Here is a 428,667-nt window from a genome sequence, read left to right on the forward strand (position 1 = left end):
GACGACAAGGACCTCGAGGTCTGGAACCGCCTGGTGAACAACTTCTGGCTGCCCGAGAAGGTGCCGCTGTCGAACGACATCCAGTCGTGGAACACGCTGACGCCCGAGGAGCAGACGCTCACGATGCGCGTGTTCACGGGCCTCACCCTGCTCGACACGATCCAGGGCACGGTCGGTGCGGTCTCGCTCATCCCCGACGCGATCACCCCGCACGAGGAGGCCGTCTACACGAACATCGCGTTCATGGAGTCGGTGCACGCGAAGAGCTATTCGTCGATCTTCTCGACGCTCTGCTCGACGAAGGAGATCGACGAGGCGTTCCGCTGGTCGACGGAGAACCCGTACCTGCAGAAGAAGGCCCAGATCGTCCTCGACTACTACCGCGGCGACGACCCGCTGAAGCGCAAGGTCGCGTCGACGCTGCTCGAGAGCTTCCTGTTCTACTCGGGCTTCTACTTGCCGATCTACTGGTCGAGCAAGGCGAAGCTCACCAACACCGCCGACCTGATCCGCCTCATCATCCGCGACGAGGCCGTGCACGGGTACTACATCGGCTACAAGTTCCAGAAGGGTCTCGAGCAGGAGACCGAGGCACGCCGGCAGGAGATCAAGGACTACACGTTCAACCTGCTGTTCGAGCTCTACGAGAACGAGATCCAGTACACCCAGGACCTGTACGACTCGCTCGGCCTGACGGAGGACGTCAAGAAGTTCCTGCACTACAACGCGAACAAGGCCCTCATGAACCTCGGCTACGAGCCGATGTTCCCGAAGCAGGTCACCGACGTGAACCCGGCGATCCTGTCGGCGCTCTCGCCGAACGCCGACGAGAACCACGACTTCTTCAGCGGGTCGGGGAGCTCGTACGTCATCGGAAAGGCAGAGTCCACCTCGGATGAAGACTGGGATTTCTGATTGTCAGATTCCATCCAACTTGATCCTTCGATCGATCAAGTTGATCCTGCTTCAAGCTAGGTGATCCTGATCCACCTACTTGATCCATGACAGCTCTGGCCCCACCGGAATGAGGTGAGCTTACCTCTGATCCAGGTTGGCGGCCAGAGCTGTCAGGCGTTGGGCACAAAGTCCGGTTGGGCTGAGAGGGAGCTACTTGAGATGCCATCAACGATCGGTCTTCGCGTTCGAATGTTCCGTGAGAATCTCGGGATCAACCAGCACGAAGCAAGCCTGCGCGCCGGCGTATCGCAGTTGTCGTGGAGCTCGATCGAGGGCGACCTGAAGACACCATCGGCCGGCGAGGCGCTCGGCATCTCCAGGGCTCTCGGCGTCACGATAGGCACGATCACCGGCATGAGTGCCATCAGGGAGCGCGTCGTAGCGCAGGTTCCAGCTCTCGAAATCGATGAGGCGGACCTCGAACCGATAAGGGAAGAGATGCTCTCCCTGCTCGAATCAGCCGCCGAACTTGTCGACAAGGGATACCTCGACAGGCGACCGAATCAGCACTCATGATCCGCCCTGCGATCACCCACGGCGACCGTTTCGCCTGAACGCCGAAACAGCAGCACGAATAGAGGCATGGCCCGTTCTCGCGGGCCATGCCTCTGCCAATTCCGAATGTTGCCTAACTCCGAGGAGCCAGAGGGCCGAGTTCACCACCGGATAGTGAGCGGCCCCAGGCAGCCCATGGGCGTCTGGGGCATGACGCTTCGGTGGACGTGGCGTCGACCTACCCGCGCTGCTCAAGTTACGGAACGTACTCGAGCGCGAGGACATTCCTCAGTTTCGGTGCTCCGAAGCCCAGTGCCTGCCGACTCCGATGTACCTGAGATGTGTGTCGAGGTCGAGCATCGATTCGATCTGCTTCAGCACCCCACTCATCGCGTCCAGCTCCTCTGGGCCCGCCGCCGCCCTGTTCCGCCGGACAGCGAAGACGACGTCGCCTCCGGTACTGACGGCACTGAGCAAGGACCCCAGGCTCGCGCCCAGCGATGTCGCGATCCCGCTCAGCTGCCCGAGGGTGGGTTCGAGCTCGCCCGACTCGATCTTCGCCCAGGCGTCCGGCGAGATGCCTGCGGCATGTGCCGAGTCGGACTGGCTGCGACCTGTCACAGCTCGTCGGTGTCCAATCCACTCTGCGATCGCGTTCATCATTCTTCTCCGAGGTCGGCTGCACATGAGAAGGCAGAGCTCGGCGCGATTCGTCGTTACTGGGACGCTCATCTCGCGAAGTCGAGCTGCCACCACCTACATGCGCAGCAACCGCATTCTGCCGACATTCCTAAGAATCGGCACTCCGAGGCCCTTCTGCTCTCGGACTCCAACGTGCCTGAGATATGCCTCGAGCATCGAACCGATCCTGTTCAACACCCCGGTGTCAGATGCGGCGACGACCTGTCTCACCTGTGGCTACTCGCGGCGGCCAAGTCGCCGCTGTCCAGAGTCGCGGCCAATACTCCGAGTGAGGAGCTCTATCCGTTCTTCAGCACGCTGCGCTCGGATGATCAGCGTGCGCTCACGCGCCGTGACCGACGAACGCTGCTCATGAGCGGCACGACGGGCTGCCACGGTTTCCTGGCTGAGCGGAATGTAGTTGAGGCCCACGACCGACCGCCCTTCTTCCCTCGCAGTGCGCTCTCTGTAGAACGCTGCGCGGCATCCCATGTTTCCAAGTCATCCGCGTCGTAAGTGTTCAGTCGAGGCGCAATTGCCCGCCAGACCTACCTGACACCGAAAAGCACGCACAGGATCAAGTAGTTTGAACGCCCCACACAGCACCGGAATGTCTCAGCGCATGGAGGTCTTGGATCAAGTAAGCGCGAACGGGATCAAGATGCCTGATCGCTCACACTGAGAGATCCTCACCTCAGCGTGATTGACATTATTGTTCCGCCCGCGGAGCAATACTGTCAACCCGGGCGCTCGCGTCCCCTGCACTCGGCCGCCGGTCGCGGATTAATTGTAGAGATCCGCGCTGCCGGCGGCCGACCATAATTTATTCGACGAGCGAGCCTCACCGGGATGCAACGCATGACTCAACACTCCGCCGGATCCACGATGTCGTCGGCGCACATGTTGAGCGCACGCAGCGCCGCTGAAATCTCCTTCCGTCTCCTTTCCCTCGGGGACGAATCCATGGCGCTCCGCATGATCGTCCAATCGCTCGACCACTTCCGACACGCAGGCACACCTGAGCTGATCGCAGACTTCCTCGTCGAGCCCGGAAGTACCGGCGACATCCGCTGGGACGCTCTCCTCGCCGGGGCCGTTGCGTGGACAGCGAAAGATCTCGGGCACCCAGCACCCGCATGGACCGACGTGCCTCCGCTCGAGGAGGAATGGGTTCCGCTCTGCGAAGGCGCCGGCGACGCCTACCTGAACCTGCTTCGACGTGACGCGGAGCCAGACCTCATGAAGCGCAACATCGTCATGGGGGCGAAGGACATGCTCTGTGCGTGAACGATCGCCTACGTCTTGCGGATCTGCAATAGGATCGCGGCCATGGAACGAACCCGCGGTGCGCTGCTGCAGCGACTCGAGCTGAACGCCCACTTCGCCGATGACCTGGCCGCGGCGGACCTGCCGGGAGGGTTCATCGTCGTATCCGCCGGAGAAGCACAGATGTGGGCAGAATCCGATGGACAGATCTCGATCTTGAACGCAGACCGAAAGACGATGACCAGAGTGCTGGTAGCGGCCGCCCGGCAGACGATGACCGGCCCAACCGTCGACCTGGCGGATTTCATCCCAGCACCCACCCACCCCATGGATATCGGGTTCAACAACGTGGCCGTGACGTACCGAAGCATGGCCCGATAGAGCCGAGCCCCACGGAGCCGGACCGCCACTAGTCGACGCGCCGTCGTGGCTGGGAGAATCATTCCTCCGGCCGGAGGTTCGGGCCTAGGGTTGGCCTCATGCGCGCAATCAGTGGCGATCTTCCTGTGGGTGACTACAAGGTCACGCGCGATGTGATCGCAGGGCCGATGCGAATCGTTCGGCTCAACGGAAACGAGGTCGCCTCCGTCGAGGTTCTCGGTGACGCGACCTCGAAGGACTACAGCAACGCCCTGGGGATGGGCGCCGCTGGCGCAGTCATCGCCGGGCCTCTCGGCGGAATCGCCGGCGCTGCCTTCTCGGCACGAAATCAGGCAGGATCGCTGATCAAGTTGAGCTTCCGTGACGGTCGCGCGGTCGTCGCAGCCGTCACGAGCGCCGAACATCAGCTGATCCTCCAGGCCATCGCACCGCGCGAGCCGGGCAAGCTCGAGAACTTGCTTCTGTGGAGGAACGCTACTCCGGTCACCGCTGCCAATGGTCACCAAATGCTCCACGGTTTCCTCTGGCGCGAGAAGGCCCGCGGCAAGCCCGCGCTGCAGATCAGGCTCTGGGACCACATCGTCGAGTGGGACTACATACATGACGAAGAGGCACGCCGGCCGGGGACCCAGGTGGCCCGCATTGCGCTCGAGGATGTCCGCTCAATCGAGGCCCATGTCGCTGGTGGCGCGGAGCGGGGAGTGCTGGTGGTGCACGCGTTCGACCGCCGTTACGAGTTCCCGGGCACCGCGTACAACGTGACAATGGCGACACGCGTCTACGAGCAGCTGATCCTGGAGTCTGCGGAGGCTGAAGAGGAGCCGGCGACCTGAGCTGGCGAGGCGATGTAGGGAAATCCACACCGCGCGATGCCGGGATATCCCGACACGGCGAAGTTCACGCGTAAACCGTGGTTCGCGAGTAAACTCGTAAACCAGTAAACCGTTTCTGCGGAGTAAACCGAGATGGAGACCCGATGAACGCCCCCAGCCCGTTCCGCGCCGGTTTCGGCAAGGTACCTCCAGTCCTCGCCGGCCGCTCCGAGATCCTGAAGGGGTTCACCGACGCCATCCAAGCAGGATCATGGGGCACCGAGCGAGCCGTACTACTTCGCGGATTCCGAGGCGTCGGGAAGACCGTGACGCTCGAAACCCTGCGCCGCATCGCTGAAGACTCCGGCTGGGTGACGATCGACGAGACTGCGTCACCGGGCTTCCTCGACCGGATGCTGAAGAAGCTCCGCAAGGCAGTGCAAGACCGGAAGCCGGCGGGCACCACCCGGCTGAAGTCCGTCGAGATCGCAGCCGTCGGGGGAGTGGAGCTCGAGCACATAGACAGCGCCGCGATCGACCCCACACTCGAGAGTCTCCTGGAGGAGCTCGCCGAGCTCGTCGAACCGGACGGTGGCGTTCTCTTCACCCTCGACGAGGTCAGTCAGACCACCATCGGCGAGTTCCAGTCGTTCGTCGGCGCACTGCAGCGGAGCATCAGCAGGGACCGTGAAGTGGCTGTCGTCCTCGCCGGCTTGCACTCGGACATCGCCGCGATCCTCCAGGAAGGCACCGCCACCTTCCTCCGCCGCGCCCACAACGAGAACCTCGACCTGCTCGACTACGCCTCCACGCTCGAGGCCCTGCGCGACCCGATCACCTCGCACGGGCGCACCATCGCCGCCGGCGCCCTCGACTACGCCGCTGCAGCATCGCAGGGGTACCCGTTCCTCACCCAGCTCATCGGAGATCTCGCCTGGCGACAGCATGCCGACGAGCGAGAGATCACCCTGGCGGACGTAAAGACCGCGTCGAAGAAGGCTAAGCGGAGGATCGGCGCCAGCATCCACGAGCCGTCCATCGCGCACCTCAGACCGTTCGACCGCACGGTGCTCGTCGCGATGGCGCAGGATGACGGACCTTCGAAGGTGGGCGATCTCCGCCCGAGGCTCGACGACGCATCCAAGCAGCATCTGAACAACGCCCGGGCCCGACTCCTGGATGCAGGGATCGTCTTCACCCCCAAGCGCGGCGAGCTCGACTTCGCGCTGCCGTACCTCCGCGACTACCTCCGTGAGCACACCGTCACGGACGCGATGGGCGCCTCATCACGGGATATCGCGGACGCCCGATCGAAGTTCCCGCCGCCGCCCGAGGACCTCTGAGCCGAGTCCGCGCATGGTGTCCCCGTGACCAACAACATCAACGACAGCCTGCAGCCCATCGACCTCTCCAAGCCCGTCGTCGACGGACCGGAGGTCTCCGAGTCCGGTGCAGAGGACACGAATATCTCCAAGAGTTCCCGGAACTCGTTCGTCATGGAGCTCGCCCTCGAAGGCGCCGCGCGCCGATACCCCGATGGCGTGCCGGCCTCAGTCCTGAAGGCGGTCTCGAAGGAGCTCGGTCAGAGTAAGCGCCGTGTGGACTTCGGCATCTTCGACATGGGGCTCTGGGGTCTCCTGGCGGTCTTCCTGATCACGACCGCGGCGTACAACATCACTGAGCTGATCATCACCCGCGGCTGAACCCAATCGACAGCTGCTGCAGTCAGAATCGTCGATCCTGGCGGCTGCAGCTGTCGAACTACATCCTGGGCGTACCGTAAGCGCATGGCGATCCCTTTCGCTGTACCTCCTGCTGTCGCGCTCGCTCGAGCTGCGGACCGGCTTCCGGCGCCCGACTCGCTCCCCGGCGGGGTGCGGTACGAACCGAAGCTGGATGGGTTCCGCGCTGTCATCGCCGTCGACTCCGGGACGGTGTCGGTTTGGTCGAGGCAGCAGAAGAGACTCACCGACTGGTTCCCAGAGGTGGCGGCCGCGGCCGCCGCGCAGATCCCGGACGGCGTCGTCGTCGACGGCGAGATCGTTGCCATCTCCGCAGGCCGGCTGGATTTCGAGGTACTGCAACGACGTCTCGGGACAACCGCAACTCGAGCCGCACGGCTCGCGCGCGATCAGCCGGCAAGCTTCGTCGCATTCGACGTGCTCGCCGTGCTTGGCGTCGACGTCCGACCGCACACGCTCCACGCACGGCGTGAGCTCCTCGTCGAGCTCGCGGCGGAGTGGTCGCCACCGCTGCAGCTCGGCTGGCAGAGCAGGGAACTCGAGCAGGCGACAGCCTGGTTCAATGAGCTCACGAGCGTCGGCATCGAGGGGATCGTCGCGAAAGGTGCCGCGCAGCCGTACGCCGGCGACGCCCGCGACTGGGTGAAGGTGAAGCGGCGGGACGTCGTCGACGTCATCATCGGCGCAGCCTTCGGTCCGATCGATCGCCCAGAAGCACTTGTCGTCGGCCTGTACGACGAGGGCGGCAGGCTGAGGGTTGCAGGACGGACCTCACCGCTGAAGCCGTCGCAGGCTCGGCAGGTGGGCTCACTGCTGCGGCCTCCAAGTGGGGCGCACCCATGGCCGACGGTCCTGTCGCCCGGAGCGCTCGGCGGTCGCTTCACAGGCGCCCGCGAGCTGGTGAGATTGACGCTGGTCGACCCGGTCGCTGCGGAAGTCTCCGCGGATGTCGCGATGTCAGGTCGCTCGTTCCGGCATCTCGTCCGCTTCGTGCGGTTGCGACCGGATCTGCCTGCAGGCCCGAACTCCTGACGTCGGGCGACCTTTCGCGCTGCCGAGGATGCCGCCCACATACCTCCCGGAACACGGGAGGTGCGATGGGTCGCCATGTCATGCCGCGCGCGACGCGGCCGCCACGCGCACCTCGTGCAGACCCTCTGAAGACTGCCAGCGCAGTGACCGCCGCAGTGCTCGCCATGACGTTCGGAGCCACGCCGGTTCAGGCATCCACGACGCCGCTCCCATGGAAGGAGCCCGAACCTCGCGGGCCAGGACAGTCGATCACTGTGTCCGCTGATGTCACGATCATCACGGTCGGCACGGAAAGCTACCTCGCGCTTCCACCGCCGCCACCTCCACCCCCGCCGCCTTCGCCAACACCGCAGGCAACTCAGGTTGCCGCGACGCCCCTTCCGCCGGCGAACCCGAGCGAAGCGCAACAGGTCGCCGCGGAGATGGTTGCCGCCCACGGGTGGAGCACCGCCGAGTTCGGATGCCTCGCCGCGCTTTGGGAGAAGGAATCGAACTGGCGGTACACCGCGAAGAACCCGAAGAGCGGTGCGTACGGCATCCCGCAGGCGTACCCGGCGTCGAGGATGGCGGCCGCCGGCGCCGACTGGGAGACGAACCCGACCACGCAGATCATCTGGGGTCTCGGATACATCGCCAACCGGTACGAGACGCCGTGCAAAGCATGGGCTCATTCCGGTGCGACCGGGTGGTACTGAACCGCCGCACACGTACGCGGCATGAGCACCCTCACTGCCTCCCAGCCCATTTCCGCCGAAGCTCGCGCCGCTCGCGAGGACGCCCGTCGAGGCGACGGTCAGTTCGGTTCGCAGAGCCACTCCGCCGCCGAGATCACCATCCCGGTGATCCGTCCGCTCGAGTCGGCGTTCATCAACGAGTCGGAAGCGAACCGGCAGTCGGCATGGGAGTTCGTGAAGATCTTCCCGAACGCCACCGCGACCGACTTCGAGGAGGCGCTGTTCTGCAACTTCGAGTCGATGAACGAGTACTACAAGGAGCTGAACGACCCGGAGTCGCAGCTGGTGCTGCGCCGGGACGCGTTCTCCGTCATCCACATCCAGGAGGACGGCGTCGCGATCTTCGAGGACTCCAAGTTCTCCCACCTCCGGAAGGACTGACCATGACAGCGGATGCGTACGTCCGCGACCGGGTCGGGAAGTTCGCCGAGCACGCCCACACCCCTGCGGACGCCGACGAGATCTTGTCGTGGCTGAACACGCCTCCTGCCGGCGGGTCCGTTGACCCGAGCGACGCTCAGGCTCAGACCATCAGCCAGCTCGCCGACCACGGGTTGGTGTACCTGCGAGCAGCAACGTACGGCCAGGTCGTAGCAACCGTCCTCAGCGAGGAAGGAACGCTCACCGAGGTGCGACTCTTCGAGAACGGAATGGTGACGGAAGCCTCCGCACTCGACGAGCCCGGCGTCGAGTGGCGTTCCGCGCACGATGACGACGCCGTCGCTGACCTGCTGTACGGCGACCACCTCGGGTTCCCATCCAGCATCGCGATCGCACCGACCGCGGCGCAGGCGGACCTGATCGGACGTCTCGACGGGAACGGGAAGGCAGCCACCAGCATTCGCCGGGAAGATGCCGGCGGGACCCTGTCGGCGCTCACCGTCCTGGCGCACGGAACCGCGGCGCCCCTGAGAAGCATCATCTCGCCGGACGGCGACCTGCTCTCCGCTGGTCGCCTCACCGAAGGCTCCGAAGGCGAGCTGTATTGGAGGAACATCGGCCCGCGGGAGCTCAAGCGAATCTCTCGTGACGGGCCCTTCCCGAGATAGAAGCGCACAGCAGAAGAGGCGGCAACCGTTCCTGGTTGCCGCCTCTTGGTGTCTCAGGCGAACGGAGAGTCGATGCCGAGCTCTTCGTGGCAGACGACCTTCGCGACCTGCTTGCAGCTGGACAGCAGTCCGGACGCCTCAGCGTTCTTCATGCCGAGCTCCTCGGCGATCTCCTTCGAGGTGCGGATCACCGACGGTTCGTCCATAGCCTGACCGATCCAGAGGGTGGCGACCTTTCCGAGGAGCGGCGACACCATCACGCAGCCGGCGATGATCGAGTCGACCAGCTGCGGCGCCTCAACGGACGACAGCGCGGAGTCGTCACTGGTCGGCGCTGCACGCCACACAGTGTCGCCGTAGACCTCCATCATCCCGTCCAGCGACTGGGTGCCTGTGGTGCGGAGGTCGGCGAGGGTGACGAGCGCACCCTGCTTCTGCGGGTCCTTCCGGGTCGCGTACGCGAGTCGGTTGACCTCGTCGACGACCTCCTGGTCGGAAGGTTCCCGTCCGAGGCTGATGGTCAGCTCCTTGCGGGTCTTGTTGATCTTCGACAGCCGCCGGCTGGCGCCGGACGCCGAGGAGAACCCGGTCCGCTCCGACGAGTGGAAGAACGCGAACGCGGCACGCTCGGCGATGCGCTTGAAGAACGAGTAGTAGTTCATGATCGGCGGGTCGTTCGGGCTCTCGAGCTCCTTGCGGATCGCTTCGGAGACCTCGAGGCTGATGACGTTGTACACGTCATCGGAGTACATCATCTGCCGGTCACCGTGCGAACGGCAGGCGTCCCTCGTCCAGCCCCAGATGTGTCCGGAGAAGTCCCGCAGCATGCGGTTGAGCGACCGGTTCACGTCGGCAGATTCGAGCTTCCGTGCCGCGTGGATACGGGTGGCGAAGAAGGTGGACACGTCAGGAGTCATCGGGCACCTCCGGTCGGAGCCGGCGCCCATGGGAAGCCAGGCCAGGGTTCAGTTCGGAGGGGGCTGACGGTGTCCAGCCACGCGAGGAATCGGCGGCCGCCGGCGCGGCTGTCGAGAAGCCATGCGACGGTCATGTCGCGCGGCCGAGTGCTGACGTTCAGGAGGGTGCGGAGCCGGTCGAGGACCTTCGCTGCGCGCGCTTCTCCGACACCGGGGGTGGAGAGGAGGACCTGGCGGAGCGGGATCCGGAGGAGAGGGCGGCCTTCCGTGGTCGCTGCGAACTCGAAAAGGTCCCGCTGGGTGAAGACACCCTCCGCGAGGTTGATGAGGGCCTCAGCGCGGAGCTCGTTCGCCTTCGCGCGTGCGTCGTTCGCGACCGACAGCGGGGTGGATGGGGCGGACATTAGATGCCACCGCCGATCCGGCGGTCCGCGAACTCGCGGAGCTCACTCTCAGGGAGCCCTTCAGCGAACACTTCGGGGACGTGGCCTGCGGTGAGAGCGGCGGCGGCGCGCTTCGCGCCGAGGTGCTCTTTCGGGTACTGGGCGTTGTAGAGCTCCACGAGCTCTTCGAGGGAGGTGACGTTCGCCTTCGCGTGAATGCGACGGACCTTCGACCCGATGTGCGGGTCACCGATGACACGGCGCACCTCACCGAGCGCGGAGCGCTTCAGGTTCCATGAGAAGAACCGGGCCGGGTCGAACTTGTCGAACGCGGTGGGGCCGAGCGCCTGCTCGACCATCCGGCCGACGATGGACGTCTCGCCCTTCCCGAAGAGCATGTGGGTGAGCAGTTCGTCGACCCGCTGCTCGTCGAGGACGGCGGGGATGGAGCGGCCGTGATACTCGGAGAACTCCTGCGCCAGCTGCTTGCTGGCCTCGGTGATCTTGGTCCGGGTGTACTCCTCGAAGGACTGGACGACCTGCCACCGGGCGACGGCGCCGTCTTCGACGAGTTTCTGGACGCGTCGCTGCAAGTCACGCCGTGAGAACGCTGCTTCGATCGTTCCACCGACCTGGCCGGGGACCTGTTCGACCTGTCCTTCGCGGGTGACCTGAACCTGCCCGCTGAGGCGGTGGCCCATGTTCGTGATCCGCCAGTCGAGGCAGACCTGCTCGTCGGAGCTAAAGAACTGCAGTGCAGGATCGGACCATTCGATCCGTGCGGGCAGGACGAGGTTCTTGTTCTTGATCGCCTTCAGGCCGACGTCGATCGCGGGCTTGAGCATCGCCCAGGTGGGGAGGCGGACGATGACGGTCTCGCCGTCGGCTGCCTGGCTGAGATCGGCTTCCTCGGCGGTCCGGCCGATGAGGATCCGGTCGATCCCCTCGACGAGCTCGAGCATCTGTGGGAAGTGGGTCACTTTCATCGGCGACCGCCCCCGAACAGGCCCCGACGTTTCGGCCGGGTGGCGTCCTCCTGGAATGCCGGGTTTCCGGTGACCTGGAGGAGGACGGTGTCGAGGAGGGGACGGACTGCCGGGTCGTCGGACACGATGCGGCCGCGGTCGAGCTGGTCCTTGACGTGTGTCGAGACGGCGGTCGTTCCGGCGAAGCGGGCGTAGGAGCCGAACTTCCGGTCGACACCGGACGCGGAACTGTGGTCGAAGTTCTCCACCCGGGTGACGGCGAGGAGCTGGCGTTCGCGGGTGAGGCCTCGGGCGCCGTACATCTTGAGGGCGGCGATGAGGTTGTCGACCGACTCCTTGGCGAACTCGGTGATGGCGACACCCCAGGCGTCGCCGATCATCTTCGGGACCATGACGTTGTCGATGAGGCCGGAGTTGTCGGTGGCTTCGACGGTCTGGGTGTCGACGATGACGAGGTCGGCGACGGTGCGGGCGTGGTCGATGATCTGGCTGTAGACGGACCAGGTCGCGCCGGTGATGTCGGCTTCGGAGCGGGGAGGTGCGAGGACGACAGCGAAGTCGATCGGGTCGAGAGTGCTGGCTCGTACGTTCGAAGCGAGGAGGTCGTCGGGCATGACGATCGCGTCGGCCGGGTTGCCGCTGACGGATGCGTCGTAGGCGGATCGGATGATCGCGTCGTCGGCGATGCGGAGCATGGTCCGGATGCCGCCCTGGCCGCGGTTCATGTCGATGAGGCAGACGCGGAGCCCCTTCGCTGCGGCTCGGTGGGCAAACTGCATCGCGAGGCTGGTCTTGTTGACGCCGCCCTTGTACGCCCAGGTGAAGACGAGGGCGCCGTTGCGTCCGCCGGGAGCGGCAGGAGCTGCGGGAGCGGTGGGAGCGGGCGCCGCGGCGAATGCCGGCGGGGTGGGAGCAACATCAACGGGCGCGAACTGCGAATAGTCCTCGGCGGGAGGCGCAACTGGAACGGCGGGAGCCGGAGCAGCGGCCGGCCACCCGGCAGGAGCGGCAGGAGCCACGGGAGCGGCAGGAGCCGGAGCAGCGGGCCACCCGGCAGGCGCAGCAGGCGCGGCAGGCGCGGCAGGCGCAGCAGGCGCGGCAGGCGCGGCAGGCGCGGCAGGCGCGGCAGGCGCGGCGGCAGGCCATCCACCTGTGAAGGTCGGCTCAGCCGCAGGAGCGACCGGCTGCGCCACAGGCTCGGCGACGGGGAACGGGTTCGCAGCCCAAGCCGGCGCTCCCTCAGTGCTGCCGGAAGCAGCGCGTCGGCCGTGAGCGGTCGGGTCGTACTCAGGGGCAGGAGCCGCGGGCGTGACAGGCTCAGGCCACCCCTCCGGGGTCTTCGCACCCCAGGCGGGTGCAGGAGCCTGGACGGGCTCGACGGCCGGGGTGTTGAACAGCACCTGCTCGGGGCGCTGCAGCGGCTTCGGCTCAGGCACCGGGAAGTCCGCCGACGGGCGCGAGTCCCACGGCGCACGCTGGGCGACCGTCTCAGCAATCGGCTCGGCGATCGGTGCGCTCACTGCCGGCGCTGCAGGCCAACCGGTCGGAGCCGGTTCGGGCTCACCCCAGGAGGCCGGCGCCGCGACAGGAGCTTCCGTGAGTGCAGGCTCACCGACCTGTCCGTCCCGGTGGATCACCAGTTGCGCTCGAGGGTCGGCCGGAACGGGGAACCCGATCATCTCGAGGACCTGGCCCACGGATGCCGGCAGCTGCAGGTACCGGGCGGAGTCGGAGTCGATGAACGGCGGCTCCTCCGGCGCCTCCGCGCGGAGGACGAGCACCGGGCTCACCTGGGCGCTGCGCTGCACCCACGCCTTGAGGCCGACGACGCGGTCCTTCGGGTTCAGCGAGCGGTACGAGGAGACAACGATCGGGATCCGTGTCCCGTTGACGTCGCCCGTGGTCTGGGCGCGAAGGATCTCGTTCCCGATCGCGGCGGCCGCAGATGGGAAATCCGCATCGGTGACGACGCGGAAGCCCAGCTGTCGGAGCGTTTCACTGAGCGCGGGAAGCTCGACGAGACCGAGGGTCGGGGCGTGGAAAGTGTCCATACCCTTCCCTGTGCAGGTTCCGAGAAATCGGCTGGGATCCCAGTGATCACGCGGAACTTGCGGGGGAGGGTGTTGCTGTCCGGGGAAGCGAAAAGCCCCTCAGCACGACGGCTGAGGGGCTTCGTTTCGGAGTTTTGGTGGCTGGTCGCGGCTCTCGGTTACCGGAGTTACCGCCGGTTACCGGCGGTTGGTAACCGGTTCGATCCCAGTGGGGAGTAGGGCGACAGACCCTTCTTCTTTCTTTAGTTACCGAGTTACCAAACAAACAACATCTCTATACGCGAGGGGCATTGATGTCTGGAGGGTTCTATTTCTCCCCTCGCTCTTAATTCCCCTATAGGCATGGTTGTAGATCCGGTAACTCGGTAACCGAGGCAGATTTCGGCACTCTGATCAGGGGAAATCACGTTACCCAGAAGTGGTAACTGCCTGGACACTTCGGTAACCGCGAGGGGCGTTCCAGCCGATTTTCGCGAACTCGCACAGGGAAGGGTATGAGCACAAATTCATCCCAGCCCCGCACTCCGTGGTCCGCTGATGCCTACGCCCCGCAGGTCACGTTCAGCGGCGCGCAGAAGCTCGCCTCCTCCGGCGTCGCCCCGCTCATCGCGGCCGCCCGTGGCTACGAGACCATCGACAGCGCCAACGTCAAAGACTTCGGCAAGACCCACGAGATGGCCGCGAACTCGAAGACGTTCAAGCAGGTCGCCTCGATCGCCCGCCAGTCCGACGCGATGGTCATCCTCTGGTACCAGGCCGACCTCGTCGCCGAAGCGCACAAGCGCAACGTCGACCCGGTGTTCAACACCATGCAGCTGCGCCCCGCCGTTCCACGCGTCAACCCGACCACCGGGAAGTCGCTGAAGTACGAGAACCTGACCGGTTCCGCGTCGGTGATCGACACCCACCCGGCAACGCCGCTCGACTGGTTCACCCAGGCGCCGAAGGTGCTCATCACCGAGGGCGTCATGAAGGGCGATTCCGCGCTCACCGCCCAGCTCCGCGCTGCTGGCATCACCGACGAAGAGCTGCAGGGCGACGGGTACCGAGCCACGCGCACCACCGCGATCCACCGACTCAGCGAGCTCATGGCCCGCGTTCCAGCGAAGGACCGCACGCTCATCGTGTCCTTCGTCGGCGTCGGCAACTGGAAGCAGAACGAGGTCTGGATCTCGCTCAGCCTCCGCGACCGCCAGCTCCTCCTCGCGTTCGACGGCGACATCGCCACGAACTGGAACGTGTGGAGCCAGGCGAACAACCTCTGGGACTTCGCGAAGGGCCGCGGCGCCAACGTCAAGCTCGTTGACCTGCACGTCGAGCCTGACTGGGACCGCGAAGCCGAGGAGCTCGTCAACGCCAACCAGAAGGGCACAGCCCCGCAGCTCGGCGAGAAGGTCGGCCTCGACGACTTCCTCGCCAAGCACGGCGACTGGAAGGACATCCTCGGACGCCTCGCCAACCAGCTCCCGGAGATCCCGTCACGCTCCCGTGACGATGTCGCACCCGGCACCTGGAAGGTCGCGGAGGACGGGAACTCCGTGCAGGAGTACACCGCCCAGAAGGACGACATGGGCAACGTCACGCCCGCCCGTTGGGAGGTGCGCTGCAACATCGGCGGCCGGATCGAAGCAGTCGAAACCCACCGGGCACCCACCCAGCGTGAGATCGAGACCGCAGCGTTCGGTGAAGGCGTCGAAGACGAAGACGTCCCCATGCGTTCCACCGCCCGTATCGTCCTGACCTGGCTGAAGGAGGACGGCGCCCAGGACACCGCAGTCGTCACCGGCCCGTCGACGCTGCTCATGTACCCGCCCAGCGAGTGGGACAAGAAGAAGGCCGAGATCCCGAACAACCTTCTCCTCCACCCCGAGTGGCCGCCGGAGAAGGGGCAGAAGTGGCTCGCGGCGATCAAGGACAACAACGAGGTCCCCGTCCAGCAGAACGTGTCGTGGACCACGATGGGGTACGTCCCCGTCGAGAACTCCAACGTCTGCGCGTACATCTCGGGGAAGAGCGTCATCGCTGCATCCAAGACGGACCGCGACCGCACCGTCGCCGGCGTCACCGAAGTCGTGCTTCCCGGCTCGTCGAAATTCAGCCTGCCCACCCTTCCCGGCGAGCCCGGCGATGAGAGCTGGCTCGCGCAGGTCCGATCCGACCTCGCAGACGTCCGCGAGATGTACATCGAGCGCGGCGTCTGGACTGACCCGTGCGTCGCAGCGGTCGTCCTCGCCGCCGGCCTCCGCCCCACGGTGCCGCTTCGCACCACCACGGTCCTCTACGTCCAGGGCCCTCCCGGACAGGGCAAGTCGTGGACCGTCGCGAAGATCCTCGCGTTCCACCAGGCCCGGAAGACGTGGACGAACAAGCACCTCCCCGGGTCGATGAAGGACACCGGCACGTCGGTCGAGCAGGCCCTCGCTCAGACGAACATCTGGGTGATGGACGACCTCGCGCCGTCGGCGGACCGTCGTCAGTCCGACATGGAGCAGTCCAAGGTCGGAGACATCATCCGCTCGGTGCACAACTCCTCGTCGAAGCGTCGCTCCGGCACCGAGCTGAAGGCCCGCGAGGTGTTCGACCCGAAGGCGCTGCTGATCGCGACCGCGGAGAACGAGCACACCATCAACTCGGTCCGCGACCGCACCGTCATCCTGAACCTCGACAAGAACTCCCTCACCGACGAGGCGGACGCGATGACCCGGTTCCGGGACACCAACTTCGCTCCGGCCCGCCTCACCGTCGCCGCGGTCCAGGCGTACCTGTCGCTCGCGCAGAACCAGTCGTGGGCTGACGTGATCGCGGAGAACGAGAAGCTCGCCGAGTCGTACCGTGAGATCGCCGAGAAGGTCATCGGCGCGAAGGTCGTCTCGGGCAAGTCGATCGCCCGTCACGTCGGCATGGCGGTGGACCTGATGATGGGTCTCGCCCCGGTGCACATCCTCGCGAAGCTCGTCAACGACCGTGAGACGCTGGCGCTGCTGAACCCGCGCCGGAAGGACAACCTCCCGAAGCGGATCGCGGAGATCGTGTCGCGTTCGTTCTCGACGCAGGCTGAGGCGACCCCGGGCCGTTCGCTGCTCGAGGCGATCCGCAACCTCATCCAGTCCGGCGGCGCGCACGTCCTGAACGCCTCCGACCCCGGTATCCCGCCGATGGTGAACGGCAACCGCGCTGAGAACCGCATGCTCGGCTGGCAGTACGACGCGCAGGACAAGCCGCGCCCGCTCGGCGAGTGCATCGGCTACTTCGTCGGTGAGAACGCGATCTTCTTCCAGCCGACGAACGCGTTCCAGACCGCGCAGCGGAAGTACCCGGCTCTCCTGCCTCCCGGCACGGCAGCGTCAGTGTCGTTCGGCAGCCTCTGGAACGAGCAGCTGGCGCACGAGGACTACCTGAACAAGGGCGGCAAGGAGAACCGGATCGACCGGGTCTTCAAGCTGAACGGCCGCTCGACCCGCGGCGTGCCGGTGCACGTCGACATGCTGCTCGGCGCTTCGCTGCCGGACGCCCCGGAACCGGAGATCGACGACATCGACGTGGACGAGGACGACTGGTCGTTCGATGGCTAACAGGCAGAAGCAGAAGGGCGACGCGGGGGAGCGCGACGCGGTCAAGTACCTGCTCGAGCTCTGCCCTGACCTCTGCCGGCCCGGCTCCCAGCGCCACCTGGGGGCCGGGCGCCGCGAGGATGTCGGTGACCTGTGGGTGTTCCGTGAAGCGGCCGTGCAGGTGAAGGCGTACGGGGCTGCAGGGCTGTCCGCAGCGATGTACGACTCGGCAACCTCGGCGGTCATCCAGGCGAAGCACGGACGCGTTCCGTTCGGAGTCGGGATGGTGAAGATGCACAACGCCCGCCCTGGCACGAACCGGTGGATCGCAGCGTCGGTCGGCTGGCCGGACGTGCCCGCGGGGCTCGTCGAGTTCAAGGCGTCGACCGCCGCGGCCGAGTGGGCGAAACGTCTGCCGGCCGACGACCGGTCGGTCGGGATCGTCACCCGGGCAGGTTCTCCGGTGATCCATGTCGCCCCGTTCCACACCTGGGTGGACGCGTTCCGAGAAGCACGGAAGAGCGAAGCGGCATGACCGCCCCGAATCAGGTGGTCGAGGTATTCGACGCCGGCGCCCTCGACAGCGGCGACCCTCTTCGCGCCGCGCGCGGCGCTGTCAACGGGATCATCCTGTCGTTGGGCCTCTGGGGGATCCTGATCGGTGGCACGGCCGCTGCGGTGGCCGTGTTCCGGGCGGTCTGGGGCCCTTGATGATCACGGTCGCGCGCTGAGCGCGGCCGGCCGCCCACACCTCAGCATGCGTAGGTGCCGCGGCTCGTCTGTTCGGTGCAGTCCGGTCCACTGAAGTTCGGGTTCTGCGAACCCCACCATCCGAACAAGGCGATCGCGACGATCACCGCGATGAACCAGAAGTTCGAACGCCTGGTCTTCGCTTTCTGGTCGTCATCGTCAGCCACAGCTCAGTTGTACCAGCACGGACGGGCGCGGTGTAGATCGTCCGATCCCGCGCATGGCTTCGAAGCAGCCGAGGACGGCAACTCCAGCCGATTCCGACGAACTCGCACAGGGATGGGTAGGGGCGAATTCCCCGCCCGCCCCGACCAGAACATACGGAGACCACATGAGCGACACGACCCGCACCGGCGGCTTCGTCCACCTTCACGTCCACACCGAGTACTCGGGCCTCGACGGAATGACTCGCGTCACCGACGCAGCGGACAAGGTCGCAGCCGACGGCCAGCCGGCCATCGCGATCACCGACCACGGTGATGTCGGCGGCGCCTGGGCGATGAACGCCGCAGCCAAGTCCGCCGGCATCAAGCCGCTCATCGGCGTCGAGGCGTACCTCGCGGTGATGACCGACTGGCGCGACGAGCCCGACCGCACCCAGAAGCAGAACGTCGAAGTCGACCGCGACGACGAGTCCGCTGTCGACGACGACGTCGACGAGCGCGGCGGGTCGATGAAGTCGGCGAAGAAGCTGAAGAAGTACGAGCACCTCACCCTGTTCGCATACACCGAGCAGGGGTGGCGGAACCTCGCCACGATCCTCGACATCGCCGAGGAGTCCGGCTTCCACGCGAAGCCGCGAATCGACTTCAAACTCCTGAAGGAGTACCACGAGGGGATCCTCGTCCTCACCGGCTGCCTCGGCGGTCCGATCCTCGGCCCGATCAGCCGTCACGTGACGGCCAAGGCCAAGGCCGAAGAGGCCGTCGGACGGATCGACGCCCACGGTGTTCCGGCGCGTCGTGCAGCCGCGATGGCTTCGCTTAGCGAAAGCGACCGAGCCGCGGTGATCGAGCTCCGCACGAAGGCGAACAGCCACAGGGAGAAGCTCCGCGCCCTGTATGTCGACACTTCCGAAGACAGGACCGCCGAGTACGAGGCGGAACTCGCGCTGGCGGAGGCCGCTGACTCCGAGGCTGACCGGATCTCCGGTGTCGACGCCAATGCCAAGGTCTACACCGACCCGTCGCTTGTGGTGGAGTTCGCCAACTGGGAGTCGAAGGCGGAAGACGCCCTCGAGCAGGCTGACCGCAACATGGAGCGGATCATCGACGCGGTCGGCAAGGAGAACGTCTACCTCGAGATCATGGAGCACGGCATCGCTGCCGAGTCCGACGCGCTCCCTGCCATGGTCGAGTTCGCCCGGAAGTGGGACCTCCCGCTCGTCGCGACGAACGACTCCCACTACACGAACGAGGAAGACCACGAGACCCACGAGGCGTGGCTGGCCGTGCAGTCCGGTCGCGCACTCAGCGACCCGAAGCGGTTCCAGTTCCACGGCCGCGGATACCACATCCGCACCGAGCAGGAGATGCGCGCCCTCCGCCCCGAAGCATGGTGGCAGGAGGCGTGCGACAACACCGTCAAGGTCGCCGAGCGCTTCGAAGACAACGTGCTCCCCACCCCGAGCCTCCACCTCCCGCAGTTCCCAGTCCCCGAAGGGTTCAAGGACTCCGAGGAGTACCTGTGGTCCCTCGCACTGGACGGCGCCAAGAACCGGTACGGCAACCCGATCCCCGAAGAGGTTCTCGACCGACTGAAGATCGAGATCGGCATCATCTCGACCGCCGGGTTCTGCGACTACTTCCTCATCATGCACGACCTCGTCCAGTGGGCCCGCAACGACGGGAACCTGCCTGACTGGCCTCACATCGAGCGCGGCATCCTTGTCGGCCCCGGCCGAGGATCCGCCGCCGGCTCGGTGCTCTCGTACACGCTCGAGATCGTCGACCTCGACCCGCTCGAGCACAACCTGCTGTTCGAGCGGTTCATGGAGGAAGGGCGTCCCGACTACCCCGACATCGACTCCGACTTCGAGCAGCGGTACGTGAACCGCGTTCGCGCGTACCTCGCGCACCGCTGGGGTCACGACAAGGTCGCCCGAATCGGTACCCACAACGTCGCCCAGACGAAAGCGTCCATCAAGGACGCCGCCCGAGTTCTCGACCTTCCAGCGATCGGCAACCGGCTCTCGAAAGCGGTCCCGGACTTCGCGACGTTCAAGGACCTCGACGACCCCGAAAACCAGGGCACCGAGAAGTTCCGCTCCGAGCTCGAAGCCACCGGCGACAGCGGTGCACGGATCGTCGACCTCGCCCGCCGAATCGAAGGCACCCTGAAGGGTTCCGGCATCCACGCGTGCGGCATCATCGTCTCCGACGTCCCGCTCCGCGGCCTCATCCCACTCCGCCGCGACCGTTCCAAGTCCACATCCGGTGGCCTGCGCACGATCACCGCATGGGACGCGCCCGACATCGGCGACATCTCCGGCGGCGGTGTCGGGCTTCTGAAGCTCGACATCCTCTCCATCCGAAACCTCGACATCGTCTCCCAGGCGGTCGACTTCATCGAGGAGACCACCGGTGAGCGGCTCGACCCGCGCCGTCTCCCGCACCCGGACACGAAGGGTGACCAGAAGGTGCAGAACACCTGGTCGCTGCTGAAGGCCGGCCGGTCGTCGGGTCTGTTCCAGATGGACTCCGCCGGCATGCAGAACATGTCCCGCTCGATCGGGCCTGACTCGTGGAGCGACCTGTCCGCGATCCTCGCGCTGTTCCGGCCGGGCCCGCTCGGCGCCGGCATGGACCGGCTGTACGCGGACCGCAAGGCCGGGACGATGGAGATCGACTACGACCAATTCACGAAGGACCCGGCCGAGCAGAAGGTCATCGACTCCGTCCTCGGCGAAACGTACGCCGTGTGGGTGTACCAGGAGCAGCTCATGCAGCTCGGCGCCGCGATGGCAGGGTTCGACGCGAAAAAGCGATCGAAGCTCCGCAAGGCGGTCGGCAAGAAGGACATCAAGGTCTTCGAGGAGGTGGCGACCATGTTCATCGACGGCGCCACCACGGAGCTCCGCGACGAGGACGGGAACGTCACGAAGATCGCGTTCGAGCGCGACACCGCGCAGCGGGTCATCGACGCGATGCGTGCGAGCGCGTCGTACCTGTTCAACAAGTCCCACTCGGCCGCGTACGCTCAGCTCGCGTACGTGACCGCGTACCTGAAGGCGAACTGGCCGGCGGAGTACGGCGCTGCGGTGCTGTCAACGACGAGCGCTGACGACAAGCGTCTCGCCGCGATGGCTGCGCTCAGCTCCGAAGGTGTGCAGATCCTCCCTCCGGACGTGAACATGTCGCAGCGGATCACGTCCCCCGAGGGTGCCGCGGTCCGCCTCGGCCTGACCGAGATCAAGGGCGTCGGCCAGCTCGGTGACGACGTCGTCGACGCCCGCGAGCGTTCCGGTGTCCCGTTCGACTCGTTCGGGTCGCTCGTGTACCGGATCTCCGACGTCGCCGAGAAGAAGACCCCGTCGATCGCCGCGATCGAAGGGCTCGTCGAAGCGGGCGCGTGCGACGAGTTCGGCCCGCGTCTCGGCCAGCTGATGATCGCTCGCGCGCTGAAGGCACGCCCGTCGATGCCGGTACCGGACGCTGAGTTCGGGGTGCTCGAGCGGTCCATCCGTCAGCGTGCCCGTCTCGGCGTGAACCTCGGTGAGCACCCGCTCGCGAGCCTCACCGATCAGGTCCGTGAGTGGTGCCTTCCCGGCGCCGTCGAGGACCGTGACGAGATGCGCGTCCGTCGACGTGTCGGCGGTGCCCGCGCGATTCCGATCTCGAGGATCCCGGACGCGAACGGCGAGATGGTGCTCACCGCAGGCCTGCTCGCGAAGTGGACCGAGGCGTCGTACTCCCGCGGCCGCCGCGCGAACATCACGCTCGAAGGTTCCGCGACGAGCATCGACGGTGTCCTGTGGGATGACGCGCTGAAGGCGATCAAGGAGGTCCCGCCGGTCGGTTCGGTCATCGCGGTCATCGCGACCGTGTCGATGCGTGAGCGTGAGATCCGCGACGAAGACGACGTGCTGCTCGAGGTGGTCACCACGAAGGAGATCACCGTGCAGCGGATGTACCCGATCCAGGTGTTCGACCCGCCTGTCGGTTCGTTCGTCGAGCAGTCGAACGCATCGGGGGTCACCGACCTGCCGGTTCCGGTGATGCCGCTGCTGAAGCTGGTGAAGCCGAAGGCGACGAAGAAGCCGCCGGCGAGCGCTCCGCGCGGGGGAGTGGTGAACCACTCCCTGGAGCCGGACTCGGCCCCGGAGCCGGAGCCTGCCGCGGGGTCGGCGTTCGAGTACGACGCGCTCCAGGCGTGGGAGATCCCGGATGACATCCCCGAGTCGATCGTCGAGTACGACGAGGCGTTCATCGAGGCGTCACTGGAAGGTGTCGTGGACGGCGACCTGGCTGCAGCGCCGGCCGAGACGCCGGTGCAGGCTGACCCGTTCGAGCTGGAGTACGTCACCGTCGAAGACGATGACGACAGCGAAGACGAGGAGCTCGACGAGGACGAGATCGTCTACATGGCCCTTCTCGGGAAGGTGAAGCCGCCGAAGCAGGAGAAGCAGCAGATCCTGCTTCCCGAAGGCGATGACGACGGTTTCTTCGGAGGGTTCGTGTTCGGTCGCCCGCAGGTGAAGAAGGCCCCGGCAGCGGCGGCTTCCTGACCGGTGGTGGTCATGCCCGCGCATGTGTCGGGCATGACCACCACCACCGACCCCGTCCTTACGAACCTGTGGGTCGACCTCGAAGCGACCGGGCTCGACGAGCAGCCCGACGCCATCCTCGAGATCGGCTCCATCGGAACCGACCAGGACCTCAACATCCTTTTCGAGTACACCGCCGTGATCCGCGCACCACGTGCCGCGATCAACCGGATGCGAGCGAACATCTTCGTCCGCCGGATGCACCAGGCGAACGGCCTCTTCGACGAGGTCGACAGCTACGAGCGCTGGGCGCTCCTCCCCGACATCGCAGAGGTCGAAGGCGAGCTGATCGAGAAGATCATGTCGTTCGGCGACGCGATGCCCGGCGAGCTCATCCTGTCCGGTTCCGGGGTGTCCCACTACGACAACCGCTTCCTCAAGGAGCACATGCCGGCCCTGTCGACCCTGTTCAACACCCGCGAGATGCTCGACACCGGCGCGGAGCGCCGCGCGTACAAGCGCGCCACCGGCGGCGAGCTCACCTCGGTGAACGACAAGAAGCCGCACCGCGCGCTCGACGACGTCCGCCTCCACCTCGAGGAAGGCCGCGCCCAGCTCGCTGCTCGCCGTGCGATCGCAGAGTTGACGGTGAACGCATGAGCTCCATCGCCGCGAACCTCGGCCCCGACGAGCACACCCCTCATGTGAACGCCGCCGACGACACCCTGCAGATGCTGTCCGCGCTCGAGCAGATCGTCGCCGGGTTCCCGCTGATGGCCGGCGAGCAAGCTGCCGGCCTCACGATGGAGCGCCGCGTGAACGGGCTCACCGGCATCGCACGCGTCCTCCTGCAGCTCCTCAGCACCGAGACCGGACTGACCAGCGAGCAGCTCATCGACCAGATCCGCAACCAGCTGGTCCTTCGTTCCGCCGGCCTCGAGTAGCCGCACACGAAGAAGTAACCCCGGCGCGGGACGTTCCCGCGCATGAGGTAACTGGACACCGAAGCTGCGGGGACTTCCCGCGCATGAGGTATCCGAACCCCAGTGCGGGACAATCCCGCGCATGAGGTAACTGGACACCCCGACCGGGTGGACGAACATACGAAAAGGAAGAGTACATACATGGCTGGAGAGACCATCGTCACCGTCGTCGGGAACCTGACGGCTGACCCGGAGCTCCGTTACACCCAGAACGGCCTGCCCGTCGCGAACTTCACGATCGCGTCGACGCCCCGCGAGTTCGACCGCGTGGCGAACGAGTGGAAGGACGGCGAAGCGCTGTTCCTCCGCGCCGCCGCCTGGCGCGAGATGGGCGAGCACGTCGCCGGTTCGCTGTCGAAGGGTTCGCGCGTCATCGCGTCGGGCCGCCTGAAGCAGCGCTCCTACGAGACGAAGGAAGGCGAGAAGCGCACCACGATGGAGCTCGAGATCGACGAGATCGGCCCCTCGCTGCGCTACGCCACCGCTTCGGTGACTCGCGCGCAGAGCAACCGCAGCGCCGAGGGCGGCCAGGCGCAGAGCGCCCCCGCCCAGCAGCCGGTGGCCGCGACCGCCGCCGCTGCGACCCCCAACGACGACTTCTAGGAGTCGCCGGGAACGGCACCACTGCCGCTCCGGAAGCCCGCACCGTTCATCGGTGCGGGCTTCCGTCGTTTCTGCGGTAATCGCCGCATGTCTTCAAGATGTGCGAGACAGGCAAGATCGCCCCATCAGCCTGCTGCGTCGGCCCCGCGACACTTTCCGGCACCATCTGACCGGACCCCTCGCGAAGTCTGTGACCGCAGCAGCGCTCGTCTGCGCCTTGACGGGCGGCGCCGCAGCCCAGTGGGACACGATCACCACGCACTTCGACGGGTTCATGCAAACCGTCGCAGGGCAGGTCGTCGGCACCCCCGAGCCGACCGACGAAGCCGCCGCGAAGAAGGACCTCGACGCGGCGAAGACTGCAGCCGCCGAGCAGGTGAAACGGTCGGAGAAGCTGACCGGCGAGGCCGCCGGCAAGGTCGCCGCAGAGAAGATCGGCACGGTCACCTCGTGGGTCCTGAAATGCAAGAAGCTCGCCGGCACCGCCGAGCGCGCGGCAGAGCTACTCGGCTGCGTGAACTCGCTCGCTGACGCGACTGATGAACTGAAGGCACAGCTGGACGCAGCGATCGCCGAAGCGGAGCAGAAGCAGAAAGAAGCTGACGAAGCAGCGCGGCTGGCCGAGGAGAAGCGGAAAGCCGAGGAAGCGGCGAATCAGCCGTCGAACCCGGCGCCGAACCCCGCCCCGCAGCCTGAACCTGCTCCGCAGCCTCAACCGAACCCTGGCGGTGGCGGCGGTGGCGGCGGTGGCGGTGGCTCCTCAGCCGCGACCGGGACGATGTCGTACGAATGCGAAGGCAGCGCGACCGTCACGTTCCGGATCACCGGCTCAGGAGGCATCACCGGCACCCTCACCGGGCCGTCGGGCGCAACAGGAACCGGGACCTTCTCCGGCTCCGGGACGGTGACGAAGGCGGTCTCCGGCGGGTCAGGCGTCTACAAGGTGTCCTACACCGGCGTCGACGCTCAGGTCGTCGCGAACGCGGTCGGGAACTGCTGGTAACCCCTGCCGCATGTCTTCAAGGCATGCACCCCTCGTTCACGGCTTCGGCGACCGCCGCCGTCGAAGTGAGCTCGACTGCGATGCAGCAGTTCGTCTCCGAGCGACCTTGGGCGATCATCCTGGTCGTCGGTTTGGTCGTCATCGCCCTCGCCGTCGGCGGCAACCGGTACCGCGGCCGCCCAGCGGACCAGGACTCCCGACGGCGGTTCACGGACGCCCAGCGTCGCGAAGGCACCCGCCGAGCCGGCGACGGCCGCTGCGAGCACAAACTGCCGATGTGGCTGCGTTGCCGGCGCACCGGCACTCACGCGGACCACATCTACCCGCACTCGAAGGGCGGGCAGACCACCCTGTCGAACCTGCAGATGCTCTGCCCGACTCACAACCTGGCGAAGTCGAACAAGATCCCGTCCGCCCTGTACGTCTGGCGGCTCGAGCGACGCCGCACACGGTACTTCCCGGCGGGGGTGTCCCCGAAGGTTGAATGGCGGCGAGGACGAACATGGTGAACATCCCGAAGCCTCCGGGAGGGAAGATCCCCGGCGCCGGGGTTCCGAAGCCTCACCCGTCGAAGGTCGTCCGTCCAGCCGCGGCCGCCAACCCGGTCTCGGGCGGCGGGAAGCCTGGTGTCCCGGCACCCGTGAAGAAGCCGACCACCGGCGGAGCTCCGAGCTCTCCCGGGAGGCCGGCCGGCGCGCCTCAGCCTCAGACTCGCGGGCAGCAGGCTGCTCAGAAGATCAGCGACGGCGCAGACCGGGCAGCGCGCGTTTCAGGTGACGCGCCACCACCGTCGCAGCAGGCGGGGGAGAAGCCACGGTTCCGTGACCGGGTCAGCCGTGAGCTGAAGAACGCCGTCAGCAACGGCGCTCACACCGAACCCGGCGAGAAGCAGTCCGTCAGCTCGGCACTTCTCGGCGTCGGTGCTGCAGCGGCTCAAGGCTTCGCGACCGGGCATGTCGCCGGCGCGATCCGGGGCGGCGCGACCGCCGTCGTGAAGAACAAGCGGCTCCGGAACATCGTCCTCGGAGTCGTCGGTGTCGTCCTCACCATGTCGCTCATCAGCGCCCTCACCTGGGCTGCAGTGATCGGGTCGATCGCTTCCGCCGCGTACGCCACCCTCGACGCTGCATCGCAGTCGGCGGCGACCTCGAGCGGCGTCGCAGCGAAGGACCTGCCCAGGTACCGCGAGATCGCGGAGAAGTCCGGGCTGCCGTGGCCTGTCGTCGCTTCCCTCGCGAAAACGCTCAACAAGGACCCCGATGTCGCCACCCTGTCGGATCTCCTCGACAAAGAAGACCCCGGCCACGCGTACCGGGATCTCGGCACCGGGTCCGTCGTCACCGATGAAGGCGCCACCCGCATCATCGGGAAGAACGACACCCTGAAGAAGAACGCCGAGAAGGTCGAACAGGTGCACGTGAAAGCGTTCACCGCGTACCCCGGGATGGACGAACAGCAGGCGAAAGCGACGTACGATCGCGCGCTCGGATGGACGCTCGGCCAGGAGCAGCGCTGCGCCCCAGTTGGCGGAACCGGAGACGGATCTCTCACTGTGAAGGGCGTCCCGATGGACGGCGAGCAGGTGGAGATCACCAAGATCATCCTCGGCATCATCAAGTCCGCGCTCCCGAACGCGTCCACCGCCGACCAGACGCAGGCCGCGCACATCTCGATCTCCACTGCGATCGTGGAGACCAGGATCACGAACCACAGCGAGAAGGTGGACCACACCAGCCTCGGCGTGTTCCAGCAGCAGGACTGGTGGGGCACTGACGAGCAGCGGCTCCGACCGGACTGGGCGACCGCCCGGTTCCTGAAGGCGCTGTTCGGTGTGCCGAACTGGCAGGTCAGCGACCCCGGTGTCGTCGCGCAGACCGTGCAGGTATCCGCGTTCCCTGACCGGTACACGCAGTACATGGGCGAGGCGCGCGCGATCGTCGCTGCGTACTGGAACAAGTCGCCGGCGGTCGCGATCCCCGCCGACATCGAGATCGGGGTGCCGGTCGCGCCTGGCGGTGCGCCGGGCACCACGCCGGGGCAGTCGTGCATCACCGCGACCGGGCCCTGGGTGCTGCCGTTCAACATCGCCGACGGAGGGAAGATCTCCGACTGGTTCTCCATGCCGTACGACCAGCGTCCCGACGGGCGCAAACACACTGGTATCGACATCGCGATGGACGAGGGGAAGCCGGTCCTCTCCGCTTCCACCGGCACGGTTCTCGAGACCTCCGGAGGACGCCCTGACGGCGGCCTCGGCTACTACGCGATCATCCGCCACGGCACGGTCGTCGCCCGTTACCTCCACTTCGTCGACCCGCCGATGGTGAAGGTCGGTGACCAGGTGAAACCAGGTCAGCAGATCGGGAAGGTCGGCACCACCGGTGACTCGACCGGCAACCACCTGCACTTCGACTTGGCGGTGAACGGCCAGAAGATCGACCCGGTCCCGTACATGCTTCAGCGTGGCGTCGACTGGCGGATCGTGCCGCTCAGCGGCGGCATCGGACCGTATTGAACCTCGCCCGCGCATGGGTGGGGCGACACCGAATCGAAAGGACATCACGGTGAACCCGAAAGCAAAGTTGTGGCTCGTCATCGCCTCTGGCGTCGTCGTTGCCGCTGTGATCTTCGTCGCCGTCATGGCCGCGACCGCGCCCAGCTCGCCGGGGAAGACGAAGGGCAAGGAGGGAAGCGCCTGGCCCACCGTGGTCGCCACCCTCCCGCCCGCCCCGACGGAGTCCGCCATCCCCGGCGACGACCCGCACACCGACCCGGACGCACCCGGGAAGGCGGGATCCGGAGTGGACAAGGAGAGCTCCGGCGATCACGACAAGTCCGGCGAGACGGCCGACTGGTCGGCAGTGAAGGACGTCGCCGGCAAGGCGGTCATGGAGTTCTCCCGCGTCATCGACGGTGAGAGCGCAGCCGCCCGCACCGCCCGTCTCGCCCCGTACATCGAGGATGGTTCGCCGCTCCTCACCTCGGAGCCGGAGATCGGCAACCCGTGGGGGTACGTGAACGTGAAGCAGACCAACATCATCTGGCGCGGCGACCCCGTCTCCGGAGTGAACGGCGAGGCCAACGGGAACTACCAGGTGATGACAGTCGCACCGTACAACGCCGTCTACGTCGTGAACGAGCAGAGCACCGACGTCGTGAACACCGGCAAATGGGACGTGCTCGTCTCCAAGAAGACCGGGAAGGTCACTTCCATCGTCGAGCCGTCGATCCTCTACTGAGCTGCGAAATGCACCGCACACTCACAGTGTCATGATCCACACCACCACACTCCGCAAGGGCGGCGCAGGCCCCGACCGCACCCAGTTCGCAGGCTCCGTTCCCACCCCGGCCGAGACGTCGCTCCTCGTCAGCGGCCCGGCGCACGAGACACTCGTCGACGAATGGCTGAAGCAGCCCGGGAAGGCCCTGCCGTTCGGCGGCCGCGACCGTCTCGTCGAGGCGCTGAACGCCGAAGAGGTCGTCGACGACGTCGCGATCGCATACTGGCACCGGAAGGTGGCGGCCGAGCTCACGCCGGAGACCCTCGAAGCTCAGGACGCCGCCCGTGTCACCGAAGCAGTCGAACTGCTCGAGCAGGTGGGCCGGAAGGACCTCGGCGACACGGTCGCCCGGGTCACCTCGTCGGTACTGCAGGTGTCGATCGCGAGCGCCGACGGCACGTCGACCGCTTCGGAGAACGATCCGCGAGTGCAAGCCGGAACCGTGTTCGACCGAGTCGTCCGCGCTGATGGCACCGTCTTCGAGCGAGTCCGTGACGGGTTCGAGCCCTACTACCCGGGAGCGGTCCGCTTCCAGGCCGACCGCCCGCTCACCGAGGCGGACGTGGAACGGTTCGCACAGCTGGCCGGGTACGCGCACAAGTCGGTGTTGCACTCGCCCACTGACCTGCCCGAACCTGAACTGGACAGCCCGTTCTCGATGGTCTTCACGAACACGTCCCGCCTGAAGGAGACGAACGTTCAGACGTACATCGACACGATGAACGCCTACCTCAACGAGGGGTCACCGATGCGTGAAAGCGCCGGGAACACCCGACTGATCGACCCGATGGAGAACCCTCCATCGTTCGAGCTCTACTACGCGGACTGACCTCCGCGTCCCGATGCCCGGCCGAATCTCGGCCGGGCATCGTCGTCTCCTCCGGCGCCTGGCCGGTGAAGAGCCAGTCCCGGTTCACCGCGCAAGCCAGGGCCCAGACGTAGACCGTCCTCCGGCTGGTCGCGCACACGCCGCGCTCGGCGTTGCTGATCGTCTGCCGGGACAGGCCAGTCCGTTTTGCGAGCTCGCGCTGTTCGAACCCGGCGGACTCCCTGGCTTTCCGGAGCCGGTCAGCCATCGTCCACCCGGGGATCACCCTGGTCCTCTGTCGGGTGTGCGTCACCTCGACCTCAGCGCCGGGCGGCGCCGCCGGCCGCGGCGTCCTGACCGCGTCGAACGGGATCCGCCACGCACCGTCGACCTTCACGGCGCCGGGCAGCTCCTCACGGGCGAGCCACCGCAACAGCGTGCGCTCGGAGACTCCTCGGAGCGTGCGGAACTCCTCGAACGTGATCTTCGTGACTTGAGGCATGACGGCGACGCTAGCCGGTCTCACGCCGCTGCTCCAGTGACAATTTCAGCTGTCAGGTGACATGTCATGGTGCCGCCGCACACCCATCAGGCATGGCACAGAACGTCGCTCCCACCACGGTCATCGACCTCCACGGCGACCACCACTCCGGTGATGGCCGGTACACCCAGCACACCCACTCCGCTCCCGACGTCACCCTCGACGCAGACTCGGCGAAGTCCGCCCGCGACCGGGAGCGCGCTGAAGCGTCGGCCCGGAACCAGGAGCAGGCGAAGGAGTTCCTGAAGGAGCTCCAGACCTCGGTCGCGAACCTCCCGAACGACGGGAACTGGAACCGCTACCTCGACGCGATGTCGATGATGCCGCGGTACTCGTTCAACAACCAGATGATCATCATGGGGCAGCTTCCGACCGCGACCCGTGTCGCGAGCCTCGCCGTCTGGAACAAGCTCGGCCGCCGCGTGAAGAAGGGCGAACGGTCGATCAGGATCCTCGCGCCGGGGAAGCGCTGGTACGCGGACCGTGAGGACGAGAACGGCGAGACGGTGAAGGTCTCCGGCGTCGCGTCCTGGACCACGGTCGGGGTGTTCGACATCTCCCAGACCGAAGGCGAGCCGCTGCCGCTCCCGTACGAGAAGCTCTCCGAGGAGCCACCAGCCGGGTTCATCGACAACCTGGAAAGCTCGATCCGCGACGCCGGGTTCGAAGTCCGCTACGAGGTCATCAACGACGGCAGCCAGGGCTACACCTCCGACAAGCAGAAGGTCGTCGTCATCGACAGCCGCCTCAACGACGCTGAGCGCGCCGCGACCCTCGCTCACGAGCGCGGCCACATCGCGTGCGGCCACCTCGAGCGGATCGCCGAGTACCACCAGGGCGCCGGCGGATGCCGCGGCTCGATGGAGGTGGAAGCGGAGTCGTTCGCGTACGCGTTCTGCCGTGCGAACGGCATGTCCACCCAGCTCCGCGGCGCCGCGTCCACCTACGTGCGGGGTTGGTCCCAGAACGAGCCGGAGGCGATCTCGAAGGCTGCCGAGAAGGTCCGTGAGGCATTCGCTTCGGTGATCGGTGAGCAGCGGTTCCTCGTCGCCGACATGGACGAATCCGTGACGTCGTCAAAACCGGCTCGCCGGCCGGCCCGGAAGTCGACCCGGAAGACGGCAACGAAGACGACCAGGGCCCGCCGAGCTGCCTGAACCGGGCGGCTCGGCGCCGCCGCATGTCTTCATCACATGGATCTGATCGCGATCGTGCTCGAAGCCGACGATGTGTTCTTCCTCTGGCCTTCCGATGAGGATCTGCCGGACCTGGACGACCTCCCGGACGGTATCGAGCTTCGCCCGCTCGCAGAACTCGAAGACGTCGACGAAACGGGCGCCTGACCCCGCTCCAGCCGGTTTTCCCGACCCTGCACAGGGAAGGGTATGGACGCAATTCTCGAAGGGACCTGGCGGAACCCGCGCCTCGTGCTCCGATTCGGATTCACCGCGAGACACCCGCACACCGGACGTGAGCTTCGCCTGTGGGTGAAAGACCTCCCCGGCCGCACCTTCGACAAGAAACGCAGCGCCTGGGTGGTGTCCGGCATCGGCCCGAACCCACAGAAGACGATCACGGACGCCGGGTTCCGGATCCGATGGGTTGACGACCCAGCCAGCGACCTCGCCGCAGTCCGGAACCTCGACGAGCTCGTCGCCCCGGTCGCGCGGCTCCACGACAACGGACGGCGCACCATGGTCAGGCACCGGTTCCTCGGGTACGAGGAGGCCGGAGAGCTGCTCGGGTGGGGTGCCACCTGGGACAAGAAGCGCGAGCTGTTCTACGTCCCGACAATCGACCTCCTCGACGCGCAGGGCCGTCAGAAGCGCGGCATCGTGCACGACCCAGCCGCGATCGCCGAAGCGATCCGCATCCGGTCCCGGCCGACGGTCGACCCTCGCTTCGAAGAGCTGCTCGCGAAAGCCGGGTCGGCGCCGAGCATGGAGGTGTTCAACGAGAACGAGATCGCCGCACTCCGCTCCATCAACGGCGTCCTGCCGGCATGGTTCGGGCTGCCGCTGTTCCCGTTCCAGGAGGTCGGCGCGTATACGGCTGCCGGCGGACACAACTGCCTGTTCGACGCTCCACGAGTTGGTAAGACCCGCAGTTCGCTGGCCGCCGCGACCCTCCTGAAGTCGCACCGCACCCTCATCATCAGCCCGCCGCTCGTCCTCCTGAACTGGGAGCGGAACGTCATCGAGTCCGGACTCCACAACCGCGGCGGGAAGACGGACGGCCGATGTGCGGTGTTCAAGACCGGCCGGAAGGCGCCCGAGCTCCCTGAGACCGGTGTCGTGATCGTCTCCGATTCGCTGCTCGCTGCGCGCCCCGAACTGAAGGAGCTCATCGCAGGGTGGCGGCCGCAGGTGACGATCGTCGACGAGGCTCACCGCGAAGGCACGTACGGCACGAAGCGCTGCGAAGCGGTGCTCGACATCACCCACATCACGGAGAAGATGGTGATCCCGCTCACCGGCACTCCGGTGTTCTCGAGCCCGAACGAGCTGACCCCGCTGATCGAGATGTCCGGACACATCGGGCCTGTGTTCGGCGGCGTCGACCCGTTCCTCCGGATGTTCACCACCCGCGACAAGTGGGGGCGGAACCATGCGAAGAAGCGCGGGCTCGAGGGGCTCCGCGCCATCCTCGCCCGACATGTGTGGGTGCGCCGCACCAAGGAGCAGGTCGGCATCGGCATGAAGCCGAACCACGACGGGATGCCGCTCGAGGTGGACCTGAAGGGGTTCCGGAAAGCGCATGACGACGTCATCGAAGCGATCACCGAGTGGGTGGTCGAGTTCGAGGAGTCGAACGGTGAGCTGCCTGACGAGGAAGCCGTCCAGGAGTTCGCTGCGACGAACCTCGGGCTGCTGTCCGCGATGCGCCGCGCCGCCGGGATGGCGAAGATCCCCGCCGCGACCGAGATGGTCGTCGACCATGTCAAAGCGACCGCCGGCGTCGACGAGCACGGCGACCCGATCTACAACCGTCCGCTGATCGTATGGACCCACCATCGAGATGTCACCGAGGCGATGGCCGCCGCGGTCGACGGCCACGTTGCCGGGTCCGCGATGATCATCGGCGGGATGAGCGACAAGCAGAAGGACGATGTCGTCGCCCGATTCCAGGCTGGGAAGATCCCGGTGCTCGCCGCGTCGATCATCGCCGCCGGTGTCGGCATCGACCTGACCCGATCCTCCGACGTCCTGTTCGTGGAGACCGACTGGACGCCAGCGAACGTGCAGCAAGCTCTCGACCGTGTGAACGGGGTGAACCAGAAGAGCGCGATCTCCGCGGTGACGATGATCGCCCGCGGCACCTTGGATGAGCGCATCCAGGTCGTCCAGCACACGAAGGGGAAGACCCTCGAAGCGGTCCTCGGAGGCGGTGACCATGACGTGTCCGTCGCGCCGGACATCTCGGAGATGCGATCCGCGAAGGAGATCGTCGTGGAGATCACGAACGGGGTGCTCGCGCGCCGGCAGAAGCAGTCTCGGACGGGTGCTCGGTGATGTCGGTGGTCGGCGGGAACCTGTCCGCAGGGGAGTGGAGGCTGACGATGGGGGAACCCGCGCATGTGGTGGTCATGGAGAAGATGACCGACACCACCACCGACCTGCAGGCTGACGCCACTGCGAAGGACCCGAAGTTCCGGATCCGCCGCGGCGTCGTGTTCGGCACCGCCCTCACGGTGATCGGCGTGCTGTTCGCAGCGCTGTACATGTCGATCCCTGTCCAGGGCGCGAACAGCCTGTTCCTCCTCACGACGTTCAGCCTCGGCGGCGGCCTGTGGCTGCTGTTCGACGCGTACATGGAGTACCGCACCCGCGCCGATCGCAGCCGGGACAACGTCACCTCGATCAAGGAGCGCTTTGGCCGCGACTAGGAATGCCGCGTTCGCCGCGGCGGAGATCGCGCTGGTCGCGATCAAGCAGAACCGGAAGTCCACCTGGTCTGAGCTGGTCTCATCCGGGATCGACACCCGCCTCTCGGCGGAGCAGCTCGAGCTTGTGAACCGGAACCTGCACGTCGTCGAGCAGCTGCAGGTCTCCACCGGGGCGCACGTCACGGTGACGTGGTGCCCGGAGTGCGACAAGATCGCGTTCCTCGCGCAGGGTTCTCCGCCTGCGAAGTGCACCCTCACGCTTCGCTGCCCGGGGTCTCCGGTGAAGGCCGGAGCTCAGCGCCGCGCCGGCGCCGCGTAGGACGATCGGCCGGATTTCCCGATCAGCTGGCTCATCCGCACCTTTCAGCTTGCATCCAGCGAAAACTCATTCACGCAGTCTCAGAAGTCGGCGAGTCGCCGCCGAGTCTGCGCCAACCACCACCCGCAACAGCCGTAGCGTGCCTCACAGGAACACCGCGATGGGGAGCGGCACCTATCACGTTCGTTTCGGGGAGACATAGACGTTGTCGAAATCGGGGGAGACCGCATCACGGCGGTCGTACGCGGGTTCAGGGTGGGCTGACCGTCCACGTGCGCTCGGTGTGGCCGCACACCTACAAGGAATGTCCAATTCACTTCCTTTTCAGGCGCGCCCGAAGCGGACACTCAACCGAACCCGCGACGGACGCTTCACCTTCGGCGAGCTGTCAGAACCCGAGATCGAACCGCTGAGCGAGTTCGACATGGAGTTCGAAGCAGACTGGGAGGCCCGCTTCGGCGCGGAAGATCTCATCGACGCCCAGAACGTCGACGACCTCGAGCACGCCCGTCTCGTCGAGCTCGCACGCTCCGACATCATGGCGGTCGCAACGGCCGCGCAGAAGTCTCCGAGCGTCACCGTGAACGACCTCGCACAACTCATCGAAGAGCGAGTCCTCGTCCCGGCCGGCGCGTTCGCGAATCCGAACTTCGGCCGTCTCCCGCTCGAGGTGCAGTTCCCCGTCGTGCAGTCCGCGTTCCCTGAAGAACGACTCGTCGCCGCCCGGAACGCCGACATCCACCGCGCGGTCATCGAGACGCTCGCTTCGGACGAAAGCCCGGTTGTCCGGGAGGCAGCGAAGCAGCTGCTCTCCAAGCTCGCAACCGTCGAAGGCGAATTCCACGACCAGGTGAAGGCCGTCGACGCGGCCTGACCCGCGCATGAGCTCATCATGATCAAGTACGAGCTCGAGGTCCCCTTGGTGGACCTGAACACCCTCTCCGATGACGGGTTCCTCCCGTTGGTGATCGCCCCGCCGTTCTGATGCGGGAGGGTAACGGAATCCTCGTCCTCCTCGGAGTCGTCGGATTCGCGGCGTTCATCATGCTGTCCGGCGCCGGCGCCGACATCGTCGACACGTTCGAAACGGTCGCCGGTGCGACCGACGAGCCGAGCGACGCACCGGCAGCCGGCGATGAGGTTCCGGATGCCGGATCAGCGGCACCTGCAGATCAAGCGGCACCTGAGGAGCCAGCCGATCTCGGGAATCTCCTCACCGGAACCTCCGCCCTGGCGGCGCTCGCGCTGCTCGACACCGACGATCGTCCCGCATCTGGGTTCACGGCAGCGGAGTTCGGCCCGAAGTGGACGGACACGAACCGGAACGGCTGCTCCACCGTCGACGACATCCTGGTTCGCGACCTCACTGACGTGAAAGCTGACGGGTGCAAGGTGCTGTCCGGATCGTTCACCGACCCGTTCACCGGTCAGCCCGGGACGTACCTGCGTGGCACGAAGCCGAGAACGGTGGCAGTGGAGCGTGTGGTCGGGCTTGAGAGCTCATGGAGCGCCGGCACCTCCCGATGGGAGATGCCGGACCGCGCCAGGTTCGCGAACGACCCCCTGAACCTGATCGCAGTGACTCCCGCCTCATCGAAGGACCGCGCTGGGAGGACCGCTGACCTCTGGCAGCCGGCAGACCACACCTACCGTTGCGGGTTCGCCGCACGACAGGTGGCGGTGAAAGCGAAGTACCAGCTCACTGTCACCACTGCGGAGCGTGCAGCGCTGACCGCAGCGCTTGACTCCTGCGCATCGTGACCGCGGCCACCGGCGCCGCATGTCCTACAGGTGTGGATCCCGTGCACGCACAGCCGTCCTCGAGACGCGAAGCACTCCGGCATGACCGGGCACGCCGTCGCGCCCGGTCCGCGGTCGCGCACCTGCTCGTCGCCGCAGTAGCCGTCGGGTTCGCCTTCGTTGTCAGGTCCACCCTGTTCGAGGTGTCATTGATCCCCTCCGAGTCGATGGACCCCACCCTTCAGGTCGGCGACCGGATCGGGGTGGAGAAACTCACCGGGTCCTCGCTCGAAGTCCACCGCGGAGACATCGTCACATTCAAGGACCCCGGCGGGTGGCTGCCATCGAACATCCCAGCCCCGGACGTGGTCACCGGGGCCCTGGTCTGGTTGGGGGTCCTTCCGCACGACCTCGGCGGTCAACTGATCAAACGAGTGATCGGGATCCCCGGCGACAAAGTGGTCTGCTGCGATGCCGACGGCCGGCTCACCGTGAACGGTGACCCTGTCGACGAGCCGTACCTGCCGTCAAGCCTCGAACGAGCCAGCGGCGAAGACTTCTCCGTCACCGTGCCGGAAGGGCACATGTGGGTGATGGGCGACAACCGCGAAGCGTCAGCGGACTCACGAGCGCACATGAATTCGAAGGACGGAGGGTTCGTGCCGCTCAGCTCCGTCGAAGGCCGCGCGGTGCTTCGAATCTTCCCGCTCGACCGACTCGGACTGCTCGCCGAAGACTGATTTTGAACTTTTTCTGCGATTTTCGTGAAAACGCAGAATCCGCCGCACACCTACGTCGGCATGACCACAACTGACGTCACCCCCAAGCAGGCACTCGCACTGGCTCGCGCCCGGGAGATCCAGGGCCGCCTCGACAACGGCGAGTACACCTTCAAGACCCAGTCGGGCGCCGAAGTCTCACTCATCCACGACCCCGAGGAAGGGTTCGTGTTCAAGGACACCCCGTCCGACTACACGGAACTCATCAACTCCGGCGACCGCCGCGTCGCACACGCCGCCATCGCCGCCCTCTTCAAGGACGCCCGCCAGTCGATCGGCCGACGTGTCGCGAAGAACGGCCTGAACTCCCAGCTCACCGAAGACATCCTCGGCGACGCCGGCGAGCACTTCACCGTCCGGTTCAACAACGGCAAGCCGATCCAGGGCGGCCTGATCCACCAGTACGCCTCGTCGCTCGCGTCCCGATACGTGAACCCGGGTGTGCGCCACGAGGTCGCAAAGGGCTTCAAGCTCGTCGCCGCGGCGATCGAGCACGAGCAGCACGAGCAGGGCCGTGAGCTCTCCACCAAGGAGATCGAGGGCATCGCCGAGAACATCCGCCTCTCGGACGCCTTCCAGGACGGCCACCGCCCTCCGAGGGGTTTCATGAACCTGAAGACCCTCGCGGCGCCCGTGTCGGCGGACCAGTTCTCCGGCTCATACATCGACGAGATCGCCTACCAGTCCGGGTACGGCCAGAACGTGACGTTCGACGGCGCCGGCTCGGAGCGCGACAAGCTCGCCGAGCAGGTCGAGGGGAAGACGCTCAGCCGCAAGGACGCGAAGCAGAAGGTCTGGTCGGCGTACGCCGCGGACTTCGACCTTCCGAAGGCTGCCGAGAACTGGATCAGCCGGAAGGACGCCGACGCTGTCGCGAAGTTCATGAAGCAGGACGAGCGCTCCCTCGCACGCGCCTGCCAGGACTACGAGGACGGGAAGACGACCCGCTACACGGTGGCGATGTTCGCACCGTTCGGGAACGCGTCGCCGACCCACAAGCAGGAGCTCGTCGAGCTGTTCCTCTCGAGCCCGCACGGCATGAAGCTGTGGAACGCTGCGCTCGAGGAGGCAGTGAAGAAGCCGACCCGCCGGAAGGCCGCGTAGCACCGCTACGCTCACGAACGCGGCGGCCCGGAGGGTACTCCGGGCCGCCGTTTCGCGTCCAGAGGCGGCCGCACACCTACGGGGCATGACCAGCACCACGAAGCTCCGCCCGGTAGGACCTCAAGGCCGACTCAAGAACGGCGAGTACACGAACAAGACGTACCTCCCCGCGGAGGTGGGGCTGGAGTTCTCCGCCGGTGAAGGATTCCACTTCACGGGACGGCCCGACGACCTGAACGCTGCGCTCCGCAGCGACGACCCGAGAGTCGCGCGCGCAGCAGAAGCTTGGGTGTTCCGGGAGATGAGACTGATGGCCGGTCTATCCCAGTCGGTTGGGAGCACAGGTCCTCTGAAGACCCGCAGCATGATCAGCAAATCGCAGGCTGAGGACGCGGTCGGCTCGGCGAGCGTCGAGCTCGCCATCCACTTGACCAAGAACACCGACATCCGCCCCGGCCTCGTGAACACGCTCGCGAACGCCGCGTTCGTTCAGCAGTTCCAGCAGGACGCACGCCATGAGACCCACAAGGGGTTGAAGCTGACCCGGGAACGGATCGCGAAGATCGAGGCCGAGGAGCAGCGGATCGTCTCAGAACGCGAGGCGATTGCGATCTCGGAGGAGATCCGAGTCTCCGATGCGTTCCACCCGAACCATCGGCCTCCGGTCGGATACCTCAATCACCCGACCGTGATCGGAACGATCCCGCTCGACGAGCTCGACAAGAATTCCCGCCGCAGCGTCGAAGTGGGGGAGTCCCGTCACTCGACACCGCAGTACGAGGGTTCAGGATCAGCCCGCGACCGGCTCGCCGACTCGGTCGATTCGAAGCAGCTGTCGAAGAAGAACGCGAAGGCGGAACTCTGGGACGCGTACGCTGCCGACCTCGACCTTCCGAAGCCTGCCGCGAGGCAGATCAAGCCGAAGGAAGCCGACGTCGTCCGCAAGTACCTCGCGGACACGCCTGGCCGGATCCTCGACGCCTGCAACGACCACCTCGAGGGGCGGAACACAAAACGGCTGTACGCGCTCCTCGCACCGTTCGGTCCGATCTCGAACACCGAGAAGGCGGAGCTTGTCGAGTTCCTCCTCGACCGGCCGGCGTACGCGCAGCAGCTGTGGGAGTCCGCGCTCGAGCAGTCGGTCGCCCGGCAGCCTCGCCGCGCACGATGACCTGATCCAGAGCGAATCCAACCACCTCTCGAATCCGCCGCATACATACCGGATGCAGCGAAATCTCGCCGCATGTCTCATCTGCAGACCCCGGCCGTAAGCCGGAACCCGAATCGAGAGGGATCCAATGATCATCCACACAGCCGCACAGGTTGACCTCACCGGCGCCTGGAGCACCTTCTGGTCGACGGTGTCGTCGGCGTTCAGCGGACCGCTCAAGGTCGTACTGATCGTCGTCGGCGTCGGCCTGATCGCGTTCTCCATCCTGAAGTTCATCTGGGACAAGCGACGAGGCGGCGGCGCACGTCAGTCGCCGATCTGGTGGACGCTCGCAATCGGCGGGCTGCTCATCGCACCGGACGTTCTCATCCCGGTGGTGCTCAGCATCCTCGAGTGGGTCATCAACCTCGCCCTGAAGATCGTCGCGCCCGTATTCGGGTAGTCGGCGATGTCGCTCTACTCGCTGACACACCTCACCGGGCGGAAGCGGAACGTCGACCGGAAGATCATCGTGCTGACGGTGGAAGCCAACAAAGCTTCCTTCATCGTCACGGTGATCTCGGTCGGCGTCTCCATCCTTCCGACGGTGATCCTCTACATGATCATCGGGTCGCCGGCGCTCGTGATCATGCCCACCCTGTTCGCTTTCGCAGGGTGGTGGCTGTTCCGGTACCGCTCCAAGAAGGGGCTGCAGCTCCCGATGTACCGGCTGCTCCTCGACCGCGGCCGCGCCAAGCAACTGCGAGGGAAGGCGCTGGTCTGCGGTGTCCCGATGAGCGACGAGTCAGCGATCACCAAGATCGTGTCGTCCTCCGTCCCAGCTGACCGGCTGGCTGAGTCGGCGGCCGAAGAGCTCACCCCCGTGTACGGGCAGACGAGCCGCACCAACAACGACGCACCGCGTCACGACATCTTCGCCTAGAACGGTTCCAACCATGCGCACCGCCCCGAAGCACCGCAGCAACCGACGCCGCATCGTCCGCGCCCTCATCGCCGGCATGGTCGGCGCGGCGCTCCTCACCGCGCCTGCAGTGGCTATGGCGGCGACCGCACCCAGCCCTGAAACGTCGGTGACGACGATCGGGTCGGTGCCGATGGTGGACGACTACGGCGGGATCACCGCGTTCCCGAAGCCGGACACGCAGGACGGCTCTTCGAAGCTGGTCCCGCTGAACCGGTGGTCGGACTCGACGACGAGCCTGCACACCCGCCCTGCCGGCGACATCGGCGGCGTCATCAACAAGGTCGCAACGGATGCGATCACCGGCACGTCGCTCGCCTGGAATTCCGGTCTGTGGACTGCGACGAACGCCATGTCGAACTTCGCAGCGAACCTCGAACCGATCCGCGCGATCGGCGCGCAGATCGACTTCGCCACCGAGAACCTCGGGAAGATGGTCCTCGCGAACCCGCTGCTGTTCATCCTCGTCAGCCTCGGCCTGATCATCGCCGCGATCTGGGTGAAGTCCCGCGGCCAGTCTGGCGTGGGCCTCCTGAAGCGAAGCCTCTCGGTCGTCCTCGTCGTCGCGGCGATCGCCGTCATGTCGATGGGTGCATCGAACAGCAAGGGCGGCGAGAACGGCGTCCCGTACCAGCCCGGTGTCGGATCGCCCGGATGGGTGCTGCTGAAGGTGTCAGACACCGTCGGCGCCGTCACGAACGGGCTCGTGAACACCATCACCACCGCCGGGTTCTCCACCTCCGACGAGATGCAATCTACCGGCGAGCAGATGACCTGCGATCGCTACCTGCAGAACCTCCACGGCTTCTTCCAGAACAGCAAGCGCACCGACGGCTCTGCGAACCAGGCCGACGCCGTCTCCGGCCTCTGGATGAACACCGGCCGGATGGCGTGGTCGGACGCGCAATTCGGCTCCGACAACAAGATCGCCGAACGAGTCTGGTGCCACTACGCCGACATGCAGGCGAACGTCCGCCCGGATCAGCAGATCTGGCTCACCAGCCTGGGCCTCCCGAACGGCGAGGAACTCCGCAAGACTGCGAACCCTCGTTCGCTGGCGTTCTCCACCTCGAACGAGTTCGACCTGGACCGTTCCATGATCGGCTGGGCCGCCTGCAAGTGGGGCCGCGGCGGCTGGTCCGTCTACCCCGAGTTCCAGACGAAGAAGGATGGCTCGGCCTGGATCAGCGCCAACATGTGCGAAGCCTGGTGGACCGGTGACCAGAAGACGAACATCGACAACGGCGGCTCGTCCGACGGCGCCGACTTCAACATCTCCACCGGCGGCGGCACCGACCAGAACATCGAGGACTACACCGACAACGCCGACGTCCTGAACTTCGTGAAGTCCTGGCAGGGCACGAACGCCGGCTTCGGGCCGACGATCAGCGCAGGCTGGGCTCTCGTCGCGGGCTTCATCTGCTTCCTCCTCTTCGGGCTCATCCTGTCCGGGGCGATCATCTGGGCAAAGTTCATGGGGGTCCTCCTCATGTCGCTCCTCGTCGTCACCCTGCTCGCGTCGATGTTCAGCCGCGAAGGTGTCGGGAAGCGTTCCACGGAGCTCGCGAAGCAGCTCGTCGGATTCACCGTCGTGGCCGCAGGAGCATCCGCGATCATGGTGCTCGTCTCCTGGCTCACCCACACCCTCGTGGTCGCCGGTAAGTCCCTCATCGGCGGGGACATCATCTGGGCGCTCATCTGGACGGCACTCGCACCGCTCATCGCGATCCTCGTCCTGCACCACACGTTCAAGAAGATGTTCAACAAGCCGTCGCCGTTCACCCTGAAGGGGCTGAGCTCCTGGGGTACTGCAGGTGCGGCCGCGGCCGGCGGTGTCCTCGCCGGCGGTGCGATGGAGCGCTGGAAGAACCGTGGCCAGTCCGCCGTCGAAGGCAAGGGCCGTGAGATCGGCAGCCGCGCCCTGAACCGCATGTCCGGCGGCCGCCTCGGCACGCCAGGCTCCGGCGGACCGGTCGGCGGCCCCGGGAAGGCTGTCGGTGCAGGCGCACCCCCGAAGGCGGTCGGCGCCGCCGGCACCCGTCAGCTGCAGGCTGCAGCGAAGGACGAGCAGAAGGCCGTCGAGGAGCACTGGAAGGCGCAGGGCAACAAGGTCCCGATGACCGCCGCTCAGCGTGCCGGCCGCGCAGTGGCGGAAGCCGGTCGAGCAACCGCCGCCGGTGCGACCACCGTCGGCATGACCATGCTTCTTCACAAGGAGTCTGCGAAGAAGATCGGTGCTGGCGCCAAGGGCGTCGCGACCGGTGTCGCAGCAGGGGCCCAGGCGATCGGCCAGAAGACCGCCGCCGGGTACCGGAAGGCCGCAGGAGAAGCACGCTTCGCCGGCGACATGCTCCGCCAGGTCGCCACCGACCCGGAGGCGCGGAAGTTCATCCGTCAGGCAGCCCCCGAGGCGACGAAGCAGGCAGCCAAGACGGCGTGGGACACAAGCTGGAATGGGTACCAGAAGGTCCTCGACAAGAGCCGTCAGAAGATCGGGGAGATCCCGGGCGGCGCACCTCGAGTGCTCGGCCTCACAGCGCTCGGCGCTGCCGGCGTCGCAGCGACCGCCCTCACCGGCGGTGCAGCGGGCCTCGTCCTCGCACCGATCGCGATCGGATCGAAGATCCGTCACGGGCACCGCGAGCGCGCAACCGCGCAGCAGGAGATGCACGCCAGCTACGCGCAGGAGCAGCAGCGAGTGAAGGCCGAAGAGTCGAAGCGCCTCCAGGAGGAAGAGGCCATTGCGGCTCGAGCAGCCAGAGCGGAAGCCAAGCAGGCCCGCAAGGCGTCGGACCGCCAGCAGGCGAGTGTCGCCCAGGCGGCCGGGCAGCACGCCCAGGCACCGGCTGGCCGGGGTCGTGCAGCCACTCCGGCGCCGCAGCGAAGCATCCCGTCAGGCACCTCGACGCAGGCTCCGCCCAAACCGAAGGCCTGACACCTGCAGGTCACCGGCGCCTCTCACTCAGTCATGGGTGAGAGGCGCCGCACACTCATCAATGCGATCAGGCCCCGCCCGGAAGGAATATCATGACGACTCAGGTCGACCGCAACCAGATGCTGCATCAACGCGACGGCCGATACGCCGGCAAGGTCCAGACGGGAGCTGATCCAGAGGTGCTCATCAAGCTGAACAACAAGGGCAGCTTCCTGTACCCGCAGGGCCCTTTCCACACCCTGCGCGCCTACGTCGACTACTGGGCCGATGTCGAGATCCCCGACCGCATTCTCGGCAACATCGCTCTCGGATACCGCGAGTACATCAACCTCAAGAAGCAGATCGCCGACTTCGACTGGCGTGACGTCTACGACCGCGCGAACCAGAGCGCCCTCACCAGCGGAAACGACAGGAAGGTCCGCGAGGCTCACACCGTTCGAGACGCCGCCTACAACGCACACACCGAGAAGTTCTGGGAAGACCACCCCGAGCACATCCGCACAGTGCTCCTGCGCGAGGTCGCGATCGCCGGGCAGGTCGCCTGGTGCCGTTCGCTTCTCCCCGCCGACATTCAGGACCAGGCGCTGGAGGTGCGAGTGAGCCTCCTCGACGAAGAGCTGTCGGTGGACGAGGTCTGCGAGCGATACGAGCTCTTCTCGATCCGCGGTTCGTTCGAGGACCCTGAGATCACGAACGCCGAGAAGCTCGACAAGGTGCGCGCAGAGCTCGACCGGCTCAGCTCCGGCCTCTCCGCCTAGCTTCGAAGCACCTGCTCTGCGTACGCGACGAGCTCGCGCGCAGAATCGACCAGCTTCCGTGCGGAGTCCTGCTTCATGACGCTCGTCCCGTACTGGTAGTCGGTCTTCTGGTCGAGCAGCCGGCGGAGGTTCGTGGCCGGCTTCTTCGCGCTGCTGGTCGCTTCGTTGAGCACGGCGATGGCTTCGAGGTGGTTCTGTCCACTCGAGGTGTATCCGAGCACGTGGCCGCAGATCGCGTCGGCCGCGGCGATGCCGGCGGTCACGGCGTTCGATCCGGAAGCCTTCCAGGATGCAGGGTCGGTCTCCTCGATGTAGAGCTCGGCGACTTCGAGCCCTTTCTTGGCGTCGGCGATCCGGACCTTGACCTCTCCGGCGTCGACGTTCCGGGTGCCGGACGTTCTGCGCGGGTTCATGCGAGCCGTGCGATGTCCATCGGGCCGACGAGGTACACGGCGTCACGTTTCATCGACACGAAGATCGGTTCGTGGGATCCGAGCTGCGTCTTCGCGTCCGTTTCGGGGAGGGCGATGATGCTGGCGGCGTTCCCTGTCCACCGCTCGATGGCTACAGCGAGGTCGTCGCGGAATTGGGACGCAGTGTCCTCGTCGACGTCATCGGGGAACGTGACGACGAGGTCGACGTCGGAGCCGGGCCCTGCCTCACGTCTGGAGACTGACCCGAACACGGACACAGACGTCCCTTCGGGTGCGTGCTCTTCGGTGAACGTCCGCATGCGGTCGAAGAGCGTCTGCTCGGCGGCGAGTGCCGCTTCGATCGCGGGGAAGAGAAGGTGCTCCCGGTTCAGCGAGTACAGAGTCTCGGATGGACGCTGTCGGGCGTGGACGAGGCCTGACTCGGAGAGGCGTTGCAACGCCTTCCAGACGCCTGGCGCGGATCCGACGCCGGAGAGCCGATGGACTTGGCGTCCGGAGAACTCTGTGTCGGCGCGCGCGAGCACCTTCAGGATGCCTGCTTCAACAGGTGATGTGAGGGTCGCGAGCGGTGAGCTGAGATCCATGGTTGCACCTCCGTATACTCAGGTTATCACATGATAACGCTGGTTAGCAGAGGTGGATTCCGAGGCTGGATGTCGCGAGTTTCCGCGCATGGAACTGCCGAGAAGAGAGGCGGCGAACATGCCCCACGACGAGCGACTGACCGCCGAACAGCAGGCAGTCTTCCCGACCATCATCCGCGCTGTTTCCGGGTCCGAGGTGCACGGCACCGGCCTCGGCGAAGCGGTGTCCGACATCGACCACATGGGGATCTCCGTGGAGCCCGTCGAGTACGTGCTGGGCCTCCGCCAGTCGCCTGCGCTGTGGACGTTCCGCAGCGCGCACGGCCGTGAAGAGCCTGTGCCCGTGAAGGAGCAGGAGACCGCCGGCAAGAACGGCAAGACCCAGAAGGGCGCAGGCTCAACCACCGGCCGCCGGAAGGTCACGCCTCCGCCGGCGAAGCGTTCGGAGCCGGGCGACCTCGACTACACCATCTACCCGCTGAGGAAGTGGGCGCGTCTCGCGACCGCCGGGAACCCGACGGTTGTGATCCCGGTGTTCTGCAGCGAGGAGCACATCGTCTCCATGAACGAGTTCGGTGAGTCGCTTCGAGCGAACCGTGATCGGTTCGTCACGAGTCGCCTTGTTCGTCGACACCTGAGCTACGCAACGCACCAGCGTCAGCAGATGACCGGCGAGCTGTCGAAGAAGGTGCACCGCAAGGAGCTCGTCTCCGCCCACGGTTACGACGTGAAGTTCGCCGGCCACTACCTGCGCCTCCTTCACCAGGGTCTCGGGATCCTGGAGTCTGGCACGCTGGCGCTGCCGCTCGCTCAGCCGTACCGCGATCACGTGCTCGCGGTTCGTCGAGGTGAGGTGTCGTACGACGACGTGCTCTCGGAGGGCCGCCACCTCGAGGAGGCTCTCGAGCAGGCGATCGAGAAGACCACCCTTCCGGAGGACGTCGACATGGCTTGGCTGCACGGCTGGCTCACCTGGGCCCAGACCGCTACGTGGCGGGAGTCCGGTCAACTGGCAGCCTGACCGGCCGCCTGCAGTTTCGAAGACCTCCACCCTGCTAAGGGTGGAGGTTTTCGGCGTTTCGGCGGGGAATTTGAAACGGAAATACCCCTGATCGAACGCATGTTCGAATGAACATGCCGCATAGCAGCACCTACCGACACCGGATCCCCGCGCATGAGGAGTGCCAAGCAAAGGATTGCTGCCCTGAAACAGGGGGATTGCCAAGGATTGGACGGTGGATAACGGACGTTTTTCTGCACTCACGCAGATCTCGATACGCTCATCCAGCGGCCGGGCGAGACCCCGAACGACCGACTGGAGAACCTGATGACCGAGACGCCTGACCACCCTACGAACAGTGTGACAGCACCCACCGACACTGGCCCTGAGACGACCGCGAAGCGGAAGTTCAGCTGGACCAAGCTCCCGGTTGCCGGCAAGATCGGCGCCATCGCGGCAGCTGCTGTCATCGCGACCGCCGCGGTCGGGGTGCCCGCCTACGCCGTCCACACGGAGCAGGTCGCAGCTGAGCAGCGCGAAGCGGCCGCGGAAGCCGCAGCGAAGAAGGCGGCCGCCGAGCTCAAGGCTGCGACCGACACGGCTACGGCCCTCGAGAAGGACCTCGCCGGCATCGCCGACCTGGCCGGCGCGTACGACAAGACCGCCGGCGACGAGCTGCAGGCCGCGCTGGACGAGCTCGCGAAGGCGGTGAAGTCGAAGGACACCGAGAAGATCCTCACCGCGGTGAAGGACGCGCGCGGCAAGATGCTCTTCGTGGCGGAGTCCGCAGCGAAGACCGCCGAGGCTGCTCTCGCGACGAAGACCCTCGCCGACCAGGCGTCGAAGGCTGCAGTTACGGCCGCAGTGAAGGAGATCCGGGCGAGCTCGCGCGACGCCGCGGACATGGTTGCAGCGATCGCAGCTGCGCTGCAGGCGACGAAGGCGGCTGACGCGTCACATGTGGCAGCGAAGGCTGCCGCCGACAAGGCTGCGCAGGAGGCCGCCGAGGCTGCGAAGCGTGCCCAGGAGCAGGGTTCCGGCTCCGGCTCCGATGGTGACGACTGGTCCGGCGACGGTTCAGGCGGCGGTGGCGGCTCCGGCGGTGGCGGCGGCTCGGGTGGCGGCGGCGGTTCGGGCGGCGGTGGCGGCTCTGGCGGTGGCGGCGGATCCGGTGGTGGTGGCGGCTGGCAGCCCGACACGAAGGTCTACGTCCAGAACAACGGGAACTACACCCCCGGGTGCAACGGCGCCATGTCGTTCTGGTACTCGTCGCACGACCCCGGCCCCGGTGGCACGTCGATCGTTTCGTTCAGCTTCCCGTACGACTACACGATCAGCGGGACCACCATCGACTTCTACGTCTGCGACCTCTGACACACCACCAACACTCACCGTTTCGTCTCCTTCTTCTCGCCAATCCCATGCGCGGTTGAGGCCCGGAACGACCCACTTTGAACCGGGCTGTTCGAGCTATCGAGCAGCCCGGTTCTCTGCGTCCGCTACCCCTTCACGGCGACCTCATGCGCGGCCGATGCGACCACCGTCGACGTCCGCCACCCCGCGCATGCAACGGGCGTGAACCTACCCACGATCACACGCGCCACGCCGCGTGAAGCCCGTATTTCAAAGCCGTTTTCGCCGCATACCTACCTGATGGAAGTGCATTCAGGAGAGGTAGGGGTGATCGCTTGAAGAAGTTCCAGATCCGACTCGGCCGAGGACACCTCGAGCCGCGATCCCACCGACGGCTGAAGAGCAAGTGGGCGAAGCTCGGGATCGTCGCCGCGGCCACCGCCGTCGTCGGTGCGATCATCGGCGGCAGCCTGACGCTCGTGACCTCTCCGGTCATCGCCGCGGCAACGGGCGCCGGCTACTCGGGGCAGACCCCGTTCGGCGGGTTCCTCGGGAACTACATCGCACCCGACGGCACCCGTATCTACTGCATGGACCCTGCAGCTGACTGGCCGTCCGGCGCGACCAGTTTCGGAGGCGAACTCTCAAGCGTCGCCGGCGACCCTGCTGGCAGCTCGCGCCCGATCAGCGGCAACACCGTCCAGCAGCTGAACTACATCCTGAACAAGTACGGGCAGACGGCCGACAACGTGCAGGCCGCCGCGGTCAGCGCCGCCGTCTACAACTTCACGTCGCTGAACAACCCCAACGGACACTTCTGGATCGATGGAAACTCGGCGATCACGAACAGCTACAACGCGATCATGGCGGACATGTCGGCGAACTGGGCCAACAACGTCCCCGCCCAGGGCCAGATCACGTTCCAGGTCGACGGCAACAACAACTACCTCGGCACCGTCACCGTCGCCGGACTCCCCGCCGGCGTCACGTCCGGGACCATGACCCTGACCAACGGCGTCTTCTCGAACGGTTCTGCCGTCCGTAGCGGAATCACGAACGGGTCGTACGCGATCCGCGGCGTCCCGCCGGCCGCAGGCACGCCGTACAAGATCTCGGCCAACGCGACGTTCGGCACCACTGGCGGCACCAAGTCGTCCGTTCGGATTTGGTACACCGGAGGCCAACAGCGCACCCTGTCCGGTTCGGGCGCGGCGCCGAGCAGCTTCACGCTGAGCGGCATCGACCCGGTGAACCGCACGACCGAGTTCGAGCCGATCGTGACGACGCAGAAGACGACCGCGCTCCTGCAGCAGGGCGCGACCCCGCAGGACCGTCTAACCTTCAGCGCCGGCACTGCGGCCCCGTGGTTCCAGTCCGGCAGCAACTACGCCCGCGTCGTCGCGCACGGGACGCTGTACGGCCCGTTCGCCACTGAACCGACCCGGAGCGCGAACATCCCGGCGGGAGCACCGGTCGCGGCACGCAGCACGGTCACCACCACGTACGCTCAGGGGCCAACCGCCCCGTACACCGTCTCCGCGGACAAGGCGGTCACGGAGAGCGGCTACTACACGTGGGTGTGGACGATCAGCTACGCCGACCAGTCGGCGGCCACCCGTGTCTCCATCCCGACCAACTACCGATTCCAGGACGACTTCGGCATCCCGGCTGAGACTCCGTTCGTGGTCCCGTCGTTCGAAACGACTGCAACTCCGCAGTCCAACCCAGGATCTACCGCGAACGACTCGGTGAAGGTGACCGGCGTCATCCCCACCCAGGGCATCGACGTCTACTGGAGCGCATACCTGCAGGACGCCCCAGCAACCGCCGGCGGTCCGATCGTCGCTCGCTGCGAGCCGTCGAACCGGGTGTTCCGCACCACCGTCCCGAAGCACATCGCCATCGGTCAGGACACCGCAGTCTCGGACGACTTCGCCCTGAACATGTCGCACGTCGGCACCATCTACTGGGTCGCGGAAGCACGGATCTCCGGCGCCAGCGTCTGGACCGACGGTTGCGGCACCAACCCGGCTGAGACGACACAGGTCACCGTCCCTGACTTCGTCACCGACGCCGTCGACCAGTCATCGCCTGGCTCGACCGCGACGGACACCATCACGGTCACCGGGTTCCTCCGCCCTGAAGGAGTGGACATCACGTTCCGCGCCTACCTGCAGGACCAGCCGGCGAACCCCGGCGACCCGATCGTCGCTCGCTGCGAGCCGTCGAACCTCGCCCTGCAGTCCACGCTGCCGCTCCACATGACGGCGGCCGGGAAGGCGACGTCGGAGACGTTCTCGCTCGACAACTCCCACAAGGGCACCCTGTACTGGGTCGCTGAAGCGAACATCAACGGTGTGAAGGTCTGGACCGACGGTTGCGGCACCAACCCGGCTGAGACGACACAGGTCACCGTCCCTGACTTCGTGACCGACGCTCAGGACGAATCCACCCCCGGATCGACCGCCACCGACGAGGTGACCGTCACCGGCTGGATCCCCGTCGAGGGTGTCTCCGTCACGTTCCGCGGCTACCTGCAGGACCAGCCTGCCGTGAAGGGCGACCCGATCGTCGCTCGCTGCGAGCCTTCCAACCTGGTGCTCGAGACTCCGATCCCGACATCGTTCGCGATTGCAGGGTCGGGCAACGCGACCCCGCTGAAGCTGACCATGGACCATGTCGGCACCATCTACTGGGTCGCGGAAGCGAAGATCGGGAACATCACCGTCTGGACCGACGGTTGCGGCACCAACCCTGACGAGACCACCGAGGTGACGGTCCCGAAGGTGACTACGAAGGCGGCATCGTTCGCTGCTCCGCACTCCACTGTGAAGGACACCGCCACCGTCTCCGGGTTCATCCCGCCGGAGGGTGTGGACGTCACGTTCGCCGGCTACCTGCAGCCGGAGGGGTCGAAGGCGCCGGTCTGCACCCCGGAGAACCTGGTCTACCAGTCGACGAACCCGCACCACCTCGCAGAGGCCGGCTCCGTGGACTCGGAGGCCTTCAAGGTGAAGCCTGAGCACATCGGAACGATCTTCTGGCAGGAGACCGCTTCGATCTCCGACGTGACCATCCACACCGGTGAGTGCGGCCACCCGGACGAGAAGACGAAGGTCGAATCGCCGAAGCTGTCCACGGTCGCAAGCCCGGGCTTCAAGGGTGAGGACGCGACCGACACCGCCACGATCACCGGGCTGGTCCCGGATGGCGCGTACGTGACGTTCAAGGTGTACTACACCCCGCTCGGCGAGCGGCCGGCCGAGTCCGCGGACCGGATCCTGAACACCGAGTGGGACGACAAGAAGTTCCCGGTGGTCGGTGAGACGACGGCTCCGTTCGGCCAGAAGGCGAACGACCAGGTGCTGACGGTCACGTCCGACGGGCAGAAGGTTGTCGGTCTCGGCACGTTCCACTGGGTTGCGACCCTGTGGTCTGCTGACGGCCAGGTGATCCAGAAGGGCGAGTTCGGAGACCCGTCGGAGACGGTGTCGCTGAAGCAGTCCCGGGTGAAGGGCATCATGGTGTCCTCGCTCGAGTTCGCAGGTTCCGCGTTCGGCGGCCCGAACTTCCCGTGGTTCCTCGGCGGGCTCGCAGCGATGACGGCAGCGCTGGCCGGCGCCGCCGTGTACATGTCGCTCCGACGTCGCGCGTAACCTGAGCAGGCGTGAGTGAGGGCCGGGTCTTCGGATCCGGCCCTCTTCGCGTTGCCCGGAAACCCCGCGCATGGGTGCTCCGAGAAGAAGGGAACACCCAACATGGACATCAACGCCGCAACCGCACTCGCCCGCAAACTGATGAACGAGCACGGCCTCTCCGACTGGCATCTGGCGCTCGGTTCCGCTGAGCGCCGAATGGGTTCGTGCCACTACCGCACGACGACCATCCGCCTGAGCCGTCTGTACATCGCTGCCGCTGAGGAGCGTCAGGTTCGCAACACCATCCTTCACGAGATCGCCCACGCCCTCGTTGGCGCGTACGTCGTCCGCGGACTCAGCCGAGTCCGCTCCGGTCACGGTCCCGAGTGGAAGAAGAAGGCGATCGAGATCGGCTGCGACGGGAAGCGCTGCGGTGAGAACCCGTACTACACCGCGAAGCGTGAAGCAGCCGCCGAAGCCAGTGCTGCTGCACCTCACCGGAACGACACGGCGACCGGTGAGAAGATCGGCGAGAACGCATGGTCGGGGAGTCACACCTACTCGATTCCGACCGCTCGATACGGCGACGTCATCACCGGCTGCGGCCTGACCGGCACGGTCATGAAGGTCGGTCGCACGCGGTACCAGATCGACACCACCGGCAACGGGCAGGCGAACTACACGATCCCGTTCACCTCGGCACGGTTCGTCCTCGACGAGCACGGCAACCGGAAGAAGGGCGATTCCGCCTTCAAGCCGATCGTCACGAGTGTCCCGGTGAGTCGCCCCGTCGCTCCTCGTGCATCGACCAGCCGTCCGACGTTCCAGCCCCGGGACCGCGTCAAGGTGAACTACCCCGGCAGCAAGTACCACGGAGTCATCGGCACGGTGGATCGTGTGAACAAGAAGACGATCTCCGTGACGACGGCGAATGGTCCGCTCCGCGCCACCCCTTCGCTTCTCGTCGTGATGTAACCCGCCGGGCGTGCGGGGCTCGACGATCGGGCCCCGCACACCTACAGAGGCATGACGAACCTCACGAACCGGTACCTGCAGCGTGCGAACGGCCAGTTGAACGGCTCTGAACCGAAGCCGCAGACCGCCGCAGAGGTGTCACTGGCCTCCGCCGGCGAGGTTTCCGCGCATGGGAGAACCATGACTTCGCACCCGCGCTTTCTCAGGCCGGTGTCCGAGATCGAGGACCTCTGTGTTTTCGACCTCGAGACGACCGGCGTCAACGTCTTCACTGACCGCATCGTCACCGCGTATCTCGGCCGGGTGAACCGGCAGAACGAGATCACCGGTGCCTACTCGTGGCTCACCGACCCCGGGGTGGAGATCTCCGAGGGCGCCTCCAACGTGCACGGCATCACGACTGAGATGGCTCGCGCCGACGGCCGCGACGCGAAGGAGACGGTGGAGGAGATCCTCACGGTGATCCGCCGCTCCATCTCGACCGGCCGGCCGCTCGTCGCGTACAACGCGGCGTACGACCTCAGCCTGCTGAACGCCGAGGCGGAACGGTACGACCTGGAACCGATCGCCGATTTCGGTGTGGTGATCGACCCGCTCATCATCGACAAGACGGTCGACAAGTACCGCCGCGGGAAGCGCACCCTCGAGGCGACCGCAGCGCATTACGGCGTGGAGCTGGATGGCGCGCACGACTCGAAGTTCGACGCGATCGCGACCGGCGGGGTCACCTGGCAGGTGCTCGGGAAGGTGCTCACGTCCCGTGGGTTCGGGGACATGGCTCAGGTCGAGCTTCACGAGCGACAGATCGGCTGGGCGTTCGAGCAGCAGGAGAGCTACCAGGAGTTCAGGCGAAGCAACGGCGAGCCGGAGTTCAACGTCGATTTCGGCTGGCCGCTCCGTGAGCGCCCGGCGGCGACAACTGAGGCCGAGCTCGAGACCCCCGCACCCGAGTTCGAGACGGCGAACGCCGTCTGACCGAACCAGACACAGAAGGGGCGCAGCCGATCAAATGGCTGCGCCCCTTCGTCGTCCCTGGATCAGCGAGCCACGACCGGGGTGCCGGCCTGGCGGAGCGAGCGGAGCAGCTGCAGCGCGTCCGCCGACACTCCGCCGCGGTCCCAGCCGCCCAGGTGCTCGTCGAGCATCTGGATGCGGTCCTGCTCGAGTCTGCCGATCCGGTTCGCGTTCACCTGATCCGACACCCACTGCGCGAGCAGGCGCTCATCGTCGACGGTTGAGCGTTCGTCAGGGAGACGGCCGTTGCTCTGCCGGAACAGGATCACCTGCACCAGGTCGACTTCGAACTGCTCGAGGGAGGTCATGTCGCGCCAGCCTGGCAGTTCCGCGTCGAGGATCGCTTCACGGTCGGGTCGGAGCTGGCCGGTGCGAAGCAGGTCACGCTGTCGGGCGACCCAGTGACCGGAGATCGATTCGTACCCCTTCGCGTCCTTCTGCGGGCATCGGCCGTTCTCCTTCATCTGGACCTTCGCGGACCGGAGAGCCCACTTGAACTGGTTCTCCTCCTTGACGTTGCGGGATGCCGGGGATTCGTCTTGATCGAACATGCCTCATCCATGCGCGGAGAAGCACCTTCCCGCGCATGTGAACCGTGTCGGACTACCGCCTACACGAGGAGATACATGGGAGCCGAGATCCGCACGACCAGCAGCACCGGAGCGTCGAAGGGGGTGAAGATGCAGGCGTTCGATCGCATCCCGCCGCGCGCGCTGAACGAGCTCGCGAAGCTGTACGGCCGCGGCGCGAAGAAGTACAAGGCGAACAACTTCCGTTCCGGGTACGAGTCGTCGAAGTCGTACGCCGGAGGTGGCCGGCACTCGGCTCTGTTCTGGTCCGGCGAGAACTACGACAGCGAGACCGGATGCCACCACCTCGCAGCAACCGTCTGGCACTTCTTCACGATCCTCGAGTCGAACCAGACCCACCCCGGGTTCGACCGTCGCCCGTACGGTGCTGCGACCAGCCCGAAGGACACTGCCCCGCTGCACAGCTCGAAGGTGGAGTCGATCGCTGTCCCGCCGAAGGAGATCCCGTCCCCGTACCGTCATGACCTCATCCCGATGTACCCGTACGCCCGGGTCGCTGAGGTGTTCGGCGCCGCAGCGGAGGTCCTCGACCTCCTCGAGGTGAACCCGGACGATCCGTTCATCGAGATCCCCGAATCGATCACGTTCGGCACCCTGTACGGCCTCATGCAGGCGCACGGAAGCCTGTACTGGGCGGGGGAGGACCTCGACCAGGAGACCGGCCTTCCGAACCTCGCGTTCGCTGCGGCGTACGGGATGCTGCTGCTCGAGCTGTCGATCAGCCGGCCCGACGCGGACGACCGGTTCCTGCTCGGCGCACCGATCGGGTTCGACTCGATCCCCGTGGTGGTGACCGCTCCGGCGGCCGCCGAGAAGCCGGTGGCAGCTGCCGCGTAGGGGCCCAGACAGCGCACGCCCCGGGAGGTTTTCGATGCCTCCCGGGGCGTCTGCATTCTCACGGTGCGTCGTCGCCGATGCCGGTGATCCGGCTGGTTCCGCGAACCCGGATTCGCGAGTATCGCTTTGGCGTGAACCGGCCTTCACGGGTGCTTAGGCTGATGTCCGCCGGGGCTGGGAGGTCACCCCTTCTCTCCCAGCCCGGCGTTCACATCGCGCCGAAGCCGGGGAGGTCACCTTGCAGCAGAACGTCGTCACCGCCGCGAGGATCGTGACCGCGAACGTCTCCTCCGGCCCCTGGCAGGTGGTGTTCGCAGACGGACCGGACGGACGCCGCACAGTCGGGCTGGCCGGGCCTGAGAACGACGTCTTCGACGGCGTGAACCGCGTCGACGACCTCTGCGAGATGAAGGAGCGGGACGCGAAGTTCATCGCGGACGCCCGCACCCTCCTGCCGCTCCTGGTGTACGAGGTCGACCGACGTGACGCGGAGATCGCACGGCTTCGCCGGCAGGTGGAGAACCTCACCGCTCAGCAGCCCTCAGCGCCCGCTGAGCGCCCGCTGCGCCTGGTGTCCTAGACCTTCAGCGTCGCCGACCGCCAAGACGCGTTCAGCGCCCGCAGGCGACGCGTCACCGCCGACGACCAGCCGTGCGCCTTCGCGAGCTTCGAGACGGTGTCCTCGTCGCCATGCGAGGCGAAGATCATCCATAGCTCCGCGTCGAGCTTGTTCTCTTCGAGGTTCCGGTCAGCCTTCGACAGGTTCGTGGAGACCGCATCAGCGAGCTTCGGCAGCGCGTCGTACTTCCGCTCCTCGACGGTGAGACGGGCCGCTTCCCGTCGATGCTCGAGCGCCTGCCGGGTGAGGAGCTCGGCGCGGCCGTCGAGCGCACCGGCACGGCTCGGCGCTTCGGAACGGTCGTTCGATGCTTTCGACACGGTCGCGAGGCCGAACGCCGCGATGATGATGCCGAGCACAGCGAGCCACACCATCGGATTCCGCCACGGCTCCGCCGGCCCGTCGATCGACCAGGACGCGCCGACCATCATGACCGCGGTTCCGATCAGGGTGATCGCAAGCCCCGGCGCGATCACCGGGAGGAGGCGACGTTCCCCGATCCGGCGTTCCGCTGCCGCACGAACGCGGAGCGCTTCAGCTTCGCGTTCGAACGACTTCGCCTGTTGCGCTTCCACCTCGGACTGTCGTGACTTCGCGGTGGGAGGCATGGTGCGCGGGTCCTTCTGATCAGGTGTTTCGGCTTGGTCGCCGCACCTGAGACATGCGGCGAACCGCGCATGTATCCAGTGAATCGAAGAGACGAAGAAGGATACGAAACTGATGCTGAAGCCCACCGAAACCCTCACCGTTGACCGCCTCGAAGCCCTCGGAGGAATCGTCGCCGAACTGCAGTTCGGGGATGAGCACGCGAACCCCGCCGATGTCGCCCGTGCGGTCGTCCGTGAACTGGCGACATCCCTCGCCCAGTTCCGGGACCTGGCACTCCTCGAAGCGGAACTCGCGATGCTGGGCCGCGGAGCCCGTCACCTCGTTCTCGTCTGAGGCCGACGTCGGGGCATCCCGCGCATGTAGACCGCGACGGGCTGCCCCGAGACCGGGGTGCCGTCGCGTGCCCCGGCTGTCCCGGCGGCCGCTCCTGCAACACGATTCGTGAGGTACCTGTGGCCAGAGAGATGCTCGGCTTCGACGGAGCACGGTTCTACTACCGGTACACATGCGAATGGTGCGAGCACACCTCCCGCCGGCACCGTTCATGGCGGGCCCCGGAGCGGAAGATCCGCCGGCACGAACGCCGCAAGCATCGCGGCCAGGAGAAGCCGTCACCGGTGATCCCGGCCGAGTACATGGACACCAGCTGGGAAGTGCGAGAGCCGCGCCCCGTGACGGTGACGATCGGGATCCCGAAGTCCCGCGCCGAGCTCGAAGCTGAATGGGAGGAGATCCGCCTGGCAGCGGAGGAGCGCGACCGCATCCGCAAGCAGCAGGCGACCCCTGACGCATCAGCCCTGGCCGCAGCCCGCTCCGCTTCGTACCTTCGCGCGGTGAAGATCATGCAGCGCAAGGAGCAGGAGGAGCGCGAGCGGAAGGACCGGGAGCTGAACGAGGCGTTCCAGGCGGAACGCGCCGCCGCAGCCGCGGAATCCGGCGGCCAGGGTGAGTACCGTCTGGCCGCCTAGCTGCCGAGCTCGTCGTCCTCGTCGCCCTCTTCTGCGAGGTCTTCCAGCAGCTTCGTGAGCGCGGACTTCTCGATCCCGGCCTCTTCGTCGAGGGCGCGGCGCCGCTCGAGTGACGGAGCGTCATCCTCGCAGAACATCTTCCCGCCGGCGGTCGTCCAGAACGTCCCGGCGCCGCAGGTGTCGCAGAACAGGCCGAGCTGCTCAGGGGTGAATGCCCCCGACTTGAACTTCTTGCAGTGCCTGCAGAAGCCGGCGCCGTTGACGTATCCGCGGGACTCCCATTCGTGATCCGGGCAGCTCTGGTGCCGCTGGTACTTCGCCCACGCGGCGTCCTCCGCTTCCTCAACCGTCGCGCCCTCACCGCGGATGAACGACTCATCCGGGAACGCTTCGACGAATGCGGTGCGGTACGGGTCACCCCCAGGGGTCCGGGAAAGCACAAGGCCACGGCCGCCGCCCTGGATGAACATGCCCTCAGGCCACGGGTGACGGGCCGTTACGCCGGTGCGGATGATCTCCATGAGGAGGTCATGCGCGGTCGACGGGCGTTCGCGGACATGCGTTCACTGCCACGACAGCGAGCATCACCATCGCCGGAAGCCATGAGATTCCGACGTAGATGAACGCGGCGCGCTCCATGATCCAGAGGACGATCGGGAAGCAGATCAGGCCAGAGATCGTGGCGAGTACGACCCTTGATCGCCATCGCGCGATCGCCCATGCGAGCGTCAGCGACGCGGCCCATGCGCAGGAGTGGACGTAGGCGACGGAGTACCAAGAGTCGGGTGTGTAGATGAGCCCACTCCCGAATCTGCGCAAGAGTACGTCACCTTGAGCTCCCGCCGCAGCCCAGAGCATCAGGTTCAGCACTAGCGCGAGCGATGCGGCCCAGGCGAGCGTAGCCTGCGAGGCTCGCGAGAAGGTCAATGCGCGCTTCGATGCCATCAGACCGCCACCTTCCCTCTGATCGCCGGGTGGTGTTCGTATCCGACGATGTCGAGGTCTTCGTACCGGTAGTCGAAGATCGAGTCGACGTTCTCGGCGATCTGCAGCTCTGGGTAGGGGTACGGGGCCCGGGTGAGCTGTTTGTGGACTTGCTCGAGGTGGTTGGAGTAGATGTGGCAGTCCCCGCCGGTCCAGACGAACTCGCCGACTTCGAGGCCGGTCTGCGCGGCGACGAGGTGGGTGAGGAGCGCGTAGGAGGCGATGTTGAACGGGACGCCGAGGAACAGGTCGGCGGATCGCTGGTACAGCTGGCAGGAGAGCTTCCCGTCGGCGACGTAGAACTGGAAGAGCGCGTGGCATGGGGGCAGGGCCATGTCTTCGATCTCTGCGGGGTTCCAGGCGGTGACGATGTGCCGGCGGGAGTCCGGGTTGGTGCGGATCTGTTGGACGACGTTCTTGATCTGGTCGATGCTCTCGGCACCGTCGACGTTCGGCCATGACCGCCACTGGACGCCGTACACGGGGCCGAGGTCGCCGTTCTCGTCTGCCCATTCGTCCCAGATGGTGACGCCGTGGTCGTGGAGGTACTTGATGTTCGAGTCGCCGCGGAGGAACCAGAGGAGCTCGACGGCGATCGACTTCCAGTGCACCTTCTTGGTGGTGATGAGCGGGAACCCGTCGGCGAGGTCGAACCGGATCTGCCGGCCGAACGCGGAGTAGGTGCCGGTGCCGGTGCGGTCGGACTTGTAGGTGCCGTTCTCGAGGACGTCGCGGAGGAGGTCTTCGTACGGGGTGGTGATGTCAGCGGTCATGGTGTTCCTCGAGGTGTTCGTTGTCAGACGCCGGCGAGCTGTGCGTCGAGGACGTTGCCCCAGATCGCACCGGCTCGCTTGAGACGTTCGGCAGGGTCGTCGTGGGTGAGCGTGTCGGCGATCGCCTCGATGATCTCGTCGTCGTCACGCATCCGCTCGAGCGCGTCGGCGAGCTGCGGGGTGATGGTCGGCGTGGCGGTGTCTGGCATTGGGTCCCAATCGGTCTCGCATGGAAGACATGCGGCACCGCTCACATGCGCGGCTCAGGGATTCTCCAGCCGACTCCCGGGAGCCCGTAGGCTTCGGGAAGTTCTACCCGCACGACCAGAGGAGTTCCACCTTGCGCAAGACCTTCGCCGCCGCCGCGGCCGCCGCTGCGATCGCGATCATGTTCACCGGCTGCGCCGGCGGGCCCAGCGACACCGAGATCGCCGAGCACGTCCGCGCGGAGGCGCCGCTGAACCTGGAGACGCTCAGCGACGGCGAGATCGCCGCGGCCGTGCGCACGGGTTGCGACTCGATCGACGACGTCACGACTCGGGAAGACCTCGCCGTGGCGGTGTTCACCAAGCACGTGGCCTTGGGCGCCGCAAGCTCAGCGAACACGCTGGTCTCCGTCGGCATCGCCGTCGGCTGCCCCGACCTCCAGGATCAGTTCAACGAGCTCGAGCAGGGCAACATCTAGCATCCGATGCCCGGCGAGCCCGTGGTCGGTCTAGGCGGCAGCCTCTTCCGGCCACGGGCTTCCTGCTTCCACCCAGCGGCCGTTCTCGTCCTTCACTTCGACGCGGAGGTGCTTCGGGTTCGAGATCTCAGCTTCGGCGTACTGCTCCGGGGTCTGCCGGCCGGACAGGCGGGCTTGTTCGAGGGCCAGCCAGTACTGGAACTGCGGCGACTCGACCATCTTCAGGAACGCTGCCTTCTTGTTCCTGAGCTGGGAGCGGTCGTCGACGCCGCGGCCGACAGCGCCTGACGGCGGGTGGGTGATTCGGACGCCGGCGTTGGTGCGGTCGCGATGCTGGCCGCCGGCGCCGGAGACCATGAACGTTTCGACGACGCAGTCGGCGAGGGCGACGGAGAAGAGAAGCTCACGCTGAGCCATGGGTGTTGCCTTCCTGAGTGGTGGAGTGTTGATCCAGGCGCCCGGGCGTGCCGGGCTCCGCTCAGGTGGGGAGTGCCGTGTTCATCCAGATTTCGCCGCCGGCGAGCTCGCGGATCTCGGCCAGGGTGGCGGTGCGTCCTTCGAGGTGCCCGAAGGTGTCGTCGACGCCTGGGTCGGTGATCGGGCCAGGAAAAGCGGTGACGACGGTGCCGTCCTTGTCGAGGATCACGACGCCGAAGTCGGTCGCCGGCTTCTCGGTGACGTCGATGACCACGGAGCATGCGACCCCAGGCTTGGTGCGGATCACCTTGACGCGCGATCGCTCGTCGACGTGCGCAGAGTTCAGGACTCCGAGAACGCCGGGGGTGAACACCATCAGGTACCGGTGGTCGGGGAGGAACGCTCCAGGGTCGGACCAGCCGCGCTCGATGAGCTCGAGCCGGTCGTCGCCGTCGAGGTTGCCGCGCTGCCACTCGGCGAGGCGGACGATGTCTTCCAGCCGGTTGATGCCGTCACCGGTGAACGTCGACCCCGGGGTGGAGGGGTCTCCGAAGTGCTTCCGGTCGGTCGCCGCGTAGTAGTCGGCACGGTCGGCGTCTCGGGGGACTGCTGGGTGGTTCACGGCGCCTCCTCAGAGGTCGAGCAGCATCCTGGTCTGATCGATCATGCGCGGGACCATCTGCGCTCGGTGGAGTTCCTCGTCGATCGCAGCTCGTACGCTCTCCGGGTCCTGAAGCTTCCGGGCGGCGACTCGGAACGCGATCGGCATCATGTCGGAGATCGCGAACGTCGTCGCGAGGTCCTCAGGGTAGTTCGACTCGAAGTCCACGATGGACAACTGCGGCGACATACCGAGGAGCTGCGTCACGCCGGCGGCGATCGCGGTGGTCGCTTCGCCTGCGAGGTCGAGCGCGAGGTTTGCCGGGTCGGCGCTGCCGCGCTCACGACGCTTTCGGAGGCTGTACCGTTCAGCGAGCTTCTGGTGGGTGTCGTCCATCATCGCCTGGTCGAGCACCTGCAGGTCTTTCAGGCTGGCACCGTCGAGCGCGACGGATTCTCCGATCCGCGCGGCGAAGACTCGGCGAAGTGCCTTCTCACGCAACTCGTCGCTCGCGAAGATGAATGCTTGGGCGTGCGCCAGCGAGGTGAAGCGCACCGGTTCGGGCCTCCACTGCTTGTCGCCGACGGTGCTGACCAGGTGCACGCCGGCCTCGTCGAGAAGCTTCCGCGCGGCCGGGGTCGGCGAAGCGCCGTGACCGAGGCCGATGATCACGTGACCTTCGGGGATCGTGATGGGCTGCCGTGCGACGTCGGCGTCGTCCTCCTCAACGGACACGACGGCGAGTCCGTTGCCGGACTTCACGATTCGGGCGTAGTCGATCTGCGCGTAGTGCATCGAGCTCGGGCCGCTCTCGGACCGGCCGATCCTGTTGAACTGAAGCGGTGTCGTTCTCATGCTGCGGCTCCGATGAGGATGAGTCCGCACCCGAACGATTTCCCGCGGCCGAGGCCGTCGTGCAGGAGTTCGTCGAGCGCGTCGTGGTTGGTGATGGTGGCGGCGGCGTCGATCTGTTCGATGATCAGGTTCGAGCGGCCGGTGTGGGTGTTCCGTCTGTGTGTGGCGAGGATGTCGACGTCGTCGAGTGCGGGGGCGGCGCGTTCCGCGAACCATTCCTCGATGTCGTCGACGGGCCGGATCCCGCCGCCTCTGAGGCGCCGGACGGGGTTCACGAACGCGCGGAGCGTGACCCGGGTTCCGGCGGCCGGGGTGCGGCGTTCGGTGACGGATCGGAGGCCGTCGACGTGCTGTGAGGGTGCGACGGCTGACCGGATGATGACACGGGAGCCGAGGTCGGCGAAGAGCACCTGGCTGGTCGCCCGTCGTTCTTTCGCGGAGCCGGGAAGTTCGGCGGGGAACAGGTCCATGATCTGCCGGTGGCGGTCACGGAATCGGGTCGTCAGAGACTGCGACGGGACTTCGCTCAGGATGCCCATGCGTCCTTCCATCTCTTCAGCAGTTCGGATCGGTGGTTGCACCGCTCTGGGTACACATGCGCGGTCGCGTAGCTTCTCGGCTTGTTCAGATGGTGGAGGGGGAGCGCGTCGGCTTCGGACAGTGTCGGCAGGGCCCCGAGAATCACCTGAGGTTCGGTGTCGGCGACGCCGAGCCGGAACGGGAAGGCCGGCGCGAACGCTTTCCTCCCGAGGTAGGTCATGAACTCCGGGTTCCGGACGAACGAGTCGAGCCGGTCGATGACTTCGGCGTCGTCATGGGAGATCGCGACGATGAACTCGGCGTCGGCGAGGAAGGACCTGACAGTCGTCATGGTGGTCGCGCCGTGGGAAACCCATCGGCGGCCGCCGCCGGTCGGGACGGTGTAGTCCGCCTTCTTCCGGTCCTCTCCGAGGGATGCGATCCGGCGCTGGCGGGTGCGGATCGCGCCGACGTTGCTCGGCGGCGCTGCGATGGTGTGGAAGTCGCGCTCCGCGGTGCCGGCCTTGTCGACACGCGCCCAGATGTCGAGCTCGTCGAGCCATTCCGGGACCTCACCGCGAGGGATGCCGGCGGCCGCGGCGAGCATCCCGAGGACTGCCGACCGGGTCGGCACACCTTCGGTGGTCCGGGTGGTGAACGGCGACGAAGCGTATGACTGCGCTGCCCCGGCGAACCGGAGAGCAAGGGTCTTCAATCGAGCACCCAGTCGACGATGAAGTCGGTCAGCTGGCGGATGCCGCCTCGGCCGGCGCCTGCGAGTTCAGGCGCAGCAGCAGCTTTCGTGCCGGAGATGAACGACGGCCCGATCGCGTCCGGGTCGTAGTCGCGAGCCTGGGCGGCCTGCTCGAACAGCTCATCGATGGACGGAGCGAGGTATCCGCCAGTGGGGAGCGGCTGGACGGGGGTTTCGAACTGGTAGCCGAAGCGGTACGCCTGCTGCTCGGCGAGGATCACGGCGGGGCGGGTCTCCGCGGCGGAGCTGTTCTTCCGGCCCTGCGGGACGGTTTCGACGAGCGCGCGGACGAACACGTCGAGAAGGGTCCTGGCGCCGTCGCGGTCGATCCCTGACCAGGAGCGTCGGAGCTGCTTCCGGTCGATCGTCTGGGTTCGGTAGTAGACGCCGGTGGTGTGCGACGTGTGGGACCAGTGCGCTGCGCCGTTCGAGGCGAGGTCGTCGATGGTCGTGAACGTGTCGAACCCGATGTTGATCGGGTGAGTGGTGACGGCGGGGGAGACAGCGATTGCGGCCTCGGTAGAGGCGTCCGGCTGGTTGGTGAACATGCGCCCGAACGCGGCGATCGCAAGGCTGCCGGTGGCGGCGGTGAAGATGTCCGCGGCGTCTGGGGTTTCACCGCGTGCGATGGCGACGGCCGCGAGCTCGAGCTCCTCGTCGGAGATCCACAATGCGGTCTCGTCGCGTTCGCCGCGTTTCGCTTCAACGGCGGCCCTCTTCGACGCGGCGGCCGCGTCGAACTCGGCCATGTACATGTCGGCGTCGGCACCTTCAGGGATTCGCCGCTCGTGGGTGTCGCGTGCGGTCTTCTCTGCGGCGGCCAGTGCGGCGTCGGCGGATGCGGTGTTCTTCACGAGCTTCGCGATCAACGACTTCGCGGCCTGCTCGGCTGCGGCGGTGTCGAGCTCGGCGCCGACGTGCGCGGCGAGGTCTTCTGCACGTCCCGCGATCTCCTTCGCGAGGTGCCGGCTCCGCTTGGATGCGACCTGAGCTGCAGTTTCCTCGTACCTGATCCGGGCTGCCCGCTTCTGCGACTGGGAGGACAGCACCCCACGGTTCACGCCGCCTTCGAGGAGGGATTTCGGGGCGTTACGGTCGTCGCGGTTTCGGTTGTGATGCGGCAGGGCGATCAGCTGGTGGACGGTGAGGAAGTCGTGGAGCATCAGGTTCTGGCTTTCGGTGCGAAGAAGGTGTACGCGAAGTCGCGGCGGAGTTCGGGGTCATGCCAGCGGCGTACGGTGTGGACGAGGTCGATGACGGATACGTGGATTCGGTCCTGCTCAAGGCGTGCGACCAGGCGCTCGAAGAGGGGCATGGCTGCGTCGCCTGCGGTTTCGGTGAGGATGCCGACGAGGTGCGGGATGCCGGACCTTCCGTCGAGCTGGTCGCCGATGGCATCGGAGTGGTGGCGGAGCGCTGCGGGGAGCGGACGCCCGGAGTGGATCAGCTTCGGGTGTGACGCGGCGAACGTCACGGCGTTCATCACGGCGTCAGGGTTCTCGGCGCCGCGGAGGTCCGAGGTGAACATCCTTGCGAGATGGTCGCGGTTCTCGAGGTGTCGGCCTCTGGCGAGCTCGTGCCGGAAGCTGGTGCTCCCGTCGTTGAGGTACCGGCCCATCATCCGGTTCACTGCCGCTGCGTCATGGTCGTCTGCGATCGCCCATCGGGGCTTCCGGAGTTGGGCGCGGCCGGCAGCGATCGTCGCGACGGTTCTGCTGTTGAGGTGGGGGAGCACGGCACGGTCGAACGCTGCGGTTTTCGCGTCGTGGATCTTGTCGAGGAGGCTAGTCGGTTCCCCGCCAGCGACGATCGTCGCGACGGCATCCTGGATGGCGGGTTCGAGCTGCGAGTGGAACATCCCCACTGCAGCCCTGGTGGCGGTTTCCTGCCGACCGTCCATGTTTCCGACCGGGGGAAGCGCCGCCTTCACCGCTCGTTCGAGCGCCCGTTCCGGATTCCTGGCCGCGGTGTTGCCGATGTCGGCGACGAGCTCGCGTTGGACGACGTCGAGGTCGACGAACCCGGATTCGACGTCGAACCAGGTCGCGGTCGTCGGGGTGATCCCGCCCTTGCTGATCGCGGCGACCTCGAGCACGACGAGTCCGGCGCCTGGGCGGAGGAGACCGTGGCGGAGCTCCGGTCCTGCCGCGTCGACATGCCAGGCGCGAAGGTTCTGAGCGGTGGAGTTCGTTCTGGCGAGCCCTGAGAACAGCAGCTTCCGTTCGGTGCCGCCCTTCCCGGGTTTCGACATCCACGCCCGGGTGGGGTCGTTCTCGGCGGCCTGTCGGAGTTGCTCGCTGACGGCTTTCGCGTGGTCCTGTTTCGTGAGCCCGGACGGGAACCCGCCGGTGATGACGGTGTCGAATACGCCGGATGCTTCGTCGACGCTGAGGAGCGCGGCGCAGCCGGTGAAGCTTGCTTCGGCGAGTGAACCGGCCGGGTGGCTGACGGAGAACGGGGACGCCCATGCCGGGAGGGTCGTGTCGTCCACCCAGTGCTGATGGGTGTTCGCGAGGAGGAGCTCAGCGAGGGTTCGGCCGGAGTGGAAGAACGTCAGCGCGGTCTTCGCGCCTTCCGGGTCTCCGGAGCCGTACATGCCTACGGACCCGCCGACGCGGTACATCTTCTTCCCGTCGATGACGGTCCAGCTGTTCACGGCGCACCCGTAGTACCAGTTCGCGGCGAGTGCTTCGACGGCCTGTCTCGGGTCGAGAGCAGCGGCGGTGAATGGCCCGCCGGCGACGTCGAACCATGCCCGGGATGACCTCCCCGGCACTCTCGGGCTCAACGTGGCCGCAGGTGACCGCGGGGCGGTGCCGTCGTCGTAATGGTCGAGCTCAGGGCATTGCAGGAACGGCAGTTCCGAGTCTGTGAGTCCGAGGTGATCGTCGACGAGGGCGAGCGCGTCTTCGATGTCGAACGGGTCGAACCCCTGCTCGGCGATCGTGTCGAGGTGCTCGGTTCCGGACTGGCGGAGGATGAGCGCGGTGATCCCGATGAGGAGCCGGATCATCCCGGCCATCGCGAACGGGTCGCGGATATCGAGCCGTTCGATCTGGTGCGCACGGGTGAGGGTGTCGTCGAGGGTGAGTACAGCGCGGCGGCCGTCGATACGCACCGCGATGCACGGGACATCACGGATCGACTGGCGCGGAGATGGATTCACGGCAGATGCATGCGCGGGCGGGACGCTCAACCCTGCCCGGACCACGCCCCGCCGGTCATCCCGAGCATCGGATCGTACCCGCGAGCTTCGGTGAGGTGGATGACCTTGACGTTCTTGAACGCGGCTGAGACGGGGTGCCAGGCTTCCTCGTCGACGCTGTCCATCACCCATGGCATCTGCTCCCGTTTCCGGAGCGTCATCGTGAACGTGGACGCCAGCATGTCCCGGGCGGCCTGCCCGGTCGCCTGCTGTGCTTCGTCGACGGTCCCGCGCCACGCGTACGGGGTGGTCCCGGCGGGGTCGATCAGGAGGTACGTCTCCTGGTCCTGGTCGATGAACCGGGTCGCGGCTTCGTCGAGGTCGTGCTTCGTGGTGACCTTCGACAACTCCTGGAAGGTGAGCTCGGGGGAGAGGAGGCAGCGTCGGGCGCCGGCACCTCGGAACGGGATGGTGACGTTCCCGGCGCGGCGGGCGCGGCGAAGGTCGGAGAAGTACTCGTCGTGACGGTCGGATGCCGACACGTTCGTCTCGTACTCCACCTCCTCAGCTGTGATGGCGGCCGCGTCGACGAGCGGCTGCACATCCGCGGGAATCCGGATCGGTTCCTTCTTCAGCTGCTCGAGCGCCGCTTTCGTCCGTTTTAGCTCCGCCATCAGGTACGGGTACCGGGCGACCGGCGAGAGGGTGTCCTCGTATGCGTCGTCGAGCGCGGCGACCACCTCGAGCACCGGAGCGCCGGTGTAGCGGGGACGGCGGTGCACCCACCCTTCCGGGGTCGGCTGCGAGTGACGCCAGAGTCTGCCGGCGCGCTGGATCAGCGACGGCGCCGGGGCGAGGTCGGTGATCATGAAGTCGAAGTCGACGTCGAGGGACGCTTCGATCACCTGGGTTCCGACGACGATGATGCCGCCTTCGCCGGCATCGGGGCCGGCGTGCTCGAGGATCCGTTCGGAGATCTCCATGCGGTGCCCGGCGGTCATCCGCGAGTGGAACACGACGACGGGGTCGACCAGCTTGCTGAGTGACCGGCCGATCGCGATCGCCCGGTCGACCTGGTTGACGACGACGGCGATCTTCGCGTTCGGGTGCCGTCGGAACAGCGACCGGGCCCGTCCGACATGCTCGGCGACGAGGTCGTTCCCTCTGACTTCCCGGACGGTGAATCCGAGGTCGTACTCTCGGCGTGACGTGACGCACGACTGCTCGGTGCTGTCGCCGCGCACTGCGGTGACGCCGGGGTAGATCGCCTGGTCCGGTGCGTCGCCGCCGTACGCTTCGGCGTACCGCTGCAGCCGGAACTCAGGCAGCGAGGCGGACAGCAGTGTGACCCGGGTGTCGGTGGCCCCGCACCATCGGAGCAGCTCCTCGAGGAGGGTCGCCTGGTACGTGTCGTAGGTGTGGACTTCGTCGAGGACGATGTGCCGGTTCGCGATCGCGGTGAGCCGCATGTAGGAGCGGCGCTGTGCGAGGGCGCCGAGAAGCACCTGGTCGCAGGTCGACACGGACAGCGGTGCGAGCAACGCAGTTGCCGGCCCGGTCAGCCAGCCGTTCGGGGTGAGGCCGCGGTGTCCGCCGTCGTCGTGGCCGGCGCATCCGTCGGTCTCGATGTGGGCGTCGCTGTCGCGGGCTGCGTAGAACGAGTTCAGCATCGCGTTCCCGTGGAGGATCGCGGCGTAGTTCGGGGTGTTTCGGTAGGTGCGCTGGATCCGGTCCCACATCGCGTCGGTGGTCGCCCGGGTGGGAAGCGCGAACAGGAGACCTTCGCCGGGGTGGGTGGAGTGGCGGAGGAGCGCCGCTTCGGTCTTCCCGTCGCCTGCGGGGACTGCGGCGACCCAGAGGCCGCGGCCGACGGTGAGCGCTTGTTGCTGCAGGTCGCTGAGCCGGTCGGCGTAGACACTCATGACGTCGGCGGTGGCGTTCTCGATCGGGTTGTACACGCCGAGGGTGGCGGTGAGGATGGCCGGCATCTGCGCTGCTCGCGACGCGAGCCACCGTTCGGGGTGCTCGGCGGCGTTCACGCGCAGCTGTCTGCCCGCGGCGATGGACGCGGTGGTCGATGCGATCCAGTCGGCGATGGAGACGAGCCCGGAGAGGAGGATCACCGCTTCGGTGCGGTGGGCGTGCAACGGGGTGCGGAGCTCGGCGACCGTGACGCCTGCGGCGGCGGTCACCGCGTGGAGGTGCGCCTGCTGCTGCTCGCCCCATTTTCCGACGGTCAGCTGCCCGAGGATCCGGTCGACGCCGAACCCGGTCCGGACCTGCTCTTGGTCGAGACCGGTGTCGTTCGGGTGGTAACGGCCATGGTGTGCGCCGAGCACCGCTGCGGCCCAGTTGTCGGCGACCGAGGTGAGCTTCCCCGGCCATGCGCCGGCGATGACGTACAGGGTGACCGCTTCGTGACGTCGGGCGGCGGCCGCGGCGCCGGACAGTTCGCCGTTGGCGGGGTCGAGGTCGAGGGGTCCGAGACCTGACCCGGTCCTCGGGTGGCTGATCTCGTAGCCGCGCGCGCCGAGGTCGATGAGGTGTTCGGGGAGGAAGTCGTCTCGGTACCAGTCGGTGTTCTCGGTTCCGAGTTGGCCTTGGAAGACGACGTTGATTTTTCCGACGTCGTGAACGCCGGCGAGGGCCGAGTACATCGCTCGGGCATGCTCGGGGCGGCCGGGGGCGAGGGCTTCGGTGAGGAGGTCACGGAGGCCCGGACGAAGCCACCGATCCCAGACGGCGGCCGCCGCGGCGGACGTGTCGAGCGCGTGCTGGATCAGCGGGTACGGGTCGCGGCCGTGTGATCCGAGCTTCCCCCAGAGGGTCGGGTCGATTCGTGCAGGCGCGGCGTTTCGCAGGTTGGGGCCCATACCCATCCCTGTGCGACCTGTGAAGAATCGGCTGGGATGGGGTCAGCCGATGATGATCTTCCCGCCCGCTGTGACGACCATCACCCCGAGGGCGAGAGCGAGTGCCATCAGCCCAACCCAGACGATTCCGATCCAGCCGAGGATGACGCCTGCGATCGCCATCTTCCGCCCTGCGTAACGGCCGGAGCGGGTGTGGCGGATGGCGAGGTGGCCGAACACGACTGCGACGACGGGGATGAAGAACGCGGCGACGAATGAGGTGATCGCGAACCCTGAGATCGGGGTGTGGTCGAGGTCGTCTGATTTCCCGGGGGCAGTGAAGTGGATGTGCGCGACTGGGCGTTCTTGTTCACCGCCGATGACGGCGATGTCGCGGACTGTCGGCGGCGCCGGCGCACGGCGCTCGAGCTCGGCAGCCGGATCAGCCTGGGTGCGAATCGGAGGTGGCGGGACGAGCCTGAGTGCGGGCTGTTGCGGTTGGACATACTGGGCGGGCTGTGCTTCGAAGAAGTCTCGGACTCCGGCTGGCTCAACTGCCCATTGGTCGACGGCGCGGACAGCGGATTCCCTGGCCGACGGTGAGACACCGGGCACGTACGGGTTGTCCCACGGACTCGGCATCGCACCTCCTTGCTGCTAGATCGGCACGATGCCGTCACCTGTTGGGTATGCGGCGAAGCTGGCCGCGAATGCACGGCACATCCGCGCCGAGCGGGCTTGGATCTGGTACCCAGCAGGCTCCCAGCGAACCCGCGCATGTAGCAGCCGTGACTGATTCCCCCACAGGTAACGAAGAGCTCGTCGACGCGGTCCTCGCGATGTCGGTCGAGATCGGTGTCGGCAACAAGGAAGCCCGGCCCCGCCCCGGTCAACTCGCCCTCGCCCGAGACATCGCGAAGGCGATGGAACCGGTCCTGAACACGGACGCCGTCGGCTCCGGCCGTGGACACGTCTCCGGGCTCGCCGGCGTCGGCATCGGCAAGTCGTTCGCCGCGCTCTCCAACGCCGGCGTCCGCGCCGTGAAGTGGCAGGAACGAACCCTGTACTCCACGAAGTCCCTGTCACTGCAAGCACAGATCGTGGACAAGGACGCGCCGGTCGTCTCCGAGGCTGTCCGCCGGGTGATCGGCGCAGGCTTCACAACCGCCGTTCTGAAGGGGTGGGGCAACTACGCGTGCATGAACCGCGCGTACGAGCTCGGAATGGCGCTCCTCGGCGAGGACGTCTCGAGCTTCGCCGGCACCGACGCGATCGCACCGCTCATCAAGAAACTGGAAGCGCTCCCGTCAACGGGGACGATGAGCCTCGAAGGCAACGAGTTCGACCTCGCCGAGATGAAGCCGCTCGCGATCTGGGCGCTGTCTCAGGGGCTCTCCGACAGCCTGTCCGGCGACAAGGACACCTTCGAAGGCGCACTGTCTGAGAACAGTTGGTCGACGGTGTCGGTCAGCCCGGAGGAGTGCATCGGACTCGGGGAGTGCCCGTTCGCAGCCGTGTGCCGGTCAGATCGCGCCCGCAACAAGGCTGCAGAAGCCGACGTCGTCGTCACGAACCACTCCCTCCTCGCCGTCCAGGCTGCAGTCGGCGCCCCGGTCGTGCTCGGCAACAGCGTCCTCGGCCAGTTCGACCACATCATCGTCGACGAAGCCCACGAACTCCCGAAGGTGGTCCGCTCCCAGGGTGAAGCGGCCGTGTCCGGCCGTGAGCTGAACCGGGTCATCCGCATGGTCCGCGCAGTCGCCGACGAGCGGTCGCAGAAGGTGTCGAATTGGGCTGACGACGGCCACATGATCGCCGACCTCGTCGAGCAGGAGATCCACCGGATGTTCATCGAGACGTCCAACGGGGAGATCGGCCGTCTCGAGCCGGAGGCGGACCCGCTCGAGGAGACCGGCGACGCAGTGATCGCATGGGCCCGGGTCGGCTCCCGCCTCGTGAAGGAGCCTCTCGCCGCAGCGATCCGCGCCGGCCAGATGAAGCAGGTGATTTCCGGGAAGAAGGCTCAGGCTGCGATCGACAAGCTGATCGCGTCCGTCGGGAACGTCCGGAAGGACCGGAACGGTCTCGCCCGCTGGCTGCAGGCGCCTCCGCCCGCACCTGTCGGCGGCCGCCGCCGCATGAAGCCGTGGCACACCGTGCAGTCTGCGCAGGTGGAGGTCGGCGGGATGCTGAAAGGCAACCTGTGGACCCAGAAGCTGGTGGACGAGGAATCCGGCGACGAGCTCGACATCTCTCCGTCGGTGGCGTGCATCTCCGGGACCCTGCCGATGAACTTCATCAACGAGGTCGGGCTGAACGCCCGGCAGACCGTTGAGTATGAACTCCCGTTTGCCGAGGCGTACCTCGAGTCCATGCTCTACATCCCCGACGCGAAAGCCGCATCGGAGGTCGAAGCGCTCACCCTGCCGAACATGCACGGCGGCCGCCGGAAGTTCTCCACGGAGAAGCATCAGGCCTGGGCGCTTCGGCAGATGAAGCAGCTGATCGATGCGAACGAGGGCCACGCACTGGTCCTCTCGGCGACAGCGACCGGCGCGAAGGCGTACGCTGCCGAGCTCGTGAAGCATGCCGCCGGTAGGTACAACGTGTACACCCAGTGGGATGCGACGTCACCTCGGCTCGTCATCGCGAAGTGGAAGGCTGACACCTCCGCGGTTCTCGTCGGCACGCAGGGCCTGATGACGGGCGTCGACGCGCCGGGGGAGACCTGCTCGCTGGTGATCCTCGACCGGATCCCGCGCGCAGCCGGCAACCCGGTGGACGACGCGCGCGCAGCGGTGATCGCAGCCCGGCTCGACGGTGACGGCAAGGCGGCCGAGTTCGCTTCACGGCGGATGGTGTACGTCTCGGACGCCTGCGAGCTCCTCGGACAGGCTCGAGGGCGTCTCGTCCGCTCGGCCGGCGATCGCGGGGTGTTCGCGATGCTCGACCCCAGACTCCTGAAGAACCACCCGTTCACGTACGAGGAAAGCAGCAGGCAGCTGATGATGAAGACCATCGACGTGTTCGGGCTTCGAACCACTGACCCTCAGACTGTCGTGGATCACCTCGCTGGGCGCCAGGCATCCCGAGCCGCCGCGTGATCGGCAACACGGCCGGGAAGGACCGGCTGAAGCTGGACACCGGTGCGTGGGAGCAGATCATGCGGGCGGCGGAGAAGGAGCACAACGGTGTCCCCGTCGAGTTCGGCTCCGCTTCGGGTGTCTGGTCGGACGACCCGTTCCTGGTGAGCGTCACCCGCGTCGGCAATGACCTGAAGATCCAGGTCGAGGACGGCGGCTCGGTCTGGCTGGACCGGGTCACCGACTACGAGGGGCTGATCCAGAAGCTTCGGGTCATGCGGTCCGCCGGGCGTCTGACCGTGAAGGCCCATCTCCGCCCGATCGACGTGCTCGGGTTCGACCACTCGTTCGCCCACATCCTCGACGCGAACTGGGACTCGATCAACGAAGGCCTGCAGGACCGGTACGGTGCGTCGCTTCGCAGGTCGGAGTCGTGGATGAAGACGACCCTGGTCGTCGAGCCCGTACCCGCCAGAGTGAAGGACGACGGTCTCGTCTCGTCGGTCACGGTCAGCGACATCATGGACAACGCCTGGGACCGGTCTCCTTCGCGGGCGCTGCTCGCCTCGGTTCGTAGCGGCCGGATCGCTCAGGAGATCTGGGAGTTCGCCCGTCGCGGTTAGCCGCACACGAACCAGGCATGACCTGGAAGCCGCGTGATCAACGGAACGGCCAGTGGCTGCCGTACGCGCAGTCGCAGGCGGACGTCGTCCTCACCGCCGAGCGTGCACTGTTCGAACTTGAACGGCTCACCCCGAAACGTCGCGACGAGCTTGCCAGTCACCTCGACGACGTGGATGCCGCGACCGGGGTGACGAACGCCGACCGGTACCTGGCGTTCGCGCCGGTGACCGTGTCAGAGGACCTCGTGTGGGTGCGCCGAGGCGCTCCCCGCGAGCTGCAATGGCGCCTCCACAATGCTGCCGGTGAAGCACTGCAGGTCCCGAAGCTCGTCGCCGGCGCCGTCAACGTCCCCGACACCACGGACCAGCTCGCAAGGCCCACCCACCTCCGTGACGCCGCGCACCGCACCTGGCAGAAGCACGTCGACGCTCGAGCCCGGCGCCGCGGCCGGCAGGACCCCGACGTCAGGTACAAGACCGTCGCCGCGGAGAACGCAGCGTACGGCGCATATCTCGAAGCAGAAGCGTCGTTCATCGCCGCGAAAGCCTCGGCCGCTGAAGAGGCGTACGCCGAGCTCGTCAACGCCGCCGAACCGTTCACCAACGCATTCATCCGTGAGCAGGACCGCCTGTTCGACGCGGATGCCGCCGGCGCGGAGCTCGAGCCGCTCTCGGTTCGCACCGAACAGGCGAGGCAGGCGGCGTTCCGTCACGGGCAGGCATCACGCGCTGCAGCACGGAATCTGAGGGCCTGGTCGTCTGACGAGTACGTGAAACGCCGCGCCTCAGGGCAGGTCGTCCAGCTGCCGGCCGCACACACAGACGTGTATGAGCACGATCAACATCACCCACTGGAACGCTGACGAGCACCTCCGCCACCCGGCGACCGGGAAGTTCATCGACATGGAGAAGCGTTCCGACCCTCGCGACCTCGGCGGCGTCGTCCTCGACGCCTACGCAGAACCCGATGAGCCGGACTACGAATGGGTTCGGCAGAACCCGCGGTGGGACTTCCAGTCGACGAGCCTGGAGGCCGCGATCGCACGCGTCGAGCAGGCGAACGCGAAGCTGGAACGGTACGGGATTGCTGAGCGGTTCACCTACGAGGCGGAGATGTACCTCAAGACCGAGCACGGTCAGACCCGGGAGATGTGCCGGTTCACTCTGAATCGCCCATCGATCAGCTACGACGGTTGGTCGTTCGTCGGCGCGCACGACTTCACCCCGACCGGTGAGGTCGTCTCCCACTTCGCTGGGAACTCCCGGTCGGAGATCCCGGAGGACAACCACTGCGACCACTGCGGGTCGAACCGGGCCCGGGACCGCGTGTACACCCTCGTCGGCGAGGACGGTGGCGAAAAGCAGGTCGGGAAGAGCTGCCTGAAGGCGTTCCTCGGTGTGTCTCCCGCCGGCCTCTGGGCTCTGGACGCGGACATCGGGATGGACGAGGTCAAGGACGCCTCGGACCACTACATGAACCCCGGCTCCCAGGTGTGGGACGTCGACGAGCTCCTCGTCGCCGCGCTCACCCAGACGAATGACGGCGCCGACTACGTCAGTCGTGAGGCTGCCGGGTTCGAGCGGCGTGCCACCGGCGACGAGGTCGGCCTGAAGTTCAAGGTCCTCCTCGAGAAGGGCGACTCCGTGAAGCGCCGGAAGCTGGCCCGGAAGATCGTCAACTGGGCGAAGAAGCTCGACGCCGAACCTGGCTCCTACGAGGGGAACCTGAAGGCGATCTTCTCCGGGAAGCAGCAGGAGAACTACATCAAGAAGGCCCACTTCGGCACTGCGGTGTCGGTGGTCTCGGCGTATCACCGAGCGATGAAGAAGGCCGCTGAGGTGAAGGTCCGCGAAGAGGCGCCGCCGGCTCTGAAGGAGTTCCTGGCGCCGAAGGATGCGAAGCTCGCCGGCGTCCAGGCGAAGGTGGAGAAGATCGTCAAGAAGGAGATCTATGACGAGTTCAAGCGCCGTGACGTCACGAAGCGGATCATCACGCTCCGCACCCCGGACGGTCACCTGCTGAAATGGTGGGGCGGCGGGAAAGCCGACGAAGGCCTCGAAGAGGGGCACGAGATCACCATCAAGGGCGCGATCGTGAAGGACAACGAGGTGTACCGCGACGAGTACGAGACGGTCGTGAAGAACGTCCGTCTGGAGCCGAGCGCCGCCTAGCCGAGCTCGGCGTTGGCCCGCTTCACGGGGCACTTATGTGCTCGGGAGCGGGCCTTCGTCATGATGGCGTACGTCTTGCCGATCTCGCCGAAGGTCTCCCCGCAGCGGGTGCACTCTGAGGAGAAGTTCTTGTCGGCGAGCCACAAGACGGCGGCGAACACCACGAACCCGGCCGGGATCACGGCAAGGCCGGCGAGGAAGTAGAGCCAATCCATCACCGCACCTCCGCCATCGCGTGCTGCTCGAGCTGCTCGAGGTGCGCCTTCTGTTCGGCGACGATCTCCGCAGCCCACCGCATCAGCTGGTCGACGGTGACGTTGTGGGGCCACAGTGCCAGCTCGGGCTGGCTGAGCCACCGGACGAGCTCTTCGTTGCTCGGCCGCGGCATCACGGGTCGGGGTTCGATGTCCATGAGACGTTCATGCGCGGACGACAGCACCATCTTGCCTGTCAGGCGGATTCGGTGCCCTTCACTGCAGTCCGGCAGTGGTGCAGCACGAAACGAAACTTGGTCAGGAGCGCGCGAGCCTTTCCGGGCTTCCCGAACGAGCTCGAGCAGTTCCCGCATTCGAGCTTGCCGTCCTGGTCGATGTGCGTTGGACGGGGAGCTTCGATCGGGAAGAGGAGCAGAGTGACGAGCACAGTGATGAGCGCTTCGAAGATGAAGAGGACGGCCATGTTGCACCCATGCGCGGCCGCACACGTAATCGGGCATGACTCACACCAACCGCTTCAACGAAGCCGACGTCAACCGCGTCTCCTCAGGCCACGGCCGCATGTCCGGCACCTTCTCAGAGAAGGGGCAGACCGCCGCGGATTTCGGTGGCCTACAGGTGAAGTCGTGGGGGAGTGTCGAGCTTCGTGCCGGTGACTCCACCCCGTACGGGAAAGCCCAGAACGTCGAACACGTCGCCGACGGGATCGCATTCGCGAGCACCGCAGGTCACGGTGCGTACAAGCTCTCTCGGGAGCGGATGGCCGCGATCCCTGCAGCGTTCCGCATGGGTTCGTCCTGGTTCGAGGAGGACGTGGAGTGGCGAGTCGTCGCCGCCTACCACCCGGACGCGTTCCCGACCATGGACCCTGCAGACTCCGAGCAGCAGCTGAAAGACTGGTACCCGGACCAGTGGGAGAAGGCGAACGGGCGTGAGCTGTTGATGGGTGAGTCCCGGAAGAAGGACGAGCAGCTGTGGGCTGAAGCGCACAAGGACGACCTCGTCGCCACGTACCGAATCGCCGACCCAGACAACGACGGCTACGTCCTTGCTCCCGCTTACCACCCGACCGAGGAGTACGACCAGTACGGGCCCCGATTCCGCATCAACGCAGACGAGTTCCGGCAGCTCCGCCGAGAAGGAGGCGAGCCCGGCCAGTCACTGCGCCTGGTGATCGACCCGTCCCGGCACGAGCAAGTCGCTCCTGTCGAACGTCCTGTCCTCACCCAGGCGCCCCGCTACCGCAGCATCGCACCGGCGAAGACGGCCGCAGCCCAGGCGCGGATCGACAAGGACCTCGACCGGCTGTGGCGGGTCGACGGCCGCGTCCGAAGCCTCCGCCAGCTGATCGAAGAGGAAGGCGTCACCGGGAAGTCGGTGCACGTGCAGTCCGGCCGGCAGATCTTCACGATGAGCGTCCAGGAGCACGTGGAGGACAGCTCGAAGATCTCCTTCGAAGTGTCGAAAGCAACCTGGGACGCCGCTGACGCGCCCGACGACCGCTCTCCGTACCAGGTGGCGCTGCAGGAGCACAGCCGTGCGCAGCACGCGCACGAGAAGCTCGGCAAGCAGACGCCACAGATCGGCTCGGATGCCTGGCGTGAGCACCGAGAGAAGCTCCGCATCTCGAAGGAGAAGGTCACCGCGCTGAGCGACAAGATCAACAGCTGGGGCAAGGAACCACTGAAACCGCCGACCGACTGAACACTGGTCTTGGACATGCCGGCCGCACACGTATGACGGCATGTCCAAGATCGACAATCAGGGAAACATCCACAACAACCTCGGCCAGTTCGCCGGCCACGTCCCCACATCAGCGGAGGTCCGGCTCGCAGAGCCCGCGATCTCCGACCGCGAGTTCGACGAACTCAACGACACCCTCCGCGGCGCCCAGGCCCTCCTCGACGCAGCCCGCGAGGCTCAGGCGATCGCCGCACGGCAGGTGATCGCCGCGGCCGCGAAGCGCAACTACCCGGACGCCGCGAAGGTCACGTTTATCGAGCACTGGGACGGCAACGGTGACGTGGACCTCGAATCGATCGAGGACCAGAACGGCAACGTCATCGTCGACGGAGACCGCGACCTGGACGAGACAGCCTGGTCGCTGGTCAAGACGGCTCGACGGATCGACCGTCAGGACCTCGGCTCCGTCTTCGACGAGGCAGACAACCCGGAGGGGAACGTCTACGAGCTCGACCTGTCGAAGCCGGTCGGGAGGCGGTGGAGCCCCGGCGATTCGCTGAACCTCACCACCTTGCCCGTCAAGGAGCTCAGCCGGCTTCACTTCGACGTCGCTGAGGCAGCCGGTCAGGTCGCCGCGTACGCCAGCATCGGTGACCTCGAGTACCGCCTGTACGACAACCCGCACCACTACGGGTTCAACCCCGAACAGGTCGCGAAGGCTGAGGCGCTCACCGGCGGGAAGGATGCACTGCTCCGTGCGCTCACCGAGACCTCCGCGTGGGGGACGATGGACGAGCTCGTCACGGAAAAGGTCTCGTCTGACTACGCCGAAGGCACGAAGCACGCCCTCAACGAGATCCTGAACCGAGCGGCATCGTGACCGCCCGGTTGTACGAGCGCGGCGGGGCACGCCGCGGCGCCCACGCCTCGTCCGGTGAGTTCTCCGAGCACGCGCACAGCGCGGCCGAGGTGGCGCTGTCGCAGGCGCTGTATGCCGACCAGTCTCCATCGGAGATCGACACGGTGCTCGCGAAGCTGTACCAGGACCGCCAGGACGCACGGGCACGTCTCCAAGCTCCAGCTGACCGTCTCCGCGCACACGACGCCGAGATGAAGTACCGGGAGGAGAACGACGGCGCTGCCCGGAACTCTCGCGCGATCCTGCAGGGGTGGCGACTCGACTCGGACCGCGACTCCGTCGCCCGGTACCGTGCGGAGATCGCCGAGATCGATGAGAAGATCCGCCCGATCGACGAGGAGTTCGACGCTCGCGGCGGCTGGACGAGATTCTTCCTCGTCCAGAACACCGGCGGGCATGTTCACTCGTCGAGGAGCTGCTCGACATGCTTCCCGACCACCCGGTTTGGGTGGCTGACGGAGCAGAGCGGGTACGACGAGGCTGAGATCGTGGAGCTCGCTGGCGATCTTGCGTGCTCGACTTGCTTTCAAACGGCGCCGGTCGTGAATCCGCGGAAGCCGCGCCCGAACCAGCTCGAGACCCCGGAAGGTCGCGCGGAACGTGAGCGCCTCGAGAAGGTGCGCGCAGAACGGGAAGCCGCCCGCATCGAAAAGGAGAAGAAGCGGGTCGCGAACGCGATCACCACCCCGTCTGGTGACCCGATCTACGAACGCGCCGGCACGCCGTTCAAGACGGAACGCACTGCCCAGATCGAAGCGATCTCGAAGCTCGAATCTGCGGTGTACTACGGCTTGACCGAGCACCGTGGCGATGAGGACGCCCGTGTTGTCGGTGAGGTGCTCGCCGGTCTCGCTCACAAGCGCGGTGTGCCGGTCGAAGAGATCCGCGCCGAGTGGGTCGACAAGGTGATCAAGAAGACGAAGATGCAGCCGAACCGCGTCATGGCGGAGACTCGAATGGGGAGCCTGTTCGAAGCCGGCGACCGGTACCTCGCGGAGAAGGCATCTCTGGCGGCCGCGATCGACGCTGCCGGCAGCCAGGGCGCTCACGACGAAGCCACCGCCGCGTACGAGGTGTTCATCGGGCAGCGACGGGCACCTGGCCGCCGTTTCTGACCAGACGCCGGCGGCCGGAGCTCGATTCCAGCCGCCGGCGTCCGATTGCCGCACACTCACTCCTGCATGAACACCATCTCCAACGACGCTGAACAGCGCCGCGAAGCCGCACGCGCAGGCAACGGTACCTTCGGCGAGCAGATCCACACGCCGGCCGCGATCGAACTCACCCCGGCCACGGGGATCAATGAGACCGCAGCTAAGCTCACCCTCGCGAACCTCACCGCACGGTCGATCCGTGACGCCACGCTGAAGCTCAACCCAGCAGCGGTGAAGGTCTCGCTCTACGACAACTCCGACCCGGGCGACGGTGCCGATCTCGTGGCGCAGTACGCCCACGACGGGAACGAAAAGCCGATCGTCAGCTTCATGGAGGACGACCCGGACAATCTCCCCGCCGGCTTCGACCGCCTCTACAACCTTCGCTGGGCGATCGGCGGTGAGGTCCGCCGCGTGAACGAGGCACAGGGCACCTACGAGCTCGTCTTCGCGGACGTCGAAGGCGGCCCCGTCGCCGACGAGGAATACGCCACGGCCGTCGCGAACTTCGAAGCTGCGGAGCGTGACGTGTTCACCGGCGCTTCCGCAGAGCTGAAGGAGACCCTCCTGGCGCGACACCCGAACGCTGTGAAGCTCGTCATCGAAGACCACAACGACGACCCGAGCGGCGGACCGTATCTCCAACCGGTGAAGCTGCTCGACGTCGACGGCAACGAGATCGACGACTTCGACGACGAGGACGAAGATATCCACGACCTCGTGCTCGACCTCGACCGGAACCTCAGCGCGGTCATTGACGGCAAGGACCGTCACGGTGACCCGACGTACGCGCTGAATCTGCGCTGAATCTCCTCCCGAAACGGCTGGTCTTCCGCTCACACCGGAAGTCCAGCCGTTTTGCGTAACAATTGGCTGTCAGGTAACACTCAGAATCACGACAGGCCGCACACGTAGATGCTCTCTCACTCGGACAGCCTCCAGGTGAGCCAACCACTGCAGGATCGGATTGGGGCCGACATGCACGAACGCTCGAGCAGCGCATCGCGCGGTGTCAAGCGACACCTCGCGCTGGTCGACAACGTTCAGCGTCACGAGGAGCGCGGCAAGGACGGCCGGTTCATCAACGCCCGGACCGCCCCTCAGATCGGCCTGGACGCCGGCGTCTACACCCCTGACCTCGAAGATTTCCTCGACGGGAACATGCCCCGTCTCATCGAACCGGCAACCCACGACGAGCTTGTGGACGCGATCCGTTCCGTCGACGGCACACCTGACGGGGAATCCCCGGTCATCCACATCGCCGCCCCGCTCGGCAGGCTGATCGACACTGACCTCGCCGGCCCTGCAGACGGCCGCCCGCTGATCGTCAACGTCGCGATCGGCGCCGGCCGGCTGCGAGTCACAAGCGGGTACGTCATCATCCGAATCGACTCGTCGTCCCCGCTGGAGATTTCGGTCGGAGACCGCACCGACGTCAACGTGATCGTCGAACCTGGGCGTCGAGCATCGATCGCAGCGCACGGCGACTCCGTCACCACCGTGTACGTCGGCGAGGGTGCCCGAGGCATGATCCACGTCGACGACGAACGCGCGGAGACGAAGCTGATCGGCAAGGACACGCGAGGATTCCGGTACACCGCGCTGCCTCTCTAGCCTGACCTCGCCGCCCGCCGCATACCTCCCATTGGGAGGTACACGGGACCATGATGGGCGGACACCACGCGATGACCGGCGCTGCGGCGTGGATCGCGATCACAGCCACCGGGCACGGCTTCGGCTGGTACGAGGTCGACCCGCTCGGAACGATCACCGGGGCGCTCCTCTGTGCGGGTGCCGCGATGCTCCCGGACGCCGACCACTCGTCGGCGACGATCGCCCACTCCGTGCCGTTCGTCGGGAAGGCTGTCACCGAGGGGATCTCGAAGGCGTCCGGCGGTCACCGCCACGGCCTCCACGCGCTCCTGGCTGTCCTCTGCGCGTGGTTCCTCGCGGTCGGGCTCGGCTGGCTGACCTGGCAGCCGTCATGGTGGCATCAACCGATCGCAGTCGGGCCGGCGGTGATGACCGCGGCCGCGGTGACGTTCGCGATGAAGGCGTTGAAGGTCGCGAAGACGTGGCCGCAGGCGTGGCTCGGCGGGTTCGCGATCGCCGGGTTCGTGGCGTTCTTCGCCCCTGAGCAGCAGTCCTGGTTCGCGTTGTGCTTCACGGTCGGGTACGCCGTCCACCTCGCCGGCGACTTTCTCACCACTGGCGGGTTGCCGTTGTTCTGGCCGTGGGTTCCGAAGCCTCCGAAAGCGTGGCGGGAGATCCCCGTCCTCAGCTCCATCTGGACGTCGGGCGGGTACTGGGCGATGCCGGTGCTCGGTAACGCCGGTTCGGTCCGTGAATGGCTGATGCTCGTCCCGATCACCGTCTACGTCGGGTACGGCATCCTGCACGCCGTCATCGCGATGTTCGGCATCGACCTCACCGAAGTGATGGCTGAGGTCTGGATGCCGCGGTAAATCGCCGCATGTCTTCTGAGTGACCCCAAGCCAAGGAAGACACATGACCGATCTGACGACCCCCGACAACCGGTTCGGGCACCAGACCCCCGAATCGGACATCGACCTGTTCGGCGACGCTGCACCCGCAGCGGCGGCGCCGCGAACAACCCCATGGTCAGACGCGCCAGCACTCCCGGCGGACATCCCTCACGTCGAGGTGCAGCCTCCCGCCGTCGTCGAGATCGCAGCAGCCACCGCCGCAGTCGCGCACACCGACGATGACGACGAGGAGGACCTCGACCCCGGAGACCCGTCGGCTGGCCGGAAACCCCGCAACCGCGAACGTGCTGCCCTCCGACGAGGCATCGCGAAGTACGACCAGATGCTCAGCGCCCGCCCCGAGCTGCGCGCCGCCCTCGCCGCCGTTCTCCGCGTGAAGGACACCCCACGGGACCTGACGTTCGCTGTGATGTCCGGGAACCGAGCCGCCACCCGAGCGATCGACGACATCAAGACGATCCACGGGATGACCGACCGCCCTCTCGACGCGATCGTCGCTGCGGTCAGCATCCCGAGGATCCGACTGAGGGCCGCCTGGACACTGCTCACCGCTCTCGACCACGCTCGAGGACCGCTCCCGCAGGCGGACGTCCGCGCCGGTGCAGAGCTCATGAAGCACGCATCACAGCTGACCGACGGCGATCTCGCCGAGCTCGGCGAGATCCTCAACCTGTCGAAGCGCTGATGCCGAGCTGCAAGTCGTGGCGCCCGAAGGACCACGCGAAACACCAACCCCCGCTCAAACCAGGCGAATGCCGAAGCTGTTGGACGCCGTGCCGGAACCCCGTTGACCGCGGCACTGTCCGCTGCGCCGACTGCCTCGAGCTGCTCCTCAGCCACCCCGACTCCGCAGTCCGTCGGGCACTCATCAACGAAGAGGGCGTCACCCTCGACATCCTCATCCGCCTCGCCCAGGACGACGAGTACGCCGTCGCCCTCGCCGCGGAAGGCGCGCTTGAGCTCGCCGACAGCTCCGAAACGAACACCCAGGACCCGGGCTTCGACCCGTGGGCTGACCGATAGGAAGCACGATGCCGAAGAAGAACACCCACTCCATCTGGGACGACACGGAACTCGCCGAGAGCCCGAACGTCAAGTCGAAGCCTGTCCAGTCCAGCGAAGCCGCCCGCCGCGTGATGCGCGGGTACACCCACCTGGCCGTGTGGTCGTTCCCGGTCACCGCAGTCCTCCTCGCGATGGTGTGGGTCGACATGCCGAACCCGGACGAATTCAAGATGCCGACGATCACCGATCAGGTCGACTCGCCCGGCAAGGCGGAGGCGATCATCGCGACCGACGCGTGGCTCGCCTCGGTGCCGGCGCCGATCGTCGACGGGCATGTCGTCTCCTGGGACGGCTTCCGCGACATCGACCGTCCGAAGCTCGACGAGCTGACAAAGAAGGCGGTGACCACCCCCGGCTACGACATCGAGATGCACCGTTTCACGATCGCGGACGCTGCAGGCAACCGGTACACGTCCGAGGTTGCTGTCGCCGTGTCGAAGCGGGAGGGCGCTGTGGCGCTCAGCACCCCGTCGCTCTCCCCGCTTGCGCCTTCAGCCACGGGATGGGCTTCCACCGGCACCTGGTACGGCCTGCAGACCGCCACGGCGTCCGATGAGGTGCAGGTCGCTGTCACCGACTGGGCCGAAGCTTTCGCGTCCGGGGACCCCGGCGTGCTCCGCCAGCGCGTCGGCGACGAGGCATCGAATCACTCCTACATGCCGCTGAACGGTGTCGCGTCCGTCGAAGCGTCTGTCATCACCGCCGGCTCCCGCCCGGTCATCGAGGACGGCGTCGTGTCGGACGACGACCCGAAGGAACTGATCGCACAGGTGCAGCTGAAGCTCGTCTGGCTCGACAGTGAAGGCAACCCGCGCAACGACAAGCAGAACTCCAGCGGCAACAGCGTCATCACCTATGACGTCCTGATCGCGAAGGCGAACACCGCGTCGCCGCAGGTGGTCGCGTGGGGCGGCCCGGGTTCCGGGACCAGCCTCGAGAAGTTCCAGAACGCGGTCATCGACCGTGAACTCACCGACGGGGAGGACAACTGATGGGCCGCACTCCGAAGGTTGCCGACACGGCAGCCAAGACCACTCCGGACTTCCCGACGATGGTGAAGAAGCGGTTCCGGGATGGCCGCATCGTCGGGATCGACGACAGCGTCTGGCTGTACCGGTCGGTGCCGCTCGCTCCGGTCTCGGAGGCTCGCTCGTCCGAGGACGCGGTGAACGCCGGCCACGCCATTCAGCAGGCGATGAACGGTCTCGCCGGGATGGTGCGGCTCCGCAACAAGACGCGCAACATGAACCGCGGTGGGTACCGACAGATCCACATGCTGCTCGTGAACATCCCGCAGTACTTCGAGCCTCCGATCGATCACCCGAACCACGCATACCTCAAGGAGGCGTTCTCCGACGTCCTCACCTACCGTCGCGCGCTCGTCTTCGGTGTCCGCCTGAACGCGCAGCTCGGCACCGGCTCGCTCCGGTCGGCGTTCGACTCGGCGGTCGAGTCCATCGTCCGGGGCGGCACCCCGATGTCCGACTACGACCGCGACTTCGAGGACGTCGACCAGATCCTCACCCGCGCCGGCCTCAACGTCCCGGACCCGACCGACTTCCGGTTCCTGAACGGCTGGTTCAACTACGGGATGAACGCCGACGTCCCGGTCGTCTACCACGACAACCATGTCCACTTCTTCCAGTCGGGACCCGCAGCGCGGGCTGCCTCGCGAGTGGGGCTCGACGACTGCAGCGAGTGGTCGGAGATGAACGGCACCCACGCGCTCACGTTCGCCGCCGTGGAGTCGTTCGAGCTGCCGTACGTCTCCGTGTACGAGGACACGGGCCGTTGGGCGTCCCGGATGATCGAGTCGGACTTCACCGCGGTGTCGGTTCGCGGGAAGGTTGAGCCTCCGCAGGTGACCCGTGAGGTCATGCGGAAGCAGATCGTCGACTACCGGCAGGAGCTCGAGGAGCGCCGGGAGAAGAACAAGCTCGACCGCGCCGAGCTCGAGGAGAAGCAGTCCGAGCTCGAGCAGGTCGAACGTGACTACTCGGCCGGCACTGCACCAGCGACCCTCATGGACGCCTCCGTGGTCGTAGCGATGCCCGGCCTTGTCGAAGATGTGAACGCGACGAGCGCCAGCTACGTGGTGCAGTTGAGCGCGATGCAGAACCGCCAGCCGGGCGCTCTCGCGGAGATGATGCTCGCATCGTCGATCAGCGCCAACCCGTACCTGGAGGACCTTCCGGCGACAACGATCGCGTACTCGGGACTGCCGTCCCTCTCGAACGTCGGTGACCGGCAGGGGAGCGCGCTGCTCGGGATCACGGAGCGTGACCGCCAGCCTGTCTGGCTCGGGCACACCGCGGTCGCGGATGAGGATGTCCCGCCGCTGTTCCTGGTTGCCGGCGGCTCGGGCTCGGGGAAGTCGATGCTCGCGCAGTTCCTCGCGTACCAGCAGGCGCAGGCCGACGTGCCGAACATCCTGATCGACCCGAAGACCGGGCAGGATCTGAGCCCGACCGTGCTCTCCGGCGGCGGGCAGGTCATCTCGCTCGACGACCTGGTCACCTCGGACGGCGCACTCGACCCGCTCCGGTTCTCCGCCACCCCCGAGGTCGGCGTCGACATGGCAGCGTCGGCGATCATCACGGTGAACCCGTGGTCGGACCCGAGACTTCTCGCGCAGTTCGAGGTGCCGCTGTACACGGCGATCGGTCGCGGCGTGAGCATGGGCGCCGTCTGCACCGGCCAAGCGCTACAGATGGCGTTCGAAGCTGAGCATGACCCGAGGCACAAGCAGCTTCTCTGGGAGATGATCGACCCGATCATGCGCGCCTGGCAGCAGAGCCCACTGATGCGCGCCTTCACCGGGATGAACCCCTCAACCCAGGGTCTCCGTGTCGCGAACGGGACGACACTGATCAAGGTCGGCGACTACCGCCTCGAGCTCCCGACTCCGGGCACCCCGCCGGTGTCGTTCCCGCAGCGTCTGGCGGTGGCGACCCTGAAGATGATGTTCACCGGCGCCGGCCTGGCGCTCACCGGCCGCGACGGCGTCCTGCACATGGATGAGGCGTGGGTGGTCACCGGCACGACACCGGAGGAGGCGGAGCGCGCCGGCCGTCTCGCGCGTTCGCAGCGGTTCCTTCCGATCCTGTACTCGCAGGACATCACTGGTGCGGTGAACGCGAAGTTGATGAACCACGTGTCACGGATGGCGATCGGCCCGCTCGACGACGTCAACCAGGCTCGCGCGGCGCTGCAGATCGCACGCCTCGAGGAGACGCCTGAGCGACTGAACCGCATCACGGCGAAGAAGACGATCGGTACGACCGGTGATGAGGTGGCGCCGAACTGGGGGTCGCTTCGTCCGCTGACAGATCCTGCGACGCGGCAGAACCTGCGAGGGACGGTGTTCATCTATTCGGACCTCGCTGGGCGTGCCGTTCCCACTGAGGTGAAGCTTCCTCCACAGTTCCTCAAGATCGCCTCGACGAACCGTCTCGACGTAAATCTCAGAAACCAACAAGCCTCCGTTTGAGCCCGTCCAGACCGTGTCCCCCTCGCGGGGGACACGGTCTCGGCGCGTACGGTGTCAAATCGAATTCGGGAAAGGTTTCCTCAGCTTTTTCTTGTAGATGACCTACAACGATTCGGCCTAAATACACACCAATAACAGGCAAAAACCTGCGATTTTGGCCGAATCGACGCGCATGACGCGCGGGTGACCACAACATTCACCACCACCCACGCAGACCAGATTTCCGTCGACCTCGCTCGTCAGTTCCTTGACGGTGACGTGACTGAGGATCAAGCACGACGAGGCATCGCCTGGAACATCGAAGCGACCGGAGTTGCCACCGAAGTCAGCCGAGAGCCGCACCTCTACGGACTCCACCCGCGCACCCGATCCAAGCTCGCCGACGAGCTCAAGGTCGTCCTCCACGGCAAGGCCGTGGGGGAGTCGGGCATGAAGGCGAGCCTCGACCTCAGCCGCATCGCCGGCGGCGCCTCCGCCGTCGGCTGGGCTCGCCAGCTCCTCCGCACCGCCGTCAACTCCAAGCTCCGCGACATCCTCTCCGCCGACCACGAGCTCAGCTACTCCACCCTCAACGACGAGGAAGCGGTCGCCGACGAGGGCGGCACCATCTTCGACCAGGTGAAGAACGAACTCTCCGCAGAGGAATCGTTCGACGACAACCGCTTCGCCGCCAGCTTCGAAGCACTCGCCGGCCTCAAGAGCCTCCGCCACACCGGCAAGACCAAGCAGAACGCCCACCACCTCCGCGCCGCCTACGAGATCACCGCCCCGATCGTCACCCCCGAGGACGAAATCGACCGCGAGTGGGTACAGGCCCAGCTCGAAGCCGACGAGACCATCGCCTACCGCTCCCTCACCCAGTGGCTCGCGATCGTCACCTCCCAGGGACGCCAGCAGAACCCCATCGACGACCGCCTCCTCGGTCTCTGGGACGACTTCACCGCAGACCAGGCCGAAGACCTCGCCGAATACCGGCCCGGCTTCGCCCACACCATCGCACTCGCCGCCGTCATGCTGAGCCCCAAGCCGTCCCGCGACATCGTCAACCAGGCTGTGAAGCTCGTCACCATGGCCTCCGGCAGCGAGGAGTGGGAATCGCACGCCCCCGCACTCGTCCAGGCATGGGTCGCGCGCGAGTGCTCTCCGTTCTCCGAGTTCAAGTCGAAGACCCGCGGCGACGAGAACGAGCAGCTCGCCCAGCACAAGATGGCGGCCGCCGCATGGCCCGAGCTCGCCCGCGCAGCCGCCGGCTGGCACAAGACGCCTCTCGGCTCCACCGTCGACGAGGTCCGCGACCGCATCGCGCGCGTCTTCTCGAGCGTCGACCCGGCGAACTTCCCGCTGTGACGCGGCAGGGGAGCAGTATGTAACAGAACGGTAACGGTCGAGACGTAAGCGGAATCCGCCGCACACCTACAACGGCATGCCTAACCCCGCCCCGGCAACGATCCACCGCAACGACCCCGCATTCACCATCTGGAACGGCGACAGCCGCGATGTCCTGAAGCAGCTCGACGACAACTCCGTCGACCACATCCTGTGCGACCCGCCGTACGAAATCGACTTCACGCGCCAGCAGCGCGGAGTCGCCTGGGACCGATCCGGCATCGCATTCGACGTCGACCTCTGGCGAGAGGCCTTCCGCGTCCTGAAGCCCGGCGGGAACCTCATCGCTGCCGGCGCGACCCGCACCTACCACCGTCTCGCCGTCGCCATCGAAGACGCCGGCTTCGAGATCAAGGACAGCATCAACTGGATCTACGGCCAGGGCATGCCCCTCGGTTCCGTCGACGTTGCGAAGGCGCTCCGGAAGGCCGGCCATGACGAGGCCGCCGAGCAGCACGAAGGCCACGAGACCCGCCTGAAGCCGGCGCACGAACCGTGGGTGGTCGCACAGAAGCCACTCGACGGCCGCGTCATCGAGAACGTCCTCGAGTGGGGGACCGGCTTCATGAACATCGACGCCGTCCGTATCCCGACCGACGAGGACCGCAGCCGCCGGAACGGCGATTCCGCAGCCTCGACCTGGAAGGTTGAGCGCTCTACCGAGCGCACCGAGTCGCACGACGGCGGCCGCTGGCCAACGAACATCCTCCTCGGACACGCGCCCGAGTGCGTCGAAGACGGCGACTGCGTCTCCCACTGCCCGGTGCAGCAGATCCGCGAGACCTCTCGAAAGTCCGACACGTCCCGCTACTTCCCGGCCTTTCACTACGCCTCGAAGGCCCGCGGCGCCGAGCGCCCTATGAAGGGCTCGAAGGACGAGCACTCGACGATGAAGCCGATCGCCCTCATGCGCTGGCTCGTCCAGCTCGTCGCGCTGCCCGGGCAGACCGTGCTCGACTTGTTCCTCGGGTCCGGCACGACCGCCGAGGCATGCATCGACAACGGTGTGAACGTCATCGGCATCGAGCTCGAGGCGAAGAACATGCCGGCGATCGATGAGCGGATCGACCGAGCGCTGGCCCGGAAGGCGCTGGCAGCAGCCTGACGTCGGTTCAGTCCAATGACCCGGTGTGCCTGGAGGGTTCCTTCTTGGCCTCCGCATCGGTATCGTGGTATTGCCTTACCCAGTAAGCCGATAATGGTGATTATGTCGGAATCCCTGATCAGAAGGTATTTTCGTCAACCTCTCGAGCCTCTACCCAAGTCACCGCTCAGCGGACCAACGTAGGCTCGTCACATGCAGCTGATCGGTTCCATTCGCCCGAAGAAGACGACCTCCATCAAGGCGTCAGGGCACGACCGAGGATCGGCGTACCAGGCGCTCGCGGCCGAGGTTCCGCCGGGCAGCGAACTGATCCAGGCGCACTTCTCCATGAAGGCCGGCGTCACCGGCTCGACAGGGAAGCACCGAGCAGTCGGCGCGACGCCCATCGAGGCATCCGGAACGAGCTACGACGAGGCGATCGCTTCGCTCCACGCTCTCGTCCCGGAGGGGTACGTGCTGCTGTCGGTGAAGATCGCGGCGTAGATCACGCTCCCGGCCTGCCGGCCTCAAAGAGTCGTGCGCTGGATCCAGAAGGACAGTTCGTGCGTGAAGGTGTGGCCGCGGTCGAGGTTGGTGGCGACAACCACGTGATCCTCGCCGTTCCACCCCACCTCATCGACGCGAACGCGCTCGCGTCCTTCTGAGGTGATCCAGGTCCAGACCGAATCCGGCTCCGGGAGCACCTCATGCCGGAAGGCGCTGATCTCGTCCTGCGCCTGCTTGATCATCTCCAGCAGGCGCTCTGCGTTTTCCAGCAAGAGCGAGGGCGCAGTGGTCGTCTCCAGTTTGCGCGAGACCTCGGGCCGCGCCGCGAGGTAGTACCCGGCGCCCTGACGTGCTTCGACGATGCCCGCTGCGATGAGCGGCTGATACGCGTTCCGGACAGTCTGGACGCCAGTGATCCCGTACTCCGCGCAGAGCTCGCTGATTCCGGGCAGCCTGTCCCCAATCAGGTACTCCCCCGAAGCGAACTTCTGGCGGAGATCCTTCTCGATGCGCTTGTAGGCGGGCAGCTCGCGTTCCATGCTCACTATTGTACTAGTGCAATAGAGAACTAATCAACAGTCATCGGCCGCCGCGATCGAGCCGCCACCCACAGCACCGCTACGGACTTGCGGGCTCGATGAGCGCGGGCCCGTCCTGCCCGACCTTGAACGGTCGCACCGAGTAGACCGCGAGCTGCTCCGCGATCGGAAGCGCCGCCTGTACCGCCTCGTCGACCATCGCCTGGTCTCCAACGAGAGACGGGTCAAGCCACCAGTCCCAGAGCTCGCGCGGCAGCGGCACCGGCGACCGGTCGTGGATCCCGACGAGCTCGTCGACGGCGTCCGAGGTGAGGATGGTCGCGGTCAGCGTCCACCTGGTGTCGTCGTCCTCGGGCTTCGACCTGTCGAGCCACCACGAGTAGAGGCCGGCGACGCCGAGCGTTTCGCCGTCCGGGTGGTGGATGAAGTGCGGCACCTTGGCGCCCTTCTCCCCTGTCCACTCGTACCAGCCGTCCATCGGCACGATCGCGCGATGCGACTTGAGCGGGCTGCGCCAGGTGTTCTTCTCCGCGAGCCCCTCGGAGCGAGCGTTGAACGTCGGGAACTTGAGCTTGAGCTCCCTGCTCCACCCAGGCACGAGCCCCCATCGCGCCGGTTCTAAGCGCCGGCCGAACTCCTCCGACTCCGGGAGCTTCGCCTCCACGAGCACTGGGATCGTCGCAGTCGGCGGGATGTTGAACGACGGGCGCCAGTTCGAGAAGTCCCCCTCGAGCGCGCCGACCGCGGCCGCCAGGTCAGAGGGCTTCTCCTTCAAGGTGAACCGTCCGCACATGCTGCGAGGCTACCGCCCGACTCCGACCGTGACCATGCCTCGCTGGCGATTGGATAGCATCGTTCATTCAACGTAGAGGAGCAGCAATGGGGCGCAGGTTCAACAATCCGAGCGAGTCGGTCTTCTTCCCTGCGCTGCTCTACCGGATCATCTTCTTCATCCCCCGGACGCGGAACAACGTGCGTCATGCGCGCGAGCGGGCCCAGCTCGTTGCGTGGAGGCGGAAGAACGTCGACCGCCCGTACAAGCGCTCACTGAAGAACGCACGGAAGAAGTAAGCCGAAGCGCTTCCATCGCCGCATGCCCTCCATCGGATCCCCCAGCAGACAGCCGGGCCGGATCCCCGATGGGAGAGAGAAATGTTCGGGCCACGTGGCGCATCGTCCGGTATCGAAGCGGAACTACGAGCTCGCGCGAAGACCGCCGAAGCAGAGCAGGCCATCCATGAGGCCGAACGGCAAGCCCGTCTTGACGACGGCGCCGCTCCCCCGCGGCCGTCCGTGATCTCGAAGGTCCTGACTGCTCTCCGGCGATAGCCTCAACCTCAAGTAGAGGGTTGCCGCGGTAATCATGCGCGGACGGCCTGGTTCCGCCGCATGTCATTGACATGTGCCCCCGCAGTACCTCCGCAACCCCTCTCAGCAGCTCCACCGTCTGAACGACGTCGGTCCAGCCTCCACCGCTCCTTCGCACAGCGGCGTACCGATGGTGGCCGCATGCTGACCGCCCAGCAGTTCGCGGAATCCGTCGCCGAGGCTGCGCCGGCACGCCGTCATCTCCGAGCTGTCGTCCACGAGGCGAACAAGGACAAGATCCGCCGGCGGAACCGGATCGTCGCGATCGCACTTGGCGGCCTCGTCGCGATCGGCGCGCTTCAGCTGACGCTGAACCTTGCGATCGTCCAGGGCGCCTACGAACTCGACGCGCTCGAGACGCAGTCGTCGCAGCTCGCAAAGGAAATCGAAGCGACGGAAGACGATCTCACCGTTGTGAGCTCATCACAGTCTCTTGCCGCGAAGGCGTCCGAGCTCGGGATGGTCCCCACCCCGGTCGCTGCGTACATCGACATGTCGACCGGATCGCTGTCCGGCGTGCCCACTCCCGCGTCCGAGGACGGTGAGCTGACCGACGGGTACGTCCCGAACCAGCTGCTCGAGCAGGGCGAATCGAACATCGAAATCGCAGAGCCGGTGTCCCCCGTTCCACTGCCCGCGAAGCCGACGGCTGTCACCCCTCCCCCGGCGAAGGGCTCCACACCACCCCCTGCGGCCTCGCTGCCGACGCCGCAGACCCGCTAGTCGGCTGAACCGTCGAACAGCCGAACGAGGAATTCTCGCCACAGGCTGTCGACCTCACTGCGGTCTCGCGCCTTCGCAACCCACGACTCGAACTCCGGCACCCCTTCGACCTTCAGTCGCGCGATCAGATGCAGATCCGGCTCAACGCCTCTGATCGCGGGCTCGATGATACTGATCTTCTCTGGGTTGACCCAGCGCATCGGCGGGTGCTCGGCTGCCGGCTCCCGATGCGAATGCAATGCGACCCAACGTGGTGACATCAGACCCCCGGTGCTGCGTTTGCACCAGCATTCCCGATGACCTTGCGCTGTGTCTACGAGCGAAACCTGTAGAACTCCTGTGACCCCCATTACGGGGGACACCTGTCGTAACTGTGAATATCCACGATCGGGCCCACCTGGGGAACATCCCCCAAGCTGCGCGGATTTCATGCATTCGCAAGCTGTCCCCCATACTGACGCGGGGAATTTCTGCGCTTAGACACGCAGAAAGCCCCCGTGATTGGATGGCAATCAGTCGAAACAGGGGGCTGACCCGACGGTTGTGCGCCTGCCCACGAGGGTCGAGTGCTCGACAAAATCACACAGCGCCACCACATGCGCGCACGCAACAACGATCAGGAAATTACGGCAATGACTGGCGCTACCGTCCTCGAAATCACCCCTTCGGCCAAAGCCAAGGAGTGGGAACGGGCGGCGGCGAGCATTGCCGGGTTCCGCGTGGTGAATGGCCGTCTCCCCGCCGCCGGCTCGAACTGCTCCGACGATGAACGAGCGATGTACCGGTGGCTCCGCACTCAGCGCGAGCTGCACCGTCGTGGAGGCCTGAAGGAGTCGAAGCAGTCCTGGCTCGACCTCTACCTTCCCGGATGGTCGAACCCGCTCGAGGACAACTGGAAGAACAGCGCAATCGCTGTGTCCCGCTTCCGCATCCAGCACGGCAGGCTCCCCCAGCCGAACGCGACCGACGAAGCATCTCGCCGGCTCGGCATGTGGCTCCGCACCCAGCGACGCGCCATCCAGTCGGGGAAGCTCACCGCTTCCCGGCAGAAATGGCTGGACGACAACATCCCCACTTGGAACGACCCGGCGGCCGACACCTGGTACTCGAAGGCGGACATCGCGATCGCGCTGCTGCGCAAGCAGGGCCGGAACCCCGACCATGTCTCCGAGAGTCGTGACGAGCGCGACGCGGCGATGTGGTTTCGGTCCCAGCGTGTCGCCGTCAAGGCCGGTGCTCTCCCCAAGGATCGGATCACCTACCTCGACGCGCTTTGCCCGAACTGGCAGGACGCCGCGGTGTTCTCCTGGTTCTCACGTGCCGCGGCCGTTCAGCAGCACTTCGCGGCGACCGGATCGCTCCCCCGGTCAACGTGCGACGACACCACCGAACGCCGACTCGCGGCCTGGTTGACGAAGCAGCGTTCACTTCTCGCCGTCGGCGAGCTCCGACCCGACCTCTCGCGCTGGCTCGAACGGAACGTCCCCGGCTGGCAGAGCCCCCAGACGAACACCTGGCTCGCCCGGGCCTCGGAGGCGGTCGACTTCTTCCAGAAGCACGGTCGGCTCCCGGAGCGGCGCACGAGCAGCATCGCGATGGAGGCTGAACTCGCGAGCTGGCTCACCGCGCAGCGCGCCGGCGCCCGCGAAGGCACCCTGCTCGTCGAGCGGAAAGACTGGCTCGACGCGAACCTCCCGAAGTGGGCTGAGAAGAAGTACTACCGGTGGATGGAAGACGCAGAAGCTGTCGCTCAGTTCGAACGGGCGAACGGCCGGCTTCCCGGAGTCCTCGAACCCGACCAGGAGAGCCGGCGCCTCGGCATGTGGCTTTCCCGCCAGCGCCGCGCCGCGAAGGAAGGCCGTCTCAGCACCACCCGGCAGAAGTGGCTCGAGAGGAACCTCACCGAGTGGCAGTCTCCGTACTTCAACGTGTGGCTGAGCAACGCGTCCCGCGTCGAAGACTTCGTCGCGATCCACGGCCGGTTCCCGACGCGGAGCCGTACCGCCGACGCCGCCGAGCGTGAGCTCGGGGTCTGGCTGAACAACCAGCGCACCGCACACAAGGCGGACAAGCTCCCCGAGGAGCGACGCGAGTGGCTCGACGCTCGTCTCCGCGAGTGGGTGGATCCGCACTTCGCGCAGTGGCTCGCATCGGCACGTGCCGTTCAGGCGTTCCGCCGGAACTCGGGACGGTTCCCGTACTTCCGAGCGACGGATCCGACCGCCCGTCGTCTCGGGGTCTGGCTGAACAACCAGCGTGGAGCTGCGAAGTCCGGAACGCTCGAAGCGCGCCGACGGCAGTGGCTCGACACCCACCTGACCGGGTGGGCTGGACTGTCGGCGACGATGGACGTCCGTCACATGGTGGCTCAGGGCACCCACCTCGCCCAGCGTGGCACCGAGCAGCTGCTCGCGCTGCGCGGTGCACGTCAAGGCGTTCCTGTGGGGCTGCCGGCCTCGGCGTAACCTCGTCGTCCCGGCTGGTGCGTGGCTCTCCCGCGCATGGTGGGCCCAAGCACCACCGATCAGGAGAACCCGAATTGAACCCCGCTGCACTCGACGTGCCCGCGCCCGCGGCCGACAACGTGACCCCTGAGCCGCGACAGCTCACCAACCAGGACCGCTGCGACGCTTGCGGCGCCCAGGCGTACGTCGAGGTGAACATCGCATCGAGCACCCTCGACGAGAACTTCAAGCGCAAAGAAGTCCCGCTGCTGTTCTGCGCTCACCACTACAACAAGCATGAGCCGAGGCTCGTGATGTCCTCCGCTGTGCGCGGCATCTCCGTCGACGAGCGCGAGGCGTTCTGGGAGCGCGAGCGGAACCGCACCCGCGGGTACGAGTGAACAAGCTGGAACGTGATGTCCGCGCCGTGAACGCCGGGCTCACGATTGCATGCCGCGTTCGAGATCTCGAGCACCTCCTGACGGTCGTCACCGGGCACGCCGAGCTCGAGTACGTCGTGAAGCGTGAGCTTGGCGCGGCGAAGGCCTCTGTCATCGGGGCGATGGAGTCGGAACTCGAAGCCGCGATCTCCGTGAACTAGCGCGTTCCGCCGCATACCTCCTTGTGGGCGAACTGCCCCGAACGCAAGGAGCATCATGAGCGGAAGGCATGTCGGTCGCGCCGGCACATTTGCAGCCGGCGGCATGTCGGTCCTCATTGGAACTGTGGGGATCTTCGCGTCCATCGCAACTCCGGTGAACGCCGCCGGCGACATGTACGTCAAGTCGATTCCGAGACCCGCGGCCAGCCAGCCCGGATGGTTCAGCTTCGACACGGAGGAAGACGTCTACATCGACGTCAACGGCCTCCACATGAAGGAGTGGACTGACGTATCGTTCCAGCCTTCTGCGGTATTCGAGGCGGTCGACGAGGCGCGGATCGCATCGCTCCTGGACGGGTACCAGCTCGCCTTCAACTCCGACGACCAGGAGGTCTACCGCGAGCTCGACCTCCGGGTCCTCACCGGCGGTCTGCCCTCCTATGTCACCGTGAAGGATGCTCCAGAGTTCGACGCTCCGCAGGTCCTCTCGTACGTGATCGATCAGGCCGGAGTGACTTCCGAGCCCATGACGTCGGCAGGTGTCGCCGCCACGCTCGCGGCTCAAGGCACCGTTGAGCTGCTCCGTGCGAACATCGAAGCGGCCCCCGGTGCAGCGCTCACCGTGAGCTCGATGACGTTCGATGGTGCGAACTACGTCTTCCATCCGTTCGGCCCGAAGCCGGAGAAGCCAGAAGACGTCCTCGTGAAGGGGTCCGTCGAGGTCGAGAAGGACTGCGAGCTGGACACGGTGACGACGACGACCGTCGCTGACGCGTACCAGCCCTACGTGTTCGATGAGGTCAGCTGGACGTGGGGGCTGGTCACCCCGTGGGCCCCGCCAGAGCCGGAGGTGACTTCGCGCGCGATGACTCAGGCGGAGATCGACATCTGTGACGGGGTTGGGCCAACGACTCCACCAACGACTCCGCCCACCACGCCGCCTACCACCCCTCCGACCGACAACCCGGACGACCGCAAGCCGTCGAACACCGTCCCGGCTTCCGCCGCCGAGCCAGGCAAGCCGTTCCATGTGACCGGTGAGGGGTTCGCAGCGAACGAGCTGGTTCGAGTGGAGCTTCACTCCGACCCAGTCGTGCTCGGCACCCTGAATGCGGACGGCGCAGGGGTACTGGATGGGTACGTCACCATCCCAGCGAACGTGCCCGCCGGCGAACACCACGTCGTCCTCGTCGACAGCGCTGGTGTCGAGTACCGATCCGGGGCGATCACGATCGCATCCGTCGCGGCGCCTGCAGGTGACGGCGACGACCTCGAGGTCATCCCTGAGCTCGGCGCGACTACGAACCTGCCGGCAGCCGGTGGCGCCGTGTTCATCGTGCTCGGCCTCATGCTGATGGGCTTCTCCCTCTGGCGTAAGCGCTCGGCCCAGGTGTAGGCGCAACACCTACCGCGAGGGCGGCTACTCTTCGGAGTTGCCGCCCTCGTCGTTTTCTGGTGAGCCACCGGCCAGCGCGCCGAGAACCCCTCGACTCTCCTCGAGCAATGACTCGGCCTGCGCGAGCAGCTCGGCGAGCCTGGCGTCGACGTCGTCGTACGCGTCTGCGAGCTCGTTCACCGATGCTTCGGCGAACCGTTCCGACACCACACGCTGGCGGATCGCCGCTTCCCGCTCCCCGGTAAGCCGTTGCGTTCGGTCCATGATCTTCGAAACGCTGAGCAGCCCGATACCGCGACCGGTGTGCACCCATCCGTGCGTGTCGATCGTGGCGGTGAGGGCCGGAACGTCCATCCACAGCGTTGAGAGCTCGGTCTCGCAGCTGTGATCATTTGGTGGCGCTTCCGGCGGCATCAGCACGGTTCGGAGATCTGAACGCCATCCGTAGTGCGCGCGGCCGATGACGTCGAGCCACCGGGCGACCGCGCACGCAGGGCAATCTGCTGTGCGGTCAGACCTTGGAACGAGGCGGCCGGAGATGCGGACCACTCCCCCGCCGATTTCCACATCTGCCGGCGTCACCGCGGCCGCTTCACGGCGGCTCATTCCGAGGACCGCGATGAGCACGAGGATCCACGCGTCACGGCGTCCCCGGAGACCGGTCGGGTACCGCCACTTCGGCAGCTGCAGCAGCGCCTCACTGACCGTCGCCCACCCCTCCCCCGATCTCACAGTGCTGCTCCTCGGAGGCGCCGGCAGGTCGAGGTGAACTCCGGTCTGCTCGAGCGAGCGCCGGATCGCGGTGACCCTCCGCTTCGCGGTGCCGGGCGCGACGGGGATCTCAGCGAGGAACGTCTCGATGATCGTGACGCCGGCGAACCGCGGGTCGACGTCGATCGAATGGCACCAGTCGGAGAACAGCTCCCACTCGCGCTGGTCGACGACGGTGAGGGCGCTCATAGTTTCAGCCTGTTCACGGCGTTCCCGCGGAGCGGATCCTGCTCGCGGGCGTAGATGTCGACGCTGGAGAACTCCTTGTGCCAGGTCTGGCGCATGATCTCGTGGTGTGTGGCGCCGTTCCTGAACGCCTGGGTGACGAACCCGGCACGCAGCGAGTGGCCGCCGAAGTCTGCCGCGTTGTATCCGGCGGCTTCCACGCGGCGCTTCAGCATGTCGTTTACGGTCTGCCCGTTGAGGTGCCGATCGATGATCTTCGCGGTCTTCGTGACGGGCCGGAACAGCGGAGCGTTCGCCGGGAGCTCGGCGAGCTCGGGCAGCGGTTCCCGGCACACATGCTCGTGGATCGGGCTGGCCCGGACGGCTCGCATCAACATGCTGCGTCCGGACTCGTCGGCGGCGAGAAGCCTCACCCAGCGGGCGAACGCGCACGGCGGGCAGGTGCGGTGGTTCTCGCCGAACGGGATCGCTTTGATCTGACCGCGGCCTTCCTGGTCGGTCTTCGACTTCAGCACCGCGATGTGCAGCCCGTCCTCACGGTGCCGGCGGACGTCGCCGAGCTTGATGGCGGCGAGTTCGGATCGACGGAATGCGCCGGCGAGACCGATCGTGAGGATCGCGACGTCACGGTGCCCGATCACTCCTGCCGGCCAGGAGGTCTGGTCGATCAGCGAGACTGTGTTCTTCAGGTCGTCGACGAGGAGCGGCTCTTTGCGGTGCGTGCGCCGGGCCCGAACACGACGGACGCCGGCGATCGTCCGGGCGACGTCGGGGTGGTCGCCTGGCTTCGGGTGCCCTGCCAGCACGTGAGCCTTGTTGATCGATGTCAGGCGCCTCGAGATGGTGCCGGGCGCGTAGAAGGGTTCACCGTGTTCGTCGACGACGTTCGCGGTCCATGTGATGAACGCTGCGACCGCGAGCGGCTCTGCCGGCAGCGGATCCTTCTTCCGCTGGGCGCACCAGACGATGAACGCAGCCCAGTCGGTCTCGAAGCCGCGCTTGGTGCTCTCCGCCTCCGCGGACTCCTGGTACTTCTGGATCGCGGTGAGGTCGGCGATCGTGAGACCTGCTGTGCTGTCGACCAGGTGAACGCCGCGCTCGGTGATCTTCGCGGCCGCGTGCCGGTTGTTGCGACGCGGCATCGCAGCGCGCGCGAGCTCGACTGCAGCGTGCGGGAGCTGCCCCTCCCCCGTCGTCTGCGATTCAGTCATGCCTGCGGGCCTCCTGCCGCCATCCGGATTGGCTCTGGTGCAAATTCAGCTGGAGGAATTCCGCTGCCATTGTGACGCTCGGATCCAGCGTCGCAGCACAAGCATGCCGGGTTGTCTTCATTTTGTGGAAAATCGCTGGCTGAAATCGTGGGGGTATAGCGGCATGTGGATCGCTGCAGCCTGCACTTGCCGCCAACTTCAACGTCCAGAAATCGCCAACTTCATGGGACAACCACAACCACCCCGCGCTCTCGGGAGGCCTCCCGATACCGACGGCGATCTGCAGTTGCGGCTCACCAGCACTTCGCCGCATGCCTCACCGGCAGAGATCAGCAACATCAGCCACCCGGAAACACACAGCGGCTTCTTCTAGCTGGCTTCCGGACCTTCGCGAAGGGTGTTCGTCCTTTGAAGCAAGCAGAGACAGCAGCGCAGCAGGCTTTCAGCAACTCGACCAGGCTGATGGTAGGCGCAGCACTCGCGCTCAGCATGGCATTCAGCACCGGGGCCTACTGGGATTCGGACCGCGAGGCAGCTGAACGTGCAGACGCGATCTCGGAGAACCGAGGCCTCGTCGGCATCGGGTCAGCATCCATCGTGCCGGCCAACGCCAAGCTCGCCGCAGCGAGGTCATCCGTTCAGTCAGCCAGGTTGGCAGCTCTCGGGGTGAGCGCCTCCCTCCGCCAAAGACTCGGCGACGCCCGTGCAGACGATCTCCTCCATGCGCATGAGGAGCTCGCGCGGGCGTCAGCCGCAGCGACAGCCAGCACGAGCGTCACGTCAGCCATCGTGGGCTTCCAAGAGACCGTGGATCAGGCCCGAGCTGAGATCTCTGAATGGGACCGGAAGGAAGCTGAGCGGATTGCTCAAGAGGAAGCCGCTGCAGCGGCCGCCATTGCGGCTGCCGCAGAGACGGCCAGTTCAGAGTGGGGTGACGACCCTGGCTGGGTGACGAATGACGACCCAGCCCACCCTGATGGCGACCATGACGGCGTGAACGCTCAGACGCACGAGGAATACCTACGACTGAAAGCCGACTTCGCGCGACGAGTCCAGGAGAAGATCGATGCTCTCCCACCGGACGATGGGCTCATCCACTCCCCCGGATGCTCGAACGGCGCTCCCCGGCAATAGTCGCCCGACAATCGACAGGCGTCCCTTCCGCTCTGGTCCGCGCAACTGAACCACCCCGAATTGGGGGCAGATCAGCCCATGCTCCGTCGATTCGCCGCATACCTAATGGATGAATCCTCAAGAAGGGGTACTTGTGATGACGATCAAGTCCGGCGGCCTGTTTCGGAAAGCCATCCTCAATCGAGACGGCATCTCCGCCTCGATCCCTGAGGTGATCGTCGGGATCACCCTCAAGTACGCAGTCACGACGGTCGTGGCCGGCGCCCTCCTTGGGCTCTTCCTCTTCAGCTCTGCTGCTTCCGCGACGTCGCAAGTCTCCGGCGCCACTCAGGCCGCCGAGCTCACCTTCGAGGAGGACGCCCGAGGCGCTGACGGCGCAGTCGGTCTCTCGGACGAGGGTGTCGCATTCTTCCGAGCCACGTCGGGCGGCGCTGAGTGCCAAGTCAACCTCTGGCAGCGTGGCCCTGCCGACGCCGACGGTAAGGTCAGCCTCCTGACGAAGGAGACCATCGAAAGCGGCCCGTGCGACTACACCTTCCCGGTGGACGGGCTCGACGGCGCGAAGCCTGCCATCGACGACGCTGCCAACCTGAAGTTCAGCTTCGCGAACGTCGGGGGCCGGCCAATCATCTTCGATGAAAACAGCGGCCAGTCCTTTGGCTCTGGACTGCAGCCTGCAGGTGTCCGCGGTGAGGAGTGGACCGATGTTCGCGTCCACACCGTCGAGATCGAAGGTGGGAACAACAACAAGAACCTGATCGACAGCGCCAAGACCTTCACGCTCGCCGGCAAGGTTCCTGTCGCTGTGTTCTCACTCGTCTCGGGTGCTCCTGGATACGTCATCCCCGGAGTGGTTGTCGTCAAACCCACGATGGTGGCGATTCAGTCAGTCGCGCGATCTGCAACCGTGGGAACCCCGTATGGCACCAGCTCCGAGCGCGAAGGTGTCAAGGTCTCGTTCACCGGCGGCGCCTGCCTGAGCGGAACCTCCGGCTACACCCTGACCTACACACCCTCCAACGTCGGGCTTGACCCCGTCAGCCTCACCGGCGATATCGTGACCGACGGGTCCACGAAGTCCCTCGAGATGCCCGGGGTATTCAACGGGTCCACTGGTGAGATCTCGCTGAAACTCTTCTGCGAACCGAACGGCGAGTCGGTGACGGCCACCAGTGCGTTCACGCAGACGCTCCCATACCCGTCCGGCAAGCTGACATGGCCTGGAGTGACCGACAACTTCGGGGTACCCCCAACGGTGACCTGGAACAAGGTGTCCTCCGCCCCGGGGGTTCGCTACACCCTTCGACTCGACCAGAGCATGGGATACGTACCACCAGGGTGGGAGCTGAACACGCAGTGGGGCGGCTACGAGCTCCGAGGCATCGATGCTCTCTCCTACAAGGTCGAGTTCCCCGAGGGAAGCGTCTTCGGAAGCACCCTCGACTATTCGATCAGCGCCTATCTTGACAGCGTGAAGTCCTTCGGCATGGGGATGATGTGGACGTCCGGGTGGCCGGCTGCGCCTCAGGTACCGTCCACGAAGTGGACCTGGGTCACCGACGCATACACCGCTCCGTACGACGGAACGATCACCTGGACGGCTCCGACCACGAGCTGCCCTGCAGGCACCGAACTTTACTACCGCATCTGGGCGCCGTGGGACACCGCTCAGGGGGGCAAGTACGACGCAGCAAATCCTGTCTGGGACCTGGGATGGCAGAAGGACGTTACGTTCACGACGGGCGTCCTTCGAGGTGTGGACAACCACGTCATCTACGAGAACTCCTGGTTCAGCTGGAAGACGGACACACGCTGCAAGAACTTGTACACCGGAGCCTTCGGTCCTGTAACCACCAACCAAGGCCAGTTCAACAACCCTCACCAGCCGAACTACGGCGCGATGACATGGGACGGCTCCACCACCTGGAAGAAGACCGAGCGTCCGGTTGCGACCCAGATCTTCGACATCTGCCGGAACCAGGGAACGGTCACGTGCACGAAGTCGGCCTACGGTGACTCGATCACCGTCGACGTCAAGAACATCACCTGCCCAGCAAACAATGACCTGACAGCCAAGACCGCGAGAATGACCGACTGGAACGGCGTCGTGTCAACGGTCAACCTCCCTGTCTCGATCGGGTTCGAAACCGGCGGCGTCTCACGGACGGTGAAATTCTCGTTCTTCCAGTTCACGTGCGATCCGATCCACTACGGACCCACCAGCGGGTACGGCAACCCGTCGTGGTCCAAGACCATCACGATCGCACCGCTCCCCTAACCACCTGACGCAGACGAGCGCGTCACCTCCAATCGAGGTGACGCGCTCGTCTGATCTTCTGTGTCAGAGCTGCGGCTTCGGCCCGGGGATCATCGGGGCGTCTCCCCCGCCGTACCGGCTGCCGCGGTTGTAGGCGCGTTCCCTGCGCTCGCATTCCGCGATGATCAACTTCTCGATGAGCTGCTCGAGGCTCGGGTCGCGCTCGATCGCCTGGGTGTTGTGGTAGACCGCTCGGAGACGGGCGCGGGTGTCGGGACGGACACGTACGGTCAACTTCACCAGGGTCGGCGGCTGTGCCGTCTGCGGAGCCACGGCCGACGCCGGCGGTGCGGTGACCTGCTCCACCGGCGCTGCCGGTGGCTGGCTGTAGCCCGAGTAGTCCACGGCGGCCGGCACGCCCTGGGCGGGCGCCGGCGCAGCTGCCGGCGTCAAGTAGGCAGGTGCAGGCTGGTCAGCGATCGCGGGCGCCTCACCTTGGTTCTGCGCTGCAGGGGGTTGCCCCGCGCGCTCGAGCACACCGCTCTCGGCTGCCGGGATCTCCGGTTCGGCTGCCGCGGGTTCTGGTTCGAGCACTGGCTTGTTCAGGAGTCCCGCCGCGGTAGCCTGCCGCCGCCGCGGCGGTCCTGCAACTTTCCGCTCGTCGCTCATGTCCTACTCCCCCACCGGCTCGAGCAGTCGCGTGTACCTGGCGATGAACTCGTCGGTCAGCGCCTGCATGTCGTCGGACACACCCACCGCGGACTGCGGACGAACCGGCGCCGCCGAGGCGCCCTTCTCTCCGCGGCGCTTGTACCAGGGCTCCTGCTCCTTCAGGGCCTTCTCGATCTCCTGCGGGAGCTCGCCGCTCTTCCGGCCTGCCTGGGCGGTCGCTTCGGCGTGCCGGATGAAGCTGTCGAAGAGCAGCTCTTCGGGGGTCTCGGTGCCGAGCAGTTCCCCGATCTTGTCCACGGCGTAGCGACGCACCGCGACCGACCCGGAGCCTGTCGCGAAGAGGACGACGCCGAGCGCTTCGAGTGTGGGGTTGATGTCGCCGATCTGAGCCTTGATGCCAGCGGTGACGGCGAGGCCCTGAAGCGACCCGTCGTCGGTCTTCGTCGGGATGAGGATGAAGCGCGCTGCACCGGCCGCTGCCAGCTGGATGGGGCGGGCACCGGGCGGGCAGTCCATGAGCACGATGTCGTACTCCCCCGCGATCGGTGCGAGCACCTCTGCGAGTGCGAGCCGCGGGTCTCTCCGCTGGTTGACGGTGCTGCCGAGCGCCTGCTCAGCGGTCACGAGGAGCTCGCCACCGGGGATGACGTCGAGGTTCTCGCGGACGTTGTGGACGACCTTCAGGGGCTTTCCGTACTGGAGCGAGATGGCGAGGCTTTCGCCTTCGTCGTCGACTTCGGTGAGGAAGTAGCCGAGGTCCATTCCGAGGTTCGCCTGGTAGTCCAGGTCGATGACGAGCACCCGCCATCCGGACGCGGCGAGCATGCCTGCGAGTCCGGAGGTGATGGTGGTCTTCCCCACTCCCCCTTTGCCGTTGATTACGGCGACGACGTTGCTGAGTGCGTCTCGTGCTTCGGCGGTGAGTGGCGGCGTCATTTTGGCGGATCTCCTCGCGATCGGACCGGTTGTCTGGCTGGTCTCAGAATGCCACTTCGGCTGCCGTATTGCCAGCCTTCCGAATTGCCGCTTTGCCGGGTTGCCGGGTTGCTGGCATTCGTTCCGTATTGCCGGATTGCTGGCATTCCGTATTGTCATCCCGAAAGGCCCGCGCTTACAAGATTTTTGGTCGTTGCCGTATTGCCAGCAAGCCGTAATGCAGTCTGGCCAGCAATCAGGGAATCCGTATTGCTGTGTTGCTGTGTTGCTGTGTTGCCGGTTTGCTGTATTGCCGTATTGTGGCGGCGGTTGGCCGCATTTCGACTGGGAACGCCGGAGAATCGACGAACTCGACCGAGTCTGGGTGGTTGTGGCCAGAAGGGGTGTTAGGCGCTGTACGGGGCGCACAGGGCTTCTGAGAGGGTGTTCGTTCCGAGCCTCGGGCCGAAGATCGAGGAGTCTGGGGGAGGGGCTGGATCAGCTCGGATCCGGAATGCTGGCAATCCGGCAATCGACGGGGGAGCTAGCCGAGCCGAGCCGAGCCGAGCCGAGCCGAGCCGAGCCGAGCCGAGCCGAGCCGGTGACGACGTGACAGCCGATCCCACGTAGGGCCCCGGAGCATCTTCGGCTAGATGAGCGCGAGGCGACGACCAACTCGTGAGGATGCTCAACCAGGGCGCCGAGCTAGCCATGCCCGACGGCATCGACGAGGCGCACCCCGTACGAGCCGTCGACGGGCGAAGGAGCCATCAGTGGTCGAGAGACCAGGGGGAGGGGCCGGCTGAGGCGTTCGTGGCTCGAACAGCCGATCAGGCCTCGAGGGACTCCTGGCCGCCACCCTCGATCGCCTTGCGGCGCTTGAACCCACTGATCGTCGGGATGGACGTCGGGCTCGGCTTGATGATTAGGTAGCGGTCGGTCACGTCGATGTTGAGGCCGCTGTAGACGATCTGCATCGCCTGAAGGTTCTTGATGAACCGCTCTTTGAATGTTCGCGAACGAGCGAACTGCGCGCCGAACTGTCCGTTGAGCTGGTCCCAGGTGATGCGGGACTCGCGCTCCAAGTAGTACATCCGGTGCGTCAGCCAGATGTACTGGTCGATGCGCATGGGAGAGGATCCGAGCGCGTTCAGGATCTTCAGGTCGACCGGCACGGGCGCATTGATGATCGACTGGTAGAACTGGTCCGAGAGTCGGATCCGGGACTGCCACAGCCCGGGGTTGTCCTGCTCCTCACGAGCGGAGAACCACAGCTGCACCTCATCGGCGATCTGGAAGTACGACGACCTGATCCCCTGAGGGTCGCCGGTGCCTTCGTTCACGATGAGGCCTTCGACGGACAGCTGGGATCCGAGAAGCCGGCGCATGTGGTCGGTGACGCGCTTCGAATTCTGGCCGTTCGCGTTGATGCCGAGCTTGCCCATGAAGTCGCGCATGCTCTTGCCGAGGTCGAGCTCGGGGTCCTTCGTGCGGTAGGCCTCGGTCGCCATCCATGTCATCGCGTGGCGGGGGATCACGCCGAATGGGTACGCCTCGTGGCGGGTCTTCGTCTGCTCGTTGTAGATGAGAGCGGGCCGGACGGTGAGCGTGACGTCGCCGTTCCGGCGCTCCCAGTACGGGACGTTCTTCGGTTCGCGGTACGGGAGGGAGACCTGGGCCCAGAGACGGGCGGAGAAACCACGCTCCGGCTCGCTGCCGGGCTCTTCCATCTCACGCATGGTGGCGAAGTTGACCAGTCGCTGGCGCTGCCGGTCGATGCGGATGGGTTCGACGGCTGTCTGGTCGGGCTGCTCAGCTGGTGCAGGGTTCGACATCGATGGCTCGTTCGCTCGGTGGTGAAGGTCAGTACACAGCGTGCTGCGTTCGGGAGCGCACGGGCATCGCATCGAGTCGGCGTGTCGGGTATCGCCACCAAATGATCACAGGATTCGTGAGACGGTTTGGTGGCGCTTCGTGACTATCTGGTGGCGCACACCGCGACTATTTGGTGGCGCGAGTGCGACTATTTGGTGGCGAAGACGTCGCCATGGAAACCCCCTGCATCCCAGGCGGGAGTAGGGGAGTAGCGCCGACGATTCGAGCTCCCCCTGTAGATGTCCTTTAACAGATACCTATAGGGGTTTAAGCGGGTGGTGACCACAAGACGCGCGCGAGCTCGATCTCAACCTGGCTCCAACCATCTCCATGGACGGAGTTCGACTCTGCAATGGCAAGAATCGCCTCTCGGTGGACATCGAAGATGTTGCCCGCCACCAAATAGTCACAGCGATGATTCCGACCTGCGCAGCCGGATGGTCGACGGTCGCGCCACCAAATGATCACAGGCATGACAGCAGGGCAGCGAGGCTGCGCGCCACCAAATGATCGCAGCTTCGTGAAGGGACTTCACAGTTCCACAGCGCCACCAAATAGTCGCAGCACTCGGGCAGCTGCTGAGCCGGCTGCCGAGAGGGCGCCACCAAATAGTCGCAGTTGCGCGCGCCTTCACCGGATGGCCGTAGTTCACATCGATGCCGAAACCAAGCGCCACCAAACCGTCACAGCGATGACCGCGTTCCAGCAGGCGATGCCGTTCCTCGCGCGCCACCAAATAGTCGCACATCCTCAACGACTCTTTCCGCCGTGCAGGATTCGCTGCGCCACTAAACCGTCACACCAGTCGATGGCGTCGAATGACACGCTCGTAATTACGCGCCACCAAATGATCACACCGAGCGGTACCTGGGGGATGCGCTACGAGGAAAGCGCCACCAGATCGTCACGCTATCGGATCAGGTGGTGTTCGACGAAAACGCCACCAAATGGTCTCAGCACAGGGTGGAGCCAGGGTCTCGAGAGGGCGCCACCAAATAGTCGCAACAGGCGCCCGGGTGATGGATCCAAAGTCCCACCCGTCATGTTCGGATGCCCGCCACCAAATGGTCGCACTCGGACGTCGAAGTAGTGCCATTGGGGCAAGCGCCACCAAATGATCACACTTGGCTGGGGGAGAGGCGCCACCAAATGGTCTCACTCAGGCGGTGAGTCCGGCGGCCTTCAGTTGCTCGAGCTCTTGTGCGTCCGGCGAGTCTTCATCGGCCCAGAGCAAGCCGCTTCCGACTGCGAAGACACGACCTTCGGCGTCGAGTGAGATCCGGACCGCGCACTCCCAGTCCTCGGTATCCGGGTAGACGAGGTCAACATGGTTGGACCCGTGGACCGAAACCTGAGGCTTCCCGTGCTGTGTGAGCACCCCGTTCACCTGCACGATCGCGGACTTCACCTTGTCGGTGAGGTCTGATTCGTCGCCGAAGAGGAACTCGTCGATCTCGCGACTGCCGTTGAAGTCGCCAACTGGCAGCATCGGACCTGGACGGGAAGTCCTTCCGGCGAAGGCGCCGCGGTTGTAGCCGCCGCCGGCGACCTGATTGCCGCGAAGCACGCCAGACATCAAAGGTGATCCCCGAGGGAGCCGTCACGGGATGCGGCGAGCAGCTCCTTGAAGAGTTCATCGCGGAGCCCAGACATTGGGACCCAACGCTCCCCGTCCTCGTCCGAGTAGTTGTCGAACGTGGTGGCGGATCCGTCTGGGTTCAGCACGAACAGCGAACCGGAAGGCTGCTCGACGGTGTCCTTGTGCTGGACGTCGATGAGCAGGTGCTCGCCGTCGCGATAGACCGTCCCGTTTACCGAGTCGGTGTTGAACCCGAGCTCACGGAGGTCGAGGTCGTGGTCGAGGACCCAGATATCGTTCACGGCTTGCACGGCAGTGCGGTATGCGGCGGCTTCCTCCTGGTCGAGGTGGGCGACGTCGACGGCGGTGAGCTCGCGGGCGGCGACACGCTCGTGCATGGAGGTGACGTCGTACTCGTCGGTGTAGTTGGCGCTGGCTGCGAGAACGCCGACGGCCGCGGCGGTCTGATCCCGCCAGGTGTACTGCCCACGGTTGAAGCCTGCGCGGCCGAGGTGACCTCGTCGCTGGGCGGTCTTGGTGGTGCTGGACATGATGTGGTTCCTAACGTCGTGGGAGACATGAAGCCTCAGACCGTTTACGTGTGCGGCGGATGTTGCGATTCAGGCGGCTTTTCGGGTGCGGCGGCGCACCGGCTGTTCTGATTTGCTCGCCGTCTGCTTGGCAGGTGTCTTCTTCGCGGGCTTCCGCGCCGGCTTCTCGTTTGCTTTCATTCGTGCCGGCTTCCGTGCGGACCAGTCCGGTGCTGCCTTTCCGGCCTGGAACTCGAGCGGCTCGGAGAGGGTAGCGACCCTCGCGAACTCCGCGAGAAACGCCGCCGCGATCTTCGGGTCGTGGATCTCGAGGCCGGTCTCGAAGGATCGTTCGGCGGCGACCGTGAAGTTGAAGGACCCGGTCCACACTGCGGTCGGTCGACCGCCATCAAGGCGGACGATGAACTTGTGGTGCATGAGGGGGACGGGCGAGTAGCCGCGGACGGCGTACCCGACGCATCGAACTGCCTCGAGCTCGTCCGCGCCTGCGGCGTCGCGGAGTGGTGCAGGTAGCGACGAACGGAGGATGCCGCCGCGGAGCTTCCTGAGGGTGTCGCGGTGGCGGACCGAGGCGGGCTTCGTGTCGGTTTCGCGGAGCGACCATTCCTTGTTGACGATCAACGCGACCGGTCTTGCGGCCAATGCTGCGACGAGGCGTGTTGACGTGATCCAGGCGACGCAGCCGACGATCTCGGGAGACTCGACGATGAAGCGCTCGAGCTCAGAAGCGACATCTCCGAAGTGAGCGGTCACCTTCCCTGACTGCGCTCCTCGTTGGAGGTCATCCCAGTCGAACCCTCCTCGCTTCCTGGCGCTCGGGTTCGGGCGCAGTTCGTGCAGGTTTGCGGGGCGAGGTCGTGGCATGGCTTCCGACTTTCCGGGGTGATGCAGGGTCACCGGGGAGACATGCGGCGATGCCTATTCGTGCCTTGGACTGAGAACAAGGATGACGCCGCGACCGTCTGCTGTGGCGGCTGATGCGTAGTCGAACGCGGATGCTTCGTCGATCATCGAACGGGTGGCATCAGCTTTAGGGGCCGGATCGAGGTAGGCAAGGCCGTAGAGGTCGTGTGGCGATACGGAGTAGCCGCCGATGACGACGATCGAGGGCTGATCGCAGACGTCGACCACTTTCATCCCGGCTTGCGTGTCGGAGGTGGCGAGCTCCGCGACCGCCCATTCTGTGAAGCAGCTCGGCGATGTGAAGAGCGGCACCGGTTGTCCGATCTTCCCCACGAGACTGCCGAGGACGGGGGATGTCGTCTCGGTGCTGTCGATGATGTCGATACCGTCTTCCACGCGAGCATGTGGAAGGGGCTGGAGGTAGGTCCGCATCTCCGACGCCCCACCAGGTTCGACGTCGGGGTTGATCGGAGGTTCACCGATCGGTGAGCCGGATGCGTCTTTCGGGAGGCGCGACCAGTCGTCTGCCGAATTGGCTTCCGAAGTGCGCAGTCGTTCTCGCTCGGCAGCGGAGGGCTGCATGGCGAACCAGCACGCCGCTGCCGCAATGCAGGCAACTGCCGTGACGGAGATGATGGCAACACGGCGTCGGGCACCTGGGCGATCGCGGAGCGACTTCGTAGTGTCTGCTCTTTCGTTGGCGGTTTTCATCAGTAGAGGTATCCAGACGGCATCTTCAGAGCCTCAAGTGGTGCCGGAGACCCGGAGATATCCCAGATAGGGGTTCCTTCGTGACCGAACACCCAGAGCTCTCCGGTGGAGTCGACGATGGCCATAGGGCCGGCGGTGGAGCTCTTGTCCAGAACGCTGAATCGAGCCTCCTGAACAGTGTTGACCGGAGTCTTGCTTGAGGTGGTGGTCCGGTTGCCGAAACCGCCGGCGCTGTTGTCACCCCAGACGTAGAGTTCGCCGTAGGTGGTGATCGCGTACGTCACCTTCTGAGTGGCTGCGACCTGTCGGAAGCTCACACCTGCCGGGGAGATCTTGACAGGAGCATTCCGGTCAGTCGTAGTCCCATCGCCGAGCTTCCCGTTGACGTTGGAGCCCCACGCCCATGTTGAACCGTCTTCCGCGATCGCCCAAGTGGAGACGCGGCCGTTCACGTCCTTCGAGCTCTGGACGCTGACGTACTTCTTCGTGCCAACGCGAACGGGAGCGTACCGCTTAGTCGTGTTCCCCAGCCCGAGCTGACCGCGGTCGTTGATGCCCCACGCGTAAAGTCCGCTGTCATCCCTCGAGATCGCGAACGTCGAGCCAGCACGTGTGGTCACGTCTTTCCAGTTACCGGGGATGAGCGTTGGCTGTGTGACGAGCGGGCAGTTCGACGAGCCGTTGGCGTTGAACCCCATCACGCAGGTGTTGTTCTTCCCGAGGCCGTACAGCTCGCCGGCAGCGGTGATAAGGAAAGCCCTGTCATCGTCCATGGTGCCGTTGACGAACTTGTAGTCGAACGCCCCGCCGGCGCCGTCGAGGACGGTGGACTCGAGCGCTCCCCAGAAGTATGCGTCGCCGTACTTGTCGATCGCGATTGTGCTGGTGTCGTCGGAGATGAAGCCGCGCGGGTAGTCGTCGCTCGGTTCTGGTTCCGGCACTCGAGAGGTGCCGCCGACAGTAGATTGACCGAGCTCGTTACGACCCCACCCCCAAAGGTAGCCGTCGCCTGCGAGTCCGATTCGGTTGCTCGCGGCAACGAAGGTTTCCCCGCCGTAGTAGTCGTCTTCGTACTCGATCACGTCGGTGAGGGAGCCTTCAGCTGTCGTCCAGAAGATGGCCGAGGGAGCTTCCGGAGAGGTTCCCCAGATAGGAATGCCTCCACTTTCGAAGCCGATGATGTGGGTGGCGTTGACAGCATTCAGGGTGACCTCCTTCACCTGGGAATCGCCCTGTGCTGACGCTTGAACGGTGACGATCTTCTGAAGCTGGCCGACGTCGAGGACGCTGGTGATGGTCGTGGTCACTCCAGCTTCAGGGTCAGTTTCGGCGACACCGATCCCGGGAGGGTTCAGCTGCATGCTCGGAGGCATTCCGTTCAGAAGCTCCGCGAACTGAGAAGCTCGGAAACCGATCGCCTGGTTCATCGCAGCAGCCGTTGCGGCTCGATTCGTCGTCATCGCGTACTGCGCTACCGCGCCACCGAGTGCGATGACGAGGATGATCGCCATGAGGAGAATGGCGAACGTCGATGCGACGGCGCTGCGGTCGGCGACCGCGCTCCGGTAGTTGATCACTAGAGTCCTCCGATTGGGTAGACGAACACCTTGGTGACCTGGATCGGGTTGTCACCCACAAGGAATTGGACGCGCGCGCCAGGGGTGACGTCGAGGGTTCCGTAGATCGCTTTGCCGCTGTCGAGGACCGGGATCGTCAGCTTCTTGACCCCACCCTGGGAGACATAGATCGCGGAGCCGCCGTTGTAGGAACGCGCGTCGATGTAGAAGCGCCATTTCGTCGCAGTGGACGGGGCGTTCGCTGACGCAACCTCGGCGCCGGCATCCGCAACCGCCCCGGTCGCAGTCGTGAAGCCGGGCACTGCAGCGGGGAGCATCGCCGCCTTGCGATCGAAGATGAATCCGGTGGCGTACAGGCAGTCCGCGATCCGGATGGTCGTGGTCCTGCAGACGGAAGGGACCTTCGTCGTGGCACGAGGCACGGAGACCGTTGCCTCAATTCCGCTCGGGGTGACCTTGGCGTACAGGTAGGCGGTCACGATGAGCCCGTTCGGGAATTTGATGTTCTTGGTGATCGGGGCGCCGCTCGTGGCGGTCTTCCAGCCCGGGATCCGCTCCGGGACTTCTGCGAGCTGGTTCGCTGCGGTCAGACGTTGCGCGTCACTTGATGTGACGGAGAGAAGGTTCATTCCGCTGACAGCGGCGGTTGCGATCATGATCACGATGACGAGCGCGAGGAAGGTCTCGAGGACTGATTCAACGAGAGACCCTTCACGGCTCTTCAACGCTGATTTCAGAGTCTTGCCAGGGCCGCTGACCATGTCGTTCCTCCCTGGATCCGGCTCAATGCGCGGTCCGAAGGTAGACATGCGGCGGATAACGCAGAAACCGGGGCCGCGCAGTCAGGTACGACTGCACGACCCCGGTCAAGGGTTGCCGTGTCGGCTAGCTGAGGTCGGTCGCCGCGGCGACCTGCGCTGCGGTCGGGCATCCTGCCGGCGCTGCCGGGATGGTGTCTACGATGTTGGTCGCACCGCTCACGCCCCACCAGGTCTTGCCGGAGTCGGAGAGGACGCCGACGCAGAAGATCGCTGCAGCCCCGGTGCCGGACTGGGTGATGGCGACGTTCGAGCCGTTCTTCTGCACGAACTTCTCGGCGATGAGCTGTGCACCGGTTGCGTAGCCGGCGCGGTTCTTCGCGATGTAGATCTCCTGCGCGGTCTTGACCGCGCTGACGGTTCCCTGGGCTGTGGCATCGTTCGCCATCGGGATGACGGTGATGGCGCCGACCGCTGCGGCGAGCAGAACGGCGACGGAGATCGAGATCGCGACGATGATGTTCGGGATCGAGACCTCGATACCGTCTCGGCGGCGGAGGATCGTGAGGCGATCGGCAACCGCCGATCGGAGGGTGGGTCGTGGGCGGTGTGCCTTCATGTGCATGGCTCCATGTCTTGTGAAGTCCGCGGGATCGCGGCTGAGGTGAAGACATGCGGCAGAAGTTGCGCTGATCAGAGAAATCCCATAAAGAGGCAAGCAATCGCCCCGGCGAACATCGCAGGCACGTGCGGGAGGCGGGTCTCAGCGGTCTTGAACTTGAGCCGGGCTACGACGCTCAGAAGCCCCTGGACTGAGAGCATCACTGCGAATGCCCACACGCCGACCAACGGGTTCATCGCGCCGAGCACGAGTCCGGGAATCGGGGCGAGTGTGATGTCACCGCCACCGAACCTTCCCTGGACGCCCATCTCGAGGTAGAAGAGGAACGCTGCTGCGGCGGTGAGGGAACCCCACACCCACTGCTGGAGGCTGATGCCGTCGACCGCGAGGGCGGAGACGGTGAGCACAGCGAGAAGGATCGTCGGCGCCCATTCGACTCGTTCGGTGGCGACGTCGGCTGCCGCGAGGACTGCGAGCCCGATGAGGAGGATCGCGAACGCAGTGAGCGGGACGGCGATCACAGGTTGACCATCTCCGTCATCGTGGGGATGAACGTCGTCACCGGGATCGCGACCATGAGGATGACCACCGCGGCAGCCCCGAGAACGACGATCTCGCTGAGCGGACCGATGCGCTCTGCGAACGCATTGAGACGACGCCGGCTCTTCTTGTGGAAGACCTGCGCGACATCTCGGAGGATGGCTACGAGATGACGAGGCGATGGGGCGAGCTCGATACGGTTCTTGAGGTTCCACGGGAAGAGTGGCGAGTCTGCAACCTGCGCGAACGTCGCCTCACCGTTCCGCTGCTTCTCGATATGCGCCATGACGTGGCGCAGCACAGCTTCGTTGCCGCAGGCCCGAGCTGCGATTTCCAGCGACTCGAGTTCCGTCATCGCGGAGGCGATGCAGGCGGCGAGCACATCCGAGAATCGAGCCGCGGTCGACATCTGGTTGATCGGCCCGAGCAACGGTACGCGGATCGAGAATGCGTCCATCTTCATACGGAGCTTCGGGACGCGCCGACCGAACGCGAACCAGTAGATGAACCAGGCCGCGACCAGCCCAACCAGGCCCAGCACCACCCACTTCACGGAGGAGCCGACGGTGATCATGACGATGGTGATCTCCGGGGTGTCGGCACCGATGTTCCCGAACAGGGCGCCGACCTGGGGGAGGAGGAACTCTCCGGCGACGACGAGGAACGCGAGCACCATGACCATGAGGAGGATCGGCTTGAACAGAGAAGATCTGATCATCGCCTTGATGTCGGTGGCTTCGACGACGATGAGGGCTGCGTTGCGGAGGTTCGCGTGCAGGTCGCGAGCGGTGTTGGATGCTCGGATCAACTCGCGGGCGACCTTCGGGATGGCGTCTTCCTCGGCGCAGATCGCGTCGATGAAGCTGGCGCCCTGATCCCGCATACGGACCGCGGCGCGGGTATAGGCGGCGCCGATGTTGAACTTCGCGTACTGGCGACCGATCTCCGAGAGAGCGGCCTCTTCCCCCTGGCCTGCTTCGAGCATCGCGGCCAGATCCTCGAGAGTTTCAGCGACTTCGTCCTGTCGGGCCTTCTTGCCGACGACCGTGATCAGCTTCTTCTTCTCGCCGACAGGTGCAGGTTCCGCCTGATTCACCTTGCGCTGTCGGGGCCCCTTCTTTCGAGGTCCGCTTTCATCGACCCCGTAGGCCGGCGACAGTTCGTGCTGTCCGACTTGAGGCGACGGCTGGTACACCGGCGCCGAAGGGATCGGAGTGACGGTGGCGGGGAGTGGTCCTTCGGGGAAGTTCAGCTGGCTCATGCGAAGTCCTTCACGTTGATGCCTCGGCGGTGGAGGAGGTCCCGCATGGTCTTGCGGTCCTTGGAGTTCTTGAGTGCGAGCTCGGGAGTGATCGAGTTATCACCGACGAGGCGGTCAAGGGACGCCTCCATGGCGACCATCCCGGCTTCGCGGCCTTGGCCGAGCAGCATCTGCTGGGCGAGTTTCATGTCGCCACCAAGGATGAGTTCGGAGAATTCGCGGGTGTTGAACGCGATCTCCTGGGCGAGGGCGAGCCCACCACCGGTCTTCGGGATCAGCTGCTGGACGACGATCCCGATGAGTACCTGGGCGAGCTGGGTTCGGATGAGCGACTGCTCGGCCGGCGGGAACATTGAGACGAGCCCGTCGACCGTCTCGGCGGTGGAGCCGGCGTGCATCGTGGAGACGACGAGGTGTCCGGACGCTGCCGCCGACAGCGCCGCCCTTGCGGTTTCCGAGCTGAGGATCTCGCCGACGAGGATGATCTTCGGGTGAGACCGCTTGGCGTTCTCGATGCCGACTGCGAAGGTCGCCACCTGCGGGCCCACTTCACGCTGGACGACGAGTGACATCTCGTGCGGGTAGACGAACTCGACCGGGGATTCGAGAGTGTAGATCGATGACGATTCGGTCGTGTTGACGAGGTTCAGGAGTGCCGCGATCGAGGAGCTCTTCCCGGACCCGGTCTGACCTGTGAACAGCAGCAGACCGGACGGTTGGCGCACAGCGTTGATGAGGGATTCGCCGACGCCGACCTTCTCGACGGTCGGAATCGTACGGGAGATGAGGCGGATGGTGAGGCTCGGACCTTCGAGGTCAACTCTGACTGCGAGACGGCCGCGGTACTTCGTGTCGACGTCGATGGATGCATCACCTTGCAGCTCTCGTTCGAACCGCTCGACTCCTCCTGGGAGGAACTCTTCGATGATCGACTCGATGAGGTGCTCGGTGATGGGCACTGGCGAGGGCTCCATCTTGAGGGTGGACTTGGCCTTCACGTACCAGAGCCCGCGAGCTGCGGACATGTGGATGTCGGAGCAGTCGTTGTCTCCGAAGAAGTCGAGCAGGCGGCCGACGATCTCCCGGGTGCTAGCTGTTTCCATCGGAATCCTCGTGGTGGTCGTCGAGCTCGGCGCCGGGCGGGGGATAGGTGCTCTCGGTCTCGGTCTCGGTCTCGGTCTCGGTCTCGGTCTCGGTCTCGGTCTCGGTGGCGAGACCCTCGGTGGCAGGCTCTTCGGCCGGTTCCGGTTCGTCGTCCAGGTCGACCTCCGAGCCGAGGACGCGGACGGCCTCGCCTTGATCGGTGATCCCTGACCTGATCAGCTCGCGCATGCTTTCGGCGAAGGTGGTCGAGTCGGCCTTCGCTGCCTCGCGGATCCGGCCGAGGCTCTTGTTGTCGATGACGGCGTCGGCGAACTGGTCGGTGACCTGCAGCACCTCATGAATCGGTGCGCGGCCGTAGTAGCCGCCGAACCCGTCCGACTTCCGGACAAGACGCTGCGAGATGACACCCTGGAGCGCGTCGAGCACCGACAGCGGGGAGTCCTCGGACAGCTCGATGAGGCGGAGCACGGCGGTGACGTTGTCGGTCGCGTGAATCGTTGAGATGACACGGCGACCGGCTTTCGCCATCCGCACCGCGGCGCCGGCGGTCGTGGCGTCGCGGATCTCACCGATGAAGAGGGTGTCGAAGTCGGCGCGGACGAGGTACCTCATGATGTGGCCGAACCCGGCGCCGACCTCCTCGTTGACCTCGATCTGTTCGGCGCCTGGAAGTACTCGCTCGACGGGGTCTTCGACAGTGATGGTGGCGCGGCCGGCGCCGCCGACTTCGTAGATCGCGGCGTGCGCGGTCGTCGTCTTTCCCTCACCCATTGGGCCGGCGATCAGGGTCATACCGCCGGGACGGGCGAAGAGGGCCCGGCTTGCGGCGAGGTTGGCGTCGGTGAAACCGAGGTCGTCGAGCAGCTTCAGCGAGCCGATCGAGGGGAGTCGAAGGACGATCTTCTCGCCGTCGTTGAACGTCGGGAGCAGCACGGCACGGACGCGGTACTCGCGGCCGTCGATCTCGAGCGGGTACTTGCCGTCCTCGGGGACCATGCTCGAGCTTGTGGAGAGCTCGGCGGCGGTTTTCAGCTGGTTGAGCGCGGTTGCGGCGTCGCGCCCAGCGACCGAGGCGACGAGCTCGAGCTCGCCGTCGCGGCGCGCGAGCACCTCGAGCACCTTGTCGGCGGCCAGGCCGCCGGACAGGTTCAGGTGAACGTCGGATGCGCCGGCGCGCACGAGGTCGCGAAGGACGTTCGAGAGGAAGCTGTCGCGTGCGGAGACTCCGGTGACCTGGTAGGTGCCGACTGAGTCCGCGAGCGTGGGGCGCGACGGCCGGACGGGCTCGGGCTCGGGCTCTGGCTCTGGCTCGGGCTCGGGCTCTGGCTCGGGCTCTGGCTCTGGCTCCGGCTCTGGCTCTGGCTCTGGCTCTGGCTCTGGCTCCGGCTCTGGCTCTGGCTCTGGCTCTGGCTCTGGCTCTGGCTCTGGCTCGTCATCGAGCTCCTCGAGAGCCAGCTCGTCGAACATCGCCCCGTCGAACATCTCGCCGTCGACGACATCAGCCTCAGCGATGTCGTCGGTGACGGGCAGCCCGAGCTCGAATGATGCCGGCACCCAGGGAGGCGGCGGAAGGGGCTCCGGAAGGGCCTCCGGCATCGGGCTCTCGGGTTGCTCCTCGGGCGCTTCGGCAACAGGGAACGGAGGATTCCAGTTCCATTCAGGAACAGTGAGCGGCGCAGGATCAGGCACGTTCTCGGCGGGGAGCTCAGTGGACGCAGGCTCCGGCTCCGGCTCCGGCTCCGGCTCCGGCTCCGGCTCAGGCTCAGGCTCCGGCTCCGGAAGAATCGGCGTGAACGCAGGAAGCTCTGTGGACCCGAGCGGGGCGCGATCCGTCGGCAGGCTGAGAACCTCACCGATCGCGTTGAACCGGACACCGTCTCTTTCATGCACCGTGACATCAGCGGCGGGGAGCTCATCCGCGATCTCGGCTGGCGCTGGCGCAGGGACATCGATCGACTTCGGCAGGATCGCTTCCGGGAGCTTCGGACGCGTTGCTTGCAGCAGCTCGAGTACGGGATTACTAGGACGGGGGCCAGTCATGTCGTGAAGACATGCGGCGACTCACCTAAGGAAGAGGATTCTGTCGTTCTTCCTGCCATAGGGCCTCGGAATCGGCCAGGAGATCCTCGAAGTTCACGCCGCGGACGAGAGCCCAGTGCCGGATGTCTGCGATCACTCCGACCGCCGCTTCGACTTCCGGAGCGGTTGCATCGATCGGCTCTTGGGGGAGCGACCATCCCGTCCAGAGACTCATTCCACGCACCGCTCGAGCATCAGCCGAAGCGGGAACGTTGTCGCCTTCATTTGTGACCGGGTCATAGAGCATTCCTCGGACCATCGCAACGAATCGTCCGCCGAGCACCGGGTCTTCGAACGCCCGCTTGAGGGCATCGTTCAGAACCTCGGAAGCCCTGTCGTGAAGCGCCTTGCCGAAGTCGATGACAGTCTTCCGCTCCTCTTCGCTCAGGTCGCCGAGGATATTGGACTGGTCGTCGTACTGCAGCGGCTTGCGCAGATCGGAGCCGGCTTTCGCGAGCTTCCGCCAGAATCTGATGACCCCGCTCCCATACTGAAGGTGGGTCTGCAGCCCGTCGTTGAAGACCATGAACACCGTGGGAGTGCCGTACTTCGGAATCGAGGGCAGGCTCGACGTTGGTGTCCTGGTGAGGTCCAGGATCAGGTGCATCGGGAAGTCGCTCCTGCGTCCTTCTTGTTCAGGTTCGATCCTGACCGGAGGTGGAACTTCGCCGGCGCCCGCGTTGCTCTCGCTCGGATGGTTCTTCTCGACCACCATCGGTGTTCCTTCAGCTTGGGCGATCTGTTGTTCTGGACGATCGCGCTGGGCTCCGGGTCTGGCTGAGGTAGGGCTCAAGTCGAGATTACGTCGGTGAATGCTACCCCGGCTAGCGATTCGCAATAGGCGGTAATCGTTGCCCGCGCGTCAATTCGTCGCGACCGACCATGTGGTCGGTGCAAATTCGTCGCGTCGCGCATGAATCGAGAATTTCGACATGCTGAGACAGAATTCCTGAGGGTACTTCAGCCGATCCTGGTCATACCGACGATCGCCATGCGCGCGCTCGAGCCATCGAGGCAGGTCTGGTAGACGAGGTCGAATCCGCGTGGCAGGTCCGCTGTCGTATTCGTCGCCTGGTTGAGGATCGCAGCGATCCCCTCCACACGGTAGAGCCCGGCGAACGAGGAGCCTTCGACGCGAACGATCGCACCAGCCCAAGTCGGGAAGTCCCAGCCTCCGCACGACCAGTGCTCGGCGATCCCGTTGATTCCGTAGTTCGGGGTGACGTTCACCGACCCGTTGCACGCGTCGATCTCGCTCTGGAAGCCTGTGGTCCAGACGTACTCGACGTGGTCAACGCCGCCGCCGCCGCCGCCGCCGCCGCCTCCGCCGGAAGCCTGCGGGGCGCTGTCATCCGACCAGTCGTCGGACCAGTCATCCGACCAGGACTCCTCCTCGGCTGCAGCTGCAGCGGCGGCCGCCGCGGCTGCAGCTGCTTCCTCCGCAGCCTTCTTCTCGGCCGCGATCCTGGCCTGCTCCGCCTCCCACGCCTTCACTGCTTCGCTGACGGCGGCCTGGGCCTCGCGGATCTGTTTGGGAAGACCGGTGACCTTCTCGGACACCGTGCCGTCAAGCTTCACGACCGCCTTCGCGGCGGCCCTGTACTCGTCTGGCTTCTCCCAGAAATCAGCGTCGGTTGGGTCGATCTTCAGGTTCTTCCTGAACGCCTTCTCCAGCGATTTCTCGGCCGCCTTCACTTCGGCTGCCCCGTCGTCGAGAACCTTCTGCAGGGCTTCGCGGGTCGCCTGGTCGAGCACCTTCTGGTCGGATGCCGCGATCGTGGCGGAGCCGGACGCGATGGAGGCCCGAGCCATCGACAGTGCGCTGTACGAGCTGAGACGGTCCCCGCGAAGCTCGTCGACAGCGGCCGTGTATGCGGTTGTCGCTCCGTCAAGTGCGGCGCTTCGCTGTGCATCGACAACAGTGATGCTCGCGATGACGGCAGCCGCGGCGATCACTGCGGCTGTTGCCTGCCACACCGGGCGACGCTTCCACCACGGGTTGGGCTGCTGCGCCGGGGATCCGAGCTCGGTGGTGTCAACGTCGGTCACAGGCGGGGCTCCTTCGATTCGTAAGTCAGAGAGAAGCCATGCGGCGAAACCTGCAGCCTCCGGCTCAGCTCTTCGGCTTTTCCTCGCCCGGGGGCGGCGTCGGAGTCGGGGTGGGGGTCGGCGTCGGAGTTGGGGTCGGCTTCGGCTCTTCCTTCTCCGGCTCCTCCGGGTCCTTGGTGTCGTCGTGGACCTTCGACTCCCAGCGGGCTCGCTCCTCTTCGACAGCCTTGGTCACGGCGTCGTCGATGAGTCGCTCAACTCGGGCCTTCTCCTGCGCTTCGAGTTCGGCCTTCTTCCGGGCCTTCTCCTCTTCCGCCTTCTTCCGGTTCTCGGCGACTTTCTCCTGGGTGAGCTTGTGCTGTGCCTGCAGGAGCGACTGGCGATCCTTCGCGGTTTCCCGCAGCCAGAAGATGGCCAGCTCGTCCCCGGCCTTCATCCCCTTGAGGTTCGTGACGCTGTCGCGAAGCCCGTCGACCATCCCCGGGTTCACGTCGTACTTCGCCGCAAGGTCAGCCTCAGCGCGACCGACGACAGTGACGATCAGCGCGTCGAACTGACGATGGAGGTCGAGGTACTTCACCGTCAGGTCAAGCAGGTCGTTCGACTTCTCAGCAGCCTCGGCTGCGGCTTCGTACGCCTGCTTGTACGACTTCAGCTGGGCGGCGGGGACGGTGAGCTTCACATCCTCGGATGTCAGCTTCCCGACCGCGACGAGCGCACGGATGTCTTCCTTCGCACGCCCGACAGCAGCATCGGAGTGAGTGTTCTGGATCGCGGCTGCGTTTCCAGAGTCGGCGCTGGCGACATTCACCGCGTCGAAGATCGCGGAGAGAGCAGGAACGGAGACACTCGCGACAACCGCGGCGATCGCAACGACCGCGGCGGCCGTCTTGACCGGACGGGGGACCGGCTTCCGCTTCTTCGGCTCCGGGTCCTGCTCTGGGAACAGGTCCACCTCTTCAGGAGCGTTTCCGCCACCCAGGCCGAGGAGCGTGTCGAAGCTCAGCTCGTTCTGCGGCTTCTCTGAAGGGTTGGTGTCGGAGGTCATTCGATGCTCGATTCGAGGTGCGGGTGGCGAATCAGTGCTGGGCCAGCTTTCCCATCAACCCTCGAGACGCTGTCGATAGACCCCGCGCCTGACAGCGCCCCTTGAGGAGGGGAGGTCCGGCTGGCCCAGCCGGAGGCCGGTGTTGCTGGCCTCGGAAAAGGGACATGCGGCGAAAAACCGGGTGTCCGAGAAACTGGTCAGCGGGCGGCCACGAGCTGCCGTTTCCGGGCGCTCGAGGAAGGTGCCGGCAGGTGCTTGGACGGGCAGCGGTGGACGCTGTCGCCGACGTTGAACCGGTGGCAGGACGGGCACTCACGGATGTCGACACGGCGGCTGCCGTTCTTCCCGTCGCGGACGAGCCGGTTGTACGCAGCGCCGACGGAGCTTGCCGTGAAGAACGCACGGGCGACCTGCTCGGTGACCCGATAGCCGTACAGCTTGTCGCGGACCTTGATCGCGATCACCCCGCGGGCACGGTCGTACCCGGCGGCGGAGATGAACGAAGAGTCTGCCTTGGGTCCGTCGACACGGCTGCCGGCAGCGGCGAAACGCTCTGCGCGGCGTCGCGCAAGCTGTGCAGCGTCTTCCACCGCCAGGCTTGGACGTCGTGCCTCGAGGACCGCGCCGATCGCTTCCGCGATGAGCTCGGCGTTGCCGGCGGGGAACCCGAGCCCCTGGACGGACCATTCGTTCACACCGTTCTGGGTGACGCGCACAGTGCCGGTGATCTTCCCACCCGGGAAATCACCGGTGACGGGGAACTCGAACGTGCCGCCGTGGTTGTACGAGAACCGCTTCACCGCTGCGGCGGAAGGCATCTGCACAGAGATGTCCGTGCCGCGGTACGTGGCGCGGTGCACTCGGCGCCCGGCGTCGGCGGAGGGCAGCTGAGGGTAGCCGTCGTCGTACGGGTTGGTCGGACTGAACGTGTTCGGGGACGAGGCCGGGACGTATCCCGCTGCCGCGAGTGCGGCCTGGCGAGCTTCGAACTGGGTTTCGGAGATCCCGTCGCGGGTGAGTGTGATCCCGGGCGCGGACTGGTTCTTGAACGAGAACCGCCCGTCGGTGACGGCATGAAGGTTCCCGCGGGCGTCACTTCGTGTCTGAGGCATTCCTCGTACGTGTGCGGCGGGGATGCTCTGAAACGCAACTGCCGGCCCCCGAACAAGTCGGGTGCCGGCAGGCGAAGGCAGGATCACCAGGAGGATCACCTGCGTCTGAGTCCGAGCGGTGTCACTCTCGGAGGACGGTGGCTTCGAGCTCGAGGATCGCCCACTGGTCTTCTCCGAGGTGGCGAAGCTCGCCGGACACTTCGGCGCCGTCACGAGTGGCGGTGAACGTGATGTCCGGCAGTTCGGTGTCGGCCATCCGGGTGGAAGCGCCGAAATGGACGTCCGAGTATCCCGCATCGGTGAACGCTGCGAGACGCTGCTCGGTGTCCCAGGCGCCGCTCGAGGCGACCCAGGTCATCGGGATGGCGACGGCCGCGGCGACGGCCAGAACGAAGCCGATCTGGCGCTGCCAGACGCGACGCTTCCCGGTGATGATCGCCACTGAGGCGGCGACGAAGACGACGATCGGGAGAAGCAGCGGCCAGGGGTTCCACCCTGCGATCGTGATGACCTCGTTCACGCTGCCCCTCCCGCTCCGGTTACGCCGCGACGAGCTCGCGCTGACGGTTGGCGAGCTCGATGATCTTGTCGGGACGGTAGCCCGACCAGTCGTCGTCGTCGGTGATGACGACGGGGGCCTGCAGGTAGCCGAGCTCCTTCACCTTCTCGAGGGCGGCCTCGTCGACCGACATGTCGATGACTTCGTAGGCGATGCCCTTCGAGTCGAGGTCGCGGTAGGTGGCGTTGCACTGGACGCAGGACGGCTTGGTGTACACGGTGACGGACATGTCGGGTGCCTTTCGGGTGAGAAAAGCGCCCTCGGAGGAGAGGGCGCTTGTTGGTCGTGATCTATCTGTGTGCGGCTGATTCCGGGTGTCGGATCGCCACGCTCTCTTCGGCAGATACATGCGCGGAGCGCTGTGATTTCACCTCCGCGGGTGGGCGGAGAACGTTCCGGTAAGCCGGGCGTCGGCAACGGATCACCTCCACGGGTAGGTGGAGAACTTCTCGGTCGGAAAGGTGCTGGCAACGGATCACCTCCGCTGCGGCGGAGAACCTCCGCTGGATGGCGGAGACGGTCAGGGTCAGCCGGGCAGGGCGTGGAACTCGTAGCCGTGAAGCTCGGCGTAGCTGTTCACGAACGTCTGCTCGTTCGTCGGGTCGAGGAACGTGACGTCTCCGGTCGGGAGTGGCACGTCCGTGTACGGGGCGTAGTCCGTCGACACGAGGATCAGCGGGACGGGCCCGCCCCAGTTGCCGGCGAACTGGTTGGTGGCGACACCTCGAGGTGCGAGCAGCGCGGTGGCGACGTCTTCGCTGGCGGCGGCGAGGTCGAACAGCTCGACCGCGGCGATCGCCTGGGCCTGTGCCTTCTCCGCCAGTTCGCCAGCAGCGACCACACGGCGCATCCAGGCGTCCACGTCGCCGCGATAGCTGTCCTCGACGTCGGCGTACCCTTCGATCAGGGCGGCGACGATCTCCGTGACGGAGTCGGCGTACACCGCATGGTCGTTGGTGTTCAGGACGTACGGCCAGCTGGTGCCGTCGGTGCGTGCGGGTGGTGCGATCTCATCGGTGATGACGGAAGCCATCGGCATCCCTCCTTGCGGGGTCTACGGAGCAGGGCACTCCTGTGCTGAACTCATGCGCGGGATCACGCGGAGCCCGGTGCACCCCAGAAGTTGAGGTCGTCTTCCAGCTGCTCACGGCTGGGGAAGTAGTCGAGGGTGTGGTCTTCGCCGAACATTCGGTGTCTCCTTGCGCGGGGTTGGGTAGAAGAAGGACATGCGGCAAGTCCGGTGGTTCGGTGAAACTCACCGTCCGAGGATCAGCGGCACTGTCGGTTCTGCTTCGATCAGCTTCGGGCGGAACGACTCGGGCAGCTCGCCACGGGTCGCCGTCCAGGCACCGTCGTCGACTTTGGCGGGTCGTTCGTCGTCGAGGGTGACGTTGAGGCGGGGGACCTGCACGACGGACGTCTGCCCGGTGTCGGTGTCCGTCACGGCGACATGGGCGCCGACGAACGCGATGCGACGCTCGAGCGTGCTTGGGAGGAGTCTTGCGTCGTCGACGGCGCCTTCCCAGATGATCTCCACCTGGGTGGCTCGGCCCCATGAGATCGGCGCGCCGGCAAGCGCGGCAGCCGCGTTTCGTACGGCGGTGTCGTCGCGGTCCGCGCCGGCGCGGCCGAGGATGCCGAGGAGTACCTCCTGGCGGGCTGCAGTGTCCGATTCGATGTCATCGTGACCGTCGGCTTCGAGGAGAAGCGGGTCGCTGATCGGTGCGCGGAACGTCTTGTCCGGGGAGTGCTTCGTCATCGCGACGATCGGGTCCCACAGGTGTCGGGATTCGACCCGGTCGATGATGAGGTCCCGGTCGTCCGGGTGGAGCTGGTCGAAGTCGACTCCCACATCGCCGGCTGCGTTCCGGGCGTGCCGCTCAGCAGCGCGGAGCCGGCGGTCTTCGAGCCGGTCGCGGACGGCAGCGGACGCCTCCCAGGGGGTTCCTGCGAGGACGAGGTTCGCTTCCTCAGCGGTGAGCGTGTCTTCGGCGTTCGTGAAATCGAGCTCGAGCGCGTACTGCGGGATGCTGTCGATCCGGTCCTGCACGAGCCAGGCGGCGCGCTCCTGGTCAGCGGCAGTGACGATGCTGACCGCGGTGACCCCGGCGAGGGCGAGGGACACCTCGGCGTCCGTCTGCCCCTTCTCGGAGAAGTGGCCGTTGGTGGTGCTGTGCAGGTTGCCGCGAGCGTCGACGATGGGCTTGGTCATATCGACTCTGTGTGCGGCGGAGGTCAGACGATCGACCAGTAGTAGACGGCCGCGCCGGGGTGCAGCTCGGTGATCGACTCGTCGACGGAGCGGAAGTCGGTCGGGTCGGTGTGCCCGGCGAAGTACACCTTCACCGCGCCCTTCGACGTCTTCTCCACTCGGGTGACGGTGCCGGTGTGGTCCCGGTCGCCGGAGTCGTCCCAGTCGAACTGGACGATGTCGCCGACCTTCACCTGGTCTCGCTGCGCGTCGGTGAGCTGGGTGGCGCGTTCCGGGTGAGCCTGCAAGTAGTCGCGGAACAGGGTGGACGACACCCACGGCTTGCCGTGGTCGATGTAGCCTTCCTCGTCCTTCGACGTCCACCACTCCGCGTCCATCTGCCATCCTCGCGAGAGGAGTCCCTGGGAGGCGAAGTTCACGCAGTTGGAATCGGACAGGAACCCGTACTCGCTCGAGCTGGTGTCCTGCCAGTGCGCGAGCACGTAGTCGATCTGCGCCTGCACCTGCGAGGTGAGCGGCTTCCCGTCGATGTTCCCGGGACCGGCTTCAGGTCCTTCCTTCGGCTTCACCGGGATCGGGGTGCTCTCGGCCGGGGCAGTGCGAGCCGGTGTGGGATCGGCGGCGCCGGCAGCGAACGCGGCGGTCACCCCGACGCCGAGCGCAGCGCCGAGGCCGAGCCCGACCCCGAAGTAGATGCCGACCAGCTTGTGGGTGGCGGTGATGGTGACGTTCGGGCGGAGACCGTTGAGCATGCGGAGGCTGATCCTTGCTGGGGGAGGCGGGGGTGCCTCCCACACATGCGCGGGAACTACTCGCCGGGCAGCCACCGTTCGATCAGGATGACGCCCCGGTTCCGGCCGGGCTCGTAGATGTCCTCCTCGGCGGAGTACTTGTTGAGGATGTTGTCGGTCATCTCCTGCAGCTTGTTCGTCAACTCGGAAGGCCGGACGGCGCCGCCCTCTTCATGGCTGAGGAAGTCGTCCATCTGGTTCCAGAGCTCGTTGCCGCCGAAGTCGAGGATCTGGTTCACGTACGGGTGGTTCGGGGCGATCTCGGAGTGCGTGATGGTCACCGTCGCGGCGTCAGGGAAGTGGGCACGGGCGAGCAGTGCGACGCCTCGAGCGGCCGACTCGTTCATCTGTCGCTCGACGCTCCGGTACACGTTCCGAGCCCTGTCCAGCTCAGTCTTGACCGCCTGGGCGTGGTCGACGAACAGCAGGCTCACCTCGGCGGGGGAGTGGTGCTTATCGACGAACCGGCCGTCGGCGGTGGAGTGGTCGTTGTTGCGGGCGTCGCGGATGGTTCTGGTCGTGGTCATGCCTCTTCACGTGTGCGGCCGCTCACGTACCAGGTCATGACGATCACAGCACAGCAGCGGGCACCTCAGGGTGCGCCGGCAGGCACCGGCGGCCAGTTCACCGGACGGGCGAACACGGCGGCCGCGGTCACCTTGCACCCTGCTGAGAAGCCTCGGATCGCGTACCTCGAAGACGCCGAAGGTGACGGGGTCTGCGGCCACTGCAACCGCGAAGGGCTCCGCTGGGTGGTCCACTTCCATGACGGCGCCGCGGTCGGGCTGCAGTGCGCTCGGAAGCACCTCGGTGTGAAGGTCGCAGCGAAAGACATCGCCTGGCAGACCGGGTTCACCCCGATCGCCGAGCATCGCGAGCACGACGTCGTGTACATGCTGTGGAGCAACGGTCGTCGCACCAACATGACGCAGAACGGCCTGCTCGTCGCGGTCGGCGGCCAGCAGGCCGAATGGGAGAAGAACGGCTGGCTGCCCGCCTAGCGGACGTGCAGGCGACCCTCCAGGAAGTACGACTCCCATTCCTCCTTGGAGATCGGGGCGACGTACCAGCCGGCACGCTCGTGCTTGTCGCGTTCCTTCTTGGTGTCCCCGGCGATGTGCTTCCACGCCTGATCGGCGGTCGCGAACACGTCACCAGCGGAGAACACCCCGTACATGCTTGCCTGCGCGACGCCGTCGGCGTCGAAGAGGATCCAGAAGTCGGGGACGGTGATGGTGGTCGGCACGGTCAGTCCTCGTCGACCAGCTCGAGCATGGTGCCTCGACGGTCGTCGTAGTCCGGGTGGTACGTCGAGAGGTCGCTGACGGCGTCCCTCATGTCCTTGATCGCGGTGCCGAGCTCGATGATGTTGGTGGCCGACGCGAGGACGTTGTCCATCGTGATCCGCACCTCCCGGATGTTCTCGTAGATGTACGCGAGCTGCTGCTCGGTGATCTGGGCGAGCTTCTCCTCGGGCGCGGCTGCGTCGTTGGTGGTCGCGTCGGTCATCGGGGCTCCTGTCCGGTGATGGTGTTGGCAAGCGTCTCCGCAGTGCTGCGGTCGAGCGTCCAGAAGATGTCGCCGGTGAAAGCCCACCAGGCGACGAGGTCGTCATGCCACTCAGGGAGTTCGTCTGCGATCGCCTGGCCGAACCAGTGCAGCTCCTTTGCGTACAGCTGGTCGTCGACCCAGGACTGCATCGCCGCGAACGCGGACTCCTGAAGGGCGGCGCTCGTCACGACGAACACTGTGGCGGTCGTCCCGTCGTGCGTCACGTGACGTTCGACGATCGTGACGTCCCCTGCGTCGCGAAGACGGCGCAGGGACTTGTTCTGCCCGCCGGCCTCGAACTCAGACGAGCCGACGTAGGGAAGGCGGAAGATTCGGTCGAACCCCTCGTGGCGTTCGGACGGTTCCGTGCGGATCTCCACCGGCTGGACCAGCCAGAAGTCGCGGAGGGTGACGGCGCGAGGCTCCGTCAGGTCGGTTGCGAGCATGCTTCTCCCTCTCTCGAGGTGAGACATGCGCGGGCCGGACGGGGACGTCACTCGGGCCCGCCCTCGATGACGACGTGCTGGCCGTGCGAGATCTTCCCCGAGATGGTGGCGGTGTTCCATCCGTCATAGAAGATGACCTGCTTGTCGCGCAGCTCGGGGTGCTCCCGGTCCAGTTTCTTCAGTTCACGGAGCAACTCACGGAGGGTGGTGGCCATCGGGGTCTCCTGTTCTTCTTGGGGATCGTACATGCGCGGCCCGCCCGAGCGAGCGGGCCGGTAGCATCGCCGCATGGCCAAGCCCGAACGCAAGACCTTCCGTGAGGCGTACCAGGAGAACCTCGACCAGATGTACGCGAAGCGAGAGCGGAAGGCGCTCAAGAAGACGCCCGAAACCGCCGAGTGGGTGGTGCTCGAGGTGACCAGCGAAGCCGACATGCGTGCGCACTCGGGGCGCGGGTGGGAGATCGTCGACTACCCGGCGAAAGGCGTCTACAAGGATTGGGTGAAGCGGTACACGATGCGCCGGCGACGGGAGGAGTTGGCCGCGCAGCTTGAAGGGCCCACGCTGACTGGAAATACCTCAGAATCCTCTTGAGATAACTCAGATCGCGACCTATCCTTCTGATGTCAGTGTTTTGAAATAACTCGGAGGTATCTCATGGCTCAGATCACGATCCCCGTCCCCGACGACCGGCTCGCGGACTTCTACCGCCAGTTCGCAGACTGGCTCGGCGAAACCGCGAGCACGAACCCCTCACCTACCGCCGGGCCCTGGTACGACCAGCCCGGCGCCGCCGAGATCGCCAGCCGCATCTGGAGCTACCTCAGCCCGAACGCACGAGTCATGTTCGACCTGATGATCGAAGCGCCCGACGAGCCGTTCAGCCCGTCCGACTTCGCCGAAGCCGCCGATCTCGAGAACGGAGGCCACGGAGTCGCCGGCGTCCTCGGCCGCGCCGGCGCCGCCGTCAAGAAGGCAGGCCTCATCACAGACGGATGGCACGGCGTCTGGAACTGGGACCGCGAGAACTACTCCATGGACCCCGGCGCAGCCGCGCTGTTCAAGAGCGTGCGCGGATACTAGCCGGCAGCCTCCGCCAACTTCAGCGCGTGCGCGGCCGCCGCGGCGCCCCGAAGGCGCGGTTCGTCGCGCATCGGGTCGTGACCGAAGCCGCCCTCGGTCTCGAGACGCGACTTCGGCCGGGGGCTGTCGTCGTATCCCTCGTCGAGCGACGGGATGTACTTGGCGATCTCGGTCGGCGTCGGCTCCGGCCGGTCGGTCTGCGGGACGCCGCGACGAAGCAGGTGCTGCCGGTAGTCATCGGTGGTCGCGAAGAACGCCTTGAACACACACGGTGCCTGCTGGCCCTCGAGCTCGGCAGCGCCTACACCGCGGTTCGCCTTCGAGTCGTTCTGGATGTTCACCGGAACCTTCGGAACCGCACGAGCATCCGAGAACGCATGACCGCGGCTCGCGTCGTTCGGGTTCGAGCCGAACAGGAACTTGTTGCCCATGTTGATCTTGATGGTCGGCGGGATGCCGGTGTTGTTCTGGGCCATCTGCGTGCAGATGAAGATGTGGAGCCCCGCGAAACGCCACTCGGCTGCCACGCGACCCACCAGCTTCTTCAGGATCTGCTTCTCGAGGTTCGCCTGGATCGCCTCAGTGACGAGCGAGTGATCCTTCGGGAGGCCCTTCGGAACCTCCTCCAGAAGGAACAGTGCGGTCACCTCGTCGAGGATGATCGCGATCGGCCGGATCCCGAGCTCGGCCGGCAGCTCGGTCCACTTCTGGACCCCGTGCTCAGCGATGATCTTCGCGCGCCGCTCAGCTTCCTCAATCGCGAGCGACATCGTCGCCACGGAGGCCTTGATCGACTCGCAGCCCCATCCGCCCGGCCGGCACAGGTCTTTCGCCCACAGGAAGTCCGTCGACTTGTGCTTCACGTCGATCAGGGCGAGCTCGAACCCGCGCGCGAGCAGTCCGTAGATGAACCCGTTCACAGCGACCGTCTTGCCACCGTTCGAGATGCCGGCGATCGACCCGTGCGCGGCCGCGGCAAGGTCGACGTCGAGATCATCGCCACTCTCCTGGCCGACGCCGAGCTTCTGCCCGAACGGGATCTTCGCCCACTGCCCGTCCGCCGGGACGAGCCTCGGAACCTTCCGCTCGAACGGGTATGGAATCATCCCCGGGAACGTCGGCGGGTCGGACGGGATAATCTCCGCGGTGAGCTTCTGCGGGTTCGTCTTGATGTACCAGCCGTCACGGCCGATGTCGGTCTCGACGGTGGCTTGCAGCTTGTCGTCATGCTTCGCGCTGGAGTACTTCGACGAAGGGAGCTCGATGTGGAACCCGCCGCCGGCGCGGTCGGTGACTTGGACTTCCCAGGGCTTCACGCCGAGGACCTGCGCGATCGCGCCGCGCGCCCGGACGGTGTCGTCGGACATCTTCGTGAGGCGCGCCCATCCGAGGTACGGTTCGAACTTCGTGAGCCGGTACCCGGGGTACTGGTCCTCGAGCTTCGTCGCGGTGCGGTCGCCGTCGGCCGGCTTCGTCCCGCGAGCGAGGTTCACTTCCTTCGTGTCGGACTGGGTGCCGGTTCCGTGCTCGATCTCGGTGATCTCGGTCTGCCGGGTCGCGGTGACGGTGCCGTCCTTGATGTTGGCGTGGTCGACCGCCCATCCTTCGCCGAGCTCCTTCACGACCCACTTGTCGAGAAGCTTCGCGTGCTTGTCCTTGTCGAAGGTCGGCGGGAGTTTCAGGGTTGCCTGTTCGATCTTCGAGGTCATGCAACGAAGACATGCGGCAGGTCTCGTGGGCGTTTCTCGGCGCCCACGAGAAGGGTCACACGGCCGGTGTCGGCTGCCCCTGGTCGACCTCGGCGCCGTCGTTTCCGAGCGCCAGCGCGAACGCCCAGTAGTCCTGACGGATCAGGTAGAACGACTGCGCGAGAGACGTGATCGGGCCGCTGAGGATCTCCTCGTAGGAGCGCTGCGGCCAGTACTGCATGTCCTCGAGCACCCGCGCCCACAGATCCGCAGGTGACTCCTCACCTTCCGGTGTGGGGATGTCGTCGCCCATGATGCCCTGGGCGAGCCAGATCACGGTGCGGATGTCGGACGTGAGGGTTGGGATGTCCTCTTCGGCGTAGGAGGTGTGCTCGTTGATCATCGAGATGAAGTCGTTCGCGCGGACCGCCCAGAGCGCCGGGAGGAGGATCCCGTAGAGGCCTTCGGCGGCTTCTCGGATCTCCTCACCGCCTCCGCCTTCGACGAACAGCGGCGACAGGTCGACCCGGTCGAGGTCAGGGTCGGAACCTCCCTGCAACCACGCGGTCACCCGCGACTGCACTGCTGGGTCGTCGGAGTCGAGCCCGACGGTGGAGAGCACGTCGAGCCAGGTGCCGGTCGCGACGTCGAAGACGCCGGCTGCGTTCAGCTCCATGGACACCCGGACCGCCCACAGGTCGAGTTCCTCGTCGGCTTCCGGACGGGCGATCGATTCTGGCAGCCACAGCAGCGGATGCCAGAACATCGCCGGGTTCGTCTCGGCCGGCCAGCGGAGGCCGTCGGGTCGGGCCGGCACCGGAGTGGAGGCAAGCGGCGACCCCTTGATCAGCTCTCGGGGGAGCAGCGAATGCTGCGCGAAGAGTGCGTACCGTTCGGGGCTGGTGATGGCTTCGCTGGGGAGAAGCAGCGCCTCCCCGGCTGTCGGGAAGTACGTGCGGCGGCGGATTTCCATAGAGGCGTTGTTCCTGTGACTCAGCCGGCGAGGGGTTTCGACGGGCACTACATGGACATGCGGCAGATTGTCCCGCACCGAGCGTGCCGGCGGTAAAACCGGTTCGCCGCGCATGTGTCCCACATGAGTATCGAAACACTGGCTCCACTCGTCACGGGGGTGGCGTGGTCAGGCGTGAAGCTGATCGCGACCGATGAAGACGTCGTCGACAGCCGACTGCGCCGCAAAGCGCTGTCCGCGTCGACGTCGAAGTCGATGAAGGGATGCCTCGCACGATTCGCCGTGGAGAAGCTCCTTCCCCGCGAGGACGACCCGTTCTCCGCATCGGCGCTCGGGACGAGCACGCACGCGGTCCTGGAGGAGCTGTACAACCTCCCGGCCGCGGAGCGCACCCAGGAGCGATTCCACGAGATCAAGTTCAAGATGGCGGAGGAGATGTGGTCCGAGGGTGCTCGAGGTGAGCACCCGGAGCAGCCGTCCGCCGAGGAGTGGCAGCAGCGCAAGCAGTTGTGGCTCTCCGAGGTGGACCGTCTCGGGCTCGGCGAGTTCAAGATCGTCGACCCGAAGAGCGTCGTCGTCTTCCAGAACGAGCTCGGCTTCGAAGGTGTCGACATCGCCGGCGTCCCGGCGATGGGGTTCATCGACCGTGTCGAGGTCGTCGAGGTCGCCGGGAAGTCCGCGTTCCGTGCTGTCGACCTGAAGACCGGCAAGGAGAAGACGCCGTACGACCGGAACCGGTACGGGGACGATCACGGCGACCAGCTGCGCATCTACTCTGACGCGCTGCTCGCAGCCGAGGGGAAGCCGGCCGCACAGGCTGCGGTGCACTACACCCAGTTCGGAAACTCACGCGAGGTTCCGCTCACCGCGACCGCGATGAACGCCACCCGGAAGGAGTTCCGGCAGTCCTGGGACATCCACAACCAGATCATGGCTCGAGGCGAGTTCACGACGAAGACCGGCCCGCTGTGCGGATGGTGCCCGGCGGTGAACTCCTGCCCTGCAGCTGCGCTCGCGAACTTCAAGGCCAGCCCGAAGGTCGCGAAGCAGCCTGTGACCGCGGTCGAGCTCGGCATCCCGACGGTTCGGCCTGAGCTGAAGCCGCTCGGATCGAAGCTGCCGCCGGTGAAGCCGGTCGCACCGAGCGCCGCCGTGGTGATCGGTCAGATCGCGCAGGCGACGGCCGAGCAGTACACCCCGATCCCGCACAACGACATCGCTCCTCCGGCGCAGGACTGGCTTCCCGCGCATGACACCGGTGACAAGTTCGACTCACCCATGGAGGAAGCCATGACCACCGCCCACCTCATCGCTGAAGGCAACCCGCGCGAGCAGATGCTCGCCGACAAGCTGAACGGCGCTTCGTACGCGGCGATCGCCGTGTTCTCAGTCCCGCAGATGGCGGCCGAGATCCTGCACGACGCCGGCCGCCCGCTCGCTCCGGACGCGATCGACCGCATGACCGACCTGCTCGCCTCGATCATCGTCGAGGTGCAGAAGGTGTTCCGCGGCGGCTCGTTCAACTGGGGCGACGGCCTGAACACCCGCATCCGCGGCGTCCTCCGCACGACGATCACGCTCACCCCGATGCCGTGGGAGGCCACGGACGAGCAGGCGTGGATCGACTGGGAGCGTGTCGCCGTGAAGCGGACCACGTTCTTCGTGAACAAGGGCATCCGACTGTACAACTTCGGCAGCCAGGTCAGCGGTGGCTCGTTCGCGGCACTTCTGCCGGCGCAGGACACCACTCCCGCCGAGGCGGCGACGCCCGAGCCCACTCCCGCACCGGAGACGCCGGCAGCCGAGAAGCCCGCCGCGCCCGCGAAGCCCAAGTCGGCGCCGAAGCCGCGTGCACCGAAGGCGACTGAGAAGGCCGCCGCCTAACAACTTCACCGAGAAGAAGCAGCCGCACCTCGCGGCATCCATCCTGAAAGGAAACACCGCAATGCCCCTGGACAAGTCCATCAAGGACCAGATCGTCCTCGCCGCACTGACCGCCGCCGGCACCGCCGGTGACGACGCGGACGCCCACGAGGCTGCGGTGCTCGCTCACGCACGAGCGATCACCGCCACCCTCATCGACGACACCTCGAAGTTCCACACGGCGGTCGACGAGATCGACGGGTCGAGCAAGTTCGTCGCGATGATCAACGCCGTTCGCAAGGAGGCGTCGTCGAAGCGCGCGATCGTCTACTTCGAGAACGCGAGCGGCCCGATCAACGAGTTCCGACCGCAGTTCACGCTCGAGCAGGTCCACCAGATCCACCTCGAGCGCGAGGCTCTCCGCGCGGAGAAGAAGAAGCTCCCGGACCTGCCCGACGGTCTCGAGATGATCCGCACGGAGCGAACCGACCTCGCCGACGGCGTCAACCTCGCCCGCTACGCGACCGGCCTCACCGGACACCGTGTCGTCGTCTTCAAGATCATGGAGCCGACGCGAGACCCGAAGGTGAAGGTCCGGGTGGTCCGCCACCTGAAGGACCTCGGCGTCGTCGACAGCTACGTGGTGCCGCAGAAGGCGCCCGCTTCCGCATAGCGCGCACAGCACAACCAAGAAGCCCCAGCCAGCCGGCTGGGGCTTCTTGGTCTTTCCGACGTCAGAAGTCTGAGGGGATGTCCCGGTTCACGACCCGGCGCTGCTGTGCCGGCGCCGAGTCGGGCCCGAAGTCGTCCACGGGGATCAGCTCGGGCTCCAGGACCGCCGGCGAAGACACGAGGTCGTCGTCGTCGAGCCCTTCGAATGCCGACATGTCGAATGACGGCCCGTCATCCTCGTCGAACTCCGCTTCGTCTTCGCCCAGCCACCCGTCGATGAAGTCGGCCTCCTCGACAGTCAGCCCGGTCTCAATGCGGGTGCCAGCGAGCATCACCTCAACCTCGGCAATCTCGAACAGCTCCTCGCTGACTTCCTCCCAGGTCAGCCCGAGGGGTGACTCATCACGGAGCTTGTCGTCGATCCACACCGCGCGCTCGACGTCGGGGTGCTGGTCCAGGTAGTCGGCGATCGCGTCCAGCTTCCACCATCCGTGACGGGAAGCGCGGCGACCCAGAACCGGCAGTCTTCCGCGGCCGAGGAGCTCGGAGAACGTGTCGTTCGCGTAGTCCTCCCAGTCTGTGAGCCATACGATCTTCGCGTCCATCGCACCGATCGTGGCGAGCATCCGGTCGCTGACCGACACCGCACCCATGCCCGGCACCTCGATCATCCGCCAGTCGCCCCACGCAGCGTCACCAGCCGACTTCAGCGGAGCCACCGCGCCGTCGACGTCGAGGAACACCACCTTCGTCGGGTGGTCGTTCGATCGGACCGGCACAGCTTCCGTCGCCTCGGCGGCCTCGTTCAGGCCGAAGATGTCGTCCACGTCGTCTCCTTCTTCTTCGTCGAGCTCGTCGAGGAACGACGAGAAATCAACCTCGAACGATCCGAGGTCCTCCACCACCGGCTCCGCCTTCGTCGGCCGGGACGGCGCCGGCCGGGCCGCGGGTGCGCCGTCGTCGTCGGCGACCACGAACTCGCCGGTCACCTCGGGCTTCGGGATCAGCGAGTGCAGGTCCACCCGCTCCGACTTCTCGAGCGGAGCGCGACGCTCGGCGAGCTTCGCCGAATACGTCGCCTGCGACGGCTCGAACCACGACTGGATGATCTCCGCGATGCCGTCGCCTTCGTAGAGCCCACGACCCTTCGGGATGTGATCACCGAGTGTCGGCGCATCGGTCCAGTTCTTCAGGGCGCTCGCCCGGTCACCGTTGGTGGCGTTGCCGAGAAGCATGCGGGACAGGTTCGTCTTGAGGTCACCGGCGCCCGGGATGGAATCCAGCATCTTCGCCGTCAGCTTCTGCGTCGCGAGGATCAACGTGACACCGGCGGAACGGGCTTCACGAGCGACCTTTCCGGTCATCGTGCCGATGTACGCCTTCGCCTGGTTGCCGCGGATCTGAGCTTGACGCTCCGCCTCCACGACCGGGTCTTCCGACACCGTCTTCGAGACCGGGTCTGGCTGCATGAGGGACGTGAACTCGTCCATCATCAGGTAGATGTGCTTCGGGCGGATGTCCTCGGGAAGGTCGCGGTAGCTGCCGGCATTGTGCTTCTTGTTCAGCTCCTTGCGGCGCATCACCTCCGCGTAGACGTGCTTCATCAGCGCAGCGGCTTCCTCCACCGTCGACGCGAACGCCTTCGAGTACGGTTCGACGAACCCGAAGTCTGCGCCGCCCTTGGTCGGGTCGACGACGTAGATCTCGGTGTCCTGCACGGCAGCGCCGTAGAGGAGCACCTGGAGGTTCACGGACTTACCTGCACCCGAAGCGCCGGCAACCAGCACGTGAGCCAGCTTCTTCGGGGAGAACGCCACGGGCTCGCCTTCGACTCCGGTCGCGAATGGAATCTCTCCGTCCGCGGCGTCCACTGCGTCCCAGTCGACCGCTGCGAACTCCGGGAGCGGGTGCTGCTTCGAGACCAGCATCCGGACATGCTTGGCGCCGTCAGGGTGGCTGCGCACATCGACGTACTGGTTATCCGTTGCCGTCATGAGGGTCTGCGACGCCGCTTTGATCTGCCCCGGGGTGACGCCTGGCGGCATCTCGAAGTCGAGAACCTGGACGCTCTCGTTGCTGGGGAGCACGTCGGTGGCGGTGAGCTTCGGGACTACACCGCCGTCGCCGATGACCTTCGCGACGAGGAACGCCTGCTCCCAGTCGAGGCTGGTGACGTAGTCCTCGTGGGTCATCCGATTGCCGCGGCCGCGAGCTTCGGCGTACTTGAACCCGGTGATGTTCGGGTTCGAGCCGGTGACGATGGTGATGATGCCGTCGCCGGCCTCTGCGACCCGGAGGAACTGGGACTGCAGCGCCTGGCGGATCTTCTGCGCCTTCTGGCGCACCTCTTCGATGGTGACGCCGCCGTACAGCTTCAGCTGCACCTTCCACATGTGACCGCGGGAACGTCGGTCGCTCATCGGGGTGGCGGAGATCATCTCGGGGCGTGCCAGCTTGCAGGAGTCGAACGCACGGTTGATGAGGCCGGCGAGCACCCATCCGGCAGCCTTGTTGTCCATCTCCGCCGGCATGATCGAGTCCGGTGTGGTGGGAATCGTCTCGGAGGACCAGTACACGGCGATCGCCTGTTGGTGGCGCTCTCCGGCGCGGACGCCGCCCCACCCGGAAACGCCGGTGATCGACGTGAACGGCGCGGCGGACAGCGTGGTGGACAGCTGCGGCTCGAACGGGCGTGGCGGCTGGATGTACTCGAGGATCGAAACGCCCTGGGGGATCACCATCGGTTGGCACTTCACGGTGACCAGGCGTCCGGAGGGGAGGATCGGCAGCTTCGCTTCGCTGTACACGTTGTACTGCGGGCTGGGCTTCCGGGCACCCATCTTCAGGATGTCGTTCCAGCGGATGTCCCACCGGGCGAGGACGGAGAGCTCCACGAACCGGTTCTCGAGCCCGTCGACGGTGAAGTCCGGGGCGCCGGAGGTGAGCGCGCCGAGGTAGACGGTGTTCGCTTCGGCGTCGACGATCACTTCGACGCCGAGGTACGCGCCGATTCCGCCGGACGCCATGTCGAGGTAGCCGAGCGACGCGCCGTCCGGGAACGCCCACGACGTCCGCCATGCGCCAGGGGTCGGCTCAGCCGGTGCGCCGGAGACGGTATCGGCTGGCGCGTCGAGGGTGTCGATGTCGTCGTCTTCGTCGGAGCCTTCCCAGAGCGGCTGGTCGCCGTCCTCGGCGACGCCTGCGGCGATCGACTCGGCCTGCAGGAGGACGGCGCGGCCCATTTTCTGGTCGTCAGACACCGCCCAGGTGACCGCGGACGCGAACGCGAGCTCGACGAGCTCGGAGGGGAGCTCGTCAGTGGACAGGTCGGGGAGTTCGCCGGTGAGCCAGGTGACGATCCGGAACCGGGTCGGGTGCATGGAGCCGGGGATCGGCTGACCGTTCGCGTCGACGTCGGGCTCTTCGAGGATCGCGATCTTCTTCCCGGACCCGATGAGCAGGGTCAGTTGCGGGACCATCTGCATGATCCCGGCCGCGGCGCCGCCGGACACGGCTGCTTCGAAGGTGTCCACGGTGACGTCGTCGGCGACCTGCTTGTGCGCGATCAGCCGGGGAGGTTCGGTGAGCTTCAGCTCGGCGGCCTTCCACCGGGGATCCCATTCCGCTCGAGCTTGGACGCGGTCGCGCCATTCCTGCAGCACGGGCCCGCGGAACGCCGCATGGAGGATGAGCGCGGCCGCGGTGACGGCGACAGCGATGTTCACCTGCCACAGCTGCACCGGGTAGATGTCGAGCCACCAGGTGAACCGGGTCGAGACGATGCTGAACGCGAGTGAGGCGACGAACGCGGCGGCCGCGGCGCCGATGACCGCGCCGATCGCGCGGGCGCGTCCCTGAGCGGTGACGAACGAGTCGTAGATCGCGTCGTAGCCCGTTGCGGGTGCGATGTCACCTTCTGCGGCGTTCTGCCGGACAGCAGCGGACACCTGCATCACGAGGATGTACGAGGCGATCGCGTTCGCGACTCGGCCGGTTACGACGAGGTCCTCGACGCCGTTGGTGGGGAATGCTGCGGCGATCACGGCGAGCCCGAGCGCTGCGTAGAAGAGGAACTGGTGCTCGACCTGGGAGATGGTGTGCGCGGAGAGCTTCTGCAGGACGGGGATCTTCGAGTTCGCCATCCAGGAAACCGGCTGCTGCCGGCGGCCGGGCCAGAACGGCATCCACGTCTCGGATGGGATCAGCATCGACCACTTCAGGGACGACCACATCCGGTAGCTGTTCAGCTGCTTCTGCTCGACCGGGTTCCCCGGGGTGGGCGGGTCGTTCTTGGTCCGGCCACCGGTGAGCTGCGGCGGGGATGCGAGGTGGGCGGCGACGATGAACGCGATGAACGCGACCGCGAAGCCGGGGAACCCGTACCACTGGGCGACGATGCCGCCGACAGCGCCGAGCCCGGCGACGTGCGGGGCGATGTTCATGGTCGGTTCAGGCTGTCTCGCTGCTGCCATCATGTCTCCGGTGATCGGGCGCTACCGCGCCGCGGGGTCGGCAGGCCTGGGGTCACTGGTCTGCATGTTCTGGACATGCGGCGAAGCGCCACGCGCTGGGCGTTTCTCGGGTTCCCGGCGGCTGGCGGGCCGTCGGTCAGCGGCGCGCGAGACGTGCGAGCTTGGAGACCAGTCGAGGGTCGGCCTGGCTTCTGCCGAACAGCACTCCGGCCACGACACCGGTGAGCAGCGGGCCGTGGACGATGAGCGGCCGGCCCGGCGGACGGAAGAACAGGGTGGACAGCGGCTTCGGGCCGGTCGGCCAGATGATCAACGCCGTCTTGATCTTGCTCTTCGGGATCCCGAGATGTTCTGCGAGGAGGTCACGCGCCATCGGCAGGGTGCGTTTCTCGGCGGGGAAAGTGACGGCACCGGCCTTCGTCTTCGCTTTGAACCGGCGGAGACCACGGAACGTGGCGCCGCCGACGGTCCAGTAGAAGTTCCCCTGCCAGACCTTCGAGTCGATGATCGTGACGGTGTCGCCGGACACGACGACATGATCGACGTTCGCGGCGTACTTGGTGCCAGGCATGTTGAGGTCATGGAGGACGGTCACCCCGGATCTGGCGAGGATGTCGAGGATCTTCGCGGTGCGGCGTTCTCCTTCAGCTCCGCGCGCAGCGACGTCGGCGTTCGCGGCGAACCCGGACTGGACGCTGCCGCCGGCAGTGCCGTAGACACGGCCGGTCAAGCGAACAGCCTCGCGATGTCGTTCCAGGCGCCGGCGATGACGATGAAAGCGAGTACGCCGACGATCGTCCAGAACCCCGCTGCGGAGTGAAGGAACGCGTCGACTTGTTCGCGCTCGTGGTTGCGTTTGCGTTGCTCGTCCATGTGTTGTGGACATGCGGCGGACGCCTGTGCCGGCCGCGGAAAATCAGCTGAGATCTCCTCCCCGGTCGCGGCTATGGTGTGCCCATGACCGAAATCGCTGCACCGCTCCCGCTCGTGAAGCGGCGACCGGCCCTGTTGCCGGCACTCATCGGTGTGGCGATCCTCCTGGTCGCGATCGCGCCGCTGCCGTACCCGGCGTACCTCTACCTGCGTCTCGCTGTGTGCACTGTCGCGTGGATCCTGGCTGTGACCGTCGTCAGGGCGCTGCCGGATGAACCGGCGAGGTCCAGCTGGTTCCAGGAGCCCGGTGTGTGGAAGTCCGCTCCGTTGCTCGTGGTCGCGGCGGTGTTCTTTTTCGGGCCCGCTTCGGGGGTGGAGTTCGGAAAGACCGCGTGGCAGCTGATCGATGCTGTCGCGATCGCCGTGTTCCTCTTCTACGGGTTCACGGTGGCGCAGGCCTCACCTGTTCGCAAGTGGGTGAATGGTGAACGGGTGGAGTCGCCTCGGGGTCCGCTCTGGGTTCCGGTGGCGTGGGTGGTCGGGTTGCACCTTCTCCTGATCGTCTACGCGGCGATGACCGCAGGCGGCCAGGATTGCGTGGAGCGTGAGTACGGCGGAGCAGGCGGTTCGTCCTGCGTCTCGTACGAGTAGACCGGGATCAGCTGGCGCGCTCGATTTCGAGGCATGCCGGGCATGGCCTCTCGCATTCTCCGATCGTCAGGACATGGCGTTCGTACACTTCACGGTTCGCGGCGACGGCCGGGAAGCGGAGCTCGAGCATGGCTTCGGCGGCACGGACCTCGGCCACAGCCTGGGGGACCCTACGGAGGATCATCAGCTCTTCGATGAACCTGACGCCCGCGCCAGGGTACGTGTCGGGGTCGACAAGCCAGTCGAGGTCGACGACCTCCACTGTGCCGTGCTCCATGTAGCTCTCGCCGTGACGGATGACGACGATCGGGGCGCCTGGTTCAGGGATGCTGCGGGTAGGCATGGGTGCTCCTTCTTCTCGGAGCACCCATGCGCGGAGGTCAGAATCCACTGCGGTTCATGACCATCTCGAACCTGTCCGACCCGTCCAGGCTCAGGACTCCGACGTTCCACTTCTGCCCGTCTCGGCCGAGTGAGACGACGGTCCTTCCATCAGGAAGTGTCGCTCGAGCGGGGATGTGCATGTGCCCATGGAAGAGAGCTCGCGGCCGAACCCGGTTCCACACCGACGTCACACGGGAACGCGACTCTGCGGAGTAGTTCAGAGCATGAAGCGGCCATCGCATCGGGTTCGAGGCGAGCGTCTGCTCGACCTCTGGGGTGCCGCCGTTCACGGTCTCGTGGGTGATCATGATGTCGGCGGGCCCGCCGGAAACAGCGGCGTCGACCTGAGCGTCGGTGACCGTCTCTTCCGGCCACCAGGTGTGCCCCTCGCGACGGGCGGAGTAGTCAACGGACGCGGCGCCTCCGAGCGACAGGAAGCTCACACCGTTCAGGGTGAACCGGTGTGGGCGAGGGAGCACCCACACAGTCTCGGACAGCTTGATCAGCTCGCCGGGTTTCGACGCGAACCGCGCTTCGAGGCGGCCGTGGTCTTCGTGATTCCCGAGGGTGACGATGATTCGGCAGAGCTTGCTTCCGGACTGCTGAGCCTGCTTCACCCAGTAGTCGACCGAGTTGAGGAACTTCTTGCCGCTGCTGCCAGGCCAGATCCCGAAATCGCCGACATGGAGGATGGTCTGCACGTCGGGGTGCTGCTTGGCGAGTCTGGGGATGATGACCTGGACCCAGGTTGATTGTCCGTGCCAGTCACCAGCGATCGCGACGCGGGTCTCTCCGGGGAGGGTGAGGTCTTCCACAGGGCTCTCCTTCAGGGTCAGAGGTTCGGAGTGTTCATGCGCGGCCGCGATGCTGCGACGAGTGTTTCCGCTCGTACCGCCTTGGACCGGTCGCGGCGGAGGATCTCGAGGACCTGTTCGGCGTGGGCTCCGCGGACTTGGCAGGCGAGCATGACGCGGCGGTGTGGTTTCTGGTCGACGGCGATCTTCTCGAGCACGTCGAACGGGGTTGCCGGGTTGCTGGCAAGCCAGAACAGCACTTCGTCGTCGAACCCTGCTTCGAACACCTGCCGGAGAAGGTCCGGGCTGGAGGTGTTCTGCGCGAGGAACGGGCGCAGCGCCGGGTCCTTCAGGAGGCGCTCGAGGATCTCTGCGCTGACGGCCGGGTTACGTGCGAGCTCCACTCGCGCCGGGAACGAGTGGTAGACGAGCCGTCTCGCGACCCGGTCGTCGATCTGACGGTTCGCTGCGACCTGCGCGGCGGTGTCAGGCCCGGGCCGGTCGAGGAGCGCGTCGAACAGTTCCGGGTCGGCGACGATCGCGCCGAGCTCGGCGGTCGCCGCCTTCATCGCTGCGTCCCGGATGCTGCCGGCTGCTCCGGGTGAAGGAGCGAGTCGAGAGCGTCCTGGTCGCGGCTCTCATGGACGATGCCGAACTTCGCTTCGCGGATGCGGAGCTTCCGGTCGCGGATCGAGTCCTGGTTGTGCCACCAGTCGATCCACGCGAGGCCGAGCGCGGAGAGGATGAACAGGCAGTGGATGGTGACCTGCCAGAACACACCGTCGACGGTGTAGTTCTTCGCGGCGCTGCCGGCAGGGTCGCCGAGGTCGGCGATCTCGATGAACGTCTTCAGCAGATGGATGGAGGAGATGCCGATGATCGACATTGCGAGCTTCGTCTTCAGGACGTTCGAGTTGACGTGCGAGAGCCATTCCGGCTTGTCGCGCTGACCGTCGAGTCCGAGCTTGGAGACGAACGTCTCGTAGCCGCCGATGATCACCATGATGAGGAGGTTCGCGATCATGACGACGTCGATGAGGCCGAGCACGCCGAGCATGACGACGGACTGGGAGACGTGCGCAGGGTCGGAGAGGACGGCTTCAGCGAGCCGCCACAGTTCGCCGACGAACTGGACGACGTAGAGGACCTGAGCGACGATCAGGCCGAGGTAGAGGGGTGCTTGCAGCCACCTCGAGGTGAAGATGAGGGTGGCGATCGAGTCGCTCCAACGGAACTTGCGGGTGGTCATCGGAGTCCTGCTTCCTTCTCCTCGATGAAGAGTTCTCGTTCTGCGAACTCGGCTTTCACGCCCCACCGGTCGATCCAGGCGAGGCCGACGGCGGAGAGGATGAACACGGCGTGGATGACGGTCTGCCAGAGGACGCCGTCGACGGTGTAGGCGCCGGCGCCGTGCCCGTTGTCTGATCCGACGGCGGCGACTTCGATGAACGTCTTCAGCAGGTGGATGGAGGAGATGCCGATGATCGACATCGCGAGCTTCGTCTTCAGGACGTTCGCGTTCACCTGCGACAGCCACTCGGGGCGGTCGTCGGAGTCTCCGGTGTCGATCTTCGAGACGAAGGTCTCGTACCCGCCGATCACGACCATGATGACGAGGTTCGCGACCATGACGACGTCGATGAGGCCGAGCACGCCGAGCATGATGACGTTGCCCTCGACGCCGGTCGGGTCGGAGAACACCTCGTCGGCCATGTGGACGAGCTCGTTGACGAACACAGCGGCGTAGAGGCCCTGAGCGGCGATCAGCCCGAGGTAGAGCGGCGCTTGCAGCCACCGGCTGGCGAAGATGAGGAGGGCGACGGCGCGCGCCCATCGGCCGATGGGGGTCAGGGTCTCAGGTGGTGCGGAACTCACTCCGAGAAGTCATGCGGCGACTGGCCTGTCGGACCGGATCAGATTCGCTCGTAGACGGGGATCATGTAGACGGCGTCGATCTGCTCTTCGGTCAGCGAACAGAATCGGCATGCGTCGTCGGCGATGAGGTGCTGTCCGTCGAAGCGGCAGTCGGAGTAGGCGTCGTCACCGTCGTTGCTGAGGCTCTCGATGTGACGGTCGAACGTCGTTTCGTCGTCGACCTGATACGCGGCGTCGGCTGCTTCCGACTGCTTCACTGATCGCTTCGTGGATCGGCGGAGGTTCTGCTTCATGGGGTGGATGCTGATCGAAGACAGGAAGATGCGGCTCACCACCGGGATTCGCCCGACCATTTTCGCCACGTCGTCTCCTTCGCCTTGCTGGTCCTGTCCCTTCTCCATGCGCGGCGACCGGGCCCCGTGCCGTCTGGCTGACGATCTTGCATTCGGCCTGGTCGCAGGCCCGCTCCGGAACCTCCAATACTTCCGACCCAAAGCGCAGATAGCTCGTAAGTATTGGAGGTCGCGAGGCCGAATTCTCACTACGTCGTAGCGGGCAGGCAGAATGTGAGCATGGAGACGACGACGCTGGACGGCAAGCTGCGCGACTGGGCCCGGGGCATGACCACGACCGCGGCAGCGACGGAGCTACTCATCCGCGCCGGGTACGCCGGCGAGCACCGCGAGTGGGTTCACACCGAGGATCCGGAGCGTCCGTGGATCGACTTCGCGTCCATCCCCGACCTCATCGGCGGCCTCTCCGGCGGGCAGCAGCGGGTTCTGCGGATCGCATCGTCTCTCGCATCGGATGTGCCGATCCGTCTCGGCGACGAGATCACCGGGCTCGACTACCCGCTCGCGTCGCTGGTGCTCGCGGCGTGCGCGCAGGCGTCCGGGTACGGGGACGATGTCCGGTTCCCGGAGCTGGTCGGCGATGACGTGAAGGTCGTGACGAAGCCGGCGATTCTCCGCTGGCCGGCCTGACCGGTCACGCGGCCGCGGGCCGCCGGCGGTCGTTCAGTGCCGCGAGCCGCTCGCGGTTCTCCTCGAGGCGTGCTTCGTACGCGACCATCATGGTCTCTGCCAGTGCATAGTTCTGCGCCGGCAGTCCGTTCGACCATTCGGAGTCGTTGATGCTGAACGCTTCTGCGTCGTCGAGCTCAGCGACGTCCCAGTTGGGGTCGGCCTCCTCGTCGTTGTTGTCGTCGTCGTACTCGTCGAATTCGAACTCGTCCACGTCATACTCGAACTGATGCCGCTCCCACTCGACGATGTCGACCTCACCGTCGACGTCGAAGAATCGGCGGCCGTCGCTCGCGAACGCATGGATGATCGACTGGTCGTCGGCACGGAAGTACACGGTGACGCCACCGAGCCCGAAGTGGCGGGCGACCGCGTACGCGAACGCGACGCAGTGCCCGTTTTTGAACGCGAACTCGGCGTTGTCGTCCAGCACTCCGGGGGTCACCGCAGCGCGTTGGAACACGGTCGGAACGAGCACCTTCCCGGTGACCGGGTCGAGCTCGAGGCTGTTCCCGATCGGCTCGGCTGGGGTGTGGTGTTCGGAGGCGAACCGTCCGTCGAGGTGACGGGTGCGGTCGGCAACATCAGTCTTCGTCATGACGAACTGGGTGTGCGGCGACACCCTGGTCAGATCCCTGTGAGGGCCTTCCCTACCTGAGCTGCTGACGGTGCCGGGTACACGGCTGCCGGTTGCGGGGTCTTCGTCCCAGTGTGGAAGGTGCCGCGTCCGGGGTTCCGGAGCTGCAGCACCCCGGCGTTCCGGGGCGCCTGGGTGACGGCACGGTCGGTGACGACGACGACATGGATCCGGAGGAGCGCGCCGACACGGGAGAGCAGGTCGATGGTGCGGCGAAGGTAGTCGTAGAACTCCGTGCGCGCTTCTTGCAGGTCGGCTGCGGGGAGCTTCGTCTGCATCGGGAGGCGCGCGAGCCCGTCGACGAACAGGAACAGGTGAGGTGGGCGGTCCTTCTCGGGGAGCGCCTCCGCGGTCCGTTCGCCGGCGTCCTTCACCTGTGTCATCCGTCGACGCATCTCCTGGGTGAGCTCGACGATCAGCTGCTCGGCGTCTTCCATCCCGTTCGCGAACGCGGAGTACCGGAGGTCGGGCGCGCCTTGCGCGCGGATCCCGATGACGGATGAACCCTGGAGACGCGCTGCCGCGGCGAGGACGTCACCGGCGTTCGATCGCCCCGACCCGGACGCGCCGCAGACCAGGAGGTTCGACTTCGACGTCGGATCCCAGCGGAGCTCGCGGGCGGCTCTCGGGGATTCGCCGAACGGAAGTGATGGAGCGGCGGCACGGATCTCTGCATCGTTCAGCGGGCCGATGATGGTCGGCCGGCGACGGGGACTCTGTCGGCTCATGCACCTTGGACATGCGGCGGACTGGGGCCGGTGGCAGGTCAAGCCGAACGAATCCGAGTGGCCGGCTCCATGCAGAAGTCAGGCGATCGGCGAGTACATCTCCGCGCGGAAGTCGACGCCTGCGAGGAGAGCCTTGAACACCTTCGTGTGCTCTTCACGCGCCGCGTCCTCGGTGGAGTACCGCCAGCATCCGGCGGTACCTTCACCGTCGAAGACCATCGTCTCGAAGATCAGCGGGTCACCTTCGCCGGAGTGGTTGTGGTCGAGGACCAGGTGCACCGTGGAGACGTACCCGGCCACGCACATGTCCTGCGCGACGACTCGGTCCTCCCCGAACAGGGCGACCCCTTCCTCGCGGGAGACCTCACGGCCGGAGCGGTCGTAGAACTTCATGGTTGACCTCTCCTCTCGTGATCCAGGTCAGGAACAGCGTACGGCAGGGGCGTGCCCGCGTCAGCCGATGACGATCGTGCCTTCCGGTGCGTACCGCTTGGCGGTCCCGCGAAGCCATTTCCGGCCTTCCGGGTTCGAGGTGTGGATCACGATCTTCGCAGGCCACTGGTCCTCGTTCTCGCAGAGCCAGTACATCACCGCTTTGGACTCGTCGAGCGTCCCATCCTCGAGCTTGCCAAGGTCGTGGTCGAAGCCGATCTCGTCGAACCGGATGCCGGCGACAGCAGCACGCTCGAGCTCGGCGATCGCTTCTGCGGACGTGCGGGCGATCACCCACTCTTCGCCGGGTGCCGGGCGAAGGTCATCGATCCAGAGCTTCCTCACGCCGCCATCCTCACTGCAGCGGTCTCCGGCATCACGATGATCTGATCGGTGAACGCGCCGACGATCTCGATGCCGTGGAACGACAGGGTGACGCCTTCGCGGTGCACGGTGTACGACTGCAGCTTCCCGACCGGTTCACCGTCGAGCGTCATGAACTCACGATCGATGTGCTTCGGCGCCAGCGACGACAGCTTCGTCGGGGTGGTCGGGAACTGGCGGCGCTTCTTCACCTGCTGGACGGGAGGTGAGCACCGGTTGCAAGCCGTGTAGGACTCGAGCTTCTCGACCTCGGCGACCGACATCATGGTCGGCATCTCGGGAAGCTGCATCGCCGGGCCGGGCTTCCCGGAGTGACGTGCAGCCCAGACGCCCTCCCACGCGCTTTCCCGGTGGACGGTGTTGATCACGGTTGGGCAGGAGTGCAGATGCACGGTGGGAACCCCTTGACGGGGTCGGCGGAGGACGAGCTCCTTCCCCTCGCGGAGGTCGAAGTTCACGGCGGCCTGCTCGGTGACGATCTTCGACGGCGCTCTGCGCCAGAAGTCCTTCTCCGAGTCGGTGAGGTGGTCGAGGGAGTCCTGGCTGAGGGTAGGTGACTCCATGAACGTTTCCATCAACGTCTCGTACGGCAATGTTCTGTTTCCCTTCTTCATCTCACCCATGCGCGGGAGCAGTCGGCGCTGTTTCCGCATGCCAGGATTCCGCCGCCCATCCGCTGTGTGGCGTCGGAATGCATCGGGGCTCGGCTGACGGACGGTTGCCGTGCCGCGCATGAAACGGCCATGACCGACTCGAAACTCGAAGCGCAGATCGACAAGCATTTCGCGTACCTGGCGAACGACGAGGACCCAACCAGGCGCTGGTTCGACGTCGCGTGGTTCGTGGACTTCATCGCCACCGGCCGGAAGGTCGGCGGGCGGGACCGGGATCGGTTGGAGGCGCAGGTCCGGACGATCCTGGAAGCCCGCGCTGATGCCGGCACGGTGCGGCGCTGGAGGGAAGTGAACGGGCCGAGCTTGCGTGGCGACCGGATGAACCTCTACCTGCAGCTGAACGTGTGAACGACTGAGCTGCCCGGATTGGTCAGCTCACCCCTGTCCGTGAGGGCCGGGTTTGCTGCGCCGGCTCTCCGGGTCATCCGCGCATGCGTTTCGGCGGCAACGCCTCACCGGTCGCGCCGTGCGCTCCGCCGAACGGGCGCTGCTCACCGTCACCGGGGCGCTGCATGACCGGGACCGGCACGTCCGGGTACCCGGCTTCCCGGAGCAGCACCTCGGACAGGTCGAGCCGGCGGCGGCCGTCGCGGAGCCATATCGGGACGCCGCGGAGGAACGTCAGCTGGTCGATGACGTCCACCGCCCAAGACCCGGACGGGTTGAACGTCAGGTCGTCACCGGAGAGGAACGACGCCTCCTGCCAGGCACCATCGACGGGCCGGTGAACGGTGAGACCGTCGAACCGGTCAGAGCGGACGTGCTCGGCGGGGAACCATTCACGCCAGTCCGCCACCCCGATCCTGGATCCTGTCCGGTCGAACGTCACTCCGGGGGAGAGGCGGACCGCGTCCTTCACGATCCGGTGCACCGTGTTCCGGACGTTCCCGGATGCGTCACCGTCGAGCTTCTCGGCGGTGAGGAAGATGACGGCGAGCCCGGACGTGTCCATCCGCCGGTCCTCGAGCAGCTGCACCCACGTCTCCACCTTCCGCTCGAGCGCACGGCCGACGGTCGCGGTGAGCTCGATGACGATTCGGGCGCCGTCAGGCCGGACGACGGTCATGTCGCCGGACTTCGTGTACCGGGCGGTGTCCTGCGACGGGAGCCCGAGCCCGGTGTGCCCGAGCATGTTCGCCTGGGAGAACCGTTCCCCGACGACCGCGGCCGCCGTGGTGTGCTCTGCGACGCGGACGGCAAGCTCGGTGGTGAGGACGCCGTGCCGGTCGTGGCCTTGCCCGCCCATCTTCCCGGTGTGCCCGCCGGTCAGTGACAGCCACTCCGCGTACGTCAGCTCCTGCGCGAGGTGCTTCTCCACGAACGACGACGTGCCGGGACGGTACAGGGTGGCGCGCGGGGTGAGCCTGGTCGGGGTGAGCGCGTTCCGGAACACGCCGACATCGACGGCGCCGACGGTGAACAGGTCGCGCATCATCGCGGACTTCCCGGACGCGAGCTGCGGGATGCCGGTGATCGCGGCGAGCTGCTCACCGGTCGCGACCCGCCACTGGTCGAGCGCGGCGAGGATGTCGAGGTACGCCTGCAGCCGGCCGCCGTGCATGATCCTGGCGGCGGCGTCCTTCTGGTCGGCGTCGAGGTGCTTCGGGATGTACGAGGTGCCGATCGCCTGCTGGTCGCGGGCGGCCTTCGCGGACACCCAGGTCGCCTGCGACCCGCTCGTCCACAGTTCACGGTGGTACGGGTCGAACCGGAGGTTCCCGGTGACGTCCGGGTGGCAGCGGTCACCGCCGAGCATGCGCCGGGCGCCGGCGAGCCGGACCGGGGGAGTGTCGCCCGGGGTCACGTCGTCGGTGACGACCGGTGCAAGGTAGTCGGTGACGGCCGGCTCTGGGATCTCGTCGTCCTCGTCGACGAAGTCCGCCCACACGCCGAGCTCTTCGCGTCTCATGCCGGCACCTCCGCCTCGGCGACGGATTGAACGCGCTGGTACCCGGACATGTCGGACTCGAAGTCGGCGAGCTTCATCGTGAACGCCGGCTGCCGCGCCCCGTTCACCCGAGTGCGGACGATCGCTTCATACCGGGGGAGGTTCGCGACGTCCGCGGACTCCCACCGTGACCCGTCGGCAGTGAGGTCGGCAACGATCTGCGACACGACCGCCGGGGCGTCCTGCGAATAGGCGAGCATCGTCCCGAACCCGAGGACCGACTCACGCACCTGCTGGTTCAGCTGGGTGGCGCGCTGCGTCGCGAACACCGGGACAGTGCCGTACGAGCGGCCCTTGTCCTTGATCCACTCGACGATCTCGGAGCTGGAACCGGCGATCTCGGTGAGCTCGTCGGAGAAGATCGACACGTGCCGGCCCTGCTCGGCCCAGTCCATGCAGATCCGCTGGATCGCGTCGTACAGCGAGTACATGAGCATCGCGCTCATGTCGTCCTTCAGCTGCTTGTCGACGAGCTCGCCGCCCTTGGAGGAGCCGACGTTCACGATGACCGCCCAGCCGTGCTCGAGGATGTCGTCCCAGGTGATCTTCGACGGCCGCGCCCACCACTGCTCGGCGGTGAGGAGCGCTGCAGCCTTGTTCCGAGGAGCCTCGGTCGCGGACTTCCGGTTCGCGGGAGTGACGCCGGCGCCGAACAGCACCGACAGCTGCAGCCATGCGAACCCGAGGTCGTCGTCTTCGGTGGCGGCGACCCGGGAAGCTTCCGACTTGATCGCGGTGGCGAGGGCGACGGCAAGCTCGTCACCGAACCCGCCGAGGAGGATGTTCGCGTAGTAGAACGGGGACGCGTTCACCCGAACCCCTGGTGCGTTCGCGACGATCGCCGGGGTGACGACGAGCGCGCCGCAGAACACACGGGTGAGCATGTTGAACGAGTGCGACCCGATGCTCGTCTCACCCCAGACGTACTTCATCGCGTTCGTGATCGTGCGCGCCTGGTGCTCGAGGGAGCCAAGGCGGGGGAACATGTCGATCGCCGGGGTCTGCGAGTCCGACAGGTCGCACACACCGACGACGTCGCCGACCGCTTCGGCTTGCCGGCGGTACGCGTCCGCGCCCTGACCTTTCGTCTCGAGCGCGATGAGGACGTTCCGGTTCCCGGGGAACCCGTCACGGCCGGACGGGTTCGCCCGCTCCATGCACATCCACGTCCACACGCTCCGAAGCGCCTGCGACTTCCCGGAGCCGGGGACGCCGAGGAACAGCACTCCCTGCCACATGTCCTTCGCGCTGAGCGCCACCCAGTTGTCCGCGGACACTCCGATGCGGGGCCCGATGATCTGGTTCATCACCGGCGGCGCCGCGCGCACCGCGGTGGACTGCTCACCGGACACCGACCCGGCGTGAGGTGCGACGATCGACACGGGGATCTCCTGCCCGACGAGGAACGCGGAGTGCGGGAACCCGTACCCGGGGTCGCGTGCGGGGATCTTGTTCCCCTCCTTGTCCTCGGATTCCTTCCGCGCTTTCTGCGGAGCGAACGAGAGCCCTGCCGGCGCCGGAAGGACGCCCGCGTCGAGGCCTCGACGGAACCGTGAATGCTTCCCGGGGATGTGCCCGGACTTCAGCCCGCCGGCGGCGACCGCGGACACCGCCGCGACACCGAACAGGCACGCCTGAACCGCGACGGGCAGCTGCACCAGATCGGCCCCGCCGAACGCGAGCGCGCCGCCGAGAACCGCAGCCCCTGCAGCGACCTTCACCCACGGCTTCGCGTCAGCGGAACGGGACGACGAATCCACGTCCGTGCCGATGTCGAACCCGGGCATCGCAGCGCCCACTTCGCGCAGCAGCGTCGACGCTTCCGCGACCGTTTCCGCGCCCGCGTAGAACGTCGCGACGAGCGCGTCCGAGCGTCGCGAATGGTACTGCGGGTTCGCGGTTCCGAGCTGCGAGGCGAGCCACGCCAACTGCCACTTCCGCTCCTTCGCGGAAGGACGTCGGAGCGTCGCCGCAACCCACTGCCCTGGACGCATCGCGATCGACAGCGCACGGGACACCGCGGCGGGGTCCGCGCCCTGCTGCGTGTCGCGCGAAACCAGCGACGGAGTTCCCTCCGTTGTGAGCCACGCAACCTGCGCCGCATCCGCCAACGCCGGCACCTCGTCGACCTCCTCTGCGCGCGCGGCAACCGCGGCCGCCAGATGCATCGCGGACTTCCCCGACGAGTGCGTCGCCGGGACGATCAGGAAGTGCGCCAGACCGTTCTCATCGCGGGTCGTGAGCAGCGTCGTTCCGGGCACCACCGTGGACGCGAAAACGCCGGCGGTTTGGATGAACGTCATCGGGTTCGGGTCGAAGCTTCCGGAACGGCTGAGCTTGTACACACGAAGCGGGGAATCGTGTTTGATCATGACCCGAAGACATGCGGCGATCCGTGCACCAGGGCGGACCCCGGTCCGGTCACCGAAACGACACCGCATGCCGCGACCGAAACGGCATCGCGACCACCTCGAAGACCGGCACGAACGGCACCACCTTCAGGAGCCCTGCACCGCACCATTCACCGCGCCCGCGAACCGCCGAAACACGCCCGCGATACTCGGCGCCCCGACCACCCCGAACCGCCGCACACAGACGCCCCGAGAAACGCCCACAACGACCCTCGCGCGCCCCGCCGCGCCACCTCCCGCGCCGACAGCCACCCCGACTCTCGCTCTGGTCGTTGCCCCCGGTCGACTTCGTCTCCCGTCCCTCCCTTCGGTTCGGGCGCCGTCCTCTTCGCTGGCGCTGGCGCGCCTTTGTCGTTCCCGGTTCGCTTCCCCGTTTCTACCGGGGCTGCTCTCCCAGTTCCTGGGCGGGGTGGGTGCGCCTGCCGTGTGCAGGCTTACGTCGCATGGTCGCCGTCGTGGTCGGCTTCCTGCGGGGCAGCCCATGCCACTTCGTGTCCTGGTCTGGTTCGCTCCGTTGTCGCTCACGGATCGTCTCCTTCGGAGCCGATGCCTGCCGGCGGCTCTTCATGGTGCGGCCGCCATCGGATCTGGGCGTCGTCTGGTTGTCCGGTTCGTGCTCCGCCCCGACGTTCGATCCGGGACCGGTTCGTTGTTCGCCCCGACGACCGTTCCGTTCCTCGAACCGGCCGGGACCCGACCCCCTCGAGTCTTGACGCGAAGCCGCCGCCGGCAGGCACACACGACAGTGACCGGTACGACAGACGCCCCGACCTCCGCCCCGACCGTCGAACCGGAGGTTCGTGACGACAAACGCCCCGACTGCCGAACCGGTGAACGGCCGGACCGTTCCCCGCCCCGACGAACGGAACGAGCAACGCAGCCGAGACGGCAACCGCCCAGCCACACGCCCCGACCACCACACGAGGCTGAGGAACGAAGCCGAGCAAACCCAACCACGGCGAAGCCCGCCGCCGGCAGGCCAACACACGCAGTGTGTTCCGTCGAACGAAGTGAGACCGAGGGAGCGCAGCGACCGAGCTCAAGTCGACAGACGCACCGACACGCGAACCGGAACCCGCACGACCAACGCACCGACCACCGCCCCGACAAACGAGAAGAGGGCGAGGCTGAGGGACGAAGCCGAGCCACGAGAAGACAAACAAGAAGACACACGAACAGGCGAACGCGCGAGCCCGAGGAACGAGGGCGAGCAACCCAGCCGCGCGCACGCCCCGCGCGCACGGCTGGGACAGTCACGACGGGCGCATCGACACACGAACAGACCAGCGACCGGACATGCGCAGCGAAGGGCGAGGCCGAGGAACGAGGCCGAGCCCGCCCCTTCGTCTCTGAGAGGTGACCAGCTTCTTCCTCGTTAAGAGAGGCCCTCGTCAGGAGAGGCCGGGGGCCGGGCGGCGATCGCCGGCTCGCCGCTGCCGCGGCTCGGGGGAGTCGGGTTGGGCTAGCGCCCGACGAGGCTGCGGCGAGGGCCGCGCATGGTCTTCACGACCAGACCCTGCAGGAGGAGACCTATGAACGAGCCATACGCAAACGTCGACGACGACGGCGTCTTCATCATCACGCGCATCGCGTTCCCGGAAGGCGATGCGAACCCCGACCTCGACGGGGAGCCGGCGCTCGAGTACGGCTACTTCCCGTCGGAGGAGGCAGCCCGAACGATGGCGGAAGACCTCGACCGAAAGCCGATCCGGTACAGGATCGAATGTCACCTCATCGCCGAGCGGAACCAGAAGATCGAGGAGACGAACGAGAGGATCGTCGCCGCCCGCGACGCACTCATCGCTGCTGGCAGCGACCCGGCCGGGATCTTCCAGGAGGAACGTGCGCTGTTCGCGGTTCCCACCTTCGAGTTGTGGCTGGCATCCGACCTGCCTCTGGTGCACGGTGTCCGCCAGCTTCGGAGCATCGGCAAACTGACTGTGGACGGAAACGACCGTTGAGCGGCGCCACCGAGACCGGGGTGTTCCTCGTCTGCAAGAACGACCTGGGCCGAGCGTTCCGCGAGCCCGATGAAATCGGCCAGCCCTGCTTCGAGCTTGGGTTCTTCCGCTCCCACGAGGAAGCGGAGGCCGCCGCCGCGCAGCAGGACACACGGCTCGCGGACTGGCAGAAGCACGTCGAGCGCACCGAACGAATCAACGCCGTGGTGTCCGAGGGTAACGCCGAAGCGGACGCACGGGAAGACGCGTACCGCAAGGCCGGCATCACTCAGCGACCCGCCTTCGCGCCCACGCGACGAGAGCTTCAGAAGGTGCTGACGTACGACGAATGGCTCGACCGTCCAGGCTCCGTCGAGTATTTCGTCATCGAAGTGAAGGCGGTCATCGCCGTCCCATCCGCTCCTGCTCGATGACCGGAGCGGCGTCGGATCGAACCGGCGCCGGTCCGCGCATGAACCTTCTGACGAAAGCAGGAGGAATTCCGATGAGCAGCAACACCAACCCGACCACCCAGGTCTCGGAGCAGGCCGCCACCGCGGGCGCCGAGCCCCAGAATATGACCCCACTGGAAATCGCTCAGGATCTCGGTGACAGCATCCGCTGGGAGTCCGACGACACCGCCCGCATCAGCGCGGCCGAACTGGACGAACTGCTCGTCGCCGCCATCGAGCGCGACCGTGCGCAGCGTCCCACCGTCCTGACCGAGGAGGAGTGGATGCAGACCCCCGAGTACATCGAAGCGGCGGACTGGTCGGGCCCGAGCTGGCAGCGGCGCCCCGTCATCGTCGAATGGTCCGACCCTACCGAGACCCCGACACAGGCGGTGATCCGCCTGAACAACGAGGTACTCGAGTACGCCGAGAAGATGGCCGGGTGGCAGAGGCGCGCGACTGCCGCGGAGGAGCTGGTCACTCAGGTCCGGACGGTGCTCGCATGAACGCACCCACGAAGCCCGCCACCGGGATGTTCCTCATCGGCCGCACCTACGGCGGCCGCGGCAACCGGCACGACGATGACCCCGCCGAGCCGATGCTCGAAATCGGGTTCTTCGCCACCCGAGAAGACGCGGAAGCCGGGATCGCCGAACTCGACGAGAACCGGGCCGAATGGCAAGCAGAGGTCGCTCGAGCAGAGGCCTGGAACGCCGTCGCAGAAGAGCAGAAGGCTGAGGCGGAAGTCGTCAAGGCTGCGCTGGCCGCTGCGGGGCTCGAGCCGAAGCACACGTCGATCCAGCAGCGAGCGAAGAGGATGGTCCCGACGTACGAGGAGTTCCTGAGGGACAACCCTGGCGTCATCGAGTACGTCGTGGTCGAGCTGCCGGCCGCGAAGCTCGGGAGCCTCGCCGGGAGCGTCCGATGAAGGCGACCACCGGCGCGAACGGAAAGCCTGTCCGCCCGCCGCTCAGCCCTGGCATGACCGTCGCGCTTCCGAACGGCGCGATCGCAGGCGTCACCCGGCGTGCACCGAACATCGGCCGGCCCGGCATCTGGTGGAAAGCGACGAAGCTCGACGGCAGCGAGATTAACGTCCGCGACGGCGAAGTACCTGTCCACGTCTCCGGCGCCGGGTGGGTCTGAGCGCCTCCGCGCATGGAATCTGCAGAAGCAGAAACCATCAACAGGAAGGCCACCTCTTGAGCAGAGAATTCTCCACCCTCGGGTACACCATCTCGATCGAACGAACCCAGGAGCTTGAGAACGGTGACGGGTTCACCATCAACAACGACATCGCCGACGCAGTGTTCGAGAACCTCTCGGACATCGACCACGAAGGAATCGTCGATGACCGCGCACACGAGCTCGGCGGTGCCATCGATGAGACCCTCCATCTCGTCATCCGCGAGATGCTCGACGCTGGATGCCAGGAGCACGCCAAGCTGATGGACGGCCGGACCCCAGCCGCCTGGTACGGGATCCCGAACGACCAAGGCCTCGAACTCGTCATCACCGACGAGGACACGTCCGCGCTTCGTCTCCTGGTCCTCGCAGCAACCGAGGTTCCCGAAGTCCGCGCCGCAACCGGGATCGCCGGCGGCGGGATCCACCTGTCGTTCGACGCCTGACCCGCGACCGTCTCAGCGCCCCCGACCGTCAGAGTCCGAAGAGGGGCGTTCCCCGCGCATGCAACCTGCGAATCGACCAATGACCCGGAGGGAAGACCCCTAATGCAGGCCCCGCACGAAAACTTCGACATCGATGAAGAAGGCACCGACGGTGGTGTCTGGCTGATCACCAAGACCGAGTTCGGTGGTTCGTTCGACGAGGAGGGCGGGCCGCCCCTCGACCTCGGGTTCTTCGAGACCCGCGAGGCGGCGATCGCCAGGATCGGGCAGCTCTACGAGAACCGCGCACGCTACGACCAGTTCGTCGCGTGGAGGGAACTGCAGAACCGCCGGGCCGCAGCCCGAAACGACGAAGTCGACGCCGCGATCGAAGCGCTCACGGCTGCTGGACTGAGCAAGCTCAGCCGCGAGTTCGACCGTGCAACCGAGTTCGCGATCCCCAGTTACGAGCAGTGGCTGACCTCGCCCGAGGCGATCACGTACGGGGTGGCTAGAGTGGCGCCGGCCTCCGCTGACTGATCACCGACTGTGAACAACGAACGCCCTGCCGGCAATCACCTGCAGGGCGTTCGTCGTCTTCAGCGTCAGCCGGCCGGGGTGACCGTGACGAGGTACGCCTCTTCGGTGCCGTCGGCGGCGTCGGTCATCACGAGCCGCAGCTGGTTGTCGGTGCCGGGTACAGCTGAGATGGACGCGTACACGCCGTTCTCGTCGTCGAGGTCGTTGTCGATCGTGCGGAGCGCGTCGATCGCGAACCCGAGGAACTCGGTGCCGCTGTCCGCGTCCGGCTTCTCGTCGCCGCCGGTCTTCCCGTCCGGGTTCAGCTTCGCAGCGACCCGTTCGAACTCCTCGGCGATCTTCGGGGAGAGACGCTTGCCGGCGGCGGCGATCTCTGACGCGAGACGGCCTGCCTCCTCAGCGATCGCGGCGCCCAGGCTGGGGTTGCCGGCCTTCTCGGAAGCCTGGTTCTCGGTGCTGTCGTCAGCGGGGGTGGTGTCGGTCAAAGGGAGGTGCTCCTTGCGGTTGGGATGTGGGTGACATCCATGCGCGGAGATCGCGTGGATGAGGTCAGCCGAGGCCTGTCGGAGGGATGCTCACGTGATCGTCGTGCGCTCGGCGGCCAGACGGTCGCGTTCCTCGACGACAGCAGTGACAAGCTCGACGGCGTCGTGATGCGAGTGGGATCGGAGCGGTCCCGGCTCGCCGCGAACCGCGTTCACGACACCGGTGAGCAGCTTCCCCTGCGCGGTGATCGTCAAGTCGTACGAAGCGACATCCTGCTCGAGCTCGAAGATCCGCTCGTACGGGGACGGCCCGGACTCGCGCTTCACGACGAGGGTGGGAAGCTCGCCGGAGATAGCGTCTGCGAGACGGAGCTCGTGGCGGACGTGCCAAGCGGTGAGGCGTTCGACATCGCCAGCATCGGTGTTGCCGCTACCAGCAATCTGCTGCTCGACCATCTCCACCGCAGCGTCGAAGTCTTCCACCGCGGACCGGAGCACAGTGAGCAGCGCCCGCAGCACGGTGGCGTCCGTCAGGCGGATGAACATGGACGCCGCGAACGCATCCGCCGACGACTGGCTCGACCAGGAGAGGAGCGCCTGATCAACATCCTCCGGGACCTCCGCCTCGATGACACGCTCGATCGAAGCGATCGCGTTCGTCAGCCGGTCACGCGGCGGGGTTTGCTTCAGCTGGGCCAACAAGGCTCCTTCCGGTCGGGGAAGCCAACATGCGCGGCTTGCTCTCGACCGGGAGGAAGGTCAATCCTGCTCGAGCCAGTTGCTCCGATACTCGTCAGGTCCCATACCCCAAGACTGAGCTTGCTGGCGATCGCGCCAATCCAGGTCACGGTTGTTCTCGCCGTACCAGGCGTGATCACGCTGTCTCTGGGTGCGGCTGTCGAGGCTGTCTGAATCGGAGCTTCGTGGAGACCGGGTGGAGTAGCCGATGCTCTCGAGGTACGCGTCGGTCTGGCGCTGTACCAATCTCTCGTCCTTGGAGCCCAGAATGACCACGGGGCCGATGACCAAGATGAGGAACGCTACGGCCATGATCACGAGCGAAGCGACTGTGATGTCTGGGATGTGGCTCGGGTTGTCACGGCCTGCGAAGCCAACGAAGACCATGACGAGCGCACCGAGCAGCACGGCCGAGCAGGTGAGGATCAGGGCTCGAGCTCGCCGGGTGAGCTTCTTTCCCTCAGCCTCAAGGGCAGCCTTCGCCTTCTTGCGGATCTTCCGGAGCTTCTTGTGTTCGTCGGGGGTGAGCAACGGGAAGTCCGGCTCATCGGTCTCCGTCATGCCTCACCGTCCGTTCGATGTCTAGGCTCGGATGGCCCGGCCTCCCACAGGATAGGTCCGACTACCGTCACGTAGTCAAGCGTCCTGACTACCTGACCGACGTCAACTGCATGGCTGCCGAACTGCATACCCCGCGCATGTTCGGCCCATGACAGAGCCGACACATGACGACGGCCGGCACGACAGAAGCTGGCATCAGCACCGACTCCTCAAGGTTGCCGGGAAGGACCTCCAGCCGGGTGACATCTTCGAGTGCGACGGCATGGTCGTCCTGTCCGTGACTCCGGTCGAGGGTGACACCGGCGACGTTCGAGTCCGCTACGAGAACGACGGTGTTCAGGCGTCATACGACACATCGGCAACGCTCAAGCACCTGATCCGCCGTCCCTGACCCGCGCATGGCTCCCGCATGACGAACACCCTCCTCGCCCATCCGGCCGCCGGCGCAGTTTCCGAGCACTGCCAGCGGTGGACGGACGGGAAGCACTCGTTCAAGCATCCGTCGGAAGGCGGGTTCGACCAGCACCGGTTCGCTGCGGCACCTCTCCACGAGACGATCGCCCGCGCGTACACGGTCCAGCATCACTACTCGGGGTCGTTCCCTGCTGCGAAGCTCTGCTACGGGCTCACCACCGATGACCCGGCGATCGCCGGACCCTCAGCCGTCGAGGTCGGCGGCCGCGCTCTCGTCGGTGTCGCTGTCCTCTCGATCCCCATGTCCGCGGCGGTCCTCGAGAACGTCTTCCCGACCCTCGAACCGATGCAGCAGTCGATCGAGCTCGGCCGGTTCGTCCTCGCCGACGCGGCCCCGGCAAACGCCGAGTCCTGGTTCCTCGCCCGCGTCTTCGAACACGCCCGCGAAGCCGGCATCCGCGGCGTCGTCGCATTCGCCGACCCCATGCCGAGGCACCGCACCGTCATCCGCACCGACGAACGAGGCGGCATCGTCGAGGAAGCAGAGCGCGTGCTCCCAGGGCACGTCGGGCTGATCTACCAAGCCAGCAACGGGTACGCGTGCGGACGCTCCACACCGCGAACCCTCCGATACGTCCCCCGCGCAGGCCTCGTCCTCTCCGAACGCACCCTGTCGAAGATCCGCACCGGCGACCGCGGCGCCGACGGCGGAGAGAAGAAACTCATCTCGCTCGGCGCCCGAGCCCGCCGCGCCGGCGAGAACCCGAAGACCTGGCTCGCCGAAGCGCTCGACCAGATCGGCGCCACCCGACTTCGGCACCCCGGCAACTTCCGCTACGCCTGGGCTGTCGGCGGGCCCGCCGAACGGCGACGCACGACGATCGCGATGGAACGAACGCCGTACCCGAAAGCGGCGACGGACCTCGTCAAGATCTGAACGGCGGATCCGATCGCCGGCTGCAGGATCCAGCGACCGCGCATGATCGCACCGGAATCATCCCAACCCCCGCGCCGATATCACTCAGGAAGGACCCAACGCATGGGCCTTGAAGCCAGCTTCGCTGTCGTCTCAGTTCGCCCGAGCACCAGTGAGCGCTCCGTCAAGCTCATCAGTTCGAACGCCGGCTATCTCCCGTTGGACCCGAAGGTCTGGGTCACCACCGGCCGTCTCGGGTACGCGGACATGATCGAGGCGGAGGCGCGAGCGCTGCGGGAGACCCTCCCCGATGGAGCCGAGCTCTGGTACACCCACGACCACGTCCAAGACCTGGAAGCCCTCGACGACGCAATCGCGGATGACATGGCGGTTCAAGTGGACGACGAGTTCTTCGAGGCACTGAAGCTTCGGGCCGAAGCCGGCTAACCCGGAGCCGACTTCGCCTCCAGCAACCAAGAACCGACCGAAGGGAACCCGATGGCCGTCGATGTCGTCTTCGCGCTCGTCTCCACCCGCGACGGCGTCAGATCCATCAAGCTCGCGCACTCGATCGCCCGGTACATCTCCCCGAAACCAGAGGCCGAGCACACCGCGGTCAGACTCAACTACTGGACGATCATCGAGTCGGAAGCACGCACGCTGCTGCAGGTCTCACCGGAAGGCACCGAGGTTTGGTACAGCCCAGACAGCATCCTCGACCTCGAAGACCTCGATGACGAAGCCGCCCGAGGCGAAGCCGTGAAGGTGGACGACGAGTTCTTTCGAAGGATGGCCGCCAAAGCTCTCGCCGACTAGATCTGGCCTGGCAGCCTGACCCGCGCATGTCGCCAGCGACGAAAGGACCAGCATGTCGCTGCGAATCACCCTCACCCTCGAACTTCCCGACGACGTCACCCCAGACGACTACGCCGAAGCGCTCCGAGCCGAAGCGAACGAATGGGGAGCATCCATGCACCGCACCATCACGTCCGACAAGGAGCTCGGCGAGCCCACCCCGGTCGCTGACGAGCACACCGGTGAGTACCGGATCGACAGGCTCGTCTGACCGGGTTCCGCGCATGAAGTCTTCGAGAAGAAGGAGACGAAACGGATGAAGCTCGATAGGGACATGGAAGTCACCACCGACTGGCCGGGATCAAGCGCAATGACGCTACAGGTCGAAGGGAACGACCTCGTCAGTGTGACCGATATCGACTGGGAGACCGGCGGTGCTTGGATCAAGGTCTACGAGTCCACCCACCCGGATGCCGCGATCATCTTCGAAGGCCGTGTGAATCTCGCCGCTCACCTCGACGCCGAGGATGAGGAGGAGGACTGATGGCGGAGTTCACCGTCACGCTCGATGTCTTCCCTGACCTCGATGAGGGCGGGTTCGTGCCGTCCCATGAGGGCGCCGTCCTCGCCGCCGTCCAGCTGTTGGAGCTGATGGCGTTGAACGGTGGGCTTGGCAAGCTCATCTACCGGACGAAGGAGAACGCGACCGGGCTCACCGCCCAGATCGACCTCGGCGACCCGAGCCAGAGCACCCGAGAGTGCCTGGAAGGTTGCGGCGAAGAGCTTCCATACGAGTCCGCGATGATGACCTGCGAAGAGTGCGGGTCGAAGGAGAAGTGCGGATACTGCGGAGAGCTCAACGACCCGGAAGACCTCACCGAAAAGCTTCGGTTCTGCTCAAGCTGCGTGCACAACGCCCGCCGCAGCGGATTCGACGGTGAACTGTGAAGCCCAGCGAGAAAACCGCCGGCAGATGAACGAGCCGAAGGCCTGGACGATCACCGTCCAGGCCTTCGCTGTTCAACCGTCGATCGTCTCGTCGATCACCTGACGGGCGGATTCCAGTGACATGCCCTGCTCCACGGCGATGAGCCGCAGCGTCTGGTGCTGCTGGTACCGGGTCGTGTAGTCGGACAGGAGCGCCTTGACCGCGAGCTCCACATCGGTGTCACCGTCCGTTGCCGGCACCCCGATGTAGGACAGGAACTCGGGCCCGCCGTTCGTGAGCTCGCGTGCGCACACCAGGTGCGCCTCCACCGGGCCGCGGCCGCCGAACGGGAACTCCAACGTCCACCACACGACAGACCGGTCAGACCGTCGCGGGCGCACCCCGCCGAGGAACACCGCCGCGAGCCGGACGAACGTGAGCGCTGAAGACCTGGCTTCGCTGCGATCGCGGCGGCTCGCGTCATCGCCCCACCGGGCGACATCAGCGAACAACGCCGCCTCGAGCTCAGAACCGGCAGCCCCGCCCTGAACCTCGCACCGGGGGAGCAGCGACGCTGCAGCCCGCACGAGCCGGGTGGTCTCCGAAAGCGTCAGATCCGTCATGATCTCTCCTCACGGAGGCGGCACGCAGTGTCGGCAACTCCGCCGAACAAGTGGCTGCTTCCACCTCCGCTACGTGCTACGCCGCAGAAACCGAATTCACCAGTAGAACCCGATTTTCGATCCCCGAATCATCGACCTATGATCCCCACGGACGATTCGCGCTCACCTGGGAAGCACGACGTGGGTATTGGGGATTCAGTGGCTCTCGTCACAGCGGAAGCCGCCGCACAGACAGAACCGGCAACACCGACCGCAGACCGGCTCAGGCGGCAGCAAGGGCTGCTGCTCGGCCGGCTCGTCATCATCGCCGTCTCAGCCGGGACGGTCGCGATGGCCGCAGCCTTCCTCGCATCGACGCACCTGTCGTTCATCGCCGTCCTCGCAGCCCTCGTGCTCATCTCGTTCGCCCTCGCGGCCGCCGTCCTGTTTGTACGGTTCGACTCCATCCCGATTGCCGTGACCATGACGGTGCTCATCGCCGCCGCGAGCGTGATCGCCTCTACCACACCGATCGGTTCGAACCGTGAGCTCGGCATCACCGTCGGCGCCACCGTCACCGCCCCATCCATCGCGATCTCGTTGATGGCGAGTCGCCGCGGCGTCGCAGCGATCTTCGGATGCATGACCATCAGCCTCGTCGCTGTCGGATTCGCAGTCATCGTCGGTGGAGCCAGCTTGTTCCTCGTCATGGCGTGCACGATCGGGTGGGCGACAGCGACCCTCGTCGGCGCGCAGATCGTCCTCGCGGTGAACAAGACCGAAATCCGGCTCGCCGAAGTGGACGCCGCCTACGACGCCGAACATGCTGCGTCCGTGATCGCGACCCGGAAACGACAGGAAGCACGGCTCCTTCACGACACCGTCCTCGCAACCCTCAGCCTCGTCGCCCACGGCGGCCGAGGTGTGGACCCGGACAGCCTCCGCCGGCAAGCGGACGTTGACTCGCGGATGCTGAAGAACCTCCGCCTCACCGGCGTCGCGGAACACGACCCCACCCCGTTCCTGAAACCGGTGCCTGACGAGTTCGAACTCGGGGTGACGTTCGAATCCGTCAGGCACCGGTTCGCCGGGCTCGGGCTGTCCGTCAACTGGCACGGCGAAGGGAAGCTCGTCGCACCGAAGGAACGAATCGACGCGCTCGTCGGCGCCGTCGGCGAGTGCCTCGAGAACGTGCGCCGGCACTCCGGGGTGGACCAAGCAGATGTGACCGTCTCAAGCGACGACGGCACCATCCGGGCAATGGTCACCGACCAAGGCTCCGGGTTCGACCAGAGCAACGTGAAGGCCGGGAAGCTCGGCTTCGCCGAATCCATCGTCGGACGGCTGGAAAGCGTCGGCGGCCGAGTGCGGGTGTTCTCCTCACCGGGAGCCGGCACCACCATCATGTTGGAAGTGCCACGATGATCGAACAACCGCCAAGCCTCATACAGCGTCGCATCAGGGATGTCGTCCAAGCCGCCCAAGGAGGCCGACGGGTTGCCGCCGGTGCGCTGCTCGCAGCGACCATCATCGTGTCCGGGCTCTTCATCGTTGCGGCCTCGACAAGCAGCCGATACCCGGAAGGGGCCGGCGGCTGGCCCGCCTGGATGACGTTCTGGGTGACGTTCAGCGCGGTCGCGATCACCGCAGTTCGCGTGGACGGCCGACTGCCGGACTGGGTGTTCGTCATCGTGATCGCCGGCACCCTCACAACGGCGCTGCTCGACATACGGGCAACCTGGGGGCTCCTCGACCATTCGGTGTACCTGACCGCCGCACCAGCAGCCGGGGCGATGCTGATGGTCGTCGCCGCGCAGCGCGGCATCACCGCACCGCTGATCCTCGCCTCGATCATTGCCGCAGGGGAGTTCGCTGCGATGCTCATCCCGTACAACCACGCCGACCTCCTCGCCACCTCGAAGGTGGGCGCCGTCGGGATTACCGTGTTCCCGTTGGTGATGACCGTGGTCGCTGTGCAGGGGTTCCGAAGCATCGTCAACAACGAGCTCGCGCTGTCACAGGCGCGGACCACCGCCCGAGCCGGCAACGAACTCATCGGCCCCGAAGACTCCGATGAGATCGCACGGCTCGACCAAGCAGCGGAAAGTCTCCTCGAGCGTGTCGCCTGGGGGACCGACCTGGACCCCGCCACGTCCGATCGAGCGGCGACCCTCGCGACCGCGCTCCGAGCCCGCCTCCTCGACGACCGCAGTGAGACCTGGTTGAAGCTCGCCGTTGACCAGTCCGAATACCTGAGCCGGCACGTCATCGTCCATGACGACGAAGCAGACGCAGGCCTCCTCGGTCCCGATCAGCGAGACGGGCTCCTCGTCGGAATGTGGCTGCTCGCCTCACATGACCGGCAAGCGCAAGGCGTGTTCAAGATCCACGTCGTCGTCACGAAGAGCGGACACCGGGAAGCGACTGTCGGGATCAACGTCTCCGGAGTCCAGATCAGGGACATCGATGCGACCGTCTGGGATTCGCTTCACCGGGTCGGACGGATCACCTCCCAGGCCGGCAACGACGGGTTCGCCTTGTCGATCTCCACTCGGCCGCCGGCCCCCGATAGCAGCCATGTCGTTGACCGCAACCGCCGAACGCGCCGTAACCTCGCCGATCGAGCACACACCGAGAAGAGCCGAGCCTGATGGGATCCCGCGCTGACACCCGCACGACCGGGCTCGGATCCGTCGCCGACACCCTCACCCGGCCCCGTGACCCGAAAGCCCGGAAGACGAGCACGCACCCGGCGTTGATCCCTGCGATCATCGGTGCCGTTGCGGCGATGGTGGCGGTGTTCGGGATGGCCGGATGGGTGAGCCTGGTCGGGAAGTTCGCTGTCGTCGTCGCCATCCAAGCTGTCGGGTTCTGGGGGTTCACCGCGCTCGGCTACCGGCCGTTCTCGGTGGTCGGATGGAAGGTGACGTACCCGCCGTTCGTGGCGTTGATCCTCCTTGCAGGATGGGTGCACACCGATGTGGACGACCCGGACAACACCTTGCAGTTCGTGATCGTGGCACTGGCGACCATGGCGATCCTGCCCGTGCTCGGGTTCCTCATCGGGCCGCCAGCGCCGCCGTCCGTGCAGGAACCGGAATGGTTCGTCATCTTCATGCTGGTGGTCGCGTTCCTGATCCTGTTCGCGGTCGCCTGGTTCAACGCCGACCCGCAGTGCGACCTGCGAACCTCCGACGTATGCACGATCCCATGGTGACGACCGAGTCGAAGTAGTCCTGTTCGGCCCCCGAACGGGTTCTCCCGCACCGGCGCACGCGTCGATAGCCTGACCGGAATCCCTACACACCCCGGAGGTAGTACGTGTCCGACCCGAACAAGCCTGTCGAGCCGTGGCTGCTGAAAGTGGACACGTTCCTTAAGAAGGTGAAGGCCGGGTTCGCTGCTTTCGTGAACTGGCTGGCGAACCTCGACGGGAAGGGCCCCGGTCGTGACGAGTCGACACCGGGGACCGCGAAGCGTTGGTCTCGAGGGGTGAAGATCTGGGCGATCGCCGGCGCTGGCGCGCTCGTTGCTGCGATCATCGTCGTCCCGATCGTCGTGAACGCCGTCAACACCGCCCAAGCTGAGGCGATCGCAGCCGAGGAAGCGCGGGTCGCCGCGGAAGAACGCGCAGCCGAGGAGAAGGCCGAGGAGGAAGAGAAAGAGCGGGAGGAGAAGGAGGCGAAGGAGAAGCGCGACAAGCAGGAACGTGAAGCGCTCCTCATCGCGCCGGAGAAGATCGCGGAGATCGACGCCGCCCTGAAAGCATCCCCGTGGGCTGCACCCGAGGACGTCGCGACGCTGACGAAGGCGCGGAACGACCTGCAAGCTGCCGTCGATCAGAAGTCCGGCAGAGGCGCCTACCTCGCGCTGGCGTACCTCAAACCGATCACCGAGATGATCGGCACCCAAGAGGAAGCCGCCGCGAAGACGTTCTTCGCCGCCCTCGAAACCGCCGGAACCCCGGTCACCGACCCGAACAGCAGCGACTCCAAAGCCAAAGCCGCGGAAGCTCAAGCATGGTGCGACACCCTGAGGCGGAACTGGTCAGGGGACCGCGGCCTCGCTGCCGCAAGCCTCCGCGGAAGCCTGCCCACCGACCGGGAAGCAGCACTCACCGCACTCTGCCCGGACATGCGAGGCGTCAAGGACGCCGCCGACCAGATGCTCGCAGACGGCCGACGCACCGTCGGACAGAACGTCGCCGCCGGCACCTGGCGGACACTCGGGAAAGTGACCGACTGCTACTGGGAGCGCTCCAGCGGCAGCGGCGAGATCCTCGCCAACGACTTCATCACCCTCGCCCCCGACGGGGTATCCGTCGAGGTGTACGACGGGGAAGGGTTCACCGTCCAAGGCTGCGGACTCTGGGAGAAGGTCGGCTGACCGAACCCCGCGCATGAGGTCTCCGACAGAAGGAGACCCTCATGGCAGCGTTCGGTACATGGCGACCGATGAACCTCAACCAGGACCCCGCCCCGTACATCGACAAGTACGGCGACCGGATTGACTGGAAAGCCGAAGACGCACAGCTGGACGCACGGCCGGAGTTCACCCCCGAGCTCTGCGACCCGGTGAACTCGATCATCTACCAGTTCCGTTGCCACTTCGAGATCATGAACAACCGCGAGTGGAACCGCAGCAAGGTCATCTCCGAAGCGCGCCGGTACCTCGGAGCGGTCACCCTGATCCTCCACGCCGACCACGGTGTCGCGCTGCCAGACTGGTATGACGGGCCGACCGAGATCCCCGCCGAGTACAAGGACACCGACAGCGACACCGTCGCTGCGTTCGTCCTCCGCGAGGTCCTCACCGGAGGGTACGGCGACCAGCTTCGCACCCCTGAGCTCGACAAGCCGATGCTCGACCACACCGTCCGGTTCTTCAACAGGTACATCCCGTGGGTGGAGAACGCCGACACCGTGACGTGGCCGCGCAAGACGGACGGCAACCGGCGAGACCACGGGATCCTGTACGCCGAACGAGCGTTCAAGCGTGCCGCCATCGACAACCCGAACCTCGACAAAGAGTCGTTCATCGCCGGGTACCGGTTCAGCCAGGAGCAGGAGTGGTGACACCCGAAGATCGACCCAACTGCATCTGCGGCAGTTGCGGGCATTCAGACCACAAGCTTCCCGGTTCCGGCCGATGCGAGCACGCCGACGGCGGTTGCGAATGCGAGGAAGCCGAATACGACGTGCTCAGGGCGGGCTGGTCTGAGCGGGAATCCACGAAGACCGACCAGGCCGCCGCCGAAGCACTCGATGAAGCCGCAGACGCGGTGCACGAACGGTTCGCCGGCTCCCTGCTCACCGACGCCGAGAGCGATTTCGTCGCGGACTGGCTGCGCCTGCTCGCACAGAAGCGTCGCGGCATCGACCCGTTGGACACCTGAACGCCGTCTGCGGTGCACCCCGCGCATGACCTTGTCGACAAGACCGGACCGGAAGGCCCGACCGACGACAGGAGATCAGCATGCCGCTGCCCCGATACACGAGCGACTCGATGACGACGTTCGAGGGCCACGAGTTCCAGAACGGGGCGGTCGTCCCGACGATCACCGACCGCGAGACGGAGCAGGTGATCGCACACGTCGCCACCCCGGAGGCTGCCGACCTGATCGCCCGCTCCCTGAACCTGCAGGAGTCCGCCTACCGGCTCCGTGACCTCGACGGCACCGACGACGCCGCCCGCTGGCTCACCGCCGGGCACGTCCTCAGCGAGCTCGACGTGGAGTTCATCCGCGGGCTCCTCATCGTCCCCCTGCAGCCCGTCTGCGACGACGGAGAGGTGCAGTGATGCCGCAGGACCGTCAGCCGATCAGCAGCCAAGCCGGCCTCAGCTCCTTCGCGCGAACCCCGGTGTACCTCGCGAACGTCAAGATCCCCACACCGAGGATCTCCTCGCCCGACGGTCCGACCGGCTACAGCGAGGGAGCCCGTGGATAGCGCAGACCCTCGGACGATCGCAGAGAAGACGTACGCCGGGTGGAAGAACCCGAACCCGTGGCCGCGCGACTGGCCGGACAGCCCTGAATCCAGGGAGGTCATCATCAGCCTGCTCGCCGCGGCCGTCACCGCCGAACGCGACCGGATCCATTCCGAGGTCCGCTCGATGGCGTGCTACGGGCCGAACCCGGCCGAGATGGAGTTCGATGTCGGCCCGTTCGCCCGAACCCAGGTGCTCGACGTGATCCGCAGCGACGAATCGGAAGCGAAACCGCGACGAGAACGCCGCACCCGCCCCACCCGCGCGATCGCGACAACCTCCGAGGAGCACCGCAATGCCTGACCCGTACAAGCCGACGATCGACGAGATCCTCTTCGAGCTCCGCACCTGCGCGACCACGGACACGAACGTCATGCCCGTGGAAGGGTTCGACGCGGCGATCGCCGACCTCCGCGCCCAGATCGAAGCTGCAGAGCGCGAGAAGGTGCGGCCGATGCCCGAGATGACCGAGCGGCAAGCCGAAGCGTGGCCGGACGCGATCGCCGAAGCGCAGCGATACGTCGACACCAGCACCATCTCCGAGAGCCTCACCCACTGGTACTGGGCGGTTCGCTGGGAGGACGAGACCCGACCCGGCCGCGGGCACGCGATGACGGCCACCTGGTCCGACGGGGAGTACCACGTCGAGATCAGCATGGACGTCTACGGCAACCCTCGAGTCGCCGTCGCCGAAGTCGACTGGCTGCACAACGGATCCGACGAAGAGTGCGGCTGCGCGTACTGCGAAGCTGAACGTCACGACGACGACGACGACGACGACGACGACGACGGCTCGAGCAGAGTCGTCGACACGATCGCGGCCGCCAAGATCCTCGGCGACGCCGGATGCCCTCCAACCACACAACAGCTCGCGGCCGCGCTCGGGGCGGCAATCACCCGAGAGCAGTCCCAGTGACCGTCTACGTCGACAACGCCCGCATCCCGGCAGCAGTGCCGAACGGACGCAACACAGTCCGCGGAGTCTGGTGCCACATGACGGCCGACACCCGCGACGAGCTCGACGAAATGGCCGACCGACTGGGCCTCAAGCGGACGTGGATCCAGCACCCAGGCACCTGGAAAGAGCATTACGACGTCACCGAGCCGAAACGCCGAGCAGCGGTGGCCGCCGGCGCCGTCGAAGTCGAAGCGCTCGCACACATGCGGAACTTCCTGATGCCGCGCATGAGGGGGCTGTCCGCCACCGAAACCGGGCATCGAGAGGAAGACCACCGTGGGTGAAATCTGGGGCACCTCGCTCGTGCGCCGGCAGCCTGACGGCGAGCACAAGGTGCTCAACTTCGAAGCCGCAGCCGACGAGCACGCCGCACGTCAGGAAGTAGCAAACACACCGACTCCCGACTACCGGTACTTCCTCGCCGTGACCCGCGTGGAGATCATCGACCCCACCCCGAAACCGGCAACCGAAAGGGCAGCACCGTGACCCAGCCGAACCTCGGCCTCGAGCAGCTCGGCCTCGAGCAGCTCGGCCTCGAGCTCCGAGCGACCCCTTCGATCAAGAAGGGCGACACCGTCGTCGACCAGTGCGCGCAGTGCGGAACGCTGGTCGTCTGGCCGCCACTCGGTGACAGCTGGGGGCTCGGACGGAAGAAGCACCTCGACCTGTGCCCCTCATGCGAGCACCCATCAGGGCAGTGGTGGCGCCAGAGGTTCCCTGTCGGGCCCGTGCAGAGGATCGCCGGCGCAACGCCGGTGGCCTGCGCGGCATCCATGTCGGCAGAGGGGAGCGACCGTGCACGGTGGAATGCCGTCGAGGACGCCGTAACCGCGATGACGGCGATGGTGAAAGCCCTGGAGGGCAACGACCTCGCCGAGGTCGCCCGACACGCAGCCGAACTCGCCGCCTCTGCACACCTTGTCGCCGAGCCGAAGGACACCACCCCGTGAAGGTCAAGACGATCAACCTCGACCCAGACGAGCTGCCCGAGACGATCACCGTCAAGCTCACCCGCGCCGAGGCGATCACGATCGCCGGGATGTGCGGGAAGCTCTCGCCCGCCACCGCGGAGGCGTCAGGGCTCGACTACTCGGCGGCCTCCGAGGTCTACAACGGACTCGTCGGCACAGTTTTCAACCGGTTCTGGGAGGACGGCCTCAACGAGGCGAGAACCACCATCGGCCCAGAGGGATCGGAGGCCGGACGTGGATGAAGTCCAGGAGCGGTGGATCGTCATCTGGTTCCCACCGGACGTCCCGAAGAAGGAGCGCGCGTTTCTAAGCGATGGTGCGGCCCGCAAGTTCGCGCAGTCGGATGATGTGCTCGACATGGCCCCGATGATGGTTCACCGGATGACGACGATCGTCGTCGAGGAGCGCATCGTTGTGCCGCTTTTCACCCGCGAACACGACGCTCGAGAGGAGGCCGGACGTGGCTGAGATCGTACAGTGCGAATTCGAGTTCGCCCCCGGGGTTCGCTGCCAGATGGAAGCAGGACACGATGAGCCGTACTACCCGTACCTCGATCGTGGCCAATGGGGTGAGTACAGCACCGTCCTCTCCCGCGGCTCCTCCCACCAGGTGAAAGCCGACCCACCGCCGCTGCCTTCACGGGAGTCATGGACCGGGCACGAGCGACGAGACACGGTCTCGAGCTGGCCGAAGTTCTACGTGCGAGACGCCGTGGCTGACCCCGCCGCACCCGAGGAGAACGTCTGTGGCTGAGTGGGAGGTCGACATCAAGGTCAGGCGCAACGGACGTCTGGTCGAGCGCAGTCTCGCGCGCGGCGACCGTCCCGAGACGGCTCTCTACTCCGCCCACAACGACCTCGAGCGCTGGGCGCAGGCTCACCCCGAGAACACCCCTGGGCCCGACACCTCAGAGGACGGTGGCTCGTGAGCGCGACGCGGATGGTGACCATCAAGTGCGACAAGCGCCAGTGCGGGCGGATAAGCGATGCAGGAGTCGCCGACACCGCCGGACGTGCTCGGGCGCGGCTCGCCGGCGCTGGGTGGCGGCTGAACGTCCCCTGCTCGGACGGCATCCGCCGCGACTACTGCCCCGACCACTCGGGAGGCCCGAAACCCGAGACTGCTGAGGGCGCGCGGAACGATCAACTGATCGGTGTGCTCGCTCTGCACCAGTGGCACATCGCACGCTGGGGTGACGGCAGCGGCGGCTTCTGCTGGCGCTGCTCCTGCGGCGTCATGGACTGGGGCACCGGCGCCGAGAACCCCGAACGCTACGAGCGGTACGAGACGAACGCGGACGCAGCCGCCGCAGCTGTCCGGCACATCGCAGCGGCGATCGCAGCGACCGACGGCCAGGCCAACGATGGCTGAACGATGCGCCCGCGGGCACTTCATGGCCGAGGAGGACGACTACGCCTTCGAGGGGTACGTCGAAGGCTCCGTGTTCGTGTGCCGCGCAGCCGAATGCGTTGCGGAGCAGGAAGAAGCTGACGCCCGGTACTGGGCAAACTTCGACGTCGAGGCGATGCGCCAGGCGTTCGAAGAACATGACGACCGAGAGGAAGACCGGATGCACGTGAAGATCGGAGACATCGTGCGCCTGCGAGGCGGACGAGCAAGATGGAAGGTCATCGACGTGATCGGCGACCGCGCCTACCTCGAGTCCGGCGACAAACACACCGAACCGCCCGCACGCCTCGCCGACCTGACCGTCATCGAGTCCGCCGAGCCTGACGATCACGCATGAGCGCAGACCTCATCTACCAGCCCGGCATCCTGGGCGACGCCGAGTTTCTTGAGCTCGAGAAGAAGGTTGCCGCCCAGCTCGCACAGAAGCGACTCGAAGCGACAGCGGCCGCCGCGAAGCGACGTGACGAAGACCAGGCGCGCCGCGAAGCTGAGGTGAAGTTCCACACCGTGACGGTCACCACCCGTCCCGAAGAGGCCGGCACACCGGACGAGTACCGAGTCGTCGACGAAGTCGCATTCACCTGCACCGCACCGGATGACGCCGAATGCCGCTCGTACCCGGAGTGCGACTGCGAGTCGTGGACATGGAACGACGACCGCACCGGCGACGAGTGGGGTCACCCTCGCGTTCCGGGGAGGCAATGCTGGCTCGCCGGGTGGTTCGACGCCGAAGGGGCAATCTACGCCGGCATCAACGGCGACGAGATGCGTGACGACCTGATCCCCGCACGAGACTTCTCGGGCCCCATCATCACCACCTGGTGCCATGAGTGGGTCGAGTGGGAGTTCGCCGCGCCCGACACTCGAGCGGACACCAGCCATGAGTAAGCGCCGCGAGATCGTCCGCACCCGAAAGCACGGATGGTGCGACCAGGAGTTCGCGCACCCCGGCGAGATCAACCCCGGCGACGTCGTGCTCGTCACGACGTACATGCCGACCGACGAAGCGGTCCGCGACTTCGGCGTGCCACCGTGGACGAGGACGCGCACCTGCGCGTGGTGCGTCCGACGCGACATGGAAGACCGCCACGAGCGCGAGCGGATGAAGCCGGCACTGGTGGTGCGGTGGCGCGAGCTCACCGGTGCTGCTGAACCTGAAGGACTGGAGGGAAGCCGTTGAGCCGAGTCGCGCGCAGCCCCGAGGCGCTCTGGTCGGAACCGCTCCGATCAGCGAAACGTCGCCGCTGCGACGGGCACCTGACCGGTCCCCACTTCATCGAGGCGGGCGACCTGCTCGTCTGGGCGGCGCTGCCCCCAGGCGGCGACTACGGCACCGAGCGGTGGCAGCACAAAGCGTTCTGCGTCGAACAGTGCGCACCCGCCCCGGGAGCGTCGCGAAAGGCAGCGCCTGGACTGCAGACCGCCGCCGAGATCACCAGCGCCGCGCTGCACGCCGCGATCGCGGAAGGCTTGGCCGTGCTCAGCGAACGGGAGCGAGAACTGTTCGACCGGATCTACCCAGCCCTGAACGATTCGACCCTCGCCGAGGCGTACGACCTGATCCGGCGCACCCTGAACAAGAAGCGAAGCTACGCGGACGGTGACGACCGGATGGAGCGCGGGCGCTCCGCCTCAGCAGCCGGTTGACGACCGTCTCGCCGCAGGTTGGCGACCGCGCATGGACTCCTCGACAAGTGATTGACCAAGGAGGCCATGATGACCGCTGCCATCCAGCACTACCGCACAGGGAACGGTCTGCACACCTGCCCCAGGTCCCGCCTGGACACCCCGCATTACCTGATCCGCGACCCTCGGTCGGCGAGCACTTCTGCCTGGGTGTGCCCGGTCGAGCTGAACGCTGAGCGAGAGGCTGCAACCCTTGCGCACCGCCGCGAGGAAGGGGCTGAGGCGCGACAGGCGAAGGCCGAGCAGATCGCAGAGGAGCAGTTCCGGAAGTTCTACGGCGGCTGGCCGCCGTCGACCGCGGACGCCGGGATCCGGGAGGCGTTGACCGCGGCCGCCCTGGCAGGACTGGAAGCTCAGTCGTGAGCGAGGCTACGCCGGCGACCCTCGTCGAGCAGATCAAGGCCGCCCAAGCGCGCGTCCTCGAGGCGCGAGCTGCGAACATCGCCGGAGAACGAGCGGTCGACGTCGCCAAGGCGGCCGTCAATGCTGCCTCGAAGGAGTCGGACCGGCGCCGGGACGAGCTCCGCAAAGCCAGAAGCCACCTGCACGCCCTCGAGACGCAACGGAACGCCGAGCTGCACACCCCAGGGGCGGACCGGTGAGCGGCCGCACCCGTGTCGAGCGCCGCTCCTGGCTGTCGTGCGCCTGCGGGCGCATCTTCCTCGGCCGCGGTCCACTGAACACCCACGCGAAGACGTGCACCGACGCGAACACGCCTGCAGACACCGACACCCAGAAGGACGCCCGTTGACCAACCCGGATGACATCAACCTCGCCATCGACGCGACTGAAGAGTACAGAAATGACGGCGCAGGCATCGTGACCCACGTCCTGACCCCCGAAGGTCTCGACCAGTCGTACCGCGACGTCCTCGACAGGAAGGCGCAGGAGGTGCGGTCACAGTTGCCCAGCCACACCGAGGCCGACGGAGCGAAGAAGCAGCTCGCCGGCGCCCCGGAACACCACGGCGGGCCCACCGCCGAGCTCGTCGCCGTCCTCCGCTCCATCGCCGAATCCGAAACCATCCGCGGCTTCATGATCGAAGAAGACCTCGAAGCGATCGAACGCGCCGCGGACCTGATCGGCAGCCTCACCGTCACCGAGCAGTACGCCGTCCGCATGTACGACAGCCATGGAACGATGCACTACTCGAGCCCGACGACCCGTGAGGTGACCCTCGCGAACCGCGACTTCTGGGACGGAGAGGTCACCGTCGTCACCCGCGAAGTGCTGCACGCCGAACTCGACTGGAAGGAGACTACCGATGCGTAAGATCACCCACATCACCCTGAACACCGTCCACCTCGTCGAGCCCGGCGACTTGTTGCACTTCCATGCAACACCCGATCACCGGGAGGACTGGGAAGGCCCGAGGGACTTCGATATCACGGTGCTCAGGACGCACCTTCGCAGCATCCACGGCCCACGCATCTTCTCAGTCGAGAAGATCGGCGAAGGGGAAGACGACGACTGGTACCTCTACGACAACTGGGAGATCACCGTCATCGAACCTCAGCCGCAGGTTCCGGTGGCAACCGGAGACGGCTGGACGCCGACCGTCGACGAAGCCAGGAACGCCTTCGCTGCCGGAGTCCTCGCACTCCACGGCGCCCGCGATGCCGGCAGCCCGACCGACCGTGAAGCAGCCTTCGAACGGATGCTCGATCAGGTGATCCTGGATTCGAAGGATCCGGCCGAAGCCAGCGCGGTGCAGCACACCCACCTCCTGTCGATCCTGGCGGGGATCAGGCAAGCCATCGAGGCCGCGCCGGCGGGCTCCGACAACGCGAGCGGATGGGCGCGGACGCGGGATGAGATCCGCACGATCCTCGACCTGATCTGACGGTCAGCGGCCCGCCCGCGCATGTGTCTACCTGACCCGCACCCGCACCCGCGCCTGAAGGAGACTCGTGTCCGCTGACCTTGCCGAACGCATCGACGATGTGGACGTGTCCACGGAGATGGAAGGGTCGTTCCTCGAGTACGCGTACTCGGTGATCTACTCCCGAGCGCTCCCCGACGCCCGCGACGGCTTGAAGCCGGTGCAGCGCCGCATCCTGTACCAGATGTCCGACATGGGCCTCCGCCCCGAGAAGGGGCATGTGAAGAGCGCCCGCGTCGTCGGCGAAGTCATGGGCAAGCTCCACCCGCACGGCGACTCCGCGATCTACGACGCCCTCGTCCGCCTCGCGCAGCCGTTCACGATGCGGGTCCCGCTCATCGACGGGCACGGCAACTTTGGATCCCTCGACGACGGCCCCGCCGCCGCCAGGTACACCGAAGCCCGGCTCGACTCGTCCGCGATCGCGATGACCGACCACCTCGACGAAGACGTCGTCAACTTCGTCCCGAACTACGACAACCAGCTCACCCAGCCGGAAGTGCTGCCGGCCGCGTTCCCGAACCTCCTCGTCAACGGAGCATCCGGGATCGCCGTCGGCATGGCGACGAACATGGCGCCGCACAACCTCGTCGAAGTCGTCACCGCAGCGAAGCACCTCATCCGGAACCCTGACGCCACCCTCGAAGACCTGATGGAGATCGTCCCCGGGCCCGACTTCCCGACCGGCGGCACCATCGTCGGCCTCGCCGGGATCCGCGACGCGTACGCGACCGGGCGTGGCTCGTTCAAGACCCGCGCGAAGGTGTCGATCGAGCAGATCGGCCCCCGCAAGACCGGGCTCGTCATCACCGAACTGCCGTACCTCGTCGGGCCTGAGAAGGTGATCGAGAAGATCAAGGACGGCGTCAACTCGAAGAAGATCACCGGGATCTCCGACGTCGCCGATCTCACCGACCGCACCCGCGGACTGCACCTGGTCATCGGCATCAAGACCGGGTTCAACCCGCAGGCGGTCCTCGAGCAGCTGTACCGCCTCACCCCGCTCGAGGACGGGTTCTCGTTCAACAACGTCGCCCTCGTCGACGGGCAACCGCAGACCCTCGGGTTGAAGGAGCTGCTCAGCGTCTACGTCGACCACCGCATCGACGTCGTCACCCGCCGCACCCAGTTCCGTCTCGCCCGCCGGAAGGAACGCCTCCACCTCGTCGAAGGTCTCCTCACCGCGATCGTCGACATCGACAAGGTGATCGCCGTGATCCGCGGCTCCGATGACACCGACGAAGCCCGGAAGGGGCTCACCACCGAGTTCTCGCTGTCCCGCATCCAGGCGGAGTACATCCTCGAGCTTCGGCTGCGCCGGCTGACGAAGTTCTCCCGCGTCGAACTGGAACAGGAACGCGACCAGCTCCTCGCCGACATCGCCGCGCTCGAACTTCTCCTCCGCGACAAGGGCGCGCTCCGCCAGCTCGTCTCCGACGAACTCGACCAGGTCGCCGCCCAGTTCGGCACCCCGCGCCGTACCCTCCTCACCGAAGCGAAGCCCGCCGCCACCGGCCGCCGTGCCGCGCAGGCGTCGCTCGAGCTCGCCGACACCCCGACCCGGGTGATCCTGTCCGCCACCGGACGTCTCGCCCGCGTCGACCAGGGCGACGGTCAGGACTCCGTGACGATCACCGTTCCGGGCGCCCGCAGCCGCGGCGACGCCGTCCGTTCGACGGTGGACACCACGAGCCGCACCGAGATCGGCGCGGTCACCAGCCGCGGCCGTCTCATCCGGTTCTCCCCGCTCGAGCTGCCCGTCCTTCCCGGCAACGCCGTCCAGTTGGACGCCGGCGTCCGAGCGCACGACTACCTCGGGATCACCGACCGGGCCGAGCAGATCCTTGCCGTGGTGTCCCTCACCTCCGAGACGCCGATCACCGTCGGCACCCGGCAGGGCGTCGTGAAGCGCGTCACACCCGGGTCGTACCCGAAGCAGCCGGAGTTCGAGATCATCGCACTGAAGGACGGCGACGAGATCGCAGGCGTCGGCCACGCCGCCGACGACGCGGAGCTCGTGTTCGTCCTCGACGACGCACGCCTCCTCCGGTTCCCGGCATCCGCGGTCCGCCCGCAAGGCTGCCCCGCCGGCGGTATGGCCGGTGTGAACGCCGGCGCGGTCGCCCGGGCGCTGTCGTTCGCGGTCGTCCCGGCAGGAGAAGCCCAGGACGCCGTCGTCGTCACAGTCGCCGGGACGATCGACGCCCCCGACCAGCCGGGAGCCGCGAAGGTCGCCGCGTTCGACGACTACCCAGGCAAGGGCCGCGGCACCGCAGGTGTCCGCTCCCACCGGTTCCTGAAGGGTCAGGACATCCTGACGAACGCGTGGGTCGGCCGAGGGCCCGCCCTCGCGGTCACCGCCGACGGCAGCGCCGCAACGCTCCCCGAAACGATCGGGAAGCGCGACGGCTCCGGAGAACCCGTGACGGCCGCGATCGCCGCGATCGGCGAGCAGGTCCGGTAGCGTGCAGCAGGGCTCATCGACTGGTGGGCCCTGCTCTGTCCTCGGCCCGCGCATGGGGAGGACCGAAGGAGACACCATGAACGACACCCCCAACATCCAGCCTGGTCAGAAGTGGCGCCGGAAGGCCGACGGCACGATCGTCGTCATCGTGAAGGCCGGCTACTCGTCCGAGCACGGGTACAGCATCGCGCACTGGAAGCAGGCCGGCACGAAGCGGAAGGGCGACATCGACTTCGGTCAGTTCATCGACCGGTACGAGCTCGTCGACGCCTGAGGGCTGGGGTCCCCGGCCGGTGAAGCGTCCGCAATCCGGCCTGGGGCCACTCGTCCCAGCCCACCGCAGGGGACCAGTTCGGATGCGGGCCGAGACCGCCGCGCATGAACGTCGTGAAGCACGAGCCGTCGAATACGCTGGCTCCCGACAGACAGGACACCGATGCCAGACGGATTGACCGACGAGCAGGTCCGCGCGTTCTCCAAAGCAGTCGACAAGGTCTACGCGGCTCGCACGTGCTTCGCGTTCGAAGCCGCGAACAGAGCCCTGCTGCTCGAGTACAAGTCGTTCCCGAAGCTCCGCGCGAAGATCGCCGCGGACCGCAGGGAGAAGATGCTCCTCGCCGCGTGCGGCCGAACCGAGCTCGCGATCGCCGGCGTCTCAACCGCGTTCCTCGACCACGCATCCGAGCGCCTCGGGAACTCCACCCAGGGTGAGTTCTGGCGGATCGACGAGGAGCACCTCCGCGCCGCCGAAGAGGAGCTGTTCGGCCTTCGACGCCAAGCGGCCTACGAGGCCGGCATCCTCCGTGCTCACCTGTACACGCTGGCACCGAAGGGTGCCGCCAAGCTGATCGAAGCGATGGCCGTGCGACTCGAACGAGTCGCCACCGGCGAAGCCGACCAGGTGTACAAGGAGGCCGGCAACGCAGGCCGAACCGCGCTCCGCGAAGCGGGGATCGACGAGACCCTCACGAACCACGCGTTCACGGAGCAGAGGATCGTCCGGCGCGGGCACCTGACCTCCTGAGCCGAGCCATAGCCGCACACGAAAGTCACCATGACCACACCACAAAACCGCGGGAACCGCGTCTCCACGAAGGCCGGGAGCACCTACAACAACGGGGCGTTCGCCGGCCGCACCTTCCAGCCGGGCGAACCGCTCGACCAGTACATCGACCGCACTGCAGAGCTTGAATCCGAGCTCTCCGCGGCCGTCGAGGAGCGGAAGGACCGTCGAGCGGAACTGATCGCCGCCGAGCTGATCGCCAAGATCCTGCGAGACGCGCACCCAGCCGCAAGCACCCTGCACCTGACGGCAGACAGCCAGGTTGACTGGCTCGAAGACGTCGACGGGAACCGCATCGACGCCTTCGACAGCGACACATCGGCCAGCATGCGGGACCAGCTCGAGCTGCTCGCCCTCCACCTTCAGGCAACCACGCCGGGGCTGAAAAGCGCCACACAGTCGGTTATTCGCTACCCCGACGGCAACGGGCCGCTTCACCCCGCTCTCGAACTCGACCGTGCCGACCACTTCGCAGCAGGCCGCGCTGAGGTTGACCGGTACAGCCGCGTCCATACCGCCGCCAACGAAGCAGTCGAGAACGCGACACGCGTACAAACTGCCAAGGCCGAAGCCGCAGTCGATGCAGCTGAAGAAGCACTCGCGGCCGCGAAACGTGAACTCGAAACCGCAAACGCGGATGCGCTCGAATCGTGGATCACAGCGAACCTCCCGGGAACCACAGCCGTCGAGTTCGAGTGGAGAGCGTACGACGAGTTCGATGACGGAATCATCTTCCGCTCCGTGACCCTCGCCGACGGGACCCTCATCAACGCTGCAACTCCGGACAACCAGTTGTCCGAAGACCACGCCACGATCGCCGCAACCCTGAAAGCGTTCGCTGAACGGTTCCAAAACCCGCAGGTATTCACCCCCGGCCCGAACTGGCAGACGAGGTCGCTGACCTTCGAAGTGAACACCTGGCGGCAGCAGCTCGGCTGATCTGAACGACGACGGCCAAGGCTCCGGCACTGAGAACTCAGGCCGGGGCCTTCGCTGTTCCCGCGCATGTGCACCTGGAAGGGCGGCCACTCCACACCATGCTGAACGACACCATCGATCTCAACACCGCCGACCGGCCGGCGCTCCGCGCCGCCGTGCGCCAACTCCCCGATCAGGGCCGACTGTGGTTCTGGCGGCCGCAGCGGCACTGGTTCGGTTGGAAGACCCTCATCCCGGTCAGGTTTGGTCACGACGAGTTCGCCCGGCAGACGATCCTGCTCGGCTGGACAGTCACCGGCCGGATGATCATCGCGATCCGGGACTGCCGGAGCGTCGACTGCTACCGGGAGTCGATCCGCAACTACCGCGACGTCGTCAGGTTCGGCGCCGAAACCGAAGGAGCCCTGTGACCAGTCGCACCGCAACCCTCCACCTCTACGTCACCCTCGAGGTGCCGGTCACCGTCGCAATCGACGAGGCCGAGTACGCCGACTGGACCGACGAACCACTCACCGACGACACGGCCGAAAGGTTCCTCAGGGCTGATCGCGACAACACCTGGCTCTCAGGCGTGAAACTGGACGGCGACATCAAGGACGCAACCGAGGTCGTGATCTCCCGCGCCACCCTCAACCCACGAGCGGACGACTGACGCCGGTCAGCAGTTCCCGTCCGACGCGCGGAACAGCGCTGCGACGTTCTCGACGTACTCCTGTTGGGACAGGTCTGTGACCCCTTCCACGGACTGCCAGTTGGTGAGAGCCTGCGCGATCGCGTCCTGCTCTGTCCATGTCGGGGCATGTTCGCCTCGTTGACATCCTCCCGGCACTGAAGTGCCGGGATTCCCTCTGCCGAGGCTGCTGCGGTTAGGCAGCTGCGGTACGGGTTGGGCGGGTTCCTGCTTCTTCGGGGCGTGCCAGCACTGGTGCTGGGCTTACTGCCCCTCCACGGGCGTTTTCTGTCTCCGCCTGTCCGGCGGCGACGAGCATCAGGTTGGTCGCGGCGTTCCGGTCCCGGTCATGTGTTGTGCTGCAGGAGCACACCCATGCCCGGATCCGGAGGCCTTCACGACCCTTGGGTCCCTCGACTGAACCGCAGGCGTGGCAGGTCTGCGTGGACGGGAAGAACCCTTCCGCTGCGACCAGGTCGCGTCCGTGCTCGGCTGCGGCCGACGCAAGGCGGGTCAGGAACCCGCCCCAGCCGGCGTCGTGGACCTGTTTCCCGTACACGCGGGCGATGCCGGTGATGGAGAGCGTCTCGACGCCGATGACTTGGTTCTCATCGATCAGGCGTCGCACGAGCTTCCTGGCATGGTCGGTGCGTTGGTTTCGTACGTGTCGGTGCAGCTGCGCCACCATGGCGCGTTGTTTGGCACGGTTCTTCGACCCCTTGACCTTGCGGGCGAGGGAACGTTGGGCCCGGGCGAGCCGACGCTGGGCCGCCTGGAAGTATCTGGGATTGCCGACCTGCTCGGCGGTGCCATCGGAGTACACGATCGTCGCGAACGCTTTCAGCCCGAGGTCGATCCCCGCCACCCGGCCCGGATGAGCAGGTTCGACGGGAGCGGTGTCGGGGACATCGACGACGAACGACGCGAAGTAGCGGCCATCGGGTTCTCGGGTGACGGTCACCGATGACGGTGCGGCCGGCAGCGGGCGGGACCATCTGACCGGGATGTTGCCGATCTTCGCGAGGTACAGACGCCCACCGCCCGGGTTCGTGTTCTCCCAGCCGCCCCGGAGCCGGAACCCGTTGACAGTGAACCGGGCGGATTGACGGGCGTGCCGGGTCTTGAATCGCGGCGCACCCACCCGGCGACCCTTCCGTCGACCCTTGATGGAGTTGAAGAAGTTCCGGTACGCGAGATCCGCGTCGCGCAGTGATTGCTGCAACGCGTCAGTGGACACCTCACGGAGCCAGACCCGTTCCGGTGTGGTCTTGGCGTCGGTGATCAGCCGCTTCGCGGCAGGCGGATATCCGAGGAACGCCTCACCGGCCGCTCGGCGAGCCCGGTTGGCCGCGACGAAATCGTTGAACACCACTCGGGTCGACCCGAACGTGCGCGCGAGCATACCCCGAGCCTGCAAGCCCGGAACAATCTCGTACGAATACCGACGCTTCATCACACCATCCATGCGCGGGGACCAACCCTGTGCGTGGTCAGCATGCCCGAGACGATCACCGATTGGAGAAATCGCTGAACGATACCCGGAACGTACGCGCCTTCCTCCCGGCACTGAAGTGTCAGGGTTCCGGCGCTACTCCTCGATGAACTCCTGCTGCGCGGGGGAGGCTTCAATCCAGGTGGCGACGATGAACTCCTCAGACCCTTCCCGGAGGACCAGGAACACCGGCCGGGTGCCGCGGGCAGGATCTGGCCGCGATGCCTCTCGCAACTCATTGCTCACTTCGTACGGTTGCTCTGCGCGGGTCACCACCTCGAAGCCACGCTCGGCCGGGAACGGGTTCGGGTTCCCGCCCTGATCTTCGAGGATGTCTCCCAGCACCCAGCTCATCTCTTCGATGAGCCCCTCGAAGCTCTGCTCGAGGTCACGATCCCCTCCGGAAGTCACCCAGATGTGCGGCATAGCCAGACCGTACCGGTTCCCGCAGCTTGGGAGCAATGGGCAGCCGGCCTGCCCAGTCGCCGCGCATGTTCTCGACGACACAAGACCCTCGAGAACGGGAGCACCCATGAGCAACATCGTCTTCGTCACCGCCGGATTCACCGTCGACCCGGACGTCTTCAACGCCAACCGCCGCGACTCGATCGACATCGAGGAAGCCGAGATGATCGTCGCCCCGTTCGTCGACGAGATCTTCCCGCACATCGAGATGCTCGACCACTCCGGCGCCCTCGACGGCGACCTCTATGACCACGACGGACTCGACGACGACGAGGACGACCGGGTGCGAGTCCGCGCGGACATGCTCCGGCACCTCGCCGTCGGGTACCAGTGGCTGATCACGGAGGACGGCAGCCACTCGGACGAGCGCAAAATTGGGAGCACCGGCCTCAGATACGTCTATGTCGGCGGTCTCACCTACGGCGACGGACCGTTCGACGAGTACGACGCGGTCGTCTTCCTCGCGGACGCCGTCGACTACTCCGATGGACTCCGGAACCTCACCGGCATCCTCGGCGGCGGAATCCTCACCGAGAAGCCGTCTGCCTGAGCAGAGGCACCAGCGAAGGCCCGCCGGCCGCCGCGCCGGCGGGCCTTCCCGCGCATGTACATGGGAGAACCCACGCCGCCCCGCGGAAAGGAACGACCATGTCCGAGAAGCCCACCGAGACCCGCCTCGAGCGCTACGAGCGTCTCGTCGCCGAGGAACGCGCCCGCCTCAAGGCGGAAGAGGAGCGGAAGGCAGCGAAGATCCGCGACCGCGACCTGAAGGAGTTCGAGATCCTCACCGGCGACAAGGAGGTGCAGGGCTCCGTGGCGAACGGCCAGAAGCAGCTCCAGAGGTGGCAGGAGCGGATCAGCGGCCGCGCCGCCCGAGCGCAGGAGCTCAGCGAGCAGCACGGGTTCGAACTTCCCGAGTCGGTCAGCGACGTCATCCTCGTCATCCTGGCCGGTACTCACGAGAACCCGGACATCGAGTGGATCCCGGACGAGCGCACGATCCAAGCGCCCGACTACTCGTTCACCTGAGCCGCGCGTGCGGCCGTGACGTGCGGCCGCACACGCAACAGGCATGCCGAACACCGCACAGCTCCGACGACAGGACGTCGGCCTAGCCGGCAACGGCGGACAGTTCGCCGCCCACGCGCTGAGCGCCGCCGAGGTCAGCCTCACCGTCGACCCGTACGCCGACTGGAGCGAAGGCGAAGTCCGTGAGATCGCGGTCGCCGACATCCTCGACCAGTGGGAAGGCGGCGACCTTCACCTCGTCCGCGAATACCTGAACGCCAAAGCCGGCGACCTCGCAGACCAACTCGGGTACCAGGACGACGAGTACAGCGAAGACGAGATCCGCGAGGAGATCTCCCTCGTCGAAGCGACCATCGCGAACCTCGACATGACGTCAACACGGTCGAAGTGGGAAGCGCTTCTCACCGTGAAACGGCTCGACCCTCACTACGAAGAAGTGCTCCGCTCCATCCGCGAGCTCGGCTTCGTCCGACCGGCCGCCGCCGCCCGTTCCGGCGGGAACGTGGAGTTCTCCGACGGGAACCACCGGCTGGCCGCCGCGATCGACCTCGGCCGAGACGGCATCCCGATTGAGATGGTGCCGTACGGGCAGCGGGTGATGCGGGACCACTGGCTCACCGAAGCCGACCCGATCCCGCTGTCGAACACCGCCCCAGACGGGGAAGCGCACCACCCCGAGTGGTGAGCCGCGGCCGCTCCGCGCATGTACTGGCTGCACTGCAGCCAATCGGAAGGGGAGCACAGTGAGTTACGCGCGCAGCCCAAGCGAAGGTGACGTGTACGTCATCGGAACGAAGAAGGACGGCGTGCTGTGGTGGGAATGCCTCGGCTGCGACCTGGTCTCCGCCTCGCTCGTGCCAGCGCACACCCTGGTCGGGTACGACTTCGAGGCACACATGGCGAAGGGTTCATTCTGCGCCGCAGACCCCGGCCAGATGGTCACCCACCTCCGACTCCACCGAGCCGTCGGGCAGAAGGTGCCGGACCGAGCGATCAACCGACTCTCCCGCGAACACCAGGAATGGATCGCGAAACGGGAAGCCGAATTCGAAGCGTTCAACGCCGCCGCCCGCGAAGCCGCCGAGCGGCGCCAAGCCGCGGCCGAGGCCTGACCCCATCCGGGCCTGTTCCCGCGCATGACTTCTCTGACAAGACCCGGCAACAACGCCGAACCTGACCTGAGGAGCAGAATGCCCACCCACAAGACCGCGTACATCGTGAACGAGACCGGCCGCATCGGATTCGTCGACGACGACGCCCGCGACCTCGCCGGAGCGGAGAAGCTCGCCGCAGACCGCAACGCCATCATCGCCGCAGAGTTCCCCGAGCCGCAGGGCCACTGGGAGGCCGTCACCGCCGACACCACCGCCTTCTGACGGGCGCTCATCAGCAGCGAACACACGCGGGATCGGTCAATCACGACCGATCCCGCGCATGGTTGGCGGTGCAGGAACACCTCCGCCCGCACTCGAACCCTGATGCGGCCCGAACAACCTTGAACAGGACCCCGTTGAGCAACGACTACTCCGCCTCCAACCTGTCCGTCCTCGAAGGCCTCGAAGCGGTCCGGAAGCGGCCCGGCATGTACATCGGGTCCACCGACTCCCGCGGCCTGCAGCACTGCATGTGGGAGATCATCGACAACTCCGTCGACGAAGCCCTCGCCGGCCACGGCAACGAAATCGATGTCATCCTGCACGACGACGGATCCGTCGAAGTGCGCGACCACGCCCGAGGCATCCCCGTCGACGTCGAACCGAAGACCGGTCTGACCGGCGTCGAGGTCGTCTTCACGAAACTCCACGCCGGCGGCAAGTTCGGCGGCGGCTCCTACGCCGCCTCCGGAGGCCTCCACGGCGTCGGCGCATCCGTCGTCAACGCCCTCTCCGAGCGGCTCGACGTCGAAGTCGACCGCGACGGGAAGACGTACGCGATGTCGTTCAAGCACGGCGTCCCCGGCACGTTCGCCGACAAGACCCCCGCCTCGGAGTTCACCCCGTTCACGAAGTCCACCGCCCTCACCGTCATCGGGAAGGTCGGGAAGGGCGTCACCGGCACCCGTGTCCGGTACTGGGCTGACACGAAGATCTTCACCCCAGGCGCGCAGATCGACCTGGAGAACATCCTCGGCCGCGCCCGCCAGACCGCGTTCCTCGTCCCCGGGCTGAAGATCGAAGTCACCGACATGCGCGGCGACAGCATCGACATCCACACGTTCGAGTTCGTCGGCGGCATCAGCGAGTTCGCCGATCACCTCGCCCCCGACGCCGCAGTCACCGACGTCTGGCGCCTCACCGGCGAGGGGAAGTTCAAAGAGACCGTCCCCGTCCTCAACGACGCCGGCGCGATGATCCCCACCGAGGTGGAACGCATCTGCGAGGTCGACATCGCTCTCCGCTGGGGCACCGGGTACGACACCACGTTCCGCTCGTTCGTGAACATCATCGCCACCCCGAAGGGCGGCACCCACCAGGCCGGGTTCGAGCAGGGCCTCCTGAAGCTGGTCCGCACCCAGGTGGAGCAGAACGCCCGGAAGCTGAAAGCCGGCACCGACAAGCTCGAGAAGGACGACGTCCTCGCAGGCCTCACCGTCGTCCTCACCGTCCGCCTCGCCGAACCGCAGTTCGAAGGTCAGACGAAGGAGATCCTCGGCACCCCGGCGGTCCGCGCGATCGTCCAGAACGTCGTCGCCAAGGAGCTGGGGGAGAGGTTCTCGTCAACCGCCCGGGACGACAAAGCGCAGACCGCGCTGCTCCTCGAGAAGGTCGTCGCCGAGATGAAGACCCGCATCTCTGCCCGCACCCACAAGGAGACGCAGCGGCGGAAGAACGCGCTCGAGACGAGCTCGCTCCCCGCGAAGCTCGCCGACTGCCGCTCCAACGACGTCGCCCAGACCGAACTGTTCATCGTCGAGGGTGACTCCGCGCTCGGCACCGCGAAGCTCGCCCGTGACAGCGAGTACCAGGCGTTGATGCCGATCCGCGGGAAGATCCTGAACGTGCAGAAGGCGTCGGTGTCGGACATGCTCGGGAACGCCGAATGCGCTGCGATCATCCAGACCGTCGGCGCCGGTTCCGGTCGTTCGTTCGACCTGGACGCCGCCCGGTACGGGAAGGTGATCATCATGAGCGACGCGGACGTCGACGGCGCCCACATCCGCACCCTGCTGCTCACCCTGTTCTACCGGTACATGCGACCGATGCTGGAAGCCGGCCGCGTGTTCGCCGCCGTCCCGCCGCTTCACCGGGTCGTCGTGCAGAACCCCGGCTCCAAGCCGAACGAGACGCTGTACACGTACTCCGAGCAGGAACTCCAAGCAGTCCTCGGCGACCTGAAGCGACGCGGGAAGAAGTACCAGGACCCGATCCAGCGATACAAGGGCCTCGGCGAGATGGACGCCGACCAGCTCGCGGAGACCACGATGGACCGTCAGAACCGCACCCTCCGCCGCATCGGTGTCGCCGACGCAGAGCAGGCAGGCCGGACGTTCGAGCTCCTGATGGGCAACGAGGTCGCACCTCGCAAGGAGTTCATCATCGACTCCGCCGCCGGGCTCAGCCGGGAGCGGATCGACGCGTAGGACGCGCCAGTCCCGCGCATGCGGTAGGCAAGAAGCACCTCCACCTACCCGGAAGGCATGGACATGCAGACGAACTCACCACAGGCCTCGGTCGCAGAGGCCAGCGCTGCCGATCGCATCGCGGAGCTCGAAGCTCAGCTCGAGGAAGCGCATCGGAAGCTCGGCACCGATGCCCGGTCGGCTGCCGGCAGTTCTCGTCGCGTCGACCGGGCCACCGCGGAGAAGGGTCACGACGGCCCGTTCGACCCGTGGGAGAAGGACCACACAGCCCTCGTCCACGTCCTCTGGGACTGCAAAGCGGACGGCCTGAACCTCCACGGCGACTTCGACGAGATCGCGACCCGCATCCGGCAGTCCCGCTGGATGACCGCGCAGCGAGACGACGCAATCCAGACCGGAGACCCGAAGCGCCGATAGTGGCCACCGGGCGGGCTGGTGCTCGGTTCTCCGTCTCCCTGGTGGGTTTGCCGCAGCCGAGCACCCGCCAGAATGCACGAAACCCCCGAGGCGCGGAGCCCCGGGGTTTCGTTTTGAGCAGGTCAGACGGTTGTCGGCGCCGTCTGCTCCAGGAGACGCTCCCGTTTCGCTTCAAGCTTCGAAGCCGCGTACTCGGCGTCCAACAGTGCGCGCTTCATGTTCTCGGCAGCGATGGCGACATATTCTTCCTCGAAGTTGGTGTTGTTCGCGATCCGACGTGCGAGCTTCATGATGAGGGTCGCGGCGAACTTCGAAACGAAGTAGACCACCACGAAGAACCCGAGGTAGACGAGCAGTGCCATCACCATCACGATCCACCCCGTACCGGTCTCCAATGAGGGCGGCGGGGTGCGGTCTGAAGTCTCGTTTCCGGCCAGCATGGTCACAGCCTTCGGGGCAAACCAGCTGAGCGCACCGCCGAACACGATGGTTCCAGCGAGCACTGCCGCCAGAACCCGGGGACGGCCGGCAGGAGCCAGGGCGTCACGCCAGAAGCTGAGGACATGCAGCGGGACCATCACGACGAGAACGGCGAAGACGACCCAGTTGAACGGCGAGAGATCTGACGGACGGACGATGATGCTGATCACATCCGACACGAGCAGGGCGCCGAGCATCAGCGTCCACGCCCCGACGTATCGGACACTGCTTCCCTGCTCGATCCAACGGACGGCACGGTTGAGCCATGCAAGGTGGGCGGTTTCTCCGGTGTTCATCGTGTTGGTGTGCTTTCTCGAGGGTGTGATCGGGCCCGTGGTTCGGGCGTACACACCATGCGCGGGCACGGTCTTCCTTGCTGGCTTCGAAATGCGAACGCCATCGACAGATCCGCGCATGTCGGTGGTGACAAGAACCCCTTCCGGAAGGATCACCACATGCTCGCCGCCGACGTCCGCAACCTCCCCGGCGCCCGTACCGAGAACCCCGACCTCACGGTGTTCGACACCGGCGAGATGCACGAGCCATGCCTGCACGGCGCTCGGCAGGGCGTCGACTTCGACGACGAGAACGGCCACACCGTCGCGACCGTGAGGGCGTACCGATCGACCGTCCACGACCACGCCGACATGATCACCATCGACGCGCCCCTCGTCGACAACATGCGGGTCGTCGTGAACGACGCCGACGTCGTCTGGGTCTACACGGACGGGAAGCTCGAGTTCCCACCAACCCCGGGAGGGATCACCGTCCAGTTGACCGACGAGCAGGTCGGAGCGATCTCCAGGTTCTTCGACCGCGGCGTCGAGGACTGGAATGAGTACGCGCCGTCCTCCTACAGCGACTACACCTCCGATGAGGAGGAGAACGGCAACGAGGAAGTCAAGATCGGTCAGGCTGCCCTCGAGATGATGGCCGAGCTGATCCGCAAGCGCGACAGCTGACCTGCAGGGCGGTGGCCGGTCGTGAGCTCGGCTGCCGCCCGCGCATGTGTCGAACATGCAGAACCCCGCAACCTCGACGATCCCCGAGCTTCTCGAAGCAGTTGAACGGGCGACAGACCCGTTGATCCCCCAATTCATCTTCGGGTTGTCGATCATCCTTGCGGTGGGTGTGATCGTATTCGCCTTGGGCTCCGTCCTGGAGAGGGACATCGTCCAGGGGGTCATCGCAGGCGCCATTGCCGTCGCTGCCGTGCTCACGTTCTTCACGGTCGAGCCCCTCAGCAGCGACGCTCTGCGCGGCGTAGAAGCCAGAGAGAAGATCTCCGCCGCCGTCGAGAAGCAGTTCGGGATCACCGTCACCGGGCTCCCGCGGATCGTCGGGAAGTCGTTCACAGTGCCGGCAGTCGTCGACGGCCACCGCACCGAGGTGAAGGTCACGATCCTCGGTGACGAGGCGACTGCATCGTACGGCGACGACGAGAAGGTGCTCGAACCCGCCAGCCGCTGAACGACAAAGCCCAAGAGGAACGCCACACGAGCATGAGCGCCGAAGACAGCCTCCGAAGAGCAGCCCAAACAGCTGCAGCCGACCTGCAAGCGCAGATCAACAACCTGACCGATCACGAAGGACTCGAACTGCTCAGCACAGGCTTCGTCGCGTTTCTCAACGAGGACGGGGCCATAGAAGTGGCACCCATCCCACGCCCAGAAGAGCGCCACTCAACCGACCCAACCTGAAGCTGACCGCAGGGCCTCGCAGGGAAGACAACCGCGCATGAATGTGGCGTCACCGAAAGGACCCACACCATGGCAACCAAGTACTTCCCCCGCGGACAGCGTCCCGCCGTCAAGGTCATCACCCCGAACTACTCGAAGCACGCCGACGGATGGTCGCTCGTGAAGCTGAACTCGAAGACCGCGACGCTCCGCCACCCCGGCATCATCGGCGAGCTCCCGTTCGCGCTCGACGAGGTCCAGATCCTCGAAGAGCTCGGAGGCTGACGGCCGATATGCCGCAGCCAACGTCCAGGTACCTGCCCATGACTCTCGACGAGATCCGAGCGAAAAGCGAGGCTGAGCTCGCGATGATCGGCAAACGAGTGCTGCTCATGACCGGGCTCGGCACACCGGAGAGCCCCCGCCGCGTCCGCGCGAAGGGGGTTCTCCGCTACGTCCCAGCGCGCACCCGCGGCAACCAGACCCTCGCGGTTTGCGGACGTCGGCGCGAGGTGCTGTGGATGTGGCGCGACCGGCAAGGCTTCGAGCTTGAACTGGCCCGCCAGCCAATGACCCAGCAGCAGCCGTAGAACTCCGCGCATGGCTTCTGCAGAAGAAGTCAGATGCCCGGGAGGCTCCAGCACCCGGGCAGACCCCCGAACGGAGAACCCCGTGAAGAAAACCGTCTACGCCGCGATCGTGGCGCTCAGCCTGACTGCCGTCCTGACCGGATGCGGCAAAATGAGCATCGAAACAATGAAGGAGCTCGCCGAAGCGCGCGACACCTGCAACGAGCTCGGCGGGCGCTTCAGTCATTACGACGACGAGCTCGGCAACCAGTACTGGGACTGCAACTTCGACGACGCGAACTGACCGACGGCAGCGGGGCTGCGGACGGTCAGAGCCACTCCTGCAGGAGCGCAGCCTCGCCGTCGGTGACGTCGCCTGAGGCCATGAGCCGCTCAACGGACGGCCTCAACGTGTCCGGGACGAAGAACCCCTCGCGGCCGAACACGACGCCGTCCTGGATCAGGTCCATCGCTTCGATCGTGACGCTGGCTTCCTCGATGATTGCGCCCCACGCGACCGCGGCCGCGAGGTACGGGTAGCTGGGCGCCGGTGCGGGCCTCGAGTACAGCGCCACGAGCGCAGAGCTGACCGCAGCTGCAAGGTCGCCGGCGCCCGCCTCCCCAGGGGCGACATCGACAGTCTCGTCGATCCTCTGCTCGAGGACCGTGATGGTTGGATCCGTGCGGTCGTAACTTCGCAGCTCGAGCTGCCATTGGTCGGCATCCGAGTTCATGCGGAGGAGAACCATGCTGTCGCCCTCCTCGACGAGCGCGAGCCCTTCCTCGGAGGCACCGGCGATCTGCCCGTACGGATCGGCGAGTGCGTAGTTCGGTTCAAACTCGTACGCCCGGCAGAACCTGGCCTCCGCGGTGCTCGCGAACCGGTCACGGTTGTCCATCTCCCAGGCTGCGTAGTAGTCGGAGTAGTCGTCATCCGTCCAGTTCTCGGGGTCCTCGCTGAGGATGTCCCGCGGTTCCGCTGCAGGAGCTGGGGCGACCTGGGGAACTTCGTTCCGAACCTGCTGCTCGCCGCTGCTTTCCGGCTGCCGTTCCTCACCCACTCGCCGTGTGACGCGGCCCCGTCGCTGCAGCAACCAGCCGACGAGCAGCACAATCCCGACCCCGACGAGCACCGCGACGATCCCCGGTGTACCGAAATCACCGCTCAACGTGTCGTAGCCCGGCATGCGGTCATCATCCCATTCCGCGCATGGTCTGCACGAGAAGAGATTGCCTACCCGCTGAGGAGCACCCAGTGCACACCATCGCCCGTCCCGCCGAACGGATCTGCGCGTACGCGAACCGCCGCCACGAGCAGCTGATCGGGAAGCCGGTCATCGTGGACTGGCTCGTCGAGCGCGACGGCAACAGGACCCGCGGCGTCGTCGACGGCACCCTGACAGCAGTCGGCGAAGTGCAGCAGGGCGGACGAGTCACCCACGTCCGACTCGACTTCCTCGACCGCGACGCCATCGAAATCGGCACCGACCGGCTCGTCGCACTCACCATCACCGAGGCGCCGTGAAGTCCATCAACCCGGACACCGGAGAGATCATCCGGCCGCGGCTGCAAAGCAATCCTCGACGAGGGGCAAGAATTGGATCATGAGTGAAACCGAGCGGCTCCTCGCGATGCGGGAGAAGTACGCCGACCTGCACCCGTACGAATGGGACGACCACGCCGGCGGCTGGGTGATCAAAGGCATCGGACCGAACCGGGTATGGGTGACCCCGCTCCTGTTCACGTTCGCGGTCATCGTCGGCGAACCCGACGCGCTCGGCTACACCGACCGGTGGTGCTACAACTCCTCCGACGACGCGGTCCGATCCGCCGAGACGTGGGAAGGCCCGTACCCGGGCTCGGAGCCGACCGGCTGGCACCGACACCCCGACACCGGACGGCGCCGGGAGCACGGCGACCCGGCCTGCGAGACCGTCTCAATGTAGGCCCGCGCATGGAAGTTCCGACGAAAGGAACCGACCATGCATCAGCCGTTCGAACCGCTCCCCGGGCCCGTCCTCACCTTCCAAGGCGAGCACCGCGTCTGGAAGCTTACCCCGCGCCAGGGCACCGCGCCGACCGACAAGTGGACCCTGATCGGCTCACCGGCACCCGCAGAAGGGAACCCGTGCTCCGCGATCGAGAACGGCCAGTGGGCGACCCTCGACGAGGTGTACCAGGCGCTCCAGGAAGCCGAGCGGGAAGACGACGGCTGGCATGAAGGTGACCAGCACAATCCGGTCCTGATCGCCTACCGGCGCGCGGGCACCGACTTGGAGTGGTGGCTGGACGACGTCCGGAAGGTGCTCGCAGGCGTCAACGGCGGCGGAACCGGCACCCACGACGACATCCTGGAGAGCCTCGGCCTCTTCGACGTCTTCAACGACATGCCCGCGTTCGGCTGGCAGAAGCGCCTCAACGAGAAGAAGCGAACGCAGCTGAAGGAAGCGGAAGCGGTCATCGAAGCCGACCTCGCCGAGCGGAACCGCCGACGCGAGAACAACCCGATCATCGCAACCTTCCTCAGGAACGGCGGAATTCCGTCGTCATGGTCGCTCTCGGTCCGATCGATCACCTGGGCGCAGAACACCCCGCAGGTCGGTTGGTCGCTCGACGTCAATGAGGTCTTCAAGAGCCTCGGCCTCTTCGATGCCGAGAAGCGGGAGCCCGTCGAAGGGTGGCGCCTCAAGCTCAACGAAGAACATCACGCCGTGATCCGCGAAGCGGTGGAGCTGCTCGACGGCTTCCCGCAGAACGACATGGTCTGGGGATCGGGACGATGACCTGGGCCAGCCGTCGCCTCCGCGCCGCCGCCGCAAACGGTGACGCTTTGAGCGACCAGACGATTCAGGAGTTGATCGCCGCTGCGGAGGAGCTCGAGAAGCCGAAGCCGCGACGCCGTCGCGCGAAGAGCCCGTTCACTGGCGTCTCGATGAGCGACGTTCGCGCTCTGAAGCGTCTCGCCGAAGCGGTGAGCCATTGGGAGCGGAAGGCTGAGGAAGGCGAGTTCTACCTTCTCCCTGCGGCGCACCACATCCTGAAGAACTCCGGCACTTTCACGCAGATGCACATGCTGGACGTCCTTGAGAGGCACGCCTGGGACAGGCTTGCCCTTCTCCCGCAGTACCACGAGATCCGCGAGCAGCACCGCGTCGCGCACATGAAGAAGTGGGACTCGAAAGCGTACGAGTCGTACCTTCTCAGGCAAGAGCTTGCCGAGATGCGCAGGCGCGTCGACAAGATCGACACCGTGGACCGCGCTGCGCATGAGGGTGTACTTCAAGCCTGAGGAGGCACCACATGACCGGCATCACCCCTCGCCCTGTCGGCGGGCACATCATCCCGATCGGCGCGCACGTCCAAGTGTGCCGGCAAGGTGTCGTGCAGCCGTGGAAGGTGACGGTGTTCCGTCACGACCGGAACCGAACCTACCGGCTCCACTTCGCGGACACCGACACGTACGTCACCGCGCACGAGGAGGAGCTCACGGTGATCGAAGCGCCGACAACCAACTGAGGCGCCACCGGGCAGCCCAGCTTCGGGGTGCACCGCGCATGTTCTCTCCGACAAGGACAGCGGGAAACCGCGACGACATGAGGAGCAGAATTGACGATCACCGCCCCGGCCAAGCCCGACACCGCTGAGGTCGAGAAGACCCTCACCCCGCGGCAGCGCGAGGTCCTCGGAATGCTCCGCAAGCGCGGGAATGTCGGCATCGAACCGGCCGGCCGCGGTCACCGCTCCGTTGCCGCCCACAACATGGAGCCGGAGTACCACGTCGCCCGCGTCACCCTGCAGAAGCTCGTCGACGCCGGCCTCGCCACCTGGCATTCCTACTGGCCGACCGCCGCGCCGACCGGGAAGCACTTCACGATCGCGGTCGGATACGAGGAGCACAACCCGTACGGCCTCTGACCAGGCCTGTTCTCTCCTCTGCCACGGTTTTCTCCTCACGGGGCGAAAACCGCAGAAGGGGAGAAAACCCCAAGACCGGAAACCCCGGCCGCACCCGTCGCGGCCGGGGTTTCCGCGCATGTGCACGAGGACAGAGAAGGGACCGCTGATGACCGAGAAGAGCCTCGCACCGAACCTCGACAGGAACGGCTGGAAGACCGTCGTCGACACCCGCGCCGGGAAGGTCGAGGGATACCTCATCCAGGCCCGCGGCACCGAGTACCGGTGGATCTGGACCGAACCGAACGAAGAGCTCGACACCGACGGATACCTGCACGACAGCGTTCACGCCGCACTCCGCGACGCCGCGAGAAACTGGGAAGACGCCGGCTCCGGCGGGCGGTACTCCGCAGACCTCCGCCGACGGGCGACCATCGCCGAGAAGAAGCTCGCGCCGGGCCCAGCACCCGTGACCGACCCGTACTACGGGTACCCGGAAGCGTTCGTCGAGAAGTTCGCCGCCGCCCGCTGGGACAAGGAGAGCGCCGACCTCGGCTACCCATGGGCGGAGGTGAGCAACGGCCAGGTGCGCGAAGACTGCCGCCTGGACGCCGCCATCGAACTCCGAGGCGCCGGCGCAACCTGGGAGGAAGAGCTCCGCGTCCACTGGCGGTACGGACCCAAGTCCGGCACCGAGACCGGACGGACCGTCGCAGCGATCTACGAGCAGCTCGTCAAGAAGCTCGATACCCCGGTGACCATCGACAAGGTCGAGCGACGGTACGTGCTGAAGGTGACCACCGACTGGGAGGACCGGAAGCGTGACCAGTGAGGTACCCGCCGACGTCCTCGAACGCGTCACCGTCGCCGTCGAGAAGGCGATCGAGAAGCAGCACCACGCGAGGCGGCTGTACCCGGACTTGTACGCCGGTGAAGTCGCACGCGCGGCGATCGATGCGATCGGGCTCATGGTGACCGACGAGTTCATGGCGTTGGAACCGTCCAAGGGCGATGCTCTCCAGTTCATTCCCGCGACCGCCACCGCCGACGAAGAGACCGCCCGCGACTACGCAGCCGACCCGGACTTCTCCGACGGCGTTGCACGCCGCAGCACTCTGTTCGCGCAGACCGATTGGAAGAGGTTCACGTTCGATGACTGAGTTCCCGATCCCGACCACCGAAGATGTCGAAGCGGCATGGACGGGGAACGACCCCGACGCGGTCGACGCGTTCTACGCCTGGTACAACAGCGTCCGCGCTGAAGGTGGCGGCGACGCAGCGCAGCGAATCCGTGAGCTCGAGGCGGAGAACGCGCAGCTTCGGGTGATCACCCCCGGGGCGCAGGAGTTCATCTACTACAAGAATGCCGCCGGCCTTCTCCTGGAGGTGACCAAGGAACTCAAGGACTGCGGCGCCAAGGAGCGCCGCAAGGTGATCGACGAGCTCACCGACGCGTACTGGCAGGGAGACAAGGACACATTCGGGCTCGGCCTGTCGACACTCCACTGGATTCGGACGAGGACCGGTGTCCCCGCCGACCCTGCCGCCAGAGCTCAGACGCCGGGCCGCAGCCTCTGCGAAGCGTTCGCATGGGTGGGCCAGCCGCTCACCCACTGCGACGACTGCGGCCGCCCGTACTGGGAGCACACCCACGAACGCGGAGTCGGCCAGCAGGCCGGCGACATCATCCCGATCACCGCTGAGCTCGCGGCCGCGCGCCGACGCAAATGGGACCCCGACTACGACGAGAGCGAGAACGACTGATGGCGAAGCTGTACTTCCGGTACGGGGCGATGAACTCCGGCAAGTCCACCGCGCTGCTGCAGGCCGCGTACAACTACGAGGAGCGAGGCCAGAAGGTCGCGCTCATCAAACCGTCCGTCGACACGAAGGGCGACGAGAAGATCGTCTCCCGACTTGGGGTGTCCCGCGCCGTGGACTTCACCGTCGCCCCGGACGAGGACCTTCACCTGAAGTTCAACCTGTACCGCGCCGGCGGCGACCCGGTCGACTGTCTCATCGTCGACGAAGCCCAGTTCCTCACCGAAGCGCAGGTGGACTCCCTGTTCCGCATCGCGACCCTCGACGGCATCCCCGTTCTCGCGTACGGCATCCGCACCGACTTCCAGACGGTCGCGTTCCCCGGCAGCCGCCGCCTCCTCGAGGTGGCGCACTCCCTCGAGGAGCTGAAGACGATCTGCAGGTGCGGGAAGAAGGCGATGTTCAACGGCCGGAAGCTGGGCGGGGTCTACGTGTTCGACGGCGACCAGGTCGCGATCGACGGCGCCGACGCCGAGTACGAGTCCCTGTGCGGGCTCTGCTACCTCGCCGAGTCCCGAGGCCAGCTCACCCCGGCACCTGCCGCGACCGTCGCATGACCGGCGGAGAATCCGTGTCCGACGGGAAGCAGGTCCGGAACTTCACCGTGACCACCGAGAGCGGTGCGGTCTACCATCTCGACTTCAGGGAGGCCTTCTGGTTGAAGGAGGGGTCGCGCGCGTCATGGGAGCGTATCTTCTCGTTCAAGGTGTTCGATCGCGGCGATGTGAGCAACTGGGACGAGCTCGAGAAGGTGCCGCCGGCCGATGAACCCGTCATCGGGAAGTCGATCTTCGTCTCCGGGGGTGCAGGGTGGCGTATCTCGACTCCCGTCGTGAGCATCGTCGAGTTCGACGAAGCGCCGGGTTCCGCGCATGAGGTCAGTGACCGCATGTCTCGTAGCTGACCCCAGCACCCGACCTCCGATGGACCGCAGATGGCTCTCCCCACGATCGACCCGACCGCGTACGAGCTCGGCGGTGACAGCAGCGTCACCGACCCCCGTATTCGGCGCTTGAACGCGTGGGCGAACCACGGCGCATTCCACCTCACCATGCCGTTCATGACGCAGGTCGCGGAGAACCTCTGGCACGGCGGGGTTGAGCGCGGGCTGATCCTCCCCGAGTTCATCGAGTACAAGCTCTCGCTGTACCAGTGGAAGGACTACTGGATCGGGCACGAGCTGAAGGAGTCCCGCGAGGTCGAGATGTACGACTCGCTCGACCAGGGGTTCGAGCAGATCCAGGAGCTCGCCGAATGGGTGAACGAACGACGGCTCGAAGGTCCCGTGTTCGTGCACTGCCAGGCCGGCCTGAACCGTTCCTCGCTCGTCGTCGCGGCCGCCCTCATCGGCCTCGGGGACGTCAAGAACGGAGAGGAAGCGATCGAACTGATCCGCGCCAAACGCGACCCGGCGTGCCTCTGTAACCCGGCGTTCGAGGCGTGGGTGCGGGGTCTCTGACCGAGGCGCCGCCCACACAGCAGGGATGACCGCCAACCGTCACCGTCTGAGGCCCGGCACCAGCAAGTTCAACGGCTCCGACCCGAAACCACAGTCCGCCGCCGAGACCACGCTCGAGGTGGGGGAGGATGGTCGGGTGGACCCGGACGTCATCCCGCTGAGCGAGCTCGTCGCTGGAGGCGACACAGAGCCCGCGGCCGACGCCGGGGAGCACGATGGCAGGGCGCGGCCGCGGAAGACTCCGTGCGCATCGTGCCCGTACCGGACAGGTGTCGCCAGCGGAATCTGGCACCCCGAAGAGTACGAGAAGCTCGTCCGCTACGACGGCGAGACCTTCGAGCAGCCTGTCCAGACGTTCATGTGCCACCAGGGCGAAGGGGACGTCTGCAGCGGCTGGCTCGGCCACGCCGACCCGTCGGAACTCCTCGCCGTCCGGATCGGCATCATGCGAGGCGACCTGCACCCCGAGTGCGCGGACTACACCACGGACGTGCCGCTGTTCTCGTCAGGCGCCGAAGCGGCAGACCACGGGCTCCGGGACCTGCAGGAGCCCGGCGAGAAGGCGATCAGCACGATCGACAAGCTCGTCCGTCTCCGGAACCTCGAGACCTGACTGCCGGCAGCGGTGGTGACGCCGGCTGACTGCCCGCGCATGACCGGGGTGTGAACAAGCCCGCCCGGAAGCCCAAGCCGACCGCATGCTCGAAGTGCGGCAACCCGAAAGTCGCCGGCCGTGGACTCTGCCGTCCGCACTACCAGCAGGCGTACCGGGCGGGCACCCTCGACGCTCACGACACGAAAGCCGACCGCGCAGACAAGCCGGAATGCCCGGACGACCACAAGCACGACGGCTCAACCGTCTGCTACCGGAATCACGGATGCCGATGTGCGCCGTGCCGAGCGCGACGCTCGAAAGAGGAGTCACTCCGAAGCAAGCAGAAGGCGTACGGGACGTACGACAGCGGGTTCGTTGACGCAACCCCAGTCCGTCAGCACCTGCAAAAACTCGGCGAGTACGGAATCGGTCAGCGCCAGGCTGCAGAGCTCGCTGAGGTGTCGAGAGGACGGGTCACGGCGATCCTGTACGGTCGACGCGGCGAGGACCGGAGCGGTCAGCCGTCTTCGAAGGTGGACCGCGCGATCGCGGCGAGAATCCTCGCCGTTCGCCTGGACTTCGGCTCCCTCGCGCAGAACGCGGTGATCCCAGCTCGAGGAGCTCACCGCCGAGTGCAGGCGCTGATGACGCTCGGATGGACACTCACCGAGATCGGCGACCGCTGCGGAGTTTCGGTGCACAATTTCTCAGCCATGATGCGTCGAGAACAGATGCGTGCGCAGACACACCGGACCGTCGCCGCCGTGTACGAGCAGTTGTCGATGACACTGCCTCCGAGCTCCACCACGGCTGAGAAGCAGGCCATCTCAAGATCGCAGAATCACGCGCGAGCGAACGGCTACAGGCCGCCGCTCGCCTGGGACGACATCGACCTCGACGACGACATCGCTGCCGGCGCAGTCGAGTCCGAAGAGACCCCCGAGATTGACGAAGTCGCGGTCGAGCTCGCACTGACCGGCACCAAGGTGAAGCTGACGAAAGCGGAGCGAGACGCAGCGATCACCGAAGCCCATCGCAGACGTTGGTCGGATCAGCGGACCGCCGACGTCCTCCGACTGAACGTGAGAACGATCATCAGGGAACGGGACAGACTGAAGCTGAAGGCGTGGCCAACGAAGGAGCTTATCCACGTGGGGTTCGAGGAGTAAGGCGACCGCCGAAGGAAGCGAACGGTCCTCGCCGCGCATGGGAGTGCTGAAGATACGGCAGGGCGGAACACGCAGTAGCGCCGCCCCTCACTGAACGGAAGCACAGCATGAAGCTCAAGACCGCGATGGCGACAGCCGCGATCATGACGGCAGGACTCGCTCTCACCGGATGCGCGACATCACCTGACGGCGGACTGGTGTGCGTCGTCGACGACAAGGACCGCACCACGGACTCCGAGGGCGCAAGCGTCTACCGTGTCTACACGTCCGGCGACGACGGGTGCGGGGTGTTCAACATCGAGGACGCTTTGTTCCTGGGCAAGCTGAACTCGGCCGACCTGTACGGCTCTCTCGAGGTCGGGAAGACGTACTCGCTGACGACGTACGGATACCGCAACGGGTTCTTCTCGATGTTCCCGAACATCACGGAGGCGACCGAGGTCAGCGAGTAGCTGCCGGGTCCGATCCGCGCATGGAGGTGTCGACAAGACACCTGCGAGAGGACCGAACATGGCTACAACGAAGCCCACCGAACGATTCCCTGAAAAGGGCCCGAAGAACCACTACGGCGAGACCATCTTCGGGCAGCGCAAAAGGGGAGAGGCCATCGGGACGATCCGCACGTTCGGCCGGACCAGCAAGGCGTACCGGCAGGAGGTCGCCGACGGCATGGCAGCCATCACCGAGACTGCGACCGTCGTGCAGCTGTCCGCCAGCGAGTACCGCGTCGACTTCGAGGTCACCCACCGCATCCTCCCGATCGACGGCTCCACCACGTGAGCGACGCAACCCAGCAGGAGCGCTTCTGGGCGGCCTCGCAGATCGCAGAGAACCTCGCTGAGAAGCGTCGAGAGCTCGCGAAGATCACCGCCCCGCTCGCGTACGACATCTCGCAGATGAAGGGCACACTGCAGCACGCGGTCGCCGACCTTGTCGGCGCGAAGCCTTGGGAGGTCGAGATCGACACCGTCCTCAGCTGTGAGGTCTCGCCGACCAGCTTGTGCGTGTACGTCGATCGTGCGGAGACCTGCCATTTCTGCTTCGGGCAGCGCCTCCGGTGGCCCCAGCCGTGGCCCGGATGAGTTGAGCGCGCCGGCGACATCATCGCCGCGAAGTGCGGGGTGCCGCACCTCTATCAAGGTCTCACCGCGGAACACCGCGAACACCACACGAAAGGCACCCACATGACCGCCACCCTGAAGCTCTCCGCGATCCTCGGCCCGAACCGCGAACCGGACCCCGCCCGCATCCGGATCAGCGCACCGCCCGCGAACGCCGGCACGAAGCTCCGCCGACCCACGCACGTGATGCTGAAGGTCCGCCCCGCAGAGCAGCCGGCCCGCATCTGGCATCGCGTCTGGGTCGACGCCGAGGGGTTCTACTCGATCCTCGTGAACGACCGCGACATGCTCCTCGACGAGTACCTCGCCGACCACATCCGACCGATCGTCGAGCAGCACCAGGGCTGAGGGTTCCCGGGCGCCGGGGGATCACTCGGCGCACGGGAATGCCCGCGCATGACCAGGTCGACAAGACCGACCTGAAAGGACCCGACATGCCTCCGTACTGCGAAACCCACGAACGCTTCCACACCTGGGAAGAGTGCGACTTCATCAAGCGAGGCGAAGCCGCCTCGTCGAAGCTGAAGAGCCGGAACGAGCTCGTCGAGCAGATCACCCGGCGGGCGTACGCCGCCGCGCACAGCACCGATCCGGAGTCCGTGAACCTCACCGACATCGGGTTCGAAGAGACCCGTGCCGTCATCGACGACCTCGTCGGTAGGAAGCTCACCGAGAACGAGAAGAATCTCGCCCGCATCCACGACTCCCGCCGCAAGTAGCCCCGCGCATGGTGGTGCCGACGAAGAAGCGCCGGCACCACCGGCCGACTACAAGGAGACGACATGGGTTCCACCGGCATGTACCGCACCAAGGGCCAGACCAACCGCGAGTTCTTCACCGCGGAGTGCCTGCACACTCAACACCAAGAGGTCCTCGCCGACGTCACCCGGCGAATCCCCGGCCGTGGCGGCGAATGGTCGAACGTGTACTACGCCGCCGTCCGCGACAACCGCACCGCCGAGGTGTTCGGACTCATCGTCCTGTTCACCCGCGTCCCGAACCCGTACGCGGACATCAACATCTACTACAAGGCTCTCCACGAGAACTCGGGGACGACCGCCGAAGGCGTCACCCAGGAGATCATCGACCTCCTCACCCCGACCGAGCACGAGTTCGCGCTCAAGTGGCGTCAGGACGCCCTCGCGAGCATCGCACGAGACAACGCGAAGCCGAAGGTGAAGCGCGGCGACCAGGTGAAGTTCCCGCACAAGATGCGGTTCACCAACGGCGCCGAAGGGGACACGTTCACGTTCGAGCGCGGATCCATCTTCACGGCCATCGACGGCTCGCGCGTTCACATCCCCAGCTGGCGGATGCTCGCCTTCGCCCTCGCGTGACCAACTGACCCTCGGAGGAGCGCCATGACCGACGACGAGCTGCTGCAGCTGTTCAACGACCACTACGACCCGGACGCGGTCACGAACCTCCGCCCAGGCGAGGACCGGTTCGACGCCGCGTTCCGGGTAGCGCTCCGCGCGGTGCACACCGCCGGCGTCTCGAGCTGAGACGACCGGCGGGGCACCCGCGCATGTTCGTTGCCCAACGCCCTACCCGAGGGCGCCTGACAGCGAAGGAGAACCAGCCGTGCTCACCACCCTTGAAACCGCCGACCCCCGCTACGGGCACGTCGACGAACCGCAGCGAACCAAGCCGAAGTCCGGCCAGAAGAAGCCGAAGGTGAACTGTTCCTGCACCGACCGGAACAAGCAGCGGAAGAAGGCGTACCCGAACCTCGAGGAAGCCCGACAGAGCGCCGTCCGTCGCGGATACGGGACGTTCCGCACCTACAAGTGCCCGGACCCCATGTACGCCGGCTACTTCCACCTGACGAGCGCCGAATGGCCGCCGGTTCGCGGCACCCAGGACGGCCGTCGAGAGCTGCAGGACCTCCGCCGCGACCATCGGCGTGACCGCCGCATCAAGCGGGCCGCGGAGGCTGCAGCAGGTCAGTAGATTCCCGCCGCGCACCGCGCATGAAGGCTCCAAGAAGAGAACGCCGGCCTGCGGCCGGCACGACCGCTTGGAGCCTTCATGCGCAACCCGTCCTGGAAGCCGTTGTTCGACAGCCCCGCCGAGCACGCCGCGAACCCGCCTGAGAACTGGACGGTCGTTCGCGACCCGAAGAACCCGAAGTGGTGGGGTGTGTTCCTCACCGAGGACCTCACCGTCGAACCGCTCGATCGGTTCGGCAGGAAGCGCGACGCTGTCGACGCTGCGACCGCCGGCGGAATGCTCCACACCGCCTGGCTCACTGACGGGCGCTGGTACGCCGGGGAAGCGGTGCACAACCGAAAGCTGTGGGCCGAGATCGTCGAAGCTCGCGAACAGGAGCGCGCCAAGGCGGAACGGCAGATCAAGAAGGCCGGGCTGGCGATCGCCGACGTCAACCGGTGGCGCGACGCGGTCGACGCGAAGACTCCGGAACTCGACGAGCTCCTCGAAGCGGCCCGTGAGATGTTCGCCACGCTCACCTCAGGGGAACTCATCGACCCTGACTTCCTGAACGAGTCGGAAGCTGACGAGCTGAGGCGGGACCTCGCCGACACCCACGGATTCGCCACCGACGCTGAGCAGGAACTTCACCGGGTGAAGTACCTCGGACTCGGCGCCGACCGCACCGCCGCACAGGTCCTCGAGGACCTCATCGACGTCGAACGTGAGCGCACCGCCACCGCATGGCGGAAGGGCAACTGACGATCGGCGGATGTCGCCCGCGCATGAAAGTCTCGACAACGACCGCCGACCAGGAGGATCCGCATGACCGACCGACTCCCGACGGAGCACACGCTGACCGTCACGATCCGCACCACCGCTCACGCCCCGGCTGACCTGGACGGCATCAGCGACCAGATCGCGAACTGCGTTTGGGAGGACTTCGCCGCTGACATGGTCAGCGAAGCGAACGAGGAGCGCGGCGTCTACGACGAAGACATCCGAGCCGACGGGTACCACGAGGGCAACGCCCTCGTCACCGCGATCAACATCGACGGTCGCCAGTTCGACGCGGAAGCCGGCGCCCTGATCGGCGACAAGAGGACACCGGTCTCGGTCGCCGCCCGCGACCTGGTGCTCGAGCAGGTCGCCGCCTGGGTTGCCCGCAACAGTGACGACGAGCTGCGACGGATCCTGTCGGCCGAGAACCTCGCCGCGGCCGAGCAGAAGCTCCGCGACGAGGGCTGCGCCTCATGACCGCCACCGCCCGCAAGGTGTACGGCAACGGTGTGGAAGGCGCTCCCGCGGAGATCGGTGACATGGTGTGCGCCGAACACCCGGACAGCCTCAACCAGATCGTCGGCGTACTCACCGCGGTGAACGCCGAAACCACCGGCACCACGTACTCTCTCCGCCTCGACGGCGGCAGCGAACTCACCATCTGGGAGCCGGCGCACCCGAACCTGTTCAAGTGGCGGATCAAGAAGATCCACGACGACGAAGCATGGCACCCACGTCACAGCGCCGCGATCGAACTGCGGGAACGCCTCTTCGGCATCTCAACAGAGATCCTCACCATCGGGCAGCACCTCAGGCTCCCGATCGCGATGGGTGGCTACACGGATCCGAGCGACTGGGAGCAGCTTGCTCGCTCCACAGCGGAGCAGATCGCTGGCATCGAAGACATCTACGCCGAACTCCCCGAAGGGTGGCGCGAACGCTACATGGAGCAGGTCAGGGCCGGATGGGAGTGAGCCTCCAGGTCGCGGCGTGCGCCGCACCTCGCTACGCGCAGAAGTCGTTCGTCACCCCGTCACTCGAGGAGCTGACAGCCCGGCTACGGCAGTCCGTGTACACGGTCGCCGACCAGATCACCGACGTCGACGTGTTCCCGTTCGCTTCACTTGAGGAGCGGTTCGGCTGGGATGTCGACGACTGGTCGCGCGAGCAGAAGCTCGACGCTGCCGACTGGGTGATCGACGCTCTCATCGACTGGATCCGAGACGAGACGACGGCCGGGAAGGATGACGTGGCGTACCTCGAGATCGACGGGAAACCGCACCTCGCGACCGGTGGGATCGCCGGCGCCGAACCCCCGACAGAGTCGTACCCGTTCATCGTCGCGCTCGACCGGATCTCTGCGTTCACGGAGCCGTTCGAGAAGCCTCGAGGGGTGCTCTGACGGTTCCGGCCGCGCATGGTCTGGTCAAGAAGCAGCGCCCGGCAGTCCCGGGCCAACCGAAAGGCCGACCGCATGTCCGACCCCGCGTACCTGTCCTTCACCGTCTACAACGAGACGTTGTCCTTCGACGCCCTCGAGGCGGAACTGGGGGCGGTGCTGCGTGATCAGCTCGGCTCCAACTACGACTCCCACGTCTCGTACAGCTGGGAGAACGAGCGGTTCCTGAAGTTCAGCGGGTACGCCAGCCCGGAGAGCGGCACGGCGTTCCGCGTCGCCGGCAGCAAGCTCATCACCAAGTTCCCCGGCACCACCAAGGTGATCACCCGGCTCGAGGTCGGAGGCGACACCGAAGCGACGGTGTCCACCGCTGACGGTGCGACCCGCTACGTCGACCTGCTGGTCCCGTTCGACATCCACCAGCAGCTCCGCGACATCCGCGCACTGCACACCGCAGGTGACCTCGACGCGATGATCGAAGCGACTCTCCGCCTCGCCGACGTGGTCGCCGAAGGACCCGTCGTCTGATGCGACCCGGCCTCATCGTCGGCGTGAACGTCGACCCGGTCGACGTCGGCGCCGGCCTCCGCATGGCTGCCCGCCTCGGGTACGACGACCCGGCCGCGCAGATGGTCGTCGAGCACTCCCTGCTGCGCTGGAAGCGCGGAGAAGAGGAGAGCGGGGAGCGGCTCTGGCTGAGCGAGTACCCGCGCGACCTGACGAGCTGGAAAGCGATCCTCGCCGCGGCGATCAACGCCGGCCGATCGGCAGGGGATCCCAGCTGACTGTCGAGACTGAGGTGACCGTCGGCGAGCGATTCCAGGCGTACTGCGACGAGTGCGAATGGGCCGCCGAACAGGAGCACGCCTACGCCGACGACGCATTCGCGGACCTCGAACATCATGTCGCAACCGAGCATGTCCCCGTCGGCGGGGTCAGACGGATACCACCGCGCATGAGCGGGTCATGAACACGATGGTCAAGAACACCGCAACCGGAGCGCTCGCTCATCCAACCGGTGCTGCACTCCAGGTCGTCACCGACACGCTCGCCGCGAAGTACGAGCAGGAGGGCAGCGCCGACGCGATGACCCCCAGGCAACGACTCGACGCGATCAGTCACGACCTCGACGGCGGTGCAACGCTCGAGCTCCTCTTGGAGGTCGCCCGCGCCGCATTCATCTCCGGCGCCGAGCACGCCGGGGGCGTGCGCGTCGAGTAGGCCCGCGCATGGTCTCTTCGACAAGAAGCGATGGCGCCGCGGCGCCGCGAAGGAGATCACGATGACTGCACTTCCCACCTGGGCTTGGACCGAGCACGAAGACGGCCTGATGGAGCACGACGGCGACATCGGCGGCGACAACCAGGTCGGCGGTGTGGTCGAGCGCCGCTACCACCGGCAGCTCGACGACGGCACCTGGTCGGTGATCACCGACTCGTGGATCGTCGAGCAGACCGGATCCGAGGACGAGCCGCGGTACTCCGTGACGAACCGGATCGAGTTCCTCAACTGCCGCGACCTCGAAGACGTCGGAGGCACCGAGATCAGCTCTGACTACGAAACTGAGTACGTCGGACTCACCGACTTCGTCGACCTGGACGAGGCCCTGGCGAAGGCGGCCGGCTACGGGAAGCGTGCGGGCGCGATCGACTACGAGCACTGGAACGGCGTTCGGAGCAAATGACCCCCACTTCGGGGGTGTTTCACGCTGTTTCGCGTCACGAAACATCCGTACGCGGGTCTCTCAATGCATGACCAGCCTGCGCGGCTTTGTACCCCGATTCCCGCAAGAGTCCGGGCGTGATGACGCAAACCAGTCACAAGCAAGACTCAGCTCGGACTCAGCTTGGAGGGGGAGAAGTCGCCGCCCAGAGACGCAGGTAATACATCATGGCGTACCGCACCACAGGCACAGTTTCCGCCATGATTACGACAGACGCCGGGACAAATGGCACTCGGGGGAGACAAAGACCAATGAGGGGAGGGTGCACCGTGCTCAAACTCGACCGCACCCGCCCTTCCGTCCCAGGCATGGGGATCGCTTGACGACTCATGAGCATGTTCACCTCTCGACGATCCGCTGTGAACGCGGGTCGGCGTGTCCGCTTGTCGACCTGTTCCACACGGACAACCCGCTCATCCAACGGTTCAAAGACGCGTGGGATCAATGCGTCAACGATGGTGAATCAGTGTCCGCCCTCATCGAAGAAGCCATCAACGAACTCGGAGCAGGGGCGGCCCATCTCGTCCAAGTCACCACAGACCAGTACGAGAAAGCGTTCGATCTACTCATGAAGCTCGGCAAGATATTCGTCTGCCAAGCGGACGGGTTCAGCAAGCGCTGACCCGCGCATGGTCTCCTCGACGAGAGGACCGCCATGACCGCCGAGCGGCTGCACACGAAGTGCCAGCAATGCCATCTGTTCGTTGAAGAGAACTCGGACGCCGGGCCCGACACCGCTGCATGGTTGCACCTGTACGGCGAATGCGAGCTCTGCGAGGAGACGAACTCCTCCCACAGTGCAGAGCCCGGCCCGTCCGCGCCGCTCGAGTTCTGGGAGCAGTTCGGGCCCCGCCTGATGCGCGCACGATTCGTGAAATCGCCCGCCTGGCCGACACTCGCCGGAAGCGACCCGTGCACCAACCCGGTGTTCGCTGCGTTCCTCGCTGAGTTCCCCGACACCGCCCCGGTCGACTCGCCGAACTTCGTCCTCTCCTGGGCTACCCAATTCCTCGGCGCCGACTGGCAGGAGAAGTTCCCTGCCAGAGTGACAGCCGAGCACATCGACGGCGCCCGACGAGGCGTCGGGCACATCTACCGCACCGGCCTCATCCTCCGGGCAGACCGAGAGGGGACCCCCGTTGGCGACTAAGCGCCAGAAGTTCGCGGACGGCTCGACCGTCCGGTTCACCAAGACAGCACTCGCGATCGACACCTTCGCGGAGAACCGAGACCTGAAGATTCTCACCCGGACTTCCCGGCACGGCCTCTGGCGGATCCGCTCCGAAGCGGCCGACATGACGTTCACAGTCACGAACGCTCCGGACCACACGAGTGACGTCATCCTCGACAACGGAGACCGGTGGAGCTCGTTCTGGCTCGAGGGGGTCCGGCAGCCCGCCACCGAGATCGGTGCCGGCACCTCCATCCACTACGACCCGGAAGCGAACACGAAACGGATCCCGCTCGGGGAGCCCGGCACCTTCCGTGTCGAGTACGACCAGAGCGTGAACACCCTCTGCCGGCCCGGCCGCATGGTCCCGGTCCTCGTGTCCCAGCACCCCGAGCATGTCGACTGCGGCCAGTGCCGTCGACGGAAGAACTTCCCCGCATGACCGCCGATCGAAAGGACACCGACATGGCCGGCCAGCACCCCGCCGACGTCATCGCCTCCGCAGCAGACGCGTTCGCCGACCACCGAATCGTCGGAGAATCCCGGAACCTCGGGCAGTACCGCACCGAGGTGGACTGCGCCTGCGGAGCGAAACTCTGGTGGGGTGAGCACGAAGGCGACCCGACGTTCCACAACGTGTGGCATGGCCATGTCGCCGTCGCCGTGCTCGACACCATCGGAGCCTCCTGGGAGTACGGGACCGCGATTCGGGCCGCCGGCGACCTATGGAACCACGCACCGCATGCATCACTGACTGAAGGCCTGACCACCGTCGAAGAGGTCGAGAAGCTCATCGACCAGGACGACGAGAAGCGGCCCATCGTCATCGTCCGCCGACTAAAGCGCTCCGACTGGCAGGAGCTGGCTCCGTCCGGCGGCGCCTGACCGCTGCCCCGCGCATGTGGTTGGTATGCAGACCCTCATGGACGTCGTCTCCGGCGCCTACACAGTGACGACGAGCTCCGGCAGCAGGTACCTCATCGACCTCGATCGTTCCGAGCTGTCCCGAATGCCGCGCGTCGCTGAGAACGTCGACCCGGGATTCTGGGAAGCCGACGACCTCCGACGAGACGGAGAAACCCTCCAGCTCCTCAGCATCGACGAGCTGACCGTCGGCCGCCCCGCGGTCTTCTGGCTCGGAGACGTCGCCGACTACCCCGGCTACGCCGGAACCCGGCGGACGACGACCGACGTGGTCGACATCTCACAGGTCGCCAAGCTCGACGTCGCCGAGCTCGAGCTCGCACTAAGCGGTGCTGCCAGCCACGGCGGAGAGGACTGACCATGTGGCCCGACGTGAAGCCCGGCGACCCCGAATACGGGCACCGCTGCCCGAAATGCAAATCCCAGACCATCATGGTGAACGTCCACGTCGTCGAGTGCACGAACCCGCACTGCGACCAGGGTCAGTGCTGAACGGCCGCTGACGCTCGCGGCCGCGCATGAGCCCTTCGAGAAGAAGGAGCATCCGATGACCACTGCGAAGCAGACCGACACCATCCTCCCGATCGCGACGTACTGGGAGGCCGACGGGCACCAGATGACGGCCCGGCCCGGATTCCGGGACGGCGATGTGCTCAACTACACGCCGAGCAAAACGGTGCGCCGCGAAGGTGTCGCGGTCATCATGAACCGCCAGCGCTTCATCCCCGGGCGCGGCACGCAGACCGTCAACGACGTTGTCGACACCTACTGGAATGCGCTCAACTACGACTCGCACGTCCTCTCGATCCAGGAGATCGACACCGCAAGCGTCCGGTTCAACGTCCACGACTTCCGTGTGCTCGAGCACGACGAGACATTCGCCGATTTCCACCCTGACGATCGCGCCACCATCCCCAGCCAGCACGGCCTGATCCTCCGTCGGTTCGTCCGTCTCGGCGCGGCCCCTGACCTCGAAACGAAGATCGAGAACGCCAAGCAGGCGTACGACGACGCCGTCGCGACGACCGAGCAGGCCCGGAAAGCCGAGACCCGCGCCGGCCTCGAGCTCGAAGCCCTGATCGCTCAGCGAACCGGCGCCTGAGCGCAGCGCGCTGCCCGCGCATGGTCTTCTCGAACAGACAGGAGACCACACCGTGGAACGAATCGCCGACTACGCCGACGGGTCCGGAACATACCGGATCGAACGAGCCGTGAACACCATGATCACCACGATCAACGACACCGAGATCATCCGGCAGCGACTCACCCGGCACCGCGCCTGGGACAACGAGCCCCGTGCCGACTACCAGCTGACCGCCCGGTTCGCATCCACCCCGGACGGGCCCGACGGCCGCGACATCGTCTGGATCGACGGCGTCGCGTACTTCGCCGACCACATCCCCGACACCGAGCCGGCGCACGCGGACATCGTCGAGCTCGTCAGCCTCCTCAGCAAGCACAACCAGATCGACTCGCGACGCGCCGAGCTCGCAGGTGTCGGCGACCCGGACGCGGCCAGCATGGCGGCCGCCCAGCACACCCGTCACCTCGCGCAGCTCGCCACGGTCTACCGCGGGTTCATCGAGCGCCTCCTCACCGGGAAGCTCATCATCACCGACGTGGACGCACCCCCGGCCGACGCCGACCTCGTCATGGGTGTGAACGAACAGTTCGACGATGACGACAAGATCAGCCGCGACACCGTCGCCTGCGGTACCGCATCCTTCACGATCCCCGGCGAGGACGACGCCCGGTTCGAAATCAGCACCTGGATCTCCGAGGACGACGCCCAGGTCGTGCAGATCGACACGAACCTCCCGGAGACCAACCGGCGGGTCCGCGTCTACGTGAACGACGGCTCCGTCTTCGACCGTGACATCGAGACCGGCATCGACTACGGGGACGACCTGCATGGATGACGACGAGCTCGAAGCCGACTTCGAAGGCATCTGGTACCGCTGGCGGTGCCCCGGCTGCGACAACATCAATGAGCAGGAGAACGACCCGCGCGGCGAAGAGATCGAATGCGAGGTGTGCGACTACACCGGCACCTGCGGGTTCAGCGCCTGAACCACCCGGAAGCCCCGGCCGACCCGAAAGGGAACGGCCGGGGCTTCCGCGCATGTGGCTCCCGACAGAAGAAACGAGCTCGGCCCGCGGGCGCGAGCTGACGACAGGAGAGCGAGATGTCCTTCCTCGACGGATTCACGTACAGCCAAGTGTTCGGAGGGCACGACGACGATCTCACAGCAAGGGGCGGGTTCGAGTTCAGCGTCGACTGATTCACGCCGCTCGCACAGAGACGAACTTCGTTCACAACCAGAACGTCCGGTTCACCCTCGACGAGCACGGCAACCTCGTGCGACTCCCGGACGCCAACTCCGGCGCCGACGCCGGCGAGCTCGACCTCGCCCCGATCAAGGAGCGGCTCGACTACGCGACGCCGGGCCCGTGGCGCCGCGAGTACCACGGCCACAACGAGATCATGGCTGAGGGCGGATGGCAGGTCGCGGAGAAGGTCACCCGTGCGGACGACACCGCGTTCATCGCCGCGGCTCGTGACGACATCCCCGCGCTGATCAGCGAGGTGGAGAGGCTCCGCGCAGGCAACTGAGCTGGGAGCCGGCCGGTCGGAAGGGTTCAGGGAAGCCACCTGCGGCTCCCTGAAGCGCTCGGAGCAACTGGCGCGGGTGTCGGGGTCCTCACGGACCTCAGAGGGCGCCCACACCAGCCTCCGACCCGCGACCGATCAACGGTGGCGGCCGGCCCGCAAGCCCGCGCATGGCAGGCTCATGAACGAACACCACTGGGTTGAGCGTCGGACCTTCCTCTCCGACCACGCGATGATCCGCGAGCTCTACGACAAGGTCAGCCTCTCCCGTGTCCAGGTGACCTCCGGGATCAACGCGCACTCCAAGAAGCCGTACACGTCATACCGGTACACCAGCCACACCCACATCTCAATCCGTCCACTGAAGAACGGCACACGGGTGCTCCGCATCCACCAGTGGAAGCCCAAACACAAGGCTCGTGGCGGGATCTGGCGCACCGTGACCGCCGAGCGGTACTTGGATGTCACTTCCGAGGTCCGGGACGCGGTGCAGCGGATGTGGGAGCGGGTCATCGGACCGGTCGATCCTCGTGTCATGAAGCTGGCCAGCAATCCCGACTTCGTGCGCGCGCTCGCGTACCCGTACCTGCTGAACTTCACCGACGACACCGGGAGTCGCCTCAAGTACCTCCCCGAGTTCGGCCTCGGGAAGGCGTTCAGACAGGACAACCCGAAAGCCGTCACAGTGGAGCTTTTCGGCAGGAGGAACACCCGGAAGGACCTCGTGAAAGCGGTCGCCGGCGCAGACCCTGCTGCGCTCGTGTTCGCCCACGAGGCGAAACGTCACGTCCCGATCGACTGGGTGGTCGAGATGCTCCGCGCCAACCGGATCCGTCAGGGCAAGTGGGAGATGCTAGACGTCGCCCCAGCCGTCAAGGTGCTCAAGATGATGCCCGACCACCGACGCCGGCCGCTCCTCCTCGACGCAACAGACGTGACGCTCCACGAAGCACGGGACACCATCCGGATGGTCGACGAAGCCCGTGAGCACCTCGGGAACCCTACCTGGATCGGCGATCCGATCCTCGCCGCGAAGACCTGGACGGAGATCCATGACGCAGCGGTGCGTGAGCGACGGAGGATCACCAGCATCAAGACGAACGTCGACATCCCCCAGGGTCCGATCCACTCAGCGATCGACGGGCTGACCGCGGGGGAACTGACCATCACCACAGCGAAGGACACGCTGACGCTCGAGCACTGGGGTGACGAGATGCACCACTGCATCGGTTCGTACCACGGTCACGCGGCCGCCGGCAGGTCCATCCTCGCCGCGGTGCACAACCAGAACGGGAAGCTGATCGCGAACCTGGAGCTGGACCGTGACGGCAGGCCGATGCAGCTTCGAGGGAAGTACAACGCCAACCTCCCCGACGAGCAGGACGTCGCCGTGCTGAACGCCGTCGTCGACGCCGTCAAGCGGGCACGGCGGGTCAAGCCGATGAAGGTTCGACGGCTGGCTGCTGCGGCAGCCTGAGCGGACCGTGCGAAAAGGGCGGGCGCACCCACAGGGTTGCGCTCGCCCTTACCGGCTGCGGGATCGTCAGCTTCGTGCCGGCAGTGCCGCCTGGAACCCGGCGACGACGGTGGCCGCATCGAGCACCAGCGTGGCGCGCCGGGAGACGTCCTCACGGTCGAGCGCGTCTTGGATGTCCCAGAAGCCGGCATCGACACCGGTCGCCGCCGAGACATCCGCGGTGACCGGCCGGGTGCGGAGCACCTTCTGACGGTCGACCCTCCCGGGCAGCAGGATCCCGTCGCCGGGGGTGAGGAGCCCCTGCCAGTGCCGGGCGAGCTGGTTCACCCAGTCGTCGGTGAAGTCGTGGAGATCGCGGACGCGGACCTTCCCGGACTTCTCGAGGAACAGCCCGATGAGCGGGTTCTGGCGGGTGGTGGCGATGACGGTCAAATCAGATCCTTCTCGGAGTGGGAGGTGCGGGCGACGGACAGGGCGACACCGAGCGCGAACATGGTGGTGAGGAGCGCGGTGCCGCCGGCGGAGATCAGCGGCAGCGGGACGCCGAGGATCGGCATGACACCCAGGACGACGGCGATGTTCACGGTCGCCTGCCCGACGATCCAGACGAGGATGACTGCGGTCGCGGCGACCCCGAACGGCGTGGCGGCCGCGGTCAACGTCCGGTACAGGAGCACAGCGAGGACCGCGAACAGGACGATGACGAGGGCGGCGCCGATGAAGCCGAGCTCCTCGCCGATGATCGCGAAGATGAAGTCGTTGTCCGCTGCCGGCAGCCACGACCATTTCGCGGTGGAGTTTCCGAGCCCGACACCGAAGATCCCGCCGTTCGCCAGCGCCCAGGTGCCGTGCTGGATCTGCCAGCAGTCGTCGGTGTTCGACTGGGTGCAGTCGGTGAGGAACGACGCGATGCGGCGCATCCGGGACTCGCTGGTCAACGCGAACACGACGAAGAGGAGGAGACCTGCGGCGACCGGGATCGCGAGGGTCCGCAGCCGAACCCCGATGAGGAACAACGCACCGAACAGCATCGCAGCCATCACCATGACGGTGCCGAGGTCGCCGCCGAGGAGGACGAGGAGGATCGCGAACCCGCCGGTGAGGAGCACCGGGAGCAGCCCCTGCTTCAGGTCGTCGAGGGTGTCCTGCTTCCGGGTGACGATGAGCCCGAGCCACAGCACCATCGACACCTTGATCGCCTCTGACGGTTGGAACTGGACGCCGGCGATCGACAGCCAGTTCGTGTTCCCGCCGACACCGACGCCGAGCGGGGTGAAAACGACGAGGATCTGCATGATGCAGGAGACGAACATCGCCGGCCACGCGAGCTTCATCCACAGCTTCTCGGGGAGCCGGGAGGCGATGTACATGACCGGGATGCCGGCAAGCGCGAACGCACCCTGTTTCAGGGACTGCTCGAAGAACCCGCCGTCCTCGATCTTCGACTCGACAGATGAGCTGGACAGGACCATCACGAACCCGAACGCGACCATGAACACGGTGACGCCGAGGAGCATGTAGTAGGTCGAGGAGTCGGTGTGGAAGAACCCGAAGAACCGGTCACGTGCTCGGAGAAGGTCACGCACCACCGGGGCCTGCTTCTTCGCGGGGGTCGTGGCAGCGCCGATCCGACGCACGGGCGCGACAGGCGCGGGAGTCGGGGGTCTCACCTTGTACCCATGCGCGGAACCCCGCTCGGCCGCCGGCTCTGGTACAAAGAACCATCTGGCAGTTCGGAAGGGCGGTTCTTCGTGGATTGGATGTGGCTGCTCGTCGCCGCGGTCGTGATCTTCTTCGTCGTCAACGGGGTGATGAGCAGCCGGCAGCAGAAGAGCGATGCGGAGCATCTTCGGCAGACCAGGACGCGTCAGAGTTCGGAAGCGCTCGAGTCAGCCGACGGCCGGGCAGTTCAACGGCTCGTCAGCCGGTACGGGCGCTACGACGGCAGCGACGCCGCTCGAACGATGACCCGAAACGCGCTCCGCGATCTCGGGACCGCCGCGTACGCGGTTCTCCTCGAGTACTCCCGGAACGCGTCAAGCCAGGAAGCAAGCGACCGGTTCGCCGCAGCTGCGGATGAACAGTACATGGCGTCGTCCAGCTCGCGCGTCGACGCATTCGCAGACAAAATCGCCCGGGAAGAGGGCTCGAGCGGGTATGCGGTCGCGGCGGTCGTCGCCGAGACGGTCAGCATTCAACTCTCCCCGGAGGTGGTCCATCTGGTCGCTGCCGCAGACAGGTCCGCGCGCCGGCTTTCGTCCGGAATCCTCGAAGCGGTCGACCCCGCGCTGCACAACCTGATTCACCCGTCAGGGCAGCGAGACATCAGCACCGCCGAGCGGGAGCTCAAGAACGCTCGCTCTCGCTTCGCGGAGAATGTGCTCTTGCAGGCCTCCAAGACCCACTAGCCGCGGCCGAGGATCCTGTCGGCGTACCGCTCCGCGTACGCCGGGTAGTGGATCGGCGGGTCGAACGTCTCGTCCTCCGACATCGCTTCGGTGAGCGCGTCGACGATCGATTCGCGCACCCCTTCGACGGCGCCCGGAGCGGGGAGGCGGGGGACCAGGGTCGCGATGACGTGCTGGTCGACGGTGCCGTCGTCGGAGGTGTGTCGGAGCAGCTGCTCGCGGAACGCTTCGACTGCGGCCGACTGGATCGTCTCGAGAGGGGTGCTGGGGACCGAGTCCGGGAGGAAGGAAACGACGTACTGGGATACCGACCCGCCGATGTCGGCGCGGCGGATGAGGTTCGAGGCCGCGAGCCGGAGCCGTGAGTCGGGGTCACCGACACCGGCCGTCAGGATCGTGAACGTGACGGTGATCTGTCGGAGCTGAACGTCGCATGTCACCGGGGCTGTCGGGCCGGCTGACTGGCGGACGCACGCCGCCAGCTGCTCCATGATCGCAGGGTCAGCGTCAGCGCAGGTGATGATCGCCTGGGCGCGCCTCACACCGCGGGCTGAGGTCCGACCGGTGACGACGGGGTTGATCTCGTCCGGAATTGGGTGGCACCAGAGGATGGACGCGTCGATCCCCGAACCGCGGAGAAGTTCGACTGCTGCGCTCTCGACTGCCTTGTCTGTCGGGAGGGATGCGTCGATCACGAAGTGGACGACGATCTGGCGGAGAGCCCAGTCAGCGACCGCCTGGAACTCCTGGAAGTCGGTGTCGCCGGTGCCGGCCACGGGGTCAGCCTCGATGAGCAGCCTGTTTCGCATCTCGCCGAACTCTGTCACCGACTTCACCTTGTGCGCGTAGAACACGGCTTCAGCTCGTACCAGCATGTGGGGCTCCTTCTGGAGTGGGGTCATTGTCGGCACGACCATGCGCGGGGCCGGCCGGCCGGCAAGCCGAGACTCCCCGGCTTCAGCGGAGGACAGCGCAGATGGCGAGTGCACGCTCAGTGTCGGCGACGGCCGCGGCCATGCCTTCTTCGTTCTTCTTCCACGCCTTCGCCTCAGGGAAGTGTGCCCACTTCTCGCGGTCCTCGTCGTAGCCGGCAACGCGGACGAACCACGGGGCGGTCGCCTGGAGCGTCTCGGCCATCTCCTCAGCGGAGATCTCTGCCATGTACGGGTGGCCGTTGAGCTGTCGGTACATGCGGCGCTCGGACCCGTTGTCGAATCCGATCGCTCGCGTACTGTGGCCGCCGACTGACACCGGAGCCCCGTCGTCCTTCTTGCCTCGGTAGGCGGGGTGCTTCTTCTCGTTGTAGAACGAGTTCGAGGAGTCCCAATGCAGGCTGGTGCCGGGCACCGGGCCCAGCTGTCGGGCATCGCGCCCATCCCGCTCGGAGACACGGTTCTCGAGATTCTGCCAGTTCCGGAGGTCGTTCCATCGGGCCTCGTGCTTCATGGTCCATCCGCTGAGCACCCCCTCACGGAACGCACCCCAGTCGGTGAGGAGCTGCTTCTGCACGGTCTCGTCTGTCACCGGAGTCCACGCTGGGATGTACTCGCCGTCCGCTTCGACGCTCTCCTGCATCCACGCTCGCACCTGATCGACACTCCAGTAGGGGTCGAGGGCGTCGTAGGGCCCGACGTATGCGGTCGGGACGCTGTCTTCGCGCTGGGCGGAGAGCCGCACATGCACCCGGGGTGCGTCGGGCCCGGCGTCATGGCGGTTCGTCCGCTTCAGGAGCATCAGAGCCCACTCAATCGGGCTCGGGAAGTCGCTGCCGAGATACATGAAGCCGAGGTTGACCTCGGAGAAGCCGAGCCCGATCGCCTCGCGGGCGACCTCGAGCAGTACCTCGGGGACGTCGTTGGTGATGGTGCGGGTCATTGCGTGCCTCGTTTCTGTTGGCCCGAACATGCGCGGGCCGCCGCGCATGAACAGATCGACCACCCGACAACGGAAGGCAGACCATGCAGACCGACACCATCTCGGCCGCGAACACGCGGCTCTTCGAAGCGTTCCGTGAGAGCCAGCAGCACACGGGCGTCACTGACGAGCAGGTCGCAGAGGACCTCGGCCTCAGCCTCACCGAGGTGCAGGACGTCATGGCCGGGAACGTCGACCTGACGATGTCGGAGCTCCGCCAGCTCGCGAACACCCTCGGCGTCCTGCTCAGCTACGACGTCGTGACGAGCACTCCGAACGTCATCCCGGTGCCGCGTCTCGCCGCGACGAAGGAGGTCGCGGAGCGACTGGTTCGGAAGCACACCGCAGACCGACTCGACGACGTCGAAGTCGCGATCAGCGCCCGCACCACACTGACCGTCACCGCAGGCTTCGTCACAGGCCTCCTCACCGAACTCGGGAGGAAGGGCGCCCGTACGGTCATCGTCCGCGGTGCGTCCCAGGAGTTCATCGACTTGCTCTCGAAGCACCGGCACCCGTCTGTGCGGGTGACTGTGATCAGCTCGAGCTGACCTCGGCCGCGTTCAGAGCGCGTCGATGGCTACCCGAGGATCGGTGTCGAACACCGACGGGTCACCGGTCTCGGTCGAGTACGGCGCCGGCGGCGCGTAGCGTTCCGTGCTGTGCCGGCCGGCGTCGTAGTCGTCGTTGAGGCGCGCGATCTCGTACCCGTTCGCGTAGTCCTGATCACCTGGCTTCCCGCGGTACGGGCGGTACTCCGACCCGTCTTCGAAGCCGCGGTCGAACGAGCTCAGCCACGTCTCATCGAACACGTGCTGCTCGAACTCGCGAGCCTCTGCCTGCTTCACCGCCTTCTTCGCGGTGCGGTGATCGGCGCGGGTGTTGCAGCAACCGCCGCCGCACCCGCCTTCAAAGTTTCGACGCGAATCGCGTCCGAGCATTCCAGTCATGGTCTCTCCAGTCGGTCGGCGGTCAGATGAGGATCGCGTTCGCGTCCTCGCGGGCCCGGAGCGCCCAGAACTGCTGCTGGTCTCGGCGATCGGCGGCCAGACGGTCGTAGAGCTTCTCCGCGATCCACCAGCCGGCGGTTGCGGTGACGGCGGCGACGATCAGCGCGAGCCCGAAGTTCCCGGTGGCGAGCATCGTCAGCGGGCCGAAGTTCCAGATGCATCCGACCGCGACGCCGAACCCGACCGGCGGCGGGGAGTCAGCCTGACGGTCCTCGCGGATCTTCCGGTTCGCCTGCTGGAAGAACCGCTCCTTGGTGACGGGGTCCGCGACCTCGAGGTCGTCGAGCGCGTTCGCTTCGAAGCGGACCTCGACACCGTCGAAGGTGTACGAAACCACGTCGAACGTCGGGTCCGCCCATCGAGCGGTTGCGCTGTGCACCCGCACCGGTTCGCTGGGGCTGCGGTACGTCTTCGCGAAGATGATCTCGCCGGCCAGCTGGTACGACGGCTTCACGGTCGTCACGTCGGTCACGGTGCCCTCCCAATCAGGTCGGCACCCTCATGCGCGGGGACCCGGGTCAGCCGTCGGTTCGGTCTTCGTCGGTCGTTCCCTCCGCACCAGCGCGGAGGTTGCCTTTCGACTTCAGGACCTTTCCGAACAGGTGCGAGATGCCGGCGATGGAGAGGATCACGAGCGGCGTGACGGTCATGGCGCCGGCAGCGATGAAGAACCCAAGACCCTGCGCTTGCGGGTACCCCTTGAACACGACGAGCATCATGAGCGCGAACGTGATCGACAGGACACCGACGGTGTGCATCACCGAGGTGAGCTTCTCAATGAGCTCGGACGTGTGCTGCCGGTGCAACTCCTCGCTGTCGGTGTCGAAACGTTCGACGGCTCGGTCGTCTGCGAGCTGGATCTCCTCACCGCCGGCGAAGAACATCTCCTCGAGTTCGTACTCGACGTTGAGGGCGGAGACGTTCACCAGGGTGGCTTCGTCGCCGTCGACCGCCGGGGTGGTGACCGTGACCTCGTGCACCTTGTACGTCGTCGTCACCCGGTTGTGCTCGACGGTGAAGTAGTCGCCGAACTCGAGGAGCTCGGCGGGACGGGTGCTGGTTGTGGCGGTGTTGGTCACGACGAACACATGCGCGGCATCGACGGTCAGTGGCGAGTTCGGCCGGTGCGCGGCCATCCCGCGGTCAGCGATGCGGAAGAAGGCGGGTCGAACCGAGTGCCTGCCGGTGATCAGCCGTGCAGGTACGTGTACTTCTTCACGAACCGGTCCTTCCGCACCCAGGTGCGGCGGAACCGCGCGATGCGGACCCGGTTCTCCTCCACCTCGAGCACGTCGATGTAGGTGCACGGGTCGGTGAGGTCGTTGTTCGTCCACCTCTGCCCGACCTTCACCTCGGGGGACGTCGTGTTCTCCGTCATGCCGTGTCCCTTCAGGCGGTGAGCTGCTCGAGCAGCTGCCAGTTCGTGAGGAGCGCCGGTGCGCCGACGAGGCGGAGCGCGTTCTGCTCGGTGAGACGCGGCGACGCCGACTCACGCTCGGCGGCGGCAACCTCGGCATTCACCTTGTTCGCGTCGCCGGCGGCCATCCGCCGGAGACGTTCCGCCTGCGCGGTGAGCAAGGCAGCGGCCTTCTTCGGGAGCGAAGCCCCGAGAGTGTGGGCTTCCCCGACGCGAGCGAAGTACCATGCGAGCGTGCGAGCCTGGGCGCGGGAGAGCAGCAACGTCCGGAGGGCGAGGTCTTCTTGCTCCCATGCGGCATCATCGAGCTGGTCCGCCCCGGAAGCCTTCTCCGCCTGCCGGAACGAGATGTTGTCCACCGCACCGGCCACCACGGCTTCGTTGCCGTTCGCGATCGCCTTGAACCTGGAGATGGTCGCCTCGACGATCTGCCGGCGCTTCGCCGGGAACGACTTGAACTCGAGAACCTCGTCGAGGATCTGCGTCTCGTACGCGAACCCAGTCCGGAGCTGGTAGAGCTCATCGGCGGCGGAGTTGAACATTGCCTGCTGCTCGGGGGTGTAGCTCTTCCAGAGCTGATCGGCCTTGGTCGCGGTCTTCGTCATGGCACCATCATGCGCGGTGAGACGCCCGATCTGCGATCCGGTGATCTCAGGGCGATTTCGGAACAGGCTGTGTGTGCACGAAGGAGTCCTCCACCCATGACCAGCGCGACCGGAACCCAAGCCGCAGGATGAAGAAATGTGCACCACCGACCACCAGCGTTGACAGGAAGATCGCGATGTACAGTGCGCTGAAGCTGACTCCGTGGGGCCCCAGGCCGAAGAAGAAGAACAGCATTGCTGCAAGGCCGATAACGCCCAGGGGAAGGACGGAGCTGAAGACGGTAGGCCGCTGCCGGTCACGGTTGCGGGCAAGCTCGGCTTTGAAATGCTCCGCTGCCTCATCGCCTGCAATGACAGCTGTATCGTTCGGCCCGAGCTCGAAAGTGTGGATGTGACCGTCGGATGTTCTCGCGCGGAGCCGCGTCGCCACTGGGCCGTCTTGAAGACGGTCAGCGCCTGCGGTCTGCTGGTACCAGGAGGTGACCTCGGTCACCATGACCGGGACGAGCGGCTCACCGGAAAGCGTGACGATGATCACCTGACCGACAAGGGTCTGGTCGACAGGTCGTGTGTCAAAGGTCATGGAGATCACATGCGCGGAATCGACAGCCGGCGATCGTGGAGGTACTCGAGAAGCTGCTTGTCGGTGAGGGTGGTCGGTGCGCCCGCCCACTCGAGCGCGTCGTGCCCAGTGGGTCGTGTGCTCACCTGCTTCCGGTTTGGGGTCGAGTTCTCGCGGTTCTGCCCTGCAGGATCGCCGCTGCTCATTCGCCGGAGACGGGTGATGTGGTCGTTGATGGGGTTCACGACGGGGAAGTGCCGGGGGAGGTCGAGGAGGTGGATTTCTGCGACTTCGGAGAAGTACTGCGCGAGGGTCAGGTTCAGCGCCACGACACGGATGAGCGCCCGCAGTAGGGGGTGGCTCTCGTAGTCATCCGTTGCTGCGAGGTCTTCCGCGTCGCAGTTCTTCTCGGCGATTTCGAGCAGAAACGGTTCCAGTGGGGCAGCCACCCCGTAGGCGCGCCCGTGTGCGAGATTGATGAGCTCTGGGATCGTCCGTTCGGCGATCGCGAGGCGGTGATCCGGAAGTCCTTCCAGGGCGATCGCTTCCTGAAGTGCGTGCGCTTCGTACGCGAACCCGATCCTGAGCTCGAACAGCTCGTCGGCGAGGATGTCGAATCGTGACTGCTCGTGCTCGGTGAATGACGGCGAGGTGACGGCGGTGAGGCTCATGCCTCATTCATGCGCGGCCGCGGGCAGTCGGGTCACCACCGGGCCGGGATCTCCGGCGCGGGCTCACCGGACGGCATCGACCGGCCAGACTTCAAAGCCTGCGCCATCACCTGCTGGAAGATCGGTGCTGCAGCGCCGGAGGTGTTGTTCTCGCGTGCGTTGAACACTGACACGGACACCACGTACTCCGGGTCTTCGGCCGGCGCGAACCCGGACACGGACACGAGGTACTCCTTCAGGTATCCGCCCTCACCGTCCGGGAACTGCGCGGTTCCGGTCTTCGTCGCGACACGGTACCCGGGGATCGACCACTGGTTCTTCAGCCAAGCCTCCTGGTACACCCGTTCGAGCATCTGCGAGGTCTGCTTCGCCGCTTCCGCGGACACCACCTGGCGTGACTGACCGGTCGGTTCCCCGGTGACCTTCCCGTTCGGCTTCTCGCAGCCTTCGACGAGGGTGACCGGCATGCGGACGCCGCCGTTCGCGATCGTCTGGTAGACGGATGCGACCTGGATCGCGGTGGTGGTGAGGCCCTGCCCGAACATCGTCGTGTACTTCGTCTGGTTGTCCCAGTCGGCCGGGTCGCCGTGCAGGTCGCCGTCGGCTTCGCCTGGGAACTGCACCTCTGTGGCGTTCCCGAGACCGAACTCGACGAAGTCGTTGTACCGGGCCTGATCGGTCATCAGCTCACCGAGCTTCGACAGACCGGTGTTCGACGATTCGATCAGCACGCCGGTGAGCGTCAGGTACAGGTCTTCGTGGAAGGAGGAGTCGTTGACGTCGGCGCCGTTCGGGGCGTTGTACCGGTACGGGGCGACGATCTGGGTGGACTGTGAGGCGACGCCCGCGTCGACGAGGGACGCCGCGGTCAGCGCTTTCAGGGTGGAGCCGGGCTCGTACGGGGCGGTGAACGCCCGGGTGCCGCGGTTCTCCGAGTCCACGCCGGTGGGGTTGTTCGGGTCGACGGTGGGGACGTCGGCGACGGCGAGCAGCTTCCCGGTCTTCGCTTCCATCACGGTGACGGTCGCCCAGTCAGCGTTCACAGCTTCGACCTGGTCTTCCGCGACGGACTGCGCGAACCATTGCAGGTCGGCGTCGATCGTGAGCTTCAAGGTGCCGCCGTCCACCGGATCCTTCACGACACGGCGGGTGTTCGGGATCTCCACCCAGTCCTTCGCGGAGTGCTGGAACTGGACGGAGCCGTCCTTCGGGGTGAGGCAGCGGTCGTAGTCGAGCTCGAGGCCGGCCAGCGCGCCTTCGTCGCCCATGAACCCGATCAGGTTCCCGGCGACTGCACCGTTCGGGTATCGACGGCCCGGGTGCTCCCACGGCTGCACCCACGGGATGCCGAGCTGGCGCACCTTGTCGACGGTGCCTTGGTCGACGTTCTTCGCGATGTATGCGAAGTCGGAGTCGGGGTCGTCCGCGAGGGCTGCGTCGATGATCTGCTGGAGACGGTCTGCGGAGGTGCCGATCGCGGCGCCGAGCTCGGTGAGCACCTGCTGTACCGGGATCTCAACGGAGGTGGTGGACTCGGGGTCTGCCGGGTCGGGCTGGTCGCGGTACACCGGCGCGACGGTCTTCGGGGACAGGGCCAGGTCGTACCGCATGACGGAGTCGGCGAGGACGACACCGTTCCTGTCGACGATCTCGCCTCGGTCGCCGTACAGGGTGCGTTCCACCGATCGGCGGTCGTCAGCCTGCGCGGAAAGCGCGGACGCGCGAACCATCTGGAAGTCGACGAGTCGGTACGTGAACACGAACGACACGAGGACGAGCCCGAACGCGAGCACTTTCGCGCGGCGACGGTTCGCGCGGATCGCCGGCATCAGTTCCCCGCCGGCCGCGGTGACCAGTCGATGAACGCGTCATCGTCGAAGTCGGGAAGGTTCGACAGGTCACGCCAGAGGATCCGCTGTTCGCCGTGCTCGAGGCAGTCAGCTGTCCACCACAGGTTGTCGCCGTCGTGGTAGTGGATCGGGGTGCCGTTCGGGATGCGGTGCTCCCCGTGCGAGCAGAGCGGGATGACGTACCCGCCGCCGAACTGGTAGTCGGTGAAGCCGACCGGGTCGCAGAACGGGCAGGAGATCTCTCCGCCGAGGTTCGAGTCGGCGTCGTAGAGGAGACCGTCGACACAGTAGGTGTCCGGGTAGGTGGCGCCGAACGCCGACCAGGTGAGGTTCTTCGGGCATGGCTCTCGTCCCGGCATGCGGGCGGCCACGTTCTGGGCGGCGAGGCCGGCAGCGAACCCGGCGTCGAATCCTGCCTGCTCGTTCCGCACCTTCCAGAAGGGACGTCCGGTGGTCTTCTCCACCTCGGTGCGCCACGCCTGGAACAGCTCCTCGACGCCGTGGCGTCTGGCCTGCTCGGCGGTGAGTTCGGTGACGAGGTCAGGCATGAGCGGCGACGGTGAGCTCGACGGGGAAGCCTGCCTCACGGGCCTGGGTGACGATCTCGTCCACCCACTTCCCAAGCGTCTCGGTGTCCTCGAACGTGATGTCGAGATCTTCGTCGGAGTTCGCGATGTTCACGGCGCCGTTGCGGCCGTGAAGCTTCTCAGGGCGGACGGTGATGTCGTCGGCCTCGTTGTTGTACACGGTCGTGGCCATGCAGGGCTCCTTCAAGTGGTGCGGGGTGTTCCCGGATCACATGCGCGGAGACAGCGGTCAGTGCTTTGCGGCTGCCGCGACCAACCGGTCGGCGGCCGCGAATCCGATCGCGGCGGCGCCCTTCGGCACGGCTGCGCCTTCCGGGTGCAACTGCGCGCGCAACGCACCCGCCTCGTACACCGCAACAGCTCGCAGGTTCCGGAGTCGCTCGATGGCGGCCCGGTCTTCGAACGTGCCGAAGTCCCAGAGCGGCGAGGTGTCCTGCTCGAGCCCGACGTCGTCGAACGTCGTCGAAATCCGGTAGCTCCGGATGCCGCCGATCACCGCTGCCTCGCCGCCGTCGGCGGCCGAGACGAGGTTCTCGATGGTCTGGGCGACGATCTTCTTCCGGCCGGCGGCGAGGGACTTGTACTCGAGCACCTGCGGCAGGGTTGCCGCGACCTCGGAGAACGTCTCGCGAAGTTGCCGGCTTCGAGCTTCGGCGGCCGAGACGAGTTCCGCCACGGTCTCCGGTGCGATCGCGGCGAGGATGACCTCGGCGGGCGTCTTCGGTTTCGCGACGGAGCCGTTCAGCTGGCCGTTGCGCTTCTTCAGGAATCGGGGGATGAGGTTCACGGTGCGCTTTCGTGTGCGGGCTGGCGGGGAACGAGAACGGCGGTGGGCGGAGAAGATCTCCACCCACCGCCGCAGGGAGCGAGCCGGGTCAGTGACCGGCGGGCACTGCCGTCTTCAGGAAATCGGGGATGTCGACATCCCAGTCGTCACCGTCAGACGCGAACAGGTCGGCCGCGCTCTGCTGGGCGGGCGCCGGCTGACGGTGCTGCTGGATCGGCGAGGTGAACGGCTGAGTTGCCGGCGCCGACGCGCGGATCCGCTCCTCCATGGACGGCATCAGCGGGCGCGTCTGCACCGGGGCGACGGGACGCTCTGCGACGCGGTGCTGCACCGGCTGAGGGGCGGGAGCCGCCGGTGCGACCGGCGCCTGCTGCGGCGCGAGCTGCGCGGTGACGGTGCTCGCGGCGTGCTGCGCCTGCGCTGCAGCGATCGCGGCGTCGTGACGGCTCGTCTCGTGGGTCTGACGTGCGGCCGGCTCGCCGCCGTCGAACCCTGCAGCGATCACGGTGACGCGGACGTCGTCACCGAGCGAGTCGTCGATGACGGTGCCGAAGATGATGTTCGCCTCCGGGTGCACCGCCTCCTGGACGAGCCTCGCGGCGTCGTTCACCTCGAAGATGCCGAGCGAGCTGGAACCCTGGATGGACAGGAGCACGCCCTGAGCGCCGTCGATGGAGGACTCCAGCAGCGGGCTCTGCACCGCGAACTCGGCAGCCTTGATCGCGCGGTCGGCGCCCTTCGCGGTGCCGATGCCCATCAGTGCGGTGCCGGCGCCCTGCATGACCGAGCGGACGTCGGCGAAGTCGAGGTTGATGACGCCGGGTGTGGTGATCAGGCTCGTGATGCCCTGCACACCGGCGAGGAGCACCTGGTCGGCGGTCGCGAACGCCTCGAGGATCGAGATGCCGCGGTCGCTGATCGACAGCAGTCGGTCGTTCGGGACGACGATGAGGGTGTCGACCTCCTCCTTCAGGCGGTCGACGCCGGCGATCGCCTGACGCATGCGGCGGGTGCCTTCGAAGCCGAACGGCTTCGTGACGACACCGATAGTGAGCGCGCCGATCGACTTCGCGATCCGGGCGACGACAGGGGCGCCGCCGGTGCCGGTGCCGCCGCCTTCGCCGGCGGTGACGAAGATCATGTCGGCGCCTTGGAGCATCGCCTCGATCTCCTCGGCGTGGTCTTCCGCTGCTCGGCGGCCGACCTCGGGGTCGGCGCCGGCGCCGAGGCCGCGGGTGAGGTCGCGTCCGACGTCGAGCTTGACGTCTGCCTGGGACTTGAGGAGCGCCTGCGCGTCGGTGTTGATCGCGATGAACTCGACGCCCTTCAGGCCGAGCTCGATCATTCGGTCGACGGCGTTGACGCCGCCGCCTCCGACGCCGACCACCTTGATGACGGCGTTGTGGTGCAGATCGTGGGTCATGATTCAGCCTTTCGTTCGACTGGTGTTGGTTGCCTCGCCGCACCCCTGGGTCGGTTCGGTCGTTGCGGGGTCGGCAGGCGTGACCGGCTTGCCAGCGGTGATCTGTTGGAGGGCGTCTCGCCCGGAGGTGTTGATCGTGAACCTGGGCTGGTGGTGCTCGTTCTCGGTGACATCGGCGAGGCCGATGCTGTGGAGCGCCCACCCGGCTGTTGCGCCGCGCATCGGCATGGTGCCGCCGAGGGCGCCGTTCCTGCCGTTCCGTCCGCGGGTGCGGCGGTGCCAGGCTGGGGAGTCGGGCCAGAGAGCTGCCGCGAGGGAGCGTCCGGTGTGTCCGACGCCGGTTTCGGTGGGATGGTCGGTGCGCTCGAGGAGCTTCTCGAGCACCCGCACCTGGAATGCGGTGAGCTTCGGCATCAGTCGTCGGCGCCGAACACCGCGTCGACGATGGGCTTCAGCCGGACTCGCTGAGCGGGGGTGTACTCGCCGAGGGTCTGCTGGCGCCACCGCTCGAAGGCGGTGTCGCCGATGGGTCGGTCATCGCCTGCCGGTGATGTTCTGGTCGCGTGCCGGCGGGTGCGGTCTTCAGCGATCGTCATCGGTGGTCTCCTCGGTGGTGCGGGTTCGTTTCACCCCATGCGCGGACGACCTCGTTTCCGAGGTCAGCGCAGCTGCCGGAGCAGTGCCGGAGACGAGCTCGTCGATCCTGAGGTTCGCGGCGGCGAGCTGTCGTTCGAGTTCGGCGACCTTCGCTTCGGCCTGCTGTCGCGCTGCGTGCGGGGTGAGGCCGGACTTCTTCTGCAGGGTGAACACGAACTCGGAGTCCTGCTCCGGGGAGCGAACCTCCTGCTCGATGTAGTTCACGCCGCCGTGGACGGTGAACCACTGGAGCATCGACTCGGCGACCGGCGCGAACTGGTCGTGCGGGAACTCGAGGACGAGGTCGAACTTGTCGCCGGTGGTGCCGGCTCGGACGATCTGACCGTCCTCCGGGTCGAACTCGGGGAGGGTCAGTTCGGGGTTGCGTTCACCGAACCCGTCGGCGGGAGCGAAGATGGCGACGTTGTCGCCTTCCATCCGCAGCATGGTCTCCCCGGCGCCGTACAGGTGCTCGATGACGTCGGCGATCGAGCCGAACGCGGTGAGGGAGAGAGGAAGCCGGAACGCGGCGACCTGGCTGCCGGGCTTGATCAATGGGCGCTCCTTGATGTCTGTTGCGGGTGTGCGCACGCGACATGCGCGGAACGGTGCCTCCTCGCAGGTTTCTCCCAACACGCGGAGAGGATCATGGTTCTCTGTGCACGACCAGAAGACACCCGCCCAGGTTCTCGCGGATCTTCTGGAGTCGACCCGGGCGTTGAACCGGCAGGTGCGCAGCATCCCAGATGCCGCGGAGGTGTCATGGATGCTGCCGGCACTCGCTGAAACCCAGCAGCAGCTGGGCGTGGCGATGCTCTACATCGCGGACTGGTACGAGCAGCACGGAATGTCAGCGGCCGCCGCTGAGGTGGTAGCTGCGGCTGGGCAGATGTCGCTCAGCTCGTCGAGCCTCACGAAGGGGTCGAGGAGCGCGGCGCGGCCAGCGGTTCGAGGCCGGCATGTGCTGCCGGAGGTTACGAGCTCGGCGGCCTAGTCGGCAGCTCGGGTTCGCGCCTGGGAGAGTGCGTCTGCGTGTTCGAGTCGCTGTTCAGCGATCCGTGCCGCGGCGACGCAGAAGCCGAGCGCGGCGACGGCGATCATGAGTCGCGGTTCCGGGGTGCCGGCGAGCTCGAGCATGGCTGCGACGGCGAAGAGCGCGAACATCACTGCGACTGCGGCGGCGTAGAAGCGGAGCATGCCCAGACGATACCGAAACCGGTATGGTTTCGCCGCGGTTCACGCCGGGCACCTGCGATCTTCGGTTACCGAAGTTACCGCCGGTTACCAGTTCTCGGTAACCGCTCGATCCCAGTGATTGCAAGGCCTTCAGAGGGTATTTATTGATTGGTTACCAAGTTACCTAGATAGATAGATACATAGGGAAGAAATCGATCAATGTCCCCGCCCTGAACATCATGCAATTGCGTCTATTTATCTCTATGCATGTGGGGGTAACCGGTAACTTGGACACCCTCCCAGATTTCGACGGTCTGATCAGGGAAAAACACGTTACCCAGGAGTGGTAACCGGGAGGTAACTCGGTAACCGGAGCCGTCGAACGAACCCTGTCCGCGCATGGTGAGCCACGTGCCCTCGAAAGGCAATCAGCTTCGAGGCTCCACGAAAGGAAACACCGATGGCGAACGTCATGCCTCACCCGAACACCTCAAGCATCCCCGCTGCCGAGCAGGCGGCATCACCAGGCAGCACCCGCCCGTACAAGGCGAGACTCCGCGACCGATTCGCAGCCGCGGCCGCCAACTGGATCCTCAACACCTTCGCGACAATCGAGTACCGCTCGTACGTGTCCGTCCTCTACACGCTCGGCCGAGAGCACCTGGAGACCGTCCTCCGGAACTCCGACGAAGACCAGGCTGCCCTCGGCAAGATCGACGCGCCTCGCAACTGACTTCGGCCGCGCCCTGTCGAGGGTGCAAGCAGCGTTGTCCGCGCATGGGATCTTCGAGAAGAAGGAGACCCGCATGCAGAACCTCGACAGCTTCAACCACCTCAACGACACCGAGGTGAGCCAGCTCATCTCCGCGATCGCCGCCGACCGCGGCCTCGCAGTGAAGATGTTCGACCCGCTCGACGTTGACGACGACCTCATCCCCGCCGAGCTCGTCGACGAGGAGACCCGTCACGACTTCCGCATCGAGGTCATCGCCGAGGCGCTCAAGCCCCTGAAGGAAGCGAACGACCTCGACTGGGAGGCGATCCGATACGCCGCCGAGATCGTCCGCGAACGCCGCGCCGCGTAACACCACCCGCACGAACCAGAAAGCACCACTCCCTTGCTGAACACCCTTGACCAGCGACCCACGATCACCGACGCCGAGCTCTACGCCATCGTCACCGGATCCGCCGCCCCGAAGAAGCCCTCCACCATCCGCCGGCTCCCGAGCACCTACCAGGACGACACCCCGCTCGCCTGGCAGACGGACGCCCGCTGCGCAGAGACCGACCCGGAGATGTTCTTCCCAGAGAAGGGCGGCTCCACGGCCGCGGCGAAGAAGATCTGCTCAGGCTGCGAGGTCGCCCCCGAGTGCCTGCAGTACGCGATCGACAACGAGGAGCAGTCGGGCATCTGGGGTGGGCTCTCGGAGCGGCAGATCACCGCGGTCCGTCTCGGGAAGGCGCCGAACCCGTTCACCGGCCAGATCGCCGCCTGAACAGAACCCCGAAACCGCACCAGTCAGGGCAGGATGAGCAGGTGAACGACCTCACCCGCCTCACCGTCCGTGAGCTCCTCGCCCTGTACTCCGGCATCATCGCGGAGCTGACGCGACGATCATTCGTCCGGACGAAGAACCCGCCGATCGGTGACCTCGCCGAGTTCACCGCCGCGATCGCATACTCCGGTGTCCTCGAGAAGAACTCCGCGAAAGCGTTCGACCTCGTCGCAGAAGACGGCCGCCGCATCCAGGTGAAAGCACGCGCCAAGGACTCCGCCACGAAGCCCGGCCAGGTGTTCTCACCGATCCGCTCGACGGCCACCGAGATGGACGCATGCGTGTTCGTCATCGTGAACTCGGACACCCGCCGGGTGCTGATCGCACGCGAATGGACGGCCGCGGAAGTGCATGAGCACGGGAAGCACCGCACTCGTACGAACGCGATCATCGTCAGGCTCGGCCAGATCCGCCCCGGCGGGCCCGGCGTCGACGTCACCGCCAAGGTTGAGGCGGCGTGGGAGAAGCTGATGGACGCCGTCGACGTCGTCTCCTGACCGACGAAACCACGGATTGGCACATTTCCGCGCATGGGGTGAGATGTGGACCACCCCGACCCAACTCGTAACCCGGCGCCGGCACCCGAAACCGCCGCCCCAGGCAACGCTGAGCAGCTGAAGCTGCAGCAGATCCGCGCACTCACCGTGAAGCTCGACCCTCGAGGGAAGATCCTCACGCGCGACTACGCTACGACGATCCGTGCCCGCGAACGACAGGACATCGTGGAGCAGATCCGCGCGATCCTCGACGGTGACGAATCGGAGCCCGGGACGGCAGACGTCACGAGAACCACCGGCGCTGTCACCCGAAAGGCCGAAGCTTGAGCGCACCAACCATCACCCGACCCGACACCCGAGCGGCAACCGGCTCCAACGTCGGAGAGATCCTCTCCATGTTCCGTGATCACCGGGACAGCGACGGAGATACACCGGCGCATACCGCGGCCGCCGGCATTCGACTCTGGCTGCTCGGCGCGAACTTCCGCCTCACCGTCTTCGCCGCTCACGGTCTCACCGCGGCCGCCGAAGCGCTGCAGAAGCACGCACTGAACCTCCAAGACCGGCACCTGAACCTCACCGCGGTCGCCGCCCAGGCACAGATCGCTGCAGCGCCTGTACGTGCAGCACTCGAACCGGCTGTCACCGAACCGATCGCCGTGCGTGAAGACGCTCCCGGCGACGACCGCGAGCTCGCCGAGCAGGCCGCCGAGATCGAAGCCGGCCAGCTCGACTTCGAGGAGGCCGTAGCAGTCGGGGAAATCGTGTTCGATGACCCGAATGTTTCGACAGAGCAGGAGCTCGAGCGCGAAGCTGTCGCCTCCGCGCACCGCGGCACCGGAGACCTGAACGCCGTTCGACAGGGCGCCGCGCCCAACCCGGCACCGCAGCAGAACCCACCGGCTCGCCGGCCAGCGCGAATCCGCGAGTTCCTCGAGCTCGAATCCCTCCCGCATCACTCGGTGATCGTCCTCTGGTCAGACCGCGGCTGGAATCTCGACCTCGACGTCTACCTGCGCGAGCACACCGGGTGGACTCGATGGATCGGTGGATCCGTTGCCGACGTCCCGCACACCGACCGGTCGATCTGGTCGATCGCCTCCAGCACCCCGAAGAAGATCACCCGGGTGCACTCGTCCGACCAGCCCGCACCCACACTCGGCGCAACTCACCTCGATCAGTACGCACACCAGTCGCTCATCGTCGGCGTGAAGGACGGCAACCTCACGAACGTGTTCCAGAAGGTCTCCGACCAGTGGGTCGACCTGACCCCCGGGTCTGGCGCAACGGGACGGTACGACGGCGCCGACCTTCACGGATGGTTCGCTGCGGCCGGTGGCGAGCTCGTCCACGGCTGGCAGCCGGTCGTGAACCGATCAGCAGCCAGCTGACCCTCCTGCCGCGAGATCGAGCCGGGCCCGGAACCTTCTGAGCCCGGCTCGCCGCATTCCTCCCTTGATGTACCAACCTGTCAGGCCCGCGCCTGATCGGACATGTGAAAGGGAGCCATGAACGGCGAAGCCGTCACCACGAAACGCACACTCCGCGCCGTCTGGCAGCGGACGATGATCATCCTCGGCGCCGCCGCGATCGCAACGTCCGCGATCGTCGCAGCACCCGCCACCGTCGCGCCAACATCGACAGCGGAAGCGGTCACCGGGTCGGACTTCAACCCCGGCATGATCATCGCCGACTCCGTGTTCTACAACTCGTCCGCGATGACGGTCGCGCAGATCCAGTCATTCCTGCAGTCGAAGGTTCCCAACTGCCGGAGCGGCTACGTCTGCCTGAAAGACTTCAGGCAGAACACCACCAGCCAGACCGTGAAGAGCGAAGGGTGCGCCGCGTACGCCGGTGTCGCGGGCGAGTCCGCAGCGCAGATCATCTACAAGGTCGCGACTGCCTGCAAGATCAACCCGCAGAGCCTGCTCGTCCTCCTCGAGAAGGAGCAGTCGCTCGTCACCGACGACTGGCCAGGCGACCGTCAGTACCGCTCCGCGACCGGGTACGGATGCCCGGACACCGCCGACTGCGACATCAACTACTACGGGTTCTTCAACCAGGTCTACAACGCCGCATGGCAGTTCAAGAAGTACCAGGCCCGCCCGCTCGACCGCGGCTACATCGCAGGACGCACGAACAGCATCCTCTACCACCCGAACTCCTCCTGCGGCCGGTCTGACGTGTACATCCAGAACCAGGCGACCGCCGGGCTCTACATCTACACCCCGTACCGTCCGAACCAGGCGGCGCTGAACAACCTGTACGGCACCGGAGACGGATGCTCCGCGTACGGCAACCGGAACTTCTGGCGGATCTTCAACGACTGGTTCGGTTCCACCACCGGCGCCCCGTCGATCCCCGAGGTTCGCGGCGGCATCCTCACCGAGTGGAAGCGCACCGGGGCGGGCTCGGGTCCTCTCGGGAACCCTCTCGCCGTCGAGGTCAGCATCACCGGTGGTGTGAAGCAGGAATTCGCGGGCGGCACCATCTACTGGACGAGCACATACGGTGCTTTCACCGTCGGGAACGGCCCTGTCCGCACCGCCTACCTCGCAGCATCCGGCCCGGCTGGCAAGTGGGGGTTCCCGACCGGGAACGGCGACTGCAGCGCAGCCGGAGGCTGCTTCCAGAACTTCATGAATGGCCGCGCTTACGTGAAGTCCGACGGTTCGGCACCGGTGTACCTGCAGAAGAAGCTCGTCACCGAGCACGACGCCGCGGGAGGCGCTGCCGGTGCCCTGAAGTACCCGAAGTCCGCGGAGACTGCGACCACCGCGAACGGCGGCGGCTCCGTCACCGAGTTCGACGGCGGCACCATCTACTCGTCACCTCGAGGGACGATCACCCTCGTGAACGGCCCCGTCCGCACCGCCTACGTCGCAGCATCCGGCCCGGCCGGCAAGTGGGGATGGCCTGCAGGGAAGCCGGCCGCGCAGACCGGCGGTGGCACGTACCAGCTGTTCACCGGCGGCCACACGTACTGGAGCTCCGGAACCGGAGCCCACATCATCGGTGAGAAGTTGAACGCCGCGTACAAGTCGCTCGGCGGCCCGGGCGGCTCGCTCGGCTACCCGACCTCGGGAGAGTCCGCGATCGCCGGGAACGGCGGCGGCGTCGTCGGTCAGTTCCAGAAGGGCACGCTGTACTCCTCGAAGTTCGGGACGATGACCGTGCAGGACAAGCTGCAGGCGGCGTACACCGCTGCCGGTGGGCCCGCCGGAGCGTGGGGCTGGCCGGCCGCAGCACCGAAGACCGGACTCCGCGACGGGGGAGTGTCACAGGCGTTCTCGAACGCCACGGTGTTCGCGTCGGCGAAGACCGCTCCGCAGTCGGTGAAGTCGAAGATCCTTTCCGCCTGGTCGGCAGTCGGTCACACGCAGGGCACCTTCGGGTACCCGACCGAGCCGGAGAAGGCTGTTGCCGGTGGGGTCACCCAGAAGTTCCAGAACGGCACCATCTACCAGTCCGACGCGGCGACCCGTGCCGTCCCCGCGTACTTCGACAGCGCATACGTCGCCGCCGGCGGCGCCGGGAAGACGTGGGGCTGGCCGACCGGCGCCGCCAGCTGCACCCTGAAGGGCAGCGGCTGCGTTCAGGAGTTCACGAACGGGCAGGCGTTCTACAAGTCGACCACCGGTGCCCGGTTCGTGAAGCCCGGCACCATCCAGACCGAGTGGATCAAAGCCGGTCACGTGAACGGCCGGTACGGGTTCCCCACCTCGGATGAGAAGGCCTCCACCGCGAACGGCGGCGGCGTCTCCCAGTCGTTCTCGGGAGGCACCCTCTACGCGAAGACGGGGATGACCGCCCGCGAAATCCTCCCGCAGCTTCGGGCAGGGTTCATCGCAGCTGGAGCGGAGTCGGGTGCGTGGGGCTGGCCGCTCGACGCCGGCGCATGCAACCTCGTGAAGTCCGGCTGCAAGCAGCGTTTCACCAACGGCACCGTGTTCATGTCGGCCGGGACGACGCCGCAGCTGATGTCCGGTGCGATCCTCGCCGAGTACTCCGCTCAGGGCGGCCCGGCCGGCGCCCTCGGGTACCCGTCGGAGCCGGCACGGGCGTACACCCAGAACGGTGGTGGCACGTCGCAGAAGTTCCAGGGCGGGAACCTGTTCTCGTCCAGGTTCGGCACCTTCCAGGTGTTCCCGGCGATCCTCACCGCCTACGAAGGTGCCAGCGGCCCGAACGGCGCCTGGTCGTGGCCGACGTCGAAGGTGTCCGTTGCCGCTGGCGGCGGGTACAGCCAGTCGTTCCAGGGCGGGCAGGCGTTCTACAAGCCCGGAACCGGTGCGCACCTGGTGCACTCGAAGCTGTTCACCGAGTGGGTGAAGCGTGGCTTCCTGACCGGTTCCCTCGGGTACCCGAAGGCCACTGCGACAGTGAACGGGAACCTCATCGTCCAGCAGTTCGAGAAGGGTTCGCTCGAGCTGAACACAACGACCGGGAAGTTCCGCGTCTTCTAAGACTCGACCGCAACAGATTGAGCCCCGGCCTTGTACGGCCGGGGCTCTTCTGGTTCCCCACCCACATTCTGCGTCACGAAGCCCGGATCCGCGCATGTGAATTTCATGCCCGCCATCAGCAGAATCTCCGCCCCGCAGGTTCAGACCGCCGTGAAGCTCGGCTTCCCGGACGGAGCTCGCGTTGTCGCCTTCGGCCCGATCGCGGTGCTCATCCGGCCGCGGAAGCCGGTACCCGTCCCGCCCGGCTGGGATGACCGTCTCGCACCGGCACCCACTGCGAACCCGGAGTTCTGGAAGGCAGAGCAGCCGGATGCCTGAGAAGAAGTACGAGTACCGGGTGCTCATCGACGGCTCCGGCATCGTCGACGAAGGACTCGACAGTCTCGATCTCGCCGTCTCCCACTGGAGCATCACCGACGAGGTCACCGTGCAACGCTCCAAGCGCGGCCGCTGGAAGACAGTTCCGCCGGAGGCGGTGCTCGAAGCCGAAGCGATCGTCGACGCCGACGGACTCCCGGACCGCAACCCAGAGACGCCGGCCACCCGCCGCCTGTCCGCTCCCGAACGCCTCGAATGGCTCGCCGACCGTCGCATGGAGTACCTCTCCGCAGAGACTCGGAAGCTGATCGCAGACGGCACCCCGTTCTCGTTCTGGAGCCTGTCGCCCACTGATCAGGCGATCTACTCCGAGATCGGCGGCATGCGCGCCGCCGCTCAAGCGCTCCGCGGCGACGACATGTGGGGTTGGCTGCCGTCCCTGCACTGGGAAGAATGGGCTGAGCTCGAGCACAGAACGGTCGACCTGTGACGCCAGCCCTCGCGATCCTCGTGATCGTCAGTGTCGGCATCGGAACCGCCGGCATCTTCGTCGCGATCGGCAGGTACCTGATGCATCCGTCCTTCACCCGGATGGAGACCCGACGATGCCGGAACTGCAAGGAGCAGATCACCTGGGAGCCTGGCCGCGCCGACGACGCGAAAGAGCGCCTCCGCGACCACGCGAAGCACTGCCTCCACTGAGCTGAGCTCAACATTTGCCGCATACCTACCGGGTATGGGCACGTCTACTCCAGCCGCCACCGGCCGGTCACCGCTCCGGAAGACCGTCACAGCGGCATTCACGTTCACCGTCATCGCCGCGCTGGCAGCAGGCGCCGTCACCCCGGCTCACGCCGACGAACCCGGACAGCTGAAGGTCACCGGGCACCTCGTCGTCGTCGAATCCGAAGACACCGCCGAAGGCCAGATCAACGTCGACGGGCCCGCAGACGCGGCAACGCAGAACCACATCGTCACCGACGACGGGCAATGGGTTCCCGTCGAAGGCGACGCCATCCCGGAGGACACACCACCGGGCGCTGCAGTCGAAGCGGTCGTCGAAATCCCAGCCTCGGTCCCGGTCGACATCGCCGGCACCGTCGACGCAGACACCGCCGCAGGCCAGGAAGTTGTCGCCGCTGCAGCCGAGGTCGGCGCCACCTTCGAAGCGGTCAACGCCACCGTCGAAGAGCCGCAAGTCCAGGCCGCCGCCGCAACCCCGGTCGCCCACACCGTCGAGATCGCTGTCGTCACATCGAAGGACGGCACGAACGTCGCACCGGTCGACGACAACGCCGTCCGGGCGATGATGACCCGAGTCTCCGCGTTCTTCAAGGAGCAGACCGGCGGCAAAGTCCTCGGCTTCAACGTCGGGAAGATCGTCCGATACCAGACCGCCGCCGACGTCTGCGCGCAGAGCACCGTCTGGACAGAAGCTTCCGTGAAGCTCGGCCGATCAACCTCCAACTTCTACTGGCAGAGCCCCTCCACCCACCTGCTCGTCATCGCACCCGCCAACTGCGGAACCGGTTCCGGGCTCGGCACCGTCGGGAGCGGGCCCGACAACGGCGGGCTTTCCTGGGCTTCGTACAACCAGTTCGTCCTCGACCAGACCGTCGCGCACGAGCTCGGCCACAACATCTCCCTCCGCCACTCGAACCTCGAGAACTGCACCTACCCGGCCTACGACAAGCCAGGCTGCGCTGCGCTCGAGTACGACGACCTGTACGACGTCATGGGTCGCGGGTACGTGATCTGCGACCCGGCCTGCCGCACCAACGCACAGCTCCCAGCGCTGAACGCAACCCACAAGGCACGGCTCGGCGCCTACCCGGCAGCCGACCTCCTGAACGTCTCCTCCGGGCAGGGTGTCACCGTCACGAAGACCGTCACCCTGAACGCCGCGTCCGCACTCAGCGGAGCCCGCGCGGCGAAGATCATCGACCCGGACACCGGAGACGTCTACTACCTCGAGTACCGGAACGGCACAGGCCGCGACACGAACGCGCTCTACACGTTCAAGTCAGGGCTCGGCGGCGGGGTCCGCATCATGAAGATCGTGGCGAACGCGTCAGTCGTCACCCCGTACCGGACCGGCTCGGCGGCGACACAGACCTGGCTTCGCTGGCCGGTCGGGTCGACGTTCACCTCGAACAGCAAGAACGTGAAGATCACCGTGAACGCCGCCTCGGGAGCGACCGCGACTGCGACCGTCACACTGAGCTCGTCCGTGACGAAGACGTTCACCGGTGATGCACTCCCAGTCATCATCGGCAAGGGCCAGATCGGTGAGCTGATGGCCGTGGCACCTGGGCCCGGATGGGCGCCGACCGGCACCTACTCGTACCAGTGGTTCCGCAACGGGAAGGCGATCGCCGGCGCGACATCGAACGCGTACAAGACCACCGAGGAGGACTCCGGCACCCAGCTGACCGCTGCAGTCACCTCGAAGCTCGACGGCTACCTCAGCCGGACTCTGACCAGCCTGCCGGAGGCGATCGTCACCCTGCAGGAGTTCACCGGGACCGACCCGTTGAAGATCACCGGGGTTGTCCAGCCAGGGAAGACCGTCACCGCCTCTCGGGGCGCGAACTGGGGGCCGACACCGACCCTGATCAGCCACCAGTGGATGCTGAACGGGGTGAAGATCCAAACCCCAGCCGGGCGAAGCGCTTCATACACGATCGCGGCCGCCGATCTCGGGAAGACCCTGACGGTCTCAGCCACCTACTCGAAGTCCGGATTCCGCACGAAGACCTGGACGAGCTCCGGCATCAAGGTGGAGCTTCCGACCTTCATCGGGTCCGGCCTGCCCGGGATCGCCGGAACCAGGGTGCTGAACTCCACCCTCACCGCCGCACCGGCAGCTTGGACGCCCGCCCCGACGAGCGTCCAGTACCAGTGGTTCCGCGACGGGAAGGCGATCGCCGGCGCGACCGCGAAGACGTACAAGCTCACAACCCTGGACGTCGGAACGAACACCGCCGTGGCGATCACGTACAGCCGAGCCGGGTACGCGCCGAAGACCTGGCGGAGCTCGGACAAGCTGATCACCGTGGCAGCGCAGCAGTTCTCCGGGAAGGCTGTGCCTGCCGTGTCCGGCGCACGCCGGGTTTCGCAGACCCTCACCGCCAGCCCCGGCGCTGACTGGGCGCCGGCAGCGACGTCGATCTCGTACCAGTGGCTCCGCGACGGGAAGGCGATCGCCGGCGCGACGAAGTCGAAGTACGTGCAGACCTCCGCGGATGTCGGTCATTTCGTCACCGTGAAGATCACCATCGCTCGATCCGGGTACCAGACGCGCTCCATGGTGAGCGCTCCATCCACGAAAACCACGGTGCTGCTGCAAACCCCTTCAGGGAAGCCAGCCACTCCGGGGAAGCCGACCTTCACAGGGTCGGTGAAGCCCGGACAGACGCTCACTGCGAACTTCGGTTCGGGGTGGAACCCATTCCCGTCGACGATCAAGTACCAGTGGCTCCGCGACGGGAAGGCGATCGCCGGCTCGACCTTCCGGACGTACAAGGTGACGGAAGCCGACCGAGGCAAGCAGATCTCCGTGAAGGTGACCGGCTCCAAGGCCGGATTCCTGGATGCAGTCGGCCAGAGTCCAGCAGTGAAGGCCGGCTGAGGTCCGCCGCACACTCAGTCCTGCATGCACACCATCCAGGACCTGAACGGCTCGCTCCACAACACGAAGGACGGCCGTTTCGCAGGCCACGTGAACTCCGGCTCGGAGGTCACGATCGCAACGTCCGGCCACACGGAGGCTGACCGGTTCACCCCACGAGCAGCCAACACCAAGGGCATCTACGGCCTCGAGTCGGAGAACACCAGCCCGATCAGCGTTGAGAACGGATGGGTCACTGTTCGGATGGGCGGGTACCCGCACGCGAACATCCTGAAGGGCGCGACGGTGTCGACGTTCACCGACGCCGAGCGAGCCGCTGCTCGCGAGAAGGCTGACCAGCTCGTCGCAGCGGACAAGCCGTTCACCGCGCTCTTCGAGCTGCACGGCGACCCGGTGATCGCAGAGGTTCGCGGTCACGGTGACTTCCTTCTCCTCAAGGGGTCTCGCTCCCGAGGGTGGAGCATCGACACTCCGACCTTCCTCGCCGTCGAGGCCGGGTACGGGAAGCAGGACAAGCTCGCCGCGGCGTTCAACGACAAGGCATCGCTGATTCCCGTCGTCGACGAGCCCACACCGCCCGACTTCTCGAAGATCCCCGACTACGGTGACGGCTACCCGCCCGAGCAGGAGACCGTGGCCGCCGTGTTCATGGTGAAGGGCCACGACTTCGGCGCGATGGCGTCCGCGCGCACGAACCTGAACGGCTGCCTGTTCTTCGCCACCGATATCCAGCGGGGAGACGGCATCGTCAACGGGTACTTCTGGGCGCCGGACGACGCTCCGCTCCTCACGAGCGAGACATCGTCGATGTACGTCGACAACCTGAAGGACGCCGCGATCGTCCGCGACTACGAGCCCGGCAGCCTCTCCTACAACGAGCTGTGGAAGACGATCCCGGACGACCGTCTCGCCGGGTACGCGTACGCGCTGGGACGCTGACCGCGGCCGTCAGCCGCATGTCTCACATCCATGCACCTTCGCAATACCTGGCCCTCGTCGATCGAGCGTGAACAGACGATCCTGAAAGCCCAAGACGGGCTCGTCGTCTGGGACTTCGACGGCACCATCGTCGACACCGAACACCTGCACCGCAAGACCATCCTCGAGCTGCTCACCAGACGCGGATACACCCCGGAACCGGGCTGGTTCGACCAGGTGATGGGAACACCGGAGGAAGCCACCTGGGAACGGCTCGCCAGCCAAGGCGCACCGGTCGACTCACCGGTCGAGATGATCGCCGAACGCCGCAACCTCTACGTCGACGCGGCGATCGCAGAGGTGACCGCATCGTGGATCGCTGAAGACCTCGTCGAAGCATTCCACCTCGCCGGCGCCACCCAGCTGGTGCTCTCCAACGGTGACTTCGACTCGAACCGTGCGGTGCTCGAGCACATCGGGCTCCCGCACGTCCGGATGATCGAACGCGGTGACGGGTCGAAGGCGGGGAAGATCACCGAGCTCGCACCGCAGGTAATCCTGGACGACCGCGCCGGGTACATCATGCTCGGCCAGAAGCTCGGGGCGTGGACCGTCGGGGTGCACACCAAGCAGACCCTCGGCCTGCTGCCGGCCGATGCGGCAGTCAGTATCGCTTGATCGTCGCAGTTCGCGGCGCTCGCTAGGCGACGGCCTGTCGCCGGTACACCTCGAGCTCATCAGTCACGATCTCGGGCTTCTTGCTGAATGATGCACCGGACCAGGCGAGGTCCACACCCATCCTCTTCCGATTCGCCTGCATTGCCTTGACGACAGCCTCGTCGACGTATCTGGTGTCCACGCGATCGAGCCGTTCAGCCTCCTGCACGGCTTCGTGGACGTCCAGGATCGTCTCGACCGCGAAAGGGCTGATCGCGATCATCGCCTGACCTGAACGCTTCAGCGCGAGAGCCTGCTTCTCCCTCATCTCTGAGGACACCGACCGGACCAGGTTGTCGTAGGACCGGAGCCGAACTCCGACGTACTTGACGCCGGCGTACTGCGACACCCGAACGTGCTCGATGTCACCCCACGGGATGACCCCTGCTCCTGCGGGGAGCAGATGGATGCCGGCGGCATCGGCGAAGAGTACCGGGTGTGCGTCGCGAACTCGGCGGTACAGAAGCCATGCCAGCCCGCCGAAGAATAGGAGCGACACCGCTGCAAGGATGATGGATCCTGACACGATGCCGCCGAAGACTCCGAACACCGCGAAGACGGCGGGGAAAACTGTGAGCCACAACATCTTCCTGCGGTTGAGCTCGTACGTGAGGACGGGGCCCGCCGCCGAGCCCCCAGAGTGGATGCCAGCGCCCGAGTCATCGGCCACTTGAGACCTCCCCTCGAACCTCCCCATCCGGGAGGCCTAATGCTGAGGGATACCAGAACGGGTGGCCAGCCCACAAGAGCAGACTTGAGCAGCAGGGCAGCTGCCGGCCGATGCGGCAGTCAGTATCGCCTAGCGTCTGCAGCTGCCCCTAAGATCTGGGCATGTCGATCGAGCGTGACCTTCTCACACGTGTGGAACGGGACGAGTACGACCGCCGGCAACGGCTCGCTGCCAACCCGGCAACCGACCCGAAGAAGCACCTGCCGGGGAAGTACACCCAGAATCAGGGTGTGCTCCAGGTCGTCCTTGTCTGGGCTGCGGTGATGCTGTCAGCCGGCGCTGCCCTCATCGTCGACGTGAACTTCGGGTTCCTGCTTTCGATCCCAGCTGCCATCGCGACGTTCGTTGGGCTGATGTTCATGCTGGGCGCGTCCAACAAAGCTCAGGGAAGGTCCGCGCTGCGCCGCTGGGCTGATGGGTATCTCGATGAGATCGGGTACGCGGGTCGGACGTCGAAGCCCTCAGAGGCAGGCGCCCACGGTTCCTCGGGAGACTCAGCCACGAAGTCGAAACGGCAGATGCAGCACGAATGGTACGGGTCGCATTCCGAGCTCAACTGGCGTGACCGCGAGACCGCGGAGATGTACGGCATGGACGTCGACACCTACGTCAGCAACGTCCTCGAGAACGACAAGGACTAGAACCGGGAGCCGTGCCTACTACGCGGGCTAGGCGATGTTCCGAAGGGTCATCTGTCGAAGCAGGGCGTCCATGAGCTCGGTCCCGCGCAGCCACTCAGCAGCGCGAACCTCGTCCGGCTCGCCCGAATCGACACCCGGGCAGCCGGCGGACACCCAGAGCGGGACACAGTTCAAGGTCAACCAGTCGATCAGCTTGACCAGGTGGTGGTCGGTGAAGTCGTCCTGGTCGGCAATCTCGTGCTGGTAGCCGGTGCCGCTGACCCAGAGGGTCTCCTGCTCGAAGATCAGCGGGCTGATCTTGCCGAGGACGCGGGCGCGGCGAGGGAGGGTTTCGTTCTGCATGCCGACCACATGCGCGGAGGCTTCAGAGGAACGGCAGGTGCGCGAGCAGCTCGATCGTGGTCACGCTCATCACACCGAGCGCGACGAACATGCTCGACACGGCGACGATGGGCCTCGGCTGGCTGCTGCTGCTGCTGCTGCTGCTGCTGTTCTCTTCGTCGGCCGGGGTGATCGGGCCGACGCGCTGGCGCCATCCGTTGTCGTGCGGGAGCTGACGTGAAGGGGTGCCGGCGACGGTTCGGGTGGCCGTCCGGCTCGTGAGGATGCTGGGGTTCGGGTTCTTGGTACTCATGGGCTTCACTCCATCCTTCGCAGGGCTGGTCGATACCCGTCAGGGCGCGCCGAACAGCGCTGGTGCCCGTCGCGTCTGTGACTCAGATTTCGCGGTGGCAGTGCGGGCACTTCGGCGCCGGGAACCGGATGTCGAGCGGCGCCTCCCACATCGCTGCAGGAACGTGGAACTCGTGCGCACCGCCGCTCGTGGAGGAACGCCAGAACATCCTGAGGAACGTCCGCTTGAGCGTGCCGATGATCTCCTCGTTCCCCGACCAGCCGCCCGTGACGAACCTGACCGCTACGGCCTTCGACTCCGGGATCTTCGTGATCGTGACGAAATCTTCGGGGGACCAGAGCTCGCGCACGAGCTCGATGAGTTGCTCGGGAGTGCCGGTGAACTGGCGGACTTGCTCGAGCTCGTCGTCGGTTGGGGTGTCGAACATATCTCCCACATGCGCGGCCGCCCCGTTATGCTCATCGAATCCGGCCAGGACTCGGTTTCTGCACTGTCCCGGCCGGATGTGTTGCGCCGGTCGCCGTCGACCGGATCGCCGCGCTGTACCCGACCTTGGAAGGCCCAGAATGTCCACCCTCATCTACTCGTTCACGTCGCACATCCTCGGGAAGAACGCCCGCGTCAGGGTGTACGACACCCACGTGGAGTGGGAGAAGCCGCGCGGCGTCTCCGGCGGGAAGATCACCGCCGGCATCCTGACCGGCGGGGTCAGCCTCCTGGCGACGGGTGTGAAGAACGGGAAGCACGAGACGGAGATGATCCCGATCAAGAACATCACCTCGATCGTCACGAAGCGCGACGGGATGATGAACTCCAAGGTGCAGGTCATCACTGCCGGGAACACCCTCGACATGCGGGTTTCCCACGCGGAGGCTGCGAAGGTGAAGGACGTCGTGCAGCGGCTCATGCACGGCGAGCACGTCGACCCGATCAACCCGGAGTCGTTCAGCTCGACCGGTGACACCCCTGCGGTTCAGCCTGCACCGGCGGCCGCAGGGCCCGCCCAGCAGCTTCCCACGCCCGCGGCACCCGCCCTGGCAGCGCCGCCCGCGCCTGCAGCGGCGCCGGCAGCCCCGCAGCAGGACGTCATGTCCGCGCTCCAGCAGCTCGGCGCGCTCCGCGACGCCGGCATCCTCACGCCCGAGGAGTTCGAGACGAAGAAGACGGAGCTCCTCTCCAGGATCTGACTCCCATCAACGAAGAAGCCCCTCACCGTTGTGGCGAGGGGCTTCTTCGTTGATGACGACTACGCGTGCTCCACGAGGAACGCCCGCATCCGAGCGAGATCCGATTCGGTCAACCCGAACTCCTGGTCCGGTGTGAAGAACAGCCCTGGCGCGTCACCGACATGTGACTCGTCGAACGCCGGGTTCGTGACCATCTCGGCGAGGATCACCTCGTCGTCCGACCAGATCCACGGCTGCCCGGTCACCGCGATGCGGTCCCGCAGCCCCTTGAGCTTCCAGTCCGCCGGCCGGTGGCCGCGGTACTTCGGTGGCTGCTTCTTCAGCACGAACCCGCCGGCGAGCTTCCCGTCGAACGCTTGCTCGATCACCGCGCGGATGTTCGGGCCCCACGTGGTGTTCCAGCCGAGCTCCACCTGGAAGGTGCGGACCAGGTCGTCGAACTCGTCGACGATGTCCTGGTAGAAGTCGATGAGGTACTTCTGACCGTGCGCGGTCCGGACACGGCGCCGCACAGCGCCCGCCGGAGGCTCCGGGTTCCGGACCATCTGGCCTGGAGGCTCAGGGAACAGGTTCAGGACGCCGTCGAAGTCGGTCGCGGCGAGCGGCTTTGAGCCGTCGAACGCCTCGATCGGCAGCAGGGTCTCGGTCATGAACCCATCATGCGCGGGCGGCCGCGCATGTGGACGACGTGCCAGCCGCGAACCTCCGAACCCAGCTCACCGCGACCGAGTCGCTGATCACCGCCTGCCTGAAACTGCTCGCCGGTGAGATCGAACGAGCCATCGGGGACCGCGGCCACTTCCTCGGCGACGGATACGGTGCCGAGCACACGAACCACATCTTCGAGATGCACCCGTACACGGAAGCCGACTGCGACTGCGGTCATGACGCCGCCGAATGGAAGCTCGAGGAAACGATCCCGCACGAGCAGGGCTGCAGCGAACTGACGGAACAGGATCTCGCCGACCTCGAGGCCCTCATCGCGTCCAGTTGCAGCTGTTCGCGCGCGAAGTCTGTCGCCGCCTGGTACGCCGAGCACGACCACAACCCGGCCTGCGTCATCGTCCGCCCCAACTTCCTGCACCGGCCCACCGGTGTCGAGGTGCGCTGGACGAAGTACATCGGCCGGAGCATGCAGGTCACCGGCCCCCAGCAGTTCGCGCACGACTGGATGGACGTCATCGGCTCCTGCGTCGACTCGCTCACCCCGTCGCTGGCGAAGCAGGCCGACCCGATCTCCGAGCTCGCCGACCACCTCGTCGACCAGGACACAGCCATGCACTCAGCGCTCGTTCGCGCGCGGGTCGCATCAGGCCTCACCGTCGAGCAGGTCGCCGAGCGGATGGGCGTCTCCGTCGACACCGTCAGGCAGTTCGAACGGTACGACGCCGACCCGAACCTCTCCACGATCCGCCGGTACGCCCTCGCGGTCGGCGCGAGGGTGTCCCACACGGTGAACGCAACTGGTGGCGTCAGCGCCTGCAGCCAGGCCGAGGCCGCCGCCGGCGCAGCTGTTCCGGTGCTCTTCAAGACGCTCGCAGAGCTCGGGATGACCTCCACCGCCGACCGTCGGTAACCTTCTGCTGCTCTCCCGTCCGCGCATGATGCCCGTGAAGACCCCGACCACCGACCTGAAGGACTGATCATGGCCACCGGATACGACGTCACCGAGCCCGACGCCCCGATCCCGACCACTCTCACCGCTGAGGTGATCGTCGAGGACCTCGCGTACGCGTACGAGAACGGGGTCGGTGGGTGGTTCTCCTACGAATCGTCCGAGACGAAGCCCGGCATCCTCGAGGTCACGCAGTACGGCAAGAAGGGTGAGATCGTCGGCGAGTTCGAGGTGGAGTTCATCATCCGCAAGGTCGGCTGACTCGGTGAACATCGGCCTTTTCGCCGGGCAGCTGTCCGGGTTCCACCTGTCCGCTGGGCTCGTCTCGCCGGCGTCGTTCGAGACCCCGAACGTCATCGTGAAGCTCGAACGCTCACCGGGCATCGTCACGGTCACCCTCGACGGAGATCGGGTCGTCACATTCGCCCCGGATGACGAGGTCATCGTCGCGCTCGAGGTGTCAGCCGAGACGATCGAAGGGTTCGCGCGATTCCTCGCCGAGACCCAGTGGACGACCGCCGGCACCGAATGGCGATACGACCGGCTCCCATGGGCGAAGCAGCGCACCTGGCGGGAGACCGCCGAGAAAGCGATCCGCCAGGGCGCGACGCCGACCACCGGGTGGGGGTAGATCCCGGTTCAGCGCCAATCCCAGGCGCTGTTGTCTTCCCCTTCGCGGAACCCACGCCCGGGGCACCAGTGGAACTGGCGCTGAGCTCTCGGCCATGGTTCGTGCGACCAGCCGTGTGAGAAGTGCCGGCTCGTGTCCCAGCAGCTCATCACGTCCCCGCGTGGGAGTTCTTCCTCGTCAACGACAGGGAGTTTTGCGGGAGTTTTGCGTGACCCTGCACTGCCGTACTTGCGATCCCAGCGCCGCCAACCGATGGCCGGAGTCAGCACGCCTTCCCGGCCGCGGAGATGATCACGGTGGTTTTGCACCGCGCCGATGATCGTTCGGGCGACCGCTGCTGCGACCACTACAACTGCGAGGACGATGAACCCCTCGACCATGCTGATCTACCTCTGCCCGGCGGCCGCGGCCGCACGCTCAGCAGCGAGGAGCTCGCGCACCTTGTCGTGACTCCGGTCGTGCGGGCTCAGATGACCGACATGCGCGATTCGCTCTTCGCCGGACTGAAGGTCGCGGACAGCGAAGAGACGCTTACGGCAGGAGCAGGGCGTCAGCTCGGTGATCTCGAAACGGTCAGACATCTCGGTGTGCGACGGAGGCTCGCAGATGCTCGATCGTCGCAGCTCGTGCGTCTGCCTTCCAGTCGTACGGTTCATCGGCTGCTTCGTTGCTGTTGGTTTCAGCGCGCGGGCAGTAGTTTTCGTGATCCTCGTCCGGGCTCTCCGGCCCGTCACCTGGGCACTCGCACGGCGGCAGTCCGTCCCATGCCAGCAGCGGCGGAAGCTCTGGCTGGCTGATGTCCTCCGGGGTTCCGCCTCTGAGAAGCGCTGCTTCCCAGACCGCCTGCAGACCGGCAGCGTGCGCTTCACGGTCGGGGTCCCAGGCTTCGCTGTGGAACCTCACGTCGTCGTGCACCGCACGGTACAAATGCCAGCGCACCTGGTCATCCCGGTCGCCCCAGATACCGCGGAGACGGGCGACATGCTCCGCGACGGTCTGCCGCTCAGGCACCAGGCCACCCTCCATGCCCGCCGGCGCCAGCCCAGTCCACACTCCCGACATCATGCGGGAGATACTTCCGCTCGAGCACCGGCACAGGCCCGGAGGTGACGACCGGCTCCCACGGGCCGACTTCTCGGCTGGCGACACGGGCGTCGTATCGGGATCGGGTCATCTCCTCGGCGTACTTCCTCGCGGCCTCCTCGGTGAACGGCGGTCGGCCGACGCTCGGCGCGGTGATCCGCCGGTCGAACTCACCGCCGACGTAGGTGGGGGACTCAACAGCCCATTCGCGCTCGCGTGCGGCGGCGACCCCGTCCGGGTTCCGCATCTCCGTCCCGGAGGTCCAGTCGACGCCGAGGGTGTCGAACACGGTGAAGACAGCATCGGTGAGGTGTCGGTTCAGATGTTCGAAGTACGACTCGCCTGCATCGTCTCTGCACTCGCACGGGATCGATCCGTCTTCGCGAGGCAGCATGTCCAGGTGGCCCAGATGCGTCTCAGCGAGGATCTCGGCGATCGTCGTTGCGACAGCTTCCGGCCTCGTCTTCACGGTCGGCACGTTGGTCGTGTGGGTGTCTGGCATCAGCTCTCCTTCGATGTTTCCGGTGCGGGGATGTGTTTCGGGCAGAAGTCAGGCCCGCGGGTGCCGCTGCCCGTCTGCCAGCCGAGAGCTCGCGCGTTCGATCGTGCTTTCCGGAGCGTGTCGGCGTGCGCGTCGAAGTCGACCGGTTCACCGTCGACGCTGCACATGATGACCCAGATCGGGTACGCGCTCATCGCGGCCGCCTGGCGCTGGCCGCCGCGGAGGCTTCGCCTCGCAGCCGCGCGGCTTGCAGTTCGAGTTCAGCGGCACGGAGATCCTTGTTGATCGGCTTCCCGTCGGAGCCGCGGCCGGCGCCGCACCAGCTCGGCGAGAACGGGTGTGGCGGCCCGTCGCAGTGGCAGGACGTCATCGGGCCTCCTCTTCGGCGTCGGGCGCGAGGGCCGCGTCCAAGGCGGGCTCGATGTCTTGCGGGCCGCGCAGGGAGATATCGGCTGCGATGTCTCGGGCCCGTTGGAGGCCGAGCAGTCGGCCGTTGAGATGCGCGTAGTGGTGGGTTCCGATCTTGTCGGGGTCGACATCTGCGATCGCTTCGCCGCAGCGCTGCTCGTCGTCCCAGATGGCCTCAGCGATGGTCTTCCGCTCACCCTCGACGGCAGCCGCTTTCACCCGTGCGAGCCACACCGACTCGAGGACCGCGTCGGCGAGCTGCCGGTCGATCGGGCGGAGGGTGGTGCCGTTCCAGGCTGGGTTCCCCCAGCCGCGCTCGATGACCGCGGCGAGCTCTTCGCGTCCGGCGACCACCTCTGAGGTAGGTGCGACTGGGATGAGTGGGATCCCGGCGTCGGCGAGGGCTTCGAGGGCGGCGACAGCGTAGCCGCGGCCATGCTTGAGCGCGGACTCGTTGATCTCCTCCCAGTAGTACGTGAAGTCACCGTCCTCGGTGTCGTCGTTCCACCCGGGCATGGACTTCGCGATCGCAAGAGCGACCAGGTCGACGATGTTCTCGGCATGCTCAGCCACTACAGGGGGCTCCTTGTCGGTCAGTCGGGTTCTGCCCAGGGTGGGTTCTACCCGAGGCAGTAGTGCGGGATGCGCACCGGGTTGCGGCCGTCGACGTACTCGGACCACCAGTGCGGTGCGTGGTCGAAGGTCTGGCGGCAGTGCACGGCGTCGTCCGCCCATTGCGACGGGTCGCTCGAGCCCTCGGCGACTTCTCGCACCTTGGTGAGGTTGATCATGTCGATCGTGAGCTCGGGCTCATGGGAGCTGCTTGCGGAACGGATCGGCATGTCTCCGAGGAGGTCACCGATGAACGCCATGCCGCGAGCGAAGCCGGCGGCGTCTGCCTCGGCCCTCACCTGCTCGAGGTGGTCGACGTCAACGGTCGGCGCCTCCGGCACGGCTCCGCCGACGGTCATGTTCTGCCGGGTGGCGCGGTGCCAGCCGGCGTAGAACGCCGAGATCGCCAGCGGGTAATCTCGGAGGTTCGCGTCGAACGGGACGTGTTCGCCGTTCCGGATGATCTCCACCGACGACTTCCACAACCTCCACGCCTCGCCGGTCGCGCTCAGCTCACCGCCGTCAGCGGGCGGAAGGTCGACGGGCGCTGGCGCCGCGACCATCTTCGTCAGGGTTCGCTCTGCGACTCGGTGCGCGGACGAGATCGTGTCGCTGTGCCATGGGACGGCGATCGTGATCTTCACCTCGTCGCCGACATGGTCGACTGACTTGAGGGTGACTGTGCCGGGTGCGTACTCGTTGAGGACTTCGAGCAGCGCGGCAAGTACTGGCTGCCAAGCTTTCGGGTATGTCGCGATCTGGTCAAACATCATCGGGTCTCCTCGGATTCGTTGCCCGCGAGGCGCCAGTCGCTCTCGCTGTGCAGGACGTCGCGTCGGTACAGCGGCGCGCTGACGTTCGGGACAACCTCGAGGCGCCCCTTCCAGAAGCGGGCATCCTTCTCGGTCTCCGCAACGACGATCTCGTCGCGCTGCGGAGCGTACACACCCCACTGTTCGGTCACGGTGATGCCGAGCACGTCGATGATCGCGGCTCCCCGATGCTGCTCGTGCCACCAGCTGACCGCCGGGATACCGGCTGGCGCAGCGACGTAGTCGGCAGGATCGAGGAGCTTGCCGCAGGAACACACCCACCCGCCGCCGCCCCATGGTCCGTCCGGGAAGACGCCTTCGAGGTACTCGCGTTCGCGGTGCTTGTACAGCTCGGACGCCAGTGTGGTGGTGATGTTGGTCGGGTCGGCCATGGTTGCTCGATCTGTTGTGGGCGGTGTCTCTCGTTTCGATGAGTTCATGCGCGGGAGAGTCCACCCGCCAGGATTCCGTCACGTCGGTCGTCGCGGATACGATCACCCCACGGACAGCGGAGGGAGGCGGCGCCGATGCCGTTGGTCGCGATGGACGGTGAGACGCGCGTCGCCGCGCCGCTCGTCGACGAGGAGCGGTGGGCTTCTCTTCGGGCCTCGTCCGTCGCGCTGCCCTGCGGCGCTCGAGCGGTCCCGAAGGAGAACAGGTACGGGACCAGGTTCTTCGCCCACTGGCCGGGATCACACTGCGACGTCGGCCACAAGCCAGAGTCCCCGGAGCATCTCCGAGCGAAGGAGATCATCGTCCGCGCCGCGATCGCCGCCGGCTGGGACGCCGAACCGGAGATGCCTGGGCCGGACCGCGCCTGGGTGGCGGATGTCCTCGCCTCCCGAGGTGAGCATCGTGTCGCGCTCGAAGTGCAATGGTCTCATCAGACACCGGCGGACTACGTCGCACGCACCGCCCGGTACCGCGCGGACGGGATCGACGCGTACTGGTTCTCCAGGCACCAGGCCACCTGGAAAGAGTGGGACCTTCACGTCCCGGTGTTCAGCCTCACAGCCGTCGACGGGGTGTTCACCGCCTCCCCGAAACTCGAGGTGCCGCACGCGGTCGGCGAACGCGAGCTCGGTGCGATGGTGACCGCGCTGCTTCGTGCCTACCCGAGAAGGTGGCGGCCGCACAGCGACGGGGCACCCGGCGTCGCCATCGAATGGGTGTGGCAGAAATGCTGGTCGTGCGCCGGCTGGTCGCAGATCTGGCATGTCGCCGACCAGAAGGCGATCCGCTGCCAGGACTGCCACCACACTTCCGTCCTCAACGACCGGTGGTCCGGGTTCAGCTTCCTCGATCCGTACGAGTACGACACGGACCGGATCTTCCCCGCTGAGATGCCAGCCGAAGGGTCTCCGGACGTGCAGGCTGCGGTCACCTCGCTGCAGAAACGGGCGGCGTTCACCTTCCGACGAACGAAGCAGGCAGCAACCACCCACTACGGGTTCGCTTGCCCCTCCTGCCGGGCGCCGTTCGGGAACATGTACGTCCGCGAGGAACGATCGAGATCGTGGACTGAAGAGCAGATGATCATCGCCCCAGCACCGGCAGAGTCCCCGGCGGCATTCGGGACCGGCGGGCACTGGTGCAACCCGCCGACCGGCTGATCACACTCCGGCGAGCAGCCGATCCAGCTCCGCCTCGACCTCATCCGGGTAGCGCGCTGCGACGATCTGCTGCGCTTCGACTCGAAGCTTTTCGATCTTGGCTGCACGCCTCTCGTCAGCTCGCTGCTGAGTTCGCTCATCGTACGCGGCGACCGTCACCCAGCCAGCGCGCCGCCGCCAGTATGAAACGATGCCGACCTCCGCAGCCTTCTCCTCTCGGCTCGAAGGCTGGCTGACCTTCATAATGACGCCGTCGTCGACGAGCTCGGCGATCGCCTTCTCCGCCTTCGACACTGCGAAGTGCTCGCGCATCCATGCGCCGGCAGACCGGCCGCCGCCGCCACGGTTCGTGCGTCCGTAGACCGGGTCGAACCCGATGACGTACTTGCAGATGTCGGCGATACCGACCGGGTTCAACGCGCTGCCGCCCTCCGCTTCGAGGTCTGCGATGATGTCGCGGATCTCCTCGGCGGTCACCTCGAGCGGTGCCGGGACGAACGCTTCGATCGAGCTCGACGGGTACACCGACCAGCGGGCGTCAATGGTGACTCCGGCGACGATCGCTTCGAACTGGAAGCCGCGCCCGCTCTTTACTCGGCCGACCGGTCCGACGAAGGTGCGACGCCCGCCGGGGCTGACAGCCCGGACTGCTCGTCCGACCTTTACTTCGCTGAGCAACTCTTCCCGAAGGAACGGTCGGTCGATGTGATTCGTTGCGGGGATGGTCTGCGTCATGTCTCGACCATGCGCGGACGGCTACGCTGCGATCGTCGCCGGGGACCGGTTCTCTTCGACGGCGCGGAGCAGTGCGTTAGCCCGGGTGTTGGACGGGGCGATGGTGCTTCGCTCTACGTCGATCTGGAACAGGGCGACGCCGGCCAGGTCGGCGACCTGCGCTGACGGCGGGACGACCCGACCGTCGGTGAAGATCACAGCGATCTGCTCCAGCTTCCTGGCTTCTTCAGCGAGCAGGTGGACGTCAGCGGAGTGGACTTCCGCTCGCCGTAGTCCGATTCTGGCGATCCCGGCGAGAGCTCCGGACTCAGCGTGGAACGCTGAACGAGGGCCTGCGGGAACCGCGTCGATCGCTCCGAGGTAGCGCAGCCACTTCGCGGTGTACTGCCTGAGCTCGGCGATATCGGCAGGGAACCTGATCGGTGCTGGCGCCGGGTACCGGGGCCGCATGGTCTCCTCCTCGGTGACGAACTCGCCGCGGTCATGCCGGCGGAAGATCTCATGCCAGGCCGCAGTGATCGCTTGGAGTTCCAACGAAAGGGTTCGCCGCTGATGCGCCCGTGCGGTCACCACGGCACGGAGGACGAACCAGGCGACGTAAGCGAGGAGCAAAACAACTGTGACGGCGACGAGTGCTTGAACCAGCCCGTTGCCCGGCAGGGCCGCCGACACAGAAACGGCCATCGCGACAAAGGTGAGCGAGAACGCCAGCGTGGCGGAGATGAGCCGCCGTGCGAGCTTCCGGTCCCCGGTCAGCGCCTTCAGCGGTTCTGCGACAGCCTGACGGATAGTCTCCTCGGTGACTTCGTCGGAGAACCCGAGTGGGACTTGACGTCCTGCGTGACGGCCGATTCGGTCGACTTCCGGGGAGAGTTCTTTTGACAGCACTCCGGAACCGTATGCGTCATAGCGGTGACTTGCACCAGCCGACGTTCAGGATCGGAGGGAGTTGACCTTCCGCGCCACCGCCGTCGGGTCTGACGCGTACAGGCCGGAGTTCAGCATCGAGTTGAACTCGACGATGAGCGGACCGTTCTCCCCGATGGCGACGTCGAGCACGTACCGGGTCAGGTTGACGCCGGGGCCCGCCTTGATCTCGTCCGCGATGTGCTGCCCGAAGTAGACGAGCTCGTCGACGATGTCGGGACGGTCTTCAATGGGGGAGTGGAGCGCGCGGTTCTTCCTCACTGCGTTGTTGAACGGCCGGCAGGTCGCGTCAATCGGGGTGTGCTCTTCGATCGCGCCGGCACCGGTCACGACTTGACCGTCGACGACGAACAGCCGGTACTCGTACTCCATCGTCACGTGCTGCTGCACGAGGAACGCCCTCGGGGCGCCGAGCATGTGGAACGCGATGTCCATGATCGCGTCGTCGACGAACCGCTGGGCGTCGTCAGGGCCTGAGATCTCGTTGAACCAGATGCCCTTCTTCGACTGGACCGTCTTCACGACGATCTTCCCGCCGTCCGCGACGAGGTCGCGGATCGCGTCGACCATCTCGAAACCCGCCCCTTCGAGGCCGACGCCAGCGAGGTGGAGCCTCCGGCCGGCGTTCTGCTGGAACACGTTCCAGTGCGGGTACCGGTCGACGTCGAGCTCGACCTGCAACGGGTGGAACCCCGGCGTGATCACAGCCATGTTGAGGGAGTTCGACGACTGGACACCCCACGGCTGCCAACCGGCGCCGGGCTTCTTGACCTCACCGGTGGCGAGGTTCTTCGCTTCACCGCGACGGTGCAGCCACACGTTCTCGAGCCCCGCAGCCGCGATCGCCGCGTCGAGCCGTGTGGCGTCCTCGAAGAAGTCCTCGTAATCGCCCGCACCAGGGGTCGCGAATGCCGGGTCCACGTGAGCGGCCATGAGGGCACGAAGCTGCTGTTCACGCGCGCCGGCCTCGTCGTCTGTACGGCGAACCGGCGGGCTCTCAAGCGGCCGCTGGGTGACGAGCCATTGAGTCGGCTCCGCGTCGGCGGCGGTAGTACGGTCGATCGCGATGTCGGTCGAGAGCATGGTGTCCAATCAGATGCGGATGTTCCAGCAACCCATGCGCGGCCATACTCCGTTCGCGCCCGCGCATGGGTGAGACGACAAGACACCCGAAGGAGACACCATGCCCGAGATCTACGAACCGTCCGACGCCGCCGTCGCCGCGTACCCGTACCTGGAGTCCGCCCCTCGAGGCCTCGTTCTCGTGTTCCAGGAGGTCTTCGACCGCGGCGCCGCCGAGGGCCACAAGGTCCCCGCCGAGGAGGCGTTCCCCGACGGCTCCGGGCAGATCATGATCCTTCTCGCGTACCGCGAAGCTTACGAGAAGGGCGCCGCTCACGCCGCCCGCGAGGCGCAGCGTGGCTGAACGCTCCTGCCTGCAGTGCGGCGAGACGCCCGCATCGCTGAAGCTGAACGACATCGACATCTGCGGCATCGCCGGCGGGTACGAGTACGTCGAGCTCCGCGAGCTGTGGCCGCGCCACCGTTGGGCGGACTGGAAAGACTCCGAGCTCGCCAAGTTCGGCGTGAAGCCTGAGGCGTACGACAAGTATCGACGAGCCTCGCTGTTCGACCTCGAGTACGTCGACTGTGCCGACCTGATCACGGGTTGCATCCGGATCGTCACTAAGGCAGACGTCGAACTCTTCGACCTGAAGATCGGCACGTGCATCGGGTGCGGCAACGTCGCACCGTCGGCCGAGGAGGTGCCTGTTGGAGCGTGACTGGGAACTCGAACGGCGCTTCGCTGCCACCGTCCGCACTCTCCACGACGCCGGCGGATCTGCCTCGGAGCAGGAGACCGTCCGGCTTGTCGCCCGCGAACTCGGGATTTCAGTTTCGGAGATGCCGTTCGTCGTGAACTCCGCGATCGCCGAAGGCATCGTCATCCGCGACACCGACCGGAACATGCTCTGGCTCCCCCAAGCAGCAGCGCGCGACGATCAGTTCCGCCGCGACGGCATCTCCGGGTGGGAGCCGACGAAGAAGCAGCGCCGCCAACTGAAAACTGCGGCGTTGCATCTCCACCGAGCGCGGGCGGCGATCGACCGAGCCGACATCCCGCAAGCCCGACCGTACGGCCTCGACCAGGACCTCTTGGCGTTCTATCAAGCGAAGGAGGCGATCGAGGAGGGCGAGGGCCTTCTCCTCGGTGGGACCATGCTGATGGACGGGGAACTCGCACCACGAGCAGACCTCGTGTTGAACGCCGACGACTTCATGTGGCCGACATCCATCCCGCGCATGTTGCGGACTGAATCCGACGACACCTCTCGACGCTGAAGGAACCTATGCCCAGGAACACCCGAGTCTCCGGCCACGGACTGGCCGCTGAAGGCGCCGCGCACGACGACGTCGGCAACCGAACCCACAGCGGCACGTCCGGTGAAGGCCGAGCCCTGTGCTCCTGCGGCGAGCTGTCCGACATCCTCGCGACCGGAGGCGCCAGGAAGCGCTGGCACGCCGACCACAAGCAGGCAGCTGCAGCTCAGGCGGATGCAGCCCGCGAAGGGCGATTCCTCGCCGGCGCCGCAGACGAGGGCACCGTCGCAGGCCGCGTCGAGATCCCGGACACCACGACCGAGCTGTTCGCCGAGGCGCGCCGCATCGCCGACCAGATCATCGGGTGGGCGCCCCGGCTCATGGAAGTCTCCGCTGACGGCTCGGAGCTCGCGATCCCGGACGAGGACTCCGACGTCCAGTACGTCCTCGCGAGCAGCAAGTACGACGACCTCGAGATCCCCGACGGCGGCGCGTTCCTCCGCACCGTCGCCGACATGATGCGGATCTTCCCCGTCCTCGTCGACCTCGCCGGAGCCGAGGAGACGAAGATCGGCACCCTCCCCACTGGGTCGCCGACCATCACCGTCCCCACCCCGTACATCCCGTTCCCCGGAGGCCGCAGCCAGGGCTCGTTCCTCCGCCGCGCAGCGCAGAACATCGTCGACGGGTACCCGGTCGGCGGATCGAACGTCACCGCGGCCGTCGTGAAGCTCCTCCAGGACGCCGGCGACGAACTCGACCGCCCCGCGCATGGAGGTCCCGACCAAGATCACTGACCCCGGGGAGGACCCATGTTCGCATCCGAGCTCGCCGCCCGCTTCATCGAAGCGCTCGAAGGCGAGAACAAGGAGCACGGGCTCCTCTCGCAGGCGGAGATCATCCGCATCCATCGCGCCGCTGCGGAAACGCTCGGCGAGAACGGTGAGGTGTACGGGCGTGAGTACGCGCTCGAGTACACCACCCCGTCCGGTGCCGTCATCCGGTTCGCCGACGAGGAAGCGAACGGGGCCGACCTCACCATCCCGATCGTTCAGCGGGCTGCAGAGCGGAGAATGCAGAAGGCCGCTGATCGAGGGAACCACGGGCACCCCGAGCCGATCTTCTTCGTCGCGTCCCGCGTCGCCTCCGACTGGCGCCGGATCACGGACAGCGGCCACCGGGTTGCCGACGCGGTGTCGGCGGTGCAGGCATGATCGGGTTCGAACAGGGTCCGAAGGGGATCATCCTCCGCCTCACCGAAGCTGTCGCCGCTGAGGCCGGTCATGCTGAACCTCGCGTCGCCGCCGAGCCAGCCGAGATCGCACCCAGGCCGGTCGCGCCGCACGAGACGCTCACCGGCCCGCAGAAGGTGCTGCTCGAGCGCGCCCGCCAGGCGGCCTCGGCCGGGAAGGTGCAGCACATGATCACCGGCGCTCAGCACCGTGTCGCTGCAGGCCTCGAGGTGGCCGGGTACATCACGGTGCACAACAGCTTCTTCACCCTCACTGAAGCCGGGGCTTCGGCGCCGGAGTACATCGAGCCACATGCGTCAGCCGTGGTTAGCCTGCCTCAGCTCACCGCCTCGCAGCGGAAGCTTCTGGCAACGATCGCGAACTCCGCGAACCCGCACTACCTGGTGAAGCACGAGAACAGCACGGCGGTGCCGCTCCGACGGCTCGGGCTGATCGAGGTCAGCCGCCGCACTGCGACGATCACCGACGCCGGCAAGGCGCTCCTGTGATCAGCCCGCGACTTTTCCGCGCATGACCCTTCCGGACAGAAGGAGTCAGCCTCGATGACGAACACCGAGCAGGCAGTCGCAGACGCGCCCCGCAAGGTCACCGGCGAATGGTGGGTGAAGCCCCTCCGCGGCCGCGGGTACGCCCGGCGTCCGCACTTCTACGCGAACGGCTCCGACGTCTCGTTCTGCCTCTACGACCGGCGAGGCGAGAACGATCTCCAGTGGAACCCGGAGACGGGGCTGACGGTAACCGATGACCCTCGCCTCGGTGAGCCGCAGTACCGCCGCGGATGCGGGGTCTGCAAGCACGACCTCGCCCACACGATCGGGCGAACCGAGAGCCGCCGGGCTCCGCTCGAACCGTACCCGGCTGGGTAACCACCTGCCTGCACGAACCTCGCCGCATGGCTTTCACATGTCGGCCCGCACCATCGCCTGAAACCAGTCTGGATCTCCTCACATGCTCAGAACCCGTCGCGTCCGTACCCTCGGGATCACCACACTGCTCGTCGCCTGCATCGCCACTGGGGTGATCTCCGCTCCAGCACAGGCATCCCCGTACCCGTCTTGGAGCGACGTCGAAGCCGCGAAGTCGAACACCGCGGCGGCCGCCGCGAAGGTGGCGGAGCTCGAGAAGGTCCTCGCCGACCTTCAAGCGAAAGCGGACATCGCGAAGGCGCACGCTGACGAAGCCGCCGAGGTCGTCACCGCCGCGCAGGACGAGCTCGACAAGGCGACCGTCCGCTCCGAAGGTCTCGACGCCCAGTCGAAGACCGCGCAGAAGGAAGCGGACGACGCAGCCAACGGCGCCGCGCAGATCGCCGCGCAGCAGTACCGAGGTTCGCAGGGCGCGGACACGACGGTGCAACTCTGGGCGGCTGACGCTGACAGCGCCGAGAACCTCCTCGCAGGTCTCGGACGGATGGAGAAGATCTCCGAACTGTCCGTGTCGATCCTCGAGAAGGCCTCCGAGACGAGCCGTGCCTCGAAGTCGCTGACCGACCAGGCGAAGGTCGCCGAGAAGGAGCGGAAGAAGCTCCAGGAGGCCGCCCAGAAGAAGTTCGACGAGGCCGCCGCCATCCAGGCGGAAGCGGACCGTCTCGTCGCCGAGCAGGAAGCCCAGTCCGAGAAGCTCGAAGCGCAGCTCGCGTTCCTGAAGGACACTGAGGCGAAGACCGCGGCCGACTACGAAGCCGGTGTCGCCGCAGCCGAGGAGGCACGCCGTCGTGCCGCCGAGGAGGAAGAGCGCCGCCGACAGGAAGGTCAGAACAACGGCGGCGGCGGTGGAAGCAACCCGCCGGCATCCTCAGGATGGTCGAAGCCCGCGTACGGCCCGAACACTGACGGTTACGGCCCTCGACCCATCATCTGCGGCAGCGACGGATGCTCGAGCGGTTTCCACCGCGGCTTCGACATCGGTTCCGGCTGTGACGCGCCCGTCTACGCCGCCAACGGCGGCACGGTCGTCTGGGCCGGTGGCCTCGGCACCTACGGCAACTTCGTCAAGATCGACCACGGCGGCGGCATCATGACCGGCTACGCCCACAACCGCTGGGGCGGCCTGCTCGTCGACGTCGGCCAGCAAGTCAGCTCCGGCCAGCAGGTCGCCTGGTCGGGAACGACCGGTGCGTCCACCGGCTGCCACGTGCATTTCGAGGTGTTCGAGTGGGGCTCGCGGATCGATCCGTACCCGTTCATGGGCGCACGAGGGGTGTGGCTCGGTTGAGCGTGATGACCGCCGAGACAATCCGCGACGCACTCGAGGAAGCCGGCATCCCCGAGCAGGAAGCTGCACGCCTGGCAGCTCGCCCCCAACTCACCCAGCCGTTCGGGCGCCGGTACCATCCGGTCACCGAGCGGACGGTCGCCAGGTACGTCCAGTACTGGAGATCGGGCAGTCTCCTCCCGTTCTCGGTGTGGGCGATCTCCTACGACCGCGGCGCCCGACTCGCCCGAGACATCGAATCCCGCGGGGACGTGTTTCGCCGCATGTCCTGACGGTGTGAAGCCCAGAACCGCACTCATCGCAGCGCTCATCGCTGCAGCTGCGGTCGGCGCTGCCGTCTACGCAGCGTCCAGGCATCCGTCGACGAAGCACGGCATGGTGACCGTGAAAGCGATCGAGGACCGGAACGGGGTCCGCCGCTACCGTCTCGACGTGAAGCAGAACAAGAAGGCCGGGTGGCGGTTCGTGTCCGAAGCGACGTTCCAGAAGACGAACGTCGGCGACGAGGTCTAGCCCCGCGGCGGCTTCTTCGGCTGGCGAGTCTCCACACCCTTGTACGGGCCTTCCGACTTCTTCGACGACAGATAGTTCCCCGAACCGTCGAACTTGTCGAACCGGTTCGTGCGAGGGTTCTCCTGCTGGTACCGGCCGGTCACCATGCCCTTTCGGCCGCCCTCGCCAGTGTTCTTCGCCAAGCTTGCCTCCCGCAGCTCCGTGACTTGTTCCAGAAAAATCTATCTGCTGACCGAATGCCGGCGCCCGCCCTGGATCACCCCAAGTCGGGGGCTTTCCGGGGCGGGCGCCGGCAGGTCAACACCTCGAGCGATGACTACCCGAGGTCGGGTCCGTCGCTCTCGATTGCCGGCGGGCCCTTGAGCTCCTGCCACAGCATCAGCTGCTCTTCGTACTCCGAGTCCGGCGCAACGTCCAGGAACGGTTCGTACTGCTCACGGCTCACGCCCATCGGGATCCTCTCAGAGTGGTGGTCGTTCGTCACCGTATCCGCTTCTGACTATCGGTTGGAAAATCAGTCGTCGTCTGGCAGGTCTTCGAACGCCGACATGTCGAACCCGTCCGCTCCGGGCTCCATGAGCTCGATCCCGGGGTCCGGGATATCCGGGTCGATGAGCCGCAACGCCTCGATGTACGGCTCCGTGTAGAAGATCGCGATGTCCAGCGCCAGCTCGGTGTCCGGCTGGTGCACCACGGTGAGCCGCAGCCGACTGGCCTCGGCTTCCGTGATCGCCGGCGCCGCGTACTCGAACTCCTGCTGGTCGTCCTCCAAGCGGAGCTGTTGGAGCTTCCGCACCTGCTCGGCCTGGTGCATCGTCGCGCGAGCAAGCAGCTCGTACGGGCCGTCCACTCGTGCGGCGTGCTCGTACCAACGGGAGAACCGCGGCTTCTCCGGGTACTCGATCGCCGGTCCTGCGATCCGGTGAAGGACTCGTCGATCCTCTGGGGACGGCTGGAAGAAGTACCGGATCTCCGGGTCGTGCTTCTCCTCGGTGTGCGAATAGTCCACCCGGACGTGGTACCCGCCGATCCAGTGCGCCTCCGGGTTCCCGTCACCGTCGTACCAGCGGGTCTCGAGCGCCCCTCTCGGGTTCACGTGCGCTTGCGCGCGGACGAGGCCGTGCTCGTCGACCCAGTTCAGGTACCCGGACTTCGTCATCCCGGTGAACTCGAGCGTCACGCTCGGCGGCATGTCCGGAGCGGGGATGTGGATGCCGTACAGCCACACCTCGCGTCGCTCGCCGCGCTCCACGGCGTACCCGTCCGCGCGGTGCAGCATGCAGTCACGCCAGAACGACAGCCCGTCCGCGTGTCGGCGGCGCTCATCCCAACCGCCGGTCTCGTGGTAGGTGTGCTGGGGTAGACGTTCGATGCGGGGTCGGGTCATGTGGTGGGGTCCTAAGTCGTTTGGTCGATGATGTTCTGGGCCCGCTGCTCGGAAGTGTTCATCATCCCTGCCAGTTCCGATGCGCTGATCGGGTCGTTCGCTTCAGCCCGGTCTCGGACCATCTGCGACGCTTCGGTTCGGCTCAAACTTTGCACAGGCGTCACCGTGTTGGGGATTTTCTTCGACTGCCGCGGGGTTGGCGTCGAAGGTCGAGCAGTGCTGGACATTCGTCCATGCGCGGGCACCGGCTCCTCGGCCGCTGGAATCGTGACGGCAGGGATCATCAGCGCCGGCTGAACGGTGGCCGGTGACTCAGCGACCGCCTGCATTGGCGCCGGTTCCGCGGCCACCAGAACCTGCGCCGTGCGCGGTTCAGCGGCCGCAACCGCCTGCCGAGGCTTCGGGCCGGGGGAGAGCATCAGCACCAGCAGATGGGTGGACAGCAGCAGACCGATCGCCGGGACGGCGCCGACGATGAAGATCTCCCCGTCCGTCGGGGTGGCGCCGGTCGCGTGGATGCCGTTCGCCCAGATCGACAACGCACCGAACAGGATCAGCACCGCCCACGGGTACCACGCCACCTTTGGTCGTCGCGCGTGCAGGATGAACGCCGCGAACGTCGACACGAGGATCGTGCCGTCCACCACGATCGGCCACCCGAAGGCGACGTCCTCTCGGATGCGTGCCGCGATCGCCAGGTCGACCTGCGACTGGAACGAGAGGACGAACGCGAAGCCGATGATCACCACCACGGTGACCGCGACCGGCCAGAGCAGCCAGCGGGACATCGCGTTCAGAATCTGGCCGTTGTCGTTCGGGTTTTCGCGGGGTTCGAAGCTCATGCACTGAAGACATGCGGCCACCCGGAAAGTTGCCGCATGTCCTCTACGAGCGACCCCGCCCAACCGCAAACGAAGGACAGCAAGCATGACCGCAGCTTCCATCCGCCCCGTCACCCTCACCGTCCCCGTGCAGCTGCGCGGCCAGCTCGACCCGGACTCCGCCGTCGTCGAAGTCGACCTGGTCCTCGCCGGCCGTCAGGGGCAGGAGGAGCTCGAAGCCGAGATCGCCGGCCTCCGAGACTCGCTCGATGAGTTGCTCAGCGAAACCGGTCTCGGCTGGGAGCTGATCGACGAGACCGGGGCAGATCAGTACATCGTCCGCGCCCCCGGCATCGCCCGGCTGAAGTTCATCGCCGCCGGCCACGTCGACGCCGTCTACTACGCCCTCCGCGCCACCGGGTTCCTCGACTCTGGCGACCTGGTCGTCGACGACATCCTGAACGCATCCGGGACCGACCCGCTCGACACCGCCGCCCCGAACCTCGGGGTCACGGTCGCCGAATGGGAGATCCAGCTCGCCGCCACCCCGGCTTCCGACCCGCAGCGGAACGCGATCCGCCGCGCAGCAGCGCAGATCGCCGAGGAGGTCGCCGCCGGCTGGGCAGAGATCGTCGGCACTGAACCGTTCCGTATCACCGAGCTCGTCGAACATGTCGCGGAGGATGACAGCATCGCCGCTCGAGGCGAGGACGCCGAGTCGCTCCTGTCCATGTTCGACGTGCCGGTCGAGTTCAACCTGCTCGTCGACGTGACGTTCGAAGCTCAGCCCGCACCGGTCCGTGAGGCAGGTGCAGCGCACCTCACCGCGGTGGAGCCGACCGAGGCCGCCTGACCGGCGGCCCGGTCAGGGGCGGTCGCCCTCCAGCATCTCCTTCACGAAGCTGTCGAACTCTGCGTCAGCGACCGGCTTGCGAGGCTTGGGCCCCGCAACAAGCCGAACGAGCACGCCTGTCCCGACGATGAGGACCACCGGCGCGGCGATCATGATGAGGAGCTCCATGGGCCACCTTCCTTGTCACCGCGTTCATGCGCGGCGCACCGGGACGAAACCCTGAAAGATGTCGAGCACCGATAGGATCCGAACCGAATGAGCGCAGCGTCAACCCTGTACGAGGTGCTCGGCGTGCCTTCGGACGCCTCCGAGCAGGACATCGTCTACGCGTACCGGACCCTGATCCGGCGGAACCATCCGGACATCGTCGGCCCTGCCGGCGCGGACGCGACTGCGCAGATCAACGAAGCGTTCGACGTGCTCCGCGACCCGGTGTCGCGACGCGAGTACGACCGCGCCATCCCGGGCGCATCGCCGGGCACCACGGAAGAGAGCGCCCCGGAACCGGCGCCGAGCTGGACGCCGGAACCTGCACCTGCAGCGCCGCGCAGGAATGTCCGGCCGCCGGCTCCTCCTCGAACGTTCTGGCAGCGGGAGTTCACGAGCGGGTCGATCGCCAGGATCCTCTTCGCCGCAGCCGCCCTCGCCACGGCAGCCGGAGTGCTCGCGATCTCGTTCGCCCTCACCGCCGGCTCGTTCACGAGCCCTGAGCTCGAGCCGTTCGTCGGCGAGACCGACCTGCTCGTCGCGGCTCTCGGCGCTGCAGCGGCCCTCGCGTACATCCTCACCCGAGGTCTCGGGTGGCGGAAGGCGTACCTGCTGTTCTGCATCCCCGGAGCGGTCCTCCTCATCGGCCTGCTCCGAGTCGAGTTCACCTGGGTCGGCGCCATCTTCACCGCGGCCGCCGTCGGGCTCGTGTTCACCAGCAAGGCGCTCATGTCCTCCTGGCGGAAGCACGCCCGGTTCACCGAAGGTGCCATCCTCCACGACGAGCTCTACGACGTCGTCCACCGGTTCGGCCGCGGCCCGTTCTTCGTGAAAGCCACCGACGCGGACATCGCGATCGTCGAAGACCTGAACGACGGCACCCTCCGCCAGATCAAAGGATGGGGCCGCGCACAGGTGGACACCTGGGTGGTGCTGAACACCGACGACCTCATCGTCTACTCAGCCCCGTGGTACGTCTACGAGGCGAACGCCTGGCGGGAAGCCCGCGAAGCGAAGGCCTCCCGCCGCGAGACCCGGAAGGCGGCACGATGAACGGCACCAAGCTCGGGCTCATCTGGGCGCAGACCCTCGAAGGAGTCATCGGCGCCGGCGGCGGGCTCCCGTGGCATCTTCCGGAAGACCTCGCTCACTTCAAAGCTGTGACCGCCGGGCGCCCAGTCATCATGGGCCGGCGCACGTGGGAGTCGCTGCCGGCCAGGTCCCGACCGCTGCCCGGCCGGACGAACATCGTAATCACCCGAAGGGCAAGCTGGGCGGCCTACGGCGCTGCTCGAGCTGCGTCGCTCGAGGAAGCCATCACGCTCACCGCTGGCACCCCCGAAGTGTGGGTGATCGGCGGCGGTCAGGTGTACGCCGAAGCCATCCACCTCGCCGACGAAGTCGCGATCACCACCGTCGACTCCCGAACACCCGGCGACACCCGTGCACCCGAACTCGACGGACGCTGGCAGCTCACCAGCATCGACCCGGCGTTCGGCGACTGGCACACCTCCGCCACCGGGATCCGTTACAGGTTCGACAGGTGGGCCCGCCGATGAGCCTCCACCGGATCCAGACCGGGAAGGTCGCGAAGCTCCTCCCCTTCGCCCACATGCTCCATGGCTCCGTCGTGAAGTTCACAACGTTCGGCTGGTCGGAACGGCACGCGCGCCGCCGCGCGGAACGACGGCAGGCACGGCAGATCGGCACCCGCAGCTAGAAGCGGCGGCGCCCGCGCATGGTCAGCACATGACCATGATGATGACCGATGAGACGCTGCGCCTGACCGGCGAGCAGCACGACGCCGTCCAGATGTACCTCAGCGGCCAGAACTTCAGCATCAAGGCGCTGGCCGGCACGGGTAAGACGACGACGCTCCGGTCGATCGCCGGCATGCACCCCCGCCGCAGAGGCCTCTACCTCGCGTTCAACAAGTCGGTGCAGCGCGAAGCAGAGAAGAAGTTCGAAGACACGAGAGTCGACTGCCGCACCGCGCACGCGCTCGCGTTCCCCGGGTACGGACGTCCCCGCATGGACCGGCTCCGACTCCGAACGAACAACACCGAGAAGGCCCGCATCCTCGAGATGGGTCGTGTCGACATCAACGGTTACGGCCGTGTCCACAAGTTCGCTCCGGCCACCTTCATGAAGGTCGTCACCTCAACCGTCGACAAGTTCGCAACTGTCGCCGACACGGAGATCACCACGGCACTCGTCACGATCCCGGAGAAGCTCCGCCAGAAGTTCGTCCTCTCCGAGGCTGCGCTGAAGAAGATCGGGTCCGACAAGATCGAGCTCGAGCTCGCCCGCGAGGCCGAGGACAACGCAGCCGACGAGTTCACCGAGAAGGTCGTCGAATGGGCGAAGATCTACTGGGCCGACGTCACCTCACTCGACGGCGTGCTTCCCGTCAGCCACCAGCACTACCTGAAGCTGTTCGCGCTCGACCGCCCACAACTCCGGTACGAGTACATCCTCTTCGACGAGGCGCAGGACGCCGACGAGCTCATGCTCGACGTCGTTAAGTCACAGGAGAACTGCCAGCTGATCGCGGTCGGCGACAGCAACCAGGCGATCTACGGTTGGCGCGGGGCCGTGGACGCCCTCGACAAGTTCGAGGGCCAGTCCACGACGCTCACCCAGTCCTTCCGCTTCGGACCGGAGATCGCCGAGTTCGCGAACGTCTACCTGGAGGTGCTCGGCTCCGAACTCCGTGTCCAGGGCACCCCGGGACGCAAGTCCTCGGTCTTCACCGACCACCACTCCTACCAGGTGCCGAACGCGATCATCTGCCGCTCCAACGCCGGCTGCATGATGGAGATCCTCGAGAACCTCAAGGCCGGCCGTTCCGTCGGCATCATCGGCGAGCGGAAGGCGGAGGAGCTGCGCTCGCTCGCTCAGGCTGCAGTCGACCTCGAGCAGAAGGGGTTCAGCCTCCACCCCGACATCGTCGCAAGCGGGTTCGAGAAGTGGGATGACATCGTGAAGGCTGCGCAGCAGGAAGCCGACGACGGTGACCCGTCGGAGCTCCTGATGATGATCGGGCTCATCGCCCGACTCGGCGCCGAGTCGATCATCGCCGCGATCGACTCCACGGTGCCGATCGAGGAGGCGGACGTCGCAGTCGGCACCGCTCACACCGCGAAGGGCGGTGAGTGGTGGCACGTCCGCATCGGCAATGACTTCCGCGAGCCCGGCATCGACTCCGACACGGGTGAGCAGAAGGCAATCCGCCGCGAGGAGCTGCGCCTCCTGTACGTCGCCGTCACCCGCGCGCAGCGCCACCTGGACGCGATGTCGGTCGCGTGGATCATGAACTACGGCGGCGAAGTCATCGACTGACCCGCCCAGAACTGGGGCCAGCAGGGTTTCCCGCTGGCCCCAGTTGCTCCGATACGCTCCGGATCATGTCTGCCCGAACAGCGTCCTTCGCCCTGCTCGCCGCCGTTGCGCTCCTCATGTCTGGTTGCGCGATGTCCGCAGGCGCCGACGAGGCGAACACCATCTCCGGTGACGCGGAAGCGTGCGAACAGATATCAGCCGCGGTGGATCGGATCAACGGTGCTGGGATCTCGAGCTCCGCTGAGATCTCCGAAGCGGAGGGGAGTCTGTTCGCTCCCCTTGCAAGGGTTGCGAACATGGCTGCCCGAACCGGCATCTGGGAGGGCGACACCTCCGGCGGCGCAACCACCGCGGAGGTCGTCGACGCAGCTGCGAAGGTTGCAGCACCATCTGTCGGGGCGGCTGCCATCAACGACGGTGTCACCGACAAGGACCGCACCGTCTACGAGGTCTGGGCGGTGTCCGAGGGCCTCCATGAGCTCGCGGAAGCGTGCGCTGCAGTCGGTGAGGAGATGTCCGTTACCGCGTTCGTCTTCCCGACCCCACCCGCTGAAGGCCAGGAGCCGGCACCCGCACCGGAGCCGGCCGCGCCCGAGGCCCCGAGCATCCTCCCTGGCTTCAAAGACGCCGGCAACGGGCTCGCGTACAAGTTCGTCGACGACGCCCAATGCGACTACCTGTCATGCGTGCAGGTGGAGCTGTACGCGTACGGCGACTGCCCGACTTCCGTGTACCTGGAAGGCAGCACCATCGACGGCGCCGGCACCGTGTACGGGATGACGAACGACCTCCTCGGCCCGCTCCGCTCCGGCGACACTGCGATCGCGACGCTGACGATCGTCGACGACGCAGCGACCGGGGTGCGGCTGAACGAAATCACCTGCATCTAGGGGAGTTCAGCGAAATCTGCTAGATTGCATATGCGTTGCATATGAGTGGGAGGCAGACAATGGCAGCACACACGATCGGATTCGCGGTCGCCGATGAGGACCGCCCCCAGCTCGACCTTCTGGTCGCCAAGTTCGGCGACGGGAACCGCTCCGAGTTCCTTCGCGTGGCGATGCGCCGCATGCAGCGTGAGCTGTTCGCAGAGCGGATGCAGGACATCCAGCGCCGCGGACGAGACTCGGCCGGCGGCCGCGTCTACAGCGAGGACGAAGTCCGCGAACTGGTCCGCTCCGCATCACACCAGGCGGTCGCACACTGACCGCCATCGTCTTCGACGTCCACGTCTACATCAACGCGGCGATCGGCCCCGACTCCGAATACCCCCTGATCAAAGAGGTGCCGCCGAGCACGAGCAACGCATCTGCGGACTGCCTGTCGATCGCGTTCGACGGCGACTACGAGCTCTACATCTCACCGCACATCATCAAGAACATCAGCAGGGTTCTCGGTGCGGTCGGATGGAGCGAAGCCCAGGTCAAGGAGTACCTCGAGTTCATCGCTGAAGTCGTCAGCTACTCGGGCGGCGCCGTCATCGATCCGCCGCGCGTCGCGCACAGCTCACGAGACCACGAAGACAACCTCATCTTGGACTTGGTGGCCGAAGTGGAAGCGGACGTGCTCGTATCAGACGACACCGACCTCACCCCGCTCAGCCCGTGGCGCGCAACGCCGATCCTTCGCCCGCACCAGTTCGTCGAACGTGTGGTCCGCGAACGCCGAACACGGCACTGACCGCCCGCGCATGGGTGCTCCGACACGAAGGAGCAACCATGACCAACACCGCCGTTCTCGAGAAGCCCGCCGCTGCGACCCGCGAGGTCGTCCTGCCGTTCACGCAGAAGCTCCTCGACGGGCTGTTCGCCGTCTCGCTTCACAGCTCGGACGAGCCCGTCCTGAACCACGTCGAGGTCACCTCGCGGCACTTCACCGCGACGAACCGTCACACGATCGGCCGCTACGAGCACACGACGGCCGCTGAGTGGCTGCACCTTCACGGCACCGAGTTCCCGGCCGCCGGCGACGCGTCGAAGAACCCTGACGGCGTGGCCGTGCTCGTCCCTCGCACGGTCGTCAACGAGCTCGTGAAGCTCACCGCGAAGAAGCTCAACATCGTCGACCTCAAGCTCCTCCATGCCAACCAGGACCTCGAGCACTTCCCGTACACGGTGACCTTCACCGACATGTCCGTCGTTGTCCGCCGCGGGATGGCGGGAGACATCCTCTGGGAGCATGGGTACAAGCGCTTCTCGTTGAACTACCCTCCGGCCTGGAAGCTGATGACGGTGACGGAGGAAACGCTGGACGAGCCGGTCTCGTTCAACCCCGAGTACATCGCCATCTTCGCCCGCGGCGCCGCGAAGGTGAACGAGAAGAACGAGCCGATGACGTTCCGCGGCACCACCCGTGACGGGAAGCAGGGCCCGACCCTGATCACGTTCGGCAAGGACCGCGACCAGGCAGGAGAGGTCATCAGGTTCAAGGGGCTCGTCCAGCCGTTCAAGGAGCGCCGGTAGGGACGTCCGCTCGATGGTGGCCGCGCATGTTCACTCCGACACCGACAGAAGGAACCTCATGACGGACACCGACCACACCGACGATCTGCTTCACGTGAACGGCGTGCACGCCGCCGTCCGGCTCGTCCACTCGCAGAAGCTCGAGCCCGGAAGCCCGCATCTTGCGGGCCAGACCCCGCCCACCCATCAGCAGATCTCGGCGACCCTCCACGCGCTTGCCGACCACACTCTGAACGGGCACATGCTCCGCACCGCCGAGCAACTCGGGGCCGACCGGGCAGGGCTCGGGCCTGACTGGGCGGCAACCACCGGTCTCGGTCGGTACCTGCAGCAGATGGGCGACCGTCTCGACGCCGGATACCAGCCCGACGGCCAGGATCAGCCTACGTCGCTCGAGCGCGAGAACGCGCGACTCCGCGACGACCAGCTCGAAACGATCACCGTCCTCTCCGAGCTCCTCGTCGAAATCACTGGCCGGACGTTCACGTCCACCGGCAGTGCCCGGAGCATGGCGGAGACCGTCCGCCGCGAAGTCCTCCGAAAAGCAGCCGAATAGCGCCGTTTCCGCGCATGTCGTCTCTGTGAAGACGACTACAGCCCGGAAACCCTCCCTCGCGGAGGTGAACCCTGCCCTTGCCGCCGAATGGCACGAGCAGTTGAACGCCCCGCTTCTCGCATCGGACCTCTTGCCGATGTCGGGGGTGAAGGTGTGGTGGCGCTGCGCGAAAGGCCATGCCTGGATCGCGAAGGTGTCCCGCCGGTCTCAGGGTTCCGGATGCCCGGTCTGCGCCGGGAAGCAGGTGTCCCCGGGCGTGAACGACCTCGCTACCCGGTTCCCCGCCGTCGCCGCGGAATGGCACCACGAACTGAACGGTGGACTCACTGCGCAGGACGTGTTCGCGACGTCGAAGAAGTCGGCGTGGTGGCAGTGCGGTCACGGACATGAATGGGATGCCGTGATCGCCGAACGCACTCTCGGCGGTGTCGGCTGCCAAGTGTGCGCCGGCCGCCGCCCGATCGCAGGGGTCGACGATCTCGCGACCACTCACCCTGCCCTGGCCGCCGAATGGGGTGTGCAGCGCGCGGGCGCCTCTGGCCCCGACCAGGTGTTCGCGACGTCCCGCGCGTACGTCAACTGGCGATGCGCTGAAGGGCACGAATGGCGGGCCGTGATCCTGTCCCGGGTGCTCGGCGCCGGATGCCAGGTGTGCTCCGGACGGAAACCTGAGACCGGGTTCAACGACCTCGCCACCTCTCACCCCGCCGTCGCCGCTGAATGGGCAGCCGACCGGAACGGCACCCGCACTCCGGAGACGACGAAGCAGTCTTCGAAGTACCTTGCATGGTGGCGCTGCGCCGACGGACACGCATGGCAGCAGCAGGTCCGCGAACGCACCCGCTGGCAGTCCACTGGCTGCGAGACCTGCGCTCGAGGGATAGAGACGCCGGCGCCGGTTCTCGCACTGCCTACCGCGCGGCCCCGGGTGCACGCGATCGTCGTCGACCGTCGCCGCCGTGTCATCCCCGCCGACCGGCTCACCGCATGGGTGCAAGCCGCGTCCGAAGACCCGTTCAGCGACGAAGCGCTCGCCCTCAGCCCTCGGTTCGCGATGATCGTCACCGGCACCGCAGCTCCGCGCCGCACCGCCGACGGATGGGCGCTCCCGGACCAGCTCAACCCGGCCGACATCATCGTGCGGCACGACCTCGAATGGAAGCCCGCAGCCGAGATCTGGGCCCGCCACCAGGAGGTCACCGCCGCCGCTGCACAGCAGAACGCCGCGGCCGCGACCGACAGCACCGCTGCCGCCGCCTAACCCTCGAAGGAGACCGAACTGCACACCGCGCACATCATCGATCAAGCCGGACGGGAGATCCCCGCAGCCGACCTCGAGAACTGGGTTGCGGAGGCTGCAGACGACCCGTTCGGGTTCGTCGCCCTCCACGCCGCCCCGCGCTCCGCGATCGTCGTCACCGGCACCGCCGAGCTCGTCGACACCTCGCACGGGCTCACGATGCCGGCCGACTACGACTTGCTCGACGTCGTCGTCCACCACGACCTGCAATGGCTGCCACCGAAGGACGTCTGGGCCCGCTACCAGCAGGTGCAGCGGATCGCGTCAGCCATGAACGCCGACGCGTTGGTGCCCGCCTGATGGGCGGCCGCGAACTCGTCGGCCGCCGCGTCCGATGGACGTCCGGGGAGAACACCCTGGTCGCCGAAGCAACCCGATACGACGCCGACGACGACGAGCTGTACCTCGACGTGGAACCGCTCATGCACGCGCACATCTGGGTGCCGGCTCGCATGTGCGAACCGGCCGACTGACAGGGCCCAATCGCTGCGCTCCCCGCGCATGTCTTCACCGACCCAAGAAGACATGACACGAAACGGATGCTGACGCTTTGACCACGCTGACCCTCGCGAACACCGCCCTGAACGCCCTCCGCACCCTGAAGGAGCTCGACGGCGCCACCCCGACCGCTGAGCAGCGGGACGCCCTTGTTCGATGGCCCGGATGGGGTCCGCTCGCGCCCGCATTCGCGACGACCCCGGAAGGCGGGTGGGCGAAGGTCGCCGACGAGATCGACGACCTCCTGAACCAGAACGCGTTCTCGAAGGCGCTCGACGTGATCGACACGTCCTTCTACACCGGCGAGACCGTCACCCAGGCGGTGTTCGAAATCCTCCGCGCCACCGGGTTCAACGGCGGCCGAATCCTCGAGCCCGGCTGCGGTTCCGGCAACTTCATGAGCCACGCCCCCGCGGACCTCGGCGACATCAGCTGGACCGGTGTGGAGATCGACCCGACCGCCGCAGCGTTCGCCCGCATCCTTCACCCCGAAGCCGAAATCCACGCGAAGCCGCTGCAGAAAGTGATGTTCCGCGACGACTCGTTCGACGCGGTCGTCGGCAACGTCCCGTTCGCGAAGGGCGGCGTCTACACCAGTGAGGACGACATCTCCGCGTCCAGCCTGCACGAGTACTTCATCCTCCGCAGCCTCGAAGCCGTCAAGCGCGGCGGGTACGTCATCGTCGTCACCTCGCGGTTCATCATGGACGCCGCCGCACTCGACAAGATCAAGGACTTCGGCGCCCTGGTCGGCGCGGTCCGCCTCCCGTCGAACACGTTCGACGGGACCGCCGTCGTCGCCGACATCCTCGTCATCCGGAAGCACGACGACAACCGCTTCACCGGCTGGAAGAACCCCGTCGTAGAGCAGAACGTCGCCACCTACTACGGCGGCTACGGCAAGCAGCTCGTCCCCGTCAAGCACACCGTCACCACCGGCGAAGACACCGTGGAGGTGTCCCCGTACTTCGCCGAGCACCCCGACCACGTCGCCGGCACCATGGAAGCCACCGGATTCAACCAGGCGCCGCTCCGTGTCGTGACCGCCGCCCCGGATGCCGCGATCGCCGCTGCGGCCGCAGCAGTCTCCGCACACGTCATCCCGACCGCCGCGAAGCTGGTCGACAACCTCGAAGACGTCATCCTCGAAGACGGGGACGGCCGAAAGGAAGGTTCGTTCCACGTCGTCGACGGCGCGATCCAGAAGGTCGTCGGCGGCAAGCTCACCGACCACCGGAACAACGCCGAGCTCCGCATGCTGATCCCGCTGCGCGACGCCGCATCCAAGCTGATCGACCTCGAATCCAGCCCGAACATGCCGGACTACGCGATCACCCCGGCACGCGAGGAAGCTCTCGCGCTGTACGAGGCGTACGTGAAGAAGTACGGCGCGCTGAACCGTGGCACGAAGAGCGAGGGGAAGCCCGACGCGGAAACTGGGGAGCCGACGTTCGTGTGGCGCCGCCCGACGATGGGCGGGTTCCGCAGCGACCCCGACTACGTGAAGGTGATCGCGCTCGAGTACTTCGACCAGGACACCGGCATCGCCGAGCCCGCACCGATCCTCCTCCGACGTGTCGGCGCGCACCCCGACCCGGTGACGTCCGCAGACACCCCCGAGGAAGCGCTGTCCATCGCGCTCGGCGAGTCCGGCCGACTCGACCTGGATCGCATCGCGGAACTGCTCGACGTCGACCCTGAGGACGTCGCCGCTCAGCTCGGCGGACTCGTCTACCGGGACCCTGAGACCGGGGAGGTCGTCACTGCCCGCGACTACCTGTCCGGGAACGTCCGAGAGAAGCTGGCCGCCGCCGAGCGCGCCGCTTCCCGCGACCCCGAGTACCAGCGGAACGTCGCCGCGCTGCAGGAGGTCATGCCGGCCGACCTCGGCCCGGTGGAGATCAGCGTCCAGCTCGGCGCCCCGTGGATCGGTCCGGACGTCATCGCCGCCTTCACGCTCGACGTGTTCGGTCGTCAGGCATCCGTGGCGTACACCCCTGCCGTCGCCCTCTGGGAGGTCGAAGGGCTCGCGGAGCGTTCCGCGCAGCTCACCTACGGTGTGGATCGTTTCGACGCAACGAAGCTCCTCGAACACGGCCTGAACGGCAAGTCGCCGATCGTCAACGACGACGTCTACGATCCCGAGCGCGGCTCGTACGTGAAGCGGAAGAACCAGCAGCAGACCCTTGCCGCTGAGGAGAAGCTTCGCGCGATCCAGGAGCGGTTCGCCGTGTGGGTGTGGGAGGACGCCGACCGCGCCGCCCGTCTCGTGAAGACGTACAACGAGCGGTTCAACTCCCATGTCGTCCGCCGCGGCGACGGCGCCTACCTGACGTTCCCCGGCATGGACGAGTCCGTGAACCTGTGGGCGTGGCAGCGCGACGCCGTCGACCGGGTCATCTCGTCCGAGCGTGTTCTGATCGGCCACCCCGTCGGCTCGGGGAAGACCAAGAGCATGATCGGCGGGGCCATGACGCTCCGCCGGATGGGTCTCGCCCGGAAGCCGCTCATCGTCGTCCCCAACCACCTTCTCGACCAGATCGCCCGTGAGGCGCAGCAGACGTACCCGACCGGGAAGTTCCTCATCGCGTCGAAGGACGACCTCGCGAAGACGTCCCGTCGACTGTTCGCTGCCCGGTGCGCAACCGGTGACTGGGACGCAGTCGTGATGACCCAGCAGGCGTTCACGTCGATCAGCGTCAACGCGGAGTCCGAAGAGCGGTGGCTGCAGGAGCAGAAGTGGGAGCTTCGCGACTTCCTCCGCTCGCAGGGCGGCAGCCGAGCCGGCGCGAAGCGTGTCGCCTCGCAGGTCCGATCGTTCGAGCAGAAGATCGAAGCGCTCCGCCGGAACACCGGCGACGCCGACCAGATCACGTTCGAACAGCTCGGCATCGACCACCTGTCGATCGACGAAGCCCACGGGTACCGTCGCCTGTCGCTCGGCCCCGTCCGCGCAGAAGGGTTCTCCCTCGGCTCGTCGAAGCGCGCCACCGACCTGCTGCTGAAGATCGAAACGCTCGCCGAGCGGAAGCCCGGCCGCCCGATCGTCGCGATGTACACCGGCACCCCGTGGTCCAACACGCTCGCCGAGACGTTCGTCTGGCAGAAGTACCTTCAGCCTGACCGTCTCCGCGCCGCCGACGTCCACCAGTTCGACCCGTGGGCTGCGGTGTTCGTGAAGTACGAAACCCGTGTGGAAGTCTCCCCGGACGGCGGCTCGTTCCGCCTGTACCGCCGCCCCGCCGCGATGCAGAACGTCCCCGAGCTCCGCCTGATGCTCGCCGAGGTCGCCGACCTCATCACCGCCGAGGAGATCGGCCTTGAGCGCCCCGACGCGACCTGGCACAACGTCGTCGTCAAGCAGGGCAAGGCGCAGCACCGGTTCGTGCTCGACCTGTCGAAGCGAGCAGACGACATCCGCAACGGCACGAAGAACAAGATCGGCGACGTGCAGGACAACATGCTGATGGTCTGCAACGACGGCCGCCGCGTCGCGCTCGACCCCGAGCTTGTCGGGCTCCTCGAAAAGTCCGTCGCGATCGCCGCTGCCGCCGACAGCATCTCCGAGCACTACCACGCCGGCAAGGACCGTCTCTACGGCTCCTCGGAGACGCCCGGGTCGTTCCAGCTGGTCCTTTCGGACATCGGCACCCCGAACGGCCGCGACGGGCAGTCGTACGGCCGTCTCCGCGCCGAGCTGATCGGTCGCGGCGTCCCGGCTGACCGGATCCGGTTCATCCACGATGCGACCACCGACAAGGCCCGCGCATACCTGTTCGCGCAGTGCCGCGAAGGTGCCGTGTCGGTGCTGATCGGTTCGACCGAGAAGGTCGGTGTCGGCACGAACATTCAGACCCGCCTCGAAGCGCTTCACCACCTGGACGCCCCGTGGCGCCCGTCCGACATCGAACAGCGTGAAGGCCGGGCCCTCCGCCCGGGCAACCGGAACGCGCACGTCGACATCTACCGGTACATCACCGAGGGGTCGTTCGCGTCGTACATGTGGCAGGCGCTTGAGCGGAAGCAGCGTTTCATCTCGCAGATGTACGTGTCCTCCGGCACGATCCGTGAGATCGAAGACGTCTCGGATGCCGTCCTGAACTACGCCGAGGTGAAGGCGCTCGCGACCGGCAACCCTGACCTCCTCCGCCACGCCGAGCTCGCCGCCGAGGTGAAGCGTCTCCGTACGCTCCGCTCCGTGTGGATGCAGTCGATCAACCGCCTCACCGGCGACGCGAAGCGCCTCCGGTCGGACGCCGAGCGGATGCGTGTGAAGGCGAAGACCCGCGCTGAGGCGATGGAGAAGGTCGACGAGGTGCGACCTGTCGAGCTCGACATGCTGCAGGACTTCGCGAAGCGGATGAAGGCAAGCGACAGCTGGTTCGACACCCGTTACCGAGGCCTTCGCCTGTCCGTGCAGACCGACCACTACGGCGACAAGGAGCCCGGCGTGAAGGTGAAGATCTGCCACGGGTACCGTGAAGCCGGCCAGCAGCAGTACAACCGAGGGCACCTCCGTCTGAAGGTGGAGAACCTGGCTGAGCTGATCCGTGCCGACGTGGACTCGTGGATCGAGGCTTCCGCCCGGCAGGTGTCGTCCGCGCTCAGCTCCGCTGACCGCTACGAGGCGGATGCCGCCCGCTGCGACGAGCTCGTGAACGGCGCCGCGTTCGAGCACGGCGACGCGCTCATGGCCGCCGAGCTCGACCTGTCCGCGATCGAAGCGGCGATGACCGCCGCAGCTGAAGAGCGCCTGGCCGCCACGGTGCCCGCCGAGGAGGAGCCCGCACAGGGCGAGCTCGTGGACGCGTAACGGTCACCCGAGGTGGGCGCTGGAACTACGGCGCCCACCTCGGCCGCCGCGCATGAACGTGGCATGAAGAGAGAAACCGACCAGGAGCGCCCCGAGACGGAGCGTCTCACCGCGACCGAGAACGCCGCCGCTGAGACAGTCGCAGAAGGGGACCGCCTGCACTATCGCGGGCTCGACGTCACTGTGACCGGCCCCCGCGAGGACGACCCGAACCAGTTCGGTCTGCCGTGGTTCCGCTTCCCGGTCCGCGCTGACGACGGCCGCACCGGCTACGCCAAGTTCGGGCCCGGCGGGCACGTCGCACGGTACATCCCGCGCGAAGACGGATGCGCCTGCGCGGTGAACTCGGACAGGTCCACCACGACGATGCTCTGCTCCATCCACGCGGACACCGACCCCTGCCTGACCGTCGCACAGGTGACCGGCAAGCGCCGCAAGGGCACGATCCGCTCGGGTCGCTGCACCGCTTGCGGGTGGACGGAGACACGCCCGTAAGGACCCTCACGAAGGGGCTGGCGGAGTACCCGAACAGCTGACCGCCGCGCATGAAGGTGTCATGGAGAAAGCACTGAATGACGAGACGCCCAGCCGCTCGCACACCGTCCCTCACCCGGACACGATCGCATTCGAGCTCACCGAAGAAGGATCCACCGGCTACGGCGCGATCGACGCTGCGATCGATCGGGGCGACATCCGGATCGAGGATGTCCGCGCACTGATCGCAGACGCTGTCAAGGCGAGCCGAACCGACGCCGGCCTCTAGCCGAACACCGGTCTGCTGAAGTTGATGGCCTTCAGTAGGCCGGTGCTTGTCCGCCAGGCCGGCGGAGGGGACGAGTCCGCAGCCCGCGCATGAACGTTCCATGACGAACGAATACGTGAAGAAGATGACCGTCGAAGTCGAGCTCTCCGACGGGTCGACGTTCACCGCCCGGCTCGGCTTCGAAGAGGCGAAGATCGTCTCGATGTTCGGCAGGAGGGGTGTCGTCGACGCCGCGCTCGCGTCGATCCACGAGAGCCTGACCCACGACGAGATCCTGGGGAGCCCGTGCCACGGCTGCGGCGGCCGTCCCGCTGTTCCGGGAGACCCGGACGAGCTCTGCGAGGTGTGCGGAGGCGATGATGACGAGGATGAGGAGGCCTAGGCGCTCCCGCCGCGCCCGACGCAACGGGTGTCCGGCAGATGTCGCTAGCGGCCGAACGGCCAGCCGGAATCGGTCAGAAATGGCCGGTTCCGCGCATGTAAGTGACATGAAGAACGACAACTCGACCATCACTCTCGACCCCGAGTTCCTCGCCCGGATGCGCGGTGAGAACGTCCGCACCCTGACCGTCGATGACTTCGACGGCGAGAGGATCACCGACGAGCAGTTCGCTCGGTTCGGCTACCTCTGCCTCCTCGCGCTCGGCGCGAACGATGAGCACGGCGCCGACCTGTCGGACAACCTGACCAGCATGGCTGTGCACCTCATGGGCGTCGACGTCGGCGACCTCAGCTTCGAGGGGATCGAAGCACTCCGCCGGCTCGCCGAGCGCAACGGAGTCGAGCACGACGGCCCGTACGACATCGAGGAGGCTGCATGAGCGCCGACGGTGGCTGGTACACCGTCATCGGTCTCTGGGTGAACGACGTGCCCGTCGTGGTCGGCGTGATCGAAGGCAACCACCAGGTCACCGGCGGCGACGACGTCAGCGAGGCGCTCTACGCAGCGCAGGGTGCGTGGGCCCTCGCTGTTGAGGCCGGCGACGCGACCGAGGCTGAAGGCGTCGCAGTCGACGAGATGACCGACACCCTGGAGTAACCAGACAGGCGAGGCGGAGTCCAACACCGGGCCCCGCCTCGCCGCACACCAACGAGCACATGGGAACCTTGAAAAACGCACTCACCTCCGCAGGAGTCGCCCTCGCGGCAGCGGCCGGCTGGGCAGTCTTCGCCGTCCTCAGCATCCTCGTCGTCGGCTGGGCGGTCCTCTTCGCCGCAGCATTCGGAATCGTCGCATTGGCCGCGCTCCCGGTGTTCGCGATCGCCGCTCGACTCCGCCGGGAACGGCGGATCTGAGGCCTCGTCGCCGCATGACTTCCAGGTGTCCCGCACGTGCACCCGGAGATCCACCGACATGCCCCCATCAGCCCGCATCGCCGCGATTACGGCGCTCACAGCGGGAACCCTCGCGCTCACCGGCTGCGTTGCCGTCGAACTGCCGGGGCAGACCGCAACCCCGGAACCCGCCGTCCACGACCTCGACCTCAGCTTCGCCGGCGGCGCCGCACTCCCCGACAACGCGACCCCCGAGCTCGTCGACACCATCGCCGGTGACGACGGGTGGATGCTGAACGGCACCTATACGGGGGTCCGCGCGTACACCGACCCGACCGGGCAGTGCGTCGTCACCGTCCACAACGGGTCCGTGCCGGCATCCGTCACCGTCGACGAAGACGACCGAGCCACCACCGACCGGTACCTCGCGCACCTGTACTCAGCCCCTGAACCGAAGATCACGAAGGCCGCGAAAGACGTCAACGTCCCATACGGGGACGGCGCCGCCCAATACCGGCAGGTGTCCGGCGGCGACCCGGACGGGGCGCACTGGGCGACGATCGCCCGAGTGTTCGCATCGGTCAACGTCACCACCTTCGCCGACCTAGACTGCCAGCCCGGCGCGGACGCCGACGCAGCCCTTGCCTACGTCACCACCCACCTGAACGTCGAATAGAACGTCTTCGCCGCATGGCTTCCAGATGACCCACCCGCCACACCCCAGGAAGCCGACTGCAGCATGAAGAAGCAGACCGGACGAGCAGTCTTCGTCATCGTCGCCACAACGCTGTCACTCGTGCTGCTCCTCTCGATCGTCTGGTCGTGGACCACCCCGAAAGACGAAGAGGACATCGTCGACCTCACCTTCAGCGCCGGCAACCTGATCCACGGCACCGGCAGCATCACGGTGGAAACCACCCTCGACCAGGAGCCCCTCTGGGTGGAGGACACCGACGCGAAAACCGACATGTTCCGACGGTTCGAGTCCGCTGACGGATGGTGCTGGGCGGAAGTCGCCACTTGGCCGCTCCAAGGGGAGGCGCTGGCACTCATCGGCGACGACGAGAAGAGCACCGAAGCATGGCTGAAGAACTGGGTGCGAGCGGAACCTCAGGTTGACCGCCGCATCAAGTTCAACGACCAGACCAGCCCCCGCCACGTCGAAACCATGACGGTCGAATCCGACCACAGCTACCTGACCATCAGAGCTGTCCCCAGAGCCGCAGTCGGCGCTTCCATCTACGTCCAATGCAACGGTGACGGGGAGCTCTCCGACGCCCTGATCGAGAACGTCCGGCTCCGAACGGTGATCTCGCAACGATGAAGTGGCTGACAGCCTCAGCGATCGCGCACGGGGACAGCTTCCCGCTGCCGTTCCTGCCCGGCTACCCGTTCGACGAGCTCACCGTTGCGATGGTGTGGTGGGCGTTCGCTGCGTTCGTGATCGTGGTGGTCTGCGTGATCGCGGAGCTCGCGACCCTCGGCAAGAAGTGGTGGCCGCCACGACTCGCAGCGCTGTGCTCCATCGCGTTCGCGACCCTGATCATCTGGGCGATCGTCAACCAGGGGTTCTACGAGGCAGCCCGATGACGCCGTCCGCGCATGAAGAGGGTGTGAAGAACAGCACCGCGATCGACGACACCGACACTCTCAAGTACACCGAAGCCGACCTCGAAACGAAGCTCATCGAGGTGCTCGAGATCTGGTCGGACCGGCTCCTCGAACGACTCGACATCCCCGACTCGCCTCGCGTCGCCGCGTACCGGATCGAGTTCGGGCAGCGGTACGTCGACGACTTCCTGCTCGGCGACGACAGCGCCCGCGAGGCGTTCATCGCCGACGCTCGCGCGCTCGGCTGAACGGGGGTGACGAACACCACGTCGCAGCCGACAGTGAACAGAAGACCAGCACCACCAACCCCGGGTGAGACCGACAGCCCGGCAGCACTTTAGGAACACCGACGGAAGGACCGGCATGGGGAGCCCACTCCGACGCGGCGGCCGCCGCAGAGGCTGGCCGCTCATCGACGTTGCCGCAGGGCTCGGACTCGCTGCCGCTGCCGTCGCAGGTGTCATCGCGGTCGGAGTAGCCGTCGAAGGGTCGGTCAGCGACACCGCCACCCAGAGCGCGCGTGCGTCATGGGCCCGAACCGAAGCCGCCACGATGTCCCGGAACCCCTCAACCGTCCCAGCAGGCGAAGGCGTCACCGCCGACGCGGTCATCGGACAGGACACCGTCAAGGTGCACCGCTGGCGTGAGGATCTGACCGGGATCTCCCGGCTCAACGTCGCCGTCCCCATCGCCGACGGCGCAGACTGCACCGACCCTGACATCCGAGAGCTGTCCTGCTTCACTGCCAGCGCATCCGTCGCGAACGCCGACCCCGGCATCGTCACCGCACCGATCGGGGCTGACTTCAGCCCAGCACAGATCACCGACGGTTCCGGCGCAACCGTGAGCCAAGGGACGCTCACCGTGTTCACATCACCTGACGTCGGCGAGACCCGGTACGTCGTGAAGCTCGACCACGCCTCAGGAGTCGGGGAGATCCAGTTCGTCGTCGACGGCAACATCCTCGAAGCAGTCCTCTACGACGAGACGGACGACACGTACTTCTACGGGTCCGTGTTCGCGCCGGCCGGCGCCGACATCGAAGTCCGCATCACCGGCTCCGAAACACACCTGTCCCGGTTCACCCTGTACGAGGGAGCCCGATGAGATTCTCCGCCTCTCAAACAGCATCCACAGCGCTCGCGACCGCCGCGATGGTCGTGGTCACCGGGGGCCTCGCCGGCGCCGCATTCCTGAAGCTCCACACCGACACCACCGCGAAGCATCACTCCCAGCAGGTCGCCGCTGAAGCAAGGTGGCGAGCCGACGTCTCCGACGCGCAAGGCGTCCGACCAGGTGAGCGACAGGTCACGTTCGTCATCGAACGTGACGGCCGCTGCATCGAATCGCTCTGGGCGGTGAAACCCGCCGAACACGACCGGTTCGACCTCACCCTCACGGAGACCACGTTCACCGAAGGTGGCGGCACCTCACCGACCGGATGCCTCGGCACCGTCGCTGAAGCATCCGCTGCCACCCTGTTCACCGATGTCGCCGACGCCGACCCGTTCGGCTACGAGAACATCGGCGGCCGAGCATTCACCCGCACCGCCGACCAGCTGGCCCTCAACCCCGGCGACCGACCCGCTGAAGTCAGCGAAGTGAAATGGTCGAGCTCCGCCGTGAAACGGGTGACCGCGCACATCACCGCCGGGATCTCCCTCCCCGAACCGTCCGTCGACACGGTGTTCGTCGAGAACGCCGCCCGGATGTCCGTCCTGAACGGCGCCGCATCCGGCACGTCCACCTTCGTCGCACCGTGAGGAAGCAGATGAACATCCGAACCCTTCTCCGGTCCGAACGCGGCTCCGCGCTCAGCGTCGTCCCGGTCGTCGCGATCGCCGCAGTGATCGCCACCGCACTTGCCGCGACCGCTGTCGCGACCATCTCCGAGCAGCGCACCTCCGGTGATGTCATCCGCATGGAGTCAGCAATCGACGCCCGCTACTCGCAGTACGTCGCGGAACTGAACGCCGGAGTCCCAGCCTCCACGAACCCCGTCTCGATCAACGGGGTGGACGTGTCGGTGACCGTTGCGAAGGGCGAAGCAGGCGGTCAGGAGATGACCCTGGAAGCTGTCGACCGCACCGGAAAGACCACCACGGAAACCCGGGACCTCAGCTCCTCGGCCGGCACCCACATCACCGGGTACACGAACGAAGGCGCGCCGACCTGGGGGAGCGTCGACCGGGTCGTCGAAGGCAGGTTCGCAACCGGAGACAACTCGATCGCCACCGGCCCGGACCGCGCCTGCATCCTCGACACAGCAGGCGTCCCCTGGTGCACCGGCGCCACCGTCGGCGACGGCAGCGCGACCGGACGCTCGGCGCCGACCCGGGTGGACATGGGAGCCGTCCCCGCCGGCCGGCATTTCACCACGCTCTACGCCGAGCAGACCAATCCCGGCGTCGCCGGAGTCTGCGCACTCGACAACGTCGGACAGGCGTACTGCTGGGGCCCGAACACCGCCGGGCAACTCGGCGTCGGAAACGGAGAGGTGAACCGCCCCACACCGGTCCTCGGCGGGCACCGATTCACGAGCCTGTCCGTCGACTCCGGAACCATCTGCGGGATCCGCACCGACCAGGTCGGCATGTGCTGGGGCGACAACGCTGACGGTGAGGTCGGCAACGGTGAGGTCGGGCAGGCCGGACAGCCGGTCACGACCGACGGGAACCGGAAGTTCGTCTGGTTGGAAACCCGCGCCAGCACCACCTGCGGCATCGCCGCCCCGGGCGACCCTGACGCAGGCGGCCTCCTCTGCTGGGGCCGCGACGAAGCATCCGGCCGGATCTCCCCGACCCGCGCCGACAAGAACCTCCGCCTGACCGTCGGCTCGTTCAGCACCGACGGGAAGCTCTGCGCGCTCGACGGTGACCGCGCAGCCTGGTGCCTTGACGGGTTCGGCGGCGGCGGCGAGCAGAACGGGCGGCTGTCCCGCGTCGCCGGCGGTGACCGGTTCACGAGTCTCACCGTCCGACCAGGAACAGCCTGCGGACTCACGACCGACAGCAATGTCTCCTGCTGGGGAGGTAACAGCGCCCCCGCCCGCGTCGCACTTGAGCGGCCTGCCGTCGAGCTCGCGGTCGGTGACGGGTTCGCCTGCGCACTCGACGACCACCGTCACGTCTCCTGCTGGGGCGGCGGCAGCGCAGGACAACTCGGGAACGCTGACACCGCACCCTCCGGCACCCCCGTCCAGACCGCAGGCGCGCTCCGCCTGAAGCACCTCGCCGTCGGCCCAGCCACCGGGTACGCCGTCGATTGGAAGGGGCGGCTCTACTCCTGGGGCGAGAACAGCCACGGGCAGGCGGGAGTCGGCTCCAACGCTGACGTCGCCCGACCCACGATCGTCGCCACGACGACCACCGTCAACGCACCCGGCTACACCCCGTTCGCGTCGTTCGGACGCTGACCCACCGAAAGGAAACACCTGTGTCTGCTGACAACTTCTGGCTCGTGAGGCGCGTGCCGACGGGGTTCGTCGTCGTGATGGGCTTCGAATCCGATGACTCGAAACCGCAGCCGCGCGGCCACGAGCGCGTGTTCGAGACCCCGGAAGAGGCGCTCGACTCCGTGATCGATGATTACGCCGAGTACGGTCATCAGATCGACCCGGAATGCTTCCTCGAAGACGAAGAGTGGGAGCTGCTGAAAACCGAACGGGAAGACCTGCTCGAGCAGTTTCGGTGGCTGCTCGAGCAGGAGGACCGCCCCGACCCTCGCGACATCCTCGCGGTCGTCGAAGAGCGGATGAGCTACCCGATGCTCGTGCAGGGCTGACCCCTGACGCTGTGAGTTCCAACCCGCTCCGCCTGCTGCCGGCATTCCGCAAGAAGCTGCTGGCAGCACGGAGACGGTGGACCCTGAAACTCAGCTGGCCGAACGGGTACCTCGCACTGACTATCGCCGTGGTCGCAGTGTTCATCCTCGGACCCACCGCCGCGGTCCTCATCAACCAGCGGATCTCGATTGCAGACTCCACCGACGAGATCGCGACGGAGTCCACTCACCTCGCGAAGCTGCAGAGAAGCCTCGACCAGTGGAACGACCCGGACCACGTCGAGTCGCAGGCCCGTGACCGGCTGTTCTATGCGATGCCGGGGGAGACGCTGTACCTGGTGGTCGACAACCGGCCGGAGAACGACAAACCGAAGGAGCTGCCTCCCATCTCCTCCGATCTGACCCGCACCGAACCTGACTGGGCTGAGACGTTGCTCGGCGACGTGTTCGACGCCGGGCTCGCACCTGAGGAGACAGCGCCGCCGGCAGGGTAGAAGGCGTCAGCATTCCGCCGCGCATATAAGGTGCATGGACTACCAGCGCGACACCCTCGGCCGATTCGACCGAACCCACACCCGACCGGAGGCAAGCATCCCCGTGCAGACGACCTCCTGCCGCAACTGCAGCACTGACCGGATCCTCGGTGCACCGCACCGATGCCCGGCACCCGGGCTGATCGCGCTCACCGGCGCAGCTGAACTCGTCCTCGAAGCCTGCCGCGCCGCCGGCGGACAACCGCTCATCGTCGGCGGCGCCGTCCGCGACGCACTGAAGAACCCGGGCGGCACGCCGAAGGACGTCGACATCGAAGTCCACAATGTCGACGGGTTCGGCAGGATCAAGGAGGAGCTCACCGCCAGAGGTGTGAAGGTCGACGAGGTCGGCGTCAGCTTCGGCGTCCTGAAAGCTGTCGCCCACGGAGAGGACTTCGACATCTCGCTCCCTCGCCGCGACTCGAAGACCGGCGCCGGGTACCGCGGGTTCACTGTCGAGTTCGACCCGTCAATCGGGGAAGTCGAAGCGTTCGCGCGCCGCGACTTCACCGTGAACTCCATCGGGTTCGACCCCACCACAGGTGAACTCGTCGACCCGTTCGGCGGCGTCAACGACCTGCACGACGGCATCCTCCGCCACACCTCAGAAGCATTCTCTGAAGACCCGCTCCGAGTGCTCCGCGCGGTGCAGTTCGCCGCCCGTTTCGACCTGGAACTCGCCGACGACACCGCAGAGCTTGCCGAGTCGATCTCCGACACGTTCTCCGAGCTCGCCACCGAACGGGTGTGGCAGGAGTTCCGGAAGCTCGCCCGCGCCGGCCGGAAGCCGTCCCGCGCGCTCGAGGTGCTCGAACGGACCGGGTGGCTCCGCCACTTCCCTGCACTCGCAGCGACCCGTGGATGCGAGCAGGACCCGCACTGGCACCCGGAAGGAGACGTGTTCACCCACCTTGGGATGTCTGCCGACGCGGCCGTCGAAGCAGCCGACCGGTACCAGCTCGACGACGAAGCCCGCGAGCGGGTCGTGCTCGCCGCGCTGCTTCACGACATCGGGAAGCCCGCGACTACTGAGACTCGCGGCGGGCGGATCACCTCCTATGAGCATGAGCACGTCGGCGCCGGGCAGGCGAGAGAGTTCCTCCTGTCGATCGGCGCGCCGAAGCAGACCGCGGAATGGGTCGGCACGATCGTCCGCGAGCACATGCGACCGGCAAGCGTCGGGGCGAACCCATCGAAGTACGCCGTCCGGAAGCTGTCTCGCCGTCTCGGCGATGTTCCGGTCATCGAATGGGCGGCGGTCGTCGACGCCGACCACGGCGGCCGCGGAGCCGGATCGAAGCCGACCCCGACCGCGAAATGGCTCGCTCTGTACGAGCAGCTCGGTGACACGGCGACATCTCCGCGCCTGCTGCGCGGGGAGCACCTCATCAAGCGCGGCCTTCGCCCCGGGGAGTCGTTCCGCACGATCCTGACGGAGTCGCAGGACGCTCAGGATCGGGACGTCTTCTCCGACGTGGCCGGAGCTCTCGCCTGGCTTGACGAGTACCTGGTGTCGGCCGATCGCGACTGAACCGCGATCCGGGCCCTGCCCGCGCATGTAACAGGCGTGACCGTCACCACACCTGCACAGCCCACCGTTTCGTCGACCCTCGAGCAGACCCTCGAGCTTGAGAGATTCCTTGCCGCATCACGTCAAGGACGGCCGCTCATCACGTCGGAGGTGGCCCGTTGAGCATGTTCAAGGTGGTCCAGCCCCGGAAGAAGAAGGCGAAACAGGAACAGGCCGCTCCCGAGCCGGCGCCGACGAACCCGTGGGCCGGTGTCACCAGCGCAGCACCTGCGCCGGTGATGCAGCCCGCCCCGGCCGCCTACGAGGCGTTCGCCCCCAAGGCTGCGCTCCCGAACCCGGAACCGCAGGTGTACGAGGAAGGCGACGACCTCGACGACATGAAGTTCTACCCTCGCGTCGCCGCGATGCAGTCGCAGCCGGGGACCGTCGAAGACGCCGAAGCCGCGGCACTCGAGCTCGCGGGCACCGCAGAGGATGCTGTCGCGACGACCTCCTGGAACCCCGCACCACCGGTCGCAGCGCCTGCGGAACCGTTCGTCGACTTCACCGACCCGGGAGTGGCGCCGCTCGAAGAGGACGACACAATCTCCGAGCGGTGGACTCATGGGTTCACGACCGACCTCATCGCCGACGAGGACCTCCCGAAGCCGCAGTACGACCCCAGTGATGCGCGCCGCGAAGCTCCGGCGTACTCGGCGATCGGGATGGACGAGCAGGTGCTCGACCTCATCCCCGAGGGCGCACCCACCGACGAAGACCGGCTGCAGCTCGCGCTCACCCACGCCCGATCCATGCACAGTGCTGACGACGTCGCTCGCATCATCGAGCAGGCGAAGACCGGCGATCAGCAGTCCTTGGACACCATGGCCCGCTGGCTGAAGGTGGTCGACACGATGCTCGGCCTGTCCGTCGCCCCGTTGGACCCGGAGGAGATCGCCGGTGACGTCGTCGGCGCAGGTGACGGCCCGGACACTCGCGAAGTGCTGGTCGTCCCGGCTGAGCCGGGGGCAGAGCCCGTCGACCAGCCCGCCGAGGTGGCTGCCCCGGTGAACACCGCAGCCGCACCCGAACAACCCGCCGTCCACCAGGAAGACCTCTTCGCCGGGCCCGCGCACCCGGGCCGCGACAGTATGATCTCCGCGATCGCCACCGGTCTCAACGGACCCACCGATCTGCGCGAATGGGAAGCCGGCGAAGCAGCCGAAGTCGTCGCATTCGCCGACCACATGCTCCGCCTCGGCTACGCCTCCAAGAACGACATCGTCGACGAGATCGTCGAGATCATCAACTCCGCCGCGATCGCAGCATCAGCCGCCGACAGCATCACCACGGAGGGTCTCATGAACGCGCTCGACCTGCTGAACGACTTCCGCTCCCGCACCTGAACGGCCGTCGTCGCCGCCTAACGAACCACGCCGCCTGACCGATAGTCACCGGTGAGCTGCCGGCCCCCGCATCGCCGGCACGCCGGTGAACGAAGGGTAGGCGACGTTGGGCATGCATGAGGCATCCGCCCTCCTCTGGGAGGAACGCGAGCTCCTCGACGTCCTCTTGTTCAAGCTCGAGGTCGAACAGATGCTGCTCGCTTCCGGGAATTCCCGGTGGCTGAACCGCTCAACCCAGGAAGTAGACGCCGTCCAGAACCGGCTCGGCCGAGTCGGGCTCGCCCGCGCCGTCGAACTCGACGGCGTCGCCGCAGAGTGGCAAGCACCGCCGGAATGCGGGCTCCGCGAACTCGCCGAGCACGCACCAGAAGGGCCGTGGGCCGAGATCCTCAACGCCCACGCGGCAGGCCTCGCCCAGATCGTCACCGAAGTCGAAGCGATCCGCAGCTCGAACGAGCAGCTCATCCGAGGCGCGCTCCGCGCCACCCAGGAAACCCTGGCCGACAGCACCGCCTCCCCGAGCACCTACAACGCTCGCGGCATCACGGACAACGGGCGCGGAGCCGCCCGCCTCATCGACAAGGAGATGTAGTGGGATCGACATTCGCAGGGCTGAACACCGCCTTCCTCGGACTGACCGCCGCGAGGATGGGCCTCGACGTCGCCGGCCAGAACATCACCAACGCGAAGACCCCCGGGTACACCCGACAGCGGATCGACCTGTCATCCAACCCCTCCGTCGGGCGTGCCGGCCTCTTCTCGCAGCCGCTCCCGACGCCCGGAGGCGGAGTCACCGTCGACAGCATCTCCCGTCTGGGGAACATCCACCTCGACAACCGTGTCCGAGGGGCCGCATCCAGCTACGGTTTCCACGGCGTCCGCGCCGAAGCGCTGCACACCCTCGAGACCCGCCTCAACGAACCTGGCGAGAACGGGCTCAGCTCCGCGCTGAACAAGTTCTGGTCCGGATGGGCGGACCTCTCGAACAACACCGGCCAGCCGGCCGCCGCCGGCGTCGTCATCGAGCAGGCGAACGTGATCGCCGGTCAGATCGCCGAAGGGTACCGAGGTGTCGACGAACAGTGGACCAGTGTCCGGGCGACCGTCGGCACCTCCGCCGACGAGCTCAACAACATCGGCCGTCAGATCGCAGAACTCAACGACCTCATCCGTTCCGCAGCCGCCGCCGGCGGATCCGTCAACGAACTCATGGACAAGCGGGCCCTGCTCGCAACCGCCGTCTCGCAGATCGCCGGCGGGCAGACCGTCCACCGGGAGAACGGATCAATCGACGTCCTGATCGGCGGGAACCCGCTCGTCTCCGGCTCCGACTTCAACGCCGTCAAGATCGTCGGCGGAACCAAGATGGGCGACACCGTCCAGCTGGAATGGGCCAAGCACCCGGGCCTCGCGATCCCGCTCTCCGGCGGGGAGCTCGGCGCCAACCTGAACGTCCTCCTCCCTGCAGCACAGGGCGGCGCGCTCGACCAGGCCGCGCAGGCGTTCAACGACGTCGCCACCGCACTGGCAGCGACCGTGAACGCGATCCACCAGACCGGTTCGACACCGAACGGCACCACCGGGCTCGACTTCTTCCGGATCACCCCCGGCGCCCCTGCAGCGCTCAGCCTCGAGGTCATCCCGACGAACGTGAACGAGATCGCAGCAGGCAAGGTCGGCGGCGGACCGCTCGACGGATCGATCGCCGATCAGATCAGCCAAGCAGGGAAGGGCCCTGGGTCTGCGGACACCATCTGGTCGACGTTCGTGACCGGTGTCGGCGTCGTCACCCAGGCGGAGAAACGGCAGGCGACCCTCGCCGAGATCGCTTCGGTGAACGCGTTCAACGCGCAGCAGTCGCAGGGCGGTGTCGACCTCGACGAGGAGAACCTCAACATCGTCGAAGCTCAGACCGCCTACCAGGCTGCCGCCCGCGTCATGACCGCGGTCGACGAACTGCTCGACACCCTCATCAACAAGACAGGACTCGTGGGCCGCTGATGATCACCAGAACGACTTCGGTCATGCGGCAGGCGCAAGCCGCTCGCAACATGATGGCCGCCGCAGGGCAGTACGCCGAGCTGCAGAACCAGGCGACCACCTACCGGAAGCTGAACCGGCCGAGCGACGACCCTTCGGGGACTGCGAACGCGGTCGCGATCCGAGCTTCTCAGGCTGCAAGCCAGCAGCACACCCGGAACATCCAGGACGGTATCGGCTGGCTGACGACGCTCGACTCGAGCCTCATGTCCGTTGACTCCCTCCTCACTAGAGCGCGTGACCTCACCATCCAGGGCGCGAACGACGGCTCGATGTCCGCCGCGGCGAAGGAGGCGATCGCATCGGAGCTCGAAGCGATCCGCGACTCGCTGCTGAAGGAGGCGAACACCCAGTACCAGGGCCGGTTCGTGTTCGCCGGAACCACCGACCAGTCGGCAGCGTTCGAGCAGAACTACACCTTCAACGGGGTTCCCGGATCCACCGTTGAGCGCCGAATCGCAGACCAGAAGACCGTCCGCGTCGACGCCGATGGGCAGAGCGTGTTCGGCGCCGGCCCAGCCAGCATGTTCGCTCTACTGGACGGAATCGCCGCCGACCTTCGCGCCGGCGTGAACGTGAAGTCCCGCATCGGGGAGATCGACACGTACGCGGAGCAGGTCCGCAACGCCCAGGCGACCGTCGGCTCACGCCATTCGAATGTGCTGACCTCTCAGGAGGCTCTGGCCACCAGAACGGTCGAACTGGAATCCCAGCGTTCCGGCATCGAAGACATCGACATCACGAAGGTCGTCGGCGACCTGCAGATGCAGGAACTGATCTACCAAACCACACTGTCCGTCACCGCACGCGCCACCCAACTGAACCTCATGGAGTACCTCAGATGACCCGTCAGCTTTCCTTCATCGCCCCGATGTCCGGCCTCGGTGAGAACATCACTTACCAGCTCGAGGAGGTGGAAGGCGCTGACGGGCTGTACCGCTTCGAGTGGGAGCCCGGTGTGGGCGTGTACGCCCTCGCAGCAGCGGACCATCTGCCCACCTACCAGCCTGAGTTCGACGAGCTCGATCTGGAAGCGATCGGCGCGGCCGCGGACGAGGTCGAGGTGTTCGTCATCGCGAACTCGGGTGCTGGTGAGCTCACCGTGAACCTTCTCGCTCCGGTGATCGTGTTCGAAGACCGGGCACTGCAGGTGATCCTCGACGGCCAGGGGTTCCCGGTGAGGGCCCCGCTTGCAGCCGGCGTGTAGCGTCGGTCAGCGACCGATCGGAGCTCTCGGCACCTGAACGGTGGCGAGCAGCTTGTCGAGGTTCTGTTCGGATGCGGCCTCGCGGTTCTGGCGTTCGACTTCGTCGAGCAGTTCGGGCCTGAGGATCTTGATGTTTCGGGGCGCGTCGATCTGCAGCCGCACCTGACCGCCGGAGCGGTCACCGAGCACGGTGACCACGATGTCGTCACCGATGAGGATCTGCTCACCGAATTTCCTTGTGAGGATCAGCATGACCCCTCCTTCCTTCGCAGTAGTGGTTTCGCTGCTTTGACACACCCATGCGCGGGCGCCGGCAGCTCAGAGCCGCGGCGCGTCAGCAGGCTTCCCGTCCACGTACCCGACGGGGACGTTCAGCAGGTTCACGGTCGCCGGCGAGAGGGTCGCTGAGACACCGGAGACGATGAGGCCTTCGACGTCGTACCTGCGGATCAGCGGCGCCGCCCACGCGGCGGTGTCGTCGGGTTTCGCGGAAGCGTCCACGGCGAGCCAGAGCTGGTCGGGTGAGATGTCGTCCAGGTCGACGGTTCCGCCAATCCCGGCCCCGTACGCCACGTACACCGGCCGGTCGCGTTCGACCGCTGCAGCTCGTGCCGTCAGCGCCCCGCGACGGTCTGAGACCGGCTCAGCGCCTCGCAGGGCGGCGCTCCCGGCCGGTCTGAGCTCTGCGTACCTTCCGGACCGCGACAGCGCCTTCACGGCCTGCACGGCGTCGTCTGGTCGGCCGACGACGACCACGAGGTCGCCCGCCCGTTTCGAGATCACCGGAACCTGAACGGTGCGGGCCAGCAGCTCCGCCCGGCTCGTGAACAGCTGCTCGAACCCGGCCGGCTCGAGCGGCGACACGGAAGCCGGTTCGTCGTCCAGGTCGGCGAGAGCGTGAAGGTTCCCAATGACCGCCCCGAACGGATCCCGTGCAGGCTCGGGGTCATGACCGTCGGCGGCGTCCTCAGCGGTGAGGAGCGCGTACAAGCCTGAGCTGTCCTCTGCGAACAGGTGGGCGGGGACCAGCTCATCTTCCACGTCCACAACGATCTCGTATCGCGGCTTCGCGAACAGCTGCTTCGTGAACCCCGGAACCCCGGCAGGACGGCCGACACGATCCGCGGACACGACGGTCACGCCGCCGCCCGGGAACGCTTCGCGGACCTTCTGCTTCGCCGCCTCGAGCGTCTCAGCTTCAAACGTGTGCCGGCTCACTGCGGATCACCCCCACCGTGTTGATCGCGACGTTCCCGGAAGCGGTTGCCTCCGAGTAGGACAGCACCGTCACGCCGGGCTTCTGCGCGGTGATCATCCGACGGACAGCCGGGCGGAGCGCCGGGGCGCACACCACGACCGGGGTGAGCCCTTCCTGCTCTGCGGCGTCGAGGTTCGAGCGGACCGACGCGATCACCCCGGAGATCGACTCCGGCGCCAGGAGGATCTGCGACCCCTGGTCGGTGGGGCGGAGCCCTTCCATCATCTGCTGCTCGAGGAGCGGATCGATCGTCACCACGTTCAACGCACCGTCGTTCACATGCTGCGCGGCGACCGCAGGGCCGAGCGCGGTGCGGGCCGCCTCGATGAGCTGCTCCGCATCCGCGGGGGCCTTCGCGCGAAGCGACAGCGCTTCGTAGATGCGGCCGAGGTCGTTGATCGGGACGAGCTCGGAGAGTAGCCCCTGCAGTACACGCTGAACCTCCGCGAGGGACAGCGGCGCCGGAGTGAGCTCGTCGACCGCGGCGGGGTTCGACCGCTTCAGGTGCTCAGTCAGAGTGCGGACATCCTCACGGGAGAGGAGCCTGGCGGCGTTGTCAAGCACAACCCGGTTCAGGTGGGTGACGACCACCGACACTCGATCGATGACGGTCGCGCCGGAAAGCTCAGCGGTTCGTCGCATCTCACCGGGGATCCACTTGCCCTCGAGCCCGAACACCGGCTCGTGGTCGAGCTGCCCGGGAAGCCCGGAGAGGGCCTGCTCCGACCCGATCGCGAGGACCCGGCCGGCCGGGGCGATGCCGCGGGCTTCCTCGACACCGGCGATGCTGATCGTGTACGTCGAGGCGGGCAACGCCACGGAGTCGCGGGTGCGGACACGAGGGATGATGAACCCGTAGTCGATGCTGACCTTCTTCCGGAGCTGCTTCACTCGGGCGAGCAGGTCGTCGCTGGCGCCGGAGACGATGTCGACGACGTCCGGGGCGAGGCTGATCTCGAGGTTGTGCACCTGCATCTGGTCGATGAGGTCGTCGGTCGTCTCCGTCTTCGGTGCTGCGTCCGCAGGACTGCCATGCTCGGCGAGACGCGCCTGACGTTCCTCCGATGCCTTCAGGCGGCGGCTGACGATGATCAGGGTGAGCCCGACGGCGGCGAACGCGAGGAACGGCATCCCGGGGATGAGTCCCATGACGAGCGCGGCGACACCGGCGATCATGATCGCGACCTGCGACTGGGACAGCTGCTTCGACGCGGTGGATCCGAGGTCGGTTTCAGCGGCGGAGCGGGTCACGATCATGCCGGTGGACACCGCCATGAGCAGCGCCGGGATCTGGGTGACGAGGCCGTCACCGATCGTCAGGATCGTGTAGTGCTCGAGCGCTTCACCGATCTCCATGCCGTTCTGCAGCATGCCGATCGCGATACCGCCGATGACGTTGATGACGATGATGATGATGCCGGCGATCGCGTCGCCCTTCACGAACTTCGACGCACCGTCCATGGCGCCGTAGAAGTCGGCTTCGGCGGCGACTTCCGCGCGGCGGGTTCGCGCCTGCTCCTCGGTGATCAGGCCGGAGTTCAGGTCAGCGTCGATCGCCATCTGCTTGCCGGGCATCGCGTCCAGGGTGAAGCGGGCGCCGACCTCGGCGACACGTTCGGCGCCCTTGGTGACGACGACGAACTGGATGACGACGAGGATGAGGAACACGACCGCGCCGATGATGACCGACCCGGACACCGCGACATGACCGAACGCCTGGATGACGTCGCCGGCGAAACCTTCGCCGAGCACCAGGCGGGTTGATGCGACGTTCAGACCGAGCCGGAACAGGGTCGCGATCAGCAGCAGCGACGGGAACACGGAGAAGTCGAGCGGCTTCTTCACGAACATCGTCGTCAGCAGGATGACGAGCGCGAACAGGATGTTCACGATGATCAGGATGTCGAGCATCTGCGACGGGACCGGGACGATCAGCAGCAGCAGGATGCCGACGACGCCGACGGGGACGCCGAACTTGGTCAGGGTGGACTTCATGAGGTTGCTCCCAAGGTGAGGGTGGGCTTCGACATCTGGTGGATTCCGGTGGCCGCGCCGCGCTTCTTCAGCGATGCGACGAAGTGCAGGATGAGGGCGACCGCGTGGTACAGGTCGACGGGGATTTCATGTCCGACCTCGCAGGAGGAGTGGATCGCGCGGGCGAGCGGGACGTCCTTCACCATCGGGACGCCCTTCAGCTCCGCTTCCCGGCGGATACGTGTGGCGATCGCGCCCTTCCCCTTCGCGACGACCCGTGGGGCGCCCTTGCCGGCGTCGTACTTCAACGCGACGGCGACGTGGGTGGGGTTCACGAGGACGACGTCGGAGTCGGCGACGGATGCGATCATCCGGTTCCGGCTCATCGCCAGCTGACGGGATCGACGCTGCGCTTTCACGAGCGGGTCGCCGTCAGAGTTCTTCATCTCGTCGCGGACTTCCTTCTTCGTCATCATCGTCTGCTTCCGGTTCTTCTTCCAGACGACGAACACGTCGAACCCGGCGATGATGAGGCCGGCTGCGACCGCGGTCACGAGGAGTGAGGTGACGCCTTCACCGGCTGCTTCCAGGAACGCGGAGACCGGCAGCCCGCCGGCCTGGGTGAGGACCGGCATCAACGACTGGATGACGGCGTACAGGGCGAGGCCGACGACGGCGGTCTTCAGGAGCGCTTTCACGCCCTGCCAGAGCGCCTGCAGCCCGAACACCCGCTTCATGCCTTTCACGACGTTGAACTGCTCGTACTTCCCCTTGAACTTCCTGGGGTGGATGCCGCCCTGCGAAGCGGAGCCGACGATCACGGCTGCCGCGACGACTGCGAGCATGAACGCGAGGATCCCGAGGATCGATCCGAGCCCCTCGCCGAGGACCTCCACGGCGTGCTGCGGGTCAGGGTTCGCTGCGACCTGCATCGCTTGGTGCATCTGCGCTGTGGTGGCGGCACCGGCGGTCGCCATCGTTGCGGGGAGCGCGACTGCGGCGGCCCCGATCCCAAGCCATGCGGTCAGGTCCTGAGACTTCTGCAGGCCGCCCTTCTCGCGGACGTCCTTCAGCTTCTTCGGGCTGGCTTTCTCTGTCCGTTCCTCGGAGTCGCTCATCCGCCGATCACCGCCCCGATTGCGTCGATCGCTTCACCGGTGAGTGCTGCGATTGCTGCGGGGAGGGCGACGAAAATGAGCCCGCCGAGCGTAAGCGTCAGCAGGATCTTCAACGGGAACCCGAGCGCGAACGCGTTCAGCGCGGGAGCGACACGGGTGAGAAGGCCGAGTCCGAGGTCGGCGAGGAACAGCACGATGATGAGCGGCCCGGCGATCTGCACCGCGGCGACGAGGACCCCGGATGCCGCGGTGATGAACGTTTCCGCGTTCAGGTTGTCGAACCCGGCGCCGAGCGGGACAGCTTCGAAGGTCGACATCAGCCCGCCGATGATGACGAGGTAGGCGCCAGTGGAGAACGTCAACGCGATCGCCGCCATCCCGAACAGGCGGGAGAACTGGGCGCCGTGGATGTTCAGCTGAGGGTCGAACCCCTGCGCGATCTGGAACCCGCCGAACGTGTCGATCAGCCCGCCGGCGTCCTGGATCGCAGCGAACAGGACGTAGACGAGGAACCCGAGCGCGGCCCCGGTGATGACTTCCGCGACGAGCGCGCCGAGGAATGCGGCGTCGCTGAGCTCGGTGAACCCGTCCGTGACCTTCGGAGCTGCAGCGATCGCCAGCCCGATCGCGATCATCGCTTTCACCCGGCCGGGGAACGACTTGTACGAGAACGGGGGAGCGATCGCGACGAACGCGATGATCCGGACCGATGCGAGCATCACCGCTTCGATCCACGGCAAGCTCACCGGGATGTACACGGGGTCACCCGCTTCCGACGAGTGCGGGGATCTTCAGGAACAGCTCGTTCGTGAAAGCCACCGCTTCGCTGATCATCCAGTGGCCGCTGACGATGAGGGCGATGGACACTGCGATCGCTTTCGGGACGAACGACAGCGTCACCTCCTGCACCTGCGTGATCGACTGGATCAGGGAGATCGCGAAGCCGACGACGAGGCTGGTGATGAGGATCGGCGCGGCGAGCTTCGCGGCGAGGATGAGCCCGTCCATGCCGATGTCCATGATCTGGTTCGTGTCCACGTCAGCTCCCGTTGTACGAGGAGACGAGGGTGGTGGCGAGCAGCCCCCACCCGTCTACGAGGATGAACAGGAGGATCTTGAACGGCAGCGAGATCATCACCGGCGGGAGCATCATCATGCCCATCGACATCAGCGCGCTGGAGACGACGAGGTCGATGACCAGGAACGGGATGAAGATGACGAACCCGATGATGAACGCGGCACGAAGCTCCGAGATCAGGAACGCCGGGATGAGGGTCATCATGTCGACGTCCTGCGCGGTGTCGGGGTTGTCGAGCCCCGCAGCGCGGGTCATCAGCGCAATGTCCTCTTCCCGGGTGAAGCCGAGCATCCACTGCCGGATCGGTTCGGTGCCGGCAGCGAAAGCGTCCTCGAAGTTCATCTGACCGTTCAGGTACGGCTGTACGCCGGCGGCGTTCACGTCCGAGAGCACGGGCCACATGATGAACATCGTCAGGAACAGCGAGAGACCTGCAAGCACCTGCGTCGGCGGGATGGAAGGCAGCCCGAGCGCGGAGCGCGTCATGCCGAGGACGACGAAGATCTTCGTGAACGACGTCATCATGAGCAGCAGCGCCGGGGCGACGCTGAGCACAGTGATGCTGAGCAGGGTGACGATCGCCGATGACGGGGTGCCGTCAGGGCCGTTGATCGTCACCCCGACGGTGCCGGCGCCGGGCCCGGAAGGGTCGGTCGGTGGGATCGGGTCGATCGGCTCAGCGAAACTCGGTGCGGCCGCGGCGAACACTGCGGCGACGGTGACGGCCGCGAACACGGCGGCGTACCAGGCGAGCTTCCGCGACTTCCGGGTCGCGGCAGCGGTCATTGTTCGAGGTCCTGCCTTACGGCTTCAGCTGGACGCATCCGTGCGCCGAGCGAAAGGACGGCCCCGCGTAGCGATCCGTGCGATGCGGGCTTGTCGGTGGTGAGGTCATGGCCTGAGATGTCGACATCGAGTGTGAACTCAGGCTGCTCGGGGATGTCCGTGTCGGACAGGACGTTGACCTGCTGGTCGGTGACGCCGAGGAGGAGCCGGCGGCCGCCGTGGTCGACGACGACGAGGGAGGCGCGCCGGCCGAGCGTCTGGCGGCGGAGAACCGTCAGGGCGTCGGAGGTCGGTGCGGGACGGAGTTTCTTGCCGTTCTCGAGGCGACTTTTCAGCCACCACAGCAGGGCGAGCACCGCCGCGAGGGCGACGATCGCACGTCCGATCGAGAACAGGTCCATCAGGCTGCGACGCCGTCCTCGAGGATTCGGGTGATGCGGATCCCGTAGTCCTGGTCGACGACGACGACTTCGCCGAGCGCGACGAGGCGGTTGTTGACGCGGATGTCTGCCGGGGCGCCGGCGGCACGGTCGAGCTCCACGACGTCGCCGGGCTTCATGTTCAGCATGTCGCCGAGGGTGATCGTCTTCGACCCGATGACGACGGTGAGGGCGACCTCGATCGGGTTGACTCGCTGCAGCTTCTCGGACAGGTGCGCGTCATCCCCGGTGCGGCCGGTCGGGTCCACCTGGACGGCGAACCATCCGACGATGTTCGCGGCGCTGTCGAGGAGCGCGAATCGGGGGATCTCGTCGTCCTCGAGGAGGTGCCGGCCTCCGGTGGTGACGTCGCTGAGCTGACCGACCGCGATGACTTCACCGGCGGCGATGAAGGCCGGGGTGACGGCGGTGTCGGCCGCGACACCGGACTCGGAGAGGTAGTCGTCGTCGGCGAACGTGATGGCCAGCTGCGCGCTCGGGGAGCCGACGAGAGTTGCGGTGTACACCGTCTTCCCTTCGGCGGGCCCGGTCGCCGGTGCTGCGATGAGCCGCTTCGTGGTCGGCAGCGAGTTCACGAGGGCGTCGGCGACCGCCGACAGGTCCTGGGTGGTCAACGGGTCTCCTTGGTGTCGGTGATGGTGCAGGCGAGCCGATGTCCGGCACGGCCGAGCGCGGCGGACCCGATGATGTGGCCTTCCGCGGCGAGGTGCATGGGTCGGTCGGTGCTGTGCGCGATCTTGATCAGCTGGCCGACTTCGAGTTGAAGGACGTCCTTCGCGGTCAGCTCGAGCGGGGTGAGCTGCAGGTTCATGGACACGGGAACACGGGCGAGCTGGCGTTCGAGCATGGTCCGGGCCTCGCTTTCACGGACCACCGGGTTCGCGTCGCCGAGACGGCGGAGGATCACTTCGGACGGGAAAGCGAGTGTCGCCATGGAGGAACGATCGGTGGTCTGCACGGTGAACGAAGCGATGACCATGAGTTCGCCGGGCGCTGCGGCCTGCGCGAACTGCGAGTTCGACGTCACCGACGACATGGCGATCTCGTCGGTGATGAGCCCGTTCAGGCAGTACCTGAGGTCGTCGATCAGGTCGGCGACGAGCTTGCCGAGAAGGGACTGCTCGATCTGCGTGAAGGGGCGCTCGGGTTCGTCGTGGGAGCCGTCACCGCCGAGCATGTGGGAGAACCAGGACAGCGCCGTGGATCCGGGGAACTGGATCACCGACTTCGCAGGTTCGTCGCCGAGGTCGCAGAGCACCATCGTGGTGAGCGGCGGAAGCGACGCAGCGTACTCGTCGTACGTGGCCATCTTGACCTCGTCGAAGGTGACCTGCGCGCGGGTGCGGATGTTCGCCGTCAGCTGGGTGCCCCACTGGCGGGCGAGGGATTCGAAGCCGACCTCGAGCACGCGGGAATGCTCCCGGGCCAGCGTGGTCGGTCGACCGAAGTCGTAGAGCTCTGGCGGCTTGGGAGCGGGGTGGTTCAAAGTTCTCGCGTCTCGGTGGCTCACGAATGGACTATCGGCAGCGCCTGGAGGCCACGTAAGACGTGGTTCCCGCGCACGCAGTACACATGCGCGGAAACCTTCTCCGCTGAGGGTTGGAGCTCAGCTCACCGACGCCAGGCTGTACTCGGCGGGCGGAGCCCCTGCGTTCAGTCGGTCCAGGTGCTCCCGGACCGGGCCGCGAGCGTCGATGTTGAGCACGGCGCCGAGGATGCCGGCCGCGACGACCGGGGAGACGACGTCGGCTGCCTGCAGGAACCGGGAGGAGCGTGAACCCTGCCACGGGTACGCCCAGTCGAACCCGACGAGTGCGCCAGCCTCGTTCGCGTCGAGGCGAAGCCCGTCCTCACGCTCCCAGGTGCGGGATGACCCGGTCAGGCACCAGGAGGCGCGATCGGCGGAGAAACGGTTCCCGCCGGTCGGCTTCCGGTTCCCGCGGGTGATGATGTGGTGGCCGGGCTCCCAGCCGAGGAGCTCGGACATCATCGTGGTCCGCTCCTCCAGGTTGAACCCGTAGGCGGACGGGGAGTGCTTCCTGGCGACGAGGAACGTCCGCTTCCGGTGTGACGCGACCCCGTAGTCAGCGGAGTCGACGTTGATGACGTCAACCCACGCCCAGTCCTGGCTGTAGAGCTCCGCTGCGAGGTCCTCCCAGGCGAACTCCACGGTCGCCACCTGCTCGAACACGGCCCATTCGATGTCGGGGAGGAGCATCGCGTAGAGGCCGGCTTCCGCGAGGAGCGCGGTGCGGGGGTCCTGCACGTCCGAGACCGACTCGAGGGCGTCTTCGAGGTCGATACCCCAGCCGACGGAGGTCCACACGTCGAGGACCTTCTGGAAGTCGGCGCCGGTGCCGGTGCGGAGACCGGCAGGGCTGAAGGACGGGCACGGGGTCGACACGATCAGCCCTTTGGTGCCGCCGAAGTCCGCGATGCGGAGCTCACGCATGTCCTGCAGGACGCGAGTGTGCCCGGCGGCGCGGGCGGTCGCGACAGCGTCCTTCGAGATGTCGTAGCCGACGATGTCGAGTCCTGCGCGGATGATGCGGGCGCCTTCATCCCAGCCGCCGGGTCCGGCGCAGAGGTCAATGGTCAGGTCAGGGGTCTTCTTCACGAATGCCTCATGCGCGGGCGTGAAGCTAGTGCGAAGAGCCCTTCTCGGTGTCCTTTTTCGACTTCTCTGCTTCCTTGTGCGACTTCTTGCTCGCCGCTTCCCGGTCGGCGTCGACGAGGCCGGGGATCAGCGAACGGATCTCGTCCGACTGGTCGGAGAGGACGACCACGTCGACCCGACGGTTCGTCTGCTGACCGGCAGGGGAGGCGTCATTGGTCGCGGGTCGTGCCGAACCGTACCCTGATGCGCCGGCGCGGGTTTGATCGACACCGGATTGCTCGACGAAGTACCGGACCACCTGGGTTGCGCGGCCGCTCGAGAGCTCCCAGTCAGTCGGGAACGGGGCGGGGGAGCCGTGCGGGTCAGCGTGGCCCTCGACGGCGATCTCGTCCTTCAGCGGTGCGAGCACGGCGCCGATCGAGGAGAGCACGTCGATCGCTTTCGGGTTCAGTTCGGTGCTGTTGCCCTGGAAGAACGTTTCGGCGCCGACGAGGCGGACGGTGAGGCCGTGCTCGTCGATCTTGTAGTTGACGGCGTCGGCGAGCCCCTTGCCGGTCAGGGAAGTGTTGATCTCGTCACGGATTTCTTCGAGACGTTCGATCTCTTTGATCGCGAGGTCGACATCGGTGACGAGTTCGCCTTCTTCGTCGATGAGCTCGGGAGGAACGATCACTCCTTCGGCGGTGTCGACCTTGTCGGTCTCTTCCACACCGAAGCCGGTGGCGAGGGAGTCTTTCAGCTGTTCGTACTTCTCCGCGTCTGGGGAGGACATCGCGAACAGGACGATGAACATGCACATGAGCACGGTGACCATGTCCATGTACGACGCCATCCAGCGTTCATCGACGTGATGCTCGATGCTGCCGCTCTTGCGCCGCTTCTTCGCCACGGGTCAGTCCTGCTTGCTTCGTGCGTCCGCGTCCGGCTTCGCGGTGGTCTTCGACTCGGTCTTCGAGAGCATGTGCGCCGGGACCATCGCGCTCAGCCGCTCTCCGAGCAGGCGCGACTGGATGCCGTTCTGGATCGCGAGGACGCCTTCGAGGATGAGGTTGAGGTTCTCCTCCTCGAGCTGCGCGAGCCGGCCGAGCCGGTCGCCGAGCGGCAGCCAGAGGAAGTTCGCCGAGACGAGACCCCACAGGGTGGCGACGAACGCCGCAGCGATCGAGTGGCCGAGGGTTTCCGGCTCGGAGAGGTTCTCGAGGACGTGGGTGAGTGACACGACGGTGCCGACGATACCGATGGTGGGCGCGTACCCGCCGAGGGTCTTGAAGAACTTCGCGCTGAGCTTCATGTCGGCGATCTGGGTGTGAAGCTCGGATTCGAGGAGCTCGCGGAGCTCTTCGGAGTCGGTGCCGTCGGCGATGTTCTGCAGGGCGTTCTTCAGGAACGGGTCGTCCGTCTTCGCTGCGTCGTCTTCGAGGGAGAGGAGCCCCTCGCGTCGGGCCTTGTCGGCGATCCCGACGAGCTGTTCGATGATCTGCTGCGGCGGGCGGGTGCGGCCGACGATAGCTCGCGGGATCGACCCGAACGCGCGGAGTGTGTCGCGGAGCTTCCCGGACGCGAATCCGACCGCGATGGTCGCGCCGAACACGAGCACCATCGGCGCTGGGAGCAGGAGCGATTCGATCCTCCCGCCTTCGAGGATCACCATCGAGACGACGGATCCGAAGGCGAGGAGCACTCCGACGAGCAGGGAGATGTCCATCAGCGTGTCCTGTCTGCGCCAGGAGGCACGATCGGGTCGAGTTGGAGGAGCTTCGCGATCTGCGGGTCGTTCGCGCGGAGGTGGAACGCGGCGGCGAGCACCCGGGCCCGGTGTCCGGCGATCAGGTCGATGACGTCGGCGAGCGGTTCGAGGATGTTGTAGGTGGTGCCGTCGACGAGGAACAGGGTGGTGTCCGGGGACGCTTGGATGCGTTCGATGAGGTCCGGATTGACGGCGAACGTCGTCCCGTTCAGGCGCGTGACGACGATCATGTGAAGGCTCTCCTCAGAGGGTGGGGACGCGGGTGCGCCTGACTGCACCATCGGCTGTGAAGCCCGAATCGTTAGGGTTCCGCGGCGCCTGGCGGCCTGCCTGGGTGCCTGTGGCCGGCATCGATCCGTTTGGTCTCGATCTGGACGGTTTCCGCGCATGGGCGTGTCAGAAGAAGAAGGAGAACATCGTGTTCAATGACACCGTCCGTGAGCTCGGCAAGTACTTCGCTACAGGCGCCGTCCTGCTCGTCGGCTGGATCGGTTTCGTCGGCATCTCGCAGGCTGTGGAGCCCACTGAGATCTCCACGGTCATCTGCACTGTGCAGGGGCAGTACCGAAGCGTCACCGCTACCGGAAGGGGCCAGGACGGCAGCAGCGGCACTCAGCCGGAGGTGCACACCGACTGCGGCAACTTCCTCATCGAGGGTGCGGGCACCGGGTCGCCGGATGAGCGCAACGAGCTCCTGGACCAGTACGAGATCGGTGAGACGTACGAGTTCCAGATCTACGGGAACAACTTCCAGCCCGCGAAGATCTACCCGACCGTGAAGTCGGGCACGAAGCTCCGCTAACCGACCATCAACAGAATGGCCGACGCCCGCGATGGGAGTCGGCCATTCTGTTGCCCTCGGCAACTACTTACTCAGTAAGCATTATCTCTTGAGGTTCGTAACCTCTTCGAGGATCTGGTCGCTCGTCGTCACGATTCTCGCGTTCGCCTGGAAGCCACGCTGCGCGACGATCAGGTCCGCGAACTCCTGCGACAGGTCCACGTTCGACATCTCGAGGTACCCGGACGCCAGCTTCCCGAACCCGGCCGAACCGGCGGTGCCGTACGTGACGGCGCCGGAGTTCGCGGTCGCTTCGTAGGTCGACCCGCCGGCCTTCTGCAGACCACCCGGGTTCACGAACGTCGCCATCGCGATTCGAGCCAGTGGCTCACTCGCACCGTTCGAGAACGTCCCGACGATCGTGCCGTCCGGGGCGATCGAGTAGGAGTCCAGCGAACCGACCGGGCGGCCGTCCTGGCTCTTCACGCCGAGGTCGGTGAGCTTCGCGAAGCCGGTCGTCTCCGAGAAGTCGACCGCGACGCCGCCGATCGTCATCGAAGCGCCCGACGTGAGCGCACCGTTCGCGTAGGTGAGTGTGCCGATCGCGGTGCCGCCCTCGCTCACATCCCAGCCGGTCGCCGAGCGGGTGAACGTGATTGACAGGGTCGTCTTGTTGCCCGAGGCGTCGTACACGTCGAGGTCTCGAAGCAGCGTCTCACCGACCGGGGCGTCGTCGGGAAGGTTGCCGCTGAACTCCGCAGTCGTCGACGCCTTGGCGGGCGACACCGCCTTCAGCGGAAGGGTGATGTCCTGCAGTCCGCCGCCGGTGTTGATGACGCCGCCGTTCGCGACCCATCCCTGCACGAGGTCGCCGGACGGGCTGACCAGGCGGCCGAGCGGGTCGAAGTCGAAGTTGCCGGCGCGGGTGTACAGGGTCTGCCCGCCGGAGCGGACGGTGAAGAACCCGTCACCGGAGACCATGAGGTCGGTCGGGCGGCCGGTAGCCTTCGCGGAGCCCTGAGCGAAGTTCGTGGAGATGCCTGCCACCTGCACGCCGAGCCCGACCTGGGCGGGGTTCGTGCCACCGATCTCGGGGGTGCCTGCACCGCCGCCTCGGAGGATCTGCGACAGGGTGTCCTGGAACTGCGCCTGCGACCCCTTGAATCCGGGTGTGTTGACGTTGGCGATGTTGTTGCCGACGACGTCGATCATCGTCTGGTGGGAGCGGAGTCCGGAGACTCCGGAGAAGAGCGCGCGAAGCATGGGTGCCTTTCAGTGGTGGTTCGGGATGTCCGGATTGGAGCCCTTGACGCCGGTGACGGCATCGAGGGAGATTTCGGTGTCGCCGATCTTCACGATCGGGACAGGTCCGGCGAAGGACACGGAGGACACCGTGCCGGTGAGTTCTTTCCCGTCAGCGTCGACGTAACCGACGGTCTTGCCGACGAGTTCGCTCGCGACGCCTCGCATGTTGAGCGCGAACGTCTCCTCAGCGAGCTTCGAGATGTTCGTCAGCTGCTCCATCGACGCCAGCTGCGCGGTCTGCGCCATCATCTGACTGGTGTCCATCGGGCTGGACGGGTCCTGGTGCTGCATCTGCGTGATCAGCAGCTGCAGGAACATCTCACCGTCCATCTCCTGCTTCGGGGCGCGGGTCGGCTGGTTGGAGTACAGCGACGCGCCGGTGCTCGTGACGGCTTCGACAGGCATTCGGTGTTGCTCCTTAGGCGAGGACGTCGAGGTTCGTGGTTTGACGGTGAGTGGGCCGTTCACGGTCCTTGCTCGTCTGTGACTCTCGGCTGCCGGCGGGTTCACGGTTAGCCGGGCCCTGCTCACGTCCTCCCTGCGGCTGCTCCCGGAACGCGGACGCCTGCTGGTCGGTGCCGCTGCGGGCGCCGAGCTGCACGTCGGCGTTCATGCCAGACACGGCGAGGTCGCGGCGAAGGTCGCCGATGATCTGCTTCACCGCTTCACGTCCATCCGCCGACGGGGTGAGCAGCTCGATCTTCACGTTCTGCCCGTCGACGTGAGCCCGGACGGTCACCGGCCCGAGCTTCTCCGGGGTGACCTGCACGGTGACCGTGTGGGTTCCGTCGCCCTTCTGGGCGACGTTCATGACGGGTCGGGTGAGTTGTGCGTGCAGTGGTTCGCGGTGGGTGACGGGCGCAGTCTGGGTTGCGGCCGCCGGGGTGGCGGGTGCGGCGGGTTGTGTCGGTGCGACGGCTGCCGGGGCGGCCGGGTCGATGTTCTTGGCGGTGCTCGTGTCGGCGTTCGTCGCGGGCGCTGGTTGCGCGGCCGGGGCTGGCTGCGCGGCCGCGGTCGGTGGCGGTGCGGTGTCGGGTGTCTGGGTGGTGGCGATGACGGGTCGGGCGGTTGCCGGCGAGGTGGCGGCCGCCTCGGCGTTGTGCGGAGCTGCGGCGGCAGCGGCCGGGGTGGCGGCGGCTTGTGTGGTGCGCGTGGTCGGCCTGGCGGGAGCCGGGTCGGCGGTGCGGGGGAGCGGCGCGGTACCGGCGGCCGTCTGGGTTGCGGGTGTCTGGGCGCCGGCCGGGTCGATATTCGGTGCGCCGGTCGGTGCGGGTGAGGCGGCTGGTGCGGTGCCGGCTGCCGGTGTCTCTCCAGTGCCCGTCGTCGCAGGGAAGGTGGTTGCCGGCACGGCGATCGCGGGGAACAGGACGGCTGCCGCGTCCGGGAACCCGGCAGCTGGTGTCTCGACGGTGGCGGGCTCCTGGTCGGCGCCCCCGAGCTCGTCGGGGTTCACCTCCTGGTCCTGCCCTGCCGGAAGGAACTGGTTCTGCTCGAGCTGGCCGAGAAGCCCGGCGAAGATGCCGAGCTCGTCAGCGGCCTGCCCGGGTCCTGGCTGTGCTGGTGCTGCCGGCAGGAGGCCGGGGATCATCGCGGTCACGTTCATGAGGTCCTTCCGAATACGGTGAGCTGGGACGCACCGATCAGGTCGATGAGGTTCTGGGTGCTGTTCTGGGTGTTCATCCCGGACAGAAGCTGCTGCAGTGCGGCGAGCTGCGCCTGCTGCGACGAGGATCCTGCGCCCATGCGGGCGGTGGTGACCTGCGGTTCGGGGATCACGCGGCGGATCGTGACGATCTCGTCTTCGCTGTAGAAGTTGTCCTGGTACGAAACGGTGCGGCCTTCGTACGGGGCGTGGATCACTTTCCCGTCGCCGGCGTAGATGACGATGTGGTCGGCGTTCGGGCCGACGATCAGGTCGCCGGGTTTCGCTTCGGCGAGGGACGGGACTTCGACGCCGATGTTCTGCTGGTCTCGTACGAGGCGAGGGACGTCGATGCCGAGGTTCCCGTACACGGTCTGCACGAGCCCGGAGCAGTCCATCCCGTCCATCGTGGTGCCGCCGAGGACGTACGGGACGCCGAGGTACTTCTTCGCTTCGGCGACGATGTCGTCACCGGTGACCCCGCCTGGGTTCGCGACCTGCATCTTGCCTTGCAGGGCGGACATTTCGGTGGCGAACCCGGTCCCTGTCGGCTGCACGGTGGTGTCCTTTGCCGGTGCAGTCTCGATGCCGAGGTTCACGCGGATCTCTCCGATCCGAGCCAGCGCGTCGTTGTAACTCACCGGTGCTCCTTTCTGATCGCCGCGTTCGTCGCGAGCTCGTCGATGGCTGACTGTTCTACCCGGAGCTCCTCGGCTGCCTGCTGCTCGAGGTGTCGGGCTTCGAGCTTCTTCAGGCCTTTCGCCGCCTGCCGGGCTTCCTGAGCAGCGAACTGGGCGTCACGGGCGTCCGCTTCGGCGAGCTTTGCGACGGTGTGGAGTTCCTGGATCATGGAAGCTCCGGCGGTGCGTGCGGCGGCGATCGCGCGGAGCTGTTCGACGGTGAGGGCCGGGTCTCCGTACGCGGACATCGCCGACCTGGTCCGTTCGTGCGCGCGTTCCGCGTTCCGGTGCCGCCAGTTCGCGTCGGCGAGGTCCGCTTCGGCGCGGTCCTGGGCGATCTGCCGGAGCCGGAGGAGCCCTGCGAGCGACCATCGTTCCGCCATCAGGCACCTCCGAGCTGGGTGTTCAGTCGGGCGAGCTGCGCCCAGGAGGTGTCGTACCCCACCTGGTCGTCCATCGACTGGCGGAGGAACGCGAGGATCTGGTCATCGGCGGCGATCGCAGCGTCGACGACCGGGTTCACGCCTTCCCGGTATGCGCCGACGTCGATGAGGTCCTGCATCTCCTTCTTCGCGGCCATGTGCCGGCGGAGGTTGGTGGCATGCTGACGTTGTTCGTCGGTGGTGACCTTCGACGCGACACGACTGATCGACGCGAGCGCGTCGACGGCGGGGAAATGCCCGGCGACTGCGAGGCGGCGGTCCAACACGACGTGGCCGTCGAGGATGGAGCGTGCGGCGTCGGCGATCGGTTCGTTGTGGTCGTCCCCGTCGACGAGGACGGTGTAGATCCCGGTCACCGATCCGGTCTCCGCGGTGCCGGCACGTTCCAGGAGACGGGCGAGGGTGGAGAACGTCGACGGCGGGTACCCGCGGGTCGCCGGCGGTTCACCGACAGACAGACCGATCTCGCGTTGCGCCATCGCGACACGGGTGAGGGAGTCCATCATGAGGACGACGTCGGAGCCGCCGTCTCGGAAAGACTCGGCGATCCTCGTCGCGGTGGACGCTGCGCGGAGCCGCATGAGGGCTGGTTCGTCGCTCGTGGCGACGATGACGACGGAGCGGGCGAGGCCTTCTGCGCCGAGGTCGTCCTCGAGGAACTCGCGCACTTCGCGGCCGCGCTCACCGATGAGGGCGATCACGGACACTTCCGCGTCGGTGCCGCGGGCGATCATCGACAGGAGGCTGGACTTCCCGACGCCGGATCCGGCGAACAGGCCGATCCGCTGCCCCTGGCCGACTGTGGTGAGGGTGTCGATGACTCGGACGCCGGTCTGAACTGGGGTTCCGATGCGGGCACGGGTCATGGAGTTCGGGGTGGTGTGGCCGGCGTCGACGAGCTGGACGCCGGAGATCGGGCCCTTTCCGTCGATCGGGCGGCCGAGCCCATCGAGGACGCGGCCGAACAAGGCGGGGCCGGTGGGGATGCGAGCGCCGTCGCGGAGCGGGCGGACCTGCATGCCGGTGCGGATGGTGCCCTCGGCGGTGAGCGGCATGCACCGTGCGGTGGGGCCGTCCACGGCGACGACTTCGAGCTCGGGGCCGCCGTCGACGGTGAGGAGGGAGCCGACCGCGGCGCCGGAGCCGTGAACATCCACGGACAGACCGACCGCGGCAGCGATCGTCCCGACCTGCTCGGGTGCTGCTGCGGCGACAGCACGGTCGGTGAGGGTTCGGAGGATCATTCGGCGCCTCCGGTGAGTGCGTCGACGGCGCGGCCGACCGCGGTGCGGATGGTCGCGTCGAGGTACCCTGCGGGCAGGTGGACGGTCGCGTCACCTCGGGTGAGGCTCTCGTCTGCAACGACGTCAACCCCGTCAGGGAGGGTGTCTTCGGGGATCACGGTGAGGTCGTCCGGGTGCAGGTGGACGGTCTTCACCGGGTAGTCGATCGCGGCGTCGAGCGCACGGGCGAGAGCGGCGTGCGCGGCGTGACCGCGGTCGGACAGGTCGGCGCCGACGACGGCGCGGGCGATCTCCGCGGCCGCAACGGCGGCAGCAGCGGTCGCGGTGGCAGCTTCGGCGACAGCAGCCATGTTGAGCGCGGCCGCGGCTTCACGGAGCACCCGGCAGGCTTCCTGCACGGAGGCGTCGCGGCGGGCTTCCCCTGCAGCGTGCTCCGCCTCAAGGCGACGGCGGAGAGCGGCGCCCTCCTCTTCGGCTGCGCGGGAACCAGAAGCGTACCCGGCAGCGAAGCCGGCGTTCCGGTCACCTGCGGACGCTGCCGGAACCTCCGGGATGAGCAGCGACACAGCCTCAGCCAACGAACACGTCCTCCTCGGCGCGGTGCACCGTGATCTGACCTTCCTGCTCGAGCGAACGGATCGCACGGACCACCTCGGCTCGGGCTTCCTCCACCTGGGAGGTGCGGACCTGACCGATGGTGGCGATCTCGTCCTCGAGGAGGTCGCGGTTGCGCTCCGACAGGTTCGTGCGGATCTTCTCCTGCACCGGTTCCGCGGAACCCTTCATCGCGACCGCGAGGACCGCGATCTCGATGCCGCGGAGCACCAGCTGCACGTCCCGGGCTTCCAGGCGGACGATGTCCTCGAACGTCAGCAGGCGGCTGCGGACCTCTTCGGCGAGCTCGGGGTCGCGGGCTTCGAGGCCTTCCAGCACTGCCTTCTCCGTGTCCACGGATGCCCGGTTGATGATGTCGACGAGCGGCTGAATGCCGCCGACCACCTCGGTCGCGGAGCGCGGCGAGACGACCGCAGCGGCACGGGCTTTCAGGGACGTCGACAGGAGCGCCACCGCTTCCGGAGTCGCGGACGACATCCGAGCGATCGACTCAGCGACGCTGGTCCGAAGGACAGGCTTCAGGTGAGCCATGACCGACGACGCGTGCACCGGGCGCAGGTGAACGAGGACCGTCGCGATCGACTGAGGCATCTCACCCTCGAGGAGGGTAGAAACCTGCGCCGGGTCGGCGGCGTCGAGGAACTCGAACGACCTTCCGGCCATCGACGAGTTCACCTTCCCCATCATCCCGGCGGCCTTCTCCGCACCGAACGACGACGCCAGAAGGTCCTCAGCGAAGTCGCGGCCGCCGCGGGATCCGACGCGGCCTTCGAGAACCATCTCGTGGTACTCGAGCAGCGCCTGCTCCACGACGTCCGGGTCGACCTTCCGCATCTTCACGATCTCTGCGGCGATCTCCTGCGCTTCCTCCTCCGTGAACTGCCGGAGCACGTCAGCGGCGGTGTCCGCTTCGAGGTTCATGAGGACGATCGCGGTCGTCTGGGTGCCGGTCAGGGCATCCTTCGTCAAGGTCACTTGTCCTCCATGATGGAGCGCAGGTGCGCGGCCATCTTGCTCGGGTCATGCACAGCCAGGCGGGAAAGCTGTGCGCGGGCGATGTCGATGGTCGGCGGGGCGGCCGGAACGTCGCTCTCGTCGAGAATCGGCTCGGGGAGCACCACAGTCGGCGCCGGCTCCGGGACGATCACCTCGGGGTACAGGTCCAGCGTCTCCGGGTCGATCGGTTCGCGGCGGTCGCGGCCGCGACGGAACAGCAGCACCATCCCGAGCGCTGCGATGATCGCGACAGCACCGGCGATGATCGCAGTGCGGACGATGTCGGAAGTCTGCGCGTCTCGTTCGGCTGCGTCGGCTTCGTTCAACGCGTCCTCGGCACGCTTGGAGGCGTCACCGTTGAAGGACACCAGCTCGACGCTGATCGCGTCGCCGCGCTCGTCGTCGATGCCGGCAGCGGCCGCGACGATCGCTTCGATCTCACCGCGGGTGACGCCGTCGACAGCGGCTTCGTTCACCGCGACCGACACGGTCTGCCGGGAGATCTGGCCTGCCGGGACGTTCCGGTTCTCGGTGACCTTGTTCACCGAGTTGTTCCGGACGGTCTTCTCCGACGTGTAGTTCCCGTTCCCGTTCTCACCGTTCGGGACCGCGATGTTGTCCGGGCCGAGGACCCCGGTGGCGTTGCCAGCACCGCCGGTGTACTCCTCACGCTCGGTGGACTCCGACAGCGGCGGAGTGTCCTCAGCTTCGGTGAACGTCTCGCTGGTCACCTGCGCGGTGTCCTTCGACACGGTCGCGGCGACCGCGACGGTCGCGTTGCCGGGCCCGACGATCCGGTCGAGCATCTGCTGGACGTTCTGGCGGGTCCGGTCCTCGAAGTCGGACGCCTGCTTGTCCGCCGAACCGGCAGCCCCGTCACCGAGGGTGGACAGCACCGCACCGGACGAGTCGATCACCGACACGTCCTCGGGGTTCATCCCCTCGATCGACGCGCTCGTCAGGTGGGTGATCGCGTTCACCTGGTCGCTGGTGAGGGTGGCGCCGGCGCGAGTGCGGATGAACACCGACGCGGTCGGGTCTTCCTTCTGCTTCGCGAACACCGTCTCTTCGGGGACGGCGACCTGGACGCGGGCGGCCTGCACACCGTCCATCGCGGAGATCGTCTTCTCGAGCTCGCCTTCCAGGGCGCGCTTGTACGTCACCGACTGCTGGAACTCGCTCGAGGTGACACCCATCTTATCGAGGAGCGCGTACCCGCCGGTGTCGCCGCCGGGGAGGCCCTCAGCGGCGGCTTTCAGGCGCTGGTCGTAGACGACATCCTGCGGGACCATGATGGTCGCGCCGCCGTCGGCGAGCTCGTACTGGACGTTGTCCGCCTGCAGCTGCTCGACGATCGCGGACGCGTCCTCTCCGCCGAGCCCGGTGAACAGCGGCGCCAGGGTCGGCTTCGACGCGAACGCGGCGACCGCGGCGCCGCCGAGGACGATGACGGCGACACCGATGATCGCGAGGGTCTTCTGAGCGGTGGTGAACCCGCCGACGACGGAGCGGAACTTGCCGAAGAAGTTGGTGATCTGCTGGGGCATCAGGCCTGCATCCGGATGATCTCGTTGAACGCGTCGACGCCCTTGTTGCGGATCGCCGCGGTCAGCTCAAGGGTGACGGCGGCGCGGGTGGACGCGATCGTCGCCGCGTGGATGTCGTTCAGGTCGCCGGTGATCGCCTGCATGGCGAGCTCGGACGACTTCCCGGACAGCGCCTGCGCGTTGTCGATGGCGCCGGTGAACACGTCACCGAACCCGGTGCCGGTGACACCCGGGATTTCTGCTGGCTGCACGTACCCGGTGCCGGAGACCGGGGCGACGGAAGTGATGGGATCGATGGGCATCAGCTCAGTTACGTCCGATCTGGAGGGCTGCCTCGTAGGTGGTCTTCGCACGGTCGACGACCGCGGTGTTGGCTTCATATCCGCGCTGAGCCATGATCAGCGAGCTCATCTGCGTCGACATGTCGATGTCCGGCATCCGGACGTACCCCTGCTCGTCGGCGAGCGGGTTCTCCGGGTCGTACGCGAGACGGCCTTCAGCGTCGCCGAACCGGGTCGCACGGACGTACACGCCGCCTCCGTCGCCCGCGGTCGCTTCGATGTAGCGGGCCTGGAACGCGGCACCGTCGGTCGGGGCGGCGGTGTTGATGTTCGCGAGGTTGTCGGAGACAGCGTCCAGCCACTTCCGGTGGACGGTGAGAGCGGTACCGGCGATCCCGATCGCGTCGAACGTCATCAGTTGCTCCTCAGTGCGGTGCGGATCGAGGAGAACTTCCCGTCCATCGCCTGCGTGGCGAACTGGAACCGGAGGACCGTGTCGATGTTCGACAGGGTCTCCGTGTCGAGGCTCACGTTGTTGCCGTTCAGCTTCGTCGGCTCGAGGGAGGTCTTCACGGTCGCGTCGACGCGGCCGTCCCCGGATGCGATCGACTGGGCCAGTGCGTCTTCGAACTGGACTCGCTTCGCGTGGTAGTCCGGGGTGTTCACGTTCGCGATGTTGTCGGCGATCGCGCGCTGCCGGCCGGCGAGCCCGTCGAGCGCGCTTTCCAGCGCTACAGCGGTCACGGAGTCGAACACGACTGGTCTCTTTCCCGGGTGGTGATGGCCGATCCGTGGCCGGTGGACGTTGAGCGATCCGTGCTCTACGTCCACTGTCGGCAGTGGAATCCCGGGTGTTAGAGGTTGTCCCCCGGAGTGGGTCTGATGTCGGATCGCTTGATCTGCGATGGTACGAAGCAGCCCGGCATGTCTTGGGGATCGAAGATGAAACCCCTCACTCGACAGACGAAGTTCCGCGCGGTCGTCTCGGCGATCGCTGCGTTGATCTTGGCGTTCACGGTCGTGTCGCCCGCGAATGCGTGGGCCCCGGACCCGAACGGAGACGACGGCGGGTACATCACCAATCCCGCACCGCGGATACCCACCCCGATTCCGGACGAGGAGTGCGGCTGGACCGGGTTCATGACCGGCGATGAGCGTTACGAATCGTGGGATGCCATCGAGCAGACACACGTCGCCGAGACACGCCAGTTCGCGTTCTCCTCCGACCCATCCGCCAGTATGGAAGGCGGTTGCGGGTTCGCGCGCGAAGGGTCGCACCGGAAGGTGATCGTCGACACCTCTCCAGCCCTGTGGTGCGATGAGGCCTCCGTCATCACAACGACGACCGAGACTGGTGATGGTTCAGGGACAGGTTCGTTCAACATCAACCTGAGCGGCGGCGAACTCGTCAGCACTTACGCCGGCGCGTTCGCCTATGAAGATTCGCCGTTCATGATTCACCAGGTGATCGATCAGACCCCATGCAACGGAGAGCCGTACCGGGCTGAGTATGACTTCGACGCCCCCACCTGGCCGTACGCCGCATGCGGGGACGACACCATGGTGCCGTGGACGGTTCAGTCCTTCGTCGTCAGCTGTGTCTGGTTCTCCGGGGTCACCATGTTCGGTGATGACGGCTCATACAGCCGCGTCGATCTGACCGCAACGGCCGCATTCCGTCGCACGAACTGCGACTCCAGCATCGACACCGACGGCGACAGTGTGAGCGACTGCGCTGAGTACGACCACCTCACTTCCGCAGCCCGGGTTGACAGCGACGCCGACGGCGTCAACGACAACCTCGACCAGTGCGGCAACGTGTGGGGGTCACTCCCGAACGGATGCCCTGACTCCACCGACGTGGACACCGACGGGGACAGCGTCCCTGACTACCTCGACATATGCCCCGAGGAGCGCGGTACACCACTGAACGGAGGATGCCCCGACCTCGACGAGCCGACCGACACGGACAGCGACGGGATCGACGATCTCGTCGACCGGTGCCCGGAAGTCCCCGGCATCCCGGCCAATGACGGATGCCCGCCGGACGAGGTCTGCCCGGCGGACATCACCGCGAACGGAGTGTGGCTGCCGCCGACCGTCAACGAAGACAGGTCCCGGACAGTGAGGTGGCGGGTGGAAGTCGGGAACGGCACTCAGCCGGTCACAGCGACGGTCACAGGGTCGCTCGGCGACGTGCACGGCGTCGATGCGCCTGTCGGCGGTGAGGCGACCACTGACGTCACCTACGCGTACCACGGATGGACGGAGCCATCGCTCGAGGTCACCGCGGCCGACGGAACAGACTGCGGAATCTACGAAATCCCGAGCATCCTCGTCGACCCGGTCACCTACTACGCACCGACCGTGGTCCTCCATCCCAACGAGAAGTACCTGCCGTCGAACCCCGCCAAGTTCGTCAGAGACTCGACACTCCGGTTCTACGACAAGAAGATGGTGCCCGGATGCGCAGCGCAACTGATCACCGACAACCCGACACTGGGTCGGATCGGAGAACGGGCAACGAACCCCTACCGGGCGACGGGGAAGAAATGCACCTTCCCGGCAGTGAACGGGAACCCAGCAGAAATCGCCGTCACCCGCGACAAGCCGTACGGGTATGCGCTGAAACTCGGCCCTGGCGACAGGATCGGATCGCTGGGCGCCCCGATGTTCGCCGAGTACATCGACGACAACCGCGGGCACTTCATCGTCTACTGGCTGTTCTACGCGTACAACGCTTGGAACGCCGGCCCCATCCATGAGGTCCATGAAGGCGACTGGGAGCGAGTCGTCGTCCACCTCGACGACGGGAACATCGCAAGCACTGCAGGCTTCTACCAGCACTACTGCGAACCGGACGTCCGAGACATCGGGACGCTCGACCCGGCGCTTCCGGCAGGCGCAGCCCCTGACAACGCGCACTTCCGTGTCTACTCCGCGCTCGGCGGCCACGCCTCGTTCCCTGACTCGAGCAGCGCAGCAGGAAGCGAGTACCGCAACTCCTGCATCCTTCAAGGTGAGGGTGGCTTCGACCGCACGGGAGTTGGCCGTCAGTGGGCGCCGTGGTCCACAATGAAGGTCCTCAACGCTCAGGCGCAGCCCTGGTACGGGTTCGGTGGCTCGTGGGGGATCCGTTCTGACAAGTCGTCCTTGTCAGCGATCGACAACTGGGGACCTCCTGGGCCCGGGTCTCTGCGCGACCCGATAGCCCCGTGAGCTAGCCTTCAGCGTCGAGGTACACGGGCGGCCGGTCGATGACCGGAACCTGCTTCACGCCGCGGAGTTCCTTCTTCACGTTGCGGCGCTTCTCCTCGAGCTCGGCGAGGTGTGCGCGTTGCAGTTCGAGGAGCTGCTGGGCTCGGGGTTTGAGCTCCTCCGGGATCGGACCGAGCCCTTCGGGTGCTGTCCAGAGCGGCTGGGTGAGGACGCCGCCGGCGGAGGCGAACTCGTAGTCCGCTTCCATCTGCCCGAGCAGCTCATCCCATGTGGTCGCGTCACGCATCTGCGCCTCGCACATGCGTTGCCGGCATCTGCGCGAGCGCCTGATGCCATGCCTGACGGATCGGTTCGAGCAGTCGGATCGCCTCATCGGTGCGGTCCACGTTCCGTGACGTGTTCGCGTTCACGAGGGTCCGGTGGACGTAGTCGTAGAGGGCGTACAGGGACTTCCCGCCGCTCCACGCGTCGACGTTCAGGGTGGACTGCAGCTCGAAGACGATGTCCTGCGCGTGGATGAGCTGCTTCGATGCTTCAGCCCAGTCGGACGATGCCTGGGCGACCTTCGCGCGTTCGAGGTCGAGGAGGAGACGGTCGTACAGCATGGTGAGCAGCTGCTCCGGTGGTGCGGACAGCACGACGTTGCGCTGGTACGCGGCGAGCTTCTGTGCGGGGTTCAACTCAGATGGTTCCTTGATCTCTGGATGGTGCCGGGACTACTTCGAGTCGCCCGAAGACCACTTCGGCAGGTTGTTCAACTGCCCGGCCAGGTAGGTCGACTGGGAGTTCAGGCGCGACATGTTCACCTCGAGCGCGGCGTACATCCGCTCGAGGTTCGCCTGCCTGGTCTCGAGGCGTTTGTCCCACTTCTCGATCTGTGTGGTGAGGTCCTTGACGGTGGATTCCTCGCCTTGAACCTTCTTCGTGAGCAGCCCGTCGTACTTGTCCGAGATCGCCTTGGACGCGCCTTCGACCCGGCCGGCAACCGCGGTGAACAGCTCCTGCACCTTGGACGGGTTCTCGGTGAGCGCAGCTTGGAACTTCTCAGCGTCGAACTTCAGGACGCCGTCCTTGTCGAAGCTGATCCCGATCGTCGATGGAGACACACCGTCCACAGGCGCCTGCACCGACGTTGCGAGCTGCTGGCGGAGGTTCCGGATCGTAGAGTCGCCCGTGAACGGCCCGCCCGCGGTGGACGATTTCCCGTCCGCGCCGGTGGTCGTCTTCACTGCGGACTTCGAAGCGATGAGCGAGAAGATCGCGGCGACCTGGTCGACGAACGCTTTAACTGTTTCCGCGCTCTTCTTCGGGTCGTCGTCGACGGTGAGGGTAGCCGGTTCGCTGGTCAGTTTCGAGACGGTGACCTCGACGCCGGGAAGCACCTCGGCGAAGGTGTTCGAGGAGCTCGTGATGCGCTCCTCGGCTGCGGTGCCGGCGTAAAGCACGAGCTCAGCGTCCGTGCCGGCGCTGATGAGGGCTGCACCGGGCCCTGCGAGCACGTTGCTGGCCGTGCCCGCATCGATGTCCGCGGAGGATCCCTGGTAGACCTCGAACGCGGCGTCCTCGCCGGGCTTCGACGCCGAGAACTGGATACGGTAGAGCGGGTTTCCGGACGCGTCGGAGCCGGAGGCGATCTTCGTAGCGCGGATCCCGAGGTCGTGATTGTTCACGGCACGGACGACGTCGTCGATCGACCCTGACGCCGCTGTTACCTCTGTGCGGACCCCGTCCTTGTCGACGAACGTCATCGTCGCCGGTGACTCCGGCCATTCGGCCATCTGCCCGGAGACGAGCGTGTGCGTCTTCGCGAGCTTCGTCACCTGGACGTCGAGCTGGCCGGAGGCTGCGGTGGCGCCGGCCTTCACGGTGATGGAGTCGTTGCTGCTGGTCGTGGTGAACGCGCGGATCGCACCGGTCTTCCCGATGCTCTTCGCCGCGTCGACGAGCGCTTGGATCTTGGAGTTAAGGGATTGGAAGTCGGTGATCGCCGTCTGCCGGTTGGCGACCTTGTTCTTGAGGAGGATCTGCGGGATTGCCTCGACCTTCATCATCTGCGCGATGAGGTCTGCGCTGTTGAGGCCAGATGCGAGACCTGGAAGGGAGATGCCCACGGGTTCCTTCTCTCGAGGTTTGGTGTTGGGTGAATGAGCGAGAGCCTGACGGCTTCACGGGGATGGAGGTCCAGTTCCTTCCGCGATCATCCGCCAGGCTCTCCGCTGGCTGTCGGCTTAGCCGAGCAGCTTCAGCACGCCCTGGTTCGCCTGGTTCGCCTGCGCGAGCATCGCGGTGCCGGCCTGCGACAGGATGTTCGAGCGGGTGAAGTTGACCATCTCCGCGGCCATGTCGGTGTCGCGGATGCGGCTCTCGGCGGCGGCGAGGTTCTCACCGGCGACGGCGAGCGAGTTGATCGTCGACTCGAAGCGGTTCTGCTGCGCACCGAGGTCGGCGCGAGCGGTCGAGATCGCGGTGATCGCGGTGTCGATCGTGCCGATCGTGGTCTTCGATGCGGCGTTGTCGGTGACGTCGAACGCACCGGCAGCGTCGAGGCCGCCGAGCGAGGCCCCCGTGTCGGCGAGCGTGACGTCGATCGAGTCGTTCGCGGTGGAGCCTGCGCCCACCTGGAACGTCACGACACCGGCAGCGCCGGCCGAGCCGTCGAGCAGGTTGATGCCGTTGAAGTTGGAGCCGGCCACGACACGAGCGAGCTCGGCCGAGAGGGCGTCCGCCTCGCCGGTGATCGCTGCGCGCGAGTCGGCGTTGTTCGAGTCGTTACCACCCTGCACGGCGAGGTCACGCATGCGGTGGAGGATGTTGTGCACTTCGGTGAGCGCACCTTCCGCGGTCTGGATGACCGAGATGCCGTCCTGCGCGTTGCGCTGGGCGACCTTGATGCCGGAGATCTGCGAACGCAGACCCTCCGAGATCGCGAGGCCGGCTGCGTCGTCCGCGGCGCGGTTGATGCGAAGACCCGACGAGAGCTTCTCGAGCGACTTCGACAGCGCGTTCTGCGTGTTGTTGAGGTTGCGGTGCGCGTTCAGCGCCGCCACGTTGGTGTTGATCTGGGTACCCATTGGTGTTTCTTCCTTGATCGATCGGGAGATCAGCCCATCCGTGGGCCGACAACTGCACCATCGGCTGCGGCAGCCTGATCGTTAGCCTTCGCCGGAAATCCGCTCACGCAGTCGACGCGATCTCTCCCCGGACACCGATCGAATCCACCTGGTCGGCGAACCGGGCGAGGTACTGCTGCCGGCGAGGGGTAGCGGGTTTCGACTCCCAGGCGGGCGGCGCCGGACGTTCGCCGTCGCCGTAGTGGATCTCCATCCCTTCCCGGAGGAGGCGCAACGCTTCCGAGCGCTGCTGCGACACTGCGGAGTGGGTGACGCCGAGCTCGGCGGCGACCTCACCGACTGCGCGGCCCTCGAGGTAGATGGTCTCCACGATGTACTTCAGGCGTTCCGGGAGCGACTGCACTGCGACGCCGAGGTACTCGAGGCGTTCAGCGACCAGAAGGTCGGTGCCGGGGAGTGCGATGTCTGCGGCAAGCTGCTCGCTGAACGTCGCGTCGAGCGTTGTCACCGTCCGGTTCGACAGGTCGAGGCCTTCGCGGGCTTTGTCGGTCGTGATCCCGAGCGCGCCGGCGACCTCGCCGACGGTAGGTTTCCGGCCGAGCTCCGCGGACAGGGACTCCACCGTCGAGGTGGTGTCCTTGATCTGCTTCCGGGTGGACCTCTTCGCCCAGTCGAATGCCCGCATCTCATCGCGGATACCGCCGATGATCCGTTCCCGGGCGAACGACCCGAACGGGATGCCGCGGTCGACGTCGAACGCGTCCGCAGCTTGGATGAGCGCCAGCGAACCGGCTTGGGCGAGATCGTCCCTGGACAGATGTGTTGCGCCGACCATGACCCGGTTGACGAGGTATCCGACGAGCGGAAGGTTGTCGACAACCATGCGGTTGCGTTCTTGGCGATTCAAAGCGTTGCTGGACCTTACTGCTGAGTTGCCTCTGCGCCGTAGGGGGCGCCCTGCCTCGCCGCCTCGGTGAGGAGCGAGCCCGCAGGCGTGTAGAAGCCATGCGGCGAAACGGGTCGCCGCATGGCTTCAAGGCATGGTCGAGACCGAACTGCAGACCCCGTGCCCCGTGAAGTTGATGCTCATCGCCGCCGGCAGCCCACCCCAGAGCGGATGTCCCGCGCCGGTGTGCGGGGCCGGGTCATGCTGAGCCTCCTCAGGGCCGCACGACTGAACAGGCATCTGAACCTTCACCTCGGGAAGGTTCCGCGCATGGGTGGAAAGTCCACTCACCCCCGCGGAGGTCACATGCGAACCCCAATCCCTTCCCTGCAGCGCTCACGTCCGGACCGACCGTCCGTCACTGATGCGCTCCTCACCCCGACGACCGGCCCGATCGCCAAGATGCAGGCCGCGGCGGTCGAGCAGGAGCAGACGGCCGGGATGGTGGAGATCCCCTCGAACCAGCTGACCGACGAGCACGTCGGCGACGACATCACCTTTTCGGTCGGCGGGGTCCTCACCGGCGGGAAGCTGGAAGCGCTCGACACTGCAGTGTTCGGGATCCTCACCGCCATCAAGGTGGACGGTGTCGCGTTCCTCCTCGACGAGTCGGTCAACGTGCAGGTCCGCGAGACGAATCTCCGGGAGAAGATCCTCACCGTCGCCGACCCCGCACGTCGATCGCAGCTGATCCACGCGATGTTCTCGAAGTCGGAGGACTGACCGGCTGTCAGCACGAACGGAAACGGCCCGCCCTGCATTGCAGGAAGCGGGCCGTTTCCGGTTTCCAGGGTCAGCGTTTCGGGCGCAGCCAACCGCCGGACATCGCCTCGAGCGACGAAGCACGCTCCTTCGCTGCGAGGCCGAGCGCGACGCGGGCGCCCACCAGTGCATCTTCGCCGGCGTCGTGATGCTTGAACGCCGGCAGACCCAGGCTCCTGGCGACCTGGTCGAGCTTGTGGCTGTCCGCGAGGCGGAACGACCGGCGAGCCTGCTGCAGGGTGCAGAAGTACCTGAATGGCGGCACGGCGACACCGGCAGCCTCCGACGCTCGGTCGATGCAGGAACGCTCGAACGAAGCGTTATGCGCGACCAGAGGCAGCTCGCCCTCCCGGGTGAACTTCACCAGGCGTTGCATCACAGCAGGCCACTCCGGAGCGCCGCGGACGTCGTGCTCGCGGATCCCGTGCACTGCGACGTTCGCCGGCGCGAACCAGGCCCGGCCGACCGGCGGGGTGATGAACACCGATGCGGTTTTCACCACCTCACCGTCGATGACCTTCGTCACTCCGATCTGGCACACCGAACCGCGGTTCGGGTTCGCCGTCTCGAAATCGATCGCGACGAACGACAGCGTCACTGGACGGCTGCCACGGCTCGGGGACGGGCGAAGCGCCAGGAGATCAGGTGGGAGGTGATCTTGTACAGGACGAGGGTGGTGAAGATCGCAGGGGCGAGCAGATCGCCGCCGCTGTCGACGCCGAACACAGCGCGGATTGCGACGAGGAGAACGAGGGCGATGATGATGCCGAGCTCCGCAGTGGCCGCACGGCCAAGGGTCTGACGGAACGTCAGGGTCGACAGTTCAGCGTCGTACGCTTCGCGCACCCGGTCTCGGATCTCACTCTGTTCCGAAGACCGCATCCAGAATCGCCAAGACCCGACGAGCTGAGCGGTGTCCGGTTCGGATCGCGCTGCGCCCTTCACCTCGAGCAGCCCGAACGCGCTGATGGCCGCCATCATGACGGTGAAGCCGAACGCGAGGTACAACGGGCTGAACACACTGTCGGCCTCCGGGTACGAGGCGATACTCCAGGCGATTGCGCCGAGCGCGGTGACCAGCATCGCCCAGAGATACCAGCGGAGACGGTTCATCTCAGAGAACGACGACCACAGGCCGACTGCGTCCATCTGGTTCCGTTCAACGCCGTCCTCGAGCGAGTCCTCGAGGTCGGGGGTTTCTTCGGTCGTCTCAGCACCCATCAGGCGCTCACCTCCACAGGCATTTCGGGGGTGCGGAGCGAGTTGTACTCGTCCCGCTTGGCGTTCAGGTCGGCGGCGATCTGGGTGATGCGGGCCGGGATGTCGGAGAACGACGCGTACGCCGTCGTGGCGATCGCGATGAGGATCCCAGAGACGATCAGGAGTGGAACGCCAGCGAAGGCGATGCCGGACAGCGCGACCCCGGAGGCCAGCGCGACAAGCGCGGAGACGGCGAGGATCCCGTACGACTGCCACCATCCGAACTGCCGCTTCGACTCGAGCGCTCGCGCTTCCACGGCCAGGACTGCGATCTCCTCCTTCAGGCGGAGCTTCCGCAGTAGGTCAGGACGAGGAGGCTGGTCGGCGGGGGAGGTCGTCATGGACTACCCATGCGCGGAACACGGTCGGGACGGTCAGTTCTGGACGGAGTCCACCTCGGGGAGCTCGGCGTACTCGGCGTTGGTCTGGTTGATCATTTCGGTGACGTGCCTGATCCAGCGGCCTCCAAACGTCGCGATCGTGTGAGCCGCGACTGAGACAGAGAGCATCACACCCGCGAGAAGCGCACACGGGATCACCGCATGCAGGAACGGGGTCATGCCGGTGACCACGACACCGGCGACAGCGCAGAAGCCAACTGCAGCTGTGAGCACGCTCACCGTGATGAGCATCCGATTCCGCAGTCTGTTCCTGTCGCGCTCGAGCTCACGGAACTTCAATTCGCGGTTGAGTGACTCGAGTTGCTTCGTGAGAACGTCGCGGCGAAAGTCTGTGTCGCTGACGATGTCGTTTTCCATACGACACCCATGCGCGGGACTGCGGCCGCCGACATCACTGCCGGCGGCCGCAGTCCCGGTCAGCGGTCGAACTCGACGAGATACCGGACGCGAATCTGATCGGTGTTCCACACGATCGCCTCGTGGTTCCGGACGTTCGCCGTCCCCGGCTTCACGTTGATGGAGTTCCATGGGTTCCCGAACTTGTTCACTGTGGAGTGCGCCTTCCGCCAGTCCGAGTGGCGCTCCGGACGGTACTCAGACCCCATCGCGACGTCGGCGAGGAGCATGAAGCAGTTGTCCTCGCGGGCGCCGTGCCAGTACCCCTGCGCGTAGTTCAGCGACTTCGTGGAGTCGAGGCTGAGGTACACGCCGTCGCCGAACATGCGGCCGGCGGTCTGGATCGTCGTGCCTCGGACCGGCGGGACGTACAGCCCCTTCTGCAGGATCGACAGCAGGTTCGCGGCGCGGGTGCCGTGCCACATCTGCTTCTCGTTCCGGATCTTCTCGGCGATGTCCTTGTACGCCTTCGCCCCGACCGGGTCGACGAGCTCGAACACGTGCTTCACCTTGAGCGCGGAGGACGTGTGGATCGAGTTCTTCGTCGACTCGAACAGAGCCGAGATTCGAGCGAACACGGCTCCGCCGTCAGGGACCGCCTTCACTCGGTACTTGAACAGCTTCGACAGGTCGTCATCGTCGACGTTGTCCGCGGAAGCCTGCGCCTGCGCGGCGACCTGCGCGTCGAAGAACGACACCGAATCGCGGAGGCTTGCCAGGAAGTCACGCTGACGGCCGATCTCGCGCTCCGTCGAGAACTTCGCGTCCCACCCGGCGGTGCGGCCCACGTTCTGCGGGACGAGCGTCAGGTACTCCTCGAGCAGCCGCCGGCGGATCGAGCTTTCCGGCTCAACCGCGAACCGGTCCAGAAGCCTTCCTGCCTCAGCAATCGAAGGGAGCGTCACCAGGCCGAGCGGAGTGCGGACACGACCCGACAGGTCGACCGTGATCCGGCCGCCCGAGATCATCGCGACATCGTGCGCGTTCACCCGGCAGATTCGCTCGATGAGTTCAGCGACCCGGGTGTCGGTGCGAGCCTTCCCCGTGGTGAGCGCGGACTTCGCGATCGACGTCATCGCCGCGTTCGAACCGCGGGTCGCAGTCGGCGCCGGCTCCTGCGCGATGGTGACCTTCTTGTACCCCTTCCGCATCTTCTGGCGGATGGTGTTCTCGTACCCGCTCCGGCCTGTGAAGTCGTGCAGCTTTGTGCCGGTCGCGCCGACCCGGCCGTACTCCTTGTCGACACGTCCGCTCGAGGGGTCATAAGCGATCTTGTAGTACTTGTTCGAGTTCGCGACCGTGTCCACGAGGACCAGCATTGTCTCTTCTGTCATGCATGAGACATGCGCGGGGAGCAGGGGCGGAGGACCGCTCGACCAGCCCTCTTTCGGCTCGTTGGCGGATGCGACAGAGGGCCCGGACAGGTGACTGTCCGAGCCCTCAATTCTGGTCGCCGGAGCCTACTTGAAGAGGTTCCGGGCGCCGGCGTCCATGACGATCTTCCCGGCCTTGATCACCGGGCGGTTCTCCGAACCCGGCTTCGAGTACAGCTCGAGCGCCTCCACCTGGATGCCGTCCGCGGTGTTCCGGATCGCGCCGATCGCGACCGAGTAGATCTTGTCGTTGTTGTTCGCGTTCTTCGCGTCGATGGTGACATCGGAGCCGGCACCGTTCGACAGCTCGAGGCTGACCTTGTAGCGACGGAACGACCCGGACCCGTTCGACTGAGCCGAGTACGCCACCGGGTACACCGCGGCGATCTCGTCCGTCATCCGGATCTCGATCTTCTCCTGAGCGCGACCCTTCATGCCTCGGCCGACGTCACCGAGATGGCGGACCGCTCCGTTCAGCACCGATGGGGTCGGGACCTTCTCGTCGGCACTGCCGAACGTCGCGGCGGTGAGGACGCGTCCGTCGCGGAGCTCCACGAGGGCGTAGATGTCGTAGTCGGTGTCCGACGACCACGACACCGTCGCGGTCACCAGCGGCGACTTCTCGATCGTGACGACCGCGCCCTTCTCGAGGCTGATCTGACCGGAGCGCTTGCCGAGGTCGATCTTCGCTGGCGCCGGGGTCGCTGGCGGCGCCGGACTCGCGGCGGGGGCGGGGGCTGCATTCTGCTTGTTTCTGAACAGACCCAAGTCGGGGTCCTTCCTGTCGGGGTGGGCGCCGCGGGGTCGAGACGCCGGAACTCACATGCGCGGAGGTCGGCCAGGGTAGGCGATGTGACGTTCCACCTGGGTGAGGATGTCCTCGCCGGCGAGGATTCCGGAGCGCACAGTGACCGGGATCGACAACCCGGGGACGTGCTGAAGCTCGCCGTGGGCAGGCCGGATCGCGTGGTCAGCCCATCGCATCATCCCGATGTCCGTCGCCGAGTCACCCGCCGCGATCGTGAACGTCGAACCGACACGGGTGGCGACCTCGTTCGCGGCCGCCTCCTTCGTGACACCGTTCGGGATGAGGTACACCTTCCCCCGGCCCTGGACTGAGACCTGATACCCGGCCTCCGCAGCGAACGACCGGACGCAGTCGATGAACTCCGGGGGCGGGGTGGCGCCACTGTTCGGGACCACGTACACGAACAGACCGGCGGCGAGCTTCACTGTGCGGAGCCACGATGCGTCGTGCGCGAACCGGCTGACACGGTCGAACACCTCAGCGGGACTCATCAGGTCAGCGATCCGCGCGTTCACCTGCTCCGTCCAAGCTTCGTCCTGCACGCCGTCGACGATGATCTGCCCGCCGTTCGCCACGATCGCGAACCGCGGGGTGATGCCAGGGATCCCGACCCGTGCGTACTGCACGAAATCGCGGGTCGTGGTGGGGACGAACTCGCACCGGTCGGCGATCCGCTTCAGCGTGGTGACCGCGGAGAACGACATGAACGACGCGGGCTCCCCACGGAACGTCTCCACCACCGTGGTGCCGGTGAACCCGCGCTCCTCCAGGCCGACCTGACGGGCGGAGAAGATCGTGGTTCCGTCGAGATCGGCGAAGAATGCGGGCCGCATCACGCTGCCTTCCCGTCGAAACCGGTGGCTCCGCGGGTGAACTTCGGGTGGATGAGCCCGACCGCGGTGAACGGAAGGTCACCGACCTCTTCGACCGGGACGCCGCGGTCCTCGGCAAGCAGGATGATGTGGGCGACCTCCGGAGCGTTGACGTCACGCACGAGCACCTTCCACGGCACACGGCGGAGCAGCACCCGGGTGGTTTCACCGACACCGGGCTTCACGAGGTTCACGCTGCCGATGCCGTACTCGTCGGAGAGCCGCTGGACGGTCTTCCATCCGGTCCAGTTCGGAACCTTCGCGCGCTCCTCGGCCGTCACCTGAGCGACCGCGATCAACACCGTGTCGAACTCCGACGAGATGGTGTCGACGAACGTCGAGGACACGTCCGAGTCGCGGAGCTCGCGGTAGAACTTCGCGCCGTGGAAGTCGTCCGGCCCGATCAAGTCGTCCCGGAGAACGGTTCGGGAGACGAGCCCGGAGACCGTCGAGTTCAGGGCTGCCGAAGGGATCAGGTAGTCCTCACGGGTGCCGGCGATCGCGGCGCAACGGCCGGGGTCGGCGAGGACGGCGAGTTCTGCGGAGAAACGCTCGCCCGTCCGAGCGTTGAAACCGGCGACTGCGTCGGCGAGCTCGCGTGAGATCGCACCCTTCCCGGTCCATCCGTCCACGAACACGACATCACGTGAGTCGTGACGCGACGCGATGTACGCGAGCGCGTTCGAGTCGATCCCCTTCCCGCGGACGATCGAGACGGCATAGTGCGCGGCGTCGACGTTGTGCACCTGCTTCAGGTACCTGCGGATGAGCACCCCGACCGGGGTGCCGGCGCGGGCCAGGGAGACCAGCACCGGACGCCCCGACCGGGCGGCGAAGATTCGCTCCGCGGTGACGGCGACATGGAGCGCCACCTTCCGCTTGGTGCTCGCGAGGGTGCTGTCGAACAGCTTCTGGTACGCCGCGGTGGGAACGTACTCGACGGGGAGCGCTTCGGCGTAGTGCATCCCTCCGTTCTGGACGGCCTCTTCGCGGTCTTCGGCGGTCACCTCGAGCGCGACATCGGAGAGGTCCTTCAGGAGCCAGGTGACGTCGTCGGCGGGGTAGCTGCCGAACGCGGGGCCGACCAGCGGGGTGGGAGCAGTACGGGCGGTCTGGGTTTCGATGATGTGGATCCTGTCGGTTCGGGAGCTGAGCTTGGAAAGCAGGCTGTTCGCGGGGGAAGTGAGGGAGTCGGTCGCTGCTGCGTTGCCGGTGAGGATGATCACCGAGTCGTACCGGTCGCCGATGTTGTAGAGGAATCGGGCTTCGGTATCGCCGCTCTCGGCGGGGACCTCGTAGCTGATCACGTCGCGGATGCCGTAGTCGGGGTGGTCGAGCGCGACCGCAGGTGAGCGTGTCGTCGCGCCGAAATGAACCACACCGTGATGGGTCTTCGACAGGTGCACCGCAGCGCGAAGGGGTGCGTACATGTCCTCCTCGATGCCGAGCACCAGGACGGGGCCGGCGGGGATGGACGGGGCGATCGACGCTGCGACACTCGCAGCGAAGTCGTCGAGCGCGGTGAGATCCGCGACCCCGTCCCGCGGGTGAGCGGCGCCGATGTGGTGTCGGGTCACTGCAACCGATGCCGGCGTCACACGGACATGGGTGGGAGCGGAGGCGGCGTCCTCGATCTCCGCGATGATCTGCTGCGCCTCCGGCACCGCGCCGTCGGGGACGACGAGCTCGCCGCTGAACAGCGACACCACGTCGAGTTCGATGCCGAGCTCCTCGGCGAACCGGGGGAGAGCGGCGCGCGACGCACCGTCGCGGAGGTCGGCGAGCGTCGCGATGATGTACCGCGACCTCTGGGTCTGAGCGTGCATCATCCGGATCGTGTTCATCGCCGTCCGGCCGGTGGTGAGCTCGTCGTCGACGAGGAGCAGCGCGCGCTCACCGTCGCGGAGAGCGGCGGTGTCCGCGGGGGTCAGGTAGTGCGAAGGCGCGTGGGAGTGCTCCTCCTGGAACGACCCGTACTCCGCGCGGCCTCGGGCCGGGTAGCGGGTGGTGCTGACGTAGTAGGTCCCGAGCGCTGAAGCGACGCATGCTCCAAGCCCCGTGGCCGCCTCGGCGAAACCGAGCACCGCGAACGACTCAGCGAACACTCGGAGATCCTGGGCGGGCTTCTCCGCCAGCCCGTGACCGTCGAGCGCTTCCGCCAGGCGGTACGCGTACGCGTCCGGGACGGTGTCGTCCGCGTCGGCGACCGTCGCCCACACCTTCGCTGCGAGCACCTCAGCGGCGGCTTCGATCAGCTCAGGGGACTGCGGGTAGTGCTTCCCGAGCAGCTTCGACGTGAGCAGGTGTGCGCGTCGCGGGTTGCGGCGCAGAGCGATACCGGTGACCGCGTCGAACGACAACGGCTGCGGGGCGGATGAGAACGACATTCCAAGCGCTCCCATGACGTACTTGGCGCCCTGATGTGAGGTGCGCGCGCCGGAGGGGCGGATCTTCGTGATTGGCATGGAACACCCATGCGCGGACAAGAAAGCGAACGGAATCGACCGAAAACGACGAAAACGGACGACTATCCGCGCATGGGTGAGCCGAAGAGGTCAACCAGACCCCAACCGCCACGAAGAAAGGAGCCGGCCTCCGGGCCGCCCAACCCATGACGACATTCCTCCGGACCTTCAGCTGGTCCTTGATCATCACCGCGGCCGCCATGGTCGCCGCCTACTTCTACGGCGGCTGGGCCGCTGTCGCCCTCACCGCCATCCTCGGCGTGATGGAGGTGACCCTCTCCTTCGACAACGCAGTCGTGAACGCGCGCATCCTCGAGAAGATGAGCGAGTTCTGGCAGAAGATCTTCCTCACCGTCGGCATCGTCATCGCCGTGTTCGGCATGCGCCTGGTCATGCCCCTCGTCCTCGTCGCCGCCACGACCGGCCTGAACATCCCCGACGTCGTCACCCTCGCGCTCGAGAAGGGCGACCCCGAGGTGGCCGGAACCTACGGGCACTACCTCCACGAGGCGCACCCTCAGATCGCAGCGTTCGGCGGCATGTTCCTCCTGATGCTGTTCCTCGACTTCGTGTTCGAGGACCGTGAGATCAAGTGGCTCAGCTGGATCGAGCGTCCGCTCGCGAAGATCGGTCAGCTGGAGTCGCTCTCGTTCGTCGTCGCGCTCATCACCCTCGTCGGCGCTTCGGCGCTGGCACCCCGCCCGCAGGATGTCCTCATTGCCGGCGCCCTCGGCCTCGTCACCTACCTCGCCGTGAACGCGCTCGGTTCGTTCTTCGAGAACTCCGATGAGGACGACAACCCGGGCATCCACGGGTCGTCCGAGGACATCGTCCGGGCGACCGCGAAGACGGGCCCGTCCAACACCGCGAAGCTGGTCGGCAAGGCTGCGTTCTTCTCGTTCCTCTACCTCGAGGTGCTCGACGCTTCGTTCTCCTTCGACGGCGTCGTCGGCGCCTTCGCGATCACGTCGGACCCGATCATCATCGCTCTCGGTCTCGGCCTGATCGGTGCGATGTTCGTCCGCTCGATCACGATCTACCTCGTCCGCCAGGGCACCCTGAACGACTACGTGTACCTCGACCACGGCGCGCACTGGGCGATCGGCGCCCTCGCGGGCATCCTCCTGGTCAGCATCGGCTTCAAGATCCCCGAGGTGCTCACCGGCCTCATCGGCATCGCGTTCATCGGCGCGGCATTCGTCACGTCGATCATCCGCAACCGTCGTGAGGCGAAGAACACCCCGGAGACGGCCGCAGACGAGGTCCTCGAGCCCGCAGCCGTCTAGCACCACACGGGCGGGGCTGCCCGGTGCAGTCCCGCCCACCCCGCCACATCCACACCAACCAGAACGGACAACATGAGCGCCCTCAGCCTCACGAAGAACCAGACCATCAGCCTCACCAAGGCGGACGGTTCCACCCTCACCAACGTCACCCTCGGCCTCGGCTGGGACGCCGCGCGCCGCGGCCTGTTCGGCGGTGGCTCGATCGACCTGGACGCCTCGGCAATCCTCCTCGCCGCCGACAAGCAGGTCGTCGACATCGTCTCGTTCAGCCAGCTGAACTCCCGCGACGGGTCGATCCGCCACACCGGCGACAACCTCACCGGCGACGGAGACGGTGACGACGAGCAGATCCGCGCCGACCTCACCAAGGTCCCTGCCGACGTCGACTCGATCGTGCTGGTCGTCACCAGCTACCGCGGCCAGACCTTCGACAAGGTCGCCAACGTCTTCGCCCGCGTCGTCGACAGCACCGGCGGCCGCGGAGCCGAGGTCGTCCGCTACGACCTCGCCGACACCGGCACTCTCACCGGCGTCGTCATCGCCAAGATCAGCCGCGCCGGCGCCGGATGGTCGATCACCGCTCTCGGCACGCCCGCGCATGGTCGTGTCGCCAAGGACCTCATCCCCGCGGCCAAGGCCGCCTGACCTAACCCCGCACCACACCAACCTCGAAAGGAACGACCACCATGACCCTCACCCTCGAAAAGGGCGGGAACATCTCCCTCACCAAGACCGACCCGGGCCTCCAGAAGGCGCTCATCGGCCTCGGCTGGGACGCACGGACCACGCACGGCGACGCGTTCGACCTGGATGCCTCGGCGCTCATGCTCGGCGCGAACGGCAAGGTCCGCTCGGACGCGGACTTCATCTTCTACAACCAGCCGGCCGACGCCGCGCAGTCGGTCGTCTACCAGGGCGACAACCGCACCGGCGACGGAGACGGTGACGACGAGCAGATCATCGTCGACCTCACCAAGGTCCCCGCCGACGTCGAGCGCATCGCGATCGCCGTGTCCATGTACGGCACCCCGCAGAACGGCCAGAACTTCGGCCAGGTCCGCAACTCGTACGTCCGCATCGAGAACTCCGTCAGCGGCGCCGAGATCGTCCGCTACGACCTCGGCGAGGAGCTGTCCACCGAGAACTCCGCCATCTTCGCCGAGCTCTACCGCTACAACGGCGAGTGGAAGTTCAAGGCGATCGGTCAGGGCTACACCGACGGCCTCGGCGGCGTCGCCCGCGACTTCGGCGTCAGCATCTGACCCAACCTCACCACCGCGGGGCCGAGCACACGCTCGGCCCCGCGCCATATCCCACCAACCACGAACGAAAGGTCACCATGACCCTGCTCGCCCCCAACGAAGAGCCCGGCGCGGCCCTCGTCCTGAACGTCCCCGAGCCGGTGGAAGACGTGCAGCCCACCTCGGCCCAGTCCATGCTGAAGCCCGTCGACGACGGCCGGAAGCTCGAGATCGGCGCGCAGGCGAAGGGCTTCGTGACCGACCTCGTGAAGTTCAACCCGAACTCACCGGAGTTCGCATCGCGTCTGGCCGACATCCAGAACCTCGCGGCCGCCGAAGTCAGCGCAACCGGCGAAGGCGCTTCCCGCATGCTCGAGCGTTCGACCACCTCGGTCGCTGGCGCGAAGCGCGCAGGCAAGGACACCACCTCGACGGTCGTGGCGAGCCTCGCGGACCTCCGCGCCACCGTCTCCGACCTCACCCCGAACGCCGCCGACCTCACGAAGGGCCAGAAGTTCCTCGGCCTGATCGGCGGGAACCGCGTCCGGAAGTACTTCCAGCGGTACGAGAGCGCCCAGCAGCAGCTCGACGGGATCATCAAGTCCCTGCTCGCCGGCCAGGACCAACTCCAGAAGGACAACGCCTCGCTGCAGCTGGAGAAGCAGAAGCTGTGGGACTCGATGGGTCAGCTGAACGAGTACATCCTCCTCGCCGAGTCGATCGACCGTGAGCTCGTCAGCCAGATCGCCGCGCTTCGCGGCGCCGGCAACGTGCAGGCCGCCGAGGTGATGGAGGCTGACATGCTGTTCGCCGTCCGTCAGCGTCAGCAGGACCTGCTCACCCAGCTCGCCGTCGCGATCCAGGGCTACATGGCGATGGAGATGGTCCGGAAGAACAACGTCGAGCTCGTCAAGGGCGTCGACCGGGCCCGTACCACCACGATCACCGCGCTGCGCACCGCGATCATCGTCGCTGAGGCGCTCAGCAACCAGAAGCTCGTCCTCGACCAGCTGGACGCCGTCAAGCAGACCACCGAGAAGACGATCCTCGCCACCGCTGAGATGATGCGTCAGCAGACCGCGCGGATCCACGAGCAGGCGGCAAGCCCTGCGCTGTCCGTGGAGACGCTGCAGCGGTCGTTCGACAACCTGTTCGCGACGCTCGACGAGATCGAGACGTTCAAGGTCAAGGCGAACGCGAACATGGCGCAGTCCATCGGTCAGCTGTCCGCGCAGCTTGAGCGCGCCCGCCCGCAGCTCGAGCGCGCCCGCGCGCTGGACACCAGCGGCCAGCAGGCCGCGATCTCCGCCTGATCCGAATCGAGGGAAGCGATGAGTTGGTTCGACAACCTGTTCGCCCGGCAGCCTGACGGGCTGGCCGCGACGGCGGCGCCGTTGCCGGCGTCGTTCGCCGAACAAGCCACCGCTTCCCTCGAACGGTTCCAGGTATCCTCGCGCAGGGCGGCAGCGTCGCTGTCACCTGCGGCGTACTCGTCGCTCCGGCGTATCGCGGACCACCTGCGACCGGTGATCGCTCACGCTCAGGAGAACCCGATCCTCCCTGAGCGGGAGGCGGAGATCATGGCGATCATCACCGATTACGCACCGACATCGGTGGAGCTCTTCCTCCGCCTGCCCGCGCATGAACGTCTCGACGAAGGTCGCGGAGACCGGATGCTGCAGGAGCAGCTCGTGAAAGTGGAATCCGCCACTAAGACAATGGCCACCCGAATCGAGGACGACTCGTTCACTGCCCTTGCAGCGCAGGCCATCTTCATCGACATGAAGTACCGCCACCCCGGGAGTTGAAAATGAGCGAACCGATCCGCTTGCAGTCCGGAGCGAACGCGCCCGTGAACGCGGGGAACCCGCTCATGACCGACATCGTCGTCGGGTTCGGTTGGTCCGTCGTCCAGTCGAACGCGCCGATGCCGGACCTCGTCCCCGCTGCGATCGTCTGCGACGCCACCGGATCAGCTGTCGACCAGGACGCCATGGTGTTCTTCAACCAGCTGGAAGCGGCGTCCGGCGCCGTCCGGTATGTCACCGGAGGCGACGTAGAACAGATCGACGTGAACCTTGCAGCGATCCCGGGCACCGTCAAGAAGATCGCCTTCATCGTTTACGTCGACCCTGACCTCCGCCAGCCCGGAACCTTCGACTCGATCCGCGACGCGTACATCCGGATCGCCGATCGCGAGGATCACGAGATCATCAGGTTCGACGTTCCCCGAAACAGTGACTCAGTGAACGCGATGCTGTTCGGTGAGCTGTACGCGTACCAGGGGTCTTGGAAGTTCCGTGCCCTCGGCGAAGGGTTCACCGACGGTGTTGCAGGCGCGTCAGCTGCGTTCGGGATCAACCTGTGATCGACATGCGAACCCCGCGGCCGGACGTCGCCTTCCTCCGTCGCCGGCTGAAGCCTGGCGAGCAGGCCGCAGTCGCCGATTCGGCACCTGCAGGGTCGTTCCTGAACCTGTCCCAGTCGCCTCAGGCGCCAGCGTCAGCGTCCGCCGAACAGTTCCTCGTCGCATCATCCCCCGTGGCACTCGGAGTTACCGAGCTCACGCCGGCGAACCCGGCTGCGTCCCTGACTCGGCGGGCCTCCGCGATCGGTTCACTCCGGATCACCGGGGCGGATCAGGCATGGTGGCAAGGAGTCGATCTCACCTCTGGTTCACTCAGCCCGTCCGGCCGGAGCGGTGCCGAGATCCCCGAACGCTCGAACCGGCCTGTGCTCGAGTTCCACGGTGGCGAGCTGATCGTCGGCCTGCGTCACCATCGACTGCTGCGCCGAGTTGTCGTCGCATCGTCCACCGGCCACCTCACGGTCCACACCGCGACGGGTGTGCGAGCGACCCTTCCGGACGGCGCGGCACTCCACCTCGCTCCAGTGAACGGGATGCTCGAGCTTCGCGCAGAAATCGTCAGCGGCGACATCGGTGACGCATTCGGATTCACGCCGGACTCAACGAACGAGTTCTGACAGCACCGTCCCGCCGTATCCAGCGCCGGACATGGTGTGGAGGATCGCTTTCGCTTCCGGGTCGTAGTTGACCGCCTGGGCGGCCGAGTCGACGGTGTGCCCGTCGCCGGCGAGCACGGAGACCAGGTCGCTGGTCGCGCGGGTGCTGTACGCGAACGGGCGCTTCTTCCCGGGGAGCGTCCAGTGGACGTCCCCGGGGCTCTTCCGGCTGGCCGCCAAGCTACAGCGACCAGATTTCGAGGTCGGTGGTGTGCGCGGCGGCAAGTTCGGCGAGGACTGGTTCGACCTCGTCCCAGTTGAGGCCGCCAATGCCGCACCCGATGCGGGGCAGCGCGAGACGGTCGTAGCCGCGGGCGTCGGTGTCCTGGAGGGCTGCTTCGACGCCTGTGCGGAGCCACTCGAGCTGGGCGTTCTTCCCAGGGCGGTCCTGGGAGGCGATGTTGTACACCGTCGGGGTGCTGGACTCCCAGATCATGACCGTGCCGACGGGGAAGTCACCGCGGGAGCAGAGCACCTTGTATGCGGCGTGCATCGCCGGGAACCGGTCGCGGAAGAGGACGGCAATCCCTGAACCCATGACGCCGGGGTCGACGTTGACGCCGTGCCCGATGGCAGGCGCGTCGGTGGTGAACAGGTCTCCGGTGCGGTGGATCAGCTTCGTCATGGGGTTCCTTCTGGTCAGGCGGTTGCGACGGCGAGCGTCATCGGGGTGGAGGTGGCCGGTTTCCCGGCGATGTGGGCTGCGACGGCGTCGAAGATCCGCTTCCGGTGGTTCGCGGAGACGAGAGCGCCGGAGATGAACTCGTCGTCGGACGCTTTCAGGACGTCGACCGTCCAGAAGTCCTCGCCGACAGTGGTGCAGAACGCCTCGAACGCTTCAGCGGTGATCAGCACCTCCGGGCTCTCCTCCATGGCGGCGCAGATCGCGGCGGCCGCTGAGGTCGCCTTGTCCATCTTCACGAGACGCGCCCAGATGATGCGGGCGAGCTGATCTTCGACGGTGCGGCCGCCGGCGGCTTCCGCGGCGGCGAAATCGTCCCACTGCTCGTCGATCTTCGCGATCAGCGGGTCGAGCATCGACCGGCTGACACGTTCGTTGGCGTACTGCTCCGTGAGGATCCGGTCGAGGATCTGGCGTCGGGTCATGACGAACACATGCGCGGGAAAGCTGGTGTCCGGGGTGCCGGGCGGATCCGCGCATGGTCTTCGCGAATCAGCAGACCGAATCGGACAGGAGCTCATGCCTCAGCACACGATCAACATCGTCGAAGCGAACCACGACGACAACGAGTTCTACACGCTCGGCACCGCCGTATTCGACGATGAGGTACACCGGGACGCGAACCTCGCCAAGATCCCTCCGCATGACCACGACTGCGACGAGTCGAGCCGGTGCTACCTCCTCGACATCATCGACCCGGAAGACGGCTGGTCAGTCCTGAACAACATCGAGATCAGCGAGGACACCGCGAAGTTGCTGCTCGGAACGCAAGACCTCGAGCCGCTCCGCGAACTCGATCGGGCTCTCGTCAGGTCCGTCATCGCGGCCGCGGACGCGCGAGCGGGTCGCCGTGGCTGACCGCGACGTCCACGACGCCCGGGTGTCGTTCATCACCGAGACGCAACGGCTCCGCATCCCGCTCGACGAAGCGAAGAAGCTGTGGGCGCTCACCCAGCCGCCGTACCCGGCGCCCGCAGCGAAGGAGACGGCGTGACCGAGAGCATCGACGACCGCGACATGCGACGCCTGCAGGTGTTCACCGACGCGTTCAACGAGGAGCTCATCCGGCACGGTGCCGTACGTGAAGTCCAACGGTTCAACCTAGACGGCACGACGCTGGCGCTGGACAAGTTCGCAGACGTCGACCTGATCCGTTCCGTCGCGATCGCCGCGTGGACGGCTTCATGGCGGGAAGACGGCGCCGACCCCCGGCCGGAGCACCTGACCTGGGACGGCATGGAGTCCGAGGAGCCGTACAAGATCGTCGCCCACGTGCGGCTGTTCGGCGGGAAGTCCCGCACGTTCCTCGTCAACCGGCACAAGAGCGTCGACCGTGTCTGGAAGGCCCTCATCCGCCCCTACCGGAAGGGAAGCGCCAAGTGAGGCAGCTTCAAACAGAGACCCCAGCCCAGTTCGCCGCACGCGAGCGTCTCCGAGTCGGCTCCGTTCTGTACGGGCACTCGATCATCCGAGATGGACGTCGAGTCGAACGTGGCCGAACTGTGAAGATCACCGCGATCGGGATCAGCACAGTCTTGTGCGTCCAAAAGCTCGACGAAGAGGAGTCCTGGTCGTCCGAGGGTCCGTACACCTTCGACGTCCGCGAATGGGACCGCGCCGCCGATGAACCCGGCTCACCAGAGGTACCGGTCAGCGAGCAGTGGGAGGTGCTCGTCCGCGTCTCCAACGAGTGGCGGCCGGCAATGGACGCTGACCATGCGCTGAAGCTGATCTCGGACGCGCCCAAGCTGTTCACCGCCGCCCACGTCCACACCGTGAGCCCCTGGCAGACCATCACCACACCACAGGAGACCCCAGCATGATCAAGCTCACAGCACGTCAACGAGACATCCTCCGCATCCTCCGCTTCCGTGCAGCCTGCGAAACCGGCGACCGGACCGTGTGCTGGCTCGGAGACGGTAAGCGCCGCGACCTGCAGCTGATGATCGTCCCGACGATGTACGGCGGCTGGGAGTCGTTCGACTGGCTTCGCGACACCACAATCGGCGCGCTCGAGCAGGCCCGCCTCGTCACTCTCGGCGACCACGGGGAGATCCCAGAACCCTACCGCCGAGGCGGCGTCACGCACGGCCGCACCGTGCGCATCACCGAAGCCGGCCTCGCAGCGATCGAGCGAAAGAAGGCCCTCGCCCGATGAAGGTGTTCTTCGACACCGAATTCATCGAGGACGGCCGCACGATCGACCTGCTGTCCATCGGGATCGTCCGGGAGGACGGCGCCACCTACTACGCGGAGCCCGCGGAAACCGACCGGTCGCGCGCGTCCGCCTGGGTGATCGAGAACGTCTTCCCACACCTCACCGGGCCCGTGAAGCCGAGACAGGTCATCGCTCAGGAGATCGTCGAGTTCGCCGGCGAGCGACCGGAGTTCTGGGCGTACGTCGCAGCGTACGACTGGGTGGCGCTCTGCCAGCTGTACGGGAGGCTATTGGACATCCCCGCCGGCTGGCCGAAGCACTGCAACGACCTGAAGCAGGAAGCGCGCCGGCTCGGCGCGCGTCTACCGAAGGACGGGCTGAACCACAACGCGCTCGTCGACGCTGTCTGGGCTCGGGACGGGTACCTGAAGCTTCACCACGACGCGTTCACCCACGCGGAGTTCTCGCTGAACGTCGACGGGGTCGCATGGTCCTGGTACTGCACGAACTGCGGGACTGAGCTCGGCGTGCACCTCGGCAACACTGACAAGCAGCCTCCTCAGTGCTGGAGGTGCGGGAGCGTGGAATTGGCCTGGGAGCTCTGGGAGTCGGACCCTTCGGACTAGCAGTACAGCGCTGCCGGCAGCCAGGTGCACCCGCTGCCGGCAGCGTTCGGCCTACCCTCTGAGGATGCCGGAGAGGTCCGCGAGGAACATGTCCTCAGCTTCGGTGCATGACGCCGCGGTCTCGGCCGTGCGTGCGTGGTAGAGGTCCAGCACAGCCTGGCGCGCCGATCGAAGCTGACGGACTTCTGCGACGAGGAGCGGCAGGAACGCGAGCGCGTCCAGCGCCCGTCCGAACTCGTTCGTCGCTTCGAACCGGGCGTGAGCCTGTTCAACCTGGGCGAGGTCGATAGGGGTGTAGGGGGTGTCGGTGGTCGCGGGCATGGCGGATCTCCTGTTCGTGGCGCAGCTCTCTGCTGCGCAGCAATTCAGCGGCCCGCCTGGGCTTCACGCTCTGCCATCGACTCCATTCGTTCGTTCGGTCGATGCTCTCATGCGCGGCCGACATGGAAGCCCGCCGGCGAACCGGTGAGCGAGACGATCTCCTGCTCGAGCTCGGTGACCCGTGCTGCCGCTTCATCGACGGCGGCTTTCGCTTCGCCGGCGGCGATCCCGGAGAGATGGTCGCCTTCATCGAGTACTGTCTGTTCGGCCTCCACAAGCGCCAGGGCGGCCTGATCCAGGTCGTCGAGGAGCCTGTGGAGGCGTTCGTCGCGAGCGTTGTGACAGACATCGGACGACGTCCCCTGAAGCCTGCGGCCGTGATCGTTGGTCACGCCGGGAGGCATGCGGCGACACCCGCATCCGGGGAACTGGTGAAGCGCGGCACCGGATTGGGGCCGGTGCCGCGCTTCTATTCGATCGTAGGTCTGGGGTGCTGGCAGAAGCCAATCCCGTGGCTGTGAACCTTCGACTCGAAGGTGAAGGTTCAGGGGAGCGTCGCGCGGACCAGCATCAGCGTGCGCCCGAGCACGTTCCTGCCGGCGCCGGTTCTGAGGTCGACGCCCCAGAACCGGTCACTCCAGGTGTTCCCTTCGACCAGCTCGGCGTCGCCGGTCGCGGCGAGGCTTGTGCGTAGTTCCGGGTCGGTGAACTTCTGCTGGAGGAGCTCGAGCATGATGCCGACCTTCACGTCCTCCCAGTCGGGGCGGAGCGCCGCTCGGCGGCCGAGCCGTTTCGCGGCCCCGGGGGAGTGCGCTGCCATGATCGCTGCACGCTCCTCCGGGGAGAGGGTCTTCGCTGCGGCGAAGCGATGCTCGACCGTCAACCCGTCCTTCTCGACGTGGAAGTTCGAGAGGAAGCGGTGTTCACCGGAGAAACTCCGGATCGCGGCCGTCATGCGGCCAGCTCTGCAGCGGAGGTGCCGCCGTCCATGCGGACCTCCACCCGGGCGGGGAACGCATCACGGACGGAGGCGATGTGCGACACGGTGATGACGTTTGTGTCCTCCGACAGGCGGAACAGCGTCTCGATCGTCGACAGGATGCCCTTCTCGTCCAGCGTCCCCCAACCCTCGTCGAGGATGAAGGAGCGGATCGGGGTGCCGGTGCCGCGAGAGATCGCCGCGGCGAGGCCGGCGCGGATCGCGAGGTCGACACGGAAGCGCTGACCGCCGGACAACAGGTCGTACGGGCGCACCCCGGTCGGGGTCTCCACATACACGGTGATCTTGTTGTCCGAGCCGCCCTTCGTCGTCTCACGTGATGTGCGAAGCTCGACCCGCAGTTCACCGCGGGACAGCCGCTCCAACGACACGTTCATCGCCTCGTTTAGCTCGTCGACGACGTTGTTCAGGATCATCGCCGGGATGCCGGCCGGGGAGAACGCCTTGTGCAGCGTCTGCAGCGTGTTCCGCTTCTGCTCCGCTTCCTCCTTCGACGACCGGAGACCCTTCAGGCGGGACTCCTGCTCGGCACGGGCGGTCGCGGCGTGATGACGTCGGGTGCTCTCTGCGGCCAGCGAGGAGGAGCGGGTCTTCGCGTCGTCACGCTTCTGCTCGAGGTCCTGACGGCGCTCCTGGAACCCGGCCGCCTCAGCAGCGACGGCGCGCTCAGCGACGGCGAGGTCATCGGCCAGAGCGGCCTCACGAGCGGACGGCGTCTCCGTCTCCGCGATCTCCTCCACCGCCTGCGCGAGGTCGGCTTCGGCGGCCGCGACCGCGGAAGCCTCGTGCTCGTCGATCTCCTTCACCTGGGCGTGGTGTGCTTCACCGACCTGCTTCCGCCACTGCTCCTCGTCACGGCCCGATCGGGACAGCAGCTGGTCGGCGTCAGCCTTCGCTTGCTCCACCTGCGGGCGAGATGCGACGAGCGCGGCGAGACGCGCCACGCGGGCTGCAATCTGCGCCGCTGCGGCGTCCTCACGTCGGGCAGCGTCGAGCTCCTGGTCGGCTCGCACCGAGGTCTGCTCGGAGGCGTCCTTCGCAGCGATCGCGCGCGCCTTGAAGTCCTCCATCTCACCGATCCACCCGTTGATCTGGGCGCGCTGCGCGTCGATCAGGGCGGCGGCGTCCTCACGGCTGAGGTGCTGACCGCAGGTGAAGCAGTCCGCATGCCCGTCAGCGGTGCGCTCGAGGTTCGCGATGCGAGCCTCCGCGTCTGGGATCAGCTCCTCGCGGATCTTCACGAACTCCGCCTTCAGGTTCGTGTACTCGCCGATCTGCCGGCCGGCCTCGGCCTGCAGGTCCGCGGCGGCGCGGCGGTGCTGGTCAGCGGCCTCACGCTTGCCTGCGGCTTCCTGCTCCACAGCGGTGATGTCGCGTTCCGCGGCGACGATCTCGAGGAGGCGCTCACCGGCGTTCCGTCGGTCGTTCGTCGCGCGGGTCTTCTGCTCCTCGGCACGCTTGGACGCGGCGGCGAGGTCCTGCTCGAGCCGTGCGGTGGCCTGCTGGCGCTGCGCGTTCGCTCGCTGCTTCGTCTGCCCGGATGTGAGCTCGGAACGGTCCTTCTTCGCGAGGGCGGCGTTCAGGCGGCCGACCCGCTCCTGGCGGACCAGCTCGTACGCCTGACGGATCTCCACGGTCTGACGTGCAGGGTCGGCGGAGTTCAGCTCCGCGAGCTGCTGCGTGTACCGGTCGAGTTCCTCGGCGGCGTCAGCGGCGTTCTGCGTCACCTGCTTGTCCGACATGGCAGTGAACCCGTGGTCGACGGTGTCCTGCTGCTCCATGGTGCCGGTGACCTCGGCGATGCGGCCGTCGATCTTCGTGACCTCCGCGTCCGCGGCTCGCGCGGCGGCCGACGCTGCGGATGCTTTCTGCGCGTAGATGTCCAGGTCGAAGATCGTGGACAGCAGCTTGAACCGCTCGGCAGGCTGCGCGGACGCGAACTTCCCGTACTGGCCCTGCTCGGCGAGCCACGTCATCTGCGCGGTCTCGTACGGCATGCCGAGAAGGTCCTGCATGTACGCGGACACCTCACGGATGCCCTTCTCGGTGACCGGACGCCACCCTGAACGGGTTGACGGGTCGGCGATCAGCACCTGGCCGGTTGGGGAGCCAGTGCGGGGGTAGACGCGGGACACCCGGTAGCGGACGTCGTCGATCGCGAACTCGACGCTGACACGGCCCTGCGGGGCACCGGTGGAGATGTTCTCGTCGATCGTCGCTTTGGGGAACTTCCCGTAGAACGCGACGGCGACGGCGTGGACGAGGATCGCCGATTTCCCGGCACCGTTCTCACCTACACCGACGACCAGCGGGTGGCCTTCGAGGTTGATCTGCTGCGGGTCGCGGTAGGACCAGAAGCCTTCCAGCTCAATCGACGTGATCTGCATACCCATGTCATGCGCGGAAACCCCGTGGTGCGCCGCCCACCTATACCGGTATGGCAACGAGACGGAACAGCGCCGGTCAGCTGTACTCCACCCGCACAGGGCAGTTCGTCGACGACCCGCGGCATGCGGCGCTCCGGGACCCGGTCCCGGTGCTCGACCCGGCAGCGTTCGGTGACTACCAGACCCCGGAGACGATGCTCAGGGGCATGGCCGAACGGATGGCGGGCCCGTTTGGTGGCACGGCTCTGACGGTGGACGGAGAGGTCTACCAAGCCGGCGACGCCGGGGGAGATGAGCCACCGTGGCTCTGGAAAGGAGTGATCCGAGACGCTGCCGGAAATCAGGTCGGCACCTTCGAACGGTCATTCCTCGAGGACGGGACCGTCTGCCATGCCGACCTGCACCTCGCCGAAGAACATCAGGGGAAGGGGTTCGCCACCGAGTTCAACCGGGCTGCGGAAGCCGAGTACGAACAGATGGGGTTCCACACGATTTACACCTGGGCTGTCGGTGACGGTGCGTATGCGTGGGCGAAATCCTTCGAGTTCAACGACAGCTCTCCCAACGTGTGGGCTGCACGGGAGACCATTGCCCGCGCGATGCGCCGGGAGGCGGAAGGGGAGCCGTTCTCGATCAACAACATGAACCCGCGAAAGCTCGCACCGGAAGACAAGGAGCGTGTCCGGAGGATGGCGGACCTCGTCGAAGCCGGCAACCACGACGTCACGATCCGCGACGTCGCAGACCTCGCCGTTGACGGATTCCCCGAGCTCGGTCGGAAGATCCTCAAGAGTGGGCTGGGGTGGCCGGGACGACGCCGCCTCGGCGAAGTCTGACCTACCGGCGCCGGTTCACGCTCGCCGGTACGCGAAGCATGTCGTCGTCCCCGGCTCCGTCTCCGTGCGGCCGGCGTCGACGATCGGCACGATGAACGGCTTCGATTCGAGCATCACTGCGAACTCCGAAGCGGGCACCTCGAGCAGCTCCGCGCGCTTGAAGGACCAGCAGGGGTGGTGGAGCGACAGCGCGAACAGGGCGTGCGCGGCCTGCGCGCTCGTCTTCCCGGTGGTCATGTCGAGACCGGCGTTCACGACGATCACCGCGTCTGCGGTGAGATCAAGGCTGCTTCCGGCGCGGGGAAGGTCGGTGCCTGCCACCTGCAGCTTGGAGATATTCTTCGGCAGCTCAGCCGGCAGCATCGGCGGGTACGCGACCGCCTGACCGGTGCCGTGCTCAACGAACCCGTCGGCGAGTGCTTCGAAGACGGCAGGTTTCGCGCGTCGCGCCACCTTTGTGAACGCGCCGGACAGCCACTCGTTCCATGCCGGGTGACCTCGGTCGGCCTGCCAGGCGCGCACGGACGCGGTCGCCGCGGCGAGGACGGCGTCCTCATGGGTGGCGTTCTCGTCGACGCGGACGATGATCGGCTGGACGAGGTCGGACATCGGTGTGGGGTTCCTTCGGCTAGAGGTTCTGCATGTCGATCATGACGCGAGGGATCGCGTTCATCTGCGCTTGTGCCAGGAGAATCACGGTGGCGTACGAGACGACCGTGATGAGCGGCACCCAGTTCATCAGGCTGCCGGCGACCCGGCGGGCCCGTTCGGATGATGGCAGGTGCCCCTTGCGGAGGTTGTGGAGCGTCACGACCCAGAACGTCGGGATCGTGACCGCCCAGGTCAGCATGCACGAGGGGCAGAGCACGTCGAGCACGTAGACGCTCTGGTAGATGAGCCAGCCGACGAACACGAGCGCGCCGGCGACGCCGACGTTGAAGGCCACCCAGAACCAGCGCGAGAACGTCGCGCCGGCGAGGATCGCCACGCCGATCGTGATCACGACGGGCCACGCCATGAGGCCGATGAACGGGTTCGGGAACCCGAACACGGCACCCTGCCATGATTCGAGGTTCGTGCTGCAGCCGACGAGCACGCCCACGTTGCAGTTCGGCACATGGGCCGGGTCCATCAGCGTGAGGACCTTCTCGACCGAGAGTTCGAACGCGGCGAGCAGGCCGAGCGCCCCCGCGATGATGAGGAAGATCGGCACGGCAGGCTACGCGGCCGCGTCCAGCTGCTCTGCAGCGTGGATCAGGGTGGCCGGGTCGACGCCCTCCGGGGCGTTCAGCTCCGCCCAACGGCGAAGCGCGGTCATCGGGTCCACCTTGTCGGGCAGCGAAACCTTCTTCACCTCTTCGCGAGGCTTCGGGCGAGCCTTCGTGTCCGCGAGCGTCGCGCCGGCCTCCGCGATCGCCTTCCGCACCTCGCGCGGCACCTCAGGGGCGCCGGTGACCAGGCGAACCTGGACGAGGTCCTTCTCGGCGACCGTGTCGAGCACTTGCTCCCAGCCGTCATCCTCAAGGTCGATCGACACCATCCGGCGGGCCGGGGTGATGACCTTCTCCACGAGGAGGTCGCCGGCGGTCGACAGGGTCACGAGGTTCCCTGCCTTCTCGTCACGCATGTCGGTGAACGTGAGCCGATTCGGGGAGCCGGCATACCAGTACCGGTCACCGAAGTGCTGCGGGGTGTGGATGTGCCCGAGCGCCCCGTACTGGAACGGCAGCTGCTCGAGTTCCGCGACAGGGAGCACCGGCTCGGAGAACAGGTGGGCGAGGTCGAGCTCGGAGCCGCGACGGAACCCTTCGGTGACCGCGTCGATGCGGAGGTGGTCGACGGTGACGTGGGACGCCATGATCAGCGGAGCGCCGGGGTCGGCTTCGTTCGCGAGCTCCTCGAGCTTGCGGATGCCGTACTCGGCGACCAGACGGTCACCGTCCGCTGCGGACGACGTGGTAGCGCCGAGCTCGTTCAGGACGCGGTTCTTCGACAGCCACGGCAGCGCGGCGATCTGTGCGCCGTTGTCGAGGCGGATGAGGCGCGGGTTCGACGCGATGATGACGGTGCCGCCCTTGGCGCGCAGCATCTCAGCGACGACGTGGATGACGGTGCGGTGGTCGGCGGGGACACCGGTGAGGTGGTGGTTCCCGTCGAGCAGGACGACCGGGATCTTCGCGTCGGCGAGCGGGGTGAGCGCTTCGACGAACATCAGCAGCGCCTCCTGGGAGGGGCGGCCGGTCTTGAAGTTGTCGCCGGCGGAGAGGAAGAAGTCCACTCCGCGTTCGACGGCCTGCTCGGCGAGGTGCCTCAGCACCCGGTAGTTCGACTCCCATGCGGTGTTCCGCCCGGTGAGCGGGTTGAGGGTGCCGTGGGCGTCCGAGTCGATGTGCTCGTCGCCTGTGTGCATGAAAGTGATCCCGGTCATGATGCCTTCATGCGCGGAGGAGCCCGGCGAGCGGGTTCGGGGCGGGTTCGGTGCGCCGGAACGTCTCCGGGTCGTCCTCCTCGTCGGCTTCCAGATCGACGGTCACCTCGATCGTGGAGCCGTGATCGTCGGTCCACTCGACTCCATAGACGCTGTGACCGGCTTCCTCGACGAGGTCGGCTGCCGCCTGCTCGGCGGCTTCTCGCGGCGGGCCTGCTTCGCTGCTCGCGCTATAGGTGACTTCGTAGATTGGCATGGATCGCTTCTTTCGAGCAGAAATGGGGCGGCCACGATTGCGCGGCCGCCCCGATGGGTTGAGTCGGGTCAGACTTCGACGATGCCGGCGCCGGAACAGTGGGCGCACACGTCGACCTCGCGGTTGTCGATCTGCTCGACGATCGAGTCGACGAGCGACTGGTACTTCTTCATCGCCTGCACCTTCGACGCCGCCGACAGGTTCTTCGTGAAGGGGATCTCGAAGTCGAACTGCTTCGTGGAGATCCCGTACTCCTGACGCTTCCGCTTGTCGGGGCGGTGCAGCGGGAAGGTGCGGCGGTCCTCGTACTTCAGCTTCCGGTATCCGCGGACCACACCTTTCGCGTGCTCGTGCGTCCACACCTTCGCCTTGGAGAGCCGGGACTCAACGTCCTTCAGCAGCCGCTCCGAGAATCCGGTCAGAGTGCCGGGGACTGCGTTCCCGAACTCCTCACCGAAGACGAGGTACGCGGGGGAGGGTCGCCACTCGAATCCGGGTGCCGGGTCCTCGACGGAAGCGGGGTCCAGGACGTCGGCGGGGAAGTCCTCGAAGTCGGACAGGTCGATCGTCTCGATGACGTCGACCGCCCCGCTGACCTCCTTGCGGTACCAGGCTCGGGCGGCGTAGTCCTCCCATTCATCCGTGCCGAACGGATAGGCGAACTTCTCCCAGTCGTCTTCGGAGACGGTTTCCGGCAGGAGCGGGTTGTCGGTGACCTTGACGTAGGTCGTTACCGCTGCCGATCGGTCCTGGGTCTTGTGCTCGACCTTGTCGACGCCTGCGGGCGTGATGAGGATCGCGCCGATGATGCCGCGGTGATCGCGGTGGTAGCGCAGTTCGACGCCTTCGGTGACCCACCTGGGGTTGTCCCAACCGCTGCCGAACGCCTCGCGGTTCGGGAACAGGTACATCATCCGGCCGTCTGCGGTCGGGATTCGGAACTTCTTCTGCTCGCTCATGCATCTGTCATGCGCGGCTTGAGGTCGGGTCGCATCGTGCGGAGCGCCTCCCAGACAGCGTCGGGGACGGCGGAGTTGCCGGGGATCACGCGGATGCGACGTGCGCCGACCGTGCCGTCTTTCTTGACGAGGTGGCCGGACGCGGTGATGATGCTTCGGAACCCGTAGTCGTCCTCATCTTCGACGTAGTACGTCGTGGGGACGATGGTGGTCGGGTTCCGGCTCTCACGGGACGGTGCGGTGATCGGTTCGCCGCCCTCGACGTACACCTCGGCGGTGCCGTAACGGTGGCGGGTCCCGGTGACGGTCAGCTGCTCATTCATGCCCTGGTCATGCGCGGCAGCGGCGGCTCGATCAGCCGAACGCGAGCTCGCGGATCAGCCCGGCGACGGTCTCCCGCCACTCCTGGCTGTCGTCCGTGTCCGGCATCTCACCTCGAGGTGCCGGCAGCAGGCGGCCGGGGTCGTGCACGCTCGCCCGGATCTCCACCATCTCGTCGGCGGTGAACGGGGCGGCGAACCTCCGATGGAGGAGATGCCCGGGAACCCCGGATTCTGCTTGCAGGACGACGGTTGCTTCCATGCCGAGCACATCTGCCGGCAGCACCAGCTCCCGGTCGGTCGCCCACCCCGAAATCGGGATCACCGGCACCGCCAGGTAGAACCCGTTCACGTCAGCGGTCACCAGCAGGATCGCCTGCACCTGCCCGTCCCGGCCGGCGCCCCACAGCTCACCCGGCGCCGGAGCAGACCCCGGCATACGGGACAGTTCAGCACGGACCTGCTCGTTGAACGGCAGGTCGATCGCGTCGAGGGGCATGCCAGAAAGACATGCGGCGGCGGATCAGCTGACGGCGACCTGCCGGGCCCGCTCGAGGTCGTCGTCGGTCTGCGCGGTGCCTCCGGTGTTCACGAGGAGGAAGATCTCGGCTTCTTCCTCGACGCTCTTCACCTCGATTTCGATCGAGGGGAGCATCGCACGGGTGTCAAGGAGCCGTCGCGCAACGACCGTCAGACCGGTGAACCGGACGTACGGGCCGTCGTCGGTGTCCTCGGTCTCTAGGACATGATCCGGCTGGAACCAGGAAGCCGGTACCGCGAGGTCGCCTTCGAACCATCGGATCGCGGTCTCCACCCGCTGGCGGCCGTCGACGAGCGCGGTCCACGGCTCGTCGGCGGTGATTCCGTTCCAACGGGCGCGATCAGAGACGATGATCGCCGGCACGGAAAGCCCGAGCATCCAGCTGCGGATCAGATTTCGGCGCTGGTCCTCCGTCCAGACGGAAGGCCGCTGATACGGCGGGTCGACTTGCAGGTAGCCGCTGCTGGCGTCCTGGACGAAACCGGCGGCGCGACGGTTCATCGCCTGCATCGTGGTGTGCTTCAACGGCTCGGCCGTCTGCATGGTCTTCTTCACGGCACCGTCATGCGCGGACAGCACGACGTCGGCCGCGGTCTGCGGCTTCGGGTCTGACCCGTTGAGGAGTGTCGTGCCGGGCTTCGTGCGGTATCGGTCGCTCATGGCCGCGTTCGTGTGCGGCTCCCAGTCACTGGACGGAGACGGCGACCGCCTGGTCGAACCATCCGGTGTCGAGCTCGACAGTGTCGAGCTTCTGCCCGGCGGGGACGTCGAACACGAGCGTCCCTTCGCTGGTCAGACCGGGGTTCAGGTCGGCGGTCCAGTAGTCCTCACCGAACTTCGACGCCATGGAGTCCGCTTCGAACGACGAGCCGCCGATCAGGCCGGTGATGTCCTGCACCCAGATGGTCTGCGGTTCGCTGCCGTTGTTCGCGAGGGTGATGTTCACGACGCAGAACTGCCCCTTCGCGGTGGCTTCGTCGAACCCTTCACCGACCGTGGTGGCGCCGCATTCCATGCCGGTGACAGTGAAGGCGACTCCGTTCTCGGCGGTCACGGTGTCGCCGATCCCGGGAGCCCCGGCGGGAGCCGCGGCGGGCTCTTCAGCGGGCTCCGCGGCAGGCTCCTCATCGGCGGGCGCTTCCTCGGCTGAGTCCACGGCGGCGGGGCTCTCACCGGAGGTCGAGTTGCTCGAGGAAGGGTTGCTGGCGACGACGGCGATCATGATGACGAAGAGGATGATGGCGAACGCACCGGCGGCGAGGCCGGTGATCGCCATCGGCTTGCTCTGCTTCAGCGCAAGGAAGCCGAACACGAGGGCGGCGATGCCGAGGATCAGCCCGACGAACGGCACCCACGAGAGTGCGAGCGCGATGATGCCGAGGATGAGGGCACTGATCGCCAGGCCGCGATTCTGCGACGGCTTCCCCGGCTGGCCGCCCTGCTGCACCTGACCGGCGAGGTCGGCGTAACCGACCGGCTGCGGTGCGGATGCCGTCACGACCGGCGCCTGCGCGACAGCAGGCTGACCCCACTGCTGACCGTCCCACCACCGCTGCTGCGAGGGGTTTTCAGGGTCCGGGTACCAGCCAGCGGGAGCACTCATGCTCGCGAGCCTATCGATCCGATGGGTGCTTCGGAGAACTGATTCCGACCCCCAATCAGTGGGTCGCGGCCGACAAGCTCGACCGGTACTCCGCAAGCACATCCACGGCGGGACGCTTCACTGAGACCGCCTGCGTGAGCAGGGTCTCCACAGCCAGCCACGCGGCGCCAGCGGCCGAGGCGCTGTGACGGCCGAGGGCGAGCCGGATCTTCCCGGTCGGCTCACGGTGACCGCTCGTCATCGCAAACACCCGGTCGAGCACCGCCTGACCGGTCTGCCGGAATGCGCCCTGCGCCGCGTCGACGTAGCCCGGGTCAGGATGAGCCGGCGACCAGCCGGCACCTCGACGAATGGTCTCCAGCATCAGCGACACCGGCGCTTCGTTCGGCCCGAACCGGTACGAATCGTCCGCGTTCATCGCGACGTTCGCAGCGAACAGGAAGCAGGACTCCACCACCTCGTCGGCGGGGAACACGTCCAGCGCTTTCGACAGCGTGACCTCGAGCTCATCGTTCAACGCCCCGTCGACCAGGGCGATCGCCACGCCGACGGAGGCGGTCACAGGTCCGCCTCCACCTTCGCGAACAAGTCGTCCCACGTCAGCGGAACCCGGAGGATCGGGTCGTGCAGACGAGGCTCCGGGTCGCTGAGCACGTGATCGGCCCGTGCAGGATCCCAGCTCGTCGGCTTTGACCCGAGGTCGGCGTCAGCACCCCAGCGTGCGCCGCAGCCGACGCATTCCAGCCACCCGTGCCCGAGGTTCACGACAGAGGTGCCGCAGGAGCAGGAGAACTCGGTGCGCGCCGGGGGAACCGTCTCGCAATCGAAGCAGAGCTCCCCGTCGAGCTCGGCGTTGCAGCACGCCGTCAGCGTGCTGTCCGGGGGAGTCGTCGCGGCGACCAGAGTGCGCTCACGCATCCTGCATCCCCTTCCGCGAAACCGGGGCCCGGTTCGCGCGTCGAATCTTCCCGGCGCCGCGAGGCTGCTTGAACGACAACCACTCCGAAGGCACTTCCGGGTTCTGGCGAAGAATCTCGATGGTCTCCTGGCGCGCGACGATGACGAGCTCCCGAGCGGCCCGCTGAACGATCGCGGGGTGCGCTGCGAGCCGCTCTCGCATGTCGTTGTCGCCGAGTTCGGCGATCTTCATCTGCATCTCGGGGGTGATCGGGGCAGCCCAGTCGAATTCCGGCAGCGGGGCGGCCGACCATTCGAGGGGTTCCTGGAAAGTGTCCATACCCATCCCTGTGCGGCTTCGCAGAAATCGGCTGTGTTGCGGCTCCCCGCGCATGGTTTGTTCGGCCGCCCACAGAGGAGATGACATGACTGACACGTTGACGACGCCGCCAAGGACTCTTCCGCGTGCGCTCGAAGCGCCACGCGACAACGTTCCCGACCTGTTCGGTCGAACTGCGCTGCGTGCACCTGCACCGGTGCTGATCACGCCTTCAACAGGTGAGACAGGGCCGACCGAACACCCGCAGGCGAACCCGGAACCGTCTCAGGTGCCGGCACCCGAGCCGCCCCTCGTCGAGGGTGCTCCGCCCCACGAGAACCGCGTGCACGGCGGACGGTTCGTCCAACTGAGCACGGACCGTCTCTGGTACGTGATCAGCAGCATGATCATCGTCCTCTGCGTGCTCACCGCATCGATCATCTGGTCGTTCAACGCCATCGTCGCGATGAGCGGGTGGATGGCGCCGAACCCGGAACTTCGCTGGCTTCCGGCTGTGTTCCTCGACTCCGCGATCATCGGATACACCGCGATCCATGCAGCCCTTCGCGCCCGGATCACCGTGAACGTAAAGGCGGTGAACCTCGTCAGGCTCGGCTTGCTGGTCTCGACCATGTTCTCCGTCGTCGCGAACGGCACCCACACGCTCGACTTCTGGCACGACGACCTCACGAGCTACCAGGCCATCATCGGCGTCCTGTTCTCCTCCTCGATCCCGCTCCTCGCGTTCCTCGCCACCGAGGTGCTGATCCTGTTCGCGTTCGTCGACCCCGACGCAGACGACGAGATCCAGCGACTCCGCAAGGAGCAGAAGGCTTCCCGCCGCCAGAAGAACACCGACGGCGTGCGAACCGCGACCACAAACCCCCGCCACTACTTCGAAGGTGCACAGTGACCTCATACGCAACCGACTTCGAGCGGGAGTTCGGAGTGCCAGACACCCGATCCCCGATCCGCCACATCAACGAGGAGCCCAGCCAGATGGCCGAGCACGACACCTTCCAAACACTCGTGGAGCCCCTGGCGGACGAGCACGTCCCCGAGCCCGTCGACTGGCTCACAGACGAGGCGGAGATCGACAGCCCTCGCGGCCGCGCGATCGCACGGCTCTCGAACGGAAAACGGTACGCCGTGAGCGAGGCCCAGCGCGCGTCCGCGCAGCTTTGGGCGACACTGGAGCAGGCAGCGGCCACGGACCGGCAGACCGCGGCGATCGACCGCCAGACCGTCGTGCTCGAGCGACAGGCGGCGGCGCTCGAGGAGCAGAACCGCCTCGCCGGATACGCGGTCGCCGAAGCCCGAGTTCAGAACCAGCTGCTGTTCTTCAGCATCGACCCGGCACGTTTCAAAACGCACCGCTTCGAGCCGGAGATCGCCGCTGACGGAACCGAGGTTCCAAGCCTCTACGAGCAGGTGAAGGACTCGCTCGGCATCGCCGGCTGACTGGCAGCCACTCGGGGCCGTTCTGGATTCGTTCCAGGGCGGCCCCTTCTTCGTTGTTGCATGCGAATTTTCGGGAATGTGGGAATACGGGGGATCCCGCGCATGTCATACTTGTCATCATGAGGATGACAAGTTAGGAGCATCAAGTGATCACCCTCCACGCACGGGCCAAGGGATTCCACATCCGCTCGACCATCCAGCCGTTCAAGTTCCCCGGCGGTGAGTGCCACCTCAAGACCGGCACCCCCACGCACGAAGTCCAGAGCTTCGCCGTCGTCCGCGGCGCCGACGCCAACGACCTCCTCACCGCACGCATGTGGGTCGAGGCATCACGTGAGATCGAGACCACCGAGGAGCTCACGGTCTACATCCCGTACCTCCCCGCCGCCAGAGCAGACCGCGGCACCCCGTTCGGCGCGAAGGACTACGCCGACCTCATCAACAGCATCGGTGCCGACCGCGTCGTCTGCTTCGACCCGCACTCGGACGTCATGCCGGCATTCATCGACAACCTCACCGTCGTCGGCAGTGCCGCACTCATCCGCCAGGCCGTGCAGAACCGAGTTCTCGGCACGAGCCGATACACCGGCGTCATCGCCCCGGACAAGGGCGCAGCCCACCGCGCGAAGGCAGCCGCAGCCGCGCTCCACCTCCCGCTCTACCAGGCCGACAAGGACCGCGACTTCGACAGCGGCGAGATCATCGGGCTGACCTGCGAACCGCTCCCCGAAGACGGCACCTACCTCGTGGTGGACGACATCTGCGACGGCGGTTGGACATTCACCTCGCTCGCCCAGGCCACCGGCCTCCACCGCGACCAGCTCGGCCTCTACGTCAGCCACGGCATCTTCAGCGGCAACGCCGCGCGCCTCAACGAGTACTACAGCGAGATCATCACCACCGACTCGCACCCCGGCGCCCACAACCCCGACGTCGCCGCCCGCGTCGTCCCCGTCCTCCCCAACCTCATGATCGGAGCTTGACCCATGACCACCGCCGCCCCCACCATCGCCCCACGTCTCACCACCGCATCGCCGATCGATGCGCTCCTCGAGGCTGACGGCTACAAGCTCGACCACCGCCGCGCCTACGGCGACGATGTCACGAAGATCCTCATCAACTGGACCAACCGCTCGAACAAGCACCTGCCTGAAGCCAAGCACGCCGTCGCGTTCGGCCTGCAGGCGTTCTGCCAGTCCTACCTCACCGAGGCGTGGGCGCCGTTCTTCGCAGCCGACGAGGACCTCGTCGCGAACGAGTACGAGCGAGTGCTCGGCGCGTACCTCGGCCCGAACAACATCGGATCGGACCACGTCCGCGCGCTCCACCGTCTCGGCTACCTGCCGCTCGAAGTCCGCGCCGTCCCCGAGGGCACGCTCCTCCCGTTCGGTGTCGCAGCGCTCACCATCGAGAACACCGACCCGGAGTTCTTCTGGCTGCCGAACTACATCGAGACCGCCCTGTCCGCATCGATCTGGCACCCCGCGACCACCGCGACGATCGCGCTCCTCTTCCGTGAGCTGTTCGAGGAGTGGGCGAAGCGCACCGGCGGTGACCTCGCCGCCGTCGACTTCCAGGCGCACGACTTCTCGATGCGCGGACAGACGAGCATCACCTCGGCTGCAGCGTCCGGTGCCGGCCACCTGACCTCGTTCCTCGGCACCGACACACTTCCGTCGATCCGCTTCATCGACCGGTACTACCCGGGCGACAACGGCTGGGTGGCAGCATCGGTTCCCGCGACCGAGCACTCCGTGATGTGCCTGCGCGGCAAGGACGGCGAACTCGACACGTTCAAGCACCTCCTGAACCTCTACCCGGCCGGCATCGTTTCGGCGGTCAGCGACGGGTTCGACTTCTTCGGCGTCCTCACCGGCACCCTCCCGACGCTGAAGGACCAGATCATGGCCCGCGACGGGAAGCTCGTCATCCGACCCGACTCCGGCGACCCCGTCGACATCATCTGCGGCGAGTACGACCCCTCCGTCGACAACATCGGTCAGCCGCAGCTCGACGCGCAGCGTGCATCCGTCCGCGCCCACTACGACTCGGAGAAGGCCGCCGGCCGCCTCAGCAACGAACAGCTCGGCGCGATCGAGATCCTCGGTGACGTCTTCGGCTACACGGTGAACGAAGCCGGCTACAAGGTGCTCGACCCGCACATCGGCCTGATCTACGGCGACAGCATCACCCTCGACCGCGCCAAGCGGATCTTCGAGCGTCTCGAGGCGAAGGGCTGGGCGTCGACGAACGTGGTGCTCGGCATCGGCTCGTTCACGTACCAGCGCCAGACCCGCGACTCCCTCGGTTCTGCCGTGAAGGCGACCTGGGCTGAGGTCGACGCCGCGCCGGTCGACATCCAGAAGGACCCGGCAACCGGCCGCGACCCCATCACCGGGGAGAGCAAGAAGAGCGCCAAGGGCCGCCTCGCCCTGACCCGCGACGAGACCGGCGAGATCGTCATGATCCAGCAGGCCACCCCGGAGCAGGAAGCAGCGAGCCTCCTCCAGCCGGTCTGGCGTGACGGTGCATTCGTCGTCATCCAGTCGTTCGAGGACGTCCGCAGCACCCTCCGCGCCGAGCGCGCCGCGCGCGCCGCTCGCACCGGCAGGTAGCAAACCGGCCGGCGGCCCTCAAGCGGGGCCGCCGGCTTCTCCGCGCATGAGGGCGGCGAAGGAGACAGACTATGACCACGATCGGACTCGTCGGCTGCGCCGGCCAGAAGCTTCAACGCCCGGCGCCGGCACGTGACCTCTACGTGTCGCAGCTGTTCCGGAAGACGTCCGCGTACGTCGAACGGCACTGCGACGCCTGGTACATCCTCAGCGCCAAGCACGGCCTCGTACATCCCGACACCGTCCTCGAGCCGTATAACGTTCGCCTCGGCGATGTGAAGACCGGCCCGCCCGTCTGGGGCTGGGCGAAGAACGTCACCGAGCAGCTCAATGACACTCTCGCCGACGTCGACGACCCGCACCTTCTCGTCCTCGCCGGCGAGCAGTACCGCACGATCCTCCGCCTCACCGACCTCCCCTTCGAGGTGCCGATGAAGGGCCTCGGGATCGGGGAACAGCTCGGCTGGCTCACCCGCGAGCTCGCAGCGTGAATCAGAACGAAACCAGGAAAATGGACCGCATGCCCGACCTCGCAGACGAAATCGCCACAGCGCCGCACATCCGCCCAGGAGACAAGATCGAAGGGTTCGGGTGGGGGTACTTCGGGAGAGACTCTCAGTTCGACAAGGTGTGCGTCGACACCGGCGTCTACAACGGAGAGCGGTGGGCACTCTTCCACGAGGATGTGTGGTCGCTGTTCCACACCGTTCACGGTAAAGAGCTCGTCGAACTTGAAGAGCTCATGGACCACGCACGGAGAGGAGGAGCCCCCGCATGAATCAGCCGCTCGTCTCCATCGACGTCGTCCCGTTCCGGTACAACCGGGCCGCCGACGCGCTCGAGGTGATCCTCGGCCGCCGTCAGTTCGAGCCGAGCATCGGATCGCTCGCTCTTCCCGGCGTCCTCCTCCTCGCCCAGGAACGGCTCGGGGAAGCAGTCGGTAGGGCGCTCAACACCAAAGCCGGGCTCGCCCCGCGAGACATCGCCACCGCCGGTGAGGTCGGGGTGTTCGACACACCGGGGCGTGACCCTCGCGGGCCGACGCTCTCGATCACCCGCTTCGCGATCATCGACACTGACACCGTCGGCGCCACCGCCGAAGCCGTCCCGATCGCCGAGGTCAGCGGTCTCCCGTTCGACCACGACGTCATCATCGCGATGGCCGCCCGTCGCGTCTACGAGAAGCTGTTCACCGACCGTGAGGTCGCCGAAGCGCTCCTCGGCCCGGAGTTCGACACGGTCCACGCGTTCACCGCGCAGCAGCAGCTCGCCGCGGCCGCGGAACCTGTCGGCGAACCGCTCAGCCTCGCGAACCTCGCCCGCACCCTGACGAACCTCGGATGGGTGGAGGCGACCGGTGAGCTCGGCGCATCACGCGGCGGCCGCCGCCCGAAGGTGTGGCGGTTCACGCCGTCGGCGTAGCCTCAACTGCATCGGCTTGCTGCACGGACATCCTCGCCCGCGCATGAGTGGACCATGAAGAAGACCGCGCCCACCACGACCACCACGTCGAGCACGCTCGCTGACATCGTGAAGGCCAGCGATACTCCGACAAATCAGTACGTCGACGACTCCACTCCGGACGGCCACTTCTGCGCGGCCGCGAAGATCCTCGGCATCGCCACCGTCTACATCCTCAAGGGCGAGCTCGGAGACGAGGGCGCTCCGATCGTCGAGCGCACCGAGTACCAGCTGGGACGACTCCCGAACCGGTACATCGGGGACCGCTTGAAGGGCGGCACCTGGACCTACTGCCCCTGAGGGCTACCTGCCGAGCACCCCGGCGGCCTTCTCCTTCGCCCACGTCGTGTGCAAGGGGACTGCCGCCAGGAACTCCGCCGGCGGCAACGCTAGAACCCCGAGCTCCCGCTCGAGCGCGACCATGAACCGGGCGCCGTCCGGCTCCAACGTCTGGAGCGCGTCCGCGTCCTGCATCACCGCCGCCAGCGTCGACGCGGGAGGCGTGTGCGGGAAGAGAGTCGCTTCGATCGCCGCGACGACCAGCGGGTCGACGACGTCGGGGGAGAGGTTCCGGTATCCGGAGATAGCCGCTCCGATGTTCACCCGGTCGTCCGGGTCACCTTGGTGGTCGAAGTCGTGCCAGAGCCCTGCGATGACCGCGGCTCTGACCTGATCGTCCGGCAGTCGTTCATGGAGGGCCGCGGCGCCGGCGTTCAGCGCGACGGTGACGAGGTGCTGGAACCCGTGGAACGGGAGCGCCGCGGACGGGTTGAACTGCTTCACCAAGGTGAGGTGGTCGTCGGAGATGCCGAGCTCCTCGAGCAGACCGAGGATCGCTGTCTCGCGGATGATGTCGTGGTTCGGCACTCGACTCCCTTCCTCCCTGTACATGCGCGGCTCCGCGCATGATCCCGACGACGAAAGGAACACCCGAACATGGACGACGCACTCGAGACGATGATCTCCGACCGTGCCCGGAACGCGGCGGACACCGCGGAAGCGATCGCCTCGACCTTCGAACGGCTCGCGCTTCGGATCCGCGCGGAAGCCGCCGCGTACGCCTCGCTCACCGAGCCCGACAACCGACGCAGCGCGGCAGAGACCGCCGGGCGCATCCAGGCGATCCTCGTCGAACCGATCACGGCCGGTAACATGCAGAAGCTCACCGAGGACGCCTCTCAGCTCGACCGGGCGCTCGGCATCCGACGCGCAGCCGACATCCGAATCGCAGCCGCCGGCTGACCGTCGCCGCATGCCTCCGAGGCATGAGACACGCACCGTCGGTCGTTCATGCCTGAGATCGGCTCAGCCCTCTGGATCACCAGCCAGGTGTTCGCCGGCATCGGCTACCCGATCCGGATGTTCGGGCACTGGCAGAAGTCACGCACACGAACGCTCGCCGCATCAGCGCTCGGCGCCGCATTCCAGATCCTCTCGCTGCTCTGCCTTGGGCTCTGGGCGATCGCCGCGGTCGGGCTGATCTCCGTCATCAGGAACATGGTCCACCTCGGCTCCGACCGGATGACCAGGGCGCAGCAGATCCTCACCGGCGTCACCTTCGCAGCCGTCGCCGTCGGCGTGTACGTGGCGACCGCCGGGGCACCGTCAGGGATCGCCTGGTGGTTCCCCGTGGCGTCCGTCACCATCACCGCGATCGGGCAGTCGTTCCCCGACCGGCTCGCCGTGAAAGCATCAGCGGTCGCCGGGACCGGGTTCTGGGTAGCCACCTACCTCGCCGCCGGTTCCTGGGTGGCGGCGCTCGGCGACACGGTCGGGTGCATCCTCGCTGCGGCCGCTGTGTTCCGGATCGGTCGCGACCGGTGGCGGCGCCGGCAGGCTCGCCGCGCGCACCCAGCTGCTCGCCGCGCACATACGCCGGCATGACCACTGACGTCGCCTTCCGCACCCGCCACTCGAACGGCCAGTTCGCCAACGAGATCACCCCGTCCGAGGTGTTCCTTGTCGCAGCTCCAGCATGGTCGTGGGGAGGTCAGCAGCACGGCGTCGAGGTCGTCGAGGCCCCGAGCTCCGACCGTGCGCACAACTACTACCTCACGCTCGTCGACGGCGGTTTCATCGCGGTGGCGCCGGAGGAGTTCGGACTCCTTCACCCGGAGGAGCCGTACAACGACCAGGCGACGCTCGTCGTGGCGAACGATGCGGGCAACATCACGATCGAATACGCCCAGCAGCTGGCCGAGGATGGTCTCGCCGGCGAAGCCGACCGGTTTACAGCAGCGGAGCGGGAGACCATCGAACGGGAAGTCGCGGACGCCCTCACGAGGGAGTTCGGCGGCAAGCTCGCTGCAGAGTTCTCCGGTGACCAGCCCTGGTCTGAAGTGAAGCTCGTCTGGACGGTGAACATCAACGGTGTCGGCGATGCTGCCGGGATCGTGGAGACGACCACATCGAACGTCATGGCGGAGCTCGAGACGGACGAGTACTGGCACTTCCGGGCTACAGCCACGTCGGTCGCCAGCAGCGTTCTCGCCAGTCACGGCGTGCGGAGCTGACCGCCGCCGGCATTCTCCACCTGGGTTCGCCAATCAGAGATGATGGTGGGCATGGACGACGATGACGACGAGTACTGGTACCAGTGCAACGAATGCGAAGGCACCGGGCAGGTGAACATCCCTGTCGGCAGCGACGAGTCCATCACCTCGCCCGGGACGTGCCCGAACTGCGAAGGATCAGGCGTCATCCAAGGCGACTCGGACGACGAGCTCTACGGCTTCATCCGAGTTCCGAGCTGACGCGCCTGGCCCGCTACTTCGCCTTAACGGGGGCGGTCTCCGCACTCACGAGAGTCCTGTCGACATACGCGGTCCTCACCATCGTCGCCTTCACGCTGATCTTGTGCCCAACATCGGCAGGAGTGAGGGCATAAGTAGCCGCTGTCTTCCCGGCGATCGGCTGACCATCCCGTAGCCACTGGTACTGCACCTTCGAAGGAGTCGGAGCCACCCCTGCCGGACGAGCTGCGGTCAGTCGCGCCCCGACGATCAGGTCACCCTTGATGGTCGGTAGGTTTTCGGTGACGAAGGTCGGCATCGGCTTGATCGCCGGCGTCTTCGCGCTCACCCATGTCTTCGGCTTGTATCCGGTCTTCACGCCGGTGATCGCGACCTGAAGCTGCTTCCCGAGGTCCTCCGCGGTCGGGGTGTACGAGGTGCTCGTCGCACCGACGATCGGCACCCCTTCCCGGTACCACTGGTACGTCATCTTCGTCGGCCGTGGAGTCCAGTTGCCGGGTCGAGCGTAGATCCGCCACCCGACCTGGAAGTCACCCTTCACCCCAAGGTTCGGGTCAAGCACGGCTCCGGGGATCGCTGGGTCGCTGTTCGAACCGCCGCCACTCCCGGACCCTGAACCTGACCCACCGGAACCGCTGCCGGAACCGGGAACCCAGGACCCGTTCTCCCACTTTCCGCCGCTGCCGGTCTCGGTTTCGTCCTTCCCGTTTCCGTACTGCTGACTGTCGTCCTCCCCATCGACGAGTGAGATCCACGGGAGGTCGTCGCCGACGAAGTCCCACAGGTCCGCGATCGGGATCGCGAGCTTCACAGTCCAGGACACCGGCTCGTACCCCGACTTGATCGCGGTGACCTTCACGCTGATGATCGTTCCGACATCAGCGGCGGCGAGCAGGTAGGTCTTCTTCGTTGCCCCGTCGATCGGCTGGCCATCCCTGAACCACTGGTACCCCCAAGAAGATGGCGACGGCTTCACGCCCGCGGGAACCGTGACGTTCAGCGTGTAGGACGCCTGCGCTTTCCCAGTGAGGCTCGGCCCGCCCGAGTAGATGAACTTGGAAGCCTTCACGGTTGCGTCTGCACCGCTTCCGCTCGACCAGATCCGATCCAGGTACCCGACCTTCGAGCCGGTGACAGCGACAGTGAGCACCTTCCCGATGTCTTGCACGGTGGGGGTGTATGCGTCACGAATCGCCCCTGCGATCGGCTGGCCGTCCGCGAACCACTGGTACTTGAACGTGGTCGGAGCTGGCGACCACGTGCCCGGCTTGACGGCACGGACAGGCACGCCTGCGAAAGGCGGCGCCGAAAGCTTCACCGGATCGTCGCCCGTGAAGGACGCCGCGCCGAGTGTCTCATCAGCGGCGGCCGACTCCCACGTCCGCTCTGCGACGCCGACCTTCGTCGCAGTTACTGCGACGGTGATGACGTGCCCGACATCGTCGACAGTCTGAGTGTAGGTAGCCGCTCGAGCCCCGGTGATCAGCTGACCGTCGCGAAGCCACTGGTACTTCACCGCTGCCGGCAGCGGAGACCAAGAGGTCGGCCGGGTGACCGTCAAAGTCTTCGTGATCCGTCGCTCACCTGTGACCTGAGGGAGGTCCTCACCTGCGAACTGGTCGAGACCGACGGTCTCGATGTCGGTTGCTGTTACCCAGGCACGCTCACGGTAGCCGGTCTTCGTTCCGTTGATCCGCACGTCGATCATGTGGCCGACATCGACTGCAGTCTGTCGGAAGGTCGCAGCGGTCGCCCCGACGATCAGCTGACCGTCGCGAAGCCACTGGAAGCGGATGGTGGTCGGGGTGGGCTGCCATCCGGTGTTCTGGGAGGCGGTCAGCGTCTGCCCGGTCTGACGAATCCCCTTGATCACCGGAGAGTCGTCACCGGTGAACTCTGGGGCGTCCACGGTGATGATGCTGTCGGAGCTCACCCAGGTACGCGGGTTGAATCCGTCCTTCTCGTAGGTAACCGAGACGGCCGTGTTCGTCCCGATGTCCGCCGCGGTCGGCGTGTAGGTACGCGCGGTCGCCCCGACGATCGGCTGACCGTCGCGAATCCATTGGTAGGTGATCTTCGTTGCTGCTGGCGACCAGCCTGCACCGCTGGTGGCTGTGATCAGCTGCTCGGTTGCTCGGACACCGGAAATGGTGGGCAGCGCATCGCCGGTGAACTCAGACAACCCCGCGACCGGGCCGGCAGGTGCGCTGGTCGCGACATAGGGTCGCGCGTCGGGGTGTGTTGCGGTGACTGTGACGGTGATGATCGTCCCGATGTCCGACGAGCGGATGTTGTAGCTGGTCCCGGTCGCGCCGGCTACCGCTTGCCCGTCGACGTTCCACTGGTACGTGTACCCGGTCGGGACCGGGGTGAGCCCAGCCGCCATCGTCACCTTCAGTTGCTGGCCTGCTTTGACCTCTCCACTAACCACCGGGAGGACGCCGCCGATGATCGGCGGGTAGTCCTCGATGAGGTACTCCGCGGTCTTCCATGTTCGGCTCGTGTACCCGGTCCTGTTGGCGGTCACGTCGACTGTGAGGATGTGCCCACGGTCAGCTGCTGTCGTGACGTAGCGACGATTCGTCGCGGCAGGGATCGCAACTCCATCGCGGTTCCACTGGTACGTGTACGAGTACGCGAGCGGTGTCCAATTCCCGGGGTCTGCTTGAAGAGTCTGGTTCACCGAGAGCAGTCCGGAGACCGTCGGCAGGTCATCCCCGGCGAAGAACGGAGCGGCGGCCGGGATCGTCGGAGCAGAGATCGCGGAGCGAGGCTTCAGACCGACCTTGGTTCCCGTCACCTCGACCTTGATCTCGGCGCCGACGTCAGCTGCCGAGAGCTTCAACGTTCGGAGGGTGGCTCCGGGGATCGGGATGCTGTCCCGAAGCCACTGGTAGCTGTAGGCAACCGGGGTCGGCACCCACCCCGCTGGGCTTGCGGTCAGGTTCTGACCGACCCACGGGCTTCCAGAAACTGGAACCGCTGGGTTGCCGGTGAACTCGGGGAGGTCTTCAGCGGCGGCCGGGCCGACGGAGGCTCCGACGATCGCCGCACTGACGATCATTCCGATGAAGGCGGAGATCGTCCGCTTGATGCCGGTCCGGCCCGTAGGCCTTTCTGATGCTCTGGCCATGCCCGTCAGACATGCGGCGAAAGCAATGTCCGAGCTCCGCGGGACAATTGGAAGGCACCTCGAACCGCCTTCTCCGCGCATGTTGTAGGTGAAAACCACACCGATGAAAGGCGCTGAACTTGACTGACACGACCGACCTGATCTCCCTCCGAGATGCCGCCGCGACCGCGTACTACGAGGGCGAGGCGATCATGTCCGACGCCGAGTTCGACGCGCTCACCGACGAGCTCACGGCTGCCGGCATCGAGCAGACCGTCGGCCACGGCTACGTCCCCGAGGGCAAGATCAAGCATGAGCGACGGATGCTGAGCCTGGACAAGATCCAGCTCAACCCCGGCGAGGAAGAGCAGGCCCACGAAGCGCTCACGAAGTGGGTGTACGAGACCGACGCGCTCAACTACGTCGCCGAGCTGAAGTACGACGGGCAAGCGCTCGCGCTCACCTATATCGACGGGAAGCTCACCTCCGCTGTCACTCGAGGAAACGGAACGTTCGGCGACTCGGCCGACTACGCGATCGGCCTGGCCGCCGCAGCCGGCGCGCTTCCCACCACCCTCGTCGGTGCGCCTCCGAAGCTGATCCTGAAGGCGGAGGCGATGTTCGCGATCTCGACGTTCGCGAAGTTGAACGCCGAGCTCGACGGGAAGTACTCGAACCCGCGCAACGCTGCCGCCGGCATCCTCCGCCGTCAGCACGGCATCGAGGCGGAGCACCTTTCCGTCATCATCCACGACAGCGACATCGTCGACAACAAGCGGCTCTCCCACTGGGGGTTCAAGGTCGCGTGGTACCACTTCGGCGCCCGCGTCGCCGGCAAGGTCGCTCGCAGCGCCGGTCTCGTCGCCCGCGATCTGCTCGCCGAGGTGGAGAAGGTCGACGCACTCCGAGACGAGCTGGACTTTCAGACCGACGGCGTCGTCATCAAGGTCGAAGACCGCGTCGAGCGCCGCCTGCTCGGAGAGGGTTCGAGCACCCCGAAGTGGGCGGTCGCGGTCAAGCATCCTTCCCCGGAGCACAAGGTCACCGTCACGGGCGTCGAGTGGCAGATCGGCCGCACCGGGAAGCTCACCCCGGTCATCAACTACACCGCCCCGGACGTTCCCGGGTGGACGAACACGAAGTCGACCGGCCACAACGCGGAGAAGCTGGAAGAGCTCGACCCCCGCGTCGGGGACACCCTCCTGATGAAGCGTTCCGGTGAGGTGATTCCGTACATCCTCGGCCGCGACCACACGGCGCCGCGTGGCGCCGACCCGGTCGTCCTGCCGGAGGAGTGGACTGCTGACGGGGTCATCTACCCGGTGATCCGCGACGGGGTGAACCTCATCGTCGACGGGTACCGCGACCCGGTGCAGCAGATCGTGTACGGGCTCGCGACGATCGGCGTGAAGGGTGTCGCTGAGTCCGTCGTGAAGAAGCTCATCGACGGCGGCGTCGTCCACTCGCTGCCGGACATGCTGGACGTCACCGTGCAGGACGTCGCCCAGTTCCCTGGCGAAGGTGAAGGCTCCGGCAAGGCGGTCGTCGCCGCGATCGCCGACGCTGTCCGCGGCGCCACCGCCGTCGAGTGGTTCGCGTCGCTCGGCCTCCCTCGCATGGCGAAGACCTCCGGCGGTGTCCTCGTCGACCAGTTCGGCACGCTCGAAGCGATCGCCGCCGCTCCCGAGGCGGAGCTGGAGGGCCTGTCGAAGTTCGGCCCGATCAAGACGGCTGCGTTCATCGCGAACCAGCACAAGGTCGCCGAGCTCGCGAAGGCGCTCACCGCCCGAGGGGTCATCCCTCGCGTCGCGGAGGTCACTTCGACCGAGAACCTGCTCACCGGGAAGTCGGTCGTCCTCACCGGCACGTTCCCGTCGCTGTCCCGCACCGCGGCCGCGGCGGAAGCGAAGCGTCTCGGTGCGAACGTCCAGTCCGGCGTGTCGAAGAACACTGACATCCTGATCGCCGGGGACAACGCAGGCTCGAAGCTCGCGAAGGCGAACCAGCTCGGCATCCAGGTGATGACCGGCGGGGAGTTCGAGGAGATCGTCGACCAGACCTGATCGGGGGATGGCCGACAGAAGCCCGGCGCTGACACGAACTGTGCGGCGCCGGGCTTCGCTGCTTCCAGCCGAAGCTCTGCTCTCCCCGTGGCGGCCAGAATCGCGCACTTCGCGGTCGTTTCCGCGCATGTGCGAGCCGTGAAGAACTCCACAGCCGCATACGCACCAACCCCGACGACGTTCGCACTCCCCGTCACCCTGCGCGACGAAAAGTGGCTGGTGAAACTCGACCGGCTCGACCAGTACATCGACCGAACGGGGAACGCCCTCGTCCCGCTTCAGCACAAAGAGCCCGACGGGATGGAACTCGGCAGCTGGGTGCGATACCAGCGACGGTCGTACCGCATCGACACTCTCGCCCCCGAGAAGGCCGCGACACTCGAACTGCGCGCAGGCTGGTCATGGGACCCTGACGCCGACCGATGGGCGAACGCGATCGCGCACCTTGACGCGTTCTCCGCCGAGAACGGCACCGCATGGGTGCCGACGCTTCTGGTCTGCCAGGACGGATACCGGCTCGGGCAGTGGGCGAACGACCAGCGCCGCAACTACTGGAGCGGTACGCGGAACATCAGCCCGGAGCGGATCGCCAGCCTCGAAGCACGATCCGGATGGGCATGGAACGGATGGGTCCCGACATCGATGTCGTGGAGGAAGGCGCTGGCGCGCCTCGACGAGCATGTGGCGGAGCACGGCACAGCCTGGGTGGGCAACCGATACATCCACTCGGACGGCTTCACGCTTGGCCGGTGGGCTGCGGTGCAGCGGGAGCGCCAGAGGGCGGGCCTCCTGCACCCGGTCCGGGCCGTTGAGCTCGCCTCACGGCCTGGCTGGCTGTGGACTGCCTCCCGTGACGGCAGGTGGCGCGCTGCGGTGCATCGCCTCGACCATCACCTCGCCGTCCACGGAACCGCGCGGGTGATCAGTACGCACGTCGCCCCTGACGGCTACCTGCTCGGCCAGTGGGCAGCGAGGCAGCGCCGGCTTCATCGTCTCCACCAACTCAATCCAGACCGGGTCGCGGAACTGGAAACCAAGCCGGGATGGGATTGGGTGCGGCGAGCCGCATCGCAGGCATGAAAAAGCCCGGGACGGAGTGATCCGTCCCGGGCTTTTCGGTTGCCTACTAGAGGCAGCTGGCGTACGGTGTGCCCGAGTAGCCGCCGCCGTTGACGGTCGTCACCTCCCACCGCACGTTCGAGCTCGCGGTGGTCAGACCCTTGTACCCGGGCCCGTAGAAGACCTGCGACCCACTCTTGGTGCCGGTCTGGAGGTTGCTGTTCCACAGCAGCAGCGTGTTGACCGCGTTCGTACCGGTGACCGTCGCGTTAATCTTCACGACGGTTGCTGCGCCCGGGCAGGACCTGTTGCCCGAGTAGTCCGCTGCTGCCATCGCGGGCGATGCTGCCCCGGCGACGAGTGCGACGACGAGTGCGGCGGCACCGAGTGCAGCCGAGATCCGCTTGTTCATTGTTCCCTTTCGGACGCCAGAGGCGCGAAATTAGTTGAGATGTTGCAGAGTTGTTGGTGTGCGCCCGGACCCGGGGTGCTGATCCCACCCCGGGTCCGGTTCGTGTGCCTGCTAAATGCAGGTGGTGTACGGGTACACCGTCCAGGTGCCCTGGGTGTTCGCCCACCAGTTCGCGGAGTTCAGGAGGGTCAGCGACCGCTTGTAGCCGCTGCCGTACTGGTACGGCGCCGAGACCTTCCCCGCGGTCGCCGTCTTCGCCCACTGGTGGATCGTGGGCAGGCCGGTGTTGTTCGTCACCGTCGAGTGGATCGCCACCGTCTGGCCGCCTGCGGCACCGCCAGGGCAGGTGCGAGCACCGTGCGGCGCCGTCGCGGCCATTGCCGGCGCTGCGGACCCGGCGACGAGTGCCGCAGCGAGCGCGGCGGCACCGAGTGCCGCCGAGAGCTTCCTTTTCATCCTTGGTTCCTTCCGTTGGCTCCCTGTGAGCCGATTCGGAAGTTACTGGGGTTCCGGGACCGTTTGGAAAAAGATTCTGAGATCAGATTCCGAGTCGCGCATATGGATTTCTCCGCGCATGCATGGTTTCGGATACGTTCGGAAATCGGGCGTCTCCACGAGGAAGACGCAACGCATCACCCGCCAATGCTTGCTGTGCAAGCCAACAGAAACGGTTCGATGAAGACCTCCACGAAGCTCCTCCTGCTGCTCCCCGCAGCGCTCCTGCTTGCCGGGTGCACCGCCACCGACGTCGCTCAGCCAGGCGGCACCGGAGGTGACCACGCCGGCATGGCGTTCACCCCGGCCGCTGACGACAACCGCTCCGAAGTGATGGTCGGCTGCCTCACCGAGCTCGGCTGGGAAGGCCTCGTCGTGGGGTGGGATGGCGGCGTTGACGTCTCCGACATCCCGGCGGAACAGATGGAGAAGTTCAACGAGGACAACGTGACGTGCGCTGACGCGTACCCAGTCATCCCGCTCACCGACCAGGAGATCCGCGACCTGTACGCCGCCGAGGTCGAGAACAGCGAATGCCTCGTCGCCCGCGGACACCAGATGCCGGAACCGCCGACGGAGCAGACGTTCGTCGACACGTACGGCACGCCTAAGCAGTGGTTCGCGATGATCGGCGCTGGACCCGACACGATGGACGAAGAGGTCTACAAGGAGACGTTCATCGCTTGCCCGCCGCCTGCGTGGCAGCTGTAACCACCGACCGCACGATGAGGGAGACGACGTTGAGCAAGCCTGCCCGCAACGCCCATGCAGGTGTCTGGTGGCGCCGCGCTGCTGTCGGCGCATGCCTTGTCGCGGTCGGTGCCGGGGCTGGGTGGGCTGGAAGCGTCGTCTTCCAGCCTCCACAGGATGTCCTCGCCGAGACCCCGTTCACCCTCGTCGAGCTCGTCGACGGTGAGGTCGGCTCGTCGATCAACTTGAACGCCGTCAGCAAGTGGGATGCCTCACCGGCAGGCACGAACCAGGCGTCCGGGACGGTGACCGCAGTGAAGGTCGAACCGGGCGCCGAGGTGAAGGCTGGGACGGTTCTCTACGAGGTGAACCTCCGCCCTGTGGTCGCTGCAGAAGGCGCCACCCCGGCGTTCCGTTCGCTGTCCCGGGAATCCGAAGGTGCCGACGTCCGCCAGCTTCAAGCGTTCCTCGCCGCTCTCGGGTTCTACGCGGGCGAACAGGACGGCGAGTTCGGATGGGAGACCGAGGACGCGGTTCGCGACTGGCAGGACTCCCTCGGCCTCGAGGACGACGGTGTCGTGCAGGCAGGCGACATCCTGTTCATCACGAAGCTCCCGTCGCGAGTCGCGCTCGACACCGAGAAGGTGTACCGCGGTGCTTCGCTCGACGGCGGCGAAGAGGTGCTGTCCGGCCTGAACCCGGAGCCGACGTTCACGATCCCCGTCACCGCTGAGCAGGCGGCCGCGATCGTCGCTGACACCGAGGTCGTGATCAGCACCGACACCGGCAGCTGGACCGCCCTCGTGGCCGGGCAGCGCCCGTCGACAGAGAACAACGACCAGATCGACATCATCCTCACCGGCACGGACGGCGGTTCGATCTGCGGGAAGGAGTGCGGCGAAGTCCCCGTCACCGGAGAGAACCTCTGGCCGTCGGAGATCATCACCCAGACGGTCACCGCCGGGGTGCTCGCCCCGTCCGCGTCGCTCCTGTCGAGCGCGGACGGCCGCGTCACCGTCGTCGACAGCGCCGGGAAGTCGCACGACGTGACCGTCATCGCGTCCGCTCGAGGCATGTCGATCATCGAAGGCGCGGACGCGGGCCTCAAGGTTCGAATCCCGTCGGCCACGGCAGCGAAGCAGTGACCGCACCCCGCCTCGAAGCTGCCGGCCTCACGTTCCGGTACGACGCCGCCACCCCTCTCGTCGAAGAGTGGTCAGCGTCGTTCCGTGCAGGTGAGGTGGTCGGAGTCACCGGGCCATCAGGCCGCGGGAAATCGACCTTGCTGTATCTGCTCGGGTTGATGCTGAAGCCCCGCGCTGGCGAGGTTCGACTCGACGGCGTCCCGGTGCACGGCCTCACGGACGGCGCTCGAGCGCACCTTCGCGCGCACAATTTCGGGTTCGTGTTCCAGGACGCCGCGCTCGACCAGTCCCGCACCGTGCTCGACAACGTCCTCGAGACGGTGCTGTACCGCGGCGGCGACCGGAAGGCTTCGACCGGCCGGGCGGAAGAGCTTCTCGAACAGTTCGGGGTGAGTCTCCGCGCGAACGCGAAGCCCGGACAGGTGTCCGGCGGGCAAGCGCAACGCATCGCGATGTGCCGGGCCCTCCTCGGCGACCCTCAGGTGCTGCTCGCCGACGAACCCACCGGAAACCTCGACCCGGAATCGTCCGACGTCGTCGTGAATGCACTGCACCAGCAGGCCGCCAGGGGTGCCGCGGTGATCGTCGTCACCCACGACCCGGCGCTCGTCGCCCGCTGCGACCGGAGGATCGAACTGTGACGATGACCGAAGAGGCACGCGACACCGAGGCGGCTTCGCCGGCAAAGCCGCCCGCCGCCCCGACCCGATCAAGTGTGCGCACCCGCGCGGTGCTCCGCGAAGCGATCCGGTCAGCGGCCGCCACCCCGGTCGCTTCCATCCTCACTGTCGTCATGATCGCCGGCATGTGCGCCGCTGTCCTCCTCACCTCCGGTCGGACCGTCGCCGCCGAGCAGGCCGTGATCGGGTCGATCGACTCGGCGGGAACCCGTTCGATCATCGTCCGCGCTGAGCCGGGTTCAGGGGTGACGAGCGACGTGATGGCTCGGATCTCAACGATCGACGAGATCGAATGGGCTGCAGGGTTCGGCCCCGCTGTCGACGTCCGTAACGCCGCGTTCCCCGGCGGGACGAAGGTGCCGTTCAGGCTCGCGTACGGTGACTCCTGGGCAGAGTTCGGCATCCCAGCCGATCTCCCCGGCGCCGGCGACGTCGCCTACGCCAGCGGTGAGGCGCTCACCCAGCTCGGCCTCACAGACCCGGTCGGCGGGATCAGCACCGCGAACGGCACCGGATACGCGGTTGCCGGCAGGGCGAACGTCCCGTCGCACTTGGCGTTCCTCGAGCCGATGCTGATCGCCCCGCAGGCATCCGACGCTGCTGGCGACCCTGTCGGCACGGTGGTCGTGATCGCTGAACGACCGGACCTCGTCGCACCAGTGTCCGCCGCCGTCGAAAGCGTGCTGCAGGCCGCCGACCCGTCGAAGGTCAGCGTGCAGACCAGCGAAGACCTCGCGAAGCTCCGCGCGATCATCGAAGGTCAGCTCGGATCCGCCGGCCGCGGCATCACACTCGGAGTGCTCGCGCTGACCGCAGCACTGACCGCAGCGATCCTGTACGGGTTCGTGATGATGCGCCGGAAGGACTACGGCCGCCGCCGAGCGCTCGGCGCCAGCCAGAACCTCATCATCGGGCTCCTCCTCACTCAGACCGCGTTCCTCGCCGCGCTCGGCGCCACGCTCGGCACGGGCGTCGCAGCCGGGGTGCTCCTCGCGACCGGTGACCCGCTCCCAGGAGCGGCGTTCATGGCCGGTGTCGCCGTCCTCGCCGTGCTCGTCGGAGTCGCTGCCAGCCTCATCCCCGCGTTCGTCGCGTCACGGCGGGAGCCGATCTCGGAACTCCGGGTCGCCTGAGCAATCTGGGCGTTACTTGGGAGCAAATTGGGTGTTAGTTGAGTGCCAACTGAGCGCATGAGGCCTGCTCCCGCGAGAGCCCGCGCATGTCGTCTTCGTGAAGAAGACCAAGACGGTTCCCGCGAAGCGGAAGTACGGCATGCCGCTGCACACCCACGTCCTGAACATCCACCTCGGCGCCGAGCTCGACGACACCGTCGCACCGCTCACGATCGCCGCGGACGGCAGCTTCGACCACCGCACCGGTCACGGCGCCTACGCCTGGATCAGCGAGAGAGGCCGGTACCGCACCGGTGAAGTTCGCAACGGCGACTCCGTCATCGCCGAACTCACCGCCCTCGCGGAAGCCGTCGAGTACCTCTCGGCCGCCCGAGCAGAACGAGCCGTCATCCTCACCGACTGCCGACTCGCGATCTCCGCGATCGCGCAGGTCGCCGGCGGCGCCAAAGCACCGAAGCGGAACCGCGCCGTCCGGCTCGCAACCCGCGTCATCACCGCATCCGCCGGCCGCGACGTCGAGATCCGCTGGGTCCGCGGTCACGCCGACCACCAGCTGAACAACGCCGCCGACCGTCTCGCGAACGTCGAGATGTGCGCCCGCCGCAACGCCGTCGACTACGACGGGGTCCGGAAGATCCGCCCGCAGCTGCAGCGGTACCGCGACCTCATCGCGAAGAGCCTCCACACCGACCTCGGATACGAGCTCGTCGCCTGAACGGCAGAATCGGTAGCGTCCCCGCGCATGGTGGGCTCGACAAGAACCCCGCCGACAACGGCATGACGAAGGAGACCCTCGTGGCTTCGATGAACATCTGGATGGTCTGGGCCAAGGAAGACGGCATCGACTCCGTCGCCTGGCTCGTCGGCGCCTTCGACGACGACATGACCTCGAGCAACAGGTCCGGCTGGGACGAGCTCGTTGAGAGCGCCCGCAAGTCGAACGGCCGCGACAACACCCACTTTGTCTCCACCTCGATCGACTTCGACGTCGTCACCGAGGCGTTCAACACCACGCCCGCCGACACCAGCGACGTCACCCTCGAAGGCTTCGAGGTCTGGACGATCTGGGCCAAGGAGGACGGCGGCGTCTGGATCCAGGACGCATGGGACTCCGGCAGCGCACTCGAGAACATCGAGGAGTGGGAAGCCACCCTCGCGAAAGCCGTCGACGGGTACGGCGCCGACAACGTCCGGGTCGTGAAGGTCGAACTGGACTACGACGCGCTGCTCGAGACGTTCAGCCCGCCGAAGCTCATCGCAGGCCGGGTCTCCGTCTCCATGACGTAAGGGCACCGATGATCTGACAGCCCCGGCCGCACTCCACCAGCAAACGGATGCGGCCGGGGCTGTTCACGCTTCGCGCGCCAGCTCGAGCGCACAGGGCGCTGACCCGCGCATGGTCCTCTCGAAGAATCGCCCGCACCGGGCGAACACCGACCGATGGAGACCTGGTATGGCCGAGGAAACGGCATACATGATCTGGGCGGCAACGCCGAAGGAGCAGCACCCGTTCCGGCTGATCGATGCGTGGGACAGCGCGATGATCATGGAGAACCGCTACGGCTGGGATCGAGCGCTGGGATCCGCCGCACATCGGTACGACTACGACGCCCTGAAGGTGATCCAGCTGCCGATCCCGCTCGACCAGGTGTACGAGTCCTTCCGCACCGAGATGCAGACCCCAGTGTCGTTCCCGCCCTTCAAGGACGACGAGTTCGCCGTCCGCCTCCTGTTCGCCTCCGACGAGGACGGCGTCTCGCTCTCCGCAGCGTGGGATTCCGACAACGCCCGCGACGGCGCAGCTGGGTGCCGTGTGGTGATCGAATCCCTTCGCCGCAGCTACGACATCCGTATCCTCGACATCCCCCTCAGGCGTGAAGACATCGCGACCGCGCTCCAGGTCCCGTCAATCACCGCGGCCGGCACACCGCGAGTCCAGAGCGTGGACGGCCCGCTCGAACTCTGAACCATCAACTGCTGCTTGACGGTTGACCGCCCCCGATGCGGGGAAACACCACCACTGGACGAAGAATGGATTCGATGAGCACCACCGCCACTGCCCCTGTCGTTGCCCCTGCCACCGAACCGCGTCGGGGGAAGCTGTACTCCATCATCGAGTCGCTCTTCGGCCCGTTCACCTCTCCGGTGAAGAAGAAGGTGTTCGACCTCTCCGACGCCGTGTTCAGCAACGTCGAGTCCACCCGTGAAAGCCTCGGGGTGCCGCTCGAAGACCCGGAGTTCTGCGCGTCGCTCGAGGATCTGTTCGGCCGAGAGTTCGTCGTCCGGTATCAGGAGTGGTCCTACGACATGCGAGTCGAGCGGGCGATCATCTGAATCCGCGGAACTCCGCGCATGAGCGTGCCGTGAAGAAGACCTACCCACTCCTCGCCGCCGCTCTCACTGTCCTCGCGCTCACCGGATGCGTGAGCGCCGCCACCGGCGCCACCCGACCCGAGCCGACCCCGGCATCCACCGTCGACGCGACGAGCCCTGCCCCGGCCACGACCGCTGCGCCCACACCTTCCGCGACCGAGAATGCCGCGGCCAGCAGCGTCGTCGACCTCCTCAACACCCTCCCGGTGAAGGGTCGCGCCCCGAAGACCGGGTACTCCCGCGACCAGTTCGGGAACGGGTGGAAGGACCCCGACCGGAACGGCTGCGACGCGAGGAACGACATCCTCGCCCGCGACATGGCCGACGAAATCACCTCTGGCCCGTGCAAGGTGCTCTCCGGCACGATCCACGACCCGTACACCGGGAAGACGATCGGCTTCGTCCGCGGGAACGACACCTCCATGGCGGTGCAGATCGACCACCGCGTCGCCCTGTCGAACGCATGGCAGACCGGCGCGCAGCAGCTGACCGCCGAGCAGCGTGTCGAGCTGGCGAACGACCCGATGAACCTCATCGCCGTCGACGGTCCCACGAACGGGCAGAAGTCCGACGGTGACGCCGCCACCTGGCTGCCGCCGCAGCGCGGGTACCGGTGCGAGTACGTCGCCGCGCAGGTGCAGGTGAAGGCGAAGTACCGCCTCTGGGTCACCCAGCCTGAGAAGGACGCGATGCTTCGCATCCTCGCCGACTGCAGCCCGGCCACCGTGGACCCGGGAACCCCGGTGCCAGTGGAAACGCAGCCGCCCGCTGTCGTCGAGCAGCCCGCGACTGAGCAAGGCGCAGTGTTCTACGCGAACTGCGACGCCGTCCGAGCGGCTGGCGCCGCGCCGATTCGCACCGGCGACCCGGGATACACCCGGAAGCTCGACCGTGACGGTGACGGCGTCGCCTGCGAGTAGGTGAGCTTCAGAATGTCGTCGCGCCCGGATACGGTGTATCCCATTGTCGACATGGAGCGGGGACTGGAATTGCGGATAGGGGCAGCGACGATTGTCGTCACCGGCGCTCTGCTGGCTGTTGGGCTCACCGGATGCTCGAGTGCGTCTGACCCGTACGCCGGATGCGTCCTTGAAACCGTCGACGACGACAGGGAAGCTAGGGTCGCAGCAGCCCGGCCCTACCTCGACGCGTACCTCGTGAAGTACGAAGCAGTCCCTGATGACCGATTCAGCGAACGTTTCGACATGTCGAACGACGAAGTGTCTGCTGAGCTTCTCGGCATGCTGGAGTGCGACCCGGAGGACCCCTACTACCCGCCGGTGATCAGCGCTGCCATGTTCGAAAGCTTTCAGGCGTTGGAGGCCGGAGAACTGGTCACCGCACCGGCCACCCCGCAGCAGGTCGGAACCTGCCCGATCATCCCCGACCCGGATGCGAATGCGAGGGACGCGGCGAACGCGCTGAAGCCGGGCATCCGCGACTGGCTGGCCGCGAACGGCCACGACATCGTCGCCGACCGGGATTCCATGGGCGCCAGCTGGTACGACCTCTACGGCACAGACGGAACCGTCACCAAGCAGATCGTCTTCGAGCTCGGATGCCTCGGTGTCGAGTACTCCGAAATGCTGGTCGCTGACGCAATCAGCACAGTCCTGATCGACCTTCAGCAGGAAGCGTACGTCCCGGTTCCGGCCGATGGCGGCACTGGCGGTGGCGGCGGCAGCGTGGACGTCCCCGACGTCGATGCACCGGACGTGAACCCGTTCTATTGCTCCTGGTCACTGCGCGGCGGGTTCAACTGCGGAGTCCACGGCTGAGCCGCACACCCAACGAGGCATGAGCTTCTCCACTGACGATCACGGCAACCTTCACGACCGCGGCGGCCAGTTCGCCGGCCGGGAGCAATCCCCGCCGGAGATCGCGCCGCTCTATGCTGGCCCGGTGAGCACCGACACCCGCGAGCCCGGCACCTGGCCGCACGACCCGGCGTATTACGCGGAAGCCGACGAGCGCTCAGCGGCGTGGGTGGCCGATCAGACGGTCTCGGCGGTTGAGATCGAAGACGTCGACCTGTTCACACGCGTCGTCAAGGAGCACGGCATCATCGACTCGTCAGCCGATGCGAACCCCGAACTGTTCGACGGGTTCGACTGGCTACATGCGACCGGGATCGGGGAAGCCGACCAGCAGCGTCAGCTGCTTGGGTCTGCGTGCTCCGGGCACCCCCGGTTCGCCGAGTTCGCCGAGCTCGAGCTCGACGAAGACTCCGACGACGCCGACATCGTCAACGAGCTCGCATTCGTCATCGTCGCCGACACCGTGAAGAAGATGCGCGGCGGCCGCTGACATTCGCCGGCGCCCGCCGGCCGCACACGAATGTGTGCATGACGACGTTCGACAAGACGAAGATCCGCCGTGCCGGCACCGGCCCGAACCCTGGCCGGTTCGCCGCGCACACGCCCACCCCAGCCGAGACAACGCTCACTGTCTCCCACGCGGCTGTCGACGCGGAAGCGTACGACCGGGTGATCGAGATCTTCGCCGTGTTCGACAAGACCACCGGTGACCAGCAGCGGAAGCTGTCCGACGAGATCAACCGGATCAACGTGAACGGGCGGATGCACGCCCGAGAACGGACGCTTCGAGGCGTCCGAGACCTCGCCGCCGTCCGCGTGCACAGCACCGCATCCGATGAAGCCCGCGCGCTGTACGAGTCCCGTGTGCGGGTCGTCACTCGAGACGCGAACCGTGCCGACCTGCAGCATCGTGCGTTCGCGCTGCTCGCCGCGGCGGATGCCGCTGAGGCGGTGGCGTCGCGGTCGCACATCGGGAAGGCGCCCGGTTTCGGGCAGGCGGACTACGACCACCTCACTGGGCCGTGGCGGTCGGTGTTCGGGCCCGTCCACCCTGACGATGCCGTTTCGGAGCCCGGCAACGGCTCGGTGTGAGCGTTCCCCGCGCATGGATGCTGCAACAGAGAAGGAGACCGAGATGACCTCGATCGCAACCGTCACCCACATCCGCGCGAACCGTGCACCGCTCAGCCGTGTGCGCCTGCTCGCGAGGATCGTCGACCGGTACGACCAGAGCGGCGACCCGGTCGAGTTCGACACCTCCGGAGCTGGGGACGAGCGTCGCATCCTCGGCACCCTCCTCAACGACGGGTTCGTCGACTTCGCGGGCGCCGGGAACGCGGTCATCCCGACCGATGCCGGCCGGAGCGCTGTGCAGGCGTTCGCCGCCTGACCTTCGCGGCCGCCGAGGTTCCGCGCATGTATCGGTGGAACCTCGCACGAAGGAGCCGCATGCGCCAGGACCGCCGCGCTGTCACCACGATCACCGCGCTGCTGACCGCGTCCACGTTCGCGTTCGCTCCGGCGGCCGCAGCGTCCGCTGCAGAGCTGCCGCCCGCGACTGAGCCTCCGGCACCGGAATCACAGGCACCTGATGAGACGGCGATCGTGTGGGGTGAACCCGCTGGCATGACGTTCCGTGCCGGCGACACCGTCTCGTGGGCTGTGCCGGTCACCGGTGCGTCGTCGATCCTCGTGAGCGGCCTCCCGGACGGCCTCGTGTTCGACGGGCAGCGGATTATCGGGACGATCACGTCCGACGTCACGTTCCAGGTCTCAGCGCTCTCCCCGTCAGGCAGCGCGGAGGTGCGGTTGTTCGCCTTCACCGTGCTCCCGCAGCCGCCGGTCTGGCAGAACGGTGAGACGGTGACCGTCTCCGGGTACGACCCTGTCGACGTGCAGTTCCTCGTCTTCGGCGCGGACACCTGCGTGCTGTCGTCGACCCTGCCGGCCGGGTTCACGTTCACGGCCGACTGCCGCGCCACCGGAACCGCAGCCCCTGGCACGCCCGAACTCGAGGTCGTCATCACCGCGATCAACGCGGGCGGGAGCAGCACGAAACGGTTCGTGATCCGCTTCGACTGGACGCCTCGTTTCACCGCTCCGACCCTCACCGCCGGCGCCCCTGCAGCCGGGCAGTCGTTCGTGTTCCACGGCGCCGGGCTCACCCCAGGCGCATCCGCGGTCACTGTCACCGACCAGGACGGCCGCGAGGTCGCCTCGATCGACGTCACCGTCGACGAGCTCGGCACGTTGAACGCCTCGGTTCCCGTCCCGACCCCCGGGGCCGGCGCGTACAGGGCAGCGTTCACGGCGGCCGCCGCGGACGGCACCCCGGTGTCGTGGGCCCTGTTCTACTCGATCGACACCGCAGGGCAGATCGCCGAGGTGTCGACGGACAGCCCTGTGCAGGACCCGCTGCCAGCCCCGGTGTGGGTCACCGAGGACACGGTCGTTACCCGTGCCGGCGAGGAGTTCACGGTCACGTTGTCCGCTACGGACGCCGCCGAGTACGCCGTTCAGGGGCTCCTCCCGGACGGTGCCCGGTTCGACCAGGACGCCGGAACGATCACCGGCACGTTCGACGTCACGGGCGAGCATCGGTTCACGGTGGTCGCGTCGAACCGGCGGGGGAGCACCGCGCAGGAGTTCATCGTGACGGTGAACCCGGCAGGCCTCGTCACGCTCGAGCCGCTCTTCACGGTCGGCACGGCAACCGCAGACGCCAGCTTCCAGGTGTCCGGTTCGTTCCTCGACCTGGGCACCGTGTTCACGATCGCAGCGGACGGGAAGGCGGTGCTCGAGATCACCGTTCCCGACACCGGGGACATCGCCCAGGAGGTTCCCACCGGAGCGCTCAACGCGGGCATGCACCGGTTCACCGCGGAGGCTGTTGCCCTCGGGGAGCCAGTCACCGCAACGGTGTGGGTCGATGTCGACCGTGACGGGCTGATCTCCGGGATCTACACCGAGGAGCCGGAACGGCCGGACGTGCCGGATGAGCCGGGCCCGGTGAACCCAGGAGACCCGACTTCGCTCCCGCCGAAGCCGGCCGTGCTTGACGAGATCACCAGGTACGCCGACGACGCCGAAGCGGTCGTAGAACTGGTGCCGGCACCGCCGATGACGCAGCCAACCGCCGTCAAGCAGGAGCCCGGGTTCACGATCGACGGGGTGTGGCTGTTCGCCGCCGGTGTCGCATTCGCCGCGGCCGCCGCGTTCCTCCGCCGGGACAAGCCGGACAGCTAGCCGAGCTCGAGGAGGTCCGCGAGGGCATCCGCGACGGTCGCTGCGGCGCCGTCGTGACCTGTGACGTCCACCGGTGCGGCGCCGGCGACGTCGAACCCAGCCAGGGCGCCGGCCGGCAGCTCGAAGATCGCGAACCGTCGCGCCCACCACCGGAACCCGCACCGGTACGCGATCAGCTCGTACGTTCCAGAAGCCGCGCGAAGACCGTCATGGGTTTCGTCGCGATGATGGCAGGGGAGCGCGGACACCTGAAGGACGGCGACGTTCTCGCACTCGAACAGAGCAGCGGCGACCGCGCCCGCGGAGCGCCCGTCCAGCGAAGTGACCGATCCCACGAGCGCGAGCCTAGCCGCGCCGGAGCCGGTGCGGAGATCTAGTTCTCCTCGACTCCATACAGGCGGTGGTCGATGCGCACGTCAAGCCCTGCATCGCGGAGGAGTTCGATCTCGGCGTTCACCTTCGCGATGACCTGCTCGCGGTACGGGGAGCGCATCCGCCCGTAGTACGCAGGCTGACCGAAGTACTCATCGAGGACGTCCTCAGTCCAGCTGCCGTTCGCCTTCGAGATCGAGACGTTCAACGTGGTGGCGTCACCGACCCGGCGGCAGAGATACCAGTGCGTCTCGCGATGATCGGTGAACCCGAGCTCGCGCATCCGGTCCTCAGCGAGCACCGTGGTGACCTGCGGCCCGCTCAACGGCGGACCCCGTCGACGAGGGCGAGCGCAGCCCGCGAGGTCGTCCGGCGGACATCCCGGATCGCGGGCGAGTTCACGATCGCGTTCACCCGGTGCTGCACTGCGGGCACCCACTCAGGCTCCTCGACTTCGCAGTTCCCCTCCCGGAGGAGCTCCTCCAGCTCGGCGTCCGACATGACGGGCGCTGCAGGCGGTGCGGTGACGTTGAGGAACCACTCGGCGGCACGCTTCCCGCGCCCCTTCAGCCCATTCGTGTTCGCGTGCCAGCCGATCACCACGAAAGCGGCCGCAAGGGCACCGGCGAACACGATGAGGAGAGTGACGACGAGCATGGGTGCCCCTTTCTGGCACCACGTACATGCGCGGGAAGGTCGCCGCATGCCTTCCGGGTGGCCGCGGAAGGAACCGCGACAGATCCAGCACTCTGAAACGGAAGCCCTGCATTGCGCAACGTCATCATCATCGGATCCGGCCCGGCCGGATACACCGCCGCCATCTACGCCGCCCGGGCACAACTGGAGCCGCTGCTGTTCACCTCGCTGAACGAAGCCGGCGGGGACCTCATGAAGACCACGGAAGTTGAAAATTATCCGGGGTTCGACATCGGCGTCCAGGGGCCTGAGCTGATGCGGGCGATGCAGATCCAGGCGGAACGGTTCGGCACCGAGGTCCGCTACGAGGACGTCGTGAAGGTCGAGCTCGACGGTGACGTGAAGAGAGTCCACCTCGGCACCGACTACGTCGAAGAGACTCGATCGGTGATCATCGCCACCGGCGCCGAGTACCGCCGCCTCGGCGTTCCCGGCGAAGACCGCCTGTCGGGCGCCGGGGTTTCGTGGTGCGCGACCTGTGACGGGTTCTTCTTCCGAGGGAAGACCGTCGCCGTCGTCGGTGGAGGGGACTCCGCGATGGAGGAGGCGACCTTCATGACCCGGTTCGCGGACAAGGTGTACGTCATCCACCGCTCCAAGACCTTGAACGCGTCGAAGGTGATGCAGCAACGCGCGTTCGAAGACCCGAAGATCGAGTTCCTCTGGGATCAGCAGGTCACCGAGATCCACGGCGAGAAGAAGGTCGAATCGGTCACCCTCACCGACAGTCTTGACGGCAGCACCCGCGAACTCGAGCTCGACGGACTGTTCATCGCGATCGGGAACACCCCGCGCACCGACCTCGTGAAGGGCGTGCTGGACCTGACCGCCGAGGGGACGATCGCGGTTCGTGGCCGGTCGTCGAAAACGAACATCCCCGGAGTGTTCGCCGCCGGCGACGTCATCGACCCGGACTACCGTCAGGCGATCACCGCCGCCGGCTCCGGAGCCGCGGCAGCGCTCGACGCGGAACGGTACCTGGCCGCCCGCTGACGTGACGCTTCGGAACCGGGCCCCGCGGCGACGCCCTCGGATTCCCGTCAGGAACACGCTCACCGGACGGTTCACTGCCGCCCCTGTCCCCATCGAAGGGGCAGCGGATTGGTTCGGTGACATACCCGCGCTCGTGGAGCTCGACCGGCTCCTGCTCGGCTGCGCGGACGCCTCCGGGCGCGCGCCCGACGACGGGCGCCGGGCTGTGCTCGAGGCGTGGTTGTTCCAGACGTACGACGCGTGGCACTCCGCAGCGGAGTTCGAGCTGATTCCCACGCTGACCCTCCACGCTTCGCTGATCCTCAACGTCGGCGGGTACGACGGCGGCGATCAGCTGCCGACAAGACGTCAGATCGTCGCGGCAGTCGAAGCTGCGAGCTCGGAAACGCGACGCTCCGCGCATGTAGTCGGCGGAAGGGAGCCCTATGGCCCAGGAAGTACTCGAGAAGGAGATCGTCACCACCGACCAGGGTGACCACGATCGCTTCGCCCATTTCTTCGACCGCGCCGACATCGACGCCGCATGGCTTGAAGGCAAGGAGATCACCGCCCTGTGCGGGAAGAAGGATCGCCCCGTCCGAGAGCTAAAGGACTACCCCGTCTGCCCGACCTGTACCGAAATCCACAAGGAGTTGCCGAAGTGACCGACCGACAGTCCGACTACATCCTGACGAACGACGTCCCCGCGTTCCTCGCCGCGAACGAGGTGACCGTCGCCGCACCGCGCAGAGGGAAGCTTTTCCGCGCCTTCGCGGTGACTGCCGTCATCGTCCTCGCCGCCACGATCGGCGGCACGACCATCGCCGAGTCCGCGCAGGCGGGGGAGTTCGCAGCCCGTGAGCTCGCGATCCAGGAGAACGCCGGCCGCGTCGGCATCGGCTCCGTCGACGCAGACATCCCCGCCTTCCGCGCAACGGCAGCAGCCGCCCTCGCCCGATCGGCAGCGGACACCGCGAAGGTGATCCTCGACGACGCATCGGACGAGCTGCCCGCCGACCAGCTGGCCACACTCACCGACGCCCGGACGAAGCTGCTCGAAGCAGCCGACCAGGGCGCATCGGCCGACGCGCTCACCTCGCAGACCGCAGCGATCGAGGCGGAGGGCAGCAATGTGTCCACCCTGCTGACCGCAGCCCGGAAGGCCGCCGCTGAGGAGGCCGCACGGATCGCAGCTGAGCAGGCTGCAGCCGAGGAGGCAGCCCGGATCGCCGCTGAGGAGGCAGCATCGTGGGAGGACGACTCCGACGACTGGTCGGACGAGTCGCCCTCCGGTCCGGCCGCTGAGAGCCCGGCTCCCGCACCCGCGGCCCCGTCGTACCCGGGTCTCGGCCCGAGGCCGACCGACGAAGAGTGCGGCCCCTGCCGCGGCCGTGAGATGTTCCCGCTCTTCCACGACGGGAAGTGGCGTTGGGCGTGCAACCGCTGATCGCGCACTGACCTGACAGGCCGCCTCCAACCGGAGGCGGCCTGTTATCGTTTCCGCGCCGCACACGAAGGACCTCATGACCAACACCAACAACGGCCACGACGGCTGGAAGAACCAAGCGCGCCGCACCGACGGTGAGTTCGGCGAGAAGCTGCAGACCCCCGCCGACGTCAGCATCGCCTCCCACAACAACCAGTTCAAGTTCGCCAAGGGCAGCGGCCCAGTTGTCGCGTCATCACCCATGCAGCTCGCCAGAGGGATGCTGTGCGCTTCCGAGATCACTGCCGACGACGGCAGGGGAAAGGTCACCTGGAACGAGATCGACTTCATCGCGATGGCCGCTGAAGCGAACTACGCCAACAGGGACACCGACGTCCAGCGCACCCTGCGGTGGCTGCTCGAGAACCGGTCCGTCATCGACGAGTTCCTCACCTCGAAGAACATCACCATGACCGGTGACGAGTGGGACAACCAGACCTTCACCGTCACCTTCCCAGTCACCGAAACCGAACCGGCCGCCCTGGCGCGCGAGATCGTCGCCTCCGACGAAGCGGACTACGTCTACAACGCGCTCGACGGATCCGGGGAGTTCTCCGTCGACCTTCTCCGATGGGTGAATGGGAACGGAGTCCGCTGGGACGGCGTGTACTCCACCCGCAGGTGGGAGGAGGAATTCGAGCCTGCCACCAACGAGCACGGCGACATGGTCCGGTACGAGCTCCTCAGCGAGATCCCCGCCGGCACCCCGGCGGAGAACGTCTGGACCCTCCATCATGACGACGGCGACGACGAATTCGAGGACTACGACGGCGACGGCTCCGACATCGAATGGATGATCACCGCAGGCTACGGGCGGGTGAACGTCGCCGGCTACTACATCACGAAGAACCCGTGGTCGCCCGGGAACCAGCCAGACGTCTCCTACTGACGCAGGACGAACGCCCCAGCACGACGGTGTGCTGGGGCGTTCTGCGTTTCCAGCCGCACACCCAAGAAGCATGAACACCCCTTCGACACCCGGCGGGCGCCTCAGCCCCGAAGACCTCGCCGCGCTCGAAGCCCGACGCGACACCAGCGGACGGTTCGGCACGGCTCATCACACCGCAGCGGAGGTGACCCTCGAACCCGTCTCCACATCCGTCCCGCAGCCGACCCCGGCCGGTGTCGGATGGTTCGACGACGAAGGACGCCTCCACCGTGAGGACGGGCCGGCGCTCGACACCGACATCGCACAGTCCTGGTACGACCGCGGCACCCTCCTCCGCAAGGAGCTCGAGGACGGCACCACCGTCCACTTCGACGACGAAGGACTCCCGCACTCCGATGAAGGCCCGGCGATCCTGTTCGGAGACGGCGAAGCGCAGTACATCGTGCACGGCGAACTCATCCAAATCCAGCGCCCTGACGGGTCGTTCGAGACGTTGGGATCCGCGACCGCCTGAGTTCCGCGCATGGACGGGTGCATGGACACACTCGAACGCACCTCAGGCGGCACAGCACTGGTCACAACCGAGACCGGGTCGAAGTACCTTCTCGACCTCGACCGCGGCACCGTGAAGCGCAAGCCCAGATCCCGGATCCTCGGCCTGTTCGGCGACCGTGAAGAGCTGCCGCTCCTCGAGCTCGGCAACTGCACCGTCGGTGAAGCGCTCGAGATGGTGCTCGGCACGCCGGACGGCCCGTCACCGAGGCGCGCGAGCAAGGTGACGTCTATCGCGACGATCGGCTGACGTCCCCCGATCTGGGAATCCCACAAGCGTCCACCGGTAGATAGCATCGGGGTTTCGTGCACCCGAACGGAGCCTCATGACCGACACACCTGAGCAGCCGGAACACCCAGAGACAGTTGCGCCGCAGGAGAGCAGCCTCCCGACGGAGGCTGGCCAGGCTGCGCCCGTCACGGCCGACCCGGGAGCCGCTCCCGAAGCCGGTCCTGCGGCCTCGCAGACGCCTGCTACCCCGCTGTGGAAGCAGCCGTGGTTCCTGCCCGCCGCGGTCGGAGCAGGCGCGCTCCTTGTCGGCATCGCCGTTGGCATCCCGATCGGCGCCGGCGCATCGTCAGGCGCAGCCGAAGCGTCCGCAGCGACCTACTTCGACGACATCGCCGCCGAATGCAAGGCGAAGTCGATGGTCCGCGTCGAAGACGACGGCAGGACGATGATCGTCGACGGTGAAGGCGAAGACGCAGGATCCGGTGACGTCAGCCTCGCCCTGCTCGACTGCCTGATCGGCGCCACCGGCACCCCGGCAGCCACCCAGCAGCTCATGTACGAGACCCGCAGCCTCGACGGCCGCCAGTCCGACTCCTGGGAAGACGGCGACGTCGAGGTGGAAGCCTCCTGGTCGTACCACCCCGACGACGGGCTCGACATCATCTACGAGATCTCCGACTGAGGTCCATCACGAACCAGCGGCGCCCAGGCAACCTCCCAGCCTGGGCGCCGCTCACATACTCCGGCATGAACGACATCAACCAGCTCCGCGGGAACATCGTCACCGGACCGAACGGTCACCCCATCCAGAACGCCGGCGCGTTCGCCGGGAAGGTGAACACCCCAGCGGAAGCCTCACTCGACATGGACGATGCCGAATGCTCCAACTGCGGCGAGACGTCCGACACTGCGTTCGAAGGTGTCCCGTACTGCGACTACTGCCGTGGTGAGATGTGCGACGACTGCGGGGCCGACCTCTCCGACGGACAGGGCTGGAACGGCCTCTGCGGCGACTGCGCAGACCGGAAGGTCTGCACCATGTGCTCCGAGCAGGACAAAGCTGAGGGCTCGGACACCTGCTCCGACTGCGCGCGCCGCATCGACGAACTCAGCAGCAACGACATCGTCACGGTCTCCCACGCAAACGGAGACTTCGACACCGCAGACCTCCACGTCGACGGGTTCGACATCACCGGGGCCGACAACCCCGACGACCCGAACTCTGCAGACGGGGTCATCGTCACCGCCTACCGGTGGGAGGACCTCTCCCACCTCGAGCAGGAGCTCGCCGGATCCTTCGACGACAACGCCGCGAAGGTCGGTGCGGCCCTCGCAGAGATCGCCCCAGGTTGGAAGGTCACCGACCGCAGCCAGGGGTGGGACAACGTCTGCATCGAGAAGGTCGTCCCGCCGCATGACGACTACTGGTCCGACAACCTCGACAACCTCATCTCGTGGATGCATGAGCACCCGTTCGTCGAGGATACGAAGCAGACGTTCCCGGAACGCTGGTCGGACGCTCTCACGGCTCGAGTAAACAGCCTGTGACAGTTGACCCGCAATCCACGCACCTCGAGCAGGAACTCAACGCCGACGAGTTCATCACGCCGGCCGCGAAGATCCGCCTCTCGCTGACCAGGCTGTTCGACTGGGCCCGCGCGATCGACTGGTGACCTTTCCCTGGGTGGGCACCACCAGGTGCGTCTCCGCGCATGTCGTGATCGACAAGACCACGACACCGGAGGAACACCTTGAACAACACTCGATCGTCGACGAAGCGGCGAACCATCGTGTGGACCGCTACCGGCGCGATCGCCCTGCTCGCTGCAGGCGGCGTCTGCTACGGAGGGGCACAGTACCTCGAGCAGCACAACGCCGAGATCACCGCTGCGTCGGCCGAGCTGAAGCAGGCCACCCAGGCACTCGAAGCTGAAGCCGACCGAGTCGCCGCTTCCGCGAGTGACGTCGTCCTCCCGAAGCTCGCCGACGCCGAGCAGAAGCTCGCTGAGTCGCAGGGCCGAACCCTCGACGAGGAAGCACGAATGACGCTGCAGGACGCGATCACCGCCGCCCGTGCCGCCGTCGACGAGGTCGAGAAGGACGCCGGCGCCGTCGTCGACGTCGCGAAGGCGATCGAGGTGGACGACTCATTCTTCGAGCACGCCGACAACCTCCGCGCGGCAGCCAAGAAGGTCGAAGCGGAGACCCTCCCGGACCCCGGCACGCTCTCGAGCGTCGTCGCGGCGCTCGACACCCCGAAGCAGCAGGTCGACGCGGCCGTCGCAGCCTGGGAGAAGCAGCGCGAGCGCGACAACGCGTACGTCGAGCACGTCCGCACCGCAGGCTGGCAGGACGCCATCGACGCGTGCTCCGACAGCGTCGACATCACCGAGTGGTACGGCACCGCAACCGTCGCCGAGCACTGGTCCTGCGGCGGCGCCAGCTTCCCGCGGGAGACCGGCACCCTCGTCCACTTCACCGGCCAGTTCGAAGGCTTCTACCGTGTCGTCGGCATCCCCGCCTACCTGAACGTGCACACCGACTCGATCAGCGACGTACCCCGCGGCTACGACCTGCTGTTCCAGACCTGCATCGACGGCGACTCGTCCAACATGGCGATGGTCGCACTGGAGCGCGAAGGATGAGCACCGAGACGATGTCCAGCGCGCGCCTGGCGAAGCTCGCCGACAACGCGGACGTCCGGGCCGCCGAGGCCGCACGGGTCGCACGTGCTCTCCGCATCGCGCAGCTCCGCGCCGAGCTCCGCGAACGCTACCCGGACGCGGCGACCCTGGTTGTCGGCGCCAACGAGTTCGACCCGGACCACCGTGGCGCGGAAGCGCTCCTCGACGAGCACGGGAACACCATCACGACGTCGTTCACCGCGAACGCGCTCGGACACCTGCTCGAACGGGAAGCCGACTTCAAGAACCCGCCGTTCGAGCGTCAGCTCGGGCATCCAGGGTTCGGCGGCAATGACGAGATCTTCTACCTCGACCTGCGCGGCTGAGCGCGGGACCGGAAACCAGAAGAGGCCAGACCCACAGGGTCTGGCCTCTTTCGTGCGTGGCTTGTTCAGCCGACGAGCTCGCGGGTCGAGATCACGTCCAGGCGGCGCTCGACGACATCGCCCACGGCGAACCGGGCGGCCGCCGAAAGCATCTCCTCCGCCCACTCCGTCGCGATCCGGGCCGGCCAGCCGCGCTTCGCGGCTTCCTGCACGAACTCCGCGGTCACGAGGTCCTCGGTGATCGGCGAGTCGACGATGACAGCGGTGGTCGTCAACTTTCCCGACTCGATTCCCATGAAGCTTCGACCGCACCCGCAGCCGGCCTCAGGGTCTCGGAGGCAGTTGCCGCAGGAGAACACGGGGAAGACGAGCTCGCGGTCGTTCGTCCAGCTGAAGTCGCTGTCCTTCTCGCCCTTGGCGGAGACCAGGATGTGCATGTTCGGTTCCTTCCGATCGGTGTCATCCGCCACATGCGCGGGACCTGGGATCGGCTGCCGCATGCCTCATTGACGAGCCCGCGAACGAAGGAGCCCGTCATCGTCAGCTTCCGCCCACTCCGAACCCGCCCTGCCGGAGAGCAGAACGAACCGCTCGAGCTGAAGGTCAACGCCTTCCGGATCGGGTTCACCGGCGCGATCGGAGTCCTCCTCGCCATCATGCTCGGCGGCATGGTCACCCAGCTCGGCACCGTGTTCGTCTACGTGTCGCTCGCTCTGTTCCTCGCGCTCGGCCTCGACCCCGCCGTCAGCTGGCTGCAACGGCGGAACCTCAAACGCCCCGTCGCGATCCTCATCGTGTTCGGCGCCGCGGTCGGAGTGTTCGTCGCCCTGATCGCCACCGTCGTCCCTGTTCTCATCCAGTCCGTCGAAGACTGGCCGAAGATCGTCGAAGGGGTCCGCGACTCCGAGCTCGTCAGGTGGGCGTCAGGTCTCGGCGGCGACCACGCGATCCGTGACACCCTCGAAACGGCCGGGCAGATGCTCGCCGACCCGAAGACGCTCACTTCGATCGGCGGCGGAATCTTCTCCATCGGCGCCGGCATCGCCGGCGGGTTCACCGGCGCGATCATCGTCCTCATCCTCACCTTGTACTTCCTCGCGTCCATCGACCAGATGAAGCGGTACGCGGCCCGGTTCGTCCCGGCGTCCGCGCGCACCACCTACCTCGAAGTCACCGAAGAGGTGACCGGCGCTGTCGGCCGGTACGTCGCCGGCCAGGTCAGCCTCGCTGTCATCGGCGGCATCGCCGCTCTCGCATTCCTCAGCATGATCGGTGCGCCGGAACCGGTCCTTCTCGCGGCGATCTTCGCGGTGTGCGCGCTCATCCCGCTAGTCGGGACGATCACCGGGGCGGGCATCGCCACGGTCGTGTGCCTGTTCGCGTCACCTGCAACCGCGATCGCCGCCGGGGTGTTCTTCCTCGTGTACGCGCAGGTCGACGCGTACCTGCTGAGCCCGAAGATCATGGGGAAAGCGGTCGCTGTGCCCGGCGCGGTCGTCGTGGTCGCCGCGGTTGCCGGCGGCACCCTCGGCGGGATCCTCGGCGCGCTCGTCGCGATCCCAGTCGCCGCGTCGCTGATCATCGTCGCGGAGAAGGTGGTGCTGCCGAGGCAGGAGGGCCGGTGACGTCTCGGTTACGCCGCGCGGCGTTCCTCTTTCGTCTCGTACCGCGACACCCGGTGCGCGAGGGAGATGAACACCTGGTCTGGGAGCGGTGCCGGGGCCCGGTTCATCACCGCCTTCTTCGTCGTCGTCAGCCCGTGCTGTTTCGGGCGGCGCGGGTCGAACAACTCCGGGTCGAACTCCCACAGCCCGCACGACGCCGGCACCTCATCCGGTGTGACAAGACCCTTCGGGACGGCATACACGAACCGGTGGCTGAACAGCTGCCACGCCCTGCGCTTCTCGTCGGTGTCCCTGCGGAAGTCAGCCCTCGTGACCTTGATCTCCACCGCGGTGAGCATCCTCGACGTCACGATGAGCGCGTCGATCCTCCGCTGCGGCACAGCATCCACCGGAGTCCACCCGTCAGGGATCGACGGCGCCACCTCAGCCGGGTCGATCCGCGACTCCCAGTACTCCGCGGACGAGCCAGTGAGCCGCCACCGGTTCAGGATCGCCTGATGGAACGGGTCGTCGACAACGACCTCACGGACGACCGCATCCTTCGCGTGTTTCCTGCGGACAGCGGTGAGGACATCCTTCGCGGTGACAGCTTGCGGGGGCATACCTGGAAGACATGCGGCGCCGCACACACAGAACCGCATGACTTTCACCACCGACGCCGCAGGCAACCATCACTCCACCACAACCGGCCAGTTCCAGGACAAGGGGCAGACGCCGGCGGAGGCCGGCATCCTCACCGAACAGCCCGACCTCCTCGACCGCTACCAGGGCCTCCTCGACGACGCCTACGACGAGTTCAACGATGCGGAGGAGCGCGCGCAGTCGTTCCAAATCGCGCGCTTCCGCGCGGCAGTGCGGGACGCCTACCCGAACGTGACGAGCGTGCAGCTCGACCCTCACGGCGCCGGGATGAGGGTGTTCCGTGCGTTCGACGCAGACGGCGAGCGAGTCAGCTTGGGTATGGGCGAGCTTGACGAGTTCGAGCCAGACCTGATCACCGGATACGACGGCGCACGGCGACGCCCAGAGCTGTCGGAGACACCCACCGGTCGTTTCTTGCTCGACATCCCGCAGCACGAACCAGCACACGACGACGTCCTCGACCTGCTCGAGGAACGCGTCGCCGTCAAGCGCACTGCGAAGGCGGCGAACCTCGAGCACATTATGCCCGGCATCCTCGAGAACGTCGGCCGGCGCCGCGGCGTGAACGGTCTCGGGGACCTCACCCCGGAGCAGATCACCGCACTGTTCGACGAGGAGATCCTCCCCGCGATCGAACGGATCGCGGACAAGCTCCGCTGACCTGCCGCATGCCTCCCCGGTGATCCTCGCCTCACGGCCAGGAAGGGCCGGGAACGGCCAGCACCGCACATCACTGCGAGGCCAGAAGACCCACGCTCGGAGCAGTTCCCAACAGTGCGTCGGACCTCCTCGAGCACAGCGTGCGGCCGCCGATGAATCTGCTCCCGAAAGGCGCCCGTGGACCACCTCCCGGGCGCCTTTCCGCCCCCCGGCACGATGGGCCCGCGCATGTGGTCTAGGTGAAACCGAACCACAACGCACTGAACACCCCCGCCAAGAAGCTCTGCGCGATCACCGCAGTCACCGCCGCAGCCCTCACGCTGACCGCTGCTGCACCCCAATCGGTCACGACCGCTTTCACCGTCCAGGAGAGCCCGACCTGGTCGCAGATCGAAGCACTGAAAGGCCAGCCTGAGATCAAGGCTCAGCAGGTCGACGCGCTGAAGGCCGCCGCCGACAAGCTCTCCGTGAAAGCGGAAGAGGCACGGGCAGTTGCGAACGCAGCCACAGCTGCGCTCGTCGACGCCGTCTACGAGCTTCCCGACCCGGGAGCGCTCGACGAGGCCTCGAGGTCCGCCTCAGCTGCCGAGAAGCTCGACACGATCGCCGGCACCCCCGCAGTGAACATCGGCGGGCCCAGCACTGGAATGCTGACCTCGACGGTGGCGACAGCCGATACCAACCACGGCACGACAGCCGGTGAAACGGCCGAGGCGGTCACCCCGGAAGAGCGCGTCAAGCTCGCCGCCGAGACGCAGCAGACCGCCGAGCAGGAGTACGCGACAGCGCAGGTCGAAGCAGCCCAGGTGCTCGCTCAGATCCGCTTCCTCGCCGTCGACGGTCAGGACCCCTCGTACTTCCAACGATCCGTCGACGACGCCGCGCACCGTGTAGCCAGCGAAGCGGCCACACGCCTCGTCGAGCAGAAGACGCGGAAGCAGGCTGAGGAAGCCGCCCGTCTCGCCGCGATCGAAGCCGCCCGATGGCAGAACCCCGGCAAGGGCCGCATTAGCGACGTGTTCGGCCCTCGGGAGATCATCTGCTCCGACGAGGGTTGCTCGTCGCCGTTCCATCGCGGCACCGACGTCGCCACCGGCTGCGACGCACCGATCCTTGCCGCCCGCCGCGGCACCGTCGTGTACGCCGATTACGACGGCACCCACGGCAACTTCGTCCTCATCGACCACGGCGACGGCCTGCAGACCGGGTATGCGCACATCGCCCCGGGCGGGTTCCTCGTCTACCCGGGCCAGCAGGTGAGCACCGGGCAGCAGGTCGCCATCAGCGGCACGACCGGAGCTTCCGACGGCTGCCACCTTCACTTCGAGGTGTACCAGAACGGGAACCTCATCGACCCGCAACCGTTCATGGCTGCGATGGGGTCGAGCATCGGCTGAGCGGCATCGCCCGCACACTCAAGACCACATGAACTCGTTCGACGAATCCCTCCACCCGCGCGGCCACCACACGAACCCTGGCCGGTTCTCGGAGAAGCAGCTGAGCAGCGCAGAAGTATCGCTCACCGCGACACCCGCCACGCCTGTCACAGCGAGGGTCGGAAAGTACGAACTCCGCCTCGACTACCTGCCCGAGCTTCCCGAATGGCCGGCGACGCTTCCGGAACCGGTCGTCGAATGGGACTACGACGACGACGGTGAGCCGATGCTCACCATCACCAGCGGTGCCGACAGCTTCTGGATCAGCGGCGACGAGAACGACGGACCGCACTGCAGCCTGTACGACCTCCACTACACCGATGACGCTGACTGCCCCGACTGGTCGGCCGTCGACCGAGCCCTGGCATCCAGTTGGGCTAAGGTCGCCCTCGTCCGCACGAGCAGCCTCGTCAGTAACTACGAGACCAACGCCGCGCAGGAGAAGACGGTCTACGCGAAGCTCCTCAACCTCGCGACCGGCGGAACGTCCAAGGTTGACGTCGATCTTGAACTCAACGATGCGTTGACCGCGCGGTACGAAGCGTCGTCCAGGATCCAGGCCGCGGCGGCGAAGAAGCTTGCCGGCCAGGTCCTCCGCGCCGTACCCGACGGTGCGACCCTCCACGCCTACCCGACGGAGCTCGGGTATGACCCTGTCTCGATCACTGACGGGAACGGCGACGTCATCGTCCAAATCGACGAGGACGGCAATGCCACCCGGGATGGAGACGTCGTGGACGGCCTCTACAACCTGGAGGCGCTCACCAGCCTCCTCGCAGACGCGCGATCAGAGACCGGCCCAGTCGGCGGCGCTGACCTTTGCAAGGTCACCCTCGCAGGGATGACGGTGAATCTCGTCGCCGCGGCCGCGATCGAACTCTGACCCTCACTGCCGCCAGCTCGCAATTGCGGTGTCGGCGGCATGGGTAAGCAAGAAGCCTCTCGCAGATACACCGCGAGCGAACACCCCGCACAACCGAATGAAAGAAGATGATGCGGGCCAGTTGTAGCGGGTGCGGTGATGAAGCGTACGTTCCCATGCAGTACGAAACGGAACCCACCGAACTCGAGGGCCCGCTCGCCGTCGGCTGGGATGACCTCGGCACCTCGAAGATCTGCCCGGACTGTAAGCAAGCCCTGACCGCAGCGATCCCCGACGGAACGGCAGTCTCATGCTGAACGCCACCACGGATGTCGGGTGCGGTGCGCTCACCAGAACCGCCCATCAGCTCGAATACTGGGACATCACCGCCTGGGAAGAGCCGGTGAACCCGGAGGCCGAGTCGTTCGACCGGACCGTCGTCACGGATCGGACGATTGCCGTTCTGGACGGCGCGGTGAACTACGCCCATCTGGAAGGGGAGGCCCGCACGCGGGATGCGCTCGAGGTCACCGTCCAGGCGCTCCGAGAAAACCCGATGCCGAAAGCGTTCGCGGTCGCCACCTCCAAGATCCACCGGCCCGACGAACCGTACCGGCACCGGTCCGGACTTGTCGCCGCTGCCGCGGTCGAGCTCGGGTTCGACGAGATCACCGGGTACCGAGCAGCGGACTGCGAGGTGTGGGCGAACACCGGTGGAGAGTGGGTGAACCTCTTCCCGCATCACATGCTCACCGACGAGGGCCAAGCGGTCATGGCCGCCGGCCCAGCTCAAGACGGCGCTCACGCCTGGTGGAAACATCAGGAGATCGAGCTCGACGACCTGACCCTGTGGCGGTACCCGACACTCGGGCTCGACAGGGCGGCGAAGTTCGTCTCCGCGAGCCTGTACGCGTTCGAGGTGGACGAGATCGTCATCGCGAGCGACGGCGCCGAACTGAACGCTGCACGAATGACGGACCTTGAACCATGGGTCGAAGAGGGAATCCACGCCAGGAAGCCTCAGCCTCCGCATCGATTCCCGCACGGCGACATCACGGTGATCCGAGCGAAACGGCGCTTTTAGGTAGGTTCCGCGCATGTATCTTTCATGGAAGAGATCATGAACATCCTCATCGACAGCGCGTTCGCGCTCATCACCATCGGCGTTCCCGCGGTGCTCTACTTCCTCGGCACCCGCGCTGAGGACGGCTCGAAGACGAAGCGCAACCTGAAGGTCGCCCTGATCGCCGCGCTGCCGGTCAGCATCATCGCCCAGTGGGTGAAGGTCATCGCCTTCGACCGCGGCACCGAGCTTTACGCGATCATGTTCACCGTGGTCATCGCCGCGATCTTCGCGGTGACGGTCATCCGAGCGCGTCGCACCGCCTGATCGTCGAACAGTCCCACCGCATCGCGGCCGCTCTCATCACGAGGGTGGCCGCGTTTCGTTTGTCCGGCTGGACCCCGGGCCCGCGCATGACCTCCCCGTGAACCCCGCCTACACGATCTCGCTCATCGCCGTCTACGGCGCCCTGCTCGCCGTGAACCTCTTCGCCACGATCAGGATGGCCAACTGGTCGCTCCGAAAGGACGCCCGGAAGCGCCGTGCTGCCGCGATCGTGGTCCACGTCTCCGGCGTGCTCTCTGCGGGCGCAATCTGGCTTGTCGTCGCCGCTGACTGGCGGCCGGTAGGCATCGTGGCGGCTAGCATCTGGACGGTCGCAGTCGCCGGCAGAATCCTCCTCGACGTCGACTGGACGAAGCCGAAGCGCGCACACGACTGACCGGGAATCCGCGCATGAAGACCGCATGAGCGACACCACAGAACTCGACCAGGACGCCACCGACAAGATCATCTCGAAGGAGATCTTCGAGGGCCTCGAAGACGGCACCATCTGCGTGCTCTGGTCGCAAACCGGGTGGATCGTCCGGAAATCGGTCTACCAGCTGAGCCTCGGGAACTGGAGCCTCCTGAACCCCGAGGAACCGGACGACCGCACCTACCCGCACGAACGCCTCTGGCTGATCGCCGCGGTCCGTGACCGCCGGCACATCTCCGTCGCCTGGGATCCGCGTGACCCCGGCGCCGTCCTCACGACTGCCGCCGAAGTCGACTCGTTGCCGCGCTACACGGTGATCGTGTCCGTCGACGAAAAGGGGTGGGCATCGCCGATCATGCGCATGGGCGACCGCTGGATCCCGCTCGCCGACAACGACGACTTCATCGACTGCACGAGCGAGCAGCTGCTCGGCGGCTGGGGATCCAACGGATACACGCTGCACCGCGGATGGGATCGCAACTGACGCGAGACCGCCCGCGCATGGGTTGAGCAAGAAGCAGACGCCGGCGAAGAGCCCGGCGCCGGAAAGCCCCCAGGTGCCCCATGAACATCAACGATCTGGAAGCCGGAGAGCTCTACGCGTTCCAGCTCTCAGCGCGACCCCTTCGTCCGTGCATCGTCGTCAACGTTGGCGGGTACCAGGAGGGTGTCAGCGCCGAATCGAAGAAGATCAGCGTCAACCGAGTCGCTGCCGGCAAGCCCTCCGACAGGGTGCTCATCCTGCTTGGCACGCTGGAGTCCGCGGACAGAGAGCTTCCGGTCTTCACAGACGACGACTACGACCGTGGGGTTGCCACCCCGAACGGGTGGACGCTTCGTCTCACGAAAGCGAACCGAATCAAAGGAAGCTGGGCCTATGCGACCATGTGGCCGCCCCGCGAGGAGATCGCCGCCGTGATGGAGCCGGTCGCCGACCAAGTCGACATCGTGGAACCCGTCTCTGCAGAACCGCCGGCCGCGACACCGACACCGATTCCCTACGAGGACGCGCTCCGTGCCTGGGGCGCGAAGCGGATCCAGAAGTACTGGGCCCGCGACGACTTCGATGAGTCGATCGTGACCGTCGACGTGTCGACCGTCACCGTCGAGTTCGAGTACGACGAAGGGTACGCCTGCTGCGGCGGAAGGGACCCTGAATGCTACTGCTCACAAGCGGTGCCGCCGACCGCGCGGGTCTACATCGGCTCGAGCACCCGATCAATCTCGATCGCCGCGGAAGACTTCGACTTCACGGAAGTCCTCCGCGAGATCATCGAAGCGGGCGGCGGGACGATCAGCGCGGCCTAGTCAAGGGCTTACATGCCCTCGCCGAACACGTGTGCGTGCGCGCGCCGCATACTTGTCTCCTGTGAACCCAAACGTCAGCGCCAGCCCTAGCATCCCGCGCGGATCTGTGGCGTGCCGCAACCCTGAGTGCCCGCGAGCGTGGCATCGCTTCGGGACACCTGACTGCCGGAAGGCTTCACAGCGGCGGGCAGTTCTCGGGCCCTCGCTTGCGGACGCCCTCGCGAAGCTCGACTCGGCTGACGACCCGACCGACGTATCGGATGCCTGGTGGGAGCTCGGCGGTTCGCTGCAGCCCGGCGAGCCCGGGGATGTGGAAGCGATCGCCGACGAAACCTTCGAGGCTGTCCGTCGTGCATCCGCCAGGATCATCCGAGCCGCGGCGATCGTCGAGGCGACGTTCGAATACGACGGCGCCAAGACCGAAGAAGAGCTGCGGCGGCAAGAGCACGGCAGGATGCACATGCGGCAGGCGCTCCACCTGCTCGAACTGGTGACTGAAGCTTCCGTCGCGAAGACCGCAGCCGCGAACCCCGACCTCGACGAAGACGACGCGTACCTCGCTGCGCCGTGCCGATGGTCGGAGGAGGACACCGACGAGCTGTTCGCGGAAGCGTACGCCGAGCTTGATCGCCGATACCGGGAGCGCCGAGCTGCGGAAGTCACCGAGTCGGCGGCCCAGCAGCCGGCAGACGAACCTGAGGCAGCCGCGCACCGTGAACAGTCCGGCTGGTTCAGCCGCCTCTTCCGCCGCCACTGAACCTGCCCAGATGGCGCGGCGCCAGTTTCGCGGAGCTACCCGGCCGCCTGCATTCCGAACTTCGCAGCCACAGCCGGGTCGGCCAACCGAAGCGAGCAGCCTGTCCCGGTGGTCTTCACCGTCTTCACGGTTGTGTTCTTCACGGTCATCGGCCGGTCTTTCGGCGACTGGATCGTCGTCTTGGCGTAGCCGCTGACCAGGTTGTTGTTGAACACGATGTTCTTCGATTTGGCGGCGTCGTACGTCTTCATGGCGGCGTCCGTCTTCACGCCGCCGCGCTGGGCGATGATCGCGTTCCCGTACGAGTTGATGTTCTGGGACGACAGTCCGGTGACGATTCCGGTGGCGCCGTACGCCATCGTGTTGTGCCGGACGATCACGTCGTTCGCGCTGCCGGTGACGGTGGACCCGCTGACCTTCAGGTTCGCGCCTTCCGGAGCACCGGAAAGCAGGTTCCGTTCCACGATCCCGCCCTTCGAGTACAGGGTGGGCTGCAGGTAGATGTCGTGGTACATGTTGTGCTCACCGGCCTTCTTGCCGATGTTGTCGCGGATGCAGTTCCTTGCGACCAGGTACGACTGCGGGGCTGCGGCGGTTCGTTCCGCCGTGGATCCCTTGCCGACCTTCGCGTCGTTCTCGCGGATCATCAGGTTCGCGTATCCGGTGGTGCCGGAGATCTCGTTGCCGATGAACTTCCAGTTGCGGCCGCCGTACATCGCCACGACCTGCTTGCCGGTGGTGTGGGTCTTGTCGTACTTGAAGTGGATGCCGGTGATCGTCCAGTAGTCGGCTGACTTCAGCGCGAACTGGCCGGCGAACGTGACCGTCTCCTTCGGCGCAGCCTGGAGGACGATCGGTTTGCTCGCTGTGCCAGCCCTTGCTGCGTATCCGGCACTTCCCTTGTAGGCGCCGCCGCGGATGACGATGACGTCTCCTGGTTGGGCGACCTTCACCCCGTAGTCGACGGTGGCGAGCGGGTGCGAGATGTCAGGCGCCGGGCAGTACGCCGGCTTCGACACCAGCCATCCGCTGTCGATGCAGTACCTGCGGTCGGTGCCGTTCGCGGTCTTGTTCGTCCCGTTGGCCGCCACGTACACGTACCGGCCGCCGGGTGCCGGTTTCGCGAGGGTGGTGGCGCCGATGGAGATGGCGGGCCCGGGTTTCGGTGCAGTGGCCGCTGAAGCTGATGTTGCCCCCATGACCGATGCGGTGACGACCAGGAGTGCACAGAGTGACGCTCGAGCTGCTGACTGCCACGCAGGCTTCATGTTCCCCAGACATGCGGCAAACAGCAGGAGTTCTGCTGGCAGCCGCGTCAGCTTGCTTTCACGACCGCCAGCTCATCCCAGTGCGTCGTCACGCGCGGCGACAGCATCGCCCGGCGCATCTGCCACACCGGCCCGTCCTTCAGCCCGGCAAGACCGAGCCCGAGCGCCCGATCGCCGTGCCTCCGGTTCACCCGGTCGATCGTGTCCCCGAGCCCGCGATGCTCGAACGGGGCGACGAACGGATCGAGGTACTGGTGGGAGGTTTTCTGAGTGATGCCGGTGAGGATGATCCCGGCACGGTTGTACTTCATCCCCGGTTCGATGTGCGGGCTGAGCGCAGCGATCGCCGATTTCGTGAGCGTGATCGGGTCATCGGTCGGCTGGGTGAGGGACACGGAGACGTACGGCGCTGAACGGGGCCCGTCCGCGAACGCCGACGTGGACGCGAACACCTGCAGATGCTTCGCGACGGATCCTTGCTTCCGGAGCCGGTACGCGGCGCGTTGCGTGTAGACGGACAGGACCTGCTCAACTTCCGCGGTGGTGGTCGCCGGGGCGCCGAGCATCCGGCTGAAGATCAACTGCTCCTTCGTCTTCCGTTCGACGTCGTCCGGGACTGCCGGCGTCCCGCGGAGTTCGTACACGGTGCGTTGCAGGACGACGGAGAACTTCTTCCTGATGAGTTGCGGGTCGGCGTACTTCAGGTCGCGGACGGTGTGGATGTCGAGCATCGCGAGACGCTTCTTCGTTCTGCCGGCGACGCCCCACACCTCGTCCACCTCGAGCGATTCCAGGATCCGGTCCTGCTGCTCCTCCGGGTACGCGTCCCAGTGGCAGACGCCGCCGAGCTGCGGGTGCTTCTTCGCCCCGTGGTTTGCGATCTTCGCGAGGGTCTTCGTGCTCGCGATCCCGACGCAGACGGGCAGGCCGACATGCTTCAGGATGGTCTCTTTGATCGTCCTGGCGGTCTCGGTGAGCTCTTCGGTGGTGCCGCGGAGCACGCCGAACGCCTCATCGATGCTGTAGATCGACAACTCCGCCATGAACCGCCCCAGGATGGCCATGACCTTCGCCGACAACGACCCGTAGAGCTCGTAGTTCGAACTGCGGGCGACCATGCCCCACACCCGTGCCTGGTTCTCGAGCTTGAACCAGGGGTCTCCCATCTGGACGCCGAGCGCTTTCGCTTCGGGGGAGCGGGCGACCACGCAGCCGTCGTTGTTCGACAGGACGACCGCAGGGACTTCGCGGAGCTTCGGGTCGAACACACGTTCGCAGGAGACGAAGCAGTTGTTGACGTCGACGAGCAGCACTCGGCGCGGCGACTTCGCCGTCATCTTCCGCGGCCGGGGGAGTGGACGGTCACTGAACCTCCTCGAGGAACCCGAGTTCGTCGACGGTGAAGTCGAGCTTGATGACCCCGTTCACTGCGTCCCTGCTCGGGTTGAGCCCAACTACGAGCTCGTCGTCGAAATGCAGGTAGTAGCTCTTGGCTCCTTGGATCGGGACGCCGGTGACTGAGTACTTGATCTGGCAAGTGCCGTCCGGGGCGAACGCGCCGAAGGTCATCACACCGACCGTCTGCGACTTGTAGTAGAAGACGGCAGGCTCAGCGCCGTTGCCGAGCGTCGGCCCGTGCCCTCCAAGAGTGATGGTGCAATTCGCGTCCTCCGTCCAGTCCGACGGGCCGGTGATCATCCCGACGACGTCGAACTGCTCCCGCTCGGGTGCTGCTGCTTCGCTGGCCGAACATCCGGTGATTCCTGATGTTGCAGCGATCGCGGCGCCGGCGGCGAGGAGAGTGCGGGTGAAGGTGCGCGTCATGCTCTGATCCTGCCCTGCTCAGACGACATGGTGAAGGCACCGGGTGACGACGCCCCACACTTCGAGGCTCGCGAACTCGGGGATCTCGATGTCCGGGTAGGCGGGGTTCTCGGACTGCAGCCGCACCCGTCCGTCACGGCCGCGGCGGATCCGTTTCAAGGTGAGCTCCCCGTCGAGGATCGCGACGACAACCGACCCGTCACCTGCGGTGAGCGACCTGTCGACGATCACTTCGTCGCCGTCGTAGATGCCGGCGCCGATCATCGAGTCCCCAGCGACCCGGACGATGAACGTGGCGGTCGGATCGACGATGAGGTGCTCGTTCAGGTCGATCGGGCCGTTGTAGTAGTCCTGGGCAGGGCTCGGAAAGCCTGCCGGCACCGCGATGGGTGCGACGAAGATCGTGCGGAGCCTGGCGAGCTGAGTGTCGCTGATCGGCCGGATGTCGACAAGCACTGCTCACCACCTCCAAGTTTCGAAGATAGTTTCGAGTGTACGACGGTGCGGCGTCGCCGAACAGCCGCGAGAAGCCCAGAATCCACCAGCGCGACAGCGGATGTCGGCTCCCACCGGCCGAAAGTACCAGCGGAGGAAGTTTCGCCGAGACCCGCCGGTGTCGGGTCAGGCGGCGATCGACGCCAGGTAGTCCCGCTCCATCGACTCCGGAGTCGTCAGCTCGTCGCCGTCCCGGAGCGCGCGGAGGTACGCAACCACTCGGTCTCGAGGGTTCGGCTGCTGATACTCGGGGTTCTTCCCGTCGTTCACCGGGTAGACGGCGTACGTCGTCGACCAGCACTCCTCGAACCATTCCCATAGCAGGTTCGACTCCTGCTGGTCTCGGCCCATGCCGAACAGGTGACCGAAGAAGCAGTTGCCGGCGCCGTCCTCGGTTCGGACGACGTCGACGCACCACGATTCGGCGTCGGTCGCCTCCATGTAGTCGATGACGTCGTCGATCGTCACTTCGCGATCGTGTTCGGGGTGCACTGTCTGCAGCGTGGGCCGGTTCATCACGATGAGCACATGCGCGGCCGCCGCATGCCTACAAGGCATGAGCTCGGTGCGTTCCTGGATCCAGCGGCGCCGGCATCCTGAACCCGCGCCGGTGATCATCGACGAACCAGAATCAACGCCCGATGCAGCGACCATCACCGACCTTGACGAGCTCCGACGGCTCGCACGGAACCCCGCAAACCACGACGCGCTCATCGCGAACCCGGACACCCCAGCGGATGCGCTCAGGCACATCTGGCTGACCGGCGACGGGCCGCCGGTCGGTGTGCTCGAGCACGGCAACGCCCCGTTCGCCGTCATCGTCGACGCCAGGTGGTCGACCGACCCGGAGATCGCTGCGATCGCCCGAACCGTCCACCGGGCGCGGATCGGTTTGCCGCCGCACACGTAAAGGGTCATGGCGAACATCGACCTCAAAGGCAACCACCACGACCGCAAGGGCCTCTTCTCGGAGAAGCCGCAGAGCGCAGCCCCGGCAGGTCTTCTGACCGCTGGCGCAACCCCGGACAGCGACGGCGTGTACGCACGATTCGACCACGAAGAAGCCGGTCGCGCCACGATCGTTTCCGCCGGCGAGGCCGGCGAGTTCGTCCTCCAGACATTCGGCGCCAACGTCCAGTTCTCTGCCCCCGAGACGGCAACGGCAGACCAGCTGCAGGAAGCCGCAGCAGAAGCGTACGACCGCGCCGTCGACAACGGGCTCACCGAGCAGAGCGCCGACGATGACGACATGGAGGAGTTCGTCCGCGGGTACCTCGTCACCGCCCTCTGGAGCGGCACGGATGAGGACGGCGAACCGCTCGACAGCACCTTCGATGTCGACGACTTCGACCCCGAGACCGTCAAGACGGTCACCGAAGAGCTCGACGGGTTCGTCCGGTCGAACCGCGGCCTCGTCGACCGCTACCTCGAAGCCGGCAACGACTGGTCGCAGCTCGGAAACGACCTCAACCTCACCCGCAACCGCCACGGCGCAGGGTTCTGGGACCGCGGTCTCGGCGAGCTCGGAACCGACCTCACCGACATGTCGCACGCCAGCGGCAGCGCCGACCTCTACACCGGCGACGACGGCAAGCTCCACTTCGCCTGACCGGGCAGCCCCGCCGCATACCTACACGACATGGGCCCAAGCAGAGGCAACACCGTCAGGTCTCGCGCCGGGATGCGCGCGACGTTCAACCGCGGCGCGTTCCGTCCAGGCTCGCAGTCGGCAACGGACGGCGAAGTGATCGCTGGGATTCTCCAGGCTTCCACGTTCACCGACGAGGAGCTCGCGCAGTTCTCCGCTGACATCGAACGACTGCGCGAGCTTGCCGCGAACCCGGACCTGCACCCGTACCTCGCCAGCAACGCCCACTCTCCGGTCGAGGTGATCAACACCGTCTGGGAGCAGTCCCGTGACGCCCCCGGCGTCGCCCGAGCGGTCGGATACCACCCGAACACGTCCGAGTACGTGCTCCGGCGCGCGTACCTGTCGAACGAAGCCCCGCCGGAGTACCGGCCGCTGTTCGTCGCGCACCCGGAAACCCCGGCGATCGTCCTCGACTACGCGAAGCTCGACCCGTCCTGGCAGGTGCGTTCAGCGGTCGCGAGTCACCGGAACATCACCCCGGAGATCGCAGAGCACCTGATGGCCGACTCGGTCGAGACGGTCGCACAGGCAGCCGCCGCAAACCCGGAACGGTTCGCGCAGCCGCCGAGGAACGACCGGCAGTTCCGGAAGCAGCAGCGCCGGCGCGGCTGACCAGCCCCGCCCGCGCATGTTCATGGCATGGCACTTGTCGACGTCCACGAACTCGCAGCCGACCTCGGCACCAACCACACGGACATCTTCACCAGCGCACGCGCGGTGAACGCCCACATCGTCCGGCGAGACGGCGCCATCCTGATTGACGCTCGCCACGTCCCGTCGATCCGATCGGCGCTCCGCGACGGCCCACCGCTGTCGAAGAAGCAGGCGAAGGTGCTCGCCGACCATGCCGCCGAGCAGGTCACCGTCCACGTCCGCGACCGCCGACAGAAACCGGCCACCGCAATCCTGCACCTCGGCCCGACGAACTCCGGGAAGACGTACCAGGCGTTGCAGCGTCTCGCAGGCTCCCGCACCGGCACGTACGCGGCACCGCTTCGGATGCTCGCCCGGGAAGCGTACGTGAAGCTCGTCGCCCTCGTCGGCGAAGACGGGGTCGGGCTCATCACCGGCGAGGAGTCCATCAACCCGGACGCGCCGATCATCTGCTGCACCGTGGAGATGGCGCCGATGGCCGGTGACACCCTCGTCGTCGACGAAGCCCACTGGGCGGCCGACCCGGACCGTGGGTACGCGTGGACCAGGCTCCTCCTCGGCGGGGACTACGACCTCATCGAGGTCGCCGCGAACCGAGGAGCGGAGCCGTTCCTCCGTGCCGTGCTCGCCGACGTCGCCGACCTCACCGTCGAACATCACGACCGGCTCGCGCCGCTCGCGTACGCCGGTGACGTCACCCTCGCCGGGATCCCCGACCGGTCGCTCCTCGTCGCGTTCTCCCGCCGCACCGTCCTCGACCTCGCAGGCCGTCTCACCCGTGCCGGCCGCCGCGTCGGCGTACTGTACGGGGCGCTGCCACCCGACACGAGGGCTGGCCAAATTGACGCGTTCATCGCCGGTGAAGTGGACGTTCTCGTCACGACCGACGTCGTCGGGCACGGCATCAACACGCCCGCCGAGCATGTCGTGTTCGCCGAGACGACGAAGTTCGACGGCAGCGAAGTCCGCCCGCTCCTCACCTGGGAAGCCGCGCAGATCGCCGGCCGCGCAGGACGGTTCGGCCTCACCGACGGCGGCCACGTCCACACTCTCACCGGTGCAGGCCTCACCGCCGACCGGAAGATCGTACGCGCCGGCACCGAAGCCGCCGCGGGCCGCACCCCGGACGGGCTCGACGTGGACCGCGGAAAGCTCCGGCCCGTGTTCGCCGACCTCGGCGCGCCGGACCCGTCCGTCCTCGGGCTCGCGATCGCCGCGTGGGGGAGCCTCGCCGAGGAACGGCTCGCCGGCCGAGACGGCGTCGAACCGCTGCCAGTGTCGTCACTCACGTCCCGGTACTCGGCGCTCTGCAAGCTCGCGGGCATCTACGAACGGTTCGGCATCGCCCGCGGCTGGAAGGTCGACGGCGTCAACCTCTGGCAGGCCGTCACCGTCCCCGTCGACACCGACAGCCCAGCTTTCGGCGCCCTCATCGACGGGTTCAAGCACGGCGTAGCCGCTGCAGCCGAGAGCGCCGGCACCCTGATCCGTCACATCGAAGAGCTCGTCGACGGGCCCCTCGAAGATGTCGAACGAGCCGCCGCGCTGTCCCGAGACCTGATGATGTTCGCCAGGTCCTTCCCGGAGTTGCTCGGCTGGTTCTGGGACGACGCAGCCGACCTCGAACGGCTCACCGCGAAGGTGATCACCCGACGCCTCGGCCGTCAGCTGCAGCCGCGACGGAAGGGGCGCGCGAAGGCGGCATGACGCCGCGCATGACGGTGCTGACCAAAGGAGCACCGAGCATGGCCACAGCCACCTTCAAGACCCACGACACTTCGTACCGCCAGTACAACGGCGAACGCGTGACTGTTGTCAGCAAACTGAACCCCGCCAGCTACGACGCCGACGAGGTCGGGCCGATGTACAACATCGACTTCGCCGACGGGAAGCCTACCGAAGCGTTCGCCGACGAGCTCACTGACTGGGACGTCAACGACAGCGACTCCGAGGACATCCGAACCGCGGCCGCCGCAAGTGCGCAGCTGCCGCGCACATAGAAGGTCATGACCACCCAGAGTCGCGCCGATGGGCGCACCCCAGACCGTCACGGCAACGTGAACCGTCCCGGCACGTTCGGCACCAAGCAGGTGTCCCGAGCCGACGTCAAGCTCGCTGACACCATCGACCTCGAGGTCGGCGACGACATGCAGATCGGACCGGTCGCTGCCGACACCCCGCTTCAGGTCGTCCTCGTCACCAAGAGCCACAACAGTTGGGTGCTCGAAGCCCAGCAGATGGTCGACCTCGCCTGGTTCGCCCCGGATGGCACCCGCGAAGAGGCCGCGTGGGTCGAGAAGCGTCGCGCCGCGATCCTCAAGTTCATCGAGAACGAGTACGGCGTCGAAGGCGCATCGAACGACGAGAACACGGTGGTCGACTTCACAGCCACCCTCAACGACAAGTCCGGCACGATGACCGAGGACCGCGTCTACCAGCGCCTCTGGGACGAAACCGAGCTCGTCCGCCTGTGGAACGAAATGGACGACGGCACCGCCGGGTCGGAGAACCTCACCCGCAAGATGCAGGAGCACCTCGACCGGCAGGTGTTCTCCGACGCGTGGGGCGCCGAAGTCGGGAACGTCACCGACGAGCAGGTCGCCGCCACCCTGAACGGGCTCCGCGACGGCGAACTCATCGACGACCTCACCGCGGCCGCGATCGCGAAGCGCGCGCACGGGCTCCGGCTGTCCTGGATGGTGGGTGAGCTCGCAGAGCTCCCTGCGACCGGGTACGCGGACCGGTACGCGTTCCGCGGGAGCATCGAACGTGTCCAGCAGCACCCGGATCGCCACGGCGCGCTCGAGGCGGAGATCGCCGCGCTGAAGGCGTGGGCGAACGCCCGCTGACCGGCTTGATCCGACGCCCCGCAGCCTGAATGGGTTGCGGGGCGTCGCTGTCTGCAGGCGCCGCGCATGAGTGCCACGAAGACACCACGCCGGAACAAGCCGGCGCACGCGAGAGGACCCTCATGGCGTTCACGTCCGGACTGCGCGACGACCGACCTGGAAGCCCGAAGAACTGGGCGCTGCACGACGCACGTCTGTACCGGAACATGCCGATCTTCGCCGACGACCATCGCCCCTGGAGGAAGGTCAGGCGCGCATTCGAGGAGGCTGTGAGGGCAGGGTTCTACGACGAGTACTGGGATGCCGATGCGTCCGTCGCGCACGCCCGGAAGGTCATCTCCCGCCTGGAGCGGATCGAGGCGATGGAAGCCCGCGCAGCTAGCTGACGTCCGTCCGATCCGCGCATGGACTCGGCGAAGAGAGCAACCCCGCCGGGGCGACCCGGCCCAAGGCGAGAGGACCACAGTGGCGTTTTCATCCGGCCGGCACCAGAAGCTCACCGTCGACCATGAACCGTGGAGGTTCGTCTTCGACGAGTCCGCCCGCACCTCGAACGCGGAACGACTTCCCGACGGTGGATACGTCAACGACTGGCGGAGCGTCATCTTCGACCCGCGCACCGAATTCGACCGGCCGCTCCACAACCCCGGAAATCGGATTCTCAAGGAGTTCCGCCGCACCACGATGCGATACCGCACCGTGAACGCCGACTTCTACATCGACTACATCGACAACGGCGACGTCCACGACTGGCGAGACCTCACCCATGAGGAGCACCGTCACGCCCGCGAAGTGCTCACCCGATACTCCCGCGTCGTCGGGAAGAGTAGCGAGGCCGCCTGATGAGCGCCGCGCACCGGCTCACCATCCTCATTGAGGAGTACGCGCCCGGCACCGTCACCAGCACCTCCCTCGGGTTCCTCACCGTCCACCAGTGGCGCGGCAGCTTCCTGCAGCGGAAGCTGGCCGACTCCTCTGCGCCCGACGCCCGCTCAGTGCATCAGGCGTTCTCGCGCGGTGACGGAACCGTCGACGTCGCCGGCGCCGCCCGCGCCGGCATCGCGCTCGAGCGGGTCATCCATCACGACCGCCGCCGCGCCGCGATCCGCGCCGGCCGCATCCCGGGCGCGCTCAACGCCCGCGAGGCGTACGAAATCACCCGCCGATTCGGAGGCGCACGATGAGCAACCCAGACCGGTACTTCAGCGGCGGCCGCGTCACCGACACCGGCGCGATCGGCACCCTTCACCAGGTCGTCGGCGCCGACCTCCGGAACGGCGACCGGCTCATCACCGCAACCGGTGCCGAACTCATCGTGCACCGCGTCCACCCGTCCCCGCACCGCCCCGCAGCGATGTCCGCCGACACGGAACTCGGTGAGCTCCTCGTCCCGAAGAATGCGACCGTCACCGTCAGACGTGCCGGGAATGGTGCAGAAAAGCGGCAACGATCAGGGGTAAAGAAAATCCTTGCAATTGCTGGGAATATCCTGCAAGGATAGTCCGCTGTACCATCCCGGACGGGAAACCGTACTGGCGGGGCAACCCGCGCATGAGACACCTGTCGGAACGGAAACGCCCCGACACACCACCGAAACGCGAAACCGCACCGGTTCCGCGCATGGTACAAATGCTCCGGCAACACCGCCCGAGCACACCAAGGCCAGCAGGCCACCGAACGAAGGAGCGAACGTGGCACACACCATGTTCCAGCACGAGAATCACGGCGCCGCCGCGATTCGTCGCGCCTCCAGCCTCGGATGGCCCACGTCGACCTTCGGCTACCAGCTGAAGTCGGACGACGCCGGACAGGTGACTCACACGTAGTGGCATAGCCACACTCGGAATCTTCGAGGGAGTCACCAGAGGCGAAAGCCAGGTGGCTCCCTCAGTCGTTTAACCCACAACTCCACACGCACCAAACACCTAGGGGTGTAGCTCAGATGGCCAGAGCGCCGGTCTCCAAAACCGGATGTCGCAGGTTCGAACCCTGTCACCCCTGCCGCGATCCTCCTCTGATGTAGGGGACGGGATTGAAGGGCCCCGCAAGGCCCATTGAGAACTCCACAGCGAATGAAGAAACAGCCGGAGACCGGACGCACCAGCGTCCGGAGCCAAGCTCCGGCAACCCCTCGAGCGCAGCCGCGCACCCGGCCGCTGCGTAACGCACGCCGGCAGAAGCCGCGGCTGCGCTCGGGGACTCGGATGGTTACCCAAGCGGCCGAAGGGACCTGACTGTAAATCAGGCGTCTATGACCTCGTGAGTTCGAATCTCGCACCATCCACTCGAATACGGGACCCGTCAGCCCGCAAAGCCAGACGGGCTGTACACCGAACAGATCCACCAGCCGAGAACCGGGCCGCAAGCCCGCCTCGGTGCCCGTAGGGAGGTGGGATCGGTTGACCGCTGAAAGGAGCACGCTCCACGTAGTGACAGAGACGTGGCGACCTGGCGCCCCGACACACGCGCCGCGCACCCGACTTCGGGTGCTTCGCTCCTCTAGCTCAATTGGCAGAGCACCTGACTCTTAATCAGGGGGTTCGGGGTTCAAGTCCCCGGGGGAGCACCCACCTCATGCATGACATGGGGGAGTGAGGCGGAAAGGCTGGCATGGCCCGCAAGGGTCAGAGAAATCGCGTCGTGCCAGTACGCCGCGTCAAGGACGTAGAGATTGCGATTAGAGGCGTCCACCTTAGCCCTCCACTCCACCGGCACTCTCGCGAGATGGCGCAGGTTCAACCCCAGCCATGGCCGCGATGCCGACAGGAGGAGTACATCGCAGCAGGACAGACCCAGGAAGGAGGTCACCGCGATGAAGCACACCAACCCGGAGCTCGCCCAAGCGATGCGCGAGCTCCGCAAGTCCAGCGCCGCCAGTCCGCACGAGGATCGGCGCACCAAGCGGGCACGCACCCGCAGCGCCTCCAAGGCGCGATCGGTCGCCGAACAGGCAGACCGCGACGCGGGCACATCCCGCGCATGAAGCCTTCGGGAGGTCCGCGCGTCGACGGATATCCCAGGGTCAGGCAGGAACCTGACCCGAAGTGCACCGCACCGATACTGCATTCGGCCGCCGCCAGGCGAGACCGGAGTCACCGAGCGGATCGACGCACCAACAAGGCCCTGTAGGGGAGCTAGGCCGTCCCCGCCACCCTGTCACGGTGGAGAGCGCGGGTTCAAATCCCGTCAGGGCCGCAAAGCCCGGTGGAGGCGTCCGCCCGGCTAGGCAGTTAGGGAATCCCGGGAACTGCTGGCACCCGGCGTCTCCGCAAGGGGACGTGGTGAAGCGAGTTGGCGGTCGTCACGCAGCGCACGCCATAGTGATCACGCCCGAACTGCCGCCCGCCTCTGTAGCTCAGCTGGGAGAGCACTCGCTTGAAAAGCGAGGGGTCGCTGGATCAAAACCAGCCGGAGGCACGGAGCACGAACGATCGAGATACCGGCAGGCCACCGGTGCGGTTTGGATGACCGCCGTGCACCCCAATTTCCGGAGTTCGTTTGCCGATACCGAACCCGGTCTGAGTAGGTCGGCTGAGCGGTATACAGCGGTGGCCCGCCTGGTGAATCCGAGCCAAGTTGCTGCCTATAGCCCGTGTTCGTTCTTCCGAGAACGCGGACGACATGTTGTTCGGGAGTGCCGCGGTTGGCGGCAGGTTCCAGTGCTGTGCATCGGAGCCGGGATCCGGGAAGGAAAGCGCGCCTGACCGGTCCACCAACCCCCTGTGGTCCCCTGTAGCTCAGTTGGCAGAGCGGCGCACTGTTAATGCGTAGGTCCCTGGTTCGAGCCCAGGCGGGGGAGCGAAACCCGGCAGGAATGCCGGGTTCAGCCGCGGCCGTTTCGACGGTCGACACGTCAGACGGCAAGGCTTCGGCGGCCGATGAACGTCTGACAGAAGATGCTCCGCTCATGCCCATTCCGAGGGCGGAGATGCGTCATATCGGGGGCCTGTCGTGGTGGGCGGCAGTATCCGGCGACGGGCGCGTACGCGTACCAAGACCGGGAGAGGTGCTTAGGCCATGCGGCTTGTAGTGAACCTCACCCACCTCCCCTGGAGCGGTCGCCTAGTGGCCGAGGGCTCCTGTCTTGAAAACAGGTGGACGGAAACGTCTCGCGAGTTCGAATCTCGCTCGCTCCGCTTGAGAAACTTCGCCGGCTTCTGCACAACCTTTCCGAGAAGGTGCCGGCGCCGGTCGCGCGGGCTCGGATAGCGCGGCCGACCACGGTCGATTAGCTCAGCAGGTCAGAGCACCGCCCTGATAAGGCGGGGGTCCCCAGTTCAAGTCTGGGATCGACCACATCACACCGCAGGACGTCGCAGCACCTGCACTCGAATCGTCTCATCGCATCGAAGCTTCGCTGCAACGTACCAGTGGCATCCGTCAAGGATCACCAGGCGGCCGTCGTGGGTTTCGATCGCGAGCGGCCCGTCCGCGCCGTAGAACGACACCTCGTCGTCCCAGGTGAGGTCGGATGACGGGTCGCGGTTCAGGTACCAGGTCAGCGCGTCGGCGCGCAGCTCGCCCTGCACGGTGCCGTCGATCCGGTCGATCGGCATGTCGATCGCTTCTCCGAAGCCGATCACCCCGGCGTCGTGCAGCTCGAGCAGCTGGGTGGCGTCCGCCTGCTCGGACGGTCCGCCTCCCTGGACGCCGATCGCTTCGATGGGGATGAGGTGGGTCTCGTGGTCAGCGTCCCACCAGCCGTGCTCTTCTACGGCGCGAGCGACAAGCTCGTCTGGGGAGTGGACGGCGATGATGACCTCGGGTGCTGTGTTCACCGTGATCCGACCGCCGTTCGAACCTCTCCCTCCACGGACGGACCCGTCGTCTGCGATGACGACCTCTCGGCCGTCCACCACCGCTCGTCTGCCAACGTTCACCGCTACCTCCAGGTGCACCCGCTTCCTGACGATGTGAGTGTGCGGGCGAGCTACTCCAAGGCTTCAGCGCTCCGGCCGGCACCCGGAGAAGCAGCGGCGCACCGGCAGACGACGGCCGACGGTGCGCGCGGCCCTGCACGCCCGTCTGGCGGAAATGGCAGACGCACTGGATTTAGGTTCCAGCGCCCGAAAGGGCATGCGGGTTCGACTCCCGCGACGGGCACCCCCGCGCATGGCCTCTCCGAGAAGAAGGAGAACATCATGGGCCACTGCGCATCCGCCATCGTCAACGCCACTCAGGACTTCCCGAGCATGAAGGCGATCTGGGACAAAGGCGTCGACCTCATCAGGATCGACGAGGACGGCTACATCCGCAGCTTCGACTTCGACGTCGCCCCGCCTCGCCCGATGAAGCACTTCGAGACCGACCTGGACGACACCTCGGTCGGCCTCATCGAGCCGATCGCCGCTGACTCCGATGTCACGACCGCCAACAAGCGATTCACCGTCGAACTCAGCGAACCGGACGTCATCCTGCTCGCCGCGGGACGTGTGTGGGACGTCGACGGCCTCGAGGACAGGATCACCGGGTTGTTCCCCGGCAAGTTCCTCGACATCAACACCTTCAAGTTCAACCTCCCGAAGCCGAAGAAGCCGCAGGCGAAAGCGACCGCCGGGAAGCTCGTCACCACGTACGACCTCCTCACTGCCGGCAACCAGTTCCACCACCCGCAGACCGTCGGCACCGGGTACGCCTCGATCGCCGAAGCGAAGCAGGCTGGCGTCGACCTCATGAACGCACACCCCGGGTTCACGAAGCTCGAGGTAGAAGCCCGCGTCACCAGGGAGGGAAGCAAGGCGCTCGCGACCATCGGTCGGCCTGCTGATCCCGACCGCCTCGTGACGATCACCGGCACTGTCGATGTCCGCACCGTGAAGCAGAACCCCCGGATCGTCGGGTGGTTGGTCACCGCTTACTTCGGCCACTGACCTCGGTCGCGGCACTTTCCGCGCATGTACTCTCTGCGCCTCGACCGCCCCGACCCCGGGCGCGGCCCCGCGAGACGTGACCAGAGAGAAAGAGAGCACCCTGTTGGGTAGCAGCGCAGCAATCATCGTCCCCGTCGACGAGCAGGTCCAGAGCCCCGAGCAGGCCATCGCGGTCGCGCTCGAGCAGATCGCAGCCGGCGCCGACGTCACCGTCATCCCCGCCGACTCGCACGTCACCCGGAAGAACTCGCGGTTCACCGTCGAGCTCCCCGAGGCGAAGGCCGTGAAGTTCGCCGGTGGTGACGAGCAGGTGAAGGCCGAGGTCATCGCCGCCGTCAAGGAGAAGTTCGCCGGGAAGACCGTCGAGGTCGACACGATCGAGTTCGCGCCGGTGAAGCTTCGCCGTGCCACGTCGGTCGCTGCGACCGGCAAGGCGACGAAGACGTTCGCGGTGTACGAGCCCGGCGTCGCCAAGCCCGTCGCCGACGGCTTCGCGAAGGCGACCGAGGCGAAGCGCGCCGCGGTCGAGCTGGTGAACAGCGGCGAGACGTCGTACACCGACCTCCGCATCCGCGCCGTCGTCGGCAAGGACGGCAACTCGGACCTCGTGAAGGTCGCCCGCCCCGTCGACGCGGACCGCGTCGTGAAGGTCGTCGGCACCGTCGACGTGGTGTCGGTGAAGGCGAAGGCGCCCGCGAAGGCGTACCAGTTCGCCCTCGCCGCGTAACGGCTTCGCGGGGCGGCCAGTTCCCCGGTCGCCCCGCAGCCTGCGGCATTCCGCCGCATGTCCAGAAACCAGCCCCGGAAGACCCTTCTCCGGGCATGATCCCCTGTAGCTCAATTGGCAGAGCGACCGGCTGTTAACCGGTAGGTTCCAGGTTCGAGTCCTGGCGGGGGAGCCAACGATCACCGCTCTGAAGTTCGCTTCGGGTCGGCGATCGGGCCGGCAATTTGTACTGCTACGGCACCTGCCGGCCACCAGACACGTCCGGGGAGAGCGACAGGAAGCGCTCGTCCGACCCGGGTCGTGCTATCGAGGCCCGTCTGAGCCAGCGTGATGCGAATCAGGCACGCTTCCTGCCTTCGTGGTCACCTCAGCGGCGGCCGCGCACCTAAGGCGCAGAACCAGTTCTGGCGGACGGTTCCGACCGGGCCGTCAGGACCTGCGTCAGCAACAAAGTGCTTCCGTGGGGTCACCCGCGCATGTACTTCTCGAGGCGGGGAACGCTGCGAAGCGCACCCCGCCTCACCAAGGGGACGTATTGGTTTCGACGTCGCCGGATGCTTCGAAGAGAAGCGTGCCGAGGATCGCAGGGTCACCTCGCCAAAAGACGCTGCAACCAATGGATGCCAACCGCACCCAGTCCGACTACGCCCTCGCTGCTTGATCGCAGCGAGACTCACGGCGAGTCCGTCGCACCGCCCAACCGGATCCACGGTTGACACCCAGGGCGGTCGACGTCAGCAAACGTCAACCTGAGCCGGAGCGCTGCCACTGCTTCTCCGGCGAACAAGAAGTGGATAGGCCAGGCGGTCGCGTTGTTCATCACAGCGGCCAGGGCCGAGAAACAGCCGACGATGAACTACGCACGTAGAAGGCTTCGACACACGTCGACGGACCCGGGTTCGACCCCCGGCGTCTCCACTTGAGCAACCAAGCGGTTGCAAACAACTCCACATGGAATCGGGTCTTTAGCTCAGCTGGAAGAGCGCGTCGCTGGCAGCGACGAGGTCGGGAGTTCGAACCTCCCAGGATCCACCCCGACTACGCATCATCTCCGACAAGGGGAGGTGCGTTGCCACCCGGGGACGGCAGGTCACCGTCACCACCCGGGCGTCAGACGGCACGGCGTCAGTCATCCTCCGTGCACCACGGGTCTGTAGCTCCAACGGTAGAGCGCCTCTTTTGCAAGGAGGATGTTGCGCGTTCGAATCGCGTCAGATCCACACAACACCCCTCGCCACTGTCCGGCACCGCCCCTCGAGGCACCGCCGGTCACGCGAGGTGCGGCTAGCCCGGGATGATCACCCGGTACCGGCTGCAGAGCCACGGAATCGGTTTTCTCGGCACCGTGGGCCAACCCACCCTCCCGTCCGCCGGTACAGCGGACGGCTCACCATGTGGACGGCACGACGTCAAGGGGAATCGTGCACGGCGAGGTCGCATAGTCCGGCCTAGTGCAGCTGCTTCGAAAGCAGCCGAACAGTGAGAGCTGTTCCGGGAGTTCAAATCTCCCCCTCGCCGCGCCAAGAACGCCGACCCGAACCACGGTTCGGAAGGCATCCGCACACGCCCACACAGGGCGCCAACCACGAAAGGAGCGATCATGACCACCCTGACCGCACCCCGCATCGACAACCTCACCGACACCGACTTCGAGCAGCTCGCCGCCGCCGGCGCCGCAGCCGCCCGCCAGGGCAAGAGCGCCGCGTTCATCGCAGCCCGCATCAAGCTGTCCCGCCTCGACGGGTTCGCCGCAGCATCCGCCGGCGTCTCCGCGGACCTTCACGCCCGCATGGAGGCGGTCGGGTTCCTCGGCGGACGCGACCGCGCCAGCGCCGCAGCGCGCTGGGCTGTGCTCGCCGACCGGTTCCGTGACCAGCTCACCGCGACGGACGTCGACGCGCTCACCGAGACGTTCCATCAGGCAGGCGTCTAGCCTGCCGTCGCGCCCAGAAACGGGCGCACCCCGGAGCCGTGGCAGAGCCCGGCCTATCGCGCAGTCTTGGAAAGGCTGTGGACGAGCTCAACCTCGTCCCGCGGGTTCGAATCCCGCCGGCTCCGCCAACCACACTCGTATGGCCCCAGTTCGGGGCTGAAACGCGCCGAAACTGCGGCAAACAGTCCATCTGGGAAGTGATCGCACCACCCACGCCCAGACCCGAAGGACTCACCGTGCGCAGACTTCTCACCCTCGCAGCGACCGCATCGCTCGTCGCGGCGGCAACGATCGGCGCGGCCGCGCCAGCAGGAGCGGAAGAGCTTCCGTCCCCGGCGCCAATCGAAGAGCCGAGCTCGAGCGCCACCCCTGCCCCGACGCCGGCGCCTGCGGAGACCCCAGCCATGAAGTCGGCTCCAACGGCAACACCGGTCCCGAAGCAGGCACCATCCGCGACGCCGGCTCGAACGGAGGCACCGGCGCCGAAGCCGTCGACGTCCGCGGCGCCCGCCCCACCTCGAGCGCAGGTGCTCACCGTCCCCGCCCGGCAGATCACCGCCGCCACTCCAACCTCGATCACACTGACCTGGGGAACCCCGCGCGTCGTCGGTCAGATCACCGGTTACGAGGTCAGCACCTTCGTGGACGGGAAGCGGGTGAGCTCAGGGCTCCTTCCAGCGTCCGTGCACACGTACACACTGACCGGACTCAAGCCGGACAGCACCTACATGACCACCCTCACCTCGCGAGCCTCGTCGGGAGTGACTACCGCCAGCCTGTCCGGCGGTCTCTGCGGCCGGTCCCTGAAGGACCCACGCACGGTCGCATACGTGTCGAACCCGGCCAGCACGAAGATCGTGAAGACGAACAGCACCAGCGTGCAGGTGTCGTGGGGGCTTCCCACCAGGCTGCAGGGGAAGATCGTCCGCTACGAGGTCCGGCTCCGCGGGAACGACGGGACCACCCGCAACCTGAACACGACGACGCTGAACCGCACGTTCACCGGGCTGAACCCGGGAACGGTGTACACCGCGTCGATCAAGACCGTCGTGGTCAGCCTCGACGGGAAGAACACCGGGTCATCCCAAACCATGCCGACGCTCAGGATCCGTCTCTGACAGGTCGGCACCACTGGAGGCTTCGCATAGTCTGGCCGATTGCGCTGCCCTGCTAAGGCAGTTGGGGTTCACCGCCCCTCGACGGGTTCAAATCCCTCAGCCTCCGCCACGCACCCGAGCAACGCTCGAGCGCACACGGCCGCCCTCGTGCGGCTGATCCCCGATGGTCTGATGGCATGGCCGGCGTGTCTCTGGAACACGTGCCCGCAAGGGTGCCCTGGTTCGATTCCAGGTCGGGGAGCAACCCCTCCGCTCCGCGCATGAACTCTCTGAGAAGAGAACCCGCGAGGAGCGAACATGCAGAATACCGTCGAGACCGTCGAACCGATCACCGCGAAACTCCGCAAGGAGACCTGGGTGAACGACAACGCGGTCGAAACCGGCATCGTCATCTTCGACATCCGGCCGCTCCTCGACACCCAGCCGCTCGGCCGGATCAACGTCGGTGACGACTACGACTGGCTGGTCGAAGAAGCGTTCCACCGCAGCGTCCTCGACCGCTGGGACGGCCCGTACACCCTCACTTTCGAGGATGACGACGAAGAGCTCCGCGCGTACGTCGACGCCCGCCGGGCCGCCGGGCAGATCGACCCGATCGCCGGTGAGATCCGACGAGACGAGCAGAGCATCGCCGCGGACCTCAACTCCATCGGCGAGCAGATCAACCGGCTCCTCATGCTCGAGCACAACCTCAGCCGGCAAGGCGTCGCCGCAGTCACCCTGCGCCGCTGGCCTGAAGCGACCGACGTCGAGCTCGGGTACGTGAACGACTCAGACCGGATCCAGGTCCTCGCCGTCACCGACAAGGACGGCCGCCGGCTGTACTCCCGGCTCGGCACCGACGCTGACGGGTACGCCGAAGAGGTGTACGACTACGTGAGCGTCCTCGACAGCTTCGGGATCGAGGCGTTCATCCGCACCAACCGTGACGGCTTCCGCGTCTACGGCTTCACGATCTGACCCGCCATCGCGGGTCTCGCCCGCCTGGCGGAATTCAGGTAGACGCGCCGGCCCGAGGAGCCGGTACCGCGAAAGCGGTGTCCGGGTTCGAGTCCCGGGGCGGGCACCCACCAGCCGAGCCCGGCTAGCCCAATCGGCAGAGGCGCCCCACTCAACACGGGGAGGTTCCGAGTTCGAACCTCGGGCTGGGCACCACCGCGCGCACGGATATTTCGGATGCGAGATATCCGCGCGAGCACCACCACGTTCTGTAGCTCAGTTGGTAGAGCACCGGCCTCATAAGCCGGATGTCGCTGGATCGAGACCAGCCAGAGCGACCAAGGACGACCAGGAGGCCACGGCGGTACACGCCGCATACATACAGCTGGCTCAACGACCAGCCAGCGAAGGAATGACAGCATGACCATGTTCGACCCGGCAAAGCACCCGCGCGGCGGGAACCCTTCAAACCCTGGGAAGTTCTCGACTGCGGCAAAGACTGCAGCCGAAGTGACCCTCGCACCAACTCACGCCTCCGCGGCGTGGGACGCGCTCGAGCAGCGCCGAGCCGAGACCGAGGCCGCCCTGAAGAAGCTCCGCAAGACAGAATCCGCGCTGGCCTCCGAAGCGATCCTCGCACTGGTCGACACCTACGCGCCCGGTGCCACGAAGGTCCAAGTAGTGGACAGCAACTGGAACGACATGGAAACCGGCGGCACGATCGTGAGGGTCAACGTGGCCGCGGCGTACCCGAACGGAGACCCCGCCCGACTGCCTCAACAGTTCAAGGAGGCCGCGAATCCGTACCTCTGGATGCTTGAGGAGATCGGCTACTCCGAACATCTCGACAACCATCTCGAGGCGATCGCGGACGACAGGTGGTCGCTCCGGCGCTGATCCGCGCCCGCGCATGTGCCCTTGGAACCCTGAGGAGTGAACATGCAGGACACCGCGCCGGTCGAACCGGGCGCCTTCCCGATCGAGTACCAGCTGGTCGGTTCAGGGGTGACCGTCACCGCTGACCGTGAACCGGAGCAGATCGGTGACGCCCGCCATGCCGGCGGCGTGGTGAAGGTCCGATCGGTCGACACCGGAGCGATCTGGGTGGTGTCCGCTTCGAGGATCGTCCCGCCGTCCATGTCTGGAGGCCTGGCGCGCAGGTAGACGACAGGCTGACTACCCTGATGTCGAACTCGGCGGTTTCCGCGCATGTGTGCTGCAAGCAAGACGGCCCCATCGTCTAGAGGCCTAGGACATCGCCCTTTCACGGCGACGACACGGGTTCGAATCCCGTTGGGGTCACTCACCGTCCCAGGTGAAGCAGGAGGAACAGCACATGACCATCACCGCCACGTCGAGCGCCCTCACCAGCCAGGAAGTCATCGAACTTCTGCGCGAGCTTCACCCGGACACCATGATCTTGGTGTTCACCGACCCGGAGAACACCAGCGGCAGCTTCCTCACCGCATCCGAGGATGCGACTTTCAGCCTCGTCGAGGTCCCCGAGCCAGGTGCTCGCTCGGAGCCGTTGACCGCGTCGGCCGCCATCGAGCTGCTCGAGCGTTGCGACCAAGATTCCACCCCCACGATCGAAGTTGTCGGAGCGGACTCCGTCGCCCGAGACGAGTTCATCACCGAGGTCACGGACATCGGGACGTTCGTTCGCACGGGATCACCCACCGGCAAGCCGCTCACCCGCAAAGAGAAGCTGGGGTCCGACGCAGTCGATGTCACCCTCAACTGGACCGAGATCGCCGTCCTCAGTCTCATCATCGTGTTTCCAATCGTGATTCTCGCGGGACCGCTCTTCGGTCACCCGTTCGACCTACACCACTGATCCACGCACGACCTCCGGCGAACTTCCCGCCCCCCCTGACGCCGAACCGAAGGAACCACACATGATCGACACGGCCACCTCCGCTGCCTTCACCAACCGGCAGGCCATCGACCGCCTACGGGAACTCGACCCCGACACCGTGCTCGTCACCCGCGACGACCTCGAGTACCCGCTCGGGAACTTCCTCACCGCTTCGGAATCCGGGACGTTCACCCTCATCGAAGGCGGCGCCCAGGACGCACCCGCACGGCTGACCGCGGGCGCTGCGATCGCTCACCTCGAGCAGGAGCACCCGGAGTCGATCCCGATGATCGAGGTGCAGTTCGAGCGCGCCTCCGCATTCGTCGAGATCACGGCAGTCACCGACTCGGGCGTGGTCGTCCGAGCCGAGGCGAGACGGGAAGAGGACGAAACGACAGGCGAGGAGGTTGCCGGCTGGTTCGGAGCTTTCCTCTCCGCTGCGTTCGAGATCCTGTTCGACACCGGCTCCGCAAACACGAAGCGATCGTTCATCGCCTGGCTCTGCCTCTTCGGGCTCCTGGTCCTCGGGTTCGCCGCCATCCTGATCGCCCCGTTCTTCGGTCACCCCGTCAACGTCGGGGGATACTGACCGATGCGCCACACCCGTCACCTGCTTCCCGCCCCTGACGGCTAGGGACCGTCAGCCGAGACCCCGTATCCGCGGGGCATGACGGTCTGGAAGCGAGGAGCCGAATGGCTCGCACAAAGAAGGACGAACCGATCTGGGTGGCGATCAGCCGCCCGGAGAACATTCGCTACATCCGACACAACTGCGGCAGCGCGACGATCAACGGGATCTACTACGAGTTCCGCTGCGACGCGGAAGACAGCCCCGTCAACCTCTACTCGATCTGCCGGCCGGTCCTGCATCACGACCTCGGGTGGACGTACACCGGCTGCTGGGGCTGGAAGCGCCGCCGGTACAACGGCCGCTCCCGTCTCGGCGGAGACCGCAACGACGTCCGCGTCGAGCTCACCGAGTTCCGGAAGCAGCATCGCGGCGGCCAGGACATCGATGACGGGAACCTCGTCGGCCGGCAGCGTCGCCACAACATCAACGGATGGTGGGCGGACTGAACGAACCCCGCCCGAGCAGCCAACACGCTCGGGCGGGGTTCGCCGCACACTCACAACCGCATGAGCCCTGAGTACCTCAACGCGAAGACCATCGACCAGACTGGCCGCGGTCACCAGAAGACCGGCCAGTGGGCGAACAAGACCCAAACCCCGGCGGAACTCTCCCTGCACGCCGCCCCAGACCTCGGCGGGTACGACGAAGTCATCGTCGACGAGTACGGCACCACCAGGTACATGAAGGCCGGCGCACCGCACCGCGAAGACGGCCCCGCGATCGTCTTCAAGAGCGGCGACAGCTACCACGCGCTGAACGGCGACCATGTCGGCGTCCCAGGCGACGACTCACGCTTCCAGCTTCTCCACGTCACCGACGGGAACCAGTTCTGGCGGTACACCGACGAAGACGGCCTCGACTACGACGCGCTCGTCGAACCCGACGGGAAGACCACCTTCATGAAGGACGGTTCGTACCACCGCGCTGGCGACCCCGCCGTCATCTACCCGGACGGATCCGAGGAATGGTGGGTGGACGGCACCTTCTACGAGGTGTTCCCGGGCGGCGGCCGCCCAACCGAAGACCCGGACGGCATGTACCCGACCCGGTTCGGCGCGAAGTACACCGAGTGGAGGTCCGTCACGGAGATCTCGAAGGACCTCCGGAAGGACTTCGAGCTCGCCCGTCGCGCCGGCGTCTTCCCGCCGCACCTCACGATCTCCGTCCGCTCGGAGAAGTACTCCGGAGGGCAGTCGATCAACGTCACCGTGGACGGGCTCACCGACGCGGAGATCTACACCGAAGACCCGCGCTACCCCGGGGAGCGTCGGTACACCGAGCTGGTCGGGAAGATGAAGGACCGCCTCGAACGGATCACCAAGCAGTACAACCGGTCCCGGACGAACAGCATGGTCGACTACTTCGACGAGAGCTACTACAGCTCGGTCACCATCCACGACGAGAGGGCGACCGCGTTCTGGGCGCGGGAGAAGGAAGCCGCGAAGGCGCGCCGCCTGGCGGCCGCGGAGCGTCGCAAGCAGAACGCGAACGGATGATCTCAGCGGCAGGAAGCCGCATTGCCGGCATCCCGCGCATGGTGATGCCGTCAAGCCCCGACAGGGGACCGAACCCAACATCGAAGGAGTGGAATGTGCGACCCGCGCAGCCTCTGTTAGCCGCCGTCGCGTAACCGCCCGCCGACCGGCAGGCCGCGACGGTGCGAGGAGGCAACATGTCCCGCACCACCGTGCACACCCCGCTGTGGGTGCTGCAGCTCCGCCAGGAGCACCAGATCCACATCGACCACGCCTGCCACTACCGCTGGTCGAACAACCACTGCGACGCCGGCACCAGCCAGCCGACCGCCACCACCCGAGGCGCCCGCTGCGGCTGGTACGTCCCCTGGCACGTCGAGCGCACCCACTACCGCAGCTACCGGAACCGCCGCGCCGACCGGCACGTCGACTACTGGCGACCCGAACGCGCGAACGTCCGCGACACCCTCCACAACCTCGTGAAGGAGCACCGGGCCGGTGACCTCCTCGAGGACGTCGACTCGCCGTCCGGGCAGCACCGCCACACCCCGCACCGCGGCGGGTACTGGGACTGACAGACAGGAGCCCCGACATGGGGAACAGGTTGCTTGCAATCGACCCGCCGAAGTGCGGGTGCACCGAATGCATCGTCGGTGAGTACCGCCCGTTCGACGAAGCGTCCGCTTTCGAGCTGACGCTCATGCTCGACGGGTTCCTGGCCGATCACACCGGTCTGCCGAGACAGCAGATCATCGCCCGAACCGACCAGCTCACCGCCGGCAGCATCCCTGCCCGGTGAGCCGGTCGGCTCCGGCCCGTTGAGGTAATCGGAAGCCTGCCAGGTTCTCAACCTGGTCGCTCGGGTTCGAACCCCGGACGGGTCACCAGCACCATCCCGCGCATGGGAACGTCATGGACGTTTCCGCGCTCGAACAGCAGCACGCCTCACTCGGCCTCCGTTTCGCCGACAACCGGTTCGGAAGCTTCCCGGTGCAGGCGTACGGGTGGCTCGGTGAAGACCGGTTCTACTTCCGGTTCCGGGGAGACTATGCCCGCCTCATCGTCGGCCCTGTCGACCCGCTGCTCGACGAAGCCCGCGCTCTCCGGGTGACGCAGCAGAACGTTCAGTTCCGCGAGATCGATGAGATCCGGTACGCCCGGGTCGACCCGGAAGACGAGAAGGAGCGTCGCTTCCAGAAGGCGATGATGTGTCACAGGGTGGGGAACCGCCCGCAGAAGGCATCAGACGTGGGCTACCACCCCGAGATCGTGACCCGCTCAGCGGATATCTCCTCAGTCACCGGTGAAGGCTACGCAGGAACGCTCGATCAGGAGCAGTTCGCGGACGTGTTCACTCGTCTGCTGCGGCAGCTCCGACCGGTCCCGAAATCCGAACAGATCCACCCGAGCACCATCAGGTGGCTCACCGAGGGCGGCCTCTGGCCGATCGACCGGACCGTGAAGCCGCCGGCGACCCTCATCCGCGACTGCTCGTGCGGGGGCGATCACGTCACCATGCCGCGCGATGTCGTCCTCGTCGACAAAGACGGCCGCGACGTGTACGCCGACATGGTGTGCGCCGAACACAAGAAGCACGAGCCGTGCCGCCCCTGCATGCGGCGAGACGACAGCGGGCCAGCGCATCGCAGGACTGAGCGGGCACGCCGGTAATACCCGCCGGGGGCGCCCCTGTGAACAGAAGGTCCGGGCAGGTCGGAACCTCGCCGGCCGCGACCGGCCGCCGCACACGAACGCAGGCATGACCGGCCACTACGACCCGACGATCGGAACGAACCGCGCCGAGAACGGGCAGGCGACGTTCAAGGTTCACACCGACTCGGACGTCGCCCTTCACGACTTGATCACCGGTCAGGACGTCGACCGGTTCACCGGCGGCTCCTGCGGGGCGCTCGCGGCCGAGCTCGCCGCCCGCACCGGCTGGCCGGTAGTCCTCATCGCGGACGGCCCTGCAGGGCCGACAGGCTGGGTGCACGCCGGGGTCCGCACACCCGCAGGCCGGATCGTCGACGTCGAAGGGGAACACGACGCCGACGACTGGCTGGAGCGGTGGGCGGCCATGGTCGACGCGTACGGCGAAGACCACGACGGCTACGACCCCGACCAGGTCGACATCATCGACGCGGCAGCCTGGAACAGCGGCGACTGGGAAGATGAGCAGGTGACGGCCGAGCTCGGAACGGATGCCGCCCGGATTGCCGGCCTCATCCTCCAGGACCTCCCGACAGCGCCCGGCTACCGGGTGCCGGCCGAAGCCGAGCTGCTCGAGAAGATCACCAACGAGGAAGCCGAGACGTTCACCGAAGGGGACTGCGACGTCCTCGCGACCGAGCTCGCCGCCCGAACCGGATGGCCGGTCGTCCTCGTCGCAGACGGCCCTGCAGGGCCTGTCGGCTGGGTGCACGCTGGCGTCCAAGCACCGGACGGCAGGATCGTCGACGTCGAAGGCTGGCATCACCAGGACGCCTGGGTTGATCGATGGACGATGGAACTGCAGCTCCGCTCGAAAAAGCGAAGCGCCGTCGCGGAGATCGTCCCCGCCGAGCAGTGGCACGACGGGAACTGGAAAGGTGCCCAGGCGATCGCGTACGTTCACGACGAGGCACGCAGGATCGCGGAGATCCTCACGCCGGCCGAGTAACCCCTCCGCGCATGTACGACCTGCACCGAGATGGTGCACGGGCCTCTAGCTCAGTTGGTAGAGCAGCGTCCTTTTAAGTCGCGGGTCGTCGGTTCGAGCCCGACGGGGCCCACCCGAAGAAGAGCAGAGCGGAGACGACATTGAGCGCCTGGAACGACATCACCATCGAAGACGCGACCGCTGATCTCACCATCAGCAGGATCTTCGAGCGCTGGCCCGTTCTTGGCCCGCGAGGGCCGCTCGACGAGATGTACTCGGACGACTCGAGAGTAAGAGGCGGCGATCTCACGATCGGCGGCCGCAGCTCGTTCACCGACAAGTTGGAGGCCGCTCTGTATGAGCTCAGTGCCGCCCACCCCGAGGTGACGATCACCTGGGAAGTGGTGTGGAGAGGAGGCGAGCCGGGCGCGCACGCCGACGTGATCCGAGCCGGCAAGCTCGTCCCCGAGGAGTCCTTCGTCGAACGGATGGTCCCGGTCCTCCTTCCCGAGCTCATCGAAGCTGCGAACGCGGCGCTCGACAGCCAGGTCAAAGCCGTCCACGAGAACGGGACGATCACCTACCCGGTCGACGATGCGCTTCGCGCACTCCTCGACGCGTTGCAGACCAAGGCCGCCGCCTAGCGGCCACGCGCGCCTGCGGGCGCACGCACCGGTAGCTCAATTGGCAGAGCACCTGTCTTACACACAGGGGGTTGCAGGTTCGAGCCCTGCCCGGTGCACCACAGCGCGGCAGCGTGCTGTCGGCAGGTCCGCCCTGCCACCTCGGGGATATCGTCTAGCGGCTTAGGACTGTGCGCTTCCACCGCACCAACGCCGGTTCGAATCCGGTTATCCCCTCCACACCAACCATCCGTCAGATTCGCGGTTCGTATCCGATGATCGAAGCCACCTGGTCGCGCGCCCGCTGCACCGTCATCGGCTTGCCGGCCGCGAGCTCGAGCAGCTCCTCGACAGGGAGGACCGCGAGGTTCCCATACCGAGAAGAGTAGATGCCGGCGTTCCGGATCTTGTACTCGTCCTCGAAGTCGAGGAGCGTGTACCCGATCACCTGCAGCAGCGAACCGGGGGAGATCGTGTCGACCCGGCCGGCTTTCCGCTGCACACCGAGGGTCGTCTTCATGTCGACCAGGGTGCCGTCCGCGACGATGTCCGCTTCCGCTTTCAGGTACCCCCATGAGCAGAACTTCGGGCTGAGATGCATCTCACCGCCCAGCACAGGGAACAGTCGTTCTTCGGCGAGACGGCGCAGCTCGGCCAGCTGCTCGACAGCATCAGCAGGGGCGAGCCCGATGGCCGCGTCGACGGAGAATTCGTCGTTGTAGATGTCCGCGCTGAGCTGCGAGGACGCCCACACGTGCATCGATCGGGTCACCTCGGTGAGAAGCGCGATCGCCCACACCGCACGGTAGAAGCGGCCGTCATCGCCTGCACGGCGTGCGTCCTGCGCTGCTGCCGTGAGCTCCTCAGTGGCGGCCTCGTGCTTCTCGGTCCAGAACTGGGTGACGTGCACCTGGATCGGGTGGTGACCATCGTCGACGAGCAGCCTGACCATCACGTCGAACGCGGTTCCGACCGTTCCGGTTCGGGTCGTGGCGGCGTCGACGAGAAGCGGACCGGATCCCGCGACGAGCCGCTTCTCGAGCTGCTTCGTGTTCGGGAACGACGTCTTGAACCACTCCTTCAGTTCGGTGGGTTCGCCTCGCAGGATGCTGGTGAGGTTCGCCATGAAGTAGGGAAAATCGGGCATCCGGTCAGTCTGGCAGGACCCAGCGACGGTCGGGAATGTTCGGCGCGCGGAGTTTCCGCGCATGTAGTCTTCGGCGCCACGGTGCAGCCCTCTCGAGGGCACCGCGCTCTGGCGCCCCTTGCGGATGTAGCTCAACTGGTAGAGCGTCGCCCTCCCACGGCGAAGGTTGCGGGTTCGATCCCCGTCATCCGCTCCAAGGTCGCTCACGCGGCCCTGTGCGGACGTAGCTCAACTGGTAGAGCGCCACCTTGCCAAGGTGGAGGTCGCGGGTTCGATCCCCGTCGTCCGCTCGAGGTTCGGGATGTCCGGACTTCTCGCGGCACGAGGTGTACATATCAGCCGCGATTCCGGGGTATAGCTCAGCTTGGTAGAGCGCTCGCTTTGGGAGCGAGAAGTCGCAGGTTCGAATCCTGTTACCCCGACCAGAACCATGCCTCTGTAGCTCAGTGGAAGAGCGCCGGTCTTCGGAACCGGGCGTCGGGAGTTCGAATCTCTCCAGGGGCACCAAACCGCGCATGAACGTCACCACCGCAACACCGAGGACGTGAATGCCGAACACCGCCACACCACCCGCCGGCACGCTACGCCGGACGCCGCGAACACCGATCCGGCAGCTGGGCCTCTACGAGCTCGCCCGGCAACGGACCGGAGACCCGCGCTCGGAGCAGCCGATCGACTGGATCCCCGAAGGGAAGTACCTCCCGATCGTGCACGACATCATGGCCGGTGCCGGCCGCGGTGATGGCGACGGCTGAGGAGTCCACACCTGCCCCTGAAGCTCAACAGGACGAGCGCCCGTTTCGTAATCGGGAGGATGCCGGTTCGATCCCGGCCAGGGGCTCCATGACCACCCCAATTCGGGGACGAACCTGCCAGAAGTGCCTGCGGCGCTCGACATCACCGAGTCCGGAGCGGAATGATCGATGGACGATCGCCGCGCCCGCGGTGTGGAGAGGTGGAGATCAGGATGGCCGGGACGACGCTCGAGCAGTTCCGCAATTCGATCCTGAACCCGGCCGCCAGACGCACGCTCGGGATCAGCATGGACGACGAGCAAGCAGCGTGGGTTGCCGCAGACCAGACGCGTCTCGAGAACGCGTACAGCGCTTGGCTCGTGACGTACAGAGTGCCAGCACAACCGGCGACGCAGCTCCCGCCACCAGTCCTCCAGCAGCGGCTTCCGCCGCCTGCAGCGACCCTCCCGCCGCCGACCTATCCACCGCCGGCCGCCCGCCCCGTCCAGACGCCGCACTGGGCTGCCGACCAGGAACCGCACTGGGCTGAACCGCCCAGCACCGAACCGACCGGGAAACGTCCAAGCGGGGCGGCAGGGTTCGTGTTCGCGCTGGCCGGCGCCGTGACGTTCGTCTGGCCGATCATCTGCGTGCCGATCTCCATCGCGGCGATCGTCATCTGCTCGAAGGAGTTGAAGAGCATCCCGCCCGGAGGAGACGGGCGAGGGCTCGCAGGGACGGGGCTCGGGATCTCGATCGGGATCACCGTGCTCGCCTTGGCGAGCTTCTTCAGCGCGATGTCGTCACTCGGGGAGATCACCCCGGGCTGAAGTGCGGAAAACGTAACATCGTGCCGACGTGCGGATTTCGTAACATCGCACCTTGAGCGCAGGACGGTCACCAATCCGGAAGGTGCTCCGCCCACGGATGTCCGGGCGGAAGCCCAACCCGATCCTCCAGCGCCCACCCTCGCATATGCCGGGGAAGCAGGACCGGCACGTCAGGGTCGTCCAGCATCAGGAAATCCCAACGGGACTCGTAGGCGGTGAACACGTCCACGCTCACCCGTGCCTGGTTGACCGAAGCGTTCCGTGCACCGGCAGGGATCGACGGGTCGGTCAGCCACGCCATGTGCTGGATCCACGCGGCCGCCGCCAGATGAGTCCTGGGAACCACGAAGAACCTCGGCGGCACGTCAGCCTGCAACGGAACAGCGACCAGGACGAAGAACTCCCGGTCGTGAAGACTCGGCATCTGCGCCTTCTCACCGAGCATCCACGAGATCCGGCCGCCGACCACATGCCGAGTCGCCTTCACCTGGATCTCAACAAGCCGGCGGTCGACGCCTTCGGTCATCACCGCGAGGATGTCGGTTCGCGCGAGCCCGTCACGAGTGAACGCCGGCGCCCAGCCGCGGCGCGCGAGCTCGGCGGCGGCGTAATGCTCACCGATCGTCTTCGTCTGCTTCGTATCGGCCATGCCGCGACCGTACTGGATGCCATCGACATCGAGTGATTCGCCCGCCTTGCGCCCGCGCATGTCGCAGACATGAACGAGTATCTGACCCACGAGCGAATTGCACTCCTCATCCTGATCGCCGTCGTGATCGTGACGATCGTCACCGTCAACGTGGCTTGGGCGATCCGCGCGCGCCTCCGCAAGAAGGCCGAGGCGAACCGCCCGGCCGAATGGTACGAGTGACCCTCTGCCACAAGCAGATCCGCGCATGTAGAGCGTGTGACAGCACCGAACCACCCTGACCCGATCGTCTGTCGCGGCTTCACGTTCCGGCGACGCACCGCAGGTGCTTCCGAAACGTATGACGCGATCTGGAACGACGAGATCGTCGGGTTCGCACGACTCTCCATGAGCCGGTTCCGTGCAGTTGCGTACCCGCCCGAGCTTCCATCCGTCACCGTGATCGACGTCGACACCGATGCTCGGTCTTCCTTCGCGGACGACCGAACTCGACGCCGGCACCTCTCGCAGGCGGCGACCGCGATCAGGAAGCACCTGAAACCGTCCCGAACCAAGGAGCGCTCCCGATGAGCACGACCACCGCCACACGCACCAGAGCTCTCGCGACGATCGCAGAGGTCGTCGACATCGCACCCATCCCCGACGCGGACGCCATCGAGCGCGTCCGCGTCCGCGGCTGGGATGTCGTCGTGAAGAAAGACGACGCGTTCCGCCCCGGCGACCGGTGCCTGTACATCGAGGTGGACTCCCTCCTCAACGTCACGGACCCGCGGTTCGAGTTCCTCGCACCGCGCGGCGTCCGCACCAACGACGACGGCGTAACCGGCCACGTGCTGAAGACCGCGAAGCTCCGCGGCCAGTACTCGCAGGGGATCGTGTTCCCGCTCGAGCAGTTCCCGGAGCTCGCCGGCTTCGAGGTCGGCGCCGACGTCACCGACGAGCTCGGCATCATCAAGTGGGAACCGGCAATCCCCGCTGAAATGGCCGGGGTCGCCCGTGGCGGGTTCCCGTCCGGAGTCTCACCGACCGACGAGGAGCGGATCGAGAACCTCGACCACGTCCTCCAGGCCCGCGATCACCGATGGGTCGCCACCGAGAAGATCGACGGCACCTCCATGACGGTCTATCGCGACTCCGACGTCGACGGCCAGGAGCCGTACGACGGCGTCGCCGGTCGCACCTGGGACCTCGAGTTCGACGAGAAGAACCCGATGTGGAAGCTCGCGCTCAAGCTCGGCCTGTTCGACATCCTCCGAGACGCCTACCCGGACGCGAAGCGTGCCGCGGTCCAAGGTGAGTTCTTCGGCGCCGGGGCTCCGGTGAACCCGCTGAAACTGAACGAGCCGCGATTCGCTGCGTTCACCGTGCAGGTCGACGGGAAGGAGATCCCGCGCGGGGAGTGGCCGGCCGAGATCGCCGCCCTGTCGGTTCCGGTGTACGACTTCCCGTACCCGGAGACCGTCGCTGAGGCGCTCGCCCAGGTGGAGGGCCTGAAGTCATTGGTCGCACCAGACCGGGCCGCTGAAGGCGTCGTGTGGCGCGCGACCGACACCTCGACGGTGAAGGCAGGCGAGTACTACGTCCGAGCGAGCTGGAAGGCGATCAGCCGGAGGTACCTCATGAAGCACGACCGGTAGCGCTCCGAGGAGGACACCGGCTCGGCGGCCGCAGCGGACGTTGCTGCGGCCGCCGCACACATTCGTTGCATGAGTTCTTCCTTCACTGAGACCGAGCACCCCCGCGGCCAAGCAAGCAACGCCGGCCAGTTCCGCGACAAGCAGCAGAGCGCACCAACGGTTTCGCTCACCGCAGAGGCCGGTCAGGCACCGCAGAGGATGAGCGCCGGAGGCCTCAGCCTACTGATTCAATGGATCGGCGAAAGCCTCGCGAATGACGTAGACGACTACGCCGGGTACGAGGTCGAGTACTTCGCAGGGGAAGGCGTCGGGTGGGGTCGCGTCTACGACAGGCAGGGTAAGGACATCGAGCTCAGTCTCGACGCCTGGAGGGTAGCTGTAGCGATGTCGAAGTCCATGGACCGCGTCACCCTGATGGAGAACTACCGGCCCAGCCGAGACACCGGCAGCTCGCTCATTTACGACTTCCCAGCCTGAGCAAGCCTCGCTGACTCGGCGAAGGCTGGAACCGACAGTTCCCGCGCATGAACGAGCTGGAACAGGATTGCCATCCTGGTCTCTTAGCACCGGGGGATCCGGTGCCAGAGCTGCAGGGAAGTGCAGCCGGGTTGCCCACGATACGGGCTGTACATGGTGGTTGTAGCTCAGTTGGTTAGAGCGCCGGGTTGTGGACCCGGAGGTCGCGGGTTCGAGCCCCGTCAGCCACCCCACCGCGCATGGGTGTTCCGAGAAGAAGGAGAACACACCTCATGACCAAGTTCCTGTTCAACACCCCGACCGAGATCGCACAGGCGGCGATCGACGACACCCCGTACAACCCGAAGGACCGGGACGCATACCGGCAGAGCGAGGCGAACATCAAGCTCCACTTCGCGGACGACCTCCGCGACGCCTACGCCGAAGACCTCCCCGAGGCTGTCGCCCCCATCATCTTCGAGAGGGCATGGGAAGACGGTCACTCATCCGGTTACTCGGAGGTCGAAAGCCAGTACGTCGACCTCGCAGAGTTCGCCCGTAAGGTGCGTGCAGCGTGACCGCGCCCGAGGACGTCCAGTTCGACGGTGACAAGCTGACCATCCGAGCGGACACCCCGTTCAAGATGGTCGTCACGATCGACAACGAGGACCGAGTCGAATACCCCGACAACCCGTTCACCCTGAACGCATCCGTCAACGACGTCGACCTGAGCTTCTGGGGCGAAGACTGCCTCATCGAAGGCGACGTTCCGGCGCAGCTCCGCGCCCTCGCGGAGCTGATCGAAACCGGCGGCGTGCTCCGATGACCTCCTGCCGGCGCCTGGCACACGCTCGGCGCCGGCAGGACCCGCGCATGGGGAAGTCATGAAGAACCCGACCACCCCGATCGCGATCGCCCTCGGCGCCGCAGGACTTCTCGGCGCCATCGCTTCAGTCGTCGCGGACCTTGTCGGCGCCGACTCCAAGATCGCCAACCTTGTCGCCCTCACCGGCGGCACTCTTGTGTTCATCGCACTCGTCATCTGGCATGTCGGCGAACGCATGAACGAAACCCGAAACACCCTGGCAGAGCCCGACCCCTGGTTGGGCTGACCGCCACCCCGCTCGAGCACGCTCGAGCACCACGCCCCGGTAGCTAAGCGGCCGAAAGCACCTGCCTTGTAAGCAGGTATCCCACACCGCCGGTTCGAATCCGGCCCGGGGCTCTGACAATCACCGATCTCACACGGACTCCGCGCATGGAAGTTCCATGAAGAAGATCATCACCGCCGCACTCATCGCCGCCGCCGCGATCGCCCTGACCGCCTGCTCGACCATCGACGCCGGAGAGATCACCGCGAAGAAGTTCGAACCGGAGCACACGTACACCACGTACTCGTGCGTCCAGTACGACAAGAACGGGATCTGCAAGATTCAGATGCCGCAGCAGAACCACGTCGAGGACCGGTACCGGTTCAACCTCGAAGACGGCGATCAGACCGGCTGGGTGTACGTCCCTCAGTCCACCTACGACGAGTACCAGGTCGGGGACTGGTACGGCGCCGGCGAATAGGAACCCCGCCCCAGTAGCTCAGCGGATAGAGCAGCCGTCTTCTAAACGGCCGGTCATCGGTTCGAACCCGATCTGGGGCACCGCCGCGCATGTGCTCAACATGCGAACCAAGACCAAGACCCCTGTCATCGCCGAAGCCGCTGGAGCTGCAGAGGAGTCGTCAGCCCAAAGCGATGCTCCCTCGAAGGAGTCCTCCGAGACCCCCGACACCCCACTGCCCGCGCCCGCCGGGCCCTTGCGTCGCGGGTGGGAGGCAATTCGGAGCTGGGAGTTCCTCATCAACCCCTACTCGATCGCAGTGTCTCTCCTCGGCGTCCTAGTGGTGTGCGCCGGGATCGCAGTCATCTGCGTCTTCATCCAACGGGACGCCAAGATCTCCGAGTTCACGGACGAGGCCCAGGACACCTACGGCATCAAGCTGACCGACAATGCTGCCCGCACGCTCCTGTACACCAGCAGCGCCGTCGCCGTCAGCATCGAAGGTGATCTCGTCGCGATCACCGGAGCCACCGACCAGCACGGTGAACGGCGTCTGTTCTGGAACAACGGAACCGAGGAGCTTCCCACCCGCTGACCCAAGGTCGTCCGCGCATGTGACCTGCATGCGCACCAAGACCAAGACCGCCGTCATCGCCGGAGCCGCGACCCTTGCGGTCGCCGCAGGTGCTGCCGCGGTCGCCGCCAAACGGAGTGCACCGGCGCCGCGGGTCACCACCAAGTGGAACGACACCGAGCACGGCCCCAGGCACGTCACACCGCCGAAGTACAACCTCGAGGAGATCTTTGCGTCCATGATCGCGATCTTCGCGATCGGTGCGTTCCTCTTCTCCCTCTGCTGGGCATATCAAGGCCCGCATTGGGAGATCGTCGACAACGCAAAGCAGCACGGCGTCGAACTGACATATTTCCAAGCCGTGAGCCTCACCAGGACACACCGACCCATCGCCGTCGAAGTCAACGGCGAAACCATATGGCTCACCACCGGCATCAACGAGGAAGGCCACTACGAACTCCTCGTCGACGGCCGAGAGGAGCTGCAGGCTCAGTGAGCCACGCCGGGCTGAAGCCGGCACACAGACACTCCGCTCGCAGACCCCGCGGTGCGCGGCTGAGTTCGACAGGCTCGAGCCCAGCCGCGCATGGCCGTGCCGAAGCAACCAGACCTACGACCAGAAGGCCAACACCATGACCTCCGACGACTTCCAGTACCTCGGTCCAGCGCCCGCCGCGATCTCGCGCAGTAACGAGCCGCCGGTCGGCACCTGGGTGATGGACCGTCACGGCGCCGCGACCTACCGTCAGGAATCCGGCTGGGGAGAACCTGGCTTCGCGCCGCTCGGCGTGTGGACGTCGATGTGGGATGCCCGCGGCCCGTACGTCGAATGCGGGCCCTGGGGGATGTCGCTGGACCCGACCGCGACCGAGCGGATCCGCTGAGCTCAGCACACCGGCCGCCGACCGGGGCGGCCGGTTCCCGCGCATGTACTGTGCATGTCTCCACGTTTCCCGCGGCCGCCGGGAGCGGCTCCTCGCCCCACTGCATCTGACCAGGCGGCGCCGGCCGCACAACCACAACCGCGCTCGAGCTCGGCCAAGCCCGCGAAGCGGAAGCCTCCCACCGTCCCGATCCTCATCGGGTCCGCAGCGCTCCTGGTCGCGGCGATCGTCGTTGCGACGGTCGTTCTGACCGGCACATCCAAGCCGACAGGAACGCCTGCTTCCGGGACTCAGGAGCCCGCTCCGTTCGACCTCTACGGCGATGCGCTGAACCAGCCAGGGCCGGCACCTGCCGGCGCTGAGCATGGCGACCCGAAGAAGCCGGTGAAGTTCGGGACCACTGTGACCGTCGACACTCCCGAGGAGGCGGTGTGGGAGGTCGCGATCGGAACCCCGACCGTGAACGTCACCGACCAGGTCGCCGAAGCCGCATGGGAGAACCCCGTCCCGGAGCCCGGGTACGTGTATGCCGCAGTCCCAGTCTCGATGAAGTTCCTCGGCGGGAAGACCGGCGACCCGGCAGAGCTGAAGTTCACGTTCCGTGCGTCTGACGGGACGGTGTCCAGCCGTGCGTTCGTCGTGTTCGACGGACAGCTGGCAGACGTCGTTGAGGTGCCGGAAGGTACTTCGACGATGGGGACGGTCATCTTGCAGGTTCCGGCGGACAAGCCCGGCGTCTGGGGTGTCGAGCATGCCGTGCTCGGAGGCCCGGTGTACTTCGCGGCCGGCTAGGCGGTCTTCCGCGCATGGAGTGCGCAAGCGGGACGGATTCGTCCCGCAACCCGGCCAGTCGGTGACGCAGGTCCCGGCTGGCCGGAGCATGGTCCCCTTTGGTGTAGCGGCAGCACAACGCCCTTTGGAGGCGGGAGCCCTGGTTCGAACCCAGGTGGGGGAGCGATGCACGGGGTTCCCGCGCATGTAGTACACGTACCGGGTGAAGAGCCCGGATACGCCCTTGTAGCTCAGTGGTAGAGCACTCCCTTGGTAAGGGAGAGGTCCAGGGTTCAATTCCCTGCAGGGGCTCGTGTCCGGGATGTCCGGACTCTCGCAGCGCCGAACGGGTTCATTAGGCCTGCGATCCCGGGATGTAGCTCAGCTTGGTAGAGCGCTCGCTTTGGGAGCGAGAAGTCGCAGGTTCGAATCCTGTCATCCCGACTTTTGTCCCACCACGCCTGATGAGAGGATCGCCACCGTGCCCACTGTGAAGCTCACCGAAGCCCGTCTCCGCGTCCTCCGTGACGTCGACACCGGCGTCATCGAACACCGCATGAAGCTGAAGGGCATGAAGGACTCGGAGGCCGGGTACCGGCACGCCGGAGTCTGGCAGACGCCTCGGCAGTCGGTGTTCGTGTGGCTCGAAGCCGAGGGTCTCATCCGGAAGGGCGCCCCGAACATGCACGGCACCCAGGTGCTCCTCACCGCCGCCGGCCGCACAGCGCTCGAGGAGAACGCCGACCGGCCGTTCTGAACCCGGGCCTTTTCACTCTCCGTGCGGTTTTCGTCTTCGCGAAAACCAACAGAGACTGAAACGCCATCCCGTCGGCACCGCACATGTGATCCGCGAAGTCCGCGCGTTCAGTTTCCGTCGACGTTCAGTTCCCCTGAACCCGCGCAGAAACTGAACATCACACCTCCGTCCGCACCGCGCATGTGGTCAGTGAACCGGAAGGAGGCGGACCGTGAGCCGCGACCAAGACCCCACCACGCAGAGTTCATCGTCGCTGTTCGGCGAACGAGAGTCCGCGGCGAAAACCCGCCTTGACGGCACACTGCCGGTGATCGTCCGCGTCGACGGAGTACGCTTCTCGACGTACACCCGCCACCTGCAGGCACCCGCCGACGAGTCGTTCATCGAAGCGATGAACGCCGCGGCGAAAGCGATCGCGAAGCAGATCCCGCAGGTCGAGTACGTGTTCGTGCAGTCCGACGAGGTGAACGTCCTCATCCGCCCGTCCGAGACCGGTGACCTGCCGTACGGCGGCGGTGTCCAGAAGCTCGCGTCGATCTGTGCTTCGGTCGCGTCGACCGCGTTCAACGCGCAGCGGATCCTCGACGACGGCGACCACATGGCAGTCTTCGACGGCCGCGCGTTCAACATCCACCCTGACGAGGCCGGCCGGTACTTCCGATGGCGCCAGCAGGTCGGATGGGCGAACTCGATGACGATGACCGCCGGGGTCTGGTACTCGCACAAACGCCTCGACCGCATCAGCGTTCCCCACAGGCGTGCGCTGATCGGTGCGATCGGAGAGGACCCCGACTTCACCCCTCACGGATTCCGGCACGGCCGGCACCTGTACCTCGAGATGACCTCGGGGGTGTCCGAGTTCACCAACACGAAAACCGGGGAGACCGGGACTGCCGAGTTCAACCGGCTGAAGCCGGTGTTCGGTGACGCCCCCGAGCGCGGGATCGCGGAGTTCGTCGACAGCAAGGCTCGGCTTCGACCGGGCACGCGGGAGGAGTGACGTGCAGTACCCAAAGCTCGACACCGAGTTCGACTTCTTCACCTCGGACCACCACTTCGACCACGATCGGATCATCCCCTTCTGCGACCGTCCGTTCTCTTCTACCGGCCACATGAACGGCGAACATATCGCCAGGTGGAACCGGAATGTGAAGCCGTGGCACAAGGTTCTCCACCATGGCGACCTGAAACTCGGGTCGTTCGAGAACGGGGTGATGTTGACTTCCGCCCTCAACGGCGACCGGTACCTCCTGCCCGGCAACCACGACCGGCTCTCGAAGGCGACGAACAAGCCCGCCTACATCGAGAAGTTCCGCCCGGTGTACGAAGCCGCCGGCTGGACGATCCTCGACGAGGTCGTCGAACTGACGATCGGCGGCCGCCGTGTGCTCGCCAGCCATTACCCGTACCGTGGTGACTCTCGGAAGGACGTCGAACGGTACCGGGAGCACCGCCCAGTCGACACCGGGCTGCCGCTCATCCACGGACACACCCACTCGACCGAAGCAACCCGACCCGGATCACGTGAGTTCCACGTCGGCGTCGACGCACACGACTTCACCCCGGTGCCCCGTGCGACGATCGAGGCGTGGCTCGACACGTTGCCCTGACCGGTCAGCTGGGGTCTGCGGACAGCTCCGCGATCATCCGCTCAGCGAAGATCGCACGGGCAAGCGAGCTCGTCACCTCAGGCTGCCACGACTTCAGCATCTGCTGAGGGGTGAGGCCCGCCTCGAGCTGCTCACGCACCCACGCACGGTCCTCGGCTTCCTCACGGGCTCTGTTGGCCTCGTGGCGGGCGTAGCCCTCCTCGTAGCGCTGCTGAGCCCTGTCGGTCCGAGCGGCCTTGCAGGGGCCGCAGAGACGCGCCTGTGACCAGGAGCTGCGGTTCGTGATCCGCATCATGGTTCCGCACCCGTCGACGCACGGCACCTGCGCCTCGGAAGCACCGGTCAGCAGGTGCACCGCGCCGGGCCCGCCATGGATCGCAAACGCGTCGGAGATGTCCTTCGCGCGGATGTCCGGGTGGTCCCAGTACAGAGCCCTGATGACCTCCCGGTCGACCTTCCGATCGTCGAGCCCAAGCGCGGCGCCGTAGCGGCGGATCGCCGGAGCTACCGCATCCCGTGCCAACTGCAGCCTGCGATCTGCTTCGTCGAGCAGACGCCTGGCGGCAGCCACCTCGGCGGCGGCATCCCACATCCGGGATTCGTACTCCGCCACGACCTCGCCGGCGTCCGGGCTCGTCTGCTCTTCCATACGCGCATGTCTACAGCGGCTCTTGGCCGCATGTCCAATCCATGAGCTCAGCACCACCGAGCTCACCCCGGCGGCTTGCCCGAGAGGCCAGGGGACGGTCTGCAAAACCGTACACACGGGTTCGAATCCCGTAGCCGCCTCCAGTTCCTTCATTCGCTGTGGAGACCCTGCAACACCCCGACTTGAACACCTGCCGAAGAACCGATGAAAGGAAGAGACCGTGACCGCCGTTGTCGTGCTGAACGCCAGCTTCGAACCTCTCGCCGTGGTGCCGCTGCACCGCGCGTTGACGTTCCTTGTCCGCGAGCGAGCAGTCATCGTCGAAGCGGTTCCCGGTGCGTCCTACCGGTCGGCGACCGGTGAGATCCCGATCCCTCGGGTCGTGCAGTTCCGCGAGATGGTGAGGGTCCCGTACCGGTGGGGTGTGCAGCCGTGGTCCCGCCGCGGCGTGCTCGAGCGAGACGGGCGGATCTGCGCGTACTGCGGGCGCGGGGGAGCGTCGACGATCGACCACATCATGCCGAAGTCGCGGTGCACCAGGAACCCGAACCAGTGGATGAACACGGTCGCCTCGTGCAAGGCATGCAACAACTTGAAGGCCGACCGGACACCGCTCGAGGCTGGGATGCCGCTCAGGTACCAGCCCCGAATAGTGACCACTCGCGACAGCATGCTGATCGCGATGGCTGAGACCGGCGCCGACCTTGCGGCGCTCGGGTTCGCCTGAGTTCGGCTGAATGAGTGAGGGCCCGCCGACGGGGTGTTCGGCGGGCCTCTCTTTCGGGTTCCCGCGGGGGCTGCGGGGTTGTGGCTGCGCGCCCTGGTTCCGGTGGGCGCCGGAGGCGTGACGCAGCGGTTCAGGGTACCTCCACGTCGGCTTTCGGCAAAACGCTCGACGGGCATGCAGAAGCCCCGCCGCTCAGACTCGAGCGGCGGGGCTTCTGGTTACGCGCTGGACCTACGCGGTTGCGCCGAGGCGCTTACGCGCCACGAACGCCGCACCACCGGCGGCGAGGAGCGTCAGCGCCCCGCTCAGCGGTGCGAGGAGGCCGAACCCGGTGTCGGGGTGCGACTCTTCCTTCACCTCGGCCTTGACTGCGGCCGGGGCAGCAGGGGCAGCCTTGACGGTGATGGTGCCGGAGGTGTACTCGACGCCTGCGGTGTCGACGATGACGATGTGGTGCTCGCCGGCCGGTGCGTTGGCCGGGATCTTCACGAAGCCGTCGATCTTGCCAGCGGCGTCAGCGGTCAGCGTGCCGAGGAAGATCGGGTCCGAGTGCAGGTAGATCTTCACGACCTCGTTCGGCTTGAAGCCGGAGCCGGTGACTCGGAAGTCCTCGCCGGCGACTGCGTCGCTCTGCTTGACGTCGTTCTTCGGCTCTTCAGCACCGCCGGGGTTCTCGCCACCGGGGTTCTCGCCACCGGGGTTCTCGCCACCGGGGTTCTCGCCACCGGGGTTCTCGCCACCGGGGTTCTCGCCACCAGGGTTCTCACCCTCGCCGCCGCCAGGGTTCTCACCCTCGCCGCCGCCAGGGTTCTCACCCTCGCCGCCGCCAGGGTTCTCACCCTCGCCGCCGCCGGGGTTCTCGGTGTCGTCGCACTCCTCAGCGGTCGCCGGGCGCGAACCAGAGGTAGTTGCGTCGAACTGGGTCTCGCCTGCGACGAACTTCTGCTGGTTCACGTCCCAGACGAAGTCGTACCACTCGGCGCCGTAGTTGGTCCACGTGACCTCGTTTCGCTCGCAGTCGAGCGACTCGGCGCCCGTGTATGCGGCCTTCGTGGTCACGCGCGCTGGCTGGGGCGTGTCGCCAGGGCCGCATTCGGCCTCCGCACGCTCAGCGGTCGTCGAAGCCCGGGTCGTGAACGTCTCCACGCCACCGGTCGGTCCGGCCGGGTCGGCGACCCATGCGCCGATGCCGCCCTGGCCGTCGTCTGCGTTCTCATCCCACAGCCAGTCCTGGTGGATCTCGGTGACCTCACGGATCGGAGTGGTGCCGGCCGCACAGTCCGCCGGTCCGGTGACCTCAGTGACTGCCGCCTTTACCAGGGTTTCTGGCTTCGGCCCCTGCTCGGCCGCGAATGCCGGGGCGACGAACGCTCCCGCCAGACCCGATCCGACGATGGCGCCGGTCAGCGCGAGCGCGCCGATCCGGGTAGTGCTCTTCTTCATGTGATTCCTTGTCATGAATTGCTGTGGTTCACGGCGGCCGTCAGCAGCTGCTTGTAATGCACACGGTCGCCGTAGGAGCGCCCCTGTTCAGGGGACCCCGCTGCTTGCACATGCATCACTCGCCGCAAAACCGAGCAGATTCGCAGGGTCCGGACGCCGACATACACATGCGCGGAAAGACCGCGCATGTAGAAGTCATGCTCCGCAACCGGATCCTCACGATCGTCAGCGAGCTGCTCCTCACAGCCGGAGTGCTCGTCCTGCTCTTCCTCGGCTGGAAGCTGTGGTGGCAGGATTCCGTCGCCGCGAACCAGCAGACTGCCGCTGCGTCAAGCCAGTCGAAAGAGTGGATCGACGACTACGACCACCGGAAACCGGCCGTGCCTCCGGACCGGTACAACCCTCCTGTCGGGGTGGCACCCGCCGCCGGCACCGGTTTCGCCGTCCTCTACGTCCCCAGGTTCGGTGACGACTACCGCAGGAACATCGCCGAAGGGTTCGGCGACCAGGTGCTGAACAGCTTCGATCTCGGCATCGGCCACTACCCGGGCACCCAGATGCCGGGCGAGCTCGGGAACTTCGCTGTCGCAGGTCACCGCTCCGCGTACGGCGGTGCGATGCACTGGATCGACAAGCTGCAGCCGGGCGACCCGATCATCGTGCAGACCGCCGATGGCTGGTACACGTACCGTTTCCGCAGCTCAGAGCTGGTCGAGCCGACCGAGGTCGAAGTGGTGCTCCCAGTTCCCCGTCAGCCGGACGCCGAACCGACGAAACGCACCATCACTCTGATCACCTGCCACCCCCTGTACTCATCGGATGAGCGTTGGGTGGCGTACGGGGAGTTCGAGTCCTTCGCTTCGCTCGACAAGCCGCCGGCAGAAGTCGCCCCTCTTCTCAACCAGTAAGGACCAACGTGTACGCAGCACTGCTTCGCATCCTCCCCGGGCCGCTCTGGCTTCGCATCCTCCTGCTCGTCCTCCTCGCCGCGGCCGCCGTGTTTGCGCTGTTCGCCTGGGGGTTCCCGTGGATCGACTCGATCATCGACCCGCAGGACGTGACGATCGGGCCTGCGTCCGCGCATGGGTGAGACCTATGACCACCATCGCTGAGCTCGAGATCGAGCACATCAACGTCAAGTTCCTCCGCCTCCACGACGACGCGCAGATCCCGAAGCAGGCGACGTTCGGCGACGCCGGCGTCGACCTCCGATCCGTCGAGCCCTATCACCTCGAGCCCGGCGATACCGTCCTCGTGAAGACCGGGTTCGCGATCGAGATGCCGTACGACACGGTCGCTCAGATCTGCTCGCGTTCCGGCCTCGCGCTCAAGCACTCCATCCAGGTGCTGAACGCGCCCGGCCTCGTCGACGCCGGCTACCGCGGCGAGATCATGGTCGTCCTCCACAACGCCGGCCGCCACCCGTTCTCCGTCGAACCGGGCGACCGGATCGCGCAGATGATGTTCCAGCGATACCTCGTCCCCGTGTTCACGGAGACCGACGAGCTGTCGGACTCGGAGCGCGGGATCGGTGGCGGCGGGCACACCGGCGTCGCCTGAACCCGGGCTGAATCAACACCCGAACTGAAACCAGATTCACCCTGAATCACTCCCAGCTTTTACCCAGCCAGGAGCGACGGTTTCCGCCTCGAAGACCCCCTCGAATCGCATACGCTTCCTGAGTCCGGGCACGTTGGGCCGTGCCGCACAAGGACACTCTGCGTTCGGTGTTTCATTTCGGGTTGGCCGAACGAGGGATCAGACGAAGAAGGCCTCCACACCGGGTAGGGAACGTGGAGGCCTTCTTCGTGTCCGCCGCATGCCTTCAAGACATGCTCCACCTCGACTACCCCGCAGCCGAAACCGTCAAGACCTACCTCTCGAGCCTCACCGAGAACGACCGCGCGACCATCTCCGCGAACTCGCTCGCCACCATCGACTACCGGTACTGGCTGCGGAAGTCGAAAGAAGCGGCGATCGCCGCGGACCCAGCCGCAGCCGCATTCCTCGCAACCCTCGACGACGACCCCGGGCTGAACGGCCCGGTCATCGCAGCGCTCGTCGAACCGATCATCGGCCGAGGCGTGCACCGAGCCCAACTGTGGCTCCTCACCGGCGGGTACGACGGACACCTCGAACAGGCGCAAGCCGCGTAATCCGCGCATGGGGTTCACATGCGACCCCAATTCACGACCCTTTTCGACATGGACCGGCCGATGGCCTCCTGGGAGGAAGGCGTCGTCGACCTCGCCAGGAAACTCCACCCCGACGTCGACATCGCCGACGCCGGCACCCGCACTGACTACTACTTCCTGAAGACGACCGCGGAGCCGGAACGCTCCGCAATGCACGACGCCATGAAGCAGCCCGGCCTGTACCGGACGCTGAACGCGGTCGACGGGTCGTTCGACGCGTTCCAAGACATGCTCGACGCCGGCGACGAAGCGTTCATCTGCAGCACCCCGTCGCTCGAGAATCCCACCTGCGCGTCCGACAAGCTCGCCTGGCTCGACCAGCGCGGCGGCCGGCAGGTGACC

General features: G+C 66.5%; 561 protein-coding genes, 35 tRNA genes and 1 other RNA gene (1 of these 597 only partly in view). 396 read left to right on the forward strand and 201 right to left on the reverse strand.

All coding sequences use genetic code 11. The features are described 5' to 3' along the window. Window positions 1-915, forward strand: a 915-nt coding sequence (gene nrdF, locus ACFVAJ_RS16285) for a class 1b ribonucleoside-diphosphate reductase subunit beta (protein WP_376945854.1), incomplete at its 5' end; no start/stop codon positions are given. Between the two features lie 201 nt (window positions 916-1,116). Beyond that, window positions 1,117-1,473, forward strand: coding sequence for a helix-turn-helix transcriptional regulator (locus ACFVAJ_RS16290; RefSeq protein ID WP_376945855.1), 357 nt, complete (start codon window positions 1,117-1,119; stop codon window positions 1,471-1,473). A gap of 267 nt (window positions 1,474-1,740) precedes the next feature. On the opposite strand, the gene ACFVAJ_RS16295 is transcribed toward ACFVAJ_RS16290, so the two are convergent. Continuing rightward, window positions 1,741-2,115, reverse strand: coding sequence for a helix-turn-helix domain-containing protein (locus ACFVAJ_RS16295; protein ID WP_376945856.1), 375 nt, complete (start codon window positions 2,113-2,115; stop codon window positions 1,741-1,743). Window positions 2,116-2,982: 867 nt separating this feature from the next. On the opposite strand from ACFVAJ_RS16295, the gene ACFVAJ_RS16300 reads away from it, so the two are divergent. The 9 genes from ACFVAJ_RS16300 (at window position 2,983) to ACFVAJ_RS16340 (ending at window position 9,149) form a co-directional block, all read left to right on the forward strand. Then, window positions 2,983-3,420, forward strand: coding sequence for a hypothetical protein (locus tag ACFVAJ_RS16300; protein WP_376945858.1), 438 nt, complete (start codon window positions 2,983-2,985; stop codon window positions 3,418-3,420). A 42-nt stretch (window positions 3,421-3,462) separates the two neighbouring features. After that, a complete protein-coding gene (locus ACFVAJ_RS16305) occupies window positions 3,463-3,780 on the forward strand; it encodes a hypothetical protein (protein ID WP_376945859.1) in 318 nt (105 codons plus the stop codon). Between the two features lie 98 nt (window positions 3,781-3,878). Then, window positions 3,879-4,613 carry a hypothetical protein gene (locus tag ACFVAJ_RS16310; RefSeq protein WP_376945860.1) on the forward strand — a complete coding sequence of 245 codons (735 nt, stop codon included), beginning with the start codon at window positions 3,879-3,881 and terminating at the stop codon, window positions 4,611-4,613. A 143-nt stretch (window positions 4,614-4,756) separates the two neighbouring features. After that, the gene (locus ACFVAJ_RS16315; RefSeq protein ID WP_376945862.1) at window positions 4,757-5,935 is read left to right on the forward strand and encodes an ATP-binding protein; all 1,179 of its coding nucleotides are present in this window, start codon (window positions 4,757-4,759) and stop codon (window positions 5,933-5,935) included. A gap of 24 nt (window positions 5,936-5,959) precedes the next feature. Beyond that, complete coding sequence (locus tag ACFVAJ_RS16320) at window positions 5,960-6,295, forward strand: hypothetical protein (protein WP_376945864.1); 336 nt, start codon at window positions 5,960-5,962, stop codon at window positions 6,293-6,295. A gap of 171 nt (window positions 6,296-6,466) precedes the next feature. After that, window positions 6,467-7,366 carry an ATP-dependent DNA ligase gene (locus tag ACFVAJ_RS16325; RefSeq protein ID WP_376945866.1) on the forward strand — a complete coding sequence of 300 codons (900 nt, stop codon included), beginning with the start codon at window positions 6,467-6,469 and terminating at the stop codon, window positions 7,364-7,366. A 422-nt stretch (window positions 7,367-7,788) separates the two neighbouring features. After that, entirely contained in the window at window positions 7,789-8,061 is a 273-nt protein-coding gene (locus ACFVAJ_RS16330) for a transglycosylase SLT domain-containing protein (RefSeq protein ID WP_376945868.1), read from the forward strand. Between the two features lie 21 nt (window positions 8,062-8,082). Next, window positions 8,083-8,481 (forward strand): hypothetical protein, encoded by a 399-nt coding sequence (locus ACFVAJ_RS16335; RefSeq protein WP_376945870.1) that lies wholly within the window; start codon window positions 8,083-8,085, stop codon window positions 8,479-8,481. A 2-nt stretch (window positions 8,482-8,483) separates the two neighbouring features. Further along, the gene (locus tag ACFVAJ_RS16340) at window positions 8,484-9,149 is read left to right on the forward strand and encodes a hypothetical protein (RefSeq protein WP_376945871.1); all 666 of its coding nucleotides are present in this window, start codon (window positions 8,484-8,486) and stop codon (window positions 9,147-9,149) included. Window positions 9,150-9,202: 53 nt separating this feature from the next. On the opposite strand, the gene ACFVAJ_RS16345 is transcribed toward ACFVAJ_RS16340, so the two are convergent. The 3 genes from ACFVAJ_RS16345 to ACFVAJ_RS16355 form a co-directional block, all read right to left on the reverse strand. Next, the gene (locus tag ACFVAJ_RS16345; protein WP_376945872.1) at window positions 9,203-10,066 is read right to left on the reverse strand and encodes a hypothetical protein; all 864 of its coding nucleotides are present in this window, start codon (window positions 10,064-10,066) and stop codon (window positions 9,203-9,205) included. A 403-nt stretch (window positions 10,067-10,469) separates the two neighbouring features. Then, a complete protein-coding gene (locus tag ACFVAJ_RS16350; protein WP_376945873.1) occupies window positions 10,470-11,429 on the reverse strand; it encodes a hypothetical protein in 960 nt (319 codons plus the stop codon). Between the two features lie 2 nt (window positions 11,430-11,431). After that, the gene (locus ACFVAJ_RS16355) at window positions 11,432-13,486 is read right to left on the reverse strand and encodes a hypothetical protein (protein WP_376945875.1); all 2,055 of its coding nucleotides are present in this window, start codon (window positions 13,484-13,486) and stop codon (window positions 11,432-11,434) included. A 494-nt stretch (window positions 13,487-13,980) separates the two neighbouring features. On the opposite strand from ACFVAJ_RS16355, the gene ACFVAJ_RS16360 reads away from it, so the two are divergent. From ACFVAJ_RS16360 to ACFVAJ_RS16370, 3 genes are read left to right on the forward strand one after another with little or no spacing between them, the layout of a single operon-like run. Next, window positions 13,981-17,058, forward strand: coding sequence for a hypothetical protein (locus tag ACFVAJ_RS16360; RefSeq protein WP_376945877.1), 3,078 nt, complete (start codon window positions 13,981-13,983; stop codon window positions 17,056-17,058). Further along, window positions 17,051-17,572, forward strand: a complete 522-nt coding sequence (locus ACFVAJ_RS16365; RefSeq protein ID WP_376945879.1) for a hypothetical protein — start codon at window positions 17,051-17,053, stop codon at window positions 17,570-17,572. Before ACFVAJ_RS16360 ends, ACFVAJ_RS16365 begins: the two co-directional genes overlap by 8 nt. Beyond that, window positions 17,569-17,748 (forward strand): hypothetical protein, encoded by a 180-nt coding sequence (locus ACFVAJ_RS16370; RefSeq protein ID WP_376945881.1) that lies wholly within the window; start codon window positions 17,569-17,571, stop codon window positions 17,746-17,748. The genes ACFVAJ_RS16365 and ACFVAJ_RS16370 overlap by 4 nt, the downstream gene beginning before the upstream one ends. Window positions 17,749-17,789: 41 nt before the next feature. On the opposite strand, the gene ACFVAJ_RS16375 is transcribed toward ACFVAJ_RS16370, so the two are convergent. After that, window positions 17,790-17,954 (reverse strand): hypothetical protein, encoded by a 165-nt coding sequence (locus ACFVAJ_RS16375; RefSeq protein WP_376945883.1) that lies wholly within the window; start codon window positions 17,952-17,954, stop codon window positions 17,790-17,792. A 164-nt stretch (window positions 17,955-18,118) separates the two neighbouring features. Between ACFVAJ_RS16375 and dnaE the strand changes: the two genes are divergently transcribed. The 9 genes from dnaE to ACFVAJ_RS16420 all read left to right on the forward strand — a co-directional run bounded on the left by dnaE (window position 18,119) and on the right by ACFVAJ_RS16420 (window position 29,191). Beyond that, window positions 18,119-22,513 carry a DNA polymerase III subunit alpha gene (dnaE, locus tag ACFVAJ_RS16380; protein ID WP_376945885.1) on the forward strand — a complete coding sequence of 1,465 codons (4,395 nt, stop codon included), beginning with the start codon at window positions 18,119-18,121 and terminating at the stop codon, window positions 22,511-22,513. Window positions 22,514-22,546: 33 nt separating this feature from the next. After that, the gene (locus ACFVAJ_RS16385; protein WP_376945887.1) at window positions 22,547-23,152 is read left to right on the forward strand and encodes an exonuclease domain-containing protein; all 606 of its coding nucleotides are present in this window, start codon (window positions 22,547-22,549) and stop codon (window positions 23,150-23,152) included. Further along, window positions 23,149-23,436 carry a hypothetical protein gene (locus ACFVAJ_RS16390; RefSeq protein WP_376945889.1) on the forward strand — a complete coding sequence of 96 codons (288 nt, stop codon included), beginning with the start codon at window positions 23,149-23,151 and terminating at the stop codon, window positions 23,434-23,436. The genes ACFVAJ_RS16385 and ACFVAJ_RS16390 overlap by 4 nt, the downstream gene beginning before the upstream one ends. Window positions 23,437-23,616: 180 nt before the next feature. Beyond that, entirely contained in the window at window positions 23,617-24,078 is a 462-nt protein-coding gene (locus ACFVAJ_RS16395) for a single-stranded DNA-binding protein (RefSeq protein WP_376945891.1), read from the forward strand. Window positions 24,079-24,130: 52 nt separating this feature from the next. Then, window positions 24,131-25,081, forward strand: a complete 951-nt coding sequence (locus tag ACFVAJ_RS16400; protein WP_376945893.1) for a hypothetical protein — start codon at window positions 24,131-24,133, stop codon at window positions 25,079-25,081. 23 nt (window positions 25,082-25,104) lie between these two features. Next, window positions 25,105-25,590, forward strand: a complete 486-nt coding sequence (locus tag ACFVAJ_RS16405; RefSeq protein ID WP_376945895.1) for an HNH endonuclease — start codon at window positions 25,105-25,107, stop codon at window positions 25,588-25,590. A gap of 482 nt (window positions 25,591-26,072) precedes the next feature. Beyond that, window positions 26,073-27,596 carry a M23 family metallopeptidase gene (locus ACFVAJ_RS16410; RefSeq protein WP_376945897.1) on the forward strand — a complete coding sequence of 508 codons (1,524 nt, stop codon included), beginning with the start codon at window positions 26,073-26,075 and terminating at the stop codon, window positions 27,594-27,596. Between the two features lie 49 nt (window positions 27,597-27,645). Next, window positions 27,646-28,320 carry a hypothetical protein gene (locus ACFVAJ_RS16415; RefSeq protein ID WP_376945899.1) on the forward strand — a complete coding sequence of 225 codons (675 nt, stop codon included), beginning with the start codon at window positions 27,646-27,648 and terminating at the stop codon, window positions 28,318-28,320. A 31-nt stretch (window positions 28,321-28,351) separates the two neighbouring features. After that, window positions 28,352-29,191, forward strand: a complete 840-nt coding sequence (locus ACFVAJ_RS16420) for a hypothetical protein (protein ID WP_376945901.1) — start codon at window positions 28,352-28,354, stop codon at window positions 29,189-29,191. Here the strand turns inward: ACFVAJ_RS16420 and ACFVAJ_RS16425 are convergent. Continuing rightward, window positions 29,094-29,672 (reverse strand): helix-turn-helix domain-containing protein, encoded by a 579-nt coding sequence (locus ACFVAJ_RS16425; RefSeq protein ID WP_376945903.1) that lies wholly within the window; start codon window positions 29,670-29,672, stop codon window positions 29,094-29,096. The genes ACFVAJ_RS16420 and ACFVAJ_RS16425 overlap by 98 nt on opposite strands. A 92-nt stretch (window positions 29,673-29,764) precedes the next feature. Between ACFVAJ_RS16425 and ACFVAJ_RS16430 the strand changes: the two genes are divergently transcribed. The 14 genes from ACFVAJ_RS16430 (at window position 29,765) to ACFVAJ_RS16495 (ending at window position 43,364) form a co-directional block, all read left to right on the forward strand. Beyond that, complete coding sequence (locus ACFVAJ_RS16430) at window positions 29,765-30,868, forward strand: ImmA/IrrE family metallo-endopeptidase (RefSeq protein WP_376945905.1); 1,104 nt, start codon at window positions 29,765-29,767, stop codon at window positions 30,866-30,868. Between the two features lie 36 nt (window positions 30,869-30,904). Beyond that, window positions 30,905-31,054: a hypothetical protein gene (locus ACFVAJ_RS16435; protein ID WP_376945907.1), complete on the forward strand. Its 150-nt coding sequence runs from the start codon at window positions 30,905-30,907 to the stop codon at window positions 31,052-31,054. Between the two features lie 144 nt (window positions 31,055-31,198). Continuing rightward, a complete protein-coding gene (locus ACFVAJ_RS16440) occupies window positions 31,199-33,223 on the forward strand; it encodes a helicase-related protein (RefSeq protein WP_376945909.1) in 2,025 nt (674 codons plus the stop codon). Then, on the forward strand, window positions 33,223-33,597 hold the full coding sequence (locus ACFVAJ_RS16445) for a hypothetical protein (RefSeq protein ID WP_376945911.1): 375 nt from the start codon (window positions 33,223-33,225) through the stop codon (window positions 33,595-33,597). The genes ACFVAJ_RS16440 and ACFVAJ_RS16445 overlap by 1 nt, the downstream gene beginning before the upstream one ends. Next, window positions 33,584-33,916: a hypothetical protein gene (locus tag ACFVAJ_RS16450; protein ID WP_376945913.1), complete on the forward strand. Its 333-nt coding sequence runs from the start codon at window positions 33,584-33,586 to the stop codon at window positions 33,914-33,916. The genes ACFVAJ_RS16445 and ACFVAJ_RS16450 overlap by 14 nt, the downstream gene beginning before the upstream one ends. Before the next feature lie 424 nt (window positions 33,917-34,340). Continuing rightward, a complete protein-coding gene (locus ACFVAJ_RS16455; RefSeq protein ID WP_376945915.1) occupies window positions 34,341-34,790 on the forward strand; it encodes a hypothetical protein in 450 nt (149 codons plus the stop codon). A 110-nt stretch (window positions 34,791-34,900) separates the two neighbouring features. Then, entirely contained in the window at window positions 34,901-35,677 is a 777-nt protein-coding gene (locus ACFVAJ_RS16460; protein ID WP_376945917.1) for a DUF1524 domain-containing protein, read from the forward strand. 122 nt (window positions 35,678-35,799) lie between these two features. Beyond that, window positions 35,800-36,396, forward strand: coding sequence for a signal peptidase I (lepB, locus tag ACFVAJ_RS16465; protein ID WP_376947055.1), 597 nt, complete (start codon window positions 35,800-35,802; stop codon window positions 36,394-36,396). A gap of 60 nt (window positions 36,397-36,456) precedes the next feature. Then, window positions 36,457-37,539: a hypothetical protein gene (locus tag ACFVAJ_RS16470; protein ID WP_376945919.1), complete on the forward strand. Its 1,083-nt coding sequence runs from the start codon at window positions 36,457-36,459 to the stop codon at window positions 37,537-37,539. 364 nt (window positions 37,540-37,903) lie between these two features. Further along, on the forward strand, window positions 37,904-38,710 hold the full coding sequence (locus ACFVAJ_RS16475; protein ID WP_376945921.1) for a hypothetical protein: 807 nt from the start codon (window positions 37,904-37,906) through the stop codon (window positions 38,708-38,710). A gap of 127 nt (window positions 38,711-38,837) precedes the next feature. Continuing rightward, on the forward strand, window positions 38,838-39,152 hold the full coding sequence (locus ACFVAJ_RS16480; protein ID WP_376945923.1) for a hypothetical protein: 315 nt from the start codon (window positions 38,838-38,840) through the stop codon (window positions 39,150-39,152). 6 nt (window positions 39,153-39,158) lie between these two features. After that, entirely contained in the window at window positions 39,159-39,632 is a 474-nt protein-coding gene (locus ACFVAJ_RS16485) for a hypothetical protein (RefSeq protein ID WP_376945925.1), read from the forward strand. 13 nt (window positions 39,633-39,645) lie between these two features. After that, window positions 39,646-42,606: a hypothetical protein gene (locus ACFVAJ_RS16490; protein WP_376945927.1), complete on the forward strand. Its 2,961-nt coding sequence runs from the start codon at window positions 39,646-39,648 to the stop codon at window positions 42,604-42,606. Between the two features lie 92 nt (window positions 42,607-42,698). Beyond that, window positions 42,699-43,364 (forward strand): hypothetical protein, encoded by a 666-nt coding sequence (locus ACFVAJ_RS16495; RefSeq protein WP_376945929.1) that lies wholly within the window; start codon window positions 42,699-42,701, stop codon window positions 43,362-43,364. Here ACFVAJ_RS16495 and ACFVAJ_RS16500 read toward each other — a convergent pair. Both ACFVAJ_RS16500 and ACFVAJ_RS16505 read right to left on the reverse strand, forming a co-directional pair. After that, window positions 43,361-43,777, reverse strand: a complete 417-nt coding sequence (locus ACFVAJ_RS16500) for a hypothetical protein (protein ID WP_376945931.1) — start codon at window positions 43,775-43,777, stop codon at window positions 43,361-43,363. The two genes, ACFVAJ_RS16495 and ACFVAJ_RS16500, sit on opposite strands and share 4 nt — an antisense overlap. Continuing rightward, window positions 43,774-44,382: a nucleotidyltransferase domain-containing protein gene (locus ACFVAJ_RS16505; RefSeq protein WP_376945933.1), complete on the reverse strand. Its 609-nt coding sequence runs from the start codon at window positions 44,380-44,382 to the stop codon at window positions 43,774-43,776. Before ACFVAJ_RS16505 ends, ACFVAJ_RS16500 begins: the two co-directional genes overlap by 4 nt. Before the next feature lie 88 nt (window positions 44,383-44,470). Between ACFVAJ_RS16505 and ACFVAJ_RS16510 the strand changes: the two genes are divergently transcribed. From ACFVAJ_RS16510 to ACFVAJ_RS16530, 5 genes are all read left to right on the forward strand, one after another. Further along, window positions 44,471-45,403 (forward strand): DNA polymerase beta superfamily protein, encoded by a 933-nt coding sequence (locus ACFVAJ_RS16510; protein WP_376945935.1) that lies wholly within the window; start codon window positions 44,471-44,473, stop codon window positions 45,401-45,403. 339 nt (window positions 45,404-45,742) lie between these two features. Further along, complete coding sequence (locus ACFVAJ_RS16515) at window positions 45,743-46,756, forward strand: hypothetical protein (RefSeq protein ID WP_376945937.1); 1,014 nt, start codon at window positions 45,743-45,745, stop codon at window positions 46,754-46,756. A gap of 314 nt (window positions 46,757-47,070) precedes the next feature. Beyond that, on the forward strand, window positions 47,071-50,391 hold the full coding sequence (locus ACFVAJ_RS16520) for a hypothetical protein (protein WP_376945939.1): 3,321 nt from the start codon (window positions 47,071-47,073) through the stop codon (window positions 50,389-50,391). A gap of 102 nt (window positions 50,392-50,493) precedes the next feature. Beyond that, window positions 50,494-51,348, forward strand: a complete 855-nt coding sequence (locus ACFVAJ_RS16525) for a SprT-like domain-containing protein (RefSeq protein WP_376945941.1) — start codon at window positions 50,494-50,496, stop codon at window positions 51,346-51,348. A 210-nt stretch (window positions 51,349-51,558) separates the two neighbouring features. Next, window positions 51,559-52,323: an exonuclease domain-containing protein gene (locus ACFVAJ_RS16530; RefSeq protein ID WP_376945943.1), complete on the forward strand. Its 765-nt coding sequence runs from the start codon at window positions 51,559-51,561 to the stop codon at window positions 52,321-52,323. 62 nt (window positions 52,324-52,385) lie between these two features. Here the strand turns inward: ACFVAJ_RS16530 and ACFVAJ_RS16535 are convergent, their stop codons facing one another. Further along, window positions 52,386-52,913 carry a helicase associated domain-containing protein gene (locus tag ACFVAJ_RS16535; RefSeq protein ID WP_376945945.1) on the reverse strand — a complete coding sequence of 176 codons (528 nt, stop codon included), beginning with the start codon at window positions 52,911-52,913 and terminating at the stop codon, window positions 52,386-52,388. Window positions 52,914-52,988: 75 nt separating this feature from the next. Between ACFVAJ_RS16535 and ACFVAJ_RS16540 the strand changes: the two genes are divergently transcribed. Continuing rightward, complete coding sequence (locus tag ACFVAJ_RS16540) at window positions 52,989-53,789, forward strand: dATP/dGTP diphosphohydrolase domain-containing protein (protein ID WP_376945947.1); 801 nt, start codon at window positions 52,989-52,991, stop codon at window positions 53,787-53,789. A 238-nt stretch (window positions 53,790-54,027) separates the two neighbouring features. Then, on the forward strand, window positions 54,028-54,369 hold the full coding sequence (locus tag ACFVAJ_RS16545; RefSeq protein WP_376945949.1) for a hypothetical protein: 342 nt from the start codon (window positions 54,028-54,030) through the stop codon (window positions 54,367-54,369). Here ACFVAJ_RS16545 and ACFVAJ_RS16550 read toward each other — a convergent pair. After that, complete coding sequence (locus tag ACFVAJ_RS16550; RefSeq protein ID WP_376945951.1) at window positions 54,366-55,142, reverse strand: hypothetical protein; 777 nt, start codon at window positions 55,140-55,142, stop codon at window positions 54,366-54,368. The genes ACFVAJ_RS16545 and ACFVAJ_RS16550 overlap by 4 nt on opposite strands. Between ACFVAJ_RS16550 and ACFVAJ_RS16555 the strand changes: the two genes are divergently transcribed. Beyond that, window positions 55,129-55,350 (forward strand): hypothetical protein, encoded by a 222-nt coding sequence (locus tag ACFVAJ_RS16555; protein ID WP_376945953.1) that lies wholly within the window; start codon window positions 55,129-55,131, stop codon window positions 55,348-55,350. The two genes, ACFVAJ_RS16550 and ACFVAJ_RS16555, sit on opposite strands and share 14 nt — an antisense overlap. Before the next feature lie 119 nt (window positions 55,351-55,469). Continuing rightward, window positions 55,470-55,985, forward strand: a complete 516-nt coding sequence (locus ACFVAJ_RS16560) for a hypothetical protein (RefSeq protein ID WP_376945955.1) — start codon at window positions 55,470-55,472, stop codon at window positions 55,983-55,985. Here ACFVAJ_RS16560 and ACFVAJ_RS16565 read toward each other — a convergent pair. From ACFVAJ_RS16565 to ACFVAJ_RS16580, 4 genes are read right to left on the reverse strand one after another with little or no spacing between them, the layout of a single operon-like run. After that, window positions 55,982-56,506 carry a hypothetical protein gene (locus ACFVAJ_RS16565; protein ID WP_376945957.1) on the reverse strand — a complete coding sequence of 175 codons (525 nt, stop codon included), beginning with the start codon at window positions 56,504-56,506 and terminating at the stop codon, window positions 55,982-55,984. The two genes, ACFVAJ_RS16560 and ACFVAJ_RS16565, sit on opposite strands and share 4 nt — an antisense overlap. Window positions 56,507-56,513: 7 nt before the next feature. Beyond that, the gene (locus ACFVAJ_RS16570; RefSeq protein WP_376945959.1) at window positions 56,514-56,930 is read right to left on the reverse strand and encodes a hypothetical protein; all 417 of its coding nucleotides are present in this window, start codon (window positions 56,928-56,930) and stop codon (window positions 56,514-56,516) included. After that, window positions 56,930-57,742, reverse strand: a complete 813-nt coding sequence (locus ACFVAJ_RS16575) for a thymidylate synthase (RefSeq protein WP_376945961.1) — start codon at window positions 57,740-57,742, stop codon at window positions 56,930-56,932. The genes ACFVAJ_RS16570 and ACFVAJ_RS16575 overlap by 1 nt, the downstream gene beginning before the upstream one ends. Before the next feature lie 23 nt (window positions 57,743-57,765). After that, window positions 57,766-57,951 (reverse strand): hypothetical protein, encoded by a 186-nt coding sequence (locus ACFVAJ_RS16580; RefSeq protein ID WP_376945963.1) that lies wholly within the window; start codon window positions 57,949-57,951, stop codon window positions 57,766-57,768. 131 nt (window positions 57,952-58,082) lie between these two features. Between ACFVAJ_RS16580 and ACFVAJ_RS16585 the strand changes: the two genes are divergently transcribed. Further along, window positions 58,083-58,427, forward strand: coding sequence for a hypothetical protein (locus tag ACFVAJ_RS16585; RefSeq protein ID WP_376945965.1), 345 nt, complete (start codon window positions 58,083-58,085; stop codon window positions 58,425-58,427). Window positions 58,428-58,457: 30 nt separating this feature from the next. Here ACFVAJ_RS16585 and ACFVAJ_RS16590 read toward each other — a convergent pair whose 3' ends face one another. From ACFVAJ_RS16590 to ACFVAJ_RS16630, 9 genes are all read right to left on the reverse strand, one after another. Beyond that, complete coding sequence (locus ACFVAJ_RS16590) at window positions 58,458-58,844, reverse strand: peptide chain release factor-like protein (RefSeq protein WP_376945967.1); 387 nt, start codon at window positions 58,842-58,844, stop codon at window positions 58,458-58,460. Between the two features lie 61 nt (window positions 58,845-58,905). Next, the gene (locus tag ACFVAJ_RS16595) at window positions 58,906-59,466 is read right to left on the reverse strand and encodes a hypothetical protein (protein ID WP_376945969.1); all 561 of its coding nucleotides are present in this window, start codon (window positions 59,464-59,466) and stop codon (window positions 58,906-58,908) included. 9 nt (window positions 59,467-59,475) lie between these two features. Further along, complete coding sequence (locus tag ACFVAJ_RS16600) at window positions 59,476-60,300, reverse strand: hypothetical protein (RefSeq protein ID WP_376945971.1); 825 nt, start codon at window positions 60,298-60,300, stop codon at window positions 59,476-59,478. Continuing rightward, window positions 60,297-60,839: a type I-E CRISPR-associated protein Cas6/Cse3/CasE gene (locus ACFVAJ_RS16605; protein ID WP_376945973.1), complete on the reverse strand. Its 543-nt coding sequence runs from the start codon at window positions 60,837-60,839 to the stop codon at window positions 60,297-60,299. Before ACFVAJ_RS16605 ends, ACFVAJ_RS16600 begins: the two co-directional genes overlap by 4 nt. Further along, window positions 60,827-61,534: a type I-E CRISPR-associated protein Cas5/CasD gene (cas5e, locus tag ACFVAJ_RS16610; RefSeq protein WP_376945975.1), complete on the reverse strand. Its 708-nt coding sequence runs from the start codon at window positions 61,532-61,534 to the stop codon at window positions 60,827-60,829. The genes ACFVAJ_RS16605 and cas5e overlap by 13 nt, the downstream gene beginning before the upstream one ends. Then, complete coding sequence (locus ACFVAJ_RS16615; protein WP_376945977.1) at window positions 61,531-62,736, reverse strand: type I-E CRISPR-associated protein Cas7/Cse4/CasC; 1,206 nt, start codon at window positions 62,734-62,736, stop codon at window positions 61,531-61,533. Before ACFVAJ_RS16615 ends, cas5e begins: the two co-directional genes overlap by 4 nt. After that, window positions 62,736-64,739, reverse strand: coding sequence for a type I-E CRISPR-associated protein Cse1/CasA (locus ACFVAJ_RS16620; protein ID WP_376945979.1), 2,004 nt, complete (start codon window positions 64,737-64,739; stop codon window positions 62,736-62,738). Before ACFVAJ_RS16620 ends, ACFVAJ_RS16615 begins: the two co-directional genes overlap by 1 nt. A gap of 26 nt (window positions 64,740-64,765) precedes the next feature. Then, window positions 64,766-67,591: a CRISPR-associated helicase Cas3' gene (cas3, locus tag ACFVAJ_RS16625; RefSeq protein WP_376945981.1), complete on the reverse strand. Its 2,826-nt coding sequence runs from the start codon at window positions 67,589-67,591 to the stop codon at window positions 64,766-64,768. Between the two features lie 42 nt (window positions 67,592-67,633). Continuing rightward, the gene (locus tag ACFVAJ_RS16630; RefSeq protein WP_376947057.1) at window positions 67,634-68,029 is read right to left on the reverse strand and encodes a DUF4190 domain-containing protein; all 396 of its coding nucleotides are present in this window, start codon (window positions 68,027-68,029) and stop codon (window positions 67,634-67,636) included. Window positions 68,030-68,052: 23 nt separating this feature from the next. Between ACFVAJ_RS16630 and ACFVAJ_RS16635 the strand changes: the two genes are divergently transcribed. From ACFVAJ_RS16635 to ACFVAJ_RS16650, 4 genes are read left to right on the forward strand one after another with little or no spacing between them, the layout of a single operon-like run. Next, on the forward strand, window positions 68,053-70,674 hold the full coding sequence (locus ACFVAJ_RS16635) for an ATP-dependent DNA helicase (protein WP_376945983.1): 2,622 nt from the start codon (window positions 68,053-68,055) through the stop codon (window positions 70,672-70,674). Next, entirely contained in the window at window positions 70,671-71,276 is a 606-nt protein-coding gene (locus tag ACFVAJ_RS16640; RefSeq protein WP_376945985.1) for a hypothetical protein, read from the forward strand. Before ACFVAJ_RS16635 ends, ACFVAJ_RS16640 begins: the two co-directional genes overlap by 4 nt. A gap of 17 nt (window positions 71,277-71,293) precedes the next feature. Beyond that, window positions 71,294-72,139: a hypothetical protein gene (locus ACFVAJ_RS16645; protein WP_376945986.1), complete on the forward strand. Its 846-nt coding sequence runs from the start codon at window positions 71,294-71,296 to the stop codon at window positions 72,137-72,139. Further along, window positions 72,105-73,448, forward strand: a complete 1,344-nt coding sequence (locus tag ACFVAJ_RS16650; RefSeq protein WP_376945988.1) for a hypothetical protein — start codon at window positions 72,105-72,107, stop codon at window positions 73,446-73,448. Before ACFVAJ_RS16645 ends, ACFVAJ_RS16650 begins: the two co-directional genes overlap by 35 nt. Here the strand turns inward: ACFVAJ_RS16650 and ACFVAJ_RS16655 are convergent. The 3 genes from ACFVAJ_RS16655 to ACFVAJ_RS16665 are packed head-to-tail and all read right to left on the reverse strand — an operon-like array spanning window position 73,445 to window position 74,126. Then, window positions 73,445-73,663 carry a hypothetical protein gene (locus ACFVAJ_RS16655; protein WP_376945990.1) on the reverse strand — a complete coding sequence of 73 codons (219 nt, stop codon included), beginning with the start codon at window positions 73,661-73,663 and terminating at the stop codon, window positions 73,445-73,447. The two genes, ACFVAJ_RS16650 and ACFVAJ_RS16655, sit on opposite strands and share 4 nt — an antisense overlap. Beyond that, the gene (locus ACFVAJ_RS16660; protein WP_376945992.1) at window positions 73,663-73,860 is read right to left on the reverse strand and encodes a hypothetical protein; all 198 of its coding nucleotides are present in this window, start codon (window positions 73,858-73,860) and stop codon (window positions 73,663-73,665) included. The genes ACFVAJ_RS16655 and ACFVAJ_RS16660 overlap by 1 nt, the downstream gene beginning before the upstream one ends. Before the next feature lie 38 nt (window positions 73,861-73,898). Then, window positions 73,899-74,126, reverse strand: a complete 228-nt coding sequence (locus ACFVAJ_RS16665) for a hypothetical protein (RefSeq protein WP_376945994.1) — start codon at window positions 74,124-74,126, stop codon at window positions 73,899-73,901. Window positions 74,127-74,161: 35 nt separating this feature from the next. Here ACFVAJ_RS16665 and ACFVAJ_RS16670 point away from each other — a divergent pair, with 35 nt between their 5' ends. The 13 genes from ACFVAJ_RS16670 to ACFVAJ_RS16730 all read left to right on the forward strand — a co-directional run bounded on the left by ACFVAJ_RS16670 (window position 74,162) and on the right by ACFVAJ_RS16730 (window position 87,455). After that, window positions 74,162-75,367, forward strand: coding sequence for a DUF7007 domain-containing protein (locus ACFVAJ_RS16670; RefSeq protein ID WP_376945996.1), 1,206 nt, complete (start codon window positions 74,162-74,164; stop codon window positions 75,365-75,367). A gap of 40 nt (window positions 75,368-75,407) precedes the next feature. Next, window positions 75,408-76,226, forward strand: a complete 819-nt coding sequence (locus ACFVAJ_RS16675) for a hypothetical protein (protein ID WP_376945998.1) — start codon at window positions 75,408-75,410, stop codon at window positions 76,224-76,226. A gap of 527 nt (window positions 76,227-76,753) precedes the next feature. After that, entirely contained in the window at window positions 76,754-77,380 is a 627-nt protein-coding gene (locus ACFVAJ_RS16680) for a hypothetical protein (protein ID WP_376946000.1), read from the forward strand. A gap of 66 nt (window positions 77,381-77,446) precedes the next feature. Beyond that, complete coding sequence (locus tag ACFVAJ_RS16685) at window positions 77,447-78,226, forward strand: hypothetical protein (protein ID WP_376946002.1); 780 nt, start codon at window positions 77,447-77,449, stop codon at window positions 78,224-78,226. Window positions 78,227-78,361: 135 nt separating this feature from the next. After that, entirely contained in the window at window positions 78,362-79,033 is a 672-nt protein-coding gene (locus ACFVAJ_RS16690) for a hypothetical protein (protein WP_376946004.1), read from the forward strand. A gap of 53 nt (window positions 79,034-79,086) precedes the next feature. After that, window positions 79,087-79,884, forward strand: a complete 798-nt coding sequence (locus ACFVAJ_RS16695; protein ID WP_376946006.1) for a metal-dependent hydrolase — start codon at window positions 79,087-79,089, stop codon at window positions 79,882-79,884. 43 nt (window positions 79,885-79,927) lie between these two features. Beyond that, the gene (locus tag ACFVAJ_RS16700) at window positions 79,928-80,611 is read left to right on the forward strand and encodes a hypothetical protein (RefSeq protein ID WP_376946008.1); all 684 of its coding nucleotides are present in this window, start codon (window positions 79,928-79,930) and stop codon (window positions 80,609-80,611) included. Then, entirely contained in the window at window positions 80,611-80,949 is a 339-nt protein-coding gene (locus tag ACFVAJ_RS16705) for a hypothetical protein (protein WP_376946010.1), read from the forward strand. The genes ACFVAJ_RS16700 and ACFVAJ_RS16705 overlap by 1 nt, the downstream gene beginning before the upstream one ends. An 8-nt stretch (window positions 80,950-80,957) precedes the next feature. Beyond that, window positions 80,958-81,983: a hypothetical protein gene (locus ACFVAJ_RS16710; RefSeq protein ID WP_376946012.1), complete on the forward strand. Its 1,026-nt coding sequence runs from the start codon at window positions 80,958-80,960 to the stop codon at window positions 81,981-81,983. Then, window positions 81,983-84,481 carry a hypothetical protein gene (locus ACFVAJ_RS16715; RefSeq protein ID WP_376946014.1) on the forward strand — a complete coding sequence of 833 codons (2,499 nt, stop codon included), beginning with the start codon at window positions 81,983-81,985 and terminating at the stop codon, window positions 84,479-84,481. The genes ACFVAJ_RS16710 and ACFVAJ_RS16715 overlap by 1 nt, the downstream gene beginning before the upstream one ends. A gap of 258 nt (window positions 84,482-84,739) precedes the next feature. Next, window positions 84,740-85,828, forward strand: coding sequence for a hypothetical protein (locus ACFVAJ_RS16720; protein WP_376946016.1), 1,089 nt, complete (start codon window positions 84,740-84,742; stop codon window positions 85,826-85,828). 76 nt (window positions 85,829-85,904) lie between these two features. Further along, on the forward strand, window positions 85,905-86,972 hold the full coding sequence (locus ACFVAJ_RS16725; protein WP_376946018.1) for a DNA-methyltransferase: 1,068 nt from the start codon (window positions 85,905-85,907) through the stop codon (window positions 86,970-86,972). 192 nt (window positions 86,973-87,164) lie between these two features. Then, window positions 87,165-87,455 carry a hypothetical protein gene (locus ACFVAJ_RS16730; RefSeq protein WP_376946020.1) on the forward strand — a complete coding sequence of 97 codons (291 nt, stop codon included), beginning with the start codon at window positions 87,165-87,167 and terminating at the stop codon, window positions 87,453-87,455. A gap of 23 nt (window positions 87,456-87,478) precedes the next feature. Here ACFVAJ_RS16730 and ACFVAJ_RS16735 read toward each other — a convergent pair whose 3' ends face one another. Together ACFVAJ_RS16735 and ACFVAJ_RS16740 are read right to left on the reverse strand one after the other, a co-directional pair. Continuing rightward, window positions 87,479-87,997, reverse strand: a complete 519-nt coding sequence (locus ACFVAJ_RS16735) for a GntR family transcriptional regulator (protein ID WP_376946022.1) — start codon at window positions 87,995-87,997, stop codon at window positions 87,479-87,481. A gap of 79 nt (window positions 87,998-88,076) precedes the next feature. Continuing rightward, a complete protein-coding gene (locus tag ACFVAJ_RS16740) occupies window positions 88,077-88,790 on the reverse strand; it encodes an SOS response-associated peptidase (RefSeq protein ID WP_376946024.1) in 714 nt (237 codons plus the stop codon). Between the two features lie 86 nt (window positions 88,791-88,876). Between ACFVAJ_RS16740 and ACFVAJ_RS16745 the strand changes: the two genes are divergently transcribed. Both ACFVAJ_RS16745 and ACFVAJ_RS16750 read left to right on the forward strand, forming a co-directional pair. After that, on the forward strand, window positions 88,877-89,068 hold the full coding sequence (locus tag ACFVAJ_RS16745) for a hypothetical protein (protein ID WP_376946026.1): 192 nt from the start codon (window positions 88,877-88,879) through the stop codon (window positions 89,066-89,068). 438 nt (window positions 89,069-89,506) lie between these two features. Continuing rightward, window positions 89,507-90,088, forward strand: coding sequence for a hypothetical protein (locus tag ACFVAJ_RS16750; protein WP_376946028.1), 582 nt, complete (start codon window positions 89,507-89,509; stop codon window positions 90,086-90,088). Here ACFVAJ_RS16750 and ACFVAJ_RS16755 read toward each other — a convergent pair. After that, complete coding sequence (locus tag ACFVAJ_RS16755) at window positions 90,085-90,288, reverse strand: hypothetical protein (protein ID WP_376946030.1); 204 nt, start codon at window positions 90,286-90,288, stop codon at window positions 90,085-90,087. The genes ACFVAJ_RS16750 and ACFVAJ_RS16755 overlap by 4 nt on opposite strands. A 576-nt stretch (window positions 90,289-90,864) precedes the next feature. On the opposite strand from ACFVAJ_RS16755, the gene ACFVAJ_RS16760 reads away from it, so the two are divergent. From ACFVAJ_RS16760 to ACFVAJ_RS16775, 4 genes are all read left to right on the forward strand, one after another. Further along, a complete protein-coding gene (locus tag ACFVAJ_RS16760; protein WP_376946032.1) occupies window positions 90,865-92,553 on the forward strand; it encodes a helicase associated domain-containing protein in 1,689 nt (562 codons plus the stop codon). 74 nt (window positions 92,554-92,627) lie between these two features. Continuing rightward, a complete protein-coding gene (locus tag ACFVAJ_RS16765; RefSeq protein WP_376946034.1) occupies window positions 92,628-92,933 on the forward strand; it encodes a hypothetical protein in 306 nt (101 codons plus the stop codon). Next, window positions 92,930-93,133 carry a hypothetical protein gene (locus ACFVAJ_RS16770; RefSeq protein WP_376946036.1) on the forward strand — a complete coding sequence of 68 codons (204 nt, stop codon included), beginning with the start codon at window positions 92,930-92,932 and terminating at the stop codon, window positions 93,131-93,133. The genes ACFVAJ_RS16765 and ACFVAJ_RS16770 overlap by 4 nt, the downstream gene beginning before the upstream one ends. A gap of 55 nt (window positions 93,134-93,188) precedes the next feature. Then, a complete protein-coding gene (locus tag ACFVAJ_RS16775; RefSeq protein ID WP_376946038.1) occupies window positions 93,189-94,529 on the forward strand; it encodes a hypothetical protein in 1,341 nt (446 codons plus the stop codon). 24 nt (window positions 94,530-94,553) lie between these two features. Here ACFVAJ_RS16775 and ACFVAJ_RS16780 read toward each other — a convergent pair whose 3' ends face one another. Together ACFVAJ_RS16780 and ACFVAJ_RS16785 are read right to left on the reverse strand one after the other, a co-directional pair. Beyond that, window positions 94,554-95,489 (reverse strand): hypothetical protein, encoded by a 936-nt coding sequence (locus ACFVAJ_RS16780; RefSeq protein ID WP_376946040.1) that lies wholly within the window; start codon window positions 95,487-95,489, stop codon window positions 94,554-94,556. After that, window positions 95,486-96,697, reverse strand: a complete 1,212-nt coding sequence (locus tag ACFVAJ_RS16785; protein ID WP_376946042.1) for a site-specific integrase — start codon at window positions 96,695-96,697, stop codon at window positions 95,486-95,488. Before ACFVAJ_RS16785 ends, ACFVAJ_RS16780 begins: the two co-directional genes overlap by 4 nt. 408 nt (window positions 96,698-97,105) lie before the next feature. Here ACFVAJ_RS16785 and ACFVAJ_RS16790 point away from each other — a divergent pair, with 408 nt between their 5' ends. Together ACFVAJ_RS16790 and ACFVAJ_RS16795 are read left to right on the forward strand one after the other, a co-directional pair. After that, entirely contained in the window at window positions 97,106-97,831 is a 726-nt protein-coding gene (locus ACFVAJ_RS16790; protein WP_376946044.1) for a hypothetical protein, read from the forward strand. Window positions 97,832-97,967: 136 nt separating this feature from the next. Continuing rightward, entirely contained in the window at window positions 97,968-100,109 is a 2,142-nt protein-coding gene (locus ACFVAJ_RS16795) for a hypothetical protein (RefSeq protein ID WP_376946046.1), read from the forward strand. Window positions 100,110-100,172: 63 nt separating this feature from the next. Here ACFVAJ_RS16795 and ACFVAJ_RS16800 read toward each other — a convergent pair whose 3' ends face one another. The 24 genes from ACFVAJ_RS16800 to ACFVAJ_RS16915 all read right to left on the reverse strand — a co-directional run bounded on the left by ACFVAJ_RS16800 (window position 100,173) and on the right by ACFVAJ_RS16915 (window position 123,533). Next, on the reverse strand, window positions 100,173-100,757 hold the full coding sequence (locus ACFVAJ_RS16800; protein WP_376946048.1) for a hypothetical protein: 585 nt from the start codon (window positions 100,755-100,757) through the stop codon (window positions 100,173-100,175). A gap of 3 nt (window positions 100,758-100,760) precedes the next feature. Further along, window positions 100,761-101,855 (reverse strand): ParA family protein, encoded by a 1,095-nt coding sequence (locus ACFVAJ_RS16805; protein WP_376946050.1) that lies wholly within the window; start codon window positions 101,853-101,855, stop codon window positions 100,761-100,763. A 650-nt stretch (window positions 101,856-102,505) separates the two neighbouring features. Beyond that, window positions 102,506-103,510, reverse strand: coding sequence for a replication protein RepA (locus ACFVAJ_RS16810; RefSeq protein WP_376946052.1), 1,005 nt, complete (start codon window positions 103,508-103,510; stop codon window positions 102,506-102,508). A gap of 1,199 nt (window positions 103,511-104,709) precedes the next feature. After that, the gene (locus tag ACFVAJ_RS16815) at window positions 104,710-105,126 is read right to left on the reverse strand and encodes a hypothetical protein (RefSeq protein ID WP_376946054.1); all 417 of its coding nucleotides are present in this window, start codon (window positions 105,124-105,126) and stop codon (window positions 104,710-104,712) included. After that, complete coding sequence (locus tag ACFVAJ_RS16820; protein ID WP_376946056.1) at window positions 105,126-105,680, reverse strand: hypothetical protein; 555 nt, start codon at window positions 105,678-105,680, stop codon at window positions 105,126-105,128. The genes ACFVAJ_RS16815 and ACFVAJ_RS16820 overlap by 1 nt, the downstream gene beginning before the upstream one ends. Before the next feature lie 69 nt (window positions 105,681-105,749). After that, window positions 105,750-106,577 (reverse strand): phospholipase D-like domain-containing protein, encoded by an 828-nt coding sequence (locus ACFVAJ_RS16825; protein WP_376946058.1) that lies wholly within the window; start codon window positions 106,575-106,577, stop codon window positions 105,750-105,752. 21 nt (window positions 106,578-106,598) lie between these two features. Continuing rightward, entirely contained in the window at window positions 106,599-107,294 is a 696-nt protein-coding gene (locus ACFVAJ_RS16830; protein WP_376946060.1) for a hypothetical protein, read from the reverse strand. Beyond that, window positions 107,294-108,871: an RCC1 domain-containing protein gene (locus ACFVAJ_RS16835; protein WP_376946062.1), complete on the reverse strand. Its 1,578-nt coding sequence runs from the start codon at window positions 108,869-108,871 to the stop codon at window positions 107,294-107,296. The genes ACFVAJ_RS16830 and ACFVAJ_RS16835 overlap by 1 nt, the downstream gene beginning before the upstream one ends. Continuing rightward, window positions 108,871-109,632 carry a hypothetical protein gene (locus ACFVAJ_RS16840; RefSeq protein ID WP_376946064.1) on the reverse strand — a complete coding sequence of 254 codons (762 nt, stop codon included), beginning with the start codon at window positions 109,630-109,632 and terminating at the stop codon, window positions 108,871-108,873. The genes ACFVAJ_RS16835 and ACFVAJ_RS16840 overlap by 1 nt, the downstream gene beginning before the upstream one ends. Window positions 109,633-109,756: 124 nt before the next feature. Beyond that, entirely contained in the window at window positions 109,757-110,248 is a 492-nt protein-coding gene (locus ACFVAJ_RS16845) for a hypothetical protein (protein WP_376946066.1), read from the reverse strand. Between the two features lie 74 nt (window positions 110,249-110,322). Continuing rightward, on the reverse strand, window positions 110,323-110,772 hold the full coding sequence (locus ACFVAJ_RS16850; RefSeq protein ID WP_376946068.1) for a prepilin peptidase: 450 nt from the start codon (window positions 110,770-110,772) through the stop codon (window positions 110,323-110,325). After that, window positions 110,769-112,052, reverse strand: coding sequence for a type II secretion system F family protein (locus ACFVAJ_RS16855; protein WP_376946070.1), 1,284 nt, complete (start codon window positions 112,050-112,052; stop codon window positions 110,769-110,771). The genes ACFVAJ_RS16850 and ACFVAJ_RS16855 overlap by 4 nt, the downstream gene beginning before the upstream one ends. After that, complete coding sequence (locus ACFVAJ_RS16860; protein ID WP_376946072.1) at window positions 112,049-113,155, reverse strand: type IV pilus twitching motility protein PilT; 1,107 nt, start codon at window positions 113,153-113,155, stop codon at window positions 112,049-112,051. Before ACFVAJ_RS16860 ends, ACFVAJ_RS16855 begins: the two co-directional genes overlap by 4 nt. Beyond that, window positions 113,142-114,710 carry a GspE/PulE family protein gene (locus ACFVAJ_RS16865; RefSeq protein WP_376946074.1) on the reverse strand — a complete coding sequence of 523 codons (1,569 nt, stop codon included), beginning with the start codon at window positions 114,708-114,710 and terminating at the stop codon, window positions 113,142-113,144. Before ACFVAJ_RS16865 ends, ACFVAJ_RS16860 begins: the two co-directional genes overlap by 14 nt. A 511-nt stretch (window positions 114,711-115,221) precedes the next feature. Continuing rightward, window positions 115,222-115,950, reverse strand: a complete 729-nt coding sequence (locus ACFVAJ_RS16870) for a hypothetical protein (protein ID WP_376946076.1) — start codon at window positions 115,948-115,950, stop codon at window positions 115,222-115,224. Window positions 115,951-116,195: 245 nt separating this feature from the next. Next, on the reverse strand, window positions 116,196-117,284 hold the full coding sequence (locus ACFVAJ_RS16875; protein ID WP_376946078.1) for a hypothetical protein: 1,089 nt from the start codon (window positions 117,282-117,284) through the stop codon (window positions 116,196-116,198). 64 nt (window positions 117,285-117,348) lie between these two features. Continuing rightward, window positions 117,349-118,332: a hypothetical protein gene (locus ACFVAJ_RS16880; RefSeq protein WP_376946080.1), complete on the reverse strand. Its 984-nt coding sequence runs from the start codon at window positions 118,330-118,332 to the stop codon at window positions 117,349-117,351. Between the two features lie 197 nt (window positions 118,333-118,529). After that, window positions 118,530-119,444, reverse strand: coding sequence for a hypothetical protein (locus ACFVAJ_RS16885; protein WP_376946081.1), 915 nt, complete (start codon window positions 119,442-119,444; stop codon window positions 118,530-118,532). Window positions 119,445-119,565: 121 nt separating this feature from the next. After that, window positions 119,566-119,964, reverse strand: coding sequence for a hypothetical protein (locus ACFVAJ_RS16890; RefSeq protein WP_376946083.1), 399 nt, complete (start codon window positions 119,962-119,964; stop codon window positions 119,566-119,568). Window positions 119,965-119,983: 19 nt separating this feature from the next. Beyond that, a complete protein-coding gene (gene nrdH / locus ACFVAJ_RS16895) occupies window positions 119,984-120,232 on the reverse strand; it encodes a glutaredoxin-like protein NrdH (protein ID WP_376946085.1) in 249 nt (82 codons plus the stop codon). A 297-nt stretch (window positions 120,233-120,529) separates the two neighbouring features. Then, window positions 120,530-121,036 carry a hypothetical protein gene (locus ACFVAJ_RS16900; protein ID WP_376946087.1) on the reverse strand — a complete coding sequence of 169 codons (507 nt, stop codon included), beginning with the start codon at window positions 121,034-121,036 and terminating at the stop codon, window positions 120,530-120,532. 222 nt (window positions 121,037-121,258) lie between these two features. Continuing rightward, window positions 121,259-122,215, reverse strand: a complete 957-nt coding sequence (locus tag ACFVAJ_RS16905; RefSeq protein ID WP_376946089.1) for a hypothetical protein — start codon at window positions 122,213-122,215, stop codon at window positions 121,259-121,261. A gap of 23 nt (window positions 122,216-122,238) precedes the next feature. Continuing rightward, window positions 122,239-122,967: an amidase domain-containing protein gene (locus ACFVAJ_RS16910; RefSeq protein WP_376946091.1), complete on the reverse strand. Its 729-nt coding sequence runs from the start codon at window positions 122,965-122,967 to the stop codon at window positions 122,239-122,241. A 56-nt stretch (window positions 122,968-123,023) separates the two neighbouring features. Next, entirely contained in the window at window positions 123,024-123,533 is a 510-nt protein-coding gene (locus tag ACFVAJ_RS16915; RefSeq protein ID WP_376946093.1) for a hypothetical protein, read from the reverse strand. Between the two features lie 36 nt (window positions 123,534-123,569). Between ACFVAJ_RS16915 and ACFVAJ_RS16920 the strand changes: the two genes are divergently transcribed. After that, window positions 123,570-124,007 carry a hypothetical protein gene (locus ACFVAJ_RS16920; RefSeq protein WP_376946095.1) on the forward strand — a complete coding sequence of 146 codons (438 nt, stop codon included), beginning with the start codon at window positions 123,570-123,572 and terminating at the stop codon, window positions 124,005-124,007. Here the strand turns inward: ACFVAJ_RS16920 and ACFVAJ_RS16925 are convergent. From ACFVAJ_RS16925 to ACFVAJ_RS16940, 4 genes are read right to left on the reverse strand one after another with little or no spacing between them, the layout of a single operon-like run. After that, a complete protein-coding gene (locus tag ACFVAJ_RS16925) occupies window positions 124,004-124,252 on the reverse strand; it encodes a hypothetical protein (protein ID WP_376946097.1) in 249 nt (82 codons plus the stop codon). The genes ACFVAJ_RS16920 and ACFVAJ_RS16925 overlap by 4 nt on opposite strands. Window positions 124,253-124,254: 2 nt before the next feature. After that, on the reverse strand, window positions 124,255-124,515 hold the full coding sequence (locus tag ACFVAJ_RS16930) for a hypothetical protein (protein ID WP_376946099.1): 261 nt from the start codon (window positions 124,513-124,515) through the stop codon (window positions 124,255-124,257). Further along, window positions 124,512-125,030, reverse strand: a complete 519-nt coding sequence (locus tag ACFVAJ_RS16935) for a hypothetical protein (protein WP_376946101.1) — start codon at window positions 125,028-125,030, stop codon at window positions 124,512-124,514. Before ACFVAJ_RS16935 ends, ACFVAJ_RS16930 begins: the two co-directional genes overlap by 4 nt. 20 nt (window positions 125,031-125,050) lie before the next feature. Continuing rightward, on the reverse strand, window positions 125,051-125,218 hold the full coding sequence (locus ACFVAJ_RS16940) for a hypothetical protein (protein ID WP_376946103.1): 168 nt from the start codon (window positions 125,216-125,218) through the stop codon (window positions 125,051-125,053). 73 nt (window positions 125,219-125,291) lie between these two features. Between ACFVAJ_RS16940 and ACFVAJ_RS16945 the strand changes: the two genes are divergently transcribed. Together ACFVAJ_RS16945 and ACFVAJ_RS16950 are read left to right on the forward strand one after the other, a co-directional pair. Further along, entirely contained in the window at window positions 125,292-125,597 is a 306-nt protein-coding gene (locus tag ACFVAJ_RS16945) for a hypothetical protein (protein WP_376946105.1), read from the forward strand. Between the two features lie 63 nt (window positions 125,598-125,660). Further along, window positions 125,661-126,086, forward strand: coding sequence for a DUF6416 domain-containing protein (locus ACFVAJ_RS16950; protein WP_376946107.1), 426 nt, complete (start codon window positions 125,661-125,663; stop codon window positions 126,084-126,086). On the opposite strand, the gene ACFVAJ_RS16955 is transcribed toward ACFVAJ_RS16950, so the two are convergent. Together ACFVAJ_RS16955 and ACFVAJ_RS16960 are read right to left on the reverse strand one after the other, a co-directional pair. Continuing rightward, window positions 126,083-127,795 (reverse strand): FtsK/SpoIIIE domain-containing protein, encoded by a 1,713-nt coding sequence (locus tag ACFVAJ_RS16955; RefSeq protein ID WP_376946109.1) that lies wholly within the window; start codon window positions 127,793-127,795, stop codon window positions 126,083-126,085. The two genes, ACFVAJ_RS16950 and ACFVAJ_RS16955, sit on opposite strands and share 4 nt — an antisense overlap. A 55-nt stretch (window positions 127,796-127,850) precedes the next feature. Further along, entirely contained in the window at window positions 127,851-128,861 is a 1,011-nt protein-coding gene (locus ACFVAJ_RS16960) for a hypothetical protein (protein ID WP_376946111.1), read from the reverse strand. Between the two features lie 9 nt (window positions 128,862-128,870). Here ACFVAJ_RS16960 and ACFVAJ_RS16965 point away from each other — a divergent pair, with 9 nt between their 5' ends. Both ACFVAJ_RS16965 and ACFVAJ_RS16970 read left to right on the forward strand, forming a co-directional pair. Next, a complete protein-coding gene (locus ACFVAJ_RS16965) occupies window positions 128,871-130,631 on the forward strand; it encodes a RecB family exonuclease (protein ID WP_376946113.1) in 1,761 nt (586 codons plus the stop codon). A gap of 61 nt (window positions 130,632-130,692) precedes the next feature. Then, complete coding sequence (locus tag ACFVAJ_RS16970) at window positions 130,693-131,283, forward strand: hypothetical protein (protein WP_376946115.1); 591 nt, start codon at window positions 130,693-130,695, stop codon at window positions 131,281-131,283. A gap of 61 nt (window positions 131,284-131,344) precedes the next feature. On the opposite strand, the gene ACFVAJ_RS16975 is transcribed toward ACFVAJ_RS16970, so the two are convergent. The 3 genes from ACFVAJ_RS16975 to ACFVAJ_RS16985 all read right to left on the reverse strand — a co-directional run bounded on the left by ACFVAJ_RS16975 (window position 131,345) and on the right by ACFVAJ_RS16985 (window position 136,627). Beyond that, complete coding sequence (locus tag ACFVAJ_RS16975; protein ID WP_376946117.1) at window positions 131,345-135,724, reverse strand: FtsK/SpoIIIE domain-containing protein; 4,380 nt, start codon at window positions 135,722-135,724, stop codon at window positions 131,345-131,347. A 166-nt stretch (window positions 135,725-135,890) separates the two neighbouring features. Then, window positions 135,891-136,484: a nuclease-related domain-containing protein gene (locus ACFVAJ_RS16980; RefSeq protein ID WP_376946119.1), complete on the reverse strand. Its 594-nt coding sequence runs from the start codon at window positions 136,482-136,484 to the stop codon at window positions 135,891-135,893. After that, a complete protein-coding gene (locus ACFVAJ_RS16985) occupies window positions 136,481-136,627 on the reverse strand; it encodes a hypothetical protein (RefSeq protein ID WP_376946121.1) in 147 nt (48 codons plus the stop codon). Before ACFVAJ_RS16985 ends, ACFVAJ_RS16980 begins: the two co-directional genes overlap by 4 nt. 84 nt (window positions 136,628-136,711) lie before the next feature. Between ACFVAJ_RS16985 and ACFVAJ_RS16990 the strand changes: the two genes are divergently transcribed. Beyond that, window positions 136,712-137,278: a hypothetical protein gene (locus ACFVAJ_RS16990; RefSeq protein ID WP_376946123.1), complete on the forward strand. Its 567-nt coding sequence runs from the start codon at window positions 136,712-136,714 to the stop codon at window positions 137,276-137,278. Window positions 137,279-137,285: 7 nt separating this feature from the next. On the opposite strand, the gene ACFVAJ_RS16995 is transcribed toward ACFVAJ_RS16990, so the two are convergent. Genes ACFVAJ_RS16995 through ACFVAJ_RS17020 form a run of 6 tightly spaced genes read right to left on the reverse strand, consistent with a single transcriptional unit; the run spans window position 137,286 to window position 140,624 of the window. Next, entirely contained in the window at window positions 137,286-137,621 is a 336-nt protein-coding gene (locus ACFVAJ_RS16995; RefSeq protein WP_376946125.1) for a hypothetical protein, read from the reverse strand. A 37-nt stretch (window positions 137,622-137,658) separates the two neighbouring features. Next, the gene (locus ACFVAJ_RS17000) at window positions 137,659-138,477 is read right to left on the reverse strand and encodes a metallophosphoesterase (RefSeq protein ID WP_376946127.1); all 819 of its coding nucleotides are present in this window, start codon (window positions 138,475-138,477) and stop codon (window positions 137,659-137,661) included. A gap of 17 nt (window positions 138,478-138,494) precedes the next feature. Then, window positions 138,495-139,025: a hypothetical protein gene (locus ACFVAJ_RS17005; protein WP_376946129.1), complete on the reverse strand. Its 531-nt coding sequence runs from the start codon at window positions 139,023-139,025 to the stop codon at window positions 138,495-138,497. Further along, window positions 139,022-139,705 (reverse strand): TIGR00645 family protein, encoded by a 684-nt coding sequence (locus tag ACFVAJ_RS17010; protein ID WP_376946131.1) that lies wholly within the window; start codon window positions 139,703-139,705, stop codon window positions 139,022-139,024. Before ACFVAJ_RS17010 ends, ACFVAJ_RS17005 begins: the two co-directional genes overlap by 4 nt. Beyond that, window positions 139,702-140,331, reverse strand: coding sequence for a TIGR00645 family protein (locus tag ACFVAJ_RS17015; protein WP_376946133.1), 630 nt, complete (start codon window positions 140,329-140,331; stop codon window positions 139,702-139,704). Before ACFVAJ_RS17015 ends, ACFVAJ_RS17010 begins: the two co-directional genes overlap by 4 nt. 38 nt (window positions 140,332-140,369) lie before the next feature. Further along, window positions 140,370-140,624 carry a hypothetical protein gene (locus ACFVAJ_RS17020; protein WP_376946135.1) on the reverse strand — a complete coding sequence of 85 codons (255 nt, stop codon included), beginning with the start codon at window positions 140,622-140,624 and terminating at the stop codon, window positions 140,370-140,372. Window positions 140,625-140,903: 279 nt separating this feature from the next. Here ACFVAJ_RS17020 and ACFVAJ_RS17025 point away from each other — a divergent pair, with 279 nt between their 5' ends. Next, the gene (locus tag ACFVAJ_RS17025; protein WP_376946137.1) at window positions 140,904-141,314 is read left to right on the forward strand and encodes an ABC transporter ATP-binding protein; all 411 of its coding nucleotides are present in this window, start codon (window positions 140,904-140,906) and stop codon (window positions 141,312-141,314) included. Between the two features lie 4 nt (window positions 141,315-141,318). Here ACFVAJ_RS17025 and ACFVAJ_RS17030 read toward each other — a convergent pair whose 3' ends face one another. The 5 genes from ACFVAJ_RS17030 to ACFVAJ_RS17050 all read right to left on the reverse strand — a co-directional run bounded on the left by ACFVAJ_RS17030 (window position 141,319) and on the right by ACFVAJ_RS17050 (window position 144,097). Next, a complete protein-coding gene (locus ACFVAJ_RS17030) occupies window positions 141,319-141,951 on the reverse strand; it encodes a hypothetical protein (RefSeq protein ID WP_376946139.1) in 633 nt (210 codons plus the stop codon). A gap of 29 nt (window positions 141,952-141,980) precedes the next feature. Then, entirely contained in the window at window positions 141,981-142,718 is a 738-nt protein-coding gene (locus tag ACFVAJ_RS17035) for a hypothetical protein (RefSeq protein WP_376946141.1), read from the reverse strand. 78 nt (window positions 142,719-142,796) lie between these two features. Then, the gene (locus tag ACFVAJ_RS17040) at window positions 142,797-143,111 is read right to left on the reverse strand and encodes a hypothetical protein (RefSeq protein ID WP_376946143.1); all 315 of its coding nucleotides are present in this window, start codon (window positions 143,109-143,111) and stop codon (window positions 142,797-142,799) included. A gap of 60 nt (window positions 143,112-143,171) precedes the next feature. Beyond that, a complete protein-coding gene (locus tag ACFVAJ_RS17045; RefSeq protein ID WP_376946145.1) occupies window positions 143,172-143,495 on the reverse strand; it encodes a cyclic-phosphate processing receiver domain-containing protein in 324 nt (107 codons plus the stop codon). After that, window positions 143,492-144,097, reverse strand: coding sequence for a hypothetical protein (locus ACFVAJ_RS17050; RefSeq protein ID WP_376946147.1), 606 nt, complete (start codon window positions 144,095-144,097; stop codon window positions 143,492-143,494). Before ACFVAJ_RS17050 ends, ACFVAJ_RS17045 begins: the two co-directional genes overlap by 4 nt. A 180-nt stretch (window positions 144,098-144,277) precedes the next feature. On the opposite strand from ACFVAJ_RS17050, the gene ACFVAJ_RS17055 reads away from it, so the two are divergent. After that, a complete protein-coding gene (locus ACFVAJ_RS17055; RefSeq protein ID WP_376946149.1) occupies window positions 144,278-144,556 on the forward strand; it encodes a hypothetical protein in 279 nt (92 codons plus the stop codon). Window positions 144,557-144,629: 73 nt separating this feature from the next. On the opposite strand, the gene ACFVAJ_RS17060 is transcribed toward ACFVAJ_RS17055, so the two are convergent. Together ACFVAJ_RS17060 and ACFVAJ_RS17065 are read right to left on the reverse strand one after the other, a co-directional pair. Further along, a complete protein-coding gene (locus ACFVAJ_RS17060) occupies window positions 144,630-146,117 on the reverse strand; it encodes a hypothetical protein (RefSeq protein ID WP_376946151.1) in 1,488 nt (495 codons plus the stop codon). Beyond that, entirely contained in the window at window positions 146,114-148,459 is a 2,346-nt protein-coding gene (locus tag ACFVAJ_RS17065; protein ID WP_376946153.1) for a type IV secretory system conjugative DNA transfer family protein, read from the reverse strand. The genes ACFVAJ_RS17060 and ACFVAJ_RS17065 overlap by 4 nt, the downstream gene beginning before the upstream one ends. A 1,640-nt stretch (window positions 148,460-150,099) precedes the next feature. Here ACFVAJ_RS17065 and ACFVAJ_RS17070 point away from each other — a divergent pair. The 7 genes from ACFVAJ_RS17070 (at window position 150,100) to ACFVAJ_RS17100 (ending at window position 153,109) form a co-directional block, all read left to right on the forward strand. Continuing rightward, entirely contained in the window at window positions 150,100-150,528 is a 429-nt protein-coding gene (locus tag ACFVAJ_RS17070; protein WP_376946155.1) for a hypothetical protein, read from the forward strand. Then, the gene (locus ACFVAJ_RS17075) at window positions 150,525-150,941 is read left to right on the forward strand and encodes a hypothetical protein (protein ID WP_376946157.1); all 417 of its coding nucleotides are present in this window, start codon (window positions 150,525-150,527) and stop codon (window positions 150,939-150,941) included. The genes ACFVAJ_RS17070 and ACFVAJ_RS17075 overlap by 4 nt, the downstream gene beginning before the upstream one ends. A gap of 38 nt (window positions 150,942-150,979) precedes the next feature. Continuing rightward, the gene (locus ACFVAJ_RS17080; protein ID WP_376946159.1) at window positions 150,980-151,465 is read left to right on the forward strand and encodes a hypothetical protein; all 486 of its coding nucleotides are present in this window, start codon (window positions 150,980-150,982) and stop codon (window positions 151,463-151,465) included. Next, a complete protein-coding gene (locus tag ACFVAJ_RS17085; protein WP_376946160.1) occupies window positions 151,462-151,887 on the forward strand; it encodes a hypothetical protein in 426 nt (141 codons plus the stop codon). The genes ACFVAJ_RS17080 and ACFVAJ_RS17085 overlap by 4 nt, the downstream gene beginning before the upstream one ends. Continuing rightward, complete coding sequence (locus ACFVAJ_RS17090) at window positions 151,884-152,105, forward strand: hypothetical protein (RefSeq protein ID WP_376946162.1); 222 nt, start codon at window positions 151,884-151,886, stop codon at window positions 152,103-152,105. Before ACFVAJ_RS17085 ends, ACFVAJ_RS17090 begins: the two co-directional genes overlap by 4 nt. Continuing rightward, window positions 152,096-152,590, forward strand: a complete 495-nt coding sequence (locus tag ACFVAJ_RS17095) for a hypothetical protein (RefSeq protein WP_376946164.1) — start codon at window positions 152,096-152,098, stop codon at window positions 152,588-152,590. The genes ACFVAJ_RS17090 and ACFVAJ_RS17095 overlap by 10 nt, the downstream gene beginning before the upstream one ends. 102 nt (window positions 152,591-152,692) lie before the next feature. Continuing rightward, a complete protein-coding gene (locus ACFVAJ_RS17100; RefSeq protein ID WP_376946166.1) occupies window positions 152,693-153,109 on the forward strand; it encodes a hypothetical protein in 417 nt (138 codons plus the stop codon). A 65-nt stretch (window positions 153,110-153,174) separates the two neighbouring features. Here ACFVAJ_RS17100 and ACFVAJ_RS17105 read toward each other — a convergent pair whose 3' ends face one another. The 3 genes from ACFVAJ_RS17105 to ACFVAJ_RS17115 form a co-directional block, all read right to left on the reverse strand. Then, window positions 153,175-153,594, reverse strand: coding sequence for a hypothetical protein (locus ACFVAJ_RS17105; protein WP_376946168.1), 420 nt, complete (start codon window positions 153,592-153,594; stop codon window positions 153,175-153,177). A 90-nt stretch (window positions 153,595-153,684) separates the two neighbouring features. Next, window positions 153,685-154,293 (reverse strand): hypothetical protein, encoded by a 609-nt coding sequence (locus ACFVAJ_RS17110; protein ID WP_376946170.1) that lies wholly within the window; start codon window positions 154,291-154,293, stop codon window positions 153,685-153,687. Between the two features lie 60 nt (window positions 154,294-154,353). Next, window positions 154,354-154,893: a hypothetical protein gene (locus ACFVAJ_RS17115; protein ID WP_376946172.1), complete on the reverse strand. Its 540-nt coding sequence runs from the start codon at window positions 154,891-154,893 to the stop codon at window positions 154,354-154,356. 148 nt (window positions 154,894-155,041) lie between these two features. On the opposite strand from ACFVAJ_RS17115, the gene ACFVAJ_RS17120 reads away from it, so the two are divergent. The 7 genes from ACFVAJ_RS17120 (at window position 155,042) to ACFVAJ_RS17150 (ending at window position 157,966) form a co-directional block, all read left to right on the forward strand. Next, window positions 155,042-155,284, forward strand: coding sequence for a hypothetical protein (locus ACFVAJ_RS17120; RefSeq protein ID WP_376946174.1), 243 nt, complete (start codon window positions 155,042-155,044; stop codon window positions 155,282-155,284). An 18-nt stretch (window positions 155,285-155,302) separates the two neighbouring features. Further along, window positions 155,303-156,244 carry a hypothetical protein gene (locus ACFVAJ_RS17125; protein ID WP_376946176.1) on the forward strand — a complete coding sequence of 314 codons (942 nt, stop codon included), beginning with the start codon at window positions 155,303-155,305 and terminating at the stop codon, window positions 156,242-156,244. Between the two features lie 102 nt (window positions 156,245-156,346). After that, complete coding sequence (locus ACFVAJ_RS17130) at window positions 156,347-156,670, forward strand: hypothetical protein (RefSeq protein ID WP_376946178.1); 324 nt, start codon at window positions 156,347-156,349, stop codon at window positions 156,668-156,670. A 51-nt stretch (window positions 156,671-156,721) separates the two neighbouring features. Beyond that, complete coding sequence (locus ACFVAJ_RS17135) at window positions 156,722-157,039, forward strand: hypothetical protein (protein ID WP_376946180.1); 318 nt, start codon at window positions 156,722-156,724, stop codon at window positions 157,037-157,039. 52 nt (window positions 157,040-157,091) lie between these two features. Continuing rightward, entirely contained in the window at window positions 157,092-157,289 is a 198-nt protein-coding gene (locus ACFVAJ_RS17140) for a hypothetical protein (protein ID WP_376946182.1), read from the forward strand. 63 nt (window positions 157,290-157,352) lie between these two features. Further along, a complete protein-coding gene (locus ACFVAJ_RS17145; RefSeq protein ID WP_376946184.1) occupies window positions 157,353-157,562 on the forward strand; it encodes a hypothetical protein in 210 nt (69 codons plus the stop codon). Then, a complete protein-coding gene (locus ACFVAJ_RS17150; RefSeq protein ID WP_376946186.1) occupies window positions 157,562-157,966 on the forward strand; it encodes a hypothetical protein in 405 nt (134 codons plus the stop codon). Before ACFVAJ_RS17145 ends, ACFVAJ_RS17150 begins: the two co-directional genes overlap by 1 nt. 72 nt (window positions 157,967-158,038) lie before the next feature. Here the strand turns inward: ACFVAJ_RS17150 and ACFVAJ_RS17155 are convergent, their stop codons facing one another. Next, on the reverse strand, window positions 158,039-158,569 hold the full coding sequence (locus ACFVAJ_RS17155) for a hypothetical protein (protein ID WP_376946188.1): 531 nt from the start codon (window positions 158,567-158,569) through the stop codon (window positions 158,039-158,041). A 138-nt stretch (window positions 158,570-158,707) separates the two neighbouring features. Here ACFVAJ_RS17155 and ACFVAJ_RS17160 point away from each other — a divergent pair, with 138 nt between their 5' ends. The 31 genes from ACFVAJ_RS17160 to ACFVAJ_RS17310 all read left to right on the forward strand — a co-directional run bounded on the left by ACFVAJ_RS17160 (window position 158,708) and on the right by ACFVAJ_RS17310 (window position 176,562). Beyond that, window positions 158,708-159,973 carry a sensor histidine kinase gene (locus ACFVAJ_RS17160; protein WP_376946190.1) on the forward strand — a complete coding sequence of 422 codons (1,266 nt, stop codon included), beginning with the start codon at window positions 158,708-158,710 and terminating at the stop codon, window positions 159,971-159,973. Beyond that, window positions 159,970-161,199, forward strand: a complete 1,230-nt coding sequence (locus tag ACFVAJ_RS17165) for a hypothetical protein (RefSeq protein WP_376946192.1) — start codon at window positions 159,970-159,972, stop codon at window positions 161,197-161,199. The genes ACFVAJ_RS17160 and ACFVAJ_RS17165 overlap by 4 nt, the downstream gene beginning before the upstream one ends. After that, entirely contained in the window at window positions 161,199-161,765 is a 567-nt protein-coding gene (locus ACFVAJ_RS17170) for a hypothetical protein (RefSeq protein ID WP_376946194.1), read from the forward strand. Before ACFVAJ_RS17165 ends, ACFVAJ_RS17170 begins: the two co-directional genes overlap by 1 nt. A gap of 104 nt (window positions 161,766-161,869) precedes the next feature. Then, window positions 161,870-162,934, forward strand: a complete 1,065-nt coding sequence (locus ACFVAJ_RS17175; protein ID WP_376946196.1) for a hypothetical protein — start codon at window positions 161,870-161,872, stop codon at window positions 162,932-162,934. Window positions 162,935-162,975: 41 nt separating this feature from the next. Next, window positions 162,976-163,623 carry a hypothetical protein gene (locus ACFVAJ_RS17180; protein WP_376946198.1) on the forward strand — a complete coding sequence of 216 codons (648 nt, stop codon included), beginning with the start codon at window positions 162,976-162,978 and terminating at the stop codon, window positions 163,621-163,623. Then, window positions 163,617-163,943, forward strand: a complete 327-nt coding sequence (locus tag ACFVAJ_RS17185; RefSeq protein WP_376946200.1) for a hypothetical protein — start codon at window positions 163,617-163,619, stop codon at window positions 163,941-163,943. The genes ACFVAJ_RS17180 and ACFVAJ_RS17185 overlap by 7 nt, the downstream gene beginning before the upstream one ends. An 80-nt stretch (window positions 163,944-164,023) precedes the next feature. Further along, a complete protein-coding gene (locus tag ACFVAJ_RS17190; protein ID WP_376946202.1) occupies window positions 164,024-164,347 on the forward strand; it encodes a hypothetical protein in 324 nt (107 codons plus the stop codon). A gap of 141 nt (window positions 164,348-164,488) precedes the next feature. After that, window positions 164,489-164,839, forward strand: coding sequence for a hypothetical protein (locus tag ACFVAJ_RS17195; RefSeq protein ID WP_376946204.1), 351 nt, complete (start codon window positions 164,489-164,491; stop codon window positions 164,837-164,839). Further along, window positions 164,832-165,452, forward strand: coding sequence for a hypothetical protein (locus tag ACFVAJ_RS17200; protein WP_376946206.1), 621 nt, complete (start codon window positions 164,832-164,834; stop codon window positions 165,450-165,452). Before ACFVAJ_RS17195 ends, ACFVAJ_RS17200 begins: the two co-directional genes overlap by 8 nt. Then, window positions 165,449-165,778 (forward strand): DUF4031 domain-containing protein, encoded by a 330-nt coding sequence (locus ACFVAJ_RS17205; protein WP_376946208.1) that lies wholly within the window; start codon window positions 165,449-165,451, stop codon window positions 165,776-165,778. The genes ACFVAJ_RS17200 and ACFVAJ_RS17205 overlap by 4 nt, the downstream gene beginning before the upstream one ends. Next, window positions 165,771-165,980 (forward strand): hypothetical protein, encoded by a 210-nt coding sequence (locus ACFVAJ_RS17210; protein WP_376946210.1) that lies wholly within the window; start codon window positions 165,771-165,773, stop codon window positions 165,978-165,980. Before ACFVAJ_RS17205 ends, ACFVAJ_RS17210 begins: the two co-directional genes overlap by 8 nt. Next, a complete protein-coding gene (locus ACFVAJ_RS17215) occupies window positions 165,977-166,444 on the forward strand; it encodes a hypothetical protein (protein ID WP_376946212.1) in 468 nt (155 codons plus the stop codon). The genes ACFVAJ_RS17210 and ACFVAJ_RS17215 overlap by 4 nt, the downstream gene beginning before the upstream one ends. Then, window positions 166,441-166,707 (forward strand): hypothetical protein, encoded by a 267-nt coding sequence (locus ACFVAJ_RS17220; protein ID WP_376946214.1) that lies wholly within the window; start codon window positions 166,441-166,443, stop codon window positions 166,705-166,707. The genes ACFVAJ_RS17215 and ACFVAJ_RS17220 overlap by 4 nt, the downstream gene beginning before the upstream one ends. Further along, window positions 166,700-166,933: a hypothetical protein gene (locus tag ACFVAJ_RS17225; protein ID WP_376946216.1), complete on the forward strand. Its 234-nt coding sequence runs from the start codon at window positions 166,700-166,702 to the stop codon at window positions 166,931-166,933. Before ACFVAJ_RS17220 ends, ACFVAJ_RS17225 begins: the two co-directional genes overlap by 8 nt. A gap of 278 nt (window positions 166,934-167,211) precedes the next feature. Next, complete coding sequence (locus tag ACFVAJ_RS17230) at window positions 167,212-167,394, forward strand: hypothetical protein (protein ID WP_376946218.1); 183 nt, start codon at window positions 167,212-167,214, stop codon at window positions 167,392-167,394. Window positions 167,395-167,405: 11 nt separating this feature from the next. Then, complete coding sequence (locus tag ACFVAJ_RS17235; protein ID WP_376946220.1) at window positions 167,406-167,837, forward strand: hypothetical protein; 432 nt, start codon at window positions 167,406-167,408, stop codon at window positions 167,835-167,837. A 22-nt stretch (window positions 167,838-167,859) separates the two neighbouring features. After that, window positions 167,860-168,213, forward strand: coding sequence for a hypothetical protein (locus tag ACFVAJ_RS17240; RefSeq protein ID WP_376946222.1), 354 nt, complete (start codon window positions 167,860-167,862; stop codon window positions 168,211-168,213). Then, window positions 168,210-168,764 (forward strand): hypothetical protein, encoded by a 555-nt coding sequence (locus tag ACFVAJ_RS17245; RefSeq protein WP_376946224.1) that lies wholly within the window; start codon window positions 168,210-168,212, stop codon window positions 168,762-168,764. Before ACFVAJ_RS17240 ends, ACFVAJ_RS17245 begins: the two co-directional genes overlap by 4 nt. Then, window positions 168,757-169,056 carry a hypothetical protein gene (locus ACFVAJ_RS17250; protein ID WP_376946226.1) on the forward strand — a complete coding sequence of 100 codons (300 nt, stop codon included), beginning with the start codon at window positions 168,757-168,759 and terminating at the stop codon, window positions 169,054-169,056. Before ACFVAJ_RS17245 ends, ACFVAJ_RS17250 begins: the two co-directional genes overlap by 8 nt. Next, entirely contained in the window at window positions 169,053-169,523 is a 471-nt protein-coding gene (locus ACFVAJ_RS17255) for a hypothetical protein (RefSeq protein WP_376946228.1), read from the forward strand. The genes ACFVAJ_RS17250 and ACFVAJ_RS17255 overlap by 4 nt, the downstream gene beginning before the upstream one ends. 69 nt (window positions 169,524-169,592) lie before the next feature. Next, window positions 169,593-169,925, forward strand: coding sequence for a hypothetical protein (locus tag ACFVAJ_RS17260; protein WP_376946230.1), 333 nt, complete (start codon window positions 169,593-169,595; stop codon window positions 169,923-169,925). Continuing rightward, window positions 169,922-170,164 (forward strand): hypothetical protein, encoded by a 243-nt coding sequence (locus tag ACFVAJ_RS17265; RefSeq protein ID WP_376946232.1) that lies wholly within the window; start codon window positions 169,922-169,924, stop codon window positions 170,162-170,164. The genes ACFVAJ_RS17260 and ACFVAJ_RS17265 overlap by 4 nt, the downstream gene beginning before the upstream one ends. After that, a complete protein-coding gene (locus ACFVAJ_RS17270) occupies window positions 170,161-170,313 on the forward strand; it encodes a hypothetical protein (protein WP_376946234.1) in 153 nt (50 codons plus the stop codon). The genes ACFVAJ_RS17265 and ACFVAJ_RS17270 overlap by 4 nt, the downstream gene beginning before the upstream one ends. Then, complete coding sequence (locus tag ACFVAJ_RS17275; protein ID WP_376946236.1) at window positions 170,310-170,834, forward strand: hypothetical protein; 525 nt, start codon at window positions 170,310-170,312, stop codon at window positions 170,832-170,834. Before ACFVAJ_RS17270 ends, ACFVAJ_RS17275 begins: the two co-directional genes overlap by 4 nt. Further along, window positions 170,827-171,405 carry a hypothetical protein gene (locus tag ACFVAJ_RS17280; protein ID WP_376946238.1) on the forward strand — a complete coding sequence of 193 codons (579 nt, stop codon included), beginning with the start codon at window positions 170,827-170,829 and terminating at the stop codon, window positions 171,403-171,405. Before ACFVAJ_RS17275 ends, ACFVAJ_RS17280 begins: the two co-directional genes overlap by 8 nt. A 118-nt stretch (window positions 171,406-171,523) precedes the next feature. Continuing rightward, the gene (locus tag ACFVAJ_RS17285; protein ID WP_376947059.1) at window positions 171,524-173,908 is read left to right on the forward strand and encodes a DNA topoisomerase (ATP-hydrolyzing) subunit A; all 2,385 of its coding nucleotides are present in this window, start codon (window positions 171,524-171,526) and stop codon (window positions 173,906-173,908) included. Window positions 173,909-173,984: 76 nt separating this feature from the next. Then, window positions 173,985-174,182, forward strand: a complete 198-nt coding sequence (locus ACFVAJ_RS17290) for a hypothetical protein (RefSeq protein WP_376946240.1) — start codon at window positions 173,985-173,987, stop codon at window positions 174,180-174,182. Between the two features lie 162 nt (window positions 174,183-174,344). After that, window positions 174,345-174,932, forward strand: a complete 588-nt coding sequence (locus ACFVAJ_RS17295) for a hypothetical protein (RefSeq protein ID WP_376946242.1) — start codon at window positions 174,345-174,347, stop codon at window positions 174,930-174,932. Between the two features lie 30 nt (window positions 174,933-174,962). After that, window positions 174,963-175,910 (forward strand): hypothetical protein, encoded by a 948-nt coding sequence (locus ACFVAJ_RS17300; RefSeq protein ID WP_376946244.1) that lies wholly within the window; start codon window positions 174,963-174,965, stop codon window positions 175,908-175,910. 98 nt (window positions 175,911-176,008) lie between these two features. Beyond that, window positions 176,009-176,320: a hypothetical protein gene (locus tag ACFVAJ_RS17305; RefSeq protein WP_376946246.1), complete on the forward strand. Its 312-nt coding sequence runs from the start codon at window positions 176,009-176,011 to the stop codon at window positions 176,318-176,320. After that, on the forward strand, window positions 176,317-176,562 hold the full coding sequence (locus tag ACFVAJ_RS17310; RefSeq protein ID WP_376946248.1) for a hypothetical protein: 246 nt from the start codon (window positions 176,317-176,319) through the stop codon (window positions 176,560-176,562). Before ACFVAJ_RS17305 ends, ACFVAJ_RS17310 begins: the two co-directional genes overlap by 4 nt. 214 nt (window positions 176,563-176,776) lie before the next feature. On the opposite strand, the gene ACFVAJ_RS17315 is transcribed toward ACFVAJ_RS17310, so the two are convergent. Both ACFVAJ_RS17315 and ACFVAJ_RS17320 read right to left on the reverse strand, forming a co-directional pair. Further along, on the reverse strand, window positions 176,777-178,045 hold the full coding sequence (locus ACFVAJ_RS17315) for an RNA-guided endonuclease InsQ/TnpB family protein (RefSeq protein WP_376946250.1): 1,269 nt from the start codon (window positions 178,043-178,045) through the stop codon (window positions 176,777-176,779). A gap of 123 nt (window positions 178,046-178,168) precedes the next feature. Then, window positions 178,169-178,498: a hypothetical protein gene (locus ACFVAJ_RS17320; protein ID WP_376946252.1), complete on the reverse strand. Its 330-nt coding sequence runs from the start codon at window positions 178,496-178,498 to the stop codon at window positions 178,169-178,171. A gap of 106 nt (window positions 178,499-178,604) precedes the next feature. Between ACFVAJ_RS17320 and ACFVAJ_RS17325 the strand changes: the two genes are divergently transcribed. The 7 genes from ACFVAJ_RS17325 (at window position 178,605) to ACFVAJ_RS17355 (ending at window position 183,563) form a co-directional block, all read left to right on the forward strand. Then, complete coding sequence (locus ACFVAJ_RS17325; protein ID WP_376946254.1) at window positions 178,605-179,087, forward strand: hypothetical protein; 483 nt, start codon at window positions 178,605-178,607, stop codon at window positions 179,085-179,087. A 98-nt stretch (window positions 179,088-179,185) separates the two neighbouring features. Beyond that, a complete protein-coding gene (locus ACFVAJ_RS17330) occupies window positions 179,186-179,566 on the forward strand; it encodes a hypothetical protein (protein ID WP_376946256.1) in 381 nt (126 codons plus the stop codon). 43 nt (window positions 179,567-179,609) lie between these two features. Continuing rightward, a complete protein-coding gene (locus ACFVAJ_RS17335) occupies window positions 179,610-180,251 on the forward strand; it encodes a ParB N-terminal domain-containing protein (RefSeq protein ID WP_376946258.1) in 642 nt (213 codons plus the stop codon). A gap of 58 nt (window positions 180,252-180,309) precedes the next feature. Beyond that, window positions 180,310-180,678 carry a hypothetical protein gene (locus tag ACFVAJ_RS17340; RefSeq protein ID WP_376946260.1) on the forward strand — a complete coding sequence of 123 codons (369 nt, stop codon included), beginning with the start codon at window positions 180,310-180,312 and terminating at the stop codon, window positions 180,676-180,678. Window positions 180,679-180,756: 78 nt separating this feature from the next. Continuing rightward, window positions 180,757-180,942: a hypothetical protein gene (locus tag ACFVAJ_RS17345; protein WP_376946262.1), complete on the forward strand. Its 186-nt coding sequence runs from the start codon at window positions 180,757-180,759 to the stop codon at window positions 180,940-180,942. 134 nt (window positions 180,943-181,076) lie between these two features. Then, on the forward strand, window positions 181,077-183,146 hold the full coding sequence (locus ACFVAJ_RS17350; protein ID WP_376946264.1) for a type IIA DNA topoisomerase subunit B: 2,070 nt from the start codon (window positions 181,077-181,079) through the stop codon (window positions 183,144-183,146). A 57-nt stretch (window positions 183,147-183,203) separates the two neighbouring features. Next, on the forward strand, window positions 183,204-183,563 hold the full coding sequence (locus tag ACFVAJ_RS17355) for a hypothetical protein (protein WP_376946266.1): 360 nt from the start codon (window positions 183,204-183,206) through the stop codon (window positions 183,561-183,563). A 122-nt stretch (window positions 183,564-183,685) separates the two neighbouring features. Here the strand turns inward: ACFVAJ_RS17355 and ACFVAJ_RS17360 are convergent, their stop codons facing one another. Beyond that, window positions 183,686-184,339 carry a hypothetical protein gene (locus ACFVAJ_RS17360; RefSeq protein ID WP_376946268.1) on the reverse strand — a complete coding sequence of 218 codons (654 nt, stop codon included), beginning with the start codon at window positions 184,337-184,339 and terminating at the stop codon, window positions 183,686-183,688. Between the two features lie 159 nt (window positions 184,340-184,498). Here ACFVAJ_RS17360 and ACFVAJ_RS17365 point away from each other — a divergent pair, with 159 nt between their 5' ends. The 6 genes from ACFVAJ_RS17365 (at window position 184,499) to ACFVAJ_RS17390 (ending at window position 186,595) form a co-directional block, all read left to right on the forward strand. Continuing rightward, complete coding sequence (locus ACFVAJ_RS17365) at window positions 184,499-185,005, forward strand: hypothetical protein (protein WP_376946270.1); 507 nt, start codon at window positions 184,499-184,501, stop codon at window positions 185,003-185,005. Between the two features lie 55 nt (window positions 185,006-185,060). Beyond that, window positions 185,061-185,513 (forward strand): hypothetical protein, encoded by a 453-nt coding sequence (locus ACFVAJ_RS17370; protein ID WP_376946272.1) that lies wholly within the window; start codon window positions 185,061-185,063, stop codon window positions 185,511-185,513. A 32-nt stretch (window positions 185,514-185,545) separates the two neighbouring features. Beyond that, the gene (locus ACFVAJ_RS17375) at window positions 185,546-185,743 is read left to right on the forward strand and encodes a hypothetical protein (protein WP_376946274.1); all 198 of its coding nucleotides are present in this window, start codon (window positions 185,546-185,548) and stop codon (window positions 185,741-185,743) included. Window positions 185,744-185,812: 69 nt separating this feature from the next. Further along, entirely contained in the window at window positions 185,813-186,007 is a 195-nt protein-coding gene (locus ACFVAJ_RS17380; RefSeq protein WP_376946276.1) for a hypothetical protein, read from the forward strand. Between the two features lie 38 nt (window positions 186,008-186,045). Continuing rightward, window positions 186,046-186,312, forward strand: a complete 267-nt coding sequence (locus ACFVAJ_RS17385) for a hypothetical protein (RefSeq protein ID WP_376946278.1) — start codon at window positions 186,046-186,048, stop codon at window positions 186,310-186,312. Window positions 186,313-186,394: 82 nt separating this feature from the next. Beyond that, window positions 186,395-186,595: a hypothetical protein gene (locus ACFVAJ_RS17390; protein WP_376946280.1), complete on the forward strand. Its 201-nt coding sequence runs from the start codon at window positions 186,395-186,397 to the stop codon at window positions 186,593-186,595. A 25-nt stretch (window positions 186,596-186,620) separates the two neighbouring features. Here ACFVAJ_RS17390 and ACFVAJ_RS17395 read toward each other — a convergent pair whose 3' ends face one another. Continuing rightward, complete coding sequence (locus tag ACFVAJ_RS17395) at window positions 186,621-187,478, reverse strand: hypothetical protein (protein WP_376946282.1); 858 nt, start codon at window positions 187,476-187,478, stop codon at window positions 186,621-186,623. A gap of 68 nt (window positions 187,479-187,546) precedes the next feature. Here ACFVAJ_RS17395 and ACFVAJ_RS17400 point away from each other — a divergent pair, with 68 nt between their 5' ends. The 40 genes from ACFVAJ_RS17400 (at window position 187,547) to ACFVAJ_RS17595 (ending at window position 208,367) form a co-directional block, all read left to right on the forward strand. Next, entirely contained in the window at window positions 187,547-187,816 is a 270-nt protein-coding gene (locus ACFVAJ_RS17400; protein WP_376946284.1) for a hypothetical protein, read from the forward strand. Between the two features lie 79 nt (window positions 187,817-187,895). Next, window positions 187,896-188,237, forward strand: a complete 342-nt coding sequence (locus tag ACFVAJ_RS17405; protein WP_376946286.1) for a hypothetical protein — start codon at window positions 187,896-187,898, stop codon at window positions 188,235-188,237. Window positions 188,238-188,273: 36 nt separating this feature from the next. Next, complete coding sequence (locus tag ACFVAJ_RS17410; RefSeq protein ID WP_376946288.1) at window positions 188,274-189,074, forward strand: hypothetical protein; 801 nt, start codon at window positions 188,274-188,276, stop codon at window positions 189,072-189,074. Then, entirely contained in the window at window positions 189,071-189,580 is a 510-nt protein-coding gene (locus ACFVAJ_RS17415; protein WP_376946290.1) for a hypothetical protein, read from the forward strand. The genes ACFVAJ_RS17410 and ACFVAJ_RS17415 overlap by 4 nt, the downstream gene beginning before the upstream one ends. Before the next feature lie 11 nt (window positions 189,581-189,591). Next, the gene (locus ACFVAJ_RS17420) at window positions 189,592-189,807 is read left to right on the forward strand and encodes a hypothetical protein (protein WP_376946292.1); all 216 of its coding nucleotides are present in this window, start codon (window positions 189,592-189,594) and stop codon (window positions 189,805-189,807) included. A gap of 90 nt (window positions 189,808-189,897) precedes the next feature. Continuing rightward, a complete protein-coding gene (locus ACFVAJ_RS17425; protein WP_376946294.1) occupies window positions 189,898-190,206 on the forward strand; it encodes a hypothetical protein in 309 nt (102 codons plus the stop codon). A 148-nt stretch (window positions 190,207-190,354) separates the two neighbouring features. Then, window positions 190,355-191,017, forward strand: coding sequence for a hypothetical protein (locus tag ACFVAJ_RS17430; protein ID WP_376946296.1), 663 nt, complete (start codon window positions 190,355-190,357; stop codon window positions 191,015-191,017). After that, complete coding sequence (locus ACFVAJ_RS17435; RefSeq protein WP_376946298.1) at window positions 191,007-191,345, forward strand: hypothetical protein; 339 nt, start codon at window positions 191,007-191,009, stop codon at window positions 191,343-191,345. The genes ACFVAJ_RS17430 and ACFVAJ_RS17435 overlap by 11 nt, the downstream gene beginning before the upstream one ends. Next, window positions 191,338-191,949, forward strand: coding sequence for a hypothetical protein (locus ACFVAJ_RS17440; protein ID WP_376946300.1), 612 nt, complete (start codon window positions 191,338-191,340; stop codon window positions 191,947-191,949). Before ACFVAJ_RS17435 ends, ACFVAJ_RS17440 begins: the two co-directional genes overlap by 8 nt. Next, a complete protein-coding gene (locus ACFVAJ_RS17445) occupies window positions 191,949-192,563 on the forward strand; it encodes a thymidine kinase (protein ID WP_376946302.1) in 615 nt (204 codons plus the stop codon). The genes ACFVAJ_RS17440 and ACFVAJ_RS17445 overlap by 1 nt, the downstream gene beginning before the upstream one ends. Before the next feature lie 14 nt (window positions 192,564-192,577). Further along, a complete protein-coding gene (locus ACFVAJ_RS17450; protein WP_376946304.1) occupies window positions 192,578-192,910 on the forward strand; it encodes a hypothetical protein in 333 nt (110 codons plus the stop codon). A gap of 30 nt (window positions 192,911-192,940) precedes the next feature. After that, window positions 192,941-193,465 carry a dual specificity protein phosphatase family protein gene (locus ACFVAJ_RS17455; protein ID WP_376946306.1) on the forward strand — a complete coding sequence of 175 codons (525 nt, stop codon included), beginning with the start codon at window positions 192,941-192,943 and terminating at the stop codon, window positions 193,463-193,465. Window positions 193,466-193,490: 25 nt separating this feature from the next. Continuing rightward, on the forward strand, window positions 193,491-194,078 hold the full coding sequence (locus ACFVAJ_RS17460; RefSeq protein WP_376946308.1) for a DUF6283 family protein: 588 nt from the start codon (window positions 193,491-193,493) through the stop codon (window positions 194,076-194,078). Between the two features lie 50 nt (window positions 194,079-194,128). Beyond that, complete coding sequence (locus ACFVAJ_RS17465) at window positions 194,129-195,229, forward strand: hypothetical protein (RefSeq protein WP_376946310.1); 1,101 nt, start codon at window positions 194,129-194,131, stop codon at window positions 195,227-195,229. Between the two features lie 107 nt (window positions 195,230-195,336). Continuing rightward, window positions 195,337-195,681, forward strand: a complete 345-nt coding sequence (locus ACFVAJ_RS17470) for a hypothetical protein (protein ID WP_376946312.1) — start codon at window positions 195,337-195,339, stop codon at window positions 195,679-195,681. Between the two features lie 58 nt (window positions 195,682-195,739). Continuing rightward, window positions 195,740-196,009, forward strand: a complete 270-nt coding sequence (locus ACFVAJ_RS17475) for a hypothetical protein (protein ID WP_376946314.1) — start codon at window positions 195,740-195,742, stop codon at window positions 196,007-196,009. Next, entirely contained in the window at window positions 196,006-196,311 is a 306-nt protein-coding gene (locus ACFVAJ_RS17480) for a hypothetical protein (RefSeq protein WP_376946316.1), read from the forward strand. The genes ACFVAJ_RS17475 and ACFVAJ_RS17480 overlap by 4 nt, the downstream gene beginning before the upstream one ends. Window positions 196,312-196,413: 102 nt before the next feature. Further along, the gene (locus tag ACFVAJ_RS17485) at window positions 196,414-196,698 is read left to right on the forward strand and encodes a hypothetical protein (RefSeq protein WP_376946318.1); all 285 of its coding nucleotides are present in this window, start codon (window positions 196,414-196,416) and stop codon (window positions 196,696-196,698) included. A 38-nt stretch (window positions 196,699-196,736) separates the two neighbouring features. Next, a complete protein-coding gene (locus tag ACFVAJ_RS17490; protein ID WP_376946320.1) occupies window positions 196,737-197,069 on the forward strand; it encodes a hypothetical protein in 333 nt (110 codons plus the stop codon). 63 nt (window positions 197,070-197,132) lie between these two features. Then, entirely contained in the window at window positions 197,133-197,687 is a 555-nt protein-coding gene (locus tag ACFVAJ_RS17495) for a DUF6927 domain-containing protein (protein WP_376946322.1), read from the forward strand. Window positions 197,688-197,711: 24 nt separating this feature from the next. Beyond that, on the forward strand, window positions 197,712-197,855 hold the full coding sequence (locus tag ACFVAJ_RS17500) for a hypothetical protein (RefSeq protein ID WP_376946324.1): 144 nt from the start codon (window positions 197,712-197,714) through the stop codon (window positions 197,853-197,855). Window positions 197,856-197,934: 79 nt separating this feature from the next. Next, window positions 197,935-198,303, forward strand: coding sequence for a hypothetical protein (locus ACFVAJ_RS17505; RefSeq protein ID WP_376946326.1), 369 nt, complete (start codon window positions 197,935-197,937; stop codon window positions 198,301-198,303). 78 nt (window positions 198,304-198,381) lie between these two features. Further along, window positions 198,382-199,044, forward strand: a complete 663-nt coding sequence (locus ACFVAJ_RS17510) for a hypothetical protein (RefSeq protein ID WP_376946328.1) — start codon at window positions 198,382-198,384, stop codon at window positions 199,042-199,044. 63 nt (window positions 199,045-199,107) lie between these two features. Continuing rightward, complete coding sequence (locus ACFVAJ_RS17515) at window positions 199,108-199,539, forward strand: hypothetical protein (RefSeq protein WP_376946330.1); 432 nt, start codon at window positions 199,108-199,110, stop codon at window positions 199,537-199,539. Then, complete coding sequence (locus tag ACFVAJ_RS17520; RefSeq protein WP_376946332.1) at window positions 199,536-200,036, forward strand: hypothetical protein; 501 nt, start codon at window positions 199,536-199,538, stop codon at window positions 200,034-200,036. The genes ACFVAJ_RS17515 and ACFVAJ_RS17520 overlap by 4 nt, the downstream gene beginning before the upstream one ends. After that, window positions 200,033-200,464, forward strand: coding sequence for a hypothetical protein (locus ACFVAJ_RS17525; protein ID WP_376946334.1), 432 nt, complete (start codon window positions 200,033-200,035; stop codon window positions 200,462-200,464). The genes ACFVAJ_RS17520 and ACFVAJ_RS17525 overlap by 4 nt, the downstream gene beginning before the upstream one ends. Before the next feature lie 72 nt (window positions 200,465-200,536). Further along, window positions 200,537-200,989 carry a hypothetical protein gene (locus ACFVAJ_RS17530; RefSeq protein WP_376946336.1) on the forward strand — a complete coding sequence of 151 codons (453 nt, stop codon included), beginning with the start codon at window positions 200,537-200,539 and terminating at the stop codon, window positions 200,987-200,989. Next, window positions 200,989-201,246 (forward strand): hypothetical protein, encoded by a 258-nt coding sequence (locus tag ACFVAJ_RS17535; protein ID WP_376946338.1) that lies wholly within the window; start codon window positions 200,989-200,991, stop codon window positions 201,244-201,246. The genes ACFVAJ_RS17530 and ACFVAJ_RS17535 overlap by 1 nt, the downstream gene beginning before the upstream one ends. Before the next feature lie 181 nt (window positions 201,247-201,427). Beyond that, window positions 201,428-201,682, forward strand: a complete 255-nt coding sequence (locus tag ACFVAJ_RS17540) for a hypothetical protein (protein ID WP_376946340.1) — start codon at window positions 201,428-201,430, stop codon at window positions 201,680-201,682. A 61-nt stretch (window positions 201,683-201,743) separates the two neighbouring features. Beyond that, window positions 201,744-202,145 carry a hypothetical protein gene (locus tag ACFVAJ_RS17545; protein ID WP_376946342.1) on the forward strand — a complete coding sequence of 134 codons (402 nt, stop codon included), beginning with the start codon at window positions 201,744-201,746 and terminating at the stop codon, window positions 202,143-202,145. 505 nt (window positions 202,146-202,650) lie between these two features. Further along, window positions 202,651-202,806, forward strand: a complete 156-nt coding sequence (locus ACFVAJ_RS17550) for a hypothetical protein (protein WP_376946344.1) — start codon at window positions 202,651-202,653, stop codon at window positions 202,804-202,806. A 33-nt stretch (window positions 202,807-202,839) separates the two neighbouring features. Next, entirely contained in the window at window positions 202,840-203,334 is a 495-nt protein-coding gene (locus tag ACFVAJ_RS17555; protein WP_376946346.1) for a hypothetical protein, read from the forward strand. Further along, window positions 203,324-203,797: a hypothetical protein gene (locus tag ACFVAJ_RS17560; protein ID WP_376946348.1), complete on the forward strand. Its 474-nt coding sequence runs from the start codon at window positions 203,324-203,326 to the stop codon at window positions 203,795-203,797. The genes ACFVAJ_RS17555 and ACFVAJ_RS17560 overlap by 11 nt, the downstream gene beginning before the upstream one ends. Before the next feature lie 23 nt (window positions 203,798-203,820). After that, complete coding sequence (locus ACFVAJ_RS17565) at window positions 203,821-204,240, forward strand: hypothetical protein (RefSeq protein ID WP_376946350.1); 420 nt, start codon at window positions 203,821-203,823, stop codon at window positions 204,238-204,240. Between the two features lie 37 nt (window positions 204,241-204,277). Beyond that, a complete protein-coding gene (locus tag ACFVAJ_RS17570; RefSeq protein WP_376946352.1) occupies window positions 204,278-204,637 on the forward strand; it encodes a hypothetical protein in 360 nt (119 codons plus the stop codon). Window positions 204,638-204,826: 189 nt separating this feature from the next. Further along, window positions 204,827-205,381 (forward strand): hypothetical protein, encoded by a 555-nt coding sequence (locus ACFVAJ_RS17575; RefSeq protein ID WP_376946354.1) that lies wholly within the window; start codon window positions 204,827-204,829, stop codon window positions 205,379-205,381. 52 nt (window positions 205,382-205,433) lie between these two features. Continuing rightward, window positions 205,434-206,198 (forward strand): hypothetical protein, encoded by a 765-nt coding sequence (locus ACFVAJ_RS17580; protein ID WP_376946356.1) that lies wholly within the window; start codon window positions 205,434-205,436, stop codon window positions 206,196-206,198. Beyond that, the gene (locus ACFVAJ_RS17585) at window positions 206,191-206,349 is read left to right on the forward strand and encodes a hypothetical protein (protein ID WP_376946358.1); all 159 of its coding nucleotides are present in this window, start codon (window positions 206,191-206,193) and stop codon (window positions 206,347-206,349) included. The genes ACFVAJ_RS17580 and ACFVAJ_RS17585 overlap by 8 nt, the downstream gene beginning before the upstream one ends. A 289-nt stretch (window positions 206,350-206,638) precedes the next feature. Next, entirely contained in the window at window positions 206,639-206,893 is a 255-nt protein-coding gene (locus ACFVAJ_RS17590; RefSeq protein WP_376946360.1) for a hypothetical protein, read from the forward strand. A gap of 178 nt (window positions 206,894-207,071) precedes the next feature. Next, the gene (locus tag ACFVAJ_RS17595) at window positions 207,072-208,367 is read left to right on the forward strand and encodes a PcfJ domain-containing protein (protein WP_376946362.1); all 1,296 of its coding nucleotides are present in this window, start codon (window positions 207,072-207,074) and stop codon (window positions 208,365-208,367) included. 66 nt (window positions 208,368-208,433) lie between these two features. On the opposite strand, the gene ACFVAJ_RS17600 is transcribed toward ACFVAJ_RS17595, so the two are convergent. Further along, complete coding sequence (locus ACFVAJ_RS17600) at window positions 208,434-208,799, reverse strand: hypothetical protein (protein WP_376946364.1); 366 nt, start codon at window positions 208,797-208,799, stop codon at window positions 208,434-208,436. Beyond that, window positions 208,796-209,956: a putative lipid II flippase FtsW gene (gene ftsW, locus ACFVAJ_RS17605; protein WP_376946366.1), complete on the reverse strand. Its 1,161-nt coding sequence runs from the start codon at window positions 209,954-209,956 to the stop codon at window positions 208,796-208,798. Before ftsW ends, ACFVAJ_RS17600 begins: the two co-directional genes overlap by 4 nt. Before the next feature lie 90 nt (window positions 209,957-210,046). Here ftsW and ACFVAJ_RS17610 point away from each other — a divergent pair, with 90 nt between their 5' ends. Beyond that, window positions 210,047-210,775, forward strand: a complete 729-nt coding sequence (locus tag ACFVAJ_RS17610; RefSeq protein ID WP_376946368.1) for a hypothetical protein — start codon at window positions 210,047-210,049, stop codon at window positions 210,773-210,775. Here the strand turns inward: ACFVAJ_RS17610 and ACFVAJ_RS17615 are convergent. Together ACFVAJ_RS17615 and ACFVAJ_RS17620 are read right to left on the reverse strand one after the other, a co-directional pair. Beyond that, complete coding sequence (locus ACFVAJ_RS17615; protein WP_376946370.1) at window positions 210,772-211,677, reverse strand: hypothetical protein; 906 nt, start codon at window positions 211,675-211,677, stop codon at window positions 210,772-210,774. The two genes, ACFVAJ_RS17610 and ACFVAJ_RS17615, sit on opposite strands and share 4 nt — an antisense overlap. Before the next feature lie 55 nt (window positions 211,678-211,732). After that, window positions 211,733-212,650 carry a hypothetical protein gene (locus ACFVAJ_RS17620; RefSeq protein WP_376946372.1) on the reverse strand — a complete coding sequence of 306 codons (918 nt, stop codon included), beginning with the start codon at window positions 212,648-212,650 and terminating at the stop codon, window positions 211,733-211,735. Between the two features lie 83 nt (window positions 212,651-212,733). Between ACFVAJ_RS17620 and ACFVAJ_RS17625 the strand changes: the two genes are divergently transcribed. Beyond that, on the forward strand, window positions 212,734-213,240 hold the full coding sequence (locus ACFVAJ_RS17625; RefSeq protein ID WP_376946374.1) for a helix-turn-helix domain-containing protein: 507 nt from the start codon (window positions 212,734-212,736) through the stop codon (window positions 213,238-213,240). Window positions 213,241-213,252: 12 nt separating this feature from the next. Here the strand turns inward: ACFVAJ_RS17625 and ACFVAJ_RS17630 are convergent, their stop codons facing one another. From ACFVAJ_RS17630 to ACFVAJ_RS17700, 15 genes are all read right to left on the reverse strand, one after another. Further along, a complete protein-coding gene (locus ACFVAJ_RS17630; protein WP_376946376.1) occupies window positions 213,253-213,537 on the reverse strand; it encodes a hypothetical protein in 285 nt (94 codons plus the stop codon). Window positions 213,538-213,661: 124 nt separating this feature from the next. Next, window positions 213,662-214,171, reverse strand: a complete 510-nt coding sequence (locus ACFVAJ_RS17635) for a hypothetical protein (protein ID WP_376946378.1) — start codon at window positions 214,169-214,171, stop codon at window positions 213,662-213,664. A 46-nt stretch (window positions 214,172-214,217) separates the two neighbouring features. Beyond that, complete coding sequence (locus ACFVAJ_RS17640) at window positions 214,218-214,778, reverse strand: hypothetical protein (protein WP_376946380.1); 561 nt, start codon at window positions 214,776-214,778, stop codon at window positions 214,218-214,220. Between the two features lie 110 nt (window positions 214,779-214,888). Continuing rightward, entirely contained in the window at window positions 214,889-215,077 is a 189-nt protein-coding gene (locus tag ACFVAJ_RS17645; protein ID WP_376946382.1) for a hypothetical protein, read from the reverse strand. Window positions 215,078-215,088: 11 nt separating this feature from the next. Further along, a complete protein-coding gene (locus ACFVAJ_RS17650) occupies window positions 215,089-215,721 on the reverse strand; it encodes a hypothetical protein (protein ID WP_376946384.1) in 633 nt (210 codons plus the stop codon). A 46-nt stretch (window positions 215,722-215,767) separates the two neighbouring features. Next, window positions 215,768-216,304 carry a hypothetical protein gene (locus ACFVAJ_RS17655; protein WP_376946386.1) on the reverse strand — a complete coding sequence of 179 codons (537 nt, stop codon included), beginning with the start codon at window positions 216,302-216,304 and terminating at the stop codon, window positions 215,768-215,770. Window positions 216,305-216,309: 5 nt separating this feature from the next. Beyond that, window positions 216,310-216,954 (reverse strand): hypothetical protein, encoded by a 645-nt coding sequence (locus ACFVAJ_RS17660; RefSeq protein WP_376946388.1) that lies wholly within the window; start codon window positions 216,952-216,954, stop codon window positions 216,310-216,312. 32 nt (window positions 216,955-216,986) lie between these two features. Further along, window positions 216,987-218,783 (reverse strand): peptidoglycan D,D-transpeptidase FtsI family protein, encoded by a 1,797-nt coding sequence (locus ACFVAJ_RS17665; protein WP_376946390.1) that lies wholly within the window; start codon window positions 218,781-218,783, stop codon window positions 216,987-216,989. Beyond that, entirely contained in the window at window positions 218,783-219,352 is a 570-nt protein-coding gene (locus ACFVAJ_RS17670; protein WP_376946392.1) for a hypothetical protein, read from the reverse strand. The genes ACFVAJ_RS17665 and ACFVAJ_RS17670 overlap by 1 nt, the downstream gene beginning before the upstream one ends. Next, the gene (locus ACFVAJ_RS17675; RefSeq protein ID WP_376946394.1) at window positions 219,345-219,563 is read right to left on the reverse strand and encodes a hypothetical protein; all 219 of its coding nucleotides are present in this window, start codon (window positions 219,561-219,563) and stop codon (window positions 219,345-219,347) included. Before ACFVAJ_RS17675 ends, ACFVAJ_RS17670 begins: the two co-directional genes overlap by 8 nt. A 57-nt stretch (window positions 219,564-219,620) precedes the next feature. After that, window positions 219,621-220,178, reverse strand: a complete 558-nt coding sequence (locus ACFVAJ_RS17680) for a hypothetical protein (protein ID WP_376946396.1) — start codon at window positions 220,176-220,178, stop codon at window positions 219,621-219,623. Between the two features lie 88 nt (window positions 220,179-220,266). Beyond that, entirely contained in the window at window positions 220,267-221,601 is a 1,335-nt protein-coding gene (gene ftsZ, locus ACFVAJ_RS17685; RefSeq protein ID WP_376946398.1) for a cell division protein FtsZ, read from the reverse strand. 3 nt (window positions 221,602-221,604) lie between these two features. Beyond that, a complete protein-coding gene (locus ACFVAJ_RS17690; protein WP_376946400.1) occupies window positions 221,605-222,015 on the reverse strand; it encodes a hypothetical protein in 411 nt (136 codons plus the stop codon). Continuing rightward, window positions 222,015-222,197, reverse strand: coding sequence for a hypothetical protein (locus ACFVAJ_RS17695; RefSeq protein WP_376946402.1), 183 nt, complete (start codon window positions 222,195-222,197; stop codon window positions 222,015-222,017). The genes ACFVAJ_RS17690 and ACFVAJ_RS17695 overlap by 1 nt, the downstream gene beginning before the upstream one ends. Further along, window positions 222,184-222,792: a hypothetical protein gene (locus ACFVAJ_RS17700; RefSeq protein ID WP_376946404.1), complete on the reverse strand. Its 609-nt coding sequence runs from the start codon at window positions 222,790-222,792 to the stop codon at window positions 222,184-222,186. The genes ACFVAJ_RS17695 and ACFVAJ_RS17700 overlap by 14 nt, the downstream gene beginning before the upstream one ends. Before the next feature lie 103 nt (window positions 222,793-222,895). On the opposite strand from ACFVAJ_RS17700, the gene ACFVAJ_RS17705 reads away from it, so the two are divergent. Continuing rightward, window positions 222,896-223,231 carry a hypothetical protein gene (locus ACFVAJ_RS17705; protein WP_376946406.1) on the forward strand — a complete coding sequence of 112 codons (336 nt, stop codon included), beginning with the start codon at window positions 222,896-222,898 and terminating at the stop codon, window positions 223,229-223,231. On the opposite strand, the gene ACFVAJ_RS17710 is transcribed toward ACFVAJ_RS17705, so the two are convergent. Continuing rightward, window positions 223,228-223,434, reverse strand: coding sequence for a hypothetical protein (locus ACFVAJ_RS17710; protein WP_376946408.1), 207 nt, complete (start codon window positions 223,432-223,434; stop codon window positions 223,228-223,230). The two genes, ACFVAJ_RS17705 and ACFVAJ_RS17710, sit on opposite strands and share 4 nt — an antisense overlap. A 439-nt stretch (window positions 223,435-223,873) precedes the next feature. Here ACFVAJ_RS17710 and ACFVAJ_RS17715 point away from each other — a divergent pair, with 439 nt between their 5' ends. The 12 genes from ACFVAJ_RS17715 (at window position 223,874) to ACFVAJ_RS17770 (ending at window position 235,477) form a co-directional block, all read left to right on the forward strand. Further along, window positions 223,874-224,146 carry a hypothetical protein gene (locus tag ACFVAJ_RS17715; RefSeq protein ID WP_376946410.1) on the forward strand — a complete coding sequence of 91 codons (273 nt, stop codon included), beginning with the start codon at window positions 223,874-223,876 and terminating at the stop codon, window positions 224,144-224,146. A gap of 73 nt (window positions 224,147-224,219) precedes the next feature. Beyond that, window positions 224,220-224,498: a hypothetical protein gene (locus tag ACFVAJ_RS17720; protein WP_376946412.1), complete on the forward strand. Its 279-nt coding sequence runs from the start codon at window positions 224,220-224,222 to the stop codon at window positions 224,496-224,498. A gap of 126 nt (window positions 224,499-224,624) precedes the next feature. Beyond that, window positions 224,625-224,909 carry a WhiB family transcriptional regulator gene (locus tag ACFVAJ_RS17725; protein ID WP_376947061.1) on the forward strand — a complete coding sequence of 95 codons (285 nt, stop codon included), beginning with the start codon at window positions 224,625-224,627 and terminating at the stop codon, window positions 224,907-224,909. Between the two features lie 41 nt (window positions 224,910-224,950). Beyond that, entirely contained in the window at window positions 224,951-225,466 is a 516-nt protein-coding gene (locus ACFVAJ_RS17730; RefSeq protein ID WP_376946414.1) for a DUF6998 domain-containing protein, read from the forward strand. A 45-nt stretch (window positions 225,467-225,511) separates the two neighbouring features. Beyond that, the gene (locus ACFVAJ_RS17735) at window positions 225,512-225,793 is read left to right on the forward strand and encodes a hypothetical protein (RefSeq protein WP_376946416.1); all 282 of its coding nucleotides are present in this window, start codon (window positions 225,512-225,514) and stop codon (window positions 225,791-225,793) included. Then, complete coding sequence (locus ACFVAJ_RS17740) at window positions 225,790-226,857, forward strand: hypothetical protein (protein ID WP_376946418.1); 1,068 nt, start codon at window positions 225,790-225,792, stop codon at window positions 226,855-226,857. Before ACFVAJ_RS17735 ends, ACFVAJ_RS17740 begins: the two co-directional genes overlap by 4 nt. A gap of 117 nt (window positions 226,858-226,974) precedes the next feature. Further along, complete coding sequence (locus tag ACFVAJ_RS17745) at window positions 226,975-229,932, forward strand: hypothetical protein (RefSeq protein WP_376946420.1); 2,958 nt, start codon at window positions 226,975-226,977, stop codon at window positions 229,930-229,932. A gap of 310 nt (window positions 229,933-230,242) precedes the next feature. Beyond that, the gene (locus ACFVAJ_RS17750; RefSeq protein ID WP_376946422.1) at window positions 230,243-230,740 is read left to right on the forward strand and encodes a hypothetical protein; all 498 of its coding nucleotides are present in this window, start codon (window positions 230,243-230,245) and stop codon (window positions 230,738-230,740) included. After that, window positions 230,737-230,952, forward strand: coding sequence for a hypothetical protein (locus ACFVAJ_RS17755; protein WP_376946424.1), 216 nt, complete (start codon window positions 230,737-230,739; stop codon window positions 230,950-230,952). The genes ACFVAJ_RS17750 and ACFVAJ_RS17755 overlap by 4 nt, the downstream gene beginning before the upstream one ends. Before the next feature lie 34 nt (window positions 230,953-230,986). Beyond that, complete coding sequence (locus ACFVAJ_RS17760) at window positions 230,987-233,881, forward strand: zinc-dependent metalloprotease family protein (protein WP_376946426.1); 2,895 nt, start codon at window positions 230,987-230,989, stop codon at window positions 233,879-233,881. 24 nt (window positions 233,882-233,905) lie between these two features. Further along, on the forward strand, window positions 233,906-234,820 hold the full coding sequence (locus ACFVAJ_RS17765) for a hypothetical protein (protein ID WP_376946428.1): 915 nt from the start codon (window positions 233,906-233,908) through the stop codon (window positions 234,818-234,820). Window positions 234,821-234,850: 30 nt separating this feature from the next. Further along, on the forward strand, window positions 234,851-235,477 hold the full coding sequence (locus tag ACFVAJ_RS17770) for an HAD family hydrolase (protein ID WP_376946430.1): 627 nt from the start codon (window positions 234,851-234,853) through the stop codon (window positions 235,475-235,477). Window positions 235,478-235,499: 22 nt separating this feature from the next. Here ACFVAJ_RS17770 and ACFVAJ_RS17775 read toward each other — a convergent pair whose 3' ends face one another. Beyond that, entirely contained in the window at window positions 235,500-236,213 is a 714-nt protein-coding gene (locus ACFVAJ_RS17775; protein ID WP_376946433.1) for an STM3941 family protein, read from the reverse strand. A gap of 134 nt (window positions 236,214-236,347) precedes the next feature. Between ACFVAJ_RS17775 and ACFVAJ_RS17780 the strand changes: the two genes are divergently transcribed. Beyond that, window positions 236,348-236,887: a hypothetical protein gene (locus ACFVAJ_RS17780; protein WP_376946435.1), complete on the forward strand. Its 540-nt coding sequence runs from the start codon at window positions 236,348-236,350 to the stop codon at window positions 236,885-236,887. 27 nt (window positions 236,888-236,914) lie between these two features. Here ACFVAJ_RS17780 and ACFVAJ_RS17785 read toward each other — a convergent pair whose 3' ends face one another. From ACFVAJ_RS17785 to ACFVAJ_RS17795, 3 genes are all read right to left on the reverse strand, one after another. Continuing rightward, window positions 236,915-237,229: a hypothetical protein gene (locus ACFVAJ_RS17785; protein ID WP_376946437.1), complete on the reverse strand. Its 315-nt coding sequence runs from the start codon at window positions 237,227-237,229 to the stop codon at window positions 236,915-236,917. Window positions 237,230-237,251: 22 nt separating this feature from the next. Further along, window positions 237,252-237,521 (reverse strand): hypothetical protein, encoded by a 270-nt coding sequence (locus tag ACFVAJ_RS17790; protein WP_376946439.1) that lies wholly within the window; start codon window positions 237,519-237,521, stop codon window positions 237,252-237,254. Between the two features lie 82 nt (window positions 237,522-237,603). Continuing rightward, on the reverse strand, window positions 237,604-237,948 hold the full coding sequence (locus tag ACFVAJ_RS17795) for a hypothetical protein (protein ID WP_376946441.1): 345 nt from the start codon (window positions 237,946-237,948) through the stop codon (window positions 237,604-237,606). Between the two features lie 139 nt (window positions 237,949-238,087). On the opposite strand from ACFVAJ_RS17795, the gene ACFVAJ_RS17800 reads away from it, so the two are divergent. Beyond that, window positions 238,088-238,708 (forward strand): SHOCT domain-containing protein, encoded by a 621-nt coding sequence (locus ACFVAJ_RS17800; protein WP_376946443.1) that lies wholly within the window; start codon window positions 238,088-238,090, stop codon window positions 238,706-238,708. A gap of 59 nt (window positions 238,709-238,767) precedes the next feature. On the opposite strand, the gene ACFVAJ_RS17805 is transcribed toward ACFVAJ_RS17800, so the two are convergent. Next, on the reverse strand, window positions 238,768-239,358 hold the full coding sequence (locus ACFVAJ_RS17805) for a hypothetical protein (protein ID WP_376946446.1): 591 nt from the start codon (window positions 239,356-239,358) through the stop codon (window positions 238,768-238,770). A 38-nt stretch (window positions 239,359-239,396) separates the two neighbouring features. On the opposite strand from ACFVAJ_RS17805, the gene ACFVAJ_RS17810 reads away from it, so the two are divergent. The 3 genes from ACFVAJ_RS17810 (at window position 239,397) to ACFVAJ_RS17820 (ending at window position 240,954) form a co-directional block, all read left to right on the forward strand. Beyond that, window positions 239,397-240,284: a helix-turn-helix domain-containing protein gene (locus ACFVAJ_RS17810; RefSeq protein ID WP_376946448.1), complete on the forward strand. Its 888-nt coding sequence runs from the start codon at window positions 239,397-239,399 to the stop codon at window positions 240,282-240,284. A 69-nt stretch (window positions 240,285-240,353) separates the two neighbouring features. Next, window positions 240,354-240,584, forward strand: coding sequence for a hypothetical protein (locus ACFVAJ_RS17815; RefSeq protein WP_376946450.1), 231 nt, complete (start codon window positions 240,354-240,356; stop codon window positions 240,582-240,584). A 4-nt stretch (window positions 240,585-240,588) separates the two neighbouring features. After that, window positions 240,589-240,954: a hypothetical protein gene (locus ACFVAJ_RS17820; protein ID WP_376946452.1), complete on the forward strand. Its 366-nt coding sequence runs from the start codon at window positions 240,589-240,591 to the stop codon at window positions 240,952-240,954. A 573-nt stretch (window positions 240,955-241,527) separates the two neighbouring features. Here the strand turns inward: ACFVAJ_RS17820 and ACFVAJ_RS17825 are convergent. The 6 genes from ACFVAJ_RS17825 to ACFVAJ_RS17850 all read right to left on the reverse strand — a co-directional run bounded on the left by ACFVAJ_RS17825 (window position 241,528) and on the right by ACFVAJ_RS17850 (window position 244,763). After that, complete coding sequence (locus ACFVAJ_RS17825; protein ID WP_376946454.1) at window positions 241,528-241,965, reverse strand: hypothetical protein; 438 nt, start codon at window positions 241,963-241,965, stop codon at window positions 241,528-241,530. After that, the gene (locus tag ACFVAJ_RS17830) at window positions 241,958-242,539 is read right to left on the reverse strand and encodes a hypothetical protein (RefSeq protein ID WP_376946456.1); all 582 of its coding nucleotides are present in this window, start codon (window positions 242,537-242,539) and stop codon (window positions 241,958-241,960) included. Before ACFVAJ_RS17830 ends, ACFVAJ_RS17825 begins: the two co-directional genes overlap by 8 nt. Continuing rightward, window positions 242,539-242,733 (reverse strand): hypothetical protein, encoded by a 195-nt coding sequence (locus ACFVAJ_RS17835; protein ID WP_376946458.1) that lies wholly within the window; start codon window positions 242,731-242,733, stop codon window positions 242,539-242,541. Before ACFVAJ_RS17835 ends, ACFVAJ_RS17830 begins: the two co-directional genes overlap by 1 nt. A gap of 172 nt (window positions 242,734-242,905) precedes the next feature. Next, window positions 242,906-243,520 carry a hypothetical protein gene (locus tag ACFVAJ_RS17840; protein WP_376946461.1) on the reverse strand — a complete coding sequence of 205 codons (615 nt, stop codon included), beginning with the start codon at window positions 243,518-243,520 and terminating at the stop codon, window positions 242,906-242,908. Between the two features lie 47 nt (window positions 243,521-243,567). Further along, window positions 243,568-244,332: a hypothetical protein gene (locus tag ACFVAJ_RS17845; protein ID WP_376946463.1), complete on the reverse strand. Its 765-nt coding sequence runs from the start codon at window positions 244,330-244,332 to the stop codon at window positions 243,568-243,570. Beyond that, entirely contained in the window at window positions 244,329-244,763 is a 435-nt protein-coding gene (locus tag ACFVAJ_RS17850; protein ID WP_376946466.1) for a hypothetical protein, read from the reverse strand. The genes ACFVAJ_RS17845 and ACFVAJ_RS17850 overlap by 4 nt, the downstream gene beginning before the upstream one ends. 135 nt (window positions 244,764-244,898) lie before the next feature. Here ACFVAJ_RS17850 and ACFVAJ_RS17855 point away from each other — a divergent pair, with 135 nt between their 5' ends. Continuing rightward, a complete protein-coding gene (locus tag ACFVAJ_RS17855) occupies window positions 244,899-245,984 on the forward strand; it encodes a competence protein CoiA (protein ID WP_376946468.1) in 1,086 nt (361 codons plus the stop codon). Here ACFVAJ_RS17855 and ACFVAJ_RS17860 read toward each other — a convergent pair whose 3' ends face one another. The 3 genes from ACFVAJ_RS17860 to ACFVAJ_RS17870 are packed head-to-tail and all read right to left on the reverse strand — an operon-like array spanning window position 245,985 to window position 248,579. Continuing rightward, window positions 245,985-246,719: a hypothetical protein gene (locus ACFVAJ_RS17860; RefSeq protein ID WP_376946471.1), complete on the reverse strand. Its 735-nt coding sequence runs from the start codon at window positions 246,717-246,719 to the stop codon at window positions 245,985-245,987. It lies immediately after the preceding gene. Window positions 246,720-246,740: 21 nt separating this feature from the next. Continuing rightward, window positions 246,741-247,607, reverse strand: a complete 867-nt coding sequence (locus ACFVAJ_RS17865) for a hypothetical protein (protein ID WP_376946474.1) — start codon at window positions 247,605-247,607, stop codon at window positions 246,741-246,743. A 45-nt stretch (window positions 247,608-247,652) separates the two neighbouring features. Further along, the gene (locus tag ACFVAJ_RS17870; RefSeq protein ID WP_376946476.1) at window positions 247,653-248,579 is read right to left on the reverse strand and encodes an ATP-grasp domain-containing protein; all 927 of its coding nucleotides are present in this window, start codon (window positions 248,577-248,579) and stop codon (window positions 247,653-247,655) included. Window positions 248,580-248,829: 250 nt separating this feature from the next. Here ACFVAJ_RS17870 and ACFVAJ_RS17875 point away from each other — a divergent pair, with 250 nt between their 5' ends. The 10 genes from ACFVAJ_RS17875 (at window position 248,830) to ACFVAJ_RS17920 (ending at window position 253,948) form a co-directional block, all read left to right on the forward strand. Continuing rightward, entirely contained in the window at window positions 248,830-249,072 is a 243-nt protein-coding gene (locus ACFVAJ_RS17875) for a hypothetical protein (RefSeq protein WP_376946478.1), read from the forward strand. Beyond that, window positions 249,065-249,430 (forward strand): hypothetical protein, encoded by a 366-nt coding sequence (locus ACFVAJ_RS17880; RefSeq protein WP_376946480.1) that lies wholly within the window; start codon window positions 249,065-249,067, stop codon window positions 249,428-249,430. Before ACFVAJ_RS17875 ends, ACFVAJ_RS17880 begins: the two co-directional genes overlap by 8 nt. Beyond that, window positions 249,420-249,989 (forward strand): hypothetical protein, encoded by a 570-nt coding sequence (locus ACFVAJ_RS17885; protein WP_376946482.1) that lies wholly within the window; start codon window positions 249,420-249,422, stop codon window positions 249,987-249,989. Before ACFVAJ_RS17880 ends, ACFVAJ_RS17885 begins: the two co-directional genes overlap by 11 nt. Before the next feature lie 8 nt (window positions 249,990-249,997). Further along, window positions 249,998-250,765 carry a hypothetical protein gene (locus ACFVAJ_RS17890; RefSeq protein WP_376946484.1) on the forward strand — a complete coding sequence of 256 codons (768 nt, stop codon included), beginning with the start codon at window positions 249,998-250,000 and terminating at the stop codon, window positions 250,763-250,765. Window positions 250,766-250,780: 15 nt separating this feature from the next. Next, entirely contained in the window at window positions 250,781-251,182 is a 402-nt protein-coding gene (locus ACFVAJ_RS17895) for a hypothetical protein (RefSeq protein WP_376946486.1), read from the forward strand. After that, window positions 251,179-251,709, forward strand: coding sequence for a hypothetical protein (locus ACFVAJ_RS17900; RefSeq protein ID WP_376946488.1), 531 nt, complete (start codon window positions 251,179-251,181; stop codon window positions 251,707-251,709). The genes ACFVAJ_RS17895 and ACFVAJ_RS17900 overlap by 4 nt, the downstream gene beginning before the upstream one ends. A 54-nt stretch (window positions 251,710-251,763) precedes the next feature. Next, window positions 251,764-252,087 carry a hypothetical protein gene (locus ACFVAJ_RS17905; RefSeq protein WP_376946490.1) on the forward strand — a complete coding sequence of 108 codons (324 nt, stop codon included), beginning with the start codon at window positions 251,764-251,766 and terminating at the stop codon, window positions 252,085-252,087. Window positions 252,088-252,169: 82 nt separating this feature from the next. Then, window positions 252,170-253,435 (forward strand): peptidoglycan DD-metalloendopeptidase family protein, encoded by a 1,266-nt coding sequence (locus ACFVAJ_RS17910; protein WP_376946492.1) that lies wholly within the window; start codon window positions 252,170-252,172, stop codon window positions 253,433-253,435. A 5-nt stretch (window positions 253,436-253,440) separates the two neighbouring features. After that, entirely contained in the window at window positions 253,441-253,707 is a 267-nt protein-coding gene (locus ACFVAJ_RS17915) for a hypothetical protein (RefSeq protein ID WP_376946495.1), read from the forward strand. Window positions 253,708-253,711: 4 nt separating this feature from the next. Next, window positions 253,712-253,948 (forward strand): hypothetical protein, encoded by a 237-nt coding sequence (locus tag ACFVAJ_RS17920; RefSeq protein WP_376946497.1) that lies wholly within the window; start codon window positions 253,712-253,714, stop codon window positions 253,946-253,948. On the opposite strand, the gene ACFVAJ_RS17925 is transcribed toward ACFVAJ_RS17920, so the two are convergent. The 4 genes from ACFVAJ_RS17925 to ACFVAJ_RS17940 all read right to left on the reverse strand — a co-directional run bounded on the left by ACFVAJ_RS17925 (window position 253,945) and on the right by ACFVAJ_RS17940 (window position 256,177). Next, a complete protein-coding gene (locus ACFVAJ_RS17925) occupies window positions 253,945-254,130 on the reverse strand; it encodes a hypothetical protein (protein WP_376946499.1) in 186 nt (61 codons plus the stop codon). The genes ACFVAJ_RS17920 and ACFVAJ_RS17925 overlap by 4 nt on opposite strands. A gap of 134 nt (window positions 254,131-254,264) precedes the next feature. Beyond that, window positions 254,265-254,432 carry a hypothetical protein gene (locus ACFVAJ_RS17930; RefSeq protein WP_376946501.1) on the reverse strand — a complete coding sequence of 56 codons (168 nt, stop codon included), beginning with the start codon at window positions 254,430-254,432 and terminating at the stop codon, window positions 254,265-254,267. A 30-nt stretch (window positions 254,433-254,462) separates the two neighbouring features. Beyond that, window positions 254,463-255,335, reverse strand: coding sequence for a hypothetical protein (locus tag ACFVAJ_RS17935; RefSeq protein ID WP_376946503.1), 873 nt, complete (start codon window positions 255,333-255,335; stop codon window positions 254,463-254,465). A gap of 11 nt (window positions 255,336-255,346) precedes the next feature. Further along, a complete protein-coding gene (locus tag ACFVAJ_RS17940) occupies window positions 255,347-256,177 on the reverse strand; it encodes a DUF2637 domain-containing protein (RefSeq protein WP_376946505.1) in 831 nt (276 codons plus the stop codon). An 85-nt stretch (window positions 256,178-256,262) separates the two neighbouring features. Here ACFVAJ_RS17940 and ACFVAJ_RS17945 point away from each other — a divergent pair, with 85 nt between their 5' ends. Continuing rightward, complete coding sequence (locus tag ACFVAJ_RS17945; RefSeq protein ID WP_376946508.1) at window positions 256,263-257,009, forward strand: hypothetical protein; 747 nt, start codon at window positions 256,263-256,265, stop codon at window positions 257,007-257,009. A 12-nt stretch (window positions 257,010-257,021) separates the two neighbouring features. Here the strand turns inward: ACFVAJ_RS17945 and ACFVAJ_RS17950 are convergent, their stop codons facing one another. After that, on the reverse strand, window positions 257,022-257,177 hold the full coding sequence (locus ACFVAJ_RS17950; protein WP_376946509.1) for a hypothetical protein: 156 nt from the start codon (window positions 257,175-257,177) through the stop codon (window positions 257,022-257,024). Between the two features lie 87 nt (window positions 257,178-257,264). Between ACFVAJ_RS17950 and ACFVAJ_RS17955 the strand changes: the two genes are divergently transcribed. The 34 genes from ACFVAJ_RS17955 (at window position 257,265) to fliW (ending at window position 284,315) form a co-directional block, all read left to right on the forward strand. After that, window positions 257,265-258,269 carry a J domain-containing protein gene (locus ACFVAJ_RS17955; protein ID WP_376946511.1) on the forward strand — a complete coding sequence of 335 codons (1,005 nt, stop codon included), beginning with the start codon at window positions 257,265-257,267 and terminating at the stop codon, window positions 258,267-258,269. After that, a complete protein-coding gene (locus ACFVAJ_RS17960) occupies window positions 258,266-258,775 on the forward strand; it encodes a dihydrofolate reductase (protein WP_376946514.1) in 510 nt (169 codons plus the stop codon). Before ACFVAJ_RS17955 ends, ACFVAJ_RS17960 begins: the two co-directional genes overlap by 4 nt. Then, window positions 258,772-258,936 carry a hypothetical protein gene (locus tag ACFVAJ_RS17965; RefSeq protein ID WP_376946517.1) on the forward strand — a complete coding sequence of 55 codons (165 nt, stop codon included), beginning with the start codon at window positions 258,772-258,774 and terminating at the stop codon, window positions 258,934-258,936. Before ACFVAJ_RS17960 ends, ACFVAJ_RS17965 begins: the two co-directional genes overlap by 4 nt. Before the next feature lie 29 nt (window positions 258,937-258,965). Continuing rightward, window positions 258,966-260,558, forward strand: coding sequence for a UvrD-helicase domain-containing protein (locus ACFVAJ_RS17970; RefSeq protein WP_376946519.1), 1,593 nt, complete (start codon window positions 258,966-258,968; stop codon window positions 260,556-260,558). A gap of 131 nt (window positions 260,559-260,689) precedes the next feature. Next, window positions 260,690-261,448: a hypothetical protein gene (locus ACFVAJ_RS17975; RefSeq protein ID WP_376946522.1), complete on the forward strand. Its 759-nt coding sequence runs from the start codon at window positions 260,690-260,692 to the stop codon at window positions 261,446-261,448. Between the two features lie 59 nt (window positions 261,449-261,507). Then, complete coding sequence (locus tag ACFVAJ_RS17980) at window positions 261,508-261,765, forward strand: hypothetical protein (RefSeq protein ID WP_376946524.1); 258 nt, start codon at window positions 261,508-261,510, stop codon at window positions 261,763-261,765. Window positions 261,766-261,770: 5 nt separating this feature from the next. Further along, window positions 261,771-262,238, forward strand: a complete 468-nt coding sequence (locus tag ACFVAJ_RS17985; protein ID WP_376947063.1) for a putative toxin-antitoxin system toxin component, PIN family — start codon at window positions 261,771-261,773, stop codon at window positions 262,236-262,238. A 38-nt stretch (window positions 262,239-262,276) separates the two neighbouring features. After that, on the forward strand, window positions 262,277-263,020 hold the full coding sequence (locus ACFVAJ_RS17990; RefSeq protein WP_376946526.1) for a hypothetical protein: 744 nt from the start codon (window positions 262,277-262,279) through the stop codon (window positions 263,018-263,020). Window positions 263,021-263,078: 58 nt separating this feature from the next. Then, window positions 263,079-263,576: a hypothetical protein gene (locus ACFVAJ_RS17995; RefSeq protein WP_376946528.1), complete on the forward strand. Its 498-nt coding sequence runs from the start codon at window positions 263,079-263,081 to the stop codon at window positions 263,574-263,576. Beyond that, the gene (locus ACFVAJ_RS18000; RefSeq protein WP_376946530.1) at window positions 263,518-264,837 is read left to right on the forward strand and encodes a zinc-ribbon domain-containing protein; all 1,320 of its coding nucleotides are present in this window, start codon (window positions 263,518-263,520) and stop codon (window positions 264,835-264,837) included. The genes ACFVAJ_RS17995 and ACFVAJ_RS18000 overlap by 59 nt, the downstream gene beginning before the upstream one ends. Before the next feature lie 198 nt (window positions 264,838-265,035). Continuing rightward, complete coding sequence (locus tag ACFVAJ_RS18005; protein WP_376946533.1) at window positions 265,036-265,176, forward strand: hypothetical protein; 141 nt, start codon at window positions 265,036-265,038, stop codon at window positions 265,174-265,176. Then, window positions 265,176-265,349 carry a hypothetical protein gene (locus tag ACFVAJ_RS18010; protein WP_376946536.1) on the forward strand — a complete coding sequence of 58 codons (174 nt, stop codon included), beginning with the start codon at window positions 265,176-265,178 and terminating at the stop codon, window positions 265,347-265,349. The genes ACFVAJ_RS18005 and ACFVAJ_RS18010 overlap by 1 nt, the downstream gene beginning before the upstream one ends. A 77-nt stretch (window positions 265,350-265,426) precedes the next feature. Beyond that, window positions 265,427-270,187 carry an N-6 DNA methylase gene (locus ACFVAJ_RS18015; protein ID WP_376946538.1) on the forward strand — a complete coding sequence of 1,587 codons (4,761 nt, stop codon included), beginning with the start codon at window positions 265,427-265,429 and terminating at the stop codon, window positions 270,185-270,187. A 63-nt stretch (window positions 270,188-270,250) separates the two neighbouring features. After that, window positions 270,251-270,682, forward strand: a complete 432-nt coding sequence (locus ACFVAJ_RS18020; protein WP_376946541.1) for a hypothetical protein — start codon at window positions 270,251-270,253, stop codon at window positions 270,680-270,682. A gap of 61 nt (window positions 270,683-270,743) precedes the next feature. After that, window positions 270,744-270,950, forward strand: a complete 207-nt coding sequence (locus ACFVAJ_RS18025) for a hypothetical protein (protein ID WP_376946543.1) — start codon at window positions 270,744-270,746, stop codon at window positions 270,948-270,950. Window positions 270,951-271,065: 115 nt separating this feature from the next. Beyond that, window positions 271,066-271,332 carry a hypothetical protein gene (locus ACFVAJ_RS18030; RefSeq protein ID WP_376946545.1) on the forward strand — a complete coding sequence of 89 codons (267 nt, stop codon included), beginning with the start codon at window positions 271,066-271,068 and terminating at the stop codon, window positions 271,330-271,332. A 106-nt stretch (window positions 271,333-271,438) separates the two neighbouring features. Next, complete coding sequence (locus tag ACFVAJ_RS18035) at window positions 271,439-271,771, forward strand: hypothetical protein (protein ID WP_376946547.1); 333 nt, start codon at window positions 271,439-271,441, stop codon at window positions 271,769-271,771. After that, window positions 271,768-271,989: a hypothetical protein gene (locus ACFVAJ_RS18040; protein ID WP_376946549.1), complete on the forward strand. Its 222-nt coding sequence runs from the start codon at window positions 271,768-271,770 to the stop codon at window positions 271,987-271,989. The genes ACFVAJ_RS18035 and ACFVAJ_RS18040 overlap by 4 nt, the downstream gene beginning before the upstream one ends. A 59-nt stretch (window positions 271,990-272,048) precedes the next feature. Next, entirely contained in the window at window positions 272,049-272,246 is a 198-nt protein-coding gene (locus ACFVAJ_RS18045; protein WP_376946552.1) for a hypothetical protein, read from the forward strand. Window positions 272,247-272,304: 58 nt separating this feature from the next. Beyond that, entirely contained in the window at window positions 272,305-272,901 is a 597-nt protein-coding gene (locus ACFVAJ_RS18050; RefSeq protein WP_376946554.1) for a hypothetical protein, read from the forward strand. Window positions 272,902-272,964: 63 nt separating this feature from the next. Further along, window positions 272,965-273,549, forward strand: a complete 585-nt coding sequence (locus ACFVAJ_RS18055) for a hypothetical protein (protein ID WP_376946556.1) — start codon at window positions 272,965-272,967, stop codon at window positions 273,547-273,549. Further along, window positions 273,546-273,815, forward strand: coding sequence for a hypothetical protein (locus ACFVAJ_RS18060; protein WP_376946559.1), 270 nt, complete (start codon window positions 273,546-273,548; stop codon window positions 273,813-273,815). The genes ACFVAJ_RS18055 and ACFVAJ_RS18060 overlap by 4 nt, the downstream gene beginning before the upstream one ends. Before the next feature lie 23 nt (window positions 273,816-273,838). Then, a complete protein-coding gene (locus ACFVAJ_RS18065; protein WP_376946562.1) occupies window positions 273,839-274,084 on the forward strand; it encodes a hypothetical protein in 246 nt (81 codons plus the stop codon). Between the two features lie 64 nt (window positions 274,085-274,148). Beyond that, window positions 274,149-274,943, forward strand: coding sequence for a hypothetical protein (locus ACFVAJ_RS18070; RefSeq protein ID WP_376946565.1), 795 nt, complete (start codon window positions 274,149-274,151; stop codon window positions 274,941-274,943). Further along, a complete protein-coding gene (locus tag ACFVAJ_RS18075; RefSeq protein ID WP_376946568.1) occupies window positions 274,940-275,599 on the forward strand; it encodes a hypothetical protein in 660 nt (219 codons plus the stop codon). Before ACFVAJ_RS18070 ends, ACFVAJ_RS18075 begins: the two co-directional genes overlap by 4 nt. A gap of 8 nt (window positions 275,600-275,607) precedes the next feature. Continuing rightward, a complete protein-coding gene (locus tag ACFVAJ_RS18080; protein WP_376946571.1) occupies window positions 275,608-277,251 on the forward strand; it encodes an RCC1 domain-containing protein in 1,644 nt (547 codons plus the stop codon). Between the two features lie 20 nt (window positions 277,252-277,271). Next, complete coding sequence (locus ACFVAJ_RS18085; RefSeq protein ID WP_376946574.1) at window positions 277,272-277,619, forward strand: hypothetical protein; 348 nt, start codon at window positions 277,272-277,274, stop codon at window positions 277,617-277,619. An 11-nt stretch (window positions 277,620-277,630) separates the two neighbouring features. Further along, a complete protein-coding gene (locus ACFVAJ_RS18090; RefSeq protein ID WP_376946576.1) occupies window positions 277,631-278,113 on the forward strand; it encodes a septum formation initiator family protein in 483 nt (160 codons plus the stop codon). A 34-nt stretch (window positions 278,114-278,147) separates the two neighbouring features. Beyond that, window positions 278,148-279,683 carry a CCA tRNA nucleotidyltransferase gene (locus tag ACFVAJ_RS18095; RefSeq protein ID WP_376946579.1) on the forward strand — a complete coding sequence of 512 codons (1,536 nt, stop codon included), beginning with the start codon at window positions 278,148-278,150 and terminating at the stop codon, window positions 279,681-279,683. 158 nt (window positions 279,684-279,841) lie between these two features. Next, window positions 279,842-281,068, forward strand: a complete 1,227-nt coding sequence (locus ACFVAJ_RS18100) for a hypothetical protein (RefSeq protein WP_376946582.1) — start codon at window positions 279,842-279,844, stop codon at window positions 281,066-281,068. A 112-nt stretch (window positions 281,069-281,180) separates the two neighbouring features. Further along, window positions 281,181-281,660: a flagellar protein FlgN gene (locus ACFVAJ_RS18105; protein ID WP_376946585.1), complete on the forward strand. Its 480-nt coding sequence runs from the start codon at window positions 281,181-281,183 to the stop codon at window positions 281,658-281,660. Then, window positions 281,660-283,069: a flagellar hook-associated protein FlgK gene (flgK, locus tag ACFVAJ_RS18110; RefSeq protein ID WP_376946588.1), complete on the forward strand. Its 1,410-nt coding sequence runs from the start codon at window positions 281,660-281,662 to the stop codon at window positions 283,067-283,069. Before ACFVAJ_RS18105 ends, flgK begins: the two co-directional genes overlap by 1 nt. After that, a complete protein-coding gene (flgL, locus tag ACFVAJ_RS18115) occupies window positions 283,069-283,953 on the forward strand; it encodes a flagellar hook-associated protein FlgL (RefSeq protein WP_376946591.1) in 885 nt (294 codons plus the stop codon). The genes flgK and flgL overlap by 1 nt, the downstream gene beginning before the upstream one ends. Next, window positions 283,950-284,315, forward strand: a complete 366-nt coding sequence (gene fliW / locus ACFVAJ_RS18120; RefSeq protein ID WP_376946594.1) for a flagellar assembly protein FliW — start codon at window positions 283,950-283,952, stop codon at window positions 284,313-284,315. Before flgL ends, fliW begins: the two co-directional genes overlap by 4 nt. A gap of 6 nt (window positions 284,316-284,321) precedes the next feature. Here the strand turns inward: fliW and ACFVAJ_RS18125 are convergent, their stop codons facing one another. From ACFVAJ_RS18125 to ACFVAJ_RS18190, 14 genes are all read right to left on the reverse strand, one after another. Then, on the reverse strand, window positions 284,322-284,567 hold the full coding sequence (locus ACFVAJ_RS18125) for a carbon storage regulator (protein ID WP_376946597.1): 246 nt from the start codon (window positions 284,565-284,567) through the stop codon (window positions 284,322-284,324). Window positions 284,568-284,633: 66 nt separating this feature from the next. After that, a complete protein-coding gene (locus tag ACFVAJ_RS18130) occupies window positions 284,634-285,533 on the reverse strand; it encodes a hypothetical protein (RefSeq protein ID WP_376946600.1) in 900 nt (299 codons plus the stop codon). Continuing rightward, window positions 285,514-287,568: a flagellar biosynthesis protein FlhA gene (locus ACFVAJ_RS18135; protein WP_376946603.1), complete on the reverse strand. Its 2,055-nt coding sequence runs from the start codon at window positions 287,566-287,568 to the stop codon at window positions 285,514-285,516. Before ACFVAJ_RS18135 ends, ACFVAJ_RS18130 begins: the two co-directional genes overlap by 20 nt. Beyond that, on the reverse strand, window positions 287,565-288,665 hold the full coding sequence (locus tag ACFVAJ_RS18140) for a flagellar biosynthesis protein FlhB (protein WP_376946606.1): 1,101 nt from the start codon (window positions 288,663-288,665) through the stop codon (window positions 287,565-287,567). Before ACFVAJ_RS18140 ends, ACFVAJ_RS18135 begins: the two co-directional genes overlap by 4 nt. After that, window positions 288,662-289,384 (reverse strand): flagellar biosynthetic protein FliR, encoded by a 723-nt coding sequence (locus ACFVAJ_RS18145; protein ID WP_376946609.1) that lies wholly within the window; start codon window positions 289,382-289,384, stop codon window positions 288,662-288,664. The genes ACFVAJ_RS18140 and ACFVAJ_RS18145 overlap by 4 nt, the downstream gene beginning before the upstream one ends. Window positions 289,385-289,427: 43 nt before the next feature. Then, window positions 289,428-289,685, reverse strand: a complete 258-nt coding sequence (locus ACFVAJ_RS18150) for a flagellar biosynthetic protein FliQ (protein WP_376947065.1) — start codon at window positions 289,683-289,685, stop codon at window positions 289,428-289,430. Window positions 289,686-289,704: 19 nt separating this feature from the next. Beyond that, complete coding sequence (gene fliP, locus ACFVAJ_RS18155; protein ID WP_376946612.1) at window positions 289,705-290,529, reverse strand: flagellar type III secretion system pore protein FliP; 825 nt, start codon at window positions 290,527-290,529, stop codon at window positions 289,705-289,707. Further along, complete coding sequence (locus ACFVAJ_RS18160) at window positions 290,526-290,930, reverse strand: flagellar biosynthetic protein FliO (protein ID WP_376946615.1); 405 nt, start codon at window positions 290,928-290,930, stop codon at window positions 290,526-290,528. Before ACFVAJ_RS18160 ends, fliP begins: the two co-directional genes overlap by 4 nt. Then, complete coding sequence (gene fliN, locus ACFVAJ_RS18165) at window positions 290,930-291,583, reverse strand: flagellar motor switch protein FliN (protein WP_376946618.1); 654 nt, start codon at window positions 291,581-291,583, stop codon at window positions 290,930-290,932. Before fliN ends, ACFVAJ_RS18160 begins: the two co-directional genes overlap by 1 nt. After that, window positions 291,580-292,479 (reverse strand): flagellar motor switch protein FliM, encoded by a 900-nt coding sequence (locus ACFVAJ_RS18170; protein WP_376946620.1) that lies wholly within the window; start codon window positions 292,477-292,479, stop codon window positions 291,580-291,582. The genes fliN and ACFVAJ_RS18170 overlap by 4 nt, the downstream gene beginning before the upstream one ends. Window positions 292,480-292,575: 96 nt before the next feature. Beyond that, window positions 292,576-293,586 (reverse strand): DNA cytosine methyltransferase, encoded by a 1,011-nt coding sequence (locus ACFVAJ_RS18175; RefSeq protein WP_376946623.1) that lies wholly within the window; start codon window positions 293,584-293,586, stop codon window positions 292,576-292,578. Between the two features lie 25 nt (window positions 293,587-293,611). Next, window positions 293,612-294,475 (reverse strand): flagellar motor protein MotB, encoded by an 864-nt coding sequence (locus ACFVAJ_RS18180; protein ID WP_376946626.1) that lies wholly within the window; start codon window positions 294,473-294,475, stop codon window positions 293,612-293,614. A 3-nt stretch (window positions 294,476-294,478) separates the two neighbouring features. Further along, the gene (locus ACFVAJ_RS18185; RefSeq protein ID WP_376946629.1) at window positions 294,479-295,291 is read right to left on the reverse strand and encodes a motility protein A; all 813 of its coding nucleotides are present in this window, start codon (window positions 295,289-295,291) and stop codon (window positions 294,479-294,481) included. Then, window positions 295,291-295,563, reverse strand: coding sequence for a flagellar FlbD family protein (locus ACFVAJ_RS18190; protein ID WP_376946632.1), 273 nt, complete (start codon window positions 295,561-295,563; stop codon window positions 295,291-295,293). Before ACFVAJ_RS18190 ends, ACFVAJ_RS18185 begins: the two co-directional genes overlap by 1 nt. A 188-nt stretch (window positions 295,564-295,751) precedes the next feature. Between ACFVAJ_RS18190 and ACFVAJ_RS18195 the strand changes: the two genes are divergently transcribed. Then, on the forward strand, window positions 295,752-296,135 hold the full coding sequence (locus tag ACFVAJ_RS18195; protein ID WP_376946635.1) for a hypothetical protein: 384 nt from the start codon (window positions 295,752-295,754) through the stop codon (window positions 296,133-296,135). Between the two features lie 81 nt (window positions 296,136-296,216). On the opposite strand, the gene ACFVAJ_RS18200 is transcribed toward ACFVAJ_RS18195, so the two are convergent. The 12 genes from ACFVAJ_RS18200 to ACFVAJ_RS18255 all read right to left on the reverse strand — a co-directional run bounded on the left by ACFVAJ_RS18200 (window position 296,217) and on the right by ACFVAJ_RS18255 (window position 305,623). Then, complete coding sequence (locus ACFVAJ_RS18200; RefSeq protein WP_376946638.1) at window positions 296,217-297,377, reverse strand: flagellar hook protein FlgE; 1,161 nt, start codon at window positions 297,375-297,377, stop codon at window positions 296,217-296,219. A 9-nt stretch (window positions 297,378-297,386) separates the two neighbouring features. Continuing rightward, window positions 297,387-297,824, reverse strand: coding sequence for a flagellar hook capping FlgD N-terminal domain-containing protein (locus ACFVAJ_RS18205; protein WP_376946641.1), 438 nt, complete (start codon window positions 297,822-297,824; stop codon window positions 297,387-297,389). Between the two features lie 13 nt (window positions 297,825-297,837). Next, window positions 297,838-299,007: a flagellar hook-length control protein FliK gene (locus ACFVAJ_RS18210; protein WP_376947067.1), complete on the reverse strand. Its 1,170-nt coding sequence runs from the start codon at window positions 299,005-299,007 to the stop codon at window positions 297,838-297,840. 11 nt (window positions 299,008-299,018) lie between these two features. Then, window positions 299,019-299,702, reverse strand: coding sequence for a C40 family peptidase (locus ACFVAJ_RS18215; protein WP_376946644.1), 684 nt, complete (start codon window positions 299,700-299,702; stop codon window positions 299,019-299,021). After that, window positions 299,699-300,124 carry a flagellar FliJ family protein gene (locus ACFVAJ_RS18220; protein ID WP_376946647.1) on the reverse strand — a complete coding sequence of 142 codons (426 nt, stop codon included), beginning with the start codon at window positions 300,122-300,124 and terminating at the stop codon, window positions 299,699-299,701. Before ACFVAJ_RS18220 ends, ACFVAJ_RS18215 begins: the two co-directional genes overlap by 4 nt. Continuing rightward, window positions 300,124-301,428, reverse strand: coding sequence for a FliI/YscN family ATPase (locus tag ACFVAJ_RS18225; protein WP_376946650.1), 1,305 nt, complete (start codon window positions 301,426-301,428; stop codon window positions 300,124-300,126). Before ACFVAJ_RS18225 ends, ACFVAJ_RS18220 begins: the two co-directional genes overlap by 1 nt. Continuing rightward, window positions 301,425-301,808 carry a FliH/SctL family protein gene (locus ACFVAJ_RS18230; RefSeq protein WP_376946652.1) on the reverse strand — a complete coding sequence of 128 codons (384 nt, stop codon included), beginning with the start codon at window positions 301,806-301,808 and terminating at the stop codon, window positions 301,425-301,427. Before ACFVAJ_RS18230 ends, ACFVAJ_RS18225 begins: the two co-directional genes overlap by 4 nt. Before the next feature lie 190 nt (window positions 301,809-301,998). Continuing rightward, entirely contained in the window at window positions 301,999-303,018 is a 1,020-nt protein-coding gene (gene fliG / locus ACFVAJ_RS18235) for a flagellar motor switch protein FliG (RefSeq protein ID WP_376946655.1), read from the reverse strand. After that, complete coding sequence (gene fliF, locus ACFVAJ_RS18240) at window positions 303,015-304,586, reverse strand: flagellar basal-body MS-ring/collar protein FliF (RefSeq protein WP_376946657.1); 1,572 nt, start codon at window positions 304,584-304,586, stop codon at window positions 303,015-303,017. Before fliF ends, fliG begins: the two co-directional genes overlap by 4 nt. After that, the gene (locus ACFVAJ_RS18245) at window positions 304,586-304,888 is read right to left on the reverse strand and encodes a flagellar hook-basal body complex protein FliE (protein WP_376946660.1); all 303 of its coding nucleotides are present in this window, start codon (window positions 304,886-304,888) and stop codon (window positions 304,586-304,588) included. Before ACFVAJ_RS18245 ends, fliF begins: the two co-directional genes overlap by 1 nt. Window positions 304,889-304,892: 4 nt before the next feature. Continuing rightward, on the reverse strand, window positions 304,893-305,282 hold the full coding sequence (locus tag ACFVAJ_RS18250; RefSeq protein ID WP_376946663.1) for a flagellar basal body rod protein FlgC: 390 nt from the start codon (window positions 305,280-305,282) through the stop codon (window positions 304,893-304,895). Further along, window positions 305,282-305,623 carry a flagellar basal body rod protein FlgB gene (locus ACFVAJ_RS18255; RefSeq protein ID WP_376946666.1) on the reverse strand — a complete coding sequence of 114 codons (342 nt, stop codon included), beginning with the start codon at window positions 305,621-305,623 and terminating at the stop codon, window positions 305,282-305,284. Before ACFVAJ_RS18255 ends, ACFVAJ_RS18250 begins: the two co-directional genes overlap by 1 nt. 168 nt (window positions 305,624-305,791) lie before the next feature. Here ACFVAJ_RS18255 and ACFVAJ_RS18260 point away from each other — a divergent pair, with 168 nt between their 5' ends. Further along, window positions 305,792-308,086 (forward strand): hypothetical protein, encoded by a 2,295-nt coding sequence (locus ACFVAJ_RS18260; RefSeq protein WP_376946669.1) that lies wholly within the window; start codon window positions 305,792-305,794, stop codon window positions 308,084-308,086. A gap of 1 nt (window position 308,087) precedes the next feature. Here the strand turns inward: ACFVAJ_RS18260 and ACFVAJ_RS18265 are convergent, their stop codons facing one another. From ACFVAJ_RS18265 to ACFVAJ_RS18285, 5 genes are all read right to left on the reverse strand, one after another. Next, on the reverse strand, window positions 308,088-308,372 hold the full coding sequence (locus tag ACFVAJ_RS18265) for a hypothetical protein (RefSeq protein ID WP_376946672.1): 285 nt from the start codon (window positions 308,370-308,372) through the stop codon (window positions 308,088-308,090). Next, complete coding sequence (gene fliS / locus ACFVAJ_RS18270) at window positions 308,365-308,766, reverse strand: flagellar export chaperone FliS (protein WP_376946675.1); 402 nt, start codon at window positions 308,764-308,766, stop codon at window positions 308,365-308,367. Before fliS ends, ACFVAJ_RS18265 begins: the two co-directional genes overlap by 8 nt. Before the next feature lie 36 nt (window positions 308,767-308,802). Continuing rightward, window positions 308,803-310,197, reverse strand: coding sequence for a flagellar filament capping protein FliD (gene fliD, locus ACFVAJ_RS18275; protein ID WP_376946678.1), 1,395 nt, complete (start codon window positions 310,195-310,197; stop codon window positions 308,803-308,805). Between the two features lie 117 nt (window positions 310,198-310,314). After that, a complete protein-coding gene (locus tag ACFVAJ_RS18280) occupies window positions 310,315-311,157 on the reverse strand; it encodes a flagellin (protein ID WP_376946681.1) in 843 nt (280 codons plus the stop codon). Window positions 311,158-311,260: 103 nt separating this feature from the next. Then, a complete protein-coding gene (locus tag ACFVAJ_RS18285; RefSeq protein ID WP_376946684.1) occupies window positions 311,261-312,040 on the reverse strand; it encodes a sigma-70 family RNA polymerase sigma factor in 780 nt (259 codons plus the stop codon). Between the two features lie 369 nt (window positions 312,041-312,409). On the opposite strand from ACFVAJ_RS18285, the gene ACFVAJ_RS18290 reads away from it, so the two are divergent. Continuing rightward, on the forward strand, window positions 312,410-312,826 hold the full coding sequence (locus ACFVAJ_RS18290) for a hypothetical protein (RefSeq protein WP_376946687.1): 417 nt from the start codon (window positions 312,410-312,412) through the stop codon (window positions 312,824-312,826). 70 nt (window positions 312,827-312,896) lie between these two features. Here the strand turns inward: ACFVAJ_RS18290 and ACFVAJ_RS18295 are convergent, their stop codons facing one another. From ACFVAJ_RS18295 to ACFVAJ_RS18330, 8 genes are all read right to left on the reverse strand, one after another. Beyond that, window positions 312,897-313,463 carry a 3'-5' exonuclease gene (locus ACFVAJ_RS18295; protein ID WP_376946690.1) on the reverse strand — a complete coding sequence of 189 codons (567 nt, stop codon included), beginning with the start codon at window positions 313,461-313,463 and terminating at the stop codon, window positions 312,897-312,899. Continuing rightward, window positions 313,460-314,086: a hypothetical protein gene (locus tag ACFVAJ_RS18300; protein ID WP_376946693.1), complete on the reverse strand. Its 627-nt coding sequence runs from the start codon at window positions 314,084-314,086 to the stop codon at window positions 313,460-313,462. Before ACFVAJ_RS18300 ends, ACFVAJ_RS18295 begins: the two co-directional genes overlap by 4 nt. After that, the gene (locus ACFVAJ_RS18305) at window positions 314,086-314,466 is read right to left on the reverse strand and encodes a hypothetical protein (RefSeq protein ID WP_376946696.1); all 381 of its coding nucleotides are present in this window, start codon (window positions 314,464-314,466) and stop codon (window positions 314,086-314,088) included. Before ACFVAJ_RS18305 ends, ACFVAJ_RS18300 begins: the two co-directional genes overlap by 1 nt. 33 nt (window positions 314,467-314,499) lie before the next feature. Then, window positions 314,500-314,883 carry a hypothetical protein gene (locus tag ACFVAJ_RS18310; RefSeq protein WP_376946699.1) on the reverse strand — a complete coding sequence of 128 codons (384 nt, stop codon included), beginning with the start codon at window positions 314,881-314,883 and terminating at the stop codon, window positions 314,500-314,502. 59 nt (window positions 314,884-314,942) lie between these two features. After that, window positions 314,943-316,241: a WGR domain-containing protein gene (locus ACFVAJ_RS18315; RefSeq protein WP_376946702.1), complete on the reverse strand. Its 1,299-nt coding sequence runs from the start codon at window positions 316,239-316,241 to the stop codon at window positions 314,943-314,945. A 141-nt stretch (window positions 316,242-316,382) separates the two neighbouring features. Further along, window positions 316,383-317,063 (reverse strand): hypothetical protein, encoded by a 681-nt coding sequence (locus tag ACFVAJ_RS18320; RefSeq protein WP_376946705.1) that lies wholly within the window; start codon window positions 317,061-317,063, stop codon window positions 316,383-316,385. A 51-nt stretch (window positions 317,064-317,114) separates the two neighbouring features. Next, complete coding sequence (locus ACFVAJ_RS18325; protein ID WP_376946707.1) at window positions 317,115-317,936, reverse strand: HAD family hydrolase; 822 nt, start codon at window positions 317,934-317,936, stop codon at window positions 317,115-317,117. Beyond that, on the reverse strand, window positions 317,936-320,440 hold the full coding sequence (locus ACFVAJ_RS18330) for a phosphoribosyltransferase domain-containing protein (protein ID WP_376946710.1): 2,505 nt from the start codon (window positions 320,438-320,440) through the stop codon (window positions 317,936-317,938). The genes ACFVAJ_RS18325 and ACFVAJ_RS18330 overlap by 1 nt, the downstream gene beginning before the upstream one ends. A 146-nt stretch (window positions 320,441-320,586) precedes the next feature. Here ACFVAJ_RS18330 and ACFVAJ_RS18335 point away from each other — a divergent pair, with 146 nt between their 5' ends. The 7 genes from ACFVAJ_RS18335 to ACFVAJ_RS18365 all read left to right on the forward strand — a co-directional run bounded on the left by ACFVAJ_RS18335 (window position 320,587) and on the right by ACFVAJ_RS18365 (window position 325,952). Beyond that, window positions 320,587-321,726: a DUF475 domain-containing protein gene (locus ACFVAJ_RS18335; RefSeq protein ID WP_376946713.1), complete on the forward strand. Its 1,140-nt coding sequence runs from the start codon at window positions 320,587-320,589 to the stop codon at window positions 321,724-321,726. Window positions 321,727-321,798: 72 nt separating this feature from the next. Further along, entirely contained in the window at window positions 321,799-322,371 is a 573-nt protein-coding gene (locus ACFVAJ_RS18340; protein ID WP_376946716.1) for a TerD family protein, read from the forward strand. 41 nt (window positions 322,372-322,412) lie between these two features. Beyond that, a complete protein-coding gene (locus ACFVAJ_RS18345) occupies window positions 322,413-322,988 on the forward strand; it encodes a TerD family protein (protein WP_376946719.1) in 576 nt (191 codons plus the stop codon). A 77-nt stretch (window positions 322,989-323,065) separates the two neighbouring features. Next, window positions 323,066-324,280 (forward strand): toxic anion resistance protein, encoded by a 1,215-nt coding sequence (locus ACFVAJ_RS18350; protein WP_376946722.1) that lies wholly within the window; start codon window positions 323,066-323,068, stop codon window positions 324,278-324,280. 18 nt (window positions 324,281-324,298) lie between these two features. Continuing rightward, on the forward strand, window positions 324,299-324,775 hold the full coding sequence (locus ACFVAJ_RS18355) for a hypothetical protein (RefSeq protein ID WP_376946725.1): 477 nt from the start codon (window positions 324,299-324,301) through the stop codon (window positions 324,773-324,775). Between the two features lie 2 nt (window positions 324,776-324,777). Then, window positions 324,778-325,335, forward strand: coding sequence for a TerD family protein (locus tag ACFVAJ_RS18360; protein WP_376946727.1), 558 nt, complete (start codon window positions 324,778-324,780; stop codon window positions 325,333-325,335). Then, the gene (locus tag ACFVAJ_RS18365; protein WP_376946729.1) at window positions 325,332-325,952 is read left to right on the forward strand and encodes a hypothetical protein; all 621 of its coding nucleotides are present in this window, start codon (window positions 325,332-325,334) and stop codon (window positions 325,950-325,952) included. The genes ACFVAJ_RS18360 and ACFVAJ_RS18365 overlap by 4 nt, the downstream gene beginning before the upstream one ends. Here the strand turns inward: ACFVAJ_RS18365 and ACFVAJ_RS18370 are convergent. From ACFVAJ_RS18370 to ACFVAJ_RS18380, 3 genes are read right to left on the reverse strand one after another with little or no spacing between them, the layout of a single operon-like run. Next, a complete protein-coding gene (locus ACFVAJ_RS18370; protein ID WP_376946731.1) occupies window positions 325,935-326,171 on the reverse strand; it encodes a hypothetical protein in 237 nt (78 codons plus the stop codon). The two genes, ACFVAJ_RS18365 and ACFVAJ_RS18370, sit on opposite strands and share 18 nt — an antisense overlap. Before the next feature lies 1 nt (window position 326,172). After that, window positions 326,173-326,616: a macro domain-containing protein gene (locus tag ACFVAJ_RS18375; protein ID WP_376946733.1), complete on the reverse strand. Its 444-nt coding sequence runs from the start codon at window positions 326,614-326,616 to the stop codon at window positions 326,173-326,175. Between the two features lie 14 nt (window positions 326,617-326,630). Beyond that, a complete protein-coding gene (locus ACFVAJ_RS18380) occupies window positions 326,631-327,098 on the reverse strand; it encodes a hypothetical protein (RefSeq protein ID WP_376946735.1) in 468 nt (155 codons plus the stop codon). Window positions 327,099-327,192: 94 nt separating this feature from the next. Here ACFVAJ_RS18380 and ACFVAJ_RS18385 point away from each other — a divergent pair, with 94 nt between their 5' ends. From ACFVAJ_RS18385 to ACFVAJ_RS18410, 6 genes are all read left to right on the forward strand, one after another. Beyond that, window positions 327,193-327,531 (forward strand): hypothetical protein, encoded by a 339-nt coding sequence (locus ACFVAJ_RS18385; RefSeq protein WP_376946737.1) that lies wholly within the window; start codon window positions 327,193-327,195, stop codon window positions 327,529-327,531. Further along, entirely contained in the window at window positions 327,524-327,667 is a 144-nt protein-coding gene (locus ACFVAJ_RS18390) for a hypothetical protein (RefSeq protein ID WP_376946739.1), read from the forward strand. Before ACFVAJ_RS18385 ends, ACFVAJ_RS18390 begins: the two co-directional genes overlap by 8 nt. Next, window positions 327,664-328,056: a hypothetical protein gene (locus ACFVAJ_RS18395; protein WP_376946741.1), complete on the forward strand. Its 393-nt coding sequence runs from the start codon at window positions 327,664-327,666 to the stop codon at window positions 328,054-328,056. The genes ACFVAJ_RS18390 and ACFVAJ_RS18395 overlap by 4 nt, the downstream gene beginning before the upstream one ends. 119 nt (window positions 328,057-328,175) lie before the next feature. Beyond that, entirely contained in the window at window positions 328,176-328,496 is a 321-nt protein-coding gene (locus ACFVAJ_RS18400; protein WP_376946743.1) for a hypothetical protein, read from the forward strand. Further along, the gene (locus ACFVAJ_RS18405; RefSeq protein WP_376946745.1) at window positions 328,493-328,831 is read left to right on the forward strand and encodes a hypothetical protein; all 339 of its coding nucleotides are present in this window, start codon (window positions 328,493-328,495) and stop codon (window positions 328,829-328,831) included. Before ACFVAJ_RS18400 ends, ACFVAJ_RS18405 begins: the two co-directional genes overlap by 4 nt. Beyond that, entirely contained in the window at window positions 328,828-329,457 is a 630-nt protein-coding gene (locus ACFVAJ_RS18410; protein ID WP_376946747.1) for a 3'-5' exoribonuclease domain-containing protein, read from the forward strand. Before ACFVAJ_RS18405 ends, ACFVAJ_RS18410 begins: the two co-directional genes overlap by 4 nt. A 51-nt stretch (window positions 329,458-329,508) precedes the next feature. Here the strand turns inward: ACFVAJ_RS18410 and ACFVAJ_RS18415 are convergent, their stop codons facing one another. From ACFVAJ_RS18415 to ACFVAJ_RS18430, 4 genes are all read right to left on the reverse strand, one after another. After that, window positions 329,509-329,778: a hypothetical protein gene (locus ACFVAJ_RS18415; RefSeq protein WP_376946749.1), complete on the reverse strand. Its 270-nt coding sequence runs from the start codon at window positions 329,776-329,778 to the stop codon at window positions 329,509-329,511. Window positions 329,779-329,885: 107 nt separating this feature from the next. Continuing rightward, the gene (locus ACFVAJ_RS18420; RefSeq protein WP_376946751.1) at window positions 329,886-330,170 is read right to left on the reverse strand and encodes a hypothetical protein; all 285 of its coding nucleotides are present in this window, start codon (window positions 330,168-330,170) and stop codon (window positions 329,886-329,888) included. Between the two features lie 152 nt (window positions 330,171-330,322). Next, the gene (locus ACFVAJ_RS18425) at window positions 330,323-330,733 is read right to left on the reverse strand and encodes an NADAR family protein (protein ID WP_376946753.1); all 411 of its coding nucleotides are present in this window, start codon (window positions 330,731-330,733) and stop codon (window positions 330,323-330,325) included. Then, complete coding sequence (locus tag ACFVAJ_RS18430) at window positions 330,730-333,165, reverse strand: AAA family ATPase (protein ID WP_376946755.1); 2,436 nt, start codon at window positions 333,163-333,165, stop codon at window positions 330,730-330,732. Before ACFVAJ_RS18430 ends, ACFVAJ_RS18425 begins: the two co-directional genes overlap by 4 nt. A gap of 50 nt (window positions 333,166-333,215) precedes the next feature. On the opposite strand from ACFVAJ_RS18430, the gene ACFVAJ_RS18435 reads away from it, so the two are divergent. Next, window positions 333,216-334,001 (forward strand): hypothetical protein, encoded by a 786-nt coding sequence (locus ACFVAJ_RS18435; RefSeq protein WP_376946757.1) that lies wholly within the window; start codon window positions 333,216-333,218, stop codon window positions 333,999-334,001. A gap of 15 nt (window positions 334,002-334,016) precedes the next feature. On the opposite strand, the gene ACFVAJ_RS18440 is transcribed toward ACFVAJ_RS18435, so the two are convergent. The 12 genes from ACFVAJ_RS18440 to ACFVAJ_RS18495 all read right to left on the reverse strand — a co-directional run bounded on the left by ACFVAJ_RS18440 (window position 334,017) and on the right by ACFVAJ_RS18495 (window position 341,432). Next, a complete protein-coding gene (locus ACFVAJ_RS18440) occupies window positions 334,017-334,610 on the reverse strand; it encodes an aminoacyl-tRNA hydrolase (RefSeq protein WP_376946759.1) in 594 nt (197 codons plus the stop codon). Between the two features lie 19 nt (window positions 334,611-334,629). Continuing rightward, complete coding sequence (locus ACFVAJ_RS18445) at window positions 334,630-335,214, reverse strand: vitamin K epoxide reductase family protein (RefSeq protein WP_376946761.1); 585 nt, start codon at window positions 335,212-335,214, stop codon at window positions 334,630-334,632. A gap of 6 nt (window positions 335,215-335,220) precedes the next feature. Continuing rightward, a complete protein-coding gene (locus ACFVAJ_RS18450; protein WP_376946763.1) occupies window positions 335,221-336,429 on the reverse strand; it encodes an exonuclease SbcCD subunit D in 1,209 nt (402 codons plus the stop codon). A gap of 7 nt (window positions 336,430-336,436) precedes the next feature. Continuing rightward, window positions 336,437-336,685: a hypothetical protein gene (locus ACFVAJ_RS18455; RefSeq protein ID WP_376946765.1), complete on the reverse strand. Its 249-nt coding sequence runs from the start codon at window positions 336,683-336,685 to the stop codon at window positions 336,437-336,439. Between the two features lie 68 nt (window positions 336,686-336,753). After that, on the reverse strand, window positions 336,754-337,644 hold the full coding sequence (locus ACFVAJ_RS18460; protein ID WP_376946767.1) for a hypothetical protein: 891 nt from the start codon (window positions 337,642-337,644) through the stop codon (window positions 336,754-336,756). Then, window positions 337,641-337,967, reverse strand: a complete 327-nt coding sequence (locus tag ACFVAJ_RS18465; RefSeq protein WP_376946769.1) for a hypothetical protein — start codon at window positions 337,965-337,967, stop codon at window positions 337,641-337,643. Before ACFVAJ_RS18465 ends, ACFVAJ_RS18460 begins: the two co-directional genes overlap by 4 nt. Before the next feature lie 31 nt (window positions 337,968-337,998). Then, entirely contained in the window at window positions 337,999-338,463 is a 465-nt protein-coding gene (locus ACFVAJ_RS18470) for a hypothetical protein (RefSeq protein WP_376946771.1), read from the reverse strand. A 24-nt stretch (window positions 338,464-338,487) separates the two neighbouring features. Next, window positions 338,488-339,060, reverse strand: a complete 573-nt coding sequence (locus tag ACFVAJ_RS18475) for a DUF262 domain-containing protein (protein ID WP_376946773.1) — start codon at window positions 339,058-339,060, stop codon at window positions 338,488-338,490. A gap of 130 nt (window positions 339,061-339,190) precedes the next feature. Then, a complete protein-coding gene (locus ACFVAJ_RS18480; protein WP_376946775.1) occupies window positions 339,191-340,108 on the reverse strand; it encodes a DUF4352 domain-containing protein in 918 nt (305 codons plus the stop codon). A gap of 55 nt (window positions 340,109-340,163) precedes the next feature. After that, complete coding sequence (locus ACFVAJ_RS18485; RefSeq protein ID WP_376946777.1) at window positions 340,164-340,670, reverse strand: hypothetical protein; 507 nt, start codon at window positions 340,668-340,670, stop codon at window positions 340,164-340,166. Continuing rightward, window positions 340,667-341,026: a hypothetical protein gene (locus ACFVAJ_RS18490; protein WP_376946779.1), complete on the reverse strand. Its 360-nt coding sequence runs from the start codon at window positions 341,024-341,026 to the stop codon at window positions 340,667-340,669. Before ACFVAJ_RS18490 ends, ACFVAJ_RS18485 begins: the two co-directional genes overlap by 4 nt. After that, window positions 341,019-341,432, reverse strand: a complete 414-nt coding sequence (locus ACFVAJ_RS18495) for a hypothetical protein (RefSeq protein WP_376946780.1) — start codon at window positions 341,430-341,432, stop codon at window positions 341,019-341,021. Before ACFVAJ_RS18495 ends, ACFVAJ_RS18490 begins: the two co-directional genes overlap by 8 nt. 283 nt (window positions 341,433-341,715) lie before the next feature. Between ACFVAJ_RS18495 and ACFVAJ_RS18500 the strand changes: the two genes are divergently transcribed. From ACFVAJ_RS18500 to ACFVAJ_RS18535, 8 genes are all read left to right on the forward strand, one after another. Next, window positions 341,716-342,237: a hypothetical protein gene (locus tag ACFVAJ_RS18500; protein WP_376946782.1), complete on the forward strand. Its 522-nt coding sequence runs from the start codon at window positions 341,716-341,718 to the stop codon at window positions 342,235-342,237. After that, the gene (locus tag ACFVAJ_RS18505) at window positions 342,234-342,785 is read left to right on the forward strand and encodes a hypothetical protein (RefSeq protein ID WP_376946784.1); all 552 of its coding nucleotides are present in this window, start codon (window positions 342,234-342,236) and stop codon (window positions 342,783-342,785) included. Before ACFVAJ_RS18500 ends, ACFVAJ_RS18505 begins: the two co-directional genes overlap by 4 nt. A 146-nt stretch (window positions 342,786-342,931) precedes the next feature. Next, a complete protein-coding gene (locus ACFVAJ_RS18510; protein WP_376946786.1) occupies window positions 342,932-343,768 on the forward strand; it encodes a ribose-phosphate pyrophosphokinase in 837 nt (278 codons plus the stop codon). Between the two features lie 3 nt (window positions 343,769-343,771). Beyond that, window positions 343,772-345,400, forward strand: coding sequence for a nicotinate phosphoribosyltransferase (locus ACFVAJ_RS18515; protein ID WP_376946788.1), 1,629 nt, complete (start codon window positions 343,772-343,774; stop codon window positions 345,398-345,400). A gap of 71 nt (window positions 345,401-345,471) precedes the next feature. Then, window positions 345,472-345,891, forward strand: coding sequence for a DUF6884 domain-containing protein (locus tag ACFVAJ_RS18520; RefSeq protein ID WP_376946790.1), 420 nt, complete (start codon window positions 345,472-345,474; stop codon window positions 345,889-345,891). 29 nt (window positions 345,892-345,920) lie between these two features. Beyond that, window positions 345,921-346,178 carry a hypothetical protein gene (locus ACFVAJ_RS18525; RefSeq protein WP_376946792.1) on the forward strand — a complete coding sequence of 86 codons (258 nt, stop codon included), beginning with the start codon at window positions 345,921-345,923 and terminating at the stop codon, window positions 346,176-346,178. Then, window positions 346,175-346,822: a hypothetical protein gene (locus ACFVAJ_RS18530; protein ID WP_376946794.1), complete on the forward strand. Its 648-nt coding sequence runs from the start codon at window positions 346,175-346,177 to the stop codon at window positions 346,820-346,822. Before ACFVAJ_RS18525 ends, ACFVAJ_RS18530 begins: the two co-directional genes overlap by 4 nt. A gap of 54 nt (window positions 346,823-346,876) precedes the next feature. Continuing rightward, window positions 346,877-347,161 carry a hypothetical protein gene (locus ACFVAJ_RS18535; RefSeq protein ID WP_376946796.1) on the forward strand — a complete coding sequence of 95 codons (285 nt, stop codon included), beginning with the start codon at window positions 346,877-346,879 and terminating at the stop codon, window positions 347,159-347,161. A 3-nt stretch (window positions 347,162-347,164) separates the two neighbouring features. Here ACFVAJ_RS18535 and ACFVAJ_RS18540 read toward each other — a convergent pair whose 3' ends face one another. Beyond that, entirely contained in the window at window positions 347,165-347,752 is a 588-nt protein-coding gene (locus ACFVAJ_RS18540) for an HD domain-containing protein (RefSeq protein ID WP_376946798.1), read from the reverse strand. A 45-nt stretch (window positions 347,753-347,797) separates the two neighbouring features. On the opposite strand from ACFVAJ_RS18540, the gene ACFVAJ_RS18545 reads away from it, so the two are divergent. Genes ACFVAJ_RS18545 through ACFVAJ_RS18560 form a run of 4 tightly spaced genes read left to right on the forward strand, consistent with a single transcriptional unit; the run spans window position 347,798 to window position 349,614 of the window. Then, window positions 347,798-348,103, forward strand: coding sequence for a hypothetical protein (locus ACFVAJ_RS18545; RefSeq protein WP_376946800.1), 306 nt, complete (start codon window positions 347,798-347,800; stop codon window positions 348,101-348,103). Window positions 348,104-348,151: 48 nt separating this feature from the next. Then, window positions 348,152-348,745, forward strand: coding sequence for a YgjV family protein (locus ACFVAJ_RS18550; RefSeq protein WP_376946802.1), 594 nt, complete (start codon window positions 348,152-348,154; stop codon window positions 348,743-348,745). Further along, window positions 348,742-349,374: a hypothetical protein gene (locus ACFVAJ_RS18555; protein WP_376946804.1), complete on the forward strand. Its 633-nt coding sequence runs from the start codon at window positions 348,742-348,744 to the stop codon at window positions 349,372-349,374. Before ACFVAJ_RS18550 ends, ACFVAJ_RS18555 begins: the two co-directional genes overlap by 4 nt. 51 nt (window positions 349,375-349,425) lie before the next feature. Beyond that, window positions 349,426-349,614 (forward strand): hypothetical protein, encoded by a 189-nt coding sequence (locus tag ACFVAJ_RS18560; protein ID WP_376946806.1) that lies wholly within the window; start codon window positions 349,426-349,428, stop codon window positions 349,612-349,614. A 13-nt stretch (window positions 349,615-349,627) separates the two neighbouring features. On the opposite strand, the gene ACFVAJ_RS18565 is transcribed toward ACFVAJ_RS18560, so the two are convergent. Next, a complete protein-coding gene (locus ACFVAJ_RS18565; RefSeq protein WP_376946808.1) occupies window positions 349,628-352,747 on the reverse strand; it encodes a hypothetical protein in 3,120 nt (1,039 codons plus the stop codon). 119 nt (window positions 352,748-352,866) lie between these two features. On the opposite strand from ACFVAJ_RS18565, the gene ACFVAJ_RS18570 reads away from it, so the two are divergent. Together ACFVAJ_RS18570 and ACFVAJ_RS18575 are read left to right on the forward strand one after the other, a co-directional pair. Continuing rightward, window positions 352,867-354,789, forward strand: coding sequence for a BRCT domain-containing protein (locus tag ACFVAJ_RS18570; protein ID WP_376946810.1), 1,923 nt, complete (start codon window positions 352,867-352,869; stop codon window positions 354,787-354,789). Window positions 354,790-354,876: 87 nt separating this feature from the next. Beyond that, window positions 354,877-355,869 carry a helicase associated domain-containing protein gene (locus ACFVAJ_RS18575; RefSeq protein WP_376946812.1) on the forward strand — a complete coding sequence of 331 codons (993 nt, stop codon included), beginning with the start codon at window positions 354,877-354,879 and terminating at the stop codon, window positions 355,867-355,869. Window positions 355,870-355,915: 46 nt separating this feature from the next. On the opposite strand, the gene ACFVAJ_RS18580 is transcribed toward ACFVAJ_RS18575, so the two are convergent. Both ACFVAJ_RS18580 and ACFVAJ_RS18585 read right to left on the reverse strand, forming a co-directional pair. Further along, the gene (locus ACFVAJ_RS18580; RefSeq protein ID WP_376946814.1) at window positions 355,916-356,260 is read right to left on the reverse strand and encodes a hypothetical protein; all 345 of its coding nucleotides are present in this window, start codon (window positions 356,258-356,260) and stop codon (window positions 355,916-355,918) included. 111 nt (window positions 356,261-356,371) lie between these two features. Next, entirely contained in the window at window positions 356,372-356,716 is a 345-nt protein-coding gene (locus tag ACFVAJ_RS18585; protein ID WP_376946816.1) for a hypothetical protein, read from the reverse strand. Between the two features lie 219 nt (window positions 356,717-356,935). Between ACFVAJ_RS18585 and ACFVAJ_RS18590 the strand changes: the two genes are divergently transcribed. The 14 genes from ACFVAJ_RS18590 to ACFVAJ_RS18655 all read left to right on the forward strand — a co-directional run bounded on the left by ACFVAJ_RS18590 (window position 356,936) and on the right by ACFVAJ_RS18655 (window position 367,839). Further along, on the forward strand, window positions 356,936-357,466 hold the full coding sequence (locus ACFVAJ_RS18590; protein WP_376946818.1) for a hypothetical protein: 531 nt from the start codon (window positions 356,936-356,938) through the stop codon (window positions 357,464-357,466). Window positions 357,467-357,495: 29 nt separating this feature from the next. Then, window positions 357,496-358,590 (forward strand): peptidoglycan-binding protein, encoded by a 1,095-nt coding sequence (locus ACFVAJ_RS18595; protein WP_376946820.1) that lies wholly within the window; start codon window positions 357,496-357,498, stop codon window positions 358,588-358,590. Beyond that, window positions 358,587-359,231, forward strand: coding sequence for an ABC transporter ATP-binding protein (locus tag ACFVAJ_RS18600; protein WP_376946822.1), 645 nt, complete (start codon window positions 358,587-358,589; stop codon window positions 359,229-359,231). The genes ACFVAJ_RS18595 and ACFVAJ_RS18600 overlap by 4 nt, the downstream gene beginning before the upstream one ends. A 2-nt stretch (window positions 359,232-359,233) precedes the next feature. Next, on the forward strand, window positions 359,234-360,403 hold the full coding sequence (locus tag ACFVAJ_RS18605) for an ABC transporter permease (protein WP_376947069.1): 1,170 nt from the start codon (window positions 359,234-359,236) through the stop codon (window positions 360,401-360,403). A gap of 97 nt (window positions 360,404-360,500) precedes the next feature. Next, complete coding sequence (locus ACFVAJ_RS18610; RefSeq protein WP_376946824.1) at window positions 360,501-361,118, forward strand: ribonuclease HI; 618 nt, start codon at window positions 360,501-360,503, stop codon at window positions 361,116-361,118. 80 nt (window positions 361,119-361,198) lie between these two features. Next, window positions 361,199-361,690 carry a hypothetical protein gene (locus ACFVAJ_RS18615; RefSeq protein WP_376946826.1) on the forward strand — a complete coding sequence of 164 codons (492 nt, stop codon included), beginning with the start codon at window positions 361,199-361,201 and terminating at the stop codon, window positions 361,688-361,690. A 187-nt stretch (window positions 361,691-361,877) separates the two neighbouring features. Continuing rightward, the gene (locus ACFVAJ_RS18620) at window positions 361,878-362,369 is read left to right on the forward strand and encodes a hypothetical protein (RefSeq protein ID WP_376946828.1); all 492 of its coding nucleotides are present in this window, start codon (window positions 361,878-361,880) and stop codon (window positions 362,367-362,369) included. Window positions 362,370-362,443: 74 nt separating this feature from the next. Next, the gene (locus ACFVAJ_RS18625; RefSeq protein WP_376946830.1) at window positions 362,444-362,737 is read left to right on the forward strand and encodes a hypothetical protein; all 294 of its coding nucleotides are present in this window, start codon (window positions 362,444-362,446) and stop codon (window positions 362,735-362,737) included. Window positions 362,738-362,766: 29 nt separating this feature from the next. After that, entirely contained in the window at window positions 362,767-363,696 is a 930-nt protein-coding gene (locus ACFVAJ_RS18630; RefSeq protein WP_376946832.1) for a DUF1524 domain-containing protein, read from the forward strand. Between the two features lie 51 nt (window positions 363,697-363,747). After that, a complete protein-coding gene (locus ACFVAJ_RS18635) occupies window positions 363,748-364,554 on the forward strand; it encodes a hypothetical protein (RefSeq protein WP_376946834.1) in 807 nt (268 codons plus the stop codon). A 124-nt stretch (window positions 364,555-364,678) separates the two neighbouring features. Further along, complete coding sequence (locus ACFVAJ_RS18640; RefSeq protein ID WP_376946836.1) at window positions 364,679-365,083, forward strand: hypothetical protein; 405 nt, start codon at window positions 364,679-364,681, stop codon at window positions 365,081-365,083. A 38-nt stretch (window positions 365,084-365,121) separates the two neighbouring features. Continuing rightward, window positions 365,122-365,685, forward strand: a complete 564-nt coding sequence (locus ACFVAJ_RS18645; protein WP_376946838.1) for a hypothetical protein — start codon at window positions 365,122-365,124, stop codon at window positions 365,683-365,685. Between the two features lie 43 nt (window positions 365,686-365,728). Beyond that, entirely contained in the window at window positions 365,729-365,983 is a 255-nt protein-coding gene (locus ACFVAJ_RS18650) for a hypothetical protein (protein WP_376946839.1), read from the forward strand. 59 nt (window positions 365,984-366,042) lie between these two features. Then, window positions 366,043-367,839 carry a putative Ig domain-containing protein gene (locus ACFVAJ_RS18655; protein WP_376946841.1) on the forward strand — a complete coding sequence of 599 codons (1,797 nt, stop codon included), beginning with the start codon at window positions 366,043-366,045 and terminating at the stop codon, window positions 367,837-367,839. Here ACFVAJ_RS18655 and ACFVAJ_RS18660 read toward each other — a convergent pair. Genes ACFVAJ_RS18660 through ACFVAJ_RS18670 form a run of 3 tightly spaced genes read right to left on the reverse strand, consistent with a single transcriptional unit; the run spans window position 367,836 to window position 368,868 of the window. Continuing rightward, window positions 367,836-368,174: a hypothetical protein gene (locus ACFVAJ_RS18660; RefSeq protein WP_376946843.1), complete on the reverse strand. Its 339-nt coding sequence runs from the start codon at window positions 368,172-368,174 to the stop codon at window positions 367,836-367,838. The two genes, ACFVAJ_RS18655 and ACFVAJ_RS18660, sit on opposite strands and share 4 nt — an antisense overlap. A gap of 38 nt (window positions 368,175-368,212) precedes the next feature. After that, complete coding sequence (locus ACFVAJ_RS18665) at window positions 368,213-368,536, reverse strand: hypothetical protein (protein WP_376946845.1); 324 nt, start codon at window positions 368,534-368,536, stop codon at window positions 368,213-368,215. Continuing rightward, window positions 368,533-368,868: a hypothetical protein gene (locus tag ACFVAJ_RS18670; protein WP_376946847.1), complete on the reverse strand. Its 336-nt coding sequence runs from the start codon at window positions 368,866-368,868 to the stop codon at window positions 368,533-368,535. The genes ACFVAJ_RS18665 and ACFVAJ_RS18670 overlap by 4 nt, the downstream gene beginning before the upstream one ends. Window positions 368,869-368,979: 111 nt before the next feature. Between ACFVAJ_RS18670 and trxB the strand changes: the two genes are divergently transcribed. The 11 genes from trxB to ACFVAJ_RS18725 all read left to right on the forward strand — a co-directional run bounded on the left by trxB (window position 368,980) and on the right by ACFVAJ_RS18725 (window position 376,048). After that, window positions 368,980-369,900 (forward strand): thioredoxin-disulfide reductase, encoded by a 921-nt coding sequence (gene trxB / locus ACFVAJ_RS18675; RefSeq protein WP_376946849.1) that lies wholly within the window; start codon window positions 368,980-368,982, stop codon window positions 369,898-369,900. Between the two features lie 425 nt (window positions 369,901-370,325). Continuing rightward, a complete protein-coding gene (locus tag ACFVAJ_RS18680) occupies window positions 370,326-370,544 on the forward strand; it encodes a DUF3039 domain-containing protein (RefSeq protein ID WP_376946851.1) in 219 nt (72 codons plus the stop codon). Continuing rightward, entirely contained in the window at window positions 370,541-371,326 is a 786-nt protein-coding gene (locus tag ACFVAJ_RS18685) for a hypothetical protein (protein WP_376946853.1), read from the forward strand. The genes ACFVAJ_RS18680 and ACFVAJ_RS18685 overlap by 4 nt, the downstream gene beginning before the upstream one ends. A gap of 76 nt (window positions 371,327-371,402) precedes the next feature. Further along, window positions 371,403-372,254, forward strand: coding sequence for a hypothetical protein (locus ACFVAJ_RS18690; protein WP_376946855.1), 852 nt, complete (start codon window positions 371,403-371,405; stop codon window positions 372,252-372,254). 70 nt (window positions 372,255-372,324) lie between these two features. Continuing rightward, window positions 372,325-372,768: a hypothetical protein gene (locus tag ACFVAJ_RS18695; protein ID WP_376946857.1), complete on the forward strand. Its 444-nt coding sequence runs from the start codon at window positions 372,325-372,327 to the stop codon at window positions 372,766-372,768. 21 nt (window positions 372,769-372,789) lie between these two features. Then, window positions 372,790-373,056, forward strand: a complete 267-nt coding sequence (locus ACFVAJ_RS18700) for a hypothetical protein (RefSeq protein ID WP_376946859.1) — start codon at window positions 372,790-372,792, stop codon at window positions 373,054-373,056. A gap of 76 nt (window positions 373,057-373,132) precedes the next feature. After that, entirely contained in the window at window positions 373,133-373,720 is a 588-nt protein-coding gene (locus ACFVAJ_RS18705; RefSeq protein WP_376946861.1) for a hypothetical protein, read from the forward strand. A 65-nt stretch (window positions 373,721-373,785) separates the two neighbouring features. Beyond that, complete coding sequence (locus tag ACFVAJ_RS18710) at window positions 373,786-374,586, forward strand: hypothetical protein (protein ID WP_376946862.1); 801 nt, start codon at window positions 373,786-373,788, stop codon at window positions 374,584-374,586. Next, on the forward strand, window positions 374,583-374,711 hold the full coding sequence (locus ACFVAJ_RS18715) for a hypothetical protein (RefSeq protein ID WP_376946864.1): 129 nt from the start codon (window positions 374,583-374,585) through the stop codon (window positions 374,709-374,711). Before ACFVAJ_RS18710 ends, ACFVAJ_RS18715 begins: the two co-directional genes overlap by 4 nt. A 78-nt stretch (window positions 374,712-374,789) precedes the next feature. Then, entirely contained in the window at window positions 374,790-375,683 is an 894-nt protein-coding gene (locus ACFVAJ_RS18720; protein ID WP_376946866.1) for a hypothetical protein, read from the forward strand. Beyond that, entirely contained in the window at window positions 375,680-376,048 is a 369-nt protein-coding gene (locus ACFVAJ_RS18725; RefSeq protein WP_376946868.1) for a hypothetical protein, read from the forward strand. The genes ACFVAJ_RS18720 and ACFVAJ_RS18725 overlap by 4 nt, the downstream gene beginning before the upstream one ends. 65 nt (window positions 376,049-376,113) lie before the next feature. Here ACFVAJ_RS18725 and ACFVAJ_RS18730 read toward each other — a convergent pair whose 3' ends face one another. After that, window positions 376,114-376,485: a hypothetical protein gene (locus ACFVAJ_RS18730; RefSeq protein WP_376946870.1), complete on the reverse strand. Its 372-nt coding sequence runs from the start codon at window positions 376,483-376,485 to the stop codon at window positions 376,114-376,116. A 69-nt stretch (window positions 376,486-376,554) separates the two neighbouring features. Between ACFVAJ_RS18730 and ACFVAJ_RS18735 the strand changes: the two genes are divergently transcribed. Further along, on the forward strand, window positions 376,555-377,673 hold the full coding sequence (locus tag ACFVAJ_RS18735; RefSeq protein WP_376946872.1) for an AI-2E family transporter: 1,119 nt from the start codon (window positions 376,555-376,557) through the stop codon (window positions 377,671-377,673). Between the two features lie 8 nt (window positions 377,674-377,681). On the opposite strand, the gene ACFVAJ_RS18740 is transcribed toward ACFVAJ_RS18735, so the two are convergent. Further along, window positions 377,682-378,326: a hypothetical protein gene (locus tag ACFVAJ_RS18740; RefSeq protein WP_376946874.1), complete on the reverse strand. Its 645-nt coding sequence runs from the start codon at window positions 378,324-378,326 to the stop codon at window positions 377,682-377,684. Between ACFVAJ_RS18740 and ACFVAJ_RS18745 the strand changes: the two genes are divergently transcribed. From ACFVAJ_RS18745 to ACFVAJ_RS18785, 9 genes are all read left to right on the forward strand, one after another. Continuing rightward, the gene (locus ACFVAJ_RS18745; RefSeq protein WP_376946876.1) at window positions 378,313-378,975 is read left to right on the forward strand and encodes a hypothetical protein; all 663 of its coding nucleotides are present in this window, start codon (window positions 378,313-378,315) and stop codon (window positions 378,973-378,975) included. The two genes, ACFVAJ_RS18740 and ACFVAJ_RS18745, sit on opposite strands and share 14 nt — an antisense overlap. A gap of 239 nt (window positions 378,976-379,214) precedes the next feature. Next, window positions 379,215-380,372: a M23 family metallopeptidase gene (locus ACFVAJ_RS18750; protein WP_376946878.1), complete on the forward strand. Its 1,158-nt coding sequence runs from the start codon at window positions 379,215-379,217 to the stop codon at window positions 380,370-380,372. Between the two features lie 28 nt (window positions 380,373-380,400). After that, the gene (locus ACFVAJ_RS18755) at window positions 380,401-381,294 is read left to right on the forward strand and encodes a hypothetical protein (protein WP_376946880.1); all 894 of its coding nucleotides are present in this window, start codon (window positions 380,401-380,403) and stop codon (window positions 381,292-381,294) included. A gap of 289 nt (window positions 381,295-381,583) precedes the next feature. Next, window positions 381,584-382,357 carry a hypothetical protein gene (locus tag ACFVAJ_RS18760; protein ID WP_376946882.1) on the forward strand — a complete coding sequence of 258 codons (774 nt, stop codon included), beginning with the start codon at window positions 381,584-381,586 and terminating at the stop codon, window positions 382,355-382,357. Window positions 382,358-382,393: 36 nt separating this feature from the next. Next, window positions 382,394-382,663: a hypothetical protein gene (locus ACFVAJ_RS18765; protein WP_376946884.1), complete on the forward strand. Its 270-nt coding sequence runs from the start codon at window positions 382,394-382,396 to the stop codon at window positions 382,661-382,663. Window positions 382,664-382,760: 97 nt separating this feature from the next. Continuing rightward, the gene (locus tag ACFVAJ_RS18770) at window positions 382,761-383,057 is read left to right on the forward strand and encodes a hypothetical protein (RefSeq protein ID WP_376946886.1); all 297 of its coding nucleotides are present in this window, start codon (window positions 382,761-382,763) and stop codon (window positions 383,055-383,057) included. Between the two features lie 25 nt (window positions 383,058-383,082). After that, window positions 383,083-383,577, forward strand: a complete 495-nt coding sequence (locus ACFVAJ_RS18775) for a hypothetical protein (protein WP_376946888.1) — start codon at window positions 383,083-383,085, stop codon at window positions 383,575-383,577. 80 nt (window positions 383,578-383,657) lie between these two features. Then, window positions 383,658-384,401, forward strand: a complete 744-nt coding sequence (locus ACFVAJ_RS18780; RefSeq protein ID WP_376946890.1) for a hypothetical protein — start codon at window positions 383,658-383,660, stop codon at window positions 384,399-384,401. Window positions 384,402-384,453: 52 nt separating this feature from the next. Then, entirely contained in the window at window positions 384,454-385,158 is a 705-nt protein-coding gene (locus tag ACFVAJ_RS18785; RefSeq protein WP_376946892.1) for a hypothetical protein, read from the forward strand. A gap of 35 nt (window positions 385,159-385,193) precedes the next feature. Here the strand turns inward: ACFVAJ_RS18785 and ACFVAJ_RS18790 are convergent, their stop codons facing one another. From ACFVAJ_RS18790 to ACFVAJ_RS18810, 5 genes are all read right to left on the reverse strand, one after another. Then, window positions 385,194-386,357 carry a chondroitinase-B domain-containing protein gene (locus tag ACFVAJ_RS18790; protein WP_376946894.1) on the reverse strand — a complete coding sequence of 388 codons (1,164 nt, stop codon included), beginning with the start codon at window positions 386,355-386,357 and terminating at the stop codon, window positions 385,194-385,196. Window positions 386,358-386,473: 116 nt separating this feature from the next. After that, window positions 386,474-387,763: a Y-family DNA polymerase gene (locus tag ACFVAJ_RS18795; protein WP_376946896.1), complete on the reverse strand. Its 1,290-nt coding sequence runs from the start codon at window positions 387,761-387,763 to the stop codon at window positions 386,474-386,476. Between the two features lie 25 nt (window positions 387,764-387,788). Beyond that, window positions 387,789-388,250, reverse strand: a complete 462-nt coding sequence (locus ACFVAJ_RS18800; protein ID WP_376946898.1) for a hypothetical protein — start codon at window positions 388,248-388,250, stop codon at window positions 387,789-387,791. An 18-nt stretch (window positions 388,251-388,268) separates the two neighbouring features. Next, a complete protein-coding gene (locus ACFVAJ_RS18805; protein ID WP_376947071.1) occupies window positions 388,269-388,694 on the reverse strand; it encodes a LexA family protein in 426 nt (141 codons plus the stop codon). Between the two features lie 177 nt (window positions 388,695-388,871). Continuing rightward, window positions 388,872-389,213, reverse strand: a complete 342-nt coding sequence (locus ACFVAJ_RS18810) for a hypothetical protein (protein WP_376946900.1) — start codon at window positions 389,211-389,213, stop codon at window positions 388,872-388,874. Between the two features lie 97 nt (window positions 389,214-389,310). Here ACFVAJ_RS18810 and ACFVAJ_RS18815 point away from each other — a divergent pair, with 97 nt between their 5' ends. From ACFVAJ_RS18815 to ACFVAJ_RS18910, 20 genes are all read left to right on the forward strand, one after another. After that, window positions 389,311-389,655 (forward strand): hypothetical protein, encoded by a 345-nt coding sequence (locus ACFVAJ_RS18815; protein ID WP_376946902.1) that lies wholly within the window; start codon window positions 389,311-389,313, stop codon window positions 389,653-389,655. A 6-nt stretch (window positions 389,656-389,661) separates the two neighbouring features. Then, on the forward strand, window positions 389,662-390,354 hold the full coding sequence (locus ACFVAJ_RS18820) for a hypothetical protein (RefSeq protein ID WP_376946904.1): 693 nt from the start codon (window positions 389,662-389,664) through the stop codon (window positions 390,352-390,354). Window positions 390,355-390,489: 135 nt separating this feature from the next. Continuing rightward, complete coding sequence (locus ACFVAJ_RS18825) at window positions 390,490-391,008, forward strand: hypothetical protein (protein ID WP_376946906.1); 519 nt, start codon at window positions 390,490-390,492, stop codon at window positions 391,006-391,008. Between the two features lie 27 nt (window positions 391,009-391,035). Next, on the forward strand, window positions 391,036-392,757 hold the full coding sequence (locus tag ACFVAJ_RS18830) for a helicase-related protein (protein ID WP_376946907.1): 1,722 nt from the start codon (window positions 391,036-391,038) through the stop codon (window positions 392,755-392,757). Window positions 392,758-392,795: 38 nt separating this feature from the next. Then, window positions 392,796-393,050: a hypothetical protein gene (locus ACFVAJ_RS18835; protein WP_376946909.1), complete on the forward strand. Its 255-nt coding sequence runs from the start codon at window positions 392,796-392,798 to the stop codon at window positions 393,048-393,050. A 6-nt stretch (window positions 393,051-393,056) separates the two neighbouring features. Continuing rightward, on the forward strand, window positions 393,057-393,899 hold the full coding sequence (locus tag ACFVAJ_RS18840) for a hypothetical protein (protein WP_376946911.1): 843 nt from the start codon (window positions 393,057-393,059) through the stop codon (window positions 393,897-393,899). Window positions 393,900-394,021: 122 nt separating this feature from the next. Beyond that, a complete protein-coding gene (locus tag ACFVAJ_RS18845) occupies window positions 394,022-394,285 on the forward strand; it encodes a hypothetical protein (RefSeq protein WP_376946913.1) in 264 nt (87 codons plus the stop codon). A 79-nt stretch (window positions 394,286-394,364) separates the two neighbouring features. After that, window positions 394,365-394,742: a hypothetical protein gene (locus ACFVAJ_RS18850; protein WP_376946915.1), complete on the forward strand. Its 378-nt coding sequence runs from the start codon at window positions 394,365-394,367 to the stop codon at window positions 394,740-394,742. Beyond that, window positions 394,742-395,083, forward strand: coding sequence for a hypothetical protein (locus ACFVAJ_RS18855; protein WP_376946917.1), 342 nt, complete (start codon window positions 394,742-394,744; stop codon window positions 395,081-395,083). Before ACFVAJ_RS18850 ends, ACFVAJ_RS18855 begins: the two co-directional genes overlap by 1 nt. After that, window positions 395,080-395,400: a hypothetical protein gene (locus tag ACFVAJ_RS18860; protein WP_376946919.1), complete on the forward strand. Its 321-nt coding sequence runs from the start codon at window positions 395,080-395,082 to the stop codon at window positions 395,398-395,400. The genes ACFVAJ_RS18855 and ACFVAJ_RS18860 overlap by 4 nt, the downstream gene beginning before the upstream one ends. A 190-nt stretch (window positions 395,401-395,590) precedes the next feature. Continuing rightward, complete coding sequence (locus ACFVAJ_RS18865) at window positions 395,591-395,725, forward strand: hypothetical protein (RefSeq protein ID WP_376946921.1); 135 nt, start codon at window positions 395,591-395,593, stop codon at window positions 395,723-395,725. 101 nt (window positions 395,726-395,826) lie between these two features. After that, window positions 395,827-395,900: transfer RNA gene (locus ACFVAJ_RS18870), tRNA-Trp, on the forward strand. Window positions 395,901-396,101: 201 nt separating this feature from the next. Further along, window positions 396,102-396,183: transfer RNA gene (locus ACFVAJ_RS18875), tRNA-Tyr, on the forward strand. 209 nt (window positions 396,184-396,392) lie between these two features. After that, window positions 396,393-396,465, forward strand: a tRNA-Lys gene (locus ACFVAJ_RS18880). Between the two features lie 246 nt (window positions 396,466-396,711). Beyond that, window positions 396,712-396,882 carry a hypothetical protein gene (locus ACFVAJ_RS18885; RefSeq protein ID WP_376946923.1) on the forward strand — a complete coding sequence of 57 codons (171 nt, stop codon included), beginning with the start codon at window positions 396,712-396,714 and terminating at the stop codon, window positions 396,880-396,882. 136 nt (window positions 396,883-397,018) lie between these two features. Further along, window positions 397,019-397,094: transfer RNA gene (locus ACFVAJ_RS18890), tRNA-Asp, on the forward strand. Window positions 397,095-397,243: 149 nt separating this feature from the next. After that, window positions 397,244-397,316, forward strand: a tRNA-Phe gene (locus ACFVAJ_RS18895). Window positions 397,317-397,625: 309 nt separating this feature from the next. Further along, window positions 397,626-397,698: transfer RNA gene (locus ACFVAJ_RS18900), tRNA-Asn, on the forward strand. A gap of 252 nt (window positions 397,699-397,950) precedes the next feature. Continuing rightward, window positions 397,951-398,035, forward strand: a tRNA-Ser gene (locus ACFVAJ_RS18905). Window positions 398,036-398,121: 86 nt separating this feature from the next. After that, window positions 398,122-398,195, forward strand: a tRNA-Ile gene (locus tag ACFVAJ_RS18910). Window positions 398,196-398,197: 2 nt separating this feature from the next. Here ACFVAJ_RS18910 and ACFVAJ_RS18915 read toward each other — a convergent pair. Continuing rightward, window positions 398,198-398,677 (reverse strand): hypothetical protein, encoded by a 480-nt coding sequence (locus ACFVAJ_RS18915; RefSeq protein ID WP_376946925.1) that lies wholly within the window; start codon window positions 398,675-398,677, stop codon window positions 398,198-398,200. A 241-nt stretch (window positions 398,678-398,918) separates the two neighbouring features. Between ACFVAJ_RS18915 and ACFVAJ_RS18920 the strand changes: the two genes are divergently transcribed. The 32 genes from ACFVAJ_RS18920 to ACFVAJ_RS19075 all read left to right on the forward strand — a co-directional run bounded on the left by ACFVAJ_RS18920 (window position 398,919) and on the right by ACFVAJ_RS19075 (window position 411,951). Beyond that, a tRNA-Leu gene (locus ACFVAJ_RS18920) sits at window positions 398,919-399,002 on the forward strand. A gap of 38 nt (window positions 399,003-399,040) precedes the next feature. After that, entirely contained in the window at window positions 399,041-399,769 is a 729-nt protein-coding gene (locus ACFVAJ_RS18925) for a hypothetical protein (protein WP_376946927.1), read from the forward strand. Between the two features lie 103 nt (window positions 399,770-399,872). Continuing rightward, a complete protein-coding gene (locus ACFVAJ_RS18930; protein ID WP_376946929.1) occupies window positions 399,873-400,496 on the forward strand; it encodes a hypothetical protein in 624 nt (207 codons plus the stop codon). A gap of 99 nt (window positions 400,497-400,595) precedes the next feature. Beyond that, window positions 400,596-400,671: transfer RNA gene (locus tag ACFVAJ_RS18935), tRNA-Asn, on the forward strand. A gap of 351 nt (window positions 400,672-401,022) precedes the next feature. After that, window positions 401,023-401,417: a transfer-messenger RNA gene (gene ssrA, locus ACFVAJ_RS18940) on the forward strand. A gap of 38 nt (window positions 401,418-401,455) precedes the next feature. Further along, window positions 401,456-401,528 (forward strand) — tRNA-Ala (locus ACFVAJ_RS18945). A 115-nt stretch (window positions 401,529-401,643) separates the two neighbouring features. Further along, window positions 401,644-401,716, forward strand: a tRNA-Ala gene (locus ACFVAJ_RS18950). A gap of 207 nt (window positions 401,717-401,923) precedes the next feature. Continuing rightward, window positions 401,924-402,014 (forward strand) — tRNA-Ser (locus ACFVAJ_RS18955). Window positions 402,015-402,096: 82 nt separating this feature from the next. Further along, the gene (locus tag ACFVAJ_RS18960) at window positions 402,097-402,429 is read left to right on the forward strand and encodes a hypothetical protein (protein ID WP_376946931.1); all 333 of its coding nucleotides are present in this window, start codon (window positions 402,097-402,099) and stop codon (window positions 402,427-402,429) included. Window positions 402,430-402,461: 32 nt separating this feature from the next. Beyond that, window positions 402,462-402,557, forward strand: a tRNA-Ser gene (locus tag ACFVAJ_RS18965). Between the two features lie 399 nt (window positions 402,558-402,956). Beyond that, window positions 402,957-403,547 (forward strand): fibronectin type III domain-containing protein, encoded by a 591-nt coding sequence (locus tag ACFVAJ_RS18970; protein WP_376946933.1) that lies wholly within the window; start codon window positions 402,957-402,959, stop codon window positions 403,545-403,547. A gap of 15 nt (window positions 403,548-403,562) precedes the next feature. Continuing rightward, window positions 403,563-403,656: transfer RNA gene (locus ACFVAJ_RS18975), tRNA-Ser, on the forward strand. Window positions 403,657-403,844: 188 nt separating this feature from the next. Then, a complete protein-coding gene (locus tag ACFVAJ_RS18980) occupies window positions 403,845-404,507 on the forward strand; it encodes a hypothetical protein (RefSeq protein ID WP_376946935.1) in 663 nt (220 codons plus the stop codon). 18 nt (window positions 404,508-404,525) lie between these two features. Further along, window positions 404,526-404,613 (forward strand) — tRNA-Leu (locus tag ACFVAJ_RS18985). A gap of 12 nt (window positions 404,614-404,625) precedes the next feature. Next, window positions 404,626-404,702 (forward strand) — tRNA-Leu (locus ACFVAJ_RS18990). Window positions 404,703-404,751: 49 nt separating this feature from the next. Further along, a tRNA-Met gene (locus ACFVAJ_RS18995) sits at window positions 404,752-404,827 on the forward strand. Between the two features lie 79 nt (window positions 404,828-404,906). Further along, entirely contained in the window at window positions 404,907-405,383 is a 477-nt protein-coding gene (locus ACFVAJ_RS19000; protein WP_376946937.1) for a hypothetical protein, read from the forward strand. Window positions 405,384-405,425: 42 nt separating this feature from the next. Continuing rightward, entirely contained in the window at window positions 405,426-405,650 is a 225-nt protein-coding gene (locus ACFVAJ_RS19005; RefSeq protein WP_376946939.1) for a hypothetical protein, read from the forward strand. Window positions 405,651-405,715: 65 nt separating this feature from the next. Beyond that, a tRNA-Glu gene (locus ACFVAJ_RS19010) sits at window positions 405,716-405,788 on the forward strand. A 34-nt stretch (window positions 405,789-405,822) separates the two neighbouring features. After that, window positions 405,823-406,323, forward strand: a complete 501-nt coding sequence (locus tag ACFVAJ_RS19015; RefSeq protein ID WP_376946941.1) for a hypothetical protein — start codon at window positions 405,823-405,825, stop codon at window positions 406,321-406,323. A gap of 61 nt (window positions 406,324-406,384) precedes the next feature. After that, window positions 406,385-406,933 carry a hypothetical protein gene (locus tag ACFVAJ_RS19020; protein WP_376946943.1) on the forward strand — a complete coding sequence of 183 codons (549 nt, stop codon included), beginning with the start codon at window positions 406,385-406,387 and terminating at the stop codon, window positions 406,931-406,933. Between the two features lie 104 nt (window positions 406,934-407,037). After that, a complete protein-coding gene (locus tag ACFVAJ_RS19025; RefSeq protein WP_376946945.1) occupies window positions 407,038-407,421 on the forward strand; it encodes a hypothetical protein in 384 nt (127 codons plus the stop codon). A 60-nt stretch (window positions 407,422-407,481) separates the two neighbouring features. Beyond that, the gene (locus ACFVAJ_RS19030) at window positions 407,482-408,471 is read left to right on the forward strand and encodes a hypothetical protein (protein WP_376946947.1); all 990 of its coding nucleotides are present in this window, start codon (window positions 407,482-407,484) and stop codon (window positions 408,469-408,471) included. A 176-nt stretch (window positions 408,472-408,647) separates the two neighbouring features. Beyond that, entirely contained in the window at window positions 408,648-409,025 is a 378-nt protein-coding gene (locus ACFVAJ_RS19035; protein WP_376946949.1) for a hypothetical protein, read from the forward strand. Between the two features lie 17 nt (window positions 409,026-409,042). Beyond that, window positions 409,043-409,249: a hypothetical protein gene (locus ACFVAJ_RS19040; protein ID WP_376946951.1), complete on the forward strand. Its 207-nt coding sequence runs from the start codon at window positions 409,043-409,045 to the stop codon at window positions 409,247-409,249. Between the two features lie 13 nt (window positions 409,250-409,262). After that, a tRNA-Glu gene (locus tag ACFVAJ_RS19045) sits at window positions 409,263-409,337 on the forward strand. Between the two features lie 25 nt (window positions 409,338-409,362). Beyond that, entirely contained in the window at window positions 409,363-410,121 is a 759-nt protein-coding gene (locus ACFVAJ_RS19050) for a hypothetical protein (RefSeq protein ID WP_376946953.1), read from the forward strand. An 88-nt stretch (window positions 410,122-410,209) separates the two neighbouring features. Further along, window positions 410,210-411,109, forward strand: a complete 900-nt coding sequence (locus tag ACFVAJ_RS19055; RefSeq protein WP_376946955.1) for a hypothetical protein — start codon at window positions 410,210-410,212, stop codon at window positions 411,107-411,109. Between the two features lie 39 nt (window positions 411,110-411,148). After that, window positions 411,149-411,221: transfer RNA gene (locus ACFVAJ_RS19060), tRNA-Lys, on the forward strand. 28 nt (window positions 411,222-411,249) lie between these two features. Continuing rightward, a complete protein-coding gene (locus ACFVAJ_RS19065) occupies window positions 411,250-411,732 on the forward strand; it encodes a hypothetical protein (RefSeq protein ID WP_376946957.1) in 483 nt (160 codons plus the stop codon). Between the two features lie 25 nt (window positions 411,733-411,757). Then, window positions 411,758-411,833 (forward strand) — tRNA-Val (locus tag ACFVAJ_RS19070). 42 nt (window positions 411,834-411,875) lie between these two features. Continuing rightward, window positions 411,876-411,951 (forward strand) — tRNA-Gly (locus ACFVAJ_RS19075). A gap of 13 nt (window positions 411,952-411,964) precedes the next feature. On the opposite strand, the gene ACFVAJ_RS19080 is transcribed toward ACFVAJ_RS19075, so the two are convergent. Continuing rightward, window positions 411,965-412,858 (reverse strand): hypothetical protein, encoded by an 894-nt coding sequence (locus ACFVAJ_RS19080; RefSeq protein ID WP_376946959.1) that lies wholly within the window; start codon window positions 412,856-412,858, stop codon window positions 411,965-411,967. 120 nt (window positions 412,859-412,978) lie between these two features. Here ACFVAJ_RS19080 and ACFVAJ_RS19085 point away from each other — a divergent pair. The 7 genes from ACFVAJ_RS19085 (at window position 412,979) to ACFVAJ_RS19115 (ending at window position 414,422) form a co-directional block, all read left to right on the forward strand. Continuing rightward, window positions 412,979-413,054, forward strand: a tRNA-Gly gene (locus tag ACFVAJ_RS19085). 21 nt (window positions 413,055-413,075) lie between these two features. Continuing rightward, window positions 413,076-413,148, forward strand: a tRNA-Gly gene (locus ACFVAJ_RS19090). A gap of 58 nt (window positions 413,149-413,206) precedes the next feature. Beyond that, window positions 413,207-413,283 (forward strand) — tRNA-Pro (locus tag ACFVAJ_RS19095). A gap of 7 nt (window positions 413,284-413,290) precedes the next feature. Beyond that, window positions 413,291-413,365, forward strand: a tRNA-Arg gene (locus ACFVAJ_RS19100). A gap of 41 nt (window positions 413,366-413,406) precedes the next feature. Continuing rightward, entirely contained in the window at window positions 413,407-413,613 is a 207-nt protein-coding gene (locus tag ACFVAJ_RS19105) for a hypothetical protein (protein WP_376946961.1), read from the forward strand. A 13-nt stretch (window positions 413,614-413,626) separates the two neighbouring features. Beyond that, window positions 413,627-413,702 (forward strand) — tRNA-Thr (locus ACFVAJ_RS19110). 123 nt (window positions 413,703-413,825) lie between these two features. Next, window positions 413,826-414,422, forward strand: a complete 597-nt coding sequence (locus tag ACFVAJ_RS19115; protein WP_376946963.1) for a hypothetical protein — start codon at window positions 413,826-413,828, stop codon at window positions 414,420-414,422. Between the two features lie 67 nt (window positions 414,423-414,489). Here the strand turns inward: ACFVAJ_RS19115 and ACFVAJ_RS19120 are convergent, their stop codons facing one another. Continuing rightward, on the reverse strand, window positions 414,490-415,131 hold the full coding sequence (locus tag ACFVAJ_RS19120; protein WP_376946965.1) for a hypothetical protein: 642 nt from the start codon (window positions 415,129-415,131) through the stop codon (window positions 414,490-414,492). A 9-nt stretch (window positions 415,132-415,140) separates the two neighbouring features. Here ACFVAJ_RS19120 and ACFVAJ_RS19125 point away from each other — a divergent pair, with 9 nt between their 5' ends. The 20 genes from ACFVAJ_RS19125 (at window position 415,141) to ACFVAJ_RS19220 (ending at window position 423,311) form a co-directional block, all read left to right on the forward strand. Further along, a complete protein-coding gene (locus ACFVAJ_RS19125; RefSeq protein WP_376946967.1) occupies window positions 415,141-415,293 on the forward strand; it encodes a hypothetical protein in 153 nt (50 codons plus the stop codon). Between the two features lie 344 nt (window positions 415,294-415,637). Then, window positions 415,638-416,708 carry an RNA ligase (ATP) gene (locus ACFVAJ_RS19130; protein ID WP_376946969.1) on the forward strand — a complete coding sequence of 357 codons (1,071 nt, stop codon included), beginning with the start codon at window positions 415,638-415,640 and terminating at the stop codon, window positions 416,706-416,708. 69 nt (window positions 416,709-416,777) lie between these two features. Beyond that, window positions 416,778-417,185 (forward strand): hypothetical protein, encoded by a 408-nt coding sequence (locus ACFVAJ_RS19135; protein WP_376946971.1) that lies wholly within the window; start codon window positions 416,778-416,780, stop codon window positions 417,183-417,185. Between the two features lie 156 nt (window positions 417,186-417,341). After that, a tRNA-His gene (locus ACFVAJ_RS19140) sits at window positions 417,342-417,418 on the forward strand. 39 nt (window positions 417,419-417,457) lie between these two features. Further along, on the forward strand, window positions 417,458-417,742 hold the full coding sequence (locus tag ACFVAJ_RS19145; RefSeq protein ID WP_376946973.1) for a hypothetical protein: 285 nt from the start codon (window positions 417,458-417,460) through the stop codon (window positions 417,740-417,742). Further along, window positions 417,739-417,990 carry a hypothetical protein gene (locus ACFVAJ_RS19150; RefSeq protein ID WP_376946975.1) on the forward strand — a complete coding sequence of 84 codons (252 nt, stop codon included), beginning with the start codon at window positions 417,739-417,741 and terminating at the stop codon, window positions 417,988-417,990. The genes ACFVAJ_RS19145 and ACFVAJ_RS19150 overlap by 4 nt, the downstream gene beginning before the upstream one ends. A 58-nt stretch (window positions 417,991-418,048) precedes the next feature. Further along, window positions 418,049-418,276 (forward strand): hypothetical protein, encoded by a 228-nt coding sequence (locus ACFVAJ_RS19155; protein ID WP_376946977.1) that lies wholly within the window; start codon window positions 418,049-418,051, stop codon window positions 418,274-418,276. 33 nt (window positions 418,277-418,309) lie between these two features. Then, window positions 418,310-418,389: transfer RNA gene (locus ACFVAJ_RS19160), tRNA-Thr, on the forward strand. A 44-nt stretch (window positions 418,390-418,433) separates the two neighbouring features. Next, window positions 418,434-418,736 (forward strand): hypothetical protein, encoded by a 303-nt coding sequence (locus ACFVAJ_RS19165; protein ID WP_376946979.1) that lies wholly within the window; start codon window positions 418,434-418,436, stop codon window positions 418,734-418,736. Window positions 418,737-418,743: 7 nt separating this feature from the next. Then, window positions 418,744-418,816: transfer RNA gene (locus ACFVAJ_RS19170), tRNA-Arg, on the forward strand. 20 nt (window positions 418,817-418,836) lie between these two features. After that, window positions 418,837-419,310 (forward strand): hypothetical protein, encoded by a 474-nt coding sequence (locus tag ACFVAJ_RS19175; protein WP_376946981.1) that lies wholly within the window; start codon window positions 418,837-418,839, stop codon window positions 419,308-419,310. 28 nt (window positions 419,311-419,338) lie between these two features. Then, complete coding sequence (locus ACFVAJ_RS19180) at window positions 419,339-419,785, forward strand: hypothetical protein (protein ID WP_376946983.1); 447 nt, start codon at window positions 419,339-419,341, stop codon at window positions 419,783-419,785. Between the two features lie 136 nt (window positions 419,786-419,921). Next, window positions 419,922-420,173 carry a hypothetical protein gene (locus tag ACFVAJ_RS19185; protein WP_376946985.1) on the forward strand — a complete coding sequence of 84 codons (252 nt, stop codon included), beginning with the start codon at window positions 419,922-419,924 and terminating at the stop codon, window positions 420,171-420,173. 384 nt (window positions 420,174-420,557) lie between these two features. After that, a complete protein-coding gene (locus tag ACFVAJ_RS19190; protein WP_376946987.1) occupies window positions 420,558-420,965 on the forward strand; it encodes a hypothetical protein in 408 nt (135 codons plus the stop codon). A gap of 92 nt (window positions 420,966-421,057) precedes the next feature. Further along, window positions 421,058-421,128 (forward strand) — tRNA-Gln (locus tag ACFVAJ_RS19195). Window positions 421,129-421,184: 56 nt separating this feature from the next. Beyond that, window positions 421,185-421,256 (forward strand) — tRNA-Thr (locus ACFVAJ_RS19200). Window positions 421,257-421,314: 58 nt separating this feature from the next. Next, window positions 421,315-421,388: transfer RNA gene (locus ACFVAJ_RS19205), tRNA-Pro, on the forward strand. 37 nt (window positions 421,389-421,425) lie between these two features. Continuing rightward, a complete protein-coding gene (locus ACFVAJ_RS19210; protein WP_376946989.1) occupies window positions 421,426-421,701 on the forward strand; it encodes a hypothetical protein in 276 nt (91 codons plus the stop codon). 211 nt (window positions 421,702-421,912) lie between these two features. Beyond that, window positions 421,913-422,701 (forward strand): tRNA(His) guanylyltransferase Thg1 family protein, encoded by a 789-nt coding sequence (locus tag ACFVAJ_RS19215; RefSeq protein WP_376946991.1) that lies wholly within the window; start codon window positions 421,913-421,915, stop codon window positions 422,699-422,701. A 1-nt stretch (window position 422,702) separates the two neighbouring features. Next, on the forward strand, window positions 422,703-423,311 hold the full coding sequence (locus ACFVAJ_RS19220) for a hypothetical protein (RefSeq protein ID WP_376946993.1): 609 nt from the start codon (window positions 422,703-422,705) through the stop codon (window positions 423,309-423,311). A gap of 4 nt (window positions 423,312-423,315) precedes the next feature. Here the strand turns inward: ACFVAJ_RS19220 and ACFVAJ_RS19225 are convergent, their stop codons facing one another. Then, window positions 423,316-423,960 (reverse strand): hypothetical protein, encoded by a 645-nt coding sequence (locus ACFVAJ_RS19225; RefSeq protein WP_376946995.1) that lies wholly within the window; start codon window positions 423,958-423,960, stop codon window positions 423,316-423,318. A 69-nt stretch (window positions 423,961-424,029) separates the two neighbouring features. Here ACFVAJ_RS19225 and ACFVAJ_RS19230 point away from each other — a divergent pair. Together ACFVAJ_RS19230 and ACFVAJ_RS19235 are read left to right on the forward strand one after the other, a co-directional pair. Next, a tRNA-Cys gene (locus ACFVAJ_RS19230) sits at window positions 424,030-424,103 on the forward strand. A 77-nt stretch (window positions 424,104-424,180) separates the two neighbouring features. Beyond that, a complete protein-coding gene (locus tag ACFVAJ_RS19235; protein WP_376946997.1) occupies window positions 424,181-424,687 on the forward strand; it encodes an HNH endonuclease in 507 nt (168 codons plus the stop codon). Between the two features lie 231 nt (window positions 424,688-424,918). Here the strand turns inward: ACFVAJ_RS19235 and ACFVAJ_RS19240 are convergent, their stop codons facing one another. Next, window positions 424,919-426,130: a hypothetical protein gene (locus ACFVAJ_RS19240; protein WP_376946999.1), complete on the reverse strand. Its 1,212-nt coding sequence runs from the start codon at window positions 426,128-426,130 to the stop codon at window positions 424,919-424,921. 167 nt (window positions 426,131-426,297) lie between these two features. On the opposite strand from ACFVAJ_RS19240, the gene ACFVAJ_RS19245 reads away from it, so the two are divergent. The 5 genes from ACFVAJ_RS19245 to ACFVAJ_RS19265 all read left to right on the forward strand — a co-directional run. After that, window positions 426,298-427,038, forward strand: coding sequence for a class E sortase (locus tag ACFVAJ_RS19245; RefSeq protein WP_376947001.1), 741 nt, complete (start codon window positions 426,298-426,300; stop codon window positions 427,036-427,038). Window positions 427,039-427,046: 8 nt separating this feature from the next. Beyond that, window positions 427,047-427,220, forward strand: coding sequence for a hypothetical protein (locus tag ACFVAJ_RS19250; RefSeq protein ID WP_376947003.1), 174 nt, complete (start codon window positions 427,047-427,049; stop codon window positions 427,218-427,220). Window positions 427,221-427,225: 5 nt separating this feature from the next. Then, the gene (gene dut, locus ACFVAJ_RS19255; protein ID WP_376947005.1) at window positions 427,226-427,690 is read left to right on the forward strand and encodes a dUTP diphosphatase; all 465 of its coding nucleotides are present in this window, start codon (window positions 427,226-427,228) and stop codon (window positions 427,688-427,690) included. A 272-nt stretch (window positions 427,691-427,962) separates the two neighbouring features. Then, window positions 427,963-428,286, forward strand: a complete 324-nt coding sequence (locus ACFVAJ_RS19260; RefSeq protein ID WP_376947007.1) for a hypothetical protein — start codon at window positions 427,963-427,965, stop codon at window positions 428,284-428,286. A gap of 48 nt (window positions 428,287-428,334) precedes the next feature. Continuing rightward, window positions 428,335-428,667, forward strand: partial view of a hypothetical protein gene (locus tag ACFVAJ_RS19265; protein ID WP_376947009.1) — the 5' portion only. It continues 813 nt past the right edge of the window; the window shows 333 of its 1,146 coding nt (coding positions 1-333); the start codon lies at window positions 428,335-428,337; its stop codon lies beyond the right edge, outside the window.

The sequence above is a fragment of the Agromyces sp. NPDC057679 genome (genome assembly GCF_042799635.1).
Lineage (GTDB): Bacteria > Actinomycetota > Actinomycetes > Actinomycetales > Microbacteriaceae > Agromyces.

Coding starts and splice junctions, on each gene's coding strand:
- ACFVAJ_RS16815 (WP_376946054.1), bottom strand. CDS start 105,126: ATGTCTGGCGTGCTTCGCGGCAATCAGGTCGCCGGCGGCGGCTACAAC.
- ACFVAJ_RS18465 (WP_376946769.1), bottom strand. CDS start 337,967: ATGAATGAGCAGCTGACCGTCACCGGGACCCGCCACCGTTACGGCACC.
- ACFVAJ_RS18820 (WP_376946904.1), top strand. CDS start 389,662: ATGGCGAACATCGACCTCAAAGGCAACCACCACGACCGCAAGGGCCTC.
- ACFVAJ_RS16915 (WP_376946093.1), bottom strand. CDS start 123,533: ATGACCACGACCAGAACCATCCGCGACGCCCGCAACAACGACCACTCC.
- ACFVAJ_RS16445 (WP_376945911.1), top strand. CDS start 33,223: ATGTCGGTGGTCGGCGGGAACCTGTCCGCAGGGGAGTGGAGGCTGACG.
- ACFVAJ_RS17030 (WP_376946139.1), bottom strand. CDS start 141,951: ATGACGAAGACTGATGTTGCCGACCGCACCCGTCACCTCGACGGACGG.
- ACFVAJ_RS17695 (WP_376946402.1), bottom strand. CDS start 222,197: ATGACGATCGCTGAAGACCGCACCCGCCGGCACGCGACCAGAACATCA.
- ACFVAJ_RS18860 (WP_376946919.1), top strand. CDS start 395,080: ATGAGCAACCCAGACCGGTACTTCAGCGGCGGCCGCGTCACCGACACC.
- ACFVAJ_RS18565 (WP_376946808.1), bottom strand. CDS start 352,747: ATGGCCAGAGCATCAGAAAGGCCTACGGGCCGGACCGGCATCAAGCGG.
- ACFVAJ_RS18325 (WP_376946707.1), bottom strand. CDS start 317,936: ATGCGGCCCGCATTCTTCGCCGATCTCGACGGAACCACGATCTTCTCC.
- ACFVAJ_RS19135 (WP_376946971.1), top strand. CDS start 416,778: ATGAGTTCTTCCTTCACTGAGACCGAGCACCCCCGCGGCCAAGCAAGC.
- ACFVAJ_RS16810 (WP_376946052.1), bottom strand. CDS start 103,510: ATGTCGAACCCTGCACCAGCTGAGCAGCCCGACCAGACAGCCGTCGAA.
- ACFVAJ_RS18140 (WP_376946606.1), bottom strand. CDS start 288,665: ATGAGCGACTCCGAGGAACGGACAGAGAAAGCCAGCCCGAAGAAGCTG.
- ACFVAJ_RS18225 (WP_376946650.1), bottom strand. CDS start 301,428: ATGATCCTCCGAACCCTCACCGACCGTGCTGTCGCCGCAGCAGCACCC.
- ACFVAJ_RS17445 (WP_376946302.1), top strand. CDS start 191,949: ATGGCGAAGCTGTACTTCCGGTACGGGGCGATGAACTCCGGCAAGTCC.
- ACFVAJ_RS18160 (WP_376946615.1), bottom strand. CDS start 290,930: ATGGACCTGTTCTCGATCGGACGTGCGATCGTCGCCCTCGCGGCGGTG.
- ACFVAJ_RS17410 (WP_376946288.1), top strand. CDS start 188,274: ATGCATCAGCCGTTCGAACCGCTCCCCGGGCCCGTCCTCACCTTCCAA.
- ACFVAJ_RS16975 (WP_376946117.1), bottom strand. CDS start 135,724: ATGAACATCGCCCCGCACGTCGCCGGGCTCGGCGCTGTCGGCGGCATC.
- ACFVAJ_RS17665 (WP_376946390.1), bottom strand. CDS start 218,783: ATGCCGGCGATCCGCGCGAACCGTCGCCGCGCGAAAGTGCTCGCGTTC.
- ACFVAJ_RS18855 (WP_376946917.1), top strand. CDS start 394,742: ATGAGCGCCGCGCACCGGCTCACCATCCTCATTGAGGAGTACGCGCCC.
- ACFVAJ_RS18305 (WP_376946696.1), bottom strand. CDS start 314,466: ATGACGACCTCCCCCGCCGACCAGCCTCCTCGTCCTGACCTACTGCGG.
- ACFVAJ_RS18730 (WP_376946870.1), bottom strand. CDS start 376,485: ATGCACATCCTGGTCTCCGCCAAGGGCGAGAAGGACAGCGACTTCAGC.
- ACFVAJ_RS17405 (WP_376946286.1), top strand. CDS start 187,896: ATGAGTGAAACCGAGCGGCTCCTCGCGATGCGGGAGAAGTACGCCGAC.
- ACFVAJ_RS17795 (WP_376946441.1), bottom strand. CDS start 237,948: ATGTTCGACACCCCAACCGACGACGAGCTCGAGCAAGTCCGCCAGTTC.
- ACFVAJ_RS18455 (WP_376946765.1), bottom strand. CDS start 336,685: ATGCCAATCTACGAAGTCACCTATAGCGCGAGCAGCGAAGCAGGCCCG.
- ACFVAJ_RS17065 (WP_376946153.1), bottom strand. CDS start 148,459: ATGACGTTCATCCAAACCGCCGGCGTTTTCGCGTCCACGGTGGTGCCC.
- ACFVAJ_RS17170 (WP_376946194.1), top strand. CDS start 161,199: ATGGGATCCCGCGCTGACACCCGCACGACCGGGCTCGGATCCGTCGCC.
- ACFVAJ_RS18535 (WP_376946796.1), top strand. CDS start 346,877: ATGAAGAAGACCGCGCCCACCACGACCACCACGTCGAGCACGCTCGCT.
- ACFVAJ_RS17845 (WP_376946463.1), bottom strand. CDS start 244,332: ATGATGTTTGACCAGATCGCGACATACCCGAAAGCTTGGCAGCCAGTA.
- ACFVAJ_RS18205 (WP_376946641.1), bottom strand. CDS start 297,824: ATGCCTGTCGAAGCCGTCACGAGCACCGGCGCGTCGCTGTACTCCAAC.
- ACFVAJ_RS18830 (WP_376946907.1), top strand. CDS start 391,036: ATGGCACTTGTCGACGTCCACGAACTCGCAGCCGACCTCGGCACCAAC.
- ACFVAJ_RS16360 (WP_376945877.1), top strand. CDS start 13,981: ATGAGCACAAATTCATCCCAGCCCCGCACTCCGTGGTCCGCTGATGCC.
- ACFVAJ_RS19125 (WP_376946967.1), top strand. CDS start 415,141: ATGAACGAGTATCTGACCCACGAGCGAATTGCACTCCTCATCCTGATC.
- ACFVAJ_RS17950 (WP_376946509.1), bottom strand. CDS start 257,177: ATGGAGCTCCTCATCATGATCGCCGCGCCGGTGGTCCTCATCGTCGGG.
- ACFVAJ_RS19145 (WP_376946973.1), top strand. CDS start 417,458: ATGACCAAGTTCCTGTTCAACACCCCGACCGAGATCGCACAGGCGGCG.
- ACFVAJ_RS16900 (WP_376946087.1), bottom strand. CDS start 121,036: ATGGCTTCCGTCATCACCGATGAGATCGCACCACCCGCACGCACCGAC.
- ACFVAJ_RS18315 (WP_376946702.1), bottom strand. CDS start 316,241: ATGCTGGTCCTCGTGGACACGGTCGCGAACTCGAACAAGTACTACAAG.
- ACFVAJ_RS18545 (WP_376946800.1), top strand. CDS start 347,798: ATGGACGACGCACTCGAGACGATGATCTCCGACCGTGCCCGGAACGCG.
- ACFVAJ_RS18200 (WP_376946638.1), bottom strand. CDS start 297,377: ATGCTTCGCGCGCTCTTCTCCGGAGTCTCCGGACTCCGCTCCCACCAG.
- ACFVAJ_RS17870 (WP_376946476.1), bottom strand. CDS start 248,579: ATGGCCGCTCACGTGGACCCGGCATTCGCGACCCCTGGTGCGGGCGAT.
- ACFVAJ_RS18745 (WP_376946876.1), top strand. CDS start 378,313: ATGACTTTCACCACCGACGCCGCAGGCAACCATCACTCCACCACAACC.
- ACFVAJ_RS18620 (WP_376946828.1), top strand. CDS start 361,878: ATGATCTGGGCGGCAACGCCGAAGGAGCAGCACCCGTTCCGGCTGATC.
- ACFVAJ_RS17290 (WP_376946240.1), top strand. CDS start 173,985: ATGAACGACACCCCCAACATCCAGCCTGGTCAGAAGTGGCGCCGGAAG.
- ACFVAJ_RS17440 (WP_376946300.1), top strand. CDS start 191,338: ATGACTGAGTTCCCGATCCCGACCACCGAAGATGTCGAAGCGGCATGG.
- ACFVAJ_RS18060 (WP_376946559.1), top strand. CDS start 273,546: ATGAAGTGGCTGACAGCCTCAGCGATCGCGCACGGGGACAGCTTCCCG.
- ACFVAJ_RS17035 (WP_376946141.1), bottom strand. CDS start 142,718: ATGAGCCGACAGAGTCCCCGTCGCCGGCCGACCATCATCGGCCCGCTG.
- ACFVAJ_RS18710 (WP_376946862.1), top strand. CDS start 373,786: ATGAACGACATCAACCAGCTCCGCGGGAACATCGTCACCGGACCGAAC.
- ACFVAJ_RS18450 (WP_376946763.1), bottom strand. CDS start 336,429: ATGACCGGGATCACTTTCATGCACACAGGCGACGAGCACATCGACTCG.
- ACFVAJ_RS17780 (WP_376946435.1), top strand. CDS start 236,348: ATGTCGATCGAGCGTGACCTTCTCACACGTGTGGAACGGGACGAGTAC.
- ACFVAJ_RS18005 (WP_376946533.1), top strand. CDS start 265,036: ATGCCGGCCGACTACGACTTGCTCGACGTCGTCGTCCACCACGACCTG.
- ACFVAJ_RS18755 (WP_376946880.1), top strand. CDS start 380,401: ATGAACTCGTTCGACGAATCCCTCCACCCGCGCGGCCACCACACGAAC.
- ACFVAJ_RS17020 (WP_376946135.1), bottom strand. CDS start 140,624: ATGAAGCAGAACCTCCGCCGATCCACGAAGCGATCAGTGAAGCAGTCG.
- ACFVAJ_RS18105 (WP_376946585.1), top strand. CDS start 281,181: ATGCATGAGGCATCCGCCCTCCTCTGGGAGGAACGCGAGCTCCTCGAC.
- ACFVAJ_RS18765 (WP_376946884.1), top strand. CDS start 382,394: ATGAACATCCTCATCGACAGCGCGTTCGCGCTCATCACCATCGGCGTT.
- ACFVAJ_RS17470 (WP_376946312.1), top strand. CDS start 195,337: ATGAAGCTCAAGACCGCGATGGCGACAGCCGCGATCATGACGGCAGGA.
- ACFVAJ_RS16525 (WP_376945941.1), top strand. CDS start 50,494: ATGGACATCAACGCCGCAACCGCACTCGCCCGCAAACTGATGAACGAG.
- ACFVAJ_RS16885 (WP_376946081.1), bottom strand. CDS start 119,444: ATGCCTCAGACACGAAGTGACGCCCGCGGGAACCTTCATGCCGTCACC.
- ACFVAJ_RS18310 (WP_376946699.1), bottom strand. CDS start 314,883: ATGGAAAACGACATCGTCAGCGACACAGACTTTCGCCGCGACGTTCTC.
- ACFVAJ_RS19175 (WP_376946981.1), top strand. CDS start 418,837: ATGCGAACCAAGACCAAGACCCCTGTCATCGCCGAAGCCGCTGGAGCT.
- ACFVAJ_RS16780 (WP_376946040.1), bottom strand. CDS start 95,489: ATGAGCGCCCTCACCGTCGTCGACCAGCGCGAGTGGGAGCTGTTCTCC.
- ACFVAJ_RS19130 (WP_376946969.1), top strand. CDS start 415,638: ATGAGCACGACCACCGCCACACGCACCAGAGCTCTCGCGACGATCGCA.
- ACFVAJ_RS17990 (WP_376946526.1), top strand. CDS start 262,277: ATGACCAACACCGCCGTTCTCGAGAAGCCCGCCGCTGCGACCCGCGAG.
- ACFVAJ_RS17960 (WP_376946514.1), top strand. CDS start 258,266: ATGAACGGCACCAAGCTCGGGCTCATCTGGGCGCAGACCCTCGAAGGA.
- ACFVAJ_RS18800 (WP_376946898.1), bottom strand. CDS start 388,250: ATGACGCGCACCTTCACCCGCACTCTCCTCGCCGCCGGCGCCGCGATC.
- ACFVAJ_RS17120 (WP_376946174.1), top strand. CDS start 155,042: ATGACAGAGCCGACACATGACGACGGCCGGCACGACAGAAGCTGGCAT.
- ACFVAJ_RS17595 (WP_376946362.1), top strand. CDS start 207,072: ATGAACGAACACCACTGGGTTGAGCGTCGGACCTTCCTCTCCGACCAC.
- ACFVAJ_RS18040 (WP_376946549.1), top strand. CDS start 271,768: ATGAGCGCCGACGGTGGCTGGTACACCGTCATCGGTCTCTGGGTGAAC.
- ACFVAJ_RS16290 (WP_376945855.1), top strand. CDS start 1,117: ATGCCATCAACGATCGGTCTTCGCGTTCGAATGTTCCGTGAGAATCTC.
- ACFVAJ_RS17615 (WP_376946370.1), bottom strand. CDS start 211,677: ATGACCCCACTCCAGAAGGAGCCCCACATGCTGGTACGAGCTGAAGCC.
- ACFVAJ_RS18560 (WP_376946806.1), top strand. CDS start 349,426: ATGGACGACGATGACGACGAGTACTGGTACCAGTGCAACGAATGCGAA.
- ACFVAJ_RS17490 (WP_376946320.1), top strand. CDS start 196,737: ATGCCCGCGCATGACCAGGTCGACAAGACCGACCTGAAAGGACCCGAC.
- ACFVAJ_RS19030 (WP_376946947.1), top strand. CDS start 407,482: ATGAGCCCTGAGTACCTCAACGCGAAGACCATCGACCAGACTGGCCGC.
- ACFVAJ_RS18585 (WP_376946816.1), bottom strand. CDS start 356,716: ATGAAAAGGAAGCTCTCGGCGGCACTCGGTGCCGCCGCGCTCGCTGCG.
- ACFVAJ_RS17320 (WP_376946252.1), bottom strand. CDS start 178,498: ATGCCGCACATCTGGGTGACTTCCGGAGGGGATCGTGACCTCGAGCAG.
- ACFVAJ_RS18470 (WP_376946771.1), bottom strand. CDS start 338,463: ATGCCCCTCGACGCGATCGACCTGCCGTTCAACGAGCAGGTCCGTGCT.
- ACFVAJ_RS16365 (WP_376945879.1), top strand. CDS start 17,051: ATGGCTAACAGGCAGAAGCAGAAGGGCGACGCGGGGGAGCGCGACGCG.
- ACFVAJ_RS18360 (WP_376946727.1), top strand. CDS start 324,778: ATGAGCGAACCGATCCGCTTGCAGTCCGGAGCGAACGCGCCCGTGAAC.
- ACFVAJ_RS16725 (WP_376946018.1), top strand. CDS start 85,905: ATGCCTAACCCCGCCCCGGCAACGATCCACCGCAACGACCCCGCATTC.
- ACFVAJ_RS16760 (WP_376946032.1), top strand. CDS start 90,865: ATGTACCGGTGGCTCCGCACTCAGCGCGAGCTGCACCGTCGTGGAGGC.
- ACFVAJ_RS17800 (WP_376946443.1), top strand. CDS start 238,088: ATGTCCACCCTCATCTACTCGTTCACGTCGCACATCCTCGGGAAGAAC.
- ACFVAJ_RS16480 (WP_376945923.1), top strand. CDS start 38,838: ATGATCATCCACACAGCCGCACAGGTTGACCTCACCGGCGCCTGGAGC.
- ACFVAJ_RS16565 (WP_376945957.1), bottom strand. CDS start 56,506: ATGGAGATCATCCGCACCGGCGTAACGGCCCGTCACCCGTGGCCTGAG.
- ACFVAJ_RS17515 (WP_376946330.1), top strand. CDS start 199,108: ATGACCGACCGACTCCCGACGGAGCACACGCTGACCGTCACGATCCGC.
- ACFVAJ_RS17530 (WP_376946336.1), top strand. CDS start 200,537: ATGTCCGACCCCGCGTACCTGTCCTTCACCGTCTACAACGAGACGTTG.
- ACFVAJ_RS17460 (WP_376946308.1), top strand. CDS start 193,491: ATGACCGCCAACCGTCACCGTCTGAGGCCCGGCACCAGCAAGTTCAAC.
- ACFVAJ_RS16555 (WP_376945953.1), top strand. CDS start 55,129: ATGCTGAAGCCCACCGAAACCCTCACCGTTGACCGCCTCGAAGCCCTC.
- ACFVAJ_RS19000 (WP_376946937.1), top strand. CDS start 404,907: ATGACCATGTTCGACCCGGCAAAGCACCCGCGCGGCGGGAACCCTTCA.
- ACFVAJ_RS18840 (WP_376946911.1), top strand. CDS start 393,057: ATGACCACCCAGAGTCGCGCCGATGGGCGCACCCCAGACCGTCACGGC.
- ACFVAJ_RS17510 (WP_376946328.1), top strand. CDS start 198,382: ATGCGCAACCCGTCCTGGAAGCCGTTGTTCGACAGCCCCGCCGAGCAC.
- ACFVAJ_RS17625 (WP_376946374.1), top strand. CDS start 212,734: ATGCAGACCGACACCATCTCGGCCGCGAACACGCGGCTCTTCGAAGCG.
- ACFVAJ_RS18425 (WP_376946753.1), bottom strand. CDS start 330,733: ATGACGGCCGCGATCCGGAGTTTCTCCGGTGAACACCGCTTCCTCTCG.
- ACFVAJ_RS16965 (WP_376946113.1), top strand. CDS start 128,871: ATGAGTATCGAAACACTGGCTCCACTCGTCACGGGGGTGGCGTGGTCA.
- ACFVAJ_RS18525 (WP_376946792.1), top strand. CDS start 345,921: ATGCCCGACCTCGCAGACGAAATCGCCACAGCGCCGCACATCCGCCCA.
- ACFVAJ_RS16990 (WP_376946123.1), top strand. CDS start 136,712: ATGACCGAAATCGCTGCACCGCTCCCGCTCGTGAAGCGGCGACCGGCC.
- ACFVAJ_RS16645 (WP_376945986.1), top strand. CDS start 71,294: ATGACCTGGAAGCCGCGTGATCAACGGAACGGCCAGTGGCTGCCGTAC.
- ACFVAJ_RS18185 (WP_376946629.1), bottom strand. CDS start 295,291: ATGGACATCTCCCTGCTCGTCGGAGTGCTCCTCGCCTTCGGATCCGTC.
- ACFVAJ_RS16985 (WP_376946121.1), bottom strand. CDS start 136,627: ATGGACGAGCAACGCAAACGCAACCACGAGCGCGAACAAGTCGACGCG.
- ACFVAJ_RS18250 (WP_376946663.1), bottom strand. CDS start 305,282: ATGACGTTCGACGCGATCGGGATCGCCGGTACCGCTCTCACCGTCCAC.
- ACFVAJ_RS18075 (WP_376946568.1), top strand. CDS start 274,940: ATGAGATTCTCCGCCTCTCAAACAGCATCCACAGCGCTCGCGACCGCC.
- ACFVAJ_RS18410 (WP_376946747.1), top strand. CDS start 328,828: ATGAAGGTGTTCTTCGACACCGAATTCATCGAGGACGGCCGCACGATC.
- ACFVAJ_RS18135 (WP_376946603.1), bottom strand. CDS start 287,568: ATGAAGTCCACCCTGACCAAGTTCGGCGTCCCCGTCGGCGTCGTCGGC.
- ACFVAJ_RS17235 (WP_376946220.1), top strand. CDS start 167,406: ATGGTGACCATCAAGTGCGACAAGCGCCAGTGCGGGCGGATAAGCGAT.
- ACFVAJ_RS18530 (WP_376946794.1), top strand. CDS start 346,175: ATGAATCAGCCGCTCGTCTCCATCGACGTCGTCCCGTTCCGGTACAAC.
- ACFVAJ_RS17085 (WP_376946160.1), top strand. CDS start 151,462: ATGAACGCACCCACGAAGCCCGCCACCGGGATGTTCCTCATCGGCCGC.
- ACFVAJ_RS17855 (WP_376946468.1), top strand. CDS start 244,899: ATGCCGTTGGTCGCGATGGACGGTGAGACGCGCGTCGCCGCGCCGCTC.
- ACFVAJ_RS17830 (WP_376946456.1), bottom strand. CDS start 242,539: ATGCCAGACACCCACACGACCAACGTGCCGACCGTGAAGACGAGGCCG.
- flgL (WP_376946591.1), top strand. CDS start 283,069: ATGATCACCAGAACGACTTCGGTCATGCGGCAGGCGCAAGCCGCTCGC.
- ACFVAJ_RS18655 (WP_376946841.1), top strand. CDS start 366,043: ATGCGCCAGGACCGCCGCGCTGTCACCACGATCACCGCGCTGCTGACC.
- ACFVAJ_RS17890 (WP_376946484.1), top strand. CDS start 249,998: ATGCCCAGGAACACCCGAGTCTCCGGCCACGGACTGGCCGCTGAAGGC.
- ACFVAJ_RS17760 (WP_376946426.1), top strand. CDS start 230,987: ATGGGCACGTCTACTCCAGCCGCCACCGGCCGGTCACCGCTCCGGAAG.
- ACFVAJ_RS16650 (WP_376945988.1), top strand. CDS start 72,105: ATGAGCACGATCAACATCACCCACTGGAACGCTGACGAGCACCTCCGC.
- ACFVAJ_RS17915 (WP_376946495.1), top strand. CDS start 253,441: ATGACCGCCGAGACAATCCGCGACGCACTCGAGGAAGCCGGCATCCCC.
- ACFVAJ_RS18285 (WP_376946684.1), bottom strand. CDS start 312,040: ATGGTTGTCGACAACCTTCCGCTCGTCGGATACCTCGTCAACCGGGTC.
- ACFVAJ_RS18590 (WP_376946818.1), top strand. CDS start 356,936: ATGAAGACCTCCACGAAGCTCCTCCTGCTGCTCCCCGCAGCGCTCCTG.
- ACFVAJ_RS18430 (WP_376946755.1), bottom strand. CDS start 333,165: ATGCAGATCACGTCGATTGAGCTGGAAGGCTTCTGGTCCTACCGCGAC.
- ACFVAJ_RS18580 (WP_376946814.1), bottom strand. CDS start 356,260: ATGAACAAGCGGATCTCGGCTGCACTCGGTGCCGCCGCACTCGTCGTC.
- ACFVAJ_RS16715 (WP_376946014.1), top strand. CDS start 81,983: ATGGGCCGCACTCCGAAGGTTGCCGACACGGCAGCCAAGACCACTCCG.
- ACFVAJ_RS18520 (WP_376946790.1), top strand. CDS start 345,472: ATGACCACGATCGGACTCGTCGGCTGCGCCGGCCAGAAGCTTCAACGC.
- ACFVAJ_RS16615 (WP_376945977.1), bottom strand. CDS start 62,736: ATGCTCCACGACTTCCTCACCGTCCACCAGCTGATCGCCCTGCCGCAT.
- ACFVAJ_RS18550 (WP_376946802.1), top strand. CDS start 348,152: ATGCCTGAGATCGGCTCAGCCCTCTGGATCACCAGCCAGGTGTTCGCC.
- ACFVAJ_RS17355 (WP_376946266.1), top strand. CDS start 183,204: ATGGACATGCAGACGAACTCACCACAGGCCTCGGTCGCAGAGGCCAGC.
- ACFVAJ_RS17070 (WP_376946155.1), top strand. CDS start 150,100: ATGAACGAGCCATACGCAAACGTCGACGACGACGGCGTCTTCATCATC.
- ACFVAJ_RS19050 (WP_376946953.1), top strand. CDS start 409,363: ATGGACGTTTCCGCGCTCGAACAGCAGCACGCCTCACTCGGCCTCCGT.
- ACFVAJ_RS16940 (WP_376946103.1), bottom strand. CDS start 125,218: ATGGCCACCACCCTCCGTGAGTTGCTCCGTGAACTGAAGAAACTGGAC.
- ACFVAJ_RS16460 (WP_376945917.1), top strand. CDS start 34,901: ATGCGGGAGGGTAACGGAATCCTCGTCCTCCTCGGAGTCGTCGGATTC.
- ACFVAJ_RS16605 (WP_376945973.1), bottom strand. CDS start 60,839: ATGGGCATCCTGAGCGAAGTCCCGTCGCAGTCTCTGACGACCCGATTC.
- ACFVAJ_RS19185 (WP_376946985.1), top strand. CDS start 419,922: ATGACCTCCGACGACTTCCAGTACCTCGGTCCAGCGCCCGCCGCGATC.
- ACFVAJ_RS16580 (WP_376945963.1), bottom strand. CDS start 57,951: ATGCCAGACACCGCCACGCCGACCATCACCCCGCAGCTCGCCGACGCG.
- ACFVAJ_RS16425 (WP_376945903.1), bottom strand. CDS start 29,672: ATGCCTCAAGTCACGAAGATCACGTTCGAGGAGTTCCGCACGCTCCGA.
- ACFVAJ_RS18460 (WP_376946767.1), bottom strand. CDS start 337,644: ATGAGCGAGCAGAAGAAGTTCCGAATCCCGACCGCAGACGGCCGGATG.
- ACFVAJ_RS16795 (WP_376946046.1), top strand. CDS start 97,968: ATGACGATCAAGTCCGGCGGCCTGTTTCGGAAAGCCATCCTCAATCGA.
- ACFVAJ_RS17060 (WP_376946151.1), bottom strand. CDS start 146,117: ATGAGACGCGAAGAGCTCGGCGTGTGGGCGGACTTCGTCGACGAGGAC.
- ACFVAJ_RS19180 (WP_376946983.1), top strand. CDS start 419,339: ATGCGCACCAAGACCAAGACCGCCGTCATCGCCGGAGCCGCGACCCTT.
- ACFVAJ_RS16950 (WP_376946107.1), top strand. CDS start 125,661: ATGGCTCAGATCACGATCCCCGTCCCCGACGACCGGCTCGCGGACTTC.
- ACFVAJ_RS16685 (WP_376946002.1), top strand. CDS start 77,447: ATGAACACCATCTCCAACGACGCTGAACAGCGCCGCGAAGCCGCACGC.
- ACFVAJ_RS19040 (WP_376946951.1), top strand. CDS start 409,043: ATGGGGAACAGGTTGCTTGCAATCGACCCGCCGAAGTGCGGGTGCACC.
- ACFVAJ_RS18375 (WP_376946733.1), bottom strand. CDS start 326,616: ATGACGAAGCTGATCCACCGCACCGGAGACCTGTTCACCACCGACGCG.
- ACFVAJ_RS18635 (WP_376946834.1), top strand. CDS start 363,748: ATGGAGCGGGGACTGGAATTGCGGATAGGGGCAGCGACGATTGTCGTC.
- ACFVAJ_RS18700 (WP_376946859.1), top strand. CDS start 372,790: ATGGACACACTCGAACGCACCTCAGGCGGCACAGCACTGGTCACAACC.
- ACFVAJ_RS17660 (WP_376946388.1), bottom strand. CDS start 216,954: ATGAGCCTCACCGCCGTCACCTCGCCGTCATTCACCGAGCACGAGCAG.
- ACFVAJ_RS17710 (WP_376946408.1), bottom strand. CDS start 223,434: ATGCTCCGCTTCTACGCCGCCGCAGTCGCAGTGATGTTCGCGCTCTTC.
- ACFVAJ_RS19240 (WP_376946999.1), bottom strand. CDS start 426,130: ATGAAGAAGAGCACTACCCGGATCGGCGCGCTCGCGCTGACCGGCGCC.
- ACFVAJ_RS17150 (WP_376946186.1), top strand. CDS start 157,562: ATGGCGGAGTTCACCGTCACGCTCGATGTCTTCCCTGACCTCGATGAG.
- ftsZ (WP_376946398.1), bottom strand. CDS start 221,601: ATGACCCACGATCTGCACCACAACGCCGTCATCAAGGTGGTCGGCGTC.
- ACFVAJ_RS18330 (WP_376946710.1), bottom strand. CDS start 320,440: ATGCCAATCACGAAGATCCGCCCCTCCGGCGCGCGCACCTCACATCAG.
- ACFVAJ_RS18020 (WP_376946541.1), top strand. CDS start 270,251: ATGAAGAGAGAAACCGACCAGGAGCGCCCCGAGACGGAGCGTCTCACC.
- ACFVAJ_RS18350 (WP_376946722.1), top strand. CDS start 323,066: ATGACCCTGCTCGCCCCCAACGAAGAGCCCGGCGCGGCCCTCGTCCTG.
- ACFVAJ_RS17135 (WP_376946180.1), top strand. CDS start 156,722: ATGGCCGTCGATGTCGTCTTCGCGCTCGTCTCCACCCGCGACGGCGTC.
- ACFVAJ_RS19245 (WP_376947001.1), top strand. CDS start 426,298: ATGCGCGGAAAGACCGCGCATGTAGAAGTCATGCTCCGCAACCGGATC.
- ACFVAJ_RS17675 (WP_376946394.1), bottom strand. CDS start 219,563: ATGGCCACGACCGTGTACAACAACGAGGCCGACGACATCACCGTCCGC.
- ACFVAJ_RS16355 (WP_376945875.1), bottom strand. CDS start 13,486: ATGGACACTTTCCACGCCCCGACCCTCGGTCTCGTCGAGCTTCCCGCG.
- ACFVAJ_RS18290 (WP_376946687.1), top strand. CDS start 312,410: ATGCGAACCCCAATCCCTTCCCTGCAGCGCTCACGTCCGGACCGACCG.
- ACFVAJ_RS18010 (WP_376946536.1), top strand. CDS start 265,176: ATGGGCGGCCGCGAACTCGTCGGCCGCCGCGTCCGATGGACGTCCGGG.
- ACFVAJ_RS16345 (WP_376945872.1), bottom strand. CDS start 10,066: ATGACTCCTGACGTGTCCACCTTCTTCGCCACCCGTATCCACGCGGCA.
- cas3 (WP_376945981.1), bottom strand. CDS start 67,591: ATGGGCCCCAACCTGCGAAACGCCGCGCCTGCACGAATCGACCCGACC.
- ACFVAJ_RS17540 (WP_376946340.1), top strand. CDS start 201,428: ATGAACACGATGGTCAAGAACACCGCAACCGGAGCGCTCGCTCATCCA.
- ACFVAJ_RS18355 (WP_376946725.1), top strand. CDS start 324,299: ATGAGTTGGTTCGACAACCTGTTCGCCCGGCAGCCTGACGGGCTGGCC.
- ACFVAJ_RS17650 (WP_376946384.1), bottom strand. CDS start 215,721: ATGACGAAGACCGCGACCAAGGCCGATCAGCTCTGGAAGAGCTACACC.
- ACFVAJ_RS16340 (WP_376945871.1), top strand. CDS start 8,484: ATGACAGCGGATGCGTACGTCCGCGACCGGGTCGGGAAGTTCGCCGAG.
- ACFVAJ_RS18980 (WP_376946935.1), top strand. CDS start 403,845: ATGCAGAATACCGTCGAGACCGTCGAACCGATCACCGCGAAACTCCGC.
- ACFVAJ_RS16745 (WP_376946026.1), top strand. CDS start 88,877: ATGGGGCGCAGGTTCAACAATCCGAGCGAGTCGGTCTTCTTCCCTGCG.
- ACFVAJ_RS18515 (WP_376946788.1), top strand. CDS start 343,772: ATGACCACCGCCGCCCCCACCATCGCCCCACGTCTCACCACCGCATCG.
- ACFVAJ_RS17050 (WP_376946147.1), bottom strand. CDS start 144,097: ATGGAGTCACCTACCCTCAGCCAGGACTCCCTCGACCACCTCACCGAC.
- ACFVAJ_RS18695 (WP_376946857.1), top strand. CDS start 372,325: ATGAACACCCCTTCGACACCCGGCGGGCGCCTCAGCCCCGAAGACCTC.
- ACFVAJ_RS18405 (WP_376946745.1), top strand. CDS start 328,493: ATGATCAAGCTCACAGCACGTCAACGAGACATCCTCCGCATCCTCCGC.
- ACFVAJ_RS19080 (WP_376946959.1), bottom strand. CDS start 412,858: ATGCCCGATTTTCCCTACTTCATGGCGAACCTCACCAGCATCCTGCGA.
- ACFVAJ_RS17145 (WP_376946184.1), top strand. CDS start 157,353: ATGGAAGTCACCACCGACTGGCCGGGATCAAGCGCAATGACGCTACAG.
- ACFVAJ_RS17485 (WP_376946318.1), top strand. CDS start 196,414: ATGACCGCCACCCTGAAGCTCTCCGCGATCCTCGGCCCGAACCGCGAA.
- ACFVAJ_RS16945 (WP_376946105.1), top strand. CDS start 125,292: ATGGCCAAGCCCGAACGCAAGACCTTCCGTGAGGCGTACCAGGAGAAC.
- ACFVAJ_RS17100 (WP_376946166.1), top strand. CDS start 152,693: ATGCAGGCCCCGCACGAAAACTTCGACATCGATGAAGAAGGCACCGAC.
- ACFVAJ_RS17375 (WP_376946274.1), top strand. CDS start 185,546: ATGAGCGCCGAAGACAGCCTCCGAAGAGCAGCCCAAACAGCTGCAGCC.
- ACFVAJ_RS16845 (WP_376946066.1), bottom strand. CDS start 110,248: ATGAAGGCACACCGCCCACGACCCACCCTCCGATCGGCGGTTGCCGAT.
- ACFVAJ_RS16960 (WP_376946111.1), bottom strand. CDS start 128,861: ATGCGCGGCGAACCGGTTTTACCGCCGGCACGCTCGGTGCGGGACAAT.
- ACFVAJ_RS17160 (WP_376946190.1), top strand. CDS start 158,708: ATGATCCCCACGGACGATTCGCGCTCACCTGGGAAGCACGACGTGGGT.
- ACFVAJ_RS16750 (WP_376946028.1), top strand. CDS start 89,507: ATGCTGACCGCCCAGCAGTTCGCGGAATCCGTCGCCGAGGCTGCGCCG.
- ACFVAJ_RS19120 (WP_376946965.1), bottom strand. CDS start 415,131: ATGCGCGGGCGCAAGGCGGGCGAATCACTCGATGTCGATGGCATCCAG.
- ACFVAJ_RS16870 (WP_376946076.1), bottom strand. CDS start 115,950: ATGGTGGTCGAGAAGAACCATCCGAGCGAGAGCAACGCGGGCGCCGGC.
- ACFVAJ_RS17475 (WP_376946314.1), top strand. CDS start 195,740: ATGGCTACAACGAAGCCCACCGAACGATTCCCTGAAAAGGGCCCGAAG.
- ACFVAJ_RS18190 (WP_376946632.1), bottom strand. CDS start 295,563: ATGATCGTCGTCACGCGCCTGAACGGGACGACGTTCGCCGTCAATCCG.
- ACFVAJ_RS18440 (WP_376946759.1), bottom strand. CDS start 334,610: ATGTCCGACCTCGTCCAGCCGATCATCGTCCGCGTCGACGAGAACGCC.
- ACFVAJ_RS17260 (WP_376946230.1), top strand. CDS start 169,593: ATGACCGCTGCCATCCAGCACTACCGCACAGGGAACGGTCTGCACACC.
- ACFVAJ_RS17040 (WP_376946143.1), bottom strand. CDS start 143,111: ATGAAGTTCTACGACCGCTCCGGCCGTGAGGTCTCCCGCGAGGAAGGG.
- ACFVAJ_RS17805 (WP_376946446.1), bottom strand. CDS start 239,358: ATGACCGAGACCCTGCTGCCGATCGAGGCGTTCGACGGCTCAAAGCCG.
- ACFVAJ_RS16300 (WP_376945858.1), top strand. CDS start 2,983: ATGCAACGCATGACTCAACACTCCGCCGGATCCACGATGTCGTCGGCG.
- ACFVAJ_RS18150 (WP_376947065.1), bottom strand. CDS start 289,685: ATGGACATCGGCATGGACGGGCTCATCCTCGCCGCGAAGCTCGCCGCG.
- ACFVAJ_RS17025 (WP_376946137.1), top strand. CDS start 140,904: ATGGAGACGACGACGCTGGACGGCAAGCTGCGCGACTGGGCCCGGGGC.
- ACFVAJ_RS18650 (WP_376946839.1), top strand. CDS start 365,729: ATGACCTCGATCGCAACCGTCACCCACATCCGCGCGAACCGTGCACCG.
- ACFVAJ_RS17765 (WP_376946428.1), top strand. CDS start 233,906: ATGCACACCATCCAGGACCTGAACGGCTCGCTCCACAACACGAAGGAC.
- ACFVAJ_RS16935 (WP_376946101.1), bottom strand. CDS start 125,030: ATGTCTCACCTCGAGAGAGGGAGAAGCATGCTCGCAACCGACCTGACG.
- ACFVAJ_RS16785 (WP_376946042.1), bottom strand. CDS start 96,697: ATGACTGAATCGCAGACGACGGGGGAGGGGCAGCTCCCGCACGCTGCA.
- ACFVAJ_RS16575 (WP_376945961.1), bottom strand. CDS start 57,742: ATGACCGCTGACATCACCACCCCGTACGAAGACCTCCTCCGCGACGTC.
- ACFVAJ_RS16330 (WP_376945868.1), top strand. CDS start 7,789: ATGGTTGCCGCCCACGGGTGGAGCACCGCCGAGTTCGGATGCCTCGCC.
- ACFVAJ_RS17935 (WP_376946503.1), bottom strand. CDS start 255,335: ATGACCCGACCCCGCATCGAACGTCTACCCCAGCACACCTACCACGAG.
- ACFVAJ_RS17330 (WP_376946256.1), top strand. CDS start 179,186: ATGTCCGAGAAGCCCACCGAGACCCGCCTCGAGCGCTACGAGCGTCTC.
- ACFVAJ_RS16535 (WP_376945945.1), bottom strand. CDS start 52,913: ATGTTCGATCAAGACGAATCCCCGGCATCCCGCAACGTCAAGGAGGAG.
- ACFVAJ_RS16510 (WP_376945935.1), top strand. CDS start 44,471: ATGGAACTGCCGAGAAGAGAGGCGGCGAACATGCCCCACGACGAGCGA.
- ACFVAJ_RS18095 (WP_376946579.1), top strand. CDS start 278,148: ATGGACTACCAGCGCGACACCCTCGGCCGATTCGACCGAACCCACACC.
- ACFVAJ_RS16420 (WP_376945901.1), top strand. CDS start 28,352: ATGATCCACACCACCACACTCCGCAAGGGCGGCGCAGGCCCCGACCGC.
- ACFVAJ_RS18345 (WP_376946719.1), top strand. CDS start 322,413: ATGACCCTCACCCTCGAAAAGGGCGGGAACATCTCCCTCACCAAGACC.
- ACFVAJ_RS17745 (WP_376946420.1), top strand. CDS start 226,975: ATGAACGGCGAAGCCGTCACCACGAAACGCACACTCCGCGCCGTCTGG.
- ACFVAJ_RS17565 (WP_376946350.1), top strand. CDS start 203,821: ATGGCCGGCCAGCACCCCGCCGACGTCATCGCCTCCGCAGCAGACGCG.
- ACFVAJ_RS17380 (WP_376946276.1), top strand. CDS start 185,813: ATGGCAACCAAGTACTTCCCCCGCGGACAGCGTCCCGCCGTCAAGGTC.
- ACFVAJ_RS17770 (WP_376946430.1), top strand. CDS start 234,851: ATGCACCTTCGCAATACCTGGCCCTCGTCGATCGAGCGTGAACAGACG.
- ACFVAJ_RS18245 (WP_376946660.1), bottom strand. CDS start 304,888: ATGCCCATCGATCCCATCACTTCCGTCGCCCCGGTCTCCGGCACCGGG.
- ACFVAJ_RS17115 (WP_376946172.1), bottom strand. CDS start 154,893: ATGACGGAGACCGATGAGCCGGACTTCCCGTTGCTCACCCCCGACGAA.
- ACFVAJ_RS18055 (WP_376946556.1), top strand. CDS start 272,965: ATGAAGAAGCAGACCGGACGAGCAGTCTTCGTCATCGTCGCCACAACG.
- ACFVAJ_RS17895 (WP_376946486.1), top strand. CDS start 250,781: ATGTTCGCATCCGAGCTCGCCGCCCGCTTCATCGAAGCGCTCGAAGGC.
- ACFVAJ_RS16590 (WP_376945967.1), bottom strand. CDS start 58,844: ATGGCTCAGCGTGAGCTTCTCTTCTCCGTCGCCCTCGCCGACTGCGTC.
- ACFVAJ_RS16700 (WP_376946008.1), top strand. CDS start 79,928: ATGACCGATCTGACGACCCCCGACAACCGGTTCGGGCACCAGACCCCC.
- ACFVAJ_RS19015 (WP_376946941.1), top strand. CDS start 405,823: ATGACCATCACCGCCACGTCGAGCGCCCTCACCAGCCAGGAAGTCATC.
- ACFVAJ_RS17875 (WP_376946478.1), top strand. CDS start 248,830: ATGCCCGAGATCTACGAACCGTCCGACGCCGCCGTCGCCGCGTACCCG.
- ACFVAJ_RS17815 (WP_376946450.1), top strand. CDS start 240,354: ATGGCCACCGGATACGACGTCACCGAGCCCGACGCCCCGATCCCGACC.
- ACFVAJ_RS17180 (WP_376946198.1), top strand. CDS start 162,976: ATGGCAGCGTTCGGTACATGGCGACCGATGAACCTCAACCAGGACCCC.
- ACFVAJ_RS16830 (WP_376946060.1), bottom strand. CDS start 107,294: ATGAAAACCGCCAACGAAAGAGCAGACACTACGAAGTCGCTCCGCGAT.
- ACFVAJ_RS19025 (WP_376946945.1), top strand. CDS start 407,038: ATGGCTCGCACAAAGAAGGACGAACCGATCTGGGTGGCGATCAGCCGC.
- ACFVAJ_RS18490 (WP_376946779.1), bottom strand. CDS start 341,026: ATGCGTGAGCGCACTCTGGTCGCCGCGACGACTCCCCCGGACAGCACG.
- ACFVAJ_RS18960 (WP_376946931.1), top strand. CDS start 402,097: ATGACCACCCTGACCGCACCCCGCATCGACAACCTCACCGACACCGAC.
- ACFVAJ_RS17790 (WP_376946439.1), bottom strand. CDS start 237,521: ATGAGTACCAAGAACCCGAACCCCAGCATCCTCACGAGCCGGACGGCC.
- ACFVAJ_RS18300 (WP_376946693.1), bottom strand. CDS start 314,086: ATGGGTGCTGAGACGACCGAAGAAACCCCCGACCTCGAGGACTCGCTC.
- ACFVAJ_RS17945 (WP_376946508.1), top strand. CDS start 256,263: ATGACCGCAGCTTCCATCCGCCCCGTCACCCTCACCGTCCCCGTGCAG.
- ACFVAJ_RS17905 (WP_376946490.1), top strand. CDS start 251,764: ATGACGAACACCGAGCAGGCAGTCGCAGACGCGCCCCGCAAGGTCACC.
- ACFVAJ_RS16930 (WP_376946099.1), bottom strand. CDS start 124,515: ATGACCGACGCGACCACCAACGACGCAGCCGCGCCCGAGGAGAAGCTC.
- ACFVAJ_RS16390 (WP_376945889.1), top strand. CDS start 23,149: ATGAGCTCCATCGCCGCGAACCTCGGCCCCGACGAGCACACCCCTCAT.
- ACFVAJ_RS18480 (WP_376946775.1), bottom strand. CDS start 340,108: ATGAGTGCTCCCGCTGGCTGGTACCCGGACCCTGAAAACCCCTCGCAG.
- ACFVAJ_RS17295 (WP_376946242.1), top strand. CDS start 174,345: ATGCCAGACGGATTGACCGACGAGCAGGTCCGCGCGTTCTCCAAAGCA.
- ACFVAJ_RS16475 (WP_376945921.1), top strand. CDS start 37,904: ATGATCAGCAAATCGCAGGCTGAGGACGCGGTCGGCTCGGCGAGCGTC.
- ACFVAJ_RS19165 (WP_376946979.1), top strand. CDS start 418,434: ATGAAGAAGATCATCACCGCCGCACTCATCGCCGCCGCCGCGATCGCC.
- ACFVAJ_RS18605 (WP_376947069.1), top strand. CDS start 359,234: ATGACCGAAGAGGCACGCGACACCGAGGCGGCTTCGCCGGCAAAGCCG.
- ACFVAJ_RS17055 (WP_376946149.1), top strand. CDS start 144,278: ATGACCGACTCGAAACTCGAAGCGCAGATCGACAAGCATTTCGCGTAC.
- ACFVAJ_RS16675 (WP_376945998.1), top strand. CDS start 75,408: ATGTCCAAGATCGACAATCAGGGAAACATCCACAACAACCTCGGCCAG.
- ACFVAJ_RS17860 (WP_376946471.1), bottom strand. CDS start 246,719: ATGACGCAGACCATCCCCGCAACGAATCACATCGACCGACCGTTCCTT.
- ACFVAJ_RS17585 (WP_376946358.1), top strand. CDS start 206,191: ATGGATGACGACGAGCTCGAAGCCGACTTCGAAGGCATCTGGTACCGC.
- ACFVAJ_RS17005 (WP_376946129.1), bottom strand. CDS start 139,025: ATGAAGGCGGCGACCGCCGAGCTCGGCGCGATCGTCGCCGACCCGGAA.
- ACFVAJ_RS17690 (WP_376946400.1), bottom strand. CDS start 222,015: ATGCCGAAGCTCACCGCATTCCAGGTGCGGGTGCTCGAGAAGCTCCTC.
- fliP (WP_376946612.1), bottom strand. CDS start 290,529: ATGACCGCTGCCGCGACCCGGAAGTCGCGGAAGCTCGCCTGGTACGCC.
- ACFVAJ_RS17545 (WP_376946342.1), top strand. CDS start 201,744: ATGACTGCACTTCCCACCTGGGCTTGGACCGAGCACGAAGACGGCCTG.
- ACFVAJ_RS17495 (WP_376946322.1), top strand. CDS start 197,133: ATGGGTTCCACCGGCATGTACCGCACCAAGGGCCAGACCAACCGCGAG.
- ACFVAJ_RS16665 (WP_376945994.1), bottom strand. CDS start 74,126: ATGGCCGTCCTCTTCATCTTCGAAGCGCTCATCACTGTGCTCGTCACT.
- ACFVAJ_RS18210 (WP_376947067.1), bottom strand. CDS start 299,007: ATGATCCCCGGCCTCCTGCCGGCAGCACCAGCACAGCCAGGACCCGGG.
- ACFVAJ_RS17995 (WP_376946528.1), top strand. CDS start 263,079: ATGACGGACACCGACCACACCGACGATCTGCTTCACGTGAACGGCGTG.
- ACFVAJ_RS17245 (WP_376946224.1), top strand. CDS start 168,210: ATGAGCGCAGACCTCATCTACCAGCCCGGCATCCTGGGCGACGCCGAG.
- nrdH (WP_376946085.1), bottom strand. CDS start 120,232: ATGTCCGTCACCGTGTACACCAAGCCGTCCTGCGTCCAGTGCAACGCC.
- ACFVAJ_RS18050 (WP_376946554.1), top strand. CDS start 272,305: ATGCCCCCATCAGCCCGCATCGCCGCGATTACGGCGCTCACAGCGGGA.
- ACFVAJ_RS17835 (WP_376946458.1), bottom strand. CDS start 242,733: ATGAGCGCGTACCCGATCTGGGTCATCATGTGCAGCGTCGACGGTGAA.
- ACFVAJ_RS16485 (WP_376945925.1), top strand. CDS start 39,159: ATGTCGCTCTACTCGCTGACACACCTCACCGGGCGGAAGCGGAACGTC.
- ACFVAJ_RS17315 (WP_376946250.1), bottom strand. CDS start 178,045: ATGGATGGTGTGATGAAGCGTCGGTATTCGTACGAGATTGTTCCGGGC.
- ACFVAJ_RS16310 (WP_376945860.1), top strand. CDS start 3,879: ATGCGCGCAATCAGTGGCGATCTTCCTGTGGGTGACTACAAGGTCACG.
- ACFVAJ_RS17200 (WP_376946206.1), top strand. CDS start 164,832: ATGCCTGACCCGTACAAGCCGACGATCGACGAGATCCTCTTCGAGCTC.
- ACFVAJ_RS17570 (WP_376946352.1), top strand. CDS start 204,278: ATGGACGTCGTCTCCGGCGCCTACACAGTGACGACGAGCTCCGGCAGC.
- ACFVAJ_RS17430 (WP_376946296.1), top strand. CDS start 190,355: ATGACCGAGAAGAGCCTCGCACCGAACCTCGACAGGAACGGCTGGAAG.
- ACFVAJ_RS19035 (WP_376946949.1), top strand. CDS start 408,648: ATGTCCCGCACCACCGTGCACACCCCGCTGTGGGTGCTGCAGCTCCGC.
- ACFVAJ_RS16370 (WP_376945881.1), top strand. CDS start 17,569: ATGACCGCCCCGAATCAGGTGGTCGAGGTATTCGACGCCGGCGCCCTC.
- ACFVAJ_RS19155 (WP_376946977.1), top strand. CDS start 418,049: ATGAAGAACCCGACCACCCCGATCGCGATCGCCCTCGGCGCCGCAGGA.
- ACFVAJ_RS16655 (WP_376945990.1), bottom strand. CDS start 73,663: ATGGATTGGCTCTACTTCCTCGCCGGCCTTGCCGTGATCCCGGCCGGG.
- ACFVAJ_RS16430 (WP_376945905.1), top strand. CDS start 29,765: ATGGCACAGAACGTCGCTCCCACCACGGTCATCGACCTCCACGGCGAC.
- ACFVAJ_RS17520 (WP_376946332.1), top strand. CDS start 199,536: ATGACCGCCACCGCCCGCAAGGTGTACGGCAACGGTGTGGAAGGCGCT.
- ACFVAJ_RS19020 (WP_376946943.1), top strand. CDS start 406,385: ATGATCGACACGGCCACCTCCGCTGCCTTCACCAACCGGCAGGCCATC.
- ACFVAJ_RS18080 (WP_376946571.1), top strand. CDS start 275,608: ATGAACATCCGAACCCTTCTCCGGTCCGAACGCGGCTCCGCGCTCAGC.
- ACFVAJ_RS17335 (WP_376946258.1), top strand. CDS start 179,610: ATGCCGAACACCGCACAGCTCCGACGACAGGACGTCGGCCTAGCCGGC.
- ACFVAJ_RS17190 (WP_376946202.1), top strand. CDS start 164,024: ATGCCGCTGCCCCGATACACGAGCGACTCGATGACGACGTTCGAGGGC.
- ACFVAJ_RS16540 (WP_376945947.1), top strand. CDS start 52,989: ATGGGAGCCGAGATCCGCACGACCAGCAGCACCGGAGCGTCGAAGGGG.
- ACFVAJ_RS17980 (WP_376946524.1), top strand. CDS start 261,508: ATGGCAGCACACACGATCGGATTCGCGGTCGCCGATGAGGACCGCCCC.
- ACFVAJ_RS17130 (WP_376946178.1), top strand. CDS start 156,347: ATGGGCCTTGAAGCCAGCTTCGCTGTCGTCTCAGTTCGCCCGAGCACC.
- ACFVAJ_RS19225 (WP_376946995.1), bottom strand. CDS start 423,960: ATGGAAGAGCAGACGAGCCCGGACGCCGGCGAGGTCGTGGCGGAGTAC.
- ACFVAJ_RS18845 (WP_376946913.1), top strand. CDS start 394,022: ATGGCGTTCACGTCCGGACTGCGCGACGACCGACCTGGAAGCCCGAAG.
- ACFVAJ_RS17090 (WP_376946162.1), top strand. CDS start 151,884: ATGAAGGCGACCACCGGCGCGAACGGAAAGCCTGTCCGCCCGCCGCTC.
- ACFVAJ_RS18340 (WP_376946716.1), top strand. CDS start 321,799: ATGAGCGCCCTCAGCCTCACGAAGAACCAGACCATCAGCCTCACCAAG.
- ACFVAJ_RS16435 (WP_376945907.1), top strand. CDS start 30,905: ATGGATCTGATCGCGATCGTGCTCGAAGCCGACGATGTGTTCTTCCTC.
- ACFVAJ_RS18885 (WP_376946923.1), top strand. CDS start 396,712: ATGAAGCACACCAACCCGGAGCTCGCCCAAGCGATGCGCGAGCTCCGC.
- ACFVAJ_RS18380 (WP_376946735.1), bottom strand. CDS start 327,098: ATGACCCGACGCCAGATCCTCGACCGGATCCTCACGGAGCAGTACGCC.
- ACFVAJ_RS16295 (WP_376945856.1), bottom strand. CDS start 2,115: ATGATGAACGCGATCGCAGAGTGGATTGGACACCGACGAGCTGTGACA.
- ACFVAJ_RS17775 (WP_376946433.1), bottom strand. CDS start 236,213: ATGGGGAGGTTCGAGGGGAGGTCTCAAGTGGCCGATGACTCGGGCGCT.
- ACFVAJ_RS17785 (WP_376946437.1), bottom strand. CDS start 237,229: ATGCAGAACGAAACCCTCCCTCGCCGCGCCCGCGTCCTCGGCAAGATC.
- ACFVAJ_RS16500 (WP_376945931.1), bottom strand. CDS start 43,777: ATGAACCCGCGCAGAACGTCCGGCACCCGGAACGTCGACGCCGGAGAG.
- ACFVAJ_RS18265 (WP_376946672.1), bottom strand. CDS start 308,372: ATGCGTGACGCGACCACATGGGATGAGCTGCTCGGGCAGATGGAAGCG.
- ACFVAJ_RS17140 (WP_376946182.1), top strand. CDS start 157,092: ATGTCGCTGCGAATCACCCTCACCCTCGAACTTCCCGACGACGTCACC.
- ACFVAJ_RS18725 (WP_376946868.1), top strand. CDS start 375,680: ATGAGCACCGAGACGATGTCCAGCGCGCGCCTGGCGAAGCTCGCCGAC.
- ACFVAJ_RS16670 (WP_376945996.1), top strand. CDS start 74,162: ATGACTCACACCAACCGCTTCAACGAAGCCGACGTCAACCGCGTCTCC.
- ACFVAJ_RS16840 (WP_376946064.1), bottom strand. CDS start 109,632: ATGGTCAGCGGCCCTGGCAAGACTCTGAAATCAGCGTTGAAGAGCCGT.
- ACFVAJ_RS16970 (WP_376946115.1), top strand. CDS start 130,693: ATGCCCCTGGACAAGTCCATCAAGGACCAGATCGTCCTCGCCGCACTG.
- ACFVAJ_RS17500 (WP_376946324.1), top strand. CDS start 197,712: ATGACCGACGACGAGCTGCTGCAGCTGTTCAACGACCACTACGACCCG.
- ACFVAJ_RS16800 (WP_376946048.1), bottom strand. CDS start 100,757: ATGAGCGACGAGCGGAAAGTTGCAGGACCGCCGCGGCGGCGGCAGGCT.
- ACFVAJ_RS17365 (WP_376946270.1), top strand. CDS start 184,499: ATGCTCGCCGCCGACGTCCGCAACCTCCCCGGCGCCCGTACCGAGAAC.
- ACFVAJ_RS17940 (WP_376946505.1), bottom strand. CDS start 256,177: ATGAGCTTCGAACCCCGCGAAAACCCGAACGACAACGGCCAGATTCTG.
- ACFVAJ_RS16820 (WP_376946056.1), bottom strand. CDS start 105,680: ATGTCCAGCACCACCAAGACCGCCCAGCGACGAGGTCACCTCGGCCGC.
- ACFVAJ_RS17305 (WP_376946246.1), top strand. CDS start 176,009: ATGCTGAACGACACCATCGATCTCAACACCGCCGACCGGCCGGCGCTC.
- ACFVAJ_RS17280 (WP_376946238.1), top strand. CDS start 170,827: ATGCGTAAGATCACCCACATCACCCTGAACACCGTCCACCTCGTCGAG.
- ACFVAJ_RS17240 (WP_376946222.1), top strand. CDS start 167,860: ATGGCCGAGGAGGACGACTACGCCTTCGAGGGGTACGTCGAAGGCTCC.
- ACFVAJ_RS16755 (WP_376946030.1), bottom strand. CDS start 90,288: ATGCGCTGGGTCAACCCAGAGAAGATCAGTATCATCGAGCCCGCGATC.
- ACFVAJ_RS18045 (WP_376946552.1), top strand. CDS start 272,049: ATGGGAACCTTGAAAAACGCACTCACCTCCGCAGGAGTCGCCCTCGCG.
- ACFVAJ_RS17125 (WP_376946176.1), top strand. CDS start 155,303: ATGACGAACACCCTCCTCGCCCATCCGGCCGCCGGCGCAGTTTCCGAG.
- ACFVAJ_RS17750 (WP_376946422.1), top strand. CDS start 230,243: ATGCCTGAGAAGAAGTACGAGTACCGGGTGCTCATCGACGGCTCCGGC.
- ACFVAJ_RS16455 (WP_376945915.1), top strand. CDS start 34,341: ATGGAGTTCGAAGCAGACTGGGAGGCCCGCTTCGGCGCGGAAGATCTC.
- ACFVAJ_RS18925 (WP_376946927.1), top strand. CDS start 399,041: ATGGGCCACTGCGCATCCGCCATCGTCAACGCCACTCAGGACTTCCCG.
- ACFVAJ_RS17655 (WP_376946386.1), bottom strand. CDS start 216,304: ATGACCTTTGACACACGACCTGTCGACCAGACCCTTGTCGGTCAGGTG.
- ACFVAJ_RS16570 (WP_376945959.1), bottom strand. CDS start 56,930: ATGGCATCGAAGCGCGCATTGACCTTCTCGCGAGCCTCGCAGGCTACG.
- ACFVAJ_RS17910 (WP_376946492.1), top strand. CDS start 252,170: ATGCTCAGAACCCGTCGCGTCCGTACCCTCGGGATCACCACACTGCTC.
- ACFVAJ_RS19005 (WP_376946939.1), top strand. CDS start 405,426: ATGCAGGACACCGCGCCGGTCGAACCGGGCGCCTTCCCGATCGAGTAC.
- ACFVAJ_RS18760 (WP_376946882.1), top strand. CDS start 381,584: ATGCTGAACGCCACCACGGATGTCGGGTGCGGTGCGCTCACCAGAACC.
- ACFVAJ_RS19105 (WP_376946961.1), top strand. CDS start 413,407: ATGCCGAACACCGCCACACCACCCGCCGGCACGCTACGCCGGACGCCG.
- ACFVAJ_RS16730 (WP_376946020.1), top strand. CDS start 87,165: ATGCAGCTGATCGGTTCCATTCGCCCGAAGAAGACGACCTCCATCAAG.
- ACFVAJ_RS17670 (WP_376946392.1), bottom strand. CDS start 219,352: ATGCCTGACCTCGTCACCGAACTCACCGCCGAGCAGGCCAGACGCCAC.
- ACFVAJ_RS17720 (WP_376946412.1), top strand. CDS start 224,220: ATGCAGAACCTCGACAGCTTCAACCACCTCAACGACACCGAGGTGAGC.
- ACFVAJ_RS17385 (WP_376946278.1), top strand. CDS start 186,046: ATGACTCTCGACGAGATCCGAGCGAAAAGCGAGGCTGAGCTCGCGATG.
- ACFVAJ_RS18385 (WP_376946737.1), top strand. CDS start 327,193: ATGCCTCAGCACACGATCAACATCGTCGAAGCGAACCACGACGACAAC.
- ACFVAJ_RS16495 (WP_376945929.1), top strand. CDS start 42,699: ATGACGACTCAGGTCGACCGCAACCAGATGCTGCATCAACGCGACGGC.
- ACFVAJ_RS18145 (WP_376946609.1), bottom strand. CDS start 289,384: ATGCTCGCATCGGTCCGGATCATCGCGTTCGTCGCGATCGCTCCCCCG.
- ACFVAJ_RS17535 (WP_376946338.1), top strand. CDS start 200,989: ATGCGACCCGGCCTCATCGTCGGCGTGAACGTCGACCCGGTCGACGTC.
- ACFVAJ_RS16910 (WP_376946091.1), bottom strand. CDS start 122,967: ATGCTCAACGGTCTCCGCCCGAACGTCACCATCACCGCCACCCACAAG.
- ACFVAJ_RS16805 (WP_376946050.1), bottom strand. CDS start 101,855: ATGACAATACGGAATGCCAGCAATCCGGCAATACGGAACGAATGCCAG.
- ACFVAJ_RS16740 (WP_376946024.1), bottom strand. CDS start 88,790: ATGTGCGGACGGTTCACCTTGAAGGAGAAGCCCTCTGACCTGGCGGCC.
- ACFVAJ_RS17080 (WP_376946159.1), top strand. CDS start 150,980: ATGAACCTTCTGACGAAAGCAGGAGGAATTCCGATGAGCAGCAACACC.
- ACFVAJ_RS16920 (WP_376946095.1), top strand. CDS start 123,570: ATGACGATCACAGCACAGCAGCGGGCACCTCAGGGTGCGCCGGCAGGC.
- ACFVAJ_RS16775 (WP_376946038.1), top strand. CDS start 93,189: ATGAGCGGAAGGCATGTCGGTCGCGCCGGCACATTTGCAGCCGGCGGC.
- ACFVAJ_RS18705 (WP_376946861.1), top strand. CDS start 373,133: ATGACCGACACACCTGAGCAGCCGGAACACCCAGAGACAGTTGCGCCG.
- ACFVAJ_RS17555 (WP_376946346.1), top strand. CDS start 202,840: ATGACCGCCGAGCGGCTGCACACGAAGTGCCAGCAATGCCATCTGTTC.
- ACFVAJ_RS17370 (WP_376946272.1), top strand. CDS start 185,061: ATGCAGAACCCCGCAACCTCGACGATCCCCGAGCTTCTCGAAGCAGTT.
- ACFVAJ_RS16860 (WP_376946072.1), bottom strand. CDS start 113,155: ATGGAAACAGCTAGCACCCGGGAGATCGTCGGCCGCCTGCTCGACTTC.
- ACFVAJ_RS16335 (WP_376945870.1), top strand. CDS start 8,083: ATGAGCACCCTCACTGCCTCCCAGCCCATTTCCGCCGAAGCTCGCGCC.
- ACFVAJ_RS17395 (WP_376946282.1), bottom strand. CDS start 187,478: ATGCCGGGCTACGACACGTTGAGCGGTGATTTCGGTACACCGGGGATC.
- ACFVAJ_RS16505 (WP_376945933.1), bottom strand. CDS start 44,382: ATGGATCTCAGCTCACCGCTCGCGACCCTCACATCACCTGTTGAAGCA.
- ACFVAJ_RS18435 (WP_376946757.1), top strand. CDS start 333,216: ATGGCAACGAGACGGAACAGCGCCGGTCAGCTGTACTCCACCCGCACA.
- ACFVAJ_RS17965 (WP_376946517.1), top strand. CDS start 258,772: ATGAGCCTCCACCGGATCCAGACCGGGAAGGTCGCGAAGCTCCTCCCC.
- ACFVAJ_RS18790 (WP_376946894.1), bottom strand. CDS start 386,357: ATGGGGGCAACATCAGCTTCAGCGGCCACTGCACCGAAACCCGGGCCC.
- ACFVAJ_RS16995 (WP_376946125.1), bottom strand. CDS start 137,621: ATGCCTACCCGCAGCATCCCTGAACCAGGCGCCCCGATCGTCGTCATC.
- ACFVAJ_RS16855 (WP_376946070.1), bottom strand. CDS start 112,052: ATGAGCCAGCTGAACTTCCCCGAAGGACCACTCCCCGCCACCGTCACT.
- ACFVAJ_RS18415 (WP_376946749.1), bottom strand. CDS start 329,778: ATGCCCGCGACCACCGACACCCCCTACACCCCTATCGACCTCGCCCAG.
- ACFVAJ_RS17850 (WP_376946466.1), bottom strand. CDS start 244,763: ATGGCCGACCCGACCAACATCACCACCACACTGGCGTCCGAGCTGTAC.
- ACFVAJ_RS16385 (WP_376945887.1), top strand. CDS start 22,547: ATGACCACCACCACCGACCCCGTCCTTACGAACCTGTGGGTCGACCTC.
- ACFVAJ_RS18680 (WP_376946851.1), top strand. CDS start 370,326: ATGGCCCAGGAAGTACTCGAGAAGGAGATCGTCACCACCGACCAGGGT.
- ACFVAJ_RS18670 (WP_376946847.1), bottom strand. CDS start 368,868: ATGCTCGTCGTCACTCTCCTCATCGTGTTCGCCGGTGCCCTTGCGGCC.
- ACFVAJ_RS17415 (WP_376946290.1), top strand. CDS start 189,071: ATGACCTGGGCCAGCCGTCGCCTCCGCGCCGCCGCCGCAAACGGTGAC.
- ACFVAJ_RS18495 (WP_376946780.1), bottom strand. CDS start 341,432: ATGTCATCTCCTCTGTGGGCGGCCGAACAAACCATGCGCGGGGAGCCG.
- ACFVAJ_RS16705 (WP_376946010.1), top strand. CDS start 80,611: ATGCCGAGCTGCAAGTCGTGGCGCCCGAAGGACCACGCGAAACACCAA.
- dnaE (WP_376945885.1), top strand. CDS start 18,119: ATGAGCGACACGACCCGCACCGGCGGCTTCGTCCACCTTCACGTCCAC.
- ACFVAJ_RS16405 (WP_376945895.1), top strand. CDS start 25,105: ATGCACCCCTCGTTCACGGCTTCGGCGACCGCCGCCGTCGAAGTGAGC.
- ACFVAJ_RS18795 (WP_376946896.1), bottom strand. CDS start 387,763: ATGACGGCGAAGTCGCCGCGCCGAGTGCTGCTCGTCGACGTCAACAAC.
- dut (WP_376947005.1), top strand. CDS start 427,226: ATGACCACCATCGCTGAGCTCGAGATCGAGCACATCAACGTCAAGTTC.
- ACFVAJ_RS17955 (WP_376946511.1), top strand. CDS start 257,265: ATGAGCGCAGCGTCAACCCTGTACGAGGTGCTCGGCGTGCCTTCGGAC.
- ACFVAJ_RS16710 (WP_376946012.1), top strand. CDS start 80,958: ATGCCGAAGAAGAACACCCACTCCATCTGGGACGACACGGAACTCGCC.
- ACFVAJ_RS17155 (WP_376946188.1), bottom strand. CDS start 158,569: ATGACGGATCTGACGCTTTCGGAGACCACCCGGCTCGTGCGGGCTGCA.
- ACFVAJ_RS18260 (WP_376946669.1), top strand. CDS start 305,792: ATGTCTTGGGGATCGAAGATGAAACCCCTCACTCGACAGACGAAGTTC.
- ACFVAJ_RS16470 (WP_376945919.1), top strand. CDS start 36,457: ATGACCACAACTGACGTCACCCCCAAGCAGGCACTCGCACTGGCTCGC.
- ACFVAJ_RS16305 (WP_376945859.1), top strand. CDS start 3,463: ATGGAACGAACCCGCGGTGCGCTGCTGCAGCGACTCGAGCTGAACGCC.
- ACFVAJ_RS17420 (WP_376946292.1), top strand. CDS start 189,592: ATGACCGGCATCACCCCTCGCCCTGTCGGCGGGCACATCATCCCGATC.
- ACFVAJ_RS18035 (WP_376946547.1), top strand. CDS start 271,439: ATGAAGAACGACAACTCGACCATCACTCTCGACCCCGAGTTCCTCGCC.
- ACFVAJ_RS16905 (WP_376946089.1), bottom strand. CDS start 122,215: ATGACCAAGCCCATCGTCGACGCTCGCGGCAACCTGCACAGCACCACC.
- ACFVAJ_RS16735 (WP_376946022.1), bottom strand. CDS start 87,997: ATGGAACGCGAGCTGCCCGCCTACAAGCGCATCGAGAAGGATCTCCGC.
- ACFVAJ_RS17325 (WP_376946254.1), top strand. CDS start 178,605: ATGAGCAACATCGTCTTCGTCACCGCCGGATTCACCGTCGACCCGGAC.
- ACFVAJ_RS17645 (WP_376946382.1), bottom strand. CDS start 215,077: ATGACGGAGAACACGACGTCCCCCGAGGTGAAGGTCGGGCAGAGGTGG.
- ACFVAJ_RS17360 (WP_376946268.1), bottom strand. CDS start 184,339: ATGAACACCGGAGAAACCGCCCACCTTGCATGGCTCAACCGTGCCGTC.
- ACFVAJ_RS16695 (WP_376946006.1), top strand. CDS start 79,087: ATGGGCGGACACCACGCGATGACCGGCGCTGCGGCGTGGATCGCGATC.
- ACFVAJ_RS17345 (WP_376946262.1), top strand. CDS start 180,757: ATGCCCACCCACAAGACCGCGTACATCGTGAACGAGACCGGCCGCATC.
- ACFVAJ_RS18335 (WP_376946713.1), top strand. CDS start 320,587: ATGACGACATTCCTCCGGACCTTCAGCTGGTCCTTGATCATCACCGCG.
- ACFVAJ_RS16955 (WP_376946109.1), bottom strand. CDS start 127,795: ATGACCTCGAAGATCGAACAGGCAACCCTGAAACTCCCGCCGACCTTC.
- fliW (WP_376946594.1), top strand. CDS start 283,950: ATGACCCGTCAGCTTTCCTTCATCGCCCCGATGTCCGGCCTCGGTGAG.
- ACFVAJ_RS17715 (WP_376946410.1), top strand. CDS start 223,874: ATGGCGAACGTCATGCCTCACCCGAACACCTCAAGCATCCCCGCTGCC.
- ACFVAJ_RS18125 (WP_376946597.1), bottom strand. CDS start 284,567: ATGCTGATCCTCACAAGGAAATTCGGTGAGCAGATCCTCATCGGTGAC.
- ACFVAJ_RS16600 (WP_376945971.1), bottom strand. CDS start 60,300: ATGAGAACGACACCGCTTCAGTTCAACAGGATCGGCCGGTCCGAGAGC.
- ACFVAJ_RS17165 (WP_376946192.1), top strand. CDS start 159,970: ATGATCGAACAACCGCCAAGCCTCATACAGCGTCGCATCAGGGATGTC.
- ACFVAJ_RS17575 (WP_376946354.1), top strand. CDS start 204,827: ATGACCACTGCGAAGCAGACCGACACCATCCTCCCGATCGCGACGTAC.
- ACFVAJ_RS17975 (WP_376946522.1), top strand. CDS start 260,690: ATGTCCGCAGGCGCCGACGAGGCGAACACCATCTCCGGTGACGCGGAA.
- ACFVAJ_RS18835 (WP_376946909.1), top strand. CDS start 392,796: ATGGCCACAGCCACCTTCAAGACCCACGACACTTCGTACCGCCAGTAC.
- ACFVAJ_RS16660 (WP_376945992.1), bottom strand. CDS start 73,860: ATGGACATCGAACCCCGACCCGTGATGCCGCGGCCGAGCAACGAAGAG.
- ACFVAJ_RS17620 (WP_376946372.1), bottom strand. CDS start 212,650: ATGACCCGCACCATCACCAACGACGTCCCCGAGGTACTGCTCGAGGTC.
- ACFVAJ_RS18645 (WP_376946838.1), top strand. CDS start 365,122: ATGACGACGTTCGACAAGACGAAGATCCGCCGTGCCGGCACCGGCCCG.
- ACFVAJ_RS19115 (WP_376946963.1), top strand. CDS start 413,826: ATGGCCGGGACGACGCTCGAGCAGTTCCGCAATTCGATCCTGAACCCG.
- ACFVAJ_RS18555 (WP_376946804.1), top strand. CDS start 348,742: ATGACCACTGACGTCGCCTTCCGCACCCGCCACTCGAACGGCCAGTTC.
- ACFVAJ_RS19260 (WP_376947007.1), top strand. CDS start 427,963: ATGCTCCACCTCGACTACCCCGCAGCCGAAACCGTCAAGACCTACCTC.
- ACFVAJ_RS16490 (WP_376945927.1), top strand. CDS start 39,646: ATGCGCACCGCCCCGAAGCACCGCAGCAACCGACGCCGCATCGTCCGC.
- ACFVAJ_RS17970 (WP_376946519.1), top strand. CDS start 258,966: ATGACCATGATGATGACCGATGAGACGCTGCGCCTGACCGGCGAGCAG.
- ACFVAJ_RS18280 (WP_376946681.1), bottom strand. CDS start 311,157: ATGGGTACCCAGATCAACACCAACGTGGCGGCGCTGAACGCGCACCGC.
- ACFVAJ_RS16315 (WP_376945862.1), top strand. CDS start 4,757: ATGAACGCCCCCAGCCCGTTCCGCGCCGGTTTCGGCAAGGTACCTCCA.
- ACFVAJ_RS17900 (WP_376946488.1), top strand. CDS start 251,179: ATGATCGGGTTCGAACAGGGTCCGAAGGGGATCATCCTCCGCCTCACC.
- ACFVAJ_RS16880 (WP_376946080.1), bottom strand. CDS start 118,332: ATGACCTCCGACACCAACCCTTCAGAGAAGCCGCAGAACGAGCTGAGC.
- ACFVAJ_RS17610 (WP_376946368.1), top strand. CDS start 210,047: ATGCGCGGAACCCCGCTCGGCCGCCGGCTCTGGTACAAAGAACCATCT.
- ACFVAJ_RS17285 (WP_376947059.1), top strand. CDS start 171,524: ATGGAAGGGTCGTTCCTCGAGTACGCGTACTCGGTGATCTACTCCCGA.
- ACFVAJ_RS18690 (WP_376946855.1), top strand. CDS start 371,403: ATGACCAACACCAACAACGGCCACGACGGCTGGAAGAACCAAGCGCGC.
- ACFVAJ_RS18220 (WP_376946647.1), bottom strand. CDS start 300,124: ATGGCGGAACGATGGTCGCTCGCAGGGCTCCTCCGGCTCCGGCAGATC.
- ACFVAJ_RS18780 (WP_376946890.1), top strand. CDS start 383,658: ATGAACATCAACGATCTGGAAGCCGGAGAGCTCTACGCGTTCCAGCTC.
- ACFVAJ_RS18540 (WP_376946798.1), bottom strand. CDS start 347,752: ATGTACAGGGAGGAAGGGAGTCGAGTGCCGAACCACGACATCATCCGC.
- ACFVAJ_RS17300 (WP_376946244.1), top strand. CDS start 174,963: ATGACCACACCACAAAACCGCGGGAACCGCGTCTCCACGAAGGCCGGG.
- fliF (WP_376946657.1), bottom strand. CDS start 304,586: ATGCCCCAGCAGATCACCAACTTCTTCGGCAAGTTCCGCTCCGTCGTC.
- ACFVAJ_RS17010 (WP_376946131.1), bottom strand. CDS start 139,705: ATGACCACCCGCAAGTTCCGTTGGAGCGACTCGATCGCCACCCTCATC.
- ACFVAJ_RS17250 (WP_376946226.1), top strand. CDS start 168,757: ATGAGTAAGCGCCGCGAGATCGTCCGCACCCGAAAGCACGGATGGTGC.
- ACFVAJ_RS18625 (WP_376946830.1), top strand. CDS start 362,444: ATGAGCACCACCGCCACTGCCCCTGTCGTTGCCCCTGCCACCGAACCG.
- ACFVAJ_RS16395 (WP_376945891.1), top strand. CDS start 23,617: ATGGCTGGAGAGACCATCGTCACCGTCGTCGGGAACCTGACGGCTGAC.
- ACFVAJ_RS19055 (WP_376946955.1), top strand. CDS start 410,210: ATGACCGGCCACTACGACCCGACGATCGGAACGAACCGCGCCGAGAAC.
- ACFVAJ_RS18775 (WP_376946888.1), top strand. CDS start 383,083: ATGAGCGACACCACAGAACTCGACCAGGACGCCACCGACAAGATCATC.
- ACFVAJ_RS17455 (WP_376946306.1), top strand. CDS start 192,941: ATGGCTCTCCCCACGATCGACCCGACCGCGTACGAGCTCGGCGGTGAC.
- ACFVAJ_RS18025 (WP_376946543.1), top strand. CDS start 270,744: ATGGAGAAAGCACTGAATGACGAGACGCCCAGCCGCTCGCACACCGTC.